The following is a 461,373-nucleotide window of genomic DNA, read 5'->3' as shown; positions in this document are numbered from 1 at the left end:
AAGCGGTTTACACCAGCCTCAGCTTCATCATTCATTACAGTATCTAACTGGCTGCGTATTTTAGTAAGTAGATTAAAAAGCGAATCGGTTTTACCTTCCTCCAAATATATTTTTGCAAGCTTTATTTCGGTAAGTTGGGCATCGCGGTTATCATAGCCAGCACCAAGATTTATGGCAATACTTTTCTTGAGAAGATTTTCTGCCTTAGCGTTTTCCCCTTTTTGAATGTAAACCTCGGCCATGTTGCCGTAAACAACACCACGTGCCATGTTTACATGCAACTTGCGCTCGGGGTATTTAGCTTCGTTGCTATCAATCTCTGCTAAAGCCTTGTTAAAATAGACGAGGGCGCTATCATTCTGATTTTCTTTTTTAAAACTCAACCCAATATTATCAAGCAACTCCTGCCTGCGATAAAAGCCAACAAAACTTCGGTTTATCACGCCCTCTTTCATCTCGGCCACGTTTTGTGTGTAGCTGTCAGCAAAATATTTACCGGCAAGTTTGTAATGGCCTTGCTTGTACATAATCATACCCATACGGTACGTATAATCTGCCACAGCAGCAAGATTGAAATAGCTTTTACCCGTTATGTATCCCTGATAATAGGCCTGGTAAGCGTCAGCAAACTGCCTTTGCTCAAACAATGCATCGCCGCGACAAAAGTTGGCCTCTGCATAATTCATAGCGTAATCTTTTGTATTGATACCCTTACGGGCAACCATCAGCATACTATCAGCGTAAACCAAGGCAGTATCGTACTGCTTGATCGTTTTCTGATAGTAAACGTAATGCATACCATAAAATCGAATATAATCTAAGAGGGTACGATTTTTAAGCTTGCTAAAGGCGGAGTCCATATGGTCGAGGCCCTTTTTAACCTTGTCTTTAGCCCACAATGCTTCTGTTTCCTGGCGTATCTTTTTAAATCCTGGCGAATAATCACCATTATCAACAGCGCTTTGCTTTTTTGTACAAGCAGGGGCTGCCAATACAAAAGCAAAAAGCCAGCAAAGCAAATAGAGGTTGCGGAACGAATTAGTTTTGAGGCAGATCAATTTAAAAGGGTTAGCTGGCTCAACAAATATAATAAACAGGCTGAATTTATACTACTTTGGGCTCTATTAAATATATTTTAAGAGTGCCGTATGGCTCAGAATAAGATTTGCGTGATGATAGCCATTATAGTCCGCATAATGTTTGTTTTTGATAACGACACTGTCTGGTACCGGCTTATCAGCCAATTTATATCTTCAACTAACAAATGGTTTTTACGAGTGCTCAAAACCAAATAAAGAAGTAATTTTGACGTATGATTAAAGTGGCTTTACAAGGTGCTGAGTTTTTTGCTTACCATGGTTTTTACGCAGAAGAGCAATTGTTGGGTACCCGTTTCCTGGTAGATATAGAAACTTACTTTACGCCCGTAAGTGCGTTGCACGAAGACGAGATTAGTAAAACTGTTGATTATCAAACACTATATAATATCACATCGGCCGAAATGAAGCAACCACGTAATCTTATAGAAACGGTTGCACAGCATATTTTGGATGCTGCAATTAAGCAGTTCCCGTTTGTAGAAAAGGCTGTCGTTACCGTCAAAAAAATGCATCCGGCTATGGGCGGTATTGTAAACAACTCTGCTGTTACCATTACCTACAACAAAACCAGCAATGACCTTTAACAAAATAACACAACCGATACTTGACGCTATAAATGCTATTGTTGGCAGTGATGCTGTTTTAACAGAAAAACAAGTTATTGATAACTATAGCCATGATGAAACCGAAGATTTGGTTTACTATCCCGAGGTAGTTGTTAAGCCCTCTACACCCGAGCAGGTTGCCGAATTGCTAAAAATTTGCAATATAGCACTTATACCCGTAACCCCGCGTGGTGCAGGTACCGGCCTGGCCGGCGGTGCACTACCAGTAAAAGGCGGCGTGTTAATATCCATGGAGCGCTTTAACCGGATAATAGATATTGACGAGCAAAACTTGCAGGCCACTGTTGAGCCTGGGGTGATTACAGAGGTGTTTATGAACGCAGTTGCTGATAAAGGCTTGCTTTATCCTGTCGACCCGGCCAGTAAAGGCAGTTGCTTTATTGGCGGCAACGTTGCTAATTGCAGCGGCGGGCCACGGGTGGTTAAATACGGCACCATACGCGAGTACATATTGAACCTGGAAGTGGTTTTGCCAAACGGCGAAATCATCTGGACAGGCGCCAACACGTTAAAGTATGCATCGGGATATAACCTAACCCAGTTGCTTATCGGATCTGAAGGTACGCTCGGTATTGTTACTAAAATAGTTACCAAATTAATACCTGCACCAACCATGGATGCGTTGATGCTGGCCTCGTTTACCAGTAATGAGGATGCTTGTGCCGCAGTATCTGCAATATTCAGGGCAGGGGTGGTGCCATCCGGCCTGGAGTTTATGGAACGCCGGGGCATGGAGTGGGTTATTGAACACGATGGCATTGCTTTCGACTTGAAAGACGGCATTGAAGCCTTCCTGCTGATAGAGGCAAACGGCTCCAACCAGGATGTGATATTTGGTGATTGCGAAAAGATAAACGAAGTGCTTGAGCAGTATAATTGCCAGGACGTACTTTTTGCCGATGCCGCCGCCCAAAAAGAAGAGCTTTGGCGCATCCGCCGTACTATGGCTGTATCCGTAAAATCAAATTCAGTTTATAAAGAGGAAGATACCGTAGTACCCCGTGCACAATTACCTCAGCTTATAAAAGGCATTAAAGAGATAGGAAGCAAATATGGCTTCTCTTCAGTTTGTTATGGACATGCCGGCGACGGTAACCTGCACGTGAATATAGTAAAGGAAAACATGAGCGATGACGACTGGAACAATAAACTGAAAGACGGCATTACCGAAATATTCGAACTTACGGTAAGCCTTGGCGGCACGCTTTCGGGGGAACACGGCATCGGGCTGGTGCAAAAAGATTACATGCCGATAAAATATTCGCCCGTACACTTTGCAATATGGAAGGGCATAAAGCAGGTATTTGATCCAAATGGGATATTAAACCCCGGAAAAATATTCAATTAATTGGTAACCTATTTACAATTGCATCCAGCAAAGGCGTATTAGGTCTTCGATGGATGCGATTTTCTTAATTGGTATTTAGTATTAATCCCGGCTCGTCATACTCAATCATAGCTTTGCGGCCTTCTTTTGGAATAGGTACAGATTTGCAGGCGTTGTAATCATAACTTATGCAAACGGTTTTGCAGGTTGTGCAAATTTCTTCGCCTTTTTCTGTTTGCTTTGTCAGCAAGTGCATCACATCAAAACTGCTGTTACCTATACGCGTAACGCGCACATAGCAATTTATTTCGTCATCAACTTTCACAGGCTTCAAATAAGTTATTTCGGACCGGCCCACAACCACGCCAGTTTCCTTCAAATTCCAATTTGTAACATCGCGCCAATAATTAATACGTGCAGTTTCAAAGTAGGTAAGATATACAGCATTATTTACGTGACCCAAAGCATCTATATCCGAAAACCGGATGGCTATAGGCGATTTAAATTTGTAATCTGAAACTTTTTCGGCCATGTTAAGACATTTTGTCCGTCGAAAATACTTTAAAGCGACATATTGTCTCGATTTATAGTACTTTCATCGGTTGGTATAACAGTTGATTTAAAGCTTACGAAGTTAATTAAAAACAAAAACTTAAAGGAGAATATAACCATGGCATTAGTAAAATTTAACAACGGCTTAAAACACAACAGCAACCCATTCTTAAACGATGTGTTTGAATCATTATTGAATGACTCATTGGTATCTACAAAATCTGTTAGCCGCGTACCTGCAGTTAACATTGCTGAGAACGACAATGAGTTTCACATTGAGCTTGCTGTACCCGGCCTTAAAAAAGAAGATTTTAAAATAGCGCTTGAAAAGAATATCTTAACAGTGTCTGCCGAGAAAAAAGCAGAAAATACTGAAGAGACAAAAAAATACAGCAAAAAAGAATATAGCTACGGCTCGTTCACACGTTCGTTTACCTTGCCGGAAACTGTTGACTATTCAAAAATTGAAGCTGACTACACCGACGGAATTTTGAAGTTGGTAGTAGCAAAAAGGGAAGATGCTAAATTTCAATCAAGAGAAATAGCTATCAAGTAATTCAAAATTGTGTTTTCATAAATTGGGTTTAGTAAGTAAAAAAGCCGCTCTGTAATGGGGCGGCTTTTTACTTGATAAGCTATAATGATATTTAGAATTATATCGAATACCTACATTAGTTCCGCATATTAATATACTGTAGCGGCTGGCCAAAATCTTCTCCCCGACATAGGCTTATAACCGCTTGCAGATCATCGATTTTTTTGGCTGTTACACGTACCTGGTCGTCCATTATAGATGCTTGTACTTTAAGGCCGCTATCTTTTATCTTTTTGACAACCTTTTTTGCAGCTTCTTTATCAAGGCCCTCTTTAATCTTGATCTCTTTACGTATCATATTTCCTGACGCCGCCTGCTCGTCGCCAAAATCAAGCGCTTTAGGGTCGAGGCTTTGTTTCATCATGCGGCTTATTATTGAGTCTTCAATGGCCTTAAGGCGCATATCATTTTCTGTAACAATAGTTATAGCATTGGTTTTCTTGTCAAGGTCAACCGTGCTTTTTGAATCATTAAAATCGTAACGGTTCAAAATCTCTTTTTTCGCGTTGTTAACGGCGTTATCAAGGGTTTGTCCGTCTATCTTACTTACTATATCAAATGAAGGCATATTAATGGTTTTTTATTTAGCGTATGCAAAGCTAATGTATAACATTGGTAACAAGTTTTAATAATTAAAGTATCAAATTGTTTTAAAACTGCGGTAACGGGTAATTGTATAATAAGTTAATATTAATTTAACAAAAAAAAGGGCAGCTTTGTTGCTATAGCTGTTGAAAACGGCAATTACTATGGACTTAAAGAACATTCCGCTAATTAATAGGGAAATAAGCTGGTTATATTTTAACGACAGGGTTTTGCAGGAAGCTGCCGACCCAACCGTTCCCCTTATTGAGCGCATTAAGTTCCTGGCCATATTTTCATCAAACCTTGATGAGTTTTACCGTGTAAGGGTTGCCACGCTTAACAGGCTTGCAAACTTGAATGATAAAGCGAAAGAAATTTTGGGGTACAACCCCAAAAAGTTGCTTAACCAAATTAAAAATCTGGTTGTAAAGCAGGAACGCAAGTTCAACAACCTTTACGAAAACATCATTGTTAAGCAACTTGCCGAGGAAAAGATTTTCATTATCAACGAAAAGCAGCTCAACGTTACGCGAGGTGCATTCGTAAAAAACTTCTTCAGGGATAAATTACTGGCTACCCTGGTTCCCATAATGCTCGACGATAGTTTACCTATGCCAGAGCTGCGCGACCGGGCCATTTACTTTTTTGTAAAGCTTACCAAAAATAAAAAGTCCAGGCTGGCGCTCATCGAGTTTCCTGATAACCTGTCGAGGTTTTTGGTACTGCCTGATACCAACAATTTAAAATTTATTATACTGCTTGATGATATTATAAGATATAGCCTCGAGGATATCTTCTTCATTTTTGAGCATGACACTATCGAGGCCTACTCGTTACAGCTAACCCGCGATGCCGAGCTTGACCTGGATAAAGAAGTGAGTGTAAAGTTTGTTGATGCATTGGCGAAAAGCCTTCAAAAGCGCCGTAAAGGAAAACCAATGCGTTTGCTTTATGATCAGGAAATGCCTGCTGATATGCTGGAGTACCTTACCAAAAAAATGAAGCTGCAGGCACAAAGCCTTATACCGGGTAACAGGTACCATAATTTTAAAAACTTTATCGCTTTCCCCAACGTTGGCCGGCCCGATCTGGAGTACAACAAAGCGTTGCCATTACCGGTAGACAGCCTGTCCATCGGTAAAAGTTTAATGAGCCTTATAGCCAAGCGCGACTACCTTATAAGTACACCTTATCAATCATACGATTACGTTATCCATTTTTTACGCGAGGCCGCTATCGACCCTAAAGTAAAAGAAATCAACATAACGGTTTACCGCCTTGCCGAAAACTCTAAGATTATTCATGCCCTTATAAACGCTGCTAAGAACGGTAAAAAGGTAAACTGCCTTGTTGAATTGCGCGCCCGTTTCGACGAGCAAAATAATATTCACTGGAGCAGTAAGCTGGAAGAAGAGGGTGTTACCGTGCTGTATGGTATTGATGGCTACAAAGTGCACTCGAAAATTTGCATGGTAACCCGCATGGAAAAAGGAAAAGCCGCATACTACGCATGCTTATCTACCGGTAACTTTAATGAAAAAACGGCAACTATGTACGCCGACCACACCCTGCTAACTGCCGACAAAAGGATAACCACAGATTTGGTTTACATTTTCAGATCGTTAAATAAAGGAGCCTTACCGCGCGGCTTAAAAAATTTAATCGTATCGCCAATTGATTCACGCCCGGCAATTTATAAGCTTATAGATAACGAGATAAAAAATGCCAAGGCCGGTAAGGAAGCTTACATGATATTGAAGATGAACAGCCTTGCCGACGAGCAGATGATCAACAAACTTTACCAGGCCAGCAATGCAGGCGTAAAGATCCAGATGATTGTGAGAGGTATGTGTTGCCTTATTGCCGGTGTAAAAGGCTTCAGCGAAAATATCGAAGTAACCAGTATAGTCGATAAGTACCTCGAGCACGCTCGCGTGCATATTTATTGCAATGGCGGCAACGAGCTTATCTACCTAACATCTGCCGATTTCATGACACGCAATATTGATAACAGGGTAGAGGTAGGTTTTCCTATTTACGACAAGCAATTGCGAAGAGAGATACGCGATATAATTGATATACAACTAAATGATAATACCAAGGCCCGGGATATTACCATTGCCCATACCAACAAGTACCATAAAACCGAGGCCGACTTACTTACCCGTGCACAGATAGATACATACACATACCTTAAAAATAAAAATTTACCAAGTTGAGATACGCCGCTATTGATGTAGGATCAAACGCTGTAAGGCTTTTAATAGCCGATATAATTGAGAACAGCGGGTCTATATCCTTTAAAAAAACTACGCTTTTACGTGTGCCCGTTAGGCTGGGTGATGATGCTTTTCTCAATAAGCACATTTCTGACAAAAAATCTACTGATCTTGTTAAATCCATGCAGGCTTTTCGTAACCTGATGGATGTTTACCGGGTTACAGATTATATGGCTTGCGCCACTTCGGCCATGCGCGAAGCAGATAATGGTGCGGAAGTAACGGCACGTATTAAAGAAGAAGCCGGTATTGACCTTGAAATTGTGCATGGCGAACGCGAAGCACGTATTATTTATGCAAGCCATGCCGAGATAGATATCGACAAAAGCAAAAACTACTTGTATATTGATGTTGGTGGCGGTAGCACCGAGTTATCTTTGTTTTGTGGCGGCGAACTCATTGCGTCACAATCATTTAATCTTGGTACCATCCGCATCCTTGACAATCAGGATAAAGATGAAACCTGGAACGAGATGAAAGATTTTATCCGCGATAACACCCGTGGTTATAAAAACATTTATGGTATTGGTACAGGCGGCAATATTAATAAGCTATTCAGGCTTTCAGGCGAGAAGGACAAAAGCGAGCCACTGTCATACATTAAGCTTAAATCGTTATATAATTACCTAAACTCCTTTTCGCTTAAGGATCGTATAAATGTGCTTGGCTTAAACCAGGACAGGGCCGACGTTATTATCCCAGCTTGCGAAATTTATTTAACCGTATTAAAGACTGCGGGTATAAAAAGCATTTATGTACCAACCGTTGGTATGGTTGACGGCATAGTGCAAACGCTCATCGAGAAGAATTTTGTACCTAAGGGTTAAAATTATTTAAATATTTTTTTAATAATTATTAAAACCTTATTATATTTGTAGTGCCCAATCAAAGGGCATGTTTTTCATAGGTAGATGTAGGGTCGAGTACGAGTTATTCGACCCTTTTTTGTGCCTGTAACTTTTCTTCCTTTTATTTGTACCTGTTATATCATGAATAAGAAAATTGTGGTTGCTGTTACCGGGGCAAGCGGATCTATATATGCCAAATTATTACTCGATAAGCTGCAGGACTTGCAGGCGCAAATAGCCGAAGTTGCTATTGTAATGAGCGACAACGCCCGCCAGGTTTGGGAATTTGAACTTGGCAATACAACCCATAGCAGCTACCCGTTTACCGTTTACGCTAAAAACGATTTTATGGCGCCCTTCGCGTCTGGCTCGGCAAAGTTTGATACAATGGTTGTCGTGCCCTGCTCAATGGGCACCATGGGCCGTATTGCCGCAGGCGTATCTGATGACTTGATAACCCGCGCTGCTGATGTAATTTTGAAAGAACGCCGTCGCTTAATCCTCGTTGCACGAGATACACCGCTCAACCTCATCCAAATCAGAAATATGGCTACGGTAACTGAGGCTGGTGGAATAATTTGCCCGGCAATTCCATCCTTTTACAGTAAACCGCAAACAGTTGAAGATGTGGCCATGACCGTAGTAAATCGTGTGATAGACCTCATTGGTCTTGAGAACGAAAGCTACAGGTGGGACGGTATGTAGATACCCGCAAAAAAGTTATATTAGTGGCAAACCTAAGGCCATGAAAAAACTAAGCGTTATCATCATCGTGTTACTTGCATGCTTAACGTTGCAAGCCCAAAACAAACAAAAGTCGGTAACGAGCCTTGCGTTTATGGCCGGTGATTGGCGCCTTAAGCACAAGTGGGGCGACATGCAGGAATTATGGAGTGCACCCTATGGCGATAACGTGATGGGCACTTTCAGATGTGTTAAAGATGGCAAAGTTGTATTTTACGAGTTTATGGTAGTTGAACAAGGGCCGGATGTACCTGTATTGAAACTCCGCCATTTTAATAAAGGCAGCATTGGTTGGGAAGAAAAAACCAAGCCGTTATCAATGCCGGCTATCGATGTTTCAAACAATCAGGCAGTGTTCCTTTCGATAGATAAGAAAGTTAAGATCACTTACGAGCGCATTGGTGCTAATAACATGGATTGCATTTTAGATGAAAAAGGCAAAGACGGAAAGTGGACAAAAGAGGTGTTCAGTTATGTAAGATTTAAAAACTAATTATCATATAATTGTCGTTTTCAAATCGGTGATTCTGCTTGTCAGCAATCACAAATCAACTATTTACTAAAATACTTATCTTTGCGGCTTGCAAATGAACAAGAAAGTAGCTTTTTATACGCTTGGCTGTAAGCTTAATTACTCGGAAACATCGTCTATAGGGCGTATGTTTACGCAAGCTGGTTTTGATACGGTTGACTTTACCGACACTCCCGATGTGTTTGTAGTAAACACCTGCTCCGTTACCGAAAATGCCGACAAGAAGTGTAAGAAGATTGTTAAAGAGGCGCTTAAAATTTCGCCCAACGCATTTGTGACTATTGTGGGGTGCTATGCGCAATTAAAACCAAAAGAAATTGCGGAAATACCCGGGGTTGATATGGTTTTAGGCGCTGCAGAGAAATTCCAGCTGGTTGATCATATTACCGATCTTACCAAGAAGCCAAAAGCAGTTATTTACAACCAGCCGGTTGAGCATGCCAACACATTTGTTCCCTCATACTCATTTGGCGACCGTACCCGTACTTTTTTAAAAGTTCAGGACGGCTGCGATTATTCATGTACCTTCTGTACTATCCCTTTGGCACGTGGCGCAAGCCGCAGCGATACCATCGAGAGCGCTGTGAATCAAGCAAGAGAAATTTCTGCATCGGGCGTTAAAGAAATAGTTTTGACAGGTGTAAACCTTGGCGACTTCGGCATTCGTAATGGCCAGCGTGAGGATCGCTTCTATGATCTTGTAAAGGCTTTGGATGAGGTTGAAGGTATCGAAAGGATTCGAATTTCGTCAATAGAGCCAAATCTATTGAGCGATGATATCATCGAATTTGTAGCACAATCAAAACGTTTTGTGCCGCATTTCCATATTCCGCTGCAATCAGGGTCAGATAAGATATTGGGTCTTATGCGCCGCCGTTATCGCCGCGATTTGTACGCAAGCCGGGTTGCAAAAATAAAGCAGGTAATGCCCGATTGCTGCATTGGCGTCGACGTTATTGTAGGCTTCCCCGGCGAAACACGTGAGGACTTTGTTGATACCTACAATTTCCTTAACAGATTGGATATCTCATACCTGCACGTATTTACTTACTCGGAGCGGGAAAATACGCCTGCTGCAGAGATGATTGGCACGGTGCCCGGATCTACCCGCGCCGACAGGAGCAAGATGCTGCATATTTTAAGCGACAAGAAGCGCCGTGCTTTTTACGAAAGTCAGTTGGGTAAAAACGGCGATGTACTTTTTGAGGGTGATATAAAGGATGGTTACATGCACGGCTTTACTAAAAACTATGTGAAGGTGCGCACCAAGTTCGACCCCGTATTGGTCAACGAATTGAAAACCGTTCACTTAACCTCAATTTCACCTGACGGTGATGTGGAAATAACAGAAAGCGAAGAGATATTAGTCCATTAAAAGCTATATTCGCCTGTTAAAATTCTGCTTATGTTCCCAAGCATCTATCATCTTCTGCATTACCTTTTCGGCATCGAGGCGCCTGTTCTTAAAGTTTTTCAAACCTTTGGTTTTTTTGTAGCCCTTGCTTTTATTGCTGCTTACTGGGCGTTTACCGAAGAGTTTAAGCGTAAAGAAAAAGGCGGTTACATACACGCAAGGAAACAAACAATTACCGTTGGGGAGGGAATAAGCGCAGGAGAATTGATAGGTAATGCGCTATTTGGATTTGTTATTGGCTACAAAATAGTTGATGCCGCGCTTAACTTTAATCTGCTTGTTCAGGATACACAATCTTTTCTGATATCAACACGTGGTAACTTTTTAGGCGGCGTTGTTGTTGCTGCATTATTTGCATATTGGGCTTATTATGAAAACAAAAAGCAACGCCTGCCGCAGCCAAAGCAGCAGGAAGTAACCGTACACCCGCACGAGTTGATGAGTAGCATTTTGCTTTGGGCTGCCATTTGGGGTTTTGCCGGTGCAAAACTTTTTAACGCGCTTGAAAACTGGGACGATTTTATGCGCGACCCGATAGGTATGTTGGTTGGCTTAAGCGGGCTTACCTTTTATGGGGGCTTGATATGCGGAGGCTTGGCTGTACTATATATAGCAAATAAAAATGGTGTAAAGTCGTTGAACATGCTTGATATTGGCGCTGCCGGAGTTATGCTTGCATACGCAGTTGGACGCATAGGCTGCCAAATGTCTGGCGATGGTGATTGGGGAATATCCAACACTGCCCCAAAGCCAGGCTGGCTTAGCTGGGCACCTGATTGGATGTGGGCATTTAAATATCCGCATAACGTGAGCGAAATGGATCCGGGGAATCGCATTGCCAACTGTGTAGGTAAATATTGTAATGAGCTTACTCTGCCTGCTTACCCAACGCCTTTTTATGAAACAATCATGGGTCTTATTCTATTCGGCATTTTATGGAGTATACGTACCAAAGTTAAGGCACCTGGTGTATTGTTTGGAATCTACATGATATTTGCCGGTGTGGAGCGCTTTTTGATCGAACTGATTCGCGTAAACACAAGGTATCATGTGGCGGGTATATCCTTTACACAAGCCGAACTGATTTCCGTGCTTTTAGTAATCGGTGGCTCGTTCCTGATTTATAACGGACAGCGTAAGTATAAAGGCGTTCCGGTAAACGCCTAAGCATTTTTACTCTTAAAATCTCGTTATGCAATTGAATCAAATTATTGATAATGTTATTGACGTTTCCAAGATAGCGGGAGATTTCATCCGCCAGGAACGGAAAACATTCGACCCTGATAAAATTGAATATAAAGGCTTGAATGACCTAGTATCTTATGTTGATAAAACCGCAGAAGAAAAGATAGTTGCCGGTCTGCAAAAAATACTACCCGAAGCAGGGTTTATTACGGAAGAGAAAACGCTGAACAAAATCGGCGACCGCTTTAATTGGATTATAGATCCGTTGGATGGCACTACGAATTTCATACATGGTTTGCCAACCTTCTCGGTAAGTATTGCGCTTCAGGAGTACGGCGAACCGGTTTTAGGTGTAGTTTATGAAGTTAATCAGGACGAATGTTTTTCGGCCCATAGGGATGATGTGGCTTACCTTAATGGCAAAGCGATAAAAGTGAGCAACATTCCAACTATCGAGAAAAGTTTAATAGCTACAGGTTTCCCGTATTATGATTTCAGCTACCAGGAAAGGTACATCAAACTCTTTACCGAACTGATGCGCAACTGCCATGGCCTGCGCCGTATCGGTTCGGCGGCTGTAGATTTAGCCTACACCGCTTGCGGTCGTTTTGAAGGATTTTATGAGTACAACTTAAATGCGTGGGATATAGCCGCCGGCATTGTAATTGTAAAACAGGCGGGAGGCGAAGTGGTGAATTTTAACGGCGGTAACGAGGTGCTGAACACTCGCGAATTGCTTGCCACCAACGGTAAAATAACAGCAGAGATGCTGGAGTATATTGAAAAGTACTTTATTGTTTAGGGTTTCAAAGATCTAATAACAGATTGAACCGATTATATAGATGCTTGCGTCAAGAAAAAAGGCCGATCAAATTAAATGATCGGCCTTTTTATATCGGTGTAATCGCACAAAAATCAGTGCAATCAAAAATATTAAAGCGCTTCCGAAACTACTTCAGTAACTTCGGGTACCATACGTTTAAGCAGGTTTTCGATACCGGCTTTTAACGTTACTGTTGATGACGGGCAACCACTGCATGATCCGCGAAGCTCAACGGTTACTACACCTTCATCGAATGAACGATAAGTAATAGCACCGCCATCCTGCTCAACAGCCGGCCTAACGTAATCGTTTAATATCTGCTGGATTTTGATCTCCGTTTCGGTACCCTCAAAGTTTGTATTTTCTTCCTGTTCAACAGCCTGCACTTTCAGTTCCGACTCAACTGCGCCTTTAACAAACTCTTTCAATATCGGCGTAATGTCATCCCACTCGGCACCTTCTGTTTTGGTAATAGTTACAAAGTTGCTCGCAAAGAACACACCGTTGACAAATGAAAATTTATATAATTCCTTTGCAAAAGGCGAAGCCTCTGCACTTTCCCTGGTAGCATAATCAACGCTGCCATTTATAAGCAACTTGTTTACAATAAATTTGGTAGTTGCCGGGTTTGGAGTACTTTCTGTATATACACTGATATTCATCGGTTTCAATATTTAATCTTAATAAACAAATGTAAACAGGTTTTTGATTAAAAAATAAATGGCTAAGGCTTATGACTGATTAATGACAACGCCATTAAACCTATATTGACTTATATCCCCGTATAGCTCTGCGGGGTTACCGCCTTTATTTCACTCTTAACTGCCTCAGATACGTCCAATCCCTCAACAAATTCAGCTATTACGTGTGCATTTATTTGCGTATTTGTACGCGTCAAATCCTTCAATGCCTCGTAAGGATTTGGATACGCCTCCCTGCGAAGTATTGTTTGAATAGCCTCGGCAACAACAGCCCAGTTAGCTTCTAAGCTTGCGTTGATAGCAGCCTCGTTCAATAATAATTTATTTAAACCCTTTATAGTCGATTTAAATGCAATAATGGTATGCGCCACAGGTACACCAATGTTGCGCAGCACAGTTGAGTCGGTAAGGTCACGTTGAAGGCGTGATATTGGCAACTTGGCAGCCAGGTGCTCAAACAAAGCGTTCGCAATACCCAGGTTACCTTCGCTGTTCTCAAAATCAATTGGGTTAACCTTATGCGGCATAGCCGATGAACCAACTTCGCCTGCTTTTATTTTTTGCTTAAAGAAGTTCATCGAAATATACGTCCAGATATCGCGATCAAGGTCAATGATGATGTTGTTGATACGTTTAAACGCATCGCATTGCGCGGCAAAATTATCGTAATGCTCAATCTGCGTAGTAAATTGCGAACGGCTCAGCCCAAGTATATTGTTTACAAAGTGGTTTCCAAAAGCTTTCCAATCTGTACCCGGGTAAGCAATATGGTGGGCATTAAAGTTACCCGTAGCACCCCCAAATTTGGCAGCATGAGGTACTGCTTTTAAAAGCTCAACCTGCTTTTCAAGTCGCTCCACAAATACGCTTATCTCTTTGCCCAAACGGGTTGGAGAGGCTGGCTGGCCATGAGTATGCGCCAGCATAGGCACGTTATCCCAATCAGCCGCAAACTTTTTAAGCAAATCTACCAACTCTGTAAACAATGGGTAGTAAGCTTCCTCGAGCGCTAATTTAAAAGAGTAGGGGATGGCTGTATTATTAATGTCCTGCGATGTAAGGCCGAAATGGATAAATTCTTTATGTGCCTGTAAGCCCAAATTATCAAAACGCTTTTTTATAAAGTACTCAACCGCTTTAACGTCATGATTGGTAGTCTTCTCAATTTCCTTAATTTCTGCAGCATCCTGTTCGGTAAAGTTGTTGTATATGTCCCGAAGTTGACCGGAAAGGCTATTGTCAAAACCTTTAAGCTGCTCAACAGGCAGTTGGGCAAGTGCTATAAAGTACTCTATTTCAACAAACACCCTGTATTTTATAAGGGCATATTCAGAAAAGTATGCAGCTAATCCGGCTGTTGCATTACGGTAGCGGCCGTCTACGGGAGATATTGCAGAAAGGGAATTTAATTCCATCGGAGATAAAGATTTTTTTGACAAAGATAATCATTTGAAAACTTACGACTTGTTGTCGAAAAAATCTGAAATAAATTTTCAACGGAAACGATAAAATCCAAAAATGTTTCCTTAGTTTTGACCTATAATGTCAAACGGTCAAATAGAACGAATTATACTGGGTAGTGAGGAGCTTTTTATGCAGCAAGGCATTAAAAGCGTTACCATGGATGACATTGCTAAGCACCTCGGCATGTCCAAAAAAACAATTTATCAGTTTTTCAGCGATAAAAACGAGTTGGTGAAGGCTTTGGTCAAAACCAAATTGCAGGATGATCATAACCAGCTTTGCATGATGATCAATAGCGCTGCAAATGTTATTGAAGAGATGATTAACATGATGAAAGGCTCGGAAGAGATCTTTAGCCGCATTAACCCGATTGTAATACATGATCTTCAAAAATATCATCCTCAAGCATGGGCAGATTTTCAACGTTTTAAAGCTGATGTATTGGTGAAGACTCTGGAAGAATTACTATCAAAGGGGATTAATGAGGGCGTTATAAGGCCGGATATTGATGTGAGGATATTGGCAAAAATGCGCGTTAATCAAGTTGAGATGGGCTTCAATACGGCAATTTTCCCGGTATCTCAATTTAATCCCTGGGCGGTTCAGTATCAAATGCTGGAACACTTCAACTATGGCATATGCACTATCAAGGGTCATGAGTTGCTTGATAAATATAAAGAGGAGCATCATGTACAAATCACTTAAGTATTTTTTTACTGCTGACATACCGCTGTCGAAATCCCTGCTTGCTTTGCAACACAAAACAGAACAACATATATCTCAAACACTAATGAAACGATCACTGCTATTGCTCGCCTGCATTGCCTACAGCTTCGGCAGTAGGGCTCAAGGGGGGGCGCAAACGTACAACTTTACAGTGGCTGATGCTGTGAATTATGCTTATAGCCATCAAGCATCGGTGCTCAACGCAAACCTTGATATCAAGAGCGCCGAGTACCGTGTAAAGGAAACCACCGGGATTGGCCTACCGCAAATAAACGGTACGGCAAGCTTTACCGATTATCTTAAAATCCCAACTACATTACTACCCGGAGAATTTTTTGGGGCACCGGCAGGTACATTTATCCCTGTAAAGTTCGGTGTTAAGTATAATTCAAATCTTGCTGTTACCGCAACACAAAAATTATTTGACGGTAGCTATTTTGTTGGATTGCAGGCTTCGAAGACTTACAAGGAACTTTCTGCAAGAGCTTACACCCGCTCAAAGATTGACGTGAATGTTAACGTTACCAAAGCATATTACCAGGTATTGGTAAATAACGAGCAATTAAGACTGCTTGATGCCAATATAGCTCAGCTAAAACAGCAGGTTGACCAAACTACGGCGCAAAACAAGCAAGGCTTTGTGGAAAAGATTGACGTTGACAGGATTGACGTACAATACAATAACCTGCTTACCACCCGCGAAAATACTTTGCGCCTGTTGGCATTAAACTACCAGCTGTTAAAATTCCAGATGGGTATGCCTATAGAGAACAACCTGACACTGGCCGATAAGTTGACCAACATTGATTTACAGCAAAACACAGCTGACATGGCGGTTGATACTTCTTTCTACCACAAACGCATCGAGTATAATTTGCAGGAAACGCAGATTAAATTAAACCAGCTTGATCTTAAAAATAAAAAGGCGGCTTACCTGCCAACTTTAAGCGCAAATGCATCTTATGCTGCTTCATATCAAAACAATAGTTTGGGTGACTTATACCGCAACAATTTTCCATCTGCTTATGTGGGCTTAAGCATGAACGTGCCCATCTTTAATGGCTTTCAGCGTAAAAACCAGGTTAGGCAATCAAAAATCACAGTGTTAAAATCAGAAAATGATCTTCAAAACCTGAAAAACAGCCTCGGCCTCGAAGCTGCCCAAGCCAATGTAAGCTACCTCAATGGTTTGCAAACACTCAACAATCAGCGCCGCAGCCAGGAACTCGCCCGGGAGGTATTGCGTGTAGCAAAAATAAAATATCAGCAGGGGGTAGGCTCGAGCATAGAGGTTACGCAAGCACAAACCGGACTGGAAGATGCAGACAATAAATACATACAGGGTTTATATGACGCCCTGGTTAGTAAGGTTGACCTTGATAAAGCATACGGACGAATCCAATATTAAACACACTAAACCGATATACATACAACATGAAAAAAATATTTTACATACCTGCATTAATATTACTTGCAGCTTGTTCAAAACCCAAGGATAAAAAGGCCGAACTGGCCGACCTGCAAAAACAGCAGGCTGAAATAAACGCGAAAATATCAAAGCTACAGGCCGACGTTGGTAGCACCGATTCTGCAAAGGCAGTAGAAGTTGGCGTAACCGATGTTAAAAGCGGGGCGTTTACCAATTATGTGCAGATACAAGGTAAAATTGATGCCCAGGATAACGTCACGGCTTATCCACAATCGCCGGGTACCATCACGGCTATTTATGTAAAAGCAGGTCAGCATGTATCAAGGGGCCAGGTTATGGCACAGCTTGATAATAGTGTGCTAAAACAAAATATTGCGCAAGCACAGGCCCAGATTGATCTGCAACAACAGCTTTATAACAGACAAAAAGCCCTATGGGACCAAAAAATAGGCACGGAAGTACAATTCCTGCAGGCGCAAACTAATTTACAGGCTGGTAAAAAGTCGTTAGCAGGTTTACGCGAGCAGGCGGCCATGTATCGTATTGTATCGCCAATAAGCGGCACTGTAGATCAGATGGATTTGAAATTGGGCCAGGTGGCACAGCCAGGACAAACAGGTATCCGTGTGGTAAACGCTGATTACTTGAAAGTTAAGGCTGACGTCCCTGAGTCGTATGCAAGCAGTGTTGGTACCGGCAACATGGTTAAGATATTGGTGCCCGATGCAAACGATTCATTAACTACCAAAGTGACCTTTGCAGCCAAAGCCATCGACCCAACGTCACGGAGCTTTGCAGTTGAAGTACGACTGCCTGAGCGTAAGACATTGCGCCCAAACATGACGGCCATCATCAAAATAGCCGATTACTCAAAACAGAATGCCATTATCATACCTGTTAAGGCCTTACAACGATCTGAAGATGGCGACTATGTTTACGTGAACGCTAACGGTACTGCAAAACGCACAGCCATCAAAGCGGGCGTTACATACGGCGGCCAAACGGAGATAGTATCGGGCCTTAAAGCCGGCGACCAGATTGTAACCGAAGGTGCAGCTGATATAGAGGATGGCGACAAAATCAAGGCAGCCAAAACTGCAATACAGTAACATAATTATCTGCTACAGATATGAAAGATATTAAAAAAGAATTTGGCCCATCAAGTTGGGCCATTGATAACAAGACTGCTATATACGTCCTCATCTTCTTTATCACGGTTTTGGGGCTTATCAGCTACAATAACCTGCCAAAAGAGAACTTCCCTGACATTGCACAATCTAAGGTGTTTATTACAACGGCATGGGCAGGACAGTCGGCACAAAACGTTGAAAACCTGGTAACAAGGCAGCTGGAGAAGCAGCTTAAATCCTTGAAAGGATTAAAAAAGGTAACTTCAAACTCGGTACAAAACGTATCTATTATTACTTGCGAGTTTCAGGCAAATATTAAAATAAAGGATGCAAAGATAGACGTAAAAGACGCGGTCGATAAAGCCGACCAGGATTTGCCCCAGGGCGATGTTAACCTTAAAGAATCGGTTATCTCTGATATTAATGTGGCCGACTTACCTATTCTTTACATCAACATCTCCGGTGATTACGACCTTAAAAAGCTTAAGGAGTATGCCGACTTGTTGAAGGATGAGATTGAAGGCTATAAAGAGATATCGAAAGTTGAAGAAGTTGGTGCGCTGACACCGGAAATTCAGGTTAACGTTGATCTGAATAAAATGACAGCTGCCCAAATTTCATTTACTGATATTACAGGCGCTATTGGTAACGAGAATATCTTATCATCAGCAGGTACTATTAAAACCGACGGTGTCCGCAGAAGTATTGATATTAAAAAAGATTTTAAAAACGCCGATGAAGTAGCTGCAATGGTTATCCGCAACCCTAAGGGGCAAGCGGTTTACCTGCGTGATATTGCCGAAATTAAAGATGCGTTTTTGGAGCAGGAGAGCTATGCGCGTTTAAAAACGCCTGACAGCAAAGTGTTTAAAAATGTAATTACCCTAAATGTAAGTAAACGGGCTGGCGAAAACCTGATCGAGGCTTCGGACAAGATAAACGAGTTGATAAAAGTTAAGCAGAAAACCGTTTTCCCTAAAGGCTTAAACATCACGGTAACCGGCGATCAGTCTGATAAGACGCGTACCACGCTTAACGACCTTATCAATACAATCATCATAGGCTTTTTGCTGGTAACGGTTATCCTTATGTTCTTCATGGGTACTACCAACGCCATATTTGTGGCGTTATCAGTACCGCTATCATGCTTTATCGCGTTCCTCATTATGCCGGCCATTGGCTTTACGCTCAACATGATCGTATTGTTCTCGTTCCTGCTGGCGCTGGGTATTGTGGTAGACGATGCCATTGTAGTAATCGAGAATACGCATCGTATTTTCGCGAACGGCAAGGTGCCTATTAAAGAGGCTGCAAAAATGGCTGCGGGCGAGGTGTTTCTTCCGGTGTTTTCAGGTACGATGACAACGCTTGCACCGTTTGTTCCACTGGCGTTCTGGAACAGTTTGATAGGACACTTTATGTTCTTCCTGCCAATTACCCTGATCATTACCTTACTTGCTTCATTGGTTGTAGCTTATATAATGAACCCTGTGTTTGCGGTAGACTTTATGAAACCGCACCACGATGGCGAACACGATAACCCTAAGTTTGACAAGCCGACTAAAAGGGCCCTTATATATCTATCTATTGCTACGGTAATTGGTTACTTTATTAATGTTGGTATAGGCAACTTTATGGTGCTGATTATCATACTGTATCTGTTGAATCATTTCGTCTTGTTAAAGGTGATAGACAGGTTCCAGAAAAATACATGGCCTAAGTTTCAAAACTGGTATGCCAAGTGGCTGGAGCGCGCAGTTAGGCGCCCTGTTACTATGTTGGTAAGTACAATTGTATTATTCGTTGCAGCTATATTCCTCTTTGGTGCAGTGGGTAAAACGCCGGAGTTTTTCCCGGCAGGCGACCCTAACTTTGCGTACGTTTATATTACCATGCCTATTGGAACTGACCAGGCCACAACGGACCAGGTTACTAAAACAATAGAGAAACGCGTAGCCAAAGTTGTTGAAGGCGATAATGATATTGTATCATCTATTATATCAAACGTTACTAAAGGCGTAACCGACCCAACTGATGAGGACCAGGGCGATTACCAAAACAAAGGTAAAATTACTGTAGCTTTTGTTGAATTTGGTAAGCGTAACGGTAAAGACACCAAGGAAATTTTAAAGCGCATCCGTAGTTCGGTGCAGGGTATTCCAGGCACTAAAATATCGGTAGCGCAAGAAAACAGCGGCCCGCCTGTACAAAAGGATATCAGTATCGAATTAATAGGCGATAACCTCGACTCGTTGGTGAAAACCGGTAACAGGTTAAAAACTTACATCGAAAAGCAAAACATAGCTGGTATTGAGAATTTGGTGGCCGATGTGCAGAATGACAAACCGGAAATCGTATTTGACATTGACCGTGAACGTGCAAATCGTGAAGGTATTTCAACTGGGCAAATTACGCAGAATTTAGCTACCGCTATATTTGGTGCTAAAGCAGCAGATTTCAGGAATACAAAAGAAGACGACTACAAAATTATGGTGCGTGCCAATGAAGCGCAGCGAGGTAATATTGATGAGTTGCGAAATCTTAAGATCACCTATCGTGACCTTGCAACAGGCGGAGCTATACGCCAGGTGCCATTATCTGCATTTACCGATGTGAGATATACTGATACTTACAGCAACATTAAACGTAAGCAGCAGCGCAGGGTATTAACCTTAGGATCAAACGTAATAAAGCCTTATAATGCCAATGAGGTGAACGCAAGTATTTTAAGGGCCATCAATAACTTTAAAAAGTCTGACGACATTATCATCCGCCAGGGTGGTGGTCAGGAAGATCAGTTGGAGGCAGTTACCTTTCTGGGTGGCGCATTGGCAACTTCATTCGGTTTGATATTGATCATCCTGATGATCCAATTCAATTCGGTTGGTAAAACCCTGATCATTATCAGCGAGATTTTTTTCAGCATTATCGGCGTATTGCTTGGTGTGAGCATTTTCGGTATGACAATGGCCATCGTTATGACTGGCGTAGGTATCATAGCCCTTGCGGGTGTGGTGGTACGTAACGGTATATTGCTGGTGGAGTTTACCGATATTTTGATTGAGCAGGGCAACAACCTGCACGATGCCGTTGTTGAGGCTGGGCATACGCGTATGACACCGGTATTATTAACTGCTACAGCAGCTATATTGGGCTTGATACCGCTGGCGGTTGGCTTTAATATCGATTTTGTGGGTTTATTTACACACTTCGAACCGCATATTCACTTTGGTGGCGATAACGTTGCCTTTTGGGGGCCATTGGCATGGACAATGATTTTCGGCCTTGGCTTTGCAACCATCATTACCTTGATATTGGTGCCTTGTATGTACATCATCCGTGTAAACCTCAAAAATTACTTTTTTGGAAAAAAGGAAAATCATACAGAAAAACCAAAACTTGAAGTGACAGAAGCATAATTTCCCAAAACAATCAATAAGTAAGGGCCGCAGTTTTCAATTGCGGCCCTTCGTTTTTAGTAATTAAATTTAACTAAATCGAGCAGTGAGCTTTTTAAGCGTTTTGGCAATCCTTCTTAACCGGCGTTCGTTTTTGCTACCTGCATCTAATGCATCATACACAAGCCCACTTGTAACAGCGTAAATCGCATGATGTAGTGCATCAATGGCAATTTCATTTGGCTTTTGCTCAGTCACAGGTTTGCTAACCTTGTATTTTGGGAGCATAATAAGTGCTGTGCCCCAAACCGCTCCAAAGTGTACAAGTGTAGCAGGGATACCCTTTAAGCCGGTTAATCCTATAAGTCCGCGCGCAATTCCCCACGTGGTACCGTATGACCAGTGAATCTCCTGCGATAGCTTTTGCTCTTCATCTTTGCTTGCAGGTTTAGCGCCTACAGTTTCTTCTGCTATTTTAACTGGTGCATTGCTCGGCTCGCGTTTGGTTATTTTCATTTCAATCATCTGCGACACCGTCATGGCTGCCGTAGCTGCTAGTCCGGCCAAAAGCCCTTTTCCTATGGCGCTGCCTAATGCACCTAATGTATTATCCTGATGTATTTTCATGGTAGTGTTTAAGTCAACAACAGTTTAATTTGCCTTATGGTTTAAAAATTTGCAAAACACAAAGTTGTGATACAAGGTTTACAATAACGTACCAGCATATTTTACGCTGCACTTCTAACAATCAAAACATGAATAATAATACATCATCTTTCTTACGCGCGGCCGGGCTTGGAGCGGTGGCTGGCATGCGCACATTTTTGGCGCCTGCAATTATCAGCCACTTTTATAGCCGTCATAAATCACAAAATATCGAAGGCTCTGCAGTAGGGTTTGTACAAACTATCCCAACGTCAAAAGTATTTAAGGTGCTTGCCGCCGGCGAGCTGATAGGCGATAAAATGCCAATGGCACCCAACCGCACGGAAGCACCCGGACTGATAGGCCGCATAGTAACCGGTGTTTTTACCGGCGCCACTATTTACAAGGCAGATAGCAAAAATGCTCTATTAGGTGGATTAATAGGAGGTACAGCCGCGGCTGCAGCAACATTTGGTTGTTTCTTTCTGCGAACAACCCTCAACAAAAAAACAGCACTTCCAAACTTTGTTACGGGCGCTTGCGAAGATGCACTTGCCATAACACTGGGCGCAAAACTGATAAGCAGCAACAGGTAATTAACATATTAAACTCATCTTTTTATTGGGTTTAAAGAAGCGCCTGTAAATTTGATAGATTTGTTAAAAAAGTCAGGACAATATAATTCAATAAGGAGTTTAATCATATAGATGAGTACGGCAGTAGACCAGCAAGACATTAAACGGGAAAAGATATTAGAGGCATCCTATCAAAGATTTCTTCATTACGGCTATTCAAAAACCACCATGAATGAAATTGCCGGTGACCTGTCAATGTCGAAAGCCCTACTTTACTACTACTTTCCGGATAAGAGCGAGCTTTATATGGCCGTAATGCGCAACCTTGCCAGCCATTATTTACAAATGCTTGAGCAGAAGTTTGACACTTTTAATAGTCTACGGGAAGCATTCCTTTTCCAGGTGAATACGCATCATGATTTCATGATTAAGAATTATAACTTCTTTGACTTTTTCCGGATGAACGAGCAAAACCCACCGGATACTGTTTGGAAAATAGTTGGACAAATACGTGAAGCCGAGATAAAGCTGCTTACCAACGCTATTGACAAGGAATCAGAAAAAGGAAACGTGAAGCAAATAGATAATCCTAAGGAAATTGTGGAGCTTTTCCTTGATGCTTTACACGGCCTTAAATTCGGCAATGTACTTACACAAAAAAAGAACAGCTTCCCGCAGCGTGAGCAACTCGACGAGATACATAACAGGCGCTTACTGCTGATAGATATTTTTGTGAACGGACTTAAATAAGATTATTGTAAAGCATTATTTATAACAACGTTGCCCACAAGCATTTTGTGAACGGGGCAAGCGTCGGCAATGGTCAACAACCGCTCTCGTTGTTCATTTGTAAGCTCACCCTTAAAAGTGATTTTGGCATCTATCTGGACACCTTCTTTATTTTTAAACATCTCCAGGCTGATGTTAATTTCATCAACTATCCACATCTTACGTTCAATATACATGCGCAACGTAATAACGGTACAACTGGCCAGGCCTGACAACAGTAGATTGTATGGTGCCATTCCGGTATCTGCTCCGCCCAAGTCGGCCGGTTCATCAGCTATCAGGGTATGACCACCACTATTTACTATGGCCTGATAATTTATCCTGCCTAACGTTGCATTTGCCGACGCGAGTATATCTTTTTCACTATCCATTTGCCAAGTATAGTAATTAAAGTGCAAGTTTAATCCTGGTCGAGGTTAACCAGTGTCCAATTGCTTTTATTGGCTGCATTGCCTCCGTCGTACTTCAGCGTGATACGAAAGTCGTTTTTTACATCTTCTCCGTCGGTATAAAAGGATTTGATAACGTAAACAGAATCTGATTTTTTTGCGAACTGGTATTGCGAATCGCTAAAGGTTACGTTTGATGAAAGGGTTGTAGGGCGTATAAACTCTTTAGCTATGCTATAGGCAACGTCACTGTCGGGCAAGCCAGTAAACGGGTCTAAACTGCCGGTAAATGCATATTTCGCCAGCAACAACGCAAACACCAGCACAAAAACAACCATCATCCATGCGGCTTTAACAGCCGATTTTTTCTTTACGACTTTTTCCTTTAGATAATCACGTTCCATTGTTTAAAATTAGGCATGAATGTATCTAAAAATCAGCTGACTTAACTTTATTTTCTCACTCCTAAACGGTGTTATCTTTTAGGTTAAATTAATAGAAATCATAGCAACGTGTTGCGCCCCTAAATTTCTTTTCGGCATTTGATCTTGATGGCAAAGTAGTTTCATAACCAATGCTGCCTTCGCTGGTGCCGCTGGTGTTGCTGTAGTTAAGTCCCCGGCCCGAAGGCACATCATGGCTTACGCCCAGCCTTACCTTTTCGCCGCCTTCTCGGTTAATGAAAAGATCGAAAATGAGCGATAATACTACTGAGCTCGGCCCGCCCTGACCACCGCTGCGATACCACAGGCCTGCGTTAATGCTGCGGCGCTTGTACTGCATGCCTGCACTAATGGATTGTGCCGGGCCTTGTTTATACATCACTACAGATGGTATAACGTATGATTTTTCCTCTTCATACAAATTGTCGTCCCTACTAATATTGAGGCGATAACTGGCGTGAGCGGTAGCGCGTACCGGGAGCTTGTAAGTAGTACCTGTGAACGATTCATTGGGCTGGTTTACATGCATTGCAGCCCCGCCAATATTGAAGTTACCGGCAGTTAGGTTTAAACCGAATCCGGCATCAAAGTAAAACTTGTTGTTGAACTGTGGCAGGTCTGCGCCCGATGTTGAACCCGGGATATAGCCAAGCCGCGGGTCTATCTGATCGCCAAACACAAGCTTTCCAAAATCAACCGAGCGGTTGGTTACACCCGCCTGAAGCCCGAAAGATAGCACGTATGCATCAGACCCAACGCTATAAGAATATATGCCCGAAATATTGTTTTTGTTAAGATATGCCGTTCCTTCAGAACTACGGCTAAACAACAATCCAATGCCACCTCCAAACTGCGGAACGCTTAAATCAACCGATGCAGAGAGATAGGAGAGGCTGCCTGGCACGGATGTATATTGATTACGATAGATCAGATTAACGCGCAGATCACCTTCAAACTGGCCATTCAACGCCGGGTTCAAATAAAGCGGGGAGTTAAAAAATTGTGAATACATATGATCCTGGGCCATTAGGCCAGGCGCAGAAAAGGCAAGTGCAAAAAATAAAACGAGTTTTAAATATCCCTTCATCATCTCCATCTATCTTATTAAATGTATCACGCCCGATCGCTTAGGTAATGATCCGTTGTACGACATACCTTTCCAATCGGTACCATTTATAAACTTGGCCGATACCTGCCATATGTAAACGCCCTGCGGAGCTTGTGCGCCTTTGAAGTTTCCATCCCAACCTTCGGTGGGCTGTCCGCGGCTATCCAATTTGGTGGTCTCAAAAACCAGTTGCCCCCAGTTATTAAATATTTGCATATGCCAGCTTGCAATGCCCGACCCTTTTGCACTAAAAGTGCTTAACTCCGGATTACTGCTATTTGGTGTGAAAGCGTTTGGCAGGTATAGTTGTCCCGGCACACCGGTTACCTGTACTGTTTTGGTAATTGTACTGTCGCAGCCAAGGGCGTTAGTTACAATTAAGGTGACGACGTATTTGCCGGTATCAGCGTAAGTGTGCGTTACATAGCGGTTCAACGAGGCCCGGCCATCGCCGAAGTTCCACCTCCAGGATGTGAGATTACTGCCGGTTGTTCTATCGTTAAATGTAAAAGTGTAATTGGGTATGCTGGTGGTTAAGCCCGGCTTCACTTCAAACTCGGTACCCGGCGGGCTTTCGATAACAATAAAGTTTTGTTTAACCACGGTATTTGTACAACCCGTTGCCAGGTTAGTTACTGTAAGCCGTACCGTGTAAGGCGACTTCTTGAAGTCGTATACGTGCGTAGGCGGCGAAAAGCTGTTTGATTGCGTACCATCTCCAAAATCCCACTCGTATGACAAAGCACTGGCCGGGACGCCATCAATAGCGGGTGTTAAATTGGCAAAGTTTACCCTTATCGACCGGCAGCCTGTCTTAACATCCGCATCAAAGTCTGGAGCGGGAACTGTGTAGACTTCAACCCTTATTTTAGGATCCGACTCGGCTGATGCACAGTCACTGGTGGCTGTAATACTTACATAGTAAACACCGGGCGTTATAAATGTATACGGAAATTCGCCACGGCCGGCGGGTAAAGAGGCAACTACTGCGTTGTTCTGATCATAGATATTGTATTTATAAACATCGCCGCCAGCGGTATTATTTACAAATGTTAATGCCAGCGGAGCACAGCCTTTGGTAACGTTGTTCTTGATAAACATTTGCGGCGTAAAGTTGGCCGGAGATACCGTAATAGGCACCTCGGTAGACCGTGCTTTTGTGCCACAGGCGTTAGTGGCTTCCATGTACAAATTGTAAACCTTGGTAACAGGTGTGCTGATGGGTAAAAATTGGACTGTCGATTTATCTGTTTTAACAATATGCTGAACCAGCACATCACCATCGTACAAATAAAAATCGTATTGGGCATTTGTGCCTGGCGATGTATTTCTTACAGTAAGTACAAAGGTTCCGCAGCCGCTCAGGTTTTCGGGCAATATAGCGGCTACCGGGATTGCTGGGCTCACAGTTATGGTAGCCGTCACCGGCGGGCGTACAACGCAATTTTCCGTCAGGTTTAATGACACATTATAAACCATGTCGGTACCATCTTCGCTCGGCTGAAAAGTATGCTGAGGGCTTACCTCGTTTGAGCCCGGAGTACCATCTCCAAAATCCCAAACAAACCCCACGCCGTTAGTTGCCGACGATGTATTGGTAAACTGTATTGTAAGCGGACCGCATCCCTTTAACTTATCGGCAGTGAAACTTGCCACAACGTCCGCGGTGTTTACTATAATTACCTCATCGCTATTATCGGCGCATGGCGGCAAGCCTTTGATAGTCCATAAAAAGCGATAGGTGTTGCCGCCAGCCAAGCCTGTTACCTGCGTTTTAGGATTAGCCGGATTTACAAATGTTACTGCCGGGCCTGCAAGCTGTGTCCACAGCCCGGAAGAAGTGCCGGCATCATTACCATCAAGCGTTACTGATGTACTGCTGCAAAGTGTCTGATCTGCACCGGCATTGGCTACAACAGCGGGCGGATTCACGGTGATGGTTGTAGCAGAAGATGCCTGTGATGCACAAGAACCGTTTTGTACTATGGCCCGGTATTGTGTTGTTTGGTTTAAATTTTGGTAGGTAATAGATGTTGAAGTATTATCGGTAATCGCCCAAGTTGTTCCGCCGTCTGTAGATGACTCCCATCTTAAAACATTCCCTACATTACCACTGAGCGTTACGGTGCCGCTATTTGTACCTGCACAAACGGTAGCAGCACCAGCAGTTGTGCCGCCAACGGTAGCCGCATTTACGGTGATGGTAACCACACCGGTACTTGGCGGACAGGTAGGCGCTGCAGTAATTGTCCACCGGAACTGGTAAATATTGCCCGGCTGCAAACCGCTTACTACTGCATTGGGGTTAGTAGGGTCAGAGAAGCTCACACCCGTTTGGTTTGACACCACTGTCCACCGGCCTGTACCCGCACCGGGGCTGTTACCTCTTAAAGTATATGTTGATGATGCGCAAATAGCCTCATCAGGGCCGGGCAATGCAGTAACCGGTAACGGCTTTACCGTAATGGTAATGGTGGTTTGGGTGCCAACGCAACCGCCATTGTATGGTATAATATTGTATGTAACAGTGCCATCTGTAGAGCCATTATTCACCAAGACGTCGGCAATGCTACCCGCCGAAACGGGAGTAGTTGGATTTGTATTACCGCTGATACCGGCGCTGGCCGTACTTGTCCACAAAAAGGTTGTGCCTGCAACGTTTGATGAAAAGTTTATCCCCGCCGGCTGGTTGCTGCAAATCTGGTTGCTTGCCGCTGTTGCAGTAGCTACAGGTAAGGCGCGCACGGTTAAACGCATTTGAAAGGCATTGCCCACGCAGCCATTTGTAGTAGGGGTTATAGTATAAGTGATAACGGCATCTGTTGTTGAGCTATTGTTAGTTATCAGGTCGTTTATTGTGGACCCGCTACCCGTTGCCCCAAAGCCGGTGGCACTGCCCGATGTAAGAGCCGTTGTCCAGTTAAAAGTTGTGGCTGGGTTGTTTGATGTAATGGTGTAAGTGAAGTTTTGCTGCGTACATACAGACTGGGTAGCCGGGCTTGTAATATCATCTTTTTTTGTGATGTTAATAACTACATCGTCATTGATTACAGCACACTGCGAAAGCGAAGTTTGTGCCCTTAATGTAAGTATTACCTGGCCTGCAGCTACTTCTGCTGCGGTAGGGGTATAAGTAGCATTAAAAGTTGTTCTGTTTGGGGTGAAAGTGCCGTCTCCGCCTACCCAAGCAAAACTATTGTATGCGCCGCCGGTAATACTGCCCGCCAATTGTGCAGGGCTGTTTTCGCAGATGGTTTGGTCAGCACCTGCGTTTACAGTCGGGGCAAGGGCAAAAGTAAGTTGCTGTGTATCCGTAGCGGTGCCGCAGTTGTTGGTATGCGTAACTGTTACGTTGTAGGTAGCATAATCACTGAATAGTATTTGAGGGTACCTGCTATTTGCTGTTGTACCACCGGTAAAACTATAGGCGCCGCCTGTAATTACCCAATTATATGTTGTAGGCAAAGTAGTTTGCGTACCGGTTAATGTAGTATTCGATAAACCCGGATTATTGTTGAAATTAAGGGTAATGTTATTACCGCACAGCTGTGCATCGTTTGATAATTTGGCAACCGGCGAAGAATTTACCGTAACCGTTTGTGTTGGCGATGACACCAGGCCGCAGCTAAGTGAATTAATATCAAGCCTTACCTCATATATACCCGGTGCGTTGAATAAAAACGACGGATTTTTGCTATTGGCATTCGTTCCGCCGCTGTACGACACCGCTGCAGGGCCGGTTACCACCCACTGGTATTGTGCAGTATTGTTACATGGCGGGTTAGGATCTGGCGAGGTGTTAACAGGTGTTAATGTATTTGCCGAGCAAATTGTAGTTACCGGTAGTGTAAATGAGGGCTGCGGCGGGTTTTGTATACAAATGCTTTCAGTAGCATCTGGTGCGGGGCAGTTGCCGGTATTGTTTTGCAAACGTAGCGTAACCGTATGGGTGCCAACGGAAGTAAAAGTGCGCACAAGGGGCCGGGTAACCGGATAGTTTGTAGCAACAACTACACCATCAACCAACCATGTGTATAAGGCACTTACATTTTCACAATCGGCTGTAGTTGCATTTGGATCCTGGCCTAATACCGATGTGTTGTCAAACGTAACAGGGCTATTAATACAGGCGGCTAAGGGGGTTCTAAACCTATTTTGCGGTGGTGCCAGCACCTTTGCGTAGGTTGTTACCTGCGTTACTACAGCGCCGCAATACTGGCTGAGTGGCTGCAAATCTACCTGGAAAACATTGACTTGCCCGTTAACCTGGTTGCCGCATGATGATTTTGTGTACGCATGACTAATCTGCCCGCCACCGTTCACAATATCGCACAGTGTATAAACGCTTGTTGCACCGTCGCCCCAGGTAACCCGATAGGTAAGACCCGGGAAGTTGCGTTGTATACCATTTGGGGATGCAATATCTACATTGTACGTAAGACTATTTCGCCCGTTAAGGCAAACTGTGGTACTGCCGCTGGCACCGAAGGTGTTATTAACCACGTTGTTAATCAGCAAATACGCCTTGGTACCTATTATGCCACCGGCTCTGGTTGCTTTAGCCATTACTGTATAATGCGCCGCTTTGGCTATAAAATCACCGTTCACATTTATTGAACCTTCTGCAACTTTATCTAGCTCATTATAAAAACTCGCTGTGGTTGCAGCGCTATTTGGAAATTCGTTAACAAAGCTGAAGGTTGAATTAGCCTGGCCTATACATCGGCCAAATACTTCGGGATAAGATGTATTTAATATTTGCGATGATATGGCCGCAGTGACACCTGCAGCGGAACTGATTTGAAATGGGGCAGAAGCGGCGCTAACCTGTGCCGGGCTCGACATGGCAACCCGTACGCGGTAACCGCTACCTGCAGGCGTGCCAGATGGTATGATACCATTTACAAAGGTGCCGTAAAAGCCGGTAAATGTACCGATGTTACGTTGTGCGGCGAAACTTCCGCTCGCATCAGACAGGTATAGTGTAAAAACGTTGTTGCTGCCTACACAGCCGCCGGTAGTGTTTACCTGGAACGGCACGCCAATGGTTGAGCCCTGACCATAAGGCCCTGGATCAAAAGCGCTGACGGTTATGGTTTGCCCAAACGACCTTAAAAAGCCGGCAAAACAAAATAAAATAATAAGTAAGCTTTTAGTAAACTTTTTAACCATCAATCTACATCCAATCAGGGGGAACAGTAAATAGATGTATGGCTGTAAGCTTAATTACCCAATTTGGGCGCATAGCCAAGCGATACAGGCTTTTATACGGCTACAGGATGATTTGGTTGCGACAATAAGAAAGTGAATAAAAAGAAAAACCTGGGCTATCACCCAAAAAATAGGTAGGAGATAAAGATAGCAGCTATTACACCAGCCAAATCGGCAATCAGCCCGGCCGGGATAGCATATCGCGATTTTTTGATACCTACCGAACCAAAATACAGTGCGACAATGTAGAATGTGGTATCGGCAGAGCCATTGAAAACTGACGCCAGTCGACCGGCAAAACTATCAGGACCGAAGGTTTGCATAGTGCTTATCATCATAGCCTTTGAGCCCGAGCCGCTGAGCGGTTTCATGTAAGCAACCGGCATCGCATCAACAAAGCGGGTATCAAGGCCAAGGCTTGTTATAAGCCATTTCAAACCATCGTTAATATATCCTAATGCACCGGAGTTTCTGAAGACGCTTATCGCAACCAGCATAGCAACCAGGTATGCAATAATTTTTACTGAAACCTCAAAGCCGCCTTTGGCGCCATCTATAAAGCTTTCAAATACATTTACCTTTTTTCGAAGAGCGCCGAGTATAAAAACAACAGGTATGGCAAACAGCAAAAGGTTACTAACCACTTTAGATACTGTTGCAATTTGTTCTTTATCGAGGTAAGCAGTAAAGTACCAAACCAGAAAAAGGATAAATGCGGTAAGGCCGCCCAGCCAACTCACAATGACCTTGTCAAAAAGATTTATCTTTTGCTTTATGGCAACGGCTATCATACCTACAACCGTAGCAACATAGGTTGCTATAATACAAGGTATAAGTACGTCGGCAGGGTCTTTGGCACCTAATATAAATCGTTGGGCTATTATCGTAACCGGTAATAACTGCAGGCCCGAAGTGTGCAGCACCAGGAACATGATCTGTGCGTTAGATGCTGTCTCTTTATTTGGATTAAGCTCCTGCAGGCTACCCATTGCTTTTAAGCCAAGCGGTGTTGCGGCATTATCAAGACCAAGCAAATTAGCCGAAAAATTCATCATCATTTGCCCGGTAGCAGGGTGGTTTTTGGGCACCTCCGGAAACAAACGCCCCAGGAAAGGCCCAACTATTCTTGCCAAAAAGTTCATGGCGCCGGCGCGTTCGCCAATGTTAAGTATCCCAAGCCACAAAACCATATTACCGGCAAGGGGCAGGGCAATATCCATTACCGATGCTTTGGACGAATCAAACATGCCATCAACCAATACCTTAAAAGCATCCACATCGCCCAAAAACACCAGTTTTACCAGCGCAATTACAAACGCGATCAAGAAAAATGCTATCCAGATATAGTTTAAAGCCATGTTACTTATTGAGGTTTTGAAATTATATTTTTTTCACGACTTATTTGCAAAGCGCCTGACCAATTACATAAAACAAACGCTAAATTAGTGAGTCAACCCTTTCTTAACCACTAATTATAAGAGGTAATGCCCTTATCAGGCGCAACTTGTAATGTATAAACTTTGCGCAGCGGATTGTAGGGTACGGCATCCTGGCTCATCACGTATATCATGCCCAGCTCTTTCACTTTGAAAGCCTGCATATCGGCACTTGTAGCAGTACTGTCTACATACTGCGATATGGAATTATATATTAAATTATATTGCGGAAGGTCATTAGTGACAATCTCGATAAACATACGCCTACCATCGTTACGCAAATTAAAGCTGGCATACGTGCCACCTGGTATTGATAAATTGTAATGCCTCGTTTTCTTTTTAATATCTTTCTTTACGAGATCAAATCCTTTGGTTACGAAAAAGGTATCTCCTTATCAATGTTGTTCCGCAAAAGGTAATTCAGGTCATCGTATGAAACGAGCTTGCTTTGTGCAAAGCATATTGTAGTGGTAAATATCAATATTGCGGCAATTAGTATTTTCTTCATTTGGTTAAAGCAGTTTATGAGATAATTAAGGCTGGCTAAAGATAACAGAATAGATAAATATTAATTCGTTACGATCGTGGCAAAGCTTACTATTTAAGGCTTTTGTCAGTCCTGCGTTTAAAACCAGCCATTATAAGTGCGCGCGATTGTATTTGCGTTAATGATTATTACCTTAGCAAAATTAATATACAAGCTATGTCTACAATAAAATTAGCCCGCGTTTCAGGCGAGTATGGTTTTGAAGCCAAAGATGAATACGGCCACACCGTAAGAATGGACAGCAGCCCCGAAAGTGGCGGCCAAAATTTTGGTGTACGCCCCATGCAAATGTTGCTGATGGGTTTAGGTGGGTGTTCGGCCATCGACGTTATTGCTATTCTTAAAAAGCAACGCCAGGATGTGGTTAAATATGAAATGGTTATTAACGGCGATCGTGAAGCCGGCAAAGAGCCTTCTTTATGGAAAGATATTACGCTTGAGTTTCACCTATACGGCGAAATTGATGAAGATAAAGCTAAAAAAGCCGTAGAGCTTTCGCTTGGCAAATACTGTTCGGTTGCGGCTACGTTATATAAGGCCGATGCCGATATCAAGTGGGAAGTAATTATTCACCCTGCTTCCTAAATTTTTTACTACTATACCATTTTATAAAATGTCTCAGGAATTACACCCTATTACTAAAGCAATACGCATACAAACAGAGCGCAGCCAGCAAAACGAGCACTCTACACCTTTATATTTAACAAGCAGTTTTATTTTCGACGAGGCTGAAACCATGCGTGCCGCCTTTGCCGACGAAAACGACAGCAACATTTACAGCCGTTTCAGCAACCCGAACGTTGACGAGTTTATAACCAAAATGTGCGCCCTTGAAGGCGCCGAAGATGGTTTTGCCACATCTACCGGAATGAGTGCTGTCTTCTCATCATTTATGGCCCTTCTGCAAAACGGCGATCACCTGATATGCAGCAGCTCGGTATTCGGAAGCACATTTGGTATTGTAAACAAATATTTGCCTCGCTACGGCATTACCTGCACTTTGGTACCCGCTAATGATAAAGCAGCCTGGGAGGCCGCCGTGCAGCCGAATACCAAAATGCTTTACATCGAAACACCAACAAACCCGCAATTGGAAGTTATTGATTTGGAATGGGCAGGGCAGTTTTGCAAAAAGCATAACCTTATATATAATGTAGATAATTGCTTTGCCACACCTTTACTGCAAAAACCAATTGATTTTGGCGCCGACATCGTGATACATTCGGCTACCAAATGGATTGACGGACAGGGCAGGGTGTTGGGTGGGATAATTGTAGGACGCAAGGATCTTATTAAAGATATATACCTGTTTTGCCGTAATACGGGCCCGGCATTGGCTCCTTTTAATGCCTGGGTGTTGAGCAAAAGCCTGGAAACGCTTGATGTACGTTTAGAAAGACATTGCGCCAATGCATTAAAAATTGCTAAGGCTTTGCAAAGCAATCCAAATGTAGGTTGGGTAAAATATCCATTCCTTGAAGGGCACCCACAATACGATATTGCAAAAAAACAGATGAAAGCCGGAGGCGGCGTGTTATGCTTTGAAATTAATGGCGGTGTTGAAGCCGGACGTAAGTTTTTGGATTCACTCCAGTTACTATCTGTTACGGCCAACCTTGGCGACTCGCGCAGCATCGCTTCGCACCCCGCAAGTACAACCCACTCTAAACTTACCGATGCCGAAAGGGCAGAGGTTGGTATTACACCCGGGTTGATACGCATCTCTGCCGGCCTGGAGTATGCGGACGATGTTTTGAATGATATAACACAAGCCTTAGAAAAAAGCCAAGGATAGCCTATTTAATGCAGGAGCTTGTATTGTACCAATCTAAATTTGTAGTTGGTGTTATACAGGCTTCTTTGATATTAGCTTAATAAATTCATCGATTATCGCATCTTCGATTTATGAATATTGCTTTATATTGTACGATAAAAGGGGATTGCTTATAATATAAGGCGACTTCTAGCAATTGAGAGATATCTGTTCAACTCTTCTTAGACGTTAGTCTAATAATATTTGACGCGATGTGTATAGTAAATGCGTCATTTTTATAGCCATTTTAACACTTTCCTAATAGAAATAAAAATATTCGTTATAAAATTTTATTTATTTGAATTTTAATTGCGTGTAAATTAAAATTTCATAAAGTATTCATCTTACCTACAACTTTGTCAATATTTTCTTTTGATGGCATTCTTGTTGTAATGAGTGTGAAGGTTCTGCCCCTATAGACCAGAACTTAAAATTCACAACTATGAAAACAAATTTAAAAAAAGCTTCTCTGCTGCTTACCGGGCTAATGGTTGGCAGTAAATTATTTGCACAAACGCCTGACAGCACCATGAACGAAGATTACGTAAAGCCATTTTCTGATGCAGGCTTACGTACCTGGTCAATTGGTATCAACGGTGGTTTGTTAACTCCGTTTAACATTTTCGGCCCGAACAGCGCACAAGATTTTACTTTGCCGGGCAGCCAAATTGGTTACGGTGGTTACATCAAAAAGCAATTCCTTCCTGGTTTTGCAGTTCAGTTAGATTTCCTTCGTGGTAAAGTTAAAGGTGAAGGTGGTGCACAAACAGGTTCAGTATTCGAAACTAATTTAAATTATGCAGCCAGCATCAGTGGTAACTTTACTTTAGCAAACATTAACTGGAGAAACAAAAAAGGTGCAATCCAACCTTACATCACTGCAGGTTGGGGTTTAATGGGCTACAAACCAACATTGAATGGTCAGCCAGTTAAAGCTAACGACGAAAGCACCAAAGAGTATTTTGTACCGGTAGGACTTGGTTTGAAATTTAACCTTAGCCGCGGTGTAAACTTGGATTTAGGTTACCAGGTTAACTTTGTTGGTAACGACAACTTTGATGGTTACAAATACAGAGGTAATTCAGACAAATTCTCTTACGCACACATCGGTTTAGAGTTTGCTTTGGGTAGCAGCAAGAAACCACAATTGGCTAACTACAACCCAGTTAACTCAATGCGTACCGAGTACTTAATGGAAGATGCACAAAACAAAGCGATGTTACAAGCACAGATCGATGCTGAAAAAGCTAAAAACGATCAGTTACGTAACGACCTGAACACTACTAATGCTAACCTTGCTAAATTTACAGCAGATAGCGATGGTGACGGTGTTCCAGATTTCTTCGACAAATGCCCTAACACACCATCAGGTACTAAAGTTGATGGTTCAGGTTGCCCATTGGCTAAACCGGTTATCGTGGTAACCGAAGAAGACCGCAGAGTGGTTAAAGATGCTATCAAAAACTTAGAGTTTGACTTAGGCAAAGCTACAATCCGTCCTAAATCATACCCAAGCTTAGATAGAGTTGCTCAATTGCTGATTGACAAAAATTTCAGCTTGAAATTGGCAGGTCACACAGATAACACAGGTTCAAAAGAATTGAACTTAAGATTGTCTAAAGAGCGTGCTGAAGCTATCAGAAGCTACTTAGCAAGCAAAGGTGCTAACGAGTCACGTATAGAGGCTACAGGTTACGGCATGAGCCAACCAATAGCAACTAACAAAACCGCGGCTGGCCGTCAGGCAAACCGTCGTGTAGAGTTTACTTTATACTAATAGTAAGCAACACCAAATAAAAAAGAGCCGCTCCATAATTGGGGCGGCTCTTTTTATTTAAAAAAATTTGTTAAAGATCGGCAAAGAAATCTTCAAGACTGCTGAAATAGGCTTCGTTCCAGCCTTCAGAAATGTCCTGATAAGCTTCATCAGGAATATTGGTGTGCCTTAACTCAATAGATGTACCTTTTTTGTCATCGTGAAGCTTTATAGTTACAATAGATGGTTCGTCTTGGCCATCAAAATACCATTGCTGCACTATCTTTTTATTTTGCTCAAACTCAATGTTCTTACCTACAATACTGCCTTCCCACATCGAAAACTCGGACCCAGGCTCGGTCGACATTTCTGCGGGCTCACCTGTCCAAAGTTGAATAGTTACAGGATTGGTTAATGCCATGTATATCTCCTCGGGGGTGGCAGGCAATTGGTAATATTTTTTGATATCTTTCACAGCTGCAAGTTAGCAGAAAATATTGTGCGTTAAAAGTTAGACTTTTACAACAGTGCCCACAGGTAAAACTACCTTACCATACACCTCATTCAATACTCCCGCTATACCGGTATAAATAGCTGACGATCCGCATAATATGCCTTCATATCCGGCCAGCTGCTTAACACTCGCATTACCGGTAGCATCGCCCCAAACAAGCAGCGCAAATAAAACTGTTAACGACGCAAATACAAACTGAAGCGCCCTGCTTAATCTTAAAGTGCCAAAGAAAAGGCAAAAAGTAAACACGCCCCATATGCCCAGATAGCAGCACATTGCGCCTTCTGAAGGTTTAGCTGCCCAACCCAGTTTTGGCATTACCAATAACCCAACTAAGGATAGCCAGAAAAAGCCGTATGACGTGAAAGCCGTAAGCCCAAACGTATTATTCTTTTTAGCCTCGATGATGCCGGCAATTACCTGTGCAAGCCCGCCGTAGAATATTCCCATTGCTAAAATCATGGCGTTGATTTCAAAGAAGCCCGCGTTATGAATGTTTAGCAAAACGGTAGTTAGGCCAAAAGCGCACAGGCCAAGCGGAGCGGGGTTGGCTATGCCATCCGTTGCCGCCACAGGTTGTTGTGGAATCATGTGTTAAGAGATTTATTATTGGTTTATATCGCAAGCTAACTTATTTACACATTAATAACAATAGGCACTAAACCGAACTGACGCTATGGTGTTATTGATACATTATGCAAAAATTAGTGCTGATACGACACGGAGAGAGCGTTTGGAACCAGGAAAACCGCTTTACAGGCTGGGAGGATGTTGACTTATCTGACAATGGCTTACAACAGGCTGTTGCTGCCGGTAAGCTTTTAGCCAAACATGGCTATACATTTGATGTTGGTTTTACATCGGTGTTGAAACGTTCCATTAAAACCATGCACTTTGTATTGGAGCAGCTGGATAGTCTTTGGATCCCGGTTAATAAATCCTGGCGTTTAAATGAGCGCTTTTACGGCGCACTGCAGGGTCTTAACAAAGCCGAAACGACAGAAAAATACGGAGAGGAGCAGGTGCACAAATGGCGACGCGACCCGCATGAGCACCCACCTGCAATAACTGAAGACGATAAGCGTTTCCCCGGGCATTACCTGCGCTATACGGATCTTACTTATCGGGAACTGCCGCTTACCGAAAACCTGAGCGAAACCATGGACAGGGCGCTACCATTTTGGCATGAGCATATTGTACCTGCCATACGCGATAATAAAAAAGTTATAATCTGTGCACATGGTAACAGCCTTCGAGCCCTTGTACAGTATATCGAGAATATGAGCGACGAAGATGTATCTAAATTAGATATACCAACCGCAACGCCCTGGGTTTACGAGCTCGATGACAGACTGAACTCAATCAGGCATTATTATTTAAAATAGGGTTGGCCATTTACTTGTCTAACTCAAAGCCCCAGTTCTTTCCTTTTTCTACAGCAGGTACGCCTTTACTAAGCCATACAGGCATAGGCGCACCTTTTAAAAAGTGATCAAAAAACTGTGCTTCGCGAATTGTTATGTCTTTACGGTTTTGGCGCTTAACCAAGTTGTGTGCCTCATCATTATACTGCAACAACCAAACCGGCTTATTTAACCTGCGCAAGGCGGTAAACATTTCAATACCCTGGTACCATGGCACAGCACCATCTGCATCGTTACTCATTATAACTACAGGCGTTGTTACCTTGGGAAACATAAACAAGGGAGAGTTTTCAATGTACAGTTCCGGCTTTTCCCAAAGGGTTGCACCAATACGGCTTTGCGTTTTTTCATATTGAAACTGTCGGTTCATGCCGCTTTCCCAGCGTATGCCACCATAGGCCGATGTCATGTTGGCTACAGGGGCACCTGCCCAGGCGGCTGCATACATATTGTTTTGTGTTATGAGGTAGGCAACTTGATAGCCGCCCCAGCTTTGCCCTTGTATGCCAATGTGTTGGCTATCCACCCAACTATTTTTCTTGAGAGCCTCGACGCCCGAATTGATGTACTCGACAGCTGATGCACCCGGATGGCCGTTTTCATAACTAATATCCGGTGCAAAAACCAAATAGCCGTTGCTAACAAAGTAGGTTATTGGCAGACGTGAAGGCGTAGGGGCAGGGGATATATAGTTATATAACCCATCGCTTAGCTTTTCATAAAAGTAGGCTATCATAGGATACTTTTTATTTGGATCAAAGTTCTCCGGCTTGTAAAGTATTCCGTTAGATTTATGACCGTGCGGAGTTGTCCATTCAACCAATTCGCCCGTACCCCAGATGTAATTAGCCTGCTGCTGATTAATCGTACTCAGCCTTATTTCAGTTTTCAGGTCTGTTGAAACCCAAAGGTCAGGTGATTGTGTGAAACTATACTTTGTATAGATAAAACTGTCGCCGTCTTTAGCCTTTTGCAGGTCGCTGTAACCGTTTCGCGCCATCACAACCTTGAGCGGATCATTCTCTGAGCCTAATGGCTTTTTATAATAGCCCCATTGCTTGTTTTTCTCGTTTTGTACAATCATCCAAAGCATTTTTTTGCTTGGGAGATACTTTTCATCTTCATCACTATTATTGTATCGGAAAATAAGTTTGTTTTTACGGCCAATGGCATTGGTAAAATTATTTGCGCGACCGGTGGCCGGGTCAATGCTCCAAATATCATATCTGTCGTAGATTAGTACGTGCTTATCGCCTGCTTCCCAATCGGCAATGCCATAGGCAGATGGATCGTCTGGCACGTCGTTTTCTTCATCGCCCATTTTTACACGGGTAATAGCCGTAAGGTTTCGCTTTTTACCAGTTGCAATATTGTATGTGTGCCAATTTTGGTCTTTAGCATCAAACCAAAGTATAAAATTACCTCCCGGCGAAATACTGTAGCGGCCCTTAAGGCGATCGTTTATGCGTTTACGTTCGCCGGTGTGTGTGTTTATCAGATAAGCTTCCTGCCTGCCGCCACCTTCCCATTGCGTTTGCACGCGGGCGCCTGTATCAGTTAAGCCAAGCGCAAATACAGCATCGCTATTGTTGGCAATCATCACATCGCGCATGTATTCGGTACCAAGCTGTATTACTTTAGCACCTTTTTGGGCGGGGCGTATAACTGCTAAGTAATTCCGTTTTAATTCACGCTGCAAGTTTTTAAGCTGCTGCGGCTGCAGGTAATCATCTTTATAGTTCCATATATCCAGGCGCGCCACTTCAAAGTCTACAATTGTGGTATCAGCCGGTTTGGGGATAGGCGCCGTACCAAAAAACAAATTGGCACCGCTTTTACTAAAATACACTTTGCCATCGCCGCTTACTGCCCAGCCGGCTGGTAAGCCGCTAAATTTCTCGGCAGCAATAACGCTTGCACTATCTTTGCCTCCTATGGCGTAGTAATAAAGTTTAAAAGGCTTTACTAATGCCTTTTCAGGATTTTTTTCGGCGGTGAAGGCCAATTGCTTACCCGCATCGTCAAAAGTTATATTACGATAATTGCCACGACCTGTGCTTACAGGTTTAAGAACATCGCCATCAATATCATACACAAATAAGCCATTAACTATATCTTTAGATTTTTTGGGAGCCGTAACACAAAACGCAAGCCACTTGCCGTTTTTTGTTAACTGATAATCGTTTACATACTTAAATGTGCGGGCTTTGCCATTAGCGAGTTGTTTAATTGTAAGCTCGGCACCATCGCGCGTTGGTGGTGCTATGGTTGTGGCCACTGCTTTTTTTGATGTATCACCTGCTAAAGGTTTTTTTACCGTGTCGGCAGGAAAGAGGTAAGCTATAACAGAAGCTTTATCAGCAAGCTTGAATGACCGTACAGCAGGATATTTATCTATTGACCCGCTTGCCAGGTTAATGATTGCAAGTGTGTCTTTGGGAAAATCAGAAGGCTTCTTTTTCTTGATTTTTGCCTGCCTTACATCTTTAAAGAAGGGGCGGATGAGGCCGGCAGCGTATTTAGAGTCGTAAGTAAAACGCGCGGTATCGGCACGAGGAACAACCTTTTTATTTGCACCTTTTGATGTACGTAGTACCAGTTCGGCATCGCCTTCCTGGGGTTTTATAACATATAAAACCCATTTACCATCATTACTAATGCGCTGCCCGGAAATACTTTGCCACCCGTCATAAACCGAATGATCAAGTGGCTTTTTGGACTGACCGCTAACCGAGATATTGATTAACAGGACAAGTAACGCAGGAAGTAAAAGTTTTTTCATCTAAGGCTTATTGAACCTTAAATATCCAAAAATTTGCCTGCAAATAACATCTGCGTTGAAAAAGTTACACTGCTTAATTGCAGTAACCTAATCAGCTTTGTAAAGCGCGCCTGCTTTTTCTGCAGAAAGCTTGATACCCTTGATCATTGCAGAACTGAAGCCGTTGTGCTCCATTTCGTTCAGGCCGGCAATAGTGCAACCTTTTGGCGACGTAACCTTATCTATTTCCTGCTCGGGGTGAGAAGCAAGTTGTAACAGCAAATCTGCAGCACCCTTTGCCGTTTGGGCGGCCATTTTTAGTGCATCGTGCGCATGGAAACCGATTTCGGTACCGCCCTGAGATGCTGCGCGGATAGAACGCAGGAAGAATGCAATACCGCAAGCGCACAAAGCGGTGGCCGAAGTCATCAGTTCTTCATTAATTTGTATGCTTACGCCTACAGTGTCAAAAAGCGATTTTACAAGGCTCATATTTGCCTCTGACGCCTTGTCGGAAGCGATGCATGTCATGCTGTGGCCTATGGAAATGGCAGTATTAGGCATGGCACGAATTACTTGTACATCCAGCCCCATGTGGCTGCGGATATCCTGGCAGCTAACACCCGATACAACCGAAATGAACAAATGCCTGGCTGCATCGGTTGATGGTCTAACCTCATCAAGCAGCTTGTTGAGTTGCTGCGGTAATATTGCCAACACTACTATTGTAGCGCTGCTGACTGCTTCGGCGTTATTGGCGGTTACATTGTAACCATCGGCTGCCAAAGCCGACAAAGCAGCTACGTTGCGGCGTGTGAGCGTGATTTGTTGCGGCATAAATATGCCTGCCTTTACTAAACCTTTGGCCAATGCCAGGCCTATGTTGCCGCTGCCCAATATGGCAATGTGATGTTGCTGATCCATTTTTTTAATTGCTTAAACGTGTACCGAATGAATGCCCGCCTTTAAGCTGGCCCAAATCATCAGAATGACCGATAATAACCGCCCTAACACCGCAAGCTATTGCTGTAAATGCATTATCCATTTTCGGCAACATGCCGCTATGTATTATTTTGTCTGCTTTTAATTGGTCGTATCGTTCAGGATTTATATCGCGGATAAGTGAATCATCGTCATTTATATCATGCAATACACCTTTTTTCTCGAAACAATAAACCAATGTAGTTTCATACAGCTTTGATAATGCCACCGCCAGGGCAGAGGCTATAGTATCGGCATTCGTATTAAGCAGCTGTCCTTCGCCATCGTGGGTAAGGGCACAAAATACCGGGGTGAAACCAGCTTCCAGCAACTTGCTGATGTTTTCCGGGTTTATCGAATTATCAGATATATCTCCTACAAAACCATAGTCGATTGTTTTTACCGGTCGCTTTTTTGCGCGAATAAAATCGCCGTCGGCACCAGTGAGACCAATCGCATTAGTGCCATAATGCTGTAACTGTGCAACCACATTTTTATTAATGAGACCCGCGTAAACCATAGTTACAATCCGGAGTGTATCGATATCAGTAATACGGCGCCCATCTACCATGTGTGCTTCAACACCCATACTTTCAGATACCAGCGTAGCAACCTTACCACCACCATGTATTAGTATTTTGTATCCTTCAAGTGCTGTAAAATCCTTTAGAAAGCGGTGCAGGTTTTCGGAATTATCAATAACATTTCCGCCTATTTTAATTACATGCAGTTTTTGCATCAGCCAATCATATAAGTTCGATAGCAATTATAGCGATTTTTTAATTGAGAGATCGATTGTTTGAAATTATTCGTTATAAAACCGGCAGCGATTTTCGCTGCTGTTTTTGTTTTACGCAATGGTGTTAACTAATATTACTTGCGCCTTTACTATTTGTGTTAAACCTTAAATTTCTGATATACAGATTAGTTGTAAATATTATATTTGGTATAATACACCCTTTATAATAGATATTAATGATTTCAATTAGAGCAGTTAAAATGCTCGGGCTGATAGCTTTGATACTAGTGCTTAATGCCTGTAATTTTAAAAAAGAAGATAGCAACGCAAGGCTAACAAAAAAACTATCTGCGGTAGATAGCCTTTTTTTTGTTGGAAAGACTGCCGAAGCCATAAAACTCGCACATGACGTGCGCGGCAGCATAAGCAAAACAGATCCGCTTGTTACAACCTATTACAATTTGATGGCCGGTTTTGTTGCCGATCGTAAAACGAAAGAGCTGTATGCCGATAGCTCCCTGGCTTTTTTTAAGGCAGGTGAAAGGTCATCATCATACCAGAACTATTACGTAAAAGCTCTTTTTACCAAAGGCGATGTTGCTATGTTTGCAAAGCAATATAATGAAGCTTTCGATTATTACAGTAAGGCCAAAACGTTGTTAAAAAAAAGTAGCTGCGACAATGGTTATATGGCCTCGAAAACTGCCGAGATCTACTATATTCAAAAAAACTATCGAGTAGCAGCAAGGTATTCTGCGAGAGCATTTGAATTGCTGAACAATTGCAATGATTACCAACCCCAAAAGCTGTTTCATCTTAAACAGGCAGCTTTAAACAATGCCGCTTTCTCATACGAGCAATCTGGCCTTATTGATAGTGCGCTGTATTTTTATCGCTTAAGCTACATATTATTAAATAGCGCGCACACACGACGGTCTATCCCTGCCACTATGATAAACAGCTCATTGGTTGTTTTATACGATAATATGGGAGGCTTATATCTTAGTAAAGATAGCATATCAAAGGCGAAGGACTACTTATTAAAAGCCGTAAATACCAACGTACCGGAAACCAATGGAAGTAAAATTCCGCCGCGCCTTAAGCTTGCTAAATTATACCTCAAAACTGGCGAATACGACAAGGCTGCTATCCAGTTTGATAGCACCAGGTTTCTACTTAACAAGTACCGGGGAGAAAACGCATCGTCTGATTTAAAATGGAACAGGCTGTATGCCGAATACCTGGTTAAAACGCGGCAGTCCGAGCAGGCTTATCAATATATTAACAACTACATCCGCCTTAACGACTCTTTGGAGCGCGTATCAGCAAATATTTATAAACTTGACATAGACCGTGAGCAAGATCTTTACAAGCAGGAGCAGGCCTACCAAACGCTTAAGCATAGCGACAAGCTTAAGATGCTTTACATACTGTTTGCGACAATAGCAGTTATACTATTGTCCATCATTATTGCACTCATTAACAAGAACCTGGGTTCAAGTCGTGAAAGTCAGAAAGTCACCGCCAGCCAAAACAAAGAGCTACAGCAAACATTGGTTGAACTGGAAGCGGCTAACAAAAACTACATACGGATAATGCGGATTATGGCGCATGACTTACGCAACCCACTTGCAGGTATATCTGGCTTGACTCTAGTATTACTTGAAGACAACGAACTTAATGAAGAAAACAAGCAAATACTTCAGCTGATTGAGAGCACCTGCACCAACTCGATAGGCATGATCAATGAATTGCTAAAATCGGGCCTGGCTAATGAAAATGATGTGCTTGACCTGCAATCTCTCGATATAAAAGCCTTACTGCATGATTCGGTAAAACTGCTACACTTTAAAGCTAAAGAAAAAAACCAGGAACTTATTTTTGATGCGGACGATGCGCCCGTGCGGATATTGGGCAGCCAGGAAAAAGTATGGCGCATATTCAATAACCTGATTGTAAACGCCATTAAATTTAGCCATGCAGGCGGGAAAATTAAGGTTGATATTGCGCTTACCGACAACCGTACCTTTGCACTTACAACCGTCACAGATAACGGTATAGGTATTGACGAGGCTGATAAGGATCACATCTTTGAAATGTTCACAAAAGCTAAACGACAGGGCACAGGAGGAGAGGAGCCCTTTGGGCTTGGCCTTTCAATCACAAAAAAGATTGTTGAGCAACATGGCGGTAAAATATGGTTTACAAGCCAGGATGGCGAAACCGTCTTTTTCGTTAAGCTGCCACTTATCAAATAAAACTTGCTGCAGTGAAACGTTCAGCTTTTGTTTTTGCTTACCTGGCTTGGTAAAATACCATACTTTTTTTTGAAGGCAACGGTGAAGTGCTGTGCATTTTTATAGCCTACAACCTCGGCTACGTAACCGACTGTGGCATTATTTGTCAGTAACTTATATGCCTGTTCCATTCGCAAATTGTTTAGGTAGCCAAATACAGTAGCCCCAAAAAGCGCTTTAAAACCTTTTTTTAACTTAAAGTCGTTAAGCCCGGTTTTTCGGGCAAGTTCAATCAAAGAGCAGGGCGTCTGCAGATTCTGCGAGACTATAAGTTTGGCTTCATGCAAACGTTGAATATCTGTTTCATTAAAACCAAGATCTTCTTCATCCGTCTCAGCACCTTTTTCCAATTGTAATGATAACAGTTCAAGAAGCTTTGCTTCCAGGTAAATTCGTTTAACAGGTTTGGCTTTAATAGCTTTCGCTATTTCATTTATAACTGGCCCCATAGCTGTAAAGCGATATTCCTCTATAGCTACACCATCTGCAAAAATTACTGGGCTATATTGCGACGACTCATTATGTAATTTTTCGATAGCCGAATTTTCAAAAGTCATCATCAATAAAGTAGTGGGCTTTTGAAAGGAAAGCTGGTGTGTTACCGCAGAGCTATTGCAGGAATAATATTTGCCCTTACTAATAGTTGCCTTCCATTCACCGGTATTTATTGAAGCATTACCACTCAATACAAATCCCATTACGAATTCAATTTTTTCTGAGTCAAAATCTAAAGATTTAAATTCATCAGCATCAAATGTCCAACAACAGACTCCTATCCCTTTAAACCAAATTTTATGTACGCTTAATTCACTCCGATTTTTTGATATGGTGACTGGCGCCTTATCAAAAGACTTCCTTACACCCTGGTGTAGATTATGTTTGGAATGGTTGGGCGAATTGGTAGTAGGCATAAAATCCGTTTGGCGTTGTTTTTAATCCGTTTTGCGTTATCAATAATACAGCCGTGTAAGCAAATTTGCATTATTATTTTTAATTAGTCTAAATAAATTAAAGTTTTGTATTTTAGACTAGTTAGAATAAATTCTATTTCATAGTGTGTTCTCATTTTGATGTAAGTCCTGTTTACCTGTGGCGGTGCGTATGTGCTGCAGGTAAGGCAGGCACCAAAGACAGATATTATGTGTGAGACTAAAATACTAACCCGTAGAAACACAACTGTTATCAGTCACTGCCCTGAATGCAGCATGCTAAACATTTGGCATCAAAACTTGATGCTTTGTTTTACGCCTGAGCAGTTCGTTTCTTTTCAAAACTTTACCAAAGATCTGGATTTTGATGATCGTAACTTTCCGTTCCCGGATGGCTCGAAACGGGTTGTTTTATGCACGCCCAATCGTGACATCAATCTTGTATTTACCGAAGAGGAGTGGAGCGATTTCAATATAGCAATGCTCGAGGCCAGCTATCTTTTAGACGCTTACAACTTAATTTATTCATCAAGATAGCGTTTAACACTCGTTGCCCTGAAACAAAACCAGATTTGGTATGACTACCCCCGCTGTTTAAAAAATGGCGGTAGTTGTAAATTGTTATAATTTGCAGATATCGGTACAGTTGTTGTGATACTGTTAACAAGCCGGCATAAAGCCGTTTTGTTAACTAAATTATATCTGTTATGAAAAATCAACCAAGTTTCAATGATGGAGGACAGGGGACTTCAACCGCAAACCGAGCTTATAACGATCCGAAAGAAATGCAAAAACAAAAAGGGGTAAGTAATGGTGGCGGTCAACGCTCCGACCAAACTTCTAACAGAGACAGCGCACACCAGCCGCAAAAGAAACAACATTAATAGCTTTACGTAAAAAGCGCCACTTTTATACAAAGGTGGCGCTTTTTCGTTATCAACAGTTAAAGTTTAAAGCAAAAAGTATTTTTCATAATAACTGTCACAAATTGGATCAACTTTACATCTAATAACCCAAAACAGTTTACTATTGATGCTAACCTCAACTATAACCTTCATAGTAGTGCTAATTGTTGCCGTGTTTGCAAGTTACAAGTTGGGCAAGCTAACGCTGTCGGGAGCGCTTACAGGTGGCATAATAGCAATGGCCATATACTGCGGAATGGGGTTATGGGGTATTGCCATACTTGCTGCATTTTTCATCCTGGCGGTTTGGGCCACCGGGCATAAAAGGTCTGTAAAGCAAAAAGTCACAGGTCTGAGAAATGAATCGCACCGGCGAGATGCCGGGCAGGTAATGGCCAATGGGGCAGCTGCGGGTATTTTTGCTTTAATGATATGCGTAGTTAAGGATTACACCACAATTCTTGGTGTGTTGGTCGCGGCCTCGCTTGCATCAGCTACGGCTGATACAATTTCATCAGAGTTGGGCACGGTTTACGGCAAACGGTTTTACAATGTACTTAATTTAAAGACCGATGAAAAGGGTAAAGACGGTGTTATAAGCTTGGAAGGTACACTTTTGGGCCTGATGGGTGCGTGCGCAATAGCAAGCATATATTCTTTAGGTTTTGGTTGGAGTTCGGCAACCCTTTACATCATAGCAGGAGGTGTATTTGGCAACTTAACCGACTCCGTACTTGGCGCTAGTTTGGAGCGAAAAGGCTTTATTGATAATGACGTGGTAAATTTTGTTAATACCGTTTCAGCAGCTTTATTTGCCTGGCTATTGGTACTGTTGTAACATTAAAATAATTACTTAACCACCAATTGTGCCGTATTACGGTTGGTTTGTTTTACCAATACAGTTTTGTCGCCAATTAGATTATTAACTGCTTCGTCGCTATAATGTCTTAGTGTGTATAATGTTAAATCGTTGTTATATCTCACTTTAAATTCAGCCTGCAACGCTGCCAATAATTGCTCAAAACGGTCGGACTTGTAATCTATACATGCGCTTAAACTTAATGCTGATGTTTGCATAACATTTACCTTAACCTGATATTTCGCGAAGACGCTGAATATTTCACTCAAAAGTTTTTCGCTGATAAAAGAATAATCATTGGTAGCAACAGATAGCAACACTTGCTTCGGTTTTACAATAATAACCGGCTTATCAAATTTATTTACTGCGCCTTCTTTGATTACTGTTCCTGCCGCCGACGGTTCCATAAACGGCTTTACGAGCAATGGAATGTTTGCGTTTTGCAGTGGTTTTATTGTTTTTGGATGGATTACACTTGCGCCGTAGTAAGTCATTTCAATGGCTTCCTGGTAGCTCAACTCATCAAACTTAACAGTATCATTAAATAGCTTCGGGTCGGCGTTTAGTATGCCGGGCACGTCTTTCCAGGTTGTTACAGATTCGGCCGCGAGGCTGGCAGCAAATATGGATGCCGTATAATCAGATCCCTCACGACCAAGCGTAGTTGTGAAATTTTCTGACGTTCCGCCCAGGAAACCCTGTGTAACCACTATCCCGTTATTTAACAACGCAGGGATGTCCTTTTGAATGCTGGCTTTGGTTTTCTCCCAATCAACCACACCTTCGCGATAGGTATTATCAGTATGTATATAACCACGCACATCTACCCATTTACTGGTAATGCCGGTATGGTTTAACCAGGCATTTACAATACGGGTTGATACCAATTCGCCAACAGATACTATATGATCGTAAATAAAGTCGTAATCGTCGTGCGGTTCGTCTTCAATCATCCAATCAATTTCAACAAAAGTATTGGCTACCTCATTAAATACGGGGTGATTATCGCCAAATAGCTGATGTATAATATGGTAGTGATAATCTTTAATTTCCTCAAAGATACAGTGCATATCCTCAGCACCGTTAAAGTAAGCATCGGTAAGTCGCTCCAAGGCATTTGTTGTTTTACCCATTGCAGATACTACAACAAGTATCTGGTTACCTGTGTAACTTTCAACAACCTTGCTTAAATTAATAACACCTTCGGCATCTTTAACAGATGCACCACCGAACTTGAATACCAGCATTCTATTTTAAAAATTGTGAAGCAACCGTGTTTGGCCGCACTAAGGTTTTTATTTGCGCATACGGAATAAACAACTCCGTTTGGCCGGCCGCATAGGGCTTAATTTCATATTGATTGTAAACAAACTTTACACCCAGCGGCGTAATGGAATAGTTTTCGTTGAGCGCGAATTTATCGCCTTTAAAAAAGTAGTTTGTTTTAAGCGAAGTTGTATCGCTCAGTTTTTCATTTTTACGGAAGATTTTTTCTGCAATTTTAGTCAGCTCCGGTTGGTAATTGTCAATCAGTACATCTTTCAACAACACCTCTTTTTTTGCAGCCGGGTTCCAGTTAATAAAACCGGTGAAGCTTGCACCGTGTGCACCTCCCTGAAAAGTGTAACCATTGTATTCAAGTGCAATCAGCGCCGAGTCTTGCTGTACAACTTTCACATCATCCTGCAATTCATAAAACATAGGCGACTTTGGCGACTCTTTTTTAAAGCGCTCGTACGAGGCTATAAAGTTTTTTGCCATTGCAGCCAGGCTTGTATCGGCGCTTTTGCCATCCATAGCAAACATCATTATCAATTTACCTTTTATGGTATCGTTTAATTGGGACTGGTTACTAAATTCTGGGTACTTTATATGGGCTACTGTACAGGTGCTATCTGGTTTTGAGCCGCAGTCAGCTGCTCGTTCATGAATGGTTTTATACTGGTATGCTACGGTATCTTTAAAGATGCCCGTTTCTTTTTTAGGCTGGTCTACCTTATAAACACATGCTGAAAAGCCCAGCACAGCAATAATAAATAACAACGCTAACTTCATATAAATTTATTTGTTTAATATTTGCTCTCTCGATAATGATGCATTAAGCCATCCATCCTCAATAGTTGCGCCATATTTATTATAAAAGTTAATCGCCGGTTCGTTCCAGTCCAACACCTGCCAAACCATGCCGCTCAAATTAAGCTCACGGGTTTCGGTAACAATCCTGTCAAACAGTAATTTACCTAAACCTTTGCCGCGGTAATCTTCGGTAACAATCAAATCTTCAAGGTAAAGGCGTTGGCCCTTCCAGGTAGAGTAGCGTATGTAGTACAGGGCAAAACCAACAACTACCTCGTTGTCTTCGGCTACAAATGCTTTCCATACTGGCTTATTTCCAAAACCCGCTTCTTCAAAAGCTTCAAGCGTAACGGTTACTTCATCGGGCGCGCGCTCATAAATAGCTAATTCAACTATCAACTCAAGCAAACGGGGGCAATCTCGTTTGGTAGCTACGCGGATATTATAATTTGTCATTTGTGTAAAAGTTACTGTTTTGTTAAAGCCGGGTTATGCAGGGTGTTAAACCGTCTTTTTTGCACGGCTTCCAAAAATGGTGCTGCCCAGCCGTACCATGTTACTGCCTTGCTCAATAGCAATCTTGTAATCTGAAGACATACCCATTGATAGGGTATCAAACGAATCTTCCTTACGGAAAAAGCTAACCTTTATACCGTCGAAAAAAGTTTTAAGCTCGTAATATTCCTCTTTGATTTGTTTCTCGCTATCAGTGTTTGTGGCAATGCCCATCAATCCCCGTATGCGTATATTTTTTAAAGCAGCAAATTCTTCACTTCTTAACAACTCAATCGCTTCATCAAAGCCCAGCCCGTATTTGGTTTCCTCGTCGGCTATATAAATCTGTAAAAGGCAGTCTATTACGCGTTTGTTCTTGAGGGCTTGCTTATCAATTTCCTGTAACAGTTTAATGCTATCTACAGATTGTATAAGGCTTACAAAGGGAGCTATGTATTTAACTTTGTTGGTTTGCAAGTGCCCTATAAGGTGCCATTCGATATCCTGGGGCAGCTGAGTTTGTTTTTCTACCATCTCCTGCACCATGTTTTCGCCAAAAAGCCTTTGGCCCGCATCATATGCTTCTTGCAGATCTGCTGCGGGTTTTATTTTAGAAACGGCAATCAATTTAACTTTTATGGCTTCTGTTTCCTTTTTTAAGCTTTTGATATTATCTGCAATGCTCATTTATCCGTAATTTTGTTTGTTATAAACGCCGCTAAATTACAGAATGCATAAATATATCATCTTGTTTTTTTCAGTATTGCTGTTTTGTGCTGCCTGCAAGGAAGATAAACCCGCCGGTATATTGGACCGCCCGCACATGATAAGCCTGCTAACCGACATACACCTGGCCGATGGCGAATTGTATATAGTGCCACAACAGGCTGATAGCCTTTACAGGTACGGAACAAATAAGTACAAACAGGTATTTGATAAACACCATACAAATGGTGCACAGTTTAAACGCAGCTTTGCTTACTACTCCAAAAACCCCGAAGTGCTGCAAGGTATGTATGATGAACTGATGGCCATTATGCAGCGCAAGACAGATTCATTAAACAAAACCGGCGACTCTAAAATAAAAAATGCTGTACCCGTCCAATAGTGCCGATAAACTTGGTTTTACCGAAGTTAAAGAATTAATAAAAACCCACTGCCTTAGTATTATGGGGCAGCAAATGGTTGATAAGATTCAGGTAATGAGTAATTACGACCTCATTAACAAATTTTTAAACCAAGCAAATGAGTTTAAAAACATCCTGCAAAATGATGATGCCCTGCCTATAAATCATTTTTATGATATAAAATCACTTGCTAATAAAGCCCGGCTGGAAGGTGCCTTCCTGTCCGAAGAGGAGTTTTTTCAGATCCAAACTTCACTTACAACTGTGTTTGCGGTTATTGGTTATTTTAATGAGCGTGTTGGCCAATATCCAAATCTCGAAGCGCTGTTTGAGCATTTACCGATAGAGAAGATCATCCTGAAAAAGATTGACCAGGTAATTGATCAAAAAGGCAAGATGCGTGCAAACGCCTCACGCGATTTGATGGACATTACCCAGGGAATTTCCAAGGCCGAGCAGGAAGCAAGAAAAAAGATTGATCAGATATATAAAACTGCCTCAGGAAACGGCTGGACTGCCGACGGCTCATTAACCGTACGCGATGGCCGACTTTGTATACCCTTGCTGGCCGAAAATAAACGCAAGCTAAAGGGTTTTATCCATGATGAATCGGCTTCGGGCCAAACGGTTTTTATGGAACCCGAAGAGGTGTTTTCGTTGAACAATCGCATCCGGGATCTGGAGTTTGATCGCCGTCGAGAAGTGATCAGGATACTTACCGTGCTTACAGATGAATTGCGACCCTATGTGCCTTTGCTTTTGTCGTACCACGGTTTGCTAACCAAGCTGGATTTTGTAAGAGCAAAAGCATTGTTTGCAATTGATATTGAGGCCGAAATGCCGAAGCTGATAAATGAGGCTCGTTTCCGGCTGTTTAATGCAAGGCACCCGCTGTTGTTCTTAAACTTCCGTAAGGAACAAAAAACGGTTGTGCCGCTCAACGTAGAAGTTGATGATGCCACGCGTGTGATAGTGGTTTCGGGCCCAAATGCGGGCGGTAAATCTGTTTGTATGAAAACCGTTGGGTTGCTGCAAATGATGGTGCAGGCAGGGCTGTTGATCCCTGCCGGGGCGGATAGTGTGGCGGGCGTATTTAAACAGTTTTTTGTAGATATTGGTGATGACCAGTCTATCGAGAGTGACCTGAGTACTTACAGCGCCCACCTGTCTAAAATGAAGAAATTTGTTGAAGACAGCAACGGCAAAACCATGATACTGATTGATGAGTTTGGTACCGGTACCGACCCGCAATTTGGTGGTCCTATAGCCGAAGCCGTTCTTGAAGCACTAAACAATAAAAAGGTAAGGGGCATGGTTACCACCCACTACTCCAACCTTAAAATATTTGCCAGCAATACCGAGGGTATTGAAAATGCATCAATGCTATTTAACAATGCGCAAATGCAGCCGCTTTATATGCTTGAAGTGGGTAAACCGGGTAGCTCTTATGCCTTTGAAATAGCACAAAAGATAGGGCTGCCTCAAAATGTGCTAAACCTGGCCCGTAACAAGATTAGCGCCGGGCAAAAAAAGGTAGATAGTTTGTTAGTTGATCTTGAGCGTGAGAAAAAAGAGATTTTTGATACCAAACAAAAGCTCGACAAGCAGCAGCGCAAAGTAAATACCCTGCTTGCCGAAAACGAAGAGCTAAAGAGCTTTTTAGACGAAAACCGGAAAAACCTGCTTCGCGAGGCAAAGCAGGAAGCCAAAAGCATTATACAAAACGCCAACAAACTGGTAGAAAATACCATTGCCGAAATAAAAAGCAGTAACGCCGATAAAGAGATAACAAAATCGCTGCGTGATAACCTAAATACCGAACTTAAAAAGAATACCGTAAAGGCCGAACAGCCCAAAGCTGCGCCGAAAACCGATGAAGAAATTAAGCCAGGCGATTGGGTTAAACTGATTGACAGCGACACCACCGGGCAGGTTATTGAATTGATAAAAGATAATGCCGTGCTTGCCATGGGCGAATTGCGTACCGTTGTTAAACGGAAACGAATTGAAAAGGTAAGCAAGGCTGCCGTACCAAAAGAGCTGCGCCGCAATACGAGTAACAATAGCACGGGTGATATGGCAAACTTCAGCCCGGAGATCGATGTTCGCGGGATGCGCACCGAGGATGCTTTACACGCTATAGAAAAACTGTTTGACCGCGCCCTGATGATGAGCTTTGGCAGCCTTAAAGTGATACATGGCAGGGGAGATGGTATATTGCGTAAAATGATACGCCAGTACCTTAAAAAGTATGAGCAGGTTGATCGTATGGAAGATGAACATCCGGACAGGGGCGGCGATGGTATTACCTATGTGTACCTGAAGTAAACAGCATATGGATAGCAGATTAAATAATTATAAGGCCCGTGCTCTAAAGACATTTGATTACGGCGTGAAAGAATTTGCCGTTTACGATAATAACGGCTACCTTTTACAATTTGGAGAAAAAGTTTAAATCTTAAATCTAAGAATATGATTAAACATTGTTTGCTCTTACTTTTTGTTATCTGCGCGCTAACAAGCTTGGCGCAAACTACCATTAATTTTAATAACCCGCAGGTAAAGTACATGGGGCGCATTTCCATGCGTGATAGCGCTGCAGAAATGAGCTGGACGGCATCTTCGGTAATCATTAATTTTAAAGGTACAAGTGCAAAGGCCACTATCAAAGATGATAACGGCTTAAACTACATGACCGTTGTAGTTGATGATAAGGTTGATACCGTTATCAGGCTGGCGCAGGGCAAGCATGAGTATGATCTGGCAAGCGGACTTACCAACGAAAAACACCAATTGCAACTTTTTAAACGCACCGAATACGAATGGGGCACGCTTTGGTTATATAACATTACACTATCTTCAGGCGCCACATTACTGGCACCGCCAAGCTACAAACACAGGATGGAGTTTTACGGAAACTCTATAACAGCCGGTTACGCTATTGAGGATACCACAGGGCAGGATAGGGGCGCCTACGAATTTGAAAATGCCTATAAAAGCTATGCAAACTTAACCGCACGCCACTTCAACGCCGAATACAACGCTATTGTAAAAAGTGGTATAGGCATAACCATAAGCTGGTTTCCGTACGTAATGCCTGATGTTTACGACCGCGTACATGCCCGCGACTCAACCGATAAGTGGGATTTTGCTAAATTTACGCCGGAGGTTGTAATTGTAAATTTATTTCAGAATGATGCTTTTCTGTTAAGGCAACCAAATCACGACCAGTATAAAGCTCGTTTCGGCGATAAGGTGCCCGATCCGGCGGTGTTTATAAACGGTTATCAAAAATTCATCTCATCTATTCGTAGCAAATATCCGGCTGCAAAAATCATATGCGTTTTGGGAAGTATGGATGCAACAAAGCCGGGACAGCCATGGCCGGGTTATATTGAAAGAGCTGTTGCCCGTTTAAATGATAAGGATATCTACACCCACTTTTTTAAATATAAAAATACACCGGGCCACCCAAGTGCCGCAGAGCAGCAAGCAATGGCTAACGATTTAATTGCTTACATGCAAAAGACCTTAAAATGGTAAGAATTTAAATAAGATATTTAGTCAGTTTTCAAAATAGCGGACCTTTTATACCCGGAGATATTTATCAAATTGCTTTTTAGTTTAAATTTTCAGGAAATTTAAAACCATAACGGTGTATTTGGCATTGCTAATATACATTATGGAAACACAAAAACTTAAGGGGCAATCGGCATTGGTAACCGGTGCAGATAGCGGAATTGGTAAGGGCGTGGCTATTGCATTAGCGCAGGCCGGGGCAAAGGTTCTGATCAATTATAACAGCAACCAGGAGTCCGCTGAGGAGGTGGTAGCTGAGATAAAAGAGAAAGGCGGCGATGCACACTGCTTCCAAGCAGATGTAAGCAGCGAGCATGATGTGCAGGCCATGTTTGCAAAACACCTTGAGTTGTTTGGCTCGATCGACATATTGGTGAACAACGCAGGCTTGCAAAAAGACGCAAAGTTTATTGATATGACCCTGGTCGATTGGAATAAGGTTATTGATGTAAATCTTACGGGCCAATTCCTTTGCTCGCGCGAAGCTGCGAAAGCTTTCCTGGCAAGGGGAGTAGTTGAGGGTGTAAGCCGCTCGGCAGGTAAAATAATCTGTATGAGTAGTGTGCACGAGGTTATTCCCTGGGCCGGACACGTAAATTACGCAGCAAGTAAGGGCGGTATTAATATGTTTATGAAAAGCATAGCGCAAGAGCTGGCACCCCATAAAATCAGGGTGGTAGGTATAGGCCCCGGTGCCATACAAACGCCAATTAATAAAGAGGCTTGGGAAACGCCGGAAGCACTTGATAAGCTCCTGGAACTGATACCTTATAAACGAATTGGCAAACCGGAAGATATAGGTAAGCTTGTAGCCTGGGTAGCGTCAGACGAAGCTGATTATATAACAGGGACAACTATTTTCTCGGACGGGGGGATGACTTTGTACCCGGGTTTCGAAGACAATGGCTGAGTTTTACAATTAAAAGACAATTCAACATACCCTTATTGTAAATAATACACTAAGTAATTGCAAAAAAGATTGACATATTGTAAAATATACACTAAGTATAGAGCGTATTTTTAAAAAAATAAAATTTAAGCTGCTGTTATTATGAAATATTCATAAAAGTTTGAGTAAATTTTTCATTTTAATATTAGTACCATACTTTTGTTATGGAATTAAAATTAAAACAACACAATGAAAAAGATATTTTTAACAACTGCAATTGCCGCTTTATTTACTGCAAATGTTTTCGCTTTCAATACATCAATCAAAATTGAAGACGAAGGAGCAGAGCATGTATCACACGCTGTTATTAACCGTTTCAAAGCAGATTTCTCTGGCGCTAAAAATGTTAACTGGACTGTTACTGCAAACTCACAAAAAGCTGAGTTTACTGTAGACAACGTTAAAATGACTGCGTTTTATGATACTCGCGGCGAGTTTTTAGGTGTAACACAGTATGTCGATTATAAAGTTATCCCCGCAAAAGCGCAAAAAGAAATTGCTGCCAGATATGAAGGTTATGATGTAGCCAGCGTTATCAAGTTTGATACTAACAGTGCAGATCCGGCTATTGAACCTACCGTTTACTTTGTAGACATTAAAAAAGATAACAAAGAGATGTTGCTAAGGGTAACACCTTCAGCAAATGTTTACTTCTTTCAGCAAGTTAAATAATTAAAATAATTTCTCTTGATATTATTAGGGCTGCCGGTAACGGTGGCCCTTTTTTGTTGATCAATATTAGTGCTTTGTGCTTCAAAAATATTTTTTACTTGCTTATTAATATTTTATATATTTGGATATAAGGTTGTGTATTAACATTGATTATTAATCATTTATAATTCAGTTGAAACATCCGGATAACGCTAACTAATTTATTTAATACCTTACGCTAACTAAAAATGAAAACTGGAAAAGTAAAATGGTTTAATACACAAAAAGGCTATGGCTTTATTGTTACTGAAGAAGGCAAGGATCTGTTTGTACACTTTAAAGATGTACAGGGCGGTGTAAATGCTATTAAAGACAATGACAATGTTGAGTACGAAGTTGAGGATGGCCGCAAAGGCCCGCAGGCAATCAATGTAAAAAAAGTCTGATCGAATCAACTTTACTTCTAACAATATCAAAAACCTCTGCAATTGCAGGGGTTTTTTTATGTAAAAAATTGCATTTTGTTTACCGGCTTTACTACTTTAGGCCAACCAATTTATAATTAGCCCCATAAAATATGTCAGATACCAGTTCGGCAAAACTATCCAGAAATGCAGTTTTTCTTGTACTCGTGGCCTCGCTGGGTTACTTTGTAGACATTTATGATCTGCTGGTATTTTCTATTGTGCGTAAGGCAAGCCTGCATGACATTGGCGTAGCTGATGCCGATATGCTTAAAGAAGGGCAGTTTATTATAAACGTGCAGATGTTTGGATTGCTGCTTGGCGGTATTGTTTGGGGTGTAATGGGCGATAAACTTGGGCGCATCAAAGTATTGTTTGGGTCGATATTATTGTATTCGGTGGCAAATTTTGCAAATGGATTTGCCGGTAATGTTGAAGCCTACGCTTTAATACGTTTCATTGCAGGTGTTGGCCTGGCCGGCGAACTTGGAGCAGGCATTACCTTAGTTGCCGAAACGCTAAGTAAAGAAAAACGAGGCTACGGTACCATGATAGTTGCCGTAATTGGTTTACTTGGTGCCGGTGCTGCCTATTGGGTAGCCACAAAGTACAATTGGAAGGTTGCTTATTTTGTAGGTGGTGGCTTGGGTATCTTACTGTTGCTGTTACGCATTGGCACTTTCGAGTCGGGAATGTTTAAACGGGTAGAAGAAAGCAAGGTATCTAAAGGAAACTTTTTTATGCTCTTCACAAATGCCGCCAGATTTAAAAAGTATCTTTATTGCATTCTAATAGGTGCACCGTTGTGGTATGTAGTTGGGGTGCTTGTAACGCTTTCGCCCGAGTTTGGTAAAGCTTTGGGTGCCCAGGCACCTTTAAGTGCAGGGGAGGGTGTTTTGTATACTTACCTTGGTATATCTATAGGCGATATTTTTGCGGGCCTGCTTGCACAGGTCACCAAATCGCGAAAGCTTACCATGGCTATTTTTTTAATAGTGTCAGTTGTTACAGCGTTTTATTATTTAGGTTCGGTAGGTATAACGCATACCCGCTTTATTTGGATCTGCTTTTTTATGGGATGCTCTGTAGGTTATTGGGCTACGTTTGTGACTATTGCTGCCGAACAATTTGGTACCAATATCCGTGCTACAGTTACTACCACGGTACCCAACTTTGTACGCGGCTCACTCATCCCGATCAATATGGCCTTTAATGCTTTTGTAGTGAAATACGGCATGGTAAAAAGCGGCTATATCATGATGATTATTTTAACGCTGTTATCTTTATTCGCACTAAGCCAACTTAAGGAAACATTTGGCAAGGACCTCAATTATATCGAAGAAGACTCAGCCCCGGCCAATTAAGCTGCATCATAAAAGGCTTGGGATTAGGAATACTGCCTGTTAATTCAATTAACTACATTTGCAGCCATGATTACTAAGGAACAGATTGCGGAGGATTATAAGCAAATCCAAGACGAGATATGCACTGCACTTGAAGCAGCCGATGGACTGGGTAAGTTTGAGCAGGAAATTTGGGAACGAGATGGCGGCGGCGGCGGTCGCACGCGTATCATCCAAAATGGTAATATTTTTGAAAAGGGCGGTGTAAACTTTTCGGCAGTTCACGGTCATTTGCCGCACACGGTAAAAAAGGCGCTAAATGTTGAGCAGGACGATTTTTTCGCCACAGGCGTATCTATAGTTATCCACCCTAATCATCCCTTTGTGCCTATCATACATATGAATATCAGGTACTTTGAAATGCCTTCGTCATTCGGCTCACAAAGTGAGCCTATCCGCTGGTTTGGCGGAGGGATTGACCTTACTCCACATTATGTTATCGAAGATGATGCAAAGCACTTCCACGGTGCCCTGAAATCAGTATGCGACCAGTTCCATGCCGATTTTTACCGCCGCTTTAAAGTTTGGGCCGATGATTATTTTCACATCAAACACCGCGATGAAACAAGGGGCATAGGCGGTATTTTTTATGACAGATTAACTGCTAATGATGAAATTAGTTGGGAGCAAGTGTTTGAATTTTCTAAAGCCGTTGGCCGTTCATTTGCACCAACTTATATTGAGCTGGTAAACCGCAATCGCGACAAAGCCTTTACAGATGAACACCAGCTATGGCAATATCAACGTCGCAGCCGTTATGCCGAGTTTAACCTGGTGTATGACGCTGGCACCAAGTTTGGTCTTGAAACCAATGGCCGTATCGAATCGATACTAATGAGCCTGCCACCAACCGCCAAATGGATTTATGATTACCATGCGCAACCGGGCAGCGAAGAAGAGAAAACACTTTCACTACTTAAAAAAGGTATCAACTGGGTATAATGAGGAATATTACATTAATACTTATTGCCGTTGCTATTGCTGCTGTATTCAGCTCATTCGTAGCTGATGGCATAAAAGGCCGGTGGGAATACGTAGGTGGAATTTATAATGGCAAATTAACGCCTGCTTCTAAAGATTATGTACTGCAACGCAATTACGATGCTTCGCACTACAGCGCCTTACTGTTGGAGAAAGGACAGGCACCTTACAATTATGAACGTGGTAGCTACAGGCTTGACAAGGATACGTGCTCTGAAACGCAAACGTTTAGTGCAGAGCCTTCAAAATGGTTAAACGTAACCATAAAGTACAAGTACGAAATAAAAAACGATACGCTTACATTTAGCGGCGTGTTGCCAAATGGCACCATAGTGCAGGAAAAATGGCTTAAAGTGAAATAGTTTTATAACGCCGTAACCTGGTTTTAAAAAGCTGAGTTATAATGATATTATGAAACAGCTAAAATCACTTTTATACATACTCATATTTGTGCAAACGTATGGTTATGCACAAAGCAAAACACCTTCTCCTGCCGAGCAGCAGTTTTTCAAAAATCTAACTGAAGTTTACAACACCAACGACTCTGCAACTTATAGAAAGTTTTACAGCACACAACTTACTGATGCCAAGAAGATAGCCGACAACGTTGGTCAGATGCAACGTGAGTTTCGTTTTGGTAGCGGTAAAGTTGCTTTAAAAGCTATTGAACCCATCTCGGCAACAGAAACTGATCTCATCTTTCAAACAGTTGCTTACGGCTCATGGCTAAGGTTCATGTGGATTACCGACTCTCTCGGGCATTTCAAAGAGCATCATATGCGTCCGATAAGGTTTAGTAAAAGTTTCCTGCAAGCGGGTGCGTTATCACAAAAACAAATTCTGGATTCGCTCGATGGTTACGTACAAGGAATGGTAAGCAAAAAGGTTTTTGCGGGTAATGTGCTTGTTGCAAACGGCAACCATATACTTTATAACAAATCATATGGCAATGACCCGAAAGGCAATGCAAATAAAGTTGACAAGCAAATGGATCTGGCCTCGATGGGTAAGCTGTTTACAACCGTAAGTGTTCTGCAGCTGGTAGACAAAGGTAAGCTTTCTCTTGCCGATAGCACTGGCAAACTAATGCCTCACTTACAAAACAAGGCTTTATCCGGCATCACTATAAAGCAATTGCTCACGCACACATCCGGCATGGGCGATTATTTCGAAGACCCGGCTTATGACCCTATGGCCGGAAAATCCTTTACCGATAAAGATTTTTTACCTGCTATAGAAAATGATAAACCTCACTTTGCGCCGGGTAAAGGCTTTAGATACAGCAACACAGGCTTTATACTTTTGGGCCTTATCATCGAAAAGATATCTGGCCAAAAATACAATGACTACCTGCAACGTAATATTTGCAAACCCGTCAAAATGGTATCCACTTTGCAAACCGGCGGTGCCGGCGGTGGCACATCAACAGTTTTCGACCTGTATAATTTTGCTGAAGCCTTAAAAACAAACAAATTGCTTAAGCCTGCCACAACCAAACTGTTGATGAATTTTAACGAAGGGGAGTGGGGTCTTGGCCAGGAATACCAAAAGTTAGGCAACGAAGTAATCACCGGCCATAGCGGCGGTTTTATAAACGCTTGTACCGAACTTAATATTTACCACAACACCGGTTACGTGGTGGTGATATTATCAAACTCGGAGCCGCCATTTGGGCATTTTTTATCTGATAAAATAAAGGAATTTATCGTTAGAAAATAAACCTCAGTTTAATAAAAAATACGAAAAGTCGGCTTGAAGAAAATCCGGCTTTTTGTTTGAAATGATAATGACATAATAAAGCGGCGATCCCCTTGTCAGCTAAATAGATTTCATGTTCAAAACAGTCGGAATGTTAGTAAAAAACAGCGTATTTACTGTTAAATTTCTTATCTTCGCAGGTCGCTCTTCGCCTACTTTTAAAGGCCTTGAGTGTCAAATATTTCTACTGATAATTAAGAAATGGCTGAAGAAACAGAAAACGATAATTCACAGAGCGAAGACAGGATTATATCCATAAATATTGATGAGGAAATGCGTGCCGCGTACATCGATTATTCGATGTCGGTTATCGTATCAAGGGCTTTGCCCGATGTGCGAGATGGTTTAAAACCAGTACATAGGCGTGTTTTATATGGTATGCTTGATTTGGGCCTTACCAATAACAAATCTTACAAAAAATCTGCACGTATTGTAGGCGAGGTGCTTGGTAAATATCACCCGCATGGCGATACCTCCGTTTACGATGCAATGGTGCGTATGGCTCAAGACTGGAGTCTGCGTTATCCATTTGTTGAAGGACAGGGTAACTACGGTTCAATAGATGGCGACCAACCTGCGGCAATGCGTTACACCGAGGCAAAGTTGCAAAAGATCGCCGAAGAGATGCTGGCGGATATCAATAAAGATACTATTGATTTCCAACTGAACTTTGACGACTCTTTAGAAGAGCCAACTGTACTGCCATCGAAATTCCCTAACTTGTTGGTTAATGGTGCATCGGGTATTGCGGTGGGTATGGCTACTAACATGCCGCCACATAATCTTACCGAGATTGTTAATGCCACGCTGGCGTTGATAGATAACCGCGACATCGAGATATCAGAATTGATGAACCATGTGAAAGCCCCGGATTTCCCTACAGGTGGTATTATATATGGTTATGAAGGAGCAAGGCAGGCTTTTGAAACAGGCCGTGGCCGTATCGTGATTCGTGCGCATGCAGAAATCGAGACTTACAATAACGACCGTGAACGAATTATCGTAACCGATGTGCCTTACCAGGTAAATAAGGCCTTGATGATTGAGCGTACCGCCGAGCTGGTTAACGATAAAAAGCTTGAGGGTATATCTGCAATACGTGACGAATCTAACCGCGAAGGTATCCGCGTTGTTTATGAAATTAAACGTGATGCAAATGCAGCTATAGTTTTAAATAACCTATACAAGTATACTGCACTGCAAACCTCGTTCAGCGTTAATAACATTGCCCTTGTAGGTGGCAGGCCAATGCTGCTCAACCTCAAGGACCTGATCCACTATTTTGTTGAACACAGGCACGAGGTTGTAATACGCCGTACTAAATTTGAGCTGGCCGAGGCAGAAAAACGTGCGCACATTTTAGAAGGTTTATTAATAGCACTTGATCACCTTGATGAGGTTATTAAACTCATACGTGCTTCAAGCACGCCTGATGAGGCACGCGAAGGATTGATGGCTCAATTTGGCCTGAGCGATTTGCAAGCCCGTGCCATATTAGATATGACGCTGCGCCGCTTAACCGGCCTTGAGCGTGATAAGATTAAGGATGAGTATGCCGCGCTGATGAAGCAAATCGAATACTTACGTTCGGTACTGGCTGATGAAGGCTTGCGTATGCAGATCATTAAAGATGAGCTTACCGAGATCAAAGATAAATACGGCGACGAACGTAAAACTGAGATCGTCCATTCATCTGCAGAGATGCAGACCGAAGACTTTATCGAGGATGAAGATGTTGTAATTACCATCTCGCGTGAAGGCTATATTAAGCGTACATCGTTAACCGAGTATCGTACACAGGCAAGGGGAGGAAAAGGCGCAATTGGCAGCAATAGCCGCGATGCGGACTTCATAGAGCACTTGCTTATCGCATCGAACCATAACTACATGTTGTTCTTTACCGAGTCGGGCCAGTGTTTCTGGCTAAGGGTATTTGAAATTCCGGAAGGCACACGTACTTCTAAAGGTCGTGCCATACAGAATATCATTAACATTCCTAAAGAAGAAAAGATAAAGGCTTACATCAAGCTCAAATCACTTAAGGACAGGGAATACCTGGAAAACAATTTCATAATCATGTGTACCCGCAAAGGTGTTATCAAAAAAACATCTTTAGAGGCTTACTCACGCCCGCGTGCAAATGGTATCAATGCAATCAACATCAACGATGGGGATTCGTTGTTAGAAGCAACATTAACAACGGGCAGCAGCGAAGTAGTCATGGCGCTTAAATCGGGCCGTGCAATTCGCTTCAACGAGTCTACCGTAAGGCCAATGGGCCGCACCGCCACCGGTGTACGTGGTATAAGCCTTGATAACGAGATTGATGAAGTTGTAGGTATGATAGCTATAGATGATAAAGAGACCACCGTTTTGGTTGTATCTGAAAAAGGCTATGGTAAACGCACCGACATTGAGGACTACCGTGTAACCAACCGTGGCGGTAAGGGGGTACGTACACTTAACGTTACTGAAAAAACCGGAAACCTTGTAGCCATTAAAGGTGTTACAGATAAGGAAGACCTGATGATCATAAATAAATCAGGCATCATTATCCGTATAGCTATTAGTGAATTGCGTGTAATGGGCCGTGCAACCCAGGGTGTGAAATTGATTACACTTAAAGGCAATGATGAGATTGCATCTGTTGCGAAGGTTGAACACGATGACGAGGAAACTTTAGATGAGGTTGTGGTTGCAGAAGCTGAAGCAGATAAAGAAATTGCGGAGCATACTGACGCAGACGTATTATCTGAAACTGAAGACGCACCAATAAAGCAGGATACTGAAATTGAGACAGATAACGCAGACGATGAGCCTGCAGATGGTGACCAAACAGAATAATTGATGCAAAGCCGCAAAATCGGGTTATTGATTTTAATGTTGTTTACAACTTCTTTGGCCTTTAGCCAAACTGAAGCGTTAAAGACAGTTGTAAACAGCCTTGCTTTTTATAAGCAAAAAAGTGATTTAACTTTTCTTGCACGCGCAAAAAAGTCTGCCGATAGCCTTGTTGTAACAAAAAAGGATTCGGCTGATATGGAGAAAAATATTTACAGGCTGATTGTAAACTCGAGCATTGTTTATACAGATTCCCTGAACAAGTTAAACCAGCCTGAAAATTTTCTTGACAATACTGCAGCGCTTGCCGACCAGTTGACAGCTAAAAAAAATGCTTATAAATTTCAATCTGAAATAAACTACTCAAAGCGCTGCATTACAAACGCTTATATACGTAGAGGCTTCGTATTAACACGAAATGCCGACTTTAAAAAGGCGATAGCTTGCTTTGAAAGAGCCAAAGCTTATTCACCTGGTTTCCGGCCAATTAATACTTACATTGCTTATGCAAGTAATAAGACCGGTAACATGCAGGATGCCGCCAAATATTATGATGGCCTGATCAATACAGATACTGCCAAGCTTGAATACATTCAGACAGCATCAAGCATTTACAAAACACTCGGCGATACGGCTAAAGCATTACAAGTAATTAAAAAGGGGAGGAAGCTTTATGCAACCGATAAGCAGCTATTGCAGGACGAAGCCAACATCTATAATAACAAAAGAGACTATAAAGCGTTAGAGAATTTGTTAATACCGCTCATTGAAAATAATGCGAATAGTGCAGACATTGCATTTGTAGCAGCCAATTGCTATGATAATTTAAACCAATTTGATAAGGCCGAGTCAATGTACCTGCGCGCTATTGAATTAAACGGATCGGCATTTGAACCGGTTTTCAATTTAGGTTTGCTTTACTTTAAACAAAGCGCAATTAAAACCAATGATGATGGCAAAAATATCACTAGCGCAATATTGTGGTTGGAGAAAGCCCACGAGATGATGCCGAATGATAAAAAAGGCTTGCAGTTACTGCAACTGGCTTATACAAAAACAGGTAACCAAAACCAATTGGACAGGATAAACGATCAATTAGAACAAATAACAAATTAAACACTATACGTTGTGATGTATCGAAAAACGACTACATTGCTTCATCATCCACTTTAAACAGACATAAATGAAAATTAGATTTCTGATGGCGGGCCTTTTAGGCTTAGTATCTGCGACGGCTTTCGCGCAAAAGGGAGAGCTTAACAGCGCACAAAGTAATTTTGACACGTATCAGGCTACTAAGGGCCAGCCCGTATTAGCAATGCCGAAACTTACAGCTGCAAAAACATCTATCGACAAAGCTGCCGCTAATGAAAAAACTGCTCAAATGCCGCAGACTTACGCGTTAAAAGGAGCCATATATGCTGCTTATGCAGAAATGGACACTGTAGAAACTACTTCAGTTCCATTATTTAACACCGCTGCTGAAGCATTGAAAAAAGCAAAAGAACTTGATACAAAAGGGGAGTACAAAAAGGTAATTGAAGACGGCAACATTTTATTGGCTTCACACCAGTTAAAAAAAGGTGTAAAAGAATACCAGGCAGGTAAATACGCAGATGCCTATAAATCTTTTGATTTTTACCGCCAAGTTTTGCCGGAGGATACCAACGCTATTTATTATACTTCAATTGCAGCTGTTAACTCTCAAAACTACCCGGCTGCAATTAGCGGATACAAAAAGCTTGTGACCACCAAATACTCGGGTAACGAGCGTGCTTACTTCGACCTTTCGTCACTTTATTTAAGTACCAAGGATACAGCAAGCGCTGCAAAAACTGTTGCTGAAGGTATTGCTAAATACCCTGCAAGTGCAGATTTGCGGAAACGTGAAATTGAAATTGCGTTGCAAACTGGTAAGCAAAAAGAAGTGTTAGATAAAGTTAACGCTGCCATTGCCAACGATCCAAAAAACAAAAACTTGTATTACTACGCCGGTCTTGCTTATTCACAAGGTATAGATCAAACTACAGCCGACATTGCAAAAGCTAAAGACCCGGCTACAAAAGGATCGTTAACTTCAAAAAGAGCTGAAAACATTGCCAAAGCTGAAGAGATGTACAAAAAAGCATTGGAAATAGATCCAAACTATTTTGAAGCAAATCTTAACCTTGGTTACGTTTTAATAAGCCCGGCTATTGAAGTTTATAATGCTGCAAACAAACTTCCGGCAAACAAACAAAAAGAGTACGATGCTGCAATTGCTAAGTCAAGCGTTATGTTTGATAAAGCAAAACCTTACTTGTTAAAAGCTGTAGAAATTAATCCTAAATCACAGGAAGCGTTAAATAACTTGCTAACATACTATAAAGGCAAGCGCGATGATGCCAATGCAGCAAAAATCAGTGCGAAAATCAAAGCTTTAAACTAAGTTTCAACTTATAATAAGAGCCTACTTAATAGAGTAGGCTCTTATTTTGAACTATTACTTAACATAATATTAATTATAATAAAATTTATTTGAACCGTGATTCAAGCATTTTTGGTTTTATAGATATTAATATTGCGAGGAAATAACTGGTGAGCGGTATATTAAGGTTGCTCAAAATCTATAATTGATTTCGTTATAACCGTACGAGAAAGTTTGTTTTGTAAGTCGCAACTTAAACCATCGAGTCAAAAAACAAAAAAAGCCGGACTCAAACAAGTCCGGCTTTTTTTGTTGTGCCAAAAAATTATGGTTTTTTAGTAGTGTCTTTGGTCATTGTATCAGTTTTCATGGCAGTGTCAGTTGTTGCAGCTGGCGTTGCCATGGTAGCTGTTGAATCAGTAGCCGAGCTATCAGATCCACTACCAGCAGCTTTTTCTGAGCTACAACCTGCAGCAATTGTACCAATCATTGTCGCGACCAAGGCGAAGCTTAAAATTTGCTTTTTCATTTTGATATTAGTTTGAAGTTGATAATCAAATGTTAACTTAAGTAATTATAACCGCTTATGTTATAAGTTGTTTTAATTATTGGGCAATTACTTTTCTAAAATTTCGCGTTGAATGACTGGGCATAATTGTCAATCAAACGTATTTGTTGAAAACATACTAATACAAAACTTAGTATTGGCAGTTATTTTTCTGATATTTAATGCAGATGGTAGTGTCACAGAATACTTTAAAATGGTTAATGCGCCTCTACCCTCCTCTTTTTTTTCAGCGGATTTGGGTTATAGGGTTTTATGACGATTTCAAGCAAGTAAATGTAAAAGTAAATAAGAGCTTACTAAATAAAAACCCTAACGGCTCTATTTTTGGCGGTACTATAATGACGGCCGCCGACCCTTTTTATCCTGTAATGTTTAGCCATTTGCTTGACCGAAAAGGAGAAAAAAAGTTAAGAATATGGTCAAAATCTGTTAGAGTAGATTTTCTTAAACCAGCTTTAACTAATCTATTTTTTCAGATTACATTGACGGATGATGAGGTAAACGAAGCCTTAGAGATTTTGACAGCTATTGGGAAGTTTGAGAAGGTGTACCATATTGAAATGTATAATAAAAAAAACGAGGTTTGCGCAGCGGTGGCTATAGAGGTTTATGTGCGTGACCTAACTTATCAACCAGTATTTTAAAATGGCAGTTATAATGAACGATGCCTATTTCCTTGACAAGGGCTACCAGATATCTACCGATAACAATTTAATTGACCGCGACGCCGTTTATGATTATCTGGCCAGCCATTCTTACTGGGCCAAGGGTTTAAATAAAGATGTGTTCAACAGGTCGGTAGATAACTCGTTGTGTTTTGGCATCTATAAAGACAGCAATCAATTAGGCTTTGCCCGCGTTGTAACAGATAAAGCAACATTTGCTTATTTATGCGATGTATTTGTTTTGCCGGCCCACAGGGGGATTGGCTTATCAAAATGGTTGGTACAATTTATCCTGGCTCATCCGGATTTGCAAGGTTTGCGCCGATGGTCATTAGCCACGGCAGATGCTCACGGCCTATACAAGCAATTTGGCTTTAGCGAAATTAATAATCCGGAGCGTTGGATGCAGATTTTTACGCCTTACAAAGTAAATTAAAACGGGAAACAATGAATTTACGAAGACAGATATTAGAGGGCGAAGGTGTTTCACTTGATTTTAAAAAAACCATCACCAGTTGCGAAAAAATCGCGAAAACGATGGTGTCATTTGCGAATAATGTTGGCGGCCGCTTACTTATTGGTGTGCTTGATGACGGTACAATAAAGGGCGTAAAATCTGAAGATGAAGAACGCTACATGATCACCAAAGCAGCTAATTTTTATGCACGGCCGGCGCTCGACCCGATTTTTGAGGAAGTTTACTACGATGACAAACTTGTATTGGTGGTAGACATTCCGGAAAGTAAAGACAAGCCACACTACTCCCTTGCAGAAGATGGCAAATGGTGGGTATACATTCGTGTAAAAGATAAAAGTGTACTTGCCAGTAAAATCGTTGTGGATGTGCTGCGGCAATCTTCAAGTAACGAAGGCGTGCTGATAGAATACTCATCAAAAGAAAAGGCGCTGTTGGAGCATCTTGACAAGGCAGAACGGATAAATGTTAAACAATTTTGTGAGTTACTTAATATTGGGCGCCGAAGGGCGCAGCGTATCCTGGTTAACTTGGTATTATCTGGCGTGATACGTGTACATACTACCGAAAAAGAGGAGTTTTATACAGCAAGCTAATATGCCACAGGCTTTTGTTACCTTTGCTGCCCCAATCAGCAAATGAAAGCCATATACCATAAGTATAAGTTCTATTACAGCGACAGCCTTAAGCTTGCCGTTCCTGTTGTGCTTTCACAAATTGGGCATACTTTGGTGCAACTGTCAGATACTATTATAGTTGGTCAGTTTGCAGGCACTAATGCGTTAGCAGGTGTATCACTGTCTATCAGTATATTTATTGTGCCTTTGGTAATTGGGCTTGGGATAAGTTATGGTATTACGCCATTGATAGCCCAACACAATGGCCGTAAAAACTATGCTGAATGTGGCAGACTACTAAGCAACAGCCTGCTGTTGAATATAATTACCGGCATTTTATTGTTTGCCCTGATCTATTCAGGCGTTACCCTTTTTATAGATAAGCTGCACCAGGCGCCTGCGGTAGTTGCGCAAGCGAAGCCGTTTTTGACGTTGCTTACTATCTCCATTATTCCGCTGATGGTGTTTGTTACGTTTAAGCAATTTGCAGAGGGATTAGGCTTCACCAAACAGGCCATGTACATAACTATTGCTGGCAACGTGCTTAACATCATTTTAGGCATTGTGATGGTGAAAGGAATGTTTGGTATTGCACCAATGGGGATACGTGGCGTTGGCTACTCAACACTTATAGACAGGTGTTTAATGGCCGTGGCAATGGGCTTTTATGTATTCCGCTCCCCCCTGTTCAAAAACTATCTTAAAGAATTTGCACTGCGAAATATTGAATGGGATCGCATCAGGCAGATACTCAAAATCGGTGTGCCCGTAGCCATGCAAGCAACTTTTGAGGTAAGCGCATTTGGCGGCGCATCAATTATTATAGGTACTATTGGCCCCGTGCAGCAGGCGGCACATCAAATAGCCTTATCATTAGCCAGCATGACGTATATGATGGCCAGCGGCATATCATCAGCAGCGGCAATACGCTCAGGGAATTATTTTGGCTCCGGCGATCATATTAAACTGCGCCTTTCGGCAATATCCAATTACCATATCGTAATTGGTTTTATGTGCGTTACGGCCGTTATTTTCACCATCTGCAATCAATGGCTTCCATGGCTTTACACCACAGACAGCGTAGTTACAGCAATAGCGTCGCAGTTGTTAATTGTTGCAGCATTCTTTCAGTTGTTTGATGGTACGCAGGTAGTAGGCCTTGGTGTATTGCGTGGTATTGGCGACGTTAAGGTGCCTACCATTATAACATTTATCTCTTACTGGATAATCGGTTTGCCTATTGGTTATCTGTTGGGTATAGTTTACAACTTCGGCGTTATGGGCGTTTGGTTTGGACTGGTGTCCGGGCTAATGGCAGCATCGGTAATGCTTTTCGTCCGCTTTCAAATCATCAGCAAAAAGCACGCTAATAACCACGGAAGCGCTACTATTATTTAAAAGTAGAGGTCGGTTGCCACCCGGTATGTATTGCAATGGGCGTCCACAATATTCCTTATATCAGGCGAATATCCACCACCCATGCTAACCTGTACGGGTACGCCTTGGCGTTTGCATAACTCAAGTACAACCCTGTCACGTTCTTTACAGCCTGCTTGTGTTAAAGCAAGTTTACCCAACTTGTCTGTAGCCAAAACGTCAACGCCTGACAAGTAGAATATAAAGTCCGGCTGCTGTTCATCAATTAAGCGTGGAAGTGTATCGTGCAAAAGCTCCAAATATCTGTCGTCGGCTATGCCGTCCTGTAAAGGTATATCGAGGTCAGATCGCTCCTTCCTGAACGGAAAATTCTTATCGGCATGCATAGAGAAGGTAAAAACACGCGGCTCATTTTTGAATATCTGAGCGGTGCCATTACCTTGATGCACATCTAAATCAACAATTAATATTGATTTACATAAACCACTATTTAATAAATAGTTAGCTGCCATTGCCTGATCATTTAACAGGCAAAAGCCCTCTCCCCAATTGCTGCCAGCATGGTGCGTACCACCTGCAACGTTAAAGGCAACACCATGCTGCATGGCGAAGTGGCAACCATCAATAGTGCCCCGGGCTATACAAATCTCCCGCTCTATCAACTGTGCTGATAAGGGAAACCCGGTACGGCGCTGTTCTTTTGGGGGCAGTGTTAAATCTCGCAATTGCTCCCAGTATGTTTTATCATGTGTTAGCAGGATAATTTCCTCATCCAGCGATTCTGGTGCAAAAAGATTTTCGGAACCTATCACGCCCTCGTGAATGAGCTGGGCAGGTATCAGCTCATACTTTAGCATCGGGAAGCGATGCCCCGGTGGTAGCGGATGCGCGTATATTGGATGGTAGGCTATTTTCAGCATAGAGGGATATTAGCTTAAAATTTCGCCTACGTGTAACTCAATGTTCTGGCAAATGGTATCCAATGGTAAATCGTTAGGATCTTTACCAAACGGGTCTTCAATTTCTTCGGCAATAAGCTCGATACTGGCAAATACAAAAAGTATAAACGCAATGCAAGGCATTACAAAATACTTTAAATCAAAAGCCCAGGTAAACGGCAGTGTAATGATATAAGTAAAAATGAATTTCTTTATAAATACGTTGTACGAAAAAGGAATGGGTGTTTTTTTGATCCGTTCGCAGGCACCACAAATATCAGTAAACGAAGTAATTTCGGTGGTGATACTTACCAATTGCTCCGGATTTATAATACCAGCTTGATTCAGTTTATATATCCTGCCAATTATTGAAGAGGCAATTTGATTAGGTACGTGTTTGTTGCTGTCCAGCTGCATAAAAGTTTGCTCTTCATTAGTGTACGTGTCGCGAAGATGATCTTTTAACGCCCTTGCGTACCTCGCAATACTATAATTAAAATATGCTGCATCATCCTTGCCAACAAGGTGCTTGAGTTTGATAGCAAGGTTACGGCTGTTGTTAACAAGGCTGCCCCATAGCTTGCGGCCCTCCCACCAGCGATCATAGGCAGAATTTATGCGGAAAGCCAGTAACAAGGAAAACATAAACCCAATGGTTTGGTGCACAAAGCTTACTTTTTTAAGCACATTGGTATCGGGCACGTGCAATAGATCCGTAATCAACCAAGTAACCAAGCCTGCATACGCAGCAACCGAAACCATAAGCGGGAACAGTTTACGCAAGGTATCGCCTTTATGCACCTGGAAGATAAAGGAGAACCAAAGTTTCGGATTGTAATAGATCATTGCGTTTATTTAAGGTCGATTACAGATTGAGCCAAAGTTGCTGCAGCTTTATAAACATCGGCAAACGTATTATACAATGGAACAGGGCTCATGCGAATTACATCCGGTTCGCGCCAATCGCCAATTACGCCGTTATCGGCCAGGTAATTAAAGGTTTCTTTAGCCCGATATTTACACACCACCGATAGTTGGCTTCCTCTCTCTGATTGGTTGCTTGGAGTAATGATTGTGAACAAATCTTCACCGTGCTTAAGATTGATTTCCTTTATCAGGAACTCAAGATAACCGGTAAGCATATCGCCTTTGGCTCGTAAAAGTTTAATGCCTCCTGCTTGTTCAAATATATCAAGCGAAGCCTTATGCATGGCCATTAGTATAATAGGGCTTGTGCTCACGTTCCATCCCTGGGCACCTACTTCCGGCTCAAAGCCCTGTGCCATCAAAAACTGCTTATCGCGGCGGTATCCCCACCAGCCCGCAAATCGATCAAGGCTATCATCATTAAAATGCTTTTCGTGCACAAATATACCGCTTATGCCCCCCGGACCCGAGTTCATGTACTTATAAGAACACCATGATGCAAAGTCAGCTCCCCAGTTGTGTAATTGCAATTCCACGTTACCGGCAGCGTGTGCAAGATCGAACCCCACGTACGCACCTGCCTCATGCGCTGCATTGGCAATAGCGGGCATATTAAACAATTGGCCCGTATAGTAATTTATTCCGCTAAACAGCACCAGGGCTATCTCCTCGGCGTTCTCTGCTATTTTGCTTAAGATGTCTTCGGTGCGTAGTGTTACTTCACCTTCGCGCGGAAATATCTCGATGATCGAGTCTACCGGGTCTAATCCATGAAATTTTACCTGGCTTTCAACAGCATATTGGTCTGATGGAAATGCACCAGCCTCCATCAATATCTTAATGCGTTTACCTGCTGGTTTATAGAAACTTACCATCAGTAAATGAAGATTTACTGTAAGCGAATTCATGATGGTAATCTCGGCCGGTTGAGCGCCCAACAAACCCGCCAACGGATTCAATAATGCCTTATGGTAACTCAACCATGGCTCATCTCCCTGGAACCACCCTTCAACAGCATGTTGCTGCCAGTTTCTTAGTTGCTGCTGTATATAGCTGCCTGCGCTTTTAGGCTGCAATCCCAAAGAGTTGCCACACAGATACACTGCATTCTGCGAGTTGTGCTGCGGTATAAAAAAGCTGTCGCGATACTGCTTAAGCTCATCTTCTGCATCTAACTGCTGTGCAAACTCAAGATTATTTTGATAATTCATTGTTCAATATTACTAAAATGCCGTGGCGCTTTATTACTTAGGGCTGCATATAAAATAATACAAGACGACTACTTATTGGGCTTGCTTACATAGATGTTGTTACGCACATAAAAGCGGTAAGGCAGCAAAGCATCCTCTTTAGCGTAAGCAACGCCAATACGTGGGCCCGCTGCAACTTGTTCATCAGGATAGTGGCACCCCCGATCTTCGATCCAAATGGTATCACCTTCCAAACTAATGGCGTTGATTTTACGGGATATACCCAACGCTTTAGTGACAGAACCCGGGCCTTTGGTAATATTTGGTTTTAAAACTTCCATACCACGACGCACGAGCATTGCTTCTATCCCATCGGTTGGCTCTATTGCCCTGATCAGAATAGCATGGGGTTGGCCCTCTGCAGATGTTACTACATTAAACATTTCGTGAATGCCGTAGCATAAATAAACGTAAGAAACTCCCCCTTCAAGGTACATGGTTTGGGTACGGTTCGTGTTGCGTCCGCGATATGCATGTGATGCTTTGTCAATAACACCGGCATAAGCTTCGGTCTCGGTGATGATACCGCCGGTAAGTTCTCCATCTATAAAAGTAAAGAGGTACTTACCTATCAAATCGCGGCTCAGCTCAACTACATCATTACTTTGGTAATAACTTTGCGGGAGTTTCATTTATCGGTTTAAAATATCGGCAAGCAGGGCATTTATCTCGTCGGCCCTGTCGAACACCATAATGTGTGTGCCGCCTTTAATAACCGCTGTTGGGTTAACAATGTTTTTATGAGGAAATACGAGGTCTTTATCACCGATGATATGGTAAAGATTGGGTGGAATTGTGCTGTTACGCCATTGAAGAACCGCACTCATCGCCCACTTCATGAACACTGGTGAAGAATTGCTCAGCATACTTTTAAACAAAGCAAGATCATTCGGTAGCATTTTACCAAACATTGGCTTTATCAATACTCCCAAGTGATTTATAAGTCCGCCGGGTATGACTTTGTAAACCGGCAGATTTCTGAAAAATTGAAAATAAAGGGGTGCCTCGCTATCGGTTTTAATACTTGAAATAAGTATAAGCTTGCTTATATGCAATTGCTTCGCTATCTCTACCGACAAAATTCCGCCAAGCGATACCCCAATGAGTATATCCTCATTCTTTATAACGTATTGTTTTACAATAGCTTTTGAATAAGTTTCTAAACTGTCAGTTTGTAATGGTTCGAGCCATTCGATCAATATGCATTCAAAGCCATTGGGCAAGATGATATTCTTACATAACCTACTATCGGCACCTAAGCCGGGTATCATAAAAACTTTAGTCATTAAAGTTTATTAGCGCTATGATTTGTTCAAGATACTGTGCATCCACTTCATCAAATGCGGCAAGGTCGGCGCTGTCGACGTCGAGTACACCTACCACACGGTTATCCTGGAGCAGCGGTAATACGATTTCTGAGCGTGACAATGAGCTGCAGGCAATATGGCCGGGAAACGCGTCAACATCGGGCACTATCAAAGTTTTGGCTTGCTCCCATGAAGCACCACAAACGCCTTTCCCTTTTAATATACGCGTGCAGGCCACCGGGCCCTGGAACGGACCTAAAACCAACTGTTCATTTTTAACAAGGTAAAACCCAACCCAAAACCAATCGAATTGCTCTTTAAGCGCCGCGGATATATTAGCCAGGTTAGCTACCAAATCGGGTTCGCCTTGCAATAGGGCTTCTATCTGTGGAATGATTGATTTGTACTGTTCTTCTTTACTTGCTGTAGTGATGATTTTTAAGTCTTCTGCCATAAAACAAAAGTAATGATGCGGTAATGAAAGTAAATAAGGTAAATATCATATTTAATATTTTATTTAGCGGTTAATGATTGTTAGCCTTACTATAGTTCGTTACCGAAAAGCGTTTGTACCATTTGCATTAATGGCCATGGCAGTGCACCGTTTGCCTATGATGTTGCAAAGCGGTTGCTCCTTTTGGAAACTGTTAGGTAGCGGTCACAACGGAACCTTTGATCTGCAACCTGATTGGCAGCAATGGGGCCTCCTGGCGGTTTGGGACAATCAGGAAGATTTTGAAAATTTTAGCCGTTCATCTTTTGTGAGCCGCTGGTGGAGAACATTGGCAACCGAAACCTGGACCATTTTATGCGAACCGTTGCAGAGCCACGGCAAATGGGACGGAAAAGAACCTTTCGGAAGACCTAAAAGCGCGGTGCCGCCCGGGCCAGTTGCCGTGCTTACCCGTGCTACAATTAAAATGAGCAGGCTTAAAAACTTTTGGTCTCATGTTGATGAAGTGGCAGCCTTGATGACAAAAGCGCCGGGATATATTGCATCGTTTGGTGTTGGCGAAGCACCGGTTTATCGACAGGCAACATTTTCAATCTGGACGGATCTTGAGCAGATGAAAGCGTTTGCTTATGGCAGCAAACAACATGCTGAGGTAATTAAAAAAACCCGGAGCGAGGGCTGGTATAGCGAAGAGCTTTTCGCCCGTTTCCGCATTATAAAAAGTGAAGGCTTGTTAAATGGCGAAGACCCCTTAGCCGGCCTGTTAAAATAAACTTTATGAGAGTTATTGCCGAATTACCCCATCCCGAATTTAAGATAACCATTATGAGCATGAACCAAAAGTTCATTGTTAAAATGGAAAAAGGAACGCTTGAACAAACCTATAAAATTCCCGAGATGGACTTAACAGAGGGCGTAAACAGCGTATTCGAAATATTAGATGAAGCGTTTTTAAAATTGATTGCCGACCGTTTTAATCAAATGCAAAGGGACTATTTAGACGCCTACTACAGGTATAATTACTGATGTAAATACAAAACATAAGTTCCTGTGAAGCAGGGTGATACAACACCAATCAAATCTTAGCAAAATTTTATTTGGTTTATAAGTCCTTCAAATAGTATATTAAATAAATCGTTTAAGAAAGACATCAATAATCCCATTCAGTAATATTTACAAACAAATGAAAATCAATTAACTAAACAATATAAATACGGCATACCAAATTTAATTTGGGATCATAATTGTCGAAATATTTGATTTGTTATTGCTTGGCGATTAATTCCAAAGTCTGCTCTATCCAATCTCTTTTTGGGCTGAGTAACACGTCTGGTTTGAAACCAATATCTTCATAGTTTACATACATCCGCTGGTCGGGCATATCTGTAATATATAACATATAGCGTCGGCTTTGCAACGTGTCTGACCGGCCGGTGTTGTTTCCGTAAGCAATGGTTCCGTTAGTATTTTCGCCGAGTACCTTTACGTTATCAAACCCTCTCAGGCGAATAGTAAACCGCTCGGCGTCGCTCATTGTGCGGTTGTTTACAATGATGTAAATATGGCCAGCATTCATGGCAAACTTTTGAAGCATTGTTATAAAATTGCCTGAAGCTTTGTAACCGCCTCCCCCGTTGTTACGCAAGTCGACAATGACCTTATTGGCGCTCAGCGAATCTTTGACCATATCATAAAATTGCTGAGCAAAGGCTACATTTTTCTCATTAGATGAAAAGCTACCTAGGCGCATGTATTTGATACCGCCGGATAAGGATTTGAAATGAAACTTAGGCAGGTCATCACTGATGTTTACATAGTCAACTGCTTCAGGATTTTTGCGGTAACGGGTTTCGGTAAGGTTACCGTGCATAAATTTCTCATTGCGCAAAAAACCAAATGCTTTCCCTCCAATTTGTGCGGCATAACATCTAAACCTGTTTAGTTGATATTCTTTTAATACAATAGCTATTTGCCCGGGTTGCCAATGCGGCAATCTACTTCCCAGTACAACCCCTACCAGACTATCTTTCTTAGCCGTCCGATAAACCCCAATGGTAAGATATCGTTGCCCATAATAGTAAATGCCCTCAACATCGCTAACGGGCTTGGCTTTCAAAACGCTTGTTAATTTATCAAGATTTACCCTGCTACTAGGATAGTTTCTAAATTCCGGTGAAGCTTTGTACACCTTAATGAAAGCGGTATCCGCGAGTTGTGCTTGAGTAATTACGGTTTTAGCCACCTGGGACAAATAGGCATGGTTATCTTTTATCGGCTCCATTAGCCTGGTAAGCTTTATAAAATAATCGAAATCGCTCACCGGTTTTTCGACAAGTAAATGCTCATAAAGTTTATGGTAAGCAATTTCAGTATCGCCTGTTATTTGGGCTTTGTATGAGGGCAGTTGCTTTACTATTCCGTAAAGGCTTTTAACATCCTCTTGATAGGCGCTAACATCTTGGGCCATTACTCCTAAAGGCAATAACAAAATTATAAAGCTGAGTAATGTGTATTTAAACTTCATTAATATCTATATTACAGTAAGTTATGATAGTTTATTTAAGCTTCGTTTACTAGTTCTGCAACCAGTTTTGGCACCCCTTCTGAGGCTTTAGTAGGAATATTTATGATACGCCCGTTGTGAATAGCGGGTATATTAGGATCGACAATGTATTTGACAGCGTTTGCAGGTACGTAATTTACAAGCCCTGCAGCTGGGTATACGGCAAGGGAAGTCCCCACCACAATGAAGATATCTGCCTCGGTACAAATTTGAGCGGCTTTCTCGATCAAAGGCACCGGCTCACCAAACCAAACAACGTGTGCCCGTAATTGCGAACCCAATTCGCATGTTTCGCCCATCTTGATTTCCGAGCCGTTAACAGGGTAAGTAAGATTTGGATTGATGCTTGATTGTGACCGGGTAATTACGCCATGCAGGTGCAGTACATTGGCCGACCCGGCGCGCTCATGCAGGTCATCAATATTTTGAGTGATAATAGTTACGTGATAATGTTGCTCAAGCTCAACCAAGGCGCTATGGGCAATGTTAGGTTTGGCATTTAATACGTCTCGTCGGCGCATGTTATAAAACTCCTGCACCAGCGCGGGATTTACTTGCCATGCTTCCGGCGTGGCAACGTCTTCAATGTTGTAACCCTCCCATAACCCGTCACTATCTCTAAACGTCTTTAGGCCGCTCTCGGCACTTATTCCCGCTCCGGTAAGCACTACTACCCTTTTCATCTTTTCAACGTTTAAAACGGAAATATACAAATCAAATTCTTAGTAAAAGTAAAAAGGCGGTTATGCTCATCGCATAGCCGCCTTTACATTAATAGCGTAAACTGATTGTTTACAATGATAATTGCTTTTTAGGTTGTAAAAGTGTGTATTTGCTTTTTGCAAGTTCGAAGCCGCCAAACAGTATTGCTCCGTACGCTGCATCAGCAATAAGCATATTCAACTCAAACGGAATGGCTTTAACTAACAGTGCACCATAACCCGCCCAGGTAAATGGTATACCATAAACAACCGGCAAATCCATAACGAGCCAGTGTATCAAAACAGCAGCTAATGAAGCCATTGCAACGCTGCCGATGTTTACTTTCCTTATTAAGCTACCAATGTATACCATCAACATAAAACATCCGTACATCCAGAGTGAACTTGCGTAAAACGCAAAAAACGTTGAAGTGTATATGTAATTTATTAAAAGGTCGCTTATCACCAATGTAATAAGGGGCACAAGGTAAGCTTTCCACTTGTCTGTAAAATACGCGCCGCCAAATAAAGCAACCGCACCAACCGGCGTAAAATTACTTAGAGCGGGTACCTGCGTATTTACAAGGCGCATTGCTATAGCAGCAATTACGGCGCCTACCAATACGTAATTACGAACATTTGTTTTTTGAAGCGACATGGTGATTTATATAGGGCAAATTTATTGATTATACCTGTAACCCAAAAATGCTATTTATTTACAAAAACTACTGCGCCTGGTGTAATGCCGGTAGTGATAGGATAACCTTTTACTAATTTACCATCTTTACCAAAGGCAAATAATTGCCCGTTTGTAGCATAGTTTTTAGCATCCATAACAAACAGCTGTTGGTTAATATCATCGTAAGCAATATTAAAAGGCGATGTGATTGCAGTATTGTCAGTAATAAAATTTTCCTTTTCTACCTTTTGGGTTTTGGTGTTATAAACCAAAATTCCGTTGCTTGCAGATATATAGTAGATGTAGTCGCCATTATTTACAATTGACGAACCATAACCACCGGCCAAGTCGGCACTTGTCAACGTTACCGCATCCGTTGCATTGTTTATGATGGTGAGGCCTGCAGCGATACTTTTATAATCGCCGTTCGATAATACGTAAACGTGGCCATAACTATCAGCACCTATACTGGTTGGATTTGCAACCACTTCAACTTTTTTAGTTTCGGTAAGCGTGCTTAAGTTAATGACTGACACTGTTTTATCCGGATTTCCAAAATCCAATCCGCCTGAATTTGCCACATAAAGTTTATTATTCGAGATAACCATTTGCTCGGGATTGCGGCCTACGGTAATATACTTTTCGATAGCAAGGCTTGCAGTATCCAAAACCGCCACAGTACCATCGTAAGATGAGATAAATGCTTTGTTTTTATTAAACACGATATACCTAGGCTGACGGGCCGCGGTACCGTTAAGCATGCTAATACGCTTAATTGATTTTGTAGTTTTCGGGTCAACTACTTCTATGGTGCTTGATACGTTAACCACGATATACATTTTTGAGCCGTATATTTTAATGTCGTTACCTGTATCGCCAAGCTTCGTACCGTTCACAGCGCTAAAAATGTCAGACGTGCTGCTTTGCGTGGCATAATTGAAATAAGTAAGCGTTGAATTATTAGCATTTATATTACCCTGGTTTAAAATGTAAACGCCTGCCCTTTCGGCAGGGATGTCAATTGGTTCTACTATCCTGTCTTTTTTACAGGCGCTCAACGCGGCGACAAGTGTAATTGCTGTAAATAAATTTTTGAAGTTAAAGTGTTTCATGTATGTATTAAATGGTTATTTGAAATGAAAGCCTGTATGAGCGCCCCGGCATAGGGTAGCTCCTAATGATCGAATAATTTTTGTTAGATAAGTTGTTGGCCTCTACAGATAACTGCGCCGGCATGGCTCCGGCTTTGAAGTGATATATGGCCGAAGCATCCGTGACGCCATATCCCGGCACAAGATATTCAGGCAGGTTATTGCCCGTATAGTACCTGTGCGATGATAAAAGATGATTAACGTATATGCTGAAGGCTTTACAGTTTACTCCGGCGTTTAACGCAAGCGTGTGTTTAGGGGTATAAGGTATTTGCTGCAAGTAAGTTGATGATGACTCGTCGCTTACATCAATTGCCTTTTGGAAGGTATAACTTGCCGCTGCCGATAAGCTCCAGTTGCTTATTTGGTGCGTTTGAATTTTTAGCGTAACATCAATACCTTTTATATCAACCTTACCAATATTACTAAACGAATAAATTGCGGGGTTTTTGTTGGGTATAGCCAGTATTTTGTTGGCTACATGGTTATAGTAGGCATCGGATGTTAACTCAATATCTTGCAACAAGTTATCTGTTTTAACTTGATAGGTTGCACCGAGGTTGTACTGCTTTACGTCTTCAGGTTTAATAGTGCGTGGTAATATTGCGTAGAAATAGAGTTCGTCCAGCGTTGGCGCTCTAAAAATGTCTTTGTAAAATGCCCTTATCAATAAGCCAGTATGGTCGAAAGGCTTAAACGAAGCCATTAGTGTAGGCTTTAATATCGACTGAGAGGCCATGGGTTTACCCTGCTTAACACGTTCGCCAATGTTCGTCTGTAAAAGGTTTCCCTGCAACATCCAATTGCCTTTGGTAAGCTTACTGGCCAAAACATTTAAAAGCGTAAACCTTCCCGGATACGCGTAGTTGTAGATATCTGCATCCATTTTAATATACGATGCATCTACAGCGTATGAAACTTCCCAACCCGGCAGTAGTTGATAAGCAATAGCAGCTGACTGATATGCCTCCCGCTGCCTGTAATGCTGATCTAAATAACCTTGCGTGTTTAAAAATTGAGGGTCGAGATAGCGGGTTTTAAGTTGAGATACTTTGCTGCTTAACAAGATGCGTAGGCTGTTTTTAAATGTGCGGCTATATTTTGCTTGTACAAAGGCATCTTCGTTCTCAAGCCGCTCAGTTGTGTATGGGTTGTAGAAGATGACCGCACCAGGAAGTCCTCTTTTTGAGTTGTAATAATTGAAGCGAACAGTTAGATCGCTGCTGTCGCTTTTATGCCAGTACACTGCCGCATCTGCCTGTAAAGCTTTAACATCGCCGTTGCGTCTTACAGCCAATGTATCCGAGCCATCGCCTTCAACTTTATATTTGTAACGCCCGTTTGCGTAAGTGTAATTGGCATTGGCTACTAAGGACCAACTAGCATTCAGCCTTTGCTGCCATTGGAAATACGGGTTAACCAATCCAAATGATCCGCCCTTAACACCAGCCAACACGTGGTATGGCTTGATAATACTAAGGTTCGGCACAATGCTCTTAACGCTTAGCACACTGCCTGCCGCAAATGCCCTGGCCGGCTGCAACAGATCGTCGGGCTGGCCGTTGAACAGGGCAACCTGGCTTACATTGGTAAGTACAAACTTGCTCAGGTCTATTTGCCCGTTTTGCGCATCGTTTATTTGTACGCCATCTAACAAAACAGCAGTATGTGTACTGCCCAGGCTTCTAACTGATATGGTTTTTAAACCACCAATTCCTCCGTAATCTTTCACGTTAACACCGGCAAAGTTCCTCACCGCATCTGCAACGTTCAGGGCATTTAGTTTAATAAAATCTGTAGAGTTTATTTGTTGAGCCGACGTAATAGTTTTGTTATTTAATCTACTGGTCGCAATTATAGTAACCTCATTTAACTTTCGTGAGGTGGTGTCTGTTTGGGCCATTGCAGCCAAGCTTACAAACCATAAAAGCGGCCAAAGCAAATAACTCAGCCTTGAAGCCGGTTTCCTGAAAAGGATTAAATAGTGTACGTGCGCCATGTAATTGCATACACACAGCATATGGAAAAGTACAGAAATGCAAATAGCTGCTTCCTTTTTTAAAAGCCAATCCACATTCGAGCCTCAATCCACGAAAGCTATGAATAATATAATGCTGAGGCAGGTATTCTGACTTGCTCCCCTTGGCCCTGTCTTCCCACCGGGCAAAGCCGGCAGTGACATAAAGATTGGGTTGTGGTTAATAGAGCTTACAGCTGCGGGACAGTTACGGATTTTCACCGTATTCCCTTTTAATTCCGTACCAAAACCAATTTTGATACGAAAACCTAAAGCGATGCAAATGTACTATAAAAGTGCCATTGGGCAAGCTGCAAATATCGCGCTTAGTTAATATAATTTCAATTAACGAAAACCCGCCCGCCAATGAAGTGTTTAACAATGTAAATAAACAACTATGACAACTACAGCATTAAAATACAGATGGAGAGACACTTCTGCAGATTTCGACCATGTAGAAAAGAATATAAACCTGTCTTCGGCCGAGCGTACAGTATCAATAGCAACCGGGGTTAAATTAGCACTGGCCGGCTTTAAAGGCATTTTTAAGCATCCTTTTAGCAGCATAATTAAGCTCGGGGCAGGCGGCTACCTGCTAAACAGGGGCATAACAGGGCATTGTGATATCTATCAACGTATGGGCCGCAATTCAACAGAGCCTGTAAATGTAAATATCCGTTCATCATTTTTTGTGGATAAGCCACGCCAGGAGGTTTATAACTTTTGGCGCAAGCTTGATAACCTGCCGCTTTTCATGAAACATCTGAAAAGTGTAGATCTTATTGATGATACGCGTTCGCATTGGGTATTAAAATTACCTGCAGATGTAGCGGCCATTAGCTGGGATGCAGAAATTGTAAAAGATGAGCCAGGCTACATGATTGGATGGAGTTCATTACCAGATTCGATGCTTGACAATGCGGGCAAGGTACGTTTCCAGGACAGTCCAGATGGCGAGGGCACGTTAATAGACATAACTATATCCTACCGACCACCGGCAGGCGGTTTCGGTGGCAGTATAGCCCATATATTAAACCCGGTATTTAAAAACATGGTTGATACCGATGTGCGTAACTTTAAGCAGTACATGGATCTATCAGACAGTTATGTAACCTTTGATGATGAACCGGTAGCGCTTATCATTGAAGAAGCTACTATAATAGAACCGTCAGCGTCTGAATCAGATACTGATGATAAACAATCGCCATACTCGAGCGATAAGGGGCAGCAACCAACCGGGCAAAACTCGGTTATATAAGTGGTTGTGAAAACGAAGGCCTGTCCGATTGGACAGGCCTTATTATTTAATAGGTTTTTAACTGTCAGCAGCTCTCAAAGGTGTTCGACAGGCTTTGACTGGCTTCTGGTAATGGCGCAGCAGATTGAGTTTTTGAAACACTTTTGCCTTTTCAAACCTACCTCCTGTGCCTGCGTCTCCGCTTCGATTCAACAGTTTTCTTCTTCCTGGTTGACGATGTTTTCTTTTTGACTGTTGTTGGTTGGGCTACGCTTTGTGTTGAGCTTTGGCTCTTTACATCTGTTGAGTCTTTGCTCAGTTGTTCAACCGAAAAACTATTACTTCGTAGCGTGTATTCCAACTGCCTTTTAGCGCCCGTTTTTGTCGCTGCTGAATCATTCGATGTGTAGATTGGAAATTCGCGTATGAGCTTACCATCGCGGATATAAAAATTATCTTCGCCACGATATCCTTTGCGTTGTGAGCGTGTAAGCTTAGGAAAATCAAGCTTGTTCGCATCGCTGTTATTAAACTCAAATGCGTAAACGCGGGCATAATTAACGGTGTCTTTCCCCTTGCTTTGTATCAATATCTCGGGGTTGCCGTCGGTATCCATATCAGCATTGTAAACGTCGGTAATGGTGCCGTCCAAATCGCCTGTGGTAGTGGTGTATTTCATACCTGCCGAGTCGGAGTGCAAGATAGCGTAGGCGCCTACCGCGCTCGATCCCCTTCCCCAGCTAACCACATCGTAAGTTTGCCCCGGCGATACCTCAATTGCTTTGTGAAACCTGAATGGCTGCATCAATGCCGGCTTTTGAGGCGTAGCTTGTGTTGCAGGTTTTTTGTCTTCGCTGCAAGCTGCCGCTAACAGGCAAACGGACAAGAATATGTACTTGCTAAACTTCATATTCGCAGGGCTTTCTTAATTAAACATCATATCTGGCGACACCTCTCCTTTTGGCTTTCCAGGTATTGTCATAAATACCCTTAAGCCACTTCCAGATGTATTGGCATCCACATATTTTATGGTGATTCTGTGATACCCTCTTAATAGCGGCACTACGCCTGCTTGTTCAATCGTACCTGTGCGTCCGTCATTATCCACAATTGGCACATCATCAATTGACAAAACCGAACCGTTTGATGACTGAGTTGAAAAGCCGTAATTACCATCAGTATCAATTTTCACATACCCGTAAAACACTACGCCATATTTATTAAACGCCTTTTTAAACGCACTTAGTGCAGTGCTAAAGCTCTTGGCAACACCTGTATCAATAACCGCTGCCGGGTTTATCTGGGTGGTATTTACATAGGTGCCCGCAGAAACCTGATATTTTAATCCCTGCGTGTTGCCATTGTAAGCAACCGGAGCCATAGGTGCTTTATTAAATATTTTGGCAGCAGTAATGGCACTGCGTTTACCAGTTGGGGTAACAACAATGGTCTTTAAATCGCGGTACTCGTTGAGCGGAATTGGATACGTAACCGGGCCGTTGTAAAGCTTTTCAGTTTCGCGTGGTGTATATCCGTCGATAGTATAATAAATTTTAGCACCCTTAACCGGCGACTTTAAGTTTACTGTAAACTGTGATGCAATGAATGTAGTATCAGTTGCGCCGATTGCGGTTGGCACACGGTAGTTGAAACCTTCCTTATCCAGCCAGGCCAATTGCCCGGGCAAACGGGTTTCTAAAAAATCTTTAAAGTTTTTATTAGCCACCGGTGACCAAGCGACTTCTGATAGCGCCAGTAAACGTGGCAATATCATGTACTCCACTTTGGCTTCGGTTGTGATGTACTCTGTCCACAGATTAGCTTGTACGCCTTTTATAAATTTCTGCTGATCGGGCGTTAAGCTAGCCGGGGTTGGGTTATAAGCATATGTTTTTTGTATTGGCGACCAGCCACCTATACCAACCGGCTCCTGGTTTAGCTTGCCTTGTGTATGGTCAAAATACAGGCCCTGGCTGCTTGGCGTCATGATAACATCGTGGTGTTGCTTGGCAGCTTCAATACCGCCTTCCTCGCCTCTCCAGCTCATAACGGTAGCATTGGGCGCAAGCCCTCCTTCTAATATCTCATCCCAGCCAATTATACTGCGGCCTTTGCTGTTAACAAATTTTTCCATCCGCTGCACAAAATAGCTTTGCAGGCCGTGCTCATCTTTAAGCTTCAAATGTTTTATCAGATCCTGGCAAAATTTCGATTGCTTCCAGATATCCTTAGGCGCTTCGTCACCACCTATATGAATATATTTACTCGGGAACAGCTCAAAAACCTCTGTGAGTACATCCTGTAAAAAGCCAAATGTTTTTTCGGACGGGCAGAATATATTGTTGAATACCCCCCACTTTTGTGCAACCTCATATTTAAGGCTTGGGTCGCAGCTCAGCTCCGGGTAAGCAGTTAAGGCAGCCAATGCATGGCCCGGCATTTCTATCTCGGGCACAACGTTAACATAACGGTCGGCCGCATATTTAACAACCTCGCGTATTTGGTCCTGGGTGTAATATCCCGATACCGGCACGCCGTCATAATGGTGCGGTTGGCGATCACGGTAATTTCCAATCACCGTTTGCGCGCGGGTACTGCCTACGGAGGTTAACCTTGGATATTTTTTTATTTCGATCCGCCAGCCCTGATCATCTGTTAAGTGCCAGTGAAAGTTATTCAGCTTGTACGCAGCTATGAGGTCGATATAACGTTTTACAAACTCTACAGAATAAAAATGACGGCAAACGTCAAGCATTAAACCGCGGTAGCCAAAACGAGGGTAATCTTCAATTACTGCCGTTGGGATCTTGGCGGTGGCACCTCGTTCCAGCGGCATCAACTGCAATAGCGTTTGCATACCGTAAAACAAGCCTGCGCCCTTGCCGGCTACAATTATTTGCTGCGGCGTAATGGTTAGGCGATAACCTTCGGCGGGCAAATTCTCTGTCCCGGCAGATGTAAACTGGATAGTATTACTGCCGGCATTTGCATTGCGCAAACCAACCTGTTTGTTGTAAGCCAGGTTGTCTGCCAGGTATCTTGAAAAAAACTGAACAGCTTTGTTATTAGGAGTATCGGCCTGTACAATTGTTTGCTGACTCAACACAAACTGACCTTGCGTTTTTTTAACCGATACTGGTGCGGGTACTATGCCCATGTAAGGGTCGGTGTCCTGTGCTTTTAAGGTGACTGAAGAAATTGTTAAGGCACAAAAAAGCAACGGGATTATCTTTTTATACATAGCTTATAATTAACGGATTTATTACCAACCGTGAAAATAAGATATTTTGAAAAAACCGCGCTATTATCCCTCAAATATTACATGTAAGGCCATAAAAAAAGCGCATCCTGTTTTAGGGTGCGCCTTTTATTTCAAATTATTGTAAGCGATGACCTACTAATACATTATAACTTATGACAAATAACTGCCTTAAGCAGTTACAACATGCTCTTTAGCAGCTAAGTAACGCTCTGCATCTATAGCAGCCATACAACCCGTACCTGCAGCAGTAACTGCCTGGCGGTATATATGATCTTGTGCATCACCGCAGCAAAATACGCCTTCAACATTCGTTTCGGTTGAACCGGGGCGGGTGATGATATAACCCGTAGCGTCCATATTCAACTGGCCTTCAAAAATATCTGTGTTCGGCTTGTGACCAATAGCTACAAAGAAACCGGTAACATCAAGCACGGTTTCAGCGTTGCTTTGATTATTAAGAATTTTAACAGCATTTACGCTTTGTCCGTCGCCCATAATTTCGAGGGTTTCGGTATTGTAAAGCACCTCAATATTTGGGGTGTTAAGCACGCGGTGCACCATGGCTTTTGACGCACGGAACTCATCGCGCCTCACTATCATGTAAACTTTTCTGCAAAGTTTGGCAAGATAGGTAGCTTCTTCGGCAGCGGTATCACCGGCACCTACTATGGCTACGTCCTGGCCTTTGAAAAAGAAACCATCACAAACGGCACATGCAGATACGCCGAAACCGCTATATTTTTGTTCGCTTTCCAGCCCCAGCCATTTTGCTGATGCTCCGGTAGACACAATTACAGTATCTGCTAAAATAGTTTTGCTTTCGTCAACCGTTACTTTGTGTGGCAATGAAGAAAAATCAACCGAACTAACATAACCAAAACGTATATCAGTACCCAGGCGCTCGGCCTGTTTGCGAAAATCTTCCATCATTTCCGGGCCCATGATACCTTCCGGGTAGCCAGGGAAATTTTCAACGTCAGTTGTTTGGGTTAGCTGCCCACCAGCCAGCATGCCGGTGTACATAACAGGTTTAAGATCGGCACGTGAGGCATAAATTGCCGCTGTATACCCCGCAGGGCCCGATCCAATTATTAAACATTTTACGTGTTCAGTATCTTGTGACATGTAATTTAAATAAATAAGATGCGAATTTAGTAAAAAGAAAAACGCTGACCGTCAACCAGCCGTAAAACTTATCAACGTTGAGCTTTAGCAAGATCATTATGTTGATTACTTGCCGGCATTGGCTTTTAGCACGCGTATAAAGTTACCGCTCATAATCTTACCAATTTCCTTTTCAGTATATTTTAGCTTCATTAATTCGGTTGCTATTTTTTCGTAATCCAATACGCTATCTATTCCCTTGGGATATGATTCGGCACCGTCAAAATCCGACCCGATACCTACGTGATCTACCCCCATCAGCCTAACCATATAGTCGATGTGCTTAATAAGCATAGCTAATGGCGGGCGAAACGCTTCGGCTTCTTCTTTATGAATTACGTTAAGGCGAATGCTGGCCAGGTCATAATCATTGTAAACCTTATTGAGCGAATCCATTTCAACTTTATGCTTTACCAGGTAAGCTTCGTGTTGTGCCTCGTAAGCTGTATCAATAAAGCCGCTGTAAAAATTTACAAATACTACTCCTCCGTTTTTGGCAATGGCCTTAAGCTGGTAATCTTTCAAATTACGCCGGTGTGGTGCCAATGCGTAAGCACAGCTATGTGATGCGATAACAGGTTTTGTAGTAAGTGCCATGACATCATTAAAAGTTTGCTCACCAGGGTGCGACAAATCTATCATTATACCCAACTTGTTAAGCTTACGTACAACCTGTCTCCCAAACTCATTTAACCCTTTGTGTTTAAGCGTGTCTGCGTGCTTCACTTCATCGCGAGCAGATGATGCCCAGCCTGTACTGTTGTTCCAGGTAAGTGTTAGGTAAACCATGCCCCGGTTATGAAGACTATCTATGTAATCTAACCTGTCCTCTATCATGTGGCCACCTTCAACACCTATCATAGCCGCAAGTTTCTTTTGCTTAATCATTCGCCTTAAGTCCTTAGCTGTGCGTACCAATGCGGTCTTACCGGGATTACGGTTTATGAGCGACATAAGCGAATCAATCTCCCGATTGGCGTAAGCATAAGCTGTGCCGTAACCGTATTGATCACCGCACCATATCGAGAATACCTGGCCACCAAGACTTGCCTTTTTAGCTCTTATCAAGTCAAAGTTACCTTGCGTTTGCTCCTTGCCTAAATCAACCTTTGTAATTAGTTGGTTCGAGATAACATCATTATGGGTATCAATTACAGTAAACTTAGGGTGAGGCCTGCTAACGTTCTGCGCTGAGGAAACATGAAAGGCAAAAGCAAGTAGCGGCAGCAGCAACTTTTTCATTCCGGTAATATAGCAAACCACGCTCAAACAAAAAAGGCCCTTGCTAACGCAAAGGCCTTAAATACTATTGAATAAGTATGTTATCCTTTAAAATGCTGAATAATCAGACTCGCTAATTCAACACCAATACGCTCCTGCGCTTCATTGGTTGCTGCACCGATGTGCGGGGTGAGTGAGATTTTAGGGTGTGACAAGATATCCTGACGCGGAGTAGGCTCGTTATCAAAAACATCAAGGGCAGCAAATGACACTTTACCGCTATCCAAAGCAGAAATCAGATCAGTCTCGTTTATTAACCCGCCACGTGAGCAATTAACCAAACCAACACCTTTTTTCATGGCCGCAAATTCTTCGGCACCTATCAAAGGTTTGTCAACAAACGGCGTATGTAACGATATAAAGTCAGCATTGGCAATAATATCTTCCTTGTTAGCCGTTTTCACTTGTACTTTGGCAACATAGCCACCGCCTAAAACGACGTCTACCTCCGGGTTGAACGGGAACACATCAAATGCAAGCACTTCCATACCTATACCGATGGCAATTTTTGCTACCTCGCGGCCTATACGACCGAAACCAAGAATGCCTAAAGTTTTACCACGCAGCTCAATGCCCTTAGCATAAGCCTTTTTATAATCGTTAAATTTTGTTGCACCATCTACCGGCATTTTGCGGTTGCTATCGGCCAGGAAACGCACGCCACCAAAAAGGTGCGAGAATACCAGTTCCGCAACTGATAGTGATGAAGAAGCAGGTGTATTATATACGCCGATGCCTTTTTCTTTGGCGTAATCAACATCAATATTATCAACACCTACACCACCGCGTCCAATTAATTTAAGGCCGGGGCAAGCATCAATTAAAGCTTTGCGCACCTTAGTGGCGCTGCGGACAGTAATTGCATCATATTCCTGCAGGCGAGTTGGTAACTCATCCTGGGGGATGTTATTTGTATCTACAAGAAAACCGGCATCTTCCAGCATTTTTTTGCCTATTGGGTCGATACCATCGTTAGCTAATATTTTGATCATTTTGTATCAGAGATTAAAGATTAGAGATCAGAGATCAGGCTTTTTACTAACCTCTGATCTCCAGTCTCCAATCACTTTAATATTATTTATTTTTCTCAGCAAACTCCTGCATAGCTTCAATCAGCACGTAAACGCTGGTTATTGGCAGTGCATTGTATATTGAAGCACGGAAACCGCCTACGCTTCTGTGGCCTTTTAGGCCAACTATCCCTTTCTCTTCGCATAATTTAAGGAAAGGTTTTTCAAGCTCCGGATTTTCAGCCACAAAACACACGTTCATGTGCGAACGGTCTTCTGTTGCAGCCACAGCCTTAAATAATGGATTGCGGTCAATTTCCTCATAAAGCACTTTTGCTTTTGCCTCGTTTTCCTTTTCAATAGCAGCAACGCCGCCTTTTGATTTTAACCAGTTAAGGGTAAGCATTGATACATATATGGCAAAGCATGGCGGCGTGTTATACATTGAGCCACCTTCTATTTGTACCTGGTAATTGAACATAGCAGGTATTTTCCGGCCTGTTTTGCCCAACAGATCATCTTTAACAATAACCAGCGTAACACCGGCCGGTCCCATATTTTTTTGCGCACCTGCGTATATCAAGCCGAAATCGGCAACGTTAACCTTACGGCTAAAAATATCTGACGACATATCACAAACCACCGGGACAGGCGATTTTGGGAACTGATGCATCTGCGTACCGTAAATGGTATTGTTTGATGTGATATGAAGATACGCTGCATCCTCAGGTATTTTATAATTTGTTGGGATGTACGTAAAGTTGCTTTCCTTTGATGTTGCCACCACTTCCACCTCACCAAAAAACTTGGCTTCTTTTAAAGCTTTGTTTGCCCAAACGCCTGTTTCAAGATAAGCGGCTTTGCCACCCTCTGGTAACAGGTTATAAGGAGCTAATGCAAATTGTGTACTTGCACCACCTTGTAAAAACAATACCGAATATCCCTCGGGTACTTCAAAAAGCTCCTTAACTAACTTAACAGCTTCGTTTAACACTGATTCAAACTCAGGCGATCGGTGCGAAATTTCCAGTAAGGATAAACCTGTTCCGTTAAAATCGATTACTGCTGCTGCAGCCTGTTTCAAGACTTCGTGGGGTAATATGCCTGGTCCGGCACCGAAATTGTGTTTCATAATGTTAGCGAATTTAAATGCTATTGTTTATTATCAAGTTGATATTTGAAAGTGCCGAAGTTAGTAATTCCGACAAAGTTTATAGACTATTTTTGCTTTTTTTTGAAATAAAAACCAGCCGATTGAAGTATGGTGTCAGGCTGTGGATCAGGCATTTTTTAACCCGGAAATGGCCGATGAGGGATCACCTCCTGAAAATATTGAACTGCCTGCAACCAACACATTTGCACCGGCTTGCACTAATTGAGTTGCATTGGAAGTATCAACACCTCCGTCAACTTCAATTACAGCGGACGATTGCGCCGAAGCGATGAGTTGCTTTGCCTCAACAATTTTATTGTAGGTATTTTGAATGAACTTCTGACCACCAAAACCAGGATTGACAGACATGATTAAAACCAAATCGATATCGGCAATGATATCCTTTAACAACTGCACGTTGGTTGCCGGGTTAATGGCTACACCAGCTTTGCAACCTGCATCTTTTATAGCCTGAACCGTACGGTGCAAATGCGTGCAAGCTTCGTAGTGAACTGTAATGCCATCGGCACCGGCAGCTGCAAAGTCCTTGATATACCTGTCGGGATCGGCGATCATCAAATGTACATCAAGGGGCTTCTCAGCATGTTGTTTTATAGCCTTTACTACCGGGAACCCGAAAGATATGTTCGGTACAAATAAGCCGTCCATCACGTCGACATGAAGCCAATCGGCCTGGCTGTTGTTCAACATTTCAACATCACGCTGCAAATTGGCAAAGTCGGCAGATAAAACTGAAGGTGCTATCAAGTGGTTCATGCCGGTAAATATAAACGGATTTGATATAGGCCGCTTGTTTTGTTGAAAAACGATTTATAATGTTTACACGTATATGGCAGGTACGAATAAATCTAAGTAGCCGCGTTATAAAACCATCTGAGGTATTTCGCCTTCAATTACAAGCTTGCCTGCAGTTGCTTTCATTATATAATCAACGCTTATGCCTGGTGCGCGCTCTAACAATTTAAACCCACCCTCGGGCAGTACATCAAGCACAGCCAATTCGGTCACTATCTTCTTCACGCAGTTAACACCCGTTAACGGCAAGGTACATTTGGGTAATAGCTTCGATTCGCCTGCTTTATTTACGTGCTGCATGGCTACCACAATGTTTTGAGCCGAAGCTACCAGATCCATAGCGCCACCCATTCCCTTTACCATTTTGCCAGGTATTTTCCAGTTGGCAATGTCTCCATTCTCTGAAACCTCCATAGCTCCCAGTATCGTAAGGTGCACTTTTTGCGCCCTGATCATACCAAAGCTCATGGCCGAATCAAACACGGCCGAGCCTGGCAGCATGGTGATGGTTTGTTTGCCCGCATTAATGAGGTCGGGGTCTTCCTCACCGTCAAATGGAAAAGGTCCCATACCCAGCAAGCCATTTTCTGATTGCAATATTACATCCAAGCTTTCCGGAATGTAATTGGCTACCAGCGTAGGTATACCTATCCCAAGGTTAACGTAATATCCGTCTTTTATTTCTTTGGCGATGCGTTTGGCAATGCCTGTTTTGTCTAACATGGATGTAATTTTGTTTACTGTGATTCTTCAGTGTTAGCGAGTAATTGCACTTGCCAACTAAATAGTGTTCTCGCTGCCTTTTTGCCTTACGGTTTTATGCTCGATACGCTTCTCATAGCCTTCGCCTTTAAATATGCGGTGCACATAAATTCCGGGTGTGTGGATGTGATCGGGATCCAAGGTGCCTGGCTCAACCAACTCTTCCACTTCGGCAATGGTAATTTTACCCGCCATGGCCATTACAGGGTTAAAGTTCCGCGCTGTAGATTTATAAATCAGATTCCCTAAGGTATCACCCTTCCAAGCTTTTACAATAGCAAAATCAGCATCGAAGGCCATTTCCATCAGGTAGTCTTTCCCGTTAAAATTGCGCACTTCCTTGCCTTCGGCTACTTCTGTGCCTATACCTGCGGGGGTAAAAATTGCCGGCATACCATATCCTGCAGCCATGCACCGGGTTGCAAGGGTTCCCTGCGGTATCAGTTCAACATCAAGTTCGCCACTTAGCAACTGGCGCTCAAACTCGGCGTTCTCCCCTACATAACTGGAGATCATTTTTTTTACCTGCCGGTTTTGCAGCATCAGCCCTATGCCAAAATTATCTACACCGGCATTGTTGGATATACACGTAAGTTGCTTAACTCCTTTTTTTACAAGTGCGCCTATACATTTCTCGGGCAGTCCGCACAAACCGAAGCCACCCAGCATGAGGGTCATGCCGTCTTCAATGTCGCGTATTGCCTCATCGGCACCGCTAACAACTTTGTTCATAATGTTATAATTGGTTATAACAAACTTATCATTTTCTTTTAAAATTTAGCCTGCTGTTAAATCATAAACGGTACATTAAAGCCTTTGTTTTTGTATCGATAAACGCCAGATTTTGGCTATTAAACATTACAATTTATTTAACCTGAAATTAAATTTGCGAAACAATTTGACGAGCCAAACCTTTTAATATTATACATCAATCTATAAACAAAATGGAAGCAAATAATCAGACACAACCCAATGCATACCGTGTTGAGGATGATAATAATTTAGAAGAAAAAGACCTGCGCAAAGAGGCTTTTATGTTTGGGTCAGAAGAGAAGCAAGGAAATGAACCGGGCATGGAAGCGGAAGGTGCAGGTGGTCATAGCTTTGGCAAAAACAATAGCACACCATCGGGTGATGACAAGAATAATCCATCGCAAACTGCCGGTTATAGCAATGAATACTTCAGGCGTACAGAGCCATCAGAAGAGCACCCGGAAAATAATAACTTTAAGGACCCTAATCAGTTAGGTCAATCAAACTATACTGCAGCTTCGGGCAACATAGACATTGGCTCATCGGAAAATCAGGGTGGTGATGATACCGAGCAGACGGATGATCGCGAACAGAACCGCACAGAATCTGACGAAACCTTCCAGGAAGGCACAGCTGATGGAAACGACAATGTGAATATACCGGGGCCAAACGAGACACCTGATCAGCAAAAAGTTGCAGAGTAAGCGTTTTCAAAGTGAAGCCCAAACAAGCAAAGGCGCTGTATACAATGTTTTACAGCGCCTTTATATAATCTAAGAAAAGGTACAACGCCTTCTTTTTATCTTCCGTTAAATCGAAGTCAAGGTTGTGCATCAGGTATTGTTCTAAATCAAAGTCGGGATGCTTTGGAAGTTCTTTTAATAGTTCCCGACGATGATCCAAACCGAATTTAAGTGCTTTGTCAAACGCTACCATAAAGTCTGCCGGAATTGGTTTATTAGCTATCCATGCTGCAAACACGAAAGGCAAACCGGTAAAATTCTTCCATTCTTCGGCCAGGTCATATACATATTTATACCGTGTAGGCTTACCAAAAGTACGGTCGCCTATTTGTACAAAGGCTGTATTTTCGTCGTCAGACGATGCGTAATCCGGCGCGTCTGCAATGAGTTCGGGCTGCACCTTCCAAAAATTCTTGAGCAGTACCTTGGCCAGATTGTTCGAGCTGCGAGATTGCGGGTCGAGCTGGACTTTAGTGGCTTGCCTTATGTCACAATTACTGAATATAAAAACTGATTTCACGGCCCCTACCGCCCCTATGCAATAGGCAGAAATGATTTCCCATTGCGGCAAGCTTAAAGTAGCCGCCACGGGGATCAATCCTATATCAGCTTTATCATCAATAAGTTTTTGAGCACAATCTGACGGCATATCCAGTGAAAGATCAATCTGATCCATAATGTCCGAATGTTGCAGGCCGTATAAAAAGGGTTTGGTATTGGTATAACTTACAGCAGAAATCCTAATCTTATTCACTTATCGTTCTCCAGTCATCAATTATTTTAAATGCAAGGCGTTGTTAGCCTCGGCTATGGTAAACTTACTACCATCATACACTACTTTATAAAGCACAAGGTTTTGATGCGGAAAGGCATCCATTTGAGTTAATGGCTGCTCGGTAAGGATGCACATCAACAAGCGCAAAGCACGACCGTGCATACAAACTAAAACCGTTTTTTCTTCAGGATGACTCATGATAACGTCGAGTGCCTCCAACTGGCGTACCTTAACTTCATTTGGGCTCTCGCCGCCTTCAAACTTTTCGTCAAGGTTACCGTCGAGCCAGTTGCGCATCAGGTCCAAAAAAGCAGCCTTTGTTTCGGGCGTAGCAGGTTGCCCCTCATGTATACCCCAGGCAAGCTCATCTAAACCGGCAAGTTTTTCAAAAGGTATGCCCATATCTATAAATGGCTGTATGCTTTGCTGGGTGCGTTTCAGCATTGATATGTAGATCTTGTCAAAAGCTACACCCTTGTAAGCTTCGTAAAACTGGCGAGCCTGGTTGCGGCCCTCGTCGTTCAAATCTGTATCACGGCCACGGCCTTGTACAATGCCTTGTTTGTTAAGGTCTGTTTGCCCGTGCCGTACTATGTATAGTGTCTTTTGTATTTCGTTCATTCGTTTTCTTTTAGCTCAAAGATGAAGAATAAGGCATTAAGCGCTTAGTGATGGCTTTTTGCTTTTAACTTTCGGCTTTGAGCTTTAGCCTAATTAACTACCGGTAATTTGTAAAAGCGCGGTTTTTCGGCTTCGGTAAATTGGTAGTCGTTGTAATCGGTAACTACATTGTATAATGTGTCACGCTCAATTGGATGGCGGCCAGCATTTTTAATCAGCTCAACCAATTCTTTAGTGCTCATGGCCGGGGTTTGTTCTTCCGCACCGGCCATTGAGTATATCTTTGTGGTATCATCAAGTGTACCGTCAATATCATCCACACCAAAGTTTAATGATAGCTGTGCTGTCGTGCGGCTAATCATTGCCCAGTAAGCTTTTATATGGTCGAAGTTGTCAAGGTAGATACGTGCAATAGCGTAGTTACGTAAATCTTCAATCACATTACTTTCGGGTACATTGCTCATCTGGTTATCCTGGTTACGGAACTTCAGCGGAATAAAGGTTTGGAAGCCATGGGTTTTATCCTGCAATTGGCGCAACTGTTCCATGTGATCTACCCTGTGCCAGTACTGCTCAATATGGCCGTAAAGCATTGTAGCGTTTGAGCGCATGCCAAGCTTGTGCCATTCCTCATGGATAGATAACCATTGATCGCCGGTACATTTATCTTTGGCAATCTGTTCGCGAATCTCCGGGTGAAATATCTCCGCACCACCGCCCGGCATCGATTCAAGACCTGCATCCTTCATCAACTTCATACCGGTGGCATAATCTATCTTAGCCTTCTTAAATATGTAATGATACTCCACAGGCGTAAGCGCTTTAACATGCAAGTCGGGCCTGTGGGCCTTTATGCGGCTAAACAACTCGGCATAAAATGGGACATCATACTGAGGCAAAACACCACCTACAATGTGTACCTCGGTAACCGGCTGTCCATCATATTTTTTTACAATGTCCAGCATTTCTTCCATCGTATACTCCCAGCCGTCGGCACGTTGCTTGATCAGCCTGGAGTACGAGCAAAATTTGCAATCGTAAACGCAAAGGTTGGTTGGCTCGATATGAAAGTTGCGGTTAAAGTAAGTTTTGTCGCCGTGTTTTTTTTGGCGTATATAGTTGGCAAGCACTCCCATGTACCCTAATTCGGCTTTTTCGTAAAGTAATACGCCTTCGTCGAACGTGATGCGCTGGTTATGGAGTACCTTCTCAGCAATTTGTTTAAGCTCAGGCAGCAGCTGGGGGCTATTCAGTAATACCTGGAAATTTTCTGATACTTCCATTTATAAAAACGTTTAGGCAAATGTAGCAAAATGCATTTGTTTTAATATGATTGTGTCTTGTTAACGCTTGTTCAAACATATAGTATGACAATGACGTTACAGACGTAAACATCAGTTTAAACACTACAATTTTGCTACGTTGCTATCATTTACGCCAATTTCTTAGTTAATTTGGCACATACTACCGCACGTTATGAAAATTGAAACCATAGCCATACACGCAGGCAACCACGTCGACCCAGTTTCTAAGTCTGTCATTCAACCCATCGTGATGTCGACAACGTTTGAGCGTAATGCCGAAGGTGGTTACGACTCCGGATACATATACAGCCGGTCGGCCAACCCTAACCGTACTGCTTTGGAAACGGTTTTGGCGCAATTGGAAAACGGTGTGGAAGCGGCAGCATTTTCGTCGGGCAACGCCGCGGGCATGTCTGTTTTCCAGGCTTTGGAACCGGGAACACATATTATATGTCCTGATGATATGTACCACGGTTTACGCAATCAGCTTAAGGCGTTATTTAATGGCATACTTGAGTTTGACTTTATCGATGTAAATGATGAGCAGGTTTTAAACCAGCACATCAAGTCAAATACAGGATTGATATGGATTGAAACGCCATCTAATCCTTTACTTAAAATCACCGACATTAAAAAGGTGGTGTCGATCGCCCGCGAAAAAAATATCAAGGTGGTATGCGATAATACCTTCGCCACTCCTGTTTGCCAGCAACCGTTAACATTAGGTGCCGACTTGGTAATGCACTCTACCACTAAATACTTTGGCGGACACAGCGACCTGATGGGCGGTGCTTTAATCACGGCCGAAAAGAGCGAGTTTTGGGACAAGATCCGTAACGTGCAAACCATGGGTGGCGCAATACCATCTCCTATGGATTGTTATTACCTTACCCGCAGTATTAAAACGTTGCCATATCGTGTCAAGGGCCATGTAAATAACGCATTATTAATGACCAACTTTTTGGCAAGTCACCCTGAAGTAGAAGCAGTAATGTACCCGGGCCTGTCATCACACCCGCAACACGATATTGCCAGGCAACAAATGAGTGGTTTTGGTGCCATGTTTTCATTTACCCTGAAAGGTGGAGAGGCAAAGGCGCGCAAAGTGATAAACAGCCTTGAAATATTTACTCAGGCCACCAGCCTGGGCGGTGTGGAAAGCCTTATTGAGCACCGCGCATCTGTTGAAGGCCCGGACACCAAGACACCTTTCAACCTGCTAAGGGTTTCCATAGGTTTGGAACATATCGACGACTTGATTGCAGATATGGAGCAAGCTTTGGCGGCTGTTTAATTTGGTTTTACGATAAAATGATAATTATTCAAAAATTTAATTTGGAAACTAAATCCACATTGCTCTATATTTGAAACATTATTTGGTAGTAATACCATGATCAAATTTCCCTCACACGGATTTTGATTTATAAAGAAGCGGCGAGAGATCAGGCTCAAAGAACCGCTGGCAACCCTACAAGGTGTAGAAGGTGCCAATTCCTGTCCCGGAAAATATGTTACCCGGGGGATATAAATTAATAGTCATGAAAAGTCTGATTTATTTAGCACAAACAAACACATCGCATACCCAAACGGGTGCTACTTCTATTTACAATCTTTCTGCAGGTTGTATTTGCATGTGTTGCTGCTGTTGTTGATTCACCCCGCACGTTATTAACGTTTTAACGGTACAATGCGTGTTGCCCTTATTAGGATAGCTTTATCCTGTCGCGAAACAACATTACTATCATTCTTTAACATCCAAATACCTTACAATGTCAAGTTTAAAATTTGAAACACTGCAAATACATGCCGGCCAGGAAGTTGATCCAACAAGCCTGTCACGTGCAGTGCCGTTATATCAAACATCATCATATTTATTTAACAGTGCCGAACATGGCGCTAACCTGTTTGCGCTAAAAGAGTTTGGGAACATTTACACTCGTTTAATGAACCCCACTACAGATGTTTTTGAGAAACGTATTGCCGCTTTAGAAGGCGGTGTGGCTGCATTGGCAACCGCATCCGGCCAGGCTGCACAGTTCATTGCACTAAATAATATCCTGCAAGCCGGAGATAACTTTGTTACCTCGCCCTTTTTATATGGCGGAACTTACAATCAGTTTAAGGTTGCATTTAAACGACTTGGCATTGAAGTACGCTTTGCCAAAGATGATACTGCGGAAAGCCTTGAACAACACATCGACGCAAATACCAAAGCCATTTATACCGAAACAATTGGTAATCCCGGCTTTAACATTCCGGATTTTGATAAGGTTGCAGCATTGGCTAAAAAGCATGATTTGCCGCTAATAGTTGATAATACATTTGCGGCAGGCGGCTACCTGTTTCGCCCGTTGCAACATGGCGCCAATGTAGTTGTCGAGTCGACTACCAAGTGGATAAACGGCCATGGCACAAGCATAGGCGGCGTAATAGTTGATGGCGGGAACTACAACTGGGGTAACGGTAAGTTTACGCAGTTTACCGAACCTTCCGAAGGTTATCACGGCTTGGTTTTTAATGATGTGTTCGGCATCGGCGGCCCGTTTGGAAATATACAGTTCATTATTCGTGCTCGTGTTGAAGGCTTGCGCGATTTTGGCCCTTCGCAATCGCCATTTAATTCATGGCTTAACCTGCAAGGGTTGGAAACTTTATCATTACGCGTACAGCGACATGTAGATAATGCTCTTGAGCTGGCCAAGTGGCTTGAGCAGCAACCACAGGTGGCTAAGGTTAATTATCCAGGCCTCGAATCGTCCCCTTATCATACCAACGCAAAAAAATATTTGAAGAACGGATTTGGCGCAGTGCTGTCTTTTGAATTAAAAGGCGAAAAAGAAATTGCAGGCGAGGTTATAAACGGTTTGCAATTAGTAAGTCACCTGGCAAACGTGGGCGATTCAAAAACGCTCATTATACAGCCGTCTTTAACTACGCATCAGCAATTAAGCGATGCTGAGCAATTGGCAGCGGGCGTTACACCTACCCTGCTACGAGTGTCTGTTGGTATTGAACATATTGATGATATTAAGGCTGATTTTGCCCAGGCATTTGCGAAAGTGGCACAGCCCGAATTAGTATAATATTGGTTTTTTTAGTTTTTAAGTGAAGTTATGCAGGAGTAGTTGGTTAAGCAGCTACTCCATACATAACGAATGATTGAAATGAGTTTACAAACATTTACATATTCTGGAGATTTTGAACTTGAATCGGGCGCCGTATTACATGGCCTCGAGATAGCTTATAATACTTACGGCAGCCTCAACAAAAGCCGCGACAATGTGGTTTGGGTTTGCCATGCGCTTACTGCCAACTCTGACGTGTTGGACTGGTGGAAGGGTTTTTTCGGCGAAAATGACCACTTTAATCCCGATGAACATTTTATAGTTTGTGCAAACGTGTTAGGTTCGGCTTATGGCACAACCAGTCCGCTTAGTCAAAATCCTGTTACTGGTAGCCCTTATTATTTAGCCTTTCCGGAGTTTACCACCCGGGACCAGGCGAAAGCACACGTGCTATTGGCCAATGAATTAGGGATTGATGTAATAGACACCTTAATTGGTGGCTCCCTGGGTGGCCAGCAAGCTTTGGAGTGGAGCATAATTGAACCCGCCCGTATAAAAAACCTGATATTAATAGCTACAAACGCAAAGCATTCGCCCTGGGGAATTGCTTTTAACGAGAGCCAGCGCTTAGCAATCGCTACCGACCGCACTTTTTATGCAAATAGGCCTGACGGCGGCAGCAAAGGTTTAAAGGCAGCGCGCAGCATCGCTTTACTATCATACCGTACCTATGAAACTTACGGCATTACGCAGCAGGAAGAAGATGACACGGTAACCGATTCGTTCAAAGCTTCGGGATATCAGAACTACCAGGGGCAAAAGTTGGTAAACAGGTTTAATGCATACAGCTACTGGTATCTATCAAAAGCAATGGACTCGCACAACGTTGGCCGTGGCCGCGGCGGGGGTGATAAAGCACTCAGCATGATAACAGCGCGTACCCTCGTAATTGGTATCACATCGGATGTATTGTTCCCCATCGAGGAGCAGCAATACCTTTTCAGGCATATACCTAAAGCAGCATTTGCCGAAATTGATTCATTTTACGGCCACGACGGATTTTTAATTGAAACTGAAATATTAACTAAAATAACAACATCCTTTTTTAAGACAGACGTTAAAGGAAAGATAATTGAACTGCAAAAAATTGCATAATGAGTAAGAAACTTAATATTGGCCTCTTCGGATTTGGAGTTGTAGGCCAGGGATTGTACGACATCGTTAAAACCAAAAACCTAAACATCGAGATCAAAAAGATCGCTATCAAAAACCCTGATAAAAAGCGCTCGTTACCTGCCGAAATTTTCACTACCGATAGAGATGATATCCTTAACAACCCGGAAATAAATACGGTTGTTGAACTGATAAATGATACAGAGGCCGCGTTTGAAATCGTTTCGCGCGCTTTAAGCTCAGGTAAAAACGTGGTGTCTGCAAGCAAAAAAATGATTGCCACTTACCTGAACGAGTTGATTGAACTACAGCATGAACACGGCACATCATTGTTGTATGAAGGTTCGGTATGTGGCAGCATCCCTATAATTCGTAACCTTGAGGAATACTATGATAACGAACTGCTGCACTCAATAAGCGGCATTTTCAATGGCTCATCAAATTACATCTTGTCAAAAGGTTTTTTAGAAGGGCTGGATTATGATAGCGCACTTAAACAAGCACAAGACCTTGGCTTTGCGGAGACTGACCCAACCATGGACGTTGGCGGTTACGATGCCAAATATAAATTGATTATCGCCGCTGCACATGCGTACGGCGTAGTTGTTAATCCGGAGCAAGTGATTAACGTGGGCATACAAAACCTTTCGGCAAATGATATCCAGTACGCACGTGAAAAGAACCTGAAAATAAAACTGGTACCCGTTGCTAAAGAACTTGACGACCGCCATGTAACCCTTTTTGTATTACCAAAATTTGTAAACGATACCGAATTTTTATACAACGTGGAATACGAGTATAACGGCGTTACCGTGCAGGCTGCATTTGCAGATCAGCAATTCTTTTTTGGTAAAGGCGCTGGCGGCCACCCTACCGGTTCGGCTGTATTGTCAGACATTGCCGCCTTGCGATACGATTACCAGTATGAATACAAAAAAGCTAAGTCTGTAAAAGACCTGAGGTTTACAAACAACGTTGACCTGAATATTTATTTAAGCTATCAAGACGAAAGCCTGGTAGATGAATTAGGCTTTGAGCATATCCATGAAAGATTTTATTCCGGCAACTATAAATTTGTGACCGGTAAAATCAATTTGCAAAAACTGATTGAGAAACAACACCGTATATCTGAAAGTAAGGCCTTTGTGGCCTTCGCCGATCAGCTAACGGGGGTCAGTTTAGCTCCGGTAAAACAAGCGGCAGAAGTTTTTTAGTAGATTCTTCCTGCCTGCATTGCAAAAGGCGTCCTTAAGTGGAGGCCTTTTGTGTTTTATATCATTTCGGTATCCCATGCTCTTTCTGTAAGTTTATCGGCAAAAACCGGACCCAAACATGCAGAAATTAAAGCAAATTATATTTAACCGTCCTCTCATATTAATTCTCTGGTTTGGGTTAAGTTTATTTACAATTGTAAAGGGCATTTTAATTTATAGCGGCAGTAAATCAAGTAATTATAACAATTATATAATTTACAAGCACAATTTTTTAAACCTAATACACCAGCATAGCCTTTTCGGCCCCGAGCCACAATATTACTTTGATTTAAACCACTACGGGCCTGTTTTTGGCCTTATTATAGCACCATTTGCTTTACTGCCCGATGAAGCAGGCGTAATTTTGTGGGTGCTCTTTCTGGCGTGGTCACTTTACTACGCCATTATAAAATTACCGCTTACCCGTACGCAGCAAACCGTGTTGTTGTTGCTAAATATCAATAGTATGATGGGATCGTCAGGACAGGTACAGGTAAATCCTTTAATAATTGCATTCGTACTCTTTAGCTTTATATTTATCCGTAAGCAACAGGATTTTTGGGCTGCGCTGATGATTATACTTGGCACAGCAATTAAACTTTATGGTGTTGTGGGCCTAGCATTTTTCTTCTTTTCGGACCATAAAATCAAACTTATTTTGAGCTTGCTATTTTGGGGAGCTGTATTGTTTGTATTACCAATGGCAGTATCATCCCCTGCATACATCGTTCAAATGTACCACGACTGGCTGCCCGACCTTATTGCCAAGAACGCTGCCAATATGCAATCAACAAGGGCGTATGTTTGTGTTATGGGTATGCTTAGCCGCATATTTAATATCGCTAACTTTCCTACCCTTTCGGTATTGATACCGGGCATGATAATTTTCGCTTTATCCATGACACGGATAAAATACTGGCGAAATCTGCAATATCAATTGCTGCTTGTAGCATCTACCTTGATCTTCTCAATCATCTTCAGTTCCAGCTCCGAGCCACCCACCTATATCATTGCATTTATCGGTGTGAGCATTTGGTTTGTAAACCTCGACAGGCCAATTACTCCCTATGAGCGTTTCCTGATTATATTTGCATTGGTACTAACCAATTTTTCACCTTCCGACCTATTCCCGCGTTACCTGCGGTTAAAGTATGTGCTTCCTTATAATTTGATTGTATTGCCTTGTTTACTCATATGGTTTAAGATTGTCTATGAGATGTTATTCAAAAATTTCAGGACATATCCCGGGCAAACCGAATGGCATCTGAAAACGTCTGAAGTTGATAAAGCAAACGCTTAAATACGTAAACAACAAAAGGCCCTTACGGGCCTTTCATTTTAGAATCACACTTAATTAACTATATATTTCTACTTAGATCCCAGTTTTCGAGGTAGTCTGCTACCTTTTTAACAAACATGCCGCCAAGCGCGCCATCAACAACCCTATGATCATATGACAGTGACAGGTACATCATGTGCCTTATGGCAATGGCATCGCCTTGCGGCGTTTCTATCACAGCGGGTTTCTTTTTAATTGCGCCAACAGCTAATATGGCCACCTGGGGCTGGTTTATAATAGGCGTACCCATTATATTGCCAAACGAACCGATGTTGGTAATGGTGAACGTACCATCTTTTACGTCATCCGGGTTCAATTTGTTACCTCTTGCCCTATTTGCCAAATCATTAACTGCTTTGGTTAAACCAACAAGGCTTAACTCATCGGCTTTTTTAATGACAGGAACAATAAGGTTACCACTTGGTAAAGCAGTCGCCATACTTATATTGATGTCCTTTTTCCTGATGATTTGCGTGCCGTTTACCTGCACGTTTATCAACGGCATTTGCTTTATAGCTTCAACAACCGCCTCAATAAATATTGGTGTAAACGTAATTTTTTCACCTTCGCGTTTCTCAAAGGTGTTTTTCACTTTATCGCGCCATTGAACCAGGTTGGTAACATCAGCTTCCACAAACGATGTTACGTGTGGCGATGTTTGTTTGCTCATAACCATGTGGTCGGCAATGAGGCGGCGCATACGGTCCATCTCTATAATCTCATCATTACCGGAGTATGATACTGCCGGCTTAGCGGCAGGTGCTTCGGGCTGAGCGGGTTTTGCAATTTCGGGAGCTGGCTGTTGTGGTGTACTTACCGGGACAGCTTTTTCAGTTGATGGTGCTTTTGTTTCAGCTACCGGTGTTTGTAGTTGTTGCGTACTTACCGGTGCAGTATAAACATGCTCTTCTGTAAATTTTGAGCCACGTTGCTGTATGTAAGCCAGTAAATCGTCTTTCGTTAAACGCCCCTCTGCACCAGTACCCGGTATTCTGTCGAGCTCGTCGTTACTGATACCCTCCTGCCCGGCTATATTTTTTACCAGCGGCGAATAAAAACGATTCTCAAATTTATCTCCGGATGATTCCTGCTTTTCGGTATTAGTTAATTGATCAATACCCGGAATATTGGCAGCGGGCATTTCCTCATCCTGAGTTGAAGGAGTGTATTGTTTTTCGACAGCCTCAGTAGCACTTTTTTGATTTCCTTCAACGGCGGTATCAGTTTCAGGTTGTGACTCATCACCTTCGGTCTCAATAATTGCAATTACCGCCCCTACCTGCACAACATCGTCTTCTTTGTAAAGCTGCTCAACCAGTTTGCCGGATACCGGCGAAGGAACCTCGGAGTCAACTTTGTCGGTTGCTATATCCATCACTGCCTCGTCTGCTTCAATGTAATCGCCCGGCACTTTGTGCCATTTGATTACCGTTGCTTCAGCAACGCTCTCTCCCATTTTCGGCAATAATAATTGGTATTTGGCCATACGCAGATTAGTAGTTCGTAGGCTCAAAATTAAGCAGAATTTTTGTTACATCATGTCTTCTTTCAGTAAAGTAATCAACATAAAAAAGGCCGCTACGGCACTTCTTTCGATGTTTTGCATCCGTTTATTCACGAATGTGAATTTCTTTGCAACAGTTTTATTTGCATTTGCAACAGCTATCCAAACAGTGCCTACAGGCTTGTCTGGGGAGCCCCCATCCGGCCCCGCAATACCGGTTACGGCGAGGGCCACATCCGACTTAAATTCGCGTAGCGCACCCTCAACCATCTCTGTAACAGTTTGCTCGCTCACCGCACCAAATGCTTTAATGGTTTCATGTTTAACTCCCAAAACGTGCTCCTTAAGTGCATTGGCGTATGACACAGCACCCCCGAAAAAAACGGAAGATGAACCGGCATGCTGCGTTATTAAATGAGATATATAACCACCGGTGCAGCTCTCGGCAACTGATAAGGTGAGACCTCTTTTTTTTAGGGTATTGATAACAACGTTTTCCAGCGGTATGTCTTCAACTGCTACCACATTGTCGCTCACACGCTCAGTTATCTGGTTTGCAAAGTTGTTTACCTGTTCCTGAATATTCAAATCATCACCTACGTAAGCACTCAAACGCAAGCGTACCTGCCCCATTTTTGGTAAATAAGCAAGTTTGATATTTGCCGGTAATGAATCTTCAATATCGGCTATGCGTTTTGCCAGGAATGATTCGCCTTCGCCAACGGTAAGGATAGTTTTATGAATTATTGGAGCAAGGTTGAACCTCGGCTTTAATTTCGGAATAACTTTCTCCTCCAACATGTAATACATCTCAAAGGGTACACCAGGCATGGATACATATATCTTCCCGCCTTCATCAAACCACATTCCGGGCGCGGTGCCATTTTCATTTTGAATAACCTCGCAATTAGCCGGAACCATAGCCTGCAAACGATTTACCTCCAATAAAGGCCTGTTATAGCGTTCAAATATCCGCTTAACATTATTGAGAGCATCGTCATTCAACACCATTTCTACATCAAAGTACTCCGCGAGTGTTTTTTTGGTAATATCGTCTTTTGTAGGCCCAAGCCCGCCTGTAATCAATATGATATCTGCACGCTCGGTAGCTTCTTTTAATGCAGCAAGTATATGCGCTCTATTATCAGACACCGAAGAGATCTGTTTTACACGAATACCTTGCTCGTTAAGTTTGCCGGCCATCCAGGCAGAGTTGGTATCAACTATCTGCCCAATCAATATTTCATCGCCAATAGTAATAATCTCTGCCAGCATATCAGTTATTAGTAAAATGTAGAGTTTGATGTGTAATCACTTCGCTTACTCAGTTTAAGATCCTGCAAAATAGATGCCTTAACTTTTAACGTTACGTTGTATGATTTGTAAAAACCAAAAGGAAGCCATTGAATAGAAAGATCCCAGCAATGCAAATCGCGGTAAATAGCAAAGGATGTTGCATCGCTGAGCCTGCCCGCTTTTAAGTCGTAAGTGCTGTTATACTGCACTTTCCACTTTTTAGTGATACTAACATCACCACTAAGCATTATCGTGTTAGACGAATTTGTTCTGGTAATGTTATTAGTATAGTTGAAGCTATAATTCAGCGACAGGTTCCAGGGCACATTAAAGTCGATATAAGCACCCGGATCGCTGTTTAAAACGGCAAGCTGCTGCGCCTGGTTTGGTGTCATTGAATTTATGGAATTGCCAACAACCTTTGGCTTAGGGTTAAAGGTGGATGGGTTTAAACTTCCGCTCGCCGAAAAGTTAAAGTTCGTCAATATCGGGAACTTGCCGTTTTGCCAATTGTATCTGTTTATCCTGGTAACCGTTTGCTGTATAGCCCCATTACTGATAGAATCCCTGACAAGGTTCACGTATGGATCCAGTATCCCGCTAAAGTTGATATTAACCTTTTGGTTAAGTATCGCAGTGTGGCCTGAAATACTAAAGTTTTGCAGCCGTAACGAGTCCTGCGCAAAATTGTAAAAGGTTGAAAAGCTTAAGCCCTGTAAAATTGGTACCTTTTTATCAGCTCCGGATGTATCGGTACTTTTAGCTTTAACTTTTGCCTCGATCGTGTTATCAAGTGAGAAGCCTATACCTGCCTGTTTGCCTGCGCTTGGGCCGCCGTAAACAGATTGTTCAAATATTGAATAACGCTGCGCTGTGTACGGATATGGTACCGAGGCCTGGCTTACAGCTGTACGATAGTATCCGTAACTCGGCGCACCAAAATCGGGACGGTACGAAAAACTTATTTGCGGCGTGGTAACATGCCTTATTTGTTTTAAGCGACCAGCATTAACGTTAAATGTTCCGTATATTTTTGTAGCCACACCTGCATTTAACTGGTACTCGCCGGCACGTGCAAACCCTGGTATAGTATCAAGCACAGATGTTGCCTGCCCTGCTACGCTGCCACGCTCATAACGCCTACGTGTTGTTTGAAAGTACCACCTTTCGATGTAGTTGGCGCCTGTGTTAAACTGGAAATATTTAAGGATATTAGCATTAAACGCAATTGGAATGGTATGTTGAAATCCATTCTGTAAACGCTTGCTTAACGTATTGCCTTTAAAAAGTTCCGCCTCGGGCACGTTAGTTAATTTATTGGTTGCTTGCAAACCGTAACCCACTGTGATTTTTTGATACCATTTTTGCTCGCCTACCCTGTTTTTTGAATCAAACGGGCTTAGGGTTGTCATACTAAAGTTAAGTGTGGGCAACTCCAGCGTTACAGTACCTGCAGATAAATCTTGGCTGTGGCCAAGGCTCACTTGCAAGTTAAAGGGCGAGTTAGCCCAGGTTTTGCCATAAGCAATACTTGATCGCAAGTTATTTTGCGTGAGTGACTGTAAGTTATAATTGTTTTGCGCAGGGTTATTTTGGTAATAACTGCGCGTACCTGCATTTACCGATGCACTGAACGTAGTGCCCGGGTTTGCATTGGGATCCTGCGAGTGCGACCAGGTAATGTTAAAGTCTTTAACTGCTGGGTCGCCGGCGAGGCCGTAATTATGCGAGCCATAAGCTAGATTTAAGTTACCGCCATATTTATATCGCTTTAAATAACGTGCACTCGTGCTAATTTCATAAGCGCCTTTAGAATACAGGGAGCCTTGGGTTGTTAAATCTACATAGTCGTTAAGGGCTATATAATAACCAAAGTTACGCAGGTAGAAACCCAGCCTTGCATCCTCACCAAACGTTGGAAGTAATATACCCGATGCTCTTGAATTGGGCTTTGGAAAAAAGCCAAACGGAACGCCTAATGGCAGCGGCACACCGGCTATCTCAAGATATGCCGGGCCGGATATGATCCTGTTTTTTTGACCTATTCCTTTTGTAATTACCACACCAAAGTGGGTATCAGGCATGGGCAAGCTACAGGTACTAAAAAGCACATTACGATACGCTACCTCTTCTTCATTCAACCTCTTGGCCAAACCACCTGAAATAAAGTTGCCCTCCTGCTCTGATGCCGGGTTCCAAACTTTACCTTTTTTGGTTTTGTAATCGAACAGCAGGGAGTCTGACGCAACAGGCTTTTCGGTGCCAGATTTGGATATGGGCCTGCCAACGTATCGGTGCGATCTTGGATCAATGCTTCCACGGGCAAATATCAGGTGGTTCTTTTCATCTACACGTATATAATCGGCACTCAATTCAAAATCCTGGTACTTTACTTTTGCTTTACCATATAAATAGGATATTTTGTTATCATTATCAACATAGGAAGAGTCATCTGATGTTGATTTTACAATATCACTTAAACCGCTGCTTTTGCCGGGGCTGGTATCCCTTTTTGTGGTGGTTTGGATGTTTGTTTGACTACCTTTGGCCGGAGGATTTACCCGCAACAGCTTTGCATCGCGTACAGAATCAAGCTGCCTTACGGCCGAATCACGAGCCGGAAAAGGGTTTTGCCCGCCGCTTTGGGCCATAGCATTCCCGCTCACTATTACTATAAGTGCAAGAAGAAAAAAGGCAGTAACTAATTTCAAAATTGATTATGAATAGTATTTTTGCAGGTACAGTTAACAGCGTTCAAACATAATGAAAATAAAAATATTGAACAGGTTGAAAAGGTTATTTTATAGTTTATACGCATTTTTCATATGCTTATCGTTGTTTCCATTACTGTGCTTTGCTTCTGCTGAAACAGATACGCTTACCGGCTTCAAACTTAAAACTGTTATCATAGATCCGGGCCATGGTGCCAAAGCGGAAGGCTCTCCTCCGGGGCATTATTCGCGCGGTGCAAACGGCTCCTATTCTACAGAAAGAAATGTAACGCTGGCTATTGCTTTAAAATTGCAGGCGGCTATTGAAAAAGATATTAACGGTGTGAAGGCCGTTTTAACACGCCAAACCGAGGACGATGTTTCCTGGGAGCGCCGCGCACAAATAGCCAATGAAAACAAAGGCGATCTGTTCATCTCCATACACTGTAATTCACTGTCAGACAGGATAGTGCGCGAACGTGTTGGCACCCGCCGGGGCAAGGCAATTTACCGCAGTACACGCGTTGCCGACAGATCTGGCAAGGGTGCTTTGATGCTGATATACGGTTTACACCGCTCGCGCGAAGAGGAAAATACCATCAAAAAGAACCAGGTGGGCGAAGACTCTGATCTTGACGGCGACGGACTTGACGAAAACGACCCAATGGTTATCATCCTTACCAATGAATATAAAAGACGCTTTAGGAAGCAAAGTATAAATATTGCAAACTTTATTAACGATGAGATTGTTCAGAACGATGGAAGACGAAGCGAAGGCTTGCGTGAACAGGGTATTTATGTTTTGTGCCACGTGGCAATGCCATCGGTTTTAGTTGAAACCGGTTACATCAACAACCACGACGACGAAGCTTACCTTACATCTGAGCAAGGACAAACGGAAATTGTAAATTCAATTGTGAGGGCCATAAGCAACTATAAAAACCAGGTTGAGCGGGTTGTAAAAACTAACTAACACTATTTAAAACACCTACATTTTGAAAATATCTAACGAAACAAAAATTGGGGCATTAACTGCCGTAGCCATTACCATACTTATATTGGGTTATAGCTTTTTAAAGGGTAACGATGTATTCTCGGGCTCCAATAAATTTTACGCGGTTTACCGGAGCGTTGAAGGATTAACCGTTTCTAAACCGGTTTTGGTTAACGGTTTTCAGATAGGCCGGGTATCAAAAATGCAGCTGCATGAAGACGGCCGCACAACGGTTGAGTTTAAGATAGACCCACAATATAACATCCCCGATAATACACTGGCCAAATTGCAAAGTTCGGACTTGTTGGGCAGCAAGGCTATAGTATTTGAATTAGGAAATAGCACAACCTATGCCCAGGATGAAGACACCCTTCGTGCCGACATACAGGGTAGCCTTGCCGAAAGCTTACAGCCTATCCAAAAAAAGGCGGAAGTACTTATTACAAAAGTTGACTCGGCACTAGGTGCCATTAACAAAATAATGAATCCCAACTTTCAAAAAAATGTCGACCGTAGTTTTGCCAGCATAGCTAATTCATTGCAGACACTTGAAGGTACCACTAAAAAGATTGATGCCATTGTTGGGTCACAAAGCGCTCATATCAACGGCATCATGACCAATGCCGAAGCGGTATCTGGCAACTTAAAAGCAAGTACTGCGCAACTTACCGGCATTGCCAATAATTTGCAAACGTTTAGCAGCGACCTTGCAAAATCAAACATTAAGGGCACAATGGAAAGTGCCAACAAGGCAATGGCCGACTTGCAAGCTACCGTTGCCAAAATGAACAGCGGACAAGGCTCTTTAGGTTTATTAATGAACGATGATAAAATGTATAATAACCTTAATGATGCTTCAAAGAATTTAAACAACTTGTTTATAGATCTTAAGGCACATCCAAGCCGTTACGTACACTTCTCGGTATTTGGCAAAAAAGGTGACTAATTATTTCGACACCTCATTGCAACAAAAAAGACGAAGCTCATCACTTCGTCTTTTTTGTTGTTACGATTACTTCGACCTATTCTGATAGAATAAAAGTTTTACCTTCAACAGCGAGATCAGTATTTTCGAACTTACTGCGCGCCTCATCCAACAGTTCGTTCAGCGTTTTATAGCGTGCCGAAAAATGCCCTATAATAAGTCGTTCGGCTCCTGTTATCGTTGCAACCTCTCCTGCCTGCAGTGCTGTAGTATGATGGGTTTGGTTCGCCCTATCCAGCATATCATTTAAAAATGTAGCCTCATGGTATAACAGGCTCACCCCGGTTATCTGGTTAAAGTATTTAGGATTGTAAATAGTATCTGAGCAATAAGCGTACGATTTTGGTTCCTCGGGATCAATGGTAAGCGAGGCATTTGAGTAGACGGTGCCATCAGGTGCTTCCCAATCCTTGCCCCTTTTAATAGCGGTGTAGAACGGCACAGGAATATCCAATTCTTCTATGCGCTCTTTTATCAACTTACGCAAACGTTTCTTCTGCTTAAATAAAAATCCCGTTGTAGGAATACGATGATCTAATGGAATGGTCTCAACTGTTATGTCCTGGTTATCCAGGATCAGCTGCGGCGCTTTATCATTGGTAAAAACGTAATTGATTTCGTAACACAATGATGTTTCACTGTATTTCAATTGTAACTCTATAATTTCTTTTAAAGGCTCGGGGCAAAAAAGCTGCAAAGCCTTTTTACGTCCGTTGAGGTGCATTGAGGATAGTAAACCAACAAGGCCAAGATAATGGTCGCCGTGCAGGTGACTGATAAAAATGTAGTCGATACGGCTACCTTTTATATCAAAGCGCAGCATTTGCTGCTGCGTTCCCTCGGCGCAGTCTATCAAATATAATTTTTCGTTTATATTGAGTACCTGCGCTGTAGGGTTACGGTTAAAAATGGGGGTTGCAGAGCTGCTGCCCAGTATTGTAACTTCGAATTTCATACCGGGTTAACAAACTAATTATCTGATTTCTTTTTTCAATTCTTTCTCGATCTCTTCCATAAAGATCAAGTCGATACCTTCTTCGCAGGTAGGCACAATGGTTAATACAGTATCCAATTGCGAAATGGTAATCAGGCGCGATACAGCATCATTAAGCCCGCATAAAATGAAAGAGCCTTCTGCATTTTTACAAATGCGGTGGCCAACAAGCAAGCTGCTTAAGCCCGAAGAGTCGGCAAACTTAACTTGCGAAAGGTCAAGGATAATGTTACGCTGCCCCTCTGTATTAATCAGGATCAGCTCCGATTTTAGTTGAGGGGTGATAAGTGAATTCAACTTCGACTCGTCAAGCTTCACCATAATGTATTTTTCGTGCTTATCTACTGAAAATTTCATTTTTTAGAAAATTAAAAAGCTAATATATAATTAATTTATCTGTATATAAAGTTACAGGGTAGCTATCGCATTATTAATTGAACGTTCCACACGTGCGTTTACTTCGCCGGCATCTGCCTTTATAAAACGCTCGCCGGTTATTTTCTCGTAAAGCTCAATGTATCTGTTTGATATGGATTCAACAATCTCAGGTGTCATTTCCGGCACTGCTTGCCCGTCTTTACCCTGAAAGCCATTTTCTATCAACCATCTCCTAACAAATTCTTTCGAAAGCTGCTTCTGTTGTTCGCCCTTTTCCTGCCTTTCCCGGTAGCCTTCACTATAAAAATAGCGTGATGAGTCGGGCGTATGAATTTCATCTATCAGGTAAATGGTATCGCCGATTTTACCGAATTCGTATTTGGTATCTACCAAAATCAATCCTTGGTCTGCTGCTATTTCTGTGCCTCGCTTAAACAATAAACGGGTATAGTTTTCCAGACGCGTATAATCTTCTTCGCTCACAATGCCACGGCTTAATATTTCCTCGCGCGAGATATCTTCATCGTGCCCAACAGCAGCTTTGGTTGTTGGCGTAATGATAGGCTCCGGCAATATATCGTTCTCCTTCAAGCCTTCGGGAAGGGTAACGCCGCAAACCTGGCGCTTACCGGCTGCGTATTCGCGAGCTGCGTGGCCTGCAAGGTAACCACGTATAACCATTTCCACTTTAAACGGCTCGCAAATGCGGCCAATAGTAACACTCGGATCAGGAACGGTAATTACCCAGTTAGGCAAAATATCAGAAGTTGCCTCTAAAAATTTAGCTGCTATTTGGTTTAACACCTGCCCTTTATAAGGAATAGGCTCGGGCAAAACCACATCAAACGCCGAAATACGGTCGGTGACAACCATAGCCAGGTATTTGTTGTTTATAGTGTATACATCGCGCACCTTGCCTTTGTAGTAGCCGGTTTGCCCTTCAAAATTAAAATGAGTTTCTTTTATTGCGTTCATGTAATGGATAATGGTTAATAGTTCATGGATAATAGCCTAACTGCGATCCAAGGAAACGGCACGCAGCAAACTAATCACTAATCTCCAATCACTACTTACTTATTTACTGTATATCCCCGTAAGCTTCCAAAATGCGTTTTACCAATTTGTGGCGCACAACATCTTCCCCGCTCAGGTAAACAATATCAATACCTTTAATATCTGTTAGTATGCGCAGTGCGGTGTATAAACCCGACTGCTGTTTTTTAGGTAAGTCAATTTGGGTTACATCGCCTGTAACGATAAACTTGGCCGACGGCCCCATACGCGTTAGAAACATTTTTAACTGCATATCGGTAGCGTTTTGTGCCTCATCCAATATTACAAAGCAGTTATCAAGCGTACGGCCACGCATAAATGCAAGCGGTGCTATCTCGATAGTGCGGTTTTCCAAATAAAGTTTCAGCTTTTCGGCCGGTATCATATCATCAAGCGCATCATACAGTGGGCGCAAGTAAGGGTCTATCTTCTCCTTAAGGTCACCCGGCAAAAAGCCAAGGTTCTCCCCTGCTTCAACAGCCGGTCGGGTAAGAATGATGCGTTTAATCTCTTTGTTTTTAAGTGCTCGTACAGCCAGTGCTACGGCAGTATACGTCTTACCTGTACCGGCCGGGCCTATGGCAAACAGTATGTCACTTTTGCCCAGGCTATCAACCATACGGCGCTGGTTTGGCGTACGTGCACGCACCATAATACCGTTGGGGCCAAATACAATAACCTCGCCGCTGGCAAACTTATCGGCAGTACCTTCTCCTTCTTTATTAGCAGATGGTTTTGCACCAAGCAGGCGCTCAACATCATTCACGTTAAGGCTTTCAAATTTTTCGAGGTGCTGTACAATGCTGTTAAATTTTTCCTGAAATATATTTAACTCGGCTTCGTCTCCCAGCACCTTTACTTCGCTACCGCGCGCAACTATTTTAAGCTTAGGATATTGCTTTTTTATAATCTCGAAATGATCGTTATTAGGCCCCCATAATGCAGCTGGGTCTACCTGTTCAATTGATAACTTAAGCTCGTTCAATACTAATTGATTTTTACTGGTTGCAGATTTTTATGAATTAAAAATTGAATATTTGCACCTTTAAATACTCTACAAGATTAGCAATAAATATTTATAAAATTGATGGCAATTATTACATTAACTACTGACCTGGGCGATAAAGATATTTATCAGGCTGCCCTTAAAGGTAGTATTTATAAATTGCTGCCAACAGTAAATATTGTTGATATTACTAACAATGTTGCAGCCTTTAATGTGCAGCAGGCTGCTTTTATTTTAAAGAACAGCTTTTATTACTTCCCGGAGAATACAGTACACCTAATAGGCATTGATACTGTGTACAATACCTTTACGCGTTACCTGGCTATTCGATACAAAAACCATTACTTTGTGGGTGCGGACAACGGCATATTTTCACTGATGTTTGATGGTGAGCCTGATGAGATTGTGGAAATAAATATTATGCAGGACTTAAAGTTTTTGCACTTCCCGCTGGCTGATATTTTTGTAAAGGCCGCATGCCATTTGGCCAATGGCGGTACACTTGCAGAAATAGGTATCCCGGTAGATAGTGTGGAGAACAAAATGAACCTACAGCCAACTGTTGACCGCAACCTTATTAAGGGTGTAGTAATTTATATCGATTCGTTCCAAAACGTGATCACTAATATTACTAAAGAGTTCTTCAATCGTGTGCAGCAAGGCCGTCGTTTTACATTATACTTTAAACGCAACGAAACCATCAACCATTTGAGCTGGCACTACAACGAAGTACCAGAAGGTGAAAAACTTTGCCTGTTTGGCATCAGCGACCATTTGGAAATTGCTATCAACAAGGGCAACGCAAGCGGATTGCTTGGCCTTAACCTTGGCGACAGTGTGATTATTGATTTTCAGTAATGCTTTCTGCTCACAATTGCGTCATTTTGTAATTACAAACATCTATTTACACGTCTAAAGCCGTATTTTCGTCCGCATTTTAACTACCCTATACTAAGTAAATGGCAAGAGGAACACTTAACAGTGGCAGTAAATCGGAAGCAGAGTTACCAAAGGCAAAAATAAATCTTGATAGCCTCAGGCGCATAGGTAAACTTATCTCCTACTTAAAGCCACACCGGGCAAAGTTTATAGCTGCCATTGTATTTTTATTTTTATCGAGCATTACAGGGCTAGCTTTCCCATCGTTTTTAGGTGCATTAATAGATGCAGCGCAGGGTAAACAAAAATATTCTTTTCTACCGCCGACAATTAATGCCATAGGCACATTGGCTTTTGGCGTGTTGTTTATACAAGCGTTTATATCTTTTTTCAGAGTGGTATGGTTTGTACAGGTATCTGAAAGGGCTTTGGCCGATATCCGCCGCGATACTTACTTTAAATTGGTTACCCTACCAATGAACTTTTTTGCAAACCGCCGTGTAGGAGAATTGAATAGCCGCATCTCGGCCGACCTTTCGCAGATCCAGGATACCATGACCACCACCTTTGCAGAAATGATAAGGCAATTGGTGCTATTAGTAGGCGGTATCACTTTCTTAACTATCGTTTCTTTTAAGCTTACCCTGGCATTGCTGCTTATGCTGCCAGTGTTAATTGTATTTGCGGTATTTTTTGGGCGCTTTATACGTAAACTATCTCGCCAGGCACAGGATAAGTTGGCCGAATCAAACACCATTATCGAGGAAACCTTGCAGGGAATTGCCAACGTTAAGGCGTTTGTTAATGAGGCATTTGAAGCAGGCCGGTACGACAAAAACCTTCGCGAAGTGGTAAAAATTGCTGTTAAAGGCGCAGTGTTCCGTGGTATGTTTGCTTCGTTTATAGTGTTTTGCCTTTTTGGCGCCATTGTAGGTGTAATTTGGTACGGTTCCATTTTGGTAAGCAATCACGAACTTTCGGTGGGTAGTCTGACTACCTTTATTTTATACTCGATATTTGTAGGCGCTGCTATGGGCAGTTTCCCCGAGTTATATGCCAATATGCAAAAAGCGGTTGGCGCGAGCGAACGTGTATTGGAAATATTAGATGAAACCGGCGAAGATGTATCCATCAACGCCGAAGAAAATGTCATCAAAACGAAGATAACCGGCAATCTGGCATTTAATAATGTGGTGTTTGCTTACCCGTCGAGGCAGGAGCTAACCGTACTTAAGGATATTTCTTTTACTGCAGATGCTGGCCAAAAGGTAGCCATTGTTGGCCCGAGCGGTTCGGGTAAATCAACCATGGCAGCTTTAATTTTGCAGTTTTACCATCCGCAAAGTGGTACGGTACAATTTGATGGTAAGGAAGCAAACCAATATGCGTTGACTGACATACGTAACCAAGTGGCAATTGTACCGCAGGATGTGTTGCTTTTTGGCGGCACCATCCTCGAAAACATATCTTACGGTAAATTGGGCGCAAGTAAGGATGAAATCATCGCGGCAGCAAAAAAAGCCAACGCCGACCAGTTCATCAGTTCGTTCCCTGAGGGGTATGATACCGTTGTGGGCGAACGGGGTGTAAAACTATCTGGCGGCCAGCGCCAGCGTATAGCCATTGCAAGGGCACTTTTGAAGAATCCGGCCATCCTGATATTAGATGAGGCCACATCATCTCTTGATTCCGAATCTGAGCGTTTAGTGCAGGAAGCGTTGGAAGTGTTAATGAAAGGTCGCACATCAATTGTTATTGCCCACCGCCTATCAACCATTCGTGAGGCAGACAAAATTGTAGTGCTTGAAAAAGGCAATATTGTTGAAACAGGTACGCATCAGCAACTTATAGCGAACGAACAGGGCCTATACAGATATCTAAGTCAACTACAGTTTGAAACCGCCGCAAAGGTTTTAGAATAAGGCAGGCGCAAATCATCAGAAAGTATTAAATTGCGGAGGCGTCAATCAAAAAATTGATGCCTTTTATGCTTAATCAGCAATTTATTAAAATATTATAGTTTGCTTGTTTAAAGCAACTATTACACTATTATCAATCTTAAAATTTAACAAAATAGAAGCAGCAAACAGCTTTTATTTTACAACACAAGCCTGTTTTAAAGGCTTATACAGGTACGCAGATTAATGAAATTAACTATACACGGGGCTGCAAAGCAAGTAACAGGAAGCATGCATTTGCTGCAGGTAGGGCAATATAAAATACTGATAGACTGCGGACTGGATTATGAAAAAGACCATAACCTTCAGGTTAATGAAGATTTCGGTTTTCGTCCGGAAGAAATAGATGTTGTAATACTTACCCATGCCCATATCGATCATTCGGGCAACCTGCCTACACTTGTAAGGATGGGTTTTAACGGGCAAATTTTGTGCACCCCTCCTACGGCTGATCTTACCGAACTTTTGCTGATGGATTCGGTAAACATCTTCCTGCAAAAATCAGCGAAAGCAAATAACCACCGCCGTAGGCACAAGCATCAACGCAATAGCGGGCCACAGCCTTTGTATCTTCAAAAGCATGTAATGGATACGGTTGAGCGCTTTATTACCATCGGCTTTAACAAACCGTTCAAAATTACCGGCGATATCGAACTTACTTTTATTCCGGCTGGTCACCTGTTGGGCGCCGCTGCCGCGATACTAAAAATTAATGACGAAGGCACGGAGAAAACCATTGCCTTTACAGGAGATATAGGACGCCATAATTACCCGGTACTTAACGACCCGCAACCCTTGCCTCCGGTTGACTACATAGTGAGCGAAGCGACATACGGTGGCCGTTCACATACCAAACGCAAATCTGTTGAGGAAACAATGGCCGAGGTTATTGAGAAGGTTTGTATAAAAGAGCAAGGTAGGTTGATTATCCCAGCTTTCAGTATAGGGCGCACGCAATCGCTGGTGTTTACGTTAAATAAACTATTTAGCAGTGGCAAGCTGCAACCTGTTAAGGTATTTGTTGATAGCCCGATGGCAAGTATGGCAACCCAGATTTTTAGGAAACACCACAACCTGGTTAGCGCGGAAGCAAGAGACTTTTACAACAAGCAAGGCGACGAGTTTGAATTTGACAACCTTACCCATGTTGAAACCCTGAAAGATAGCCGCCAGGTATCAAACTACTTCGAGCCTTGTATAATCATTTCGTCGGCGGGGATGCTTGAGGGTGGCCGTATACAGGATCACCTGTTTTATAACATTCAAAATTATTATTGCACCATTCTATTTATAGGATATTGTGCCAAAGGCACACTTGGCCATCGTCTATTACGGGGCGACTCGATTGTACACATAAAAGACCGCGACCTTGCCGTTTACGCCACTATTAAGCAAACAGATGTTTTAAGCGCCCACGGCGATCATGAGGACCTGGTGGCAAACATCAAATCACAGGATGCAGATAAACTCAAGGGGATATATTTAGTGCATGGCGAAGCAGGCAGTATGCAAGCATTGGCTGATGCCTTAGAGCCGGAAGGGTACAAAGTTACGATACCTGAAAAGGGTGTGGCGTATGAGTTGTAAATAGTTTTCACCTTGTCACTCTGGTACGAAGAATCCCCTCTTAAACTTTTCTATCGAAAAATAGATGCTTCACTGCGTTTAGCATAACAAAGTACTTCCTTAACCCTAACTTGTCATTATGAGAAACGAAGAATCTATTTAGCAAGCTGTTCTAACGGCGAACAGACGCTTCATTGCATTCAGCGTAACAGGCGTGATTGGAAATATAGTATTACACGTTTCCCCAGCCATTAGCCAGCACATCGGCTATGTGCATGGTTTTTATAGGCAGGTTATTTTTATCAATATAGCCCTGTAGCTGTAACAGGCACGATGCATCTGTTGAGATGATATAGTCAGCGTTTACAGCCAAAGCATTATCAACCTTTTGCTGCGCCATTGCGCCCGATATGGCATCAAACTTTACCGAGAACGTACCGCCAAAACCGCAACAGGTTTCGCCGTCTTTAAGGTCGAGCAGTTCCAGGCCTAACACTTTGGACAATAGTTGGCGCGGTTCATTTTTTATATGGCATTCTCGCAAACCGCTGCAGCTATCGTGGTAAACTGCACGCCCATCAAGCTCGGCACCAAAATAATCTATCTGTAATATGTTAACCAGAAAGTCGCTTAATTCATAAATATTGCCTTGAATGTTACGGCACTTGTTGTGGGATGTTGTGTTGGTAAAAAGATCGTTGTAGTAATTACGCACCATACCTGTGCAGGATGCCGAGGGTGATACGATAACGCTGTCTTCACTAAAGTCACTCAGAAATTTAAGCCCTACCGTTTTGGCATCATCCCAAAAACCGGCGTTGAAGGCAGGCTGCCCGCAACAGGTTTGCTCGGGGTTGTAATTTACTGTACAACCAGCCTTTTCCAATACCTTAAGCGTGTTAAAAGCGGTTTCGGGATATAATTGATCTATAAAACAAGGTATAAAGAGCTCAACATTCATCAGCAGAAATTAAACGCCGCTAAAATCCGAATTTTTATTAACTTTCTTCTCGGTACTTAGCAGGTTAAATAATATAATTAAACCGATCACGAAAAACAGCGCCAACACCAACGTGGAGTTGCGCATGCTTCCGGTTATTTCTTCTATCAAACCAAAACTAAATAATCCGCCTACAATAGCAAGCTTTTCTGTTACATCGTAAAAGCTGAAAAACGACGCCGTGTCGGTAATATTTTGCGGCAGCAGCTTTGAGTAGGTTGAGCGCGACAGCGATTGTATCCCACCCATTACCAGGCCAACTACTACTGCAATTATATAAAACTGGTTTGCAGTGGTTGTGAAATATGCCGCTATGCAAATGCCTATCCACATAAATACTACAGCTATAAGCACGCGGGTGTTGCCATACCTGTCAGACAGCCGCGACATCAGCGTAGCGCCGCCAATGGCTACAATTTGTATAATGAGGATAATCTTAATTAAATCCTCAGTAGGCATTCTTAATTCTTTGGCGGCAAAGCTTGTAGCTACCAGCATAATGGTTTGTACCCCCATAGAATAGAAGAAGAATGCAGGCAAATAGCGTTTAAGTAATGGCATGGATTTTATTTTTGCCCATACCTTGCCCAACTCAATAAAACCACCCTTTATAATGTTATGGTTGTGCGATTGTGCATTGGGGCTGCCCTTGGGTAATATAGAAAACGGAATGATAGCGAAACCAATCCACCAGATGCCCACCATCAAAAAAGAAAGCTGCGATGCCGATCCCTTATTAAGGCCGAGCATTTCCGGCTTAAGGATAAATACAAAACAAATAACCTGTAACAGCACACTGCCTATATAGCCGTAAGTAAATCCTTTTGCGCTCACCTTGTCCTGCATATCAAGCGTTGCAATTTCGGGCAGGTAAGAATTATAAAATACGAAGCCTCCACTATAGCCAATAGCCGCGACGGCAAAACTGATAATGCCGGTTTCGATATGAGTAGCATCAAAAAAGAAAAGGCTGCAGCAAGCAAGGGAACCAATCAGCGTAAAAAACTGCATGAAAACCTTTTTATTTCCCCTGTAGTCGGCAATGGAACTCAGTATGGGTAACAATAGTACCATAACAAGATAGGCAACCGCCAGCGAATAATCTTGCAGAGCAGTGTTTACAAAGCTAAAACCAAAAAAGTTTACGCGGTTACCATTTTGCGCGTTTGCAGTTATGGCCACATAATAGGCCGGAAATACTGTCGTGGTTATAACCAGGTTATAGGCCGAGTTTGCCCAATCGAACATGGCCCAGGCGCGTATGGTTTTCTTGTCGTTTTCTGCTTGCATTACACACTAAAAGTATGCATTTTTTATAAAATGCAATATTAGCCTCACACAAACACTTTTAGTTTACATGCACTACAACAGTACGTGCATCATGACTTTAAAAACGGGTTGAATGTGCGTGCACCAATTTCCATCCCGGCGGCACGGCAAACCGTTTTGTTGCCAAATTTAAAATTTATGTTATCCATTGCCTGATAAAGGCGTATCCGTTCTTCGTTATCTTCAAACAGGTTGATCTGGTAACTGCCGGTACAAAGGTCGCTCAGCTTTACACCTATTAATCTTATTGGCCTGTGTTGGTTCCAGGCCTGTTTAAGCAAATTTTTAATACCCGGTATGAGGATATGCTCAGCCGCTGTGAGCGCGATTTTTTGCTGCTGCGTATGTGTCTCAAAGTTCGCATACCTTATTTTAATGGCCAGGCATGATGATACCTTGTTTTCCTGTCGCAGTTTTGCGGCAAGTTCCTCAGTCATGGCTACCAATATATTTTCGAGTGTCCGCCTGTCGTTCACGTTTGTATCAAAGGTATGTTCTGTCGAGATGGATTTACGGTCGCCATGGGGAATGATTTCAGTGTGGTCGATCCCATGGGCCGTTTCGTGTATAAACACGCCCATTTTACCGAAAACTGTTTCAAGAAAGCGGATATCCACACGTTGCAGATCGCCAATCTTTTCAATGCCATATTGATAAAGTTTTTGGCAGGTATTTTTACCCAGCCCTGGAATTTTACCTATGGGCAAGGGTGCCAAAAACTCACGTTCCTTACCAGGCATTACACGAAGCTGCCCGTTTGGCTTAGACTGGTTGGTAGCCATCTTGGCAACTGTTTTACAGCTGGCCATACCGAACGATATCGGGAGCCCGGTCTCCCTTATCACCCGTTGTCTCAATTCCGTCGCGACTTTGTAAGGATCATAGAAACGTTCCATTCCGCTCAGGTCGATATAAAATTCATCTACAGACGACTTTTGATATAACGGTACTGATTGATGGATAATTTCTGTTACCTCGCGTGACGCTTCGGAGTAACGGCCGTGCGTGCCCCGGATTACTATAGCATGTGGGCAAAGCTTAAGTGCTTGCCGGGTAGGCATTGCCGAATGTACACCAAATGCTCTTGCTTCGTAACTACAAGATGCAACCACACCCCTATCTGCCGAGCCACCTATAATAACCGGCTTACCAATAAGCGATGGATTGAATTTTCTTTCCACCGAAACAAAAAAAGAATCGAGGTCAATGTGCACAATATGCCTTGGCGAATCCATAAACAAATATCAAATTTTATTTGATTAATTGCTAATTATTTTAGCATTTTTGAAGTCTTAAACATCAAGCTATCCTATGACTTTTTACAACGACTATCTGGTATTATTATCACCACCAACAGCTATCAAAAATGAAATTGACCGCTATAAGCGCGCCACCGCAAGATTAATTGGCGATTACAAAAGCAGGTATTCCCCAGCGCACATATCTGTGGATACGATGCCAAGGCAAAAGCCGTTTTATATAGAACCAGTAATTGATCGACTTGAATACAAGATAGCCAGGATGCCGCCTGTTTTACTTCACTTAGATGGCTTTGCATTTTTTGAGCACCTGCATGGTAAAATGACGGTATATGCTTCTTTAAAGAACACGCCGTCGACCGATAGCTGGTTTACCTTGCTGGCCAAAGAATTGGGCATCAAAAAAGCCTTTACGCCGCACATTACTATTGCGCGGGATATAACCGGCGAACAGTTTAATTTGCTTTGGCCGGTAATACGTCATAAAAAGTTAGCAGAACCATTCTGGATAAACGAACTGACAATTTGCAAGCGTGACACATTTAGTGGCCCGCGCACCTGGCAGCACTTTAAGAGATATGCTTTTAAAAACGATATGACTTTAGGGCCAGCTGTAAATAGCGGACAACCGCAGACGGATTTATTCTGAAATTGACTTAGCAGCAATATCATTTATGATCATCTCCGCATGGATGCGCGAGTTTTCTATAAACCACAAATGTGTATCTAAGCCCCCCACTACCACTCCGGCAAGATATAGGCCCGGCACATTGGTCTCCATGGTTTCCGGGTTGTATTGCGGTATATATTTATCGGCGGTAAGATTAATGCCCAGCTTGGCCAAAAACTTAAAGTTGGGTTTGTAACCTGTCATGGCCATCACAAAGTCGTTGGGTATGGTTACTACACCTTCGGGCGTATCAATGTCGGCCTCGTGCTCACGTATTTCCTTCAGGTTACTGTTAAAGTAGGCTTTAATGCTCCCCTCCTTGATCCTGTTTAATATATCCGGGCGCACCCAGTATTTAACACGCTGGCTTATTTCATTTCCACGTACAATTAATGATACATTGGCGCCTTTGCGAAAAGTCTCTAAAGCAACGTCTATAGCGGAGTTACTGCTACCCACCACAATAACATTTTGCATGGCATAGTAATGCGGGTCTTTGTAGTAATGTTTCACTTTTGGCAGATCCTCACCCGGAATGTCCAGGTTTACTGCAATATCATAAAAGCCGGTACTTAAAATCACTTTTTTTGCTTCGTAAGTCTTTTTAGATGACTTGATAAGATATCCGCCATCAATTGCACTTACAGCTAGCACCTCCTCAAATAAACGTATTGGTAATTTATTGTCAAGCGCTACCCGGCGGTAATATTCCAAAGCTTCATTACGGTTTGGCTGTTTGTTTACGCTTACAAACGGAACGCCGCCAATTTCCAACCGCTCGCTGGTGGAAAAGAAGATCATCGTTGATGGGTAGTTGTAAAGCGAGTTTACAAGGCAACCTTTCTCCACTATCTCAAAAGTGAAACCGGCCTTTTTAGCCGCCAAACCACAAGCCAGACCAATAGGGCCCGCACCAATTATTAAAATATCGAGCATAGTATGGCGAATATAGTGACCGATGATGGATATCGTGAAGGTTAAATGTCAAATTTCGTGGACGACTCAAAATTTTGAGCATAAAAAATGGGTAAGCTACTTTTATCGCGCCGCTCAACTCTCTACCCTTGCTGCGTTCCCACCCTGGGGGAGTTCAAGAGGAGCTGGCCGTAAAAGACTTACCCGCCGCAAATATAGAAAAATGATGTGCTCGCGGTTAACAAAATGTTAAAATAGCGCATAGTACCATGTTCAGTCCTGTAAATGAGGCGAATATTTTTTGCTCCCCTACCATTTTCCTCAGATTTTTTGAGCAGAAAACTGGATTTCGTTACTCAGAAAAATCAAATTGCTGCTTAAATTGCCACGGACCGGCCAAGTACTCCCATAGAGTAAATCCCGTACCTTGTATTGAAAAGGGTTTAAAATCAGCATTAAGTTCGGCTAATAATTCCTGCGCAACTTTGGGCTGCACCTTATTTTGAATAGTTACATGTGGCCAGAGCTTATTTTTATCTTGAGGTATAATAAAAACACTCCAGCGCTTTTGCAGGTCTTTATGGATTTGCTGCAGTTCATCACTCTCTATCTTAAATGCAACGCCATTGCCTATGCTTTTTATAGCTGTTGCTTCCAGAGTCAAGATACCTGTTTTGGAAGCTAAACTTTGTATGTCATTTACAACGCTACTATCGTTAGCAGGTAATTGATGAAAAAGCATCAGGTGAGCGTCTAAAACGTTGCGTTCGGCAGGGAAATATTTTTTTCTAAGATCATTAAAGTAAATCTGTGCCTCAGCGTTGAGCGTAAGCGTTAGTAATAAAGGATTTGACATATACATTTAACCATTATTTGCACGCCCTGTTTTGCAACTTACTCATTCAATAAAACTGCGCTTGTTACGGTATTATTTCTGCATTGTAATGTTTTAGTTGTTCATTCAAAATATCACACTTTTTTCTTGCATAAATAAAATTTAATATAAACTTTTGCAGCAAGATTAAAAGCATACACTTTTACACTAAAAATGAAAAAACAAAGCATATATAAGTTAAGCATCAGGGCTATTTTTGCCCCGGTTGCCGCTGCTTTAGTTTCTTTCTTTTTATCATTCCCACCAAGCCGACGAAGGGTGTTCATCCCACGGGTTTGAATTAGCACATTCTAACTAATCCAAACAAAGAAGCTTTATTAAACTTCTTAAACCAAAGTCTCTCTAATTATCATGGCCTTTAAAAGCCTATAATTTACCGGTAATTTTTTCTATTATAATGACCATACATGATTTTGACATACAGGTAGCTACTGCACAACATGCAGATTTTGCTCCTATGATCTGCGATGAAATGGCAGAGTCGGCCAAAGCGCGGGGCACAGGTATTGCGCAGCGTTCGCCGGAGTATGTTGCAAATAAAATGCTGGAAGGCAAAGCGGTTATTGCTTTGCACAAGGACGGCACCTGGGCGGGCTTTTGCTACATCGAAACATGGAGCCACGGCGATTTCGTTGCTAACTCGGGCCTCATTGTAAACCCAATATACCGTAAAGCCGGTTTGGCCAAAGCCATAAAGCATAAAATATTTGAGTTGTCGCGTAAAAAATATCCAAACTCCAAAATATTTGGCCTGACTACAGGTTTGGCAGTTATGAAAATCAACTCAGAAATAGGTTACGAACCTGTTACCTATTCTGAACTTACGCAGGATGAAGACTTTTGGAAAGGTTGCCGCAGCTGCGTAAACTACGACATACTGATGAGTAAGAACCGCAAAAACTGCATGTGCACAGCCATGTTGTTCGACCCGGCCGAAATACAGAAGCAGTACGAAGAAAAAATGAAAAAAATCACCCATAAGGCTACCCTGCTTGAACGTATCGAGAACGCCATAAAACGCAGGATAGAGAAAATGGTGGCAATGAACTGAATACTTAAGTGCTGAAAGCTTAAAGCTCGTATAAAACCGATAAGAAATATAGCGATGCAATTTGCTTCGTTACACATAAATCGTGACGACTAAATATTAGTCTTCACAAACCAGATCAACAATGAAGAAAAAAGTAGTATTGGCATACAGCGGTGGTTTAGATACCTCTTTTTGCTGTATTTATTTAACTCGCGACCTTGGTTATGAGGTGCATTCGGTAATTGTGAACACCGGTGGTTTCAGCGAAGAGGAATTAAAAAGCGTTGAAGAGCGTGCTTACCAAATGGGTGTAACATCTCACCACGTGGTAGACGAAACCGAAAACTTTTACAATACCTGCGTGCGTTTCCTTATTTACGGCAACGTTTTAAAGAACAATACTTACCCACTATCTGTGAGTGCCGAACGTGTTAGCCAGGCTACAGCTATTGCAAATTACGCTAAGGAGATTGGTGCCGAAGCGGTTGCCCATGGCAGCACAGGTGCAGGTAACGACCAGGTGCGTTTTGATATGATCTTTAACATATTGGTGCCAAACGTACAAATCATCACGCCTATCCGCGATCTTAAACTCAGCCGCGAAGAAGAAATTGAATACCTGAAAAAACACGGCGTTGAGATGAACTTCGAGAAAGCGAAGTACTCTATCAACAAGGGCATTTGGGGTACATCTGTGGGCGGCAAGGAAACACTTACATCAAATTTAGGATTGCCTGAAGATGCATGGCCTACGCAGATTACCGAAAGCGCAACTAAAAACATCGAACTTACTTTTGATAAAGGCGCATTAGTGGCCATTGATGGGACTACATACGGCCATCCGACAAAAGCTATACAGGCCCTACAAGCTATTGCCCAGCCTTATGGCATTGGCCGTGATATCCACGTTGGCGATACCATTATTGGCATCAAGGGACGCGTAGGTTTCGAAGCTGCAGCACCTATGGTGATTATAAAAGCACACCACACGCTCGAAAAACACGTGCTAACTAAATGGCAGCTTTCATGGAAAGATCAACTGTCATCTTTTTACGGCAACTGGTTGCATGAAGGTCAGTTTCACGACCCTATTATGCGCAATATTGAGGCCTTCCTTGATGATACGCAAAAGAATGTTAGTGGAAAGGTATTCATTGAGCTTAATCCATACCGCTTCCAGGTAGTGGGTATCGAATCTGACCATGATTTGATGTCGAACAAATTTGGTAGCTACGGCGAAATGAACAACGCCTGGAGCGGCGAAGACGTTAAAGGCTTCAGCAAGATATTTGGCAATCAGGTAATGATTTACCATAAGGTTAACGGGAATGACTAATGTTGTTTTCTCGAAAGGTGAATGCCTTGAGCACTATAATTGGGGCGACGGCTGCCATGGATGGACATTTGTTGACACAGATGCGCTATCTGTTAAGCAGGAACTGATGCCGCCAGATACTGCCGAGGCTTTGCATTTTCATGAAAAAGCGACGCAGCTATTCTTTATACTAAAGGGCAAGGCAATTTTCACTATCGACGGACAGGAGACTACTTTAAAGCCTGAGCAGGGCGTCCAGATAAATCCCGGTCAAAAGCATTTTATTGCTAACCGTGATCAAGCCGACCTCGAGTTTATTTTGTATTCATACCCATCTACCAAAAATGACAGAATCAACCTTTAAAATAAAAGTTGGCGTTGTAGGCGGTGCCGGCTACACCGGTGGCGAGTTGCTGCGCATATTGGTTAATCACCCAAATGTGGAGATTGCCTTTGTACACAGTAATAGCAACGCTGGTAAACACATTTACGAAGTACATACAGATCTTTTTGGTGATACCGATCTGCGTTTTGCATCTGAACTGTCACACCATATCGACGTGCTGTTTTTATGCGTGGGGCATGGTGACGCCAAAAAGTTTTTAGATACTAATCCTATTCCGGATCATATTAAAATAATTGATTTGAGCCAGGATTTCCGCCTGAGTCAAAACGCAACTTTAAAAAGCAAACAGTTTGTATACGGGTTACCTGAGCTTAACCGCGATGCTATAAAAACTGCAAACAACATTGCCAACCCCGGTTGTTTTGCTACCTGCCTGCAATTGGGTTTATTGCCACTTGCAAGCAAGGGCCAGTTAAAAAATGAGGTGCACATTACAGCAACTACCGGTTCAACCGGTGCGGGGCAAAGCCTGTCGCCTACATCACACTTTACATGGCGCAACGATAACCTATCTGTTTACAAGGTATTTAATCACCAGCATCTAAACGAAATAGGCCAATCGCTTAACCAGGCGGCTGCCGCTTTCACGCCGCCTTCAAGTGGCTGGGGAGCTTTAAACTTTGTACCGTATCGCGGTGACTTTACACGTGGCATAATAGCGTCAATGTATACAGAAACCGATCTTGCAGAAGCGGAAATTTTAAAGCTGTACCAAGATTATTACGAAGGACACCCTTTTACGCATGTTACGCACAGAGACATTGATTTAAAGCAAATTGTGAATACCAATAAATGCTTTATACAGGTTAAAAAGCATGGCAATAAAGTTTTCATTATCAGCATAATGGATAATCTACTTAAAGGTGCCAGCGGGCAGGCCGTACAAAACATGAATTTGATGTTCAATCTTGATGAGCGCGCTGGACTACGACTTAAGGGAGTGGCTTTTTAGGAAGTTAAGAGTGAAAAGTTGAAAGTTTAAAGTAGAAATGCAGGATTATAAAGAATTGATAGTATGGCAAAAATCTCATGAGCTTGTTTTATCAATTTATGAGTTACTCAGAAATTTTCCTAAAGACGAAACTTTCAATTTGATAAGCCAGTTAAAAAGAGCTTCAACCTCAATTCCAACTAATATTGCAGAGGGTGCAGGCAGATTTACTCAAAAGGATTTCGCAAGCTATTTACAAGTCGCGTTAGGTTCATCACATGAAGTTGAGTATTTAATTCTACTATCAAAAGATTTAGGATTTTTAAGTACTGAAAACAATAACATTTATTCACAACACATCAATGAGATAAAAGCGATGTTAATTTCATTGATAAAAAAAGTAAGAACTTTAAATGATGCGATTTGCGACTTTTAACGTACTACTTTAAAATTTGCACTTTTATGAAACTATTCGACGTATATCCAATCAATCCAATCAATATCGTTAAAGGTGTTGGCAGCCTTGTTTTTGATTACAAAGGCACCGAGTATCTCGATCTTTATGGCGGCCACGCAGTTATATCAATCGGTCACACGCACCCGCATTATGTAAAGCGTTTGGAAGATCAACTGCACCAGATTGGGTTTTACTCAAACTCAATAGAAATACCGTTGCAAACCCAACTCGCCGAAAAATTAGGTCACGTATCTGGCAAAGAGGATTTTCAACTTTTCTTATGTAATTCGGGAGCAGAAGCCAATGAGAATGCCCTTAAACTGGCCTCTTTTTATAATGGTAAAAAGAAAGTAATTGCGTTTAAAAATGCGTTTCACGGTCGTACTTCGTTAGCTGTTGCGGTAACAGATAACCCTAAAATAGTTGCGCCGATTAACGAAACCAATAACGTCATCTTCCTGCCCTGGAATGATGAAACGGCTTTGGAAAAAGCATTTAAAGATAACGAGATCTCATCGGTAATAATTGAAGGTATACAGGGCGTGGGCGGGATACAGGTGGCCCCTATCCCATTCCTGCAAAAGATTCGTTCATTATGCGACGAGCATAACGCGGTATTTATTGCAGATAGTGTACAGTGCGGTTATGGGCGTACAGGTAAGTTCTTCTCGCATGATTTTGCCGGCGTCGATGCTGATATTTATTCTATGGCTAAAGGGATGGGCAACGGTTTCCCTATTGGCGGTATTATTATTTCTCCTAAAATTGCTCCGGCCTATGGCATGTTGGGCACCACTTTTGGCGGCAACCACTTGGCCTGCGCTGCCAGTTTAGCTGTGCTTGAGGTTATTGAACAGGAAAATCTTTTAGAGAATGCTGCCGAAATTGGCGGATACCTGATTGACGAACTTAAAAAGTTTGATAAAATCACAGAAGTTCGCGGTCGTGGTTTAATGATCGGTATAGATTTACCTGCCGAATTAAGCAATACAAAGAAAGATTTGTTATTTAAACATAAAATATTCACCGGCGAAGCTAAACCAAACGTTGTAAGGCTTTTACCGGCCCTTAACCTAACAAGAGCACACGCCGACAGATTTTTGGAGGCCTTTTCTACCACACTAAATAATTCGTAATTAAATATTGCCAACGGCCAGATGGCTAATGGATGAATACAAAGCTTATGAAACTTTTTTCTTCTGTAAATGATGTTCAGGATGTGAATGCACTGGTGGCTGAGGCAATTAAGCTAAAGCAGGATCCATTTGCTTTTCAGCATTTAGGTAAAAATAAAATCATTAGCCTGGTTTTTATGAACCCGAGCCTGCGCACCCGCATGAGCACGCAAAAAGCGGCTTTAAACTTAGGCATGAATGCCTTGGTGCTGAACATTGATAAAGAAGGTTGGGCTTTAGAGCTGCGAGACAATGTGATTATGAACGGCACTACCGTTGAACACATTCGCGAAGCTGCCGCAGTTATGGGCGAATACTCGGATATTATCGGCCTTCGCTCCTTCCCGGGTTTAAAGGATCGTGAAGAGGATTACAGCGAAGCGATATTTAATAAGTTTGTTGAGTTTTGCAAGGTGCCTGTAGTGAGCCTTGAATCGGCCACACGCCACCCGCTGCAAAGCCTTGCCGATTTGGTTACCATTACCGAATTGAAGAAAAAAGAACGCCCCAAAGTCGTTTTAACCTGGGCACCCCACATCAAGCCACTGCCGCAAGCCGTACCTAATTCATTTGCCGAATGGATGTGCAAAGCCGACGTGGATTTTGTGATAACGCACCCGGATGGTTATGCTTTGTCTGAAGAGTTTACCAGTGGTGCAACTATTACCACTAACCAGGACGAAGCACTTAAAGATGCCGACTTTGTATATGTTAAAAACTGGTCAGCTTATGAGCCTTATGGTGCTATAAGCAATGGTAACGAAGATTGGATGCTTACAAACGCCAAACTGGATGCCATTGCGCCAGAAGCAAAGGTGATGCATTGTTTGCCGGTAAGGCGCGATCTGGAGTTGTCTTCAGAAATACTGGACGGACCAAAATCTATTGTAGTACACGAAGCGGGCAACCGTGTTTGGGCTGCACAAGCAGTACTTAAGCAGATGTTAGAAGCATTGTAATTTATGAAGCAATATGACGTGTTCCTGGACGGCGAAATAATTGGGCATACCAGTCTTGAAAAGGCAGATGCTCCGATGGGTGTCGTATTTGGACGAGTTACTTTTATCAATATCAACTCAGCTTATTCATTTTTTAAAGGCTACTGTTTAGAAAATAAGATAGATTTTTTTGAAATAGCGGATGATCTCCTAATCAATACAAACGATATTCCGACACTGAAAATTTTAAGCCCTACAGGCACTTTTATAAATGGCCTGGCAACTACAACAGAGGGAATGGATACCGATGGCTACGATATTTATAAAATAAGCGTGCCATACCCTTTCTATGAAGAAGAATTTCCTGAACATGTAAGGGCTTATCAAAACAAATATTGATGTACACGCCAAAGCACTTTCAAATCACTGGCATACAGGACTCAATATCTTTTATGCAAAAGTACAGCTTTGCAACAATTGTTACTGTAAAAGACGGTCTACCAACAGCCACTCACCTGCCTTTCATTGTTGAAGAACATAACGGAGGGGTTATACTTACATCTCATTTCGCTAAAGCGAACCAACAATCTGAAGATGTATTACATTGTGTGCCTTTGGTGATTTTCACTGAGCCACATGCCTACATCTCGACTAAAAATTACGAGAAGGAATTAAACGTACCCACCTGGAACTACCTGGCTGTTCACGCTTATGGTACTGCTTCGCTAATTGATGCAGAGGAAAAAGTGATGGATGTACTTGAAAAAATGATAGGTTTTTACGAACCAGATTATCTTAACCAGTGGAACAACCTTCCTCAAGACTATCAGGCTAAAATGATAAACGGAATTGTGGCCTTTGAAATTAAAGTAACCGACCTGCAAGGGAAAAAGAAATTAAGCCAAAACCGAACAGCTGTCGAGCAACAAAATATAATTGACGCCTTGTCAAAATCGACAGATTTCAACGAGCAGCAGATTGCAGCTTATATGGCTAACGTTGCCAGCCACTAAGCGATTTTACTTTTTGTTATAAATCATATTTATAACCCTATTTAAGGTTAACCCTTGCCCAATTATCGAAAAAATTACAATAAAGTAAGTTCCTGATAATATAAAGTGCCGGTGAGGCGATGTGCCAGGTATGGACAGCGCCAATGCGATAGAAATCCCTCCCCTTAAACCCGCCCATGTAAGTATATTGACACTGTTAAAGCTGATATTTAGCGAACGCCTTAAAAAAGTAAGTGGCAATAGAATACTTACCCAACGGGCAATCAAAATCAACACAATGCTTATTAAGCCGGGCAACCAGTAATTTTGTACAAATGGTATATTAACCATTTGGAGGCCTATCATTACAAACAGCATTGCGTTAAGTATCTCATCAATCAGCGACCAAAACTTCTCGAGTGATTCGTGCGAATGATCTTTTTCATCAACATTTATGGAGCGGCCGCCAGCCAACAACCCAGCGGTTACAACTGCCAGCGGTACCGAAAGGTGCAGGTAAGTTGCCACTACCGAATCAAGCATTACTAATGCCAACGACATCAACACGATAGTACGGAAATCATTTACAGACCGCATCAATCTATGTGCTAATAAACCGGTTATGGCGCCCAACGCTATGCCGCCAAACACTTCCTGCGCAAACAGCAGGGCAGCTTTACCAAAGTCGATATCATTGGTTGCTGATTGTGCTATTTCAGATATGGTAACAAACAACACCAACCCTATACCATCATTAAACAACGATTCGCCCTGTATAATAGTAGCTGTGTTTGATGGCAGCTTTGACCCCTTGATTATTGCCGATACCGCAACCGGATCTGTTGGCGAAACCAATGCGCCAAACAGAAGGCAATACACAAATGGCACATCAAAATTGGTGATCCATATAGCCAGGTAAAGCAACGATCCAAATATGGCGGTTGATATAAGTACCCCAATGGTGCTTAAAGCGAAAACCGGGCGCATTTCCTTTTTCAGTTTGCGAACATCTATGTTAAAGGCAGTTGCAAACAGCAAAAAGCCAAGCATTATATTAAGTACGGAAGCAGAAAAGTTTATATTTTTTGACAAGAGCGTTAGGTAGTCGGCCACATTAGGATCAATACTATCAATTATGAGTGTTAAGATGGAGCCTGCCAATGCAAGGGCCATTATACCTATTGTTCCAGGCAGCTTTAAAAAGCGGGTATTTATATAGGAATAAACTGCACTAACGATAATAAGAAGAGCAATTATAAAGAAAAGGTACATCTAAAATATTTTAAAGTCAGTGTAAAAAGATAAACTGTCGTAGCTAGCTATTCCATAATCAACATGCTAAACGGCGATGTGTTTTAGTGATCCCAAATACCACCGCTTATTAAAGGCAGTCTAACTCCGATCCAAGATATGTACTTAAAGTGCTTTTATTAATATTTAGTTAAATATATTATCATATAAGACAAACATTGTTAATTAAAAGTTGTTGAACAACTATACCCGCCGATCAAATAGCATTTTAAGCTCGAGCCACCAAAAAAGTTTTTCGACAAGGTTGTAGTCGATATAACTTTTCTGATCTGAAATTAAACTTACTAAAAACCAAATTTTATGTTAGCAATGAACTACCGCGGTCCTTACCGCATACGTGCCGAGCAGCGGCCAATGCCAGAAATTCTGCATCCGGAAGACGCTATTGTAAAAGTCACAAGGTCATGCATTTGTGGATCTGACCTGCACTTGTATCACGGCATGGTGCCCGACACCCGTGTAGGCTCAACCTTTGGGCACGAATTTATTGGTATCGTGCAGGAAGTTGGCTCCATGGTAGAAAATGTTAAAGTGGGAGACCATGTTTTGGTGCCTTTTAATATCGCCTGCGGCAAATGTAACTTTTGTAAACAAGGGTTGTATGGTAACTGCCACGAATCAAACACTATGGCAACTGCTGTAGGTGGCATATTTGGCTACTCGCACACCGCCGGCGGATTTAACGGAGGGCAGGCCGAGTACGTTCGCGTTCCATACGCAAACTTTGGCCCAACTGTGATTCCACCAGATATGGACCCTGATGATGCCGTATTACTTACAGATGTTGTGCCTACAGGTTACCAGGCTGCAGAGATGGGCGGTATAAAGGAAGGCGACACGGTAGTTGTTTTTGGTGCTGGCCCCGTAGGAATTATGGCTGCGAGGTGTGCATGGTTTTTTGGAGCGGCGCGTGTGATCATTATCGATCACATCGAGTACCGCCTGGAGTTTGCCAGGAATTATGCAAAATGTGAAGCCTACAACTTTAAATCGTTAGAAGATCCGGTAATGTTCATCAAAAAAACAACCGACTGGTACGGCGCAGATGTTTGCATCGACTGCGTTGGTTGCGAGGCAGAAGGCAACACTTTACAAACGTTTACCGGCCGCGTAATGCTGATGCAAGCGGGGTCTGCTACAGCTTTGCAATGGGCAGTAAATAGCGTAAAAAAAGGTGGCATTGTATCGGTTGTTGGTGTTTATGGCCCCCCCTTCAATTTTGCGCCTATGGGTAATATACTAAACAAGGGATTGACGCTACGTGCTAACCAAGCTTCTGTTAAAAGATTATTGCCAAAACTTATTGACCACGTACAGTCCGGCAGATTAAGCCCCAAAGAATTGATAACCCACCGCGTTCCGCTTGCAGAAGTTTCAGAAGCTTACCGCCTGTTTTCGTCTAAACTTGATAACTGTATTAAAACTGTATTGATACCATGAAAAATCAACCATTTGACTATAAAGAAATACCTGGATGGGGCATGGATGCCGATCCCGAAAATGAGCCTACCTACCCTATGAAAAATTACACCGGCGATGATCATAAGCGCATAAATTATGAACGATCGCCGCAACAACCAATAAATGTAGAATTGCTGAAGTCGACCGAGCGGCCCGCGCCCAGCGTTGTATTCGGCGATACGGCGCCTCCGTCTGGCCTTAGCGGTATAATACGCCGTTATGCCTTTAAGCATAGTGAAGACCGTTACCGCCACTGGATACCACTGATACTTGCCGATCGAATAAATGTGTATGAAGGTATTATTGAAGATACAGTTACCGGCAAGTTGCCTAATCTTTTTAAAGAGAAAGGCTGGAGCCAGGAATGGAAGTTTGATAAGTTGGGAGTTGCCAAAAAGGCGGCAACAGTAGGCTTCATAGCTGCACTTGCCATCACTTATTTCCGGGAGAAAAGAAAATAAGCATTGCAAAAGGTAAATATTTTAAGCAGGTAAAAATGAGAAAGCAATCTTTCTTTTACCGCAACTCGTTATCACTTGTCTTTGTACTGTTATTTGTCGTTACATTGATGGCGCAGGCATTTTCAGGTTGGAAAGAATATAATCAGGAAAGACAAGAAGATAACGCCGAACACGTATCATTCTCAGCTTACTTAACAACCGGGCACTTTGTATCAGCCACATTTGAAAACTTTCAAAGCGAATTTTTGCAGATGGCGCTTTACGTGGTGCTTACCATAGGTTTGCGGCAAAAAGGTTCAGCAGAGTCAAAAAGTCTTACCGAGAAAGAAGAAGTAGACCGTGAGCCAAAAGTTTCTGCAAACGCAGCCTGGCCTGTAAGAAAAGGTGGCTTGTGGCTGGCACTATACAGCCGCTCGCTATCAATTGCGTTTTTCGCATTATTCTTTTTTAGTTGGGGCATGCATTTTTATGGCAGTTGGCGCGATTATAATGCCGAACAATTAATTAAAGGAAGCCCCGCAATTACAGCGATAAGCTTTGCTGCAGAACCGCGCTTTTGGTTCGAAACTTTTCAAAATTGGCAAAGTGAATTTCTCTCCGTCTTGTCTATCGTTGTGCTTACAATCTTCTTGAGGCAAAAAGGATCGCCGGAGTCAAAACCGGTTGACGCGCCCAACATGGAAACTGGCAATTAAACAAATTAAACAACCAATATCTACAAACATGAAAAACGAATCAAATTCACGACGTAAATTCCTCTCAACTACCGTAAAGGGCTCTATATTAGCAGGAGCCGGTGCAGGTGTACTTGGTAGCTTGTTACAGCCACTTACTGCCACTGCGCAAACAGGAGGTGCCGACGCACAGCATCGGGCCAAAATTGGTGCATTAGGTGCAACATCGTTACAAGCCAGCAAATTAGCATTAACTAAAGCAACTAATCCTAAGGTGAAGATGTTTGCAAAATTTGAAGCCGCTGAGCAAGAAGCAATGGGGCAAATATTAAAAGATGCCGGCACTGTGCCTGCGCCGGATGCAGCAGGAAAAGAAGACATGATTACCCTTCAAAAATTAAGCGGGGCTGCCTTTGATAAAGCTTTTATGACAGCGCAGGTAAAAACCCACCAAAAGTTAAATATAGCTGTTACAGCTTACCAGGCATCTACAGGCAGTGCACAAATAAAGCACTTTGCTAATTTGGCGCTAAGCACCATAAAGGAGCATACCGAACGCGGACAAATGCTTTTGTCTGAACTAGCATAGTATGTAAAAAATCAGGAGAAAGGTGATTAAACACTTTCTCCTGATACTATATTTAGTTCGTTGTAAACTTCTCCAAACCCTTGTCAGCAGGGCCGGTTAATACGTTTCCATCAATGTCATAACGTGCACCGTGACACGGGCAGTCCCAGCTTTTTTCCTTATTGTTCCAGTTCACAAAACAGCCAGCATGTGTGCACACCGGGCTTAAAGCGTGTATCAAACCGGCTTCATCTTTGTAAGCAGCAATTTTTTCGCCATCAAGTTCCACAATTTTACCACTACCTGCTTCAATTTCTTTAAAGGAGTCGATGTCTTCGGCCTTAAATCTGTCAGCCACAAAGTGATAGGCTACATCTGCATTTTCCTTAACAAACTCGCCAAAGCCTGCTATCGGCTTAATGCGCGAAGGGCTGAACAGTTTTTCGTACCTGTTTTCAATCCCAAGTATCAAATCGCTTACAATTTTGGCTGAGATACTGCCCAGCATCATGCCGTTCCCGTTATACCCGGTGGCGCACCAAACCCTTGCCGCAGTTTCGGGCATTTGCCCTATGTATGGCAAACCGTCGGCAGGTATGTAGTACTGGGATGACCATTTATACTTTACGCTTGCAACCTCATAGTATTTCCTGACGTAAAACTCTAAATCAGCAAATGCCTGATCGGGATCGTCATGCCCCGTTTTGTGATCGTTCCCGCCAACCAGTAACAGCGGCTGCCCATCTATTACATGCGTGCGAAAATAGTGGTACGGCTCCTGCAGATCATAAATAAGTGCATCGGGATATTGGGCATTGGTTAACTCGACCGCTACAACATAACTGCGATAAGGAGCACATCTAAAGCTGAAAGAAGTTATTTTTGGAGGAATATGCGTAGCGTAGAATACATCTTTAGCATAAAAGTATTTATCGCCGGCAATGCACTTATGCAAGACACCTTCTTTGCTGATATCATCTATCAAAGTGTTTTCAAGCACAAACCCACCTGCATCATTAAAGGCCCTTAACAAGCCGTTTAAGTATTTAAGCGGATGAAACTGCGCTTGCCCATCTAAAATCAGCGCTTGTTTATATGGAACATTTACTGGAACGCTTTCAACTTCCCTAATAGACACCCCCACTCTACTGGTGCCATTATAAACGTTATCTAATTCCTTAACCTGGTCGTCATCCTCTGCATAGATGTAGCCGGGTAGCTCGGCATAGTCGCATTCAATGTTATACTCGGCGATATTAGCTTTTATTTCAGCGAAGCCCTCGTTAACAGCATCTGCTAACAGTTTGGCACCATCTAAACCAAAGGCGTCTTCAGCTTCTTTATACGTAGTGTCGATAAAAGTATTGATGTGGGCACTAGTGCCACCGGTAGTGCCGAAACCCGGATTATGCGCGTCAATCAGCAACACATTTTTGCCCGCTTTGATAAGGCGAAGTGCAGCTGTGACACCTGTAATACCTGCGCCTATTATAATAACATCTGTTTGCTTAGGCGCACTTGTAACAGATACAAACGGCTCATCGTTGACTATTGTTTTCCACGGGGCTAATTGCGCTCCGTCGCGTTGGTTTGCTTTGTTCATAACAAATAGGAGTTACTTTTTTAAACCTTTGATTACTAAAGCGGTTACCAGCCCGCCAAATGTGTAGTATCCTACAGTAAGTACTTGGGTTTTAACAGTACGTGTTACCGGTGCATCGCTAAGGCCAAGCGGCTCTGTCAGTTTTAGTGCACCTATGCCTGCAACAGCGCCATACGTTACCCCCCGGGCCACAAGATGCCTGCTTTTGCCTACCCCTATAAGGCTGTAATAAACAGCATTGCTGATAAGATCGCCGGCTAAGGTTATAGCATACAATGTATCCCCCGATGGTGGCTCCTTATCAATCGCTTCAAAACCTTTTGTGATGGCTTCCTCTCCTATTAAATCAACCCGGGGTGCTTCGTGGTCAAATCTTTTTAAAGCTTCATGCAAAACATTTAGCGCAACAGCGCCGGCCAGGCCGCCGATTAAGTTTTTCAAAATTTTCATAGTGATCAATATTCTAAGGTGACTATTCCATTAACTCATCAGACATAAGGTGAAATTTAATTGCTATCTATCCCATCGCAGCAATTTGTGGTGATATCTCAATGAATAAGCTACCGCTTCAATCATTTTGTTCAATCACAATCTGTTGACGACATAAACTCCTGTAATCCGTTATTTTAGTTTAAAGGAGGGGTGGTTATGCTATTTCATACAAAGGATATTAAAAGCGCTAAAGAAGCGGGCCGATTTGATAAGGTGCAGGAAATAATTCTTAACATCGGTATAAGTATCCAACAAGGTAAACATGTTACCTTGTTGGATATAAAAAATAAAAGATGCTCTGTAAAGCGGCTCTGCAGCTTTGAATCGTTCCACGAGTGGCTGTTAGAGAACCACCGGGATGTACTGGTAATGTAATTAGCAGTACCACATCAGCTCTGTGCCTGCTCCAAAATATCTATCGCTTCTTCGTTTCCCTGCTGTGCGGCCAAATCAAAAACTGATAAGCCCCTGCTATCCACTATCGTTGTGTCTGCACCTGCTGCAAGCAACTTTTTAACCAATTCATTACGGCCAAACATTGCAGCAAACATCAACGCCGTACCACCATTACCATGCTGCTGATCAAGATCTGCTCCCTTTACTATTAATAGATTGGCTACATCAGCATAGCCTTTAAAACAAGCTCCCATTAGAGCGGTGTTCCCTCCAAAGTCTGCCTCGTTCACATCAGCGCCGGCGTCTATCAGTAGCTCGGCAGCATTTGGTTGGTTGTTATAGCAAGCAATAATTAGCGGCGTAAAGCCTTTTTCATCTTTGCCATTCAAATTTGCTCCTTGCGCAATAAGCTGGTTAAGTGCATCCAGATCCCCGGTCCTGGATGCACTTGTAAGTTGAGTGATTAATGCGTCCATTATGCAGGTATCAATCTTGGTTTTTCTCTTTCCCAAAAACGGTGCTGCTTAATTGCATTGATAAAATCAGCCGATAGCTGCTTTAAGTCGCCGCTTACAATTACTCCCTCATCATTTTCTATTTTTTTGCTAAAGTAAGTAGCATCTAAAACCTGCTCGGCATCGGCATGCGCGGCAATTGCTTTACAATGTTTAAAGGCTTCATTTAAAAAGTGCACTGCATTTGCTTCTGCTTCCAGAGTTGCTACGGCATTAGTACCACCCGCTACATAAACAGCATCGAATAAGACAGAGGCGGCTGTCAAAAAGCTTTGATCAACCTCTATCTGCTCGTCATTTTCAGCAATTACAAAGCCTTGTCTTGGTGCTATAACCTCTACTACTGCACCCTCATTTTCCAATGCAGTTTTAACATTAGTTACAGACCCGGCATCAGCGCCATCGGCTGTAAGTATGGCTATTTTGCGGCTTTTGATAGAGTCTTTTATAGTATTGGCCATGCTTAAAGCGTCAGATTTGATCAAGCCATTCGTTTTAATTGGCCCGGACTGATACTCAGCCGGATCGCCATCGGCAGGCACATTCAAGTTACCAGGCAATTTATCTGCCGCAGGCAAATGCAAGCCCAAGCCATAAGCTACCTGTGTAGCAAGGCCTTTATCAATCTGTGCAAGCAAGCCCAGCATACGCTCACGTATTGCAACGGTTTTTACTTTGCCCAGCTCAAAAGTAAGCGCATCAACTATATGGTTTTTTTCCGGGTCCGACTGACTGTTGAAGAACAACGCGGCCTGGGTAAAGTGATCAAAGAAACTTTTATTGCGTAAACGGAGCTTGCGGGCTTCAATACGCTCACGATAGCTTACAAAACCGCCTGCAGCTTCAGGAACTTGTTGCGGATCGTTATTGCCAAGCATATTAGGATTATAGCTTGTTTTGCCCCGGTTGATGGTTTGCCTCATAAAACCGTCGCGCTGGTTATTATATACCGGTACAATAGGCCTGTTGATTGGAATTTCCTGGAAATTTGGACCGCCTAACCTTGTCAATTGCGTATCGGTATAAGAAAACAGCCTGCCTTGCAACAATGGGTCGTTTGTAAAGTCGATACCCGGCACAACGTGCCCAAGGTGAAAAGCCACCTGCTCGGTTTCAGCAAAGAAATTGTCGGGGTTGCGGTTAAGGGTTAGCTTACCGACGCGCTGTACGGGCACAAGTTCTTCGGGTACCAATTTTGTTGAATCGAGGAGATCAAAATCGTATTTAAATTCGTCCTCTTCCGGTATTACCTGTATGCCCAACTCATATTCGGGATAAGCACCGCTTTCAATGGCATCCCACAGATCTCTTCTGTGAAAATCCGGATCTTTACCTGATATATTTTGAGCCTCATCCCATGCAACAGCGTGCACACCTAATAATGGCTTCCAGTGGAATTTTACAAAGCTTGCTTTACCTTCCTCGTTAATCAAGCGGAAAGTATGCACGCCAAAGCCTTCCATCATACGGTAGCTTCTTGGCAGCGCGCGGTCGCTCATGGCCCACATAATCATATGAGCAGACTCGGGAGTTAGCGATATAAAGTCCCAAAAGGTATCATGTGCTGATGCCGCCTGGGGTATTTCGTTATCTGGCTCGGGCTTAACGGCATGTATCAAATCAGGAAACTTTATGGCGTCCTGTATAAAAAACACGGGCATGTTGTTCCCGACCAAATCAAAGTTACCTTCGGGCGTATAAAACCTTACAGCAAAACCGCGCACATCGCGCGCCAGATCGGTTGATCCGCGTGAGCCTGCAACGGTTGAAAAACGAACGAAAACAGGTGTTTCGCGCGCTGTGTCGTTTAAAAATTTTGCCTTCGTAACGGGCGAAAGATCTTCATATACTTTAAAAACCCCATGTGCGCCTGATCCTCTGGCATGTACCACCCTTTCCGGGATTCGTTCGTGGTCAAAGTGCGTGATTTTCTCACGCAAAATAAAGTCTTCCAGTAACGATGGGCCACGGTCTCCTGCTTTTAGGGAATTTTGGTCGTCATTTATTGGAAGTCCGGTATTTGTATTCATGTTCTCGCCGGCGGCATCTCTTGTGTGGGCTGCCAACTGAGTGGTTTTATCGTTTTCGGGCTGGGGTGCAAGCTTTTTATCAATAGCTGCTTCGGTGCCCATTTTAGGCGATGGTTTCTTTTTCTCCATGGTAATTTACTGGGTATTAAGCAACTTGATAGTTAACTTCAGTTTCGGCAAGGCCGGCAAGTTTATCGTCGGCAGTTTTTTCTTCTTCAAGTGTTTGGCTAAGTATATCGGCAACGTCTGCTAAACCAAGGTTTTGCGCAAGCTTGGTTAAACCTCCGTAGGTGGCTATTTCATAATGCTCAACTTTTTGCGATGCCATTATTATACCCAAATCGCGTGCGGTTGTGCCGGCTTGTGTACTTTCAATTATAGCCTCGCCTTCTTTTGCAAGCCCTTCCATTGCGTCACATTTTTGCGCTTGCACTTTTTCGCCCAGTAATTCAAATACCTGTTCCAGGCGGGTTACGTGCGTTTTTGTCTCTTGCAAATGACTTTCAATAGCGGCTGCCAATTTTTTTGAGGAAGCAGCTTGCTGCATTTTTGGCAAGTTTTTAACCAAATGGTTTTCGGCCCAGTAAATGTCTTTAACACCGTCAACAAAAAGTTCTTTAAACGCAGGCTCGGCACCAGCCGGGGTTTTTGTGCTGAATTTAGGTTCTCCCGATTCTTTTTTCATAAGTAGATTTTAAGCGTATGTTTTAACGTGGTGGTTTGATGAACTGATTGTATAATCAATACAATAACCTTTTACGGTTACTTTTGTTCTAATTAAATACTTTCTTAATCTGATATAATTTTACAAGCATTTTTACCATGATTTTATTTAATCTATTAGTCATTTAACTATTTGGAACAGCATTTGCCACCTACTTTTTATCATATGTTCTGCTAGATCTTAAATGCTTTTCGTTCGACAACGGGACGGAGTGTACACAGTTTGTAGAAACATCGATTAATTAATTAAAAGGAACTATATTAAATGCTGCACGAAAAGACAATAGATCAACTCATCTCTATTCACGAAATTTATCACGAGCCTAATGTAACGGAATTTAAACGCGGGCGGGAAATACTTGCCCGGTACCCGGACGCCAAGCGAATCGAGGTAGCATCTCACAACCAAATATCTGAACTTTTTGGGTTCGAGGGCTCTGTTGAAGATTGGTTATGGAATAAAAAAAATGTCCTGATTCTCGGATCAAAAAAAGCTCTAAGCGCAAGGCCCAACACGCGTAGCTCACATTGGGTTGCACCATCACAATCTAACGGCTGCGCCATGTCATGCTCTTACTGTTATGTACCCCGCCGAAAAGGATTTGCTAATCCTATAACAACATTTGTAAATATTGAAAAAATTGCGGGTTACCTGGAACGACATGCCGGGCGACAAGGAAAGAAACTAATACCCGATGCGATAGACCCGCAGTACTGGGTGTACGAAATAGGCGAAAACGGTGATTGTTCTGCAGATGCTGCTATTTGTGACAATGTTAAGGACCTCATAGGTTTGTACACTACCCTGCCAAATGCAAAGCTAACCTTCGCTACAAAATTTGTGAACCGCGAAATGCTTAATTATGATCCTCAAAAAAAAACAAGAATAAGATTTAGTTTGATGCCTCATAAAATGTCAAAACTGGTAGACGTTCGCACTACTCCTATCAGCGACAGGATTGCTGTTATGCAATCTTTCCGTGAAGCTGGTTATGAAGTTAACGTAAGCTTTGCGCCTGTTATTTATTATGAGGGATGGCTGGACGATTGGCGAGCGCTATTTAAAGAGATGAACGAGGTATTAGATGATGAAACCAAAAATCAATTGGCAACCGAGATCATCTTCTTGACACACAACGAACAATTGCATGATGTAAATATGCTTTGGCATCCAAAGGCGGAAGATGTTTTATGGCGCCCGGACATACAACAAGTTAAATATAGCCAAACAGGCCAGCGAAATGTGCGATACAAGAATAATCTGAAAAGAGAGATTGTAAACGAGCTAGTTAATTTATGCACCGAAATGATTCCGTATTGCACTATTAGATACGCTTTTTAACGATTTTACATTAATTAATTATTTTTCCTTTTAAGAAAAATAATTGAAACAAAATGCAGGTTAAAAAAGTTGCTTGATAAACAACTAAAACCAATACCATGGAAACATTAAATGTAAACGCGCAGGATGAACAAAAAGGGTTATTTGGCGATGCATACGAAAATGATCAGGACACAATAACGGCAATTGACGAGCCGGGTGAAGATGCCGCCAACCAGGATGATTACCCTGAAGTTGATGAAAATGACCTTGGCACAATCGACGACGAAGATGGCGACACAGTAGATTTAGATGATGACATTGACGCAGAAGATGACGAAGAAACGTTTGATGATGATGCAGTAATCGACGACGACACAACCGAGGAAGATGGTGGCTATGATAGCGAAAGCGATGGTATAAGGCCCTAGCAATTTGTTGCCCTAAAAAAAGACCCGATTAAATAATCGGGTCTTTTTTTTTTCGTCTTTTGTAAGCCAATAAACATTTTATAAGATTTTTTATTTTAACAATATAATACCTGTAAAATGCCTAGTAAGCCGGACAAGCCAAGCTATCTAAATTTTGAGAAAACTGCATACGCCTGGAAACCGGATATAGATTATCGTAAAAACCCTGAGGCCTATAAAGTAGGTAAAGGCGAACAGGGCGTACTCATATGCGAACCCTATAAAAGCGAAATAGGCCAATACTGGCGATTTAAAACCGAAGCAATTGCAAAGATAAGCAGTGAGCAGATCATCAACATGTTTAAGCAGTACCTTAATAGTAATGACTTTGTTGGTGCAGACATGGCACGTAAATATTTGCAAATGGGTTTTACACGCGCCCGGCGTTATGCTAACTATAAAGGAGGCAAAAAGTATGATAAGGATAATGACTATCAGCAGCTGCAACGCGGCACAGGCGAAGCTGAAAAGGCTGCAGCTGCCCAAATATTTTTCGACAAATGGCAGCAAGCCGAAGCTGACGCCCAATATGCACAACTAAAAAAGGAGTGGAAAAATGAAAGGGGTTAAAAAAGAAAACCTTCCCCAAAAGGTGTGCCCGGTTTGCAACCGCGCTTTCACCTGGCGCAAAAAGTGGGCTGCTGCTTGGGAAGATGTTAAATACTGTTCGGAACGTTGCAGGCGTAATAAAGGCGCTTAAGTTCTTTTCCTTACCTAATCGGCCCGGTTCAACCATTCCTCAGCATCCTGGCGGTTATGAAAAAATACGGTCTGCAAATCGCCCGGCGCGTTTTCAAGGCTTTTATTGGCCGACATTTGACTAAAAGCACTTGCAGAATATATCCAGGCAAATTTGCGTAAACCAGCTTCGGTCATTGCCGGGAACCAATATTCAGCCCCCCAGTCAGATGCTTCCGACCAATTGCCCATCACTTGGCTATTATCGTTGAGTACCTGGCTGCATTTGTTTTTAATTAACAGGTTCAGCATAATCATACATCCCTTTTTTACAGATTCGAGGTTTTGGTAACCTATCCATTCTGCTTCCAGCCATTGCCTATCAGCCACGTAGTTAATCTTTATGAAGTTGCTATCGTAAAAGGTTTGGCCATCCGTTCCAAATTCCTTTAACAGTGAATTGCCTTGCAATGGTAAAATGAAAAAGAATGTCGATCCGCTGCCCGGCTCACTTTCAATCCACAAACTACCATTATGGCGCTTTAGTATCTCTGCAGAAATATATAAGCCAAGCCCAAGCCCTTCAAACTTCATAGCGGCATTGTCAGCCCGGTAGTAACGCTCAAAAAGTTTTGTAAGATCGTCTTTGCTAATGCCAATGCCGTAATCTTTCACAGATACAATAACGTTACCATCAACCACCTTAGATTCCAGCACAATTTCATCAGCCTCAGGAGAATATTTTATGGCGTTTGACAATAGGTTATTCAGCACCTGCTCTAACCTGTGCCTATCACCTTCTAATTTAGCAGGATCATTCCTTTCTACCTTTATACGATGCTTAAGCGTTGTAGACTGCATGTTAGCTGCTAACTCGCTAACCATATCATCAAACTTAAACCGTTCAATCTCATAGCTCATCTTGCCGGCGTTAATCTTGCTTACATCCAGCAAATCTGCAATCAACCGTTCAAGCCGATGGATATGGCTGACAGAACGTTTTACAAAATCCTGTTTTTTATCGGCATCATTTGTTTTAATAGCAAGCTGGCTATAAAGCTTTAGGCTGGTAAGCGGTGTTTTTAATTCATGGCTGGCGATGCTTAGAAATTCATCCTTTTGGCGCTCTTTGGCCTTCTGTAAGTCAATATCAGTATTGGTACCTAACCATAGGTTGGCTTGACCATCACGGATAGGTACTGCCCTGTTTAAAAACCAATGGTAATATCCGCTCTTATTTTTTAAGCGAAGTTCAAAGGTTAGCGGCCGGCCTGTTTTTAAAGCTTGCCCCCATGCCTGCAAATAGCTGTCTTTATCCTCCGGGTGGATCATATCTTGCCAACCGTTTGTTAGCAGTTCATCTTCCGTGCGCCCGAAGTACGCGCACGACTGGCTATTGACAAAGCTGTAGTTTCCTTCGTCATCTGCCGCCCAAACCTGTTGAGGCATTATATCAGTCATCTCCCTGAACCACTTTTCGCGCAGAATAAGGTTATTTACCGATCGCTTTTTCTTATCAATATTTTCAAGAATGGTAAAACCCAAAGGTCCTCCGTCATCCGTAAACAAGATGGATGTTACGCTTACCCAAAACTCCTGTCCGTTTTTAGCAACCATACAAGTTTCCAGCTTAAATGACGGAAGATTTTTACGCCAAAGCTTTTCCTGCAGAATCTGCCAATCGGCCTTATAATCGGGGTGTGCAAAATCGATTATATGATGGCCTATAAGATCATCTTTCGAACTGCAACCCAGCATTTTTACAAGTGCGCTGTTTACCTGCAGTATCTTTAAATCTGGAGAAATTATCTTATTGCCTAATAGGGAATTTTCAAAAACGGTGCGGTAACGAATGTTAGACTGACGCAATTGTTCAACTGCGGCGTCGTGTATGTCGCGCTTATCGTTTTCCTGCCTCCCTGACGTTTTCAATCGAAGGTTTTCGGCAAGCAACTCGCGGTTTTGATGCTCTAATAATTGTATTCGCTCTTCACTATTTGCCATAGGTCATACAACGTTTCTGGTGGGCTTATGACCAGTAGACGGTTAAATATAAATAACGTAATTTGTTGCCGTAAGTTATCTCAGGCTTCGTTGCGGGTGTTAAAATCCTGATTAATCCGTTGCAACTCTTCGTTGGCAGCGGTAAGTTCCTCATTCATTGTTTCCAACTCTTCCTGCCTGTTTTGCAGAACGTGCTGGGCATTAATAAGTTTGGTAACGTCATTAACAGTTATAAGCACGCCATTAACAATACCGGCAACATCAAAAAGTGGGTCATAACTAAAATCAACAAACTTTTTAACGGTTTTTCCATCAGGCCTGATAACCAGTACAGGCTGCGCGGGCACAAATGTCATCTGTTTATCCGCTACCACCTTTTCAAGCATCGCGGGGAGTTGTTGCTCTTTTAATTCGCTGATAACATCAAAAAGCGGTTGCCCTATTATAGCACTCCTTTTACGCCCCCAAAGATCAAGCATTGGGCCGTTTACCTCAGTGATAACGAAATCTGCGCCTTTCACAATACACAAGCCTACAGGTGTTACCGCCATAATGCGACTAAGCTCATATTCACTGTCCGAAAGTTCCTTTGTGCGCAAAGCCACAGCCGCTTCCGTATTCTGGTTCGCATCGTTTAACTGCCCCTCCATTCGCTGTATGTATTCATCACTTTCCTGCTGCCTCACTATCATTGCAGCTTCAAGATCATTACCTCGAAGTATCTCAATCTGATCCTGAACATGGATAGTCATATTGCGGGTGGTGCATAACAAACACGTTACCTCGCCCAACATATCTACTATCGGGTTTATATCTACCTGCCACCACCTGGGTTTTGCTCTATCCGTATCAGTAGCAGCCAAATCATATCTAAAAACAGGCAGCTTAATTTCGGACTTATGCATTAAAGCATCATTAAGGCCTTGCTCAAACACATCGCGTATATTAGCACTTGCCGTATTTTCGGTAAATAGTATCCAAAGACTCCGATTGGTAAGGCGTTCTAAAGAAAAACCGGTAGCTGCTATATACGCCTCGTTTGCCGCTACAATTGAAAAATCGGGCGCATTAGGGCTTAGTACAAGGCAGGGCTCAGGAAGCTGATTAAATATGTTTTGAAACAATTGATTAGTTGATTGAAGCATAGGCACTAAGATCCAATTAATTGGTGGTTCCAGGGGCTTGTGGCGGCTATATCTTGTTGTTGCAGAGCGCGGATTAATTAGATACCCTAGAGTAAGACCGATCAAATTTAAAAATTAAATTTATAATTTAAATCAGCCGGTGTGCCCAACAACTTATTCGACTATTTAATTATAAATAAAAAAGGAGACAATCAAAATATGACTATCTCCTTTAGTGGGTAAGTAATCGGGCTCGAACCGACGACCCTCGGTACCACAAACCGATGCTCTAACCAACTGAGCTATACCTACCGTGTTTGGACTGCAAAAATAGAACTTTACTCACTATTTGCAAAGTTTTTTTACTTTTTTAAGCTACACACTGCTAATGAAGCACTTGCAATGCATTTGATTTTTTGTTGGAGATTAGTTTTATGTTTGCAGCTGTTAAGGCCATCTGGCCAGGAACATTAAAGCGTTATGATTGAAGTATACACAGACGGTGCATCAAGCGGCAACCCGGGTCCGGGTGGCTATGGGGTTATATTGCGCTCGGGCCAGCACTATAAAGAGCTAAGCCAGGGTTTTCGTAAAACAACCAATAACCGTATGGAACTACTTGCAGTAATTGTTGCACTTGAAGCGCTTAAAACGCCTAATCAACAAGTAGTTGTATACTCCGACTCGAAGTATGTGATAGATGCTATTGAAAAACGCTGGGTTAATGCATGGGTTGCTAAAGGCTTTGCAGGTAAGAAAAATAAAGACCTATGGATGCGCTACCTAAGTGTAAGTAAATTACACCAGGTAAGGTTTGTATGGGTGCGGGGCCACAATGGGCACCCGGAAAACGAACGTTGCGACCAACTGGCGGTAGCTGCTTCAAAATCGCGGGAATTGTTGGTTGATTCGGTCTTTGAGATGGAAGCTACCAGAGGGTTATAAAACACCTTTTTTCGCTCCCAGCTCTATAACTTCCAAATCCTGTATCTTGTCTTCGTTTATTGCAAACCGCACCAGCGTGCGCACTTTATGCCAACCCTGCTTGCCCGCAGCACCCGGATTAATGTGCAGGCAGCTTATCTTTTTATCAAATATGACCTTTAAAATATGCGAATGCCCGGTGATAAATAGCTTTGGCGGGTTGTTATAAATTTCGGGCTTTACAAGGGGGCTGTATCTATCCGGGTAACCGCCTATGTGAGTCATCCAAACATCCACAGCCTCACAATTAAAGCGCAGGTTTTCGGGGTACACCACTCTTATATCTTTTCCATCGATATTACCATAAACCCCCTTTAGTGGCTTAAAGGCAGCAAGCTGGTCGGCCATTTCTATATTTCCAAAATCGCCGGCATGCCATATCTCATTACATTTATCAAAATGTTTAAAAACGGCGTCATCTAAAAAGCCATGAGTATCCGATATTAATCCTATACGCGTCATTACTTAAAATATGGTGAAAAAATCTTTAAGCGCATTTTGGTAAGCTGCCGAATATATTTTCAGAGATTCATAAATTACAAAGTCCTCAACTATTAACTTCTTCTGTTCTTTACCAAGTATTATCAGCTCCCTATGCGGTTCATCATGACTAAAAGAGCGTATATTAATGCGTTTATAAAGGCATAACCCAAATTTAGCTGAATATGATGTTACTATTTCTGCCGTTCCTACAGGCAATATAAATTGAGCAGTGCCTCCATCGGCCAAATGGTTGGCGCAGGCATTTAGTAGCCTTTCAAAAAAACTTTCGTCAGTATGCCTGGCAAGGCTTTTTTTAGGCCCCGGCGAAAGTAGGGAGTTCAGGAAAAATGGCGGATTGGATACAATCAAATGGTATTTTACATCCGGATTCATTTCGAAATAGTCCTCAAAACTCTGCGGGTGCATGTGTAACCTTTCGGCAAACTTTGAACTTTTAAAGTTGCACTCAGCGGTTTTTGAAGCCGTCTCATCAATCTCCACGGCATCAATTAATGCATTTGTATAGCGCTGAGCAAGCATCATTGCAATTACCCCTGTGCCTGCGCCTATATCTAAAATACTTTTAGGGACATTGGCATCGGCCAAGGCACCTAACAATACGCCATCTGTATTTATCTTCATGGCGCAGCCGGTTTGGTCTACATCAAATTGCTTAAATTTAAATACGCTCATTACTTAAAAAGCCCGTATTTGAGGATGCAATAAATGGCCCGCACACCATCTTTCCAACCTATCTTCTTCCCGTCCTCGTACGTACGGCCGTAGTATGATATGCCAACTTCGTAAATTCTTATTCTGGGTATTCGTGCTATTTTTATGGTTACTTCGGGCTCAAAACCAAATCGTTTTTCACTTAAGGCAAGCTGTTGTACCATGCTGGTATTGAATAGCTTATAGCAGGTTTCCATATCTGTTAAGTTAAGATTGGAAACCATATTGCACAAAAACGTTAACCACCTGTTGCCTATGGTATGCCAAAAGAAAAGTATACGATGCGGGTTGCTACCCATAAACCTTGAGCCATATACCACATCGGCCGAGCCATTGTATACAGGCTTTAATAAATCATTATATTCGGCAGGGTCATACTCCAGGTCGGCATCTTGTATAATAAGGTATTCGCCGGTGGCCTTGGCTATGCCGGTGTGCAAGGCAGCGCCTTTACCCTGGTTTTGTGTGTGATTAAAGTACTGTATATTAAGACCCGGATTTTCAGTTTTATATTGTAGAATGCTTTCGCGTGTATTGTCTGACGAGCAATCGTCAACTATAATCACTTCTTTTTCGACACTGTGCGCCAGCTCTACATTTTTTATTTTATTCAATATCAGGTGGATGGTGGCGCCCTCGTTGTAAGCGGGTATAATTATGGATAATTTAGTTATTTTCATAGATTAATGCCAATACCTGATGCCGTTCTCAACAACCCGGTTTAACCGCTTTTTTAGAAAGCCAAAAGTAACTATAATCGGTTTGTTTTTAATTTTGTTTGGCGCATGGTTTATATTTTGCTTACCCAGGCCATTATTTAACAGTCCTACATCATACGTTATTGACGACGATGCCGGTCAATTGCTTGGCGCGTCAATAGCTGCCGACGGGCAGTGGCGCTTCCCCGTTGACGCTCACGTACCCTCAAAATTTAGTGCTTGTATTATAGCTTTTGAGGATAAGCGCTTTAACTATCACCCGGGGTTTGATCCACTGGCTTTCGCACGCGCCGTAAAGCTCAATGTGAGCGCAAAAAAAGCAACCAGCGGTGGCAGTACCATTACCATGCAGGTGGTAAGGCTGGCTACACATCACAAGCGCACCTTTTGGAACAAAATAGTTGAGGTGTTTATGGCTATGCGGCTGGAAATGGGCTATAGCAAACAAAATATTTTATCATTATATGCGGGTAATGCACCATTCGGCAGCAACGTTGTCGGTTTAGACGCCGCTGCATGGCGGTATTTTGGCCGTAGGGCCGATAAACTTTCATGGGGCGAAATGGCGGCCCTGGCAGTGTTACCAAATTCCCCGTCGCTTGTTCATCCCGGTAAAAACAGAAAAGTAATGTTGCGCAAACGTAACCGTTTGCTTGATGTGCTATATAAGCAGGGTACCATAGACAGTACCACGGCGGCCCTGGCAAAGTTTGAACCCATGCCCGAAAAACCTGTTGCACTACCACAGCTTACCACCCATTTGCTACAGCGCTTCAAGGCTGATTATAAACGCAAACCCGAAGGTAATACAAGAATCACCACCACAATTAAAACAAGCCTGCAACAACAGGTTGCAGATATTTTGGAAAAGCACCATCGGGTATTGAAAGCCAATGATATTAACAATATTGCTGCAGTTGTGCTGGACGTTGAGACGGGCGCTGCATTGGCTTACGTAGGCAACATTAATCACCGCGACGACCCTGAAATGGAAAGCGATGTAGATGTAATAGCTGCCCCGCGAAGCCCCGGCAGTACCTTGAAGCCGTTGCTGTATGCATCCATGCTGCATGATGGTTTGATATTACCAAACAGCCTCATCCCCGATGTGCCAACCCAAATTGCAGGATACCACCCTGAAAACTTTGACCTTGGTTATGATGGAGCGGTACCTGCATCAAATGCTTTATCCCGCTCGTTGAATATCCCGGCTGTAAAAATGCTACAGCAATATAAATACGAACGCTTTTACGACAAGCTGCGTAAAATTGGCATTACCACCCTTAACAAACCTGCAGACCATTACGGACTTGCGCTGATATTGGGTGGTGGCGAAAATACCTTGTGGGAACTTACAGGCGCATACGCAGGCATGGCGCGTGTGCTTAATCATTATAACATCAGCAGTAGATACACGAATGCGGACTATCATTCTCCGATTTATATTAAGCGACCTTCGTCGCAAAAACCTAATGATAAAAATGGCTTGCTAAATGCTGGTTCCCTTTATTACACATTGCAGGCCATGGAAGAAGTAATGCGCCCCGGCGAGGAAATGCTTTGGCAGCAATTTAGTTCTACCCAGCGTATAGCCTGGAAGACAGGTACAAGTTTTGGCTTCAGGGATGGATGGGCCATTGGACTTACGCCCAAATATGTGGTTGGTGTTTGGGTAGGTAATACCGATGGCGAGGGCCGCCCCGGCTTAACCGGCATCAATACAGCAGCGCCTGTTTTGTTTGATATTTTTAGATTGCTGCCTGCTGCCCGAGAATGGTTTGCGGTACCCACCGGCGACATGGTGCGCATAAAGGTTTGTAAAGAAAGCGGCTACAGAGCAGGCCAGTACTGCGACGACGCAACCGAACAGCTTGTACCTAAAAGCGGCTTAAAAGCCCAGGTTTGCCCTTGGCATAAGCTGGTAAATCTTGACAAGGCAGGCAGATACCAGGTAACAAGCAATTGCATGTCACCTGCCGATATGTTAAACAAAAGCTGGTTTGTATTGCCGCCATCTATGGAGTACTATTACAAGGCCCGTGATTATCAATATCGCGTACTGCCACCATTTATGCCGGGTTGCGACAATATTGAGGCTGCGCCAATGGAACTGATTTACCCAAAGGATGGCGCCAAAGTATATGTACCGCTGGAAGCTGATGGCAGGCGTGGCCGCCTGATATGCAACGCGGCACACCGGTTAACGGGCACAAAAATTTACTGGCACCTTGATGATAAGTTTGCAGGCACCACAACTAGCTTTCATCAAATTGACTTAAACCCAAGCCCTGGCAAGCATAAGCTAACGCTCGTTGATGCTGCGGGTAACACGTTGCACATCAATTTTGAGGTGCTCGATAAAAATAAATAGCTATTTTAGTTGAACTAACATCCTGCCATGCTTGAACAATATGATTTGGGTAACCTAATGGTGCTCGATATTGAAACCGTACCCCAATACCCTACCCACGCTGATGTGCCGGAGCTTTTGCAGGAACTTTGGTTGCACAAGACGCGCAATATGCGTGGCGAGACACCGGCCGACGAATTTTATGAACGGGCAGGTATATGGGCCGAGTTCGGTAAGATCGTCTGCATATCTGTGGGCATATTTCTAAATGGGAAACGTGCCGGGTTACGTGTAAAATCATTTGCCGGGCATGAGGAAAAAGAGTTGCTTGAAGATTTTAGCCGGATGCTCACCAGTCAGCCTTTAAGCATTATTCTATGCGCACATAACGGCAAAGAGTTTGATTTCCCTTACATATGCCGCCGCATGCTCATCAATGGCGTACAGTTTCCGCCGCACCTGCAGATTACGGGTAAAAAGCCCTGGGAAATACCTCATCTTGACACGATGGAACTTTGGAAATTTGGCGACTTTAAAAATTATACTTCTCTTAGTTTGTTAACTGCCATTTTCAATATCCCAACGCCCAAAGACGATATCGACGGCAGCCAGGTAGGTCACGTTTATTGGGTGGAAGATGATCTGCCCCGCATATGCGAATACTGCCAAAAGGATGTGATAGCCACAGCGCAATTGATAAGACGCTACCGTGGCGAAGAACTGATAAATGAAGAGTTTATAACGATTGTGGGATGACTATAGGCATTAACTTACTAAGTCACTATCCGTAATTCTCTAATATTACATTACCAACATTTCCCTATCTCTATTGTTATACAATTGTTCCATTTTCAAAAGCTACAGCTACTTTCCGTATCTTAGCGCAAATACCTATAAATGTCTAAAAAGAAAAAACATAACTCATCCATAAACCAGGTGCTTACGCAGATGGTGCTGGACATATTTGAACAAAACGGCAATACGCCGCTCAACTATAAACAAATTTCATCAAAACTAAACGTTCGCGACCCGGATGCGCGTGGGGTTATCCTCGATATACTTAAAGACGAAGCATTTAAGGGTGTGATGAAGGAAGTTACACCCGGAAAATTCCAACTACTCGAACTTAAAACTTTTGTTGAAGGCAAAGTTGACCTCACTAATGATGGTTCGGCCTTTATCGTTACCGACGACCCGGCTGAAAATGATATATACGTAGCACCCCGCAAATTGCGTAATGCACTTAATGGCGACCGTGTAAAGGTATACGTTTATGCCAAGAGCAAGGGTAAACGCCAGGAGGGCGAAGTGGTTGAGATACTGCAGCGCAATAAAATGGAGTTTACAGGTTTGGTTAAACTGTCCGAACATTATGCGTTCTTCATACCGGATGATCGCAAGATGATGCACGATATCTTTATTCCGCTGGCCGATCTTAATGGCGCAAAGAACGGGATAAAAGCTGTTGCCGAAATTACCGACTGGCCTGCAGGTGCAAAAAATCCCGTTGGCAGGGTTAAACATGTGCTTGGTCAGCAAGGTGAAAATGATACGGAAATGAACGCCATACTTGCCGAATATGGTTTCCCGCTATCCTTCCCTGCTGAAGTTGAGCGCGAATCGGAAGAAATTCCGGCCGAGATATCAGCAGAAGAGATTGCCAAACGCCGTGATTTCCGCGATACGCTTACTATGACTATCGACCCTTACGATGCAAAGGATTTTGATGATGCAATATCATATAAGAAACTTGATAACGGCAATTACGAAGTAGGCGTACATATTGCTGATGTGGCGCACTACATCATACCAGACTCTGCCCTTGACAGGGAAGCTTATGAGCGTGGCACCTCTGTTTACCTTGTAGACAGGGTTATACCCATGCTGCCTGAAAGATTATCAAATGGCCTTTGTTCGCTTCGCCCTAAAGAAGATAAGCTTTGCTTTGCTGCTGTTTTTGAGCTCGACGAAAAGGCAAATATTATTAACGAATGGTTTGGCAAAACGGTAATCCATTCCGACAGACGCTTTACTTACGAGGAAGTGCAGGATGTTATAGAAACCCAACAAGGCGACTACACTGAGGAAATATTGCAGCTTAATGCTCTTGCATATAAATTACGCGAACGTAAGTTTAAAGCCGGCGCAATTAGCTTCGAAACTACCGAGGTTAAATTTAAGCTTGATGAAACGGGCAAGCCAATTGGCGTTTACGTTAAAGAACGCAAGGATGCCCATAAACTCATTGAAGACTTTATGTTGCTGGCCAATCGCAAGGTAGCCGAGTTTGTAAGCAAAATGGGTAAAGGAAAGCACAAATATACTTTTGTTTACCGCGCACATGATTCGCCTAAGCCTGATGCATTGGCCAACTTCGCACAATTTGCGGCAAGGTTTGGTTATAAGATTAATACCAAGTCGGACAAGGAAATTGCCAAATCACTCAACTACCTGATGGAAGATGTTGAAGGCAAGAAAGAGCAAAATGTGCTTACTCACCTGGCGATCAGGTCAATGGCTAAAGCTATTTACACGACCAAAACATCCAGCCACTACGGTCTGGCGTTTGACCATTACACGCACTTCACCTCGCCTATTCGACGTTACCCCGACGTAATGGTGCATCGCCTGTTGTTCCACTATTTAAATGGCGGACAAAGCGCAAATGCTGATCATTACGAGGAGCTATGTAAGCACAGCTCGGCGATGGAAAAAAAGGCTGCTGATGCCGAACGTGCATCGGTTAAATACAAACAGGCCGAGTATCTTAAGGATCAGGTTGGCAATATCTTTACGGGCATTATTTCGGGCGTTACAGAATGGGGCATGTACGTAGAGATCATCGATAATAAATGCGAGGGCATGATACGCCTGCGCGATATTACCGACGACTTTTATACTTTAGACGAAAAGAATTACGCCATAATCGGTCAGCGTAAAAAGAAGATTTATCAGCTTGGCGACGAAGTACAAATCCGCGTCAAAAATGTGGACCTTACTAAAAAGCAGATTGACTTTTCATTAGTACAAAACGATTAATATTAACCCAAGGTGTATTGCGCACCGTATTTTCACCAGCCCGCCCTTTGCTTTGCAGGGGATTATTAAATTTGCCCATCCAAACGCAACAAATGAGGAAACTTGAAGATCTGCAGATACTAATTGCTAATGCTGTTGAGCGCTTAGAATACCCGGCTTACCCGGCCGAACTTTATGAGCCGATATCCTATATATTATCATTGGGTGGCAAACGTATGCGCCCCGCCCTGCTTTTAATGGCCTGCGACTTATTTGGCGGGGATGTAGAGTCGGCCCTGCCGCCAGCGCTTGCTATAGAGGTGTTCCATAATTTTACGCTGATGCATGACGATATTATGGATAATGCCCCAATCCGCCGTGGCAAAGTTACGGTGCACGAGAAGTGGAACCAAAACGTGGCCATACTATCGGGCGATGTAATGCTGATAGAAGGTTATAAATTAATGATGCAAGTGCGTAACGATATTTTACGCCAGGTGCTTGATATCTTTAACGATACCGCCGTTGGTGTTTGCGAGGGCCAGCAGCTGGACATGACATTTGAAACCAGTGAAAACATAAGCATACCTGAATACATCAACATGATACGCCTAAAAACGGCAGTAGTGTTAGGTGGTGCGCTTAAGATAGGCGCACTGATTGGCAATGCTGAGCAACAGGATGCTGATCTGCTGAGCACATTTGGCGAAAATCTTGGAATAGCTTTTCAATTACAAGACGATATACTTGATGTTTACGGCAACCCGCTGGTATTTGGCAAACAGGTTGGCGGTGATATTATATCTAACAAGAAAACTTATTTGCTCATAAAGGCACTTGAATTAGTCAAAGGCAGTCAGGCTGACGACCTAAGCCAATTTCTTGCGTCTAAAAACTTTAACAATGCCGAAAAAGTGACAGCTGTTACGCAAATTTATAATAACGTGAATGTGCGTAGCTATGCAGAAACCGAAATGCAAGTCTACGCCGATAAGGCTTTCGAAGCGCTTGAGAAGATAAACCTGCCTGAAAATAACAAGCAATACCTGCGCGATTTTGCCGATGGCTTGCTTGTGCGGGAATATTAGGATATATAACTCTATGCGAAATAGAATTTGCCTCGCAGTATTTATACTTTTGTCTTTTGGGTTAAAAGCGCAACATCAAATTAAACAAAAGCCTAAAGTTTACTTTGATGATACAGAGATATACCCTAAATTTCCGGGAGGCATAGGCGCTTTCAATCAATATATCGAACAAAACTTGGGTTGGCCTGAAGGTAAAAAATCGCCTGGAAAGGTTATTGTAAGTTTTGTTATCGAAAAAAATGGCAGTGTTTCTCATGCAAGGATAGTTAAGCCTTTCTCCGCCGAATATGACGTTGCAGTTTTAAAAGTTATAAAAAATAGCCCAAAGTGGATTCCAGGCTTTATAGTCAAAAGTGGTAGCAAAATGCCTATAAGGAAACAATTTTCAGTCCCCATAGTGTTTAGCAACTAAAACATATGGTGCATTAATGTCCATAACTAATTTTTATCTATCAGGAGCAACAAGTATATTAGCATATGCTAAAACTATTGCAAATAGGCGCTTTAACATTAGGTTTAAGCGCCTTTATATTTTCTACTAAAGCGCAAACTTCAGGCGGTAAGCTAAAGCCAGAGCAAGCCATCATGGATGTGCGGCATTATACTCTCACGCTTAATGTCGACTTCGATAAAAAAGCTATTGATGGCTCCACCGTTATTGATGTAATTATGGAGAAGCCAACCAAAATATTGCTACTCGACCTGCTTGATTCTATGAAGGTGAGCGCGGTTACCCTAAATGGCAAAAAGGAAAACTTCGATCACAAAAACGGGTTGATCAATATCAGTCTGGCTAAAACCTTACCCGCCGGTAAAGCAAGTATCAAAGTGTTTTACGGTGGCAGCCCGCGCATAGCTAAAAGACCGCCATGGGATGATGGCTTCACCTGGACAAGCGATTCGACGGGCCACCCGTGGCTGGCCATCACAGCCGAACAGACCGGCGGCAAGATCTATTTCCCAAGTAAAGATCACCCGTCTGACGAGCCAAACGAAGGTGCCGACCTCATTATAACTGTACCTAAAGATTTGGTTGTTGCGGGGCCGGGCCTTTTAAAAGGCGTTACCAAAAAAGGCGCTAAAGCTACGTACCACTGGCAAACCAAATATTCTATTAATAATTACAGTATCCTGTTTAATGTTGGCGACTACAAGGTGGTAAGCAGTTCATATAAGTCTGTAGTAGGGCGTAATGTGCCGGTGCAGTTTTATGTGTTAAGGGAACATGTCGACAAAGGGCAACACCTGGTTGACATGGCTATCAAAGCGGCGCAATCAAAAGAAAAGTATTTTGGCGAATATCCTTGGGCTAAAGAGAAATTAGGTTTGGTGGAAACACCACACCTTGGGATGGAACACCAAACACTTAATGCGTATGGCAACAAGTTTAGGTACACCAAAGTTGGCGGGCAGGATTTTGACTGGCTAATGTTCCATGAGTTTGGCCACGAATGGTGGGGTAACAAAGTTACTGCCCGTGATTGGGCCGACTATTGGATTCATGAGGGGATAGACACCTATTCGGATGCATTACCCATCCTGGACTTGGAAGGTAGACAAGCCTACATAGATCGTTTTAAAAAATCAGCCTTTGGTATTCAGCATAAGCAGCCAATTATTTTAGGGAAAGATATTGATGAAGCGTCAGCATATAATGGCGATATCTACAGTAAAGGCGGTTACTTTATGCATACTCTTCATTATGTAATGGGCGATACGCTTTTCTTCAAAACATTAAAAGGCTTGGCTACCGATCCACAATTTACATACGATCATCAAAACGTTACCGATGAGGTTGAACGGTATTTTAGCAAAGCCTATGGTAAATCAATGAAGCCATTATTCGACTTGTTTTTACGCACCACTAACAAGCTCGAAGTAAGCGTCAAACAAAGATCGGCAGATAAGTATTTCATCAGGCTTCAAAACATCGATATGGATCTCCCCCTTGATGTAACAACCGATGCTGGTGTACAGCACATTGCAGCAACCTCAAAGGGCGTTACCGTAACAAGTAAAACAATGCCGGTTATAGATGCTGACGCCTGGTATATGAAAAAAGTGATTTACGAGTAGTGGTGATTTAAGTCTTATACCAGCCGACGTCAATAATAAGCATGTCATTGCGAGCGGTAGCGTGGCAATCTGGTGCATGGCTGTACGATGAAACGCGACGAGATTGCTACGTCGCTGCGCTCCTCGCAAGGACATAGATAGTGAGGTATTCGACAAGTACTAATACACGGACCCCGGTCATGCTGAACTTGTTTCAGCATCCCATCTTCCCGATCTGATGAAATGCCTATATGTGCATCGGCATGACGCAATTAGCTGGTGTCATATTGAGCCTGTCGAAACACCTCCCGATCAAAAAATTTAAAATCCAAACCAAACAAAAAACGCCCCTATCAAAATGACAGGGGCGTTTTTGTATTTAAACTAAATGCTAATGATTACTCAGCAACTTCAGTAGTTTCTTCTTTTTGCGCTTTAGGTGCTTTTTTTGCTTTAGGAGCTTCTTCAGCTACTACCGCAGGTGCAGCATCTTCAGCAACCGGTGCAGTTTCAAAAGGGATAACAGATACGTATGAACGGTTGTCTGCTTTCTTTTTGAAAACCACGTTACCATCTGCCAAAGCAAATAAGGTATGGTCTTTACCTAAACCTACGTTAAGGCCTGGGTTATGTTGGGTACCACGTTGACGAACGATGATGTTACCGGCAATTGCAGGCTGACCACCAAATATCTTGATACCTAAACGTTTGCTATGTGATTCGCGGCCGTTTCGTGAACTACCGGCCCCTTTTTTATGTGCCATGCTATAATTTTTTATGGGATTAAAACCCCGGAGTTTCTAATTTTAATTATAAAGTGATACCAGTGATCTCGATCTTGGTAAATTGCTGACGGTGACCGTTTTTCTTTTTGTAACCTTTTCTACGTTTCTTTTTGAAAACGATCACTTTATCGCCTTTTAAATGAGACACGATCTTAGCTGATACTTTTGCGCCTTTTAAGTCAGAACCTAATTTAAAGCTGCCTTCGTTTTCTGCTAACAACACGTTGTCAAATTCAATATTAGCGCCTTCATCTCCTTGCAAGCGGTGTACAAAGATCTGCTGGTCTTTTGCAACTTTAAACTGTTGCCCGGCTATACTTACTATTGCGTACATTGTTGATTAATTATTTGTTTTAAAATTTGAGGTGCAAATATATGGATTAGTTTTTTATAAAGCAATGCCCTGGCTATTTATTTGCCCGTTTATGTTCTTCGGCGATTGTCAATATCTTTTGTATCTCTTTAATCAGTCGTTGATTGGCATCCACTAACTTTTCGTTGCCTTGGTAAGCGGCATCGTAAATAACGGTTTTGCTTTTACGCTTATAGTTAAATTGAATTAAATAACGAGGCGAGCGTTCCACACTGTCCTTCTTCAATTCGTTCGCAGGGAAGTCCCAAAAGCCCAACTCGGCCGCTTTGCGGTGCAGGTAAAGCAAATCGTCATTATTAAGCTTTAAATTCATTTTGATGACAGAGTCGCGGCGGTTAACATATTGGTAGTCGCCCGTGGCCGAATTGTATTTGTTAAGTAAGCTATCGTTATAACCAAACTCAAACCTTATCGACTCCAGTTCCGAAAATTTGTATGGCGCATTCTTAATCATCATGCCATAATAGTAAAAGCAATAAAGCAAGAACGGAACAACGATACTTGCTACAAGAAATATCTTTTTCGACTTATTGGTCATGAACAGAGATTAAAGAATTTGTTTGAATGATGCTTGATGGAACCCTTACAAGCCGCGAAGATCGTAAAAATAAGCGTAAGCAATTTTCAGCGTCAGGTAATGTTTTTAAATAGTGGAGATTGAAAATGAGGGGCAAATCCGTTAATTTTCAAGCTCCCCCTCCCATTTACTCACTACTGCTGTGGCCATAGCGTTACCCAATACGTTTGTCGCCGAGCGGCCCATATCAAGCAACGGGTCAATACCAATTAATAAAGCCAAACCCGCCTCGGGTATGCCAAACATCGCAACAGTACCGGCAATAACTACCAATGATGCACGCGGAACGCCTGCAATGCCTTTGCTGGTAAGCATAAGCACCAGCAACATGGTTAATTGCTGTTCAAAAGATAAATGGATATTGTATGACTGCGCCAGGAAGAGCGAAGCAAATGTCATATACATCATGGAGCCATCCAGGTTAAACGAGTAACCCAGCGGCAATACAAAGCTTACAATCTTATTATTGCAGCCAAAACGCTCCAGCTCCATTAGTACTTTAGGATAAGCTGCCTCGCTGGTTGATGTACTGAAAGCAATCAGCATGGCATCTTTAATACGGGCAACAAGCGTTAGTGCACGCCCTTTAAGTATCGTAAAACCAGCCAGCACAATAACTGCCCAAAGCACAATTAGTGAAAAATAGAATTCACCGATAAAAATGGCGTAAGTAGATAGTATGCCCAAACCCTGCTTGGCAATAATGGCAGTGATAGCACCAAATACAGCAAGCGGCGCCAACTGCATTACGTACCCGGTAATTTTTAAAATAACATATGATATAGCATCGAGCGCTTTAATCACTATTTCGCCTTTCTCGCCTATAGCAGCTGTAGCTACGCCGAAAAATAAGGAGAACACAACAATTTGCAGGATCTCATTATTAGCCATCGATTCGATAAAGCTTTTAGGGAAAACGTGGCTTATAAAATCGCGCAGCGAAAGAGCCGTTTTTTGAATGCCTGTAGATATGTGGGTATCCGGTAACGGCAAGTGCATAGCCTGGCCCGGCTTAAACAGGTTCACCAATAACATACCCAGTAATAACGATACCAGCGTGGCGCTCAAAAACCAAAGCAAAGTTTTACCGCCAATACGCCCTACAGCTTTAATATCGCCCACCTTTGCTACCCCAACAACCAATGTGGTAAACACCAGCGGGGCAACAATCATTTTTATCAATCTTAAAAAAATGTCGCTTAAAATGCTGAAGCCAACAAGCTTGTCTTCGCGAGCGGTATCCGCCTCTTTACGAAGTTTTAATTGAGTAACCCTTTCGGTTTTTAATGCTTTATAAGTTACGGTGGTGGTGTCGGCCGATTTGGCAATTTGCTCGTCTATTGTTTTTATATTTACCTCGGCGGCAGCTATACTGGTATTAATATTGTTTATTACACTGGTATTGTAGACATAGCCTACAATCACACCTAATATCAACGCTAAAAATATGTATAGGGTTAGTTTACTCTTCTGCATATGTAAGTTTGGTGCTGCTAAACTACAAAATTTAACCTTTAATATAAATATACATCAATGAGCATCACTACCTACGGGCTGGCGCAAATTAAAAAGGAAATACAACACTTGCCGGCACCGCAACTGGCCGAACTTTGCCTGCGCCTTGCTCGTTACAAAAAGGAAAATAAGGAACTGCTTGCCTACTTGCTTTTCGAACAGCACAATGAGGCTGATTTCATGGAAAATGTTAAAGCCGAAGCAGGCTTTATGTTTAGCCAATTGCCGTCACAAAGCTATTTTACGGCTAAAGGCTTGCGTAAAATCTTAAAGATGCTTACCAAGTACATTAAATTTTCGGGATCGAAGACGGTTGAGATTGAGTTACTTTTAAGCTTTTGCCAAAACTATCTGCAATATGTTATCAAGCAAACGTCCTATAAACCTATCAGATTGATCCTGACTAGGCAGATAGACAAAGTGAAAGCTACGATTAGTAAACTTCACGAGGATATACAGTTTGACTATACGGCCGACTATAACAAAATGCTTGACGAGGCCGACAGTAAGCTACCGTGGTTAAATAAAAAAAGCCACCTGTTGTAACATTTATTAAGTTTGTGCATCAAAACCCAAATTAACTAACAAGTGGCGGATAAGGAATCAGCTTTCAGGGAAATTTACCGGGCCAATTCTAAAAAGATATTCCATTTGTGCTACGGTTATACCGGGGACGACGATGCCGCTAACGACTTACTGCAGGAGACCTTTTTAAAGGTTTGGCAAAACCTGCATAAGTTTCGCAATCAGGCCATGATATCCACTTGGATATACCGGATAGCCGTAAACACCTGCTTAACCTATTTACGGTCAGAGAAACGACAGGCAAAAGACGAACTTACCCCACTTATAGCCGAAACCCAACGCGAAGAATTTTCTGATAAAAATGAGCAGATTGCCTTGTTGTACAAGTGCATATCAAAGTTGGAGGAATCCGAAAGGATAATAATAACGTTGGTACTCGACGAACTACCATACCCTGAGATTGCCGAAGTGTCGGGCATATCCGAGGGAAATTTGCGGGTGAAAATACATCGCATTAAACAAAAATTGACAGAGTTATACAATCAGCATGAAAGACTTTGATCATTTAATGTCGGTTTGGCAAGCGCAGCCAAAAAAGGAACACCTGTCGGCAGATGACGTGCTGAAACAGGTGAAGAAAGGAATACGCAGTATTACCTCCAAACTATACTGGGCTATTGTGGCTATGGTGGCAACTATAGTTGCAGCTTTTATATTGATGTTTTTTATGGCGTTTAAGTCGCCGGTTACTACGTATGGTATATTAATTATATTGATTACTATGGCCTTGTACCTTTACATGATTATAAGGCATTACCATATTTTGAGCAAGCATGATGTTACTCAAAACCCTTCCGAATATCTTGAAGCTTTAAAAGAATATCAACGAAACCGAAGCAAGGTTGTAGGCTGGTTTTATTACGTTTATATCTTGTTGCTGAGCGCTGGGCTGGGTCTTTACTTTATTGAAGTGTTGGAGAATGCCTCGTTAACTTTCAAACTTACAACATATGGCTCAACGCTCATTTGGTTTTTATTCACAACCTTTTACATCAGGCCAAGGATGCTGAAGAACGAGGAAGAAAAACTTAACCTAATGATAGACCGGCTTGTGCGGCTACAGGGCCAGTTTGAAAAGTGATGGATTTTAAAGTTGATATTGTAAAGTTAAAGGTGCAGGACGCCGATAAGCTTTTACAATTAAGCAAACGAACCTTTTTTGATGCTTTTGCTCATCAGAACAGCGATGACGACATGGCTGCATTTGCAGCACAGGCCTATACTCTCGAGCGCATAACACAAGAGCTCAATAACCTCAAATCTGCATTTTATTTTATTTTGGTTGATGGAGAGATTGCCGGTTACCTGAAACTCAACCAGGGCGATGCCAAAACAGAATTTAAAGATGAATATTCGCTGGAAGTGGAGCGTATTTATATTTTACAAGACTTTCAGGGAAAACAGCTCCGTAAACATTTAATAGAATTTGCAGTAAATTCCGCAAAGGATAAGGGATTCGATTCAATATGGCTCGGCGTTTGGGAACACAATCATGGAGCAATTCGTTTTTATGAGCGGAACGGTTTCACCGTATTTAGTAGCCACAAATTTATGTTGGGTAGCGACGAGCAAACCGACCTCCTCATGCGTAAAAATATTTGACAAGATCATCTCTCAATAATCTTTAGCATTAGATAGCATTTCATGCAGTTCTAATATTTAACCTCAAACTTATATAATACCTTTCCCTCCCTTAAATTAGCTTATACAGCCGTAATTAAACTAGCAACGACTATAAATTTTAGCGTTCTAAGCAATAACAATATAAACTCGATACTTAATTGAAACTAAAAGGAGTATAATAAAAAAGCAGCCCTTTTGGGCTGCTTTAACTACTGTGCGGAAGAAGGGACTCGAACCCCCACGCCTCGCGGCGCCAGATCCTAAGTCTGGTGCGGCTACCAATTACGCCACTTCCGCGTTTGGTTTTTTAAGAGAGTGCAAAGATATAGAATTTGGGTAAACTTTAAAATAGATTTTGCAAGTTTTTCCTATCTCGCTCATTTACTTGATGTTTAATTTTTATCCATATTAAATGATTGGAGTAAAATTATTAAGGCAATGGCAAATGTGTTATTTCCCTTTACCCTGAACCATTACCTTAACGGTTTTTAAAATGATGTTGATGTCAGAATTGAAACTTATGTTTTGAAGGTAAAGCAAATCATATCTCGACCTGTCGCGCATTTGATCCACATTTTCGGCGTAGCCATAATGCACCTGACCTATTGAAGTTAAACCAGGTTTTACTTGTAATAGCTTACGATAGCTTGGCGTTTTCTCAAGTATTTGCTCAATAAAGTACTGACGCTCGGGCCTTGGACCAACAACCGACATATCTCCTTTCAAAACATTAAAGAACTGTGGTAGCTCATCCAAACGGGTTTTACGCATAATCATTCCCCATTTGGTAATACGCGGATCATTATCTTTTGAAAGTTGCGGGCCTGCTTTTTCAGCATCCACACGCATACTCCTGAATTTGTATATATAAAACGGCTTACCCTCCTTGCCTATACGCTCCTGCCTGAAAAACACAGGCCCTTTAGATGAGAATTTTGTTATCAAAAATAACAACACAAACACAGGCGAACCAAGGAACATTACGACAGACGAGAACAGTATATCGAAGCTCCTTTTAAGAACGCGAATTTTAAGGCTTATTTCCGGCTGGGCATTAACGTGTAAAACCGGCACGTTGTGATAGTTAACAAGATTTACGCTGTTAACATCTTTATCAATAACTAAATCGGATACTACTTTGATTTTGATCATGCTGGCGTTGCCGAACGAAACCAACCGGGCAAGCAGTTCATTATCTATTTGTTTATAACACAAAAATACTTCGTTAGGCTTTTTTTCAAGCAAAGACGCAATCAACTCATCCGCGGTCATGTTGGCTATATCCTCGTCGGATATGAAATCATTAAAGTCATAACCATACTCGGGGTGCTGTGCGAACGATTGAACCAAGCGCTGAGCTATGCTCCTATCTCCTATTACTATTATTTGCCTGTGATTAAATCCTTTTTTACGTATAAAGTCAAGAAAAAAGAACAATAGTGAGCGATGTAATACGACAAGGAAGAAAAACAGCGTGTAACTCAACATTACTTCAGTACGCGAAATATTTTCAATTTTTAAAAAATATATGCAGCTGAAAACAATTAATAGGTGATAAATAAGCGTAAGTAAAAACCGATTTATGTTATCCCTTAACATAAGTGGCCTTACAATATTAAAGCTCTTGGAGACGGCCGATACAATTACCCATGCCAAATTAACAAGCAGCATGAACACAGTAGATTGGTCGCTAGTAAGAAATGTATTAAATTTTAAAAAATGAGAGTTATATAAAGCAACATTTAATAAAACCAAATCACTTAGAAAGACTATCCCCGGCAAGAGCTTCGAGTAACGTGTATTCATGTAATATTATTTGAAAAGACTGATTAAAATAACAGTCTAATTAAAAATTAAGCATTTATTTATCAATTACAAAATTATATTAAATTAACTATATAATTTTAATAATTAAAATATATTATTAAATAGCGTCGTCTACAGCTCCACATATTATATGCCCTATCAATATATGCATCTCCTGAACCCGCGCCGTTATGTCTGATGGAACAATTAAGTTAACATCACAGCAACTATTCATTTGCCCTCCGTCGCGCCCACTTAGCCCAATCGTTATACATCCTATTGCCTTACCTGCCACCAGAGCGTTAATAACGTTGGGGCTATTGCCACTGGTAGATAAACCAATTAAAACATCTCCGGCTACAGCCAAACCTAGCACCTGCCGTTCAAAAACCCTGTCGTATCCGTAGTCGTTGCTAATTGCTGTAAGAGCAGATGTATCTGTAGTTAAAGCAATTGCAGGCAATGATCTTCTTTCTTTTACAAACCGGCCTATAAACTCTGCTGCTATATGTTGTGCGTCGGCAGCACTACCACCGTTTCCAAAAAGTATAATTTTTTTTCCCGATGTACTGCACTTAACAATTAAACTGCATGTTTGTTCTATATCTTTTTTTAAATTTTCGAAGGTGTTTTTTGCAACATTTATATGGTTGTCAAAAATGTCTTTTATATCCTGTGGCATCAGTAAATTGTTCCTTTTAATAAGTAGTTTCTTACGTAATCATCTATCCCATCTTCCAATGAATAAAAGGGCGTATTATAGCCAGCAGCGTAAAGCTTATGCATCTTAGCTTCCGTAAAATATTGATATGTATCTCTTATATCTTCAGGCATATCAATGAACTCCATATGTGGTTGCTTGTCTAATCCTTTGAATGTAGCAGTTACTAAGTCGTGAAAACTACGGGCCTTACCCGCGCCCAGATTGTAAAGTCCGTTATTGGATTTATTCCAATAACCGCCTATCATATTCGTTATCATCCAGTAAATCACTTTCAGCACATCTTTTACATACACAAAGTCGCGCAATTGTTGGCCATCTTTGAAATCATTTCGATGGCTTTTAAACAATTTGACCAAGCCGGTACTATTAATTTGGTTGAATGAATGCCAAATAACGCTCGCCATTCGCCCCTTGTGAGTTTCATTAGGGCCGTAAACGTTAAAAAATTTCAGGCCCGTCCAAAACGGCGGAGTAGATTTTTGCTGCAGAGCCCACTTATCGAATTCATTTTTACTGACGCCATAAGGATTAAGGGGTTTCAATTTTTCAACAATATCATGATCATCATTGTATCCCATTTCCCCTGCACCGTATGTTGCTGCAGACGAGGCATATATAAGGGGAATCTGATTAATTACGCAATGCTGCCACATTGATTGCGAATACTCTACGTTGAGCCTTTGATGTACTGCATAATCAAATTCTGTGGTATCTGTACGAGCGCCTAAATGGATAATACACGCAATTTTTTTATCATATTGCCTTAACCAATCAAAAAAAACACTTCGTTCAACAGTCTCACTGTACTTTTTCGATTGCCAATTGGTATTCTTTTCGGAAATACTAAAATCATCAACCAATATAAGGTTGCAAAAGCCCTCCTGGTTTAAATACTGAACCATGCATGAGCCAATAAACCCGGCAGCACCCGTTATAATAATGGTTTGGTTCATATCCATCGTCTTATCGGAATGTTTTTTCTTCAATCTCCTGCAATGTAGCTGTAGCGCTGCCTACTTTGCTTACCACAACGGCTGCAGCCTGATTTGCAAATTCGCATGCTTCGTAAATTGATCTACCCGAAGCTATACTTATTCCAATAGCGGCCAAAACGGTATCTCCCGCACCGGTTACATCAACAACGTCCAGTGCTTTGGTAGGAATAATTTTAAGTTCATTATCACTAAGCATCGCTATGCCATCTTCAGACATTGTGACGATAACAGTATCGCAGGCTGTAATCTCTTTTATTTTAAAGCAGGCTGCCTTAAGGCTGTCATTGTCAGTTATATTTATTCCCGATGCTATAATAGCTTCTTTCTTATTAGGCTTTATAATATTTACGCCATTATATTTGTCAAAGTTGTTGCCCTTTGGGTCAACTATTATCATCTTCCCTGCAACGTTACAAATTGATACTATGCTTTGAATTAGAGAGTCTGTTAGAAGCCCTTTATTGTAATCAGAGATTAGTACCAAATCATAACATTCTATAACGCTATGTACATATGCAATCACTTTCTGCTCAACAGACAGGCTTAAGGGGTGTACCTTCTCCCGATCAAGCCGGATTAACTGATGACTATTTACTAATACTCGAGATTTTACCACGGTGCAACGCGCGTCGTCCTTTATAAGTCCATCATTGGGAATTTCAATTTGGCGTAGCTGTTCAGCCACTATTTCGGCATCATTATCCTGCCCAACCACTCCAATAATTGATGAACTTACTCCAAAAGCGTGCAAATTTTGTAGCACGTTTCCAGCGCCGCCAAGTGTATAAGTTTCCTTAGTGATCTCCACAACCGGAACCGGTGCTTCAGGAGAAATGCGATTGCAGTTACCATAGATGTAATGATCGATCATCAGATCGCCGATAACAAGTATTCTACTTTTTAAATTCATCTAGATAAATGTATGCGTTAACTGAAAACAGGTGGCTATTTGTTCCAGTAAAATCCATGCATAGATAGTTTTTTTAAAGTTTTCACCGACATTTTGCGATAATACCTACCGCTGTTATAGCCCAATAATTTTGCAAAGATTGAACTGACTGATTTAAATATGCTTAATGGCGAATTTTTTAAAACATATTTAATTTCTGACTGAATAAATTTAAAGCCCTCCCCTGTAGGCTTACCGTATTCCTGAAGCATCCAAATATTTTGCTCATGGAAAACCCTCGTATCGAAATACCGGCGAAACTCTTCGGCAAGCGTATAACTATGCGAGTGATATACGGTTGCATTAGCCACATAGGCTTTTTTAAAGCCCGCTTTAAGCATTTTAGCAGCAACTATTGCATCTTCTCCCATAATTGAATTTGTTGGAAAGCCGCCAATTTCCAAAAGGGCGCTTTTTCGATATGCCGAGAATGAATTTGAGCTAAAAAATGCTTTAAAACCCAATTCAGGCTGGTCTTCAATTGATATGAGGTTTGATTTATCCGGATAGTTAAACAGGCGTGCATGTATCTCCAAAGGCTTTGCATTTTTATGCGGAAGTTGCCTTCCATAAGCCATGCCAACTAAATTATCATTAAATACGGCTGTAATATTTTTTATACTGTCAACGTCAGCTAAAATAGCGTCTTGCGTAAGAAACACGCAAACGTCGACATTACCGCTTCTGTCAACCAACAATTGTCTTGTTTTGCCATGGTTGAATTCGGTTTTAGGTATTTCAATTACTTCAAAACCATGTTGAACTGCTAACCTGACAGTGTTATCCGTTGAACCCGAATCAACTATAATCGTCTTTTGAGGCTTTATCGATTGCGAATCTATTGACTTTAAAAGATCAATCCATTTATCACCCGCATTGAGTGTGGGAATTACTAAGCTAAAATTCATTCTGGTTCGTCAAAAACTTGTATAAATACCTAGTAGTATTTACGAGCAAAAATTTTGTATGTTAATTACCAGTTTATATTGTAAATAATTAACTATAAATACAAATAACAAATATAGTACATTGTCACAATATTCCTTTACGTACTACTTCGTATCAAATCCCAAGTTTGTTTCCCTGTATTATCCCAGCTGAAGGCTTTACTACGTATAACGCCTTTTTCTTTTAATTCAGTTCTTAAAAGCGGGCTGTCAGCTATACTTTCAATAGCCCTACTGATATCATCTATATTATAAGGGTCTGTTAGCAATGCAGCATCACCGGCAATCTCTGGCAAAGAAGTAATGTTTGATGTAATAACCGGAGTCTCAGAAGCCATTGCCTCAATTACCGGCAAGCCAAATCCCTCCATCAGTGATACAAACAATAGTGCTGTTGCTCCTTTATAAATCTTCGGCAAATCCGCTTCATTAACAGATCCTAAAAACCTTACTTTATCATTAAGATTGTGCCTGGTAATTAAGCTTAAGGTATGCTCATCACTGTTGCCCGTAATTAATAAAAGATAATCTGAAGCAATATTGGCTCGGGCAAAAGCCGCAAATGTCCTATCGAGGTTTTTATACTCCCTCCTGTTACCCACATATAAAAAATAAGGCCGTTCAGTTTCAAAACACTGGGTATTTAAAGAATAATTTGGATCTACACCGTTATATATAACATCTATCTTTTTAGCATCCAACCCCAGTTTGTCTACTAATTCTCCTTTTGTATATTCTGAGACTGTGATGATTCGCTTTGATTTTTTCGCGATATAAGCTATCGCATACTTAAGATATAATTTGTGAAATTTCGTGTAAAAGTATAAGTGATTTAAATCATGTATGGTAATTATGAATGGAACAGTTGACTGTAAAGGGGGCATAAAAGAGGGCGAGTAGAAGATATCCGCCCCACTGCTGTTCACTTTTCTTTTCAAGAACAAAGGAGTTAAAGGGCTGCCCAAATCAAACTTTTCGTCAATTAATTTTGTTTGAACACCAGCGGGCGTTCTTTGCTTTATTTCTCTTAGCAAACGGCCTATGCCAGTATTCCCGCCCCATCTATTATCTATTAGAACAGTATCAATACTCATCAAATTTCAATTATTTTTACAAGTTTTTGTAAGCTGAATATCTTTTGAATTAGTTAGCTTGTTTACAATGGACTAAAACCATTGTTACTGCCTCAACTTTTTATTTAGTACGAATTTATATTTAAGAGGATAGAATATAATAAAAATCAATGTTACATTAAAAGCCAATAATACTAATCTATTTGTTGCAGCTAATCCTATTAATCCCCCAAAGGATAATGCAATGAGTAAAAAAAAATTAAATATGGAAGGATATTTAATGCATTTTGTTTCTGCTCTTCCCAACAAAAAGCCTAATATTGATTGCTCTATAAAAATCTGGACCAGTCCACCCCAAAAACCAAAATCTGCATAAGGCTGCCCTAGTGGCCCAAACGATGGAGCACCAGCGTTAGCTATAGTTGCCTCGGGATATATTATGTATGACAAGTATAGGTCACCAAATATCAAGGGCTTTCCAGGCCATAAGACACGCGGTATGAATGGATAGAAAACATCTCCAAATAATATGGTTCCATTAAGATATCCATGAGGGAAATAATGATCAAAATGAATAATCATATCATGGAAGTTATTTTCATATTCATTGCCGTAACCTATTACAAATTGCAACAAGGCAGATTGATCCAGCCCAATACTTGTATACCAAAACGCGCCGACCATTATTAAAGGAATAAAAATAACAATAGGTAAAAAATACTTAAGCCGTCTATATTTTTCCCTGTCTTTATTCACAAAAAAAACATAAGCAAGATTATAAATCAAAATCAGAAATATTTTTCCTTTAGTGCCGTATGGCAATGCTAGAAGAACGCAAAATAAGAAATGTAATATTTTGCGTTTATAAACAAATAAACCTAATATAGCGTATAGGTTCAAAAAAATTGACGCCACATAATAAATCTGCCCGCTACCTGTACGGGTTGTTGTATATACTTCCCTTGAATTTATAAAAGCTCCTTGTATGCCGTAATTTGCCACACTGTATAATACAAATAAAATATTAACACCTAAACAAAACCACAACACTAGGTAAACATAAAACCCTCTGGTATTTTCCGGGGTGCCAATATTATCGTTGAACTTGACTTTTCGACCTAATATGTAAAATGCAAAAAAAATGAAGTAGTACAACAAATACATTACCATTCCCTCAACTGTCATAACAACATCCAAACCAACTAAAATTCCTAAAAATGGGAAGAGAAAGGTTGTTGTTAGGAATATGATGTTAGACATTAGGAACATATTGTATTTATCCCCAGTGATAATAATAGATAACACAATAATTAAAAGGTAAAAAATTGCGGCAGTTATGATCATTTTAGTTCTAATCCGTCCTTGATACCCTGTTTCAACTGAACTAGTTGCTGTTTATCATACCTTAGGGCTTTTATTATTCTTGTAAATAATGTGTAAGACAGTGCAACAACTTTGGTTAGCATTGTTAGGTTCTTACGTATAAAAAATATCCTATTACGAGTAGTGTAATATACACCAAAAGGGGTTTCATAGCCGCCGGTGGTGCTGCTCACTTTGTGTAAAACTTCCAACTTGCCAACATACAACACCTTATACCCATTGTTTACAGCCCTGTAAATAAAATCGGTGTCGTCAAAGTACACGAAGTATCTTTCATCCATATACCCAACTTTATCAAAAACTTGTTTTGATATCAGCATAAAACATGTGGGTGCATATTTGTAGTACGCATTTGTATTATATTGCCCATTATCAATTTCATCCTCCCCTACATGGATAGTGTAACCTTTCCGTTTAAGCAATTCCCCACCCGCCATCCATATACGTTTCGAATCAAAATATAAGATTTTTGGTACTATTATATTTTCGCCTTTGAGGGCGAGCTCTAGCATCTGGCTTAATAGATACGGCTGAGAAAATTCAATATCGTTATTTAACAATAATAAATACTCCGCACCGTCTTCCATTGCACGTTTTATACCTTGATTATTGCCTTTTGCAACTCCCGCATTTTCGTCATTTTTTATATGCGTAAATTCACTTAACGGAAATTTGACGGACAAATCTGCAATTAAAGTATCCGTCGAACTACTGGGGCTGTTATCGACTATGTAAAGATGATAGTCTTTGAAGTCCTGTAACGAAAGGCTTTTAAAAAAACCCTCTAGTACTTCATTACTATTATACAATACTGTGACTAATCCTATTGATGGCATAATCTATTTATAAAGCCCTCTTTCTTTCATTTCAACAATGGATTCTTCGTATTTATCTTCTTTAATTTCTTGTTGGTTAACCCAATCTACAAAAAATTTAATGCCTGTTTCGAAACTTACTGCCGGACTAAAACCGATTTTTTGCTTAATTTTGGTGAGGTCAGCAAAGTTGTGCCTTATATCTCCTAATCTATAATTACCGGAAATATTTATTTGGCTCGACGATTGGTAATATTTAATAAGCGTTTCAGCAACTGTAATAACACTTGTAGGCACTCCCGAGCCTACGTTAAATATCTGGTTATTTGCCTCTTCGTTCTCTATACCCAAAATAGTTGCCTGCACTACATCGTCTATGAAAACGAAGTCGCGGCTCTCCAAGCCATCTTCAAATACATTGATGTCTTTACCATTTTTTATTAACGTTGAAAAGATAGATAGGATACCTGTATAAGGGTTAGACAAAGATTGCCCAGGGCCGTAAACATTTTGATACCTAAGTGCTACAGGCGCTATACCGATTGTTGGACAAACCGTCATTATCATCTGCTCCTGATTTTGCTTAGTAATTCCGTATACTGACGATGGATGAATTTTAGACTCTTCGTCTGTCGCAACAAGCTGCAGAGGCTTATTTACGCCTGAATAAGTAACCTCAAAATTGCCTTCATTCATTTTAGAAGAAATACGAGCCTGGGGATACACAAATCCCAACTCATCTGAGAGGTATTTTCCTTCGCCGTAAATTGATCTTGACGAAGCTATCACAATTTTCTTTACATGGTAAGATTGGCGGTTATTCGCTAATATATCGAGTAAAAGGGCCGTACCACCAATGTTGATAGCAGTATAATTTTCTATATCATACATCGACTGGCCAGTGCCTGTTTCCGCTGCGAAATGCACTACTACATCTTGCCCTATTAAGGCGTTTTGTAAAAGTTCTCTATCTGTGATTGAACCTCTAATAAACGTAACTTTATCTTTTACGCTGATATAAAGTGGCGAAGTTTGCTCTGGCTCATCTCCATGTATCTGTTTAGATAGATTATCAAGAATAGTTATCGAATACCCCTTTTCGATTAATTTGAGTGCCAAATTGCTCCCAATAAAGCCGGCACCACCGGTTATCAATACCTTTTTCATAAATCGTTTATTTTTCTAGTATAAAATTTTCAATCAGGGCGCTCTTTACCCCATTTTAGTGCTTTGGTAACGTTGAGGGCTCAGCTTAATGAGCTGTATTGAACTTCAGAATTTCCCTAACAACCGCACCAATTTTATTTTATTATAGCGTTTATTGTCTAGCAGCCGGCGAAATCTGTTAATCATCGTTAACTTTCTCCCACTTACTCAATTGAAAGTTATAACGCTTAATCACTTTTGCGGGACTGCCCACCGCTACGCAATAGTCTGGAATATCTTTCGTAACAACACTATTGGCACCTATAACTGCACCCTTACCAATGCTGGCACCTATAACGCATACATTTTCGCCGAGCCAAGCACCGTCACCAATAGCAACCGTATTGATTTGTTTGATAGGCTGGTTCATGACAGGCAAACTTATATCCTGGTATGCATGCAAATTATCACTTATGTAAACCTTGTCAGCTATTAAAACATTAGGACCAATTTCGATTTTAGAGGTGGCGTAGATATGACTGAAGTGACCTATACTAACACCATCATTAATGATCAATTTACACTCTTTAGCATTAGTTAACGGTGTTGCCGCAATCCAACTAAAACCGTAAATAGTGACTTTGCTGCCAATATATATATTATGAGCACTTTCAATACGTAAGGTTTTAAAAATACGTGACCTACGACCAATCTTTCCAAAAATTAATTTATAATATTGGTAAGTAATAAGATAATAAATTAAACTTTTAACTAGCCTCATACTTTATTATTCAAAATCTTATCGCGATAAATATCGTTTTTTTCTTCGATAGACAATGTTGTCAAGCCATTTGTATTCTCGTATATTTTCATATTTTTTACTAAAGTATAAAACAACATCAGCTCTATTAACGCCACTCTGCTAAAACCCATCTTTGTTGTACTTTTTGTAAAAATCCCTATACTTAGATGCTTTAAAACTAATAGCGTAAAATACCACAAAGATACTTTGGGCTTATATCCAAACTCAACCTCCTTTTCGGTATATCGATTAATGACATTTAAATAAGAAAATGCCGTATTTGATATAAAGTGATGTATAAAATATTGATCCGGCATTTTATATACACGATTTTCTGGCACCATGGCTTTGCCAGTACTATGTATTGCGTTATCTGTAAAATCCAGTGCGTACTTTTTAAAAGCCTTGTAGTTATGTGCGTGATACAGGTTATTACAAAACTCGCCATAAAAATAATTTTTACGGTCTATAGAAATTATATCAAAATCGCCCGATTTAGTTGCCTCAACTAACTTATTTAAAGTGCTGTTTTCCAACATCTCATCTGCAAAACCCCAATATATCCAATCCGTAGTGATTGCATTGTACAATTGATCAACAAGTTCCTGATTTTCCACATAATCATAATGCTTCTCTCTTACAAATATTTCGCAACCATATGATAAGGCTATTTCACAGGTATTGTCGGTGCTTTTATTATCAGCAATAAGTATCTTCCCGTAGTTGATGAAATTTTTAATTACCCTTTCTATTCTCTTGCCCTCGTTGAAGGTAAAAATCACAAAAGTTATATTATTCATTTATATTTTTTTGTTTGTGAACAATAGTATATAAACCCAAACTGATAACTAATTGGGTAAGCACCATTGGTATACCTAGAGTATAAACGTTTATTTGCTTAAACACATATAAAACTCCAAATGATGCAAAAAATACAACTAAGCCTAATGATGACATTTTAATTGTAGTTTTTGTTAAATTTTTTATGGTTAAGTAAATGGTTAATGCACCAATTATAAAATTACCGGCTTCGGTTAATATTCCGTATATTATTATCCTTGAATACTCCAGAAGTTCACGCTTGGTTAGCAGACCTATAATTATTTTTGAAGCTAAAATGGAAAAGATGGCAACACCCAATACTATCAACAAAGCGTTACGCAAATAAACGCTTATGTAGCGGCCGTGTGTTTTGTACAAATTAGGTACAAACAGTTGAGAAAACACAGTAGAACATGCATTCATACCGCTTGACCCAATATTTGTTATTGTTCCGAAAATGCCCACTATCTCTACAAAACCTAATGATACCAATATTATAGTATAGCTTTGTAGTTGTATCCAGTTAATAATTGCACCAATAGAAATGGGATAGGTAAACAATACGATCTCCTTTAACTGAAATATCGTTTTCTGAGTTACTTTATATTCCGCAAGAGTTTTTAAATAAAGGAAAATTGCTACACAAACAGATATCGACGCTAATAATGTAGATGTTAATAGCAATAATGCAGATGCGTGAAAGAAATTTACTAAAACTGAAAATAAGCTTATTTTAAGTACAGTTTCGAACAGTAACGAATAGACCGAAAACCTTCTGTTTTCCAAATTATTGACAATCCCGCGTAATAGATTAACAAGATAAGTGCTTACAGCCAGCGGTATAATTACTATTAAAGCCAAACAAAAACTAGGCTTAAAAAAATAGCTAATGCCTAATGACGCCATTAAAATAACAGAAGCGGCTTGCAGCACTACTCTATTTATCGAAAACAGTGAGGTAATAGAAAAACCGTCGGCTTTTAATTTATACAGCCTCGATTGTTGAAAGTAATCTAACGGCACCAACAAAAATGCATTTACTGAAGTAGAAATTGTAAATAGAAAGTAATAGATACCCAACTCGTACAAGCTTATATAATGAGTATATAACTTCAGGAAAACCAGTTGACAAATCACAACGACAGCCCTTACAACAGCAGTTTCAACAACTGTCTTTTTTTTTAAAAGAGGCTCAGTCATTACGCGTTTTTAATATAATTTGAGCTATTTCGATACTCATAAATAATGTATTTTAAACGTTAAAAATGTAGCGGTGTTGATGTCAGCCTGAATAGCATATATCTGCAATATGATTACTTGGATGGATTATAAGGCATCATCTATGTAATAACGGCAGCTGTAAGCGAAATTATTTTCGATTGATGCCATAGTCGTATTTTTGATTTAAAAATATAATAAGCCCATGGCAAGCTTATCGCAATAGAAATAAGTGTGTAACCGCCTACAACTCCCATAACGCCCAGATATTTTCCAAGTGTAATGGTTGAAATACCACAAAGCAATCCAATGACTATTGAATTTACTAAAAATGGCTCCTGCTTATGGCATCTTAAATACGTCGCCCAGGAAAAAATCAATTGATTAATTATGGTAACAGCGCAAAGCATCAATGTAGCTACAGGCGGCAAAAACTTATTGCTAAAATGATTAGATGTGTAGTTTAGAAAAACAACACCGCCATAAAAAACCATTACACCAGCAATATTTACGATCAGTAAATTTTTAACTGTATTATTAAAAACTGAATTGCTTTCTGCAAATTTCTTATGAACTATAAGTGAGGCCAGTAATGGTATTTTTGTCGTAATCCAGCTCATTGACAAGTTTGAAATACCATTAAGAACTTGCAGAGACATCCCCATTTGCCCTGCAACAACTTTGCCTGCGTAGGCAAATAAGACTGGATTAAATAATTGAAAGATAAAATATCCGCTAATCCAACTCAATGCAATGCGCCACTGATAAGGAAAAATTTCTGCCATGTAATTTATTACCGAATCGCCCCTAATTTTCCAGATACCGATAATTTTCAATCTGCGTTCTCTTGAAGCAAGCTGAATAAAGTTTATTAGTATCGAAATTAAAGAGGCCAGTGCGGCCGAATAAAGCTTAAACCCCAAGGCAAAAAACAAAAACTGTAAAAAAACATACGCTGTTTTTTGCACCATACGGAGTTTAGCCATATCCTTTACCTCTCCCAAGCCATCCATGTAAGCGAGCATTGGATCTATAAAGAGATTTAAAGATGTTGCAACGCACAAAATTATCCACGGGTTTTTCCAGCTCACGTTATCGTTATTCCCAAACTTAGAGAAGAAATAAAATCCTGAAGCAATCAAAACAAAGAACAGGAATATACTGATAATTCCGAACCACTTTACAAAGAAATGCATCAAAGACGACAGCCTTGATCTGTAATAATCATCCCCTTCGAGGTCGTTACCTGCCCATGTTAAATGTGCAAATTCATGAGCGGTGTATTGGGTAATGATTCCACTTAAACCTAACTCAAAAAAAACCTGAATAGCGAGTATACTTGCAAACGTATAAAAGTATCCCCTTTCCTCGGGCGACAAAAAAGTTCCGATGAATATTACAGAACCAATACTGCCGAAGCCCTGGACAGCTCTGGACAGTAATGTAAAAGCAATAGCTCCATCAATGCCGATTTTGCTTGATGCTTTTCTAATGAATGATATCATTTACCCAATGTAGTCTTTGATCACATCTAACATGTAGTCGTAGTGGCTTTCGTTTAGTCCCGGCCAAACACCCAGCCAAAATGATTGATTCATTATTATATCTGTATTTGCAAGGTCGCCAACTACCCTGTGGTTGATACCTGCATACGCCGGCTGACGCAATAAATTGCCACCGAACAATAACCTTGTACCAATTTTTTTCTCTTCAAGATGTTGAACAAGCATATGTCTATCCGCTGCATCACCTTCACGCAATGTCAATAGAAAACCAAACCATGATGGATCGCTGTTAGGCGTTGGCTCGGGAAGAATAAACACCTCTTCCAAACTCTTCATCCTTTCGTAAAGCGCCTTATAGTTTTCCTGTCTGCGTTTCACAAAACCATCAACCTTTTTAAGTTGTGATACACCAAAAGCTGCTTGCATATCAGTTACTTTAAGGTTAAACCCGATATGTGAGTATGTATATTTATGATCGTAACCAAATGGTAGTGATCCAAGCTGCTGTGAAAACCGGCATCCGCAAGTATTATCTTTACCAGGCTCACAATAGCAGTCTCTACCCCAGTCTCTAAAACTTTCGGCAACTTTAGCCAATTCCGGGTTGTTAATTACTACAGCACCGCCCTCGCCCATTGTGATGTGGTGCGCAGGGTAAAATGAAAACGTTGATATGTCGCCATATGTACCCGTTTTTTTACCGCGATAAGTAGCGCCAAAAGAGTCGCAATCGTCTTCAACAACCCAAAGGTTATACTTTTTTGCCACACGCATCACTTCATCCAGGTCAAATGGATTGCCCAAAGAGTGAGCAATCATAATCGCTTTTGTTTTTGGAGAAACAGCAGCTTCTATATCCTCAGATTTAACGTTATGCGTGGCTACATCGATATCAACAAACACCGGTACCGCGCCGAATTGTATCATTGGGTTAACCGTAGTTGGAAAGCCTGCTGCTACGGTTATCACTTCGTCGCCCGGTTTAACAGCCCGGTCGCCTAACTTTGGCGAAGTTAAAGCATAAAATGCAACCAAATTTGCTGATGATCCCGAATTAACAAGTAGCGCCTTGTTAGCTCCAAAGTAGTTCGCAAAATCATATTCAAATTTGTTTGCAAACCTACCTGCGGTAAGCCAGCCGTCTAAAGCGGCATCAACACCCAGCAATATATCTTCTTCATCTAAAACCTTACCTGTAACAGGAATATAATTTTGCCCCGCTATAATGTTTTGGGTTGTTTTTGCTTTAGCAATTTCTCTTAAACTTTTTTCAAGGTCTGGATTTGTAATGTTCTGTAACATATTATTTTTTACGTATTAACTGATTATTAGGTACCTTCCATTTCAATTGGAGTAGCAAAAGGTTCCATTTCTGTAATGGGTTTGCCAAACGCAATTTTCGGATAAGTATTAGTATGAGGATCTATCATTATTTGTAACAGAACTGGGCTATCAGCGTTCTCACTATTCCACATCCATTCAACAGCACTATCTATTTCGTCTTCTGTATTTATCGTCGCAGCGTTTATACCATATGCCTCAGCTACTTTCTCAAAGTCCGGCGCGGTATATCCCCAATACGTAGATTGATAGCGAGACTCGAAGTAACTATCTTGAAATTGCCTGATCATTCCAAGATTACGGTTGTTCATAACAATAACCTTAACAGGCAACTTATTGCGAACTATAGTTTGCAGTTCCTGAATATTGATTTGCATACAACCATCGCCAACGATAACAATAACCGGCTTTACGCCTAAACCAAAACAAGCACCAATGCCTGCCGGTAATGCATATCCCATTGCTCCCATCCCTCCGGATGTTAAAAACAACTGATCATCTCCAACTTCTACAGACTGAGCTGCCCACATTTGATGGCTCCCAACGTCTGCGAGATAGCACTTGGCTGCTTGTGAATGTTGCGAAAGCTTATGAATAAATACATTGGGATTTATACCATTCGGCGTTAATTCTTTCACGTCGGGCCATTGCTCCTTTAAGTCCTGTATGTAATCAACCCAAGCTTTGGGCTGCACAAACTCTACATCAGAAAGAGCATTTGTAAAGTCTTCAAAAAACAATTTGGCATCCGCAATAACAGGTATGCAGCCCCTTATTCTATTGTTTATCTCTTCCGCCTCGCAATCAACATGGTAAATTGTGCGATCTTCAAAGAATTTGGTATCTGCTCCTGTTTGCCTGATGTCTAACCTGCTTCCTACAACAATCAATAAGTCGCACTCGCCAAACGCAATATTTGCCCAGCGATTACCATAGCTGCCAATAAAACCTACTCTGTATGGATTATCAAATGGTATTGCATCTACAGCTAATAACGTTGTTATAACCGGCAAATGAGTTTTGTCCACAAATTCCATCATCGCTTGTGTGGCAAATGCAGCCCTTACGCCGCGTCCAACTAAAAGTAATGGACGTTTAGCATCCTTTATAGCACCGGCGATATCGAGTAAAACCGCTTTATCTAAAGGCGCAGGTGCGGGTACCATAGTATCGTCAGCAGGTACTGCAATATTTGCCCGCTGAACGTCCATGGGTATGTCTATAAGCACAGGCCCAGGGCGCCCGTCGCAAGCTATAGAAAAGGCTTGCTCAAATATTTGAGGTAAATCGTTTTCATTATCTACCTTGAAACACGCTTTGGTAATTGGCTTAGCCATTGCAATTATGTCCGTTTCCTGAAAACCAAGCTGACGAATGTTTCTGTCGCCTTTTTGTTCATGTCGGTTAACCTGTCCCGTTATAAAAATTGCAGGCGTCGAGTCAAAATAACAACTACCTATACCGGTAAGTAAATTAGTTGCGCCAGGACCACTTGTAGCTAGGGCTACACCTGGCAAACCAGTAACTCTACCGTAAGCATCAGCTGCAAAAGCGGCCGATTGCTCGTGGTGCATTGTTATGATATTTATTTGTGTTTTTTGATTGAGTGAATCAAGTAGATGTGTGATCATGCCACCTGATAATTCAAATACATGCTTGATGCCCTTTTTTTCTAAGAAAAGTGCTATAAAATCAGATGCCTTCATTGTTATGCGTTATTTTTTGTTTCAGATCATCCAATACGTTTAGCATCGCGCTTTTAAAATCAGTAACGTCAAATTCACCAAATTCTTTAACAAACTTACTGGAATTACCCTGCATGTGCATGGGTTGATTTTTACGGTAAGGTAAGTTACCAAAATTGAGCTGAAAACTTGGATTTATATGATCGCGGATATCTGTTATCAGCGTCTTTAATTTTAATACATTTTTACCTGATATGTTGTATATACCCGAAACTCCGTTTTTTGTTGTAATATTATTTACAGCAAGTGCTAAGTCGCTCACATACAGGTAAGAATATTTTTGTTCTCCTGCTGTAAAATCCATTTCGGTACCCGTAAACATGCGTTTTACCATTGACGGGATTAACCAGTTATCTGCTTCGCCCTTACCAAAAAAGGAAAATAGCCTTAACCAAAACCAGTCAATTTTGTGGTAATTGCAAAACTGCTTAACCAACTCACTGCATACAACCTTTACACAGCCGTAAGCTTCAGTAGGACTAGTAGGATACTCTTCGTCTATAGTACCCTCAAAAATACCGTATTCTGCCTGCGAACCCAAGCTTATAAATTTGGATGCTTCTGATTTTGATGCTATAAAAAGCAACGATTTTAAGAAATCAATATTAGCTACCTGTATATTCCAATCATCCCGCTCAAGATGGCCTACCCCTAACCAAGCGCTATGAACTATAACATCGGGAGAAGATTTAATTACGGCATCCTGCCAATCGCCAAGATCATCCTGCAAAATCCAGTTTACACTGCTGTAGTATTGGTTACAACGTTCTCTGGACGACGATGGCCGATAAATTGCTGTAACATCGTGCTCCTCATTAATCAGATATTCGGCAATGTTTGATCCAAGAAAACCGGTTATACCCGTAATGAAAATCTTAGCCATTCAAAAAATCTTCTATTTCGTTCTCTGTATATTTCAACAGGTCACCACTGTGATAATACTGCTTATACCACTTAATTGTATTTTCAACGGCTTTACCAGCATTTAATCTTGGCAGCCAGCCTAACTCGGCCTTGGCTTTACTCACATCAAGTTTTAACAAGCCTGCTTCGTGAGGTTGATTTTCATTTTTATGAATAAAATAACTTCCGGTGCCCCATGCCTCTATGCTCATCTCAACCATTTTGTTAACAGGCAATGCATCGTTAACATCCGGGCCGAAATTATAAGCGGTTGAATAGCTTTGAGGGTCATTAAATAATTTTGCGCCCAGCAATAAATAGCCCGCTAATGGCTCCAATACATGTTGCCAAGGCCTCACAGCACCCGGGTTTCTTATTTCAACTTCCTTACCTTGCTCAAGTGATCGTACAATGTCAGGTATCAATCTATCTGCAGACCAATCTCCACCTCCAATAACATTACCGGCACGGCCAACGGCAATTGCCTTTTTATGTTTATCAAAATCTTTAATATTGAAAAATGAATTGCGGTAAGAGTCAATAACCAACTCTGCACATGCTTTGCTTGCGCTATATGGGTCATAACCTCCAAGTCTGTCATTTTCACGATAAGGGTAATCCCACTCATTGTTGTGGTAAACCTTATCGGTAGTTATGAAAACACAATAACAAGGTTTTTGCACCAACATAAGAGCGTCCAGAACATTGGCAGTACCTATGGCATTAACTTCAAATGTTTCTGACGGAATTTTATACGATAGGCGAACCAATGGCTGCGCAGCTAGGTGAAATATAAAGTCGGGTTGAAAAGACTCAACCTCATCTTTTAATCTGTCTCTATCTCTAAGATCAGCTATAACCGATTCACAAATTTGATCGCCGTTAATAACGTCAAATAGATTTGGGGTGCCTACAGGCGACAATGCATAACCTTTAACATCGGCCCCAAGCATGTTTAATATCTTGAGCATCCAGGATCCTTTAAAACCAGTATGACCAGTTAAAAATACCTTTTTACCGCTGTAAATTTTCTTTAAATCCTCTATCATATTTACCATACTTTCCATGGTGCTTGATTAGCATCCCACATCTCATTAAGATCATGCTTGTCTTTCAGCGTATCCATAGGACGCCAAAATCCAGTGTGTTTATACGCATTCATCTGCCCGGTATTAGCGATTTCTTCCATGGGCTTTTGCTCCCAAACCGTGCTGTCTCCTTCGTTGATATAGTCAAATATGGTTGGTTCACACACAAAATAACCACCATTTATCCAAGCGCCGTCCCCTTTAGGTTTCTCCATAAAAGAATGCACGGATGAATCATCAAGAATATTTAATGCACCAAACCTTCCAGACGGTTGCACAGATGTTACAGTACATTGCTTACCATGGTTTTTGTGGTACTCAACAAGTTGCTTTATATCAATATTGCCTACACCATCGCCGTATGTAAGCATAAAAGTTTCATTATTAACATATGGTTGAATTCTTTTGATTCGGCCACCTGTCATCGACTCATTACCTGTATCAACCAAAGTGATCTTCCATGGCTCTGCCTGCGAGTCGTGAACTTCTACAGAATTGTTCTTTAAATCGATCGTAACGTCTGATTTATGCAAAAAGTAGTTAGAAAAAAACTCTTTAATTACATAGCCTTTGTAGCCCAAACAAACCACAAAATCATTAAAACCATGGGCAGAATAAATTTTCATTATATGCCATAGAATTGGCATTCCGCCAATTTCAACCATTGGTTTTGGTTTTAAAACCGTTTCTTCAGACAATCGTGTGCCTAAGCCACCTGCTAATAATACAACTTTCATTATAGTTTTTCTTCTTATTCAATTTCAACAATAACATCATCAGTAACCGGGAAACTGCTGCAAAGCAAACGTTCATCTGATTGCAAGCCCTCAGGAACATTTTTTACGCCAATCATTTTTAAATCCCCTTTAAGCAATTTCCCTTTGCAAACCAGGCAATTGCCGGTTTGGCACGAATAGGCCATCTCCAATAAAGCGTTAAGACCTGCCTCTAAAACACTTTTACCGGCTGTAACTTCTACCGTATGGTCAACGCCATCTTTGCGTATAGTTACCTGTTGCGTAACTATACCAGCAAAATCAACCGGATTACGAACAACTTCAAAGTCCTCATAAAAAATATGCTCATCAGAAAAACCCAAATCATGTAACACGGTGGATACCGATTGCTTTAGTCCTTCGGGCCCACATATATAGTGAAGTGTGTCATGAAAATTATTTTCTTCTTGCATCACTGCAATAACCTTTGAAGGTTGTATCCTCCCTTGTATTACATTCGGATTGTTGCCTGATATGACCGCCTTTGTAAAAAAGTGAAAAGCAGAGAACTTGTCTTGGTAGGTAAATTCGAGCTCAGTGATTTTGTCTTTAAATATAACACTTTCACTTTCCCTATTTCCATAAACTAAGGTAACGTGCCTTGCAATTTGCTGGGCCAAGGCATACTTCGCAATAGACATAAGGGGTGTTATACCACTACCTGCCCCCCATAGAACAATATGTGCATCCTTGTTTTGCTCATTTAAAACAAAATCACCTAATGGTTCCATTGCTTCAATGATATCGTCAACCTTAACAGCGTCAATAATGTGGTTAGATACAACGCCACCAGGCACTCTTTTTATGGTTACTTCAAGGTTTTGATCTACACCAGGTGCTGATGAAAAACTGTAGGGCCTTAAATAACGACGACCATTTATGCGAAATATGAGAGTAAGATATTGGCCAGCCTTATATTTAATCTTTTTTAGACCTGGCTGCTTAAGTACAACCGTAACAGTATCTGTCGTTTCGGCTCTAATATCAATTACCTTAAGCGTGTAGTACTGCATATAATTATTTAAGAGCTGATTGAATAAATTTTTTCAAGAGTAGGAACACAGATGTAAAAAAAGCGCCTAATAAAATGCCAACTATTATAGCAGTTTTCTTGCCTATCTTTTTTACAGCCAACGGCAATACCGGCTGATCTATTATTTGTATTAATGGGGCTTCCTGGCGTAGTGAAATTTTACCAAGTTCAAGATTTTTGACTACCTCGCTATAAATGGCAGTGCTAGCTTGCACATCAACTTGCCTACGCTGAGATGGTACACGCAAGGTTAACAATGCAGGGTTAGCATTTGGCGCAGCGTCAAGCGCAGCGGCCACTCCGCTAATTGCCCCATTTAAAACATGCCGCACACTATCGGCCTGCTTTTGTAAAATTTTAACGTTCTGCAAACTTTTTTTAATGCGCGTTTGCGTATAAAAATCATTCACAGTCTCAACAAGCTTGCTATTAAATTCCTTGGCAAACAGCTCGTCTGGTGAGTTGAACAATACTTGTATAATACTGAGTTTTTTATCGGGCTTTGCTACTGTAAGATACTTTTTATTGAATGTAAAAATAATGTCGGTTATTATACTGTCTTGTTTACGATTTAGATTATTTTGGCCCTCAAGAAATGAAATCGAGCCAATTTTTTCATCCTTTAGCCATTTTTCCCGTAGGTTATTAAACTCAATATATCTGTTTATAAGCAACTCACGCTTTCCATTAATGTTGACGGCCGATAATAATGTTTTTTTTAACATTAACCGCGATTTATACAACTCTAAAATGTTGTCTCCCTGGAATATGCCGCCTCCCGAACCTCCAATATCTATCCCAGCCAAAGAAGCCAAACCAGCATATTGACTAAGGGCACCACTTCTGTTACCTTCATCCAAAACAAAATTAGATACAGCAGTATAGGATGGCTTAGTAGAGAAGGCGTAAAAAAAGCCAAGGGCACCGGCAAGTATGCTAACGACAGCTATTACATACCACTTAGATCTGAGATAATTTATCGCAGATTTACCTATTAGTGCAATATCTTTAATACTTATTTCATCGTTCTGGCTCATAAACTACTTAGAAAGATTAATTATACCTAAAATAATTGCTCCTAAAGATGCCAGGCCACTGGTTAAACCAACTACTTCTGCTGCTGATAAACTACGACGAACAGGTTTTTTAGGTACGTATATTTCACTTCCGGGTTTTACCGAAGGATGAACATTAAAAAACAAAAATTTACTTGTGCCTTTTACAGTTCCGTTAGGGTATACTACATACGCACCTTTTTTTAATGCTGTTGGCGCATACCCACCGGCATTCAAAACAAAATCATTAAATGATTTTGACTTATTATAAACAACCGCACTTGGGTACAATACCTCGCCGTTTACACGCACAATCTGCTGTTGCTTAGGTATACGTATCACGTCGTTATCTTCCATAATCAAGTCAATAAAGGTACCCGGCTTTTTAAGGATTGACTTCAAATCAATACCCACATAGCTGTTACGTAATTGCTCTGGTGCTAACTGTGTAGAGTCCTTATAACTTTGCTTTAAACGGCTTAAGCGATCGATACGTTCCTTTTCAATTGCCGCTGTATCTGTTTTATTTCTGTCTATACCCAAAATAGCGATGTTGTCGCGTTTTAGGGTACCGCCGTCAACGTCAGCCGAAGCAGTAATACCGCCTGCCCTTGCAATGATGTCTGATATTTTTTCGTTCTTCTTTTTTACTGTATAATAACCGGGATACAAAACTTCACCTTCTACCTTAACAGTGATCTGCCTTTCATAACCAGGTAATGTGTATACCGAAACAATGTCAAATGGCTTTAGCTTGAAATCAGCCTCACCGGCTTTAAGTTCGTTGTCAACATTTACAACAAATACCTGCGCCAGGTTACTTGCCCGTGATGTTGGGTCGCTATCAGTGACACGTCTTGAGACTTCAATACGTTTTGAACTTGCACCTTCAGTAAAGCCACCAGCTTTAAGAATAAGGTCTTCAACACTGATTCCCTCAGAGTAAGCATATTCTCCTTCATTTCTTACTTCGCCCTTTATTGTTAAGCGATATTTATCGCGTAAATCAAATATCGACGAGATATTAACAACATCTTCTCTTTGTAAAAGAATGTCGGGCGCAGTTTTGGCTACAACCGCTTTAACATCAAAAGAGAGTAGCTCTGTAGTGTTGTCGGGCTTTAATCTTGTAATGCTTCCACGACCCGAGAAAGCATCTTCCTTAAGACCTGCTGCGTTACTTATCAATTGTGATACCGTCAGCCCTTTCTGTAATTCATATTCTCCAGGTCTAAAAACTGCACCATTTATAGTTACTCTATTTTCATAGCGATCTAAAATCCTGTCAACTACGAATCTGTCGCCACGCAACGGAACATAATTTTTGAAGTCGTTTTCCAATACATCCGTTATGCGCCTTTGCTGTTCATTTATCTGCGACACCTTAATGCGAGCAGTATAAGCCTGATCTGTAAAGCCACCTGCAAAACGAATTATGTCCGCAAGTTTCTCACCAGGTAAAACCTCAAATATCGCCGGTACTTTCACCTCTCCTGCAAGTTCAACGCGCGTACGATAAGTAGGTACACGGATAATATCCTGATCCTGTAAAGCTATGTTATCTTTCTGGTCTCCTTTAGTTAAAAAGTCGTATACGTCTAACCGCCTTACTATCCTGTTATTACGCAAAATTTCAATTTGCCTGAAAGAGCCTATGTCGCTGGGGCCACCTGCTGCGTACAATGCAGTGAAGGCAGTAGCAAGCGACGGAAGTGTGTAGGTACCCGGTTTAGAAACTTCCCCTACCATTATTACTTTGATGCTGCGTATGTCGCCCAAAGTGACATTTACATTTGTGCCCCTGCCTATAGCGTAATTATTGGCAGCAAGTTTATTTTTAATTAATGAGGTAACTTGCTCAATAGTTTTTCCGGATACGTTTAAAATACCGGCTCCCGGAATATTAATATTCCCTTCAGGAGAAACTGCAAGTTTCCAGTTTACAAGCGAATTGCCAAAAACGTTAATATTAAGCTGATCATCAGGACCTACAATATAGTTTACCGGCGTTGCAATTTTTAAATTCGGCTCAAATTTAATGTTGTTATTTCTAAACAGATCGGCCCCAAATATTCTTGGCTTGAAGATATCAATTACTTTTTCATCAGCCTTTACTATTGTATCCGGAATGTAGTTTAAAGTTCGGCTCTCATTGATGATCTCTGTATTAGCGGTTTTACTTTGCTGACTTGCAGACGACTGGCGCAAAGATTGTATCCTTGTTTGCAATACCTGTGCCTGACTATCACTTAGGCCACGAGCCTTTAAAGTTTGAAGCAACTGTGCATCGCTCAAACCTGATGAGGCTGCCTGCTGCATAGCTTGCCTCAATTGATCGTCTGATAAATCACTTATCACAACCCCAGAAAGATTTTGAGGAACTGTTTGCGCTTTTACGCTATCTGCGCAAATAGAGTATAGTGCAATACACAATAAAATTAACAGGGGTTTAAGTTTATTCATAAAATTAAAATACTTTAAAAAATAATACTTCATAGAAGTATAGAGGAATTAAGAGGAACATCTGTGTTCTCAGCTATAAATTCAATACGCATCCAGACGTTGTATTTTTTAGGGAGTGCAAATATATATTAAAATCACTTACTTTTAACGCAAACTTCAGTTGCTGTGCAAAACGTTTAGACTATAAAATTGTTTTGTATTAATGTACGGTTTATATAAATGCAACATAACACTTTGATCCTAAATAATTAAATTTTCAAAATGAATTATTTCGAATTTTACGATATTCCTGAAAGCTTCCTCCCAGATCAAACTTTAATTAAAAAAAAGTTTTATGCTTTAAGCAAACAGTATCACCCCGATTTTCATGCCAATCAGGATGATGAAAGGCAGCAGGAAATACTTGAGCTATCCACACTTAATAATAAGGCTTATCAAACGCTCAGCAACCCAAACAGGGTGGTTGAATATGTTTTAAGAGAACATGATTTGATAAATGAGGGCGCAAAACCACAACTTCCATCAAATTTTTTGATGGAAATGATGGATATAAACGAGCGCATCATGGAAATTGAAAATATGGCGCAATTTGGCGAAATAAGCGTGGAAGTACTTGCCATTGAGAGCGATATGAATTACGAACTGCACGAACTGATCAAGGACTACAGTGAATTGGATCACACCGCCCAAGAAAACCGGCTGAATGAAATTGCAAATATTTACTACAAACAAAAATATTTGTTGCGAATTAAAGAGAGTTTAGATACATTTGCAGCCCGCTTGTAAGCAAACATGCTTATGGAAATGCCCAGATGGCGGAATTGGTAGACGCGCTGGTCTCAAACACCTGTGGGAAACCGTGCCGGTTCGACTCCGGCTCTGGGTACAAAGCCTCCTAAGAAATTAGGAGGCTTTGCTGTTTTTTCAAAAAATTATTTATTTGACGGAAGCCAGCCTTTATTGCATATTACACATCTTAAGGGAACATATCGAAAAAATCATATCGTTAACAGACGACGAATTTTCTTTTATCAGTTCGCATTTCGAGATCAAAAATTACAGGAAGCACGACTTTTTGATTACTCTCGGGCATGATGTTAAATACTGCTATTTTGTAACCAAAGGTTTATTAAAACTGGTTTATGACGACGAAGGAGGCAAGCAACACATTGTGGCTTTTGCAATGGAGGATTGGTGGGAAAGTGATTTTTTAGCTTATTATAGTAAGAGCAAGGCAACCATGTCTTTACAATGCCTGGAAGACACGCAGGTATTGTGCCTACCGCTCGAGAGTTATCACGCCCTTTGTACGAGCTTGCCGAAGATGGAACACTTCCTACTGCAGAAAGCAAATGCAGGGCATATCAGCGCACAACAACGCATACTCTCCTTTCTAACCTCAAGCGCAAGTCAGCGTTACAACCAGTTACTCAAAAAGTATCCTGCCTTGTTTCAGCGGGTTCCAAAAACACAGCTGGCATCTTACCTCGGCGTTTCGCGCGAAACCCTCAGCAGGCTCTCTGAATAACAAATCAAAAACTATTTTAAACATGTGATATTTGTCACACCCTAATACGCCTTAACCTCCTCATTTTTGCCGTATAAAATTATCAACTGAGCCTTTAGCTCATTTAAACAAGCAAAAATGGAAAAGAGAATAATTAATCCATGGCAATGGCAGGACGAGCGCAGTTATGTACAAGCAGTTGAAGTTACCAATGCCACGGGCACACTATATGTGTCTGGCCAAACCGCAATAAGTGCAGACGGCGTATCCAGCGATGCAGATATGAAGTCGCAATTATTACTTGCATTGGAAAACCTCGAGCACGTTATAAATAAAGCAGGCTATAGTTGTGAAAATATAGTTCGGTTAAACATTTATACCACTAATACAGCCGAGCTTTGGCCGCACTTTAATATTTTTCAGGAATGGACAACAAAGCATAATGTCAAACAAGCACTAACCTTAATGGAGGTAAAAAGCCTATTTGAAACATTAAAAGTTGAGCTTGAAGCTACGGTAGTGAAGTAGTATTTTAATTTGGGGCACAGACCTCCCTTATAAAAAAAACCCGGTAAATTTAGGTACCGGGTTTTTCTTTATTTCCAAGGGTGTTATTTATTCCCCAGCCATTTTTGCTCGAGCATTTTAATAAAGTAGCCTCCTACCACGCTGCGTGCCTGGAAACCTACCTGTTTACCGTTGGTGGTTTCGTGCCAGTCGCCCATGGGTACACGAGTTGGTGTCTCGTTAGCATATTTATATATCGGCTCAATCAATTCCTTAAAATCACGCTGGTTGTTTGCCAGGGTTGCTGTCCAAACTATCCAATCAGACTTTGTGTAGCTTTTGCGGCTGTCTAAGGGTAATCCAAATTTGTTTTGTTTACCAAGGTAGTATTTAATCTCCCTATCATAAACTGATTGGGGAAACAAATTAAATCCAAGCAGCTTATCCCAAACCAGGTTATACTTTTGGCTCCAGGTATCCTTGTTGCCAAAGGCAAGAGCATAATGATCGCCATCATCGGCTAGTTTCATCCACTTGGTTACAGCATCCTTTGCTATTTTGCGGTTTTTTGCAGCTACATCTTTATGACCAAGCATATCGGCCAACATTGCGTATGATGCAATTCCGTTTATGGCCTTTAACGATAAGTTGGCATTGCGCGCAAGGTGACCCGCAAAATCGTCGGTGCAAAGTTGGCTGCCAGGATCAATCCCTTCCCTTATAAGATAATCTTTCCAGATGGTGAGCGTTTTCCAGTGCTTTTTAGCGTAGCTTGCGTTGCCCTCGGCTTTGGCTATAGCCGCTGCCAAAATTGTCATGTTGCCAGATTCTTCAACCGGCATATCCTCACCATAGGTTTGTCCGTTTGCCAATGGATAAGTACCTAGGTCATGCGCTGCGAAAGGTTTTTTAAACTTACCGCTTTCGCTGTAATAAAAGATGCCATTCATCATGCCTTTAAGCAACTCAGGCTTGTATAGCAAAAACATAGGAGCCGATGGATAAGTTATATCAACCGTATTGATGGAACCATTGCTAAAATTTTCCTTAGATAAAAATAACAACTCACCCTGCGGACTACGTACAAGCGCATGTGCAGCTATAGCCTGGCGGTATGCTAAAATACAAAGGTCGGCATACTCCTTACCTCCTGCCAACACCGCTTTACTGTACATATCCTTGTTAAACGCGGCGCAGCGTGCCATTATACTTTGGTAATCAACAGCAGCTTTATGAAGTTGTCCTTCAATAGTTTGATCGCCATTTTTGTTCCACCAAGGGCGTAGGTTTTTACCGAAATACTGGACCGAGTAAATATCGTTATAACCAATCTCAACATATCGCTCAACAACTTTACCACCCACATTACCCATAGGTATAATAGTATTCAGTGATAGTTGCTTACCCGCTGTAGTGGTGGTCTTAAATTTACCGGCAAAAAAAGCTGCCAGTCCACCAGTTTGACTTGTGATGAATTGCGATGCTTTCAGGGCTGTTGGCACGGCTACATAAGCATAACCCCAATCTATACGAAGATCATCACCTTTCTTTTTAAGGATAGGTTGCTCTGTTGTACCCGCTTTTAATATAGATAGTCCATTGCTTGTGTATTGCTTAGCTGTTATGCCTTGGGTAGCTTTATCAACAGCCAAATCTGTAGATGCGCCGAAATAAAGTTGCACGCTATGTGCTTTAGATGTATTTGATATAGCGCGGTATGTAATGTATGTAACCGGTCTCGACATCAGGTCGAGGTTATCCATCAGCAATGGCGATGTGAAGATAACTTTCAGGTCAACCGGGCCGCACTTAAAGTTATAAATAGTTTGAGTAGCATTAAGCACTACAGATGTTTGCTTAGCTTCGTTAAGCTCGGCACGCTCGGCAGGCTTTACTTCCTCGGCCAGGCCTGCGTCAATCCAGGCACCACCGCCGGTATTAACGCAATGCATTGCCAATACATTCTCTCCATCACGTAGCTTATCTTTTATGCTGTTCTTTAACTGAATTATCTGCAGATCGCCATTTGCGCCTTCACTCTCATCTATCTTTTCGCCGTTCAGGTACACTTCCGCCTGGTCGTCGTGGTGCAATTTTAAAACAAGCTTATTGACATCCGTTTTGGTGTAAGTAAATGTGCGTCTTACCCATATATCGCGGCTTTTCCACATTGTTTTATTGTATGCCGGATCGTTACCGAACGGGGCTGCACCCGTTTTCCACTTACTGTCGTCAAATGCAGTCTCGGCCCAGTTTTTACCCGGATCTGCTTCGATATATTTAGCCGTATATGTTTTCTCATCGGCATCGGCAAGTATGGTTTTGTAAGATACAGGCTCGTTACCCATAAAGCGATAGTACTCGCCATCAACCTTGGCAATACCAAGTAAGGACTGCCCCTTTCCTGTCCAATGCTTTGTTGTTGACCCATTCAGTTCATCAGTAAATGACCATACGCTGAAATAAGGATTATGTGTTATTAAAGGGTATGCGGGCGCTTTAGTAGCTTGCGCATGCACGCCAATGTATGACAGCAGCGCACAACCCAGCAACCCAAAAGGTTTTAGAGCATTTTTCATGTGTAGTGTGAGATATAGTTTTTATTATTTGCCTTCAAACTTTTGCAGGCGGGCATAAATTTCAAGCATTGCCGCCTGGTCAATAAGTCGTTTAACGTTTTTGGTGCCCACCAGGCCTTTGCTGTCGCGCTCATCTTTCCAAATCCGGTTGGCATCGGCTACAAAAAACTGCAGGCGCTGCTTGTTCTTGTCAACTTTATACAGCTCCAGATATCCGCGCAAAAGCACTGCGTTAAACCAATAGTCGCCGCGTAGCTTTCCGTTTCTGTAAAACTGTTTCTCGGCAGCATTAGCAACACTAACAGCATCATCTAAATACTTCTTGTTTTTGGTGATATTATAAAGCAATACGCCGCTTTGCAGCATAGTGCCTGCATTGTAAGTATAGTATGCAGAATCAATTTTTTGCGAAGGCAACCTGATGTTATCAAAGTAAACACCGTTTGGAGCAAGCAGCCTGCTTTTTGTCCAATTATAAACTTTAACAGCTGTATCCAGATAGGCTTTTTGCTTCGTTGCCTGGTACAATCTTAACCCTACCAAAATACCCGGCCCGTTTGAGCAGGTATTCTTAGATTTGAAATTTCCCTCTTCCCAGTAAAAGCCGCCACCGCCAACATCATTTAAACCGGTAAGCAGAAAGCGATATATTGTTTTAGAGATATTAAGATATTCCTTTCTATGCGTGCGATCATAAGCATCCATCAAGGCAATGGCAATCCACTGGTTATCATCGTAAAAACGATTATCCTGTTTCTCTCTTACAACCATGGCCTGATAGGCCGGCGCTGGTGGGCGCGTGGTATAGTACTGCTGTATGGCCACCATTACCGGGCTGATGTACGATTTATTAGGGTTCACTACCTCCATTTCGTTTGCGGCTTGTATCAAGCCACACAGCGGCCATAAAAATGAATGGTTTTCCCGGTTCTCGGCCGAGTCGGTTGTTTCCAGGAAAAGGTTTTGTTTCTTGTCGAAGAACCTACTGTAGATATTGCTGTGCAACTGGCGTGTCGCGGCAGCATAATCCATTGTTTGTGCAAGGGTACTAAATACCGATGCACAAACAATAATAACTATTAAGTGAAGTTTTTTCATCTTCGAGGTTTTTGTTAAGCCAGTAATTGCGGCTTAGTTGTATAAGTTTCCCAAAGCAATTCACCAAAAAGGGTATTAGCCCAGGCAAACCAGCTACGGGTAAATTTGGTAGCATCATTTTTATGGAACGACTCGTGCATAAAGCCTGTGCCGCCATGTGTTTTACGCAACATTTCTATACACTCTTTAATTTCGGTATCGCTGTTGCTTGTAAGTGCACGAATAATGATGCTGATAGGCCAAACCATATCTTTGCCTACATGCGGGCCACCTATACCCTCGCCTGCCGTGCCTTTAAAAAAGAACGGATTATCAAGCGATAGCAGCATTTTGCGGGTATTTATGTAAACCGGATCGGTATTTTTTATGGCATCCAGGTACGGCATAGCCAATAAGCTTGGCACGTTGGCATCATCCATCAGGTTGTAGCTGCCAAAGCCATTCACCTCGTAAGCATACACTTTACCATGATCAGGGTGATTAACTACAGCGTGTTTTTGTAGAGCAGCGTTTACCTCGTTTGCAAGGGTTGTCAGTTCGCCGGCAAGGGCAGCATCTTTTGATATGGCTGTTACCATTTCAGCCGCCTGGTTAAGGCTGGTAACGGCGAAGAAGTTAGATGGTATCAGGAATGAAAAGATGGTGGCATCATCGCTCGGGCGGAATGAAGAGCAAATTAAACCCACCGGTTTTACCGGGTAACCAAAACCGCTCATTGGTACGCTATCGGTAGCGAAAGCGGTTTTACGCTGGAACGAGTAAGGCCCGTCATTATTTTTGCGTTGCTGCTCCTTAAATGTTTTCAATACGGCCTGTATGGCGCTTTTCCATTTAGCATCAAATGGTGACGTATCGCCGGTAAGTTTCCAATACTTATAAGCCAGGCGTATTGGGTAACATAACGAATCAATTTCCCATTTACGCTCGTGCAAGCCGGGTTTCATGTCGGTAACATCATCTTTCCACTCGCTTTGCTTGCTCGGGTCGTCATAAAAAGCATTGGCGTATGGGTCGCGCAATATGCAGGTAGCCTGGTGATTAATTACACCTGCAATCAATTTTTTTAACTCTGTATCCTTATTTATAAATGCAAGGTATGGCCAAACCTGCGCACTGCTGTCGCGCAGCCACATGGCATCAATATCACCGGTAATTACATAGGTATCGGGTTTGCCATCAAGCACCTTGTAAGTTACAGTGGTATCTAAAGTATTAGGGAAGCAATTTTCGAACAGCCAGCCCAATTCAGGGTTTTTTACTTTCGATTTAAATTCCACAATCGCCTTCTCTACAGATTTGCTTGTAAAGTGACGTTTTGCCGCCGCTACCCTTACTACCGGGAAAGGTGCGTTTGCCGCAAACGATAATTTATTTAATAAAACGCCTGCTCCAATTAAACCGGTGCTCCCGATAAATTGTCTTCTTTTCATACTAATTTGATGGTATTTTTAAATTATAACTGGCCTGCAATATACGAATGCATATAATATCTCAGCGTTAAAAGTTGCGCTTGAATTAATTAAACACACTTTTCAAGCTTTAAAAAAGCTGTTTTTAACGGCTATTGTTTTTTATCTCCATCCCATATTCGTATAAAATGCGAAGGGTTTTGGCCAACGGCTCTATTAAACAATTTGTTGAAATAAGAAATACTTTCAATGCCCACGGCATAGCATGTTTCGGCAACGTTGGTGCCTTGCATTAACAGGTTTTTTGCACGTTCTATTCGGTACTGATTGACAAAGTCCGTAAAAGTCATGTTAGTTTGCCTTTTAAAATAGCGGCAAAAAGCTGGTGTAGTAAGGTGCACTTTGGCGGCGACTGCATTCACGTTAGGCTTTTTATTATAGTTGGCATCAATGTATTCGTATATAGCGCCCATCCTGATCTTGTCTTTCAGGATAAAATCTTTGCTTGATTCATCGTTGTTCAGCAATTCCATTTCTGTAGATGTGGCGAGTATTTGAAAAATCTCCACCAATGCCAGCAGTTGATCAAATGACGATAAACCGTTAAGCGCCCTTAATCGCCCGGCAACGTTAGCTTTGGTTTCCCCGCTGAATGATATACCTCTGTCGGCATTCTTAAACAAGGCTTTTATTGCAGCAAACTCCGGGGAGGTTGCTATGGCCTGCCCTAAGAAATTGGTATGCAACTGCAAAACTATCTGGTGGTAATCGCTGCGTAACCTGTAATCAAAATTGAGGTGCGGCAGGTTGCCACCTATAAATACCAGGTCGCTTTGTGTGTAGCCCGATATGTGCGTACCTACATGCCTTATGCCGGCATCGGCTTCTACGTACACCAGCTCTACCTCGGGATGGTAATGCCATAAAAATGTATTGCGCAAACGAGGCGAAAACAGCTTAAATGACTTGCCCGGTTCAAAGTCTATGCGTTCGAGCTGTATTTTATCCATACCATATTGCAGATAATAATCTTAAATATAAGCATAAAATATCAATGCAGAGCAAATAGTGGTTATTGTAAGCTATGCTTAGCGTACCAAGCCCTTCTAACTTTGTGTTATCAAAACAAACCAATTATGAAAATGCAGCCAGAAACCGGGGGCACGATGATTGCTGCCCCAAACATGAAAGCCAACGAGAAACATAACGAAATACCCGGCAACCCATCAACAGCTACAACAAGTGCTATAAAGCTAAACGACCGAAGCAACGGGAAGCCGCTCCGCGTGTTGACCGAAGCCGACTGGGCATTTTGGATGGAGAACGGTTACGTTGTTATCAAAAACGCGGTACCCAAAGAACAAGCAAAAAAGCTGGCTGACTACTTATGGGAATACGAAGATAAAGATCCTAATGATATACAGAGCTGGTATAAAAAGCCTAATGCCCAAATGCAAATGGCCGAATTGAATAATACCGGCATGGTTGAGATTTATAACCACCAGTACATGTGGGATAACCGGCAGCATCCGAAAGTGCACGCCGCCTTTGCAGATATTTGGGGTACCGAAAAACTTTGGGCCAATATTGACAGGGCCAACCTGAATTTCCCATTACGCCCGGGATTTGAATATAAAGGATTTATACACTGGGATTACGACCCTGAGACAAAGCCACAAAATGTGCAGGGTGTGCTTGCACTGGCCGACCAGATCGATGAAAGCATGGGTGGCTTTCAATGCATACCCGAACTTTACCGCACTTATGACACCTGGAAACTAACCCAACCGGAAGACCGCGACCACTACAAACCTGATACAACCGGCTTTGAGATTGTTAAGGTAAAAATGGAAGCCGGCGACCTGTTGATATTTAACAGCACGCAACCACATGGCATAAGGGCCAACAACAGCAACAACAAGGTGCGCATAGCGCAATATGTTAGCATGATGCCCGCACAGGAAGATAATGAAGAGTTAAGGCAGTGGCGTATAAACAGCTGGCAAAACCGCGAAGCCATGCAAGGTTATGCATTCCCCGGCGACCCACAGGAACGAGAAAAGAAAAATTCTGTAGCCCAACTTTCACAACTTGGCAAAAAACTATTAGGATTGGAAAAGTGGGATTAGGCTTAAAAACACCAAAGGCCGCAATGTAATGCGGCCTTTGGTATTCATAAAACTCTTAAATTATATAGAGAGTTCCGGATCGTTACCTTCTGTAGCGTAGCGCGGCCTTTCTCTTTTATAAATAGCGCCCAACACCAATGCCAATACAAAAAGCATGATAATGGAGATCACAATAGATTTTATCTGCGGGCCAATGCCGGCATTTTTTCGGCTATCAAACTGCTTTTGCATTTCGTCCATCTTTTTATCAATGTCCGTTTGGCTGGCGCCAGACTTTTCGAGTATCGGCGTCACAGCGGTAACCATCGCATTCCTGGTATTGTCTACCATGTTTGGCTCAATCACCTTGGCAAAAACTACGTTTACCGTAACGTAGTTAACCGCCATTGCCAATAATAGCATCAGGAAAATACCTGTTATTGCCTGGCGCAGGTTCCAAAAACCACCAATAGTTTTGCGCAGATCTGCAACCAAAAACAATAATACCACCAAAGGCAGTATAATATTAAACAGCATCGGCACCAATATAATTGCCCAGTATGACGTTGCAATTGATACAATATAGTAGTAAGATACTATGTTTAGAATTGCAACTACAACACCTAAAATGAGGCCTTTAGGAATTGCGTTTTTGCGGATAATTGGGTTTAAGTCTTCGCTCACTGTGATGATCGTTGAATTAGTTAAAGCTAACCAATATTTCTAAGACAGCCATATCAAATGATTTATTGGCCGAATTATCAGCTATCTCTTCCTTATCATGACCGGTTGCGTCAGGATTTTGGAAAAAGCACATCATTGGGTAAAATAACTCTTTAACTTCTGAGTCTCCGGAGATGGTTGCAGCAACCTTTTGTATCTCGCTTACCGGGCTTTCCACTAATATCTGGTTGGCAATTACAGGTTCATAAATGCGGTACTCATCCTGAAACTCGTCTTCATCAACTAATAAAAATTCTTTAAGGTAATCTTCAAGTTCCGGTTCAATACCTTCATCTTCACACTCGTTAAGGTATAAAAGTAAGTTAAGCAACTCGGTACCGCGGTCAAGCGTTTGCTCTTCTATATCTTCCCACTCGGGAGTCTCCAGGTAATCGTCTTCAAGCTTTTTAACATCCTCGCTGAAGAAGTTGATGAGCAACAAGTCAAAAAATATCTCGCGCAGTTCTTCTGCCTGCGGGTTGTTATCAAAAACTTCGTCCAAACGGTCAACCTTGGTTAAAAAGTCGTCGTCTGATGAAAATATCGGAGCAAATTCGGTTTCGAGCGCCTGGGCGTCAAAAATTGAATATTTTGCGTAGGCCTGTAAAGCACTGCTAATAGCAGCGGTAACTTTTGGGTCGGTCATTATGGTCTGATTAAAAGATAATGGTTTGATTATTATTACAGGTTAACAAAACTTTACCCTTTAAGTTCTGGCCCATAAACGGAGAATTGTAACTTTTTGATTGATTTACAGCACGAGCATACTCCCATTCGCCTTCCGTATCTAACAGTACTAAATTGGCAGCGCTACCTTCTTTTATACTTGCTGCTGAAACATTTAAAATAGCGCGAGGTGCAACAGCCATTTTCTGCGCAACAGTATCAATATCCAAACCTGCTTTTAACGCAAGCGCAAAAGCTGTTTGCAATCCTATTGTGCCATAAGCTGCTACTTCAAATTCAACATCTTTAAACTCAATTTCGTGTGGCGTGTGCTGGGTAACTATCGCATCTATGGTGCCGTCTTTTAATCCGGCTAACAATGCATCTACATCATCCTGCGTGCGTAAAGGTGGTTTAACTTTATACTGGCTGTCGAAGCCCATCAAAGCCTCGTCTGTTAGCACCAGGTTATTTATGGCAACATCGCAAGTGATATTAAGACCCTTTGCCTTCGCATCTCTGATAAGTTCTACAGAGCGTTTGGTTGATATGGTAGTAAAGTGGACGGATGCGCCGGTGTATTCGGCAAGGTAAAGATCGCGTGCCAACATCAATTCTTCGGCGAGCGATGGTATACCTTTCATACCAAGCATAGTGCTTACAACACCTTCATTCACCTTTGCTTTACCCGCTATAGATGTATCTTCGGGGTAGGAGATCACTTGTGCCCCAAAGCCCTGCACGTAAAGCATGGCACGTTCCATCAAGCCGGCATCCTGAACCGGGCGCGTACCATCTGTAAAGGCCAATGCGCCGCTTTTAAACATATCATACATCTCGGCCATGTCCTTTCCTTCCCGGTTGTGAGATATGGTGCCAAGCGGGTAAATATCAACAAGATTGTTTTTTGCACGATTGCGCAGATATTCCACCTCGGCCTTTGAGTGAACCGGCGGCTGCGTATTAGGCATAAGTGCTACGCCAGTAAAGCCTCCCGCGGCTGCGGCTGCAGAACCCGTTTCAAGATCTTCCTTAGTTTCGAGACCCAGCTCACCTATATTACAGTTAAGGTCAAAAAAGCCAGGGCTAACATATTTACCGGTTGCATCGTACGTTTCAATGTCATCATTGCTTATGGATGAGGCTATTTTGGTGATGGTTCCGTTTTCAATCAAAATATCGGTTACCTGCTTATTAAATGTAGATGCAGGGTCAATAACAGTTGCAGATTTGATAAGCAAATTCATTAGCGCTGTTTAAGGTGGGTTATGTTTATACCTGTTGCGAAGCTTTGCTTTTGGTGGTTCTAAAATACCGCACAAGCAATGTTTCGGCAGCCAGGCAAACCAGGGCCAAAATTATACAAAGTTTCCATAATTGCATTGCCGAATTTGCTGCAACCGCAATATTAGCCGTATTAGCTGCGTCTCCCGTCAAAACATTTCCCTTACCACCAACTAACTTGCTTAATTCGTTTGCCGTTAAGTAGTCAAGGTCCGACTCGGCACGGTTGTCATTAAATGCCAGTATTGCTGCCGTGCTATCCGCCTTTTTCAGTTCGTACAAACCTGCTTCGGTTAGCTGGCCCGGCAAATAAAGCAGTGTGCTTCCATCCTGCTGGCGTACATCGGGAATAATAGTTTGCTTGGCCTTAACTAATTTTACCAGCTCTTTTTCTGAAGAATTCAGCGGAACAGTCTCAATCACCTCATTACTGCCAAGGGTATGAAACAACGGCATATCCCGGCCGCTTAATAACGCAACCCGTAAAACAATAGGTACAAACAAAGCATGCACAGGCAGGTTGCTAAAACTTTCATCGAGCGGAAGTGCGCAAACATATACTTTACCACTGCCGCTTGCAAACCTTTGCCAAATTACATCGCCTGTTTGCAGCTTCATTAAATACTCGCCTGTTTTGTTACCCCGTGCCAGGTTGAAATACTTTTTGACGCGCGGAAGATCAGTGTTTTGGGGTGCAGCTTCAAAAATATTCTTAAAAACTCGGCTTTGCATATTGATGGCTGATACCTTAGCATCCCCCGTAACCAAAGCCTGCGGATAAGCCGCGCCCATTGGCTGCAAAAAACTTTGATAAGTGGCAATAGTTCCTTTGGCGGATGGAAAAAACATCAGGTTTCCACCCTTGGTCACGTAAGTTTTTAATTGCTGCGCCAAACCGGATGATATAGCATCCACGTCGCTTAGAACAATCAGGGGATAATTTGCCAGGGCCGAATAATCTACATTTCCCTCGCCTGTTTGGTTCACCTTGAAAAAAGGATCAGACGCGAAAAGGGCGCTTAAATATTTATTTGGCGTGCCGTTGTTGATAAGCAAAACAGGTTGTTGTTTTTTGACATTGAAGGCAAAGTAGAAGTCGTTGTCGAAGGTGACCGGGTTATCCTGTAATTGGATTTGCCCCCTTTGCCAACCGGCTTGCAAGCCAGAAAAGCTTAGCGTATCTGTTTGGGTAGATTTTGCATTTAAGGTGAAGCTGCCTATAGCCTTTTGCGCGCCGTTGATAGTAATTTTAAGAGGGATTTTGATGGCTTTTTTTTCGGCATAGTTGCGCAATTTGACAACTAACTTTTCGCTCTCGCCGGGCCGGTGCGTGGCGTTTAACAACCAAGCCGAGTCGACCGCGACATTGGGTAAGGAGTTTGCCTTAAGTTGTACGATGTTTACAGCAGGTAGTTTATTTGCCTGCCCCGAAACAATATTTTTCTGAAAATCGGATATCACGTAATACTGCGCAGATACGCCGGCCCTTGTATTAATGAGGCTTTGCTGCCGCTCGTTGATCTGGCTGACGTTTCGGCTTTGGGATGAGAGCTTAACCGCATCAACAGCATCGTTAAACTCATCCCGGTTAAGCAAGCGTTGATGCTTGCCTTCAAAATCCTGGGTTAATAACTGGAAGCGGCTATTGATGGGATATGAGGCCGCTATTTGCCTAGCTTTTTGTTTGGCTTCGTCAAGTAGTGAACCCTCCCGACTTAGCGCTTCCATCGAGTGAGAATTGTCAACAAATATGCTAACGACCTGCTGCTTCCCTGTTGCATTGCCATCACTATTTCCTTTAATATAAGGCCGGGCAAATGCAAATACTATAAATGCTAAGGCCAGCATTCGCGATGCAAGAATGAGGCGCTCTTTAAGGTTACGACGACTTGCCTGCTGTTGCTGAACATCACGCAAAAACTGCACGTTACTGAAGTAAACTTTTTTATACCGCCTGAAACTGAACAGGTGTATCAACACCGGTATTAATAGTGTAAGCAGGGCAAACAAAAAGGCGGGATACAGGAACTGCATTAGGCAAATGTGCAAAATTAGGCACATACCTCAACAAAAAAGGCCCCGAAATTCGGGACCTTTTTTTATTTAGCTTGGCTGAATGTTATTTTACAGCGTCGATGATTGCTTTGAAAGCATCCGGATTGTTCATTGCTAAATCAGCTAATACCTTACGGTTTAAACCAATTTCTTTAGCAGCTAACTTACCTATTAATTGAGAGTAAGAAATTCCGTGCTGACGAGCACCTGCGTTGATACGCTGAATCCATAAAGCTCTGAATTCTCTTTTTTTGGTTTTACGGTCGCGGTAAGCGTACTGTAAACCTTTTTCAACTGTGTTTTTAGCAATAGTGTAAACCTTGCTGCGTGAACCCCAATAACCTTTGGCGAGGTTCATGATTCTTTTCCTGCGTCTTCTCGACGCTACTGCGTTAACTGAACGTGGCATTTGTTCTTGTTTTTGGTAGTGAGTGTTTCTTTATAGAAAGCTTGTGACTCGAATACCTGGTTAAAAATTGATTTAATTACTTGCCTATGCAAAGCATGCGTTTTACGTTACCCATATCAGCATCAGACACTAAGCTGGTGTGACCAAGGGCACGCTTACGTTTTGTTGACATCTTGGTTAAGATGTGGCTTTTGTACGCATTTTTGCGGGCAATTTTACCGGTTCCAGTAAGCTTAAAGCGCTTTTTGGCACTGGAATTGGTTTTCATTTTTGGCATAACTCTATTATATGAATGTGCAAATGTGCAGATATGCTAATATGCAAATCATTCCACCTGCGGGTTTACTTGTTAAGGGATCCATCTGCACATCAGCACATCTGTAATCCGCACATCAATCTATTTCTTAGCTGCCTTTGGGGCTACCGTCAAAAACATCCTTTTACCTTCAAGCTTAGGTAACTGCTCAACCTTACCAACCTCTTCAAGCGCCTGTGCAAAACGAAGCAATAATATCTCGCCCTGTTCCTTGTAAACAATAGCACGGCCTTTAAAGTGTACGTAGGCTCTTACCTTCTCGCCCGACTCTAAAAACTTGGTAGCATGCTTCAACTTAAAGTCAAAGTCATGATCATCAGTATTCGGTCCAAAACGGATCTCCTTGATAACGGTTTGCTTTGCATTACTTTTAATCTCTTTAAGCTTCTTCTTCTGCTCGTAAATAAACTTATTGTAGTCAGTTACTTTACAAACCGGCGGGTTAGCATTTGGAGATATCTCAACCAGGTCAAGCTCTTGTTCCTGAGCTATGGCTAACGCATCTTTAAGGCTGTATACACCTTGTTCGATGTTGTCACCTACAAGGCGCACTTCCTGTGCCCTGATGAACTGATTGATATTATGTTCGGCTTCTTTCTTCTTAAAAGGTAGCCTGGGTCCTCTGTTGAAAGGTCTGTTTAATGCCAAGTTATACTGTTATTTCTTTAATTATTTGTTGTTTAAATTCCTCAATACTCATACTTCCCAAGTCGCCCTGTCCGTGTTTACGAACCGAAATCCTGCCCTCGGCAGCTTCCTTTTCGCCCACTATAAGCATGTAAGGTATCTTTTTAACTTCAGCGTCGCGTATTTTACGCCCGATTTTCTCGTCTCTGAAATCAATCAGCCCGCAAATATCGGAATCTTTTAACTCATCTGAAAGTTTTTTTGCATAATCTTCATATTTTTCCGATATCGGCAATATTATAAATTGCTCTGGCGACAGCCAAAGCGGGAAGTTACCGGCGCAATGCTCAATCAATACGGCCACAAAGCGTTCCATTGAACCAAACGGCGCGCGGTGAATCATTACCGGGCGGTGCTTTTGGTTGTCGCTTCCTGTATACTCCAGTTCAAAACGCTCGGGCAGGTTGTAATCTACCTGGATAGTTCCTAGTTGCCATTTACGACCAAGCGCGTCCTTAACCATAAAGTCGAGTTTAGGGCCGTAAAATGCAGCTTCGCCTGTTTCAACAACGGTACGTAGACCTTTTTCAGCCGCAGCTTCGATAATTGCAGTTTCGGCTAAAGCCCAGTTTTCGTCGGTACCAATATACTTGGTTTTGTTGTTAGGATCGCGAAGGGATACCTGCGCAATGTAATCTTCAAAGCCCAAAGCTCCGAAAACATAAAGCACAAGGTCAATAACCTTCATGAACTCTTCTTTAACTTGGTCAGGGCGGCAAAACAAGTGCGCATCATCCTGTGTAAAACCACGTACACGGGTTAAACCATGCAACTCGCCGCTTTGCTCGTAACGATACACGGTACCAAACTCGGCCAGCCTTACAGGCAAATCCTTATATGAGCGTGGCTTTGTTTTATAAATTTCGCAGTGGTGCGGGCAGTTCATTGGTTTAAGGAAAAACTCCTCTCCCTCCTGCGGTGTTTTTATCGGCTGGAATGAATCAGCACCATATTTTTCATAATGGCCCGATGTAACATACAGGTTTTTATGGCCAATGTGCGGCGTAATTACTTGCTCATAACCGGCCTTAACCTGCGCTTTTTGCAGGAAATTAGTTAAACGCTCGCGCAGGGCAGTGCCTTTTGGCAACCACAATGGCAGGCCCATACCTACTTTTTCGCTGAAAGCAAAAAGCTCAAGTTCCTTACCTAATTTGCGGTGGTCGCGCTTTTTAGCTTCTTCAATAACGTGCAAATATTCGGTAAGCTCACTTGCTTTGGGGAAGGTTACGCCGTAAATACGGGTTAACTGTTTGCGGCTTTCATCACCACGCCAGTACGCACCTGCAAGGCTCATCAGCTTGGCTGCTTTTATAAACCCGGTATTTGGAATATGCGGCCCGCGGCACAAGTCGGTAAAACCGCCTTGCGTATAAAAAGTTATGCTGCCATCAGGCAGGTCTTTGATCAGGTCGAGTTTGTACTCGTCACCCTTTTCAGTAAAATATTCAATTGCATCGGCTTTGCTGACCGGCTTGCGTATGTATTCGCTTTTGGTTTTGGCCAGCTCAATCATCTTGTCTTCGATCTGCTTAAAATCGTCAGACGAGAGGGTTTTGTCGCCAAAGTCAACATCGTAATAAAAGCCTGTTTCAAGCGCAGGGCCGATACCAAATTTAGTGCCCGGGTAAAGCGCTTCTAAAGCTTCGGCCATCAAGTGGGCAGATGAGTGCCAGTAAGTTGCCTTACCTTTTGCATCATTCCAGGTTAATAATTTAACGGCAGAGTCGGCTTCAATGGGGCGGCTTGCATCCCAAACCTCGCCGTTTACTTCGGCAGCCAATACGTTTCGTGCTAAACCTTCGGAAATAGACTGTGCTATTTGCATGGAAGTGATCCCTTTATCGTATTCACGAACGGAACCATCGGGAAGTGTAATACTAATCATCTACAACTATGATTTAAATTTTAATAAATATGATACGTCAAAAAATCACATACTAACGTGATTTATACTTGTGGCAAAAATAGAATTTTTTATATACAAGGAAAGTAAAAATTGGGAATACTTAGCCCATGCAAATGAATTAGTAATAAGAGTCGTAGCATAGTCAAGTCCTTGCAAAGCCCGGCGCTTGGTAACCCAAATACACCATCAGTCCACTGGAAACCACTTTTTTGATGAGATATTACTTTTCTACTAAGTTTGGATAATACCAACGTTAAAAGGCTTCTTTATAGGTGCATGGTTGGCAGCTTCGATACCCATTGAAATGACTTTCCTCGTTTCAAGCGGGTCAATAATGCCATCTACCCAAAGCCTTGCTGCAGCGTAATATGGTGTGGTTTGCGCATTGTATCGGTCTGTGGTTTCCTTAAGCAAATCGGCTTCCTTTTGGGCGTCTACTTCTTCGCCCTTTGCCTTAAGGCCTGCCGCCTGCATCTGCACTAAAACCTTCGCAGCCTGCGCCCCGCCCATAACTGCAATTTTAGCAGATGGCCAGGCATAAATCAACCTTGGATCGTACGACTTGCCGCACATGGCATAATTGCCTGCGCCGTATGAATTACCCACAACTATGGTGAATTTAGGCACTACAGAATTTGATACCGCGTTTACCATTTTAGCACCGTCTTTAATAATACCGCCATGCTCGCTGCGGCTGCCTACCATAAATCCGGTAACATCCTGTAAAAACACCAATGGTATTTTCTTTTGGTTGCAATTCATTATAAAGCGCGTTGCCTTATCGGCCGAGTCAGAGTAGATAACCCCACCTATCTGCATCTCCCCCTTTTTAGATTTTACCACCTTGCGCTGGTTAGCCACAATACCCACGGCCCAGCCATCAATACGGCCAAGCCCGCAAATAATTGTTTGCCCGTAACCTGCTTTGTATTCTTCAAAGTCAGAATCGTCCAGCAATCGTAGTATGATCTGCATCATGTCGTATGCCTTCTCCCTATTATCCGGCAGTATGCCGTAAATATCCTTCGGGTTAAGCTTTGGTTCTAACGGTGCAATTCTATCAAAGCCCGCTTTATTATAATCACCAACCTTGCTCATGATGTTACGGACAGAATCGAGGCAGGATTTATCGTTAGGGTGTTTATAATCGGTAACGCCTGATATTTCACACTGCGTGGTGGCACCGCCGAGCGTTTCGTTATCTACATCCTCGCCAATGGCTGATTTTACCAGGTATGAACCCGCCAGGAAAACCGAGCCTGTGCCATCAACAATCATGGCTTCGTCGCTCATGATAGGCAGATAAGCACCACCGGCCACGCATGAGCCCATGATAGCGGATATTTGAACGATGCCCATACTGCTCATTATGGCATTGTTCCTGAATATGCGACCGAAGTGCTCTTTGTCCGGAAATATTTCATCCTGCAATGGCAGGTATACCCCTGCCGAATCTACGAGGTAAATCACCGGCAAGCGGTTTTCCATTGCAATTTCCTGTGCGCGAAGATTTTTTTTGGCCGTGATAGGGAACCACGCTCCTGCTTTTACGGTAGCATCATTAGCCACTATAACACATTGCCGACCAGCTATGTATCCAATACCACAAACCACGCCACCGCTTGGGCAACCGCCATGCTCGGCATACATGCCATCGGCTACAAAGGCGCCAATCTCCAGCCATGGCTTGTCATCATCTATCAAATAGCTAATGCGCTCTCGAGCCAGCATTTTGCCCTTTTCTTTTTGTTTGGCAGCAGCTTTTTCACCACCGCCCTGGTATATTTTATTTAGCCTTGCATTGCATTGAAATACGAGTTGTTTGTTGGCATCCTCGTTTTTATTGAACTCCAAATCCATGATGCGTTTATAATAGGTTGTGTAATTTTAGTAAAAATTACCTTGGTTAGCCAAATGTAACAATATTTATTATGCATGCATAGTATTTTAAGATTCAAAAGATATCAAAACAAAATAGCCGCTCTAAGGCGGCTGTTTTGTTTTATTTCACTGAATTCCTATAAAAGATTCCTGTCCTTAAACCAAACTTCATCGGGTTTTATATCGATGTTTTCCATCTGGCTTATAAGGTCGTCAGCATCCGGAGAAGTTAGTACTAATGCTCGGTTTGCAGGCTTAAGATAACGCTGCTCAACCAATTACATCCATCTGCTTTAACAGGTTATCGTAGAAACCACCAACATTCATTACACCTACCGGGTTGCTGTGCAAGCCCAACTGCAACCAGGTAAGTACCTCGAAGAATTCCTCAAGCGTTCCAAAGCCGCCCGGTAACATGATGATACCGTCACTTAAGTCGCTCATCAGCTGTTTGCGTTCATGCATGTTTTTAACAATGTGCAATTCGGTACAGCCGGTATGGCCAACCTCTTTATCCATCAAAAACTGAGGAATAACGCCTACCACTTTGCCGCCCCTACTGAGTACCGCATCGGCCAGTAATCCCATCACTCCAACCTTACCACCGCCGTAAACAAGCGTTATATTTTTGGCAGCCATCAGGCCAGCTAATTGCTCAATTGCCAATTGTAGTGCAGGGTCACCATTGAAATTGGCCCCGCAAAAAACACAAATAGATTTCATATCCATTTTTATAGTTACTCTGCTTCTATTAAACTGATAATGATGCCCAGGCCGGTTTTAACTTTTTGGGCAACCGCTTTTATTTCATCTGCCGGAAGATCTGTTTCCAATTCTTCCTCATAAATCTCTTCCATCTTCTCCAGCAGCTGGTCGAGCCCTAACTCATACTCGGCGTTTAATCTGTTGCCATCCAGCTCTAGCAGCACAAATATGGTTGACAGGCAGCCGTAGTAAGTAGAGGGCGTAAGATAATCGAGCGTGCTATACTCGTGCTTGAGGCGATTAAGGAAATTGTCTAACGTCATGATTGATTTAAAACACAACAGGTGGCTTAAATAAACCACCTGCTGTAATATAATATTTAAATTACTGCTATTATCTGCTGTAGTTTGGTGCTTCCTTAGTAATGGTAATATCATGCGGATGGCTCTCGCGGATACCTGACGCTGTGATACGCACAAACTTGGCTTTTTGCATGGTTTCGATATTTTTGGCACCGCAGTAACCCATACTTGCACGTAAACCACCTACAAACTGGTAAATAACTTCGGCAAGCATGCCTTTATATGGTACACGGCCTACAATGCCTTCTGGTACCAGTTTTTTGATATCGTCCTCTACATCCTGGAAGTAACGGTCTTTAGAGCCCTGCTCCATAGCCTCAATAGAACCCATACCACGGTATGATTTAAACCTACGACCTTCGTAAATAATGCTTTCGCCCGGCGACTCTTCTACACCTGCAAATAATGAACCAGCCATGATCGAGCTGGCACCGGCTGCAATGGCTTTTGCAATATCGCCGGTATGTTTTATACCACCATCTGCAATTACTGGTACGCCACGGCCCTCAAGAGCTTTGGCACATTCATAAACAGCATATAGTTGAGGTACGCCAACACCTGCAATGATGCGTGTTGTACAAATAGAGCCGGGACCGATACCTACCTTAACGGCATCAACTCCTGCATCAGCAAGGGCTATGGCAGCTTCGCCCGTAGCCACGTTACCTGCAATAACCTGTAAATCCGGATAGGCAGCTTTAACTTCCTTTACTTTATTGATAACACCCAATGAGTGACCATGAGCAGTATCGATTGCAATAACATCTACACCTGCTTTTACAAGGGCATCCACACGCTCCATAGTATCGGCAGTTACACCAACGGCAGCACCTACGCGCAGGCGGCCATGCTCATCTTTACAAGCATCGGGGTAATTTTTAAACTTTTGAATATCCTTGAAAGTGATTAAACCGATCAACAAACCCTCTCCATCCACAACGGGCAGTTTCTCGATCTTGTAATTTTGCAGTATTTCTTCGGCCTGGGCCAATGTTGTGCCTTTTGGTGCAGTAACCAGGTTCTCTTTGGTCATGATGGCATCGATGGGCATCTTCATGTCTTTCTGAAAACGCAGGTCGCGGTTGGTTAAGATACCTTTCAATTTACCGTCGTTGTCAACAACCGGGATACCACCAATATGAAACTCGCGCATGATCTTGATTGCATCGCCGACTGTTGCTGCTTCGTGCAGGGTTACCGGATCTTGGATCATACCACTCTCCGAACGTTTTACTTTACGTACCTCGTCGGCCTGGCGTTGTATCGTCATGTTTTTATGCAGCATACCTAAACCACCTGCCTGCGCTATGGCAATAGCCAGTTTGGCTTCGGTAACGGTATCCATTGCGGCAGACACCAACGGTATTTTTAAACGGATTTTTTTTGTTAACCATGAGCTGGTATCAACCTCGCGTGGCAACACTTCTGAATAAGCCGGGAGTAACAGAACGTCGTCGTAAGTTAATCCTTCGGCGACAAATTTGGATGGGTCTAACTGCATAGCAAATAATTATTTTGGAGTTATTATTTGCCGGGCAAAGATACGTTTAGATGAGCAAATGTGCAAGTATGCAAATAAGCAAATTTGAAGATTACAGATGTGCAGATGTAAAATTGAACAAGTATGACAAAATAATGTTGAGATTTCACATCTCAGAGGTGCAGATGCGCAAATTGAGAAATTGGATTATTCAATCAAAATCATCTGCACATCTGAAATCTGCACATCCGCGCATCAAAAGCTAATATTTCCCTACTACAACCTTGTAGAAGTTCTCAAAATCAAGGTATTTATTTGCAAGCGCTTTCACTTCCTCGGCGGTGATGTTTTTGACTACATCAGCGTATTTATCATAGTAATCGTAATCTAAACCAGAAAAGTAAAGGTTCTTGAATTTGTCGGCGTGAGAAAATATGTTCTCCAGGCTGCCTAATAAAGCGCCTTGCATAAAGTTACGCACCAACGAAAGCTCATCATCGCCCACCAATTCTGTTTTAAGCAAGTTGATCTCCTTCTCAATTTCGGCCACTGCAGATTTACATACATCCGCCCCAACTTCCGATGCTATAAAAAATGTTCCGGTTTGCTTGAACGAACCCATGCCCGAGCCAATGCCATATGTATAGCCTTTATCCTCGCGGATATTGGCCATTAACCTTGATCCAAAGTAACCGCCAAGCACGGTATTCAATACCTGAAAGGCAGCAAAATCCGGATGTTTACGATTGATGAAAGGCATGCCTATACGTATGGCTGATTGCAGGGCATCTGCCTTTTCCTGGTAGATAAACCGGCCCGCAGCTGTTTCAATCTCCGGCTGCGATGTATCTGCTTCCGGCTGATTTGCCCGCCAGCTTCCTTCAAACGTATTAGTAAGCTGCTGTACCAAAACATTATCAATCTGCCCGGCTACGATAATTGTGCAGTTGGCAGGTTGATACATAGCGCTAAAATGCTGCTGCATGCTATCCTGGGTTAGCGCATTAAAATCATCGGGCGTTGCGCCAAGGCCGTAAATAGTTTTGCCAAACAGTGCCTCGTTAAAAAGCCTGCGGGCAACAAAATCATTTTTTTGAAGACTTACCTGTAGCTTTTGCTGCTGGTTACGCACGTAAGTATTTAATTCCTTCTCCGGGAAAATGGAGTCGGTAAGTATTTCCTTTACTACAGGCAACGTATGTTGCAAGTGCTTGGTTAGGCTGTACAAGGTAGCCTGCGATTGATCATAGTTGTAGTCTACCTGCAAAAATGCGCCGTAGTAATCAACCTTGTCGGCAATTTGTGCTGCCGTAAGTGTTGTGGTACCATCGGTAAGCATACTGTTTACCGCTACGTTTAGCAAAGGATTTGCCGGATTAAAGCGCAGGTTACTGAATATAAATTCGATACGTACAAGTTCCTGCCCTTCGGCATTAAAAGTGTAAAGGTTGCAGCCGTTATCTAATTGTTTGTGCTGCGGCTTTATCAGCTTTATATTATCTACACCGTTAAAAGCCGGTGCCGTTTTACGATCAAGTTGAGTCATATATTTATTTACAAACCGGGCTTACAAACACCCGGCAGATGTACTTTTTAGTTTTCTGATGCTGCCAGCATCGGCTCGGCTTCTTCCTTCTCGGCAAGGTATACCAGGGTTGATGAATTCTCTTTTCTGAATATGGCGTTTGCCTGTTCTTTGATCTGAGCGGCGGTAACAGCCAAAAATTTTCTCGTTTCATTATTTAATTCTGCAGCATCGCCAAGCAATTCAAACTGGGCAAGATTCATAGCCTTATCAAGCAACGACATTTCTGAAAATAGCATGGTCGACTCGGTTTTGTTCTGCACCTTGGTAAGCTCATCAACTGATACATCATCATTTTTCATACGCTCCAGTTCGGCCCATAGCGCCTGCTCGGCCTGTTCAATACTTACACCTTCTACCGGCTTACCCTGCAATATAAACATGCCTTTATCAAGGCTGCCGGTAATATATGCGTGTACATCGCTAAATAACTGCTCTTCCTTAATCAGTTTGCGGTACAAGCGTGACGAATTTCCTCTTGATAAAATATCGGACATCAGCTCTACCGGGTAATAGCTGGCATCTGTCCGCGCGCCCATCTGGAAAGCAATATAAAGATCATTTAGGGGCACCTTTGCGTTTACGGTTTCGCGGCGCGCCTCGGTTTGAGGCTCCTCTTGGGGCAGGTTGCGTACATACTTCTCGCCGGCAGGTATAGAGCCAAACCATTTTTCGGCCATGAGTTTTACGTCTTCGGTTTTCACATCACCGCCTACTACCATTATGGCGTTTTGCGGATTGTAATGCTTTTTGAAAAAGGCCTTTACGTCCTCAATCTTCGCGTCCTCGATATGCTTTATGGTTTTGCCGATGGTAGCCCAACGGTATGGGTGTGTTTTATAAACCAGCGGTCGCAGTTTAAGCCAAACATCGCCATACGGCTGGTTAAGGTAACGCTGTTTAAATTCTTCAATAACAACATTGCGCTGCACCTCAAGACTTTTTTCGCTAAAAGCAAGGCTTAGCATACGGTCGCTCTCCAGCCAAAAAGCAGTTTCAATATTGGCGGATGGCAACGTGATGTAATAGTTGGTGATATCGTTGCTGGTGAAGGCATTATTTTCGCCGCCTACACGCTGCAGCGGGCCATCGTAATTGGGTATATTAACCGAGCCGCCAAACATCAGGTGCTCAAACAAATGTGCAAAGCCGGTTTGTTCTGGGTCTTCGTCGCGGGCGCCAACATCGTAAAGAATGTTAAGCACAGCCATTGGGGTAGTATTATCTTCATGAACAATAACACGCAGGCCATTGTCTAAAGTAAAGCGGTTGAATTTAACCATGTAAATTTAATTAAGTACGGATAGCAAATGTATAATTTTTGTTGAAACGTGTATGCTCAATCGCTCTATGGTTTTTCAGCGTTTTTATTGCGCTGGCCTATCATACAGCTTTCTCAATTTCTTTTTCGCGCTTTCCAGGTGACGCTTTTGAGCTTTCGGGAGATTTTTGCCAGCCCTGTTTATATAAAAGTTAAGCATTGACATAGCGCTTTGAAAAGACGAAGCCTTGCGCCTTTTGCTGTGCTCGGCCGAGTCTTTAAGCGATCCTGCAATCTTTTCGGGATCCTTTTGCTTAAAAACATTTTTCTTTAAGTCGAGCGCATCACTGGTCTCAGTTACTTTTGCCGACCATTTCCTGGTCACCTGCTTAGATTTTCGTTTGGTTGCCATACTTTTTCACAATTCACTAATATTTAAGAATAGTTAAATAGAGGGAAAGTTTTTATAATGTTATTTTTGACATTTAATGAACGTGCGTATTACTGCCGACGACATTGTTGAAGCCCTCTTGGACGACAGGCATAAGGGCTTTATCGACCGCATCGCTCTCCAGTTCTTGAATAGAAATGGATGTATCAATCAACTTATCGATCTTACTTTTCATAACGACAAACAGATAGGTTTTAGGGCTTGCTGGCTGCTCGACACCATCATGACTACTCATCCGCAGGCATATATAACTTATTTGCCTTACTTTATTGACAGGTTTAAAGATGTCACTAACCCAAGTTGCCAACGACACTTTGCTCGGATACTAACTGCATACCTTAACCCAAAAGTCGCTATGGAAATCAAACATTCGCTAACTGAAATAACTTTGACGAGGTAGTTGAGAAATGTTTTGACTGGCTTATTAGCCCGAATGTAAAAGTAGCTGTTAAGGCCTTGGCTGCCGACATCTTATATTGCCTGACCGATCGTTACGATTGGATTGCAGCAGAACTGGAAAATCAAATTGTGTTTATGATGCGCGACGGCACAGCTGCTATACAATTGAGAGGAAAAAAGATTATTAATAGTTTACACACCAAAAGTAAAAAGCCAGAATTTCTGTAAATCCTGGCTTTTTTTTGCGACCTCGTCGCAATTAAATTACTGAGTTGGCCTATCATCGCCATGCAAGTTATCGCTTACCTGGTGATGGTGTAGTTTGGCTGCAATGGCTGATGAGCTATCATCTGCATATGTACCATAAGCATTTACTAAAATGCCTTTAAGATTGTATTTACGCGAACTTATACCGTAAACAATAGACATATCGTCAGGATTGCTCTGGCCTTCAAAACGATAAAATTCATCAATTTCGAAATCGTCTGCAGTCATATGTATATCTTGTGCTTTATCGTCTATTGTATCTCCCTCCAGGCTAAGGTTAGCATCGTAACCTCTCTTGGTCAGGTCGTTAGTGGCATCCACTAAAGTTTCAAAATTTTTCATGGTATGTAGTTTTACTTAGTGATTAAAGTTTTCAATAATTAGTAAACCCAAAAACGTGCCTAAAGTTTTGAAACCAACGGTTTACTAAAATCTATTTTTTAGCCTCTTGATAATCAGACGGATTTTCAAAAACACATTCCAAAAAAGCCGGAATACAAAAACTATAGGCTATTTTAGCTAAACCAAACGCAATCACAATCATGAAAAATTTTATGGCTTTAGCCATTGTCGCCCTATCGCTCTCGGCCTGCACTAAAAATAATGACACCCAACCGGATGTCAATACCGAGCCAAATAAATTATTACTCGACTCAGTGATAACATACACCACATCTGGCAAAATCGTTACCGATTACGATTATGATTCCAATAACAATTTAATCGCAGCGTACGAAAGTGAAAGTGATAGCTACTCGACAAGTGTAGTTAAACACCTTTACACCTACGATGCTCAAAACAACCTGGTTAAGTCTGTTATTACAAGGGGTTCTTCAATTGCTACCTTTAATTACAATTACCAAAATAACATACCAACGGTGGTTGATTATACTAATACATCAGAAACGCCGGCAACTTTCACTACCAAAATAACAGTGCAAAATGATAAGGTATCTGTCTCAGAAACCACATCGCCAAATGGCGACGGCGGCATAACAAGCTTTTTATACAACGAGCAAAACCTGATAAAGGAAAGTGTTCAATCCAAAACCAGTTCATACAACCAAACCATAAGCTATGACTTTGGGACAAACCATAATCCATATTTAAACACAGGTAACAAATGGAAATTACCGGATGTTCCTTACGCCAATAAAAATGAGATTTTGACAGAAACAAGCTTAAATAACGGCAGTAGTTCTACAACCACATATACATACGCCTATAATCAGGATGGTTACCCAACAAAAGGTTTACAACGCCGCACCAACTCCGCTGGATCTAAGGAAACCGTGATCGAGTATAAGTACATCAAGGCTAAATAATAATAACTTAACATTAACAAAAAGGGCCTCACAATGGGAGGCCCTTTTGCCTGAACATGCTTGTTTAAATGCTTACACCGGCGACTAACAAATCAATCAGCATATAGCCATAACATGCCGCCGGCTCTCAACTTCACCTATCAATCATTTGCATTTAAAAAAACAAAGTTGTTATCAAACATATCCAGCTTTATCCTGCTGTCGCGGTCAACTTTGCCAGCCAGTATCTGTTTAGATAATTCGTTAAGTATTTTCTTCTGTATAACACGTTTAAGTGGCCTTGCGCCAAACTGCGGATCGTAACCCAACTGGGCAAGCCAATCAAGTGCTTCTTCAGTGGCTTCAATACTTACACCCATTTCTGCCAGTGTTTGCTGCACCTGCCTAAATTGCAGCTTAACAATATCAGTGATCTCGTTACGGCTCAACGGCGTAAACATTATGATCTCGTCAATCCTGTTTAAAAACTCAGGCCGTATGGTTTGCTTCAACAAATTAAATAGCTCATTTTTAGTTTTAGCTATTACCTGCTCTTTATCGCTATCCTCAAAATCCTGGAAATTCTCCTGGATAAGGTTGGATCCAATGTTTGAGGTCATGATGATGATGGTATTTTTAAAATTCACAACACGGCCCTTGTTGTCTGTTAGGTGACCATCATCAAGTACCTGCAACAGTATGTTAAACACATCCGGATGCGCCTTTTCAATCTCATCAAGCAAAACCACACTGTAAGGTTTACGGCGTACTGCCTCGGTCAACTGCCCGCCTTCATCATAACCAACGTAACCCGGAGGCGCGCCGATTAATCGTGATACGGCATGGCGTTCCTGGTACTCACTCATATCAATCCGCACCATCGAGTTTTCATCATTAAACAGGTACTCTGCCAAAGCTTTCGCTAACTCGGTTTTACCTACACCTGTTGTACCCAGGAATATGAACGATCCAATTGGCTTGCGTTTGTCCTGCAAACCTGCACGACTACGGCGTATGGCATCACTAATTGCTTCAATAGCCTCTTGCTGACCGGCTACACGTTTGTGCAGTTCATCCTCCAGGTTTAGCAACTTTTCGCGCTCACTCTGGATCATTTTACTAACCGGGATACCTGTCCAGCGTGAAACGACACCTGCAATATCATCTGCAGTAACTTCTTCCTTAAGCATGCGGCTATCCTGCTGATTTTCCTGCAATGCCGCCTTTAAGTCTTCCACTTCCTTTTGTGCCTGTACAATTGTACCGTAGCGTAGCTCGGCAACCTTACCGTAGTCTCCGGCGCGTTCGGCTTGCTCGGCTTCGAGCTTATAGTTCTCGATCTGCTCAACCTTTTGGTTAATGCCATCAACCAAATCTTTCTCGCCTTTCCAGCGGGCACGTAATGAGTCGCGCTCTGACGACAGGTTAGCTATTTCTTCGCTTAGTTCTTTAACCTTGTGGTCGTCCTTTTCACGTTTAATGGCTTCGCGCTCAATTTCAAGCTGCATAATGCGGCGTTCCAATTCGTCAACCGCTTCCGGTACCGAATCCATCTCCAAACGCAGTTTAGATGCAGCCTCGTCCATTAAGTCGATCGCTTTATCGGGCAAAAACCTGTCAGATATGTAGCGTTGCGACATTTCAACCGAAGCTATAATTGCTTCGTCTTTGATACGCACTTTATGGTGTGCCTCATAACGTTCTTTCAATCCGCGAAGGATAGATATTGCATCGGCAGTGTCCGGCTCATCAACCATTACTTTTTGAAAGCGGCGCTCAAGTGCCTTATCTTTTTCGATATATTTTTGATACTCGTTTAGCGTGGTTGCACCTATCGAGCGCAGTTCGCCACGGGCAAGGGCCGGTTTAAGGATGTTAGCCGCATCCATAGCGCCTTCACCGCCACCGGCACCAACAAGGGTGTGTATCTCGTCTATAAACAGTACGATCTCGCCATCACTCTGGATCACTTCCTTGATAACAGCTTTAAGGCGCTCTTCAAACTCCCCTTTATATTTTGCGCCAGCCACCAAAGCGCCCATATCCAAAGAGAATACGGTTTTGGTTTTAAGGCTTTCGGGAACATCGCCTTTAATGATACGGAAAGCAATACCTTCGGCAATGGCTGTTTTACCTACCCCAGGCTCGCCCACCAATATTGGGTTGTTTTTTGTACGCCGAGAAAGAATCTGTATTACACGGCGTATCTCTTCATCACGGCCAATAACCGGGTCGAGCTTGCCACTTTCGGCATACTCGTTAAGGTTGCGTGCATATTTGTTGAGTGCGTTGTAAGTTGCTTCAGCATTTTGGTCGGTTACCTTGGTATCCCCGCGCAGGCTCACAATGGCTTTCTTAAGGTCCTTTTCGTTTACGCCAAAATCTTTAAGCGCTGTTGAAGTTTTATCGTTAACAGATAAAAGGCCAAGTAAGATATGCTCTACAGATACAAATTCATCCTTAAACTCCTTTAAGTAACCTTGAGCCTTTTGCAAAGCCGAGTTTACACTTGAAGATAAATAGACATTACTGCCGCTCACTTTGGGGAATGAGGTTATCTGCTCGTCGAGTATAGTGTTTAACCTGTTAAGGTTAACATTTAGCTTTTTTAGTAAGTAGGTTATAACATTTTCATCAACCAGTAACAGCCCTTTTAACAGGTGTGCTGTTTCAATAGCCTGCTGTTGATTACCGGTTGCTATTTCTGAGGCCTTTTGTACGGCCTCTTGTGCTTTTATGGTAAAGTTGTTGAAATTCATAGTACTCAGTTACCTTCAAAACTTTTGCCATAGGTTAAATCATGAAGATTTGGCAAGTCAATTTTATTTAAAACGACATTTTGTCAACAATTTTGAATTGTATTGGTACAACTTGTCGTAATCATTTTAAATTCGCGTTATATCCTGATTTAACGCTTTTGATCACCATCCATATTTAACCATTGGAAACCCACTTTTTTACAAAGCTGCAGCCACGGCACGCAATTGCTTTTCGCAATTACTACACTTTTCAAAATTTGTTGAGTGTACGTACGGCCAGTTTTATATTCCTTACGCTTAACCTGGTAATCCGGATATTGTATTACGCTTTGCCCGCATCACTTACAAAAGCGCAAAACTTCCCTGAATTTAATTTCATCAACTGGGTGTTCATTATTGTTACGCCTGTTTTTTACTTGCTGAGCCACCTGGCAATACAAAGGCTAAGGGTTTCTAAAATCGCATCGGCTGATATGTCGTTGTTGGTATTTGTTTTCAGCCTGTATATCATTTGCTGCGGCATGTACGCCAGTTTCATATCCACGTCCGACCCAAGCAATGCCCTTACACTTTACCTGATTGCTTTAAGCATCGTAAGTTTCCTGTTTATTTTTGAATGGTATGAAACTTTGGTAATGCTTGCGGGGATAGAAATGCTGTTTACAATAATGCTGTTTTATGCACAGGCCGGCCCTACGGAGATGACGCACAATCAGCTTATCTCTGTTACTTTATTGAGCTGCTTTTACCTCACATCACGTTACTTTTTCTCATACAAGGCCAGCTATTACGGGCAGATAGTTGAGATACGCCAAAAAAGCGCTGAGATTGAAAAGGCTAACGTATTTAAAAACCAGGTGTTGGGCACTGTTGCCCATGACCTGCGCAACCCAATAGCTGCGGTTGAATCATTGGCTATGATGATGGAACTCGAAGATATTGATGAAGACACGCAGGATAGCCTTACCATGATGCGCGAATCGTGCGTTAAGGCCCGAACCATAATTGATGATTTATTAGAGGCCGCGCGCGATGAATCGTCTGCAATGCTGATAACACAGCGTACAGAACTTAACGATTGCCTTAAGGGCATAATAAACGGCTGGAAGCTACAGCAAGGCGGCAAAACCAATGTGGCATTGCTGAGCAATGTAAAGGATGCTTATGTGATGATTAACACCGAAAAATTTCCGCGTGTTATGGATAACCTGATCAGCAATGCGCTCAAGTTTTCTAAAGATGGCGACCTGGTTGAGATACATTTGAACGCATTAAAAAACAAATACGTTATTGAAGTAAAAGACAAAGGGCTTGGTATCCCCGCAGCAATGCTGCCCTGCATTTTTGAGCGCTTTTCGGGCGCGGGCCGCACAGGGTTAAAAGGCGAACAATCTACAGGCATAGGTCTGAGTATTGTAAAAGACATTGTAACCGCCCACGGTGGCAAAATAAGCGCCTCCAGCGAAGAAGGCAAAGGCAGCACGTTCAGAATTGAATTACCGAAAGCGGAATAAGCCATCAGTTAATAGATGATAGCCAACAGTTAATAGCAAGAAATTATAATTCCGACTATACAGCGTTAGTTATAAGTCAACTTTCATCTTAAAATGCATCCGCTGGCGCATCAACAAAAAATTTCTCATTAAAGTTTACTAAAAACAATTCGTTGGTGGCACGGGTACAGGCGGTATAAAACCAACGTAAAAAGTCGGTGTTTACCATTTCTTCGGTGAGGTAACCCTGGTCAACAAATACGGCTCCCCACTGGCCACCTTGTGCTTTGTGACAGGTAATGGCATAGGCAAACTTTACCTGCAAGGCGTTATAGTATGGGTTCTTTTTAAGTTCGTTATGCTTCTCGCGCTTGTTAAGTATGTGATCATAATCTTTCATCGCCTCCAGGTAAAAGCGCTTCTGATCGTCCTGCACCAAGGCCGGCGCCTCGGAGTACAAGGTGTCGAGCAATATCTTACAGTCGAGCACTGGGTCTTCGGCGTAATCTATAAATTCCAGCTGCACATCGGCAAACCGGAAGCCGTACATGTCTTCTATACGTCGCACCCTTTTTACTCGGCAAATATCGCCGTTGGCAATAAAGCCAGTGCTGCCCTCTTCCTGATCCTGCAGCCAAAAATAATTGTTCCGTACTACCATCAACTGGTCGCCGCCGGTAAGCTCTTCTTCACGCATTAAAATTCGCCCGCGTATTTGCCGGTTATACAGGTTGGCATTTTTGTTGGAGCGGCAAATAATCAGCGTATCATCGTGACCGTATTTGCTGTAAGCGTAGTTAAGCCCTTCTTCCAGCATATCGCCGCGCATCCTGAAAACATCTTTGTAGCCCTTTGTAACAATGCGGGGCATTACCTCCTTGCCCTGGCGAACGATATCGCGCACGTTGGTTACATTAAATAATATCCCGGAGTCCTTTTGCTGGCGCAACACATCGGTAAGCTCGTAACCAAATACCGAGAGCCCAAACTGGTCTTTTATCAGTTTCATATCTAAGGCCGGGCTATCATCGGCACCAACAGGCGGCAGCTGGGCCGTATCGCCAACCAGCATCAGTTTACAATTACGCTCGTTATAAACGTATGTAACCAAATCATGCAGCAGCGAATTGTGGTTATAGCCGCTCTCATCGGCAATCATGGATGCTTCATCCACAATAAATATGGTGTTGGTGCTCATGTTTTCGCCTGTGGCAAAACCTTCGTCCATATTCATGGCCGACTTTTTACGGTAGATGCGTTTATGTATAGTAAAAGCTTTACGGCCCGAGTAATTGGTTATCACCTTGGCGGCGCGGCCCGTAGGCGCAAGCAACACCGATTTAAAATTGTATTGCGGCAGGGCTTTAACCAATGCGCTAACAATGGTTGTTTTACCCGTACCTGCATAACCACGCAGTACAAAACACTCATCGCCGTCGTCGGCCAATAAAAAGGCATGGATCTTACCAAAAAGCTCCTGCTGTTGTGGCGTGGGTGTATGCGGAAAAGCCTGGGATATAAATTCTGTTGAAGGCACCCACAAAAATGGGAATAAGTAAATTAATTATGTAATTGATAAATATATTACTTTTGTTTACAACGCATGATTGAACAGAGATACTCATACACCAACCCCGGCCTAAACCTTGACCAGGCACACAGTTATAACTTACTGTTACAGGTAGAGCAAAACATATTCAGTTATATTGTTACTAGTGGCCAGGAATTAATGGCCTGGGCAATAAATAACCCCATCAGCGAACTGCACGATCCTGAAGAACTAAAGGATATCCTTACAGCCAATTACAAACAGGTTATAACGGGCGTAACATCAACAGGTTTTACACTGTTGCCGACAGGCCTTTACGAGGCCGGCCGGGTTGCCGATGTTGCCAGGCTGCTTGATGTGCGCGACAACGAAAAGGTATTTGCACAAGAACTGGATGCCGAAAATATGATTATTTACAAGGTTGATAAGGCGCTTATTACCGCTATAACCAATGTAGATAACAGTAATATCAATTACAAAGCAAAAGGTTGGTTACAGGCACTTGCCAACGACCATGCATCAAACCCTACCCTGTATCTTAACGTCAATAATGAACGTGTACAGTTTGCTTACTTTAATGACGGTAAGCTGCGGTTTTACAACGTGTTTAAGTTTGCAGGCCACGAAGAGCTTGCCTATTACTCGGCACTTGTTGCGCAGCAAATTGACCTCACCCCGGCCGATACCAACATTATTATAAGCGGCGATGTTAACCGTACAGATATGTATGTAAGTTACCTTGAGCAATTTTTCCGGTCGGTAAGGCTGAGTCTGATAGAACTGCTGGACATACCGCCGCAACTGGAGTTACACAAAGTTTTGAGTTTAGCCGCCCTTTCACTATGCGCATCATCGGAGGAAAATTAAAGGGATTAAGGCTTAACCCGCCCAAAAATCTTCCCGTTCGCCCTACTACAGACCTTGCCAAAGAGGCTCTCTTTAACATTCTTCAAAACCAGATTGAGTTTGAAGGCATCACCGTGCTTGATTTGTTTAGCGGCACGGGTAACATTGCAATGGAATTTGCATCGCGCGGGGCCGAAAAGGTTATCGGGGTTGACCGCAGCGTGCATTGTGTAAACTATCTTAATGATGTATCGCGCCAGCATGGCTTAACCCAAATTAAAACTTTTAAGGCCGATGTTTTTAAATACCTGGCCATAGAGACCGAGCAATACGACCTGATATTTGCCGACCCACCGTATGACCTTAATAAGATCCCCGAGATATCTAAGATAGTGTTTGATAAAAACCTGCTTAAACCCGGCGGGCTGCTTATAGTAGAGCATCAGTCGATGCAGAACCTAAGCAATCACCCTGCATTTGTAGAGCAGCGCAAATACGGCCACTCGTCGTTTTCATTTTTCAGATTAGCAGAATCCGAGTAAACACAACAAAGCTTTAGTGTATATTTAAGGCATGAAAAACCTAAAACTTATTAATACAGAAATTCTTTCTGATAACTGGTACACCCTTAAAAAAGTAAGTTACGAGTACACTAATACCAATGGCGATGTAGAAACTCATTCGCGCGAGGCTTATGATCGCGGCAACGGTGCCGTAATATTGCTGTACAATACGGAAATTAAAACAGTTGTGTTAACCCGGCAATTCAGGATGCCATCGTACTTAAACGGCAACCCGGATGGTTACCTTATTGAAGCATGTGCAGGTTTGTTAGATAAGGACAATCCCGAAGATTGCATACGCAAGGAAACTGAAGAAGAAACTGGTTATAAAATATCATCGGTGCAAAAGGTTTTTGAAGTGTACATGTCGCCCGGATCAGTAACCGAAATACTTTACTTTTTTACAGCCGAATACAATAAGGACATGAAGGTTAGCGAAGGCGGTGGCCTGGCTCACGAGGACGAAAACATAGAGGTGTTGGAAATGCCATTTACGGCTGCTTTTGAAATGATAAAGACAGGTGAGATAAAGGACGCCAAAACCATTATGCTACTGCAATATGCGCAGATAAACAATTTGCTGGCCTTTTAATTAATGCCTATTTTTGAGCAAGCATCAAAACCTGATTTATGAAGATTGCCCTGTTTCCAGGCTCGTTTGACCCAATTACAAAAGCGCACGTAGATATTGTTAAACGCTCGGTAAGCCTGTTTGACAAATTGTATATTGGTATTGGTGTCAACAGCAACAAGCAAGGGCTTTTAAGCGTTGGCAAACGCGAGGATATGATAAGAGAAGTATTTAAGCATGATGAGCGCATACACGTTATTGCTTACGAGGGGCTTACCGTAAATTTTTGTAAAAGCATAGGTGCCGACTATATGATAAGGGGCATACGTACCGTGTCGGACTTTGAGTATGAAAAGGCCATAGCCCAGATGAACCATGCTCTTGAGCCTGAGATTGAAAGCATTTTTATAGTGAGCAAACCGGGCTACTCGTCCATCAGCTCGAGCATTGTAAGGGAGATAATACGTTACAATGGCGATGTAAGCCAGTTTATCCCAAAAGAGGCCATACCTTTTCTTCAATAACACCGGCTTTTTCAAGCACATCAATTATTGACGGGAAAGTGTTGGTAACCAATGCAGGTATCTCCTCTTTGCCAAACCAGCGCACATCAGTAATGCCTTCCTCTAACTGGGGCACCAGTTTAGCTTTACCTTTATAACGCATGCTATACCAATGCGAACGCTTTAATACTACCTCGCCTTTGTAAACATAGGTATGATAGGTTTTGCAAAGCTTTTCTTCAAGCTTATTTACTTTTATACCGCACTCCTCTTCCACCTCGCGCACTGCGGCAACTTTATTTTTTTCTTTCTTCTCGATTTTACCCTTCGGCAGGTCCCACTTACCGTTCCGGAAAATAAAAAGGTATTTGCTATCGGTATTTTTTACCAGCCCGCCGGCGGCGTCAATAACGGTAACGCTTTTGCGTATTTGTTTTAGTAACGCTTTGGGGTCGGTGGTAACAACGTAAAAACAGTCGGCCTTTTGTTTAGCTGTCCAGTAATAAATCAATTTCAGATCAAAGCCCTCATCCTCAATTATTTGTTCCTTTTTTGTGTCAGCAGGGTAATCTGAAGTGATGAAAACCACTTTCTCGTTAATATAAATTCTGTATTTTTGAGCCATGTTTACGAATAGTGAAACCGAACAACAAGTTGCCGAATTTTTGCTGCAAATTAAAGCAATTAAATTACAACCTAATAATCCTTTTACCTGGGCATCTGGCTGGAAATCTCCAATTTACTGCGATAACCGCGTAACCCTGTCATACCCAACCATTCGTACATACATAAGGCACAAACTTGCCTCTGTTATACAGGAAGAGTACGGCTCTGTTGAGTGTATTGCCGGTGTTGCTACAGCGGGTATACCACAAGGCGCGCTTGTAGCGCAGGAACTAGGCCTTCCGTTTATTTATGTGCGTGCCAAACCAAAAGAACATGGACGCGGCAACATGATTGAAGGGGAGTTATCGCCCGGCAAGCGTGTTGTGGTTATTGAGGATTTAATATCTACCGGCAAAAGCAGCCTGCAGGCAGTTGATGCTTTGCGCGAAGCCGGTTATACCGTTGCAGGCCTTGCGGCAATATTCACTTACGGTTTTGATATAGCCGACGAAAACTTTAAGAACGCCAAGTGCCCTTATTTTACCTTATCAAATTATAGCGCCCTGTTAAAATATGCAGAGGAACACCAGTTTATTGCTGCTGCCGATGTTGCCGTATTAAAGCAATGGCGTGAGCAACCTGAAACATGGGGCCAGCAATAATCTAAAATTCGATATGAGTTTATTTTTGAGTAGCGTATCGGTGGAGCAGCCCGTAAGTGCTGTTTACGCTTTTTTAGCGGATATGAATAACCAGGGGCAGCTAATGCCCGATAATATAATTAATTGGTCATCTACTGCGGACGAAGCAAGTTTTGAAATTCAAAACATCACTTCACTTTCATTGCGCATCGAAGAGCGGGTCACCAATACATCGGTGCGTATTCTACCTTCGCAACAACCTCCTTTTGAAATGGAGCTTTTTTGGTCATTGATAGGCAATGGTAGCTCTACGGCTGTCACGTTCACAATCAACGCTCAATTAAACATGATGATGAAAATGCTGGCCTCGGCTCCACTTCAAAAATTAGCCGATGAGGAAACCAGGCGTCTTTCAGCCATATTAGCTGCCAAATAAAATATTAAAAATCTCTGTAGGTCTTAACATCACGCAACATAATAATTGCATTGATAATAACGAGGCCGATAACAACTGCTGCCATTTTAGTAGTATAACTGTTTACTGGTATAATTGGTTATTGTGTAGTACGGTGAAAGGAAAGCAAATGTTATTCCAAAATTAATTTAACGTAAAAAATCGTATAGCTATTATGTTTATGGGTTATTTTTCCCCACAATTGGGAATAATTCATCCCAAGCAGATACTATTGATCACAAGTCAGTCTACACGCCGACTTAATTTCGGTTCATCAACCCATTTCTGAGATACATATCGATTATATGAGTAATTAGCCGTATTTTTGCACGAAATATAGTACAGCATGATTACGGTATCAAACTTATCCTTACGTTACGGCAAGCGTACACTTTTTGAAGATGTTAACCTAAAATTTACCCAGGGTAATTGCTATGGCATTATTGGGGCTAACGGCGCAGGTAAATCTACCTTCCTTAAAATATTATCTAAAGATATTGACCCTACCAGTGGTTCGGTAAGTTTTACGCCCGGCGAACGTATGGCCGTGCTTAGCCAAAACCACTATGCCTTTGACGAATTTACCGTTCTTGAAACCGTGATGATGGGCCACAAGGAGATGTATGCGGTAATGAAAGAAAAAGATGCCATTTACCTAAAAGAAGATTTTAGCGATGCCGATGGCGAACGTGCCGGCGAGCTGGAAAATCTTTTTGCCGAAATGGATGGCTGGAATGCTGAAAGCAACGCCGCTACCCTATTAAGCAATTTGGGCATTAAAGAGGAGTTTCATTATAAACTGGTAAAGGATCTGGATAATACGCAAAAGGTACGTGTGTTATTGGCGCAAGCCTTGTTTGGTAAGCCCGACATCCTTTTACTGGATGAGCCTACCAACGATTTGGACATACATACCATTAGCTGGCTTGAAGATTTCCTTGCATCGTACGAAGCCATAGTACTTGTTGTATCGCACGACAGGCACTTCCTTGATACGGTTTGTACGCACATAGTAGATATCGACTTCGGTAAGATGACTATTTATACCGGTAACTATACGTTTTGGTATGAAAGCAGCCAGCTTGCCCTTAAACAACGCGCCGATCAAAATAAAAAGGCCGAAGATAAGGTTAAAGAACTTCAGGAGTTCATCCGTCGTTTTAGCGCGAACGCATCGAAATCCAAACAAGCTACCAGCCGTAAAAAAGCTTTGGATAAGATTAACCTCGACGAAATCCAGCCATCTAACCGCAAGTACCCGGGAATTATATTCAACAACCAGGGCCGGGAAATTGGCGACCAGGTGTTGCAAACAGAAAACCTTGGCAAGTCGCTCAACGGTGAAGTGCTGTTTGCTGATGTAAACCTGATGCTAAATAAAGGCGATAAAGTTGCTATTTTATCACAAAATAGTTTAGCCACCACAGCCTTTTACGAGATACTTACAGGGCAAGATACCGATTACAAGGGCAGCTTTAAATGGGGTGTTACAGTTAATGCGGCTGACATACCTATTGATAACGCTGAATACTTTAAGGGTAAAGACCTTAACCTCATTGACTGGCTGCGCGAATACTCGCCCGGCGAAAAAGACGACCAGTTTATTCGTGGCTTTTTAGGCCGGATGCTATTTAGCGGCGAAGAAGTTTTGAAGAAAAGCAATGTATTATCGGGTGGCGAAAAAATGCGTTGTATGTTTAGCCGCATGATGTTGCAATCTGCCAACCTGCTTATCCTTGACGAGCCTACCAACCACCTCGACCTTGAATCGATCACGGCCCTTAACAACGGCATGAAGGATTTTAGGGGCAATATTATCTTCACCTCGCGAGATCATGAACTCGTACAAACCGTTGCCAACCGCATTATCGAGATAACTCCTAACGGAACCATTGATAAGCTAATGAGCTACGATGAATACATTAACAGCGACGCCGTACAAAAGCAACGTGAAGAATTATATGCGATGGCATAGATCATTTTAAACAACAAACAAAAAACGCCCTATTAAATTAGCAGGGCGTTTTTTGTTACAATACTTGTTTTATCTACATAAGTTCCTTACTCAATATTTTATCTAAATCAATGGTATAAGACTTAATTTCATCTGAGCGGTAAATTATTTTACCTGCAGGATCTATTAAAAAGTAACTTGGATAGCTGTGTACACCATATAGCCTTGATAGATCCGAGTCTTTATCAAAATATTGGGACCAATTCATCTGATTGTCTTTAACACCTTTTATCATATGATTGAGTTTTTTGTCAGCGCTAATGCCAATAATTGTAAGTTTTTGCTCAGGATATTTTTTGCGTAGCGATTTTACATAGGGAATTTCGCGCAGGCAAGGTCCACACCAAGTAGCCCAAAAGTCGACCAAAACATATCTGCCCTTTAAGTTGGTTAAATTTAAAATGGTGTTATCTAATGTTTTAATTTTAAAAGGCGGAGCTGCTTCACCAACCTTTAATGGAGCAATACGTAATTGAAATACCCGCATCAGTTCACTTGCTTCAAAACTTTGTTTTATATCGCGCGAAAAAGTGTTTTGAAGATAATCCAAATGCCATTTTAACGATGCCCTGCCAGGTTGGTTGTTAAGGATACGCTGCGCGATATTAGTTTTGTAGTACCAAAACGCTAAATAGTTATCGGGATATCTCCTAAGAAAATTTAATGTGCGCTGTTCGGTTTCATTTACCATCTTGTAGTAAAGTGTTTTCAGCGAATCATTTCTGTTTAAACTATCCTTATGTAATTGGACAAATTTCCAGGTTTCCAAATTTTGCTTTTTGTTATACTTTACTAATTCATGATAAAATTTGTTATATGTAGTGTCGTAAGTATCAACAGCGTTAATTAAACTTGTATGTGTTAATGATTGGTAATCATTTGATTTATATCCTAAATTAATTTGTGCGGGCTTATCACCGACGAGATAGCTGCCAAAATATGGGGCTCCATCCTTATTAATATAAATTACGTCGAGCGATGCAAACTTTGAAAAGTAATTCCCTTGAACGACAACGGTTTCCGACTTGTAAACCGAGTCTCCTAAAAAAACTATGGTTTTGCCACTGTCGTACTGAAACCTTAATTTTTTAGCTATAAGGCTTGAATCTAACTTTATAGTAACATTGAATTGCTTTTGCGCAGAGGCGACTTGCAGCAAGCAAAACATTATGATAATAAGAGCTGACGAATGCTTAGGGATACTTTTATCGCTCATCGTGTTAAGGTTTGCACTAAGATAAAAAGCATCTGCTACAGCTTACGTTAAAAATTGTTAAATATAATTGAGGCGAATAACAAGGCCGCTACTTAAAATATTCCAAGTTACTTTGATGGGGATAATAACCTGGACTTGCTAATCAAGTTGTTTGAATAACGATGTATCAAAGCGAGACAATATCTCAACTCTTTTAAATTTAAAGCGCTTTCATGTAAACATTATAGCTTAACTACCATTGTAGATATATATGTCTACTACAAATACAAATTCTGATACAAAAAAGCCTGCACCGGGCGAATTGAGAAACTTCGCCAAAAAAGTATGGATAGTTGTTGGTATACTTGCTCTCAGCGTGTGCCTCATCCTCATCTTAAGGGTAGCGTTCAACATCGTTTTAATGGTTTTCGCAGCATCGCTTATTGCGGTGTTCTTCCATGGGCTTGGCGATTTTATACAACGCAGAACAAAACTTAAACGGCCAGCTGCAATGGCTATCTCCGTTATAGGGTCATTTTTGATACTGATCGCCTTATTTTGGTTTATGGGTGCAACCATCCAATCGCAGGTTAAAGCTTTAAGCGATGATTTTCCGGTGCTTGTGGAAAAAGGCAAAACGCAGCTTGAGAAAAGCGATATCGGAAGGTCTATAATAGAAAAAATAAACCGGATAGATTCGGGAATGGTAATGTCAAAAGCCCAGGGAGTATTCAGCACCAGCTTTGGTGTTTTGGGGGATTTATATATCATCCTGTTTTTAGGGATATTTTTTACGGTTAGTCCATCTATTTATAAAGATGGCATCATAATACTTTCACCAAACAGCGCTAAAAAAGATACCCGTGTTGTTCTTGACCGGATCAGCCTGGTATTAAAAGGCTGGTTAAAAGGTATGTTGCTGGCAATGTTGCTCATAGCTATATTAAGCGTAACCGGACTTACTATCTTGGGCATCCCTATGGCGCTCACCCTTGCACTTATGGCTGGTCTCCTAAATTTCATACCCAACTTCGGCCCGCTTATAGCAATGGTGCCGGCAGTATTGCTTGGCTTAACGGTAGGCCCAAACACAGCTATTATCATAGCTGTAATGTACATACTTATACAAACGCTCGAGAGCAATGTAATTACCCCAATGGTGCAGAAACGAATGATTGACCTACCGCCAGCCTTGACAATCATTGCGCAATTACTTATGGGATCATTATCCGGTGTATTAGGTATATTACTGGCAACACCACTCTTGGCCATTGTGATGGTACTGGTTGATGAACTTTACGTAAAAAAACAAGGCAAAAGTGAAACTGAAGCCGTAATAGAGAAAAACGATTAAAAAGATTGACTTCCTTATTCAACAAAGCCTCAGCTTTGCTGAGGCTTTGTTGAATGGATCATATACAATTTTATTTGTTAGTCAGCGTCAGCTAATGGTATCTCGAACCAAAACGTACTTCCTTTTCCTAACTGACTATCAACACCAATCTTGCCACCATGCCCACGGATAATCTCCTGGCATATGTACAGGCCGATGCCAAAACCACTGATATGATTGATGTCTTTTGATTCTGCTCTGTAAAAACGCTCAAACACGCGCAGTCTGTCTTTTTCGGATATACCCATCCCCTCGTCTTTAACTGTTACAAAGGCATTAGACCCTTTGGTAACACAATCCACCTTAATTGTGGTATAGTCTGGCGAATATTTAATGGCGTTATTAATAAAATTAATCACTACCTGCTCAATTTTGTCCTGGTCTGCATGGACAAGTGTGTGTTTAACGGGCGCGTAAATAACGGTGTGCGTGCTGACGTTTAATAACAATTCGCTTTCAGAGTTCTTGACAAGATCTGCCATATCAAAAGTGGTGCGATTAAGTTTTATTTTGGTGTCGCCGAGACGTGCCACATCCAGAAAACCAGTAATCAGTGCATTCATTTTATTTGATTGCGACAAAGCCTTACTTGTTAAATGGAGTAAACTTACATCAGTTAACTTTTTTGCTTTTGCTTCAAGAATTTGCAAATAACCCTTTAAAGAGGTTAATGGCGACTTTAGTTCATGACTCACAATGCCTATGAAATCTTGCTTGCGTTGTTCTTCCAGTTTACGGTCTGTAATATCCAACATAGTTCCGGAAAGATTCGGTTGATGCGTTTCGTCGCCCGGAAACATTTTCCCGGTTGCTCTTACCCACCGTGTCATCCCATCATGAAAACCAACTACCGGATATTCGATATCATAAGGTTTGCCTGTAGATATTGCGTCCTCAACGGCTTGCGTAACCGTTTGCTTATAGACTTCCGGTATTTGATTAAGAGCTGCCTCATATGGCATTGCGTCATCAGGATTAAAGCCAAATATTTCTTTTAAACGAATGGATGGAATAAATTCACGGGTGTTAGCATCAATAAACCATGTACCCAGGTTTGCCGATTGTACGGCTACACGCAACTGTTCTTCAGCTCGTTCGATGGCCAATCTGTTTTTAACCAGCTCAGTCACGTCCAACGCGGTGTTCAGCAAACCCCAAACGGTTCCATCAGCGGATTTTAAAGGTGTAAAGGAATAGTTGTAATAAAACTCTCGCAATACTCCGTTGTGCACGTAAGACATATGTGCCTCTGTTTGTGAGTATGATTCTCCAGTATAATAGCAACGTTGCATTGTAAGCGGAAAGTTTAGTGCTGCAAGCTCCGGCAACGCCATATTAAACGGCAATCCAAATACGGCCTCCGTTTTTCCCCAGGCTTTCAGCATAAGATCGTTACCAAATCTAATAACCATTTCCTTGCCGGTGTGCAACGCCATAGCCAGTGGCGTGTTCTTAATAATCTGCATGGCTTCGCCCTCCTTCTCTTTAAGCAAGTCGTTAAGGCGCTTTACCCGTTGGTTGGCAGATTCTAATGTTATAAGGTGCTTTCTGAGAATCAATTTATCTACAACCTGGCTTGCCAATATCTCGAGCCCCTTGCGTTGCGTGTCGTTAAGTTTTTTTGTGATGCTATCGATCACGCAGAGCGAGCCTAATGCATGGCCTTTATCATCTACTAAAGGCATGCCTGCGTAAAATGTTATATGAGGGGCACCCGTTACTAAAGGGTTGTTTTTAAACCTTGAGTCGGCATGCGCGTCCTCAACCTGCATCAATTCGTTGGGCTTTTTGATAGCATGTGCGCAAAAGGAATAAAGGCGGTCAGTTTCGCTTACGTCAACACCTTTGGCTGATTTAAACCACTGCCGATCTTTATCTATGAAACTTATGAGGGCAATGGGCGTTCCGCAAATTGCAGCTGCAAGTTCTGTGATCTCGTCGTAATCTTTTTCTGTAGCCGTGTCAAGTATGTTATATGACTTTAAAGCTTCAATTCTCTTTAGCTCTTTAGCATTAATTGGAGCGTCTGGCATATCTGTAATAGCGGATTTGGGCTACTAAAATAAGTAATTTTTTGAAGCGAGGTTAGTGCTTTATTGTGTGTTTTTAATAAAAAGGTGGCTGCGACAGACTTGTTCTTAAATGAGAAAAGATAGCAGCTTAATTTTAAAAGCCGAAGGCTAATTCCGCCTTTTAAATCCTCGCAAATAAACTATTATAAGCAATCATGGATTACAAACTAAATGATTAATAAAGCAAAAAGCCCCTTAGTAAACTAAGAGGCTTTTAAGTGATCCCGCTGGGACTCGAACCCAGGACCCCAACATTAAAAGTGTTATGCTCTACCGGCTGAGCTACGGAATCATTTTACATTTATCGTCGTCAAATTAACCCGGTAGGTTAATTGTGACCCCGCTGAGGCTCGAACTCAGGACCCACAGATTAAGAGTCTGTTGCTCTACCAACTGAGCTACGGAGTCGTAATGGTTGGTATGTTCCTTCCTTAGGGGCTGCAAATGTACTATTTTTTATCAGAGCTCCATAATAATTTATTAACATACCTTCACATTTATCAATAACTGATAACCACTTTTATGCCACTGCTTTGATCAGCGTGTTTTAATAAAGCAGTTTTTCTTGCGGCATTTCATTGATTATCTGCCATAATTGGTTTGTTATCCATATCGGTTACTACAATTTTTACAGGGCGCTTTGGCAGAAATATCTGCATTGCATTTTTTGTATTATCAGGGCTTTTTGTAGTGAAGCTATATGTATTTGCATTAAACTTTTCATTATATACCCTTGTAGCACCAGCAAGCACTGGGGGCGCTTGTGCTGATTTTTTATTTAGCCCATATAAGTAAAATTATGACATACAAAAAAGCCGCTCTGTATTTATCAGAGCGGCTTTCAAATTTATTTAGTTTATCGAATGTGGTCTGCTTGCCACGGTAGTGCCAAATGTTGTTGGCTGGCCGCCCATTGTTATGACCAGTTCCCCACCTGCTGCAATATCCTTATGCGCAAGGTAGTTCACAGAATATGGCTTGCCATTTAAGGTAACAGTTTGAATGTACTTGTTTTTGCTGCTGTTGTTTTTAACCACCACATGGAATTTTTTACCGGCAGGCAGGTTAATGGTTGCCTCATTTACCACCGGGCTACCAAATACGTACATGCCGTTTACGGGGTTAACAGGGTATATGCCTATCGACGACAAAACATACCAGGCCGACATTTGGCCAACATCCTCGTTACCAATTATACCATCTGCTTTAGTGGTGTAAAAATTATCAAGTATAAAACGCACCTTGTCGGCCGTTTTCCATGGCTGCCCAACGTAAGTATACAGGTAAGCAATATGGTGGCTCGGCTCGTTACCGTGCGCATATTGGCCTATTAGACCCGAAATATCCGGCGAGTGTTCTTTACCCAAGTCGCCCTCAGCCTTAAATAACGAATCAAGTTTTTGAATGAATGGTTTTTCGCCACCTAAAAGTGTTACCAAGCCTTCCACATCATGTGGTACCAGCCAGGTGTACTGCCATGCGTTGCCTTCGGTAAAGTCGTCCTGTTCATGGCGCGATTCGAACGGATTAAAAGGCGTTCGCCATTTTGTGGCCGACACCCTGCCGCGCATAAAGCGGGTTTCTTTATCAAAATAGTTCTGATAATTTTTAGATCGTTTCAGGAAGTACTGGTAATCGTCGGCTTTGCCCAACTTTTTAGCCAATTGCGCAATACAAAAATCATTGATGGAGTATTCAAGGCCCATAGCCACGTTTTCGCGGGTACTATCGGCCGGAATATAACCTAACGACTTTACATACTTTAGACCCCTAAGATCCTGCATCTGTGTTGTTTTTACGGCTTCATAAGCCAGGTTCTCATCAATGCCTTTAAAGCCCTTTAATACAGCATCAACCACAATTGGCACGGCGCTATTGCCAACCATGGTGTTGGTTTCATTAGCCATTAAATGCCAAACGGGTAACCTACCCTGCTGTTTGTAAATGTTCAGCATGGTGTTAATCATATCGGGAACTCGCTCAGGAGCCATAATGGTGTAAAGCGGATTAGCCGAGCGGTAGGTGTCCCATAACGAAAAGGTGGTGAAATTTTTAAAATCTGTAGCTCTATGCACTTTTTTATCGGTACCCCAATACTCGCCGTTAACATCGCTAAAGGTTGATGGCGCTATCATGGTGTGATACATGGCCGTGTAAAACTTCTTTAATTGTGACAAGGAATCGGTCTTGACGGTTATCCGGCCCAACTCTTTGTTCCACTGTGCTGCAGCAGCTGCGGCCACCTTGTTAAAATCCCAGCCTGGTACTTCGGTGTTTATATTCAATAAAGCATTGGCACTGCTAACCGGCGATATACCAACCTTTACAAATACTTTTTCGCCTTCCGTTGTAGAGAAACTTAAAACGCCTTTAACCTTTTTCCCTTTCAGCACAATGCCGTTTTGCAGGGCAGTACTGTCATACACAGCAAACTTGCTGATGGGTTTAGAGAATACAGCCGTAAAGTAGATACGCTGCGCCGCCGCCCAACCTTTTGAGAAACGGTAGCCTTCAATAGTAGTTGCATTTATCTTTTTGATGTATGTCTCGGTTGGTCTGTCGGCTATTCCCTCGACAAGGTCAATAATAACATTTGCGTTACTTGCCTTAGGAAAATTGTACTGATGAAAGCCTACGCGGTTTGATGCGGTAAGCTGTACGCCGATATTATATTTTTTGAGTTTTACAGCGTAGTAACCCGGCCTCATTACCTCATCCTTGTAGCTGAACAGCGAGTAGTACCCCGCCGCAGGGTCTTTCAAAGTGCCTTTATTAACGATCACTTTACCTGTTGTGGGCATAAAAGAAATATCGCCTAAATCACCTATACCAGTGCCACTTAGGTGGGTATGCTGAAAACCAACAATTGTTGAGTCTGATATATGATAGCCCGAGCACCAATCCCAGCCTTGTGATAGTTGCGTTGGGCCTAATTGCACCGCACCAAATGGTACGTTTGCGCCTACAAATACGTGCCCGTGGAAGCCCGTGCCTATCAATTGATCTACATACTGTGTTAAACCCGCTGTTGCTGGCTTAGCTTTTTTTACTGTTTGAGCCGACACCTGCCCGGCAATAGCGGCCAGCAAGATGGTGAGCTTAAATTTGTTCTTCATTAGTCCTGTATAATTTATTTAACCTGCGCCCCTACTTCGGCTATGCTAATGCCTTCCCCACTTATTACTTTGTTAGCAATAATTTTAAAGTAACGCGCCTTTACCGGCGTTTTAAGCTGGCTAACCTGCTCAACCGGGTTTGATTTAATGTTTGAAAATTCGCCATCGGCCACTGTTTGCCAGTTAGTACCATCAATACTCACTGCAAAACTATAAGCGCTTATCAATACGTCTGTCTTTTTATCCTGACGAGGCAAATAAGTGAATGCTGTTATCGCATGCTCCGCTCCCATATCAACTGCAAATGAGTTTGATCCTGAGACAAAGACACTATTCTCATTCTCATCAATAGCTTTTGCGGCGTCGTCTGATTTTGTTACCGGCTGCCATTTCTGTTTAGCAAGACCGAAACGGGCAATGGTGGTTTCGCTTTGCTTGCTATCAAAGCTTGCGGCTTTTACTTCGCCACCGTTGGCCAGCATAAATGGCTTATCATACACCGGCGATTTTTGCGTTGGTGTGGTGCCATCAGTTGTGAAGTGGATGCTGCTCACCGGTGCTTCGGTGTAAATGTTTACCTCGCCCTGCTTATTCCGTTTGATTACCGGGGCAACAACGTGCACAGGCTCTTTAAACAAGCCAAAATCACTGATAGCAATTGCTACCGAGGATGCCGTGATGCGTACCCGTAATTTATTTGTAGTGATATTGTATGGCAACCTAACCAACCTGTTTGCCCCTACACTTGGCACGGTGGCAACTTCCTTCCAGCCGCCGTTTAGCCAGGCATCAAACGCAGCCCCTTCAATGCGCTGGCCAAGTTTAATATTCTCGCGCAGGCGAATCACATTAAACGTTTTTGCAGTGTGCAGGTCAACTTCAAGGTTTGGTTTGGTAACGTTATCGTCTGTGGCCCAATAGGTATACCTGCTGTTATCTGTAAGGAAACTTGTGCCAAACTTAGCATTGTTGTTACCACGAATGTTACTTGCCTTAAAGCTTGCGCCTTTGGCCAGGTTAACGGCAAACGTAGCCTTTAAAATGCTGCCAAACTCTTTCAGGATCTTTACATCTTCATCGGTTATTACGCCGTCTTTATTAGGCGAAAGCCCTAAATCGAGGCATGCGCCGCGGCCTACGCTTTTATAATACAAATCAGCCAGGGTGTATGCCGATCTTGATTGCCCATCCTGCGATTCGTGGTAAAACCAGCCCCTGCGCATGGGTACGTCGCACTCGGCAGGCATCCAGTACTTGCCATTGCGCGTACCTTCGGTGCCTTCATAATCTTTAACAAAACCGTTGGCCGGTATTTTCCCTTCTTCAGGTGCGTGTGGGGTATAAGTTGCCCAATAGGTTTCGCCCGCATGGCCCTCTTCATTACCAACCCAGCGCACATCCGGCCCAACATCACCAAAAATGGCTGCACCGGGCTGCATTTCGCGTGTTAAGGCCCAATTGGCATCCCAGCCATAATAGGTAGATCTGTCAATCTTTCTTACATCGCGGGTGCCACCATAATAGCCGTCTCCTCCATTGGCACCATCGTGCCATGACATAAACACATTACCGTAGTTAGTGTAAAGCTCTTTTAACTGCTCACGATAAACCTTGGTGACATACGCGGGGCTGCCGTAAAGCGGGCTATTCCTGTCCCACGGCGAGCAGTATACCGCCATTTTCATCCCTAACTTTTGGCAGGCTACCTGGTATTCTTTTAAAATATCGCCCTTTCCGTTTTTATAAAGACTTTTGCTGATGTTATGCTCGGTTGTTTTTGTAGGCCAAAGGCAAAAGCCATCGTGATGCTTGGCAACAACCACAATGCCTTTAAAGCCACCCGCTTTTGCAGCGCCCACAATTTGCATGGCATCAAAGTTTTTCGGGTTGAATATCTTCGGATCTTCATCCCCGTAGCCCCATTCCTTATCGGTGTAAGTAGCCATACTGAAATGCACAATATTGTACATATCAGTTTCCTGCCAGCTCAATTGCCTTTGCGTGGGCAGGGCTCCGTATGGCTTAGGTGCCTGCTGTGCGTTTGCCGCCAAACCGGTTGCCAGTAAAGCGGTCATTAGTATATTGCTCTTCATCGCTTATTAATGTTTAAACCATGGTGATGGTACCTCAGCAGGTGTGCTGCCATTTATGCTGTACTTAAGGCCAAGCGCAAATCCGCCGCCGCCTTCAATAAAATCAAGCGCGAAGGGTTGCAAACCTTTGCTTAAAGCTACTTGCCCGTTCTTTTCAATAGCCGAGTGATTGCCATCATTATCAACCACCATGCGGTCTGCGATCTTAAGGATGCCGCCATCGTCGCAATTTAGGTAAAATGTGTAAACACCCGTTGCAGGCAGGTTGATGTATCCCCTGTAAGTTATAGCGAATGATGGAGCGTTTACAGTTTTAGGTACCGATATGCTATTGGTGGTAAACGTACTATCAACTTTTGCTTTGCTTATCAGGCTTGTTTGCTTAAAAAATGCCTTGTAATAATTTGCTATCAAACCATCATTTACCGAAGCCGGATTGACCGCTTTTGCGTACGACTGCTGTTTGTAGTTGAGTGTATAAATATCCCCGCGCGATCCTGTTGGTGTAAACGCAGCTACCTTTATGGTTTGTGGTGTTTTTATTATTAACGGCGCAGTAATTTCCTTAGATGTTGCCATTGGCAGGCTTCCATCCGTGGTATAACGGATTTGCATATCGGCCATCGGTTTTTTAATGCTCAGGGTATCTGCATCTGTAAAAACATTTTCGGTTACCATGTTTGGAAGGTCGGGCAAACGGTAGTGTATCTTCAGGTTATCTAAACGCTTATAGTGCATAGGCAGGCGTTTAAGATATGAATCGTATTCATCCTTATTCGTCCATAACAGCTCTGCAAGCGCTGTCATCCTCGGCATAACCATGTAGTCGGCACGCTGCTCGGTAGGTATGCGTTCACTCCAGGTATTTGCCTGTGCACCAATAATAGCCTTAGCTTCCTGAGCATTTAGCTTAGCCGGGATTGGGTTGAAGTGATAAACTTTTGAAATGGAATACTGATCAGGAAAGTTATCAAAGTAAAGCGGCTCGCCCGGTGTCATAATAACCTGGTTGCCGTTTTTGGCAGCTTTAACAGGTGCATCGGGCACCCAGCCGCGCCAGTACATAATGATTGCCGTAGGGCTTATTCCACCCTCAATAACTTCGTCCCAGCCTATCAATTTACGCCCCTTTGAGTTAAAGAATTTCTCCATCCGGTTGATGAAGTAACTATGTAAACCCGGCAGATCCTTGATGCCTTCCTTCGCCATGAATTCCTTTACAGCGGCAGATTTGCCCCAATCGCTCCTGTCAACTTCGTCGCCGCCAATGTGGATATACTTTGATGGGAAGATATCCATTATCTCGGTGAATATATTCTGCGCAAACTCGTATGTACTTTCGTTAGCCGGGCATATAGGCAATGAGAAAAGCTCACCAAACTTATTTTCGCCATTACAGGTTAGAAATGGATACGAATTTATTGCCGCCATCATGTGCCCCGGCATATCAATTTCGGGGATGATATCAATGTGCTTTGTAGCTGCATAGGCTACCAGATCCCTAAGCTGCTGCTGCGTATAAAAGCCACCGTAAAGTGTTTTCCCGTTTTTTTTGGTGATGTGTTTAGGATCAATAATAAAGTCAGGATTGTCCTTAGCCAATTTCATACAGGCGGTATCCTGGTTATTAAAAGTGCGCCAGGCACCCTCTGTAGTTAGCTTTGGATACTTTTTTATCTCAACTCGCCAACCCTGATCGTCGGTCAAATGCAAGTGAAACTTGTTCATTTTATACAAAGCCATCATATCGATGAATTTGCGCAAGTACTCTATTGAAAAAAAGTGACGAGAAACATCGAGGTGCATACCGCGCCATGCGTAAGCTGGCTGATCGCTGATATTCAACGCAGGCAAGCTCAATTGCTTCTGTTTGATTCCCGCCCCCTCTATACCCGCAGGCAGCAATTGCCTGATGGTTTCAACCGCGCGAAAGGCACCTGTTGGTGTAGCGGCAGTTATTGTTAAAGCCTTCGAGTTGATATCAAGCTTATAACCTTCTTCTGCTTTTATACCGGCATCATATTTAAAAGCAATAGACGCGCCGCTTGCAGATTTAGTTAAGGCGACACCTAAGCCGTTCTTTATCAGCTTATTTAATTGAAAAACCTCATTGGCAAACCTGGCATCGGCAGTTATGCGCGTAGCAGATGTAATGTTGAAACTACCAGTACCTGCATTAAGCGACGTTGGGTACGGAATAATTGGATAAGTTGTTTGCTGCGCCATTACCGGGCCGACCTTTAACAGGCAAGCGCCAAATAGGGCTGTTAATGCTATTTTATGTGATAAACCCATTATTTTGCTATGCTAATTATTTTGCCTTTGTTCCCGTTCCAGCCATCAACATCAACGGCCAGGTTGGTTTTGGTAGTTGCAGAGTAATCGATAATTACCTTGCGCTGCTCGCCAGGCAATATTGAAACATAGTTGTTATCATAAAATGCAGGCAGCACCCTATCTTTTGTTGTAGCGTCAACTAAAGACACGCGGTTGAAGAACGAAACCACACAGTTTTGTTTATTGGTCAACGTAACTTCTACCTGGCCGGGCTTTACAAAACGTGCAGTAGTAGCCAACTCGTCGGTCTTCATTTTTTGCAGACCGCTATATTCGCCTTTACTGTCTGCTACCCAATAAAGGTTCTCAGACAGCACATTTTTATCAGTATCCAATAATTGCAATGAAAGAAAAGCACCTTCCTTAGCCGCCATCTCATCCAATACCTGTTTTACCGACATTACATTCTTGGTTGATGTCGCTACAATATCGCAAAAAACCTGGGTGATTTCCTTTACTTTACCGTTCATATCATAAGCCTTCACAACCAGCATCATACTGCGGTGCGGTTTAAAGGTATTGTTTGCCAACGATATCATGCCGCTTACCGGGTTATACATAACATGCAGCGCCTCACTGCCATTACGCAGGCCATATAAACAGGCATTCGGGTCGAGATAATAATCATACATCTGGCCGCGCATTGCTGTCCATGGGTTTTGAGTTTTCCAGATAATAAAACCTGTATACCAATCCCACATGTGCGAGGTAAAGCCCTCGGCAAGGCCGCGGTACTGGTCGTAATTTACCAGTTGTGCTTTGCGGGTAAAGTCCTCAGCATTTTTTGCTTTGCCATATTTATTGATGCTGGTATCGTAACCAATGTATTTGTGGTAATCCCAAACGCTGTCTACCTTGCTCTTCCTTGTAGATTCGTTATACTCGGGTGCCACCATATTCTCGGTTGGCATAAATCGCTTAAGCGCCTCGTAGTCACTTACCCCTACCGAGCCAACTTCAGAATTGAAAGGATATGTTTTAAAGTTCCAGAACACATTAAGTGGTTGTATGCCATAAGGGCCATCGCCGTTGCCACCAAGCCTGTTGTCAGACATCTCTTCGGAGTTCGAATAATCTATAAACCAACGGGTATTATCAAGCCTTGGCAGGATATCTTCTTTTAGCGCGATCAACAGATCTTCGGGCGGGGTGATTTCGTTACCGCCGCACCACATCGCCAATGAGGCATGGTTTCGCACCATCTTGATCTGGTCTTCGGCCGAGCGAAGGAAAAGGTTGTGGTCATCCGGGTATTTTCGTCGGGTCCATTGATCATCTTTTTTCATTGGGTCAACCCAACGGCCATTGCAATCGCCGGATCCCCAAAAATCCTGGAAAACAAGCATACCGTATTTATCACAGGCATCATAAAACTCCGGGCGCTCGGTCATAGCGCCGCCCCAAACACGTATTAGGTTCAGGTTCATATCGCGATGGAAACGCACCTCGGCATCATAACGCATGTCCGACAGACGAAGCATTGCATCAGATATGATCCAGTTACCTCCCTTAATAAAAATCTTTTGCCCATTAACAGCAACTTCCCGGCTGCCCGTATGCGCATTCCATTTCGTTGTGATTTCGCGAACCCCAACATGTACAATCTCCTGATCGGAAACGGTTTTGTTGCCTGTAACAAACTTCACCTTCACATCATACATATTTTGCGGGCCGTAGCCATTTGGCCACCAAAGCTTTGGATTTTGCAGGGTGTAGTCGGCAAGTTTTACGGGCAAGGTTGAATTAGCTTTAACCGTAACAGATTTAGATATCGATGTACCGGCTATTTCATATACCAAGTTGCCGCTTACGGGAGCCGAAGTTGGGTTGCTCACCTCTGTTTCCAACTTTATAATAGCTGGTTTTTGAGCGCCATCAGGCATGCGCACGCCCGGCACGTTTGTAATTACATGCACATCTTTAAGCCGCACGGCGCCTGTTTTTTGGATGGTAACCTTATCCCATATCCCGGTATTTCTGTCACGCACGGGCTGGATCCAGTCCCAACCGGCGGTGTATTGCAAGCCTACATTGCGGGCAATGGTACCGTCGCCGCCCTGCCCGCCGTTTGCATTACCCAAAACATCAGGCGGGTGGACGATAACTGCTAACTTGTTGTTGCCGCTCTTGCTTAAATAAGGCGTTATGTTGTAAGTAAAACGCAGGAACATCCCTTTCTGAATGGTTTTATTCAGCTTGTGCCCGTTCAAGTAAACATCGCAGCTGTAATTTATGCCACGAAAGTTTAGGTAAACCTGGTTGCCATTGGTTGCAGGTGCTTCCTTAAACTCCTTTACAAACCAGTAAGTATAATAGTCGGCACCGGTTTTATAAATGTCCGGGATGCGCTCGTTGTTCATTCCATAAAAAGGATCGGGAACTTTTTTATTGTTCAGCAAAGTGGTAAGCACCGTTCCCGGCACGGTTGCGGGCATCCAGCTATTGGTGTTGTACGATGGTTCGGAAAGTTTTGCACCATCAACATTGACACTTTTAATTGGAGCGCATTTCCAGCCAGAGTTTAGCTCATAGCTATTTTGCGCATTAGCTTTATTATTATACGTAGTTGCAGCCAGCAATACAGAAAGCCCAAATACCAGTTTTTGGGGTTTAATTGAATTGTAGGATAAATTCCGGAACATTTTACTTTTTTAAGATTTACAGATCAATATTGAATTTTAAATACCGCAGCGTGGCTCAAGCCGTTATTGCTCTGCAACCCTGCGGGCACCTTTATATTAATAATACCATTATCAGCGGTAAATTTCACTTTCTTGCCACCCAAAAGCGTTACGCTTTTAACCTTATTAATACCGGTCAAGTGCAATGCGATATCTGATGGTAAGGTAACGGCATCCGTAGTTGATGTAGCAAAGGCATATATAGTATTGCTATTAGCAGCTTTTGTATAATAAATACTACCTTCTGAGTATGGCGCAACAGCGGTTGAGTTGTAAATGCCCTCGCCGTTAATTTTTATCCAGGCGCCTATTTGTTTTAGGCGACTGTAGGCGACGGGATCCCAGTCGCCATCCGGACCAGGGCCAATGTTCATTAGCAGGTTGCCGCCGCGTGAAACGATCTTTATAAGCAGATTTACAATTTCATTAGCTGATTTGTATTTGTCGCCGGGTACGTAGCTCCATGAGTTGCCCATTGTTATGCAGCTTTCCCAAGGGTGATCGAGCGGTTTGGTTGGTACAGTTTGCTCTGGCGTAGTGTAGTTTTCATACTGGCCGGCAACGGTACGGTCAACCACTATAAGGCCGGGCTGTTTTTGGCGCGCCATAGCAGCAATCTTCGGCATATCAATATCCTGATTAAAGGTTATTGCCTTTTGCCAGTCAACAGCCGTATCAATAGTATTTTTAGGGCGCACCCAGCCACCATCTAACCAAAGAATATCGACTTTACCGTAATCGGTCATAAGTTCGCCTATTTGGTTATAGGTAAAATCTTTAAATTTTTGCCATTGTTCTGGGTGCTTTGCAGGGTCATAGTTTACATTACGGTCTTTTGCCGGGAAATACGGCCACCAGTAATTTTCATTGTGCCAGTCGGGTTTTGAAAAATAGGCACCTATCATGAAATTTTCTTTAGAGAAAGCTTTAAATATCTCTTTTGTAACGTTGCTCTTAGGGTTCGATGAAAAAGGCGTTTTAGCGCTTGTTATTTTATAGTCGCTTTGTTTGGTATCAAACATATTAAAGCCATCGTGATGCTTGGTTGTAAAAACAACATATTTCATCCCGGCATCTTTGGCAGCTTTTACCCAATTATCGGGATTAAATTTTACCGGGTTAAATTTAGTTTGTAAATTTTCGTAGGCTTTTACATAAGTATTGTAGTTTGCACTGTATGGGCCTTTGCGCTGTGTCCATCCTTCATCTTCAGGGCAAATGCTCCAACTCTCAACAACTCCCCAACTGCTATATGTGCCCCAATGCATAAAAAGGCCAAATTTTAAGTTTTGCCATTTCTTGAGATTTGCTTGAACCAATTGATCTGTAGGTGCTACATAATCTTTAGACATTTCATGCTCCTGAGCTATTAAAGCGTTAAAGCGTAAAACGAAAAAGAGCATTAGGGAGAGTTTTTTCATATAAATTAAATTAGGAGAAGAAATTCAAGCCTTTGTGTACTTTATACACCATTAATTCCTGTTGTAAACATTACTATTTTACAATTAGATACAAAAAACGTAATAATTACATTTAATAATCGTCTAATTAGCAATTTTTTATTCGAATTAGCACGCTACTTCTTAAAAAAATTTAAAATGTGAGGTATTTTTTAATTTTTTTTATGAAAGTTAAATAAAATGTTGCTTTGTGTTACAGAATTATTACATTGCATTATCAATTGTCAAGGCAACATTAATAAATGATATCAATGATAGCTTTTTAATAAGAAGCGACTGTTTTTGAAAGTATTTTATGCATTTGGTAATTGATCGATAAAATGTGTAAATTATGTTAATACGATAATCGTAGCGGCAATTTGCGCGTTTGGCAATTAAATATTGTTTGCGTTAATGTTGAAAAAACCTTTTTAAATTTTTTTTTAAACATTACTTGCAATCTTTAATTTCGCCGCAACCAATAAATGAACAACCAGAGATGATTGAAATCATCTCAAAAAACTAAGTGATTATGCAGCATTGATTGTAGCCAGTGCTGCCTGCTACAAGTTATGTAGCCTGTACTATGGAACTATAGCGGATAACATTATTTTAATATAAGCACTACGTACAAATTGAAACCATACATATTTATTAACCCTCTAATTAATTCGTTTAGGCCTATGAATTAAAAAAACCTTTACATACCCCACAGCGTCGAGGGCCAACGGTGCTTCACGCAACAAAATTAAGACCTGTTAATTAACAAAGCAAATACCTGCTTTGCAGGGCTTTGCAATTAAACAAACTTCCTTAAATCAAATAAAAAATATGAAATATTTTAAACACCCAGGAGGTGTAAGGGATAAATCTTGGCTTACAAAGCCGGTTTTGATAATGAAATCTACCGTAATTTTAACGGTAGCACTTAGTCAACAATCAATGGCGAATGTAAACGCCAAAAACAAAGCAAACTTCAACACAAATCCCGTTGTAGCTTTAGCTAAAATAAATGAAGCTGCAACTGTAAAAGGTAAAGTTGTTGATGAAACCGGCGCTGGCTTACCAGGCGTTACGGTAAAAATCAAAGGTACCAATGAAGCTGTATCAACTGACGTTAACGGTAACTTTACCATTAACGCGCCTGATAATGCAGTGTTGGTATTCTCGTTCCTTGGTTACGAAAACCAGGAAATAGCTGTTGCCGGCAAACCTGTTATCAACGTGAGGATGGCAACTGCATCTAAAGGCCTTAACGAGGTTGTTGTAACAGCTTTAGGTATCAAAAAAGATCAGAAAAAACTGGGTTACTCTGTATCAACTGTTAACGGTGACAACTTAAATAAAGCAAAAGAAACAAACGTTGCGGCTGCATTAACCGGCCGCGTTGCAGGTTTAAGTGTAGGCCAGTCAAACGGTGGACCGGGTTCATCTGCAAGGGTGTTACTACGTGGTTTAACCAGTTTCTCTGCAAGTTCTCCACTATATGTTATTAACGGTGTGCCAATTGATAACACACAACGTGGTTCGTCTGGCGAGTGGGGCGGTGCTGACTATGGTGATGGTATCTCAAACATCAACCCTGATGACATCGAGAGCATGACTGTATTGAAAGGTCAGTCGGCTTCTGCACTTTATGGTACTCGTGCTGCAAACGGTGTTATCTTGATCACCACTAAATCTGGTAAAAAGAATTCAGGCTTTGGCGTTGAGTTTAATACAAACGCGCAGATTGATAAAGCGATGGACAATACCGATTTTCAACAAGTATACGGCCAGGGCCAGTTGGGCGCTAAGCCAACCACTGTTGATGCGGCTTTGGCTTCAGGTAACCTTGCATGGGGCGCTAAAATGGACGGCTCACAAGTTATTCAGTTTGATGGTAACACTTATGCTTACTCTCCTACTAAAGATAACTACCTGAAGTTTTACCGTACTGCGCCAAGCTTTACCAACACCGTTTCATTAACAGGTGGCGGCCAGGATGGCTCATTCCGTTTGTCATTGTCTGATTTACGTGCAAACTCAATTGTACCAAACAGCTACCTTGACAGGAAAACCTTTAACTTTAACGGCAACCAAAAAGTTACGCCAAAATTAGATGTAACTGTACTTGCCAACTACGTTATCGAAAACTCAAAAAACAGGTCGGGTTTGAGCGATGGTCCGGGTAACCCGAACAACGTTACTTTCCTTGCTCCTAACGAGTCGCAAAGCATCCTTTCTCCGGGTACTTTAGCTTCTGGCAAAGAACAAACTTTTACAAACGATACCTATGTAACAAACCCTTACTTTGCAGCCTACAATTTTGTAAACAATGTTGAAAGGAAACGTTTGATATCGGCAATTACTGCTAAGTATGATATCACCAAATGGATTTATGCACAAGGCCGTGTAGGTTATGATAACATCAATGACCAACGCCTAAACATCGAGCCGACAGGTACCGCATACTTAACTACAAACGGTAACATGAACACCCAGACATTGCAAACCAACGAATTTAACGTTGACGCTTTGATTAATGGTAAACATGATATCGTTAAAGACTTGTTAAACTTAGATTTAACCATCGGTGGTAACATCCGTAAAAGTGACTATAACGGTACTTTCATCAACGGTAACGGCGGCTTGATTGTTCCTTACTTCTACAGCTTAACAAACTTCCCAAGCAGAAACAGCGGTCCGATTGGTGAGCTATCAAAACAACAGGTTAACTCGGCTTACTACTCTGCAGACTTCTCAATTAAAGACTTCTTGGTATTGAGCACAACAGGCCGTTATGACGTATATAGCAGCGTGTCAAGCGAGGTTGGTCGCGGTATATTTGCACCATCAGTATCCGGTAGCTTTATCTTCTCTGAGTTGTACAAAATGAACAATGTTGATTTGGGTAAAGTACGTTTGTCATATGCACAAACCAGCGGTGCTCCAAATCCATTTGCTAATACTGTTTATTATAACATCAATAACTCAATTAATGGTGTACCAACCGGCAGCATGGGCAGCCAGTTACCAAACTTGTTCCTGAAACCATTCAGACTGCAAGAGCTTGAGGCTGGTTTAGAAATGAAAATGTTTGGCGACCGTTTAGGCTTCGACGTTGCTTTCTTCTCTCGTAAAACTAAAAACGAGATTATCAACAGCACCATCGACTGGTCTACAGGTTATACAAACAGCTACATCGGCACTGGTTCAACACAAAACAGAGGTGTGGAGGTTGAGTTACACGGTACTCCAGTTAGAACTTCAGACTTCAGCTGGACTCCGTCATTCAACTTTACTTACGTTAAAAACAAAATCGTTCAAACAGATCCTGCAACCAACTCAAACGTAAGCTTCGGTACTTACCGCCCGCTTAACGCAAGCACTGCGCTTGTTGTAGGCTTGGCTGGTCCACAGATCATGGCTAACGACTATGTACGCAATGCAGCTGGTCAGATTGTTGTTGATGCTTCTGGTATCCCAATTCAGGGTGCTTTAAAACCAATGGGTTCGGTTATTCCTAAAATTTATGGTGGTTTTAATAACAACTTCAACTACAAACAATTTAACTTAAGCTTCCTTGTTGATTACCGTTTCGGCAGCAAAGTGTTATCAGCTACAAACTACTACAGCATCTTCCGTGGTTTAAACAAAATGACGCTTGAAGGCCGCGAAACTGGTGTAACTGTAGGTGTAACAGAGTCTGGTGCAGCTAATACTGTAAGCGTACCTGCTCAAACTTACTACCAGGAGTTGGCTCGCCGTATATCTGCACTTAACGTGTTAGATGGTAGCTTTATCAAATTACGTCAGGTTACTGTTGGTTATACAATCCCTGCAGCTAAATTGCGCAGTACACCGTTCAGTGGTATCGGTATCTCGCTTGTTGGCCGTAACTTGTGGACTATCATGAAACATACTGATAACATCGATCCGGAGTCTGGCTTCTCTAACACCATTAACTACGCAGGTATTGAAGGTACAAGCTTGCCTATGACCAGGACCTATGGTATAAACGTTAACTTTAAATTTAAAAACTAAGGAAATGAAAAAAAGATATATATACGGCTTCCTGATTGCAGGAGCTACTTTCATGGCCGGCTGTACGAAGAATTTTGACGAGGTCAACACTCAACCAAATAAAGCTACTGAGGCTATATTTAACCCAAATTACTTGTTGTCTCAGTCGCAATTCACGTTTTCGCAAACTGGTTACGATCAGCTTTTGTTTCAAAGCATGTGGACACAGTCTTTAGCGTCTACATACAGCTACTACTCAAACGGCGATAAATACGTATTAGGCGGTAGCGGTACAGGTTACTACAACCGTACCTGGAACCGTGGTTACAGCGCACTTACCCTTGTTGATGAGATGAAAAACCTTATCAAAGACAAGGCACAATACGCTAACCTTGATGCTTGCGGTACTATTTTGCGCGTATTATACATGCAACGTATTACCGATTTGTATGGTGCTGCACCATACTCACAAGAGGGCCAGGCAAAATCAGGTGTATTTACGCCTGTATTTGACAGCCAGCAAGATATCTACACCGCAATGCTTAATCAGTTGCAAACCGCTACTGCTGCATTAAACACCTCACAGCCTGGCCCAACAGCCGACTTATTTTACGGTGGCGATGTAGCTAAATGGAAAAGACTTGGTTATTCGTTAATGCTGCGTGTAGCTATGCGTTTAACTAAAGTTGACGCCAATACTGCTCGTACCTGGGCCGAAAGAGCTTACGCAGGCGGTACCATGACCAGCATTTCTGATAATGCTAAAGTTTTAGCTGATAACGCTAACGGTAACAGCAATGATAACGCCGCTGCTTTATTGGTAACTGATGACTTCAGAGAAGTACGTTGGGCTAAAACGCTTATCGATTACATGAAAGCAAACAATGACCCTCGTGTATCTGCTATTGCTGAGGTTACCGTTGGTAACGGTAAAACAGCTAACGAAGACCGTGGTACAGCAGGTAATAGCGCTTTTGCCAGCCAAATTGGTATGCCAAATGGTTATGATTTGTTAGGTGGTGCTACCGATATTTCAAAAGCACCGGGTTACCCTGGCGCTACACCAGCTGCAGATGCTAAAGATGCACCTGCACCGGTTGGTAAATACTCACGCCCACGTTTGCTTGTTTATGGCGACAGAAACAGTGCTAACATCGTTTACACATACGGCGAGTCTGAGTTATTATTAGCCGAGGCTGCTTCAAGAGGCTGGAATACCGGTGCCGCTGCAACTCACTTTGCAAATGCTTTAACTGCAGATATGCAAACACTTGCACAACTGAACAACACTCCTGTTGCTACTGTTGCAACTGGTGACATCGCTGCTTATGTTGCTTCGCATCCATTATTGCCAGGGACTGCTTTACAGCAAATCAATATGGAGTACTGGGTACACACATCAGCTACATTTAACTTTAATGAAACGTTTGCAAACTGGAGAAGATCAGGTTTCCCTGTATTAACCCCGGTTTCTTACCCTACATTAGGTCAATACATCAGCGGTGCAGTGCCACGCAGAATGCCTTACCCTATTACCTTGCCACAAACCAACGGAGCTAATTACTCTGCTGCTGTTTCGGCTCAAGGTGCAGATAACTTTGCTACCCGTGTTTGGTGGGATAAGCAATAATATTTGCTGATACTTTTGAAAAAAGGAGGCTCAGGCCTCCTTTTTTTATACTTCATTTGCCCAACAAATATTATCTTTAAGTCCCTGATTCTTATCATAAGTAACCCCTAATTAACTTATGGCGCTATTCTTTAAATGTTGTTCAGCGGGCCCTTATGTCAGGGCTTTTTATACTTCTCTGGCTGCTTTTTGCCTGGCTCATACAGGCGCATTTGCACAGCAAACGCTCTTTAAACTTTTACCACAGGCGCAAACCGGCGTTAAATTCAGCAACGATATTGTTGAAAAGGAGTCGCTCAACGTATTATCATATGAGTACTTTTACAATGGCGGCGGCGTAGCCACCGGCGACATCAATAATGACGGCCTGCCCGATTTGCTTTTTACGGCCAACATGAAACCCAACAAGCTTTACCTTAATTTAGGTGGCTTAAAATTCAAAGACATTACCCGCGATGCTTCTCCCCTTTTGGAAGGCCGCGCCGGTGCCTGGAAAACAGGCGTTACCATGGCCGACGTTAACGGCGATGGCTTGCTCGATATTTACATTTGCTACTCAGGCAAAACTGATAATGAAACACGCAGCAACCAGCTATTTATAAATAAAGGCAACAATAAATTTAGTGAAGAGGCCAAAGCCTATGGCCTTGCCGACCCAGGCTATAGCACCCAGGCTGCTTTTTTTGACTATGATAATGACGGTGATCTGGACATGTTCCTGCTCAATCATAACATCAAAAAGATTGACAACATGGAACTGGCCCGGTACAAAAATGAAACCGACCAACTTGCAGGTAACCGCCTTTACCGTAACGACAACAATAAATTTACAGATGTATCAAAAGAAGCCGGCATCATCCAAAATCCGCTAACCTTTGGCCTGGGCGTAGCCATTGCAGATATCAATAAAGATGGCTGGCAAGACATCTACGTAACCAACGATTATAACGAACCCGATTATATTTACATAAATACCCACGACGGCAAATTTGCCGAACAATCTAAAGACATGGTTCGGCATATGTCGCACTTTTCGATGGGTGCTGATATTGCCGATTTTAATAACGATGGGCTACCAGATATTTTGACCCTGGATATGATGCCTGAGGATAACCATCGCCAAAAATCATTACAGCTGCAGGAAAATTACGAGTCGTTTGCTTTAATGCAAAGCCAGGGTCTGTATAACCAGTACATGCGTAACATGCTGCAGCTAAACAACGGCGACGGCACTTTTAGTGAAATTGCGCAATTATCAGGCTTGTCAAACACCGACTGGAGCTGGTGCCCGCTTATAGCTGATTTTGATAACGATGGTTATAAGGACATTTTCATAAGCAACGGTTACCTGCGCGATTATACCAACAAGGATTTTTTGCGCTATTGGGGCGACTATAAAATTAAAAAGGCCATGGCCGCCGAACCGTTCTTATTAATGGATCTGGTGATGGCCATGCCGTCTACCCCGGTTAGTAATTATGGATTTAAAAACAATCGCGATCTCACTTTTACCAATAAAAAGAAAGATTGGGGACTGGATCAGCAAGGCATAAGCAGCAGCGCGGTATATGTCGACCTCGATAATGATGGCGATCTTGACCTGATTGTTAATAATATTAATGAACCCGCTTCTATTTATCAAAATACAGCAAGCGAAGTCAATAAAACTTCTTACTTAACCATAAAGCTGAAAGGTACAGGTAAAAACACCAACGCCATAGGCGCAAAAGTGTATGTGTACAGCGCTGGCAATACCCAATACCAGGAAGTTAACCCTAATCGTGGCTACCTTTCATGCATGTCCACCAATCTAAACTTTGGCTTAGGCGCTGCAACTACTGCCGATTCTGTGCGCATAATTTGGCCGGATCAGTCTGCAGAGTTGCTTAAGAATGTAAAGCTCAATCAACTGCTTACAGTTAAGTATCAAAAGGAGAAACCATTGCCTCAAAGCACTAAGCCTTTGGCAACCATATTTAAAAGTACGAAAGCGCCTATTGATTTTAAGCCCGAAGAAATAACCATTAATGATTTTAAGCGCCAGTTACTGATGCTTTACATGTACTCGCGTACGGCGCCCGTGATTGTTAAGGCAGATATAAATAATGACGGCCTTGAAGATTTATACATAAGCGGCGAGAAAGACAGCCCCGGCAAATTGTATGTGCAGCAGGCAGGCGGCAGCTTTTTACCTGTAAACCTTATACGTGGCAACAATGACAACATGGGATCGATAGCTGCGGCGAACTTCTTTGATGCGAATGGCGATGGCAAACCAGACTTATACCTTGCAAAAGGTGGCTATTCGCTTTATGAAGCAGGAAGCGCCGATTTGCAGGACGAGATTTATGTAAATGAAGGCAACAATCGTTTTGTACTTTCGCCCGGTGCCTTGCCTGTTTTGAATGCGGCAAGTAAGGGTTGTGTTAAACCTTGCGACTTTGACGGCGATGGCGACATAGACCTTTTTGTAAGCAGCCGTATAATTCCAGGCAAATACCCGGTAACGCCCGAAAGTTACTTGCTGATTAATGATGGCAAAGGGAAATTTAGCCCTGCGCCATTCGCCTACAATAAGCAAGGTATGGTTACCGACGCGCAATGGATTGACCTTGATGGCGACAATCGCAAAGACCTTATTATTTGCGGAGAGTTTATGCCAATAACTGTTTTGATGAATACCAAAGCAGGTTTTGTTGACAAAACAAGCCAGTATTTTGATGTACCGCAATCGGGCCTGTGGTTTAAAATAGCATTTGCTGATGTTAACGGCGATGGCAAGCCTGACCTTGTTGCAGGAAACATCGGTTTGAATACGCAGTTTAGGGCAACAGATAAAGAGCCGGCTGAATTATATTATGCCGATTTTGACAATAACGGCTCTATTGATCCATTTTTTACATTCTACATGCAGGGCAAAAGCTACCCTTTTGTGAGTCGCGATGAAATAAATGAGCAGATATACCCAATGCGCAGACGTTTTGCATCATACAAGGCTTACGCTGATGCAACCATAACAGATATTTTTACACCAGCCGAGTTGGCCACAGCGAAAAAGCTTGCTATCAACGAAACACGAACCACGCTTTACATCAATCAAAACGGAAAGTTTGTCGCGGCAACCTTGCCTATGCAGGCACAGTTTGCGCCGGTAACACAAATACTGACAAACGATTTTGATCATGACGGCAAAACCGACCTATTGCTCTTGGGCAACCACGCCGATAACCGCCTAAAGCTGGGTAGTATGGATGCCAACTATGGCTGTTTACTCAAGGGCGATGGCAAAGGCGGCTTTGTTTATGTTAGCCAGCCGCATTCAGGCTTGTCTGTTACGGGCGACGTAAAATCGGCTTTGGAAATTAAGGTAAATAAGACGCCGCACTTATTAATTGGCACGAGTGATAGTCCATTAAAATTTTATGCCGAATGAAAATGAAGTTTAAATACTTTAGTATGCTGTTGCTGTGTACCTCACAAATTGCAGTGGCACAAAAAGCACCGGCACCCGCCTATCCTGATTACCTTGAGCCCGACCATGCAGTAAACGCGGTTACTATGGTTATGGTGCATGATGTTGTTGGGCCGCCTGTAGCCGGGAGATACTATGCCTATGCTATGTTGGGCGCATACAATATTGTTGCAGCCAATAACAAGAATGTGCCCGCGTTGAACACACTTGTGGCAAGCTACAAACCAGTAAAGTTTAATGTAGCCGATATTAAGTATGATTACAAAATAGCTGCATACTACAGCATACTTGAGACATCAAAACAGCTTTTGCCATCAGGTTATATGCTTAAGGATGACGAGGATGCTTTTGTGCAGTTGTTGGAAAAAACCGGCGTTGAAAAAAATCTGATCAAAAATTCGGTAAAAGTTGCTGAGGAGGCATCTACAGCGATAGTTGTCCTATCGAAAACCGATCATTACAGCCAAATAAGTGCATTAAAACGTTATACCCCATCTAAGGAAGACGGTAAATGGTACCCTACCCCGCCTGCGTACATGGAAGCCCTTGAGCCGAATTGGAAAACGGTACGGACAATGATCATCGATTCGGCACAACAGTATAAACCTAAGCCGTTGACCAAATTTAGTAAAGATAGTACCTCTGCATTTTATAGTTTGGTAAAAGATGTTTACAACGCTTCGAAACACTTAACGCCCGAACAGACAGATATGGCCCTTTTTTGGGATTGTAACCCTTTTGCTGTAACCACATCGGGGCACATGGCCATCGGATATAAGAAAATAAGCCCGGGTGGCCACTGGATGCACGTTGCCGGTTTGGTTACAAAGCAGGCCAACCTTGGGTTCGATGAATCTGTAGTGGTACTAACATTGGAGGGCGCAACCATAATGGATGCGTTTATAAGCTGCTGGGAAGAGAAATTTGCGAGCAACCGTATACGCCCCGAAACTTTCATAAACCGCTATATGGATATAAAATGGCAACCTGTTTTACAAACGCCGCCCTTCCCTGAATACACCAGCGGGCACGCCGTGATATCAAACGCGTCGGCAGAATTGCTGACCTATTTACTTGGCGATAACTTTGCCTACACAGATAATACCGAGATTCCATTTGGGAGCAGTCAGCGTGATTTTAAATCTTTCAGGCAGGCGGCTGCAGAGGCATCAATGTCTCGCTTTTATGGTGGCATACATTACATGGATAGTATTGAGCAAGGCAACGAACAAGGTAAAAGCGTTGCCAATGGTATTTTAGCTAAAGTTAAAAAAGCAGGAATTAGGCCCTTTATAAAGTAGGGACAATTTTAAAATAAAAAAGAGGAATTGGCGATTGTCCAATTCCTCTTTTTTATTTTAAGGCTTTAAAAGCCGGTGCTTTTACAGATATTAGGCAATCACTAATTTGCCTATGAAAACATTATCCCGACAAATTGCTCAATTTTTAACTTTATTTTTAATTGTTACGTTATCTGATCCGGCATCCGCACAGATCAAAAACTTTGACAAAAATGGCAAACAGGTAACAAGATTTAGTACCACCGGCGATGCAATAGATGCGCACGATGGTGAAATAGCACACTTTAACGGCACATACTATCTTTATGGTACCAGTTACGATTGCGGCTTTCAATGGGGCAATAAAGGCGCACCCTTTTGTGGCTTCAAAGTTTACTCTTCTAAAGACCTTTCTACGTGGACAGACCGCGGTTACCTTTTCAATGCAAAGACCGACGTTTGGCAATCACATTGTGATGGCAAAACTTACGGATGCTTTCGCCCGCATGTGGTTTATAATAGCAAAACAAAAAAGTACGTGCTTTGGATAAACGTATACGACAATGTAGTTGGCTACCGCGTATTTACGAGCAGCAGTCCCGTTGGGCCCTTTGCTGAAGTTGCTGAGCCAAAATTGGCTGTAAACAGCACGATGCCGGCAGCGGGGCTTAATAATGGCGACCATGATACTTTTATTGATGATGACGGCACAGCATACCTCGCCTACACAGATTGGCGTACGGAAGGAACCATAGTTATTGAAAAACTAAGCGCCGATTACCTAACAGGCACAGGCGAACATGTGAAAGCCGTTACCAACGGAAAAACCGAAGCGCCCGGCATGTTTAAGCGGAACGGCATTTACTACGTAGTATACTCCGACCCAAACTGCGGTTACTGCTCTGGTACGGGTAGCTCCTATCGCACAGCAAAATCTCCGCTTGGGCCATGGAGCGAGGGTAAAAAGATAAGCGATAACTCTTGCGGCGGGCAACCGTCGTTTGTGTCAACCATCAAAATCGATTCAGAAACCGTTTACCTTTATGGCAGCGACCTATGGAACAACGCGGCCAAAAACGAAGCGCTTGCAAACTATTATTGGGCACCGCTAACCTTTGCCGCTGATGGCTCCATTAATCCGCTTGTATGCGGGGAAACCTACGCCAAACCTAAAGCTTTAACCCCCTTTGCTAAACCGGGCATTGACAATACAACCGGCACCGAAAACTTTAATTGGATAGGCGATATCAATTCTACAACGAAACGTTCACAATCATTTACCGCAAGCCGCACAGGCAAACTCAGCAAGGCAAGTATTACCGTATTTAAAAACAATAACCCCGACGGAAACCTTGAAATAAGCATTTATGCCGCTGATGATAATGGTTTACCCATAGGAAAATCGCGTTACAACAAAGCCTTTCCAGAAAACAACATTGGCTGGTCACCTAAAAATGTAATGATCAATCCTAATTTAAGATTGGTTAAAGGCAGGCAATATGCGCTGGTATTGAGCACGGCAAGCACAAAAGGCCAATACGGTGTTGAAGCAAGTGAGCTGACGAATTTTAAAGGTGGTGTATCTGCAAAAAGTGCAGGAAATGATAAGCCTTTTATCATCGAAAAAGGGCAGGCTTTGAAATTTGAGACATTTATAACCGCCGGTAAATGAAGGTTACAAAAATGGCACCGCTTAAGAAAGCGGTGCCATTTTAATATAGTCAGGGTCTATCTATTCTATCTCAAAACGATATGATCCTGCCAACACATGATACGCTTTTGCGGCTGTGATATTTTTGCCCGATAGTATTACTTTTTTTGTACCCGTCGGAAAGCTTACATCAGCGCTTGAGTTTGCAGGCACAACCACATCATACATAACCTTACCATTAACACGCCTCCATGATGATGTGATGGGGCCGTAAGGGCCAACATGGTTGGAGTTAAAGAAATCTAAGCCGGATACAAAGTTTGGTTTAAGCAGGATATTTTTGAAACCGGGCTGCCGCTCATCGGCTTTTATGCCGCCAAGGCCTTTAAAGAACCAGCCGCCAATTTCCCCGAACATCATGTGGTTTAATGATATATCGCGCGCGGCATCGATATCCCAGTTTTCATAAAGTGTGGTAGCACCATTTACAATCCACCAGCCCCATGAAGGATAAGTGTCTTGAGATGCCAGTTTGTAAGCAGTTTCGGCCTGTCCATTTTCGCTCAGGGCGTTCAGGATAGCCTTCGCTCCCAATACACCAACATCAATATGCATATTATCCTGCGCTACACGCTTAGCCAGGTTTTCTGCTAATTTCAGGCGATACTGATCGGGTACAATGTTCCAAAGCAGCGCCATACTCATTTCGGTTTGCGTGCCTTTGTCATAATTTATGGCAGCTTTATCAAAGTACTTGTAATTGATAGCCTTTTTAATTTTGGAAGCCAGCTGCGAATAATACAATTCATCTTTTTTGTTGCCGAATAGCTTTGCTGCTTTTGCAAGGATGTTGGCGTCAACATAAAAATATATAGAAGAGGTGTATTCTAATGATGAGCTTGTTTTAACCGGCACCCAATCGCCGCGGCCAAAGGTTGTAAGGCCTGTAGGGCTAATCTTGTTTACGTAATTTACATAGGCTTTTATGTTGCTGTAATTATCTTTCAGCGCTTTGCTATCACCGTAAAACATGTACAAGTTCCATGGGATGATGGCAACGGTGCTTGTCCAGTCGGTACCGTTGGCATCGCCGTAACCCCAACCGCCCGTTGGTATAATATCCGGCAATACACCATTTGGCTGCTGCTCGTCGCGGTGGTCGGCCAGCCACTTTTCGTAAACGCTTATACCATCAAAGTTGAACAAACCCGTTTCAACAGCAAAATGGCCGTCGCCTGTCCATCCATTTTTTTCCCGTTGGGGGCAATCTGTAGGGTAGCCCATTAAGTTTGACAGATAAGAGGCGTTTGTAGCCCGCCACAGGTTATCTACCAAAGGGTTCGACGAGCTTAACCTGCCGACCTGATCCACATCGCTGTGCATGAAGTAACCTTTAATGTCCTCTTTTTCAAACTTGATAGGTTTATTGCTACGCACCTCTACATATTGAAAACCCTTGTAATTAAAACTCGGCATAAACTCAACTGGGCATTTACCGTTTAGTATCACAACATCGGTTTGGTAAGGGTCGGTATTGTCTTTAGGGCGGTAATACACATCAATGTTCGACATATCTACGTGCCCTTTTTTTGCAGGATCTTTCGTAAATAATCTTTCGCCATGGGTTAGGCGCACAACGGTTCCGCTATCGCCGTTTAATCGTACCTTGGTTACGCCTGCTATGTTACGGCCCAAATCAACTACATAATTGCTATCGCTGAATTTAACTACAGATTTTGGGGCAATCTCTTCTACATTACGTATTGGCACCATTACCTGGCTCACTATCTTTTTTGATGGTGCAGCACGAAAACTTGTGCCGTTCCACTTACTATCATCGAAGTTAGCCGTGTTCCAGCCAGGTATTTCCTGGCGGCTATCGTAATGTTCGCCGGTATAAATGCTGTTAAATACAATTGGGCCGCTGTGCGTTTTCCAGCTTTCGTCAGTATATATTGTTTGGCTGGTACCATCCTCGTAAGTTATCTTCAGATCCAGGCAAAATGTGGGCCTTTGCCGCCAGGGCGCTCGGTCAAAGTTCCACACTGCAAGCGACTGGTGGTTATACCAACCGTTGCCTAATACCACGCCAATGGCATTATCGCCATTTTGAAGTTGATTAGTAACATCATAGGTCACATATAAATTACGCCTATCAAACCGGGTATACATAGGGTCGAGCCGGTGGTTGCCTATTTTATGTCCGTTTATAAATAGTTCATATAACCCAGCTACTGCAATATAAGCTCGGGCAGATCGGATCTTCTTGCCTGCATTGAACTTTTTACGAAAATAAGGCGCCTGTAATTTGGCTATGCTGCCACCATCACTTATCCAGGCTCCTGTCCAGTTGCCCATATCCATCATGCCTGTTTCGAACCAGGCGGTTTTGCTATCGGTCAATAACGCGCCCTTATTATCCCAAGTCCGTACCTTCCAGTAATAACGGGTGAACGGCTCAAGCGCTTTACCGCTGTAGTTTACCAGGCTGGCAGACGACCTGACCCTCCCAGAGTTCCATACAACTGCCGGCCCACTACTAAATTGCATCGAGTCCTTCGATACGATGATGGCATATGCCGTTTGCGCAGCGCCCTGGTGGCGATCATTCATTTGCCAGGAAAGGCGTGGGTGCATTTCATCTACGCCCATAGGCGAGTTGAGATGCTCACATTTTAGGAGTGTTGCCCCTGTCTGGGCACTGGCAATATTACCGGTGAAAAGCACCGACGCAATTAGGGTAATGGCGAAGGCTAAGCGGTTTTGGTTAAAACAAGTAAAACGCATTGTAGATGTTGTATGCTGGAAATAGAAGCCGAATATTAATCTGCAATATAAGCCTTAAGGCATAATGATGGGAGAAAAAGTAAATTATAAAGCTCATTCAGGTTGCGTGTATAAATCCAATTATTTATCCGCAACGCTTAACAAACAATGCATTACTACCAATGTTTACACAAGCGTATGTCACTCACTCAACAAATTGACTGGCTTTTCCTGCTTGCTTTACCCGTTGCCTGCATTGCCTGGACCGTTACACACGAAGAGGTTTTTAGAGAGCCAAGGCAATACTGCGGCAAACGTTGCAAAGAAGCAAAGACTATTGCCGAACGCAAATTCTTTTACCTGTTTACCTGCGAGTATTGCTTTAGCCACTATGTGACCCTGGCTTTTATAATACTAACCGGCTACAAGCTTTTAATGCCCGATTGGCGCGGATACATCATAGCGGGGTTCTCCGTTGTTTGGATCGCAAATTTTTACATGACGCTTTTTGGTTTGCTAAGGCAAGGACTAAAATTGGAAAAAGCCGAAGCAGAGAAAGCTGAAAAAGAAGTTAAAAAGATAGAACTCGAAGAATAATACTTAAATAGTTACCATTTTTCAGGAAATACTTACCATCTCGGCACTCCCCTGTCGCAATACATTTGTCGTTTAAAATATCGACAAAATGAAACTACCGAATAATACTGGTTTAAAGCCCCTTACCCAACAGGAAATAGATTCCATAATTACCTTTTACAGCGCCTGGAAACTTAAAAAGCCCAACCTATTGGACGATGTTGTAACATCCGATTGGCAAGACATTCCCCTTGGCCCGGGCCAGGCGCAAGGGCCGCAAGGGCTTAAGGATATCATCAATTACTTTATAATGCAATGCCCTGATGTAGAGATCGAAATCCACGAAATATTTGGCAGCCACGAGCGGGCCGGCGTGAGGGCCGTAATTAATTTCACGCACAATGCAGAAATATTGGGCATCCCGCCAAGCGGTAAAAAAGTATCTGTGGCCCTTCACGAGTTTCATTACCTGAAAGATGGGAAGCTTACGCATACCTGGCATCTCGAGGATTGGTTTTCCCTAATTAAAAAAGATAACAAATAACTGGCTTTAGTTATTGGTTAACAGACAGGCGCGACACTAAGTATGACGCGCCTTTTTTTATGGCGGATCATATATCATATTCAAAATCGTAAAACAAATAGGTGTAACCGGGTTTTATTAATAGTTAACGTTGCCTGCTGCTTGCAGCATGGCACCAAATACGCTTTTAATGATCCATAATAAAACCAAACTAAAACGCATCAAATATTCATTTTTAATTTTGCTCGCAATAAGCTTTGCGAGCATTGGCTACAATAATGCCTTTGCGCAAACAACAGTTGGTTTAAAAACCGACTCCGGGACGAGCATACCAGATACCCTGCTTTTTAAATTACAAAAAGCCCAGGGAGTTGTAACGCAAATAAATGCAGCAAATAAAAAGGGCTACGCTGCAGAAAAGGTACGAAGCGAAATAGTTGATATCAAAAATAACGTTGCCCCCATACAAACCGATCTTGGTGTGCGGGGCAAAATAATTGACCCTAAAACACTCATCAGCTATAATTTAATACTAAACAACTCGCAAGAGCGGCTTACTGCGTTGCAAAAAACACTATCAAAGTTTAGTAACGATTTGCAAACCATGTCCAACCAGGTGGTTGAGTTAAGTAATGATTCGCTGTTAAATGTTGGTAAAAATGATACTACAGCACGCACGCTTTATACCAAGCAATTGATAGATATAAAGCAACGCCTGCAGGCAGCGGGCCAACTCACTACTGCTAATCTCGACACTGTAAGCCGTTTACTTGCCGATGTTTCTGAAACTTATCTTAAAACGGCCGACCTGCAAGCCAGCATAACGGACAGGATGCAGACATCCGGCAAAAGCGCTTTTCGTAAAGAGTCGCCTTATATATGGTCGGCACCTACGGAAAAGAACGACGATAACATTGGTGCAATGCTTAAGTCGACCTACATTGGGCAAAATAAAATATTAGGTTACTTTATTAATTCTACCTGGGATAACCGCGTGCTACTTATCCTGTTGGGCGGCGTCTTTTTTTTATGGATAAATATAAACTACAGGCGGGCACAAAAGCCTGATCTGAGGCAACAGATCGGTGAGATAGACCTTAAGTACATATCTCACCTGCCCATTTTACCGGCCCTTATATTCATATTAAACCTTACCCCACTGTTTGAGCCCGACTCGCCCTCGCTGTATATTGAATTGGTTGAGTTTGCCTTGCTGCTTGTGCTAAGCGCGCATTTCTGGAAGCGAATACCATCAAAAGACATGCGGCACTGGCTGGTAATTGTGGGCATGTACATGGTAATTATGTTTGTTACCGCCACCGTACATGATGCCGTGTTTTTAAGGGTGTTATTAATGGCAATAAATATAGGCTCGTTATACGTTGGTTTTAAATTTTACCAGCGGCTAAAGGAAATCAACATCTCCAAAAAACTGGTTAAGCCTATTCTTATCATTTACATGATACTTAATTTGCTGGCTGTTTTGTTGAACGCTTTTGGCCGCATCACGCTGGCAAAGGTCTACACGCTTACGGCAACCATTGGGCTTACACAAATTATTGGTTTAGCCGTGTTCATACAAATACTTAGCGATGCGCTTGAATTGCAAATAAAAGTCAGCTCGTGCAGGGGCGGCCTGTTTGCCCGGTTAGATGTTGCCAAAACGCGTGCATCATTCAAAAAGGCACTTGCTGTATTGGCAATAATTTTATGGGTACTGGTGTTTTTTATTAACCTGAGCATAGCAGGTGGTGTATTTGCTTTTGTACAGCAGGTGTTGGTTAAGCCCCGCACTTTTGGCAAGGTGAGCTTTACGCTAAGCAACATCCTATTCTTTTCGGTGATAGTTTATGTGTCAAACATTTTGCAAAAGCATATTGGCGTATTGTTTGGCGAAAAATCAGTTACGTTCAGCAACCATGTGGAACACAAAAGCTCGAAGCTTACGCTGATAAGGTTGGTGATTACTATAGTTGGCGTGTTGCTGGCGGTTTTAGCGTCGGGTATACCGCTTGATAAGTTGACAGTGGTTTTGGGTGCCCTGAGTGTTGGTATTGGCTTGGGGATGCAAAACATCGTAAATAATTTTGTGTCGGGCATTATCCTGATATTTGAGAAGCCCTTCGAAATTGGCGACTATATTGAACTGGCTGATAAAAAGGGAAAGATCCAGGATATTGGCATCCGCTCGAGCAAAATGCTTACGCAGCAAGGGTCGCAAGTTATTATTCCCAATGGCGATCTGCTGTCAAACCGCCTTACTAACTGGACGCTGAACTCTGCCTATATTAAATCGGAAATTCTGTTTAAGGTAAATATTGCTGCAGATTTAAACGCAGTTTCTAAGCTGATACAGGAGGAGGTAGACAAGGCAGAGCATACCGTTAAAAATATGCAGGCCGAAGTACTCATTAATTCAGTAGCGGCCGACGCCGTTGAATTAAAAATTACCGTTTGGATAGAAAGCATTTACATAGAGCCGGCATTCAAAAGCATGATATTTAATCAATTGATTTCACGCTTTACGCAGGAGCAAATTAAAATAATGTAATTTTGGTTTGATGAAAACCAGCACTAAACCACCAAGCATTTTAAGTAAGAACACCTTACTTAACCTTGTATTTGCAGGCGGTTTGTTATTGGTGCTGTTTAACCCCACCGTTAAGGCATTACTGTTGCAGGGATTAATAAAGATAGGTCTTTTTCAGCCTGGAGTATCTATCAAAGACAATCCGTCTGCCATTCCCGAGAATCTAACATTTACCGATGCCGCTAATAACCAGGTTAGCTTAGCATCATTAAAGGGAAAAGTAGTTTTTATAAACTTTTGGGCCACCTGGTGCCCGCCATGCCTTGCCGAAATACCGTCCATAAACGCGCTGAACAACAAAATAAAGGCTGATAAAAACTTTGTTATCATGATGGTAGACGTTGATGCAAATCTTTCCAAGTCTGCCCCTTTTATACAAAACAAAGGTTACAATTTACATGTTTACGCCCCCACCTCATCCATTCCCGAAAGTATGCTTGGCAACAGCATTCCGTCCACGGTTATTATCAACAAAAAGGGCCAACTGGTATTTAAACACGAGGGCGTGGCGGATTATAATAATGAAAAAGTAATTGCCTACTTACAAAAGCTGGCCGCAGAGTAAGTTATTTTACTTCCTCAACCTTTAAAACCACGCTTGTTCTGCGGGTATTAATATCCGGGTTGAAACCTACCTTCGTCAAGAAATCGCCGCTGTATATTTGGTTGCTGTTAACGCTTGTTTTTGCATTATCGTAAAGATTTATCTCTGTCAGCCTGTATTTCTTAGCAGTGTCCAAACCGGTTATCTTAATAGGTAAAGCGCTTTTTTCGCCATAGCGATTATTTACCAGATAACTGAACATGATGCCGCTTGCTTTGGCTTTATTCATATATAAAAACGAAGCTACACTGCCTTCGTACGGGCTGGCCAAGCGGAACTGATCGCCATGCCAGATAATATCCTTTACGGCGTCGTAATTTTTAATAGCCTGCTGGCAAAAAGCAAGGTCGGCGGCGCCTAATTTGCTCACAACAATGTCAAAGCCAAGTTTGCCCATCATGGCAACATCCGTCCGGAACTTGATAGGTTGCTTTCCCCAATCGGTGACATGGTTGGCACTGGCAATAGCCGGGTAAAAGTATGAATAGTCCCATTGTATAAATATGCGCTCTAATGGGTCTGTGTTATCACTTGGCCAATATTCTGTAAAGTATTGCAGGGCCGCATAGTCAACCCTACCGCCGCCGCCCGAGCATAGCATCATGGGCACGGTTGGGTATTTTCCCCTAAGCCTTTCTAATACGTTGTATAAGCCTTGCGTATAGTCAACATAAAACTGCGATTGATCCTTTTTTAAATAGGCTGAGTAAGCATTGTAAATTACCGCGTTGCAATCCCACTTTATATAAGCCAGGGCCGGGTTTTTGGCAAACAGGCCGTCCACCACGCCAAATACAAAATCCTGAACTTTTGGGTTGCTCAAGTCAAGCACCAGCTGATTACGAAAGTAATACTCCTCGCGCTTGGGTTGCTTAATAACCCAGTCCGGGTGTTTTTCATATAGCTCGCTTTTGGGGCTTACCATTTCAGGCTCAACCCAAATACCAAACTTAACGCCATTTTGCTGCGCTTCCTTTACAAGCGATGATATGCCATTGGGTAATTTCTGCTTGTTTTCCTGCCAGTCGCCAAGGCCGGTATGGTCCGAGTTGCGTGGATATTTATTGGCAAACCATCCATCGTCAAGCAAAAACAAGTCTACACCGAGCTTTTTGGTGTCTTTCAGCAGCTCAAATAATCTGCTCTCGTTAAAATCGAAGAAAGTAGCCTCCCAGTTATTTAGCAAGGTGCGTCGTTGCCCATTACCATCAAGTATTTTATAGTTGCGTGCCCAGTTGTGTACTTTCCGGCTCAAATCTCCTTTGCCACTATTGCCTAATACATACCAAAATGCCGGTGTAGTGAACTCCTGGCTGGCTTTAAGTTTGTAAGATGATGGATGATTATTAATGCCCGCAATAATACGCAGGTTATCCTGCGGATCTACCTCAAAGTCAATCTTAAAGTTGCTGCTCCATTCAAGGCCGCCATACAGTACGCTGCCTTCGTCTTCGGTAGCCGGCTTACCAAGTGAGACCATAAATACCGACGGCTGGAAAATGTTGGCGCGGGTGCCAAGTTTGGTATCCAGCGTTTTAATACCATGCGTAAGCTTGCTTTCTTCTGGCCGCATTTCTTTGGCCCAATCACCGTGGTATTGTTTTAGCCAATAATTATCACCCTTTAGGTACAAGTTGGCCGATGCAAACTTTTGCAGGGTAATATCTCCTTTTTCCAGGTTTTTGATAGTGCACCATTGTTCAATTACATCAGTGGCAAAATATGCTTTGTAATATAGCGTTACGGCCGTATTATAAACGGGATCTTTCAGAACAACACTAAGCTGGCTTACACCGTCACTTAATGCTTTAACCGAGTGGCTTACATATTTTAAATCAAGCGACTGATTACCATCAGCATGTGTTATAGCTATAGCGGGCTCCAGTAAATTACGAGACCCTGCCGGGGTGTAAGCAGAGTTATATGAACTTGTATAGTCTTCGGCCTGTTTATACATACCCGGTACAAGTGCATAGTCAGCAACGTTGCCCAACTTTTTGCCGAAGTAAATAACATTTACGTCCTTATTAGCTGCAACCTGCAGCACCAGGGCATTGCGATTGGTTTCAATTGGAATAATTGTTTGTGCACGCAGGTTGCCAACGTCTAACAATGCGCATATCATTAAAAGGGCGAAGACTCTGAGGTTTAGCATAGATTTATATTAATAATCAAATATGCTATTAATCAGCAAGGTAATCAATGAACCTTTGCGATAAAGCGCAGGTTATAAAATCGCGCTTTGTAACATATTCTTTATCATAATTAAAAACAGGCCACCAAAATTTTATAAAAACCTTAAATGAATTATATTTATAACATCATTTTCACATTTCCTTAATTACTATTGAAAACACTTACCCGAAGAGATTTTTTAGGTAAAGGCGCAATGCTGGCAGGTGGCACGTATCCTGCTATGCTTGCTTTAGGACTTTTACGCCCCGCACCTGCCCATGCATTTAATATGGAAGGCAGTGGCAACGGCAAGCACATTGTTATTTTAGGTGCAGGTTTGGCGGGCATGGCATCGGCATATGAGCTTAACAAGCTCGGCTACAAATGTACCATACTGGAAGCTCGTGAGCGTACCGGAGGCCGTTGCTGGAGCATTCGCAAAGGTAGCACACAAACAGAATCCGGCCAACCAACTGCCACAGCAAATTTTGATCAGGGGCAGTACTTCAACGCAGGCCCGTCACGCATACCCCACAACCACGAACTAACGCTGCATTATTGCAAAGAGCTTGGAGTACCTATACAGGTATACAACAACGTAAACGAGGGTGCTTTTTATTTTGCCGAAGGCAAGGGGCCACTGTCAAATAAAAAAATTCGTGTACGCGAAGTACATAGTGACATTCGCGGGTATATGACCGAGATGCTGGCCAAAAGTATTGATCATGGTGCCCTCGATAGCAGCCTTACCAAAGAAGACGGCGAAAAAATAATCGAATATTTGAAAGCCGAAGGCGGTTTAGATGTTGACAAATTATATAAAGCATCGGCCAGGCGCGGCTATAGTGAGCTGTATGGCGCTGCCGACCATCCCGGTAAAATAGGCGAAGCGCATAAATTGGCCGACCTGATACACTCGGGACTGATGGATCCTGATTTTTATAATGTGGCAGAGTATACATACGAACTGCAGATGACAATGTTCCAGGCAGTGGGTGGCATGGATATGATTGCCCATGCGCTCGAGCAAAAGGTAGCTCAGTCAATTAAAACAGGCGCCGAGGTTACCGACATTACAAACCTGCCAGAAGGTGTCAAAATCACTTACAAGGATGCCAAAGGCCAGCAGGTAATTAACGCCGACCTTTGTATTTGCACCTTGCCTTTGCCTGTTTTAAGTAACATTAGCAATAATTTTTCGGGCGATGTAAGCCGTGCAATCGATTATATTGAATATAACAAAACAGGAAAGATAGGCCTGCAGTTTAAACGCCGATTTTGGGAAGAAGACGAGCACATATATGGCGGAATAACGCACACCAATAATGATTTGACGCAGATCTTCTATCCATCGTATGATTACCTTGGCAAAAAGGGCATATTGATAGGCTATTACAACTTTAATGAAAAGGCCGAAAAGATTGGCGCTCTTACTTACGCGGACCGGGAAAAATTTGCTTTGGAAAAAGGCCGCTTGATACACCCGCAATACGATAAGGAGTTTGAAAACTCATTTTCGGTAAGCTGGCATAAAACTAAGTATAACATGGGCGGCTGGGCCGTTTATGGTACCGAAACGCGTAAAAACCAATACCCTGTTTTAACTAAGCCGGATAAGAATGTGTATTTTGCAGGAGAACATTTAACTTACTTAAATGCCTGGATGGCAGGCGCTTTTGAGTCGGCACGGTATACAGTTGCGGCAATACATGCACGCGTAAACGAGCAGCGCTCCAATTACCCCGCTCCAAAATAATCACGACTAACTAAAAAACTAAACGATAAAACCATGGCAAACACAATTAACCGCAGAAACTGGATCAGATCCAGCGCTTTTGTAGCAGGAGGACTGGCATTCTGTTCGGGCACTATAAACAAACTGGCCGCTATGCCTGCACGGGTATTTAAAAAATCGCCACGTGCCTTAACTGATACTGAAGCATTAACGACAGCGCCGTTTGAAATGAAAGCCCGTTTGCTGGCAAACGAAAATCCTTTTGGCCCTTCTGAAGCGGCGAAAAAAGCCATGACAGATGCTATGGCCCTGAGCTATCAGTACCCTTTCAGGTCAGTATCAGACCTAACCGGAAAGATTGCCAAGTACGAAGGCATTTCCCAACGCACCATTGTTGTTGATGCGGGCTCTACCCCGTTACTACACGCCGCGGCGCTCTTATATACAAAAGGTGGCAAAAGCGTAATTAGCGGCGATCCCTCATACGATGATCTGCCGAGCTATGCTGAGGATTTTGAAAGCAAATGGATAAAGGTGCCGCTTACTGCAGATTATAAACTCGACCTTGATGCCATGGAAGCTATGGTTGACGACAAGACGGGCCTTGTATATATATGCAACCCCAACAACCCAACTGCAACCGTTGTCGACACGGCCAAACTTAAATCGTTTTGTGAGCGGGTATCCAAAAAAACAATGGTATTTGTTGATGAAGCCTATATCGACTACATGCCTGACGCACAGGCTGCCAGCATGATAAGCCAGATTAAGGCCGGTAACAACATCATTATCGCTCGTACATTTTCAAAGCTGTATGGTTTTGCAGGCCTGCGCCTTGGCTATGCAATTGCCCAGCCAGATACTATTAAGCAGCTTAAAAGATACTCGAGCGGTGGCTTTGGCGTAAGCGCACCAACTTTAGCGGCTGCTAATGCTGCCTATCGCGAGGAAGCTTTTCTGGCCGATGCATTGAAGAAAACGAACGCATCGAAAGAGTATTTGTATGCTGTATTGAAAAAAGAAGGCTATGAATACATCCCGTCGTCGGCCAATTTTGTAATGTTTCCCCTAAAAATGGACGGGCAAAAATTCTCTGCCGAGATGATGAAACGCGGCGTGGGCATCCGCAACTGGAAATTTAACGACAAAGACTGGTGCCGTGTGAGCATTGGCCGCATGGATGAAATGGAAGCCTTTGCTGCTGCATTTAAGGAAATATCTTGATCTGAGAATCAAAATGTCAGAGTCAAGAATTAAGACAAAAATCGTTTAATTTAAAATCATCTTTTTATCACTTTAAAACAAATAAAACATCTAATAACTGTCTATTGCTAACTAGCAACTGACAACTGTTACTACCATGCGCAAATTTACACTTACTTTAATTTTAGCGGGAACGATATACCTGGGAAATGCCCAAACCGTAAACCCGAGGCCGCTTACTATGGCCGAATACACAAAGGCACAAACATTCAGCATTGGCGACCTGGACAAGGATACCTACGTAAAGTTCGAGAACGTTTATATACTTGACCGTTATGAAGGTCGCAAACCTTACTTTATCACGGGCAGCGATGGCTTAAAAAAACGTATCGACTTGTATAAACTCGTTGCAAAGGAAGGCATGCAGGAGCTTGGCACCATGGTGTTTTACACCAACGAGAAGGGCAAGATCTATAAAACCCTTGTACCTAACTTTACCGCCGATGGTAAAGTATGGGAAAAGTATTTTGAAGATATTGACAACATCAACAAGATTGAAACCAATTTCATTCTAAAGCTATCGTATGTGCTGTCAAAAGAGTTTAGCTTTATGCAATACAAATTGCTGAATGGCGGCAAGGATATGAAAGAAGAGTCGGCCACTTATGGCAACGATATTTGTTTCCCGGGTACTGAGGTTGTTGCAATGGCCAACGGTGGTAAAAAGTTGCTCAAAGATGTCATGCCCGGCGACGAGGTTGTTACCGTTGACCCTGCCACAAAACAGGCAACAACTGTAAAGGTAAAAGAGCTCACCACGCACGAGCCTAAAAATTATGCTTTAACTAAGCTGGTGCTTGTATCAGCGCATGACGAACTGACTGCATATGGCCATAATGTATTGCTTAACAGTAAAGTTTTGCAGGCTACACCTAACCACCCGATGATGACCAAACAAGGCAATAAAAAAATCGGTGAAGTAGAAATAGGTCAGGATGTGCTTTGCTTTAACGAGCAAACAGGCAAGTATGAGCCATTCACTGTCCTTATTAAGAATGAACATGTAGGCGGTAACCAAAAGGTTTACAACATTGTAGCCGACGGCGGCAGCACTTTTATGATGAATGGCGTTATGGTTATGCAGAAGTAACTTATTAGCCGATTTTAATTTGTCACAACCATTTGCAGGGCGCTTTGTTAAAAAAGTGTACCAGCAAATGTGTTATGGCAGATATAGCAAAACGTTTCCCTCAAAACCCCTTACTTTCCCCTAAAGATTTAAAGCCAACGGTAGATGGGCTTCAAATTGCCTGCCTGCTCAACCCCGGCGCTTTTAAATTTGAAGGAAAAACCTGGCTATTGCTTCGCGTAGCTGAGCGGCCTGCACAATCTGAAATACACGTATCATTTCCTATACTCACTGAAACCGGCAAAACGCAAATAATGGAAATTGCGCTGAACGATGCAGACCTAATTGCAACAGATGCGCGTGTGGTACGCTATAAAGGGGTAGATTATCTTACCACCCTATCGCACCTACGATTGCTTTGCAGCGAAGACGGCGTAAACTTTCATGAGCCGGAAGGTTATCAAAAACTTTTTGGTAAAGGGCCCTTGCAAACATTCGGTATAGAAGATTGCCGCGTGACAAAACTGGAAGATAAGTTTTACCTAACCTTTACTGCAGTATCTGACAGTGGTGTAGGCGTAGGCATGCGCACTACTACCGACTTCAAAACATTCGAAAATCACGGTATGATATTGCCCCCCCATAACAAGGATGTTGCCATTTTCGAAGAAAAGATAAACGGCAAATATTACGCCCTGCACCGCCCAAGCAGTGTGGATATTGGGGGTAATTACATCTGGCTGGCCGAGTCGCCCGATGGCTTGCACTGGGGTAATCATAAATGCATTATGAAAACGCGCGAAGGCTACTGGGATAGCGGCCGTGTTGGTGCCGGTGCCGCCCCTATCAAAACAGAAAAAGGCTGGCTGGAAATTTATCATGGAGCCACAAAAGAGCATCGTTATTGTCTTGGCGCTGCATTGCTGGATCTTAACGACCCGTCAAAAGTATTGGCCCGCTCTGTAGAGCCGATTATGGAACCTATTGCGCCATATGAAATTACCGGATTTTTTGGCCACGTTGTTTTTACAAACGGGCATGTTTTGGAAGATGACGGCGACACCATAACCATATACTACGGTGCTGCCGACGAGCATGTTTGCGGCGCGCATTTATCCATCAGGGAAATATTTGCATCCTTGGGGGTTTAGCCCATCGCTCCTATGCAAATTAGATAATTGACGGCATCCACCGGCCATTTTAATATCTTTGCGCCTCAAATATCCTGCGCTTATGAACAAACCCGGACCATCTATCTATAACTTACAATTCGGACTGGTTTGCTTAAGCTCATTCTTGTTCTCCTGCAGTTTTAACATGCTCATTCCCGAGTTACCTGCTTATTTGGAAAGCATGGGCGGTTCACAATATAAAGGGCTAATTATCGCGCTATTTACTTTAACAGCCGGCATATCACGCCCCTTTAGCGGCAGGCTTACCGATACACTTGGCAGGGTGCCCATTATGGCAGTTGGCTCTATAGTCTGTTTCATCTGCGGTTTTTTATACCCTGTATTGGGCACAGTTGCAGGCTTTTTATTCTTAAGACTAATACATGGGTTTTCTACCGGGTTCAAACCAACTGCTACAGCCGCTTACGTTGCCGACCTTGTACCGCGCGAACGCTGGGGCGAAGCTTTGGGTTTTCATGGCCTATGTTTTAGTACAGGTTTGGCAGTTGGACCCGCCATCGGCAGTACCATAAAGCTGGCATTCTCCCTTAACGCGCTATTTTATACGTCATCAATATTTGCCTTGCTTTCCATTGTGATATTGATGAACATGAAAGAAACGCTTAAGGAAAAGCAGCGTTTTACGTTTGCATCCTTAAAGCTTACTAAAAACGATATAATCGCCGTGGAGGTATTACCTGCAGCAATAGTAACGTTCCTGTCATACATAGCCTATGGAGCCATACTTACACTCATTCCGGACTGGGGCTCGCATTTGGGCATCGTAAACAAGGGGCTCTTTTTTATGGTGTTTACCATCGCATCTATCTTGATAAGGTTTGTTGCGGGCAAAGCCTCAGACAGGTATGGCCGGATACCGGTGATCAATATTGGCTTATCACTGTTAGTTGTTGCCTTGTTTATTGTAGGTTTTGCGGATAGTTTTTGGGGCCTGATGGCTGGTGGTGCACTGTATGGAATTTCAACAGGTATCCTTTCGCCCGCGTTAAATGCCTGGACGATAGACCTGAGCCAGCCCGAACACCGCGGTAAGGCAGTGGCAACAATGTACATTGCGCTTGAGGCCGGTATTGGTATAGGTGCTTTTGCAGCAGGCTGGTACTACCAGGATGTAATAGCCCGAATACCGCTTGTAATGTATATAAGTGCAGGCATAACTTTCATGGCTATACTTTATATGCTGATAAAACATAACAAATCGCGCGTTACAAAAGCCGGCACCGAGGTGGGTACCAATATCACGCCCGAAGTGTAGCGGCACGCTGTTACAGCAACAGGGTTGACGCCAGCCACAACGGTAGCAAAAAGCCAATGCAGTCGGTAAAGGTGGTGATGATAATAGATGAAGCTACCGCCGGGTCGATACCTACACGTTTTAAAATGAGCGGGATGCCCGCACCTGTTAAGCCTGCAACAATTAAGTTACCCGTCATGGCCAGGAAAAGCACCACGCCAAGCAGCGGGTTCTTGTCGTAGAATACAGCAAATAACATTACGATTATACCATTGACTGCACCGTTAGTCATCCCTACCAAAAACTCTTTTACTACGGTTTTATAAGCTTGCCTGTCGGACAGGTCGCTTAACGAGATACGCCTTACCGTTACCGCGAGTGCCTGTGTAGCAGCATTACCACCCATACCACCAATGATGCTTAGGTAAGCCACAATTACAGGCAGCTTTTCTTCCACATCTGTAAAGTGCCTGATAACAGAAGCAGCTAAAAATGCTGTTCCCAGGTTGATGATAAGCCACGGCAAACGGCTTTTTATTGCGTCCTGCCAGCTACCGCTCAGTTCCTCGTCCTCGCTTACACCGGATATTTTCAGGATATCCTCGGTATTTTCGGCTTCCATTACGTCAATGATATCATCTACCGTAATGCGGCCCAGCAAACGCATGTTATCATCAACAACAGGGATGCTGGTGAGGTTATATTGCGATATCAATTTAGCAACTTCTTCCTGGTCGAGGTCGGCTTTTACAAATACAGGATCGGGTTGTAACAGGTCGCGCACTTTAACCTCTCCCTTTGCTTTTATAATATCTTTTACAGATACGATGCCTTGCAGGTGTTTGTCGTTATCCACCACATAAATGGTGTAAAACTCCTCCATCTCTTCCGACTGGCGGATGATATCGTCCAGCGCATCTTTTTTATCGGCGTTGATGTTTACACAAATAACCTGCGAGTTCATCAAACCACCCGCAGTATCCTCGTCGTAGTTTAAGAGCGCACGAATGCTGTTTGCATCCTCATGGTCAATATCGTCAAGAATTTCTTTCTGATCCTGCTCATCGAGTTGCGAAATAATGTCCGTAGCAACATCATAATCCATCTCCTCTACTATCTCGGTACGCTTCTCGGGGTCGAGGCTTACCAGCAGGTCTTCGGGGTGCGCCTCTTCATCCATCTCCGAGATGATCTCTGAAGCCACCTCAACAGGCATGATGTTAACGATACGCTCTTTGGCCTCCTGTGGCAATCTTTCGAACAGGATAGCAATCTCGGAAGCATGGTATTCCTCCAGTGCCGCCTGCAGTTCGGCATCACTGCCCTCCAGCGCGGTCTTTATCTTCAGTAAATCGCTTTTATCTATTTCGAAAGATTGCATAGGTATGCAAAATAAGAATTTTAACTAAGACTAAGTTTCTTGCGAGCCAGTTTGTTACAACCGGGTGTTTCGAAAATGAAAAAATGCAATCAAACGTTAACCGCTGTAATCATACTTAATCTTCACCCCCTCAACTTTGTTGAGTTTAGCCATCACAGTTTCTACCTGTGTTTTACGCACCGAAAATTGTATATCGCAATTCAATTCCGATCGTTGCTGCAACACCTGCAACTGCTCGTCCTTTACAATGCGCATTACATCATTCATATGAGCGTACTCGAAGATTACGGTGTAAACATCATTCACGGTTTTGTCAATGACAGTTGCTTCAGCAAGCGCCAGCTCGGTAGCAGATTTATAGGCATTTATAAGCCCGGGCACACCTAATAACGTACCGCCAAAATAACGTACAACTACAACTAACGTATTTGTAATTTCTTTCGACAGCAACGTATTCAGGATCGGTCGGCCTGCCGTACCGGAAGGTTCGCCGTCATCGTTAACCCGAAACACCGACCTGTCTATACCCAGCCTGACGGCCCAACAATGGTGATTAGCCTTTGGGTGTTGCGCTTTTAAATTTGCTACAAGGGGCTTTATCTCGGCATCGGTAGTAATTGGGTAAGCAAAAGCCAAAAACTTGCTGCCACGGTCACGAAAGATAGCCTCTACCGGGGCGGCAATAGTTCTATAGGTATCGTCAAATAACATTAGTGCTGCGAAAGAGTGATCAAAATAATGGCTACGATAGCCAGCCCTATACCAATTTTATTGACCAGGCTTAGGCGTTCATTAAAAACAAACACGCCAACAAGGGTGCCAACAGTAATAACGCCTATATTCATGGCAGAAAATACTGCCGATGGGTTACTTGCCAAAGCTTTATGCGCCCGCAAATAAAATAAGATGTTGCCAAAATTTGCCACGCCGAGTATCAATCCAAACATAATGTGCGGCCAAACAATTCGGGCCTTACGATTGAACACCCTGATTAGTAAGCCTGTCAGTGCTATAATAAAAGCCAGGCTATAGATAAAAAACAACGAGGTGGTATATGGTATTTCCCTAAAGGCGGCAACCTTTTTAAATAAAATATCAATAGCCCCAAAGCCAAAAAACACAACCACCAAATACATCCAGGCATTGCTAATTACCTTACGATTGGCGGTTTTCTTTTGCCAGGGTATCGAGCATAGTATGGCGGCGAAACCTACTATAATGCCTGCAATTTTTAGTGGTGTAAGTGCCTCCCCAAACACCAGGAACGATGCCAGCAAGGGTATAAATAACGACAAGCGTTGTGCTACATCTGTACGTACTATGCCGGCAACACGTACCGATGATGCCATGATCCAAAATACCAGTGGCAGTAACAAACCAACAGCAGTGTAAATACCTATTGGTGCAGCCTGCAAGTTTTGAAACTGCGGTTTAAAAAATAACCACGTAAGCAAAATGGCCATCGAGTAATTCCAGGTTATGGCCTGTGAAATATCAATGCTGTACCTGCGGGCAAGTTTCAGTAATATAGAAACTATAACGCTGCAGCAAATGCTCAAAAAAACGTATAACATCAGCTTAGTGCTTAATTTGTTTGTTGTAAAATATTTGCAGGCTATCGTCACCTATATCCTGCCTGCCGCCGTTAACACCGGTGATAACGGGAGCCTTAATTCCCTCGCAGAGCACTGATGCCCCCGTGAAAATGCGCGCCTCATCCCATAAACCTTCGTTTATGAAACCATTAAGCGTATTGGCACCGCCTTCAATAATTACCGATTGCACATCTTGCATGTATAGCTGGAACATGATGTACTGCGGTACGTACCTGTCAAAATCTTCTAAAGCTATGTATTTCAGGTTTTCGTCAATATCCGTTTTAACCTGGTTAAATACCAATGTTTCAACGGTTTTATCAAATACATTTAAAGTGGCTGGTAAGGTAAGGTTTCTGTCAATGATGACCCTCTTAGGCGACCTTCCATTTGCCAACCTCACATTCAGTTGAGGGTTATCGGCTAATACAGTATTTTTCCCTACCAATATAGCATCCTCTTCGGCACGCCATTGATGTACAAGTTTGCGGCTCTCGATCCCGGTTATCCAATGCTGGCTACCATTGGCCGGGGCGAAAAAGCCATCGGTGGTCTGCGCCCATTTCAAAATGATATAAGGCCGGTGTTTTTGCACACGAGTGAAAAAGCGTCGATTGAGCCAAAGGCACTCGTCTTCCAACACGCCTACCGTTACGTTTATACCCGCTGCTTCAAGTTTTTCAATCCCTTTGCCGTCAACCTGTGGGAATGGATCGCGGCAGCCAACTACTACATTTGGTATTTGATGCCTGATAATTAAATCGGCACATGGCGGCGTTTTGCCATGATGAGCGCAAGGCTCTAATGATACGTATATTGTTGATTGACGTAGCAGTTCTGCATAGTTATCATACCTGTTTACCACCATGTTAACCGCATTTACTTCAGCATGTGCTTCGCCGTATTTATGGTGGTATCCTTCGCCAATAACGCGATCGTTATGCACGATCACCGCGCCTACCATAGGGTTGGGGCTTACGCTGCCTGCACCCAAAGCAGCCAGCTCCAAACAACGGCGCATATAAATTTCATGTAATGGCATGGTGCAAAAGTAGCTTTTATGTTACTTTGTTGCATGAAAACTATTAAGGATGTATTTCTTAATTTCCATCAGCAGCTTGATGGCCTTTACGGGCAGCAGGAAGCGGAAGCGATCACGTTATTGGTATTGAGCCAGGTGACAGATCTGTCGCACGCCAAGATCAAGGCTTTCCCTGAAGATGACGTGCCCCCCGAAGCCATCGAAAAACTACCGCTAATATTGAATGAATTAAAAACAGGCAAACCTGTACAATACGTTTTGGGCTCAGCAGAATTTTACGGGCTTACATTTTTGGTTAATCCTGCTGTACTTATCCCAAGGCCGGAAACGGAAGAATTGGTAGAATGGGTATTATCAAGTCAAAGGTTAAAAGTTGAAAGTGAAAAACCTTTATCTGTTTTGGATATTGGTACAGGGAGCGGATGTATAGCCATCAGTTTAAAAAAGAATCTTAAACATGCACGTGTAAGCGCCATAGATATTTCATCAGAAGCATTGAACACCGCAAAGAAAAACGCCGTGATTAACGAGGCCGAGGTAAACTTTATTGAAGCCGATATCTTGCAGATACAGCCGGGCCTGGCACCTGATGATCTTGATATCATTATATCAAACCCGCCCTACGTTACGATGGATGATAAGGCAAAAATGCATATTAACGTAAACGATTTTGAGCCGCACACGGCCTTGTTTGTACCCGAACATGATCCCTTGATATTCTACAAAGCCATTGCTGATTATGCCGTCAACAAACTTGTAGATGGCGGTTTACTATACTTTGAAATAAATGAAAGTTATGGTCAACAAACTGTTGACATGCTAAATGATAAGAAGTTTATAAACATTGAGTTAAGGCGAGATATGAGTGGTAGAGACAGGATGATAAAGGCCGAGTATATCAGGGGTAACAAATCGTAAAATTAACAAGGATTAGGGATGGAAATCTTGCGCCCTGTTAAAAACGCGAGGAGATTACCACGTCGCTTTGCTCCTCGCAATGACATTTTTGTTTTGGCTTTTAAACTTCTAAAGCAAAAAATCTAACTCCTTGGATGGAACTGGATAATCGCACTTTTCAAATACTCCTTATCCAGGTGCGCATATATCTCGGTGGTGGTAATGCTTTCGTGGCCCAGCATCTCCTGTACGGCGCGCAGGTCCGCCCCGCCCTCAACAAGGTGGGTGGCAAAAGAGTGGCGAAACGTATGCGGACTTATGTTTTTTGTCAGCCCGATAGTTTGGGCTAATTCTTTTATCAGCATAAAAACATAAACCCTTGTTAATCGCTTCCCTCTGCGGTTAAGGAAAACCATATCTTCCTCGCCCTTTTTGATATCGACATGCACGCGCACTTGTTCAATCCAAATATTTAGCGCCTTAATGGCTTCGCCCCCTATGGGCACCAGGCGCTCCTTGCTACCTTTACCCAAAACTTTAATTAGTTCGTCACCTTTTCGAAGGTATAAATTTGACAGTTTAAGCTCGGTCAGCTCAGACACCCGCAGTCCGCAGCCATACAACACTTCGAGCATAGCCTTGTTGCGCGGCCCTTCCGGTCGTGACAGGTCGATAGCACCTATCATTTTATTGATCTCGATAATGCTCAAGGTATCCGGCAGCTTGCGGGTAATCTTAGGCGCTTCCAACAATACGGATGGATCTATCGTGATAAAATCCTCAATCAGCAAGAATTTATAGAAGGCTTTGATGCCCGAAATGATACGCGCCTGCGATGACGGAATCATCCCCAAATCATTTATCCAAAAAATAAAGGCACGCAAATCGGCTAAAGAAAATTCTGTAGGAGATTTTTTATTTAATTCTGAATCAGCAAATTGATACAGCTTTTCTAAATCTGTAATATAGGCATCTATCGAGTTCGCGGATAACGACCGCTCTAACCTCAAGTAAGTTTTAAATCCCTTTACTGCCGCAGCCCAATTCAATAGATTTTAGTTTTAATGTTTTATAACTAAGTTTGAACAAATGAATATACAAATTATAAACGGCCCAAATCTTAACCTGCTTGGTGTGCGCGAAAAGTCGATATACGGTAATACTGATTTTGAAAGCTACCTTACGGATCTTAAACAGCACTACACCGACATCAATATCACTTATTACCAAAGCAATGTTGAGGGCGAAATTATAAATAAACTTCATGAAGTGGGCTTTACTTATGATGGTATTGTACTCAATGCCGGCGCATACACCCATACATCCATAGCCATTGCCGATGCCATTGCGGCAATTAACACACCGGTAATTGAGGTGCACATATCAAACGTGCATAAACGTGAGGAGTTTAGGCATAAATCGATGCTGGCAGCAAGTTGTCGCGGGGTTATAGCGGGCTTTGGCTTACACTCATACCGCCTTGGCGTGGAAAGTTTTTTATTGAAATAATATTCACCTTAGCCCTCATCAACCAGGGTGTTTACGATTACTAGCAAACAGGTAAAACAAAAAGCGTCTTTGTTTCTTTAAGCGAACAATAGAATTCGATACAAGGATGCTTAAAGCCCTCAAAACTATACCTGTTACCTTATTATTGCTTACGCTTTTATGCGCACCTGGATTTGCGCAAACCAAAAAGAAGCAAACCGTGCGCGACTCATTAAGGCGCTCTATTCTTCGCCGCGACTCGATGATGCGGAGCCTTAAAAAGTCGGATACATCCATCAATAACCTGCTGCAAAAGATTGAGTATTATACATCATCTTTTAATCAGATTAAAACCAACCTATCGCGCACCGTTGATACTGTCGACATCAGCACCCTGCTGCCCTCCTACGAAAAGCGTGTTACATTGATAAAAACCCTGATCGATAATGACAGGAGCAGCACCCTGCGTTATTTGTACGCTATCAGAGATATTATTACCCGCAGTGACGATCAGTTGGACCTATGGCAGGATCGCCTGTCGGGCATTAATGTGAAGCTTGTTCAAAACCAAAACGAGCTTGCTTCAATGGCAAAAGATTCGTCGATGCGACTGGTGCCGGCAGACAGCAACCTGCGCAGCACTTACCTGAAACAAAAAATAGCTATTGACAGTAAGTTTCAACGACTGGATACCATAAACCGTAAACTTATATTAAAGGTTAGCCTGCTGCAAAACCGCACAGCCGCTATTTACATATCCCTGTTAGACTTAAAAGACCAAATCGATATCAAGATAAGAGAATTTAGCATTCAGGCCCTCAGCGACGAAAACAACAGTATTTGGGAGATTGACAGCAATACCGAAAGCACTTTTAAAACAGCGCTTGCTAAAACCAGCAATATGAATTTGAAGCTGCTGACGTTTTTTGCGCTCCGTGATCAGTTTATACACTTGGCAGGCCTGCTGGTGTTAGGCTTATTTCTTACGTGGATTATAACCAGCCGGCGCAAGGTAATGCGCATAAAAGATTCGCCCCGAACCGTATTGGAACATGCAAGGTATGTATCTGTTTATCCATATGCCTCGGCGTTTATAGTAGCGTTATCTATCGTCCCTAATTTTTATGATCACCCACCAGTAATAGTACTCGAGCTATTTTTCACCGGGTTAACAATGGCGGTTTTGTACCTGGTTAAGCGCACCTGTCCGCAGCCGTTATTCAGCTATTTGCTGCCGTTATTTATTATCACCTTGGTGTTCAGCTTCAGTAACCTGTTTGTTGAAGTATCAAACACCGATAGGGTCATCGATTTGATTTTAGCCCTTGCTGCGGCCGGGTTAAGCATAAGGTTTTACCTTGTAGTAAAAAAATCGCCCGAAAACTTCTTGAGATACACCAAGCCGGTTTTGCAGGTATTTATCGCATTGCTTGCGGCATCGGCTCTTTGCAATATATTTGGCCGCGTTACGCTGGCAAAAATTATCGGTGTGACAGCTGTGTACAACCTATGGCTTGCCCTGGCCATGTACTACCTCGTTCAAATACTAATGCAAAGCTTGTTTATGCAACTCGAGGCAAATAAAAACAGTAACAGCCTTACCTCTTTTATCGACTTCAAGTTGCTTCAAAACAAGTTTCGCAGTGTGCTTACAATACTGGCCTTTGTTTTATGGCTAATAATGCTTTTTCAAAACCTGAGTGTTGAAGATGCTGTTTATGACCACATTGGTAAATTTTTAAGAGAAACGCGCAGTCTGGGCGGCACCAATACCAAGTTCACTTTTCAAAGCATTATTATTTTCATTGCCGTTATCTGGTTATCATCCGTAGCTGCGCGTATCATCAGCTATCTGTATGAGGTGGCCGGCAAGCATTCCAGTGATATGGATTTCTTGAAAAAAAAGAACCGTACATCTACCCTGCTTATTAAAATGGCGGTTTTTGGCATAGGTTTTTTACTGGCTGTTACGGCTTCAGGCTTTCCACTTGATAAGATTACCATCATTATCAGCGCTTTCGGCATAGGTATTGGTTTTGGTTTGCAAACCATTGTAAACAACCTGGTATCGGGCCTTATACTTGCATTTGAGAAGCCGGTACAAATTGGGGATATCATAGAAGTGGATACGCGGTCGGGAACCATTATGGAGATAGGCATACGCTCGAGCAAGATAGCTACCAGCGATGGTGCCGAAGTTATCATCCCCAACGGTGATTTGATATCACGACATGTAGTGAACTGGACACTGAGCAACAACAACCGCCGCGTTGAACTGATTATTGGTGTGGCCTATGGTACAAATATAGAGAAGGTTAGAAAGTTGCTTACTGATTTACTAAATGGCAATGAAGACATTATGGACAATCCCGAGCCACTGGTATTTGTTCATAATCTGAGTGAAAACTCTGTAGATTTCAGGATACTTTTTTGGGCTGCAGACATCACCAAATGGCTCTCTTTAAAAAGCACTATACTTACAGACATATACATCAAATTTGAGCAGGAAGGCATAGAGATACCGTATCCTCAACGCGATATGCATTTAACCATTACCGACGAGCAAGGCGAGCTTTTCGGTAAAAAGAAAGGCCTCAAACCTTCAAAAGCTGACAACGCAGAAAATACGGACACCAACGATAACGACATCCCTGATGCTAATACTTCAGGTCCTGTTGCTCCAGATCAGTAAATTTTGTTTTTTTACGGCCGAAGAAATCCCACACAATGCTGCGCTGATAAGTACCTGTTAATATTTGAGATTTAGAATTTGAAGTTTGAGATAGTTCCCCATCCAAAGCTTTTGACCTTTGACTTTTAATTTTTGACTTCTTAAACAGCTTGCGTATAAAGTTTTGATGTGCTCGGCTCACCGCCCAGGCGTCCTTGCGTTTACCTTCCATTAAAAAGCGGATAAGTGCAAGAAAATCCAGCCACATACGCAGGCCTATGATCCAAACCGCCCGCCAAAAAGGCAAGTTGTTTTTCAGCATCAACAAGTTGTTGCGGAAATTCAGGTAAGTTTTAAAGGGGTTTTCGGCGTTAAGTGTGCCGCCACCTACATGGTAAACATGGCTCTGCGGGCAATATACTACCTTGTATCCCATATTTTTTATGCGCCAGCAAAGGTCAATCTCTTCCATGTGGGCAAAAAAGCTCTCGTCAAAACCACCGGCTATATCCCAAAACTTCTTTTTAATGAACAAAGCCGCGCCGGATGCCCAAAATATTTCACTTTGTGCATCATACTGGCCCTTGTCCTCTTCTATCTCATAAAAAATACGCCCACGGCAAAATGGGTATCCATATTTATCAATAAAGCCGCCAGCTGCACCAGCATGCTCGAAATGCTTTTGCTGCGCATAAGATTTGATCTTGGGTGCTGCAACAGCAATTTTAGCATCTTGCTCCATCAGTTCAATAACAGGCTCTATCCAACCTGCCGGAACTTCAACATCAGAGTTTAGAAGTACAAGATAATCAGCCTCCACCTGCGCCAATACGCGATTGTACCCGCCCGTAAAGCCGTAGTTAGCGTCGTTCTCTATAACACGGATGTCTGGATAACTCTCCTTTAAAAACTGAACAGACTCATCACTGGAAGCGTTATCACCTACTACAATTTCCAGATTAGGATAGGAGGATGCTGTTACCGACGGTAAAAACTTACGGAGGTATTTGATGCCGTTCCAGTTTAAAATTACAACGGCAACCTTTGGCATATCTGTCATAAATTTATGTCCTCCGGTTTGTACTTCCAGCGTTTATGGCTCCAAAGCCAGTACTGCGGTGTTTCCTGTATCTGTTTGTCAAGGTATTGTGTATGGATGTTTGTAATTTCGTATTGCGCTGTTTCTTTAGGGTTTTCAACCAGCGGCACCAGCGTGTAGGTATAATAACCGCGTTTTACTACGTCTATACGGTAAAATAATACAACCGCATTAGTGAGCTTGGCTATTTTCTCGATACCCAAAAAAACGGCAGTAGGCTGATTCAAAAAAATTGTAAAATAATTTATCTCGTGCATATTCGGCGTTTGGTCAGATACCAGCACGCTCATGGTTAGTTCATTTTTAAGAGCAACCATAGTACGCAAAGTTTGTTTCATGGCCACCATTACGCTGCCAAAGCGCGCGCGCTGCTTGTTCATGAACCTGTCAAACGACGGATTGGTTAGTGGTTTGTAAACAATAATTGTTTTATGATCAGTGATTTTACCGAAAGCCAGAGCAGCCATTTCCCAATTTGCGTAATGCCCTGCGGCAGCTATAATGCTTCGCCCTTGGCTAAAATAATGTTCAACCAATTCCGGGTTGGTTGCGCGCATACGTTTGTGCAGATCTTTTTCGGATATACTGATCATCTTAAGCGTCTCCACCATCAAGTCGCTTAAGTAATGGTAGTACTGCATTTCAATCTGCTTTAATTCCTCAGCAGATTTAGCAGGAAAAGAATTTTTAAGATTATTACGCACAACCTTGCGGCGGTAGCCTGCTATATGATATAAAACGACAAATAAAAAATCAGACAAAAGGTACAAAAACCAAAATGGCAGTAACGAGGCCAGGTACCAAAAAAATATACCTACACCATCTGCCACTTTTTTTAACATTATTTTAACCAATTTTGCCACAAACATAAAAAATATATATGATTGAGAATGGTGCTGTTTTACCGATGTTTTACCTGCCGCCGGTGTCATGGTTTAGCAAACTGAACCAATTTAAACCCAACGCAGTTATAGAACGCGAAGAAAATTTCCCTAAGCAAACCTATCGCAACAGGGCTAATATTTACTCGCCCGACGGTTTGTTGCCGTTGGTGGTGCCGGTGATCAAAGGATCAAAAAATCACACCCAGGTAAAGGATGTAAAGATAAGTTATGATTTCAGGTGGCAGCGCCTGCACTGGATGAGCTTGCAAGCTTGTTACCGTCGCTCGGCATATTTCGAGTACTACGAGGCAGATTTTGCTCCCTTTTATGAAAAGCGTTACGAATACCTTTTCGACTATAACAATGAGTTGCTTGCACTGCTATTAAAACTTACAAAAATTAAGTATGAGCCGATATTTACTCACGAGTATCTAGCTCAATACCCAAACCATACCGACCTGCGAAACGGCTTCAGCGCTAAAACAGAAAGTTCCGGTCAACAAAAAGCTTACTTTCAGGTTTTTGAAGAACGTAAAGGATTTTTAAAAGACCTTAGCATAGCCGACCTGCTGTTTAATCAGGGGCCGCAAGCTGTAAATTACCTTTAAATGGGCAACTATCATCATAAACGCATCCGCCATAAAAACCGCAAAGTAAATAAGGTTGGCGAACGCCCCGGAACAATTTCCATACCCGCAGATGCGCTTAAACCACGCATTGTAGTTTACTCGTACAATCAAACGGATTTGCAGGTAAGTGAGGGTACCGACATGCGCACCATCACCGAGCAGCTGAAACGCTGTACCGACCACACGCATTGGATAAGGGTAAACGGCATTGGCGATGCACAATTGATGGAAGATATTGGCACTTTTTTGGGTATTAACCAGTTGGTTCTTGAGGATATTGTGAACACTCACCAACGGCCCAAATTTGACGAGTATGACAACTATGCTTTTGGCACCAGCCGCATCATTTATCTTAATGATGAAAATGAATTAATAAACTGCCAGTTTAGCGGTATCATCAAAGAGAATCTGTTGATGAGCTTTGAGGAAAGCTACGATGATTATTTCAGCGCTGTTATAACCCGTATAAAAGCTGGTAAAGGATTGATAAGAGTCGGCGGCTCGGGCTACCTGTTCTATGCGCTTACCGATACAATATTGGATAATTACTTTGTGGTTCTGTCTGACCTGGGCGACCAGGTTGAAGAAACTGAAGAACGTGTTTATAAAAGCCCTAGTAAAAGCATCATGTTTGATGCCCAACAATTAAAACGAACGTTTATCACTATCCGCCGCGCTTGCTGGCCCGAACGTGACAAGATAAATGACATGATACGCAGCGAAAGCCCGCTGATTAATAACGATACCAAAATTTACCTGCGCGATGCGTATGACCATTGCATACAGGCAATGGAAATTGTTGAAAGCTACAAAGAGGTTACCGGCAGCGTTATTGATTTATACTTAAGTATGGTAAGCAACCGCATGAATGAGATCATGAAAGTGCTTACCATTATATCGGTAATATTTATACCACTAACATTTGTTGCCGGTATCTACGGCATGAACTTTAGTCGCCAGGATACACATGGCAGGATTATCCCGGATAACATGCCCGAGCTTTACGTACAACACGGCTACGTTTACACCATAATAGCCATGCTATTTATAGCACTTGTGCAGTTATTGGTATTTTGGCGAAAGGGCTGGTTTAATAAATTATAACAGTGTGTCGTAGACCTACTTAGGGTTGTCAACAGTTTGGTATTCAACCGGCGGGGTATCCGGATCCAATAAATTACATATATTTATGTCAAGTATAGTTGCGATTTCGATAAGCCTTGATACTGTTAACTTTGAGTTTGACAGCTCGATTTTTGAATAAGCATTTTGCGAGATGCGCATTCGCATAGCCATATATTCTTGCGAATAATTCTTCTCCTCTCGTATGTTTCTTATATTTAAAGTAATATGCTTTACTTTATCAGAAAAATCCTTCTTCATTTCAGGGGATAAATTAATTAGGGTTATATACCAATTACGAAGAAGGACAAATCGCGGTTTTTATCTTTAAAAGAAATTTTATTTCAATGACGATATATAACCACCAAAATTGATAATTAAATAAAGCTGTTTTGCTTTCTACAGCGAACCATATAAGTTATTCAATCATAAGTTAAGCCATTTGGGGACAGGTGATATAAATAAAAAGGGCCCGGCAAATGCCAAGCCTTCGAGTTCTATTTATTTAGGTCTTATCGCATCGACTTGCCGTGCTTCTCCTTAATTGCGCGCAAAAGCTTGTCAAGCCCATTGGTTTTCATTTCGAACACACTGGCAAGCAGCATACCTAACTTTCCAGGCGGGAAACCTTTGCTATGCATCCATTCCAGGTAGCTTACCGGAATGTCGCATATAAGTGTTCCCTGGTATTTACCAAAAGGCATGCGCGTATTCACCATGTCAATAAGTACGGTTGGGTCGGGTTGTATATTTTCCAAGCCGTAAACTTACAAATATGGCGGTGTTTATATTACCAATTTTTACTAATGCGCCTCACCACTAAAAAGCTTGTGATTGCAGCTACCACAACTATAGCGGCGCGCACACGCTGCTTACCATTGCCCGATGGTATGTATCGCACGCCATTTTCATCGGCCTGCGCTGCACGCCCAACATATCTTCCACTTTCCGGTACGGCAACATCTTCAAAACGGTTGGCCAGGTAATTAAGTTCGCTTTGTAGTTCTTTACCGCGCATAACGGGTCCGTGGCCGGTTGCAGCAATGCGCGGCTGCAGAGCAGCTAATTTGCGTACAGATTTAGCAGCAGCTATCCAGTCGGTTGTTAAATACTTTGGCGGGCCGCATACCTTTTTGGCGTAAGTAAGTATATCTAAAACCGATTCGGACTGCGTGGTAGTAAACGCGTCACCTGCTATCAGCGTAGTGTTTAGCGGAAAAAACAATGAGATATGGCCCGGCGTATGCCCTGGCGTATGTATAACTTTCCACTCAGGCAGTTCAGGGATACCATCATACATGTCAATCTCCTGTGTGTTACGGCGCACGTCAATAGCTTTTGTTGGGAATATACCAGATACCATACTGATCAATCCGCCGCCTACTTCCGGATCAGCCGGTGGATAGTTTGATTTACCGGTTAGATAAGGCAGTTCCATGTGGTGTGCATAAACCGGCACGTCCCAATATTTTAGAAGTTCTTTTAAAGAACCCGAATGATCTGAATGGCCATGTGTAAGCACAATAGCACGTGGCCGTGTGCCCGGGCCAAACAATGTTTCGGCCATGGCAATAATCTTATTTGCAGAGCCTTTAATGCCGGTATCAATCAGTACCCAGCCCGAGGCAACGCCACGGCGGTTGGCAATCATATAAATGTTCACGAATGACAAGCGCATCCCCCACACACCCTGCGATACCTGAAAATATTTTCCGTTTGTTGTATTTAACATATTTATAAATGGTTGCTTTTATAACAGGTGGCCTGCTACAAAGGTTTTTAATGTTACAGCAATAAACACCGCAAAAAGCTTTCCAAACGCTGCCGTTGTGTAGATTACGTTTTACAGTAATCCTATTATCTCCACATCCTTACAAACACAAATAAAAAACCCGTGTTAATTTTTAAACGCATAACTATGGAAACAGAACAATTTGAAGCAGTTTTAACAGGCACCGACACGCCGGTGAGCGGCATAGTAACAAGCATTGGCGATTCGGTATATGAGTTTCGCTCTCTTGATGATAGTTTACAAATAACCATATCACGTGATGCAAACGGGCATTGGAAAAGAATTGCAGGCAGTGAGCCTTACCTTTCGGGTTGGGTTGACGAGCTAAGCGAGCAAATACAAACATCTACCAATTTTTAATATGGAAAAGCGTGAATTAGGCAAGTCGGGAATTAAAGTTGTGCCATTGGTTTTTGGCGGAAATGTTTTTGGTTGGACGGCCAACGAGAAACAATCTTTTGAGTTATTAGACGCTTTTGTTGATGCCGGGCTAGACTTTATTGACACCGCCGATGTGTACTCCTATTGGGTGCCGGGCAATAAAGGCGGCGAGTCTGAAATAATTATTGGCAACTGGCTAAAGCAAAGCGCAAAACGCGACAAGGTGATAATTGCCACAAAGGTTGGTAAACCAATGGGAGAAGGTAAAAAGGGTTTATCCAAAGCCTACATTACAAAGGCTGTAGAAGACTCATTAACCCGACTACAGACAGATTACATCGACTTGTATCAATCGCACGATGATGACCAAAACACGCCGATTGAAGAAACGCTTGAAACGTATACTGACCTTATAAAGCAAGGAAAAGTAAGAGCGATAGGGGCATCCAACTATGGCGCCACCAGGTTGAAGGAAGCGCTACAGGTAAGCGCCGATAATGGCTTTGCACGTTATGAAAGCCTGCAGCCGGAGTACAACCTATACGATCGGGAGGACTATGAAACCCAATATGAAGCATTATGTCGTGAAAATAATTTAGGAGTAATTAGCTACTACTCGTTAGCGAGCGGCTTCCTTACAGGAAAATACCGCTCTGAAGACGATTTAAACAAGAGCCAACGTGGTGGTGGCGTTAAGAAATATCTTAACCCGCGCGGCTACAAAATATTAGCTGCCCTTGATAAGGTTGCTAAAGAATATGGTACCACGCCTGCCAGTGTAGCGCTTGCCTGGGTTATGGCAAGACCGGGCATTACAGCGCCAATTGCCAGCGCTACCAGCATTGAGCAATTGCAGGCATTGATAGCCGCTACAAATCTGCAATTAAATGGCGATGCTATTGACGCACTTACTACAGCCAGCAATTATTAGCAGTATTTAATTGCGAAAAAAAAGCCATCAGCACGTATGCATGATGGCTTTTCCATTATATATATATATCGAGTTAAATTGCTTTTTTTAAAAGCGGCCACCAAAGGCACCACCGCGATGCTGGCTTTGCGCTATTTGGCCACCACCTTGCATCATCCGTTCACGGCCGCCGCCACCCTGGTTATCATTTCCTCTGTCGCGACCGCCGCCACCCCATCCGCCACGGCCGCCGCCGTTATTTGGTTGCTGCTGTTGTTGTGGTTGACCACCCCATCCGCCACGGCCACCGCCGTTGTTTGTTGGCTGCGAAGGCTGTTGCGGCTGTGGTTGATAGCCACCGCCGTTACCCCATCCGCCGCGGCCGCCGCCCTGGTTATCATTGCCTCTTGATGGCTGGCCCTGGCCCCTGCCCCAGCCTCCACGGTTATCGTCGCTGCGGTTTGGTTGCCCATAGCCATTATTGCCCCTTGATGGTTGGTTGTTGCCCCAATTGCCACGATCATCATTGCGGCCGGGTTGATTATAACCGCCACGGCCCGGTATATTGTAACCTCCGCGTGATGGTTGCCCCCAATTGCCCCTATTGTATCCATCATTACCTCGGCCTGCGTAAACCTGCCCGCGGTTCCAGTTGCCGCGATTTGGGTTGCCACCCCAGCGGCTGCGGTATACATCATGGTTAAAGTATGGTCTACGGCCTCTCACTTCAAACCTGCGCGCTGTGTGCCAATCGAAGTTTCTGTAAGCGCCTGGCAAATATGCTGCAGATACCCAGCGACTACCGTCGTTGTAAAAATATCTGTTTAACGATATACTCCAATAAGCTTCTACTTCAGGCAAATAATAGTAATCGTCGCTATCGTCATAAACGTCATCATACACAACGTCCACTGGCGGCGGCGGAGGTGGAGCAACTACAACCCGGCGCACAGGTAAATTAAAACCAATACTTACTGACACTTGAGCATGAGCAGCGTTGTATGCAAAGGTGCTCATTAATATTGCTGATAGTATAACTGACTTTTTCATCTTTCTAAATTTATACCAATAGGACGATGACAAATACCTATAGTTTAATGCTACTTTCTACTATTATAGATCAATTGTTTTTATACAAAACAATATTTTGAAAATATATAATAAAATAGAATATCATTTTTAAATTAAAAAGTTGTTTACAAGATCTAAGCCCTTTTTAAAAAGCTGACCTTCAACTATTATCAAAACAGATTTTTGTTTAAGAAGTATTATCAGTTAATTTGAGATAAACCGCTATACAGCCAAGTGATTCTCCACCAAGCCCTATAAAAGCATCAACCAATCAATTCATACACTATCATGAAAAACACACTCGTTAAATTCACATTATCTGCGTTTGCTATAGCCGGCACAATGCTGCTAGGCGCCTGTACTGGCAATAAGCCGGGAGGTACTGCCGACTCAACCGTTAGCGATACCACCAAATCAAGCGCAACCACTCCATCCGGTGGCATACTTGTTCCGGAGGGTTTTACTGCCAGCCTTATTGCCGAAGACCTTGGCGGCGCACGCCACATAGCAGTTACGCCGACAGGCGAAATTTTCGTTAAACTCAGCCGCCCAAAAGATGGTAAAGGCATACTGGAACTGACAGAGGCCAACGGTAAAGCATCTGTTAAAACAGGCTTTGGCGACTTTGGAGGAACAGGTATAACAATCAAGAACGGTTATCTTTATGCTTCATCTAACGAGGATGTTTATCGTTATAAATTAAATGATAAGAATGAAGTAGTTGATCCTGCTAAGCCGGAAGTAATTATAAAGGGCTTGATTAACCGTAACCAGCATGAATCAAAATCTATTGTACTTGATGATGCCGGCAACATTTACGTAAACATTGGCGCGTACTCAAATTCATGCCAGATCAAGGATCGTGAAAAAGGGTCGTTAGGGAAACCGGGCTGCCCAATCCTGGATTCGGCAGGCGGTATATGGAAATTTAAGGCTGATAAAGCTAACCAAACTTATAAAGATGGCGTTAGATATGCTACCGGGTTGCGTAATGTAGTTGGCCTTGACTGGAACAAGCAGGCTAATCAATTATTTGTAATGCAACACGGCCGCGACGGCCTGCACGACCTCTTCCCTGAAATGTACACCACCAAACAACAGGCTGAGTTACCTGCCGAATGTATGTATGCACTAAAGCAAGGTGATAACGCAGGTTGGCCATACATTTACTACGACGGCGAACAAAACAAAAAAATGCTTGCTCCCGAATATGGCGGCGATGGAAAAAAAGAAGGTGATAGCAAATTTATAAACCCTGTTGCAGCTTATCCGGGCCACCTCGCGCCAAATGGTTTGCTATTTTATACAGGTGACCAGTTTCCTGAGAAATATAAAAATGGTGCCTTCATAGCGTTCCACGGCTCATGGAATCGTGCACCCGAACCACAGGCGGGTTACTTTGTGGTGTTTCAACCGTTTAAAGATGGAAAGCCGGATGGCAAAGGCGAAGTTTTTGCTGACGGATTTTCGGGATCGGCAGAGAATACCGCAAAAGGTAGCGCAGTACGCAGGCCATGTGGTTTAGCCCAAGGACCTGACGGATCATTATACATTACAGATGATGTAAAAGGATCTGTATACAAGATTAGTTACAAGAAGTAACAAAAACAAAACGCCCCTCAATGCGGGGCGTTTTTTGTTATGCGGCAAGTTTCTGTGTAACTTTTGCTTTCTCGATTTGGTAGTTGTTCATCAGTTCATATTCTGAAATGATTACGCTGAAATCATCGAAGCGTATTCCATCTTCAAAAGCATATAACGTGTAACCGCGTTTGTTGCCATCATAGGCACCAAGCTCATATATCTCGTCGTGGTTTTTGGATTTTATTTTTGCGCCGCTAACTAACTGGTAAGCGTCGAATATATTTTCAAAAGTATTAGTCTTCATAATACTTACGCCAATGCAATTTCTTTGCCACAAATTAATCAAACCAGCTAAACAGCTCATTTTGATTGATTTTTGCTTTTTCTTCGCCTGCTATATCTCTTATCACCTTGCCTTCACTCATTTGGATTACGCGAGTGCCGTAATTAATCGCATCTCGCAGGTTGTGGGTTATCAATACCGCAGTCAGGTTATTTTCTTTAATTAAATTGTCAGCAATAGCCATCACATTAACGGCCGACTTCGGATCTAACGCAGCTGTCGGCTCATCAAGCAGCAGAATCTTGCACTCGTCCATAACACTCATCAGCAAAGTTAGAGCCTGCCTTTGCCCGCCGGATAACGTACCGATGGGCTGCTCTAATTTATTTTCAAGCCCCATGCGCAGGCTGGCTACTTTTTGCCGCACCTGCTCTTTAAAAGCGTCATTTTTCCCAATGCTTAAACCCTTGCGCCTGGTGCGCAAGGCAGCCAGCCTGAAGTTATCAATAATGCTTAACTCGGAAGCGGTACCCAATAAGGGATTTTGAAAGATGCGGGCTATCCATTTAGTCCTGTCATATTCGGGCAGGCGGGTAACGTCAGTGTTTTCAATTAAAATCTTTCCGCCTTGACTTAGGGTATTTCCAGCCACTAAGTTAAGCAACGTTGTTTTGCCTGAGCCATTGGCACCAACAATAACAACAAATTCGCCGCTGTTTATTTGCAGACTTACACCCTCAACCGCATTTACCTGGTTCGGCTTGCCTGTATTAAAGGTTTTGCTGACGTTCTCTAAATTAATCATTCGCTGCGGGTGGTTAAACGGGGTAGGCCAACAATTATTAATACGAATATGGCGGTAATCAGCTTTAGCAAATTGGCATCAACCCCTATACTTAAGGTAAATGCCAGCACAAACTGAAATATAATGGCACCCGCAAGCACAAGTAACAGGCTTAACCAAACAGATGTAATTTGCAGCCAGTTGATAACCGTTTCGGCAATTATTACGGAGCCAAGGCCAACAATTACGATACCTATGCCCATGCTTATATCTGCAAACCCCTGTTGCTGCGCTATCAGATAGCCACTTAAAGCCGTAAGCGCGTTGGCGATGGCCAGTCCTATGATCTTCATCCGGTCCGTATTCACACCAAGGGCGCGTATCATGGGCTCGCTGTTACCGGTTGCCCGCATGGCAATACCAAAATCAGTTTTAAGCAGGTAGCCAATTATTATGGTTACAAGCGCAACAAAAGCCAACAAAATGAATAATGAATTCTGGTTGACGTTGGTAGTAACTACTATAGATGTAAACAAAGTGGGCATAGTTAGCAATGGTACATTGGACCGGCCAAGTATGGTGAGGTTAACGGAGTACAGCGCCGTCATTACCAAAATGCCGGCAAGTAGCGCATTTATCTTTAATTTGGTATGAATAAAGCCTGTAAGTGCACCGGCCAGCGCCCCGGCTAATACCACAGCAGGCAAGATAATATACCCGGGCTCATTATGCGTTAGTAATGCCCCGGTTACCACTCCACCAAGCGCATAACTGCCATCGGTAGTAATATCAGGAATATTGAAAATTTTCATGGATATGTATATGCCATAGGCGATGCCAGCATAACACAATCCCTGTAACAATGCGGTTAGGTAAAAATCCATTTATTTAACAGCCTCAAACCCTGCCGGGATAGTAACATTATATTTTTTTGCAGCAGCTGCATTGTAAACGCGCTTGCGCACTTTCACCATTTCCAGTTTTATACCATCTGTTTTATGTGTTTTTAAATACTGAGCTGCCTGCAAGCCAGATTGGTAACCCCATTGGTAAATATCGGCACCAAAGGCTGCCACCGCGCCACGCTGCACTAATCCGGCCTCACTCGTAAACACAGGCACATTTTTCCCATTGCAACTTTTAAGTATGGTTTCGAAAGCAGCAAAGACGGTATTATCAGGATTGGCAAAAAATGCGTCGATGTTTTTTGAAAGTAGTGCTTGCGTTACCAACTGAGCATCGGCCGATGAGTTAAGCGGCAAGGCAACAACATTTACTTTTAACCCGGCGGCTAAACTTTTTATCCTTTCCAATGCATCGGCAGATTGCGGCTCGGACTGATTGTAGATCATGCCTACCGTCAACTTGCCGGCTTTTGGTTTCAACAACTGCGGTATCAAGGCAAAAGATGTATCGATATAATTCAACTCTTCCATGGTGCCAAATAAATTAGCCGGCCCATTGCCCGACGCATCTGCCACCTTCATCCTTTGGGGCGTTGGCGACACCATTTGGAAGATGGGTATTGTTTTAGTTTTTTGGATGGCTGCCACGGTGGCAAGTGTAGTAGAGGTAGCCATAAGATCTACTTTCTCGGACACAAAATAATTTACCGCCTGGGTAAGTGTAGGTATACTTCCCTGTGCGTTTTTATATTCTATTTTGATATTACCCTCCTCCTCGCTAAAGCCCCTATCCTTTAAGGCTTGGGTAAATCCTGTGCGGGCCTGCCCTATTGTGGCATCCTCAAAAGCATCTAAGAAACCAATAATTGGTACAGCGCTTTTCTTGGCTTGGTTGCACGCGAAAATTGCTGTGAGCAAAACGATAAATAATGATAGCTTACCATATTTCATACATCAAAAATAGGAAACGCGCGGCATTAAAAACACTTGCTTATGTAAAGAAGATGATTACACGGAGATTTATGATCATCGGCCCAGTTTTCAACAATGTGCACCAGCGTGCATTATTATGGCTATTTTGGCCATGAATGATATCAGTAATTTCAAAATTGCCGCAAACAGGCACTACTATATTTACCACCATGTCGGCCCTGGCCAATGAGCATGGCGCCATCAATCTTTCGCAGGGATTTCCTGACTTTGAGTGTTCGCCCGGCCTGGTCGAACTGGTAAATAAAGCAATGCGCGATGGGCATAACCAATATGCGCCTATGGCCGGCTTACCTGCATTGCGTGAGCAGATAGCCCTTAAAACAGAAAAACTTTACGGCGGCGTTTACAACCCCGATACCGAAATAACGGTAACTGCCGGTGCAACACAAGCTATATTTACGGCCATAAGTGCGGTAATACATCCCAATGATGAGGTAATTATGTTTGAGCCCGCTTATGATTGCTATGCGCCGGCTATTAAGCTGATGGGCGGCGTTGTAAAATCGCTTGAGCTTGAGCCACCAAATTATCGTATTGCGTGGGATATGGTTAAAAGGCTGATCAACAATAAAACAAAAATGATCATCCTTAACTCGCCGCATAACCCAACAGCAACCATACTCACCAAAGAAGATATTGGTGAGTTAAGCGCTTTAATTAAAAACCAGGATATATTGATACTGAGCGACGAGGTTTACGAACACCTTGTTTTTGACGGGCAGGAGCACCAAAGTATGGCGCGCTACCCCGAGCTGCAGCAACGCAGCTTCATTGTATCATCATTCGGCAAAACCTTTCATGCTACCGGCTGGAAAATGGGTTATTGCCTTGCTCCCGCTTACCTGATGCAGGAATTTAGGAAGATACACCAGTTTTTGGTATTTAGTGTTAACACTCCTTTGCAGCACGCAATAGCCGAATACTTAAAAGACGAAAACACTTACCTTTCGTTACCTGGATTTTTCCAGGAGAAGCGCGACTATTTCCGCAAAGGTATGGAAAATAGCAGATTTACGCTTTTGCCATGTGCCGGATCTTATTTTCAATCAGCTACTTACGAGGCTATCACCAACGAAAAGGACAGCGACTTTGCTATACGGTTAACCAGGGAAATTGGTGTGGCTGCCATACCTGTTTCTGCCTTTTACCGGGCAAGCACCGAGCGGCGCGTTTTGAGATTTTGTTTCGCCAAGATGCAAGAAACCATCGATAAAGCCGTTGAAAGATTATTAACTGTTTAACTTTTACGCAACAACAACCGCATTACAAAATATTTGCCGGGCCAACTAATTGATACTATGGATAATCTTAAAATTACAACGTTTCAGGGATACTTATTCTGGGAAAACATTGATAAGAATCTTCAAAACATCACTTTAAAATTATCTAACATTCGCGAGAAAACTAATCTCATTATATTACCGGAGATGTTCAACACCGGCTTTAGCATGAATGCCGAGGCGCTTGCCGAAGAAATGGATGGCAAAACAACGCAATGGATGCACAAAACCGCTCAAAAATTTGATTGCGTAGTTACGGGTAGCATCATTATTAAAGAAAACGGAAATTTCTATAATCGCCTGCTGTGGGTAAGGCCCGATGGCACCGTATCACACTACGATAAACGCCATCTTTTTGCTTTAGGTAAAGAACATGACACCTATACTCCTGGCGCTAAAAAACTGATAGTTGAGCTGAACGGTTGGCGTATTTGCCCTATGATTTGTTATGACCTGCGTTTCCCTGTATGGTTGCGCAATGTGCCTGAAGAGCAGTATGACCTGCTTTTAATTGTGGCCAACTGGCCCGAGCGCCGTGCCCCCCACTGGCGTACGCTTATACCAGCACGCGCTGTTGAAAATCAAGCCTATGTTATTGGTGTGAATCGTGTAGGCCATGACGGCAACGAAGTTTACCACTCCGGCGACTCGACCTGCATTGATCCAAATGGTAAGGTGATATATTACAAACGCGACGAAGAGGACATTTATACATTCACCATAGTTGCAGACGAGATAGCCAAAGTGCGCCGCGCATTACCTTTCCTGAAGGATGCGGACAAGTTTGACATAGAATAAAAAGCACGACGGCCATATAACCAAAGCCTTCTTTAAAAAAATACTATTTTGCGGTATGATTATAATACCGGGAGTGAGATCATTTTTTCGCTATACAGCTTTTGCACTTATCATGTCGATCGCAATTTGCGCATCGGCCCAAAAGAAGAAAGACCTTACCAAATACGTCGACCCGTTTATAGGCACCGGCGGCCATGGCCATACTTACCCCGGGGCAGTTGCGCCATTCGGAATGATGCAGCTTAGTCCGGATACCCGTTTGGAAGGCTGGGACGGCTCATCGGGCTATCATTACGCTGATACCACGGTTTACGGCTTCTCGCATACCCATTTAAGCGGCACAGGCATTGCCGACTATTGCGACGTGTTATTTATGCCTACCGTTGGCCAGCCGCAGTTTAAAAACACCGATTACCGCTCGGGCTTCAGTAAAAAAAATGAAGAGTCCGGCCCGGGTTATTACAAAACATATCTTAATAAGGATAAAATTGGTGTCGAACTTACGGCTACCACCCGTGCAGGGATGCATCGTTATGACTATCCATCGGCAAATCAAGCCAATATAATTATCGACCTGCAACACCGTGATGAAGTGCTGGATTCATGGATTGAAGTTGTTAATGATAGGGAGATCAAAGGCTACCGCCGATCAAAATCATGGGCTAATGACCAATATCTGTACTTTTACGTCAAGTTTAATAAGTCTTTCAAAAATTACGGTATAGCGCTTAATAACCAGGTACAGGCAGGAAAGAGTAAGCTCCAAGGAAAAAACATAAAGATGTTTGTTCAGTTTGACAACCCCGGTGAGGTGATTTCAAAGGTGGGTATATCATCTGTAAGCGCCGACGGTGCTTTGAAAAACCTTGATGCAGAAATGCCCGACTTCGATTTCAAAAAAATTGCTAAGGCAACAAAAGCAGCTTGGAACACCGAACTATCAAAAATACAGGTTGAAGGCGGTGCGCCTCCGGTTTCGCATGAGGACAGATATCCGGCCTCCAATGGTAACAGAACACAGAAACCGGTAAAACCCGTTGACCGCGCGGCCGAAAAAATGACGATCTTCTATACGGCGTTGTACCATTGCATGCTTGCCCCAAATATTTACAATGATGTTGACGGCCAATATCGTGGGCTCGATCAAAAGATCCATTCTGCTAACGGCTTTAATTACTACACCGTGTTTTCCTTGTGGGATACTTTCCGTGCCGAAAACCCGCTTCTTACTATGATAGACCGTAAGCGCACCACGGATTTTATAAAAAGCTTTTTAGAGATGTACAAGCAAGGCGGTTTGCTACCCATATGGCCGCTTGCATCAAACGAAACTTATTGCATGGTTGGCAACCACGCCATCCCTGTAATTGTTGATGCTTATGCAAAAGGCATCAGGGATTTTGATGCGGAACTGGCCTTTACAGCTATGAAAGCTTCTGTGAACCGAAACCAATTTGGGTTGGATAATTACCGCGCTACGGGCTTGGTTAACAGTGATGCAGAGCACGAATCTGTAGCCAAGACACTTGATTATGCTTACGATGATTGGTGCATTGCGCAAATGGCAAAGATGCTGAATAAGCCGCAGGACTATTCAGTATATATCAAACGGGCACAATATTGGAAAAATGTATTTAACACTACCAATGGGTTTATGCAGGCCCGCGAAAACGGGAGTTGGTTTGCACCTTTTGAGCCTACCGAAATCAATAACAACTACACCGAAGGTAATGCATGGCAATATACCTTCCTGGTGCCCCAGGATGTTGAAGGATTGATAAATGCCATGGGCGGGCGAACAGCCTTTGAAGCTAAACTGGATGAACTATTTAGCACCAATGCAAAATTAAGCGGCCGCCAGCAGGATGATGTTACCGGCCTTGTAGGCCAATATGCACATGGTAACGAGCCAAGCCATCACATTGCCTACCTGTATAACTTTACCAACGCAGCCGAAAAAACGCAGTACTATGTAAACCGCATATTACAGGAACAGTATAGCGCCAAGCCCGACGGCTTATCGGGCAATGAAGATTGCGGTCAAATGTCGGCCTGGTATGTAATGAGCAGCCTAGGCTTTTATAACATTGCACCCGGCCAGCAGCAAATGCAGATAGGCATACCGCAATTCGAGAAGATCACGATCAACCTGGAGAACGGAAAAAAGTTCGTTGTTAGTAATCCCGGTGCTACCGTTAACCGTAATAATTATTACCTGCAGGGCATGACATTAAACGAAGGCGCCTACAACAAGCTATATTTAAATTTTGATGATATTGCTAAAGGTGGCGAATTTGAGGTATTTACCGGCAGATTGGCTAATAAACTTTTTGCGCAGGATTTGGAAAAACCTACATCGAAGATCACGGAAGAGTTGATCGTTCCAAATCCATATACCGAGGCACCGTCCCGCACATTTAAACAACCTATCAGCATTGCTATAAAGGATGCAGACAGTTTAGCAAAGGTATATTACACCTTAGACGGAACTACCCCAATGGCAGCCTCAACGCCCTACACAAAACGCATACTGATTTCAGAAAATACAACGGTAAAGGCAGTTGCCATTCGGGATGGTAAAAGCAGTTTTGTTACCGAAAGTACCTTTAACCGGATCCGTAGCGATCTTAAGCTTACTTTGGTTAACAAGTACCTTGTTAACTATTCGGCACAAGGCGATGAGTCGCTGGTAAACGGCATACGTGGTAAAGCTAACTGGCGGCTTGGCAACTGGCAGGGATTTCAAGGTAAAGACCTGGAGGCGGTGATTGATATGAGCCAGGTTAAACCTGTAAAACAGGTTACACTGGGTGCGCTGCAGGATACACGCTCATGGATAGTGTTTCCGAAAACGGTGCAATACTGGGTGTCTGATGACGGCAAGAATTATAAATTAGCTGCCACCGTTAACACTAAAGTGCCTGTTGACAGCCTGGAACCACAAACGCAGGACTATACTGCAACCGTAAACCTGCGCACGAGGTACATTAAAGTTATTGCCAAGCAATACGGCGCACTGCCCGACTGGCACGAGAGCAAAGGCAGCCCTTCATACATATTTGCCGACGAAATTATTGTAGAGTAACATAAATGCGCGACCATAATGAGCAAATAATCAATCGCATTCGGGAGGCACTGATGGACATGGACAGCGTGGAAGAAAAAACAATGTTTGGCGGCATCTGCTTTTTGCTTAATGACAAGTTATGCATTTGTGTACGCGGAGATGAAGTAATGTGCCGTGTTGGGCCGGACGAATATTTAGCAGCGCTTGAACAGCACGGAGCCACACCAATGATACATGGTGGCCGCAGCATGAACGGTTATGTATTTGTGGATGGCAATGTATTTAGCAATCATAAAGATTTTGAATACTGGATTAGCAAGTCGCTGGAATATAATAAAATTGCCGTTTCATCTAAAAAGAAGCGTTAGTGCAATGTTACCGGGCATTGACTAATCAAGGCGCCGAACATCAGCTATTAACGGTAAATTTGTTATATGAAAATCTACATTAAAAATATGGTTTGCAGCCGTTGTAAAATGGTGGTTAGTGCCGAACTTGAAAAAGCAGGTATTAAACCAGCAAGTGTAGAGTTGGGCGAAGTAGATTTGACCGGAGATTTAAGCGATGAACAATTAAGCAAGCTCGATACCAGTCTTAAAGAGCTTGGATTTGAAATTATAGACAACCGCAAAAGCCGCATAATTGAGCAAATTAAAACGGCTGTCATCTCAATGGTACATCATAGCGATGAACAGCAGCATATAAACCTATCTGCCTACCTGTCGCAAAAGCTCAACTATGATTACGGTTATTTAAGCAACTTGTTTTCGGAGGTGGAAGGTACAACTATCGAGAAATATTACATTGCTCAAAAGATTGAAAAGGTTAAGGAGTTAATGATGTATGACGAACTTACCTTATCACAAATTGCCAATGAAACCGGCTATAGCAGCGTAGCGCACTTATCGGCACAGTTTAAAAAGCAAACAGGCCTAACCCCTACTTTTTACCGCCAGCTTAAAGAGAACAAGCGCCGAAATATCGAAGAACTGTAAATGATGTAAATCAATCAGGTAATTGTGTAAATGTTATTTTGACGAGCAGCGTATCTTTGCTTATCAATTTAAATACAATGACACATACATATAACATTACCGGCATGACCTGTACCGGCTGCCAGGCCAAAGTACATAGCTTGCTTTCAAAAATACCGCATATAACAAACGTTGATATTGACCTTGCCAATGGCAAAGCCGATGTAAGCATGGATCAGCATGTAGCCACCGACGATTTAAAAGCAGCATTAGCACCCTATCCTAAATATTCGTTAAGCGAGGCTTCGCACCAGTATATACCTGCATCCGCAGACCTTACTGCCGATGAGCCAACCCGAGGTTTTATAGAAACATATAAACCTGTTTTATTGGTATTTGGCTATATCGCTGTAGTATCGGCACTTATATCTGCCAGTGGTACTTCATTTAACTGGATGCTTGCCATGCGCAGTTTTATGGGCGGCTTTTTCCTGGTGTTTTCCTTTTTCAAGCTCCTTAATCTGGATGCATTTGCAGATAGTTACAGCAGCTATGATGTCATCGCTAAAAAATTTAGGGCCTGGGGGTTTATTTATGCTTTTATAGAATTGGCCCTTGGTATAGCCTTCGTTGTAAACTTCAACCCATTTGCTACTAACTTAGTAACACTGGTGGTAATGGGCATAAGCATAATAGGTGTTTTGCAAAGTGTATTAAACAAGCGCAAAATACAGTGCGCCTGTTTAGGTACCGTGTTTAACCTGCCAATGAGCACCCTTACTATTATTGAGGATGCACTTATGATAGCGATGAGCATTGTTATGCTCATAATGATAGGTTAATCCCAATTAAAATCAACCTGGCGGCCATTCAGTTTCCATTTGGATGGGAACTGGCTGGTCATCCAGTCCAACGGTTCGCCGGTTGGTTGCGCTTTGGCTGCCTGGGCAAAAGCGGTTTTTATTGCAGCTTTCTTTTCGGCAGTTAAGGAATTGGTATCAGCCGAGATAAATAGCGGTGCACCACTTTCGGCCAATAGCTGCAGCCATTGTTTATTTTTATCCCAGGGCACATCTTTGGTTACACCTACGCAATCGCCATCGGCAGCGTAAAAAGTGTTGTGGTGCGGCAAACGGAAAGCCAGTGTATTAACGCCCATCTTTTTGGTACGCTCCCACTCCTTGCCGCTGGTATCGTCGCCGGTACGGTTCAACTCAAATAAACCGGCCGAAAGATGGCTCATGGTATTGCAACCGATAACATACATACTCCCTGCCGACTCGCGTATCTCCCGATACAGGTTTAGTATAATTTCGGCATTGGTTTTACTTTGATCGTGAAAGTTCCAGTTGGGTACGGTGAAATCCTTTTTCATCTGGAAACCCCATCTTCCAAAAATATCCCAGCTGCTGAAATCATGCTTTATCATTTCATAACCCCACTGCTTATAAAGCTTAAAGTTATTTTTTACACGCTCAATCGTTTCGGGAACAGTCGGGTCAAGTATAGGCTCGTTGGCGTTGTCGCGCCCTTTTATTTTGGGTGAAAGTAAGGTCGCGCTGTCGCTTAGCCGGGCTATAAGCGGCCTTGTCCATAAACCGGGGCGCATACCCAGGCTCTTAATGGTATCGGCCATTTTGTGCATATCCGGAAATTTTGGGTTAGATACCGCAAAATCGTCGGCCTTTTCCCAACCATCATCAATTACAGAGAACGGCCTGTTATTGTTATCAGTAACAAACTGGGCCATAATTTCCGTTTGCTCGCGTATGCTTTTTTCTGAATTGTTACCATAGGCAAAATACCAGTCGTTAATACCGTAAACCGGCTGTTTAGGCAGGCGTGGCTTTTCGCACATCACTTTGCAAAAAGCAGTTAAGGCCGCGTAAGCATTTTGACCGGGCTTACTCATAGCTGTCACAATATCGGCAGCATGAAGCTTACGGTCACCCAGCTTTACACCCGAGCCACCGCTATGCGTATCAATAGCCAACTCTATACTGTCGTAATTAACTTCCCACCAGCAAATGGTATTACCGCCCGTTTTAACACCAAAGCATGCTGTGCTTTCACCATCATTAAGCAACACATACCATGGGTTTTTAACCCCGGCCTCGGGAGCTTTCCAACCTAAATCGCCATAGGTTCGCTCCCAATGATCGCCAAGTACTTTACTATATTTTGCGGTTTGATATTTCCACTTCAGCTTAATGGCTTCCAGTTGCGTGGTTGGTGCCTCCACATACACAGCCTGTGCATTACCGCTGCCTTTAAGCTCCACTTTTATATCCTGGTAAGTAAAGCCCGAGCTTGTGCCGCTAAGTTTAATCCATTGATTATTTACCTGTGCCCAGGCTTCATCAGGATGTTTTATTAATTGCTTACCCGCGGCGTTAGCAAAAGTTAGCCTGCTATACATAATGGCTGCGAAGCCGCTTGCGCCAAGTTTTATAAAGTTGCGTCTTAACATAGGTTTTGTAGTGAAGCCCTAAAGTAATAATAGTAGCGGTAATAAAATATCAAAACGTGTAACAAACCGGCTGTATTGGTGTCAAACCGTTTAAGCACAACAACAAACCATCCTAAAACCATGAACTGGAAGTTTTTTAACCGCAAAAAATCGGCAGATAAGCCTAAGAAAAGCAAAACCCGCGAGTGGCTGGATGCCATTGTGTTTGCCGTGGTAGCATCTACCATTATACGTGGGCTATTTTTTTCGGCTTATGCCATCCCATCATCATCAATGGAAGGCACCCAGCTTACCGGTGATTATCTTTTTGTAAGTAAGATAGCCTACGGACCGCGCATGCCGTTCACGCCAATTGCGGTTCCTTTTCTTGAATCGGAAGTTTATGGCGTTAAAACCTATTGGAGCGGCATACAATTGCCTTATTTTCGCCTGCCGGGTTTTGGGCATGTTACAAAAAATGACATTGTAGTTTTTAATAAACCGGCAGAGGCCGACCCGATATTTAACCGCCCGGTTGATGCACGCACAAATCTTATAAAACGTTGTGTTGCCACCGCCGGTGATGAGTTTGCCCTGGTTGATACCCGCCTTTATGTAAACGGAAAATTAGTGCTAAATGCTCCTAAAGCACAAACCACTTACATCGTAACTACCGATGGTGCAGATATTAACCCCGAACTGTTAAATAACCTGAAGATTGAGATACGCCAGCCTGTTGGGCAAAATGCTTACGAAATGATTATCCCCGTAGATAGTTATGTAGCCTTTAAAAGCATACCCAATATCAAATCAATTGTGCCAGCCGTGCAAAAGCGTGGCGTATATAACCCGGAAATATTTCCGCATAACGAGAAATTCAAGTGGAACGTTGACAATTTTGGCCCGCTGCGCTTACCGAAAGCCGGGATGACTATCGCGCTGAACGATTCAACAATGATACTTTATCGCCGGGCCATCGAATTATACGAGCACAACAAGGTTGACGTGAAAGGAAAAGACATTTTCGTCAACAATAAAAAGGCCGACAGCTACACCTTTAAAATGAATTATTACTGGATGATGGGCGATAACCGCCACAACTCTGAAGATTCGCGCTATTGGGGATACGTACCCGAAGACCATATTGTAGGTAAGGCGAAAATAACATGGATGAGCAGTGACAGCACGGCCTCATTTTTTAACCGCATCCGGTGGAACAGGATCATGAAACTGATTGAGTAATGTAAACATGACAGCACATAAAAATAGGCAGCGGGTTAATTACCTTCTGCCTCTTTTACTACCTGCCTAACTTTTTCATCCAGCTCATAAGCTGTTTTCTCGAGCATTTTTAAAACCTGTTTCTCCGCTTTGTAATTTTCGGCTTTTATCAGGTTCATTAATCCGAGTATGTTTGTGAGCGGCTTGCGCACTTCATGCGATTGAATGAATGCAATATTTAATAATGTATTATTCAGTCCCTCGTTTTTGCCGTTGATAATCTTAGTCTTTTTACGAATAGTTAAGTATTGCCAAAATAGCGTTGCAAGCATAATCAAAAACAAAAAGGCTACTACGCCAATAATCCGTGCCATACGGCGGCTGGTACCGTTGGCGGCGTTTAGGTCAGCAATTTTTTTATCTTTTTTTGCCGTTTCATAAACCACCTGCATTTCGTTCAAACGGCGTGTATTCTTATCAACCGCCATCGAGTCGCGCAGGGTGTCGTAGCGTTTATATGCTGCGAGGGACTGTTTGTAATCGCCGGTCTTTTCATATAATTGATTTAGCACCTCGTACAATTCCATGCGGCGGTAAGGCTCAATTAAATCATGCGTAATGGCCAACGCTTTATAAATATAATCGAAGCCTTTATCCCGCTGGCCCATCCCAAAGTATGATTCTCCAATCCAGTTATAGGAATAAGTAAGGGAACGCCGCTGGTTATACTTTGTGGCAAGCACGACTGCTTTGCCGGCATAGAAGATAGCTTTTTCATAATCTTTATGCTCCTTATACGTTTGGGCAATATTGTTATAAAAACGGATCCGCATACGCTCATACTTGTTGCTGGCTTCGGCCATTTTAAGTGCATCAAATTCAAGTTGCAGGCTACTGTGATCGTTCTCCTGCTGATCGGTATAATTATAATAGCTGTGCGTAAACATAGCTTTATTACCTAATGCACTTATAATTTCGGCCGTATCGTGATTGGCACGCGCAGCTTTTATAGCTTTGTCAATTTCAGTAAAAGCCAGATCGTAATTGCCCGACTCTTTGTACAGGTTTGATATAATGCCATGAATATCGGGAAGCAACTTGGTAGTGCCCAGCTCCTCGGCATCAGCAAGCGCCTGCTCTGCAACTTTCAGCGCGGCTTCATGATTTGCTTTAAGCCACTTGTAGTTGGCGTCATAGATTTTTGCATACAACAGCGCCTTTTTATAATTGTGCCGGTAACCTATCTTGTAAAGCTCGTTACTTAAAGTTAAAAGTGAATCGGACTTACCACTTTGTATGCGTGTGCCGGTTTTGATGAGGGCGTTGGCTTTTAATGTATCAGCAGCAAGGTCCTGCTGTTGTTGCGAACCGCTACGCCCGGTGCACGCCTGTACTACGCAAATAATTGAAAAGGCGGCAGCCAGCCACCTAACTGTTTTAAGATTAATCAACTATGAAAGATTTGGTCTTAAAAGTACCTAAAATATTGATATCAGATTTACATGTACGCATAATATAATACACTAAAAAAGCGTACGCTTATTGTATCAACTTCGTGCATGATTGAAAAGTAAAATGTGCGCAATTTACTATCAATCAATACTTTAAAAGCATGGCATTTAATTTGAGCCCGTAGCCTTGATTATCAAACCGCATGAAGAACAGCAAACCACTTATCAGGCGTACTTTTTTGCAGGAAAGGTTTGAAGTGCTTATAAAAAAGCAGCTTAACGGGCAAGCTACGTTTAACGACCTTACCGAACTTGACTGGATTGTAAACCGCGACCCAAAACTACGAGACATTATCCTTGAAGAAATGCAATGCAATGACGATAACTCGCAACCTAATGATTATAATCCAGAACAATGGCTTACGCCTCCGTCGACACTGCAGCAACAAAGCCTGTTAAGCAAAATCAAACACTGGCTTTCCAAGTGGTTTATAACGAAGCACCACTCCCTGACAGGTGTATCGAATTAAATGAAACGCGCCCCCTGTTTAAATTTTAGCAGAAAATATTATAAAGGCTTTATACTGAGATAGCTTAAACTATGCTTTATCGTCTGTGGCGGTAGGCTTCTTTTCGGGAGGAGTTGATACAATTTCGCCAAATTCATTCACATAGGCCAACATGCTATCCAAATCGCTGCCGTTAGGGTTTTCTTTACGCTCCTGCTTACGCAATGCCTTTTCTTCTTTCTTTTTCTGACGGTTTTTTTCGAGTTGCTTTTTCATGAACGTTGCCTGTGATTTAGCCATATTGTATATTGATTTTAAATGAATAAAAAAGCACCTGCCTTTATGAGGCAAGTGCTTTACGATTAAATATATAGTGATTAAACTACTTTTACATTTACCGCAGTAAGGCCTTTTCTGCCTTCCTCTACATCGAAGGTTACGCTGTCATTTTCGCGTATCTCATCGATCAATCCTGTTGAGTGAACAAAAACGTCGCCTTTGTTTTCACTCTGTGTAATAAATCCAAAACCTTTAGTGGTATTGAAAAATTTTACAGTTCCTTCTTTTTGCATTATATAATTTTTAATAAGTATGCAAGGTAGTCATTTTTTCTAATACTTTCTCTATGCTAAAAGTATTTAACGATATTTTAAATTATTAAACTTTTATTTTACATATAAAACACAGTAGGTGTGCACTTTAACGGTGATAAATTATATTAAATAAATAAATCTGACTGATTATCAACTATTAAGACTACCTTTAAGAACATACCGCCGGTAATTACCGCAAAAACCTTCTCCTTCTTAAAAGGTTAAAGCCATCCGCTAAATATCATCATGAGCAAAGAAAAAAAATCCAACAAGGAAACGAAGAAAGCACCTGCCGAAGTTGCAAGCAAAAAACAATCAGCCTACCAATTGGGTAAAGGGTCATCGTCATCAGATCTTTCAACGCCAGTTAAAAAGAAGTGAAATGAAGAAAACTGTAAACGACCATACTAAACTATACCTTTACGACCTCCAAAATGCCGCTACCGAGCACGGTTTTAAGGCAGATGATACATGGGAACTGATGCTTGCATCTGAAAAAGAAAAAGCTCTATTACAACGAGATTACTACCCTATGATAGCATTAAAAATATTTCCAGACTTGCTTCGGGACGTATTGCAAGCCACAAAAGCTGCTTTGAAACAACCTTTGAGCCAAGAGGACGAATTATTGAATAACGGCACAATTGCCCAACGCGAACTAACTTACATTGTGGCCTTTAACTTTAAAAGACCAAGGACGTAATAGCTTTTTAAAAACACAAAGGCCCTGTAAATACGGAGCCTTTGTGTTTAATTGTTACTCTGGCTTATTTTCGCTTCCATCGTTGGGCTCGTCCAGGTAACTTGTTGGCCTTCGCTTACCGTAAAATTTGGTTTCGTTAAAGTGCTCATGGTCGTAAAAGTCCGGCTCGGGTAGTACATTGCCATTGCCATCGCCAATAGGTCTTACAAATACTTTGCGTATGTCGGCTTCAATCTCGGGCGTAATTTCGCGGCCATATTCGTAAATTGGCAGCCGTTTTATATCATCTACAGTAACGCCGGGAACTATTACGGTATCGTTATTTTCGTGCAGTTCAGCTACTCCTATCGGTATTAGCACGTGGCCATCTTCAAGGCCCACATCATTGCTATCCATATCCAGTACAATGTAGCGTACCTTGCGTGCCTGGGCATTAAACAGCATATCATCAACCTCCCCTATTTTACGGCCATGATCATCCAGCACGTCCCAACCTTGTATGTTAGGTTGCCCGTCAACAATTTCGTAATCGCTCTCGCTCAACTCTTCCAGGTAACTGTAATTGTTCAGTTTTTTTTCTGTTGCCATGATTTGTTTTTTATGGTCAAAATTCTATTCTTCACCCTTAGCAGGGAACGCAATTATCTCTACACTACGGTTTTGTTCGCGACCCTTATCAGTACCATTACTTGCTATAGGTTTACTTTCACCCAGCGAGTGTATGCTTATCATCTGTTCGGCTATGCCGGCGTTTAGTATCAGCCAATCTTTTACCGCCTCGGCGCGTTGTGCGCTCAAGGTTTTGTTATGGTCAGCTGCACCGGTAGAGTCGGCATGTCCGTAAATTCCGATGGATGCGTTTTTTGAGCGCTGTTCTATTGATGCTGCTATTTGCTGTAGCTGTTTTTCGGCGGCTGGCTGTATCTTACTCTCATTGTTGGCAAACAATACATTTTCGCCAAGGCTGTAAATTGTGTATACCTTGTTGCCGCGTACAACGATAGCAGTATCAGTTACCTCATCAAATTTTGATTGCGGAATGTTAAAATCAATCGCGCTCCAATCCGGCTGAGTAGTGGCAACGGGAGTGCCTTGCGGTTTCACTACAGTATCCGTTACCACACTATCGCTTTCATCCACCTTTAAAGCGGCCGAACGGTTGCAGCCCTTCATGAGCAGAAACACTACACCAATCCCTATTATGAAAAGTACGATCCATATCCATATTGGGCTGCGTTGTTTAGGTTGTACATCAAGTTGGGCCATATGCTAAATAATCTTTCAGGGTTAAACATCTCTATTTCAAATATCATTGGCGGGCATTTGTTTTACCTGATTTGCAAATAGGCAATGTTCACAACATTATTACAGTTGGCATCTCTGTGCAATGCCGTTTGGCAACCGTAAATTATTACATTAGCAATATGAAAACCACTCACAACCTTATGCACTTGGTTAGTGCAAAAAATATCACAAAGCTGTTGCTGGCATCGTCTTTAATGGCGCCAATGGCTTCGATGGCGCAATCGGCAGATGCTGTTGTTGCCGGCATTGTTAAAGAGGCTACAGAAAATTCGCAATTACCCAAGCTGGCGCATGAACTGCTTGACGGCGTTGGACCACGTTTGGTGGGTACGCCACAGTATGACCAGGCGGGCAAATGGGCGCTTGATAAATACAAGAGCTGGGGTATTACTGCCCGCCAGGAAAAATGGGGCGAATGGCGCGGCTGGCAGCGTGGTATATCACACATCGATATGGTGTCGCCACGTGTAAAATCATTGGAAGGCCAACAACTGGCATGGAGTCCCGGAATGAAAAAACCGGTTACCGCCGAAGTAATTATCTTACCGGAGCTGGCAGATTCGGCTGCCTTCCAAAAATGGCTGCCTATGGTTAAAGGCAAGTTTGTAATGATATCTATGAACCAGCCAACCGGCCGCCCGGATGAAAACTGGAAAGAATTTGCACTTACAGAATCTTTCGAGAAAATGAAAGCCGAACGTACCGCCCAAACCGCAGCATGGCGCAAACGCATAAGCAATACAGGTTACAATGCACGTACCCTACCTGTGGCCTTGGAGAACGCCGGTGCTGCCGGTATCCTTACCTCTAACTGGTCGGCAGGCTTTGGGGTGGACAAAATATTCAGCGCTTACACCAAGATTGTCCCTACCGTTGATATCGCTTTAGAAGATTATGGTTTGCTTTACCGTTTATCTGAGGGGGGCAGCAAGCCTGTTATAACTATACAAACCGAATCAAAAGAATTAGGTACTGTACCAACATTTAACGTTATCGGCGAAATAAAAGGTAAAAAGAAACCTAACGAATATGTAATGCTTTCTGCCCACTTCGACTCATGGGATGGCGGAACCGGCGCTACCGACAACGGCACCGGCACACTTACCATGATGGAAGCGATGCGTATCTTAAAGAAAATTTATCCTAACCCTAAACGTACCATTTTGGTTGGCCACTGGGCAAGCGAAGAGCAGGGTTTGAACGGCTCGCGTGCATTTGTGGAAGATCATCCGGAAATTGTTGCCAACCTGCAAGCGTTGTTTAACCAGGATAACGGCACAGGTCGCGTTGTAAACATCAGCGGGCAGGGCTTTACTAAAGCAGGGCCGTTTATTGAACGCTGGTTGGCAAAAGTGCCTGATACGATCAAAAATCAAATTAAAACATCTTTCCCGGGCAGGCCTGGTGGTGGCGGATCGGACTTTGCGTCATTCGTAGCTGTTAAAGCGCCCGGCTTTTCTTTAGGGTCAAACAGCTGGTCGTACGGTAACTATACATGGCACACCAACCGCGACACCTACGATAAAATAGTATTTGATGATTTGCGCAGCAATGCTATCCTTACGGCAATACTTATTTACATGGCAAGCGAGGATCCCGAAAAACTACCACGAGATACTGTTGAGTTAACCGGCGACGCCAAATGGCCTGCCCCGGTTAAACCAAACCGCAAAGGTGGCTTAGATTAAATTGGCACACAAATAAGCAAAGTCGGCCTTGCAATAATGCAAGGCCGACTTTGTTTTGAAAAGATCAGTTGAAGGCTGTGTGGCTTTCTACAGATCCGTTGGCTGAAGCCAACGGGAATGAATTTGTGTCAATTGCTGATGTTGAACTTATGTAAGTACTAAAGTTTGTATAATCAGTGCCAATTTTATTGGCTTGACAGATTCTTTATTATTTCTCCAACAAACTCCAAATGCCACCCAAAGGTCGTGCTGAACTTGTTTCAGCATCTCACAAGATTTTATAATGAGATGCCGATATACATCGGCATGACCAAAGTGGATTTAATATGTTCGACAGTACCAAACTGCCCGGCATTTTTGACTTTTGAATTTAAACTTTTGAATTTTAAAACTCATTTGCCCATCGCGTATTGTATACCGCCTAAGAGGTGCTTGAGGTAAACAGGATCGCTATATGATTCATCGGTGTGGCCCATTTCGGTATAGAAGGCTCGGCCGCCGTCGTAGTTATGGTACCAAGCCATAGGATGGTTATCGCCATTCTCTCCGCCTTTGTAACTCTTCTCGTCAATCTTAATTAACACATGCAAGTCATTGGCAATCCATTTATAGTTGTACCACTCATCAAAGCGTTTCCAAACAGCCGGCAAATGTTTGGTGGCAATAAAGTTACGATCAACTACCAGTAAATCGGCGTTCTGTTGTTCAGGGTGGCTTTTGAAGTACGCGCCCACCAGGTTACCATACCATTGCCAGTCGTATTCGGTATCGGTAGCGGCGTGAACACCAACAAATCCGCCACCAGCTTTGATATATTGCTCAAACGCCTTTTGTTCATTGTTGTTCAACACATCGCCTGTGGTGCTTAAAAACACAACTGCTTTGTATTGCTTTAAATTTGCCTCAGTAAACTTTGTAGCGTCGGTCGTGGTGTCAACGTTAAATTTATTTTGCTGACCTAACTTGATAATAGCGGGCACACCCACCGCAATAGAATTATGATGGAAACCTGCCGTTTTGCTAAATACTAAAATCTTAGATTTGGCGGCAACGCCTGTTTTTTTACCACCGTCAGCATTGCAAGCTAACGAAGCGAAACCAACTGCTACACTTAAAATCAGGCCTTTTATTATCTTCATATTCGAGTCTTCAATATTAAATATTACCTTTTTTAAGTTCGTCGGCAGCAAAGTTGGCTGCACGTGCTGTAAGCGCCATGTAGGTTAGTGAAGGGTTTTGGCATGCCGATGAAGTCATGGCTGCACCATCCGTAACAAATACATTCTTTGCGTCCCAAACCTGGTTATTGCCATTCAACACAGATGTTTTGGGGTCGCGGCCCATGCGTGCGGTGCCCATTTCATGGATCCCGTCGCCAACGTTATGGCCGCTATCATGGGTTTCTACATTTTTAACGCCTGCTGCTTCAAGCATTGCCTTTGCTTCGGCAACAATATCTAAACGCATTTTGCGCTCGTTATCTTTAATCTCGGCATCCATTGCCAAAACAGGTAAACCCCACTTGTCTTTGACTGTCTTGTCGAGCGTCATTTTGTTTTCGTGGTATGGCAGCAATTCACCAAAGCCGCCTATGCCCATGCGCCAGCCACCCGGTTCGGCTGCGGCATCTTTATATGCTCCGCCTATATTCATTTCGGCTATCTCGCGGCTCCAACCGTTACGGCTTGCTGCGCCCTGGTAACCAAAACCACGCAGGTAATCGCGTTTGTCATTACCTATGTTTGCAAACCGGGCTACATACACGCCATTGGCACGGCGGCCATAATAGTATTTATCGTCATACCCTTCTACATCGCCGCTGGCGCCTAAATTGTAATGATGATCCATGATGTTATGGCCCAACTCGCCGCTGCTGCTGCCCAAGCCATCCTGCCAAATATCTGTAGCCGAGTTCATCAGTATCCAGGCACTGTTTAAAGCAGAAGCGTTCAGGAAAACGATCTTTGCATAGTACTCATATGTTTTGCTGGTTTCGGCATCAAGCACCTCTACCCCTATGGCTTTTTTTGTATCCTTATCGTACAGCACTTTGGTTACTATAGATTGCGGCCTTACGGTTAAGTTGCCGGTTTTAACCGCAGCAGGCAGGGTTGATGCCTGTGTACTAAAGTAACCGCCAAACGGGCAGCCTTCCCAGCAACGGTTGCGGTACTGGCAATTGGTTCGGTTATTATGCGGCACGGTAATGTTTGCCGAGCGGCCGATGATCATATGCCGGCCGTACTTCTTCTTGATGGTTGCGGCAACGTCTTTCTCTACAATGTTAAGCGGCATTGGCGGCAAAAAATGCCCATCCGGCAAGTGGGGTATTCCCTCTAACGAACCGCTGATACCTGCAAATTTTTCAACATGATCATACCATGGTGATAGGTCCTTGTATCTTATAGGCCAGTCAACGGCCCAGCCATCTTTAGCATTTGCTTCAAAGTCAAGATCGCTCCAACGGTAGCTTTGGCGCCCCCAAAGTATAGAGCGGCCACCCATGCGGTATGATCGCCACCAATTAAACGGCTTCACCTCGGTGTATGGTGCAGCAGCCTCATCTGTCCATGCGTTTATAATCGGTTCGTAAGCACCCCATCCGCGTGATATTACCGGCCGTTGTTTGCGTTCCGCCTGTGTTACGCTGCCGCGATGGGCAAAATCCCAGGGGTTGTTGTTGGCCGTTTTATAATCTTTTATATGTTCGTAATTGGCACCCCGCTCCAGCATAATAGTTTTAAGGCCGCGCTCGGTAAGCTCTTTGGCAGCCCAGCCGCCGCTAATTCCCGAGCCTACAACAATGGCATCGTAGGTATTATTATCCTTTGCTTTTGTATTTAAATTAGGTGCATCAATAATCATAATAAATAGGTTTTAGCGGTTTAGTGGCGCCGGTACATTAATTGGTTTAACAATACTATTAATTAAAAGTCAATATAACAACCGTATAATATACAATTATTAATGGCTGAAAATTAAGCAGGCAAAGTTTTACATTTGCGTATGCTATTGGTAAGCCAACTCATTGTTTATCCCATAAAATCATTAGGTGGTATTGGGTTGCAAAATGCCCGGGTTACAGACCGCGGCCTGGAGCACGACCGCCGCTGGATGCTTATAGATGCTAACAATCGTTTTTTAAGCCAGCGCGAACATGCACAATTGGCGCTTTTTTCAATCATTATTTTGGACACTGGACTTGAGGTTACGTGCCGAAGTGACGGTGCGGCTCTCTTAATCCCTTTTGTGCCACAAACAAAACAGATGATTGATGTAAGCATTTGGGACGACACCTGCCCGGGACAAATTGTAAGCAATGAGGCAAACGAATGGTTTTCTAAAAAAGCCGGGATGGACTGCCGACTTGTTTACATGCCCGACGATGTGCACCGGCAAACTGATTCGCGATATACTGATGCAGACGGCATTACCTCATTTTCTGACGCTTACCCTGCCCTGTTGATAGGCCAGGCATCATTAGATGATTTAAACAGCCGGTTGGCAGAGGCCTTACCGATGAATCGTTTCAGGCCAAATATTGTATTTACCGGCGGCGATCCGTATAGCGAAGACATTATGAACCACATTAGCATTAACGGTGCTGATATGTATGGCGTAAAGCTTTGTGCGCGTTGTGTTTTAACAACTATAGATCAGGACACCGCAACAAAAGGCAAGGAGCCTCTTAAAACGCTTTCACAATACCGCCGCAAGGGGGCAAAAATATTGTTTGGCCAAAACTTAATGATGACGGCTGGCGGTACAATAAGCGTGGGCGACGAATTACAGGTACATACCACACATACCGAAGAGCGGTTTATTGTAGGCCCGCAGATTACGGAAGCTTAACCTTGTAAATGCGGTACGGGTATTCAACCTTGTCATGCCCATTATTATACTTTGGCAACCGGTGCATTTGCGAGGCGCTTACATACAAATATCCATCGTTACCAATCCCAAAAGAGTCGGGCCATATCAGGCGCTCATCCTGAACAAGGGTATGCAGCTTACCATCTGGCGATACATATTTAATGCTATGATCGGGCGAGCTGCTGCTGTAAATATTTCCTTTACTATCTGCAATCATACCGTGGCAAACACCCGTTTCTGCAACCATTTGCACTTTGCTTGATAAGTCTGCGTTTGATAACTTATCATTTGCTAAATCGACCGTTGCAATGCGGTATAATTTGGTTTGATTGATTGCCCTGAAGTAAAACCACTTGTTATCTTTTGTAAGCGCTATGCCGTTAACATTAGATGTAAATGGATTACCGTTGTTATCAACCACATCTTTACCATCAAGATGTAACTTAGAGCCCGGTTGCACAACTGTAGATTTATCGTCTTTTAATAGCACCCGGCTTTTACCTGTTTCAAGATCAAGCACCACGATGGCGTGCAGGCCCGGGTCGCTCAAATATGCAAGGCCTTTGCTGTTATCAATGCACATATCATTAAGCGCACTTTTATCTTTTGGCAAATCGTCAAACGTATATACGCGCTTAACGGTATTGGTGCCCAAGTCAATCTGCAACAGTTTAAACTTGCCTTCCTTTTTGTCGCCATCGCCAATGACAGCAGCACCGCCCGATGGTTTAGAATCGAGCACCCACAAATTGTTGGCATCATCAGCATACAAATCCTGCACGTTAACGAAGTGGTTGGCGGTTTGAGTAGTATCAAATTTATTCCACTCAATGTTTGGATACGGCACACGCTTGCCATCAATAATTTCGGTAAGGCCATATAAAAACGGCTCGGTATGCGGGAAGGATACAAACAGGCGATTGCTTTTTGGCGCAACGCTTACACCGATGGGCTGATTATGGCCAAATGATGCAACTTCTATAAGTTTGCTTTGTGCCAGCGATGTAAGCGATATAGTTGTGAGGACAATGGATGCTAAGCTGCTTTTCATATTGTAACTACTTAAAAACGCGCTTTTGGTTTGTGTTAGTTTTAATTGAATGCTATCTTTAATTTCATAAACCAAAATTTACTTTAACTTTTTGCGTTGTTAATTTTTGTGCGTGCGGCTATGATATAGTTGCATAAATTTTCATCTTTACCCCATGTTCAGACGTATAAAAAATCGTTATCTCCGGTACTTTACCATCTTTATATATTTCATCATCATCTTTTTTTGTGCTATTGAGCTTAACTTCTTATGGTTATTCGGCTACTCGCCTGATATGGAAGACATTAAGATGCCAACCATGTCGCAATCATCAGAAGTGTATACTGCCGATGGTAAATTGATTGGCCGCTTCTACAAAGAAAACCGCTCACTGGTGGACTATAAGAGCATCTCCCCTAACATTATAAATGCGCTTGTAGCTACCGAAGATGTGCGTTTTTACAAACATGGCGGCGTGGATTTTTATGGCTTTGCAAGCAGCATGATATCAACCGCCAAAGGCGAGCGCCGTGGGGCCAGTACCATAACACAGCAGTTAGCAAAAAATCTCTTCAGCACACGTAAGCGCAAATCACAGGGTTTAATAAGGCACGTTCCCGTTATAAAAACTATTGTTTACAAGTTTAAGGAGTGGTTAACCGCCTACAAAATCGAGCATATATACAGTAAACAGCAAATACTTACCATGTATTTGAATACTGTACCCTTTGGTAATAACTCGTTCGGTATTAAAACAGCTACATTAAAATATTTCAACAAACAGCCTAATGAGGTTACAGCTGCCGAAGCTGCCACTTTAATTGGTATGCTTAAGGCAACGTCAACCTATAACCCGCGTACCTATCCTGAGCGTTCGCTTGAGCGCCGCAATGTGGTATTGGCGCAAATGCATAAGTATAATTACCTTAATAAAACCGCTTATGACAGTAGCGTACGCCATCCGCTGGCACTTAACCTAAGCTATATTGACAACACCGGCATGGGCGACTCGTATCTGCGCCGTGCAGTTGAAAAATGGCTTGACAAATGGTGCAAGGATAATGATTACGACCTTTATGAGGATGGCTTAAAGATATATACTACAATAGACTCGCGCATGCAGCAATACGCTGAAGAAGCCGTTGCCCAAAAAATGAAGATGCTGCAAAAGCGCTTTTATAACATTTGGGGCAATAAAAACCCTTGGCGCGACTCGAAAGGTGTGGAGATCAAAGACTTCATTTTAAAATCTGAACAGCGCCTGCCTATTTACCGCATGCTGAGTAAAAAATATAGCGGCGATACCACCAAAATTCAGGACTACTTTAAGACCAAAAAAAGGATGAAGGTATTTACCTGGAACGGCGATAAGGATACTACCTTCTCCAGCATCGATTCCATTAAATACTACGCCAAAATCCTGAATACCGGCATGATGACGATGGAGCCATCAACCGGTAAAATTAAAGTTTGGGTAGGCGGTATAGATCATCAGTATTTCAATTATGATCACGTAAACCAGGCCAAACGCCAAGCGGGTTCAACCTTTAAGCCTTTTGCCTACGTAACTGCGCTCGATAATGGCTTTACGCCATGTGATAAGTTTACTGATAAACCAGTAACCATTAAATTTAAGGATGAAGGCAAGGACGATGTTTGGGAACCTAAAAACGCCGATTTCCATTTCTCGTACCGCGAAATGTCGTTACGTTGGGCCATGGGTAAATCAGTTAACTCTATAACGGCACAAATTACCGAGCAGGTTGGCTGGGATAAAATTGTGAACTACGCCCACAAAATAGGCATCGAAAGCCCGCTAAAATCTGTTCCATCGGTATCATTAGGATCAAATGACGTTTCTGTTTTTGAGATGGTACGTGCATACAGCACGTTCCTGAACAAAGGAGAAAAGGTTGACCCGTTGTTAGTTACCAAAATTACCGACCAAAAAGGCAACGTTATACAAGAATTTAAATTAAAGGCCGAGCGTGTTTTGAGTGAAGAAACTGCCTGGCTGATGTTATACATGTTCCGCGGGGGTATGGAAGAACCCGGCGGCACCTCGCAGGCACTTTGGGAATACCCGGACCTTTGGAAAAAAGGAAACCAGATTGGCGGTAAAACAGGTACATCAAGCGATTACGTTGACGGATGGTACATGGGTATCACCAAAGATTTGGTAACGGGTATTTGGGTAGGTGCCGACGACAGAAGCGTGCATTTTAATTCGTCAGAATCTGGCGAGGGCTCACACACTGCCCTCCCGATATTTGGCGCCTTTATGGAAAAGGTTTATGATGATCCTAAATCGGGCTACACCTATGGCCCTTTCCCAAAACCGTGGAGCAAGATAACAAAGCAATACAGCTGCCCTACGCCACAAATCAGCTACTCCGATACCACATCGTCAGACAGTTTGGACATGACTGCTCCAGATAGCGCAGCTGCGCCTGTAACGCCACCAACAACCCCGGCACCTGAAGAAAACCCGGAAAGTAATCCGCCTGCGCAATAACATAGCTACGCCAAATTGTGCAGGCAAATATTTAAATTAGCATTAACTGTGAACTGCCTTATATGAATAAACTCTACGCTTTTCGCGCATCTGTAAAAATTGCTGTGATGTTTTTTATCATAGCAGCATCAATGTTTATAAACAGGCAGGCACAGGCGCAATATTTCGGCCAAAATAAGGTACGCTACAAAAACCTAAATTTTAAGGTTTTAAAAACGCCGCACTTCGAGATATACTATTACATGAAAAATGATAGTATGCTAAAGCGTTTTGCGCAGGAAAGCGAATTGTGGTATACCCTGCATCAGCAGGTTTTCAGAGATACATTTAATAAGCCCAATCCCATAATACTGTACGCTAATCATCCCGACTTTCAACAAACAACTGCGTTAGACGGTGAAATAAGTGTGGGTACGGGCGGTGTTACGGAAGGCCTTAAAAACCGCGTAATAATGCCCGTGATGGAAACGCACCAAACTACCCGGCATGTTTTGGGGCACGAGTTGGTGCATGCCTTTCAATATCATACACTACTGGGCCACGACTCTTCAAACGCTGAAAACATTGGCAACCTGCCTTTGTGGATGGTTGAGGGTATGGCCGAATACCTATCTATCGGTAAAAAAGATGCGTACACAGCCATGTGGATGCGTGATGCATACCTCAATAAAGATATCCCAACCGTAAGGGAGTTAACTACAAGCAGCAAATACTTCCCCTATCGTTACGGCGAAGCGTTTTGGTCATATTTGGGTTCAACCTATGGCGATACCATCATTGTACCTTTCTTTAAAAACGTTGCACGTTACGGGCTGGAGTATGGCATAAGGCGCACCTTTGGATACGACGACAAAACCCTGTCGCGCTTGTGGCGGGCATCTATCGAGCAAACTTACAAGCCATATTTAAAAGACACGGTACAAAAGCCGGTTGGTTTTAAGTTGGTTGATTCCAAAACCGGCGGCGATCTTACCGTTGCACCTGCCGTAAGCCCGGACGGTAAGTATGTGGCATTCCTGTCGTCGAAAAGTTTGTTCAGTATTGATCTTTACCTGGCGGATGCTAAAAGCGGTGTCATCTTAAAAAAACTTACCAGCAAAATTTCTAATACACATATCGATGAATTTAACTTTATCGAGTCGGCCGGCACATGGGCCCCCGATGGCAAAAAGTTTGCATTCAGCGTATTTAGCAAAGGGCGTAACCGCCTGATCGTCGTTTCGGTACCCGATGGGCGGATCCTAAACGACATCGGTATGGATAAGGCCGAGCAGTTCAGCAATTTGTCATGGTCTCCGGATGGGAATAACATTGCCTTCCAGGGATTGTCGGAAGGGCAAAGCGATCTGTACATGTACAATTTCCAGACGAAGCAAGTGCGGCAGCTTACAAATGATAAGTATTCAGATTACCAGCCAAGTTTCTCAAAAGACGGAAGGAAAATAATTTACGCGAGCGACAGGGCTACTTATGACAAAACGTACTCGCAACAAATTACATTTAATCTTGCTGAGCTCGATCTTGCCACCGGCCACATTACAGATATTAATGTATTTAACGGCGCAAACAACTTAAACCCGATGTACTCCGGCGACGGTAAAAAAGTTTATTTCCTATCAAACCGTGATGGTTTCCGTAACCTGTACAGCTATACCTTTGCCGACGCAAAAGTAGCACAGCTTACAGATCTGTTTACCGGCATTAGCGGGATTACGGAGTTTTCGCCGGCGCTGAGTGTATCGAACAATGACGATATCGTCTATTCATATTACAGGGCGCAAAAATACAGCATCTATAATGCAAAGGCTTCGGATTTTAAGCCTGTAGATGTAGCACCGGGTAGCACCAACTTTGATGCAGCCTTGCTACCGCCCCCACGTGCTGTTGGTGTGGATTTAATTAACAATAACCTTAACAACTTTTTAGCATATCCAAGGTTCCCGGTCGATTCGATTAAGAGCGTTGCTTACAAACCCAAATTTAAACTCGACGCACTGGCAAGCAGTGGCGTGGGCGTGGGTGTAAACAGCGTTTACGGTGCAGGCTTATCAAGCGGCATTATGGGTGTTTTCAGTGACATTTTGGGCCGTAACCAGATATATGCAGGCGCAGCTGTAAATGGCGAGATATATGACTTTGGTGCGTCGGCATTGTACATAAACCAGCGCAAACGCTGGAGCTTTGGCTTCGGCTTGTCGCATATTCCGTATCAATCGGGTTACTTTGGTAATGACTTTACTACGCGTAACATAAACGGGGTAGAAACGCCTGTTTATGAAGAAAGGTACGATATTATCCGCACGTTTGAAGACGCGGTGCAAGGTATCGCATCCTACCCTTTCTCAAGAACTTTACGGGCCGAATTTGGTGCCAACATATCACGCTACTCGTACCGCATAGACAGGTATAGCAGCTATTACCAGTACCAAACATCTACCGACGCAAGTGGCAACTCGACAACATATATTGGCCAGATAGTTGAATTTGACAAGCACAAGGTATCCAGCGCACAGTTTCAATCAGAGACCGGATTAAATCTCAAACCATTTCAGGTGTATGGCTTAAGCACGGCACTTGTTGGCGATGACTCATATTTTGGTATAACCGCCCCGCTTAATGGGCACAGGTTCAGGATCGAGGCTGAATACAACGTGGGAACTTACAAATTTTTCTCGCCTACTATAGATTTACGCAAGTACGTGCGTACAGGTCCGGTAACTTTTGCCGGCAGGTTGTACGGCTATGGGCGATTTGGAGAAGGGTCACAAAACCTATATCAGTTATATTTGGGATACCCTTTCCTGATACGTGGTTACGAAGCGCAATCATTTTATAACTCATCATCATCAAATAAAAATGGCTTCAATATTAATCAGTTGTATGGTAACCGTATAGCGGTAGCAAATTTCGAGATGCGGGTTCCGTTTACAGGCCCCGAAAAACTGGCGGCAATCAAATCAAAGTTCCTGTTTAGTGACCTTAACTTCTTTTTTGATGCAGGTTTAGCCTGGAACGGTGGTAATGATATAAAATTTCAAAAAAGCCCTGATGCTATTGGCACTGAGCCGGCGGTAGATCCTGTTACCGGCGCACCTATACTTGATGCAAGTGGTAAACAGGTACAAAATACGGTTTACAACACAAATCAGCGTGTGCCGGCACTTAGCGCAGGTGTGTCGTTAAGGGTAAACCTTTTCGGTGCCCTGATATTGGAGCCATATGTGGCCATACCTTTTAACCGGACGGACAAGAAAACAGTATTCGGCTTCAACTTTACACCGGGATGGTAGCGGGTTAGTCGGCAGTTAGCAGTTATTAGTTAGCAGAAAAAATCCATTAACTAATACATATCTACTTGCAAACACGCAGGAGTGTAAATTCTGTTAAACTAAAATTACAATGCAACCGCACGACGGGTTGGCTGTATAGATGGCCTGCCATAAACTGATGGCCTTACACGTATACCGCTTTCATAATTAAGCCCGGCAGTAAGGTCAATCCAATCGGTGTTTACCTGGCGTATCATTTTTTCTTTTTGCATACGGGTAAAGGTGCTTACCTGCTGAAAACGAGCCATGGCCTGCTCTTCGGTATTTATCTCCTCAAAGTAAACCAAACGGTTAAGCTGGTTTGCGCTATCAAAAAACAAGGTTGGCATCTCGCTGTAAAACTTAATGGTTTTTAACAGATCTGAGCACATTCCTACATGTAAGTTCTTCCTGTTTCTGTCAGTTATAATATATACGAAGCTCTTCATTTGATAAAAAAATTTGCCGGGTTAAAAATATTTGCTAACTTTATGAGCATAAAATTACTAAACATTTTAGCAATTCCAAATATTTATGTCAAAAATTTCATCAAATATTAAATTTCTCAGGAAAAAGAAAGGGTTAACACAGCAGCAATTTGCTGATCAGGTTGGTATAAAACGTTCATTAGTAGGCGCATATGAGGAAGAACGCGCGGAACCTAAATACGAATTACTAAAATCTTTAGCATTATTTTTTGACATATCTATTGATGACTTTATTAACGAAACGATCGATGAGAAATGGGCACCCAAGCCAAAAGGCAACCCTGCAAACCTTAGGGTGCTAAGTATTTCGGTCGACAAAGATGATAACGAAAACATTGAGCTTGTGCCGCTTAAAGCAAGTGCCGGTTACCTTAACGGCTATGCGGATCCGGAGTATGTAGCTGCCCTGCCAAAGTTTTATTTGCCTATGTTTAAACAAGGCACATATCGGGCCTTCGAAATAAAAGGCGACTCGATGCTTCCCCTGCAATCGGGTACTATTATAATAGGTGAATACCAGGAAAACTGGGCCGAGGTAAAGGCAGGTGAAACCTATGTATTTATATCTAAAAATGATGGAGTGGTTTATAAGAGGGCGGGTAACAAGTTTCGTGAAAACAAGAAACTTAAGCTTGTATCAGACAATCCTGTTTATGAACCTTATGAGATTAATGGCGAAGACCTATTAGAGATTTGGAAAGCCAAAGCATATATATCTACACAAATGCCGCAACCAATGCCCGAGCCTACTATGGAAAGCCTTACCAGCATGATGGCGCAAATGCAACGATCAATAGCTAACCTGCAAGGCAACAATTAAGTTACATGGTGCGGGTTAAACCAATAGCAGCTATATTTATCTTATCATCAATTAAAAACTAAAAAACGATAAGATGAAAAAAATCATGTTAATCTGCTTTTTCCTGGTTGGGATATCAGCAGTAAGTTTTGCACAAGGTGGCCGCCAAATGAGGAGCCCCGAAGACAGAGCTAAACAATTAAAAGAAACGCTTAAACTGAGCGATGAGCAAACCGCAAAAGTAACAGCTATTTACCAGGCGCAGGCTAAATCACTCGACAGTTTGCGTAATGCCGGTGGCGACAGGTCGGCTTTTCGCCCGTTGATGCAGGCATCTACAGATAAAATTAAAGCCATCCTCACTACAGAGCAGGCTGCTGCCTGGCAAAAAATGCAGGATGAAAGACGCGCCCGTATGCAAAACGGTGGCGGTGGCGCTCCTCCAAGCAAGTAATAACGTTTTAAACATAACAAAAGCGGCTTATAGCCGCTTTTGTTATTTATGCTCCTTATTTTTATTTGCTATTTAAAGCAGCAGCATTAGCCTGCGTTTGTTTTTCTTGCGAAACGTTTACCGGTGCTTTAAACCGATTGGCTTGTATACGGTCGTACTCCTTCACGTAATCGGGGTGTTCGGTTTTCATAAGCCTGTCCCAAACCCTAAAGTATAAGCCATAGTTACCTTTAAATTTGCTGTGATGCAGGTTGTGATGCACCGATGTATTGATGACTTGAAATAAGAATGAACCGCGCAACCATCGTGGTGCAATCTCGTAACCTAAATGCCCGTAAACGTTGATGATGAAGCCTACAATTGTGAACCAAATTACCACAACCGGATGTATAGGTATCAACATTACAATAACTACCAATACAAAACCTTCGGTACATGATTCCAAAAAATGAAATGAGTACGACGCCCACGGGGATGGATTGGTAGATTGATGATGAACCAGATGTGTTAAACGAAACAGCTTTTTATGATGCAAAAACCTGTGCATCCAATAAAAATAGGTATCGTGTATGATGAGGCTCGGTACCAGGCTGACAGGCAAGTACCATAATGGAAAATCTGTTAACGAACTATAAAGCTGCGTGTAGTTGCGGAAAGGCGTGTACATTACCGCAAAAGCTATAACGGCGAAAACGCCCGTGGTTTGCACTGACTGTAATATTTCCCGCTTAAAATCGCTCAATCCTGCATCTCTGCTTTGGATCTTAGCTTTACCATACCACTTATTTAAAAGTTTGTAAAACAAAAAGAAGGGAACACCCGCCAATACAAAATACCTTATGACGGTGACGCTGAATATGGTTAATATACCGTGAATTATTTTCTCCATAATGATGAAAATTAATACACGAATTTAGGCGAGTAGCCCACCAAAAAAATTAACAAAAGATAATTAATGCCTGCCAGAGAGCGCAATACGTTTGCGGATGCGGCTTAATGATACAGGTGTTATACCCAAAAGTGTGGCAATGTATTTATCGGGCACGCGATTCACAATGTCTGCTTTTTCATTTACCAGTTGTTGATAGCGTTCCTCGGGCGTAAGCAGTACGAATGACTCTACCCTGCTCATGGATTCGGCCAGCATGTTAAGCAAAAAAGTGTGCCTTGTTGATGATAACTTTGGGTTGTTGTCCAAAATAGCCTGGGCTTTTTGATAGTCAATCTCTATCAATACGGTATCTTCCATAGCCTGGTAAGTAAAGCGGGAAGGTTTTCCGTATATAATATTATCGTGCGATGCTATCAACTGATTTTCCCATCGTAGCAGTATGGTTATATCATCACCGTTTTCCTGTAAGTGGTATGCACGGATCAGGCCCTTTTTAATGTATGCTAACTTTTGATAGCTTGATCCATTCTTGATATATACCTCTCCTGCTGCTAACCTGCGCGTGTGCGACATTTTAACCAGTTCGTAAATGTCTTTGGAATCGAGACCTTTAAATATGGAAAGGTAAAAGCTTACCTCTTCGGCATTTAGCATGGGCAAATAATTTTAGCTGCTGATATTACAAAGCTACCAGTAAATATTAAGTTTGTGATTACACACCGCTTGTTTAAGCAAATGCTACAATTATAAACATGAAAAATATTACAGTTATTGGGTCGGGCACAATGGGTAACGGCATTGCACACACCTTCGCCCAAAATGGTTTTACTGTATCTTTGGTTGACGTTAATGAGGCAGCTTTGCAAAAAGCCCTGCAAACTATATCAGGCAATCTTGACAGGCAGATTAACAAGGGCATAATTGACGATGCTGCAAAAGCATCAACACTGGCCAATATCAAAACCTTCACAAATGTTAATGATGGTGCCGCCAATGCTGACCTTGTTGTGGAAGCTGCTACCGAAAACCGCGACATAAAACTTGAGCTTTTTAAACAGCTTAGCCAAGTTTGTCGGCCCGAAACAATACTTGCATCAAACACATCTTCCATATCTATAACCGAGATAGCAGCCATTACTGCTCATCCTGAAAATGTTATTGGAATGCACTTTATGAACCCCGTACCGGTTATGAAGCTGTTGGAAGTTATAAGAGGGTATGCTACTACCAACGAAGTTACAAACACCGTCATGGAGCTGTCGCGCCGGCTTGGTAAAGACCCTGTGGAGGTTAATGACTATCCCGGATTTGTTGCCAACCGTATACTGATGCCCATGATAAACGAAGCCATTTACACCTTATACGAGCGTGTAGCGGGCGTGAGCGAAATAGATACCGTAATGAAATTGGGTATGGCGCACCCTATGGGCCCCTTGCAATTGGCAGATTTTATTGGGCTTGACGTGTGCCTGGCTATATTAAAAGTACTTCAAAGCGGCTTTGGTAATCCGAAATATGCACCATGCCCGTTACTTGTAAATATGGTAACCGCAGGGCACTTAGGCATAAAAAGTGGCAGTGGCTTTTACAAGTACACTGCCGGTAGTAAAGAGTTGGTTGTGGCCGATAAATTTACCGCCAACGCACATTGAGTAACGTCAACTTACCTGCGCCAGTGCCCTCTGCGCCAGCTATAACCGCGAGGGCCCTGCACCCACCCCCCTTGTATATAAACACGGTTTGCGCGTGGCCTTACGTAGTAGCCGGGCGTATAAACGTACCTGTTACCGCGCCAAACATATTCGCCGGGCAGCCAGTAAGCGTTTGCATAAGGCGCTGCGGGCCTTACGTACACCTCTTCTACCGGGCGGCTTACAACATAATGGTCGCTGGTTGAGCATGATGAAAAGAGTGCTGCTCCACTAAGGGCAGCAACAACTCCTATTTTTGCTATTGCTTTCATCTTTAAGCTGTTTTAATTTACAGTATTTATGACAGCTAAAAAAATCAAAGGTTTACTTTCCAGCAAACCTTTGATACGCAATTAAAGAATAGAATTGTAAAGAACGCAATTACATACGTTCCGGCACCTCGATGCCAAGCAAATTCATTGCCTTGCTAATAACCTTTGCCGATGCAGCCGACAGCATTAAGCGGAACTGCTTCAGGCTTTCGCTTTCGGCTTGCATTATCGATTTTTCGTGGTAAAACTTGTTATATGTTTTAGCCAGCTCATACACATAGTTAGCAATAATTGCGGGGCTATGGCTTGTTGCCGCCTCTGTAATAGTATCCGGAAATTTAGTCAACCATACAATTAAGTCACGCTCAATGGCATCAAGTTCTGCCTGTGTATGTGTGGCTGCGGCGTTGTACCCCGCCCTGCTTAGCACCGATTTAATACGTGCATGAGTATATTGTATAAACGGCCCAGTGTGGCCCTGAAAATCTACCGACTCATTTGGGTCGAATAATAAACGTTTTTTAGGATCAACCTTCAACAAAAAGTATTTTAAAGCTCCCATACCAATAGTGTGGTATAGCTTGTCTTTCTCGTCTTCGCCAAAACCGTCAACTTTGCCGGCAGCTTCGGTTTGTTGTTTGGCAGTTTCAAACATATCGCTCATCAGGTCGTCGGCGTCAACCACCGTGCCCTCGCGCGATTTCATCTTACCTGAAGGCAGATCGACCATGCCGTATGACAAATGATATAAACCCTGCGCCCAGCTTTTGCCCAGCTTTTGTAAGATCAAGAACAACACTTTAAAGTGATAGTCCTGCTCGTTACCTACCACGTAAATCGACTCGTCCATCTGGTAATCGTCGTATTTAAGTTGGGCTGTGCCTAAATCCTGGGTTATGTAAACAGATGTACCGTCGGCACGTAAAACTAATTTCTGGTCGAGGCCGTCTTCAGTTAAATCAATCCAAACAGAACTATCTTCTTTTTTAAAGAATACACCTTTCTCGAGACCCTCTTCAACTATATCTTTACCCAAAAGGTAAGTATTGCTTTCATAATAGTACTTATCAAAGCTAACCCCCATGGTTTTGTATGTGGCATCAAAACCCTCATAAACCCAACCGTTCATGGTGTTCCAAAGGTTCATAACCTCCGAGTCGCCCGCTTCCCACTGCTGCAGCATCCTTTGTGCCTCTTTAATCAGCGGCGCATTCTTTTTTGCTTCCTCTTCAGTCTGGCCTTCCTCTATCAGTTCAGTTATCTGTTGTTTATAAGCCTTATCAAACCAAACGTAATATTTACCGGCAAGATGGTCGCCTTTTAAACCCGACGACTCTGGCGTTTCGCCATTACCAAACTCGCGCCATGCCAGCATGCTTTTACAGATGTGTATCCCTCTGTCATTAACGAGGTTGGCCTTTACAACATCATAACCGGCGGCAGTCAAGATCTGCGCCAAGGAAAAGCCTAACAAATTATTACGTACATGGCCCAAATGCAACGGTTTATTGGTATTCGGCGACGAATACTCAACCATTACCCTCTTGCCGTTTGATGGGATTACAGCAAAATCGTCCCTGAGAATATTATTGTTTAGCTGGCCAAGCCAATAGCTATTTGCAATAGATATATTTAAAAAGCCCTTAATAACATTGTATGCAGCTATTTCGCCTACGTTAGCTTTTAAGTATTCGCCAATTTCGGTGCCGGTTTGCTCGGGGCCTTTGCGCGATAGTTTTGTATATGGAAAAGTAACCAGCGTTACCTGGCCTTCAAATTCTTTACGGGTTTCCTGCAGGTTTACGTCTTTTGCAGCAATGTCGGTTTGGTATAGCTCTTTTATGGCCCTTACAACGGCCTCGATAATAAAATTCATCGGTGCAAAATTAATAATTAGTTGATGGTTAATTGTTCATGATTAACAGTTTTTTAAAATGGCGCGTTGGCAAATGCTGCACGCTATAAACCATCAACTAAAAACGATAGCTTTGTTTGTACTTTATTGCTTTTTATGCTGAATGCAGATAACGATTTTAAGATAGACGTAACTACCGAAATTGGCAACCTTCGCGCGCTTTTAATACACAGCCCCGATAGCGGCCTTGGTAAAGTTGTGCCCTCAAAAGCACAGGACTGGCTGTTTGAAGATATTGTTCACTTGGACACCATGCGCCGCAAGGAGTACGACTACTACGTTAAACTGCTGATGTATTTTCTTGACCCTGATAAAATAAAGGGCAAACTTGATGAGATAAATGCGCCGGAGAACAAGCGTAATTTTTTTAAGCCTGATAACAAAGCCTTTCACAATTCGGGCAAGGTTATCGAAATTCAAACCTTGTTAAGCGACATACTCGAAATTGCAGACGTACGCAAAAAGCTATGCGCAAGTGTTTGCGCGATTGAAAATTGCACTTATCGCCTGCAGTTGCAGCTGGTTGATATTGCCCCGATTGAACTGGCCAAAATACTGATCTCGGGTTCGCTCGATGATGATACCATGATATTCGCACCCATTCCTAACCTCATATTTTCGAGAGATTTGGGTATAGCCATTAATGACCACATACTGCTCAACAAACCTGCAAAAAAAGCCCGCTCACGCGAAACGTTATTGATGCGTTACATCTTCTTCAATCATCCGTTGTTTGCCAATTATCGTAGCAAGATCATCGAGATATCTGAAAACAAACAACACTTTTTGCGCCCAGGCGAGGCCAACGAAGAGAAAACAACTTTAGAGGGCGGCGATGTGATGATGGTAAGTTCGCAGCATTTGATTATAGGTTGCAGCGAGCGCACTTCTGTGAGCGGTGCTAATGAAGCGATAAAGCTGTTATTCGAGGCAGACGTAGTGAGCAAGGTTACGGTAGTGAAAATTCCTCACAAGCGCGATTATATGCATATTGATACAGTATTTACACAGGTAAAACGTGATACATGGGTATTGCTGCGCTCACTGGCTATTGCCGAGGCTGCCACCCCCGGCGACGAGCCGATGGCCTGGTTTGCCGATAAAAAGAATAAAGACAAGCCCGAGATTGTACAATTTAGAAAGGGTAAGAAACCTAAGACATTTGATACGCTTGAGGATTTACTGGATAACATAAGCCGTAAAGACCTGGAAAGCGAAACGCCAACACGGTTTATTTACTCGGGCAATAACGAATTCCCGTTTGATGCCCGGGAACAATGGACAGACAGTTGTAACCTGCTGGCGGTAAAAGAAGGTGTGGTTTTGGGTTATGATCGTAACGATAAAACGGTGGATGCATTTAAGCAAAACGGCTTTGATGTGATACACGTAACCGACCTGCTACCCAAACTTGAAGCCGGCCAAATAAACCCGCAAGCATTAACAAACACACTTATCCTGATGCCGTCCTCCGAATTGTCACGCGCACGAGGTGGTTTCCATTGCATGAGTATGCCGTTAAGGCGGGATACCATTTAGTCACTATTCATTGGGGCATTGAGTCATTATCCAGTGAATTTATTTATTAATGACTCAGTGACAGCAAAGCAAATGACCCAATGACGCAACAGAGTACCTCAAAAATATTAATGATTCGCCCCGTGGCGTTTGGCTTTAATGCCCAAACTGCCGAAAGTAATGCCTTCCAAAACCGTGATGATAATCAGCAAGCGGTACAACAAGAAGCTTTGCAGGAGTTTGACGGTTTCGTGCAGGTATTGCGGGATAACGGCGTAAATGTAACCGTTATAGATGATACACCGGAACCACATACGCCAGACTCGATATTTCCGAATAACTGGGTGTCGTTTCACCAAAATGGCGATATATTTTTGTACCCTATGCAGGCTAAGAATCGCCGGCTTGAGCGCAGGGAAGATATTATAAGGCAAATTGAAGATAAGTTTGGGACCAACCATGTCATGGATCTGAGCCGGTATGAGCTAAACGATCAATTTCTAGAAGGTACTGGCAGTATGGTTTTGGACAGGCCAAACAAATTAGCCTATGCCTGCATCTCGCCCCGCACCAATACAGAAGTTTTAAAGGCCTTTTGTGACTACACAGGTTACCGGGCAATAACGTTCGACGCATTCGATAAAAGCGGCCTGGCTATTTACCATACCAATGTGCTGATGGCAATAGGTACCGGCTTTGCTATTGTATGCCTGGAAAGCATTACTGACTTCGAGGAAAAGGAAAACGTAATCAAAACGCTTCAATCTACCGAAAAGGTAATTATAGATATCACCTCCGACCAAATGAACCACTTTGCAGGCAATATGCTGGAGGTAAAAAACACAGCCGGAGAAACACTTATTGTTATGTCACAAACGGCATTTGGCTCGTTAACAAACGATCAAAAAGCAACTCTTCAGCAATTTGGTAAACTTGTTTATGCAGAGATCGGCACTATTGAAAACAACGGCGGCGGCAGCGCACGATGCATGATGGCAGAAGTGCATCTGCCGGATAAATAAGACCGCGCATCAGAAGCAATTTATCAACAAAATTAACAGCTCTGGGGTGCTGAAATAAATTACAATTCGGCAATAAAAATTATAGGCAACATGTAACCAATCAATGCGTTTTAAAATTACATTTGCACCAAATTTTAAAGAATGCAGAGTTACCAGGAATTTCTTGACCTGAGTGTTGGTTTTCCACAAGACGGTTTTGAGATAATAGAGGATGAGTTATACTTTAACGACCTCAATTTGATGGAGATGATTGAAACTTACGGCACGCCGTTGCGTTTCACGTATTTGCCCATTGTGAGCAAGAAAATACAGCAGGCTAAACTGTTGTTTCAGCAGGCCATCATCAAAAACAACTATCGCGGTACCTATAAATACTGCTATTGCACAAAAAGTTCCCACTTTAAACATATTGTTGAAGAGGCTTTGCGTAACGATATCCACCTGGAAACATCGTCGGCTTTTGATATGCCCATGATCGAAGCCCTTGAGAAGAAAGGCGCCCTGAGCAAGGATATGACCGTAATTTGCAACGGCTTCAAAACCTTCCAATACAAACAGTATATCATAGATATGCTGCATGACGGATTTACCAACATCATCCCGGTATTGGATAATAAAGAAGAGTTCAACCTTTATGACGATGAGATCGAACTGGATACCCCATGTAATCTTGGTATCCGTATCGCATCCGAAGAGCAGCCAAACTCACAGTTTTACACGTCGCGCCTTGGTGTTCGCCAGGAAGATGTGATTGATTTTTATCACAATAAAATTGAGCAGAATCCAAACTTCCAGGTAAAGTTACTTCACTTCTTCATCAACTCGGGTATTTCTGACACACCATACTATTGGAACGAACTGGAGAAATACGTAACACTTTACTGCAAGTTTAAAAAGGTTAATCCACATCTGGATACTTTGGATATTGGCGGTGGCATGCCGTTTAAAGATTCGTTGGTATTCGACTTTGATTACGAGTACATGATCAACGAGATTGTAAGCCGTATCAAAGAGATCTGTGCCGAGCATGATACCATCGAACCGGATATTATTACCGAGTTTGGTAAATACACCGTTGCGGAGGCATCTGGTATTTTATATAAGGTACTTGGCCGCAAGCAGCAAAACGACCGCGAGCGCTGGTTAATGCTGGATGGCTCGTTCATTACCAACCTGCCTGATGTTTGGGCGCTTAACCAAAAATACATTCTGCTGCCGGTAAACAACTGGGACAGCGAGTACGAGCGCGTTAACCTTGGTGGTATAACCTGCGACGGGCAAGACTATTACAACCAGGAAGCGCACATGAACAGCGTTTACATGCCTAAAACCCGTAAAGTGCAATACCTGGGCTTCTTTAATACAGGCGCATACCAGGAAGTATTAAGCGGATATGGCGGTATACACCATTGCCTGCTGCCATCACCTAAGCATGTCATTATTCGCCGTAACCGGGACGAGACGTTCAACTTTGAAGTATTTGGCGAAGAGCAAAACAGTAAACAGGTATTGAAGATATTAGGTTATACAACTTAATATTTAACTGATAAAATTGTTAAAGCACCGTTAATAGCGGTGCCTTTTTAGTTTTTATACTACTCCTATCGGCTTTTAGATACCGAAGAGCGGTGGCCTCGACGAAAAACCGGGGCCGATGCAAGGGGGTTGTGCGGAGAAGGATTTTTTCGTCTTGAACTTTTGCCTCTTTTCTTTCAAGAGAAAAGAAGTAGCCTCCGCGGCAATGAGCGGACCAACGTTCATTAAAATAAAAACCGTTCATCAGTGCTACGTTAGTAATGGTAGTGATTTCTGTGACGCCTGTGGATGTTCGTTTCTTTTTTCTCTCAAAAAAGAAAGGAACCAAAGAAAACCGAGCCATAGCGAGCTCATTAACACAAATTAAAACAATCAATAAGTTAATAAAAGTCGCGGCTTGGTAACGCCCTTTGAAAGTTTCTGCTTTAGCAATGCCTGTACTAACCGTGCGTTACACTATGCCGCATTTAAGAGGTTACGGTATGCAAGTGCTTACAGATGAAGTTAACAACGCATTCCTATATCCCCCTCTCCCAACCGTCATCACAGAATCAAAACAGACTTTTTTTAAATAAATACTACAATTTCCCTATAGTATGTATATATTTGGGTTATTAACAATGGCAAATTCGCATACTACATATTGTAACAACCTAATTTTCTGCTGTATGCAGCAATTTTAATACGGCTGTAACCGATGTGTAATGATGACATACGCCTCTTCAGCCAAAGTGAAGAGGCTTTTTTATAATATAATTTAACGGGATAACGATATGCAAAGCTTCAGGACGGAACTGGAGAACCCTATAGTTGAACAGGATATAATTGACCTTGAGAGGAAAATCCGTGCGTTTAAAGAGGGTAAAATACACGACGAAAAGTTCAGGAGCCTGCGCCTTGCGCGTGGTGTGTATGGACAGCGCCAACCTGGTGTGCAGATGGTACGCATTAAGCTTCCATTTGGTAAAGTTACCTTCAAACAATTATTAAAGATAGCCGACATTGCCGATGAATATGGCAGCGGTAACCTGCACCTCACCACTCGCCAGGATATCCAGATTCATTACGTTAGCCTCGACCGCACACCGCAATTGTGGGCCGAATTGGAGCAGGATGATATAACCCTGCGTGAGGCTTGCGGTAATACCGTGCGCAATGTAACGTCCTCACCTACTGCCGGTATCGATCCGGAGGAGCCTTTTGATGTTTCGCCTTATGCGCAGGCCGTGTTCGAATATTTTCTACGCAACCCTATTTGCCAGGAAATGGGCCGCAAGTTCAAGATCTCATTCTCATCAAGCGATAAGGATACCGCTTTTAGCTACATCCACGACCTTGGCTTTATTCCAAAGTTAAATGATAAGGGCGAACGTGGCTTTAAAGTAAACCTTGCCGGTGGCCTTGGCGCGCAGCCATTACTGGCAACTATTGTTGAGGACTTTTTACCGGAAGATCAGCTGATCCCTTACACCGAAGCCATTATTCGCGTATTTGATCGTCACGGCGAGCGCAACAACCGTAACAAGGCCCGTATGAAATACCTTGTGCAAAAGTTAGGTTTGGATGAAGTTTTACGGTTGACTAAAGAGGAGCATCTCGCACTTAAAGTTAAAACCTACCCTATTAATCGCGATAGCGTACCGCAGCCGGAGTTACCCCAACCGGGCAATAATGTGGATGTTGTAATTGATAACCCGCTTCGATATGAGCAATGGCTGGCAACAAACGTGTTTGAGCAAAAGCAGGCCGGCTTTTACGGCGTTTTTGTAAAAGTACCGGTTGGGGACATCCATACGCCAACTGCACGCGCATTGGTAGCAGCTATAAAACCTTACGTAGGCGATGAAATTCGCATCACGCAAAACCAGGGCTTGCTATTAAAGTACGTTCGTAAAGAAGCTTTACCTGCCTTATACAGCGGCCTGCATGCCTTAGACCTGGCAGCGCCGGGCTTTGACAGCATTGCCGATGTTACCACCTGCCCCGGCACAGATACTTGTAACCTGGGCATCAGCAACAGCATGACCATGGCCAAAGTGCTGGAAGATGTGATATACAACGAATATGAAGACTTTATTTATAACCGCGAGATCAAGATAAAAATAAGCGGCTGTATGAACAGTTGCGGCCAGCATGGCTTGGCGCATATTGGCTTTCATGGCAGTTCATTAAAAGCAGGCACAAGGGTTTTGCCATCGGTACAGGTAATGCTTGGTGGCGGCACCGTTGGCGATGGTGTTGGCCGCGCGGCAGAGCGTGTAATAAAAGTACCATCGAAACGCGCAACTGATGTTTTGCGAACCTTGCTTGATGACTATAAAGCACAAGCTTTTGCTGACGAAACTTACCATGCTTATTACGACAGGCAAACCAAAGATTACTTTTACCGCCTGATGAAGCCCCTTGCTGATCTCACTACCCTAACCGAAGATGAGTTTGTTGACTGGGGGCACCAGGAAACATTTGCCACGGCTATTGGTGTTGGCGAGTGTGCCGGGGTTGTGATAGACTTAGTTGCTACGCTGCTTTACGAAAGCGATGAAAAACTGGGCTGGGCTAATGGCGCTTATGATAAAGGTTACTGGGCCGATGCTATCTATCATTCTTACAATACATTTATAAGCGCAGCAAAAGCGCTGTTGCTTGATAAGGGCATAAACAGCAGCACACAGGCAGGCATCATTAAAGAATTTGATAACAACTATGTGGCAACAGGCGATTTTACCCTTGACGCTACTTTTAGCGACCTTGTACTACAAATAAATAAAAACGAACCATCTGAAGCGTTTGCGACGGCCTATAAAAATCAGGCAACCGAATTTTTGCAGGCAGTAAAAGATAAAAGAGAGGCACAGCAATTAGCATGATAAAAGTTAAAAATAATTTAAAGGAGCCCCGTATCACGCTGGTTGGCGCAGGCCCCGGCGATGCTGAGCTCATTACTATAAAAGGCATTAAGGCACTGCAAACTGCTGATGTTGTTTTGTACGATGCTTTGGTAAATGAAGAACTGTTGGAGTTTGCCCCGGCAAACGCCACCAAAGTTTATGTTGGCAAACGCTCCGGCGATCATTCCTTCTCGCAGGACAACATCAATAAACTGATGATTGATTATGCCCTTAACTATGGTCATGTGGTACGCCTAAAAGGCGGCGACCCATTTGTATTTGGTCGAGGGTATGAAGAGTTGGATCATGCGGCCGATTATAGTATTCCGGCGCAGGTTATTCCGGGTATATCAAGCTCAATTGGTGTGCCTGGTTTGCAGCAGATACCCGTTACCCACCGTGGTATGGCCGAAAGCTTTTGGGTGATAACCGGTACCACCACTAACGGCCAAATCTCCGGCGATTTGTTCCAGGCAGCTAAAACACGTGCTACGGTTGTTGTATTAATGGGTTTGCATAAACTTGCCGAAATAGTAGAGATATATAAACAGGAAGGTAAAGGTAAATTGCCGGTAGCTGTAATACAAAGCGGGTCTACAGAGAATGAAAAGGTAGCTATTGGTGTGGTTGATACCATTGTTGAAGTGGTCGACGAGCAAAAAATTGCCTCGCCTGCATTAATAGTTTTGGGAGATGTGGTTTCATTGCATCCTAAATTTCAACCGATAAGGGAATTTTATGACATTGTTGCCCAGGAATAATACAACCAATTTTCAGCCGCAAAAGGCAAAGGGCAACCAATTGTTCCCTGTGTTTTTAAAGCTGGAAAATCTGCATACCGTGCTGGTAGGGGGCGGCAACGTGGGTTTGGAGAAACTTACGGCCCTGCTTAACAACAGCCCGGCGGCGGCGGTTACTGTTATTTCTAAAACATTTTTGCCGCAGATACACCAGTTAGCGGCAGCGTTTTCGCAACTAAAAATAGTTCAAAAAGCCTTTGCCGATACCGATCTGGACGGTGCCGATATTGTGATTGCCGCTACTAACGATAGCAATCTCAATCACTTTATCCGTCAGTCGGCACATGACCGTAAGTTACTGATCAACGTGGCGGATAAGCCCGAGCTTTGCGATTTTTATCTTGGTTCGATAGTGCAAAAAGGCGATCTTAAAATTGCCATATCAACCAATGGTAAATCGCCAACCATAGCAAAGCGATTAAAAGAGGTACTAAACGACTCGATACCCGAAGAAATTGACACATCGTTGCAACAATTGAGCACTGTACGCGATCAGTTATCCGGCGACTTTACCCATAAGGTAAACGAACTGAACCGCATTACCGCTGTACTTGTTGGTGCCAAAAAACCGCCAAGTAATAAAAGCTTAAAACTGGTGGTGTGGGCCACATTTATAGTTTTTTTGGCTATTACGCTTACCTCGTTATGGTTTAGGGAACCGGGCTTTCGTGATTATGTAGAGGGTATCCCGCCGACCTTCTTTTACTTTTTAGGCGCGGGGTTTGTTTTTGCCATGATTGATGGTGCCATAGGCATGTCATATGGGGTTACTTCAACAACATTTTCACTGTCAATGGGTATCCCGCCGGCGTCGGCCAGCATGGGCGTACACCTATCGGAGATAATGAGTAATGGCATTGCCGGCTGGATGCATTACCGCATGGGCAACGTAAATTGGAAGCTGTTTAAACTACTTCTTGTTCCGGGTATAATTGGTGCTGTTACCGGGGCTTACTTATTGTCGTCCTTAGAACATTATGCATCATACACCAAGCCTGTCATTTCAGTATATACATTGATATTGGGTTTTGTAATTCTTAATAAAGCCATCAACCTAAAAAAGAAACGGACAAGCGGTAAAATAAAGAGGATTTCTTTACTTGGTCTTGGCGGCGGCTTTATTGATGCAGTTGGTGGTGGTGGCTGGGGGTCCATCGTTTTATCTACTTTAATTGCGGGTGGCAGGCATCCCCGCTTTTCGTTAGGCACGGTAAAACTATCAAGGTTCTTTATCGCGCTCATGAGTTCGTTAACTTTTGTTACCATGTTAAGTGGTGCCCGTTGGGACGCAGTCGCAGGGCTAATTATTGGCTCTGCTTTGGCATCCCCAATAGCGGCCCGTATATCAAACAAAATATCGGCAAAGTTTATCATGTTCGCGGTAGCGGTTATTGTAATTTTAATCAGCATCCGCAGCATCATCAATTTCTTTTTAAAGTAAAGTGGCAGATATCAGACACATAGCAGATTTAATTGAGGGCAAAGACCCCGTAGAGGCGCTTAGGCAACTTGCCGACGTTTTTGCCGGAGAGATTGTTTTCTCGACCAGTTTTGGATGGGAAGACCAAGTAATATCGCATATGATATTCGCCAATGATATCCCTATCAAAGTTTTCACGTTAGAGACCGGCCGTTTGTTCCCGGAAACGTATTACGTATGGAACCGGACAATGGAAATCCACGGAAAGCCTATCCATGCCTACTATCCTGTGCATCAATTGGTAGAAGATATGGTAAACAAAAAGGGACCAAGCAGCTTTTATGAATCGGTAGAAAACCGCAAAGAATGCTGCGGTATCCGTAAGATAGAGCCCCTTCATCGCGCCCTTGCAGGCAACCAATGCTGGATAACCGGCATACGTGCCGAGCAATCGCCAAACCGGGAAGACATGAACAACTTGGAGTGGGATGCAGGAAATCAACTTATCAAGTTCCACCCTATTTTTAGCTGGACAATTGATGACGTGAAAGCATATATTAAAAAATATAACATACCGTACAATACATTGCACGACAGAGGTTTCCCGAGCATTGGCTGTCAACCCTGCACAAGAGCTGTACAACCCGGCGAAGATTTCAGGGCCGGACGCTGGTGGTGGGAAGACCAAAGTAAAAAAGAATGTGGCTTGCACGCCGCAGTGCAATTAAATGATTTAAAAGAATGAGTAAATACCGGTTAGATTATTTGGACGAATTAGAGGCAGAGGCAATTTATATTTTGCGCGAAGTAGCCGGTCAGTTTGAAAAACCTGCTCTTTTATTTTCGGGCGGCAAGGATTCTATTACCCTGGTGCATTTGGCTTTAAAAGCTTTCAGGCCGGGTAAGTTTCCGTTCCCGCTGGTGCATATTGATACAGGGCACAATTTTGAGGAGACTATTACCTACCGCGATGAAATGATTGCCCGCATAGGCGAAAAATTGATTGTTGGCAACGTACAGGATAGCATTGACGAAGGAAAGGTGATTGAGCAAAAAGGCAAAAACGCAAGCCGTAACGCCCTGCAAACCGTTACTTTGTTAGATACCATCGCCAAACACCAGTTTGACGCCTGTATTGGTGGTGCCCGCCGCGACGAAGAGAAAGCTCGTGCTAAAGAGCGCATATTTTCCGTGCGTGACGAGTTTGGCCAGTGGGACCCTAAACGCCAGCGCCCCGAGTTATGGGATATTTACAATGGTAAAATACACAAAGGCGAAAATGTACGTGTGTTCCCCATAAGCAATTGGACAGAACTTGATGTGTGGAACTACATACGCCGTGAAAACATCCCCTTGCCTACCATATACTTTGCCCACCAGCGCGATTGCATTACCCGCAACGGTCAGTTAATGGCTGCATCGCCGTTCCTGAATATGGATGACGATGATGTAATTGAGCGCAAAAATGTTCGCTTCCGCACCGTTGGTGACATGACCTGTACTGCAGCTGTTGAATCATACGCCTTCGAGATAGATGACATCATCGACGAGATAGCTTCATCAAAAATAAGCGAACGCGGCGCCCGTATGGACGACAAAGTAAGCGAGGCCGCTATGGAAGAACGCAAAAAAGGCGGATATTTTTAATTCAAAAAGTTAAAACTTTAATTTTCTTTTGAGAAGTTAAAGGCAGCAACAAATCCCCTACCTCCACGGAGGGTTATAAGAAGATAATAATGGATATACTGAAATTTATAACAGCAGGTAGTGTTGACGATGGCAAAAGCACATTGATTGGTCGCTTGTTGTATGATAGTGAAGCTATACTTGCCGACCAGTTGGAAGCCCTGCATGCATCTAACCGTAAAAATGATGACGGCACAATTGACCTTGCCATATTAACTGACGGCCTTAAAGCCGAACGCGAGCAGGGCATCACCATCGATGTGGCCTACAAATATTTTGAAACTGATAAACGCAAATTCATTATTGCCGATGCTCCCGGCCATATCCAATACACCCGTAACATGGTTACCGGTGCCAGCAATGCTGCACTTGCCATTATTTTAATTGATGCCCGCAAAGGTGTGGTTGAGCAAACCACCCGCCACTCTTTCCTGGTTTCATTGCTTCAATTACCGCAAGTGGTAGTGGCCGTAAACAAAATGGACATGGTTAATTACAGCCAGGAAGTTTTTGATAACATTGTGGCCGACTATAAAAAGTTAGCTGCAAAGGTTGGGTTAGACAATGTTACTTATATTCCGGTAAGTGCCCTTAAAGGCGATAACATCGTTTATAATTCGGCAAACATTAGCTGGTATACCGGCGACAGCTTGCTGCAACATCTGGAGAATGTTGAAATTAAAATAGATGATTCATATGCTCATGCCCGTTTCCCGGTGCAATGGGTTGTACGCCCGCAAACAGATGCGCTGCATGATTATCGTGGCTATGCCGGCCGCGTAGCCAGTGGTGCGTTCAAGGTAAATGATAGGGTAACAGTTTTGCCTTCAGGCGTTACTTCAACCATCGCTAAGATCGAACTATTCGATAAGGAACCAGCCGAAGCATTGGCTGGCATGTCTGTGACGGTGCATTTGCAGGATAATGTAGATGTAAGCCGTGGCGATATTATCGTGAATACTGCCGGGCAGCCACAACTATCAAGCGTTATAGAGGCTGACTTATGCTGGATGGATACCCGCCAATTGGATACTTCCCTTACTTATTTACTTCAACATAATACAAAGACCATCCGTTGCAAGATCCGCGAAGTTGTTTACAAAATAAATATCAACACTTTGGAAAAAGATTATGATGAAGACTTTAAATTAAACGATATTGGCCGCGTGGTTTTAAGAACTGCCGAGCCGTTGGCCTTTGATCCTTACCAGGAAAATAAAGCCAACGGTGGTGCCATTATTATCGATAGCCGCACCAATGTTACCATAGGCGCGCTGATGCTGAGGCAATCTGTTGAATAATTGTCCAATTATTATATAACCGTTAATTATGCTAAACCCTGTTCGATGTGCAAGTCGGGCAGGGTTATTTTGTTTCTGTATGAAACGTTAAGTGCAAAAGACACAAAGTATTGCGTCTCTATATTAATTATCAAAACGTAGAGACGCGATACTTCGCGTCTTTGACAGCAACGAAAAAAGACGGGTAATCTCTTACCCGCCTTTTAACCAAAAAAACCTAAAACAAAAAATCTTTACAGTCTGCTATTTATTATTGCCGGATAATAAGCCGTCAAGTGTCACTGATGCATAATAAATGCCGCCAATGGTTGGGCCGCCTGCGTATTGTATGTAGCGGTTATTAAATATGTTTGATGCACCAACTTTAAACGTAGCGTAGTACTGCGGCACACGGTAAGTAACTTGCGCATCAAAGGTGTGTATAGCATCTACCCTGCCGGTAACCAACGGGCTCTCCCACAAGAATGATTGCTGCCATTTGTAAACCACATTAAAGCCTAAGTTATGCAGCAACTCACGGTTACCGAACGAGAAGTTGCCCGACCACTCGGGCGTATTAAAGCCGGTTACAAAAATATCTGACGCGGTTTGCGCTTTAAGCTTATTAAAACTTACGTTGCCCGATACCGTGTAGCGTTTGTAAAAATTATAGCTTAAACCTAACGACGAGCCGTAGTTATTATAAATGTTTTTAGCATTAGTGTAAACGCGGTAACGGCTTTGCCCCTGGCTGGCGGCGTTAGCGCTGGTTGCCGTTGTAGGGTCGCGGTTTACATCAAGCATGGCTAATACTGCTGCGTCTGTACCTACTGTGGTGCCGTTTGGTACAAACACCTGTACCTGGCCCAAAAAGCCATCGTAGCGGTTGGCATAAGCATCCACATCAAGGAAAACCTTGTTATCAAACAATACACCTTTGTAACCAACCTCATATGATGTTATTTGCTCTGGGCGAGCCTTTGGCAAATCGGCCACCTGTAAAAGGTTGCGATTAGCCAAAGCTGTTGCATCGTCACCGGTAGTTGAAGCAGCCTTCACCGCGGCGTTAAATGCAGTTACCGATTGCTGCGTGTAACTATTGTTTAAATAACCTAAGCCGTCGTTAATAAACTCCAAACTACCCACGCGTTTTACGCGGCCATTGTTTACGTATGATAACGCTTCGAACAATGACGGAAAACGGTAACCGTTTTGAAAAGTGAACCTGAAGTTATGATTTTCGCTCGGCGAGTAAACAGCAGCTAAACGGGGCGTAAACTTAGGATCAAAGTATGGGTTATAATCCCAACGGACAGAACCAAATAGTTTTAGTTTTTCCTCAAAAAATGTTTTGGTTACCTGCGTAAAGGCCCCGTATTTTTTATAGATCACGTTTTCACCGAAACTGCCGTCGGCAAGCGGTGTGTTCCTGTCAGCAATGGAGCGGCTAAAGTCAACAAAGTTATTACCGTCAGGGATTATTTCATACACACGGATATCTGCGCCAACCAACAGGTCTACAACTTTAACCTTATTGGTTAGGTCCCACTGCGCTTCGCCGTTGAACATATGGCTTTTTTGTACCAGGGCCGCGCCGCCCGTTGCTGGCGCATTTGGTATCAGGCTCGATTTTATGTCCCAGTTATTAATACCGATAATGGTGCTGCGCAACGCGTTGAACTCCGGTGTGCCTGGTTCTACCCTGCCGGCATCTGCGGCAGCGCGGGCGGCGGCGGTAGCAGCTGCTAAATTAGCAGATGTTAAACCACCGTTGGCATTACCATAAGCTGTTAAGGCATTTTTATAAGCGGTACCCCAGGCCGAGTTGCTGGCATGATTTAAGTCGAGATTATCTGCCAATGGTTTTACATTAAAAGAGTTGCCTGTATTTTCAATCGACTCGTAACCTCTAATCAGAAAGTCTTTAACTTTTAGCTCAACTTTATGATTTTGAACAGTTGCACCATTTAATGATATTTTGTTACCACGCTGAAAAACGCCATCCATTCTGCCATATCTGTAGGTGTATGATAATTGCGTATTCGGCGTGATCTTGTATGCTAAGGTACCATCCAGTTTAAGGTTGCTTACATCCGGGCTTACCAAGTCAACCTCGTTATAACCTGTACGCGCAACAGTTAGGTTGGGCCTGGCCACACCATCAACCACAATTCCCTTGATAGAAACTGTATTACTACCGGCAAGGGCATCGTCGCCATATTTGTTCCAGCCATCGTAAGCTGCATTATTTGCGCCGGTTAATTCCGGATAGGCAGGGTTGGCCGTTTTTAAATTACCTGGGTTTTGATCCAACCGTGTATTTGATTGCCAGTCTTTTCCGCGCAGGTAACTCGCGTTGATCTTAAAAGCAAATTTATCTTTATAAGCTTTGGCATAACGGATGGCAGTTTCGGTGATGGCGCTCGGATCGATGCCAATACCGTCAACATGGTTAACTCCTGTACGCTGATAAAAACTCAGGCCCTGGTAACGGAATGGATCTTTGGTAAACAAGTTGGATAGGCCGTTTATGGCATTGGTACCATATAATGCAGCTGCGGCACCCGGCGTAATTTCAATGCTTGCAATATCTAATTCGGTTGGCCCAATGGCATTACCAAGTGGCACACCTAATGTGGCCGACTGCATATCCACCCCATCGGCAAGTTGCATAAACCTGAAGTTGTTGGGGCTGTTAAAACCGCGAGTGTTAGGCACTTTAAGTGTGATACTGGTAGTCGTCATTTGCACACCTTTCACATTCTCCAGAGCATCGTAAAAGCTTGGCCCCGGTGATTGCTTTAGCGCAGTAATACTTAATTTCTCTATAGCCACCGGCGATTTCATCAGCTTTTCCTCACGGCGTGATGCCGTTACTACTACCTCATTTATAAGCAATGCCTGGGTAGTAAGCTGTATATTGACAGGCGTATTTGCGCTGCGTATAAAAAACTCCTGCGGCTGATAGCCCACCGCGCTGAACGAGAGCGTAAAGGGCAGCTTAGCATTAGTAACCAACGAGAACTTACCGGTACTATCGGTAGATGTACTGTTGTTCGTCCCTTTGATTGACACAGTTGTACCGTTAAGCGCTACGCCGTGGTCGTCTTTAACGTATCCGCTGATACTGTAATTCCCATTAAGTTGGGCTTGCGCTAAACGGGGCGCCAGCAGTAAAAAAAGCACAATAATTTTTAATGAAGTCGAGACGGTTTTCATTGAATGAGATTGCAATAAGATTGATGAATGAGTTTATTTAATGTTTAACGGAGATAGTTCAACAGCAACAGCAGGCAGAAAGGCACTGCATCTCTACCATTTTTTGAACTGAAAAAACATTATAATAACACATTGTCTATAGGATAAGTAGACAAATATATAAAACATTGTGATTGAAGTAACAATTTTAAAAAAATTATTGGCTTTGGCATTTTTAATTACCTGATATAATGTACTAACTAAGCTGATTAATCACCCAGATTTCGTTGTAAATCCTTATTATTGACGACTAACTCGATATACATTATTTAAATGGCCTTTAATTACCGCCGCATTATTATAAAAGTAGGATCCAACGTTATTACCAGGCCCGACGGCTTGCCCGACAATGAGCGTATTTCGCACCTTGTTAATCAAATAGCTGATATAAAAAAACAAGGCATTGAGGTAATACTTGTATCGTCTGGTGCGGTAGCCTCCGGAAGGAGTTTGATATCCGTATCCGAGAAAAACAATGCCGTAGCCACGCGCCAATTATTGGCGTCAATTGGGCAGGTTAAGTTGATCAATACCTACTCGCAGCTTTTTGAGCGCTTTGGTATTTTATGCTCGCAAGTACTGGTAACCAAGGAAGACTTTCGCGACAGGCTCCATTACTTAAATATGCGCAATTGCCTGGAAATTTTGTTACAGCACCACGTTATACCCGTTATTAATGAAAACGACGTAGTTTCCGTTACCGAATTAATGTTTACCGATAATGATGAGTTGGCCGGGCTTATCGCCTCTATGCTGAGCGCCGAGGCACTGATTGTTTTAACAAACGTAAACGGCATTTATAACGGCGACCCTAAATTGGCAATATCTTCGGTTTTAACGGAGATTAATGATAATGAGATAGATTTTGCATCATTCGTTAGCTCGGGCAAATCACAATTTGGCCGAGGTGGCATGATCACTAAAACCACCATTGCCCAAAAAGTTGCCAAGCTGGGTATAGCGGTGCATATTGCAAACGGAACTACCGACAATATCCTAACAGATGTAATTGCAGGAAAGGCCCTCCACACGCGCTTTGTTGCCAACAAAAAAGCATCAGGCAAAAAGAAATGGATAGCACACGCAGAAACCGCTGCTACCGGGGTTGTGAAAATTAACGATGGGGCAAAGACAGCCCTATTTTCTGCAAAAGCTTCCAGTTTGTTACCGGTGGGTATCATCGACGTACAGACAGATTTTAAGAAGGGTGATGTGATTAAGATTGTTGACGAGCATAACAAAGCCCTGGGCATTGGCATTGCCGAGTATGGATCTGAGAAGGCACGTGACTACGCCGGCCAAAAGAAACAACGCGCCCTTATACATTACGACTACCTTTATTTACAGCGATAGGTATGAGCTATAATCAATATTTCGAAAGCGCATTAGCGGCGGCCAAAAGCCTGCACCTTGCGCCTGCCAAGATCGACGCCATTTTGTTGGACGTTGCCGATGCGGCCACTTCACAAACGGATGAGTTGCTGCGCGAAAACCAGAAAGACCTTGACCGGATGGATCCGGCCGATCCAAAATATGACCGACTGAAACTTACTGCCGAACGTATTGCAGGGATAGCGGCAGATATCAGAACGGTAGCCGGGTTGGATAGTCCGCTGGGTAAAGTGATATCTCATAACACATTACCTAATGGGTTGAACCTCAAAAAAATCCGTGTGCCGCTTGGTGTAGTTGGCGTTATTTACGAAGCGCGCCCCAATGTTACTTTTGATGTTTTTGCATTATGCTTTAAAACAGGGAACATAAGCGTATTAAAGGGTGGCAGTGATGCCGAGTTTTCAAACAAAGCCATTACTAGCATAATCCATGGCGTGTTACAAAAGCACGGCATCAACATAAATGCTGCTACCCTGCTCCCGGCCGATCGCGATGCTACTGCCGCGTTGCTGAATGCGGTTGGATATATAGATGTACTTATTCCACGTGGCAGTCAATCTCTTATCGATTTTGTGCGCAGTAATAGCAAAGTGCCCGTTATTGAAACCGGCGCTGGTATTGTACATACCTATTTTGATGAAACCGGCGATCTCGAAAAAGCCGTAGCTATTATCGATAATGCGAAAACCCGTCGAGTAAGCGTATGCAACGCCCTCGACTGCCTTATTATCAACAGCAAACGCCTGGGCGATCTCATACACATCACGGAACTTTTGGCGGCAAAAAAAGTTCAGTTGTATGCCGACAAAGCTGCGTTTGAAGTTTTGGACGGATTTTATCCAAACGAACTTTTAGCCGAAGCACAGCCGGAGCATTTCGGTACGGAATTTCTGTCGATGGCCATGTCCATAAAAACAGTTGACAATCTGCAGCAGGCACTCGATCATATCGCAGAATACAGTTCGAAACACAGCGAAGCTATCATCTCTGAAGACGAACTTTTAATAGAAAAGTTCTTAAACGAGGTTGACGCTGCAGCCGTGTATGTAAACGCATCAACAGCTTTTACAGATGGTGCCCAGTTTGGCCTCGGTGCCGAAATTGGTATTAGCACACAAAAGCTCCATGCCCGCGGCCCAATGGGCCTGGAAGAGTTAACCAGTTACAAGTGGTTAGTTAAAGGTACCGGACAGGTTAGAAACCCGTAGCTACCTTTAGCATCATATCCAACCTGTCAACACACTCGCTAAGCCGTCAATTCAACATGTCATTGCGCGTCATAGCGTGGCAATCTCGTCGCGTGGCTCTATCAACGCATCGGCATGAGTTATCTTAACGAAGCGTCATGTTGAGCCTGTCGAAACACTTGCCGCTTGGTAAGGTCTTTGACAGGCTCAGATTGACTCAGATCAAATAAAAAGGTCATACTGAACTTGTTCCAGCCATCTCATCTTAACAATCTGATGGGATGCCGATATGCATCGGCATCCCATTCCTCATGCAAAATAAAAGAATTTAAACTGCTATACTTTCAATAGCTTTTTCAAGCGCTGTTTCGCCAACGCCCGCAACCTTTAATCCTTCGGCGCGGTACACGGTTATATCTGTCATGCCTAAAAAGCCAAGTACGGCGCGGAGGTATGGTTCAGTAAAATCATACGGCTTATAATCGCCTTCAGAATAAATGCCGCCAGAAGAGATCGCCACGTATACCTTTTTGCCTTTAACCAGTCCCTGCGGTCCATTCTCTGTATAAGTAAAGGTTTTTTGCGCACGGGCAATATGGTCTATCCAGGCTTTAAGTGATGAGTGAATAGCAAAGTTATACATCGGTGCGCCAATCACAATTACATCGGCGTCCATGATCTGTGCAATTGCCTGGTCGGAGTGCTTAACTGCTTCTGCTAGCTCAGGCGTGTAGTTTTCTGCCGGGGTAAAAAATGAGTTGATGTGCGCTTCTTCCAGGTGCGGAAATGGCTGATCAACAAGGTTGCGAACCACTACATCGCTGCCGGGATTAGCCGCCGCTAACTTATCAACTATGGCGTTACCTAATTTTATACTTACAGATGCTTCGCCACGAGGGCTTGATATTAAATGCAGAATTTTCATTTCAATAGATTTTGTTACGAAACAAACCTATGTACATTTACTATTAAAAAGATATCACTATCCCAAAGGATAGCACTATCCTTTGGGATAGTATGTAAATTTGACCATGTCCGAAATGATGATACACAATTCAACCGAATGCAATGCAGCGGTAAATTCCATCCGGGATGCCCTGTACGTTTTAAGCGGCAAATGGAAACTGCCGCTTATCGTGGGCTTGCGCGAAGGGCCTAAACGCTTTAATGAGATACAACGGGCGCTGGTAGATATCACACCGAAAGTATTATCTAAGGAGCTACGCGAATTGGAGTTGAACGACTTTGTGATAAGGCGCGTTTATGACACTGTGCCAGTCACGGTAACTTATGAGCTTACGCCGTATAGCGCCACGGTAGATCCCATTATAGCTGCTCTGCGCGAGTGGGGAGCCCAACACCGTAACCGCATTGTTGAAAGCCGCCGTACAGAACAATCTGAAATTGAGGTTAAAGTGATCGATTAATTAACAAATCTTCATTTTACCCTACCCTGACCAACGCGTAACCGATATTTAGGCTAAAGGCGTATCTTTGCACCCAATATGAGTAAGCACGGTAGAATATTAGTGGCCATGAGCGGCGGAGTTGATAGTTCGGTAGCGGCAGTGATGCTGCACGAGCAGGGCTACGAGGTTATTGGCCTTACCATGAAAACATGGGACTATGCTTCTGCCGGTGGTAGCTCAAAAGAAACCGGCTGCTGCAGCCTGGACAGTATAAATGATGCACGTGCTTTGGCAGTAGGCTATGGTTTCCCGCATTATATACTGGACATCCGTAACGAGTTTGGCGATTTTGTGATCGATAACTTTGTTGACGAATATCTTGCAGGACGTACCCCTAATCCCTGCGTGCTTTGTAACACCCACATCAAATGGGAAGCATTATTAAAGCGCGCCGATAAACTCGATTGCGAATTTATAGCCACAGGGCACTACGCCAATATTCGCCAGCAGGACAACGGCCGTTATGTAATATCAAAAGGTAAAGACGAAAATAAGGATCAATCATACGTGCTATGGGGCGTTTCGCAGCAAAACCTTGCGCGTACCAAATTCCCTTTAGGCAGTTTCTCTAAACCCGAGATCAGGCAGATAGCTGTTGATATGGGCCAACTGGAACTTGCCGGCAAAAGCGAAAGCTACGAGATTTGCTTTGTACCTGATAACGATTACCGGGCATTTCTTCGACACAAAGTTGAGGATCTTGACGAGCGTGTTGGTCCTGGTAACTTTGTATTAACCGATGGTACGGTAGTAGGTAAACACCTGGGCTACCCTTACTATACCATTGGCCAACGTAAAGGCCTGGGTATTGCATTGGGCAAGCCTATGTTTGTTACCCGCATAAATGCCGATACCAACACCGTTGTTTTAGGCACTGCCGAAGAGCTTGAACGCAAGGAAGCCTGGGTACGTAACTTAAATTTGATAAAATACGAAAGCATTACCGAGCCACTTGAAGCTGTTACCAAAATACGCTACAAAGACGCTGGTACCGAAAGCAAGATCCAGCAAATAGGCGACCATATGAAAGTATCATTCGACCATATGGTATCTGGTATAGCGCCGGGCCAGTCGGCGGTATTTTATGAGGGCAGCGACTTATTGGGCGGCGGATTTCTGTTGTAATTTCCTTTAGTTTTACTGCACTTAGTTGGGCCTCCAGGTTGTATATACACGGCTTTACTACGCCTAAGAGCGCAGGTAAATTGTAATTTCAAACAAACATTTCAAGTATTTAAATATTACAACTTTAAAACGTTGTAACTTTTTAACAGCATAAATAATTTGCGTATGTGGCGCATTTTATGTTTTCTTTGCAGAATAACCCGCGTTTAAATGGCTAAAAATTTACTCATAGTTGAATCTCCGGCGAAAGCCAAAACCATTGAAGGATACCTTGGTAAAGACTTCACTGTTAAGTCGAGCTACGGCCACATCCGTGATTTGGTGAAGTCTGAAGATGCCATCGATATCAATAACAACTTCAACCAAAGATATGAAGTGCCTGCCGATAAAAAGCAGGTAGTGAGTGAGTTAAAGAAGTTAGCTAAAGAAGCCGATATGGTGTGGCTCGCATCCGATGAGGACCGCGAGGGAGAGGCTATATCTTGGCACCTGTTTGAAACATTGGGTTTGAAAGAGCCGGACACGCGCCGCATTGTTTTTCACGAGATTACAAAGCCGGCCATTTTAAAGGCAATTGAAAATCCGCGTAAAATAAATTACAATCTTGTAAATGCGCAGCAGGCGCGCCGCGTGTTAGACAGGTTGGTAGGTTTCGAACTATCGCCCGTGCTTTGGAAGAAAGTAAAACCATCATTATCTGCGGGCCGCGTTCAGTCTGTGGCGGTACGCTTGATAGTTGAGCGCGAGCGCGAGGTAAATAAATTTAAAGCTGAAGCTGCTTTTAAGGTAGTAGCCATTTTTGGCCAGGGTCGTAATGCGTTTAAAGCCGAATTGCCGGAGCGTTTTTCTCAGCAGGCCGATGCTGAGAAGTTTTTACAGGATTGCGTTAAAGCCTTATTCGAGATCAGATCGCTTGAAACCAGGCCTACAAAACGCTCCCCGGCTGCACCATTTACCACATCAACCCTGCAGCAGGAAGCCAGCCGTAAATTAGGTTACTCGGTATCGCGTACCATGTCTATCGCACAAAAGTTGTATGAGTCTGGTTACATTACCTACATGCGTACCGATTCAGTAAACCTTTCGGATACGGCGCTTAATGCCGCTGCAAATGAAATTACATCTGCCTACGGCGATAAATATCACCAGCAGCGTAAATACAAAACTAAAAGCGCAGGCGCACAGGAAGCTCACGAAGCTATCCGCCCAACTTATTTTGATAAACATACCATCGACGGTGATGGTGCCGAAAAACGTTTATACGAACTGATTTGGAAGCGAGCCATTGCATCACAAATGAGCGAGGCACAGTTTGAAAAAACCGTGGCAAAGATCAGTATATCAACCCGTAAGGAAGAGTTGGTTGCCAACGGCGAGGTGATGAAGTTTGACGGCTTTTTAAAAGTTTACCTCGAATCGCACGATGACGAAGATGATAATCAGGCCGATGGCGAAAATGCAATACTGCCACCGCTAAGCAAAGGGCAGCAACTTGATTTGCAGGAAATGACAGCAACAGAAAGATTTTCGCGCCCGCCTGCACGCTACACCGAGGCCAGCCTGGTTAAAAAACTGGAAGAGTTGGGTATTGGTCGCCCGTCAACCTACGCCCCTACCATATCAACCATACAAAACCGTGGTTATGTGGTTAAAGAGGAACGCGAGGGCCGCCAGCGCAATTTCAGGGTGCTGACGCTTAAAGGCAATGATATAACCAAAGAAGAAAAAACCGAGAACACCGGTGCGGAGCGCGGAAAACTGTTCCCAACAGATATTGGTGCCGTGGTGAACGACTTTTTGGTACAGCACTTTAACGGTATTGTGGATTTTAACTTTACCGCCAGTGTCGAGAAAGAGTTTGATGAAATTGCCCAGGGCCTTAAGGACTGGACAAAAATGATACGTACTTTTTACGATCCTTTCCATAAAGATGTAGCCAACACCATTGAAACAGCCGAGAAAGCAACCGGCGAACGTGAATTGGGTGTGCACCCGGAAAGCGGCAAAAAGGTATCTGTACGTATTGGCCGTTACGGTCCGTTTGTACAGGTAGGTGAAAATGCCAACGACGAAAGCGAAGAAAAACCGCTTTATGCAAGTTTGCGTACGGGCCAAAGCATCGAAACGATTAGCCTTGAAGATGCTCTTGAACTTTTCAAGCTACCTAAAGTAGTTGGCGAGTACGAGGGTAAAATAATGAAAGTGGCCATTGGTCGTTTCGGCCCGTACATCAGCCACAACAGTGCGTTTGTATCGTTACCAAAAGAGATAGACCCGTTAGACGTAACCGAAGAGCAGGCGATTGAACTGATTGAGGCCAAACGCAAGAAAGATGCGGAGAAGCTGATAAAAACATTTGACGAAGACCCGGATGTTAAGATATTAAATGGCCGTTGGGGCCCTTACATCGAATTTGGCAAGCTAAATGTTAAAATCCCTAAGGATAAAGAGCCTGCATCACTTACCTACGAGGAATGTAAAGCCCTTGCCGACGCCACACCGGCTACAACAAAAAAAGGCCGTTTTGGTAAGGCAGCGCCAGCTAAGGCAGCTGCCCCTGCAGCAAAAAAAGCACCAGCCAAGAAGAAAGCGCCTGCAAAAAAGAAATAACACAGTGATTGGTGAGCGGAAAGCAATGGGTGGTTATGTAACCGCTTAGTAATGTTTACCGCTCGCTGCTTAACCACTTAACAAATGATTAAAGACCTCCACCCTAACGTAGTAAAAGATATCGCCATTGCCGTTGCACTTGAGAGTGAGAGCGTGGAGAGCAAGGTATGGTATGTTTACATCATTAATCTTAAAAACGAGACTTTAGAAAATGTGCTTATCACGTCGAAAGGTTATGGTGAAAAAGATGGCGAGCAGGTAAAAACGTCGGTGTTAAGGCACTCTTTCCCGATTATAGAGCCAAATACTTACAAACTGATAGAACCTATTGATGAGCAAACTTTTGGGCTCAACAATGAGTACTGGTTAAGCTATTACATAGGGAAAGAAATATTTGACAAAAAGTTCATCTTTCTGCCCGAAAGCATAATCGATAACAACTTTATAAAATTGCCCGTGGTTAATAAACCCGGCGTTATGATCCGTTAGTTACGCAAATCATGCATCAGTTGCATTGACTCTTTTAGATCGGTATATACTTTTTTATAGATAGGAAACATTTTGCTGTAAAGCGCATGGTTATCCATATCAGGTTCAATAGTTTCTGTTTGGTTATCATCAACGAAAATCTCATCGGCATTTATATCTAAGGCTTCAAGTGCCAGGTGAATGGCACCAATGGCAGATGCGTCTCCTGTTTTTTGCTTTACCAACCTTTTGCCTGTAATATCAGCCAATATTTGTACCCAAACTGCGGAAGAAATAAAGCCACCGCTAATTACAATTTCCTTTATAAACGGCTGGTCTCCTTCTATGGCCTTCAACACATCATTCAAGGCAAAGCAAATACCTTCTATTACTGCCCTTAAAAAATGTTGCTGCTTGTGTTTATAGCTGATATTCAGGAATGAAGCCGAGCTATTGGCATCCCATATTGGCGCCCGCTCTGCATATAAATAAGGTAAAAATATCAATCCGTTGCTACCGGGCTCTACCATTTCAACCTCGGTAAATAATAGCTTATATGCCTCTTTAGTAATATCACCGCGTTTCAAAAAATCTTTTAATAACCAGTCGGCCGCTGCGCCGCCATTGTTTACCGCGCCACCGCATATATAACGGCCTTTTGTAAGCAGGTAGTTGAAAGTCATGGCCTGGTAGTTATAAACCGGCTGTGGAGATGCAACGCGTACTGCCCCACTTGTACCAATTGTTAATGCAGCAACGCCATTGGTGACCGCGCCGCCACCAAGGTTGGCACAGCAGCCATCGCTGGCACCGGCTACAAAGGCAGTTTGATTGCTGATGCCTGGTATAGTATCAAGCGTTTTATCAAGGTAACGGGTATAGGTTGTGTTTACCGGCGCGGATAGTTTATTTGCGTCTAACCCGGCCAATTCAAGTGATTTATGATACCATTTAAGTTCGAGTATATCAAACATGCCCGTAGTAGACGCAATGGAATAATCCACCTCGTACACGCCGAATAGCTTAAACCACACATACTCTTTAAGGGAAATAAACTTGTGCGCCTTATTAAACAATTCCTGCTCATTCTGGCGTAGCCACATCAGCTTACACAAAGGCGACATCGCATAAATTGCTGTGCCCGTTTTCCTGTAAATATCCTCACCGGCATCAGACTTACGTAGCTCTTCAGCAATGTTTGCACTGCGGGCATCAGCCCAAAGTATCGCATTGGCAAGAGGTGTACCATGCTCATCAACAGGCATAATACTATGCATAGCGCTACTAAAGCTTATAGCCGCGGGCGCGGCATGTAACTCCGTTATCGCCTGGTTTATGCAGGCAACAAAAGCATCCCATATCAAATCGGCATTTTGCTCGCTGTACTCAGGTTTGGTATTTATAGTTGGATAATGGCTTTGCGCTGTAAAAATAGTTTCCCCTGTAGCATCTACTGCAACAGCTTTTGTGCTGCCAGTGCCTAAGTCAATCCCAATAAAGTATTTCTGCATAAAGTTATCCCATTTAAACGCACGGAAACGAAACAGCAATAATACTTTAAAAGTGTTCACAACACACCTTTTTATTAACATTTACAACCCATCTTTTTAAAAGGCTAACGCTCAAATACTTTTTTAATATAATTTTAACTATTCCTCTACTACTTACGTATATAGGGCGAATACGCTGTATCATAAGCCGGTGCGATGTTTAACGTGGAAATTGAAAATTTCAATTGCTAATTTATGAGCAATATTTCACGAAAAAGTATCATATTTATAGCACCAAGAATGTATAATTACAACAAATGAAAAAAACGCTATTGATTGTTGATGACGACTTGAGTATACTCAAGCTCCTCAACTTTATTCTATCAAAAGAATATGAGATAGTGGTTAAGAACAATGGCATAGAAGCATTTGGATGGCTGGAGGATGGCAATATGCCGAAGCTAATAATATCCGATTTGCAAATGCCTTATTTTGATGGCCAATCGTTTATTAAAAACGTGAAAATCAGTGGTTTTTACCGTGATATACCGGTGATTGTATTATCAGCAGCGCATGACTTAGATGAACAGATTGCCAATATGCCGTTTAAGGTAGATGCATTTATACACAAGCCGTTTAACCCAACAACTTTAAAAGCAGCAATTAATCAAGCCCTACAAGTTTATGATGCAGCAAACAGCAACTAATTGGAACGAAAATTCCGGAACGCAAATTAGTATTGCATACGCAGGCCTCGAACTCAAAGATCTTATTGCGAATGATCTTAGCGGAAGTTTCAGGGTAACTTTCAACAATACCATAGCCGATCTGGAACAATATCTTGGCGATCAATCCATCTTAAGCATCCCCGACATTATTTTGGTTGAGGTTGATAAGGATGAAAAATGCTTCGAACTTGTCACCAATATCCGTAAAAACTTTTTGCTTAACGGGGTAATTATAGTGATGCTGGCTACCCGCAAGGATAAAGCACAAGTACAAAAAGCCATGAAGATGAAACTGCATGACTTTTATACCTACCCTTTTGCCACATCAGACCTACTGGAGCGCCTCAACTTCCTGGTTAGATTTAAACTGATACGCCCTCGCCTGCTCGAACTGTCAAAGGAGGTTGACATTACCTATAAAATGCCCGCAGGCAAGCGATTCCTGGATCTTTTTATAGCCTGCAGCATGATGATTGGCCTATCGCCAATTATGTTGATTGTTGCTATAGCTATAAAACTCGATTCTAAAGGCCCTGTTTTTTATAAAAGCAAGCGTGTAGGTACCGGCTATAAAGTGTTCGACTTTTATAAGTTCCGGTCTATGCGTACAGATGCCGACCAATTACTGGCTAAGCTATCTGAAACAAATAACCAATATGCCGTTGAAGAAGAGGGAGTTACTAAATCTGCCTTTGTTAAAATTAAAAATGATCCACGCATAACCAAGCTTGGCAATTTTTTACGCAACAGCAGTTTGGATGAATTACCACAATTGCTAAACATTATTAAAGGTGATATGTCTGTAGTAGGCAACAGGCCACTACCAGTATATGAAGCAGAAATGCTTACCTCGAACGAGTGGTCGATGCGCTTTTTGGGCCCTGCCGGTTTAACAGGCTTGTGGCAGATAAGCAAGCGCGGAAAAGAAGATATGTCTGAAAGGGAACGAAAAAAACTTGACAATTTTTACGCACAGAAATATTCTTTCTGGTTGGATGTAAAGATTATTTTAGGTACCGTTCCGGCATTATTTCAAAAAGAGAAAGTTTAATTTCACCAATGAACAACAAGCTCAAGTTTTTAAGCATTTTATTACTTTGTTTTCTCTTAACTACAAGGCTGCATGCCCAGGGGGAAACCTTTATAGCCGATATCAATTACCAATACCTCGAAAAACTTATTGCAACTGCAAAAAAGAATTACCCCGAGGTAAAACTGAGGCAGGCACAGGTAAACCTTGCCAAAAGCAATTTAACGCAGGCAAAAGTGTTATGGCTTGATGCGTTTACAGCATCTTACATTTATAGCCCGCGCAGCTCGCTAAATTTAATTCAACCTACTATTTTCAATGGTTATCAGCTTGCCATTTCTGTAAATATTGGTCAGTTGCTTTCAAAGCCGTTTGTAGTACGCAGCGCGCGCGAAACCATGAGGATTGCCCAATACCAACAACAAGAGTACGATTTAAGCATCACGGCAAATGTTAAACGCTTGTACTACCAGTACCTGAGTGCGCAAGCTGATTTGCGCTTACGTTCGGGAGCAGTTATTGATGGCGAAACCGCTGTAAAACAGCTAAAGTATTCGTTTCAAAAAGGCGAAGTTACCTTCCAGGTTTATAATGAGGCTTTAACCAGCCTTTACCTGCAGGCAGGATATAAGGTGCAGGCCGAGTTGGCCACTGTTACCGCCAAAACCAACTTAGAAGAAGTTTTGGGTGTTAGATTAGAAGATGTTAAGTAAAGTATGGAGTTAGGTAATTTTTTAAAAGTTTTATGGAAACATAAAAACCTGCTGATCATCGTTCCGCTGGTTGCCGTTATCGCCTCCTTTTTTGGTGTACAAAGCCTTCCTGATAAATACGTTTCAAAAGCCCAGATAGCAACGGGTATTGTTGATGAGTCGCGCCAGTTATTGGACGCCGACCCAACCGGTGCTGTGCAGGAGCAGGAAATAAACGGCAAATTCAGTAACCTGATACAAATAATGAAGCTTAAAACGCTCATTAACCAGGTATCATACAAACTGATTTTGCATGACCTTACCAGCCCTGCACCGTTTAAAAAGCCAAGCAAATTATTTTTGAGTATGAATGCACGCGCACGTGCACATGCTATTGAGGTTTTTACTAAAAAATTTAACACCTTACAGCCGCTTTCATTTTACAACGCCGACGAAAATGGATTAAATGAGCTTATCCGCTCGATGAAATATGATGAGCGTAATTTACGTGAGGACCTTACCATTAGCCGTGAAGAGGATAGCGATTTTATTTCGGTTACTTATGAATCCAATAACCCGCAGCTATCTGCCTATGTAGTAAACGAGCTTTGCAGCCAGTTTATCAAGTATTATTCAACCACCATCCGTAAAAACGAGGGCGATGCTGTAAAATACCTTTCGCAGCAACTGGTTGAAAAACGTAAAGCGCTGAATGACAAAACTGCCAAGCTGCAGCAGTATAAGATTGATAACGGTGTAATTAACCTTGAAGAACAGTCGAAATCGTTGTTTGACCAAATGATGGCTTATAATGACCGTAAGCAACAGACAATCAAGGATTTAGATTCATATAACGGCGCACTTCGCAAAATCAACGATAAGTTTAAACCCGAAGAGCGTGGGTATGTTGAGGCTTCCATGAATAAGTATAACCAAGCCATCGTAAATACGCAGGATGAAATGCATATTTTGATGGATCGTTATGTTCGCAGCAATTTTAACCCGCGCTATAAAGCCGCTGTTGATTCGCTAAATAATGTGCTCTCTGCCCAATTGGTACAGTCGTCAGATAAATATCTTTCCAACCCCTTGGCGTCAAAAGATGAATTGGTACGCCAAAAAATCACCATTGAGGTGTCGCGCGATTTGGCACGTTATGGATTAAGATCAATAAACCAGGCACTTGCCGACCTTAGCGCCCGCTTTAATAAACTGGTGCCGTTTGACGCTACGGTAAAAACATACAATTTCGATATTGACATTGCCAGCAAGGAGTACATGGATGCTCTTGCCAAGTATAACGAAACAAACTTAAAGTCAACAAGTTCGCTTAAGCTGCGCCAGATTGAAGCCGCCATTCCGGATGCTGCCGAGCCTTCTAAAAAAATGCTGTTGATACTGCTTAGCGGCGTTATCACGTTTGCTTTCTGCGTGGTGATTTTATTTGCCATGTTCTTCTTTGATGATAAAGTTACGGAACCGGCAGACCTGGTTAAACGCACCAACCTGCCATTGCTTGGCTATTTAAATACAGTGGATGGCACACTTGATCTCCGTAAACTTTGGGACGTTGAAAACCGCGATAAAATGAAGCAGTTTAAGGAGCTTATCCGCTCCATACGTTTTGAGATTGATCAGGAAATGCGCGGAGAAAAGGTGTTGGGCATCACCAGCCTGGCCAATCATGAGGGTAAAACTATATTGGCAGTAAGCCTGGCTTACTCCTATTCGATGATTAATAAAAAGGTGCTCCTTATTGATGGTAACTTTACTAACCCAACAATAACGCATACCGCCCAACCAAGGGTTTATCTCGAAGATTACTTTAAAAACAATCCCGATAATAATGAACCGGGAAACAGCGCTGCAACAACTGTTATGGGCAACCATGGCGGCGATGTAACCTTGCTTGAGGTGAGCGATGAAAACTACATTCGCAGTAAGTTTAACGAGTTGAAACAGAAGTACGATATCATCATCATTGAAACCCCACCGCTGTCAACCATGAATAAATCGAAGGAGTGGTTATTGTTTGCCAATAAAACCCTTGCTGTTTTTGAAGCCAATAAAGGAATTGCCAAAAATCAGAAAGAAGATATCGGTTACCTTACAAACATGGGCAGCCGCTTTGGCGGGTGGATTCTAAACAAGGCAAACATAAAACAGCGTTAGTTTTATGGTAATTTTTAGCGGCTGCTAATTAATCTGTAAATAGCGAATGAGGATAGAACCAGTAAAACAGGAAACAGATAAGTTTGCCCAGCTTACCCCGCTTGAAAGGCAAACCCGCAAGGCGGCAATAGCCCTTGCTTTCTTGGGCGTTTTTGTGTGGACGTTTAAAATCTTATTTTTTTAACAAACACCAGCTGATGTTCAACAACCAGGCACAGGGCGGCATTAAAGGGATTTTTAAATGGGTAACTTCATTTAGTGATCTTTCGCCTTTAAAAAAAGCATTGCTGCTTTTGCCTTTTGCGCTAATCATCAGTTTTGCCATAGCTAAATTTGGTGTAATAGCCGCGGGTGGCTTGTTGGTTTTAATAGTTGGCGTGCCCCTGCTCTATTTCATAGTAGGTTACCCCAAAGTAGGTATAGCAGCCCTAATTATCGCTTCGTTCTTTTTGAATTATGCCTCGGAGTTTTTACCTGAAGAAACGCCTTTGGGTATTGTTATGGATGCCCTTACCTACCTGCTTATATTTGGCTTTTTGGTGAAACAAAAGTATGAGCGCAATTGGGATTATTTTAAAGACCCAATTAGTTACCTGATACTGGCATGGCTTTTCTATAATTTTATTGAAGCTATAAACCCGGCATCACCGTCAATCCTGGCTTGGGTTTATACCGTGCGTACTGTAGCATTCATAATGCTGATGTACTTCATTTTTGTGTACAGCATCCGCGATATAAAATACATACGCTTCATATTTAAGTTGTGGCTATTTTTATGCCTACTTGCGGCGATATCCGGCATTCAACAAGAGTTAATTGGTCTTTTCCCTTTCGAAAAAACCTGGTACTATGCCGATCCATCGCGCATGAAATTTTTTTTTGTGGCCGGGCACCTGCGTAAAGTATCCATCTTTCCGGACCCCGTAACCTTCTCATATAACATGGTTGTAGCGGTGGTGCTATGCCTTTGCTTCATACCTTTAAAAATCGCCTTATGGAAAAAAATAGCAATGGTTGTTTTGATCCCAATGTGTATTTTGGGCATGCTATATTCGGGTACACGAGGTGCTTACGTATTGTTGCCGGCGGCAATGGCGATGGTGGCAGTACTTAACTTTAATAAAAAGCTAATGCTGTTTGTAATTATTGCAGGCAGTATGCTTGCGGTGGTTATAGTGATGCCTACATCAAACCCGCTTATTAAACGTTTTCAATCGGCATTTAAACCATCAGACGATGCCTCGTTCAACGTACGTGCCGAAAACCAGAAACGTATAAAACCTTACATCCTGTCACACCCTATTGGTGGTGGCTTAGGCTCCGTTGGTGTGTGGGGCCGTAAATTTGCACCCAACTCGTTCCTGGCCAACTTCCCACCCGATAGCGGTTATGTGCGTGTTGCTGTAGAGATGGGTTACGTTGGCTTGCTGTTGTTTAGCGTGCTGATGTTTATCATACTACTACGCGGAATAAACAACTATTACCTTATCAAAAATCCGGAACTTAAGCGATATTGCTTGGCAATGATACTGGTGATATTTGTTTATAACATAGGCAACTATCCGCAGCAGGCATTGGTGCAGTATCCATCCAATATTTTATTTTATCTTGCAGCTGCATTGCTCAATGTAACGCTAAGGCTCGATCAACAAGAGCAGCGTGAAATTGAGCAGAAAAAACTGGATGCTTTAGCTATCCAATAAGTATAACAATGTCAATAACCGAAAAACTTAAGTCTCAGCCCCGCTTAAAAAAGTTTTTGCATTGGCTATTGGTAAAAACCAGCCATTCGGCCCCGCGCAAGTGGGTAATTTGGTTTATAAATCCATTTGTGCACAAACGCAGCAACAAGGCGCTGATAATGCCTAATGCGCGTTTGGATCTATTTCCCTTCAAAAATTTTGAGATCGGCCCAAATTCAATTATTGAGGATTTCTCTGTAATAAATAATGGTGTTGGCGATGTAATCATCGGTCACCATGTTGGCGTTGGCATAAGCAACGTAATTATAGGCCCGGTTACGTTAGGCAATTACGTAATGCTTGCGCAACACATCGTATTCTCGGGCCTCAATCATGGATTTGCTGATGTCACCAAACCACCACGCGTGCAGCCCGTAATAACCAAACCCATTGTTGTTGAAGACAATGTTTGGATAGGTGCAAACAGCACAGTTACCGCCGGGGTAAAAATTGGTAAGAATGCCATTATTGGCGCAGGCAGCGTGGTAACTAAAGATATACCCGCATACACTGTTGCCGTTGGTAACCCTGCCCGGGTTATTAAAAAATATAATTTTGAAACCGCTGCCTGGGAAAGAGTTTAAGCAGCGAATTTTTGCGCCCCCATTATGTCGTTTTTAAATAAGATCATTAACAAGCATACCATTAACCTGGCCAGTAGCGCTGCTATGCCTGTTATTGGGATGTTGGTGCTTGCACTAATGGGGCGATACTTAAATCAGGCAGATTTTGGCCGGTACGTATTTTTTCTGCAGACCTTTTTAATGGCCGATATTTTCCGTACCGGTTTCCTGCAAACATCCTTGGTAAAATATTACTCGGGCGCCGATGCCGATCGTGCTTTGAATATAGCGGGCTCGGCATGGTATGTAGGTTTCATGCTAAGCGTTGGCCTGGCATTAATTGATCTTGTAATTTATTTATTCGTACGCGGATCGGGTACCGAGCTTGAACTTACGGTTAAGTGGTTCGGCATCATTTATCTGTGCACCCTCCCATCCGCAGTAGCCATTTGGATTTTGCAGGCACAGGAGCGTTTCGATAAGATGTTTCTGCTGCAGGTAGTTAATCAGTTGGGCTTTTTTATACTCGTGCTTGCGCTTATTGCTTTGCATAGGGTTAATTACACATCGATCGTTATCAGTTATTTGATAAACAATATTATTACAAGCATTATTTGTATGGCGGCGGGCTGGTCGCAGGTGCACAGCATCAAACACAAAAGTGTATCTGCCATGAAAGAACTTGTGCATTTTGGCAAGTTCAGCGTGGGGACATCAATAGGCGCAACATTGTTAAGATCGTCAGACGTTTTTATCATCGGCATGCTTTTCCCGGTAAAAATGCTGGGCGTATATTTTATTCCCCAACGCTTGCTCGAAATTTTTGAAATCCCTATGCGGAGCTTCGTTTCTACGGCGCTACCCGAGCTTTCTGCCGCGAAGCAACGAAACGATGATAAGGCCGTGGCCGAAGTGATGAAGCGCTATGCCGGATTATTAACCGTTTTGATCCTGATACTTGCGGTGCTGGCCTTCCTATTGGTTGGCGTTGGCATCCACATCCTGTTTGGCGATAAATATTCGGGCACCGATGCCAACAATATTTTCAGGCTGTTTTTGTGCTACGTGATCATTATGCCTATTGACAGGTTTTTTGGTATAACCCTGGATATCATGAACAAGCCAAAGCTTAATATGGCCAAGGTATTTATTATGCTGGCCGTAAACATAGCTGCCGATTTTATTGGCTACTATTTTACAAAAAGCCTTTGGGGCATCGCCATAGCATCATTATTTACCTACTACACCGGCTTGATATTTGGATATGTGCAGCTCAAAAAATATTTGAATTTTAGCATGAGCGATATTTTAACCATTGGCTATGCTCAGCTTAAAAGCACTGTACACAATCTTCTAAACAAAAAAGTCAATACCACAGAAGCTTGAGTTTAACCGGTCAACATATAGTTATTTTTTCGCAGATGCAGTTCGACGGCAAGCTGGAGTCGACACCCTACACCATAGCGCGGCAACTTGCAAAAGACAACTTTGTTTACTTTGTTGACAGGCCCTTCACCTGGAAGGACTACTTCAAATTCAAACACACCGAAGCGTACCGCGTGCGGAAACCGCATTTCTTTTCGCCAAACAATAGCATCATACAGGCGGACCTACCAAATCTTAAGATTATTATTTGCCCGCCGGTCCCATCAATAAATATGCTGCCCGAGGGTGGCCTTTACCGCATGGCGGTGAAATTTAATGAATGGCTTGTGTTATCAAGGCTAAAAAAAGTATTCAACCAATTGGGCATTATCAAGTACATCTATATTAACTCATACAACTTTTCATACCCTGCGTTGCATAAAAAGCTTGATGCAGCACTAACGGTTTACCATTGCGTAGACCCTATAATTGAAGGATATCAGCTAAAACATGGCGTAAAAAATGAGCAGCAATTAATTGAAAGCGTTGACATGGTTATATGCACCAGTCGTGAGCTGCAGAGGCAAAAGGCAAAGCTTAACAAAAGCGTTCACTTTGTACCAAATGCAGCCAACCTATTGCACAGCCAAAAAGCGCTCGGTCCTCAATTGCCTTTACACCCGTTATTAGCTAACATTAAAAAGCCTGTCATCGGTTACCTGGGCGCCATTGAGCGCCGCATTGATTATAATTTGATGAAAAAGGTAATTGAATTAAACCCCGAGAAAAGCTTTGTTTTTGTGGGCCCTGTTGATAGTGATTATATTAAGGACGGAGACTTCACAGCAACCAATTTGCACCTAACAGGCCCTATCCCCTACAGCCGAATGCCCGCTGTATTAAAGGGCTTTGATGTTGGCATTATACCGTTTAAAAAGGATGAGGTGAGTGCTAATATTTTTCCACTTAAACTATTTGAGTACATGGGCGCAGGTAAACCTGTTGTAACTACCAATTTTAATGAGGATCTGGCTAATTTTACGCATGATACCGTCCCCTACTGTTCAACTGCTGAGGAGTTTTCTGAAGCGATAAGCATAGCACTTAATGATACACCCCAAAAGCAGCAACAAAGAATAAATATTGCCGCCGATAATACTTGGGAACACAGAATTAACGATATTAAAGACATATTAGCCCGAGGTTTAAAAGCCAAGGGTTTCAATTTAAATTAACGGCAACGCCAATGGAAATTATCCGCCTTATTTTCTCAATAGCTTTTACCATTATATTTATTTACCTGGGTATATATAGCATGTACCTGTTTATATTTTCGGTAATGGGCAGGCTTATCTATCAGCGGCCGCCGGCGGTTGCCAAGGCTTACAGTAAGTTTATAATTTACATCTGCGCTTACAAAGAAGATGCAATCATACTAAACTCGGCTGCGGAAGCCTTAAAAATTGATTACCCGCAAGATAAGTTTCATGTTTGTGTAATTGCTGATTCGATGCAGCCCGAAACCATTGCGCAACTAAAGCAAATGCCATTGCAGGTAGTTGAAGTATCGTTTGAAAATAGTACAAAATCAAAAGCTTTGCATAAAGGCATTGCTGCCACCATTGAGGATTTTGAGGCAGCCGTTGTGTTTGACATTGACAACATTGCAGCACCCGATTACCTGCGCCATATAAACGATTACCTGCATGATGGTAACCGGGCTATACAGGGCCATCGCGTAGCCAAAAATACAGAAACACCAGTTGCCATACTGGATGCAATAAGCGAAGAAGTGAATAATCACATTTTCCGCAAGGCACAGCAGGTTTTTAACTTGTCGGCGGCAATTATTGGCTCAGGCATGGTACTCGAGTATAAACTATTTAAAGACACCATGGCTCAAATTGATGCTGTTGGTGGCTTTGATAAGGAAATGGGCCTGGTGCTTACCCGTCAGAAAATTCATGTTGCCTATGCAGATGCAGCACTTATTTACGACGAAAAAGTTAGCAATCCCGAAGTGTTTAAAAAACAGCGCCGCAGATGGTTATCGGCTCAGTTTAATTTGCTCAAAACTTACGGCAGCACCGGTTTTAAAGAACTTTTCAAGAATGGCAATTTCGATTACTTTAACGAAATTTATCAAACTGCAATATTGCCGCGTATTTTAATGCTCGGCCTTATGCCACTTATGTTGATTGTTTCGTTATTAACGCCGGGCATAGGCCCGTCATGGCAGGCATGGGCTTTGGCAACTATATTATGCTACGTAGGCATCCTTGTAGCGGTACCGCCACAGTTTTTCAACAAAAAGCTGTTAGGTGCAGTTATGCGTATCCCGATGATATTTTTTACTATGCTGGCGCTATTGTTCAAGCTAAAGGGAGCTAACAAAAAATTCATTCATACGCCACATAATACAAGTTCGCACTAACACGGGGTATACACATACAATCAAAGTCACTACTAATAAACAACGGTTAAGGGTTATTAAATAATGGATGTAACTTTAAATAACACAGCAGCAGATTACCCGAAGGAAAAGCCTTTGTACGCACTGTTTACGGAAAGCGTACAACAATATCCCGATAAAACTGCTATAAGCTTTCAGCACCGCAGGTTAAGCTATAACGAAGTAAACAATACTGCTAACCGTATTGCCAAAGTGTTGCTTGAACAAGGTATTAAAACCGGTGAAATTGTTGGTCTTGCGCTTGATCGTACGCCCGAAATGATCATCTCACTGCTGGCAATACAAAAATCGGGGGCAGCTTATGTGCCGCTTGATCCTGAATACCCTAAGGATCGTGTGGAATTTATGCTTGAAGACTCAGGTGCCAAAGTGTTGCTTACCCAACAAAAATATAAGGGCCACTATGCAGGCAATACCATCGAACTTATCGTGGAGGACGTGCTTGCACAATCTGCAGGCTACAGCACCGAAGAGCCGGGCATTGATGTAAAAGGCGATGATTTGGCTTACGTATTATATACATCGGGCAGCACCGGCAAACCAAAAGGGGTGCAAATTGCGCATCACAGCCTGGTAAACCTGATGCTAAGCCTGCAGAACAAGCCGGGCATTACCAACGCAGATAAAATGCTGGCCGTGGCTACCATATCATTTGATATTGCAGGTGTGGACATTTACCTGCCGCTTAGCTGCGGCGCAGAAATTGTACTTGCCGATGCACTAACCGCTAAAGACGGCCGCGCACTGCTCGATATTGTGCGCACGCAGGGTATAAGCATACTGCAGGCAACGCCATATACCTGGCGAATGATGCTTGAGGTAGGCTGGAATGAGTACCTTCCAATCAAGGTGTTCTGCGGTGGCGAAGCGATGGCAAAGGATTTGGCAGCAAGGCTTATACCGCTATCGAAAGAGGTTTGGAACATGTATGGCCCTACCGAGACTACCATTTACTCCATCATCAAACACATCACATCCGAAGAGGATATAACCATAGGCTGGCCGGTAGCCAATACGCAGGTATATATTCTTGACGAGCAGATGAACAACCTCACCAATGGCGAAATTGGTGAGCTGTTTATAGGCGGCGTGGGGCTGTCATGGGGTTACCTTAACCGGCCCGAGTTAACAGATGAGCGATTTATCAAAAATCCTTTAAATGATAACCCGGACGACCGTATATACAAAACCGGTGACTTGGCCAAATTAAAGCCTGATGGTGACATTGTTTACCTTGGAAGGATAGATCACCAGGTAAAAGTACGTGGCTACCGCATTGAGCTTGGCGAAATTGAATTTAACCTCGGCAAACAGGACGACATAAAAGAGGCTGTTGTTATTGCCCGCGAAGATACCCCGGGCATACCACGACTAGTTGCCTACCTGCTACTCAAGTCTGGCAAAACAGGCATGGCCGATGTTGAACAGATCAGTACCTGGGAAAAAGCTTTATTGGCGGTGTTACCGGAGTACATGGTGCCGGATGATTACGTTTTGCTGGATATCATACCTTCTACCCCTAATGGTAAAATCGATCGTAAAGCTTTACCCAAGCCGGATTACAGTCACATTAACCGCTCGGGCGAGTTTGTAGCACCTGTTACTGAAAATGAAAAACTGGTTGCATCCATCTGGCAGGAAATGATGGGGCTGCAAAACATCAGCAAAAACGATAACTTCTTTAAACTTGGCGGCCGCTCCTTGGTAGCAGTTAAGATAATGGCCCGCATTGAGCAGGAAACAGGCGTGCGCCTACCGTTGGCAACTTTGTTTGAGCACTCGACAGTTGAGCAACTGGCCGCAAGGCTTGACCTGGGTGATGAAGCCATTTCATGGGACTCATTAGTGCCTATTAAACCGCAAGGCAGCAAAATGCCATTATACATTGTGCATGGAGCAGGCCTAAACGTTCTATTGTTTAACGCACTTGCCATGAATATGGATGATGAACAACCGGTTTACGGTTTGCAGGCAAAAGGTATAAATGGTATTGATGAACCTTTGGATGTAATGGAAGAAATTGCAGCCAACTACGTCGAAGAAATTATAAACCATGATCCTGTTGGCCCCTACGCGTTGGCTGGTTATTCGTTAGGCGGCATCATTGCTTATGAAATGGCTAAACAAATGCTGGCTATGGGCAAGGATGTTAAAATGCTGGCTATGTTTGATACCTATGCCGAGCAAACACAAAAATTTGATTCGAAGGCGAAAAAGGCGTTTGATAAAGTCTGGCTACTGATCAAGCAAATTGCCTATACACCGATATTGATGCTTCAGGATCCTAAAAGGGCAATAGAGTATAAACTGCGTGAGTTGCGCAAGCGCATTGCAAAAATTGGTCAAAAGGCAATACCTGTCGAAAAGAAACAAGGCTACTCAGCATACAGTAACGAGATACATGAACGCAGCCTTGCGGCACAACGCAATTATGAGTTGGTGCCTGTTGATATTGCCATCGAGTTGTTCCGTGCCAAAAAGAAAACTTTTTACATGGACGATTTTAAATACCTGGGCTGGCGGCCATATGCGCTCAAGGGCGTGCGTGTACATGATATACCCGGCGAACACAATACAATTTTTGCCCCGCCTAACGATAAGCAGTTTGGCAGGGTGTTACAAGCATGCCTTGATGAGGCGGCTAAATAGACGCAAGAGAATTACGATAGAAGCGGCTACACTACATGTAGCCGCTTTTTTATTGCAAATTTACCCCTCGCTTAAAATAGGCCCGCCTAATTAAATTATTTCGTGATTGGATATAAAGTATTAAATTCAAAGCACAAATCAACCTGCCATGAAATACCTTTTTACCCTGCTCACATCCCGGAGAGGGCAAATAATCACATCTACAGCACTTATACTTATTGCTCTTGTTATCTATTTCGGTCGTAGTAATCACAAGAAAACGGTCGATCCGGCATTTAGCCAATATATCGAATCATACACCACCGGTGTGGTTTCCAGGCAAAGCAATATCCGTATAAAACTGGCCGGAGAAGTGCAACTGGCACATGGCCAAAACGAGGAAATCAAAAATGCTTTCGACTTATCTCCCGGTGTCGACGGTAAAGCATACTGGGTAGATGAGCGTACGATTGAATTCAGGCCTGATGAGAAACTCGAGCGCGATAAAAAATATAGCGTCGACTTCAACCTTGGTAAAATTGTAAAGGTGGCCGGTGAGTATGAACACTTCAAGTTCGAACTGCAAACCGTTAAGCCCGATTTTACGGTAACGTTTGGTGGCCTGCAAACAAGCAGCCCAACTGCATCAGACAAAATGAAGCTTACCGGTATACTGCAAACTGCCGATGTTGAGGACAATGCTGCTATCGAAAAGATATTAAACACCACCTATCCTACTGCAACTACCATAACCTGGCAGCATAACCCGATGGGCAAAATACACCAATTTACCATTAACGGGTTGGTAAAAAACAATACATCAAACAAGCTTAAAGTAAATTGGGACGGCAGCAACCTTGGCATAAGTAAAACCGGCAGCCAGGAATTTGATATCCCGTCTATCGGCGACTTTAAGGTGCTTGACATAAAGGCTATTCAGGAGAACGACCAGTATGTTGCGGTATATTTTTCGGACCCGATTATGGTTGGCCAGGAGCTTAGTGGTTTAATCACTATTGGCAACACTGCCGACCCGGCATATACCATTGACGGCAGCGTTGTAAAAGTTTATGCTCCTGAACGGTTGCAAGGCAACTTTAGCATAACGGTTAATGAAGGTGTAGAAAATATCTTCCATAAAAAGCTAAAGCAAGGCTACTCCGCAAACGTATTTTTTGAAAACAGGCTACCATCGGTTACCATACCGGGTAAAGGTGTAATATTGCCTGATTCGGGCAAACTGCTTATGCCGTTTGAGGCCGTAAACTTGAACGCCGTTGATGTTAGCATCATTAAAGTTTACGAAAACAATGTGCCGCAATATTTCCAAAATAATGGCTTCGACGGTGGTTTTGAGCTGCGACATGTGGGCAAGCCGGTCGTACAAAAAACCATCAGGCTTGATGATGACAAAAGCATCAACCTAAGTAAGAAAAACCGTTTCATGCTTGATGTTGACCAGTTACTTCGGGCCGAGCCTGGGGCCATTTATCGGGTAGTGATCGGCTTCCGTAAGGAATACTCATTGTACAACTGCAGCCTTGGTAAACCTACCAAAACAGGTGACGATGATGATTACTACGAGAATGAGTACAACGGCGATAACGTAAGCAAGATTAGCGATGAAGATGATGAGTTTTGGGCGCGTTACGATAACTTTTACCCTGAAGACTACCGCTGGGCCGATCGTGAAGAACCGTGCAGCGCATCATACTTTACAAAAAACCGCTGGGCAATGCGCAACATTATTGCCTCGAACATTGGTTTGATAACCAAACGAGGTAATGACAATAGCATGCTGGTTGCCGTTACTGATATTTTGAGTGCCCAACCAATGGACGGTGTTGAGCTTGAACTGCTCGATTATCAAAAGCAGGTAATCCACAAAGCTACATCCGATGCCGAAGGTATGGCACGTTTCGATCTTAAACGCAAACCCTATCTGCTTGTGGCCAAGAAAGGCAACCAGCGCGGTTATCTTAAATTAGATGATGGCAGCTCGCTTCCGTTGTCGCGCTTTAATGTAGGCGGCGAGCAGGTGCAAAATGGCCTAAAGGGATTTATATATGCCGATCGTGGTGTGTGGCGCCCGGGCGATTCGATATTTACCACGTTTATCCTTGAAGACAAATTAAAAACCCTACCAGCCGACCATCCCGTAGAGTTTGAATTGTATAACCCTAACGGGCAACTATACAGGCGCATTACCCGCACATCGTCTGTCGGCGGTTTTTACAGCTTCCATACAGCTACAGAAACTTCATCACCAACAGGCAACTGGAACGCAAAAGTTAAAGTAGGTGGTGCTGTTTTCGAAAAGAAAATAAAGATTGAAACCATTATGCCAAACCGCCTCAAGCTAAAACTTGATTTTGGCGGAGCCAATGAATTAACCAAAGGTAGTGGTATAAACGGCAGCCTTAGCGCACAATGGCTGTTTGGTGGTGCCGCTCAAAATTTAAAAGCCAAGGTTGATGCTTTCCTGTCATCGCAAACAACCAAATTCAAAAATTTTGACGGCTACATTTTTGATGACCCCACCCTTGCCTTCAATACACAAACCCAAACCATTTTTGATGGGCAGCTAAATGAGAACGGTACGGCAGCTGTAAATACCGACATTAACGTTGAGAAACAGGCACCGGGCCAGCTACGTGCCAACTTTGTAGTAAAAGTATTTGAGCCGGGTGGCAGTTTTAGCCTGTATCAAAACAGCATGCCTTATAACGTTTACAGCGGCTATGTGGGTATTAAAGCACCTGAAGGCAGCAGCCTTTCGGGTATGTTGGTTACAGATAAAAACCATGTGTTTGACATTGCCGATGTTGACGTTAAGGGCAATACCATAGCAGGCAGCCGCAGCGTTGAGGTTGAATTGTACAAAATACAATGGCGCTGGTGGTGGGATGAAACCGGCAACGAGCTAAGCAACTTTACGCAGGACCGTTATAACAAACTTATCAAAACAGAAACGGTGCAGCTTAATAACGGTCGCGGCAAGTGGAACATGAAAATAAACCAGGCCGACTGGGGCCGCTATCTGGTGCGAATTAAAGATTTGCAAACAGGCCACTCTACCGGGAAGATCATTTATGTTGACTGGCCAAACTGGTCGGAAAGGTTACAGCAAACTGACCCCACCGAGGCGGCGATGCTATCCTTTACAGCTGATAAAACCAATTACAAGGTAGGCGAAGAAGCAACGCTGACTATCCCCACCGGTGGTGACGGACGAGCGCTTATCAGCTTTGAAAATGGCAGCAAGGTTTTAAAAACGGTTTGGATAGACACCAAAAAAGGCCAAACCCGCTATACTTTCAAGGTGGATGAAAACATGGCACCAAACGTTTTTGTAAACGTAACTTTATTACAACGGCATGCACAAACAGTAAACGATTTGCCTATACGCATGTACGGAGCCATACCATTGACCATTGATAATCCCGAAACGATATTGAAGCCGGTGATAAGCATGCCGGACAAGATCAGGCCGGAAACTGCATCGGCCATAACAGTGTCGGAAGCATCGGGTAAACCCATGACCTATACTATTGCTATAGTTGATGAGGGCTTATTAGATATTACCAATTACAAAACTCCCGACCCGCATGATGCATTTTATGCCCGGGAAGCACTTGGTGTTAAAACCTGGGATTTGTTTGATTATGTAATCGGCGCTTTTGGCAGCGGGTTGGAACGCATACTTAGCATAGGTGGCGATGGTACCAACGGCATTAAAAAGAATGTATCCGTTAATCGCTTTAAACCCGTGGTGAAATTTATGGGGCCATTTACGCTTGGCAGCGGCGAAAAACAAACCACACGGTTTACATTACCGCAGTATGTTGGCTCGGTTAAAGCTATGGTTATAGCGGGTGGCAACGGTGCTTACGGCCAGGCAGAAAAAGCAGTGGCAGTTAAAAAACCTCTGATGATCCTTGCTACACTTCCGCGCGTGCTTGGTCCATCAGAAAAGGTACAACTGCCGGTTACTGTGTTTGCAATGGAGAGCAACATTAAAACGGTTAATGTGCAGGTGCAGTCAAACGCATTTAGCAACCTGGCAGGCAACAACACCAAAACAGTAAGCTTTGCCAAAACCGGCGACCAATTAGTAACATTTGACCTGAACGTGAAAGATTTTGTTGGCGTTGGTAAAGTGCACATAGTGGCTAAAGCAGGTGCCGAAACCGCAGCATTCGACGTTGAACTTAACGTACGTAACCCTAACCCGCCTGTAACCCGTATCAGCGAGTTTGAATTAAAGCCGGGTGCTTCTGCCGGTTCAATATTTAAAGCTATTGGCATAAACGGTACCAATAAGGCAACCTTGGAAATTGCCAGCATCCCGCCAATGAACTTAAGTAAAAGGCTGGATTACCTCATTACCTATCCGCATGGCTGTGTTGAACAGGTTACATCGGCGGCTTTCCCACAGCTATATTTAGAGCAGTTAATTGATCTTAGCCCAAGGCAAAAAGCCGAAACCGAACGCAATGTAAAGGCTACCATTAACCGGCTTAATGGTTTTCGCGCTCCGGGTGGCGGCCTTAGCTACTGGCCAGGATCAGCTGATGCTGATGAATGGGGAACCAATTATGCCGGACACTTTCTGGTGGCAGCGCAGGCGAAGGGCTATCTTCTGCCTTCCGGAATGATCGACGATTGGAAACGCTACCAGAAACAAAAAGCCGTAAACTGGTCGCCCGACCCGCGCACCAACATTGTTGGCTATTACTATTATACTGACCTGGTGCAGGCATACCGCCTGTACTTATTAGCCCTTGCCGGCGCACCTGAATTGGGCGCAATGAACAGGCTTAGGGAATATCAATACCTAAGCATACAGGCACGCTGGCGCCTGGCGGCTGCTTATAAACTTGCCGGACAATCCGAGGTTGGCGTGCGTATGATTGCCGGGCTTCCGCTTAACATTAAACCATACAACAGCATGTATGGCACCTACGGCTCCGACCTGCGCGACGAGGCAATGATATTAGAAACCCTAACCCTGCTTGGACAGCAACAGAGGGCAAGCGGCCTGGTTAAAACAGTGGCGGCAAAACTATCCATTGATAGCTGGTACAGCACACAGACAACCGCGTATGCACTAACAGCCATTGCCCAATACTGCGGCGTCAATAAAAACGGCGTCAAACTTGCCTTTACTTATGATATAGGCAAGGGTAAAAATGCCGTAAACGCAACGAACTACTTATGGCAGCAGGGTTTACCAATAAACGGTAAGGTAAACGTTACCAATAACGGTAATAACAGGTTATACATGCGGTTGATACAGCAGGGCCAGCCATCATCTGATCAGGACGTTCTAACCAATATCAACCCGGATGTTATGGATTTGCGTGTGGCCTACTTTACCCTTGGCGGTAAAGTTATCGACCCCACGAGTTTAAAACAAGGCACCGATTTTGTGGCCCAGGTTACTATTAAAAATCCGGGTAAGCGCGGCCGTTATGATAACCTTGCATTAACGCAAATTTTCCCATCGGGATGGGAGATCTTAAACAGCAGGATGCTGGACAACGATGAGGCATTTAAATCCTCACCGTCAGACTACCGCGACTATCGTGACGACAGGGTAAATACTTATTTCAGCTTACCGGAAGGTAAAGAAGTAACCTACTATGTCATATTAAACGCCGCCTATGCCGGCCGGTATTATTTACCTGCCGTATATTGCGAAGCCATGTATAATCATGATATCAATGCGCTGGTTAAAGGGCAATGGGTGGATGTGATAAAGTAAGAGACAAGCCCCCTGCCCCCTGAAGGGGGTGTTTTTGAAATAGTGCTACAGTACTTGTTTACAGAGAGTGCTTCTAACAACATATGTAATTACGAGGAGCAACACGACTTGGTAATCTCTTCGCGTTTAAATTAGCTGGCGAGACGGGATTGCCACGCTATCGCTCGCAATAACATAGGTTTATTAAACATTTGTTAGACGGCTGAAAAGTCGCCGATAGATTCTTCGCTACGCTCAGAATGACAATAAGGATGCGTTGAACTTGTTTAAAAAAACGAAGCTATCTGTCGCAATTACCAACAAAAAAAGAGGCACTTCGGTATGAAGTGCCTCTTTGTATTTATTTAATTATCCTTACTTAGCCGGCGTGATCACTATGTTACGATAATCTATCGGGCCGTGGTCGCCTTGTATCATTAACGGACCTGGCTCTCCTTCTTTACTGTCGATAGCGCCACCTGTAATGCCGGGAATAACCTGGCGGCTTATCACTTCCTGGCCATTGGCTACAATGGTAACCACACGGCCCACCAACGTAATATCATACGACTGCCATTCGCCTGCATTTTTTGCCATCATTTTATTGGGCTGCATAAAGCCATATACCGAACTAAACTGATTAGCCAATGGCTCGGGCTCGCCTGTTTTGGTGTCAATAACCTGCACTTCGTAACGGCCACGCAAATACACGCCGCTGTTGCTGCCTTTTTGGTATCTAAACTCGATATGCAGTTTAAAGTCCTTAAATTTTCTGTCGGTTAGCAGGTTGGCGCCTGATTTTTTGCTGCGCAAAATACCGTTCTCAACAACCCACTGGTTTGGCCTGCCATCCGTATGCCAGCCTTTTGTATCCTTACCATTAAATAATTTGATAGGTGTACCCCAAACTGCTGCCTTGGTTGGCAACATTTCAGGAGCGCGTACGCCGGTAAATTCATACGTTTTGCCATCAGTATATATCATTGAACCTTTTATGATATTGCCGCTTGCCTCAAATTCAAAATCCATATTGCGCCCTTCTGGCTCCCATTGAGGGGGGATCGAAAAGCTGTATTTGCCGTTTGCTGGCTTCACTTGCGAAATTGGCCTCGCACTGCCAAAGGCGTAGGTAAAACGACCTATCAATGTGTTGTTGCCTGATTTTTGCACCTCGAGCCACGAAGGTTGCTCCTTGCCGTCCTTAACCATCGTCAGGTCCCAGCGGCCTATTACATCGGGTTGTTTTTTTGTTTCTGATTGGGCGTTGGCCTGTATAGCCGGAAGCAACGATATTGACGATAAAATCATTAAGCCCATAGCGTGAGATATACGCTTACTAATAAAAGTACTTAGGTTTATCATAATTGGTATTTAGTTGATTTTTAAAGCTACAAAAACATTTCCAGTTTGAAGCTTTGTTACATCACCAATTAGGATACGTACTACAATTCGTACAACTCGAGCGGTAATCCGTCGGGGTCGGTAAAAAAAGTGAAGCGTTTGCCGGTGGTTGGGTCGATGCGGATGGGCTCGGTGGTAACGCCAAGTTCATTTAAATGAAAAGCAGCTTCTTCCACACTATTTACTTCAAATGCCAGGTGGCGTAGGCCGGCAGCTTCCGGGTGCGATGGCCGCAATGCCGGGTCACGAAAAGAAAAAAGCTCAACCTGGTATTGACCTCCAATTTCCAGGTCGAGCTTGTATGAATTACGTTCTTCGCGAAAAACTTCGCGTATCACTTTTAAGCCTAAAATATCAACATAAAACTTTTTCGACAGTTCGTAGTCCGAACAAATGATAGCAATATGGTGTATCTTATTAAGCTTAAGCAATTGTTATTCTCCTAATATTGAGTGCAGAACGTTGTTATTAACCATTTTAATATCAGTGATGTTTCCGTACAATTCATCATCGATAGTTGTGTTGCCAATACCGTTAACAGTACCCAACAAGCTAAACTCAATTTCGCTTGTAGCCATCAGCTCAACAAAACGCTCCTGGTCTGCAGGCGCAACACTCACCACTATCCTGCCCTGCGCTTCGCCGAATAAGAAAGCATCCTTACGCACTGCGCTGTCGCTTTCAATGTCAAAACCTAAGCCATTTGGCAGGCATGATTCAACCAGGGCGATATATAAACCACCATCCGCCACATCATGAGCCGACTGTACAACTTTATGTTTGATAAGCTCTTTTATTACCTGGTGCGTAGCATATTCTTTCTCCAGATCAAAATACGGAGCAGGAGAAGCTAACACCTTATGGTAAGAAGCCAGGTACTGTGATGATGCAATATCATTTTGTGATTCGCCGATAAGGTATATCAGGTCGCCGGGCTGTTTAAAGTCCGACGTCATCATGTTATCCAGGTCGTCCATCACACCAAGCATACCAATGGTAGGTGTCGGGAAAACCGGGCCCTCATCTGATGATTGGTTATAAAAGCTTACATTGCCACCTGTTACCGGGGTTTCGAACTTTGTACAAGCTTCGCCCATACCTTTAATAGCACCAACAAACTGCCAGTAAACTTCAGGAATGTAAGGGTTACCGAAGTTTAAGCAATTGGTAATAGCAACCGGCTCGCCACCTGCGCAGGTAATGTTCCGCGCAGCTTCGGCAACGGCAATGGCCGTACCCTTTTGCGGATCGGCGTATACATACCGCGAGTTGCAATCGCAGGTTAAAACAATCGCTTTATCAGTACCTTTTACAGCAACAACGGCAGCATCGCTCGGGCGATTGGTGGTCATGGTAGCTGTACCAATCATTGAATCATATTGGTCTGTCACCCAACGTTTTGATGCAAGGTTTGGATGCGCAACCAAATGCTCGGCTACATCTATAAGGGTTGCAGGTTCTGCAATGTCTTCTATTTTAAATTTCTGGTTTTCGGCATAGTAAGCAGGCTCGCGGTATTCACGCTTGTAAACAGGGGCGCCACCACCAAGTACCAAGTCATCAGCCGGTACATCAGCTACTTTTTCGCCGTTCATAAAATATTCCAGGCGCTGGGTGTCGGTAACTTCGCCTATAATGGCGCAGTTCAGGTCCCATTTATCAAAAACAGCCTCAACTAAGGCTTCTTTGCCTTTTTCAACCACGATAAGCATACGCTCCTGAGATTCGGACAGCAGGATTTCGTATGGCTTCATGTTTTCCTGACGCATAGGTACACGATCAAGGTGGATGATCATACCGTGTTCGCCTTTGGCACTCATCTCAGAGTTTGAGCAGATAATACCTGCCGCACCCATATCCTGCATACCGATAACGGCACCTGTTTTAATTACCTCAAGCGTAGCCTCAAGCAATAATTTTTCCTGGAAAGGGTCGCCTACCTGTACAGCAGGTAAATCATTTACCGAATCTTCGGTTATATCTTTTGATGCGAAAGCCGCACCGTGGATACCATCTTTGCCCGTTGCAGAGCCTACGATGTAAACCGGGTTGCCAACACCGTATGATGTAGCTGAAACTGTTTCGCCAGCCTTAACAATACCTGCCGAGAATGCATTTACCAATGGGTTGATGTTGTAGCACTCATCAAAGAAAAGCTCGCCACCAACAGTTGGAATACCAAAGGCATTACCATAATGGCTGATGCCTTTAACAACACCTTTAACCAACCATTTGGTTTTATCAAGGCTCAGGTCGCCAAAACGCAACGAGTTCATTTGCGCTATTGGTCTTGCGCCCATGGTAAAAATATCACGGTTAATACCGCCTACACCTGTAGCCGCGCCCTGGTAAGGCTCAAGAGCCGACGGGTGATTATGCGACTCGATCTTAAAAGCGCAGCCTACACCGTCGCCAAGGTCAACCAAACCTGCATTTTCCTCGCCCGCTTTGGCCAGCATACGCGGACCGTCTTTTGGCAGGGTTTTAAGCCAGGTAATTGAGTTTTTGTATGAGCAGTGTTCGCTCCACATTACCGCGAAGATGCTCAGCTCGGTAAAATTTGGCACGCGGCCCAATATTTCTTGTATACGGTCAAATTCTTCAGGTAAAAGCCCCAGATCGCGGGCGGTTTCAACGGTAGTTAATTCCTGGTTATCCAATGTAGTATTGTTTATGTTGAAATGATGCGCAAAAGTAGCAAAAAGCCCTTAAAGCCGAAAGGTTTTTTGCTGCTAAGTATGCTGCTCGCAGGCATAAGCAAATAGCGGTGAATTTTTAAAGTTCACCGCTATTTACAAAAACATCAACTAAACTATAAACTCATTACTCGGGCAACTGGAAATTTATAGGAATGGTATACCGCACCCTTACCGCATGACCGTTTTGCATGCCGGGTTTCCAGGCCTTTGCCAGTTTAAGCACGCGGCTTGCTTCTTCATCAAGGCCATACCCAATGCCCCTTACTACTGTAATGTTCGATAAGGTGCCATCGCGCTCAACAACAAAGCTCATAATAACCCTACCCTGCACACCGGCTTCAGATGCTCTTGCAGGGTACCGTAATGTTTTGCCTAAAAACTTGCCAAAGGCTTCCATGCCGCCAAATGGCTCTGGGTTCACCTCAGCAAATTCTTGTACTTCATTACTTATTTCTGCCGTGCCACTGCCGCCGCCACCGGGGGTAGTGTTTTCTGTAGGCGTTGCATTATCGCCGGTTTTATTGCCAGGAGTAGTTGTAGTACCAACGGTATTTTCAGCAAGTTGGGCTATTGTTGGTAATTCATCAACAACAGGCTTATCAGTAACTACAGGCGTCGTAAATTTTATTTGTGATGCAGCGGGCGCAGGTGCTTCGGGTTTCGCGGGTTTCGCGGGCTCAGGCTTTTCGGGTTTTGCTTCAACTATTTCATCCATTTTTGGAGGTGGTAATACCACTTCAATCTTTTTTGTAATTTCTACAGGCTCAATCTCTTTAGCCGTTAACTTTATATATGCAGATCCGGCAACAATAACACTAAATGCTATTGCCATTGCCTTAATCATGGTACGGCCGTAGTTTACGCGCAAATCATAAGCGCCATAAGCCTTGTTGCGATCATCGAATACAACGTCGAGCCACTCGGCATTGTACAAATTTAATTTTGTGTTAAGCATGTTAGAAGAATTTTATTTTCTAATATAACGCTTATACAATATTAAATGTTGATATATTTTTATTTTTACAAAATATAAAATAAACGAACGCCCTTATTGCCAAATTTATATTGGCAATATAATATAATTACAAAATTAAATATGCTTTTAATGGGTGATTAAACTACCAATTGCCCGTATCAACTCTCTTTACTGGTTGTGACTTAAGTAAAACTGCAGCATTTTCCATTTTTTGCTTCAGCTGCAACGCGACTGCTTTGCAAAAGTCTCCCATTTGGGCTAAAAAATTATTGGTTTCCTTTTGCGAGTATTTAGATAATAATTTTTCTGCTGGGATATCAATACCCGGTTGCGCAGTCATGTTGTTAAATCTGTCGCGCTTGTAAGGTTTAAATATAAAGTTGCTTAGCTTATATCTATAGCGACCATCCTTACCCTCTATATTTAAGGTGTACGATACTGCCCCTGCTTCTTTGCGTACGATAGACGATCCACTGTAAATCAAGAAGCTTCCGTTTGTATTAAGTGCAAATTCAGCCTTACCTTTATTTGGCTTTTGTTTAGGCGATAAGGTTTTCGCAAACACCCAGCCGCGTTTATATAACGTATCGGCATTTATACCCGGCGCGTCCTCCACCTTGTAATAAACATATTTATTATTCTCATCAAATTGGAGCGGCTGTTCAGCCTGCGCAAAAACCGACACAGCGCACAGCATTAGAGTAAAGAGGGATAAGAATGTTTTCATATACTAAAAAGATAAGGCACCTGCACAATCCATGCAGATGCCTTTAAATATAACCTGTTAATATTTAATAAAGTAGTCTTTTTTAAAACGAATATACGGCAGCTAACAAAAACTGCGATGCGTTTTTAGTTGGCATACCTGCCTTGTTTAAAAAGCCATCGTTTATATCCTTATTATTATCAAGCCTAAACTCCGGGATAAAAGTAAGCGGCCCGCTTTTTATATTGGCTGTAAATGTAATTGCTGTTACAGAACTACCCGGCGCCGGGCCGAATGTTGTGTAAGTACCATTCTTGGTTTTAAAATACTCCCCTCTTAACCCAAGTGTAACATCTTTGGCAACTGCAAGCTGCGGGTATAAAGCTACACCGCTAAAACCGCCTGTACCTACAGCATCTGCTGCCGAGAACGTAGCCGCATTTAAGCCGAGTTTAAAAGCATTTGTAATTTGATAAGAGGTAGTCAGGTCGATTTCTGTACCTGATAGTTTGCCCGTTAACAGGTTTACGTAAGCTGTCCAGCCCTCAACCGGCGAAACCATTAGCTGGGCACCAAATGTATTAACCTGGTTTATGGACTGGTAATAGTTCCATGAATCGTTGAAGATACCGGCCATTAAGCTTGCTTTACTGCTGAACGCATAGGTTGCTTTGAAGCCAGGGTTTTGGAACGGCCCATTGGTAAACAGATATGATGTTGAGTAGTTAAAATTACCTGCAGGCGCAATAACTTCATACCCTACAAACGTGGCCATGTAACCGGCTGTTAAGTTAAACTGATCGGTTACGTCGTAAGATACATACAGGTTTTGGATGTGATAACTTCCATCTGTTGCTGACGGGGGAATAGACTGTGATTGCCCACGCGGACCGAAAGACAGCTCACCTACAAAAGCCGCTTTGCCAACCTTCTTTTTAAGGGCAAGGTCTACCATACCTATTGATACCGAATTTTGATCGGACGCGAAGCTGGTGGGGATATTACTACGTTTAGCAAAATCATACTTAAAATAAGTATCAACAGAGCCTGATATGGTTAGCGGCGGATCTGTTTTTGTTGTATCCTGTGCTTTAGCTACAAATGCACAGGCTACCAATAAAGAAAAAAGTAGAAATTTTTTTTTCATGATAAAGGGTTTAATTTTTAGTGTTTGTTAATTATGGTTTTATAGTGTTTTGTTGGATTGCAAGAAACTTTTAACACATCTGTTTAACACGATCAACCCCGCTAATCATCTTTCCTTCAAATAAGCCCCTTCTCTTTACCTATCTATTACCAATTACAGATATTTGGTAATTTATCCTGTTTGAAGAATATTAAAAAGTAACATATATATAAATATGTATTGAAATTATATCAATTAAGCCCTAAAATATTGAATAATATTCAAAACAACAAGACTATTTTTAATAATATTAAATATTTGAACATTGATTATTGAAATTTTTATCATATCCAACCTATTATAAGGCAAAATACAATTAAACAAGATTCAATTTTTGAATTAATAACCAAGCTTTCGTAAAAAACAATGGAAAAACATAACCATTTCATTTAAAAGACATGAAATAAAACATTGATATTTATTTATGGCCCTTTTATTCAGAGAATAAATGTAATTGAGCGGTAAACGCTGTAATTAAGTGGTTATAATTTTTGGTTAATATTATCCCTGCTAAAACGCCGGGTATATAAATGATTTTATATTTTTGAGACGAAACCAACCTATTAGCATTATGCCCAACATTCGTTTCGAGGCTCTTAAAGCTGTGCTTGACCGCGCGGTACCTGAAGTAAAAGCGCCTTCAAATAAAATCTCAGATTATTTCGGCTCTAATGTGTTCGATAAGCAAAAAATGAAAGAATATCTTTCGGCCGATGCTTACAGTGTTATAGTAAATGCCATTGATAATGGTATTGCCATTCCGCGAGATATGGCCGACCAGGTAGCTTCATCTATGCGGTCATGGGCAATGGGCAAGGGTGCAACACATTATACGCACTGGTTTCAACCCCTCACAGGCACCACTGCCGAAAAGCACGACGCATTTTTTGAGCCAACTGCCGACGGCGGAGCCATAGAACGCTTTAGTGGCGATGCACTTGCCCAACAGGAGCCGGATGCATCTAGTTTCCCGAGCGGAGGTATCCGTAATACATTCGAGGCCCGCGGCTATACCGCATGGGACCCGTCATCGCCTGCATTTATTATGGGCCGCACGTTATGCATCCCTACAGTTTTTGTGTCATACACCGGCGAAGCGCTTGACTATAAAGTACCTTTGCTAAAGGCACTAAGCGTGCTTGATAAAGCTGCGGTTGACGTTTGCCATTACTTTGATAAGAGTATTGAAAAAGTAAATGCCTCATTAGGTATTGAGCAGGAATACTTTTTGGTTGATATAGCCCTGTTCAACGCCCGCCCCGATCTGTATTTAACGGGCCGTACCTTATTTGGCCACATGTCCGCTAAAAACCAGCAATTGGAAGATCATTACTTCGGCTCCATACCGAGCCGGGTGTATGCCTTTATGCAGGATATGGAAACTGAAGCTCTGCAATTGGGCATTCCATTAAAAACGCGCCACAATGAAGTTGCCCCATCACAATTTGAATGTGCCCCTGTTTACGAGGAAATAAACCTGGCTATCGATCATAACCAATTATTAATGGATATTATGGATCGTGTAGCCAAACGCCACCACTTTAAAGTATTGTTGCACGAAAAACCATATGCAGGCATTAACGGCTCAGGCAAGCACAATAACTGGTCGCTCATAACCAACACTGGTAAAAATCTGTTGTCGCCGGGCAAAACGCCGAAAAATAACCTGATGTTCCTGGCATTTTTTGTAAACACCATTAAAGCCGTGCATGAACATGCCGATTTACTTCGTGCATCAATAGCATCAGTTAATAACGACCACCGCCTGGGCGCAAACGAGGCCCCACCGGCAATTATGTCGATATTTTTAGGTAGCCAGTTAAACGAGGTGCTTGATGAAATAGACACTTCTCGCCTGAGCAAAAAAATAAAAGAAGAAAACTCATTGTGGCAGGGCATTCCTAAAATACCGCAGATTTTAAAAGACAACACCGACCGTAACCGCACCTCGCCCTTTGCCTTTACCGGGAATAAATTTGAGCTGCGCGCGGTAGGCTCGTCGGCAAACTCGGCCAGCCCGATGACGGTGCTTAACCTGATTATGGCCGATCAGCTACGCAAGTTTAAATATGACGTTGATAAGCTGATCAAAAAAGGCGAGAAGAAAGACGTAGCCTTGATGACAATCATCAAGCGCTACATAAAGGAGTCGCGCAGCATTCGCTTCGAAGGTAACGGCTACAGCGAGCAATGGGAACAGGAGGCTGAAAAACGAGGCTTAACCAACATCAAAACCACGCCTAAAGCGCTTGATGCCATGATATCTGAAAAGGCCGAAAACCTGTTTGCCGAAACCGGCGTATTTACCAGCCGTGAAGCGCATGCCCGCCATGAGATACTGCTTGATAGTTATTACAAGAAATTACAAATAGAGGCCCGCGTTATGGGCGAACTGGTTTTAAATACCATCATCCCTGCGGCGCTTAATTATCAATCAAAATTAATTGAAAATGTAAGGGGCTTAAAAGATATCGGACTAACTGCTGATGATTATGCAGCCCAACTGGACATCATCCGCAAAATATCGGAACATGTAAACTTCATTAAAACCAATGTTGAGCAGATGATAGATGAGCGTAAAAAAGCAAACGCTGTTGAAGACATCCGCGAACGTGCAATACAATATGATGAGCAGGTAAAAAGCTTTTTTGCACCTATACGCTATCACGTTGACAAGCTGGAGCAACTTGTTGACGACAGCCTATGGCCACTACCAAAATTCAGGGAGCTGCTATTTATAAAGTAACGGCAACTTATCAACAAAAAGCCACTAACTTGTATTGAGAGTTAGTGGCTTTTTAGTTTACACTATATTTAAGAAAACGTTGGAAGCGAAACCCTATTTAAAAGAGATCGTACTTAAGCGCGATGAAGTTAGTTCATTCGATGTTTATCCTTTTAATATTCCGGCCATACAAGGATTGCAATCACTTGGTTTCCACCAGGATGTTACATTTATTGTCGGCGAAAACGGCAGCGGCAAATCTACCTTAATAGAAGCTATTGCCTTAAGCATGGGCTTCAGTATTGAAGGCGGTAGCAAAAACGTGCAGATAAGTACACATGATAATGCCTCAAGGCTACACCGATATCTGCATATCATCAGGAACTATAAAAAGCCAACCGACTATTACTTTCTGCGAGCCGAAAGCTTTTATAATGTGGCAACTTATATGGATCAGGAAATTGGTGATGGCAATAATCCTTATTACCCGCCATATCAACCACTCCACGAGCGATCGCACGGAGAAGCCTTTATGCAAATACTTACAGATAAACTTAAAGGCAACGGTTTATATATTTTTGACGAGCCCGAGGCGGCATTGTCTCCATCACGCCAACTAGCAGCCTTATCCGTTATGGACAAATTGGTAAATGGAGGTTCGCAATTTATAATCGCCACGCACTCTCCTATCCTGCTGGCCTATCCCAATGCTATAATATATCAGTTAGATGAATGGGGCATTAAACAAGTAAAATATGAGGATACCGAGCACTACATGGTTACCCGCTATTTTCTTAACAACCACAAGCAGATGCTGAACGATCTGCTTGGTGAGTAGCATACAACCATTAGCGCGAAAAAAGGTCAGCCTCGTTATGTTGACGTATAAACACTTCGCGATATTTGCTTAGCAAAGCCGATTTAGAAACAAAGCCGAGGAATCGGCCATTACTAACTACAGGTAATTGCCAAACATCGATCTTATCAAACATATCCATAACCGTATTAACAGGCTGTTCGGGATCAATAGTGGCAGGTGGAGCAACCATAATATCAGTAACCGTGCTTATGTCTTCGTCCGCATTAAACATATGCCGGCGTATTTCATCCATCCATATCACACCTAAAAGTTCCTGATTGCTGCTTAATACAGCAAAAATGTTGGCATCGCTACCAGCCATTATCTTATAAAAATCAGCCAGTGGCATGTCCCTATTTATGGCTGTAAATTTCCGGTTGATGATATTTTCAAGGCTAATAGCATTCAACATACCATAATCTTGCCCTGGGTCGATATTCTTTTCATGAATTAAATCGTGCCAGTACATATTGTGCTTATTGGATATGCGCGATATAATATAAGAGATAGCAGACACAATCATAAGCGGGATAAAAAGCACGTACCCCCCGGTAATTTCGGCAATCAGGAATATTGCGGTTAAAGGTGCATGCAACACACCGCTTAAGGCGCCGGCCATGCCTACGGCTATAAAGTTACTGGTGCTTAAATGTATAAGCCCGGTTTGGTTAACGGCAAAAGCAACAAATAAACCTAAAAAAGCGCCCATAAACATGGTTGGTGCAAAGGTACCGCCGTTACCACCGGAGCCAATAGTTATACCTGCGGCAACAATTTTCATTAAAATCAGCGCAGCTATAAATAAAAGCATTACCCAGGGCTCATCAAGCCATTGGCTAAATAACGATTCCTCTTTCAATAGCTGCAGATTGCCGTTCAATATGGCCTGCAGGTAATGATACCCCTCACCAAACAGCGCGGGGAAAATAAGTATGATGACACCCAGCAGCAGGCCGCCTAAAATAGCTTGCACATACCGGTTTTGTTTAGCAAACAATCCTTTCTCCAGCTTGCCCGCAACTTTAGCTATGTATACGGCCGTCCATCCGCTTAACACACCAAGTATAATGTAAAATGGAAGCGCACTTAACTTCCAGCCATCCGTAACCAGGTGAAACAACTGACCAGAATATAATACTTTGGATACCACTACCCCGGTTGCAGATGCTATGAGCAGCGGTATAAACGTCGGTATAGTTATTTCGCCAATTAACAATTCGAGCGAGAACAACACCCCGGCTATAGGGCTGTTAAATACTGCTGCAATACCTGCCGATGTACCGGCGGCAAGCAACACTGTTTTTTCATAAGGGCTCAGATTAAAAACACGCCCGATATTTGAGCCGATTGCCGCACCTGTGCATACGATAGGAGCTTCCAGCCCAGACGAGCCACCAAAACCTACAGTGAGCGAACTGGTAATGAGATGCGAGTAAACATTATTTGAGCGGATATTTGACCGGTTCTTCTTGATACTAACAAGGATACTGCCTATCCCCTTTTGCATACGGTCGCGGTTTATGAGGTGCTGCCATGCTACCGTTAGCAAGATACCGAGCGCAGGTAAAAAAATATAAATGATATGGTATGGAAAATATGAGGAAATGTTACGGCTAACATCTTCCATAAAGTGAACCAAAAACTTAAGTGCTACAGCAGCAAGGCCGCCTAGTAAGCCCGCAAATACACTGCAATAAATTAAAAAATTACGTTGGCTATTACGCTTAAGGCGCCAACGGGTTACTTTATATTGAATAGATTTTAACATAGGCCTGTGGTGCGGGGCGGGCAATGTAATAATTTTATGGCTCAAAAGTTATTAAGCAGTATATTTGCCCATGAATTCTTCGCAAAGATACGATCAACGTGGTGTATCTGCATCAAAAGATGATGTACACAATGCCATTAAAAATATTGACAAAGGCGTTTTTCCTAAAGCTTTTTGCAAAATAGTTCCCGATATATTGACTAACGACCCTGCATACTGCAATATTATGCACGCCGACGGCGCAGGCACAAAATCGTCATTAGCCTACACCTACTGGAAAGAAACCGGCGATATTTCGGTTTGGAAAGGTATTGCTCAGGATGCGATTATCATGAACCTGGATGACCTGCTTTGTGTAGGCGCTACCGACAATATCCTGCTTTCATCAACCATTGGCCGTAATAAAAACCTGATACCGGGCGAAGTTATAGCTGCGATAATAAACGGCACCGAAGAAATTTTAGCACAACTACGCGATGCAGGCATCGGCATCTACTCAACCGGTGGCGAAACTGCCGATGTTGGCGACCTTGTACGTACCATCATTGTCGACTCTACCGTTACCTGTCGCATGAAACGTGATGAAGTGATCTCCAACGACCGCATAAAACCCGGTGACGTAATAGTTGGCCTTGCATCATACGGGCAGGCTACTTATGAAACTGAATATAACGGCGGCATGGGTTCAAACGGACTAACCTCTGCCCGTCATGACGTATTTAATAAAACTGTTGCTGATAAATACAGCGAGAGCTTCGACCCTGCAGTGCCTTACGACCTTGTATTTTCGGGCAGTAAAAACCTTACCGACCTGGTTGATATTGGCAACGGACAAACGGTTACAGCCGGTAAATTGGTGCTGTCAGCAACGCGAACTTATGCTCCAATCATTAAAGCTATGCTTGATAAGTACCGCAGCCAGATAAACGGCATGGTACATTGCAGCGGTGGTGCGCAAACTAAGGTATTACACTTTGTCGACAACCTGCACATCATCAAAGATAACCTGTTCCCCATTCCACCGTTGTTCAAGCTGATACAGGAAGAATCAAACACCAGTTGGCAGGAAATGTACAAGGTATTTAACATGGGCCACCGTATGGAACTTTACGTACCCCAGGAAATTGCCGAAGATCTAATATCCATTTCGAAAAGCTTCGGTGTAGATGCCCAAATCATCGGCCGTGTTGAAGCCGCAGAGCAGAAGCAAGTTACAGTGACATCGCCTTATGGCGAGTTTGTTTATAACTAAGACCCACTATTTCAACAGGAAAGCCCGGAGTGATCCGGGCCTTCCTGTTAGATTCAATTTGGCAATTATTCAATAAAGCTCTATAAAACAGCAAAGCCCCCGAAGTTCGGGGGCTTTGTTGTTGGAAATTATTTAGTTAGTGCTTAGTTAAAGATATAACGAAGACCAAACTGCATGTAGTAAGTAGAGTTTAAGCTAACATCATCACTAAATGTGCTGCTGATAAGCTGGTTTCTGTAAGTAGCCAACCTGAAAGTTGGAGGTACAGTATTGCTAACCAAAGCAGCATTAGTTGGAACCAAGATGTTTGGTGTATTAACAAATCTCTGGATACCAGATTTTTTGCTAATTAAGTTACCTACGTTAAATATATCCATAGTGAATTGTAACGTATTACGTTTACCGCCTACGTTAGTGAATATATCCTGGATCAATTTAAAATCAAACTGGTTTCTCCATGGATATTTAGCACCGTTGCGCTCAGCATATTTACCCATGTTTTTGCTCAGGTATTTATCTTGTGCAATGTAAGCAAAGAACGCATCACTTTGCTGCTGCGGAGTATATGTAACAGCTGTTGCACCTGTACCAACTGTAAGTGGTACAAAAGTGATTTCAGATGGGTTTTTAGGGATGTAGATCAAATCGTTGGTTTGGCCATCGCGGTTAAAGTCGGCTGTATAACCATATGAGAACCTGCCTTGAGTTGATCCTTCATAGAAAACAGATACAGTTGTAGCCAAGTGCTTAAGGTATTCTTTACGGTATGATACGCTTGCAATTAAACGATCTGGCACAACGTAGTTTGCATAACTCAGCTCAGGGTTGTTTGAATTACCATTGTTTTGGTAAGTTAATGACCATGTATTTAACAATTGGTCGCCGCTACCATCAAACTGGTTTTTAGCCTGGCTTTTGCTATAAGCAATCATACCTGAAAAACCGCTTGCAAATGTTTTTTGCAATTTAGCAGTTAAGTTCCAGTAGTAACCTTTACCACCATTTGTTAATACAATAGCGTTAAAGGCGTTAGTTCCTGTACCGTTAACGGTACCTGCACTGGTTAAAGGATTAATAAATTTAGCTGCGTTTGCGGCAGGATAAAAATATCTGTGATCAGGGCTGGTTGAATTTAGAGTTTGTGGATTAACCAAGTTAGCATTGATACCCCTAACGGTATTTATGTCTTTGTTATACAAACCTTCCAACGTACCTATAATTCCCCAAGGCAATCTTGCATCTACAGCTAAGTTTGATTTCCAGGTTTGAGGGAATTTAAGGTTCTCGTCCATTACGCTGATAGCGCTTGGGATAGAAGTACCTGCAGCCGGAGGAGTAGCCGGCAAATAAGCTTTTGGATCCGGATTGAACGGACCAGGAGTATTATTTTGGCCAATATAAGTTTGAGTGAACTGTAATAAACCAGAGTCACCCGCCTGAGAAACGATCCATACGAATGGAATAGTACCTGTAAATATACCGGAACCACCGCGAATTTGTAATGAATGATCGCCTTTAACATCCCAGTTAAAACCAAGACGTGGAGATACCATTATTCTTGATCCTGGAAGTTTGCCCGTATTGATTCTTCTTCCACCATCAAAGGTTAAAGCCTCAACTAAAGGATGGGTACGAATTTCGCTTACACCCGGGTAAGTTGGCAAGTCGAACCTGATACCTGGTGATAAGCGGAAATTACCGAAATCAATATCATCCTGACCGTACAACGAGTACTGGGCAAATTTAAACATAGGGAACTGTTGCGTGTAGCCCGGGCTAAGAGGATAGGTTATAGCATAATCAACCGGTTTTTGACCAGTAACAAAATCGTTCCATGAAGCAAAGGTGTAATAACCTGTACCAAAACGCTGGAAGCCATTTGTCACTTTGCTAAACTCGGCCTGGCCACCCACTGTAAAATTGTGTATACCTGAGTTCCAGGTTACGTAATCATAAATTGAAGTGGTTTTAACATCACGTAAGTTACCATAAGTAAATGGCTCATAACCAAATGAAGTGTATGGCAATGTAGTACCAGAACCGTCTGACTGCAAGATATCAACAAATGGGAACACTTCGCTATCAGAGCTACGTGGATCATTCTGATGATCATATGAACCTCTTAATGTATTTGATACTTTTTTACCAAACAAGAAAAAGTTTGAATTCAACTCAGCAGCTATCGAATAAAGGTTTTGGTCTTGATAGTAGTTCGAATTAGCGAACTGCATGCCGTATTGGCTCGTACGCGTTTGCGAAAAAGCAGCTAATGGGCTTCTTGATGTACTTACAAAACTTGGCGAGTTGCTTTCTACCTGGTTGTAACGAATGTTTAAACGGTTGTTATCGTTAATGTTCCAGTCTAAACGAGCAAGCAACTTGTTGTTTTTGCTAATAAAATCATAACCTTGATATGGGCCAGTTTCATAACCGTAAGTAGTTCTCAGGTAATCGCTTATCATGTTAAGGTCAGACGCACTTGGCCTTTTTACGTTTGTTGTGTTACCAACTGTAAAAGGATTTTCAGGCGTTGAAGCAGTAAATTGCTGACCCGGAGATGTAGTTTTGCTAAACTCACCATTCAGGAACAAGAACAATTTATTTTTAATAATCGGGCCACCAACTCTAAAACCTGTTTGGTTTTGCTGGAAACGTTGCTTAGTAAAAGGAGTGTTATCACCAACCTTGTTACCTTGCTGATTTTGGTTTCTCCAGTAGGTATAAACCGATCCAGATACATCATTTGTACCGGCGCGGGTTACCGCGTTTACTGCAGTACCAATAAAACCTGATTGTTTAACATCAAACGGAGCAATGTTAACAGAGATCTCTTCTAACGCATCCAGCGATATTGGCGCGCCATTAGCTGGCAAATTGCTACCTATACCAAACTGGTTGTTGAAGTTAGAACCATCAATAGTAATGTTGTTTTGACGGTAGTTACCACCTGCAATAGCACCGGTGCTATTTGATGACGCTTGTGGAGTCATCCTTGTTAGCTCATTAATATTACGGCCAACAGTAGGTAATGTTGCAATTTCGCGGGTGTTAATATTAGTTGATGCACCATCGCGGCTTGAGTTCATCAGGCGGCTTGTGTTACCGGTAACAACAACTTCCGCCAATTGTCCGCTGTTTTGTAAAGTAACATTAAGCTGGTAGGTTTGGCCTAAAGACAATGTTACGTTTGAGAAAGTTTGTGGCTGGTAACCGATGTAAGATACAGTTACTGTGTAAGGGCCACCTACACGCATGTTTGCGATAGAAAACCTGCCATCGTTGTTGGTTGCGATTGCATAGTTTGTACCGCTTGGGCCGTGCGTAGCCCTCACTGTAGCACCAATTAAGGTTTCGCCTTTAGCGTCCTTAATTGTTCCAGACATACTACTGCTGGTTACCTGTGCAAAAGTAACAGCGGTAATAAAAAGGAACATGATTGAGAGAAGTAAATGTTTTCTCATACTTTGTTTTTTGTTAACCGTTAAGTGATTTAATTTTACGCAAAGATAAATATTACATCAATCGCCTATGTTAAGTTACTGTTAACAATATTTATATATTTTTCAACACTTTACATTTAAAACAGGTAATAATGAAACTGTTGTGATTATTACCTGACAATTTCGCATTAAATTTGATGCACTTGCACGGCCTACCCTACGCAGCACTTTGCGAGTTATTAAAAATCCGCACTATGGGCTTTTTCCATTTGTCGGCTTTTTATTTAGCTTTGGGCATTTATTAGGCAAGTACAAAACACAAACAGACATACATTAAACTATATATGGATTACGATTTAATTGTTATAGGATCGGGCCCTGGTGGCTATGTTGCCGCAATTCGCGCATCACAACTTGGTTTAAAAACCGCAATAGTAGAGAAAGAGTCGCTTGGCGGTATCTGTCTTAACTGGGGCTGTATCCCAACCAAAGCACTATTAAAAAGTGCGCAGGTATTTGAGTATTTAAATCACGCTGCCGACTATGGCATAAACACTAATGGTGGCGAAGTAAACTTTGAAGCTGTAATTAAACGCAGCCGCGGCGTCGCCGATGGCATGAGCAAAGGTGTACAGTTTTTAATGAAGAAAAACAAGATCGATGTTATTATCGGCTACGGTGTATTAAAAAGCAAAGGCACCGTTTCCGTTAAAAGCAACGATGGTACAACCAAAGATTTTACTGCAAAGAATATTATATTGGCTACAGGCGGCCGCTCAAGAGAATTGCCTAACCTGAAACAAGACGGTAAAAAAGTGATTGGCTACCGCCAGGCCATGATTTTGCCACAGCAGCCAAAATCAATGGTAGTGGTAGGCTCTGGCGCAATAGGTATCGAGTTTGCTTATTTTTATAACGCTATAGGTACAAAGGTTACCGTTGTAGAATACCTTGACAACATTGTTCCTTTAGAGGATGAGGAAGTATCAAAAGGCCTGTTACGCAGCTTAAAAAAACAAGGCATCAATATCATGACCGGCTCAACTGTCGAGTCGGTTGATACCAGCGGCGAAGGATGCCGTGTTAACGTTAAAACTGCAAGCGGCAACCAGGTACTTGAGGCCGATGTTGTTTTATCTGCAATTGGCATCTCAACAAATATTGAAGGTATTGGCCTTGAAGAGAACGGTGTTAAAACCGACAAGGGCAAAGTATTAGTTGATGACTTTTACAAAACCAACGTTGACGGCGTTTATGCTATCGGCGATATTGTAAAAGGCCAGGCGCTTGCTCACGTAGCATCGGCAGAAGGTATTATCTGCGTTGAAAAAATTGCAGGTCATAGCCCCGAGCCTTTAGATTATAATAATATCCCGGGTTGTACATACTGCTCGCCAGAAGTTGCATCTGTAGGTTATACAGAGAAAGCTGCAAAAGAAGCAGGCTACGAAATTAAAGTAGGTAAATTTCCTTTCTCTGCATCGGGTAAAGCAAGTGCTGCGGGCGCAAAAGACGGCTTTGTGAAAGTAATTTTTGATGCCAAATACGGCGAGTTCCTTGGCGCGCACATGTTAGGCTACAACGTTACCGAAATGATTGCAGAAGTTGTTACAGCACGCAAACTGGAAACAACAGGACACGAGATCATTAAATCAGTGCACCCGCACCCAACCATGAGCGAGGCCGTTATGGAAGCCGCAGCAGATGCTTACGGCGAAGTGATACATTTATAAACGTTAGTTTTCATATAGAAGCTCATGCACGTTGTGCATGGGCTTTTTTTGTACTCCGAAATCCTACTGCAACTGAACAACCGCAAAAGTATCTTCAGGAAATTATTTACAATAAACGCCAATGCCGTAGAAGGCATTGGCGTTTATAAAGTTTTGCTTAAGGCCTATTTTAAATACTCTTTGTCCAAAAACAAATACCTCCCTCTGCCCTGCTCTGTTTCTTTCTCAAGCTTCGTGTTAACATCAAGGTTTATGAATGATGCAGGCTGATTTTTAACTACCCGGCTCCATTTGGGTAAACTCGCACCATTAGGGTCGCCTGTTTTGATAAAATTAGCAAAGTATCCTTCCATCGCTTCTGACACTTTGTAATCGGCAGGTGTCCAAGCGTAAACCTGGTTGGTTGCAAGGTTACCCATGGCATATTCAATTTCAAAAGCATGCGGCGCACCTGCGTAAGGTGTAGGGCCTTTAGGCGGCTCAGGCTTTGCATCTTTGCTTTTGGTAAAACCACCAGCAAGGCCGGGTGTAAGGTTCCCGGCTTTTTCTGTCATTGGCGGCTTCACCTTTGAAAACAAATACCGGTAAACTGACTTGCCTGCTGTTTGCGCATGCACATCAGCCCATTTCCATGTGCTGTATACAATAAACCTGTCGCTGGCCAATTCCGTGGCCGATTTAATGACTTCCGCTTCCGTTGCTCCCGGGTACAGCTTTAAAACTTCATCAGCTTTATCCTTGTAAAACATTTGCAATTGTTTTTTATAGTTTTCCGGAGTTGGCGCATTACCAAACATTACCGCCTGGTACGGAATTTCGGCCGAGTTCCAGCCAACCAATAAAGGCACTTTAGCCTGCTCGCCTGCGGCAAAAGATTCTACCGGCGGCTTCTCTAAAAAGTAACCATCAATAGTGGCTGACGATAGTGGCGGATTACCTTGTTTTGATGCTTCTTCCAATAATTTATCTGCAGGTAGTGCACGTAACGCGGCCAAAGTTGTAGCTCCAATTTTTTCACCGAATGTTACACCATTTGCTTCGCCATCAGCCAACGGAATAGCTGCCAGGGTTGGTTTGATCATTGCACCGCTCTCGCCAATAGCACCGGCTATCATGTTTTTAGATAGTGGCGATACCATTTGTGCCGACACCGCAATTGAGCCAGCAGATTCGCCCGCAATAGTAACACGCTTTGGATCGCCGCCAAAAGCTTCTATATTTTTTTGTACCCACTCAAGCGCCGCATGCTGATCGAGCAAGCCATAGTTACCTGATGATTTATGGGCCGACTCTTTAGTTAATTCGGGATGGGCCATAAAACCGAATACGCCTAACCGGTAATTTACGGTAAGCGCTATAATACCGCGTTTGGCCATGCTCTCACCATCGTAACGTGCTTCAGAGCCATCGCCTGCAACAAATCCTCCACCATAAAAATATACCAATACCGGCATCTTTTCTTTAGTTGCTTTTGCAGGCACCCATACATTTAAGTAAAGGCAATCTTCACTCATGCCCGGCGACCGAAAACCCATGTCGCCAAAAACTTTCTTCTGCATGGCGTTATATCCAAAAGCATCGCATTTACGCACGCCTGTCCAGCTGTTTATGGGCTGCGGCTCTTTCCAACGCAATTCGCCTATAGGCGGTTGGGAAAACGGAATTCCCTTAAAACTATGCACGCCCGATTTTTCGGTGACACCCTCAAGCGTACCATTGGCAATAACCACACGCTTTTGCGCTAAGGCACCGCCAGCTGTAAGGCATGCGATAAATAAAATACAAAATCGTTTCATAAAATGATAATTAGTTGGTGTTACAAGGTAGAAATATTTTATTATTGTAACAATATGTTACAATAATAAAATACATTACTGATTATCACATTGAAAGCATTTAAAACTGCAAATGAGAGCGACGCACGCGGCAATGGCTTTATACCCAATTTGGCTATAGATGTAGTTGTATTCGGCTTTCACGATAGTCAACTAAAAGTGCTATTGGTGAAATACAGCAAAACCGATTACGTTGCTTTGCCCGGCGGATTTATAAAAGTTGACGAAAACTTACATGACGCCGCCGAACGGGTGGCTAAAGAACGTACCGGCCTTAACAATATATTTTTAGATCAGTTTTTTGTTTTCGGTGACATGTCGCGCTATAATGCGCAACCTTTTCGTGAGGTAATGGAGGCAAATGGCATGCCTGCTAAAGCTGATCACTGGCTTTTGAATCGATTTATAAGCGTCGGCTATTTTGCACTGGTCGACTTTACCAAGGTAACCCCCACCCCAGATAAACTTTTTGATAGCTGCGGTTGGTATGATCTGAATGCATTGCCTGCGTTGATACAGGACCATGCTGAAATTATAAGCAAAGCCCTGAATGCACTGCGCGATAGGCTCGATGATAAATTAATTGGCTTTAATCTCCTCCCCGAAGAGTTTACGATGGGACAGTTACAGGCATTGTATGAAACGATTTTAGGCAAGAAGCTTTTGCGATCCGCGTTTCAGCGAAAGATGCTTGGCCTAAACATACTGGAACGGTTGGCAAAAAAATACACCGGTGCCGCCAACAAAGCTCCTTACCTGTATCGCTTTAAAGCTAAATAGTAATATCTTTATACGAGATGAAGCCTTTGATAACCATTGAATATTGCCCCAAGTGCGGATGGATGCTGCGCGCGGCCTACATGGCGCAGGAACTATTGACCACCTTTACCGATGATGTTTATGGCGTTACACTACAGCCAAGCGAAACATCAGGAAAATATAATATACGCGTAGATGATGCAGTGTTATTTGACCGTAAACAGCAGGGCCGTTTCCCCGAGATAAAAGAGTTAAAAAAACTTATCAGGGATACCGTTGCGCCAAACAAAAGTCTTGGCCACTCCGATAAGCCCTAACGATTGAATATGTAGGATTATGCCGAACAAATTTGTTTGTGTAGCTTTGTAAATTATTATAGTAAATGCTATCTAAAAAAACTAAATACGCTATAAAGGCCTTGGTGGTAATGGGCAAAAATATCGACAAGCCACCTATGCAGATCTCCAGAATTGCTGAACTGGAGAAGATCCCTAAAAAGTTTTTGGAGCAAATCCTGCTCGACTTGCGTAACGCGGGCTTTCTTTACAGTAAAAAGGGAGCTGGCGGTGGTTATAGCTTAAACAAAGATCCTAAAGATATTTACCTGGTAAACATTTTGCGTATTACCGATGGCCCTATTGCTATGGTACCTTGTGCGAGCCTTAACTTTTACCATCGCTGTGATGAGTGCCATCAGGAACACACTTGCGGCATACGCGATGTTTTTGTAGAGGTTAGAGATGCTACGCTAAAGATATTATCTGAAACCAGCATAGCAGATATCATTGCACGAGAAACAAACCTGATAAACCTTTAAAGGCTTAGTTGCATAGCCCTCACAAGGGCAAACTATTTATCGTTGCCTTTTTTATCGGCATCCATTTCCTGCTGGTGCAGTTTTTCAGATATATTAATGATGACTTTATCCAAATGCTCTGCCGATTCCACAAGGTATCGCTCGCTCAACTGGTAATCGGCAAGTTTGTTTTCGCTGTGCTTGAGCACATCAACCACGCCCAAAATATTAGTTACGTGCTTACGCACCTCATGCGAATTGATAAAGGCCAACTCTTCGCGCTGGGCTGTGTATAATAGTTTCTCGTAATGGCGCTTTTGCTTAACGTTACGATAAAACAAAGCAATGGCAACTATGCTAAGTGCAGATACTAATACAATAAATAATAACCAAAGCCGCTCTCGTTCGTAAACTTCTGTTTTCTGATTATAGCTGTTCTCGGTTTCATCAAGCTTAATTTGCGATGATATATCACCTACCTGCATCAGGCGGCTGGCATTTTGCTGCGACTGCTCAAGTGATAACTTATAATTTATTGCAGCAGTTTTAGTGTCCCCCTGGCGCTCGGCTATCCAGGCTAGTGTTTCAAACAAATGATACTTAATTTCCGGATGATTATTATCAGTGCTAGTTGCAAGCAACCTGTTAGTTATAGCCTTAGCAGAATCGAGCTGCCCGCTGGCATAGTAAGCATCAGCAAGGTTTTGATCCTCCAGCTCACTTGGCACGTAATCCTTTTGCAATTTGAGTGTTGTTATCTGCTCTATTGCCCTGCTATAATTCTTTCTTAGTAACGAAAGGTAATAACCGGTGCGCTGCTGGTATGTAAATAGCTTATAGTTTTTATTTTCGGGATCGTGCAGGCGGCGGTTAAAATACTGTAACGAATCGTAATCTCCCTTCCTGAAGAAGTTTTCGGACTTATTATAATAGATAGTAGCGAGTAAACGCTCCAGGTTAACCTTGTCGTCCTTCAAAAGCGTCATGGCCCTATTTAATGAATTTAGCGATTCGGCATATAACCCTGTCTTATAATAAAGGTCTGACAGGTTTATGTTTAACGAAGCTAGTATACGGTTATCTTTCAGATCAAACTTAACGTTTGCAATCTCTTTAGTCGCTCGTCTGTAATTATAAATAGCCCCAATGAAATCGCCCTCATCAGTTTGTATGAAACCAAGGTGGCTAAAAAATTGCACAAGCAAAATAGGTTCGTCGTCGTCCTCAACCTTCTGTATGGCTTTGGCCATTTCTATTTCAGCATCTTTTAACTTATGTTGCTTGTAGTATGCAAACCCTTTCATAAAGCTGGCGTAAGCAGCTTTATTATGCAAATCGTATTGATTAAAAAAACGATTGAAAGTATCTTGTACGGCTTGTACTTTGTCTGGCTGCGAAGCGCTGATATAATTTTTTACGAATATAATAACGCGGCGCTGCTTTAAAAACAAGTCCTTTTGTTGCAGGATATCTACCAGTGTATCCTGGTTTATTTTGGGCTGTGGTTTTTGCACATTGCTGTCTGCCAGCACCCTAAACGGCACAAACGACAAACACAACGCTACACAACTTATAAGAATAAGTAACTTCCTAAACATCCAAAATATTTTCTATAAATGTACACTTGCGATTGAAAAAAACAAACAAGGTCGAAACAAACTTTTAGCAATAACGTATAATTTCAAACGGAACAAATTATTGATTAACTTTACAAAAATTTTTTACCCCAAGAAACCCGTAAAATGAAAAAATTTCTATTTTTAGTTATGGCAGTTGTCGCCACAGGTGTTTATTCATGCCAGAAAGACAATTCGGTACAGCCGGCTGCGACAGGTAGCGCGCTAATGACCAAAAAAGACACTGTACCTCCGGTACCGTCTGCAATGCGTGTTGCAAAGGATACAGTTCCACCTGTGCCTAATGCGCAAAAATCAAGCAAATAATTTTAAACAGGCTTAAAACCGAAGGCCCTTTGTACTATGTACAAAGGGCCTTTTTTATGAGCTAGTTAGCTATCAAACTTTTCAAGCTGTTTTAGCAGCGTATCAAAATCCTTGGGATATGGCGCATGTATGGTGATATCGTTTCCATTTAAAAGCTTAAAAGAAACCTCATAAGCATGAAGTGCAAAACGCTTCATAATTGGCAGTTCTTCCTGATCCTTACCCAAATGGTATTTACGTTTTATCTCTGATAAAAATACCGGCTTTCCCTTGTACATTTCATCACCGGCTATTGATGCGCGTTGTGTGGCCAGGTGTATGCGTATCTGGTGCATACGGCCGGTAACGGGCCTGCACTCTACCAATGTGTAATGCTTGAAGTACCTTAAAGACTGAAACCATGTTTCCGCACGCTTACCATCCTGCCTGCTGATGGTAACGCTGCTTTTGCCAATATTTAGGATAGGCAGATCAACTAACAAGTTTTCAAATACGTGCGTACCATCTATTACTGCATGATAAACCTTCTTAACCTTCCTGCGCTCAAACTGCATGGATACACTACGGTAGGCATCAGGGTTCTTGGCTATAATAAGTGCGCCCGAGGTTTCCTTATCAAGCCTGTGGCAAATTTGTGCATCATCGCTGTATTGCTTGGCCAGCCTCAGCATATTAATCTCTCCTCCCTCCCGCTCATCTAATGAGCTTATAAAAGGCGGCTTATTCACAACAATTATATCGTCATCCTCAAACAATATGAGGTCGGCAAATTTCGGAAACTTCATAGCCTGCAAAAGTACGGTTATTTTTTTACTCTCCTATTAGCCCGCCTTGTAACTGCCGGCTTACAAACAAAAGTATTTTACTTACTGTTAAATAATTACCTGACAGCAATATGTTCATTTAACATCAAGACATCATGGGTAATAAAAGCACACAACCGGTTGCAAAAGGTTTTTTTGAAAAGATAAAAGAATCTATCGAAGAATTTTGGGACGGTACAAAAGATACCACTGAAGATTTAAAAGATAAAGCCGAAAATAAGATTGACGACGTTAAAGATACGCTAGATACCAAGAAGGCTCCGGCACGGCGTAAAACGTCAGCTGCAAAAGCAGAGGTTGCAAAAGAAGTGAAAGCCACAAAGGCAAAGGCGACTAAAAAAGCAGAAGCTATAACCGCCGAAAGCAAAAAGGAAGCAACAGCTGTAAAACGTAAAGTGGCAGCAAAGACTAAAACCGTTAAGGATGCAGCCGAAGGCGGCAAAGTTGGCACTGCTAAAAAAACAGTTGCTGCGCCGAAGGCAAAAGCTGAGAAAAAAACTAAAGCTGTAAATGCCACAGCAAAGGCGCCCATTATAAAGAAAGGGGCATCTGCAAAGGCAGCAGTGATACGCAAAAAGTCACAGGCGATTATCAAACAAAACGTCGAGTAAACAAAATGGCCCGGATATTTCCGGGCCATTTTATTAGGCTTCAAACTTGTAACCTACACCTTTTACGGTTGATACACAATCGTCGCCAAGCTTTTCGCGCAGCTTGCGTACGTGTACGTCAATTGTGCGGTTGGTAACTACTACAGAGTCTTCCCAAATATTTTTAAGGATTACCTCGCGCGTATAAACCTTACCTGGTTTTGATGCCAACAGGTATAGTAACTCAAATTCTTTTTTGGCAAGCACAACCTTTTCTCCGCCCTTGTACACAAGGTAAGCTTCACGGTCAATCACAAGGTCGCCTATTTCAAGTTTGTTATCGGTAACCTCTTCAGGTGGTGCATTGCGGCGCAATATGGCATTTATACGGCTTACCAAAGCACGGGGCTTAATTGGCTTGGCTATATAATCATCGGCGCCCACGTTAAACCCTGCAATCTCCGAGTATTCCTCGCTACGGGCAGTCAGGAAAACCATAAAGGTATTCTTAAACTCCGGCATGGTACGCATAATACGGCATGCTTCAATACCGTCCATCTTAGGCATCATGATGTCAAGCACTATCAAATCGGGCTGGGTACGTTTTGCTTCGGCAACTGCCTCCTGGCCATTACGGGCCGAAAACACCTGATAACCTTCTTTTTTCAGGTTATACTCTATGAGCTCTAAAATATCCGGCTCGTCATCAACAATTAATATCTTTTGTTTTGAACTGCTCATGTAAAGATCTTTATTTGGGATAAATGTATAACCTTAATACAAGCAAATGGTCAACTTAATATTAAATAATTGTTAAGTATAACGAAAAGTTAACCTTGCGTTCAGGCTATTTAAATGTTGTCTTTAAAAATTGTTCAAGATCGTTACCGGTTATATTCTTGGCTACAATGGTTCCCTGCGGATCAATAATGTAGTTTGATGGGATGGCATCTATACGATAAAGGCGCTCGGTAGGGCCGTCAAATCGCTGCAGTTCAGACACATGCGTCCAACTAAGCCCATCAGCCTTTACAGCGGCCCGCCAATCTTTTTTCTCAGTATCTAAGGATACGCCTAAAACGTTAAACCCTTTGTCTTTATATAGGTTGTATTGCTTTACCACGTTTGGATTTTCATGGCGGCACGGTACGCACCATGATGCCCAAAAATCAATCATTACATATTTGCCTTTATAGTCGCTCAGCTTCACATCCTTGCCATCTATACTTTTCATGGTAAACTCCGGTGCCTTGTGCCCTATTGATACAGGCTTCACAATTTCCATTTGTTTAACAAAGTTTCGAACTGCAGGGTTATCCTGAAATTTGTCTTTAACTTCATCTGCATAGGCAACCAACTCTTTCTCATACTTAACGGCATCAAGCGAAGTCATGGCGAAAAAACTTGCCAGCGAATTTTTGTTCTCGTTTACAAACTTTAAAGTAGCTTGGCTGGCGTCGGCAATGTTTTTCATAAATACCGGGCGGTACACATTTAGTAACGAGTCGGACTCTTTACCTAATGCAGCCGATTTTTTCATGTAGTCTTCAGAAAGCTTCATGTTTTTCTGGCTGTATACATTGCTTATCTTATTAAACTCCTGGATTTTTTCGGCGTTATCACTTCCAGATAATTTGTAGCTGTGGGCAGAGTCGGCCAGGTCGGTACTAAAAGTTAGCTTATCACCGTTTTGAGCAATGAAATCGAATATATTTTCGCCATCCTGCTTTCCAATTTGCAATTTATACAAGTTGGCATAAGGCGCGTTATGTTTAAACTCAAAGTTGCCTGCTTTTAATTCAGCCGAGTCTATAACGCGCACCTCGGTGCTATCAGCAACAATTAGGTAAACTTTTGAGTTAGCCGCCGGGTTGGCCACATTTCCCGAAATTTGGAAGGAGGTACTGTCTTTACATGATACGGCAAAAAGGGCGGTTGCAGCAACGGCCAATAAACCTACGCGGATTTTCATTTATTTAGATTCTAATGCTTTAATTAATAATTGATTGGTTTTTTTTGGGTCGATCTTACCCTTAGATAACTTCATTATCTCGCCCATAAACAAGCCTAAAACGCCCTTTTTACCTTTTTGGTATTCTGTAACTTTATCAGGAAACTTAGCTAAAGCCGCTTGAATAAATCCATCAAGCTCATCTCCGTTATCTTCAATAATTAAATTGAATTCCTTTGCAAGTTCAGCAGCTGTTTTACTACCGTCCTTTAGCATCAGCGGGAACAACTTGTGGGATGCAACGGTGTTGTTTACCTTACCATCATCAACAAGTTTAATGAGCCCGGCAAGGTTAACCGGAGTGATAGCGATGTCTGCTATGTGCAGATGATGATCGTTAAGGTATGACCTAACAGCGCCCATCATCCAGTTTGCCGCAGACTTATAATTATCGGTATGTTTTATTAGCTCTTCAAAGTAAACAGCGGTTTCTTTCTCGGCAGTTATTACGCCCGCATCATAGTCGGACAAGCCGAGTTTCGATACGTACTTTTCAAATAGCTCGTTTGGCAACGCAGGCATCGCTTCGCGGATCTGTTTAAGCTGCTCATCAGTGATTTTTATAGGCAATAGATCGGGCTCGGGGAAATAGCGGTAATCATTGGCCATTTCTTTAGATCTCAGTACAGATGTTTCGCCTGTATTAGCATCAAAGTTGAGGGTATTCTGGTCGATATGCCCACCAGCTTCAATAACGCTTATCTGCCTGGCAAACTCATGCTCAATTGCACGCTGTACGTTACGGATAGAGTTTAGATTTTTTACTTCGCAGCGGTTGCCATACTCGGTAGCGCCATGCAACCTTACAGATATATTGGCATCGCAACGCATGCTACCTTCTTCCATGTTCCCATCACATATCTCCAAGTAACGCAGCAAGCGGCGCAACTCGGTTAAAAACTGGCCGGCTTCTTCGGCGCTGCGCAGATCCGGCTGAGAAACGATTTCAAGCAAAGGCACTCCTGCCCGGTTAAGGTCGATCAAAGAGTATTGGTCATGCTGATCGTGCGAACTTTTACCCGCATCATCTTCCATATGGATATGATGTATGGCAATATCCTTTGTAGTACCGTTAGCTAATTTTACGGTTACCGCACCGCCAAGGCAAATAGGCTGCTGATCTTGCGTGGTTTGGAAACCCTTGGGCAAATCGGCGTAGAAGTAATTTTTACGTGCAAAAACGTTATTCATGTTGATAGCACAATTGCAGGCCAAACCCATTTTAATGGCATACTCAACCATGCGTTTATTTATTCGCGGCAAAGTACCGGGATGCCCTAATGATACGGGGCTCACGTTATGATTTGGTTCGGCACCAAAGGCTGCCGAATCTGATGAAAATGCTTTGCTTAAAGTGGATAATTGCGCGTGAACTTCTAACCCTACAACCAACTCATACTTATCACTAATGCCGCCTTTCAGAACTGTCATACTTTATTATTTCAGCTGCTTTTCAGCTTTGATGTAACCTGTCAAATATAATGTTAATTATATATCTGCCATATAATAATCACAAAAGCACTACAGTTGGCATGCCCCCAATCGGGTAAGTTGTATCAAAATTTTAAACTTTTCTATTTATTTATTGTCTGCTATTCTAAACATCACAATTCATTTGAAGATACTTATGAAGAAAGCGCTTTTAACATTGTTTGCAGGCTGTTCAATGCTTGCATTAACAACCAGCCAGGCAAAGGCACAGGTAAGCCTTAATATTAATATAGGCAACTGGGCGCCGCCTGCCGAATATTCGGCGGTAGATTATTATTACCTACCGGATGTAGAAAGTTATTACTATGCCCCCCGCCGCCAGTTTGTTTACCTGGATGGTGGCCAATGGGTGTTTCGCAATACGCTGCCCCCGCGTTACAGTGATTACCGGCTGGATCGTGGTTACATGGTTGCGGTTAACCGCCCCCGTGCCTACAGATATTTTAGTACCGATCGCGCCGCTTATGGCCGTTACAAAGGGCTTGGCCGCAATACTATTATAAGAGGCAACTCTTTCCGTACGGCAAAACGTGTTAATGTTTACAAGGATCACGGCCCGGGCAGAGGCCCTGCACATTTTAAAGGCCCGGGTGGTCGTGGACCAGGCGGACCTGGTCGCGGACCGGGTGGACCTAGTTATGGACACGGCGGACCAGGTCATGGTGGCGGCCACGGTCATGGCAAGCACTAAATAATCTGATGTAACTGCGTACCAAGCTTCAATTTGGTAAGCGGAAATATAAATTGTAAAATAAAAATGCCGCTCAAATTCTGAGCGGCATTTTTATTACTTGAGTGATTTGATTATCCTAAAAAGGTTTTTGCCTTCGCTAAAGCGTTGTTAATCCCGCTTACATCGCTGCCACCAGCAGTTGCATAAAACGGCTGGCCACCGCCACCACCTTTAACTTCTTTGGCAAGCTCCTTTATAATATTGCCTGCGTGCAATCCTTTTTCTTTAACCAGGTTCTCGGCTATCATAACCGTGATATTTGGCTTGCCGTTTATATCGGCAGCTAACACCAGGTACAAATTAGGTACAATATCCTTTAACTGATAAGCCAGGTTTTTGATAGCATCGGCATTGGGCAACTCTACCCTTTGCGCTATAAAATTAACACCGTTCACTTCTTCAACTTTTTTTGCCAGATCATCTTTTAAACCCGATGATTTTTCGAGGATTGATTTCTCAATCTCCTTTTTAAGCTTGTTGTTTTCTTCCAGTAAGTTTTCGATGCTTTTGGCAACGTCTTTCGGGTTTTTCAACAACTCTTTAACCTGCTGCACAAGTTTAGTTTGCTCATTGATGAAATTTTCTGCCGCAATACCGGTGATTGCCTCAATACGGCGAACACCCGCTGCAACGGCACTTTCTGATACTATTTTAAAGTAACCGATTTGGCCTGTAGCTTTAACGTGTGTACCGCCGCAAAGCTCTTTACTGAAGGCAGCATCAAATGTAATTACGCGAACGTAGTCGCCATACTTTTCGCCAAATAAAGCGGTTACGCCGCTGCTAATGGCTTGCTGGTATGGCACGTTACGCTCTTCCTGTAGATAGATGTTCTCGCGGATCTTTTCATTAACGATGGCTTCGATTTGTGCCAGCTCATCATCCGTAACCTTCGCAAAATGCGAAAAGTCGAACCGAAGGTAATCGCTGTTTACTAAAGAGCCTTTTTGGTTTACGTGCGTACCTAAAACCTGCTTCATGGCAGCATGCAGCAAATGTGTTGCGCTATGATTGTTATTGGTACTGTTGCGCCTGCCTGCATCAACAATGGCAGTTAAAGCATCCTCGGGCGTTGACGGCAGTTTATCTGTAAAGTGAACAATTAGCCCGTTCTCCTTTTTGGTATCTGTCACCTCGATGATATCGCCATTAGGGAAAACCAATTCACCTTTGTCGCCCACCTGGCCGCCGCTCTCAGCGTAGAAAGGTGTTTTATCCAATACTATCTGGTATTGCTCTTTACCCTTAGCGGTAACTTTGCGGTATTTTATAATGTGAGCAATGGTTTCTGTTTCGTCGTAACCGGTAAACTCAACAGCATCATCTTCTTTTAACAAAATCCAGTCGCCAGTATCAACCGCGGTAGCTGCACGGGAGCGGTTTTTCTGTTCCTGCAGTAAAATATTAAATCCTGACTCGTCTACAGAAAACCCAAATTCTGATGAAATTAGGTTAGTAAGATCAATAGGAAATCCGCTTGTATCATATAACTCGAATGCAGTTTTGCCATCGATTTCAAGATTTACATTTTCATATAAGTCTTTCATTCCCAACTTTACTTCATTCGGATTATCAACCATATATCTTCTAACGGCTTCAATTGATAAGTCATCTTTTAAAGCAGTTTTATTACTTTTATCAAGGTATTCCAACATAACCATTTTCACAGGATCCTGATCTAGAATATAGTTATGAATTTTATTAAGTCCTTTGTCCAAAGTTCTTAGAAAAGAGATCTCTTCTTCCAAAATCACTTTCTGAACAAAATCCCTTTGGTTCCAAAGCTCATCAAAGACTCCCTTAAACTGCTCTGCCAGTAATGGCACCAGTTCATTAAAGAATGACTCTTTAAAACCAAGTGTTTGGTAGCTGTAACGTACTGCTCGGCGCAAAATACGGCGGATAACATAGCCTGCCTTGTTGCTGGCAGGCAACTGCCCGTCGGATATAGCAAAGCTAATGGCACGGATATGATCGGCTAATACGCGCATAGCTACTGCGTCGGCCCAATCGGCATCGCCGGGCTTTGCAGCCCTGTTATAAGTTTTGCCGCTTTTCTCAGCAATAAACTGAATAATCGGCTGAAAAATATCTGTATCGTAGTTTGAAGTTTTACGTTGTAGTACACGCACCAAACGTTCAAAGCCCATGCCTGTATCAACATGCTTTGCCGGTAGTGGCTGTAAGGACGTATCCTTTAATCGGTTAAATTGCATGAATACGTTGTTCCATATCTCGATAACCTGATCGTGATCAGCATTTACTAAAGTAGCTCCGTCAACCTGGGCACGTTCGCTATCCGGGCGGCTATCAAAATGGATTTCCGAGCAAGGGCCGCACGGGCCGGTTTCGCCCATTTCCCAAAAGTTATCTTTTTTATTGCCCGGCAAAATATGGCTCTCGTGTACATACTGTTTCCACAAGTCGAAAGTCTCTGTATCTTTTTCAAGGCCTTCCTTGCCGTCGCCTTCAAAATAGGTAACGTACAAGCGGTCCTTATCAAGTTTATAAACTTCAGTTAACAACTCCCAGCTCCAGGCAATGGCTTCTTTTTTAAAATAGTCGCCAAAGCTCCAGTTACCCAGCATCTCGAACATAGTATGATGATAGGTGTCAACACCTACTTCTTCCAAATCGTTATGCTTGCCGCTTACGCGCAGGCAGCGTTGAGTATCTGTTACACGTGGGGCTTTGGCAGGTGCCTCGCCTAAAAATATATCTTTAAACTGATTCATCCCCGCGTTGGTAAACATCAGGGTTGGGTCGTTTTTTACTACAATTGGTGCGCTGGGTACAATTACGTGCCCTTTAGATGCAAAAAAATCAAGGAAAGCCTTACGTATCTCGGTAGCTGTCATAATGGTTCAAAGGTAAAAATTTGTTGCAAACCTAAATTTATAGAATTTGTGATTTGTGAGAATTGTTTGGGCAGCCTTAAAACTGGAATTTTGGCATATCGAGTGCTTAGTTACATCACTAGTATACTATGTATAAAATCTTACTACGCTAATTCATAATTCTTAAATCCCGGGTTCAAACAATTATGTCATTGCGAAGAGCGTAGCGATGTGGCAATCTTATCGCCCGCATGTCGATTAACGGAGGGATTGCCACGCTATCGCTCGCAATGACATTCATTAATATACTATAATACACTTGATGGATAATTTAATTTGTACCCTGCCCCTATCATTTAATAATTCAGAATATACCCTTACATTTGCATATGCCTTACAAAGAACGCGAGATCAGTAAAATGTACTACACCATGGGCGAGGTATCGGCCATGTTTGATGTGAACCAATCGCTGATACGTTTTTACGAGAAGGAGTTTGACGTACTGCAGCCTAAAAAGAACAAAAAAGGTAACCGTTATTTCACAGCGGAAGATCTGGAAAATTTCAAGATCATTTTTCACCTGATACGTGATAAAGGTTATACCCTGCAAGGCGCTAAAGACTATTTAAAAAGCAACATGGGCGACGCTAAGGATAATCAACGCGTTATTGATTCGCTGCTGAACCTGAAAAAATTCCTGCTGGAAGTGCGCGACGAGTTGTAATACCGGATTTTACTGCTACTTTTATTTCGCTGAAACCATCACAAGCGAAAATGCTGGCCAATCACAAAGGCGAAATTCCTGTTGTTATACTGTTACTTCCCTTTATTGCCGGGATTATTATCGGCGTAAATTTTGCCGGCATCAATGTTATATACCCGGGTGCTATTTTTGCAGGGCTTACAATCCTGTTCTTCCTTTTTAATGTTAAATACAACCGCTTTGGCCTTTATAAAGCCAGTTGGATTGGCGGCCTGTTAATAAACCTTTCCCTTTTAGCATTGGGTTGCACCGTTGCCGTTCAAAACAATGAGTTGAACAGTAATATTCATTTTTCTAAGCAGCAACCGCAATTAATTTTGGGCTATATCAACAGCGAACCGCAGACCAAAAACGATATAACGCGTTTTACATTAAATGTTACCGGAACGAAAAAGGGCAATAGGCTAAGCGAAGCCAACGGCAACTTGTTGGTAAGCATTAAAGACGCAAAGGCGCATAACCTTACATACGGGCAGCAATTGGTTTTTGCCGCCAACTATTCCACACCCGCACCACCATACAACCCCGGCGAATTTAATTATAAGCGCTACCTGGCCAACAAAAATATCTACTGTCAAATATTTCTTTACCCCGGTCAGTACGCGTTGCTCAATCAAACCAAAGGCAACAAGCTTGTTGCCGCGGCGCTGAACATGCGGCAAGTCCTGATAAAAAAGCTACAGGCAAACATACGCGATACAAATGCTGTTGCCGTAGCGTCAACATTGATACTGGGCTACAAAGCCGACTTGAGCGACGACATACTTCAGGCTTATTCAAAAACGGGCACTATTCATATCCTGTCGGTATCGGGCGGGCACGTAGCCATCATTTATTTAATGCTTAGCTGGCTGCTCGGCTTTTTAAACAGGTTTAAATATGGCAGGTTAATACGCGCAATATGTATACTACTGCTCATCTGGGCGTATGCTGTGCTTACAGGTTTGTCGCCGGCGGCTTGCCGTGCGGCCCTGATGCTTAGCCTTATTGTTACCGGCAAAACGTACTCCCGTTATATCAACACTTTAAATTTGCTGGCAGTGTCGGCCTTTGTACTGCTTATGTATGATCCCCTTCTGCTATATGATGTAGGCTTCCAACTCTCCTACCTTGCAGTTGCAGGTTTGGTGATCTTTCAACCTATTATTTATAAATGGTTTTCGTTTGATAACAAGTGGATCAGCAACATCTGGCTGGCTTGTTCGGTTTCCTTGGCAGCTACGGCAATTACGTTTCCGTTAAGCGCTTATTACTTTCACCAATTTCCTGTTTACTTTTTGCTGAGCAACCTTATAATAGCCATACCTGTAACCGTAATATTATATGCGGGAATTTTACTGCTGCTGCTTCCTCAAATAGCATGGGTATCACAGGCACTTGGCTTCCTGCTGGAGCAATGCATTTTATTTACTAATAAAACGCTCGGCTTTATTGAGCACGCGTCTTTCGCGAGCGTTTCGGGATTATGGCTCACCGCCGCGGAATATTTATTACTCTTTGCTGTAGTAGTTCTGCTGTTTTATCTTGCCTTCAGTAAAAAATCATGGCCTTTAAAGGCTGCCTTGATTTACATGTTGTTTTTTAGTTTAAGCTTCAGTTATCATAAATATAAAGCAGATAATAACCGATCCATCGTTTTTTTGAATATGCGAAAAAACATCGGCATCATTTTTAAAGACGGTCGCCGGGGCGTTGTGATCAGCAATTTGCCTCCTACCGACAAGAACTTTAAATATTCGGTTCAACCCTGTTTAGACAGTATGCAGATTGCCGATTACAAAGTTTACACGCCCGCTGCTAATATTACCCTGCCTTATCTCATTAAACGAGGGGAATTGCTACAGTTCGGTAACAAAAAAATATTGCTTTTAAACCGCAGTAGCAAAATCGAGTCAATACCTCCAAATTTAAAATCCGACTATATATACTTAACGGATAACGGTTATATACCGGAAACCAAAACGCCAATAATTACTGATGGCAGTAATAGTAACAAACACATTGAAATGATCAAAAACACCTTTTCACATTATTATATCCTTAAGCGTAACAAATCGCTTATCGTACAATCTAAAAGGTAGTTTTTTAAATGCCCGAAAAAAAATTTGCATGCGGGTTAATTACATACTAAATTGTATCCATTAAATTAAAACTATGAACATTAAATTATTTACTGCTGCAGTTGCCATGACCCTTACAGCAACAGCTATGAGCGCAAGCGCACAAAAAGCTTACAAAGAGGGTGTTGTAACCCTAAGCACAAATGCGATGGGCCAAACAATTGACGGTAAAAATTATTTTAGCCCTGACTCGAGCGCGTTTGCATTTTCATCAGGCCCGGCGGCAATAAAGCTGTTAACAGATAACAAATCTACTTTTATGGCAGTTTTGGTTGATGTTCCGGTAGCTTCAATTAAAAAAGCTGCAATTGCAAACGCTGATGAAATTGCTGATGCGAAAGCCAAAACGCCAACACTTACTTTTACCCCAAGCACCGAGAGCAAAGTTATCAACGGCTTTAAATGCACTAAGGTTACCGGTAAGGATGCTGCAAGCGGCAAAACTTATGATGTTTGGATAACCAAAGATGTAAGCTTACCAATGAACGGCATGATGCAGAAACTTTATGGTTCGGCAGGTGGCTACCCTATCCAATACTTTAACTTTCAGGATGGTAAATCTGTTGAGGTTACTGTAAAATCTATCGTAGAGCAACAATTACCTAAAGGTACCTTCAGCATCGATAAAGATTTTGAAAAGATCAGCATGGATGATTTAAAAGCACTTGGCGGCGGCGGTAACTAATTTACCACCAATCCGTTAAACACAAAGCCCGGTAGTTTACTATCGGGCTTTATTGTTGTATAAATTTTCAAAAGCAATATTGTTATGCAACCTTTTTAAAAGCAGCTTTGCAACGTGCTGGTCGGTTGGAAATGTAAAGGCATTTTCGGTTAGCTCGCTCAACTTTACCCACCTGAAAGATTGCAACACGTCCGCTTCGCCATCAAAGTCAAAAATTTCGGTTTTGCAGGTAAACCTTATCTCCGATGTGTTTTTTACAAGGTAGTAAACGCTAATTATCTGTGAATCGTTAAAAGCCGACTTCACAAAAAAGTCTGTTGTATAAAAGTGGCTCAATACCTCAATATCCAACACACATTCCTCAACAAATTCGCGCTTTACAGCATCAATTAAACCTTCGCCATATTCCAATCCACCACCGGGAAACTTTGTGAACCGAAAGCCATATTCCTGCTCGTCGCTTATTAATATTTCATTTTGGTCATTAATAAGCAAACCGTACACGCGCACGTTAAAAAATCCTTTACTGCTCATAGTGTTTTTTGTTACGCATTACAATGTCCATTGTCCAGGGTATATCTTCCCGCTTGGCCTCGGCCCTGATAGGGCAATTAGGCATGCTACAGTAGTGGCAGCATTTGGGTATACAGGGATCGGTATGTATAAAAAATTCGGTGCGGATGCCGGCTTTATCATTTACCAGCGTTTCAACCATCTTTACTTCTTCATGCACCTTAATCAAATCAAAGTAGTTGGGAAGGGTTAAATGGCAATCAATATGCAGTTCGCTGCCGTATTTTTGCGCCCGCAGGTTATGAATATCAATCCATTCGCTGCGCCTGTTGTCATCAAGCACCTTAACCATATCGCTCACTACAATAAAATCGGTTTCGTCCATCAAACCTGCTACTGACCTGCGGATAAGCTTATACCCCGTATACAATATATAGCAGCCTACAAGTATAGAAAGGGCGCTATCGAGCCATAGTATTTGTGTGAAGTAAATAAGCAATAGCCCAATCACCAACCCTACGCTGGTTACCGTATCAGTGAGTAAATGGCGACCGTCAGCCTCGATGGTGATCGATTTTAGCGACCGGCCCTTTTGAATCATATAGTAGCCTAATCCCCCATTTATAGCGCCGGTAAAACCTATTATAATGGCACCTTGCAGCAAATCTTTGATGGCTTCAGGATTGAAAAAGCTGTAAACCGACTTAAGTACGATGATTACTCCGGCGATGCCTATCAAAGCGCCCTCTATAAAGACTGAGAAATACTCCACCTTACCATGGCCGTAAGGGTGATTTTCATCGCGGGGCATGGAGGCCAGATAAATACTGTAAAACGCAAATGAACTGGCTACAACATTTACAATGCTTTCTGCCGCATCGGTAAGTATAAAATTGGAGTTTGTTAAAAAATAGGCAGCAAACTTCATTACCATCAGCACAATTCCGGTAACGAGCGATATCAGGATGATCCTTTTTTGTTCTTTCAAAAGTGTGCCGTTTTAATTGAGGCCGCAAACTTACGGAAATTTGCAGGCCGCTTTGATAGAAACATCAATTTGGCAGATTGTTTTTATGAACTAAAAGGTTCCTGGTTAAACAATCCTTTAGGACAAATAAGGCAACCGACGTTACATTTCAAATTACTGGGCAGCCAGTTAACTAATTTTTTATATTTGCCGCATTAACATAAATACTATGAGCGTATTAAGTAACAGGATTAATAACCTGTCGGAATCACAGACCATTAAAATGGCAAAAATGGGCCGCGAACTTGCGGCTAAGGGTGTTGATGTGATCAGCCTGAGCTTTGGCGAACCTGATTTTCATACGCCTGACCATATCAAGGAAGCTGCTAAAACAGCTATGGATAAAAACTTTACCTACTACACCCCTGTTGCAGGTTATCCTGATTTGCGCGCGGCTGTAGTAAAAAAGCTGAAGGACGAAAACAACCTTGACTATACTGCCACACAAATAGTTGTGTCTACCGGTGCAAAGCAGGCAATTGCCAATACTGTACTTTGCCTTGTTAACCCTGGTGAAGAGGTTATTATCCCTACGCCATACTGGGTTTCGTACTCGGAGGTGGTTAAACTTGCCGAAGGTAAAAGCGTATTTATTGATACTACGGTTGAGAGTGATTTTAAAATCACGCCAGAGCAGCTCGAAGCAGCTATTACGCCAAACACAAAACTGTTCATGTTTTCGTCTCCGTGTAACCCTACCGGCAGCGTTTACAGCAAAGATGAGTTAGAAGGACTTGCAAAAGTTTTTGAAAAGCATCCTCACGTTTACATCATGAGCGATGAGATTTATGAGCACATTAACTTTATTGGTGGCCATGAGTCGATAGCGCAGTTTGATTATATTAAAGACCGTGTAGTTATCATCAATGGATGGTCAAAAGGCTTTGCCATGACCGGCTGGAGAATTGGGTACACAGCATCAAACAGCGAACTTGCTGCCGCTTTTGATAAGATGCAGGGCCAGGTTACATCAGGCACTTGCTCAATAACGCAAAAGGCAGGTGTTGCTGCCTATGATGGCGGTTTAGAAACAGTAATTGCCATGCGCGAGCAGTTCCAAAAACGCCGCGACCTGGTTTACAATCTACTAAAAGAAATACCGGGCATTGAAGTAAACCTGCCGGATGGTGCGTTCTACTTTTTCCCTAATGTTACAGCATTCTTCGGCAAAAGCTTCAATGGCAAAACCATTAACGATGCTGATGAATTAAGTATTTACCTTTTAGAAGAAGCGCACGTTGCAACAGTAGGTGGCGACTCGTTCGGTGATACAAAATCAATTCGTATATCATACGCTGCTGCAGAAGATAAACTTATCGAGGCTGTACGCAGGATAAAAAATGCATTGAGCAAGTTGGCATAAGCTACTTAATAAGCTAAAAAGAAAAAGTCTCCTGCCGGTTGGTATGGAGACTTTTCTTTTTTGGGGTATTCGATACTTAAGCTAGCACACAATTTCCAAATTCGTGAAGCCCCAAAAACAGAAATACCCCCGCAATTGCAGAGGCATTTCTGTTTAATTGTTGTGTCTTTTTGGTTTGGTAAATTACAAGCCGAAGCCGTAAGCAATACGCAGACCTACTGCACCAAAGTTATTGCTTTGACCAGAGTAGCTTTCATAACGTACACCTACATCCCAAGACTGGTTGGCCCAACCTATACCAGGAGATGCCAATAATTTAGTATTAGTATCCAAATCAGGACCGCCTTTTACTTCGCCAAAGCCAGAAGTTTCAAATGCAGCACCCACTTCACCACTTAAATAAACGTTTTTAGAAACGAATGCTTTGATACCTGCCTTAACCGGGATCATACCATATGATTTAGTTTTGAAGCCAGTGTTGTCGATTTCTTTACCGAAATAGTTCAGGTAGCCAGAAGTCAACGTCAAGCCAACGTTATCAGCAACGCCAAATTGTAAACGTGGAGTGATACCCACACCTACGTTAGAGATGTCGTGCAGGTTACCAGTTGGAAGCAAACCCTCTACACCAATACCAAAGCGAACGCCACTTCCAATTGTTTGAGCTTTAACACTTGAAGTTCCGATGAACAAAGCTACTGCCGTAAAAGCAGCGGCTATAAATTTAGTTGTTGTTTTCATTGTTGTTGTCTTTTAATTAAACATGTACAAATTGTGATACACCGCTACAATCAAATACTTTGCCAGCGTGCCAATTTTTAACATCTATTTAACACTAAACTCAACTGATAAAACCTTAACAATTGGCCATAGCGGGTATTATATCTAACGTTATATACTGATAATCAATTCGGTTTAACGGTTCAGCAAGAGCCGTTAATTGCTACTGGAGATAGGGATAATTTTGCTTGAAATATGCCTTTGAAGTGTATAGATTTGCCGAAAAAGTGTAGCCATTATAGCTAAAAATTAGTCAACTGACGGCTTTGTACGCCGGTATTGGCACGCACCAAAAACTCGTATTCAAAAAAAAAGCCCCATTGCGGGGCTTTTAAATATTAATGGCTTTGGCCATGTTCAAAATCTTCCGGATTATAGTTTTTCTCTAGCTCGGCTAGCTTTTCTTTACCATACGCATACTTTGTGATGATATAGTAGAGCACAGGTACTATAAATATAGCCAGCGTAGTTGCGGTAAGCATACCACCAAATACTGTCCATCCGATAGTTTTACGAGACTCGGCACCTGCGCCAGATGCAAATAACAAAGGCACAACGCCCAATATAAACGCAAGTGATGTCATGATGATTGGGCGCAAACGGAGACGTACTGCTTCAAGCGTTGCCTTTTCAAGCTCCATCCCCTTATCAACACGTTCCTTGGCAAACTCAACAATCAAAATTGCGTTCTTTGCCGCCAAACCTATCAACGTTATCAGACCAATTTGGGCGTAAACGTTATTGGTAAGTTTTGGCCAAAAGCTTAGGAATAATATCGCACCAAAGGCACCTAAAGGTACGGCTAGCAATACCGAGAACGGTACCGACCAGCTTTCATACAAGGCGGCCAGGAACAAGAACACAAAGCCTATGGAAAGCGCAAATATGTAAATGGTTTTTGATCCTGATAGCAACTCCTCGCGGCTTAAGCCCGAAAACTCGTAACCATAACCTTGCGGCAAGGTTTGCGCTGCAACTTCCTGCAAGGCCTTGATAGCATCACCACTACTATAACCCGGCGCAGCGTTACCGTTTATCTCGGCAGAACGGAACAAGTTATAGTGCGATATAAGCGGTGCGTTTTCAATTATTTTATAACTGGTTACTGTGCTTAAAGGCACCATGTTACCCGCGCTGTTGCGTACAAAGAACTGGCCTATGTTGCCAATGCTGGTGCGGTAATTAGTATCGGCCTGGGCCACTACCCTAAAGTTACGGCCATATACTGTTAAATCGTTTATATAGGCACTACCCATGTAGGTTTGCAGCGCATTATTTACATCAGATAACTGCACACCCATCTTCTTAACCTTCTCCCTGTCGATAGTTAGCTGGTAAGCCGGCGTGCGAGCGGTAAAGAACGAGAATGCTTTTGTGATTTCGGGGCGCTGGTTAATAGCCGCCGTAAAGTCGCCAAGCACTTTTTCAAAATTCTTGATGTCACCGCCTGCTTCTTTCTCCTGTAATATAAATGAGAAACCACCTGTGTTACCCAAACCAGGTATAGCCGGCGGGGATATAACCACCACGTTTGCTTGTTTGATAGTAGATAACTTTTTCTGCAGGATGGTAATCAGCGAGTCCTTTTGGGTTTCGGGGCTCTTACGCTCTTCCCAAGGCTTCAACTGCACAAACATGGTTGCACTGTTTGACTTGGTTGCAAAGTTCACCGCGTTTAGTCCCCCTAAGGCTGCATAATGGTTAATGCCCGGTATACTGTCAAGCATCTTCATCATTTGATGCAATACGTCAACAGTGCGTTCGGTTGCAGATCCTTCCGGCAAATCGTACGTAATAATGATACGGCCCTCATCCTCCAACGGAATAAAGCCTGATGACTTGCCGCGGAACAATAGCACCGTACCAACAACAATACAGATCAGTAGTATGATGATGTATTTAGATCCCTTGATGCTTTTATCAACCGCGTTACGATAGCGGCCGGTAATACGATCAAACCATTGGTTAAATTTGTAAAAGAATTTGTTTAACCCGGTTGAATTTTCGTCGATCTTATGCGGGCGCAACAATATGGTACACAATGCAGGCGTAAGTGACAATGCCACGAAAGCCGAAATCAATACGGAAATTGCAATGGTTATGGCAAATTGTTGATACAACCTGCCCACAATACCCGGCACAAATCCTACCGGTACAAACACCGCCGCGAGGATCAAAGCAATGGCAATTACCGGTGCCGAAATCTCCGTCATGGCCTGATGAGTAGCTTCTTTAGGCGTCATTCCATTAGCGTCCATATTATGCTGCACAGCCTCTACCACCACAATGGCATCATCCACCACAATACCGATAGCAAGCACGAAGCCAAACAACGTAAGCGTGTTGATGGTAAAACCTAAAGGTATAAAGAAGATGAATGTACCCACGATAGATACAGGGATTGCCAAAACCGGGATAAGTGTTGTGCGCCAGTTTTGCAGGAATAAAAATACCACCACAATAACCAATGCCAATGCAATTACCAGCGTCTCGATAACCTCATCAAGCGATACACGGATAACCGATACCGACTCAAATGGCACAACGTAATCAATATCTGCAGGGAAAGACTTTTTAAGCTCGTTCATGGTAGCCACAACGTTATCTGCTGTTTCTATCGCGTTGCTTCCAGGTGCCTGGTATATCAACAGGTATGATGCACGTTTACCATCAATAAATGAGTTACCAGCATAGTTAAACTTACCCAACTCTACGCGGCCCACATCCTTAAGGTGTACTACCGCGCCTGTTGACGGTTGCGTTTTAACAACTATGTTTTCAAATTCCTCTTTGGTAGCTAAACGGCCCTTCACCAATACGGTGTACTCAAATGTTTGGCCTTTTTGCTGTGGCGTTGCGCCTACGGTACCTGCTGCTACCTGCGCGTTTTGCTCCTGCAATGCGGCGGTAACTTCGGCAGCGGTCATGTTTAGGGCAGCAAGCTTATCAGGCTTAAGCCATATACGCATACTAAAGTCATCGGCACGTGTAAACACGTCACCCACACCCTTGGTGCGCAATAGCGCATCCTTAACAAAAACGTTGGCATAGTTATCTGTAAAGGTTACGTTATGTGTACCGTTTGGTGCGTATAACGCCACAAGCATCAAAATACTCGGGTTACGTTTACGTACCACCATACCTAAACGCTGCACTTCCTGCGGCAAGGTTGGCAGGGCTATACCTACGCGGTTTTGCACATCGAGCGCGGCAATATTAATATCTGTACCTACTTCAAAGTTTACGGTCATGCTCATCTGGCCGTTACCTGTACTGTTACTTTGCAGGTAGGTCATGCCGGGTGTACCGTTTACCTGTACCTCTACAGGCGTAGCTACGGTTTGTTCAACCGTTAATGCATCGGCACCGGTATAGTTACCGGTTACCTGTACAGTAGGTGGTGTAATTTCGGGGTACTGGCCAATAGGCAAGCTTAAGATGGCCAAAATGCCGACGATAACAATAACCAGTGAAATCACTATGGCGGTTACCGGTCGTCGTATAAAAGTATCTGCGATCATTATATTTTATCGTTTACTTCAGTAAATGTTGGGCATAAACCCAGTTAGTATTCAGCTCCGTACTATTTAGCGGTGCCTTTGGCATCTTTAGGTGCTGCCGCGCCCTGCTGGCCTAATGAAATTTTGCCACCGTCGCGCAAACGCTGGAAACCGGCCGTGATTAATTTTTCACCTTGCTCGATGCCTTTCATAATAACAATGTTGCTGTTTATGCGGGGGCCAAGCGTTACTTTACGCTGCTCTGCTACGGTATCCTTAGCAATAAATACAAAGAACTCGCCCATCTGCTCCGTAATTGCAGCATAAGGAATTTGTACACGATTGCCCGAATCATCATTAAGCACACGTAACACGCAGCTCATACCATCCTTAAGTTCATCATTGGGGTTAGGAAACTGCACCCTCACCTTTACGGTACCAGTACCGTTGTTCACGCCACGATCAATAGCGAATATTTTACCGGTGTGATTGTAGTTGTTACCGCCGTTTATCTGCAGTCTGAAGGTGGTATCTGTACTTGACTTTTGTAATTTATAAAAACGATCTATATCCTGCTCGTTTATCACAACATCAACACCTATCGGGTTACCTGAAGAAATGGTATTTAATAAAGTAGTACCCGGCGTAATCTGTGCGCCAAGCTTAACCTGCGATATACCGATGCGGCCGGTAAATGGCGCGCGGATGGTTGCATATGATAGATCTGTAGCGGCAGATGTTCTGGCAGCCTCAGCAACAGCTACCTGGCTTTGGGCAGTTTGGTATGTTGCAGTAGCCTGGTCAACCGTTTGGCGGGCCACAGCATCGTTTTTAAGCAGCATGTTATAGCGCTCGATATCCTTTTTTGCCTTATTAAGATTAGCTTTTGCACTGGTAACGTTTGCCACAGCCTGCTCATAAGCCGCTGCATATTTACGTTTATCTATCTCGTACAGGGGTGCGCCTTTTTGTACTACGTTACCCTCTTTAAAGAAAATACCGGTGATAAAACCGCCAACCTGGGCTCGCAATTCAACGGCGTTCAGGGCAACAACAAGGCCCTGGTATTGGTCGTAATATAAGGCATCGGCTTTTTCAACTGTTGCCACGTTAACCAGCGTGGGTGGCATGGCAGCAGGTTTCTTCTCACCACCGCTTTTACATGCCGATGCTGATACCAGTGCCAGTGCGGCAATCCAAAAAGTATATTTATTTTTCATTATCAGTGTTTGTCGTGTTGTATTTGTGTTTGTGTCTAAGTCAGCAAAATTATTCGGCACGTAAAAGCCCCATCGAGCGCTGCACATCTATCTTAGATGATAGCAACTGGAATAAGGCGTTGTAATAGTTTAACTGAGCGGTACGCAGGTCTGATTGCGCTACAATCACATCAAGGTATACCTTAATGCCTTCTCGGTACTGCAACTCTACCACCTTATATACATCGGTTGCCAGGGCTACGTTTTCGCGCAAGGTAACCCAGTTGGTATAGTTGCTCTTATAATTTGCCATTGATTGCTGAAACTCGGCATTGATAGCGTTGCGGCTGTTAACCAGGTCCTGATCATTTCGCTCAACCTGCAAACGCGCTTTACGCAAATTCTGGATACGTTTACCGCCCTGAAAGATAGGGATGCTTAGTGTTAAGCCGGCAAATGAGGTAGGGAAGTTATTATCGTACAATTTCGAAAAGCTATCGTTAAAGTACCCCGCGCTGTAACCACCTGTCGCCGATAGCGATGGCAGGAAACCCCATTTGTAATAACTCACATTTAAGTTAAGCAGGTTTTTCTGTGTTTGTAATTGACGATACTCGATACGTTTAGTATAATCAAGCACCATGTTGGTATCGATGATAGCCTCGGCTTGTAAAGTAGTTGTATCATAAGCAAGCGCTAAAGGCTTATTTGGGTTTAAACCCATCACCTGTTTAAGGTATGCCTTTTTACTTTTTATAGCTTCTTCGGTAGCTTTACGGGATGCTAAAGCATTGTTAAGCGCAATGGTGGCTTGTTTGGAATCTATTTTATCAACCACACCGGCCTGATAACGCGACGATGCATCTTTTAAACTGCGGCGCAGTCTCACAATGTCCTGTAGTATAATATCTAACTGGCGCTGCGACAAAAGCACATCATAAAAAGCCTTGCTGACATCTGAAGCCAGATCAATCTTGGTGCTTTCGGTATTTTGCTGATATGATGCACGCGAATATTTTGCTGCTCGTGATGCAAGCAGTACATCATTATTATAGATAACCTGGCTAGCAGACAAGCCCAAGTTTGATACGTTGTGCGCAATTGCCAAATTTTGCTGTCCGGTTGTTCCGGTACCGGTTCCTGTCCCGGTGCCGCCGGTACCAGTGCCCGTTCCTGTATTACCACCTACACCCCCTGCTATAAAGGATGGGCGCTGAAAATAGTGCTGAAATGAACCGGTTGTACCTATCTGTGGTAACCAGGCCGACAATCCGATACGGATATCACGCTCGTTGATTTGCTCATCAATATAAGCCTGCTTTAAAAGCGGCTGATTTTTGAGGGCATATTCAATACTTTGTTGTAAATTAACAACGGCTGTTGTGGTATCTGCAGGCGCCTGAGCAAATAATAAATTGGGGACGGCTAATACTATATTAATTAAAATTAAGTATTTAAGGTGTTTCATAAAGATTAATAAGCGATGTAAGAACGAAAAGCCTAAGCGAAGGTTTGCCCGGTGAATCGTAATATTTTAATAGGGTGCCACGAAGATGAACTTTATAGCCAACATTGTAAAGTTAACAACAGAAATTTTACGTAACGAGGATATTTATATGATAATTGGTCTGCGTTTTGACATTTTTACCTAAAAATTCAAATAATTCAGTTTCGTTTCATAAAAATTTAATTAATTTGCTTAATCATTGTAAGGTGCGCGTTATTAAGATTGTGTAAAAAAATTTACATTTCTAATGCGGCAGATAAGCTTATTCATGGTATTTTTACAAAAAATTTAAGAAGTGTTTAAATAGATGGTTAAAAAACTACACGAGAAGATTGCCCAGTTCCAGGATGCTAATATGATCCGGGCACAGGGACTGTATCCGTATTTCAGACCTATTGAGTCTGGCCAGGATACTGAAGTAATTATCAATAATCGCCGTGTTTTGATGTTTGGTTCTAACTCTTATTTAGGTTTAACTAATCATCCTAAAATAAAAGAGGCTACAAAAAAAGCTATTGACAAATACGGATCAGGCTGTGCCGGTTCAAGGTTTTTGAACGGAACGCTTGATATTCATATTGAATTAGAAAACCGCCTTGCAAATTATGTTGGCAAAGAAGCTGCTGTACTGTTCAGTACCGGTTTCCAGGTTAATCTTGGTGTGTTATCATGCATTGTTGGCCGTAACGATTACCTCATACTTGACGAGTATGATCATGCTTCGATCATCGACGGCAGCCGTTTGTCGTTCTCTAAATCAATCAAGTATGCCCACAATGATATGCACGATCTTGAGCGTAAACTTAGTTTACTGCCCGAGGAAGCTGTAAAAGTTATTGTTGTTGACGGTATTTTCAGCATGGAAGGTGACATCGTTAAACTACCGGAGATTGTTGAGCTTGCCGATAAATACGGTGCCAACATCATGGTTGATGATGCACACAGCCTTGGCGTTATTGGTAAAAATGGCGCAGGTACTGCATCACACTTCGGCCTTACCGAGGATGTTGATTTGATCATGAGCACTTTCAGTAAATCACTTGCCTCTTTGGGTGGTTTTATTGCCAGCGATAACGACACTATTGATTACATTAAACACCGCGCACGTTCATTAATGTTCAGCGCGAGTATGACACCGGGTTCTGTTGCCAGCGTAATTGCTGCACTTGATATTATTGAATCGGAACCTGAGCGTATACAAAAATTGTGGGATAACACAAACTACGCAGTTAAGTTATTAACTGATGAAGGTTTTGATATTGGTGCATCAGAAAGCCCTATCCTACCTATATATATACGCGATAATGCTAAAACTTTCCAGGTAACCAATTACCTGCAGGAAGCCGGGGTATTTGTTAACCCGGTTGTTTCTCCAGCCGTTCCGTCAGATTCGTCATTATTACGTTTCTCACTGATGGCCACACACACCTTCGAGCAAATAGACGAAGCAGTTGAAAAACTGATAGCTGCTTATAAAGCAGTTGGTGTAACAACTATAAAAGAGAAAATATAATTACTACATATTGCAACCTATTTGATGCCACGAAAGTGGCATCATTTCTTTAAAAGCCCCCTTAATTAACATGAAAACAATCGTTGCAGTTCAATCAAAGAAAGAACTTGCCTCTTTTATTGATTTTCCACATGAGCTGTACAAAAACGATCCTTATTATGTTCCGGAGTTGTTTATTGCTCAAAGAGATTTGCTAACAACCCACCCTTTTCATAAACATTCATCGCTGCAAACCTTTCTGGCTTTCGACGGCAACAAAATAGTTGGCCGTATAGCTGCTATTTACAATACCAGCCATAACAATTTTAATAATGTCAATGATGGTTTCTTTGGCTTTTTTGATTGCATAAATGATCAGGAAACCGCCAACCTGTTATTTGACACCGCGAAAAATTGGGTTAAAGAAAAAGGTGCTACCAAATTGGTTGGCCCCGTAAATCCGTCAACTAACGAAGTTTGCGGCTTATTGGTAAAGGGCTTTGATAGTTCGCCAATGGTGATGATGCCATACAACTCCCAGTACTATATAGGTTTGCTTGAAAACGCGGGCTTTGTTAAACAAACCGATTTGCTTGCATGGCACTGGGATGGCCAAAATTACAACGACAAATCGCTGCAGATGCTTGACAGGTTGCAGGAACGCTTGACACGCAACAGCGGTATCACTATCCGTAAAATAAATCTTAAAAACTTTAAGCAGGAAGCTGATGCCTTGCGCGATGTTTATAACAAGGCATGGGATAAAAACCTGGGTTTTTTCCCAATGACCAATGAGGAGTTTGATTACACCGCCAAAGACCTTAAAATGATCCTCGATCCAGACTTTGCCTACCTGGCCGAGCAGGATGGTAAAATAGTAGGTTTTGGCGTGGCCATACCTGATATTAATCAAATTTTAAAAACAATTAAAAAAGGCCGCTTACTACCGACAGGCATATTTAAGCTGTTGCTCAACAAAAAGAAAATTACCGGCATACGTATCATGCTGTTGGGTGTTATAGATGGTTACCGCAAAATGGGTATTGAGGCCTGTTTATACGGCAGCATTATAAAAGAGTATCGCCATAAAGGCCTTAAGTATGCCGAAGCATCGTGGACGCTTGAGAAGAACGATATGGTGAACCGCGCCATAGAAGCTATTGGCGGCGAGCAATATAAAACATATCGTATTTACGAAAAGACGATTTAGCGACCTTATACGCCAAATTGCCGGCTATAAGTTTTTCATAATTTGGTAAACTTTATAAATATTGCTGACCAAGTGACTTAAAAAGTAAATATTTGCAGCCGCGTAATACATGAAGAAGCACACTAAATAAAGTTTAGCGACAGGGTATGTAGCATACCATTTCAACAGGCTTTATACAATTTAACATACAGTACAGTAATGAAAGCTAACATTAAACCAGCTAATGGCAAATTGGGTATATTAATACCTGGTTTAGGTGCCGTAGCAACCACATTAATTGCCGGTGTTGAGGCAGTAAAAAAAGGTATATCACAGCCAATAGGCTCATTAACGCAAATGGGCAGCATCCGTTTGGGTAAACGTACAGAAAACCGCCATCCAAAAATTAAAGATTTTGTGCCTTTGGCAGATCTTAACGATATTGTTTTTGGTGGTTGGGACGTGTATGAAGATAACGTGTATGAAGCGGCAATGAACGCTAAAGTACTTGAAGCTTCATTATTAAACGAAGTACGTGAAGGTTTAGAGTCTATCAAACCAATGAAAGCGGCTTTCGATAAAAACTATGCAAAAAACCTTGACGGTACGTTTGTGAAAACCGGTACCCGTTACGAGCTTGCACAGCAGGTTATGGAAGACATCAAAAACTTCCAAACCGAGAATGGTCTTGACCGTGTTGTTTTGGTATGGTGCGGTTCAACCGAGATCTATTACGAAGCTTCAGAAATTCACCAATCGGTAGCGGCGTTCGAGCAGGCATTATTGGATGACGATAAACGCATTGCGCCAAGCATGATTTATGCTTACGCAGCTTTAAAATTGGGCGTGCCATTTGCTAACGGTGCACCTAACTTAACAGTTGATATCCCTGCTTTGGTTGAGCTTTCAAAAGAAACGCAAACTCCTATTGCAGGTAAAGATTTTAAAACAGGCCAAACCTTAATGAAAACCATATTGGCTCCTGGTTTAGCTGCACGTTCATTAGGCGTACATGGCTGGTTCTCTACCAACATCCTGGGTAACCGCGATGGCTTGGTATTGGATGACCCGGATAACTTTAAAACTAAAGAAGTATCAAAATTAGGCGTGTTGGAAGATATCTTCAAACCGGAAGATAACCCTGAGTTATACGGCGAAATTTTTCACAAGATCCGTATCAACTACTACCCTCCTCATGGCGATAACAAAGAGAGCTGGGATAACATCGACATTTTTGGCTGGTTGGGCTACAAAATGCAGATTAAGATCAACTTCCTTTGCCGCGACTCGATCCTGGCTGCGCCTATCGCTTTAGACTTAGCTTTATTCTGCGATTTCGCAAAACGCGCTAACATGAGCGGCGTACAGGAGTGGTTATCATTCTACTTAAAATCTCCGCAAACTGCGCCGGGTTTACCAGCAGAGAATGATATCTTTAAACAATTGATAAAATTGGAAAATACTTTGCGCTACTTAATGGGCGAAGACCTAATTACGCACTTAGGTTTAGACTATTATGAAGAAGCTTACGCAACTGCGTAACTCGATATAAGTTGATGAAACGGCCGATGCGCTTATAAACGCATCGGCCGTTTTTGTTTATACTTAGCAGTTAAAATTGTCAATATTTTATCATTCGTGTTAAAATATTATTGTCATTCAAGACTATAGCGTATTTTTGTACGTATATAGTAACAAATACACACCTTTGGGTGTCTTACACACAAAAGCACTATTTAATTAATCCTTATTCGGCAGGGATAGTCTTAAACAAAGTAAAGCCGGTGAATATTTAATGGCAACTTTTGTTAAAGCGCAAGCCTCTTCTTTAATTGCATCAGCACTTGACTTTCTGACCACGATAGTCTGCAAGGAAATTTTTCATGTTTGGTATGTAGCAGCTAACCTTATAGGTACCGTTGTTGGCGGCATTGCTAATTTTATGCTTGGCCGTGTGTGGGTTTTTCACGGAGAAAGCAAAGGCATGCCCAAACAAATCTTAAAATATGTGATTGTATGGGGAGGAAATGCTTTTTTAAACACGTCGGGCGTTTTTTTGGTTACACATTACTTTGGTTTAAGTTATATTATTTCAAAAGTTGTAGTTTCACTTATTGTGGGCGTAACTTATAATTACTTCCTGCAAAAAAAGTTTGTATTTGCTTAATTACCCCTGTTGAATAAATGATTTTTAAATATAGGTTTTGCTTACTGCTTATCTCACTTTTGGCAAGTAGCACATTATTGGCCCAAACAGTTGTTACCGGTACCATTACCGATGCATCTACAAGGCAGCCGCTACCATATGTAAGCGTTGCATTTTTGGGCAGCAACGTTGGCGTCACCACAAACGTACAGGGGCAATACACCATCAGATCCGCCCAACCATATACACAGTTAAAAGTTAGCTACATCGGCTACCGCGAAGCGGTTTACCCTGTCAAAGGCGATAAGGTACAAACCCTCAACATCAGGCTGGCACCAACATCAACCCAGTTAAATGAGGTTACTATTAAAACAGCAAAAAAGCCTAAGTACGACAACGAAAACCCTGCTGTAAAACTGATACGCCAGGTAATTGCAAACAAGCCTAAAAACCGCCCTGAGGCATACGACTATGTTGAGTACAAGGAGTATGACAAGATGCAATTTTCGCTCAGCAACATCTCCGAAAAAACAAAACAGCGCCGCATATTCAGGAAATACAGGTTTATGTTCGAGAATAAAGACAGCGTTACATACCCAGGTAAGAGCTTGCTGCCCATATTTTTAAAAGAACGTGTGACCGAAACCTTTTACCGTAAAAATCCGGAAGTTAAGCGCGAAAAGTTATTGGGCGAAAAGTCGGTAAACTTCGGGCCCGGTTTTGATACTGAGGGTATTGGCCAGTATTTTCAACAGTTATATTCAAAGGTGGATATCTATGATAACAGTAGCTTGTTGCTCAACCGTGAGTTTATTAGCCCTATAGCTAATGATGCACCAACGTATTACAAGTATTTTATTGTTGATACCGTAGTGGCCGATAATGGCAAAAAGCTTATAGAACTAAGCTTTACGCCGCGTAATACCAATAACATTTTATTTGAGGGCGAGATATTTATTACGCTTGATGGCAACTATGCTGTGCAAAAGGCAGCATTAAATGTAAACAACAACATTAACGTAAACTTTGTACGCAGCATGCACATCGACCTGGATTTTGAGCCAAGTACCGATGGGCGCTATCACCTGCAACGAAGCAATACTTATGCAGACTTCGGCATAACCGCCAAGCGTAAGAGCGGGTTGTTTGGAGTGCGTACACTTACCCGTCGAGACTATGCCATTAATAAACCACGGGCTGATACTACTTACTTGCCTCCTGTTGAGACAGACAATGAAGATCTGAAACACCGTCCGGAAAGTTTTTGGGCAGCCAACCGTTACGATACCTTAAGCACGGCTGAAGCCAGAGCTTACAAAAATATAGACAGCCTTACTCACATGCCTTCCTTTAGGCGCACTGCGGATATTATCAATTTATTATTTGCTGGTTTTAAAAACTTTGGTCCGTTTGAAATTGGACCGGCAAGTGCGTTTTACAGCTTCAACCCAGTAGAAGGTTTTAGGCTGCGTGCCGGTGGACGTACCACTGCCGACTTTAGCCGTAAAATATTTTTTGAAGGTTACGGCGCTTACGGTTTTAAAGATAAACGCTGGAAATACTTTATTGCCTCTACCTGGTCGTTGAACGGAAAAAGCATTTACCGCTTTCCGCAGCACTACATCAGGGCAAGCTTTCAGCGTGATACAAAAATTCCCGGTCAGGAGTTACAGTTCGTGCAGGAAGACAACTTCCTATTATCATTTAAACGCGGCCAAAACGATAAGTATCTGTATAACGACAACTACAGGATAGACTACATTAAAGAGTATGAAAATCACTTTTCGTACACTGTAGGCTTATCAAAACTTACACAGACGCCCGCAGGTAGCTTATACCCTTTCATAGGTTCGCAAAACAATATTTTTAACAATCTTACCACGTCCGAAGTATCATTTGGTGTGCGTTATGCGCCAAACGAAAAGTTTTACCAGGGTAAGTTGTTCCGTACGCCTATCCGCAATCAGTACCCTAAAATATCTTTGGATTACACCATGGGGTTAAAAGATGTTTTAGGAGGCGATTATAGCTATCAGCAGTTGAAATTCAGGCTCGATAAACGCAACTACGTGGCTCCATTTGGTTTCAATGATATCACGGTTGAGGCGTCGCGCACATTTGGTAAGGTTCCCTACCCTTTGTTGAACATACATCGTGGTAACCAAACCTTTTCTTACGTGATAGATAATTTTAACCTTATGAACTTTTTGGAGTTTGTGAGTGATAAATCTGCCAGTGTAATTGTCGACCATCATTTTGGCGGTTTCTTCTTTAATAAAATACCTTTATTTAAAAAGCTTAAGTGGCGCGAAACCGCTTCAGTAAAAGCACTTTTTGGTGGGTTGGATAGCAAAAATAATCCATCGATCCACCCCGACCTGTTTCAATTCCCGAAAGATGGAAATGGCGAGCAAATCACATACGGCCTGGGCCGTACTCCTTACGTTGAAGGAAGTGTGGGCATCGAGAACATTTTTAAATTTGTAAGGATTGACGCAGTGAAACGATTTACCTACCTGGACAACCCCGACGTAGCCAAATTTGGTGTAAGGGTTAAGATCAAATTCGATTTTTAAAATGGTAGGAATTTATTAATTTTAACTTGAAAATGGCACAGGAAACATCAGTACGCACAAGCCTACAGCTTGGTATTTATAAGATCATTGATCCTTTTGTTAAACTATTGATTAAGATCGGTTTAACACCAAACGCCGTTACATCTATCGGCTTTATATTAAACGTAGGTGTTGCAGCAATTTTTATTATCGGTGCCGAAGATGGCAACCGTGGCGATTTTGAATATGTAGGATGGGCAGGTGGCCTTATTTTATTTGCCGGCCTTTTTGATATGCTCGACGGGCAGGTTGCACGTTTGGGTAACATGAAATCGGTTTTTGGCGCATTGTATGACTCTGTGCTTGACCGTTACAGCGAACTGATCATGTTTCTGGGCATTTGCTATTACCTGGTTGCGCATCATTATTTCTTAAGCTCTATATTCGCTTTTATAGCACTTATCGGCTCAATGATGGTTAGCTATGTACGTGCCCGTGCCGAAGGCCTGGGTGTTGAATGCAAAGGCGGCTTAATGCAAAGGCCAGAGCGTGTAATCACCATCGGTGTATTCGCCATTGCCTGTGGCATTACATCATCATACATTGGCGGCGACTATAAATTGTACATTCCCGGCTTAAAGTTCCACGTATTTGAAACAATGTCGGTATTTACTTTCCCTATCACCTTACTTGCTGTATTAACCAACTTTACCGCCTTTAAAAGGTTGACCGATGCCCGGAAAGCACTTTCTGAAACTAAAGATGAGCAATAGTTTATTAAAAACCGCCGCGGTTGCGTTATTGCTTTTTGCATTTATATTCCCGGCGAAAGCACATGTAGCTGTAAGCCTGCCTAACGGTGCTGCTGCTGATACAAGTAAAAAGAAGCCTTTGGTTTTTCCGGTACCTCCGGCTGATGCTAACCGTTTGTTTTACCTGCAGCGTACATCAAACATCAATACCATAATCTACGATTTAAACGTTGATAAAGGTACGGGCCTGCCTGATGCCGACGAACCTGTAAAGGCTTACTGGATACGTTACAACGAAAAAGGCCAAAAAGAAAACCTGAGTTATGTACAACGCAAGTTTGCTTACGGAATAGTTTCAAAAAAACTGGCCGACAACAAATTTGATATCAGATTTGTGTCATACAAAAAATTTCCGCTCACTTTGATGAAGGCTGCCGACGGAAAATATCATATCTTCGCGACTGTTTCGCAAAGGCAGATGATACTGCATAATTTATTTGTAAAGATAGAGGGTGGTTCTTTCTGGTTGCCAAATGTGGTGTACGTAGAATTTAAAGGCACCGACCCTGTTACAGGAAAAGAAGTTACGGAACGTTTTAAACCCTGATATTATGGCAAAAAACTTTGTATCAAACTCACAGGAATCCGTGAGGATGTTTAAAAGCGATTTTTTAGAAAGCTTATCAAAGGTACATTACGTTGTACCCATTATAATTTTTGTACCGGTTATAGCCGTTTGCACCTATTTTGCTTTTGATAAAGGCCTTGGCTTTGGTACTTATATAGGTATGTTTTTAGCCGGCTTATTTATCTGGACGCTTACCGAATATGTTTTGCATCGCTTTATATTCCATTTTGTGCCTAAAGCACCGTGGGCTTTAAGGCTGCATTTTATATTTCATGGCGTGCATCATGATTACCCAAGCGATGCGAAGCGTTTAGTTATGCCACCATCTGCAAGTATACCTTTGGCTACCGGCTTCTACTTTTTATTTAATGCCCTTTTGCCAACGCATTATGTACTCGGTTTTTTCCCGGGCTTTATTTTAGGCTACCTTGTTTATGATATATCACACTATGCCATACACCACTTCAACTTCAAAGGCGGCTTTTGGAAAAGGATTAAACAACACCACATGCTTCATCATTACCAGGATCCTACCAAAGGATACGGTGTAAGCTCTCCCATATGGGATAAAATTTTCCGTTCAGATTTCATTAAAAAGCAAAATGGCTAATGCTGAACCCGAGAGTGTTCAGATCAACGCAAAAAGCATAGGTATTGTATCTGCACTGTCAATTGTTTATCTACTATTGTCATGGGTGCTGGTTGGCTATAAGAGCGATCAGCTGGTGCTTATAGGCATTTTCAACGTACTTTTTTACGCGTCGGTAACTACACGTAAGTTTATACTTGGCTTCAGCATCTTCATTGTGTATTGGATAATTTTCGATTACATGAAGGCCTTTCCAAACTACAACTACAAAGCAGTAGCTATAGGCAGCCTTTACAATACCGAAAAGCATTTGTTTGGTATTAACCTAAACGGCAGGCTGCTTACGCCTAATGAATATCTGGGCCGCATTAATAACCCGTTTGTAAATGTTACCACCGGCTTATTTTATTTATGCTGGATACCTGTACCATTGTTTTTTGCTGCTTACTTGTTTTTTAAAAACCGCAAGCAGTTTATTTACTTCGCGCTAACCTTTGTGCTGGTAAACATGCTGGGTTTTATTATTTACTATGCCTATCCGGCCGCACCGCCATGGTATGTACAGATGTACGGTTTCAAATTTGTGCCTCTTACACAAGGGAACATGGCTGGCCTTGCCCGTTTTGATAATTACTTCCATATCGACCTTTTTAAATCAATTTATACTAAAGGGTCAAACGTGTTTGCAGCTATGCCTTCGTTGCATTCGTCATACCCGGTAATTGTGCTTTATTACGGTATAAAAAACCGCTTGGGCTGGGTAAACTTATTTTTCGCTATCGTAATGGTAGGAATATGGTTTACAGCTGTGTTTGCAAGCCATCATTACGTACTGGATGTACTTGCAGGTATTAGCTGCGCCTGCCTTGGTATAGCGATTTTTAACTGGGCTCGTAAACAGCCTGCCATAAGCCAACTGCTTAACAGTTACGAAAGCGTAATCCGGTAAACTTCTTCTTATTCCTTTTGTAGGCTTTTTAATACACATCCAATAATATCAGCCAGATTGACACACAGCTGAGTAATGTTTTCCACGTAAATGTAATAGTTACCAACACTTTAAGTATAATTACCCTCCGTAGAGTTGTAGCTATGGCAATATAACAGAACACTTACGAAATAGGCATACAATTTGTTTACCAGTAAATAAGTTAGTGCTTATCCCAATGAAGAAACTATTAACACTCGCCATACTCCTTTTAGCCGGTTTACAACTTTTTGCTGCCGACACCCAGTTAGACAGCCTTAAAATGAAACTGCAACAAAACACCAACGATACCTTAAAGGGACAGATCTATACCCAAATTGCATCTCAGTATTTAAAGTATGATACTATAGCCAACAGGCGTAAAAAATTCTATTACCAAAGTGAGGCCCTAAACTACACCATGCTTGCACTGCACAATTACAGCAAGTATGAAGATACTACAGGCCTTCGTGTTAGTTTCGATAACTTGGCAAAGGTTTATCACTCGCAAAAGAAATATAGCCAGGCTAAATGGTTTATTTTACAATCGAGCTATTTATCGCGTGTAAAAAAGGATATACCTAATCTTGTAGCCTCATTGATTAAACTTTCAACCATTAAAATGGACTTGAAAGATTACAAACTTGCCATGCGCGACCTTAACGAAGCGCTTAGTTTATCAACCGCAAATAAAATTCCTAAGTTGGAGTCTGCAGTGCAATTGAATTACTCCTTCCTGTACAACCGTATGAAAGATTACGAAAAGGGTACAATAGCGCTTAAGCGTTCGCAAGCAATTGACGAGGATATCAAAAAAGATGAGGCAGCGCAGATATTAGCTATGCAGGCGGGGCAAGATTCTATACAAGCGCGTAAAACCGACTCTGTTGTGAGCAGCAAAAAAAAGTCATACGTAAGCACCAACAAGAAAAAGATCCTACGAAAAACGCTGCCATCTCCAAAACGATTGGCCTCGCTATAACCTTTACTGCAGCTATTTTAATTGTGGTGATTTTGATTTACTTCTTCAAAAGAACCCGGTGAATAACACACCGGCAATAAATTAAACCCTGTGCCGTATTTAATGTCATAACATTCGACATGAAAAAATATTTATTAGGCATAAGTTTTATAATTTCCGTTGTATTGTTTACTGCTTTCACGAATAGTGATAACAACGCATCATTTAAAAACGAATTTTTGAGTTTAATTAATGATACCCGTACAAAGGGTTGCAAATGCGGTAGCACATACTATCCGCCCGCTCCGCCCCTTGTATGGAATGATGATCTTGAAAAAGCTGCAGAAGGTCACGCCAGAGACATGGCCAAGAAAAACTACTTTAGTCATGACAGTAAAGACGGGCGCAGCATGAGCAGCCGCATTATCACTGCCGGGTATATTTTTAAGGGCTTTAAGAGCTTTGCAGTTGGCGAAAATATAGCCTTTGGCCAAACAAGCATTGCCGAGGTGACCGCAGGTTGGTTTAAAAGCGAAGGACATTGCAAAAACCTGATGAACCCAACATTTAAAGAGGTGGGCGTAGCAGAAAAGAACAAGTATTGGGTGCAGGATTTTGGCGGCCGCGAATCTTTCTCACCCGAACAGCAGAAGTTGATAAAAGCAGGTAAATACAAATTAATACAAAAAAGCTCCTTATAAGGGGCTTTTCATTTATGGCTTGCCTTGCGGCGGCTTGCTATTATCTTTCTTGTCAGTAGTTGGCTTAGGTTCTTTTTTGGGCATTGGGCCGCGTTTGTAAATTACCAAGCCGTTTAAAAAATTGCGCAGCAATTGATCTTTACAAAGCATATAGTTTGGATGATCTTCCGCCCTGAAGATCGCGCTTAACTCCGTTTTAGTGGTGCGGAAATTGGCTAGTTTTAATATCTCGATTATATCATCGTCGCGCAGCTGCAGCGCCACGCGTAGCTTCTTCATCACTTCGTTATTGTTCATAACTATACTTTTTTAAATATTACAACACCATTGTGTCCACCAAAGCCAAAGGTATTGCTTAAAGCAGCATTTACGTTTTTCTTAAGTGCTTCTTTTATCACTATCTGCAAACCGGCAGGAACTTCAGGATCAATAGTTTCGGTATTGATGGTTGGCGGTACAATTCCATCTGTTATTGCTTTAATGCTTACTATGGCTTCAACCGCACCTGCGGCACCCAACAAGTGGCCCGTTACAGATTTAGTTGCACTGACATGCAGATCGTTATTACCCTCAAATACCGCACTGATAGCTTTAGCTTCGCTTAAATCGCCAACGGGTGTTGATGTTGCATGGGCGTTCACATAGTTGATATCAGCCGCATTCAAACCGGCATCATCAAGCGCCCGTTTCATACCTTCAATAGCTCCTTTGCCTTCAGGATGGGTTGCTGTTATATGGTATGCATCAGATGTCATGGCAGCACCGCCAATTTCGGCGTAGATGTGTGCTCCACGGGCTTTTGCATGTTCATATTCTTCCAACACTAACACGCCGGCACCTTCGCCCATTACAAAACCATCACGCTCCACATCAAATGGTCTTGAGGCAGCTTTAGGGTCATGATTACGGGTTGAAAGCGCTTTAAGCGAGTTATAGCCACCCATTGACGCTTCGCTGATGGGCGCATCAGATCCGCCAGTTACAATGATTTTAGCTTTGCCAAAACGGATATAATTAAACGCATCCATAATAGCTGTATTGGCACTTGCACATGCAGAAGCAGTTGAAAAATTAAGCCCCATAAAACCAAATTTAATGGAGATAATGCCGGCCGCCATATTCAACAACGTTTTAGGTATAAAAAACGGGTTGAAGTGGGGCTCGAAGCCGCCTGCCGCAAATTCGCGGTATTGCTGTTCAAATGTTTCAAAACCACCCTGTGCCGAGCCAAATATTACGCCAACATCAAACGGGGACATTTGGTTGATTTCAAATCCCGAATCTTCGATGGCCTGCTTAGCGGCAATAAGCGCGTATTGTGTATATAGGTCGCTTCGTTTAATATCGTTCCTGTCAAGATGCTGCGTTACGTTCAAGTTAGTTATCTGCGCAGCAAATTGTGTTTTAAAATTCTCAGGGTTATAGCGCGTTATAGGTGTTGCTGGGCTGTTGCCCTCAACTATATTATTCCAAAATTCTGCAACGGTATTACCGGTAGCAGATACAACACCCATCCCGGTTACAACAACTCTTTTCATCAATTATTTACAATGTATTTTTTAGCCCCGCAAAAGTACGACCACTAATGAATAAAACAGCATTTTTTTAATTCCATCCCATCAAATTCATTACCTGCGAAAATTCGGGCTGTAAGGGGGCATCAATAGTAATTACTTTTTTACTTACCGGATGTTCAAAACAAAGCTGCGACGCATGTAAAAACATAGTTTCCATTTGCCATCGGTCTTTAAATAACTTGTTCTGCTTATTGCATCCGTGCGTTCTGTCGCCTATAATCGGGTGGAAAATATGGGCAAAGTGTTTCCTGAGCTGGTGCATACGGCCGGTCTCGGGCTTGGCCTCAATCAACGAATAGCGTGACGTAGGGTGCGCACCATGCGGTACATCAAGTTCAGCGCGCTGCAAAGTTTTGTAACGTGTAAGGGCTTCCTGCAACGTACCATTCTCTTTACGTAAGGGATAATCTATCTCCCCTTCATCATCTGTGAAACCACGTAATATGGCAAGGTATTTCTTGCTGACCCTGTTCTCCATAAAAGCCTGCTGCATAGCAATCTCAGCAGGTTTATCAAACGCAAATAACAGCAAGCCACCTGTTTTACGATCAATACGATGTACAGGGTTTACCTTCTTTCCTATCTGATGGCGAAGCAACTGCAGAGCAAACTCTGAGGCATCGGCAGCGATGGACGACCGATGCACCAGCAGCCCATGTGGTTTATTAATGGCGATGAGGTACTCGTCCTGGTACAGAATATCAAGCATCAGCTTAAAACAAATTGAAGTTGGCCGGTAATAAAATTAGGCAATACCTCTTTGGCAATAGAACTCCCCGGATTAATGCAGTAAACCTCGCTCTCCACATATCGTGATGCAACGCTTACATGCGTATTACCTGCATGCTGCGCAAATAACTGCTGAGCCAATTGCGGATCATTGTTATCTTTTGACAGGTGCGCCAGCAACACGTGGCTCATGTAGTTGGGCTTATGGTTGATAAAAAGATCAAGCGCCTGTTTGTTAGACAGGTGACCTTTGCCACCGCGTATTCGCCTTTTCAGGTAATATGGATACCTGCCCTGTTCAAGCATTTGCTCATCATAATTAGCCTCCAGAAAAACCGCATGGCATTGGTTAAAATGTTTTATCAGATGCTCGCATGTAGCGCCGATATCTGTAAACACACCAATCCTTGTATCGCCATCGGCAATCATAAAGCTGGTTGGTTCGGCAGCGTCATGATGTTTTGGAAAAGCCGTTATAACCAGGCTTCCTATTTGCACGGAGCTGTATGCCTTTAGCGGCATGCAAAGCTCACGCGGCACATCGCCGCAATGATGAACAGTACCATCGGTAACGTAAACCGGTAGCCTGTATTTTTTTGCCAGAACAGCCAATCCGCGAATATGGTCGGAATGCTCATGCGATATAAAGATAGCCTTCACTATTTGCATAGATAGCCCAAGCCGGGCCATACGTTTTTCGGTTTCTCGGCATGATATACCTGCATCAACAAGCACAGCTTCGCGCTCGTTACCAACGTAATAACAATTGCCGTTACTCCCCGAATTTAATGACGCTATATAAACAGGCATAAAGTGCGAAAATAAGGATAATTGCCTACCGTTTGCAAATAATATTAGCAAAGATAATCGTCATCCGTCAAATTGCCTATAGTGTATCAATCGCTAAATAATTGAAAATTAATGTGTATTATTATCTTTGCGCCTTTTAAAGGCATATACACTCAGCCGCTGTTTTGTGAGATTATCGATAACCTTACTATTAATTTTTGTCGCTTGCCTGCGCATATTGGAGCAGGCACCAAACATTTAACAAGGAACGGCAAAATACTTTCCACGGGTGTTTACTATTATGTCATTGATCTACGTAATGGGAAAGACAAACGCTCGGGCAGTGTAACGATATTGAAATAGCTAATCACAGTTATACAAAACAAAAACGCCATGCTTTGTAAGCATGGCGTTTAGACATCCGATAAGATATAATTTATTTTGCTTTTGAAACCTGCATTGGGTTAACACCGGTTGACTGTCCACGAACCGGGCCGCCTGTACGTTGTTTAAACAATTGGAATTTTGATGGCTCAGGCATCTTACCCCAATAGTTGTTGCTCTCATCAATATCAGCAGTTTCGCGCATTGGGTCAAGTTTGATTGAGGCTACTTCTTTATCGTGGATATAGAATTTAGAAGCGGTTTTTTCATTCAATCTCCAAATCTGCGGGGCAATACGATCTGTCCATTTTGTACCATCTTTAAAGGTAAATTCAACAATTACAGGCATTACCAAACCGCCTTTATTGCTAAAGTTAAGCTCGTAAAAATATTTACTGTCGTATTTGCCTTTGTCGGCATCGTTTAATGGTTCAAAGTAAGCGTCGGGTGCCGGCTGGGCTTTTACAATTGCGCTGAACTTAGCAGTGTCAACTGTTACCATACCACGGTCATACTTCCAGTAAAAATCCTGCGTAGCAGTATCCTTATCTGTCTGGAAACGTATGCTCTTATCATTACGGTTACGTACTTTAGAGATATCCTCAAAGCTGTTTACTGCAGGCTGAGCAACACGTGGTGTACGGTTGCCACCCATTGCCGGAGCCTTGGCATCAAGGTTGGCTTTGGCGTATTTAACTGAATCTAACGAGATATCAACAGGATCGGTACCGTAGAACCAACCTCTCCAGAACCAATCCAAATCCTCGCCGCTTGCATCCTCCATTGTGCGGAACAAATCGGCCGGAGTTGGGTGTTTAAAGGCCCAACGGCGTGCGTATTCTTTAAAAGCATAATCAAAAAGTTTACGGCCCATTACGGTTTCGCGCAATATATTTAGCGCAGTTGCCGGTTTAGAATATGCGTTTGGCCCAAAACGAACAATGTTTTCTGAGTTGGTCATAACCGGCTCAAGTTCGTTCTTAGGCAATTTCATGTAATCAACAATTGTATACGCTGCGCCTTTTTTACTCGGGAACTTATTATCCCAAAGCTCTTCGGTAAGGTACTCAACAAACGAGTTCAAACCTTCGTCCATCCATGTCCATTGGCGCTCGTCGCTGTTTACAATCATCGGGAAAAAGTTGTGACCAACTTCGTGGATGATAACACCTATCATACCGTTTTTAGTGCTTTCGCTGTATGTGCCATCTTTTTCGGTACGGCCATAGTTAAAGCATATCATCGGGTACTCCATACCGTTTGATGCCTCAACAGACTGGGCAACAGGATATGGATAAGGAATCGTAAAATCTGAATAGGTTTTAACGGTATGCGCCACTAACCTTGTTGAGTATTTATTGTAAAGGTTGTAGGCTTCTTTACCGTAAAAGCTCATGCACATTACGTTTTTGCCGTTTACCTTTTGGCCCATACCATCCCAAACAAACTTACGTGATGATCCCCATGCAAAATCGCGAACATTATTTGCCTGGAAAACCCATGTCTTCTTCGCGGTTGATGGCGCCTTTTCTGCTTTCTTGGCTTCGGCAAGGGTAACTATCTCAACTGGTGCTGCGGCAGTTTTAGCACGGTTGTAACGCGCCAAACGCTCAGGGCTTAATATAGCGCTGTAGTTTATACACTCGCCTGTACCACCAATAACGTGATCGGCAGGAACGGTCATTTGTACGCGGAAGTTACCAAACGTTAGCGCAAACTCGCCACGGCCTGTAAACTGATGGTTTTGCCATCCCTGGAAATCGCTGTAAACGCAAAGGCGCGGGTACCACTGTGTCATGGTAAATAAATAGTTACCATCCTCAGGAAAAAACTCATACCCCCCGCGGCCGCCAACGGTCATACGATCAGTTATTTTGTAGGTCCAGTCTACATTAAATACAAACTGTTGTCCCGGTTTAAGCGGGGTAGCCAAATCTACACGCATCATGGTTTTGTTGATGGTGTAGCTTAACTTTTTGCCTGTAACATCGGTAAGTTTTGATATCATGATACCAAGGCCGTTATCGGCGTCGCCGTTGCGTGCCTCGTTCTTATCAACATTTTGGGTAGTGGTGGCACGCGGCATACCCGAGCTGCTTTGGTAACCCGAATTGTTAATGCTGCTGTGCTCGTTCTCATCAAGCTGCAACCAAATGTAAGTTAGCTGGTCTGGCGAGTTGTTGAAGTAAGTAATGGTTTCGCTGCCGGTAAGCTTTAAATTCTTCTCATCAAGTTCGCACTTGATGTTGTAATCGGCGCGCTGTTGCCAGTATTTTACACCCGGTGCACCGCTGGCAGTTCTTTGCTCATTGGGTGTGCTCAAAATAGTGCCCAACTGCTCAAACTTGTTACCGTGGTTACTGCCAGGGTTGTTATGAATATCCTGTGCGAGGGCGGCACCGGTTACGCATAACGAAAGAAAGATACTCGTAAAAATTCTCTTCATGTTATGGGGTTTAATAGTCAAATTTAAATTTAAAACGGCAACCTTTCAAGCGCCATTTGTACTGATAATGAAAAAACTGCGGCAGAGATAAAAAAACCCCAGTCGCGGCGGGCTATATGCAGGTATTTAAAACAAATTAATGCCAGGGTAAGTATAACGGCAACTACAACAATTTGACCTGCCTCAAGCCCAAGATTAAAGCCAAGCAGGCCCCATCCTATTGATTGATCGCGAGCCAGCATAATGCGAATGCTGTTGGCAAAACCCATCCCGTGTATAAGGCCAAAACCAAGCGCAAGGTAGTAGTTAACCATAACGTTTGCCTGTTTTGCATTTAGCCTTACTATATTACTGACAGCAGTTATTACAATGGTACAGGGTATTAAAAATTCTACCCACTTTGTTGGGAATCGTATTACATCAAACACGCTTAAAGCAAGTGTTAAGGAGTGCCCTACGGTAAAAGCGGTAACTAAAATAAGCACCTGCCGTATATTGCTTAGGGTATATACAGCAGCCAGTACAAGTATAAATAACTGGTGGTCCAAAGCATCAAGACTAATGATATGCTTCCATCCCAGCCCAAAATAAAAACCAATATCCGACATAATTTTTTTGGAACGAAAGCGTAAATTTAACAGCTTTTTAATATTAAAGCTTCCCCTTTGCGATATGGCTGCACTTTTAAGTAATTCCCTACTATATTGTTACATTTTAACCGGGCTGCTTAGCTTAACTAACCCGGCTAAAACAACATTTCACCCGCTGCACGTTAGCACCACTGATATCAGCTTAAATCCAAAAGATAACCAGCTGGAAATTACGTGTACCATTTTTACGGACGACTTTGAGTCGGCACTCGAAAAGCAGTTTCACGCAAAGGCCGATCTAAACCGCGCAGACATGCATGCAGCTATGGACGTAATGGTTAAAAACTACGTAAACGCTCATTTACAGATAAAGGCCGGCGGAGCTGCCGTTAAGCCAAACTATCTTGGCTTTGAAATTAATCGGGAGGCTGTAAATGTATACCTGGAATCGGCCAAAATAAACACTCCAAAAAATATGGAAGCTGAAGTGAGCCTGTTGCAAGATCTTTACCAGGACCAGCTCAATATTGTACACATGACAGTTAATGGCACAAGAAAGAGTACCCGACTAGACTACCCGGCTAAAAAAGCGGTGCAAAATTTCTAATATTCATTTATAAATAATATTCTCATTTGCTCTGAAATTATTAAATTCGCAAAGAGATTGCGACTATAACAGGCAAATTGGCAAGACAAAACCGGGACAATCGCTATTTTGACGAAAACAGATTGATGTGTAATAAATAAATTATGATCTTTGTTTAACCCTCAAATTATTGCCAGATTATTATTATTTCAAGTTATGCAGCTAAGTACCATTTTATCATAATATCATCCCCCCTGGTGTTGTGTTCGGACGTTAGCCCTAATTAATATTGATTAATTTATGAATAGAAGCCATACGCTTAAACGTTTATTGGATATTATTGTAAGCCTGATGGTGATTGTATTTATACTATCATGGCTGATGCCTATTCTTGTGCTGATGATTAAAGCAGAATCTGAAGGGCCGGGAATATTTAAGCAGGAAAGATCTGGCAGATTCAATAAACCTTTTTGGTGCTACAAGCTTCGCAGCATGCGCCTTAACCCTGCGCTGGCTCATGTGCAGGCAACTAAAAACGATAGCCGCGTTACCCGCGTAGGAGCCTTTATCAGAAAGACCAGCCTTGACGAACTACCTCAATTTTTTAACGTTTTGCTTGGCAATATGAGCCTTGTTGGCCCGCGCCCGCACATGATTGAACATACCGAACGTTTTAGCCAAACGGTTGACCAGTATATGGACCGCCATTTTCTTAAACCGGGCATTACCGGATGGGCACAAATAAATGGCTTTCGCGGTGAGGTGCGTGAGCAAGACCAATTGCAAAAACGTGTAGAGCATGACCTTTGGTATATTGAAAACTGGAGCGTGATGGGTGATGTACGCATCATTGTGAGTACGGTTTTGAATGTGATACGCGGTGAGGAGAATGCATATTAGTACCCCAATATTTATAATACCCCTACTTTAAAATTACAGCGCGCAACTTTATGTCATAATGGTATTTTATGAAGCATTTTGATTTCATAATAAGTATCATTGTATAATTAAATTGCGCGCTTTGTAATGTTATCAGAACCTACCTATCTGCCGGCCCGTATGGTGGCGCCTACAATTGAGGCTCACTTTAAAAGGCATTTGTCTTTGGCCGCACCTTCACCCGGCCGCATATTAGCAACTGCTCCTGCTGCAGAAATAATTGAGTCTGTTTTAGATGTGGCCTTTTGGGCAAGCCTGCAGCGCGAGGAAGGAAAATCCCCAAAAGTATCATTGGCATTACTTGAGCCGTCGCAATCTGACAGGCCGCTTATATTTGGCGATAAACTAAGGCTAACGCCCCGTAACCTGGTTAAGCTTGCACCCGCGGTTGAGCAGCCGGGCATACATCTTGGCGTTTGGCCGGAGGGCGATGACCTTTTTATTTGGGGCACAACCCACAGCGTACCTTCTATATGCTTTGTACTGGAAGTGACCGAGCCGGGCGTACTGGTTATAAAGCACCGACGTATTGATGGATTTGGAAAATTTGTGAACGTGGCTGTTTTAAAGGCAGACCAAATAAAGGTACTTGATGAGGTAACTATGGGCGTGGCCGATTGCCCGCAGCTGCTTGCCTCGCTGGCCAACATGCCCCTGCCCTCTTTTATGGGCGAATCATTTAACGTATTGGTACAACTGGCGGCATCTATGCGACAGCACGGGCGTGGCGGGCTCGTTTTTATTGTACCGCAAGGAACCGACAGGTGGCGAAAATCAATTGTACAGCCTGTTAAATATCCCGTTGTGCCGCCTTACGGTGCAGTTGCCAGCCTGATGGAGAAAAGCCTTGATGAGCGGCAAACGCTCGAGTGGCGCGAATCATTACTGGAAGCAATTGATTTGATTGGTGGCTTCACTGCCGTTGACGGCGCTACTGTGATTACCGAAAAGTACGACTTGCTTGCCTTTGGCGCAAAAGCTGCCCGCGGGGAGCACAATAAACCTGTTGGGCAAATCATCATAACAGAGCCGGTTGCCCAAGCAAAGGCAACGCGTGTACACCCGGCCCAAAACGGCGGCAGCCGCCATTTGGCAGCTGCACAATTTGTAAATGATCAGCACGATGCTATAGCATTGGTGGCATCGCAAGACGGGCAGTTTACTGTATTTGCATGGTCGGCTCAGTTAAACATGGTTCATGCCCACCGTATCGACGTACTGTTACTGTAGTTACGCCTTTAACCGCTCCCACTCCGGATGGCGTTTCAGGTATGATTGGATATATACGCAAAGCACTACCATTTTTAAACCATGCGCCTCGATATACTGAAATGCTTTTTCAACAAGGGCAGCAGCAATTCCGTTTCCTTCAAGCTCAACCGGCACCTCGGTATGGATCAGGTAAATTTTATCTCCCCTTAGCTGGTAATCTATAAAAGCACGTTGGCCCTCAACAAAAAGCTCAAAATTGTGCTTCTCTTCATTATTAACCAGTTCAACATTAGTCAAATCCATAGTTCGCTAAATTATTTGTTAAAAATGTATTGGTTAGCCAACGCTAATTCAACTTGGCTAATGCTATGTGCCTTGCCCTGATAAACCTTTAAGTTGATGTCGGCGTTCATTCTTTTCAAAATGGCCACGCTTGCATCTACCCTTGTTAGTGGCACGTGCGGGTCGGGGTCGCTCGTTGTAATCAGTACGGGTGTGTTTTTAAAGCTTCCCTTGTAATTGTTCATGTTTATCTGCTCGCCAATCAAGCCACCTGTAAAAGCTACCGCGCCTCCATATTGTTTGGCATTGCGGGTAATATATTCAAGCGTTAAGCAGGCACCTTGCGAAAAGCCTGCAAAATAAATCTGCTCTGCTGTAAAACCATCGGCAATGGCTTGCTTAACGGTTTCATCTATGAGGTTGATAGCCGAATCGAGCGCAGGCTGATTATCTTTTACCGGCGCCATAAAACTATAAGGATACCAGCTATAATTTGTTGCTTGCGGGGCGTAAAATGCCATATCCTGTGCGTTTAAATTTTGAGCTAAGCTCATCATATCCTCTGCAGATCCGCCCCTGCCATGAATAAGGATAAGAGCAGCTTTTGCATTGGCGGCCGGTATGCCGCCAATGCGTATTTGTTTGCTGTGTGTGTACATTGCTTAGTCTAATTTTGGTAAAGTAGTTTCTAACGCGCTGCGGTACTGCTCGTACTGTGCAGGCAATTTTAAATGCTGGCCCAATTCTTCAACAGACTCATCAACTGCAAAGCCCGGATTATCAGTAGCCAATTCAAACAAAACGCCGCCCGGTTCACGGAAATACAGTGAGTAAAAGTAGTTTCGGTCAATCTTTTCAGTGATGTGTAACCCCATCGCCGCAATTTTATCACGGAAGTGCATTAGTACTTCTTCGTTTGCAATCCTGAAAGCTACGTGGTGTACCGAACCGCCAGCCACATGGCCCGCAACCTCGCCGGCTACCTCTACCAGGTCAATAATATTTGCACCCTCAACTGCATCTGTTATAAAACGATATCGGTTTACGTGCTGTTCAAGCAACCGATAGCCGAACACATTGGTAAGGATATCCGCCGTAGGCTGCATTTTATTTGTTGTGATGGTTACGTTATGGAAACCTTTGGTTGCATTTTCTGCGCTTACCTCATCTGTTTCCCAAGGCAAACGGGCATCGGGTGTTTTGGATGCGATAAGTTCCAGTTTCAAGCCATCCGGATCAAGCACTGTTAAATACGGTTCGCCAAATTTTTCGGCCACTTTGTTATAAATAACATTGTGTTTCTCGAAACGGTTAATCCAAAAGTCAAAACTGTTTTCGGGCACCGAATAACCTATTTCTGTAGCCTGCCTTGCACCGCGCCTGCCGGTTGCTATTCCTTCCCATGGAAAGAAAGTTAGTATTGTACCGGGCGAACCTTGTTTATCACCATAATATAAGTGGTATGTTTCGGGATCATCAAAGTTTACGGTTTTTTTAACCATGCGTAAACCCAATGTTTTGGTATAAAAATCATGATTACGTTTTGCGTTTCCTGCAATGGCTGTAACGTGGTGCAGCCCTTTTACTATGTCTTCCATTGTGTGTTATATTAAATTGTGAATGTTTTGTTATTAAAAATTTAGTTTTCCAAATAAGCCAGCCTTATAATCGACAATTGCCTGATTAGCTTCTTCAATTGTATTCATTACAAAGTTTTCTTTAGCGGCAACCGGCTCATCAATTGGCTCGGCAGAAAGAAAAAGGATTTGGGCATCTTCACATGCAGTAAGTATAATTTCATCGTTATCTTTCTCAAATACAACAAGCTTATATTGATCTGCCTGCTCCTGGTTTATGGTTACGCTGCCTTTTGCTATGTAAAGCAATGTCCAGTAACCAGATGTGGCGTTGAATTGTACTTGTCTCCCTTTTTCAATTTCTCCTACTATCGATGTTACGGGCGTGTAAGTTTTCAGCGGACCTACCTGCCCGTCGTACTCGCCGCTAGCCAGGAGCAGATTTACACCATCCTGCTGCAATACATTTGGTTGCTGCGATTTGGCGGCTTGCTGATAGGTTGGTTCGTCCCATTTGTTTGCCGCAGGTACATTTATCCAAAGCTGTATCAGCTCTTGCACGCCGCCTTTGTCAAGCATCTCTTGCGTTGGGCCTTCGCTGTGCAATATGCCTTTGCCGGCAAACATCCATTGCACATCGCCTGCCTTTATCACGGCATCGTGCCCGGCGCTGTCTTTATGGTAACCTTCGCCTTGCAGTTGGAAAGTAACCGGCGCAAAGCCCCTGTGCGGGTGCGGATGAATCCTCAGCTTTTGGCCCACCTCAATTTGCTTTGGTCCAAGGTGGTGCAAAACAATGAACGGATTTGCAAACCTGAAATCAACGTGGGGCAACGGTTGCCTAATTGTTTCTTCTTTGGTTATTTGCTTTTCGCGACCTGCCAAAATATGTGTGATCTTCTTTTTCATAACGCCTATCGCTTTTGATATAACAAAGGTACAGGCATGCACAATGCATCCAAATAAGGTAGGTTAAGCGTAAAACTTAATGTAGATTAAGAGGAGTTGGGGTCAGCATTATTTTAAAGCCGTCGTTGCGAGGTACGAAGCAATCTCCAAATGAATAGTTACAAAATTGCATGTCGATGATTGCTTCACTACGTTCGCAATGACGCTTCGAGAGCGCTGCTTCTACTTCACAATTGTATTGTTTAGCATCTTGCTTAAAAACTCGGGCGTTACACCTATGTATGATGCCACTTGCTTTTGGGGAAGAGATTTGATTAGTGATGGATATAGCCCGCAAAAATTACTGTAGCGCTCAATAGCTGAAAGCGTAACGTTATCAATTTGCCTGTATTGATAAGTAGCAATTGCGTTTTGCCCTAAAATGCGGTTAAAGGTTTCAAATTTTGGCAGCTGTTGGTTCAGCTCATCAAAGTCGGCTTTGTTTATATAAATATATTCGCTGTCTTCAATAGCATCTATATTAAGCATAGCTGGCTTGCCGCTTACAAAGCTACGCATATCAACTATCCACCATCCCGGAGGAGCGAATTGCAAAACGTGTTCGGTGCCATTTTTATCAACTGCGTAGCTGCGTAAACAGCCTGCCGTTACAAATATTACTTTGTTGTGCACCTCGCCCTCTTCCAGCACAAATTGCCTGCGTTTTACCTTTTTGTAATGCAACCGGTCAATCAATTGGTCTTGTTCGGCAGCATCAAGCGTAACGTATTTCGCAATGGCGGTAAGTAATAAGCTGTTGTCCATAGGTAATATTACTGCAAGTATATTAAAAAGTAACTTATGCCTGCTAATAACCTTATATTAGCCATACCAACTAAACACTAAAATTGAACATGAAAAGACGCTCATTTGTTAAAGCATCTGTATTTGGCAGTGCCGCTGCCACGGTTTTACCAGCAGCAACACAAGCCATGAACTTAGCCAAGCCCGCAACTGCCGAATATTATGAACTGCGTATTTATCAATTAAAAGACAGTACGCAGCAGCAACTGATTGAGGAGTTTTATAAATCAACAGCCATACCGGCCCTTAATAAATTGGGGGTAAAGCACGTAGGTGTATTTAAAGAAATGAAACCGGAAGGCCAAACAAAGCTTTACGCGCTGATACAATATAACAGCTTGCAGCATTTTGAAACTGTTACTGATACGCTTGCCAACGATGCCGCCTACCAGGCAAAAGGCAGCGCTTACTTAAATGCCCCGGCAAAGCAGCCGGCTTACGAGCGGATAGAAACATCGCTGATGAAAGCTTTTAAACACAGCCCTGTTTTAGAGGCCCCGGGCAAAGGCAACCGTATATTTGAGCTGCGCCAGTACCAAAGCCCAAGCGAGGCTGCAGGTGCGCAAAAAATTGAAATGTTTAATGACCAGGGCGAAATAGATATTTTTAAGCGGCTTGGCTTTAAACCTGTTTTTTGGGGCGAAACACTTATTGGCCAGCAAAGGCCAAACCTTACTTACATGGTAACCTTTGATGACATGGATGCAAAAGCTGCCCATTGGAAAGCATTTGTTGATGATGCGCAATGGAAAAAGATAAGCACTGTACCTAAGTATGCCGACGCCTTGTTAGTTAATAAAATAACATCAACCATGTTGGTACCTGTGGCCTTTTCACAAATTTAATAGCTCTGCTTTTTTTAAATTGGTAGATTTGCAGGGTAACATTTTTAACTATGCAAGAGCCATTTGATGTACTGGTAAACGGAGTTGTTTATTCGGTTTTCCCCGAGGAAAAAGACGTTTACACTATTTTTAAGGCAGGTGTTGAGTTTGGTAAAATTGAAAAGGATACCGAGAATCTGTGGATGAAACTTGATCCCGAGACCGAGCTGCCAATGTTTAATGACGACCCGGAAGTAAATAACATAGGCAAGGCAATAGTTAACTACGTGCCCGAGCCGGATGAAGAGGAAGATGAAGACGAAGATTTTGAATAGATCTTCGTCTTCGTTTTTTTATGATTGTATGTAAACCTGTAAATGCTCTATTGTTTCCTTTTGAGCATGTATGGTCGCATAAACAAGGTCGTTTACAGATATTATCCCACAAAGCTTTTCATCCCTGTCAAATACAGGCAGGTAACGGATGTTGTGCTCGCTCATAAGCACCATACAGGTTTCTATAGATGATTCGGGTGTTATTTTAGGCAGGTTTTTACTCATGATCTCGGCCGCAGTGGTATCATCAGAGTGTTTACCCATCAGGATGATCTTACGGGCATAATCACGCTCAGTCAACAAGCCCATGTAGTGGTCGCCATCACTCACTATAACGGAGCCTATGTTTTCTTCGGCCATTAAAATAAGCACGTTAAAAACGGTGGTATTCGGCGATACGGCTATAACCCGGCCCCCTTTGCGGGCCAAGATGTGTTTAACTTGTTTCATGAAATTGTGGTTTTAATTTGGTTGACCTGAAGTTAATACATAACTACAAGAAATACAACATTTTAAATACAAAAACATCAGCATATAAAAACAATAAAGCCGGATCAACTCATCGCTGATCCGGCCCTCAATATTTAGTGATGGTTACTTGGCAACCCGCACCTTAACGACAACTTTTTTAACAGTATCGAATCCATCGGCCTTTACACCCGGTTGGTGGGCATCGGCCGGAAAAAATAATAAGATTGTGCCCGGTATCGCCGTATAATAGGTGCCATTCGCGGTGTAATTGATCACGTCTTTTGTTGTTTCGTACGGAGCGGTCACCGTCGCAGTAGCAGCTGGGGCCACTCCCATCTGCTCTTTGCCGCGTATTACATATTGCAAATCGATATAGTTACGGTGCGATTCCCACTTGGCGGTTTCCTTATCTTTAGCGGTACTCTCACTTACAATGGCAAATACATTGTCGCCGTCTATTGCATATTTGCCAGGCGGCAGGTTTTGCAGGTTGGTTTCCTTTAAATATTTAAAGGCTTTATCCCACCAAGGTTGTGCTGCATGGTACTGTTTGTAAAACTCAACAGCGTTTATTGATGGATGTGGCTTAACTGCTGCGCCATTGGTCCAACTACCCTTTTTTAGCCATTGAGTGGCCTGCTTTACGGTTACACTGTCGCCATTAACCGCTGCCGAGGCATACAAAGTAGTTAATACAAAGATGAGGCTAAAGCCCAATGCCTTAAGCAAATTGTAAATTTTCATGAGGTTTTAATTGGTTTACCCGCCTAACATAAGTAAAATTGCTTAATAGATAATGCCGGACGTAAAGTTTATAAGCCTGATGCATCTATACCTTGAACAAATTCGCTACAACGTTTGCGTAGAAATATGCAGGGTTTATTTTTTAATAAATACCTATTATGGTACAATTGCTTAATCGTTATCAGTTTTGCTAATTAACCTCTATTTATCTTGAAAGTAATACACGCCGTACACCCCGACGATTTTAAAACCTACCAAACGGATAAAATTCGCGAACGTTTCCTAATGGAAAACCTTGTCCAGCCCGACAAGATCAACTGCGTATACACGCATTACGACAGGATGATCATAGGTGTGGCAAACCCTGTTTACAGGAGCCTGTACCTGGAAGCCTATCCAAGTCTTCGTGCTCAAAATTTTCTCGACCGCCGTGAAATAGGTATTATTAACGTTGCAGGCGATGGGCGGGTAACAGCCGACGGAAAAGTTTATGAATTAAAAAAACTCGACTGCCTTTACATTGGTAAGGATACCCGGGAAGTTACCTTTGCCGCAAATGATATAACTAATCCACCGGTTTTTTACCTGCTTTCGTCGCCGGCGCATAAAACGTATCCAACCGTTTTAATGCCTATACAGCATGCGGCAAAAGTAACAGCGGGCGACACTGCAACCGCTAACTACCGCACCATAAATAAATATATTCATGCTGAGGGCATACAAAGCTGCCAGCTGGTTATGGGTTTAACCATTTTACATGGCGGCAGCGTATGGAACACTATGCCACCGCACGTGCATGACAGGCGCATGGAGGCCTATTTTTACTTTAATCTTGCAGCCGGGCAGCGCGTGTTTCATTACATGGGCGAAGGCCAGGAAAGCAGGCATATTCTTGTTGATAATTATGATGCGGTGGTATCGCCGCCGTGGAGCATGCACAGCGGTGTTGGTACAGGCAGCTATAGCTTTATATGGGGCATGGCGGGCGAGAACATGGACTATACCGATATGGATGCCATCAAGATAGAAGACATCAGATAATACAATAATCTATGGAAAACATATATTCGTTAAACGGAAAAGTAATTGTGGTAACCGGTGGTACGGGTATTTTGGGCAACTCGTTTATCAATGGCATTGTTGCTGCAGGTGGCTCAGTAGGTATCCTTGGTCGCAACAAAGCCGTAGCCGAAGAACGCGCCGAAGCCATCAACACAGCAGACGGGCAAGCAATAGCCCTGGTGGCTGATGTACTTAACGAAGATGAATTAAAACAGGCTAAAGAACTTTTATTAGCGCGATTTGGCAGGATAGACGGTCTTGTAAATGGCGCAGGCGGCAACATGCCCGATGGTGTATTACAACCGGAGGATGATATTTTCAGCATGAGTATGGAGGGCATGAAAAAGGTTATGGACCTAAACCTCTGGGGAACCCTACTACCTACGCAGGTTTTTGGTGAAGCCATTGCTAAAACAGGAAAAGGCAGTATTGTTAATATCTCGTCCATGAACTCCAAACGTGCAATAACCAAGGTATTGGGCTACAACATGGGTAAAGCCGCGGTAGATTGCTATAACCAATGGTTTGCAGTTGAACTGGCCAACCGCTACGGCGACGCTATACGCATGAACGCCCTCGCGCCGGGCTTTTTCCTTACCGAACAAAACCGTAATTTGCTAACCTTGCCCGAGGGCGGCTACACACCGCGGGGCCAGTCTGTAATAAGGCAAACACCATTTAAGCGATTTGGCCACCCCGATGAGCTGATTGGTGCGCTGGTTTGGTTGCTAAGTGATGCATCGGCTTTTGTAACCGGCTCCATGATTTGTGTTGACGGTGGGTTTTCGATATTTGGAGGCGTATAAATACTATAATTTAAAATGATAACACCCGGAAAAGGCAAAGTACTTTCGTTTGGCGAACTCTTGATCAGGCTATCGCCGGATATTGATGGAGCCTGGATAAAAAACAACCAGTTGCCATTTTACATTGGTGGGGCCGAACTTAACGTAGCAACAGATTTAGCCTTGTGGGGTGTGCCATCAAAATACTTTACTGCTCTACCAGATAATGGTGTGTCAGAGCAGTTGATAGATTACTTAAGCAGCCGCAGCATTGACATGTCGGCAGTGAATAAAAGCGGCAGGCGCATTGGGCTGTTTTACCTCACAAAAGGTAAAGACATGAAGCACGATGCCGTAATATACGACCGTGCAGGCTCATCATTTGCTGAATTAACACCCGGCACCATTAATTGGGATGAAGTGTTGGCCGATGTAAGCTGGTTTCATTTCAGCGCAATCTGTCCGGCATTGAGCCAGGAAACTGCAGATTTATGTGAAGAAGTTTTAAAAGAGGCCACGAACCGGGGCATCATAACTTCTGTGGATTTGAATTATCGCGCCAAACTCTGGCAGTATGGCAAACAACCTGATGAAGTGATGCCGAATCTTGCACAATACTGCGACTTAATTATGGGCAATGTATGGGCGGCCGAAAAGCTGCTGGGCATTCCGGTTATGCCTGACCTTCATGAATCTGGCCAGCAAAGCATCTACCTAAAGGAAGCGCTTAAAAGCTCGGAGCTGATCATGGATAAATTTAAGCGATGTAAAGCGGTTGCCAATACCTTTAGGTTTGATGAAGGTGCAGGCATAAACTACTATACTGCTTTATATACGGGTGGAGATTTCACCCATTCGGCACAGTACAATTCGGATTACGTTGTAGACAAAGTTGGCAGCGGAGATTGTTTTATGGCAGGTTTGATCTATGGTTTTTATAACCAATTAGCCCCTTCAGACACGCTTGATTTTGCTACTGCCGCAGCCTTTAATAAATTGTTTATTGAAGGTGACACCACTACAAGTACTGTTGATACGATAAAAGACGCGATACGTTATAACGGCTAACTAACAGCCTGCCCTAACCTGTCGATACCTATATAAACCAATTATGACTGAAGTGAAAAAAACCAACTACCGGTGGGCGGTAGTGGTATTGCTGTTTTTTGCCACAACCATAAATTATCTCGACAGGCAGGTTATCGGTTTTTTGAAGCCAACGCTCGAAAAGGAATTTGACTGGACCGAGACCGATTACAGCCATATTGTAATGGCTTTTTCTGCCGCATACGCATTTGGCCTGTTGGTTTTTGGGGGCGTTATCGATAAAATTGGCACTAAGCTGGGTTATACAATCTCGTTAATTGTTTGGAGCCTTGCGGCCATGCTGCACGCGCTAGTGAAATCAACTTTCGGTTTTGGTGCAGTAAGGGCGGCGCTGGGGCTGGGCGAAGCTGGCAACTTTCCTGCGGCTGTAAAAGTAGTGGCCGAGTGGTTCCCAAAAAAGGAACGGGCCCTGGCCACAGGCATATTCAACTCTGGCGCCAATATCGGTGCGGTACTTGCCCCTGCCATGGTTCCGTGGATACTGGGTATTTATGGGTGGCAAATGGCCTTTATCATCACCGGCGCAGTGGGCTTTGTGTGGTTGGTTTTCTGGATTATATATTACGAGATACCTGCAAAGCACAAAAAAATAAATCAAGCCGAAATTGATCACATTGAAAGTGACGTTGAAGATGAACCAGCTACAGAACAAGGCGCTGTATCCAGCATAAAATGGGGTCGACTTTTTACCATCAGGCAAACATGGGCGTTTATTGTTGGCAAACTACTTACAGATCCTATGTGGTATTTCTTTTTGTTCTGGCTCCCCTCTTATTTTTCCAGCACATTTAATCTCGATCTGAAAAAGCCCACCCTGCCGCTTATTTTAATTTACACGGCAACCACCATTGGCAGCATTGGCGGGGGCTACCTTTCGTCATGGTTCATAAGGAAAGGTATGCCTGTTTTTAAAGCCCGCAAAACAGCCATGTTTATATTTGCACTTTGTGTGATACCTATTTTTGCCGCACGCTTTGCTACCAATATTTGGCAGGCGGTTGGTTTGATAAGCCTTGCCGCAGCAGCACATCAGGCCTGGAGTGCCAATATATTTACAACCGCTTCAGACATTTTCCCGAAACGGGCAGTAAGCTCGGTGGTGGGTATAGGCGGCATGGCGGGTTCTGTAGGCGGCATCTTATTCCCTATTGCTATCGGTTGGATACTTGATTCGGCGAAGGCAAACGGTAACATTGCTGCAGGCTACAATATTTTGTTTATTATCTGCGCATGTGCTTATTTGCTTGCCTGGCTGTTAATGCACCTGCTTGTTCCGCGTAAGGCTGCTGTTAATTTATAGCGCTAATAAAAACCGCCGTTTCTTTATATATTGCGTGATATTGCCGCCATTTAGGGATGTGCGGCTCCTTGCTTCCTTATGAATTTCAATGCTATTACCATACGAGATATTGCCAAGGCCCTTGGGCTTTCTGTATCAACCGTATCCAAAGCATTGCGAGATAGTTATGAAATAAGCACCCAAACAAAGAAGCTGGTCGCAGAATACGCCCGCGAACATAACTATCGCCCAAACCCACTTGCGCAAAGTCTAAAAAAAGGACACAGCAAAACCATTGGCATTGTGGTATCCACTATCGAGAATCAATTTTTTTCGCAGGTTATTAACGGCATCGAGTCGGTAGCATATAAGGCGGGGTTCAACGTAATCATCACACAAACACATGAGTCGTACGAGTTGGAAGTTAAAAACGTAGCGCAGCTTACCCACCACGCATTGGATGGTTTATTGATTTCCCTCTCGGCCGAAACCAAAGATGTAGAACACCTGCAACATTTGAATAAACAGGGCTTGCCTATCGTATTTTTCGACAGGGTAAGCAGTGATATTAAAACCCATAAAGTAATTGCCGATAACCTTAAAGGTGGCTACGATGCCACCAAACACCTGATTGAAGCCGGATATAAACGAATTGCGCACATAACCAGTCCGCCAAATATATCTATAACTCAAGAGCGCCTTGCAGGCTACAAGCAAGCACTCAAAGAAGCCGGAAGGCCTATTGAAGAACAATACATAAAATATTGCCCTCATGGCGGCCGGGATACCGAAGAGGTGGAAATAGCAATTAACGAATTGCTTGCCCTGCCTAACAAACCCGACGCAATATTCACCACGTCCGACAGGATCACAACCACTACGCTATTTTTGCTTAACAAGGCAGGTATTAAAATTCCAAATGATATTGCATTAGCAGGATACACTAACACTACCCTTGCTGATGTATTGAACCCGCCGCTTACATCGGTTTACCAACCCGCTTTTGAGATGGGGCAAAAGGCAGCCGACATGTTATTGCAACTAATACTTAGTAAGCGCCCGGTTACTGAATTCGAGACTATAACACTGCCCACACAGTTGTTCATCAGGCAGTCTACCCACAGTGTGGGCTAACCTAAAGCTTGTATTTAGTCCTCATTGCCTAAAACGAAAACGATTGCGTAAATAAAAGCCGGCTATTTAACATTGAATTTATGCAAGTATTTTATTTTTGAACAAGCAGACAAGTTTAAAAACCAATTATAGCCTGGCCCTGCACTTACCTGTACTATGATAAAACAAATTATAACTGGCATTTTAGTACTGCCATTTGTATTTGCTGCAAACGCATCTAGCGCACAAACGGTTACGCTCGATTATTTTTTTAATCACGAAACCCGTGTTGGTAAAAACGGACGTACGGAGCGTTACCATTACACCTGGGAAGATCAAGGTAATACGGGCTTTAGCAAGTGGGGCGGGCTATTTAAAAGGCGGGGTGCAAAAATAGATTCGCTGGCAAGCGCACCAACATTGCGTAATTTAAAGGGAACAGAAATTTACATAATAGTTGATCCTGATACGAAAAAAGAAAGCGTAAAGCCTAACTATGTTGAGCCTGCTCACGTAGAAAGCATAAGCAAATGGGTAAAGGCCGGTGGCATATTGGTGCTGATGGCTAATGATAGTGCCAATACCGAGTTATCGCGTTTTAATACCCTGGCAGCAAAATTTGGAATGCATTTTAATAATGATATGCAGGCATATGTTGTCGACGATAATCATTTTGAGGATGGCGCCATAGTGCCCCCCAACAAACAGGTGCTTACAACTGCTAAAAAGCTGTTTATGAAAGATGCCTGCAGTATTTCGTTAACAGGGATTGCAAAGCCGCTGTTAAAAACCGCCAATTGGGCTATTCTAGCAGCGTTGGCAAAGTACGGCAAGGGCACTGTAATTGCAGTAGGCGACCCCTGGCTTTACAATGAGTATGTAAACGGTCGCCTGCCGGCAGGGTTCGACAATGATAAAGCAGCTGATGATTTAGCTGCCTATTTACTTAAGATAGTTAATAGATAAGTGAAAGCCTGATTTTATGCAGGCGACTATAAAGAGTTTCCGGGTGTTGGCAAAACAAGCACACATCCGGGGAATGGTTAGAATTAATTATATGTATGGTTACCAGTTTTACCGGTCGTGCGCAAGGCATGGCCGGTATAAACGGTATTAAATACAAGCATTCAAATTTCTACCTTTGCAGCCAACCAACAGGCATGCCATCCATAAATTTTACCGACATCAGTTATTTAAAAAAAGGCTCTGCTACTCAACATCGGGTTTACAATGTTCTGCTAAGAAGTAAACTCCTCGATAAATTGGCGGCCTATGATCCTATCCTGGTTGGCACCTTTCCGTTAGACATTCAAACGAGCAATAGCGATATAGATATTATTTGCCAATGCAAAGACCTTAAAGCATTCGCGCAAATGATAAGTACAACCTTTGCTGATCAAGATAATTTCAGCCTGAAAACTATAAACGGTTTTGACTTGCCTGCAGTTATTGCAAGCTTTATTACCGAAGGGATTCCTGTTGAGATATTCGCCCAGGATTTACCACCGACCAAACAAAACGGCTACCTTCACATGCTTGCCGAACATCAAATCCTATCATACTTCGGCGAGGATTTTAAGCAAAAAGTAGTTGCACTTAAAGAGACTGGTATTAAAACAGAGCCGGCATTTTGCCAGCTTCTTGGAATATCAGGCAATCCATACATTGAGTTGCTAAACTATCAGTTACCCATTAGTGGCAACGCTTAGCTTAAAGGGTTGCTATTGTAGTTTTCCATTTTATTTTCGCGATTCCCCGAGCGGAATATCATCCTGAACGCCTGGTCGCGAGTTAAATATGCAACTGCCCAACTGTAAAGCGTTCTGATACGGTTATTATAATTGACCAGTGATATCAGGTGGATGAACAGCCATGCAAGCAAACCTAAAAATCCGCCAAAATGAAGTTTTTGTTTAAATAAGTCGGCAACTGCAATGCGCCGGCCTATGATGGCCATATCACCCCTGTCAAAATAAATAAATGGTTCCATTGCTTTACCCTTAGCCGCAAGCATCAGATTTTTAGCCAGGCGTTTACCCTGTTGTATGGCAGGCTGCGCCAACTGCGGATGCCCGTTTGGATAAGCCGGATCATTAAACTGGATGGCTATATCGCCAATAGCATATATATTTTGATAACCATTAACCTGGTTAAACTCATTCGTTAGCATCCTGCCGCCTTTGCCTATACTTTCTGGAGCTATTCCGTTAAATAAGTTGGCTGTAACGCCGGCCGCCCAAATAAGTGTCTTGGCCTCGATAACAGATCCGTCTGACAAATGGACTCTTCCGTTCTCAAAATCATTTACACGGGTTTCCAGTTTTATAAGCACACCCTGCTTGTGCAACTCATCATAAGCAGCTTTGTGGGACTTATCGCTCATGGGTGCAAGTAAATCCGGCGAGCCGTCCACAATGTAGATATCAGCTTCGGCCGCGTCCAAGTTAGGGTAATCAGCTCCTAAAATATACTTCTTCATTTCGGCAAGCATACCTGCTACCTCTACACCCGTGGGGCCACCGCCGGCAATCACAATACTCATTAATTTTTTACGCTCAACCGGGTCTTTCTCAATCGCAGCAAGTTCCTGGGTCTTAATCATTTCGTTGCGCAAGTACAAGGCATCGTCAATCCCTTTCAACGAAAAAGCATTTTTACGGACGTTTTCGTTGCCAAAAAAATTGGTTTTCGAGCCGGCAGCAAATACAAGTATGTCGTATTGCAGTTCGCCTCCGTCGCTTAAATAAATAGTATTACTGGCCGCATCTACACGCTCAAGAGCTGCCATCCTGAAATTGATACGCTTTCTGCGTAAATACTTACGGAATGGATAGCTTATGCTTGATGGCTCCAAAAAGCCGGTAGCAACCTGGTATATAAGCGGCGTAAAATAGTTGTAGTTGTTTTTGTCAACCAGTGTAACGTTATAATAATCGTTTTTAAAAAGCTTTGTTATAAAGTTTAAACCGGCAAAGCCGCCACCAATTACTATGATATTTTTTTTGGTTGTTATACTATCCATTATTTTAATGATAAGTGTAAGGCAGAAAGTATGATCAGGTTTGCCGCCATGTTTTAAAGCTATAAAAAGCCTTTTTGTTTTTCCACAACCTTTCAGAATGATGTAAACATGAGCTAGTAAGCCTTCAGCCAAAGATAATTTACACTCGATTTACAATTGGAATTTGCAGCAACATACTCCTTTCAAACATCGCTGGTAAAACATCTAGTAACCCTACGACAGTTAATTATATACCTGCCGGGGCGCCAAATTATCTACATTTTTATACCTTGCGCACAATACGCTTTGCATTAAATATCCGAATAAAATGCATCCAACCCTTTTGCTAAGTTTAGAAATAATTTATACGCTTATTGTTATAGCGGTTTGCCTGCGCATTGTTTATGACACCCGGTCCACTACTAAAACGCTTGCTTACCTGCTCATCACTATCTTTTTACCTGTAATTGGCATCATCCTCTACTTTACACTTGGTGTAAACTATCGCAAAAATAAACTCTACAGTAAGAAGATTATCAACAACGACAGGCTGCTAAGGAGCGTACGGCATCGAATTATGCTTACCTATGAAAAAGCCATAGAAAGCGGCCGTGACGAAATCACCAATTTCAGAAAACTTGCCGCCCTGTTGCTTAATGACGGGTGGAGCCCTCTTAGCGGTGGCAACAAGGTAAAATTGCTTTTAAACGGCGAGAATAAATTTGCGGATGTGATAGCTGCTTTAAAGGCCGCTAAAAAACACATCCATATCGAATATTATATTTTTGATGACGACCATATAGGCAATCAGCTTAAAGACGTGCTGATTACTAAAGTCCGCGAGGGTGTTGAAGTAAGATTTATTTATGATGACTTTGGCAGTCGTTCTATCCGCCGCAGATTGGTGCCGCAACTACGGGAAGCCGGGGTACACGCCTACCCTTTTTACCGCGTGCGCTTGCTGCCATTTGCCAACAGGCTTAACTACCGTAACCACCGTAAAATTATTATTATTGATGGTTGCACAGCCTTTACCGGCGGCATAAACGTAAGCGACAGGTACATAAATAATCCAGAGTATCACAACAGGGTTTACTGGCGGGATACGCATTTGCGCATTGACGGGCCGGGCACTTACTATCTGCAATTTTTATTTATCGGCGACTGGAACTTTTGCTCGGACCAGGCATTGGAACCAAGTACAGATTATTTTTGCCTTGATGCCCATGCAGAAAGTGACACCACCCTGCAGGTTGCCGCCAGCGGACCCGACTCGGATTCCCCTACTATCCTACTATCGTTATTGCAAGCCATAAGCCTGGCTCAAAACGAAATTTGTATTACCAGTCCCTACTTTATACCCGGCGAAAGTTTATACGATGCCCTTAATGCTGCGGCGTTAAGCGGTGTAAAGGTGAAAATTTTGCTGCCAAGAAGATCCGACTCTTTTTTTGTTGATTGGGCGGCGCGCTCTTATTATGCCGAACTGATGGACGCCGGAATTGAAATCTACCTGTACACAAAGGGTTTTATACATGCCAAAACGCTTGTAGCCGATGGGCAACTGGCGATTGTAGGTACTGCAAATATGGATAACCGCAGCTTTGAACTCAACTTTGAAGTAAATACCATTGTGTATGATGAGGACCTGGCTTCGCAGCTGCGTGCTGTGTTCATGCAAGACCTTGAAGACGCCGAAAAATTGAACCAGGACGCCTGGCAAAAACGCCAGCTTTACCGCCAACTGCCCGAGAAGCTTGCACGCCTGCTATCGCCGTTGTTGTAAAAAAGTCAACAATTAGTCTTTTGTATCGTTTCTGACTAATGAATGTATTTGCCATAGCCACAAGTTTATTTGCCGTAAGCTCGATATTCAGCTTTATAAATGCGCGTTTTATAAAGCTTCCCGGGGTTATTGGGGTAATGGTATTAGCAATGTTAACGGCGTTAATTACGCTTTTTGCAGGTAAAACAATGCCGGGCTTTAGCGCCTTCATTATTAGCCTGTCTGGGTCTATCGATTTTTCAAAAGCCCTGCTTGATGTAATGCTTGGCTTTCTCTTGTTTGCCAGTGCACTGCACTTTGATATTAATAAATTAAAGGAGGGCATTCGTGGGGTGCTAATTATCAGCACAATAGGCGTGCTGTTGTCTACCCTGATCTTTGCAGGCGTTTTATACTACGTAACCAATTGGCTGCACATTGATCTGCCTGTTATTTATTGCCTGCTGTTTGGCGCGCTCATATCTCCTACCGATGCGGTAGCTGTTGCCGCCCTGCTCAAGAAAACCAGGATGCCAAAGAGGCTGGAAACGATCATATCCGGCGAATCGTTATTCAATGATGGCATTGGCCTGGTACTTTTTATAACCTTCCTTGAAATTGCTAATACGCCCGATAAAGGCTTCTCTATAGCCGAGGCAGGCAAGCTTTTTGCGCACGAGGTGTTTGGCGGCCTTGCCCTTGGTGCAGGGTTTGGTTGGCTGGCTTACCGCATGATGCGTGCTATAGATGATTTTCAAACCATTGTATTAATATCTATAACCCTGGTAATGGTTATTACTGCCGTAGGTGCCGCATTACATGTCTCCATTCCGCTGGCCGAAGTTGCTGCGGGCTTACTTGTAGGCAGCAGATCATTCAGCAAACGTACCGACTTTAAAGTTGAGGAGGTGTTAGGTAAGATATGGGGTTTAATGGATGATGTACTCAATACCATATTATTTGTAATGATTGGCTTGCAGATGGTAACTATCACTTTCAGCGATAACTATATACTCATAGGTGTGATAGGTATTTTAGCATTGCTGCTCGCGCGGGCACTAAGCATATTTTTACCCGTTGTATTTTTGCGCCGGTCGCTCAATATGGAATACAATAGTATACTGATTTTAACCTGGGGTGGCTTACGGGGCGGTATCTCCGTAGCCCTTGCGCTATCATTACCCGGCTCGCCCTACCGCGAACTGATACTTGCCGGAAGCTTCTTTATCGTTGTATTTTCTGTAGTTGTGCAGGGCCTTACGCTTAACAAAGTAGTAAATAAATTAGTTGAAGTTTGAGAACTGATGTTCTTGTGACAAACTATACGAGCCAAATATTTAGTTTTGCACAATCAAATTTATGGCAACCAATTTATTAAAGTTAGATAGACAATTGTGTTTTCCGTTATATGCCTTGTCAAGGCAGATTACCGGCCTATACAGGCCGCTTCTGGAAGCAATAGGGCTAACTTACCCGCAGTACCTGGTTATGATGCTGCTATGGGAACATAACAGCATGACGGTTAAAGCGATCGGTCAGGAATTACTGCTTGATAGCGGTACGCTTACTCCTTTGCTAAAACGTCTTGAAAAGCAAGGGTTGCTAAGCCGCAGGCGCGATGAGTTGGATGAACGTTCGGTTATTATAACCCTAACCACAGCAGGAAACGAATTGCGTAAAAAAGCTGAGAAAGTACCTGCTGCTTTGATCGAAAAATTGCCCTTGGCCGAAGATGAAAGTTGCTTGCTAATTAATCAATTACATACCATTCTTAAAAACTTACAATAATTCACATAATAATATCAAAACATGGAAATCCTTTATACGGCGAAAGCCACAGCAACAGGCGGCCGCAACGGCCAGGTAAAATCAAGCGATGGTGCGTTAGATGTAGCAGTACGCATGCCTAAGGAAATGGGCGGCCCGGCAGGCAATTACCTGAACCCGGAAATATTATTTGCAGGCGGTTATGCTGCATGTTTCGATAGTGCATTGGCACTGGTAATCCGCACCGAAAAGGTGGAGGGTATAGGGACAACGGCTGTTAATGCGCAGGTAAGCATAGGCAAAACAGATGCAGGTGCTTTTAACCTTGCTGTTAAGCTTGATGTTGAAGTACCCGGCATCGAAAAAGAACAAGCCCTTGAATTGGTTAAAAAAGCACATCAGGTTTGCCCATACTCAAACGCTACGCGTGGCAACGTTGAGGTGGAACTAAACGTAATTTAATCACCAGCAACTTTAAAAGATCTGCCTGTAAACAGGCGAGATAAAAAGCATCCTGCTCATTACAGGGTGCTTTTATTTTTATCGAAAGACTACCCTGGCGGGAAGTAATTTTTTAAATTTATAGCATGATTAAGGTAGTTGTGTTATTGTTCGCGCTAATATTGGTAAGCTCTTTTAAACAAAAAGATGTAACCTGGGTAGCCATAGGCGATTCGATAACTTATTTAAACGACCATCCCGATGAAACCGGCAACCGCGTTAAAAAAGGATATCTTACCCGCGTTACCGATGCTTTGCCCAACATCAAATACATCAACCAGGGGCACAACGGCTGGACATCTGGTGGCATTGCCGACAAAATAGACAGTCTTGGTTTGATTAAAGCAGATGTTTACTCCGTATTTTTAGGCACAAACGATTGGTGGCAGGGGCGGCCCGTCGGCACGCTTAATGATTATGTCAAGGCAACCGGTAACGCAACTATAAATGGCTCATTTCGTATCATTATCAATAAAATTAAAAGCTTAAACCCTGAAGCTAAAATAGTGCTGATCACACCCATGCAGCGCACGGATTTTGTTTACCTCTTCGATGCCAACAATAATGCTTACGGCTCATATAAACAAAAAAACGGACAGTCTTTAGAATCAGTTGCCAATGCAATTGACTCGATTGCCCACTACCAACATATCCCAGTTGTTGACCTTTATCATAACTCTGCACTTTCTGTAGACCAAATGGTGAATTTTAAAAGGCTCAAGAATCCGGCTACGGGCAAATATCAAAATTACAGTTACCCAGAGTACACCACCATTCCGTTTGATCCAAAGGCTGATGAATATCCGAATCCAATGGATGCTGTAAACATAACTTATGATGGCTTGCACCCGTCCGACAAAGGCAATGCGATAATTGCTGAAGGCATAGTTAAAGCTTTTAAAAAGTTATCGATAGGCAATTACTAAATTTGTACAATGAAATATCTAACCGTTCTGCTTTGCTTTTTATACATAAGCAGCCATGCACAAGACTATTCTACACAATTAGCCCAGCACCGGAGGGCGTATAAGGACGACTTTTTGAAAGAGGCCCGTTCGCCGCTCAAGGAAGCTGACTTGCCCAAGCTGCGTTTTTACGATGCCGACAGCACTTATAGGGTTACCGCAACGGTAGAAAAGCTAACGGATCAAAACAGTTTTGTTATGCCTGTATTTAGCGGGCAAGGGCGCGAGCATATTAGATATGCCGTATTAAAATTTACCTTACACGGCAGGCCTATGCAACTTACCGTATACACAAATACTGCACTGGCAAGCGTACCGCAATATCGTGATTACCTGTTCCTGCCATTTACTGATACTACAAACGGCAACGAAACTTACGGCGGCGGCCGCTACATTGACCTGCGCGAAGGCGACATAAAAGACGGAAAATTGACTTTGGATTTTAACAAAGCGTATAACCCATATTGCGCTTACAGCGCCGGGTACTCATGCCCTAAGCCACCCGCCGAAAACGACTTAAACATTGCCATAAAAGCCGGTGAGAAACTATTTGCTGGCGCAACACATTAAAGGTATATACTTACAAGTTTTATCAATTGATTGGGTCGGGTTTAGATGGTTTTGCCGGATCATACACGGCGACACATACTCTGGAATCGGCAGCGCCGTAATATAAAAACCACTTCTTTTTAAAATAGACCATGCCCTCCAAAAATACGGTACCTGCAGGGTACTGCCCACTCTTTTCGAAAGATGCCATTGGGCGCATAAACGGCTCATCTAAACGGGTAATAAATTTTATAGGGTCATTCTTATCAAATAAGGCTTGCCCTGCGCAATAGCTGTTTAATGTAAAGCGCTGATCGCCGTCCTGGTTGCCTTTGTTTTTACCATTGTATAGCAATACAATGCCCTTATCCGTCATTATAGCCGGGGGACCGCATTCGGTAAGTTCGCTATCAAAATAGCCTTTACGGGGTGAAAATAGTTCGGTGAGCAAACCGTCAGCATTCACAACCGGCTTCCAGTCAACCAAGTTTGTCGACGTAGCCGCATACACATGCAGCTCTCCCCAATACATCCAGTACTTGCCTTTAATTTTTGCAACCACTTGTTTGCCGTTCACAATTTTGGTGATGATGGATGCCGACTTATGCGGAATATTTACAAATTTACCTTTGTAAGCATCCTCAAATATAGGCCCGTGCTTTGTCCAGTGCTTCAGATCTTTTGAGGTGGCTACACCTAAGCGTGGCACATCACGGTTCCATTGCGTGTAGAAAACAACATAGGTGCCGTTTACTGTCACCGCAACACGCGGATCCTCCACACCACCGGGCCATTCGTACTTTTTCTGACTATCATTGGCAGGATAAAATACGGGCGTTTTATCTCTTTTAAAATGCAGGCCGTCTGCACTGGCTGCATAGCCAAGCCTTGATGTACGAAAGCCTATTCCTATACCCGATTTGTCTTCCGACCTGTACAATACCACAATCTTGCCGTTATACAGCGCCGCGCCCGGGTTAAAAGTATCGTTCGATTCCCAACCAACATATTTGTTTAATACAGGGTCCAAAAATCGTGTTGTGCTATCCGGCGAAATAATAGGGTTAATACCAGCCGGGCGTTCAAACCCGCCTAAAGACCATTCGGGAAGTCGGCTTTGCTGAGCAACGCAAAGATTTGCAAAAAAAAGCAATAAGGTAACAACCTTTAAGCGGCTTACAATGAAGTTCATAATAGTGTAGAGTGATTTACAAGTGGTCAGCCTAAATCTCAATATTTTTTATGCGATAAGCAAACGTCTAAGATTGGAATCAGTTTTATTTTTGGACTGTACCTTTTAAATCAAAAAACTTAACTTGGTAGCGAAACAATCAATAGGTATCGAGACAAACAAACGCATTATCATGAAAATTTATTTAACAGCACTCATAAAAGCAAAGCCGGGAAATGAAAGCGAATTAAAGGAATACCTGTTAGAACTGTCAGCCGCGTCGAACCGGGAAGAGGCGTGTCTGCAATACGAACTTCACTTTGATGAAGCGCAACATCAATTTATTTTCCATGAAACGTGGGCAAACCAGGCAGGGTTAGATCAGCATAACCAAGAACCGCATATCAAAAAGTTTGTAGAAAAGGGCGGCCCGTTGATGGATGGTCCCGTTATTATTTACAAGACGGAGAAGCTTACTTAAAAAGAAAACAACGTGTTAGTAATACATATTAATTGCTGCCACGTTTATATTTACTCCTGCCCGTTAACACTGGTTTCGGCAAGGTCTATCTGCATTTCCTGTTTGCGGATGGCTTCATCGCTAAAGGCCTTCTCCTTTCGGATGTGGTAAAGCTCCTGTCGCTGAACGTGGTATAGCTCTTTTAACACTTTGTTATAGGTTTTCACCTCAGCATGTTGTGAGGCATCGCAATCAAGGGAGGCCAGCCGTTTACCTATTATAGATACATTATTTTCCAGGTCGATCTTTAGATTGTTCAACAGTTCGCTCTGCTTAACTTCTGTAGCATAATGCTGGTTTAATCGTTCTATGGATTTTTTCATCAGCCTCAGTTTAACGCCCAGTTCCTGCTGATCATCCGGCACAAGTGGGTCTATCTCCCTGATTTTAATAAACTTCACTATGGCTGGGAGCGTCAACCCCTGGAATACCAGTGTTATAAGTATAACCACAAATGTGATAAAGATGATTAGGTTACGATGCGGAAAGGGTTCGCCTTTCCCCGTAACCAACGGCAACGATAAAGCGGCAGCTAATGAAACCACTCCCCTCATGCCTGCCCAACCAATAACAAGCGGGCCTTTCCAGCCGGGATGCGCCTCGCGCCTGCGAATGTTTTTAAATAAATACCTTGGTATAAAGGCGGCCGGAAAGATCCAGGCCATGCGTATTGCAATAATCAAAATGCTCATAAGCAACCCGTAACGCCAGGCTTCGGCTAGCGAATAATTGCCAAGGCCATTTACAATGGCAGGCAACTCCAGCCCTATCAGTAT

General features: G+C 42.7%; 407 protein-coding genes, 5 tRNA genes, 1 other RNA gene and 2 riboswitches (2 of these 415 running past the window's edge). Of the genes, 211 read left to right on the top strand and 202 right to left on the bottom strand.

Features of this window, described 5'->3' with window-relative positions:
* On the bottom strand, window positions 1-1,058 hold the 5' portion of the coding sequence (locus FPZ43_RS02335; RefSeq protein ID WP_146380232.1) for a tetratricopeptide repeat-containing sensor histidine kinase. 1,093 nt of this gene lie to the left of the window's left edge; only the first 1,058 of its 2,151 coding nucleotides appear in the window; it begins with the start codon at window positions 1,056-1,058; its stop codon lies off the left edge, out of view.
* A gap of 254 nt (window positions 1,059-1,312) precedes the next feature.
* Here FPZ43_RS02335 and folB point away from each other — a divergent pair, with 254 nt between their 5' ends.
* Together folB and FPZ43_RS02325 are read left to right on the top strand one after the other, a co-directional pair.
* A complete protein-coding gene (gene folB, locus FPZ43_RS02330) occupies window positions 1,313-1,684 on the top strand; it encodes a dihydroneopterin aldolase (RefSeq protein WP_146380231.1) in 372 nt (123 codons plus the stop codon).
* Complete coding sequence (locus FPZ43_RS02325) at window positions 1,674-3,074, top strand: FAD-binding oxidoreductase (RefSeq protein ID WP_146380230.1); 1,401 nt, start codon at window positions 1,674-1,676, stop codon at window positions 3,072-3,074. Before folB ends, FPZ43_RS02325 begins: the two co-directional genes overlap by 11 nt.
* 64 nt (window positions 3,075-3,138) lie before the next feature.
* Here FPZ43_RS02325 and FPZ43_RS02320 read toward each other — a convergent pair whose 3' ends face one another.
* On the bottom strand, window positions 3,139-3,585 hold the full coding sequence (locus FPZ43_RS02320) for an acyl-CoA thioesterase (protein WP_146380229.1): 447 nt from the start codon (window positions 3,583-3,585) through the stop codon (window positions 3,139-3,141).
* Between the two features lie 138 nt (window positions 3,586-3,723).
* On the opposite strand from FPZ43_RS02320, the gene FPZ43_RS02315 reads away from it, so the two are divergent.
* Entirely contained in the window at window positions 3,724-4,161 is a 438-nt protein-coding gene (locus tag FPZ43_RS02315; RefSeq protein ID WP_146380228.1) for an Hsp20/alpha crystallin family protein, read from the top strand.
* Window positions 4,162-4,276: 115 nt separating this feature from the next.
* Here the strand turns inward: FPZ43_RS02315 and FPZ43_RS02310 are convergent, their stop codons facing one another.
* Window positions 4,277-4,768 (bottom strand): YajQ family cyclic di-GMP-binding protein, encoded by a 492-nt coding sequence (locus FPZ43_RS02310; protein WP_146380227.1) that lies wholly within the window; start codon window positions 4,766-4,768, stop codon window positions 4,277-4,279.
* A 181-nt stretch (window positions 4,769-4,949) separates the two neighbouring features.
* On the opposite strand from FPZ43_RS02310, the gene ppk1 reads away from it, so the two are divergent.
* The 7 genes from ppk1 to FPZ43_RS02275 all read left to right on the top strand — a co-directional run bounded on the left by ppk1 (window position 4,950) and on the right by FPZ43_RS02275 (window position 12,589).
* Window positions 4,950-7,004 carry a polyphosphate kinase 1 gene (ppk1, locus tag FPZ43_RS02305; RefSeq protein ID WP_146380226.1) on the top strand — a complete coding sequence of 685 codons (2,055 nt, stop codon included), beginning with the start codon at window positions 4,950-4,952 and terminating at the stop codon, window positions 7,002-7,004.
* Complete coding sequence (locus FPZ43_RS02300) at window positions 7,001-7,891, top strand: Ppx/GppA phosphatase family protein (RefSeq protein ID WP_146380225.1); 891 nt, start codon at window positions 7,001-7,003, stop codon at window positions 7,889-7,891. Before ppk1 ends, FPZ43_RS02300 begins: the two co-directional genes overlap by 4 nt.
* Window positions 7,892-8,053: 162 nt before the next feature.
* Window positions 8,054-8,617 carry a UbiX family flavin prenyltransferase gene (locus FPZ43_RS02295; protein WP_146380224.1) on the top strand — a complete coding sequence of 188 codons (564 nt, stop codon included), beginning with the start codon at window positions 8,054-8,056 and terminating at the stop codon, window positions 8,615-8,617.
* Window positions 8,618-8,657: 40 nt separating this feature from the next.
* The gene (locus FPZ43_RS02290) at window positions 8,658-9,149 is read left to right on the top strand and encodes a DUF6265 family protein (RefSeq protein ID WP_146380223.1); all 492 of its coding nucleotides are present in this window, start codon (window positions 8,658-8,660) and stop codon (window positions 9,147-9,149) included.
* A gap of 94 nt (window positions 9,150-9,243) precedes the next feature.
* On the top strand, window positions 9,244-10,563 hold the full coding sequence (gene mtaB / locus FPZ43_RS02285) for a tRNA (N(6)-L-threonylcarbamoyladenosine(37)-C(2))-methylthiotransferase MtaB (protein ID WP_146380222.1): 1,320 nt from the start codon (window positions 9,244-9,246) through the stop codon (window positions 10,561-10,563).
* A 30-nt stretch (window positions 10,564-10,593) separates the two neighbouring features.
* A complete protein-coding gene (locus tag FPZ43_RS02280; protein WP_146380221.1) occupies window positions 10,594-11,769 on the top strand; it encodes a prolipoprotein diacylglyceryl transferase in 1,176 nt (391 codons plus the stop codon).
* A 25-nt stretch (window positions 11,770-11,794) separates the two neighbouring features.
* Window positions 11,795-12,589: an inositol monophosphatase family protein gene (locus FPZ43_RS02275; protein ID WP_146380220.1), complete on the top strand. Its 795-nt coding sequence runs from the start codon at window positions 11,795-11,797 to the stop codon at window positions 12,587-12,589.
* 131 nt (window positions 12,590-12,720) lie between these two features.
* Here FPZ43_RS02275 and FPZ43_RS02270 read toward each other — a convergent pair whose 3' ends face one another.
* Window positions 12,721-13,272, bottom strand: a complete 552-nt coding sequence (locus FPZ43_RS02270; protein ID WP_146380219.1) for a NifU family protein — start codon at window positions 13,270-13,272, stop codon at window positions 12,721-12,723.
* A 110-nt stretch (window positions 13,273-13,382) separates the two neighbouring features.
* The gene (gene purB / locus FPZ43_RS02265; RefSeq protein ID WP_146380218.1) at window positions 13,383-14,726 is read right to left on the bottom strand and encodes an adenylosuccinate lyase; all 1,344 of its coding nucleotides are present in this window, start codon (window positions 14,724-14,726) and stop codon (window positions 13,383-13,385) included.
* 127 nt (window positions 14,727-14,853) lie between these two features.
* On the opposite strand from purB, the gene FPZ43_RS02260 reads away from it, so the two are divergent.
* The 4 genes from FPZ43_RS02260 to FPZ43_RS02245 all read left to right on the top strand — a co-directional run bounded on the left by FPZ43_RS02260 (window position 14,854) and on the right by FPZ43_RS02245 (window position 21,479).
* On the top strand, window positions 14,854-15,480 hold the full coding sequence (locus FPZ43_RS02260; protein WP_146380217.1) for a TetR/AcrR family transcriptional regulator: 627 nt from the start codon (window positions 14,854-14,856) through the stop codon (window positions 15,478-15,480).
* An 85-nt stretch (window positions 15,481-15,565) separates the two neighbouring features.
* A complete protein-coding gene (locus FPZ43_RS02255) occupies window positions 15,566-16,909 on the top strand; it encodes a TolC family protein (RefSeq protein WP_146380216.1) in 1,344 nt (447 codons plus the stop codon).
* A 26-nt stretch (window positions 16,910-16,935) separates the two neighbouring features.
* Window positions 16,936-18,039 carry an efflux RND transporter periplasmic adaptor subunit gene (locus tag FPZ43_RS02250; protein ID WP_146380215.1) on the top strand — a complete coding sequence of 368 codons (1,104 nt, stop codon included), beginning with the start codon at window positions 16,936-16,938 and terminating at the stop codon, window positions 18,037-18,039.
* Window positions 18,040-18,059: 20 nt separating this feature from the next.
* Window positions 18,060-21,479: an efflux RND transporter permease subunit gene (locus FPZ43_RS02245; protein WP_146380214.1), complete on the top strand. Its 3,420-nt coding sequence runs from the start codon at window positions 18,060-18,062 to the stop codon at window positions 21,477-21,479.
* Window positions 21,480-21,548: 69 nt separating this feature from the next.
* Here the strand turns inward: FPZ43_RS02245 and FPZ43_RS02240 are convergent, their stop codons facing one another.
* The gene (locus FPZ43_RS02240) at window positions 21,549-22,085 is read right to left on the bottom strand and encodes a hypothetical protein (protein ID WP_186461742.1); all 537 of its coding nucleotides are present in this window, start codon (window positions 22,083-22,085) and stop codon (window positions 21,549-21,551) included.
* Window positions 22,086-22,213: 128 nt separating this feature from the next.
* On the opposite strand from FPZ43_RS02240, the gene FPZ43_RS02235 reads away from it, so the two are divergent.
* On the top strand, window positions 22,214-22,699 hold the full coding sequence (locus FPZ43_RS02235; protein ID WP_146380213.1) for a DUF4126 family protein: 486 nt from the start codon (window positions 22,214-22,216) through the stop codon (window positions 22,697-22,699).
* Window positions 22,700-22,810: 111 nt separating this feature from the next.
* A complete protein-coding gene (locus FPZ43_RS02230; protein ID WP_146380212.1) occupies window positions 22,811-23,428 on the top strand; it encodes a TetR/AcrR family transcriptional regulator in 618 nt (205 codons plus the stop codon).
* A gap of 2 nt (window positions 23,429-23,430) precedes the next feature.
* Here the strand turns inward: FPZ43_RS02230 and FPZ43_RS02225 are convergent, their stop codons facing one another.
* The 7 genes from FPZ43_RS02225 to FPZ43_RS19475 form a co-directional block, all read right to left on the bottom strand.
* Window positions 23,431-23,838: an OsmC family protein gene (locus FPZ43_RS02225; RefSeq protein ID WP_146380211.1), complete on the bottom strand. Its 408-nt coding sequence runs from the start codon at window positions 23,836-23,838 to the stop codon at window positions 23,431-23,433.
* A gap of 29 nt (window positions 23,839-23,867) precedes the next feature.
* On the bottom strand, window positions 23,868-24,260 hold the full coding sequence (locus FPZ43_RS02220; RefSeq protein WP_146380210.1) for a hypothetical protein: 393 nt from the start codon (window positions 24,258-24,260) through the stop codon (window positions 23,868-23,870).
* A gap of 88 nt (window positions 24,261-24,348) precedes the next feature.
* Window positions 24,349-25,386, bottom strand: coding sequence for a PorP/SprF family type IX secretion system membrane protein (locus FPZ43_RS02215; protein ID WP_146380641.1), 1,038 nt, complete (start codon window positions 25,384-25,386; stop codon window positions 24,349-24,351).
* A gap of 9 nt (window positions 25,387-25,395) precedes the next feature.
* The gene (locus FPZ43_RS02210; protein WP_146380209.1) at window positions 25,396-30,579 is read right to left on the bottom strand and encodes a PKD domain-containing protein; all 5,184 of its coding nucleotides are present in this window, start codon (window positions 30,577-30,579) and stop codon (window positions 25,396-25,398) included.
* A gap of 158 nt (window positions 30,580-30,737) precedes the next feature.
* Window positions 30,738-31,976, bottom strand: a complete 1,239-nt coding sequence (locus tag FPZ43_RS02205; RefSeq protein WP_146380208.1) for a nucleoside recognition domain-containing protein — start codon at window positions 31,974-31,976, stop codon at window positions 30,738-30,740.
* A 110-nt stretch (window positions 31,977-32,086) separates the two neighbouring features.
* Window positions 32,087-32,314, bottom strand: a complete 228-nt coding sequence (locus FPZ43_RS02200) for a hypothetical protein (RefSeq protein ID WP_146380207.1) — start codon at window positions 32,312-32,314, stop codon at window positions 32,087-32,089.
* A gap of 113 nt (window positions 32,315-32,427) precedes the next feature.
* Window positions 32,428-32,562 (bottom strand): hypothetical protein, encoded by a 135-nt coding sequence (locus FPZ43_RS19475; RefSeq protein ID WP_261380970.1) that lies wholly within the window; start codon window positions 32,560-32,562, stop codon window positions 32,428-32,430.
* Between the two features lie 195 nt (window positions 32,563-32,757).
* Here FPZ43_RS19475 and FPZ43_RS02195 point away from each other — a divergent pair, with 195 nt between their 5' ends.
* The 3 genes from FPZ43_RS02195 to FPZ43_RS02185 all read left to right on the top strand — a co-directional run bounded on the left by FPZ43_RS02195 (window position 32,758) and on the right by FPZ43_RS02185 (window position 36,191).
* Window positions 32,758-33,186, top strand: coding sequence for an OsmC family protein (locus tag FPZ43_RS02195; protein WP_146380206.1), 429 nt, complete (start codon window positions 32,758-32,760; stop codon window positions 33,184-33,186).
* 28 nt (window positions 33,187-33,214) lie between these two features.
* On the top strand, window positions 33,215-34,396 hold the full coding sequence (locus tag FPZ43_RS02190; protein ID WP_146380205.1) for a trans-sulfuration enzyme family protein: 1,182 nt from the start codon (window positions 33,215-33,217) through the stop codon (window positions 34,394-34,396).
* A 460-nt stretch (window positions 34,397-34,856) separates the two neighbouring features.
* Window positions 34,857-36,191: an OmpA family protein gene (locus FPZ43_RS02185; RefSeq protein WP_146380204.1), complete on the top strand. Its 1,335-nt coding sequence runs from the start codon at window positions 34,857-34,859 to the stop codon at window positions 36,189-36,191.
* Between the two features lie 70 nt (window positions 36,192-36,261).
* Here the strand turns inward: FPZ43_RS02185 and FPZ43_RS02180 are convergent, their stop codons facing one another.
* The gene (locus tag FPZ43_RS02180) at window positions 36,262-36,645 is read right to left on the bottom strand and encodes an SRPBCC domain-containing protein (protein WP_146380203.1); all 384 of its coding nucleotides are present in this window, start codon (window positions 36,643-36,645) and stop codon (window positions 36,262-36,264) included.
* Between the two features lie 36 nt (window positions 36,646-36,681).
* The gene (locus FPZ43_RS02175; RefSeq protein WP_146380202.1) at window positions 36,682-37,275 is read right to left on the bottom strand and encodes an acetate uptake transporter; all 594 of its coding nucleotides are present in this window, start codon (window positions 37,273-37,275) and stop codon (window positions 36,682-36,684) included.
* 104 nt (window positions 37,276-37,379) lie between these two features.
* Between FPZ43_RS02175 and gpmA the strand changes: the two genes are divergently transcribed.
* The gene (gene gpmA, locus FPZ43_RS02170; protein WP_146380201.1) at window positions 37,380-38,069 is read left to right on the top strand and encodes a 2,3-diphosphoglycerate-dependent phosphoglycerate mutase; all 690 of its coding nucleotides are present in this window, start codon (window positions 37,380-37,382) and stop codon (window positions 38,067-38,069) included.
* Window positions 38,070-38,079: 10 nt separating this feature from the next.
* On the opposite strand, the gene FPZ43_RS02165 is transcribed toward gpmA, so the two are convergent.
* The 3 genes from FPZ43_RS02165 to argB form a co-directional block, all read right to left on the bottom strand.
* Entirely contained in the window at window positions 38,080-40,890 is a 2,811-nt protein-coding gene (locus FPZ43_RS02165; protein WP_146380200.1) for an alpha/beta hydrolase family protein, read from the bottom strand.
* Window positions 40,891-40,977: 87 nt separating this feature from the next.
* The gene (gene proC / locus FPZ43_RS02160; protein ID WP_146380199.1) at window positions 40,978-41,793 is read right to left on the bottom strand and encodes a pyrroline-5-carboxylate reductase; all 816 of its coding nucleotides are present in this window, start codon (window positions 41,791-41,793) and stop codon (window positions 40,978-40,980) included.
* Window positions 41,794-41,797: 4 nt separating this feature from the next.
* Entirely contained in the window at window positions 41,798-42,589 is a 792-nt protein-coding gene (gene argB / locus FPZ43_RS02155; RefSeq protein WP_146380198.1) for an acetylglutamate kinase, read from the bottom strand.
* Between the two features lie 236 nt (window positions 42,590-42,825).
* Between argB and FPZ43_RS02150 the strand changes: the two genes are divergently transcribed.
* Window positions 42,826-44,847, top strand: a complete 2,022-nt coding sequence (locus FPZ43_RS02150) for a tetratricopeptide repeat-containing sensor histidine kinase (RefSeq protein WP_146380197.1) — start codon at window positions 42,826-42,828, stop codon at window positions 44,845-44,847.
* A 20-nt stretch (window positions 44,848-44,867) separates the two neighbouring features.
* Here the strand turns inward: FPZ43_RS02150 and FPZ43_RS02145 are convergent, their stop codons facing one another.
* Window positions 44,868-45,797: a helix-turn-helix transcriptional regulator gene (locus tag FPZ43_RS02145; RefSeq protein WP_146380196.1), complete on the bottom strand. Its 930-nt coding sequence runs from the start codon at window positions 45,795-45,797 to the stop codon at window positions 44,868-44,870.
* 228 nt (window positions 45,798-46,025) lie between these two features.
* On the opposite strand from FPZ43_RS02145, the gene FPZ43_RS02140 reads away from it, so the two are divergent.
* The 3 genes from FPZ43_RS02140 (at window position 46,026) to FPZ43_RS02135 (ending at window position 47,558) form a co-directional block, all read left to right on the top strand.
* Window positions 46,026-46,352, top strand: a complete 327-nt coding sequence (locus tag FPZ43_RS02140) for a DUF6686 family protein (protein WP_315897956.1) — start codon at window positions 46,026-46,028, stop codon at window positions 46,350-46,352.
* A 170-nt stretch (window positions 46,353-46,522) separates the two neighbouring features.
* Window positions 46,523-46,699 (top strand): hypothetical protein, encoded by a 177-nt coding sequence (locus FPZ43_RS19205; RefSeq protein WP_186461741.1) that lies wholly within the window; start codon window positions 46,523-46,525, stop codon window positions 46,697-46,699.
* 148 nt (window positions 46,700-46,847) lie between these two features.
* The gene (locus tag FPZ43_RS02135; protein ID WP_146380194.1) at window positions 46,848-47,558 is read left to right on the top strand and encodes a DUF92 domain-containing protein; all 711 of its coding nucleotides are present in this window, start codon (window positions 46,848-46,850) and stop codon (window positions 47,556-47,558) included.
* An 11-nt stretch (window positions 47,559-47,569) separates the two neighbouring features.
* Here FPZ43_RS02135 and FPZ43_RS02130 read toward each other — a convergent pair whose 3' ends face one another.
* Genes FPZ43_RS02130 through FPZ43_RS02115 form a run of 4 tightly spaced genes read right to left on the bottom strand, consistent with a single transcriptional unit; the run spans window position 47,570 to window position 50,837 of the window.
* A complete protein-coding gene (locus tag FPZ43_RS02130) occupies window positions 47,570-48,826 on the bottom strand; it encodes an aspartate kinase (RefSeq protein ID WP_146380193.1) in 1,257 nt (418 codons plus the stop codon).
* 1 nt (window position 48,827) lies between these two features.
* Window positions 48,828-49,634, bottom strand: coding sequence for a DUF3298 and DUF4163 domain-containing protein (locus FPZ43_RS02125; RefSeq protein ID WP_146380192.1), 807 nt, complete (start codon window positions 49,632-49,634; stop codon window positions 48,828-48,830).
* Window positions 49,635-49,640: 6 nt separating this feature from the next.
* Complete coding sequence (locus tag FPZ43_RS02120; RefSeq protein WP_146380191.1) at window positions 49,641-50,111, bottom strand: GNAT family N-acetyltransferase; 471 nt, start codon at window positions 50,109-50,111, stop codon at window positions 49,641-49,643.
* Window positions 50,112-50,156: 45 nt separating this feature from the next.
* Entirely contained in the window at window positions 50,157-50,837 is a 681-nt protein-coding gene (locus tag FPZ43_RS02115; RefSeq protein WP_146380190.1) for a YggS family pyridoxal phosphate-dependent enzyme, read from the bottom strand.
* 43 nt (window positions 50,838-50,880) lie between these two features.
* Here FPZ43_RS02115 and FPZ43_RS02110 point away from each other — a divergent pair, with 43 nt between their 5' ends.
* From FPZ43_RS02110 to FPZ43_RS02045, 13 genes are all read left to right on the top strand, one after another.
* A complete protein-coding gene (locus FPZ43_RS02110) occupies window positions 50,881-51,258 on the top strand; it encodes a DUF4296 domain-containing protein (RefSeq protein WP_146380189.1) in 378 nt (125 codons plus the stop codon).
* The gene (locus FPZ43_RS02105; protein ID WP_146380188.1) at window positions 51,239-53,605 is read left to right on the top strand and encodes an endonuclease MutS2; all 2,367 of its coding nucleotides are present in this window, start codon (window positions 51,239-51,241) and stop codon (window positions 53,603-53,605) included. The genes FPZ43_RS02110 and FPZ43_RS02105 overlap by 20 nt, the downstream gene beginning before the upstream one ends.
* Before the next feature lie 144 nt (window positions 53,606-53,749).
* Window positions 53,750-54,820 (top strand): SGNH/GDSL hydrolase family protein, encoded by a 1,071-nt coding sequence (locus tag FPZ43_RS02095; RefSeq protein WP_146380187.1) that lies wholly within the window; start codon window positions 53,750-53,752, stop codon window positions 54,818-54,820.
* A 139-nt stretch (window positions 54,821-54,959) separates the two neighbouring features.
* Window positions 54,960-55,766 carry an SDR family oxidoreductase gene (locus tag FPZ43_RS02090; RefSeq protein ID WP_146380186.1) on the top strand — a complete coding sequence of 269 codons (807 nt, stop codon included), beginning with the start codon at window positions 54,960-54,962 and terminating at the stop codon, window positions 55,764-55,766.
* 228 nt (window positions 55,767-55,994) lie between these two features.
* Entirely contained in the window at window positions 55,995-56,477 is a 483-nt protein-coding gene (locus FPZ43_RS02085; RefSeq protein WP_146380185.1) for a hypothetical protein, read from the top strand.
* 227 nt (window positions 56,478-56,704) lie between these two features.
* The gene (locus FPZ43_RS02080) at window positions 56,705-56,902 is read left to right on the top strand and encodes a cold-shock protein (protein ID WP_146380184.1); all 198 of its coding nucleotides are present in this window, start codon (window positions 56,705-56,707) and stop codon (window positions 56,900-56,902) included.
* 131 nt (window positions 56,903-57,033) lie between these two features.
* Window positions 57,034-58,284, top strand: a complete 1,251-nt coding sequence (locus tag FPZ43_RS02075; RefSeq protein ID WP_146380183.1) for an MFS transporter — start codon at window positions 57,034-57,036, stop codon at window positions 58,282-58,284.
* Between the two features lie 66 nt (window positions 58,285-58,350).
* Complete coding sequence (gene hemF / locus FPZ43_RS02070) at window positions 58,351-59,265, top strand: oxygen-dependent coproporphyrinogen oxidase (RefSeq protein ID WP_146380182.1); 915 nt, start codon at window positions 58,351-58,353, stop codon at window positions 59,263-59,265.
* Window positions 59,265-59,666, top strand: coding sequence for a hypothetical protein (locus FPZ43_RS02065; RefSeq protein ID WP_146380181.1), 402 nt, complete (start codon window positions 59,265-59,267; stop codon window positions 59,664-59,666). Before hemF ends, FPZ43_RS02065 begins: the two co-directional genes overlap by 1 nt.
* A gap of 49 nt (window positions 59,667-59,715) precedes the next feature.
* Window positions 59,716-61,023 (top strand): serine hydrolase domain-containing protein, encoded by a 1,308-nt coding sequence (locus tag FPZ43_RS02060; protein WP_146380180.1) that lies wholly within the window; start codon window positions 59,716-59,718, stop codon window positions 61,021-61,023.
* Between the two features lie 240 nt (window positions 61,024-61,263).
* Entirely contained in the window at window positions 61,264-63,906 is a 2,643-nt protein-coding gene (gyrA, locus tag FPZ43_RS02055) for a DNA gyrase subunit A (protein WP_146380179.1), read from the top strand.
* Window positions 63,907-63,942: 36 nt separating this feature from the next.
* Window positions 63,943-65,019 (top strand): tetratricopeptide repeat protein, encoded by a 1,077-nt coding sequence (locus FPZ43_RS02050; protein ID WP_186461740.1) that lies wholly within the window; start codon window positions 63,943-63,945, stop codon window positions 65,017-65,019.
* 67 nt (window positions 65,020-65,086) lie between these two features.
* Window positions 65,087-66,331, top strand: coding sequence for a tetratricopeptide repeat protein (locus FPZ43_RS02045; protein ID WP_146380177.1), 1,245 nt, complete (start codon window positions 65,087-65,089; stop codon window positions 66,329-66,331).
* A 304-nt stretch (window positions 66,332-66,635) separates the two neighbouring features.
* On the opposite strand, the gene FPZ43_RS02040 is transcribed toward FPZ43_RS02045, so the two are convergent.
* Window positions 66,636-66,839 carry a hypothetical protein gene (locus tag FPZ43_RS02040; RefSeq protein ID WP_146380176.1) on the bottom strand — a complete coding sequence of 68 codons (204 nt, stop codon included), beginning with the start codon at window positions 66,837-66,839 and terminating at the stop codon, window positions 66,636-66,638.
* Between the two features lie 200 nt (window positions 66,840-67,039).
* Here FPZ43_RS02040 and FPZ43_RS02035 point away from each other — a divergent pair, with 200 nt between their 5' ends.
* The 4 genes from FPZ43_RS02035 to FPZ43_RS02020 are packed head-to-tail and all read left to right on the top strand — an operon-like array spanning window position 67,040 to window position 70,033.
* Window positions 67,040-67,522, top strand: a complete 483-nt coding sequence (locus FPZ43_RS02035; RefSeq protein ID WP_315897955.1) for a PaaI family thioesterase — start codon at window positions 67,040-67,042, stop codon at window positions 67,520-67,522.
* A gap of 1 nt (window position 67,523) precedes the next feature.
* On the top strand, window positions 67,524-67,979 hold the full coding sequence (locus tag FPZ43_RS02030) for a GNAT family N-acetyltransferase (protein ID WP_186461739.1): 456 nt from the start codon (window positions 67,524-67,526) through the stop codon (window positions 67,977-67,979).
* 11 nt (window positions 67,980-67,990) lie between these two features.
* The gene (locus FPZ43_RS02025) at window positions 67,991-68,614 is read left to right on the top strand and encodes an AlbA family DNA-binding domain-containing protein (RefSeq protein ID WP_146380174.1); all 624 of its coding nucleotides are present in this window, start codon (window positions 67,991-67,993) and stop codon (window positions 68,612-68,614) included.
* Between the two features lie 42 nt (window positions 68,615-68,656).
* Entirely contained in the window at window positions 68,657-70,033 is a 1,377-nt protein-coding gene (locus FPZ43_RS02020; protein ID WP_146380173.1) for an MATE family efflux transporter, read from the top strand.
* On the opposite strand, the gene FPZ43_RS02015 is transcribed toward FPZ43_RS02020, so the two are convergent.
* The 6 genes from FPZ43_RS02015 to FPZ43_RS01990 all read right to left on the bottom strand — a co-directional run bounded on the left by FPZ43_RS02015 (window position 70,030) and on the right by FPZ43_RS01990 (window position 74,888).
* A complete protein-coding gene (locus FPZ43_RS02015; RefSeq protein ID WP_146380172.1) occupies window positions 70,030-70,932 on the bottom strand; it encodes a histone deacetylase family protein in 903 nt (300 codons plus the stop codon). The genes FPZ43_RS02020 and FPZ43_RS02015 overlap by 4 nt on opposite strands.
* Before the next feature lie 9 nt (window positions 70,933-70,941).
* Complete coding sequence (locus tag FPZ43_RS02010) at window positions 70,942-71,796, bottom strand: bestrophin family protein (protein ID WP_146380171.1); 855 nt, start codon at window positions 71,794-71,796, stop codon at window positions 70,942-70,944.
* Between the two features lie 5 nt (window positions 71,797-71,801).
* Entirely contained in the window at window positions 71,802-73,088 is a 1,287-nt protein-coding gene (kynU, locus tag FPZ43_RS02005) for a kynureninase (protein ID WP_146380170.1), read from the bottom strand.
* Between the two features lie 68 nt (window positions 73,089-73,156).
* Window positions 73,157-73,759: a DNA-3-methyladenine glycosylase gene (locus tag FPZ43_RS02000; protein ID WP_146380169.1), complete on the bottom strand. Its 603-nt coding sequence runs from the start codon at window positions 73,757-73,759 to the stop codon at window positions 73,157-73,159.
* On the bottom strand, window positions 73,760-74,413 hold the full coding sequence (locus FPZ43_RS01995; RefSeq protein ID WP_146380168.1) for an alpha/beta fold hydrolase: 654 nt from the start codon (window positions 74,411-74,413) through the stop codon (window positions 73,760-73,762).
* Window positions 74,406-74,888: a GAF domain-containing protein gene (locus FPZ43_RS01990; RefSeq protein ID WP_146380167.1), complete on the bottom strand. Its 483-nt coding sequence runs from the start codon at window positions 74,886-74,888 to the stop codon at window positions 74,406-74,408. Before FPZ43_RS01990 ends, FPZ43_RS01995 begins: the two co-directional genes overlap by 8 nt.
* A 73-nt stretch (window positions 74,889-74,961) precedes the next feature.
* Here FPZ43_RS01990 and FPZ43_RS01985 point away from each other — a divergent pair, with 73 nt between their 5' ends.
* Window positions 74,962-75,660, top strand: a complete 699-nt coding sequence (locus tag FPZ43_RS01985) for a DUF3291 domain-containing protein (RefSeq protein ID WP_146380166.1) — start codon at window positions 74,962-74,964, stop codon at window positions 75,658-75,660.
* Window positions 75,661-75,665: 5 nt separating this feature from the next.
* Entirely contained in the window at window positions 75,666-75,914 is a 249-nt protein-coding gene (locus FPZ43_RS01980) for a hypothetical protein (protein WP_146380165.1), read from the top strand.
* Between the two features lie 238 nt (window positions 75,915-76,152).
* On the opposite strand, the gene FPZ43_RS01975 is transcribed toward FPZ43_RS01980, so the two are convergent.
* From FPZ43_RS01975 to FPZ43_RS01955, 5 genes are all read right to left on the bottom strand, one after another.
* Entirely contained in the window at window positions 76,153-77,412 is a 1,260-nt protein-coding gene (locus FPZ43_RS01975; protein ID WP_146380164.1) for a S41 family peptidase, read from the bottom strand.
* A gap of 35 nt (window positions 77,413-77,447) precedes the next feature.
* Complete coding sequence (locus FPZ43_RS01970) at window positions 77,448-78,134, bottom strand: SIR2 family NAD-dependent protein deacylase (RefSeq protein ID WP_146380163.1); 687 nt, start codon at window positions 78,132-78,134, stop codon at window positions 77,448-77,450.
* 109 nt (window positions 78,135-78,243) lie between these two features.
* On the bottom strand, window positions 78,244-78,810 hold the full coding sequence (locus FPZ43_RS01965; RefSeq protein WP_146380162.1) for a DUF6580 family putative transport protein: 567 nt from the start codon (window positions 78,808-78,810) through the stop codon (window positions 78,244-78,246).
* 50 nt (window positions 78,811-78,860) lie between these two features.
* The gene (locus FPZ43_RS01960) at window positions 78,861-79,943 is read right to left on the bottom strand and encodes a DUF5074 domain-containing protein (RefSeq protein WP_146380161.1); all 1,083 of its coding nucleotides are present in this window, start codon (window positions 79,941-79,943) and stop codon (window positions 78,861-78,863) included.
* A gap of 7 nt (window positions 79,944-79,950) precedes the next feature.
* Window positions 79,951-81,885, bottom strand: a complete 1,935-nt coding sequence (locus tag FPZ43_RS01955) for a TonB-dependent receptor plug domain-containing protein (RefSeq protein WP_186461738.1) — start codon at window positions 81,883-81,885, stop codon at window positions 79,951-79,953.
* Between the two features lie 198 nt (window positions 81,886-82,083).
* Window positions 82,084-82,287: riboswitch (cobalamin riboswitch) on the bottom strand.
* 109 nt (window positions 82,288-82,396) lie between these two features.
* On the opposite strand from FPZ43_RS01955, the gene FPZ43_RS01950 reads away from it, so the two are divergent.
* Window positions 82,397-83,257 (top strand): SRPBCC family protein, encoded by an 861-nt coding sequence (locus FPZ43_RS01950; RefSeq protein ID WP_146380159.1) that lies wholly within the window; start codon window positions 82,397-82,399, stop codon window positions 83,255-83,257.
* A 157-nt stretch (window positions 83,258-83,414) separates the two neighbouring features.
* On the opposite strand, the gene FPZ43_RS01945 is transcribed toward FPZ43_RS01950, so the two are convergent.
* The 9 genes from FPZ43_RS01945 to FPZ43_RS01905 all read right to left on the bottom strand — a co-directional run bounded on the left by FPZ43_RS01945 (window position 83,415) and on the right by FPZ43_RS01905 (window position 93,419).
* Entirely contained in the window at window positions 83,415-84,146 is a 732-nt protein-coding gene (locus FPZ43_RS01945; RefSeq protein ID WP_146380158.1) for a PliI family lysozyme inhibitor of I-type lysozyme, read from the bottom strand.
* A 15-nt stretch (window positions 84,147-84,161) separates the two neighbouring features.
* Window positions 84,162-86,477, bottom strand: a complete 2,316-nt coding sequence (locus FPZ43_RS01940; protein WP_146380157.1) for a family 20 glycosylhydrolase — start codon at window positions 86,475-86,477, stop codon at window positions 84,162-84,164.
* 189 nt (window positions 86,478-86,666) lie between these two features.
* Window positions 86,667-87,623 carry a thioredoxin-disulfide reductase gene (gene trxB / locus FPZ43_RS01935; RefSeq protein ID WP_146380156.1) on the bottom strand — a complete coding sequence of 319 codons (957 nt, stop codon included), beginning with the start codon at window positions 87,621-87,623 and terminating at the stop codon, window positions 86,667-86,669.
* 105 nt (window positions 87,624-87,728) lie between these two features.
* Complete coding sequence (locus FPZ43_RS01930) at window positions 87,729-88,904, bottom strand: dipeptidase (protein ID WP_146380155.1); 1,176 nt, start codon at window positions 88,902-88,904, stop codon at window positions 87,729-87,731.
* An 80-nt stretch (window positions 88,905-88,984) separates the two neighbouring features.
* Window positions 88,985-89,935: a D-2-hydroxyacid dehydrogenase gene (locus tag FPZ43_RS01925; RefSeq protein WP_186461737.1), complete on the bottom strand. Its 951-nt coding sequence runs from the start codon at window positions 89,933-89,935 to the stop codon at window positions 88,985-88,987.
* An 82-nt stretch (window positions 89,936-90,017) separates the two neighbouring features.
* Entirely contained in the window at window positions 90,018-91,085 is a 1,068-nt protein-coding gene (gene serC, locus FPZ43_RS01920; RefSeq protein WP_146380154.1) for a 3-phosphoserine/phosphohydroxythreonine transaminase, read from the bottom strand.
* 147 nt (window positions 91,086-91,232) lie between these two features.
* Entirely contained in the window at window positions 91,233-91,883 is a 651-nt protein-coding gene (rpe, locus tag FPZ43_RS01915; protein ID WP_146380153.1) for a ribulose-phosphate 3-epimerase, read from the bottom strand.
* A 105-nt stretch (window positions 91,884-91,988) separates the two neighbouring features.
* Entirely contained in the window at window positions 91,989-92,645 is a 657-nt protein-coding gene (locus FPZ43_RS01910) for a 3-oxoacid CoA-transferase subunit B (protein WP_146380152.1), read from the bottom strand.
* Window positions 92,646-92,702: 57 nt separating this feature from the next.
* Window positions 92,703-93,419, bottom strand: a complete 717-nt coding sequence (locus FPZ43_RS01905; RefSeq protein ID WP_222430935.1) for a CoA transferase subunit A — start codon at window positions 93,417-93,419, stop codon at window positions 92,703-92,705.
* 209 nt (window positions 93,420-93,628) lie between these two features.
* Between FPZ43_RS01905 and FPZ43_RS01900 the strand changes: the two genes are divergently transcribed.
* Window positions 93,629-94,141 (top strand): hypothetical protein, encoded by a 513-nt coding sequence (locus tag FPZ43_RS01900; RefSeq protein ID WP_146380150.1) that lies wholly within the window; start codon window positions 93,629-93,631, stop codon window positions 94,139-94,141.
* Window positions 94,142-94,190: 49 nt separating this feature from the next.
* On the opposite strand, the gene FPZ43_RS01895 is transcribed toward FPZ43_RS01900, so the two are convergent.
* From FPZ43_RS01895 to mqnE, 3 genes are all read right to left on the bottom strand, one after another.
* Entirely contained in the window at window positions 94,191-94,934 is a 744-nt protein-coding gene (locus tag FPZ43_RS01895) for a menaquinone biosynthetic enzyme MqnA/MqnD family protein (protein WP_146380149.1), read from the bottom strand.
* A gap of 21 nt (window positions 94,935-94,955) precedes the next feature.
* On the bottom strand, window positions 94,956-95,576 hold the full coding sequence (locus tag FPZ43_RS01890) for a histidine phosphatase family protein (RefSeq protein ID WP_261380969.1): 621 nt from the start codon (window positions 95,574-95,576) through the stop codon (window positions 94,956-94,958).
* Between the two features lie 89 nt (window positions 95,577-95,665).
* Window positions 95,666-96,859: an aminofutalosine synthase MqnE gene (gene mqnE / locus FPZ43_RS01885; RefSeq protein ID WP_146380148.1), complete on the bottom strand. Its 1,194-nt coding sequence runs from the start codon at window positions 96,857-96,859 to the stop codon at window positions 95,666-95,668.
* 193 nt (window positions 96,860-97,052) lie between these two features.
* Here mqnE and FPZ43_RS01880 point away from each other — a divergent pair, with 193 nt between their 5' ends.
* From FPZ43_RS01880 to FPZ43_RS01860, 5 genes are all read left to right on the top strand, one after another.
* Entirely contained in the window at window positions 97,053-98,174 is a 1,122-nt protein-coding gene (locus FPZ43_RS01880; RefSeq protein WP_146380147.1) for a trans-sulfuration enzyme family protein, read from the top strand.
* A 124-nt stretch (window positions 98,175-98,298) separates the two neighbouring features.
* Window positions 98,299-98,411, top strand: a riboswitch (SAM riboswitch).
* 238 nt (window positions 98,412-98,649) lie between these two features.
* Window positions 98,650-99,963 (top strand): O-acetylhomoserine aminocarboxypropyltransferase/cysteine synthase family protein, encoded by a 1,314-nt coding sequence (locus FPZ43_RS01875; protein WP_146380146.1) that lies wholly within the window; start codon window positions 98,650-98,652, stop codon window positions 99,961-99,963.
* Window positions 99,964-100,044: 81 nt separating this feature from the next.
* The gene (locus tag FPZ43_RS01870) at window positions 100,045-101,100 is read left to right on the top strand and encodes a homoserine O-acetyltransferase family protein (RefSeq protein WP_146380145.1); all 1,056 of its coding nucleotides are present in this window, start codon (window positions 100,045-100,047) and stop codon (window positions 101,098-101,100) included.
* Window positions 101,100-102,332, top strand: a complete 1,233-nt coding sequence (locus tag FPZ43_RS01865) for a homoserine dehydrogenase (RefSeq protein ID WP_146380144.1) — start codon at window positions 101,100-101,102, stop codon at window positions 102,330-102,332. The genes FPZ43_RS01870 and FPZ43_RS01865 overlap by 1 nt, the downstream gene beginning before the upstream one ends.
* A gap of 118 nt (window positions 102,333-102,450) precedes the next feature.
* Window positions 102,451-103,671: a glycosyltransferase family 87 protein gene (locus FPZ43_RS01860; protein ID WP_146380143.1), complete on the top strand. Its 1,221-nt coding sequence runs from the start codon at window positions 102,451-102,453 to the stop codon at window positions 103,669-103,671.
* 58 nt (window positions 103,672-103,729) lie between these two features.
* Here the strand turns inward: FPZ43_RS01860 and FPZ43_RS01855 are convergent, their stop codons facing one another.
* The 3 genes from FPZ43_RS01855 to FPZ43_RS01845 are packed head-to-tail and all read right to left on the bottom strand — an operon-like array spanning window position 103,730 to window position 109,221.
* Window positions 103,730-105,196: a dihydrolipoamide acetyltransferase family protein gene (locus tag FPZ43_RS01855; protein ID WP_146380142.1), complete on the bottom strand. Its 1,467-nt coding sequence runs from the start codon at window positions 105,194-105,196 to the stop codon at window positions 103,730-103,732.
* A 45-nt stretch (window positions 105,197-105,241) separates the two neighbouring features.
* Entirely contained in the window at window positions 105,242-106,489 is a 1,248-nt protein-coding gene (locus FPZ43_RS01850; RefSeq protein WP_146380141.1) for a competence/damage-inducible protein A, read from the bottom strand.
* An 8-nt stretch (window positions 106,490-106,497) separates the two neighbouring features.
* On the bottom strand, window positions 106,498-109,221 hold the full coding sequence (locus tag FPZ43_RS01845) for a putative LPS assembly protein LptD (RefSeq protein ID WP_146380140.1): 2,724 nt from the start codon (window positions 109,219-109,221) through the stop codon (window positions 106,498-106,500).
* 52 nt (window positions 109,222-109,273) lie between these two features.
* Between FPZ43_RS01845 and FPZ43_RS01840 the strand changes: the two genes are divergently transcribed.
* Together FPZ43_RS01840 and FPZ43_RS01835 are read left to right on the top strand one after the other, a co-directional pair.
* Window positions 109,274-110,194, top strand: a complete 921-nt coding sequence (locus FPZ43_RS01840) for an N-acetylmuramoyl-L-alanine amidase family protein (protein ID WP_146380139.1) — start codon at window positions 109,274-109,276, stop codon at window positions 110,192-110,194.
* A gap of 22 nt (window positions 110,195-110,216) precedes the next feature.
* A complete protein-coding gene (locus FPZ43_RS01835) occupies window positions 110,217-111,161 on the top strand; it encodes an MlaD family protein (protein WP_146380138.1) in 945 nt (314 codons plus the stop codon).
* A 76-nt stretch (window positions 111,162-111,237) separates the two neighbouring features.
* On the opposite strand, the gene FPZ43_RS01830 is transcribed toward FPZ43_RS01835, so the two are convergent.
* The 4 genes from FPZ43_RS01830 to FPZ43_RS01815 form a co-directional block, all read right to left on the bottom strand.
* Window positions 111,238-112,155 carry a ribonuclease Z gene (locus tag FPZ43_RS01830; protein WP_146380137.1) on the bottom strand — a complete coding sequence of 306 codons (918 nt, stop codon included), beginning with the start codon at window positions 112,153-112,155 and terminating at the stop codon, window positions 111,238-111,240.
* Between the two features lie 18 nt (window positions 112,156-112,173).
* Window positions 112,174-112,551: an STAS domain-containing protein gene (locus FPZ43_RS01825; protein WP_146380136.1), complete on the bottom strand. Its 378-nt coding sequence runs from the start codon at window positions 112,549-112,551 to the stop codon at window positions 112,174-112,176.
* Window positions 112,552-112,602: 51 nt separating this feature from the next.
* On the bottom strand, window positions 112,603-113,547 hold the full coding sequence (locus tag FPZ43_RS01820; RefSeq protein ID WP_146380135.1) for a phosphoribosylaminoimidazolesuccinocarboxamide synthase: 945 nt from the start codon (window positions 113,545-113,547) through the stop codon (window positions 112,603-112,605).
* Between the two features lie 103 nt (window positions 113,548-113,650).
* The gene (locus FPZ43_RS01815) at window positions 113,651-114,610 is read right to left on the bottom strand and encodes a PhoH family protein (RefSeq protein WP_146380134.1); all 960 of its coding nucleotides are present in this window, start codon (window positions 114,608-114,610) and stop codon (window positions 113,651-113,653) included.
* Window positions 114,611-114,712: 102 nt separating this feature from the next.
* Here FPZ43_RS01815 and FPZ43_RS01810 point away from each other — a divergent pair, with 102 nt between their 5' ends.
* From FPZ43_RS01810 to FPZ43_RS01800, 3 genes are all read left to right on the top strand, one after another.
* A complete protein-coding gene (locus FPZ43_RS01810) occupies window positions 114,713-115,489 on the top strand; it encodes an SAM hydrolase/SAM-dependent halogenase family protein (RefSeq protein WP_146380133.1) in 777 nt (258 codons plus the stop codon).
* 101 nt (window positions 115,490-115,590) lie between these two features.
* Window positions 115,591-117,432, top strand: a complete 1,842-nt coding sequence (locus tag FPZ43_RS01805) for an ABC transporter ATP-binding protein (RefSeq protein ID WP_146380132.1) — start codon at window positions 115,591-115,593, stop codon at window positions 117,430-117,432.
* A 222-nt stretch (window positions 117,433-117,654) separates the two neighbouring features.
* Window positions 117,655-119,055 (top strand): MBL fold metallo-hydrolase, encoded by a 1,401-nt coding sequence (locus tag FPZ43_RS01800; RefSeq protein ID WP_146380131.1) that lies wholly within the window; start codon window positions 117,655-117,657, stop codon window positions 119,053-119,055.
* Window positions 119,056-119,266: 211 nt separating this feature from the next.
* On the opposite strand, the gene FPZ43_RS01795 is transcribed toward FPZ43_RS01800, so the two are convergent.
* The 3 genes from FPZ43_RS01795 to dinB all read right to left on the bottom strand — a co-directional run bounded on the left by FPZ43_RS01795 (window position 119,267) and on the right by dinB (window position 122,598).
* Entirely contained in the window at window positions 119,267-119,995 is a 729-nt protein-coding gene (locus FPZ43_RS01795; protein WP_146380130.1) for a (Fe-S)-binding protein, read from the bottom strand.
* Between the two features lie 9 nt (window positions 119,996-120,004).
* On the bottom strand, window positions 120,005-121,324 hold the full coding sequence (locus tag FPZ43_RS01790; protein ID WP_146380129.1) for an MFS transporter: 1,320 nt from the start codon (window positions 121,322-121,324) through the stop codon (window positions 120,005-120,007).
* An 89-nt stretch (window positions 121,325-121,413) separates the two neighbouring features.
* A complete protein-coding gene (gene dinB, locus FPZ43_RS01785; RefSeq protein WP_146380128.1) occupies window positions 121,414-122,598 on the bottom strand; it encodes a DNA polymerase IV in 1,185 nt (394 codons plus the stop codon).
* Window positions 122,599-122,674: 76 nt separating this feature from the next.
* On the opposite strand from dinB, the gene FPZ43_RS01780 reads away from it, so the two are divergent.
* Window positions 122,675-123,271, top strand: coding sequence for a 2'-5' RNA ligase family protein (locus FPZ43_RS01780; protein ID WP_146380127.1), 597 nt, complete (start codon window positions 122,675-122,677; stop codon window positions 123,269-123,271).
* Here FPZ43_RS01780 and FPZ43_RS01775 read toward each other — a convergent pair.
* From FPZ43_RS01775 to FPZ43_RS01765, 3 genes are all read right to left on the bottom strand, one after another.
* A complete protein-coding gene (locus tag FPZ43_RS01775; protein WP_146380126.1) occupies window positions 123,263-124,228 on the bottom strand; it encodes a YpdA family putative bacillithiol disulfide reductase in 966 nt (321 codons plus the stop codon). The two genes, FPZ43_RS01780 and FPZ43_RS01775, sit on opposite strands and share 9 nt — an antisense overlap.
* A gap of 86 nt (window positions 124,229-124,314) precedes the next feature.
* Window positions 124,315-124,413: signal recognition particle sRNA small type (ffs, locus tag FPZ43_RS01770), an RNA gene on the bottom strand.
* A 146-nt stretch (window positions 124,414-124,559) separates the two neighbouring features.
* Window positions 124,560-125,063 carry a 2'-5' RNA ligase family protein gene (locus FPZ43_RS01765; RefSeq protein WP_186461736.1) on the bottom strand — a complete coding sequence of 168 codons (504 nt, stop codon included), beginning with the start codon at window positions 125,061-125,063 and terminating at the stop codon, window positions 124,560-124,562.
* Between the two features lie 436 nt (window positions 125,064-125,499).
* On the opposite strand from FPZ43_RS01765, the gene FPZ43_RS01760 reads away from it, so the two are divergent.
* The 9 genes from FPZ43_RS01760 (at window position 125,500) to FPZ43_RS01720 (ending at window position 132,367) form a co-directional block, all read left to right on the top strand.
* On the top strand, window positions 125,500-126,153 hold the full coding sequence (locus tag FPZ43_RS01760) for a GNAT family N-acetyltransferase (RefSeq protein ID WP_146380124.1): 654 nt from the start codon (window positions 125,500-125,502) through the stop codon (window positions 126,151-126,153).
* Between the two features lie 121 nt (window positions 126,154-126,274).
* Complete coding sequence (argG, locus tag FPZ43_RS01755; protein WP_146380123.1) at window positions 126,275-127,468, top strand: argininosuccinate synthase; 1,194 nt, start codon at window positions 126,275-126,277, stop codon at window positions 127,466-127,468.
* Window positions 127,461-127,811 carry a cupin domain-containing protein gene (locus tag FPZ43_RS01750; protein WP_146380122.1) on the top strand — a complete coding sequence of 117 codons (351 nt, stop codon included), beginning with the start codon at window positions 127,461-127,463 and terminating at the stop codon, window positions 127,809-127,811. Before argG ends, FPZ43_RS01750 begins: the two co-directional genes overlap by 8 nt.
* Window positions 127,792-128,805 (top strand): N-acetyl-gamma-glutamyl-phosphate reductase, encoded by a 1,014-nt coding sequence (gene argC / locus FPZ43_RS01745; RefSeq protein ID WP_146380121.1) that lies wholly within the window; start codon window positions 127,792-127,794, stop codon window positions 128,803-128,805. The genes FPZ43_RS01750 and argC overlap by 20 nt, the downstream gene beginning before the upstream one ends.
* A gap of 37 nt (window positions 128,806-128,842) precedes the next feature.
* The gene (locus FPZ43_RS01740) at window positions 128,843-129,220 is read left to right on the top strand and encodes a four helix bundle protein (RefSeq protein ID WP_146380120.1); all 378 of its coding nucleotides are present in this window, start codon (window positions 128,843-128,845) and stop codon (window positions 129,218-129,220) included.
* A 26-nt stretch (window positions 129,221-129,246) separates the two neighbouring features.
* The gene (locus tag FPZ43_RS01735; protein ID WP_146380119.1) at window positions 129,247-130,377 is read left to right on the top strand and encodes an aspartate aminotransferase family protein; all 1,131 of its coding nucleotides are present in this window, start codon (window positions 129,247-129,249) and stop codon (window positions 130,375-130,377) included.
* Between the two features lie 47 nt (window positions 130,378-130,424).
* Window positions 130,425-131,375, top strand: coding sequence for a Rossmann-fold NAD(P)-binding domain-containing protein (locus tag FPZ43_RS01730; RefSeq protein WP_146380118.1), 951 nt, complete (start codon window positions 130,425-130,427; stop codon window positions 131,373-131,375).
* 3 nt (window positions 131,376-131,378) lie between these two features.
* On the top strand, window positions 131,379-131,753 hold the full coding sequence (locus FPZ43_RS01725; protein WP_146380117.1) for a hypothetical protein: 375 nt from the start codon (window positions 131,379-131,381) through the stop codon (window positions 131,751-131,753).
* Window positions 131,753-132,367, top strand: coding sequence for an FMN-binding negative transcriptional regulator (locus FPZ43_RS01720; RefSeq protein WP_146380116.1), 615 nt, complete (start codon window positions 131,753-131,755; stop codon window positions 132,365-132,367). Before FPZ43_RS01725 ends, FPZ43_RS01720 begins: the two co-directional genes overlap by 1 nt.
* 6 nt (window positions 132,368-132,373) lie before the next feature.
* On the opposite strand, the gene FPZ43_RS01715 is transcribed toward FPZ43_RS01720, so the two are convergent.
* Window positions 132,374-133,618, bottom strand: a complete 1,245-nt coding sequence (locus FPZ43_RS01715) for a cation:proton antiporter (protein ID WP_146380115.1) — start codon at window positions 133,616-133,618, stop codon at window positions 132,374-132,376.
* A 348-nt stretch (window positions 133,619-133,966) separates the two neighbouring features.
* Here FPZ43_RS01715 and FPZ43_RS01710 point away from each other — a divergent pair, with 348 nt between their 5' ends.
* From FPZ43_RS01710 to FPZ43_RS01695, 4 genes are read left to right on the top strand one after another with little or no spacing between them, the layout of a single operon-like run.
* A complete protein-coding gene (locus FPZ43_RS01710) occupies window positions 133,967-135,097 on the top strand; it encodes a zinc-dependent alcohol dehydrogenase (protein WP_261380968.1) in 1,131 nt (376 codons plus the stop codon).
* Window positions 135,094-135,579 carry a hypothetical protein gene (locus FPZ43_RS01705; RefSeq protein WP_146380113.1) on the top strand — a complete coding sequence of 162 codons (486 nt, stop codon included), beginning with the start codon at window positions 135,094-135,096 and terminating at the stop codon, window positions 135,577-135,579. Before FPZ43_RS01710 ends, FPZ43_RS01705 begins: the two co-directional genes overlap by 4 nt.
* Before the next feature lie 35 nt (window positions 135,580-135,614).
* Window positions 135,615-136,274 (top strand): DUF6766 family protein, encoded by a 660-nt coding sequence (locus tag FPZ43_RS01700; protein WP_146380112.1) that lies wholly within the window; start codon window positions 135,615-135,617, stop codon window positions 136,272-136,274.
* A gap of 28 nt (window positions 136,275-136,302) precedes the next feature.
* Entirely contained in the window at window positions 136,303-136,842 is a 540-nt protein-coding gene (locus FPZ43_RS01695) for a DUF4142 domain-containing protein (RefSeq protein ID WP_146380111.1), read from the top strand.
* A gap of 52 nt (window positions 136,843-136,894) precedes the next feature.
* On the opposite strand, the gene FPZ43_RS01690 is transcribed toward FPZ43_RS01695, so the two are convergent.
* Complete coding sequence (locus tag FPZ43_RS01690; RefSeq protein ID WP_146380110.1) at window positions 136,895-138,424, bottom strand: FAD-dependent oxidoreductase; 1,530 nt, start codon at window positions 138,422-138,424, stop codon at window positions 136,895-136,897.
* A gap of 12 nt (window positions 138,425-138,436) precedes the next feature.
* Complete coding sequence (locus FPZ43_RS01685) at window positions 138,437-138,874, bottom strand: hypothetical protein (RefSeq protein WP_146380109.1); 438 nt, start codon at window positions 138,872-138,874, stop codon at window positions 138,437-138,439.
* A gap of 198 nt (window positions 138,875-139,072) precedes the next feature.
* Between FPZ43_RS01685 and FPZ43_RS01680 the strand changes: the two genes are divergently transcribed.
* The gene (locus FPZ43_RS01680) at window positions 139,073-139,291 is read left to right on the top strand and encodes a hypothetical protein (protein WP_146380108.1); all 219 of its coding nucleotides are present in this window, start codon (window positions 139,073-139,075) and stop codon (window positions 139,289-139,291) included.
* Window positions 139,292-139,305: 14 nt separating this feature from the next.
* On the opposite strand, the gene FPZ43_RS01675 is transcribed toward FPZ43_RS01680, so the two are convergent.
* The 3 genes from FPZ43_RS01675 to FPZ43_RS01665 are packed head-to-tail and all read right to left on the bottom strand — an operon-like array spanning window position 139,306 to window position 142,542.
* Window positions 139,306-139,788: an ankyrin repeat domain-containing protein gene (locus tag FPZ43_RS01675; RefSeq protein WP_146380107.1), complete on the bottom strand. Its 483-nt coding sequence runs from the start codon at window positions 139,786-139,788 to the stop codon at window positions 139,306-139,308.
* Complete coding sequence (locus FPZ43_RS01670) at window positions 139,788-141,986, bottom strand: catalase (RefSeq protein WP_146380106.1); 2,199 nt, start codon at window positions 141,984-141,986, stop codon at window positions 139,788-139,790. Before FPZ43_RS01670 ends, FPZ43_RS01675 begins: the two co-directional genes overlap by 1 nt.
* Window positions 141,987-142,002: 16 nt before the next feature.
* Window positions 142,003-142,542 carry a YciE/YciF ferroxidase family protein gene (locus FPZ43_RS01665; protein ID WP_146380105.1) on the bottom strand — a complete coding sequence of 180 codons (540 nt, stop codon included), beginning with the start codon at window positions 142,540-142,542 and terminating at the stop codon, window positions 142,003-142,005.
* Window positions 142,543-142,845: 303 nt separating this feature from the next.
* Here FPZ43_RS01665 and FPZ43_RS01660 point away from each other — a divergent pair, with 303 nt between their 5' ends.
* From FPZ43_RS01660 to FPZ43_RS01645, 4 genes are all read left to right on the top strand, one after another.
* Window positions 142,846-143,922: a spore photoproduct lyase family protein gene (locus FPZ43_RS01660; protein WP_146380104.1), complete on the top strand. Its 1,077-nt coding sequence runs from the start codon at window positions 142,846-142,848 to the stop codon at window positions 143,920-143,922.
* Window positions 143,923-144,020: 98 nt separating this feature from the next.
* A complete protein-coding gene (locus FPZ43_RS01655) occupies window positions 144,021-144,332 on the top strand; it encodes a hypothetical protein (RefSeq protein WP_146380103.1) in 312 nt (103 codons plus the stop codon).
* Between the two features lie 117 nt (window positions 144,333-144,449).
* Window positions 144,450-144,941 carry a DUF4385 domain-containing protein gene (locus FPZ43_RS01650; RefSeq protein WP_146380102.1) on the top strand — a complete coding sequence of 164 codons (492 nt, stop codon included), beginning with the start codon at window positions 144,450-144,452 and terminating at the stop codon, window positions 144,939-144,941.
* Window positions 144,928-145,071, top strand: coding sequence for a DUF2256 domain-containing protein (locus FPZ43_RS01645; protein WP_146380101.1), 144 nt, complete (start codon window positions 144,928-144,930; stop codon window positions 145,069-145,071). The genes FPZ43_RS01650 and FPZ43_RS01645 overlap by 14 nt, the downstream gene beginning before the upstream one ends.
* A gap of 14 nt (window positions 145,072-145,085) precedes the next feature.
* Here FPZ43_RS01645 and FPZ43_RS01640 read toward each other — a convergent pair whose 3' ends face one another.
* The 3 genes from FPZ43_RS01640 to FPZ43_RS01630 all read right to left on the bottom strand — a co-directional run bounded on the left by FPZ43_RS01640 (window position 145,086) and on the right by FPZ43_RS01630 (window position 148,489).
* Window positions 145,086-147,053 (bottom strand): PAS domain-containing sensor histidine kinase, encoded by a 1,968-nt coding sequence (locus FPZ43_RS01640; protein ID WP_146380100.1) that lies wholly within the window; start codon window positions 147,051-147,053, stop codon window positions 145,086-145,088.
* An 80-nt stretch (window positions 147,054-147,133) separates the two neighbouring features.
* Entirely contained in the window at window positions 147,134-148,198 is a 1,065-nt protein-coding gene (locus FPZ43_RS01635; RefSeq protein WP_146380099.1) for a PAS domain-containing protein, read from the bottom strand.
* Window positions 148,199-148,415: 217 nt separating this feature from the next.
* A tRNA-His gene (locus FPZ43_RS01630) sits at window positions 148,416-148,489 on the bottom strand.
* A 168-nt stretch (window positions 148,490-148,657) separates the two neighbouring features.
* Here FPZ43_RS01630 and rnhA point away from each other — a divergent pair.
* A complete protein-coding gene (gene rnhA, locus FPZ43_RS01625) occupies window positions 148,658-149,122 on the top strand; it encodes a ribonuclease HI (RefSeq protein WP_146380098.1) in 465 nt (154 codons plus the stop codon).
* Here the strand turns inward: rnhA and FPZ43_RS01620 are convergent.
* The 3 genes from FPZ43_RS01620 to FPZ43_RS01610 are packed head-to-tail and all read right to left on the bottom strand — an operon-like array spanning window position 149,117 to window position 151,056.
* Window positions 149,117-149,623, bottom strand: a complete 507-nt coding sequence (locus FPZ43_RS01620) for a metallophosphoesterase family protein (RefSeq protein ID WP_146380097.1) — start codon at window positions 149,621-149,623, stop codon at window positions 149,117-149,119. The two genes, rnhA and FPZ43_RS01620, sit on opposite strands and share 6 nt — an antisense overlap.
* 3 nt (window positions 149,624-149,626) lie before the next feature.
* Window positions 149,627-150,337, bottom strand: coding sequence for a tRNA1(Val) (adenine(37)-N6)-methyltransferase (locus FPZ43_RS01615; protein WP_146380096.1), 711 nt, complete (start codon window positions 150,335-150,337; stop codon window positions 149,627-149,629).
* Complete coding sequence (locus FPZ43_RS01610) at window positions 150,337-151,056, bottom strand: glycosyltransferase family 2 protein (protein WP_146380095.1); 720 nt, start codon at window positions 151,054-151,056, stop codon at window positions 150,337-150,339. Before FPZ43_RS01610 ends, FPZ43_RS01615 begins: the two co-directional genes overlap by 1 nt.
* 19 nt (window positions 151,057-151,075) lie before the next feature.
* Here FPZ43_RS01610 and pbpC point away from each other — a divergent pair, with 19 nt between their 5' ends.
* The 6 genes from pbpC to FPZ43_RS01580 all read left to right on the top strand — a co-directional run bounded on the left by pbpC (window position 151,076) and on the right by FPZ43_RS01580 (window position 159,627).
* Entirely contained in the window at window positions 151,076-153,466 is a 2,391-nt protein-coding gene (gene pbpC, locus FPZ43_RS01605) for a penicillin-binding protein 1C (protein ID WP_146380094.1), read from the top strand.
* Between the two features lie 27 nt (window positions 153,467-153,493).
* The gene (locus tag FPZ43_RS01600) at window positions 153,494-154,201 is read left to right on the top strand and encodes a 3'-5' exonuclease (RefSeq protein WP_146380093.1); all 708 of its coding nucleotides are present in this window, start codon (window positions 153,494-153,496) and stop codon (window positions 154,199-154,201) included.
* A 141-nt stretch (window positions 154,202-154,342) separates the two neighbouring features.
* On the top strand, window positions 154,343-156,484 hold the full coding sequence (gene rnr / locus FPZ43_RS01595; protein ID WP_146380092.1) for a ribonuclease R: 2,142 nt from the start codon (window positions 154,343-154,345) through the stop codon (window positions 156,482-156,484).
* A 92-nt stretch (window positions 156,485-156,576) separates the two neighbouring features.
* Entirely contained in the window at window positions 156,577-157,551 is a 975-nt protein-coding gene (locus FPZ43_RS01590; protein ID WP_146380091.1) for a polyprenyl synthetase family protein, read from the top strand.
* Between the two features lie 13 nt (window positions 157,552-157,564).
* Window positions 157,565-157,963 carry an energy transducer TonB gene (locus FPZ43_RS01585; protein WP_186461735.1) on the top strand — a complete coding sequence of 133 codons (399 nt, stop codon included), beginning with the start codon at window positions 157,565-157,567 and terminating at the stop codon, window positions 157,961-157,963.
* A gap of 65 nt (window positions 157,964-158,028) precedes the next feature.
* Window positions 158,029-159,627, top strand: coding sequence for a M1 family metallopeptidase (locus FPZ43_RS01580; protein WP_146380089.1), 1,599 nt, complete (start codon window positions 158,029-158,031; stop codon window positions 159,625-159,627).
* 377 nt (window positions 159,628-160,004) lie between these two features.
* Here the strand turns inward: FPZ43_RS01580 and rpmA are convergent, their stop codons facing one another.
* From rpmA to FPZ43_RS01560, 4 genes are all read right to left on the bottom strand, one after another.
* A complete protein-coding gene (rpmA, locus tag FPZ43_RS01575; protein ID WP_146380088.1) occupies window positions 160,005-160,370 on the bottom strand; it encodes a 50S ribosomal protein L27 in 366 nt (121 codons plus the stop codon).
* A 46-nt stretch (window positions 160,371-160,416) separates the two neighbouring features.
* A complete protein-coding gene (rplU, locus tag FPZ43_RS01570) occupies window positions 160,417-160,725 on the bottom strand; it encodes a 50S ribosomal protein L21 (RefSeq protein WP_095704407.1) in 309 nt (102 codons plus the stop codon).
* Window positions 160,726-160,798: 73 nt separating this feature from the next.
* Window positions 160,799-161,221 carry a hypothetical protein gene (locus FPZ43_RS01565; protein WP_261380960.1) on the bottom strand — a complete coding sequence of 141 codons (423 nt, stop codon included), beginning with the start codon at window positions 161,219-161,221 and terminating at the stop codon, window positions 160,799-160,801.
* Between the two features lie 222 nt (window positions 161,222-161,443).
* Window positions 161,444-162,817: a dicarboxylate/amino acid:cation symporter gene (locus tag FPZ43_RS01560; RefSeq protein WP_146380087.1), complete on the bottom strand. Its 1,374-nt coding sequence runs from the start codon at window positions 162,815-162,817 to the stop codon at window positions 161,444-161,446.
* Window positions 162,818-162,874: 57 nt separating this feature from the next.
* On the opposite strand from FPZ43_RS01560, the gene FPZ43_RS01555 reads away from it, so the two are divergent.
* From FPZ43_RS01555 to FPZ43_RS01540, 4 genes are read left to right on the top strand one after another with little or no spacing between them, the layout of a single operon-like run.
* Window positions 162,875-163,402, top strand: coding sequence for a hypothetical protein (locus FPZ43_RS01555; protein ID WP_146380086.1), 528 nt, complete (start codon window positions 162,875-162,877; stop codon window positions 163,400-163,402).
* Between the two features lie 42 nt (window positions 163,403-163,444).
* The gene (locus FPZ43_RS01550) at window positions 163,445-163,942 is read left to right on the top strand and encodes an RNA polymerase sigma factor (protein ID WP_146380085.1); all 498 of its coding nucleotides are present in this window, start codon (window positions 163,445-163,447) and stop codon (window positions 163,940-163,942) included.
* Window positions 163,929-164,522, top strand: coding sequence for a hypothetical protein (locus FPZ43_RS01545; RefSeq protein WP_146380084.1), 594 nt, complete (start codon window positions 163,929-163,931; stop codon window positions 164,520-164,522). Before FPZ43_RS01550 ends, FPZ43_RS01545 begins: the two co-directional genes overlap by 14 nt.
* A complete protein-coding gene (locus FPZ43_RS01540) occupies window positions 164,522-165,043 on the top strand; it encodes a GNAT family N-acetyltransferase (RefSeq protein WP_146380083.1) in 522 nt (173 codons plus the stop codon). The genes FPZ43_RS01545 and FPZ43_RS01540 overlap by 1 nt, the downstream gene beginning before the upstream one ends.
* 236 nt (window positions 165,044-165,279) lie before the next feature.
* Here FPZ43_RS01540 and FPZ43_RS01535 read toward each other — a convergent pair.
* From FPZ43_RS01535 to FPZ43_RS01430, 22 genes are all read right to left on the bottom strand, one after another.
* A tRNA-Leu gene (locus FPZ43_RS01535) sits at window positions 165,280-165,361 on the bottom strand.
* Window positions 165,362-165,514: 153 nt separating this feature from the next.
* Entirely contained in the window at window positions 165,515-166,870 is a 1,356-nt protein-coding gene (locus FPZ43_RS01530; protein ID WP_146380082.1) for a sugar transferase, read from the bottom strand.
* A 118-nt stretch (window positions 166,871-166,988) separates the two neighbouring features.
* Window positions 166,989-167,552 carry a D-sedoheptulose 7-phosphate isomerase gene (locus FPZ43_RS01525; RefSeq protein WP_146380081.1) on the bottom strand — a complete coding sequence of 188 codons (564 nt, stop codon included), beginning with the start codon at window positions 167,550-167,552 and terminating at the stop codon, window positions 166,989-166,991.
* Complete coding sequence (gene rfaD, locus FPZ43_RS01520; protein ID WP_261380958.1) at window positions 167,552-168,580, bottom strand: ADP-glyceromanno-heptose 6-epimerase; 1,029 nt, start codon at window positions 168,578-168,580, stop codon at window positions 167,552-167,554. The genes FPZ43_RS01525 and rfaD overlap by 1 nt, the downstream gene beginning before the upstream one ends.
* Window positions 168,558-169,499: a D-glycero-beta-D-manno-heptose-7-phosphate kinase gene (rfaE1, locus tag FPZ43_RS01515; RefSeq protein ID WP_146380079.1), complete on the bottom strand. Its 942-nt coding sequence runs from the start codon at window positions 169,497-169,499 to the stop codon at window positions 168,558-168,560. Before rfaE1 ends, rfaD begins: the two co-directional genes overlap by 23 nt.
* Window positions 169,500-169,534: 35 nt before the next feature.
* On the bottom strand, window positions 169,535-170,446 hold the full coding sequence (locus tag FPZ43_RS01510) for a glycosyltransferase (RefSeq protein ID WP_146380078.1): 912 nt from the start codon (window positions 170,444-170,446) through the stop codon (window positions 169,535-169,537).
* Window positions 170,447-170,583: 137 nt separating this feature from the next.
* Window positions 170,584-171,579 (bottom strand): glycosyltransferase family 4 protein, encoded by a 996-nt coding sequence (locus FPZ43_RS01505; RefSeq protein ID WP_146380077.1) that lies wholly within the window; start codon window positions 171,577-171,579, stop codon window positions 170,584-170,586.
* Window positions 171,580-171,663: 84 nt separating this feature from the next.
* Complete coding sequence (locus tag FPZ43_RS01500) at window positions 171,664-172,818, bottom strand: O-antigen polymerase (protein WP_146380076.1); 1,155 nt, start codon at window positions 172,816-172,818, stop codon at window positions 171,664-171,666.
* An 80-nt stretch (window positions 172,819-172,898) separates the two neighbouring features.
* The gene (locus FPZ43_RS01495) at window positions 172,899-173,777 is read right to left on the bottom strand and encodes a glycosyltransferase family 2 protein (protein ID WP_146380075.1); all 879 of its coding nucleotides are present in this window, start codon (window positions 173,775-173,777) and stop codon (window positions 172,899-172,901) included.
* Window positions 173,778-173,780: 3 nt separating this feature from the next.
* A complete protein-coding gene (locus FPZ43_RS01490; RefSeq protein WP_146380074.1) occupies window positions 173,781-174,923 on the bottom strand; it encodes an NAD-dependent epimerase/dehydratase family protein in 1,143 nt (380 codons plus the stop codon).
* 178 nt (window positions 174,924-175,101) lie between these two features.
* Window positions 175,102-175,683 (bottom strand): acyltransferase, encoded by a 582-nt coding sequence (locus FPZ43_RS19655; RefSeq protein WP_146380073.1) that lies wholly within the window; start codon window positions 175,681-175,683, stop codon window positions 175,102-175,104.
* A complete protein-coding gene (locus FPZ43_RS01480; protein ID WP_146380072.1) occupies window positions 175,680-176,504 on the bottom strand; it encodes a glycosyltransferase in 825 nt (274 codons plus the stop codon). Before FPZ43_RS01480 ends, FPZ43_RS19655 begins: the two co-directional genes overlap by 4 nt.
* Window positions 176,497-177,459: a hypothetical protein gene (locus FPZ43_RS01475; RefSeq protein ID WP_146380071.1), complete on the bottom strand. Its 963-nt coding sequence runs from the start codon at window positions 177,457-177,459 to the stop codon at window positions 176,497-176,499. The genes FPZ43_RS01480 and FPZ43_RS01475 overlap by 8 nt, the downstream gene beginning before the upstream one ends.
* Window positions 177,460-177,866: 407 nt before the next feature.
* Entirely contained in the window at window positions 177,867-179,249 is a 1,383-nt protein-coding gene (locus FPZ43_RS01470) for a lipopolysaccharide biosynthesis protein (RefSeq protein WP_146380070.1), read from the bottom strand.
* Window positions 179,250-180,551, bottom strand: a complete 1,302-nt coding sequence (gene rfbH / locus FPZ43_RS01465) for a lipopolysaccharide biosynthesis protein RfbH (RefSeq protein ID WP_146380069.1) — start codon at window positions 180,549-180,551, stop codon at window positions 179,250-179,252.
* A gap of 26 nt (window positions 180,552-180,577) precedes the next feature.
* Entirely contained in the window at window positions 180,578-182,296 is a 1,719-nt protein-coding gene (locus FPZ43_RS01460; protein WP_146380068.1) for a thiamine pyrophosphate-binding protein, read from the bottom strand.
* Window positions 182,283-183,218: an NAD-dependent epimerase/dehydratase family protein gene (locus FPZ43_RS01455; protein WP_146380067.1), complete on the bottom strand. Its 936-nt coding sequence runs from the start codon at window positions 183,216-183,218 to the stop codon at window positions 182,283-182,285. The genes FPZ43_RS01460 and FPZ43_RS01455 overlap by 14 nt, the downstream gene beginning before the upstream one ends.
* Window positions 183,211-184,305, bottom strand: coding sequence for a CDP-glucose 4,6-dehydratase (gene rfbG, locus FPZ43_RS01450; RefSeq protein WP_261380956.1), 1,095 nt, complete (start codon window positions 184,303-184,305; stop codon window positions 183,211-183,213). Before rfbG ends, FPZ43_RS01455 begins: the two co-directional genes overlap by 8 nt.
* Window positions 184,290-185,063, bottom strand: a complete 774-nt coding sequence (gene rfbF / locus FPZ43_RS01445) for a glucose-1-phosphate cytidylyltransferase (RefSeq protein WP_146380066.1) — start codon at window positions 185,061-185,063, stop codon at window positions 184,290-184,292. Before rfbF ends, rfbG begins: the two co-directional genes overlap by 16 nt.
* A gap of 14 nt (window positions 185,064-185,077) precedes the next feature.
* Window positions 185,078-186,115: a ferredoxin--NADP reductase gene (locus FPZ43_RS01440; protein ID WP_146380065.1), complete on the bottom strand. Its 1,038-nt coding sequence runs from the start codon at window positions 186,113-186,115 to the stop codon at window positions 185,078-185,080.
* A gap of 4 nt (window positions 186,116-186,119) precedes the next feature.
* Window positions 186,120-187,172 (bottom strand): GumC domain-containing protein, encoded by a 1,053-nt coding sequence (locus tag FPZ43_RS01435; RefSeq protein WP_146380064.1) that lies wholly within the window; start codon window positions 187,170-187,172, stop codon window positions 186,120-186,122.
* A gap of 3 nt (window positions 187,173-187,175) precedes the next feature.
* Complete coding sequence (locus FPZ43_RS01430) at window positions 187,176-189,653, bottom strand: SLBB domain-containing protein (protein ID WP_146380063.1); 2,478 nt, start codon at window positions 189,651-189,653, stop codon at window positions 187,176-187,178.
* Window positions 189,654-189,914: 261 nt separating this feature from the next.
* Here FPZ43_RS01430 and hscB point away from each other — a divergent pair, with 261 nt between their 5' ends.
* The 4 genes from hscB to FPZ43_RS01410 all read left to right on the top strand — a co-directional run bounded on the left by hscB (window position 189,915) and on the right by FPZ43_RS01410 (window position 191,688).
* The gene (gene hscB, locus FPZ43_RS01425) at window positions 189,915-190,439 is read left to right on the top strand and encodes a Fe-S protein assembly co-chaperone HscB (protein ID WP_146380062.1); all 525 of its coding nucleotides are present in this window, start codon (window positions 189,915-189,917) and stop codon (window positions 190,437-190,439) included.
* Between the two features lie 20 nt (window positions 190,440-190,459).
* Window positions 190,460-190,539 (top strand) — tRNA-Leu (locus FPZ43_RS01420).
* Window positions 190,540-190,593: 54 nt separating this feature from the next.
* A complete protein-coding gene (locus FPZ43_RS01415) occupies window positions 190,594-191,181 on the top strand; it encodes a Crp/Fnr family transcriptional regulator (RefSeq protein ID WP_261380955.1) in 588 nt (195 codons plus the stop codon).
* A 117-nt stretch (window positions 191,182-191,298) separates the two neighbouring features.
* Window positions 191,299-191,688, top strand: a complete 390-nt coding sequence (locus tag FPZ43_RS01410) for a RidA family protein (RefSeq protein WP_146380061.1) — start codon at window positions 191,299-191,301, stop codon at window positions 191,686-191,688.
* Between the two features lie 83 nt (window positions 191,689-191,771).
* Here the strand turns inward: FPZ43_RS01410 and FPZ43_RS01405 are convergent, their stop codons facing one another.
* From FPZ43_RS01405 to FPZ43_RS01390, 4 genes are all read right to left on the bottom strand, one after another.
* On the bottom strand, window positions 191,772-194,246 hold the full coding sequence (locus tag FPZ43_RS01405; RefSeq protein WP_146380060.1) for a glutaminase family protein: 2,475 nt from the start codon (window positions 194,244-194,246) through the stop codon (window positions 191,772-191,774).
* Window positions 194,247-194,270: 24 nt separating this feature from the next.
* Window positions 194,271-195,344: a glycoside hydrolase family 76 protein gene (locus tag FPZ43_RS01400; protein WP_146380059.1), complete on the bottom strand. Its 1,074-nt coding sequence runs from the start codon at window positions 195,342-195,344 to the stop codon at window positions 194,271-194,273.
* Window positions 195,345-195,358: 14 nt separating this feature from the next.
* Window positions 195,359-196,774, bottom strand: a complete 1,416-nt coding sequence (locus FPZ43_RS01395) for a glycoside hydrolase family 125 protein (protein ID WP_146380058.1) — start codon at window positions 196,772-196,774, stop codon at window positions 195,359-195,361.
* A gap of 131 nt (window positions 196,775-196,905) precedes the next feature.
* Window positions 196,906-197,763: an AraC family transcriptional regulator gene (locus FPZ43_RS01390; protein ID WP_146380057.1), complete on the bottom strand. Its 858-nt coding sequence runs from the start codon at window positions 197,761-197,763 to the stop codon at window positions 196,906-196,908.
* 126 nt (window positions 197,764-197,889) lie between these two features.
* Between FPZ43_RS01390 and FPZ43_RS01385 the strand changes: the two genes are divergently transcribed.
* A complete protein-coding gene (locus tag FPZ43_RS01385) occupies window positions 197,890-198,882 on the top strand; it encodes a phytanoyl-CoA dioxygenase family protein (RefSeq protein ID WP_261380954.1) in 993 nt (330 codons plus the stop codon).
* Window positions 198,883-198,942: 60 nt separating this feature from the next.
* On the opposite strand, the gene FPZ43_RS01380 is transcribed toward FPZ43_RS01385, so the two are convergent.
* From FPZ43_RS01380 to FPZ43_RS01305, 16 genes are all read right to left on the bottom strand, one after another.
* Window positions 198,943-199,545 (bottom strand): DUF4199 domain-containing protein, encoded by a 603-nt coding sequence (locus FPZ43_RS01380; protein WP_186461733.1) that lies wholly within the window; start codon window positions 199,543-199,545, stop codon window positions 198,943-198,945.
* 16 nt (window positions 199,546-199,561) lie between these two features.
* Window positions 199,562-200,230, bottom strand: coding sequence for a hypothetical protein (locus FPZ43_RS01375; RefSeq protein WP_146380055.1), 669 nt, complete (start codon window positions 200,228-200,230; stop codon window positions 199,562-199,564).
* A gap of 10 nt (window positions 200,231-200,240) precedes the next feature.
* On the bottom strand, window positions 200,241-201,497 hold the full coding sequence (locus tag FPZ43_RS01370) for a dihydroorotase (protein ID WP_146380054.1): 1,257 nt from the start codon (window positions 201,495-201,497) through the stop codon (window positions 200,241-200,243).
* Window positions 201,498-201,522: 25 nt separating this feature from the next.
* Window positions 201,523-203,568 carry a BatA domain-containing protein gene (locus FPZ43_RS01365; RefSeq protein ID WP_186461732.1) on the bottom strand — a complete coding sequence of 682 codons (2,046 nt, stop codon included), beginning with the start codon at window positions 203,566-203,568 and terminating at the stop codon, window positions 201,523-201,525.
* Window positions 203,569-203,653: 85 nt separating this feature from the next.
* The gene (gene rplT, locus FPZ43_RS01360) at window positions 203,654-203,998 is read right to left on the bottom strand and encodes a 50S ribosomal protein L20 (protein ID WP_146380052.1); all 345 of its coding nucleotides are present in this window, start codon (window positions 203,996-203,998) and stop codon (window positions 203,654-203,656) included.
* Between the two features lie 76 nt (window positions 203,999-204,074).
* The gene (gene rpmI, locus FPZ43_RS01355; protein ID WP_022829872.1) at window positions 204,075-204,275 is read right to left on the bottom strand and encodes a 50S ribosomal protein L35; all 201 of its coding nucleotides are present in this window, start codon (window positions 204,273-204,275) and stop codon (window positions 204,075-204,077) included.
* A gap of 120 nt (window positions 204,276-204,395) precedes the next feature.
* On the bottom strand, window positions 204,396-204,962 hold the full coding sequence (gene infC, locus FPZ43_RS01350; protein WP_146380051.1) for a translation initiation factor IF-3: 567 nt from the start codon (window positions 204,960-204,962) through the stop codon (window positions 204,396-204,398).
* Window position 204,963: 1 nt separating this feature from the next.
* The gene (gene thrS, locus FPZ43_RS01345) at window positions 204,964-206,889 is read right to left on the bottom strand and encodes a threonine--tRNA ligase (protein WP_146380050.1); all 1,926 of its coding nucleotides are present in this window, start codon (window positions 206,887-206,889) and stop codon (window positions 204,964-204,966) included.
* 252 nt (window positions 206,890-207,141) lie between these two features.
* Window positions 207,142-208,770, bottom strand: coding sequence for an acyl-CoA carboxylase subunit beta (locus FPZ43_RS01340; protein WP_146380049.1), 1,629 nt, complete (start codon window positions 208,768-208,770; stop codon window positions 207,142-207,144).
* 291 nt (window positions 208,771-209,061) lie between these two features.
* Entirely contained in the window at window positions 209,062-209,514 is a 453-nt protein-coding gene (locus FPZ43_RS01335) for an LOG family protein (RefSeq protein WP_261380950.1), read from the bottom strand.
* 14 nt (window positions 209,515-209,528) lie between these two features.
* Window positions 209,529-209,819 carry a hypothetical protein gene (locus FPZ43_RS01330; RefSeq protein ID WP_146380048.1) on the bottom strand — a complete coding sequence of 97 codons (291 nt, stop codon included), beginning with the start codon at window positions 209,817-209,819 and terminating at the stop codon, window positions 209,529-209,531.
* A gap of 70 nt (window positions 209,820-209,889) precedes the next feature.
* Window positions 209,890-211,359 carry an IMP dehydrogenase gene (gene guaB, locus FPZ43_RS01325; RefSeq protein WP_146380047.1) on the bottom strand — a complete coding sequence of 490 codons (1,470 nt, stop codon included), beginning with the start codon at window positions 211,357-211,359 and terminating at the stop codon, window positions 209,890-209,892.
* A 241-nt stretch (window positions 211,360-211,600) separates the two neighbouring features.
* Window positions 211,601-212,884, bottom strand: a complete 1,284-nt coding sequence (locus FPZ43_RS01320) for a M16 family metallopeptidase (protein WP_146380046.1) — start codon at window positions 212,882-212,884, stop codon at window positions 211,601-211,603.
* 47 nt (window positions 212,885-212,931) lie between these two features.
* Entirely contained in the window at window positions 212,932-214,206 is a 1,275-nt protein-coding gene (locus FPZ43_RS01315; RefSeq protein ID WP_146380045.1) for a M16 family metallopeptidase, read from the bottom strand.
* A gap of 84 nt (window positions 214,207-214,290) precedes the next feature.
* On the bottom strand, window positions 214,291-214,596 hold the full coding sequence (locus tag FPZ43_RS01310; protein ID WP_146380044.1) for a DUF3175 domain-containing protein: 306 nt from the start codon (window positions 214,594-214,596) through the stop codon (window positions 214,291-214,293).
* Window positions 214,597-214,669: 73 nt separating this feature from the next.
* Window positions 214,670-214,870, bottom strand: a complete 201-nt coding sequence (locus FPZ43_RS01305) for a hypothetical protein (protein WP_146380043.1) — start codon at window positions 214,868-214,870, stop codon at window positions 214,670-214,672.
* Window positions 214,871-215,091: 221 nt separating this feature from the next.
* Between FPZ43_RS01305 and FPZ43_RS19200 the strand changes: the two genes are divergently transcribed.
* Window positions 215,092-215,262: a hypothetical protein gene (locus tag FPZ43_RS19200; protein ID WP_186461731.1), complete on the top strand. Its 171-nt coding sequence runs from the start codon at window positions 215,092-215,094 to the stop codon at window positions 215,260-215,262.
* 36 nt (window positions 215,263-215,298) lie between these two features.
* Here FPZ43_RS19200 and FPZ43_RS01300 read toward each other — a convergent pair whose 3' ends face one another.
* Window positions 215,299-215,643, bottom strand: coding sequence for a glycosyltransferase family 1 protein (locus tag FPZ43_RS01300; protein ID WP_146380042.1), 345 nt, complete (start codon window positions 215,641-215,643; stop codon window positions 215,299-215,301).
* 200 nt (window positions 215,644-215,843) lie between these two features.
* On the opposite strand from FPZ43_RS01300, the gene FPZ43_RS01295 reads away from it, so the two are divergent.
* Window positions 215,844-216,626 (top strand): hypothetical protein, encoded by a 783-nt coding sequence (locus tag FPZ43_RS01295; RefSeq protein WP_146380041.1) that lies wholly within the window; start codon window positions 215,844-215,846, stop codon window positions 216,624-216,626.
* A 140-nt stretch (window positions 216,627-216,766) separates the two neighbouring features.
* Here FPZ43_RS01295 and clpB read toward each other — a convergent pair whose 3' ends face one another.
* Window positions 216,767-219,364 (bottom strand): ATP-dependent chaperone ClpB, encoded by a 2,598-nt coding sequence (gene clpB / locus FPZ43_RS01290; protein ID WP_146380040.1) that lies wholly within the window; start codon window positions 219,362-219,364, stop codon window positions 216,767-216,769.
* 182 nt (window positions 219,365-219,546) lie between these two features.
* On the opposite strand from clpB, the gene FPZ43_RS01285 reads away from it, so the two are divergent.
* On the top strand, window positions 219,547-220,878 hold the full coding sequence (locus FPZ43_RS01285) for a sensor histidine kinase (protein ID WP_146380039.1): 1,332 nt from the start codon (window positions 219,547-219,549) through the stop codon (window positions 220,876-220,878).
* Window positions 220,879-220,966: 88 nt separating this feature from the next.
* Here FPZ43_RS01285 and FPZ43_RS01280 read toward each other — a convergent pair whose 3' ends face one another.
* Complete coding sequence (locus FPZ43_RS01280) at window positions 220,967-222,394, bottom strand: ATP-dependent DNA helicase (RefSeq protein ID WP_146380038.1); 1,428 nt, start codon at window positions 222,392-222,394, stop codon at window positions 220,967-220,969.
* A 66-nt stretch (window positions 222,395-222,460) separates the two neighbouring features.
* Here FPZ43_RS01280 and FPZ43_RS01275 point away from each other — a divergent pair, with 66 nt between their 5' ends.
* The 4 genes from FPZ43_RS01275 to coaD are packed head-to-tail and all read left to right on the top strand — an operon-like array spanning window position 222,461 to window position 224,910.
* A complete protein-coding gene (locus FPZ43_RS01275; RefSeq protein ID WP_146380037.1) occupies window positions 222,461-223,273 on the top strand; it encodes a DUF3822 family protein in 813 nt (270 codons plus the stop codon).
* The gene (rsmD, locus tag FPZ43_RS01270) at window positions 223,249-223,794 is read left to right on the top strand and encodes a 16S rRNA (guanine(966)-N(2))-methyltransferase RsmD (protein ID WP_146380036.1); all 546 of its coding nucleotides are present in this window, start codon (window positions 223,249-223,251) and stop codon (window positions 223,792-223,794) included. Before FPZ43_RS01275 ends, rsmD begins: the two co-directional genes overlap by 25 nt.
* 31 nt (window positions 223,795-223,825) lie before the next feature.
* Entirely contained in the window at window positions 223,826-224,407 is a 582-nt protein-coding gene (gene nudK / locus FPZ43_RS01265; protein ID WP_146380035.1) for a GDP-mannose pyrophosphatase NudK, read from the top strand.
* A 38-nt stretch (window positions 224,408-224,445) separates the two neighbouring features.
* Entirely contained in the window at window positions 224,446-224,910 is a 465-nt protein-coding gene (gene coaD, locus FPZ43_RS01260; protein WP_146380034.1) for a pantetheine-phosphate adenylyltransferase, read from the top strand.
* Here coaD and FPZ43_RS01255 read toward each other — a convergent pair.
* Window positions 224,876-225,514, bottom strand: a complete 639-nt coding sequence (locus FPZ43_RS01255) for an NUDIX hydrolase (RefSeq protein ID WP_146380033.1) — start codon at window positions 225,512-225,514, stop codon at window positions 224,876-224,878. The genes coaD and FPZ43_RS01255 overlap by 35 nt on opposite strands.
* On the opposite strand from FPZ43_RS01255, the gene pyrE reads away from it, so the two are divergent.
* From pyrE to FPZ43_RS01240, 3 genes are all read left to right on the top strand, one after another.
* Window positions 225,513-226,157 (top strand): orotate phosphoribosyltransferase, encoded by a 645-nt coding sequence (gene pyrE / locus FPZ43_RS01250; RefSeq protein ID WP_146380032.1) that lies wholly within the window; start codon window positions 225,513-225,515, stop codon window positions 226,155-226,157. The two genes, FPZ43_RS01255 and pyrE, sit on opposite strands and share 2 nt — an antisense overlap.
* Window positions 226,158-226,170: 13 nt before the next feature.
* Window positions 226,171-226,572, top strand: a complete 402-nt coding sequence (locus FPZ43_RS01245) for an SRPBCC family protein (protein WP_146380031.1) — start codon at window positions 226,171-226,173, stop codon at window positions 226,570-226,572.
* 364 nt (window positions 226,573-226,936) lie between these two features.
* Entirely contained in the window at window positions 226,937-228,565 is a 1,629-nt protein-coding gene (locus FPZ43_RS01240) for an ABC-F family ATP-binding cassette domain-containing protein (protein ID WP_146380030.1), read from the top strand.
* Between the two features lie 73 nt (window positions 228,566-228,638).
* On the opposite strand, the gene FPZ43_RS01235 is transcribed toward FPZ43_RS01240, so the two are convergent.
* Window positions 228,639-229,820: a TlpA family protein disulfide reductase gene (locus FPZ43_RS01235; protein WP_146380029.1), complete on the bottom strand. Its 1,182-nt coding sequence runs from the start codon at window positions 229,818-229,820 to the stop codon at window positions 228,639-228,641.
* Between the two features lie 250 nt (window positions 229,821-230,070).
* Here FPZ43_RS01235 and FPZ43_RS01230 point away from each other — a divergent pair, with 250 nt between their 5' ends.
* Window positions 230,071-231,153, top strand: coding sequence for an AI-2E family transporter (locus tag FPZ43_RS01230; RefSeq protein ID WP_146380028.1), 1,083 nt, complete (start codon window positions 230,071-230,073; stop codon window positions 231,151-231,153).
* Between the two features lie 77 nt (window positions 231,154-231,230).
* Here the strand turns inward: FPZ43_RS01230 and FPZ43_RS01225 are convergent, their stop codons facing one another.
* The 8 genes from FPZ43_RS01225 to FPZ43_RS01190 all read right to left on the bottom strand — a co-directional run bounded on the left by FPZ43_RS01225 (window position 231,231) and on the right by FPZ43_RS01190 (window position 244,912).
* Window positions 231,231-233,225, bottom strand: coding sequence for an ATP-binding protein (locus tag FPZ43_RS01225; RefSeq protein WP_146380027.1), 1,995 nt, complete (start codon window positions 233,223-233,225; stop codon window positions 231,231-231,233).
* A gap of 258 nt (window positions 233,226-233,483) precedes the next feature.
* Window positions 233,484-233,556, bottom strand: a tRNA-Lys gene (locus tag FPZ43_RS01220).
* Between the two features lie 43 nt (window positions 233,557-233,599).
* A tRNA-Lys gene (locus tag FPZ43_RS01215) sits at window positions 233,600-233,672 on the bottom strand.
* 443 nt (window positions 233,673-234,115) lie between these two features.
* Entirely contained in the window at window positions 234,116-236,380 is a 2,265-nt protein-coding gene (locus FPZ43_RS01210) for a GH92 family glycosyl hydrolase (protein ID WP_146380026.1), read from the bottom strand.
* 14 nt (window positions 236,381-236,394) lie between these two features.
* Entirely contained in the window at window positions 236,395-238,473 is a 2,079-nt protein-coding gene (locus FPZ43_RS01205; protein ID WP_146380025.1) for an alpha-L-fucosidase, read from the bottom strand.
* Window positions 238,474-238,479: 6 nt separating this feature from the next.
* Window positions 238,480-240,768, bottom strand: a complete 2,289-nt coding sequence (locus tag FPZ43_RS01200) for a family 20 glycosylhydrolase (protein WP_146380024.1) — start codon at window positions 240,766-240,768, stop codon at window positions 238,480-238,482.
* A complete protein-coding gene (locus tag FPZ43_RS01195) occupies window positions 240,768-243,452 on the bottom strand; it encodes a glycoside hydrolase family 2 protein (protein WP_146380023.1) in 2,685 nt (894 codons plus the stop codon). The genes FPZ43_RS01200 and FPZ43_RS01195 overlap by 1 nt, the downstream gene beginning before the upstream one ends.
* A 23-nt stretch (window positions 243,453-243,475) precedes the next feature.
* Window positions 243,476-244,912 (bottom strand): alpha-L-fucosidase, encoded by a 1,437-nt coding sequence (locus FPZ43_RS01190; RefSeq protein WP_146380022.1) that lies wholly within the window; start codon window positions 244,910-244,912, stop codon window positions 243,476-243,478.
* Window positions 244,913-245,827: 915 nt separating this feature from the next.
* Here FPZ43_RS01190 and FPZ43_RS01185 point away from each other — a divergent pair.
* From FPZ43_RS01185 to FPZ43_RS01165, 5 genes are all read left to right on the top strand, one after another.
* The gene (locus tag FPZ43_RS01185; protein WP_222430910.1) at window positions 245,828-248,956 is read left to right on the top strand and encodes a SusC/RagA family TonB-linked outer membrane protein; all 3,129 of its coding nucleotides are present in this window, start codon (window positions 245,828-245,830) and stop codon (window positions 248,954-248,956) included.
* A 4-nt stretch (window positions 248,957-248,960) separates the two neighbouring features.
* A complete protein-coding gene (locus FPZ43_RS01180; protein ID WP_146380021.1) occupies window positions 248,961-250,565 on the top strand; it encodes a SusD/RagB family nutrient-binding outer membrane lipoprotein in 1,605 nt (534 codons plus the stop codon).
* 118 nt (window positions 250,566-250,683) lie between these two features.
* A complete protein-coding gene (locus FPZ43_RS01175) occupies window positions 250,684-253,998 on the top strand; it encodes a VCBS repeat-containing protein (protein WP_146380020.1) in 3,315 nt (1,104 codons plus the stop codon).
* Window positions 253,995-255,338: a vanadium-dependent haloperoxidase gene (locus FPZ43_RS01170; RefSeq protein WP_222430909.1), complete on the top strand. Its 1,344-nt coding sequence runs from the start codon at window positions 253,995-253,997 to the stop codon at window positions 255,336-255,338. The genes FPZ43_RS01175 and FPZ43_RS01170 overlap by 4 nt, the downstream gene beginning before the upstream one ends.
* A 112-nt stretch (window positions 255,339-255,450) precedes the next feature.
* Window positions 255,451-256,989: a family 43 glycosylhydrolase gene (locus FPZ43_RS01165; protein ID WP_146380019.1), complete on the top strand. Its 1,539-nt coding sequence runs from the start codon at window positions 255,451-255,453 to the stop codon at window positions 256,987-256,989.
* A gap of 60 nt (window positions 256,990-257,049) precedes the next feature.
* Here FPZ43_RS01165 and FPZ43_RS01160 read toward each other — a convergent pair whose 3' ends face one another.
* Window positions 257,050-259,755, bottom strand: coding sequence for a glycoside hydrolase family 78 protein (locus tag FPZ43_RS01160; protein WP_146380018.1), 2,706 nt, complete (start codon window positions 259,753-259,755; stop codon window positions 257,050-257,052).
* 177 nt (window positions 259,756-259,932) lie between these two features.
* On the opposite strand from FPZ43_RS01160, the gene FPZ43_RS01155 reads away from it, so the two are divergent.
* The 4 genes from FPZ43_RS01155 (at window position 259,933) to FPZ43_RS01140 (ending at window position 263,988) form a co-directional block, all read left to right on the top strand.
* Entirely contained in the window at window positions 259,933-260,331 is a 399-nt protein-coding gene (locus FPZ43_RS01155; RefSeq protein ID WP_146380017.1) for a hypothetical protein, read from the top strand.
* An 88-nt stretch (window positions 260,332-260,419) separates the two neighbouring features.
* The gene (locus FPZ43_RS01150) at window positions 260,420-260,854 is read left to right on the top strand and encodes an ester cyclase (RefSeq protein ID WP_146380016.1); all 435 of its coding nucleotides are present in this window, start codon (window positions 260,420-260,422) and stop codon (window positions 260,852-260,854) included.
* A gap of 148 nt (window positions 260,855-261,002) precedes the next feature.
* Window positions 261,003-263,384 (top strand): mechanosensitive ion channel family protein, encoded by a 2,382-nt coding sequence (locus FPZ43_RS01145; protein WP_261380946.1) that lies wholly within the window; start codon window positions 261,003-261,005, stop codon window positions 263,382-263,384.
* A gap of 10 nt (window positions 263,385-263,394) precedes the next feature.
* A complete protein-coding gene (locus tag FPZ43_RS01140; RefSeq protein ID WP_146380015.1) occupies window positions 263,395-263,988 on the top strand; it encodes a TlpA family protein disulfide reductase in 594 nt (197 codons plus the stop codon).
* Between the two features lies 1 nt (window position 263,989).
* Here the strand turns inward: FPZ43_RS01140 and FPZ43_RS01135 are convergent, their stop codons facing one another.
* A complete protein-coding gene (locus FPZ43_RS01135) occupies window positions 263,990-266,182 on the bottom strand; it encodes an alpha-galactosidase (protein ID WP_146380014.1) in 2,193 nt (730 codons plus the stop codon).
* A 192-nt stretch (window positions 266,183-266,374) separates the two neighbouring features.
* On the opposite strand from FPZ43_RS01135, the gene FPZ43_RS01130 reads away from it, so the two are divergent.
* The 5 genes from FPZ43_RS01130 (at window position 266,375) to FPZ43_RS01110 (ending at window position 272,717) form a co-directional block, all read left to right on the top strand.
* Window positions 266,375-267,958, top strand: coding sequence for an FAD-dependent oxidoreductase (locus FPZ43_RS01130; protein WP_222430908.1), 1,584 nt, complete (start codon window positions 266,375-266,377; stop codon window positions 267,956-267,958).
* Between the two features lie 33 nt (window positions 267,959-267,991).
* Window positions 267,992-269,161, top strand: a complete 1,170-nt coding sequence (locus FPZ43_RS01125) for a pyridoxal phosphate-dependent aminotransferase (RefSeq protein WP_146380013.1) — start codon at window positions 267,992-267,994, stop codon at window positions 269,159-269,161.
* A 136-nt stretch (window positions 269,162-269,297) separates the two neighbouring features.
* A complete protein-coding gene (locus FPZ43_RS01120; RefSeq protein WP_146380012.1) occupies window positions 269,298-270,290 on the top strand; it encodes a Hint domain-containing protein in 993 nt (330 codons plus the stop codon).
* Between the two features lie 74 nt (window positions 270,291-270,364).
* On the top strand, window positions 270,365-271,420 hold the full coding sequence (locus FPZ43_RS01115; protein ID WP_146380011.1) for a glycoside hydrolase family 130 protein: 1,056 nt from the start codon (window positions 270,365-270,367) through the stop codon (window positions 271,418-271,420).
* Between the two features lie 82 nt (window positions 271,421-271,502).
* Complete coding sequence (locus FPZ43_RS01110; protein ID WP_146380010.1) at window positions 271,503-272,717, top strand: MFS transporter; 1,215 nt, start codon at window positions 271,503-271,505, stop codon at window positions 272,715-272,717.
* Between the two features lie 10 nt (window positions 272,718-272,727).
* Here FPZ43_RS01110 and mgtE read toward each other — a convergent pair whose 3' ends face one another.
* The 4 genes from mgtE to ribD all read right to left on the bottom strand — a co-directional run bounded on the left by mgtE (window position 272,728) and on the right by ribD (window position 276,714).
* Complete coding sequence (gene mgtE, locus FPZ43_RS01105) at window positions 272,728-274,077, bottom strand: magnesium transporter (RefSeq protein ID WP_146380009.1); 1,350 nt, start codon at window positions 274,075-274,077, stop codon at window positions 272,728-272,730.
* Between the two features lie 96 nt (window positions 274,078-274,173).
* Window positions 274,174-274,788: an IMPACT family protein gene (locus FPZ43_RS01100; protein ID WP_146380008.1), complete on the bottom strand. Its 615-nt coding sequence runs from the start codon at window positions 274,786-274,788 to the stop codon at window positions 274,174-274,176.
* Window positions 274,788-275,651, bottom strand: a complete 864-nt coding sequence (locus FPZ43_RS01095) for a DMT family transporter (protein ID WP_146380007.1) — start codon at window positions 275,649-275,651, stop codon at window positions 274,788-274,790. Before FPZ43_RS01095 ends, FPZ43_RS01100 begins: the two co-directional genes overlap by 1 nt.
* A gap of 4 nt (window positions 275,652-275,655) precedes the next feature.
* The gene (ribD, locus tag FPZ43_RS01090; RefSeq protein ID WP_261380944.1) at window positions 275,656-276,714 is read right to left on the bottom strand and encodes a bifunctional diaminohydroxyphosphoribosylaminopyrimidine deaminase/5-amino-6-(5-phosphoribosylamino)uracil reductase RibD; all 1,059 of its coding nucleotides are present in this window, start codon (window positions 276,712-276,714) and stop codon (window positions 275,656-275,658) included.
* Between the two features lie 33 nt (window positions 276,715-276,747).
* Here ribD and prmC point away from each other — a divergent pair, with 33 nt between their 5' ends.
* Window positions 276,748-277,632 carry a peptide chain release factor N(5)-glutamine methyltransferase gene (prmC, locus tag FPZ43_RS01085; protein WP_146380006.1) on the top strand — a complete coding sequence of 295 codons (885 nt, stop codon included), beginning with the start codon at window positions 276,748-276,750 and terminating at the stop codon, window positions 277,630-277,632.
* 122 nt (window positions 277,633-277,754) lie between these two features.
* Here prmC and FPZ43_RS01080 read toward each other — a convergent pair whose 3' ends face one another.
* Complete coding sequence (locus tag FPZ43_RS01080; protein WP_146380005.1) at window positions 277,755-278,660, bottom strand: site-specific tyrosine recombinase; 906 nt, start codon at window positions 278,658-278,660, stop codon at window positions 277,755-277,757.
* A gap of 40 nt (window positions 278,661-278,700) precedes the next feature.
* On the opposite strand from FPZ43_RS01080, the gene aroQ reads away from it, so the two are divergent.
* Window positions 278,701-279,120 (top strand): type II 3-dehydroquinate dehydratase, encoded by a 420-nt coding sequence (gene aroQ, locus FPZ43_RS01075; RefSeq protein WP_146380004.1) that lies wholly within the window; start codon window positions 278,701-278,703, stop codon window positions 279,118-279,120.
* A gap of 106 nt (window positions 279,121-279,226) precedes the next feature.
* A complete protein-coding gene (locus FPZ43_RS01070; RefSeq protein ID WP_146380003.1) occupies window positions 279,227-281,791 on the top strand; it encodes a mechanosensitive ion channel family protein in 2,565 nt (854 codons plus the stop codon).
* On the opposite strand, the gene FPZ43_RS01065 is transcribed toward FPZ43_RS01070, so the two are convergent.
* Both FPZ43_RS01065 and FPZ43_RS01060 read right to left on the bottom strand, forming a co-directional pair.
* Entirely contained in the window at window positions 281,757-282,830 is a 1,074-nt protein-coding gene (locus tag FPZ43_RS01065; RefSeq protein ID WP_146380002.1) for a glycosyltransferase family 2 protein, read from the bottom strand. The two genes, FPZ43_RS01070 and FPZ43_RS01065, sit on opposite strands and share 35 nt — an antisense overlap.
* Window positions 282,827-283,711 carry a lysophospholipid acyltransferase family protein gene (locus FPZ43_RS01060; protein ID WP_146380001.1) on the bottom strand — a complete coding sequence of 295 codons (885 nt, stop codon included), beginning with the start codon at window positions 283,709-283,711 and terminating at the stop codon, window positions 282,827-282,829. The genes FPZ43_RS01065 and FPZ43_RS01060 overlap by 4 nt, the downstream gene beginning before the upstream one ends.
* A 38-nt stretch (window positions 283,712-283,749) precedes the next feature.
* Here FPZ43_RS01060 and FPZ43_RS01055 point away from each other — a divergent pair, with 38 nt between their 5' ends.
* Both FPZ43_RS01055 and corA read left to right on the top strand, forming a co-directional pair.
* Window positions 283,750-284,361: a WbqC family protein gene (locus tag FPZ43_RS01055; protein WP_146380000.1), complete on the top strand. Its 612-nt coding sequence runs from the start codon at window positions 283,750-283,752 to the stop codon at window positions 284,359-284,361.
* Window positions 284,362-285,486 (top strand): magnesium/cobalt transporter CorA, encoded by a 1,125-nt coding sequence (gene corA / locus FPZ43_RS01050; RefSeq protein ID WP_146379999.1) that lies wholly within the window; start codon window positions 284,362-284,364, stop codon window positions 285,484-285,486. It begins immediately after the preceding gene.
* 15 nt (window positions 285,487-285,501) lie between these two features.
* On the opposite strand, the gene FPZ43_RS01045 is transcribed toward corA, so the two are convergent.
* The 3 genes from FPZ43_RS01045 to FPZ43_RS01035 form a co-directional block, all read right to left on the bottom strand.
* Window positions 285,502-285,765 (bottom strand): helix-turn-helix domain-containing protein, encoded by a 264-nt coding sequence (locus FPZ43_RS01045; protein ID WP_146379998.1) that lies wholly within the window; start codon window positions 285,763-285,765, stop codon window positions 285,502-285,504.
* A gap of 251 nt (window positions 285,766-286,016) precedes the next feature.
* A complete protein-coding gene (locus FPZ43_RS01040) occupies window positions 286,017-286,262 on the bottom strand; it encodes a DUF3820 family protein (protein ID WP_261380942.1) in 246 nt (81 codons plus the stop codon).
* 32 nt (window positions 286,263-286,294) lie between these two features.
* Window positions 286,295-287,236, bottom strand: coding sequence for an MBL fold metallo-hydrolase (locus tag FPZ43_RS01035; protein WP_146379997.1), 942 nt, complete (start codon window positions 287,234-287,236; stop codon window positions 286,295-286,297).
* A 186-nt stretch (window positions 287,237-287,422) separates the two neighbouring features.
* Between FPZ43_RS01035 and FPZ43_RS01030 the strand changes: the two genes are divergently transcribed.
* Entirely contained in the window at window positions 287,423-287,656 is a 234-nt protein-coding gene (locus tag FPZ43_RS01030) for a hypothetical protein (RefSeq protein WP_146379996.1), read from the top strand.
* A 1-nt stretch (window position 287,657) separates the two neighbouring features.
* Window positions 287,658-288,608, top strand: coding sequence for an aldo/keto reductase (locus tag FPZ43_RS01025; protein WP_146379995.1), 951 nt, complete (start codon window positions 287,658-287,660; stop codon window positions 288,606-288,608).
* Between the two features lie 87 nt (window positions 288,609-288,695).
* Here the strand turns inward: FPZ43_RS01025 and FPZ43_RS01020 are convergent, their stop codons facing one another.
* Window positions 288,696-289,637 carry a hypothetical protein gene (locus FPZ43_RS01020; protein ID WP_146379994.1) on the bottom strand — a complete coding sequence of 314 codons (942 nt, stop codon included), beginning with the start codon at window positions 289,635-289,637 and terminating at the stop codon, window positions 288,696-288,698.
* A 309-nt stretch (window positions 289,638-289,946) separates the two neighbouring features.
* Here FPZ43_RS01020 and FPZ43_RS01015 point away from each other — a divergent pair, with 309 nt between their 5' ends.
* On the top strand, window positions 289,947-291,260 hold the full coding sequence (locus FPZ43_RS01015; protein WP_146379993.1) for a PQQ-dependent sugar dehydrogenase: 1,314 nt from the start codon (window positions 289,947-289,949) through the stop codon (window positions 291,258-291,260).
* A gap of 37 nt (window positions 291,261-291,297) precedes the next feature.
* Here the strand turns inward: FPZ43_RS01015 and FPZ43_RS01010 are convergent, their stop codons facing one another.
* The 4 genes from FPZ43_RS01010 to FPZ43_RS00995 are packed head-to-tail and all read right to left on the bottom strand — an operon-like array spanning window position 291,298 to window position 294,132.
* A complete protein-coding gene (locus tag FPZ43_RS01010) occupies window positions 291,298-291,546 on the bottom strand; it encodes a hypothetical protein (protein ID WP_146379992.1) in 249 nt (82 codons plus the stop codon).
* A 34-nt stretch (window positions 291,547-291,580) separates the two neighbouring features.
* Window positions 291,581-292,330, bottom strand: a complete 750-nt coding sequence (locus FPZ43_RS01005; RefSeq protein ID WP_146379991.1) for an ABC transporter ATP-binding protein — start codon at window positions 292,328-292,330, stop codon at window positions 291,581-291,583.
* Window positions 292,327-293,193 carry an ABC transporter permease gene (locus tag FPZ43_RS01000; protein ID WP_146379990.1) on the bottom strand — a complete coding sequence of 289 codons (867 nt, stop codon included), beginning with the start codon at window positions 293,191-293,193 and terminating at the stop codon, window positions 292,327-292,329. The genes FPZ43_RS01005 and FPZ43_RS01000 overlap by 4 nt, the downstream gene beginning before the upstream one ends.
* Window positions 293,194-294,132, bottom strand: coding sequence for an ABC transporter substrate-binding protein (locus FPZ43_RS00995; protein ID WP_261380940.1), 939 nt, complete (start codon window positions 294,130-294,132; stop codon window positions 293,194-293,196).
* Between the two features lie 170 nt (window positions 294,133-294,302).
* On the opposite strand from FPZ43_RS00995, the gene FPZ43_RS00990 reads away from it, so the two are divergent.
* The 6 genes from FPZ43_RS00990 (at window position 294,303) to FPZ43_RS00965 (ending at window position 301,168) form a co-directional block, all read left to right on the top strand.
* Window positions 294,303-295,448 carry a methionine aminotransferase gene (locus FPZ43_RS00990; RefSeq protein WP_146379988.1) on the top strand — a complete coding sequence of 382 codons (1,146 nt, stop codon included), beginning with the start codon at window positions 294,303-294,305 and terminating at the stop codon, window positions 295,446-295,448.
* A 57-nt stretch (window positions 295,449-295,505) separates the two neighbouring features.
* Window positions 295,506-296,285 (top strand): amidohydrolase, encoded by a 780-nt coding sequence (locus tag FPZ43_RS00985; protein ID WP_146379987.1) that lies wholly within the window; start codon window positions 295,506-295,508, stop codon window positions 296,283-296,285.
* Between the two features lie 112 nt (window positions 296,286-296,397).
* Window positions 296,398-299,370: a GH92 family glycosyl hydrolase gene (locus tag FPZ43_RS00980; RefSeq protein ID WP_186461730.1), complete on the top strand. Its 2,973-nt coding sequence runs from the start codon at window positions 296,398-296,400 to the stop codon at window positions 299,368-299,370.
* Window positions 299,371-299,375: 5 nt separating this feature from the next.
* Window positions 299,376-299,720, top strand: coding sequence for a TfoX/Sxy family protein (locus tag FPZ43_RS00975; RefSeq protein WP_146379985.1), 345 nt, complete (start codon window positions 299,376-299,378; stop codon window positions 299,718-299,720).
* A 66-nt stretch (window positions 299,721-299,786) separates the two neighbouring features.
* Window positions 299,787-300,347, top strand: coding sequence for an AraC family transcriptional regulator (locus FPZ43_RS00970; protein WP_146379984.1), 561 nt, complete (start codon window positions 299,787-299,789; stop codon window positions 300,345-300,347).
* A 77-nt stretch (window positions 300,348-300,424) separates the two neighbouring features.
* Complete coding sequence (locus FPZ43_RS00965) at window positions 300,425-301,168, top strand: heavy-metal-associated domain-containing protein (protein ID WP_146379983.1); 744 nt, start codon at window positions 300,425-300,427, stop codon at window positions 301,166-301,168.
* On the opposite strand, the gene FPZ43_RS00960 is transcribed toward FPZ43_RS00965, so the two are convergent.
* Window positions 301,165-302,796: an alpha-amylase family protein gene (locus tag FPZ43_RS00960; protein WP_146379982.1), complete on the bottom strand. Its 1,632-nt coding sequence runs from the start codon at window positions 302,794-302,796 to the stop codon at window positions 301,165-301,167. The genes FPZ43_RS00965 and FPZ43_RS00960 overlap by 4 nt on opposite strands.
* Before the next feature lie 120 nt (window positions 302,797-302,916).
* Between FPZ43_RS00960 and lepB the strand changes: the two genes are divergently transcribed.
* On the top strand, window positions 302,917-304,017 hold the full coding sequence (lepB, locus tag FPZ43_RS00955) for a signal peptidase I (protein ID WP_146379981.1): 1,101 nt from the start codon (window positions 302,917-302,919) through the stop codon (window positions 304,015-304,017).
* A gap of 35 nt (window positions 304,018-304,052) precedes the next feature.
* Here the strand turns inward: lepB and FPZ43_RS00950 are convergent, their stop codons facing one another.
* Window positions 304,053-305,447, bottom strand: a complete 1,395-nt coding sequence (locus tag FPZ43_RS00950; RefSeq protein ID WP_146379980.1) for a tetratricopeptide repeat protein — start codon at window positions 305,445-305,447, stop codon at window positions 304,053-304,055.
* Window positions 305,448-305,650: 203 nt separating this feature from the next.
* On the opposite strand from FPZ43_RS00950, the gene FPZ43_RS00945 reads away from it, so the two are divergent.
* Window positions 305,651-305,977 (top strand): hypothetical protein, encoded by a 327-nt coding sequence (locus FPZ43_RS00945; RefSeq protein ID WP_146379979.1) that lies wholly within the window; start codon window positions 305,651-305,653, stop codon window positions 305,975-305,977.
* A 69-nt stretch (window positions 305,978-306,046) separates the two neighbouring features.
* On the opposite strand, the gene FPZ43_RS00940 is transcribed toward FPZ43_RS00945, so the two are convergent.
* Entirely contained in the window at window positions 306,047-306,256 is a 210-nt protein-coding gene (locus tag FPZ43_RS00940; RefSeq protein WP_146379978.1) for a hypothetical protein, read from the bottom strand.
* A 77-nt stretch (window positions 306,257-306,333) separates the two neighbouring features.
* Window positions 306,334-306,528, bottom strand: coding sequence for a cold-shock protein (locus tag FPZ43_RS00935; RefSeq protein ID WP_146379977.1), 195 nt, complete (start codon window positions 306,526-306,528; stop codon window positions 306,334-306,336).
* Between the two features lie 267 nt (window positions 306,529-306,795).
* Here FPZ43_RS00935 and FPZ43_RS19465 point away from each other — a divergent pair, with 267 nt between their 5' ends.
* The gene (locus FPZ43_RS19465; RefSeq protein WP_261380935.1) at window positions 306,796-306,930 is read left to right on the top strand and encodes a hypothetical protein; all 135 of its coding nucleotides are present in this window, start codon (window positions 306,796-306,798) and stop codon (window positions 306,928-306,930) included.
* Between the two features lies 1 nt (window position 306,931).
* Window positions 306,932-307,252 (top strand): hypothetical protein, encoded by a 321-nt coding sequence (locus FPZ43_RS00930; RefSeq protein ID WP_146379976.1) that lies wholly within the window; start codon window positions 306,932-306,934, stop codon window positions 307,250-307,252.
* Window positions 307,253-307,306: 54 nt separating this feature from the next.
* On the opposite strand, the gene FPZ43_RS00925 is transcribed toward FPZ43_RS00930, so the two are convergent.
* Both FPZ43_RS00925 and FPZ43_RS00920 read right to left on the bottom strand, forming a co-directional pair.
* The gene (locus FPZ43_RS00925) at window positions 307,307-307,840 is read right to left on the bottom strand and encodes a PRC-barrel domain-containing protein (protein ID WP_146379975.1); all 534 of its coding nucleotides are present in this window, start codon (window positions 307,838-307,840) and stop codon (window positions 307,307-307,309) included.
* A 24-nt stretch (window positions 307,841-307,864) separates the two neighbouring features.
* Window positions 307,865-308,518 carry an OmpA family protein gene (locus tag FPZ43_RS00920; protein ID WP_146379974.1) on the bottom strand — a complete coding sequence of 218 codons (654 nt, stop codon included), beginning with the start codon at window positions 308,516-308,518 and terminating at the stop codon, window positions 307,865-307,867.
* Window positions 308,519-308,676: 158 nt separating this feature from the next.
* On the opposite strand from FPZ43_RS00920, the gene FPZ43_RS00915 reads away from it, so the two are divergent.
* A complete protein-coding gene (locus tag FPZ43_RS00915) occupies window positions 308,677-310,245 on the top strand; it encodes a M20/M25/M40 family metallo-hydrolase (protein ID WP_146379973.1) in 1,569 nt (522 codons plus the stop codon).
* 392 nt (window positions 310,246-310,637) lie between these two features.
* Here FPZ43_RS00915 and FPZ43_RS00910 read toward each other — a convergent pair whose 3' ends face one another.
* Both FPZ43_RS00910 and FPZ43_RS00905 read right to left on the bottom strand, forming a co-directional pair.
* Complete coding sequence (locus FPZ43_RS00910) at window positions 310,638-311,384, bottom strand: ThuA domain-containing protein (RefSeq protein ID WP_146379972.1); 747 nt, start codon at window positions 311,382-311,384, stop codon at window positions 310,638-310,640.
* Window positions 311,385-311,400: 16 nt separating this feature from the next.
* Window positions 311,401-313,110, bottom strand: a complete 1,710-nt coding sequence (locus FPZ43_RS00905) for a GMC oxidoreductase (RefSeq protein ID WP_146379971.1) — start codon at window positions 313,108-313,110, stop codon at window positions 311,401-311,403.
* A 141-nt stretch (window positions 313,111-313,251) separates the two neighbouring features.
* Between FPZ43_RS00905 and FPZ43_RS00900 the strand changes: the two genes are divergently transcribed.
* Window positions 313,252-314,097 carry an MOSC domain-containing protein gene (locus FPZ43_RS00900; RefSeq protein WP_146379970.1) on the top strand — a complete coding sequence of 282 codons (846 nt, stop codon included), beginning with the start codon at window positions 313,252-313,254 and terminating at the stop codon, window positions 314,095-314,097.
* On the opposite strand, the gene FPZ43_RS00895 is transcribed toward FPZ43_RS00900, so the two are convergent.
* On the bottom strand, window positions 314,084-315,169 hold the full coding sequence (locus tag FPZ43_RS00895) for an SMP-30/gluconolactonase/LRE family protein (RefSeq protein ID WP_146379969.1): 1,086 nt from the start codon (window positions 315,167-315,169) through the stop codon (window positions 314,084-314,086). The genes FPZ43_RS00900 and FPZ43_RS00895 overlap by 14 nt on opposite strands.
* Window positions 315,170-315,323: 154 nt before the next feature.
* Here FPZ43_RS00895 and FPZ43_RS00890 point away from each other — a divergent pair, with 154 nt between their 5' ends.
* Window positions 315,324-317,663, top strand: a complete 2,340-nt coding sequence (locus FPZ43_RS00890; protein WP_146379968.1) for a transglycosylase domain-containing protein — start codon at window positions 315,324-315,326, stop codon at window positions 317,661-317,663.
* A 62-nt stretch (window positions 317,664-317,725) separates the two neighbouring features.
* Window positions 317,726-320,953: a tolB protein precursor gene (locus tag FPZ43_RS00885; protein ID WP_261380932.1), complete on the top strand. Its 3,228-nt coding sequence runs from the start codon at window positions 317,726-317,728 to the stop codon at window positions 320,951-320,953.
* A gap of 104 nt (window positions 320,954-321,057) precedes the next feature.
* Here FPZ43_RS00885 and FPZ43_RS00880 read toward each other — a convergent pair whose 3' ends face one another.
* Entirely contained in the window at window positions 321,058-321,420 is a 363-nt protein-coding gene (locus tag FPZ43_RS00880; protein ID WP_146379967.1) for a GIY-YIG nuclease family protein, read from the bottom strand.
* Window positions 321,421-321,505: 85 nt separating this feature from the next.
* Between FPZ43_RS00880 and FPZ43_RS00875 the strand changes: the two genes are divergently transcribed.
* Together FPZ43_RS00875 and FPZ43_RS00870 are read left to right on the top strand one after the other, a co-directional pair.
* A complete protein-coding gene (locus tag FPZ43_RS00875; protein WP_146379966.1) occupies window positions 321,506-322,279 on the top strand; it encodes an XRE family transcriptional regulator in 774 nt (257 codons plus the stop codon).
* Between the two features lie 73 nt (window positions 322,280-322,352).
* Window positions 322,353-322,712 (top strand): hypothetical protein, encoded by a 360-nt coding sequence (locus tag FPZ43_RS00870; protein ID WP_146379965.1) that lies wholly within the window; start codon window positions 322,353-322,355, stop codon window positions 322,710-322,712.
* Window positions 322,713-322,773: 61 nt separating this feature from the next.
* Here the strand turns inward: FPZ43_RS00870 and FPZ43_RS00865 are convergent, their stop codons facing one another.
* Both FPZ43_RS00865 and FPZ43_RS00860 read right to left on the bottom strand, forming a co-directional pair.
* Window positions 322,774-323,601 (bottom strand): sterol desaturase family protein, encoded by an 828-nt coding sequence (locus FPZ43_RS00865; RefSeq protein ID WP_146379964.1) that lies wholly within the window; start codon window positions 323,599-323,601, stop codon window positions 322,774-322,776.
* Window positions 323,602-323,664: 63 nt separating this feature from the next.
* On the bottom strand, window positions 323,665-324,258 hold the full coding sequence (locus FPZ43_RS00860; RefSeq protein WP_146379963.1) for a Crp/Fnr family transcriptional regulator: 594 nt from the start codon (window positions 324,256-324,258) through the stop codon (window positions 323,665-323,667).
* 98 nt (window positions 324,259-324,356) lie between these two features.
* Between FPZ43_RS00860 and FPZ43_RS00855 the strand changes: the two genes are divergently transcribed.
* Window positions 324,357-325,256 (top strand): 3-hydroxyacyl-CoA dehydrogenase family protein, encoded by a 900-nt coding sequence (locus FPZ43_RS00855; protein ID WP_146379962.1) that lies wholly within the window; start codon window positions 324,357-324,359, stop codon window positions 325,254-325,256.
* 11 nt (window positions 325,257-325,267) lie between these two features.
* Here FPZ43_RS00855 and FPZ43_RS00850 read toward each other — a convergent pair whose 3' ends face one another.
* Both FPZ43_RS00850 and argS read right to left on the bottom strand, forming a co-directional pair.
* Window positions 325,268-325,567: a YXWGXW repeat-containing protein gene (locus tag FPZ43_RS00850; RefSeq protein WP_146379961.1), complete on the bottom strand. Its 300-nt coding sequence runs from the start codon at window positions 325,565-325,567 to the stop codon at window positions 325,268-325,270.
* A 109-nt stretch (window positions 325,568-325,676) separates the two neighbouring features.
* Window positions 325,677-327,443 carry an arginine--tRNA ligase gene (gene argS / locus FPZ43_RS00845; protein WP_146379960.1) on the bottom strand — a complete coding sequence of 589 codons (1,767 nt, stop codon included), beginning with the start codon at window positions 327,441-327,443 and terminating at the stop codon, window positions 325,677-325,679.
* Between the two features lie 135 nt (window positions 327,444-327,578).
* Here argS and FPZ43_RS00840 point away from each other — a divergent pair, with 135 nt between their 5' ends.
* The 9 genes from FPZ43_RS00840 (at window position 327,579) to FPZ43_RS00800 (ending at window position 339,653) form a co-directional block, all read left to right on the top strand.
* On the top strand, window positions 327,579-329,021 hold the full coding sequence (locus FPZ43_RS00840) for an arginine deiminase family protein (RefSeq protein ID WP_146379959.1): 1,443 nt from the start codon (window positions 327,579-327,581) through the stop codon (window positions 329,019-329,021).
* Window positions 329,022-329,101: 80 nt separating this feature from the next.
* Entirely contained in the window at window positions 329,102-330,022 is a 921-nt protein-coding gene (gene ctlX, locus FPZ43_RS00835) for a citrulline utilization hydrolase CtlX (protein ID WP_146379958.1), read from the top strand.
* A gap of 141 nt (window positions 330,023-330,163) precedes the next feature.
* Window positions 330,164-331,558, top strand: coding sequence for an arginine decarboxylase (locus FPZ43_RS00830; RefSeq protein ID WP_146379957.1), 1,395 nt, complete (start codon window positions 330,164-330,166; stop codon window positions 331,556-331,558).
* Window positions 331,559-332,331: 773 nt separating this feature from the next.
* Entirely contained in the window at window positions 332,332-334,425 is a 2,094-nt protein-coding gene (locus FPZ43_RS00825) for a HEPN domain-containing protein (protein WP_146379956.1), read from the top strand.
* Entirely contained in the window at window positions 334,422-335,207 is a 786-nt protein-coding gene (gene cobA / locus FPZ43_RS00820) for a uroporphyrinogen-III C-methyltransferase (RefSeq protein ID WP_146379955.1), read from the top strand. Before FPZ43_RS00825 ends, cobA begins: the two co-directional genes overlap by 4 nt.
* On the top strand, window positions 335,185-336,687 hold the full coding sequence (locus FPZ43_RS00815; protein ID WP_146379954.1) for a TSUP family transporter: 1,503 nt from the start codon (window positions 335,185-335,187) through the stop codon (window positions 336,685-336,687). The genes cobA and FPZ43_RS00815 overlap by 23 nt, the downstream gene beginning before the upstream one ends.
* Before the next feature lies 1 nt (window position 336,688).
* Window positions 336,689-337,411 carry a phosphoadenylyl-sulfate reductase gene (locus tag FPZ43_RS00810; RefSeq protein ID WP_146379953.1) on the top strand — a complete coding sequence of 241 codons (723 nt, stop codon included), beginning with the start codon at window positions 336,689-336,691 and terminating at the stop codon, window positions 337,409-337,411.
* The gene (gene cysD / locus FPZ43_RS00805) at window positions 337,408-338,313 is read left to right on the top strand and encodes a sulfate adenylyltransferase subunit CysD (protein ID WP_146379952.1); all 906 of its coding nucleotides are present in this window, start codon (window positions 337,408-337,410) and stop codon (window positions 338,311-338,313) included. Before FPZ43_RS00810 ends, cysD begins: the two co-directional genes overlap by 4 nt.
* An 89-nt stretch (window positions 338,314-338,402) precedes the next feature.
* Window positions 338,403-339,653: a sulfate adenylyltransferase subunit 1 gene (locus FPZ43_RS00800; protein ID WP_146379951.1), complete on the top strand. Its 1,251-nt coding sequence runs from the start codon at window positions 338,403-338,405 to the stop codon at window positions 339,651-339,653.
* 243 nt (window positions 339,654-339,896) lie between these two features.
* Here FPZ43_RS00800 and FPZ43_RS00795 read toward each other — a convergent pair whose 3' ends face one another.
* The gene (locus FPZ43_RS00795; RefSeq protein ID WP_146379950.1) at window positions 339,897-342,851 is read right to left on the bottom strand and encodes a TonB-dependent receptor; all 2,955 of its coding nucleotides are present in this window, start codon (window positions 342,849-342,851) and stop codon (window positions 339,897-339,899) included.
* Window positions 342,852-343,163: 312 nt separating this feature from the next.
* Between FPZ43_RS00795 and proB the strand changes: the two genes are divergently transcribed.
* Together proB and FPZ43_RS00785 are read left to right on the top strand one after the other, a co-directional pair.
* Complete coding sequence (gene proB / locus FPZ43_RS00790; protein WP_146379949.1) at window positions 343,164-344,243, top strand: glutamate 5-kinase; 1,080 nt, start codon at window positions 343,164-343,166, stop codon at window positions 344,241-344,243.
* 2 nt (window positions 344,244-344,245) lie between these two features.
* On the top strand, window positions 344,246-345,493 hold the full coding sequence (locus FPZ43_RS00785; RefSeq protein ID WP_146379948.1) for a glutamate-5-semialdehyde dehydrogenase: 1,248 nt from the start codon (window positions 344,246-344,248) through the stop codon (window positions 345,491-345,493).
* A gap of 307 nt (window positions 345,494-345,800) precedes the next feature.
* On the opposite strand, the gene FPZ43_RS00780 is transcribed toward FPZ43_RS00785, so the two are convergent.
* Entirely contained in the window at window positions 345,801-346,397 is a 597-nt protein-coding gene (locus FPZ43_RS00780) for an FMN-dependent NADH-azoreductase (RefSeq protein ID WP_146379947.1), read from the bottom strand.
* Window positions 346,398-346,512: 115 nt separating this feature from the next.
* Here FPZ43_RS00780 and FPZ43_RS00775 point away from each other — a divergent pair, with 115 nt between their 5' ends.
* From FPZ43_RS00775 to FPZ43_RS00760, 4 genes are all read left to right on the top strand, one after another.
* Complete coding sequence (locus tag FPZ43_RS00775; RefSeq protein WP_261380931.1) at window positions 346,513-346,899, top strand: winged helix-turn-helix transcriptional regulator; 387 nt, start codon at window positions 346,513-346,515, stop codon at window positions 346,897-346,899.
* Between the two features lie 78 nt (window positions 346,900-346,977).
* Entirely contained in the window at window positions 346,978-348,066 is a 1,089-nt protein-coding gene (gene mnmA / locus FPZ43_RS00770) for a tRNA 2-thiouridine(34) synthase MnmA (protein ID WP_146379946.1), read from the top strand.
* 210 nt (window positions 348,067-348,276) lie between these two features.
* On the top strand, window positions 348,277-350,676 hold the full coding sequence (gene topA, locus FPZ43_RS00765; RefSeq protein WP_146379945.1) for a type I DNA topoisomerase: 2,400 nt from the start codon (window positions 348,277-348,279) through the stop codon (window positions 350,674-350,676).
* 84 nt (window positions 350,677-350,760) lie between these two features.
* The gene (locus FPZ43_RS00760) at window positions 350,761-351,165 is read left to right on the top strand and encodes a hypothetical protein (RefSeq protein WP_146379944.1); all 405 of its coding nucleotides are present in this window, start codon (window positions 350,761-350,763) and stop codon (window positions 351,163-351,165) included.
* Here FPZ43_RS00760 and FPZ43_RS00755 read toward each other — a convergent pair.
* Complete coding sequence (locus FPZ43_RS00755; RefSeq protein ID WP_261380929.1) at window positions 351,162-352,715, bottom strand: gluconokinase; 1,554 nt, start codon at window positions 352,713-352,715, stop codon at window positions 351,162-351,164. The genes FPZ43_RS00760 and FPZ43_RS00755 overlap by 4 nt on opposite strands.
* A 236-nt stretch (window positions 352,716-352,951) precedes the next feature.
* Here FPZ43_RS00755 and FPZ43_RS00750 point away from each other — a divergent pair, with 236 nt between their 5' ends.
* The 12 genes from FPZ43_RS00750 (at window position 352,952) to FPZ43_RS00700 (ending at window position 371,794) form a co-directional block, all read left to right on the top strand.
* Window positions 352,952-353,341 (top strand): response regulator, encoded by a 390-nt coding sequence (locus FPZ43_RS00750; RefSeq protein ID WP_146379943.1) that lies wholly within the window; start codon window positions 352,952-352,954, stop codon window positions 353,339-353,341.
* Complete coding sequence (locus FPZ43_RS00745) at window positions 353,319-354,413, top strand: sugar transferase (RefSeq protein ID WP_146379942.1); 1,095 nt, start codon at window positions 353,319-353,321, stop codon at window positions 354,411-354,413. The genes FPZ43_RS00750 and FPZ43_RS00745 overlap by 23 nt, the downstream gene beginning before the upstream one ends.
* A gap of 8 nt (window positions 354,414-354,421) precedes the next feature.
* Complete coding sequence (locus FPZ43_RS00740) at window positions 354,422-355,105, top strand: TolC family protein (protein WP_146379941.1); 684 nt, start codon at window positions 354,422-354,424, stop codon at window positions 355,103-355,105.
* A 3-nt stretch (window positions 355,106-355,108) separates the two neighbouring features.
* A complete protein-coding gene (locus FPZ43_RS00735) occupies window positions 355,109-357,256 on the top strand; it encodes an exopolysaccharide transport family protein (RefSeq protein ID WP_146379940.1) in 2,148 nt (715 codons plus the stop codon).
* A gap of 46 nt (window positions 357,257-357,302) precedes the next feature.
* Window positions 357,303-357,440, top strand: a complete 138-nt coding sequence (locus FPZ43_RS19195) for a hypothetical protein (protein ID WP_186461729.1) — start codon at window positions 357,303-357,305, stop codon at window positions 357,438-357,440.
* Window positions 357,441-357,453: 13 nt separating this feature from the next.
* Window positions 357,454-358,959: an O-antigen ligase family protein gene (locus FPZ43_RS00730; protein ID WP_146379939.1), complete on the top strand. Its 1,506-nt coding sequence runs from the start codon at window positions 357,454-357,456 to the stop codon at window positions 358,957-358,959.
* Window positions 358,960-358,967: 8 nt separating this feature from the next.
* Complete coding sequence (locus FPZ43_RS00725) at window positions 358,968-359,582, top strand: acyltransferase (RefSeq protein ID WP_146379938.1); 615 nt, start codon at window positions 358,968-358,970, stop codon at window positions 359,580-359,582.
* A gap of 24 nt (window positions 359,583-359,606) precedes the next feature.
* Window positions 359,607-360,947 (top strand): lipopolysaccharide biosynthesis protein, encoded by a 1,341-nt coding sequence (locus FPZ43_RS00720; RefSeq protein WP_146379937.1) that lies wholly within the window; start codon window positions 359,607-359,609, stop codon window positions 360,945-360,947.
* Window positions 360,944-362,161, top strand: a complete 1,218-nt coding sequence (locus FPZ43_RS00715) for a glycosyltransferase (RefSeq protein WP_222430907.1) — start codon at window positions 360,944-360,946, stop codon at window positions 362,159-362,161. The genes FPZ43_RS00720 and FPZ43_RS00715 overlap by 4 nt, the downstream gene beginning before the upstream one ends.
* Before the next feature lie 11 nt (window positions 362,162-362,172).
* The gene (locus FPZ43_RS00710) at window positions 362,173-363,360 is read left to right on the top strand and encodes a glycosyltransferase (protein WP_146379935.1); all 1,188 of its coding nucleotides are present in this window, start codon (window positions 362,173-362,175) and stop codon (window positions 363,358-363,360) included.
* Window positions 363,361-363,423: 63 nt separating this feature from the next.
* Window positions 363,424-366,048, top strand: coding sequence for a non-ribosomal peptide synthetase (locus tag FPZ43_RS00705; protein WP_146379934.1), 2,625 nt, complete (start codon window positions 363,424-363,426; stop codon window positions 366,046-366,048).
* Window positions 366,049-366,196: 148 nt separating this feature from the next.
* The gene (locus FPZ43_RS00700; protein WP_146379933.1) at window positions 366,197-371,794 is read left to right on the top strand and encodes an alpha-2-macroglobulin family protein; all 5,598 of its coding nucleotides are present in this window, start codon (window positions 366,197-366,199) and stop codon (window positions 371,792-371,794) included.
* A 354-nt stretch (window positions 371,795-372,148) separates the two neighbouring features.
* Here FPZ43_RS00700 and FPZ43_RS00695 read toward each other — a convergent pair whose 3' ends face one another.
* The 6 genes from FPZ43_RS00695 to FPZ43_RS00670 form a co-directional block, all read right to left on the bottom strand.
* Entirely contained in the window at window positions 372,149-373,135 is a 987-nt protein-coding gene (locus FPZ43_RS00695) for a 3-keto-disaccharide hydrolase (RefSeq protein ID WP_261380926.1), read from the bottom strand.
* 80 nt (window positions 373,136-373,215) lie between these two features.
* On the bottom strand, window positions 373,216-373,605 hold the full coding sequence (gene gloA2, locus FPZ43_RS00690) for an SMU1112c/YaeR family gloxylase I-like metalloprotein (RefSeq protein ID WP_146379932.1): 390 nt from the start codon (window positions 373,603-373,605) through the stop codon (window positions 373,216-373,218).
* 3 nt (window positions 373,606-373,608) lie between these two features.
* A complete protein-coding gene (gene purL, locus FPZ43_RS00685; RefSeq protein ID WP_146379931.1) occupies window positions 373,609-375,834 on the bottom strand; it encodes a phosphoribosylformylglycinamidine synthase subunit PurL in 2,226 nt (741 codons plus the stop codon).
* 163 nt (window positions 375,835-375,997) lie between these two features.
* Window positions 375,998-376,828, bottom strand: coding sequence for an energy transducer TonB (locus FPZ43_RS00680; RefSeq protein WP_146379930.1), 831 nt, complete (start codon window positions 376,826-376,828; stop codon window positions 375,998-376,000).
* Window positions 376,829-376,991: 163 nt separating this feature from the next.
* Window positions 376,992-377,576, bottom strand: coding sequence for a DUF4468 domain-containing protein (locus tag FPZ43_RS00675; RefSeq protein ID WP_146379929.1), 585 nt, complete (start codon window positions 377,574-377,576; stop codon window positions 376,992-376,994).
* Window positions 377,577-377,658: 82 nt separating this feature from the next.
* The gene (locus FPZ43_RS00670) at window positions 377,659-378,702 is read right to left on the bottom strand and encodes a porin (RefSeq protein WP_146379928.1); all 1,044 of its coding nucleotides are present in this window, start codon (window positions 378,700-378,702) and stop codon (window positions 377,659-377,661) included.
* A 610-nt stretch (window positions 378,703-379,312) separates the two neighbouring features.
* Between FPZ43_RS00670 and FPZ43_RS00665 the strand changes: the two genes are divergently transcribed.
* Both FPZ43_RS00665 and FPZ43_RS00660 read left to right on the top strand, forming a co-directional pair.
* A complete protein-coding gene (locus FPZ43_RS00665; protein ID WP_146379927.1) occupies window positions 379,313-381,487 on the top strand; it encodes a glutamine synthetase III family protein in 2,175 nt (724 codons plus the stop codon).
* Between the two features lie 79 nt (window positions 381,488-381,566).
* Window positions 381,567-382,304: an AAA family ATPase gene (locus FPZ43_RS00660; RefSeq protein WP_146379926.1), complete on the top strand. Its 738-nt coding sequence runs from the start codon at window positions 381,567-381,569 to the stop codon at window positions 382,302-382,304.
* Window positions 382,305-382,314: 10 nt separating this feature from the next.
* Here FPZ43_RS00660 and FPZ43_RS00655 read toward each other — a convergent pair whose 3' ends face one another.
* Window positions 382,315-384,093 carry a chloride channel protein gene (locus FPZ43_RS00655; RefSeq protein ID WP_146379925.1) on the bottom strand — a complete coding sequence of 593 codons (1,779 nt, stop codon included), beginning with the start codon at window positions 384,091-384,093 and terminating at the stop codon, window positions 382,315-382,317.
* Between the two features lie 70 nt (window positions 384,094-384,163).
* Between FPZ43_RS00655 and FPZ43_RS00650 the strand changes: the two genes are divergently transcribed.
* Window positions 384,164-385,345 carry an AIR synthase related protein gene (locus tag FPZ43_RS00650; RefSeq protein ID WP_146379924.1) on the top strand — a complete coding sequence of 394 codons (1,182 nt, stop codon included), beginning with the start codon at window positions 384,164-384,166 and terminating at the stop codon, window positions 385,343-385,345.
* Between the two features lie 143 nt (window positions 385,346-385,488).
* On the opposite strand, the gene FPZ43_RS00645 is transcribed toward FPZ43_RS00650, so the two are convergent.
* On the bottom strand, window positions 385,489-388,806 hold the full coding sequence (locus tag FPZ43_RS00645; RefSeq protein WP_146379923.1) for a TonB-dependent receptor: 3,318 nt from the start codon (window positions 388,804-388,806) through the stop codon (window positions 385,489-385,491).
* Between the two features lie 323 nt (window positions 388,807-389,129).
* Between FPZ43_RS00645 and lpdA the strand changes: the two genes are divergently transcribed.
* On the top strand, window positions 389,130-390,518 hold the full coding sequence (gene lpdA, locus FPZ43_RS00640) for a dihydrolipoyl dehydrogenase (protein ID WP_146379922.1): 1,389 nt from the start codon (window positions 389,130-389,132) through the stop codon (window positions 390,516-390,518).
* A gap of 164 nt (window positions 390,519-390,682) precedes the next feature.
* On the opposite strand, the gene FPZ43_RS00635 is transcribed toward lpdA, so the two are convergent.
* Window positions 390,683-392,314 (bottom strand): carboxylesterase/lipase family protein, encoded by a 1,632-nt coding sequence (locus tag FPZ43_RS00635; RefSeq protein ID WP_146379921.1) that lies wholly within the window; start codon window positions 392,312-392,314, stop codon window positions 390,683-390,685.
* Between the two features lie 90 nt (window positions 392,315-392,404).
* On the opposite strand from FPZ43_RS00635, the gene FPZ43_RS00630 reads away from it, so the two are divergent.
* The 3 genes from FPZ43_RS00630 to FPZ43_RS00620 all read left to right on the top strand — a co-directional run bounded on the left by FPZ43_RS00630 (window position 392,405) and on the right by FPZ43_RS00620 (window position 393,929).
* Window positions 392,405-393,133: an NUDIX hydrolase gene (locus FPZ43_RS00630; protein ID WP_146379920.1), complete on the top strand. Its 729-nt coding sequence runs from the start codon at window positions 392,405-392,407 to the stop codon at window positions 393,131-393,133.
* A 17-nt stretch (window positions 393,134-393,150) separates the two neighbouring features.
* Window positions 393,151-393,429: a SelT/SelW/SelH family protein gene (locus tag FPZ43_RS00625; protein ID WP_146379919.1), complete on the top strand. Its 279-nt coding sequence runs from the start codon at window positions 393,151-393,153 to the stop codon at window positions 393,427-393,429.
* Between the two features lie 65 nt (window positions 393,430-393,494).
* Window positions 393,495-393,929, top strand: a complete 435-nt coding sequence (locus FPZ43_RS00620; protein WP_146379918.1) for an RrF2 family transcriptional regulator — start codon at window positions 393,495-393,497, stop codon at window positions 393,927-393,929.
* Window positions 393,930-393,961: 32 nt separating this feature from the next.
* On the opposite strand, the gene FPZ43_RS00615 is transcribed toward FPZ43_RS00620, so the two are convergent.
* Window positions 393,962-395,506 (bottom strand): tetratricopeptide repeat protein, encoded by a 1,545-nt coding sequence (locus FPZ43_RS00615; protein WP_146379917.1) that lies wholly within the window; start codon window positions 395,504-395,506, stop codon window positions 393,962-393,964.
* 144 nt (window positions 395,507-395,650) lie between these two features.
* Here FPZ43_RS00615 and FPZ43_RS00610 point away from each other — a divergent pair, with 144 nt between their 5' ends.
* Window positions 395,651-395,851 carry a hypothetical protein gene (locus FPZ43_RS00610; protein WP_146379916.1) on the top strand — a complete coding sequence of 67 codons (201 nt, stop codon included), beginning with the start codon at window positions 395,651-395,653 and terminating at the stop codon, window positions 395,849-395,851.
* Between the two features lie 65 nt (window positions 395,852-395,916).
* Here the strand turns inward: FPZ43_RS00610 and FPZ43_RS00605 are convergent, their stop codons facing one another.
* Window positions 395,917-396,636 carry an RluA family pseudouridine synthase gene (locus FPZ43_RS00605; protein WP_146379915.1) on the bottom strand — a complete coding sequence of 240 codons (720 nt, stop codon included), beginning with the start codon at window positions 396,634-396,636 and terminating at the stop codon, window positions 395,917-395,919.
* Window positions 396,637-396,770: 134 nt separating this feature from the next.
* Between FPZ43_RS00605 and FPZ43_RS00600 the strand changes: the two genes are divergently transcribed.
* Complete coding sequence (locus tag FPZ43_RS00600; RefSeq protein WP_146379914.1) at window positions 396,771-397,286, top strand: hypothetical protein; 516 nt, start codon at window positions 396,771-396,773, stop codon at window positions 397,284-397,286.
* 33 nt (window positions 397,287-397,319) lie between these two features.
* Here the strand turns inward: FPZ43_RS00600 and FPZ43_RS00595 are convergent, their stop codons facing one another.
* The 3 genes from FPZ43_RS00595 to gatB all read right to left on the bottom strand — a co-directional run bounded on the left by FPZ43_RS00595 (window position 397,320) and on the right by gatB (window position 400,707).
* Window positions 397,320-398,006 (bottom strand): response regulator transcription factor, encoded by a 687-nt coding sequence (locus tag FPZ43_RS00595; protein ID WP_146379913.1) that lies wholly within the window; start codon window positions 398,004-398,006, stop codon window positions 397,320-397,322.
* Between the two features lie 106 nt (window positions 398,007-398,112).
* Window positions 398,113-399,237, bottom strand: a complete 1,125-nt coding sequence (locus FPZ43_RS00590; protein WP_146379912.1) for a TlpA disulfide reductase family protein — start codon at window positions 399,235-399,237, stop codon at window positions 398,113-398,115.
* A complete protein-coding gene (gatB, locus tag FPZ43_RS00585; RefSeq protein ID WP_146379911.1) occupies window positions 399,238-400,707 on the bottom strand; it encodes an Asp-tRNA(Asn)/Glu-tRNA(Gln) amidotransferase subunit GatB in 1,470 nt (489 codons plus the stop codon).
* A 196-nt stretch (window positions 400,708-400,903) separates the two neighbouring features.
* Between gatB and FPZ43_RS19190 the strand changes: the two genes are divergently transcribed.
* On the top strand, window positions 400,904-401,458 hold the full coding sequence (locus FPZ43_RS19190; RefSeq protein ID WP_186461728.1) for a hypothetical protein: 555 nt from the start codon (window positions 400,904-400,906) through the stop codon (window positions 401,456-401,458).
* A 113-nt stretch (window positions 401,459-401,571) separates the two neighbouring features.
* On the opposite strand, the gene alaS is transcribed toward FPZ43_RS19190, so the two are convergent.
* Window positions 401,572-404,358, bottom strand: coding sequence for an alanine--tRNA ligase (gene alaS / locus FPZ43_RS00575; RefSeq protein ID WP_146379909.1), 2,787 nt, complete (start codon window positions 404,356-404,358; stop codon window positions 401,572-401,574).
* Between the two features lie 368 nt (window positions 404,359-404,726).
* On the opposite strand from alaS, the gene FPZ43_RS00570 reads away from it, so the two are divergent.
* The 3 genes from FPZ43_RS00570 (at window position 404,727) to FPZ43_RS00560 (ending at window position 407,906) form a co-directional block, all read left to right on the top strand.
* The gene (locus FPZ43_RS00570; RefSeq protein WP_146379908.1) at window positions 404,727-405,062 is read left to right on the top strand and encodes a MerR family transcriptional regulator; all 336 of its coding nucleotides are present in this window, start codon (window positions 404,727-404,729) and stop codon (window positions 405,060-405,062) included.
* Between the two features lie 50 nt (window positions 405,063-405,112).
* The gene (locus FPZ43_RS00565) at window positions 405,113-407,182 is read left to right on the top strand and encodes a ComEC/Rec2 family competence protein (protein ID WP_146379907.1); all 2,070 of its coding nucleotides are present in this window, start codon (window positions 405,113-405,115) and stop codon (window positions 407,180-407,182) included.
* A 73-nt stretch (window positions 407,183-407,255) separates the two neighbouring features.
* Window positions 407,256-407,906: a hypothetical protein gene (locus tag FPZ43_RS00560; protein ID WP_146379906.1), complete on the top strand. Its 651-nt coding sequence runs from the start codon at window positions 407,256-407,258 to the stop codon at window positions 407,904-407,906.
* Between the two features lie 39 nt (window positions 407,907-407,945).
* Here the strand turns inward: FPZ43_RS00560 and FPZ43_RS00555 are convergent, their stop codons facing one another.
* Both FPZ43_RS00555 and FPZ43_RS00550 read right to left on the bottom strand, forming a co-directional pair.
* Entirely contained in the window at window positions 407,946-408,440 is a 495-nt protein-coding gene (locus tag FPZ43_RS00555; protein WP_146379905.1) for an NUDIX domain-containing protein, read from the bottom strand.
* Window positions 408,430-409,407, bottom strand: a complete 978-nt coding sequence (locus FPZ43_RS00550; protein ID WP_146379904.1) for a cation diffusion facilitator family transporter — start codon at window positions 409,405-409,407, stop codon at window positions 408,430-408,432. The genes FPZ43_RS00555 and FPZ43_RS00550 overlap by 11 nt, the downstream gene beginning before the upstream one ends.
* A 208-nt stretch (window positions 409,408-409,615) precedes the next feature.
* Between FPZ43_RS00550 and FPZ43_RS00545 the strand changes: the two genes are divergently transcribed.
* Complete coding sequence (locus FPZ43_RS00545; RefSeq protein WP_186461727.1) at window positions 409,616-410,809, top strand: pyridoxal phosphate-dependent aminotransferase; 1,194 nt, start codon at window positions 409,616-409,618, stop codon at window positions 410,807-410,809.
* Between the two features lie 183 nt (window positions 410,810-410,992).
* Here FPZ43_RS00545 and FPZ43_RS00540 read toward each other — a convergent pair whose 3' ends face one another.
* The 4 genes from FPZ43_RS00540 to FPZ43_RS00525 all read right to left on the bottom strand — a co-directional run bounded on the left by FPZ43_RS00540 (window position 410,993) and on the right by FPZ43_RS00525 (window position 417,756).
* Complete coding sequence (locus FPZ43_RS00540) at window positions 410,993-411,550, bottom strand: hypothetical protein (protein WP_146379903.1); 558 nt, start codon at window positions 411,548-411,550, stop codon at window positions 410,993-410,995.
* 377 nt (window positions 411,551-411,927) lie between these two features.
* Window positions 411,928-415,110: an efflux RND transporter permease subunit gene (locus FPZ43_RS00535; protein WP_146379902.1), complete on the bottom strand. Its 3,183-nt coding sequence runs from the start codon at window positions 415,108-415,110 to the stop codon at window positions 411,928-411,930.
* 62 nt (window positions 415,111-415,172) lie between these two features.
* The gene (locus FPZ43_RS00530) at window positions 415,173-416,309 is read right to left on the bottom strand and encodes an efflux RND transporter periplasmic adaptor subunit (protein WP_146379901.1); all 1,137 of its coding nucleotides are present in this window, start codon (window positions 416,307-416,309) and stop codon (window positions 415,173-415,175) included.
* A 49-nt stretch (window positions 416,310-416,358) separates the two neighbouring features.
* On the bottom strand, window positions 416,359-417,756 hold the full coding sequence (locus tag FPZ43_RS00525) for a TolC family protein (protein ID WP_146379900.1): 1,398 nt from the start codon (window positions 417,754-417,756) through the stop codon (window positions 416,359-416,361).
* A 346-nt stretch (window positions 417,757-418,102) separates the two neighbouring features.
* Between FPZ43_RS00525 and spt the strand changes: the two genes are divergently transcribed.
* The 11 genes from spt (at window position 418,103) to FPZ43_RS00470 (ending at window position 429,775) form a co-directional block, all read left to right on the top strand.
* Window positions 418,103-419,308, top strand: a complete 1,206-nt coding sequence (spt, locus tag FPZ43_RS00520) for a serine palmitoyltransferase (RefSeq protein ID WP_146379899.1) — start codon at window positions 418,103-418,105, stop codon at window positions 419,306-419,308.
* A 70-nt stretch (window positions 419,309-419,378) separates the two neighbouring features.
* On the top strand, window positions 419,379-420,497 hold the full coding sequence (locus FPZ43_RS00515) for a hypothetical protein (protein ID WP_146379898.1): 1,119 nt from the start codon (window positions 419,379-419,381) through the stop codon (window positions 420,495-420,497).
* A gap of 198 nt (window positions 420,498-420,695) precedes the next feature.
* Window positions 420,696-422,018, top strand: a complete 1,323-nt coding sequence (locus tag FPZ43_RS00510; protein WP_146379897.1) for an inositol-3-phosphate synthase — start codon at window positions 420,696-420,698, stop codon at window positions 422,016-422,018.
* 253 nt (window positions 422,019-422,271) lie between these two features.
* Window positions 422,272-422,643, top strand: coding sequence for a GtrA family protein (locus FPZ43_RS00505; protein WP_146379896.1), 372 nt, complete (start codon window positions 422,272-422,274; stop codon window positions 422,641-422,643).
* Between the two features lie 77 nt (window positions 422,644-422,720).
* Window positions 422,721-425,198 carry a DUF5686 and carboxypeptidase-like regulatory domain-containing protein gene (locus FPZ43_RS00500; RefSeq protein WP_261380922.1) on the top strand — a complete coding sequence of 826 codons (2,478 nt, stop codon included), beginning with the start codon at window positions 422,721-422,723 and terminating at the stop codon, window positions 425,196-425,198.
* A 32-nt stretch (window positions 425,199-425,230) separates the two neighbouring features.
* On the top strand, window positions 425,231-425,950 hold the full coding sequence (locus tag FPZ43_RS00495; RefSeq protein ID WP_146379894.1) for a CDP-alcohol phosphatidyltransferase family protein: 720 nt from the start codon (window positions 425,231-425,233) through the stop codon (window positions 425,948-425,950).
* The gene (locus FPZ43_RS00490; RefSeq protein WP_146379893.1) at window positions 425,940-426,536 is read left to right on the top strand and encodes a DUF4833 domain-containing protein; all 597 of its coding nucleotides are present in this window, start codon (window positions 425,940-425,942) and stop codon (window positions 426,534-426,536) included. The genes FPZ43_RS00495 and FPZ43_RS00490 overlap by 11 nt, the downstream gene beginning before the upstream one ends.
* Window positions 426,537-426,540: 4 nt before the next feature.
* Window positions 426,541-427,167 (top strand): sterol desaturase family protein, encoded by a 627-nt coding sequence (locus FPZ43_RS00485; protein ID WP_146379892.1) that lies wholly within the window; start codon window positions 426,541-426,543, stop codon window positions 427,165-427,167.
* Window positions 427,160-428,095 carry a phosphatase PAP2 family protein gene (locus FPZ43_RS00480; protein ID WP_146379891.1) on the top strand — a complete coding sequence of 312 codons (936 nt, stop codon included), beginning with the start codon at window positions 427,160-427,162 and terminating at the stop codon, window positions 428,093-428,095. The genes FPZ43_RS00485 and FPZ43_RS00480 overlap by 8 nt, the downstream gene beginning before the upstream one ends.
* 217 nt (window positions 428,096-428,312) lie before the next feature.
* A complete protein-coding gene (locus tag FPZ43_RS00475) occupies window positions 428,313-429,095 on the top strand; it encodes a hypothetical protein (RefSeq protein WP_146379890.1) in 783 nt (260 codons plus the stop codon).
* Window positions 429,096-429,214: 119 nt separating this feature from the next.
* Window positions 429,215-429,775, top strand: a complete 561-nt coding sequence (locus FPZ43_RS00470) for a CAP domain-containing protein (protein WP_146379889.1) — start codon at window positions 429,215-429,217, stop codon at window positions 429,773-429,775.
* A gap of 12 nt (window positions 429,776-429,787) precedes the next feature.
* Here the strand turns inward: FPZ43_RS00470 and FPZ43_RS00465 are convergent, their stop codons facing one another.
* From FPZ43_RS00465 to FPZ43_RS00440, 6 genes are all read right to left on the bottom strand, one after another.
* The gene (locus FPZ43_RS00465) at window positions 429,788-430,072 is read right to left on the bottom strand and encodes a DUF1456 family protein (protein WP_146379888.1); all 285 of its coding nucleotides are present in this window, start codon (window positions 430,070-430,072) and stop codon (window positions 429,788-429,790) included.
* A 2-nt stretch (window positions 430,073-430,074) separates the two neighbouring features.
* The gene (fabF, locus tag FPZ43_RS00460) at window positions 430,075-431,313 is read right to left on the bottom strand and encodes a beta-ketoacyl-ACP synthase II (protein ID WP_146379887.1); all 1,239 of its coding nucleotides are present in this window, start codon (window positions 431,311-431,313) and stop codon (window positions 430,075-430,077) included.
* A gap of 67 nt (window positions 431,314-431,380) precedes the next feature.
* Window positions 431,381-432,061 (bottom strand): pseudouridine synthase, encoded by a 681-nt coding sequence (locus FPZ43_RS00455; RefSeq protein WP_146379886.1) that lies wholly within the window; start codon window positions 432,059-432,061, stop codon window positions 431,381-431,383.
* Entirely contained in the window at window positions 432,061-432,891 is an 831-nt protein-coding gene (locus FPZ43_RS00450; RefSeq protein ID WP_146379885.1) for an MBL fold metallo-hydrolase, read from the bottom strand. The genes FPZ43_RS00455 and FPZ43_RS00450 overlap by 1 nt, the downstream gene beginning before the upstream one ends.
* A gap of 415 nt (window positions 432,892-433,306) precedes the next feature.
* Complete coding sequence (locus FPZ43_RS00445) at window positions 433,307-435,700, bottom strand: M1 family metallopeptidase (protein ID WP_146379884.1); 2,394 nt, start codon at window positions 435,698-435,700, stop codon at window positions 433,307-433,309.
* 29 nt (window positions 435,701-435,729) lie between these two features.
* A complete protein-coding gene (locus FPZ43_RS00440; protein WP_146379883.1) occupies window positions 435,730-436,308 on the bottom strand; it encodes a HupE/UreJ family protein in 579 nt (192 codons plus the stop codon).
* Between the two features lie 64 nt (window positions 436,309-436,372).
* Here FPZ43_RS00440 and FPZ43_RS00435 point away from each other — a divergent pair, with 64 nt between their 5' ends.
* The 3 genes from FPZ43_RS00435 to FPZ43_RS00425 all read left to right on the top strand — a co-directional run bounded on the left by FPZ43_RS00435 (window position 436,373) and on the right by FPZ43_RS00425 (window position 439,045).
* A complete protein-coding gene (locus tag FPZ43_RS00435) occupies window positions 436,373-436,897 on the top strand; it encodes a DUF6702 family protein (RefSeq protein WP_146379882.1) in 525 nt (174 codons plus the stop codon).
* A 279-nt stretch (window positions 436,898-437,176) separates the two neighbouring features.
* A complete protein-coding gene (locus FPZ43_RS00430; protein ID WP_146379881.1) occupies window positions 437,177-437,776 on the top strand; it encodes an exopolysaccharide biosynthesis polyprenyl glycosylphosphotransferase in 600 nt (199 codons plus the stop codon).
* Window positions 437,777-437,902: 126 nt separating this feature from the next.
* Window positions 437,903-439,045 carry a putative sensor domain DACNV-containing protein gene (locus FPZ43_RS00425; RefSeq protein WP_146379880.1) on the top strand — a complete coding sequence of 381 codons (1,143 nt, stop codon included), beginning with the start codon at window positions 437,903-437,905 and terminating at the stop codon, window positions 439,043-439,045.
* On the opposite strand, the gene FPZ43_RS00420 is transcribed toward FPZ43_RS00425, so the two are convergent.
* The 5 genes from FPZ43_RS00420 to FPZ43_RS00400 all read right to left on the bottom strand — a co-directional run bounded on the left by FPZ43_RS00420 (window position 439,046) and on the right by FPZ43_RS00400 (window position 442,599).
* The gene (locus FPZ43_RS00420) at window positions 439,046-439,330 is read right to left on the bottom strand and encodes a GNAT family N-acetyltransferase (protein WP_146379879.1); all 285 of its coding nucleotides are present in this window, start codon (window positions 439,328-439,330) and stop codon (window positions 439,046-439,048) included. It lies immediately after the preceding gene.
* 11 nt (window positions 439,331-439,341) lie between these two features.
* Window positions 439,342-439,968 carry an alpha/beta hydrolase gene (locus FPZ43_RS00415; RefSeq protein ID WP_146379878.1) on the bottom strand — a complete coding sequence of 209 codons (627 nt, stop codon included), beginning with the start codon at window positions 439,966-439,968 and terminating at the stop codon, window positions 439,342-439,344.
* Window positions 439,969-439,971: 3 nt separating this feature from the next.
* Window positions 439,972-440,907 (bottom strand): ring-cleaving dioxygenase, encoded by a 936-nt coding sequence (locus FPZ43_RS00410; RefSeq protein ID WP_146379877.1) that lies wholly within the window; start codon window positions 440,905-440,907, stop codon window positions 439,972-439,974.
* A 33-nt stretch (window positions 440,908-440,940) separates the two neighbouring features.
* On the bottom strand, window positions 440,941-441,795 hold the full coding sequence (locus FPZ43_RS00405; protein WP_146379876.1) for a pirin family protein: 855 nt from the start codon (window positions 441,793-441,795) through the stop codon (window positions 440,941-440,943).
* A gap of 222 nt (window positions 441,796-442,017) precedes the next feature.
* Complete coding sequence (locus FPZ43_RS00400) at window positions 442,018-442,599, bottom strand: Crp/Fnr family transcriptional regulator (protein ID WP_146379875.1); 582 nt, start codon at window positions 442,597-442,599, stop codon at window positions 442,018-442,020.
* 89 nt (window positions 442,600-442,688) lie between these two features.
* Between FPZ43_RS00400 and FPZ43_RS00395 the strand changes: the two genes are divergently transcribed.
* Together FPZ43_RS00395 and FPZ43_RS00390 are read left to right on the top strand one after the other, a co-directional pair.
* On the top strand, window positions 442,689-443,483 hold the full coding sequence (locus tag FPZ43_RS00395) for an NIPSNAP family protein (protein ID WP_146379874.1): 795 nt from the start codon (window positions 442,689-442,691) through the stop codon (window positions 443,481-443,483).
* A 50-nt stretch (window positions 443,484-443,533) separates the two neighbouring features.
* Window positions 443,534-443,797: a hypothetical protein gene (locus FPZ43_RS00390; protein WP_146379873.1), complete on the top strand. Its 264-nt coding sequence runs from the start codon at window positions 443,534-443,536 to the stop codon at window positions 443,795-443,797.
* A gap of 18 nt (window positions 443,798-443,815) precedes the next feature.
* Here the strand turns inward: FPZ43_RS00390 and FPZ43_RS00385 are convergent, their stop codons facing one another.
* The gene (locus FPZ43_RS00385) at window positions 443,816-444,247 is read right to left on the bottom strand and encodes a CBS domain-containing protein (RefSeq protein WP_146379872.1); all 432 of its coding nucleotides are present in this window, start codon (window positions 444,245-444,247) and stop codon (window positions 443,816-443,818) included.
* Between the two features lie 144 nt (window positions 444,248-444,391).
* Window positions 444,392-445,012, bottom strand: a complete 621-nt coding sequence (locus tag FPZ43_RS00380; protein WP_146379871.1) for a YhcH/YjgK/YiaL family protein — start codon at window positions 445,010-445,012, stop codon at window positions 444,392-444,394.
* 210 nt (window positions 445,013-445,222) lie between these two features.
* Here FPZ43_RS00380 and kduI point away from each other — a divergent pair, with 210 nt between their 5' ends.
* From kduI to FPZ43_RS00345, 7 genes are all read left to right on the top strand, one after another.
* Window positions 445,223-446,053, top strand: coding sequence for a 5-dehydro-4-deoxy-D-glucuronate isomerase (gene kduI, locus FPZ43_RS00375; RefSeq protein ID WP_146379870.1), 831 nt, complete (start codon window positions 445,223-445,225; stop codon window positions 446,051-446,053).
* Window positions 446,054-446,064: 11 nt separating this feature from the next.
* Window positions 446,065-446,880, top strand: a complete 816-nt coding sequence (locus tag FPZ43_RS00370; RefSeq protein WP_146379869.1) for an SDR family oxidoreductase — start codon at window positions 446,065-446,067, stop codon at window positions 446,878-446,880.
* Between the two features lie 15 nt (window positions 446,881-446,895).
* Window positions 446,896-447,927, top strand: a complete 1,032-nt coding sequence (locus FPZ43_RS00365; protein WP_146379868.1) for a sugar kinase — start codon at window positions 446,896-446,898, stop codon at window positions 447,925-447,927.
* Window positions 447,928-447,970: 43 nt separating this feature from the next.
* Window positions 447,971-449,266: an MFS transporter gene (locus FPZ43_RS00360; protein WP_146379867.1), complete on the top strand. Its 1,296-nt coding sequence runs from the start codon at window positions 447,971-447,973 to the stop codon at window positions 449,264-449,266.
* Window positions 449,267-449,344: 78 nt separating this feature from the next.
* The gene (locus FPZ43_RS00355; RefSeq protein ID WP_146379866.1) at window positions 449,345-450,379 is read left to right on the top strand and encodes a LacI family DNA-binding transcriptional regulator; all 1,035 of its coding nucleotides are present in this window, start codon (window positions 449,345-449,347) and stop codon (window positions 450,377-450,379) included.
* A 156-nt stretch (window positions 450,380-450,535) separates the two neighbouring features.
* Window positions 450,536-451,324 (top strand): DUF4350 domain-containing protein, encoded by a 789-nt coding sequence (locus tag FPZ43_RS00350; protein ID WP_146379865.1) that lies wholly within the window; start codon window positions 450,536-450,538, stop codon window positions 451,322-451,324.
* A 95-nt stretch (window positions 451,325-451,419) separates the two neighbouring features.
* On the top strand, window positions 451,420-452,067 hold the full coding sequence (locus FPZ43_RS00345) for a DUF4269 domain-containing protein (protein ID WP_146379864.1): 648 nt from the start codon (window positions 451,420-451,422) through the stop codon (window positions 452,065-452,067).
* On the opposite strand, the gene FPZ43_RS00340 is transcribed toward FPZ43_RS00345, so the two are convergent.
* A complete protein-coding gene (locus FPZ43_RS00340) occupies window positions 452,064-453,380 on the bottom strand; it encodes an NAD(P)/FAD-dependent oxidoreductase (RefSeq protein WP_146379863.1) in 1,317 nt (438 codons plus the stop codon). The genes FPZ43_RS00345 and FPZ43_RS00340 overlap by 4 nt on opposite strands.
* Before the next feature lie 307 nt (window positions 453,381-453,687).
* Here FPZ43_RS00340 and cls point away from each other — a divergent pair, with 307 nt between their 5' ends.
* The 6 genes from cls to FPZ43_RS00310 all read left to right on the top strand — a co-directional run bounded on the left by cls (window position 453,688) and on the right by FPZ43_RS00310 (window position 458,927).
* A complete protein-coding gene (cls, locus tag FPZ43_RS00335) occupies window positions 453,688-455,145 on the top strand; it encodes a cardiolipin synthase (protein WP_146379862.1) in 1,458 nt (485 codons plus the stop codon).
* A gap of 38 nt (window positions 455,146-455,183) precedes the next feature.
* Window positions 455,184-456,422: a cation:proton antiporter gene (locus FPZ43_RS00330; RefSeq protein ID WP_146379861.1), complete on the top strand. Its 1,239-nt coding sequence runs from the start codon at window positions 455,184-455,186 to the stop codon at window positions 456,420-456,422.
* 61 nt (window positions 456,423-456,483) lie between these two features.
* Window positions 456,484-456,912, top strand: a complete 429-nt coding sequence (locus FPZ43_RS00325) for a MarR family winged helix-turn-helix transcriptional regulator (RefSeq protein WP_146379860.1) — start codon at window positions 456,484-456,486, stop codon at window positions 456,910-456,912.
* Between the two features lie 21 nt (window positions 456,913-456,933).
* Complete coding sequence (locus tag FPZ43_RS00320) at window positions 456,934-457,353, top strand: organic hydroperoxide resistance protein (protein WP_146379859.1); 420 nt, start codon at window positions 456,934-456,936, stop codon at window positions 457,351-457,353.
* A gap of 125 nt (window positions 457,354-457,478) precedes the next feature.
* Window positions 457,479-458,318 carry an SGNH/GDSL hydrolase family protein gene (locus FPZ43_RS00315; RefSeq protein WP_146379858.1) on the top strand — a complete coding sequence of 280 codons (840 nt, stop codon included), beginning with the start codon at window positions 457,479-457,481 and terminating at the stop codon, window positions 458,316-458,318.
* Window positions 458,319-458,327: 9 nt separating this feature from the next.
* Complete coding sequence (locus FPZ43_RS00310) at window positions 458,328-458,927, top strand: DUF1684 domain-containing protein (RefSeq protein WP_146379857.1); 600 nt, start codon at window positions 458,328-458,330, stop codon at window positions 458,925-458,927.
* Between the two features lie 22 nt (window positions 458,928-458,949).
* On the opposite strand, the gene FPZ43_RS00305 is transcribed toward FPZ43_RS00310, so the two are convergent.
* Complete coding sequence (locus FPZ43_RS00305; protein ID WP_146379856.1) at window positions 458,950-460,098, bottom strand: glycoside hydrolase family 130 protein; 1,149 nt, start codon at window positions 460,096-460,098, stop codon at window positions 458,950-458,952.
* A 172-nt stretch (window positions 460,099-460,270) separates the two neighbouring features.
* Here FPZ43_RS00305 and FPZ43_RS00300 point away from each other — a divergent pair, with 172 nt between their 5' ends.
* A complete protein-coding gene (locus FPZ43_RS00300) occupies window positions 460,271-460,558 on the top strand; it encodes a putative quinol monooxygenase (RefSeq protein ID WP_146379855.1) in 288 nt (95 codons plus the stop codon).
* A 50-nt stretch (window positions 460,559-460,608) separates the two neighbouring features.
* Here the strand turns inward: FPZ43_RS00300 and FPZ43_RS00295 are convergent, their stop codons facing one another.
* On the bottom strand, window positions 460,609-461,373 hold the end of the coding sequence (locus tag FPZ43_RS00295) for a Na+/H+ antiporter (RefSeq protein ID WP_146379854.1). 843 nt of this gene lie beyond the right edge of the window; the window shows 765 of its 1,608 coding nt (coding positions 844-1,608); the start codon falls outside the window, past its right edge; it ends in the stop codon at window positions 460,609-460,611.

It is taken from the genome of Mucilaginibacter pallidiroseus, assembly GCF_007846085.1.
In the GTDB taxonomy this organism is placed as follows: Bacteria; Bacteroidota; Bacteroidia; order Sphingobacteriales; family Sphingobacteriaceae; genus Mucilaginibacter; species Mucilaginibacter pallidiroseus.
This window is presented reverse-complemented; position numbering and strand designations above follow the sequence as displayed.

Bases quoted from the DNA above. Each gene is read 5' to 3' on its own strand.
- folB (WP_146380231.1), top strand. From the start codon at position 1,313: ATGATTAAAGTGGCTTTACAAGGTGCTGAGTTTTTTGCTTACCATGGT.
- FPZ43_RS02325 (WP_146380230.1), top strand. From the start codon at position 1,674: ATGACCTTTAACAAAATAACACAACCGATACTTGACGCTATAAATGCT.
- FPZ43_RS02320 (WP_146380229.1), bottom strand. From the start codon at position 3,585: ATGGCCGAAAAAGTTTCAGATTACAAATTTAAATCGCCTATAGCCATC.
- FPZ43_RS02315 (WP_146380228.1), top strand. From the start codon at position 3,724: ATGGCATTAGTAAAATTTAACAACGGCTTAAAACACAACAGCAACCCA.
- FPZ43_RS02310 (WP_146380227.1), bottom strand. From the start codon at position 4,768: ATGCCTTCATTTGATATAGTAAGTAAGATAGACGGACAAACCCTTGAT.
- ppk1 (WP_146380226.1), top strand. From the start codon at position 4,950: ATGGACTTAAAGAACATTCCGCTAATTAATAGGGAAATAAGCTGGTTA.
- FPZ43_RS02295 (WP_146380224.1), top strand. From the start codon at position 8,054: ATGAATAAGAAAATTGTGGTTGCTGTTACCGGGGCAAGCGGATCTATA.
- FPZ43_RS02290 (WP_146380223.1), top strand. From the start codon at position 8,658: ATGAAAAAACTAAGCGTTATCATCATCGTGTTACTTGCATGCTTAACG.
- mtaB (WP_146380222.1), top strand. From the start codon at position 9,244: ATGAACAAGAAAGTAGCTTTTTATACGCTTGGCTGTAAGCTTAATTAC.
- FPZ43_RS02280 (WP_146380221.1), top strand. From the start codon at position 10,594: ATGTTCCCAAGCATCTATCATCTTCTGCATTACCTTTTCGGCATCGAG.
- FPZ43_RS02275 (WP_146380220.1), top strand. From the start codon at position 11,795: ATGCAATTGAATCAAATTATTGATAATGTTATTGACGTTTCCAAGATA.
- FPZ43_RS02270 (WP_146380219.1), bottom strand. From the start codon at position 13,272: ATGAATATCAGTGTATATACAGAAAGTACTCCAAACCCGGCAACTACC.
- purB (WP_146380218.1), bottom strand. From the start codon at position 14,726: ATGGAATTAAATTCCCTTTCTGCAATATCTCCCGTAGACGGCCGCTAC.
- FPZ43_RS02260 (WP_146380217.1), top strand. From the start codon at position 14,854: ATGTCAAACGGTCAAATAGAACGAATTATACTGGGTAGTGAGGAGCTT.
- FPZ43_RS02255 (WP_146380216.1), top strand. From the start codon at position 15,566: ATGAAACGATCACTGCTATTGCTCGCCTGCATTGCCTACAGCTTCGGC.
- FPZ43_RS02250 (WP_146380215.1), top strand. From the start codon at position 16,936: ATGAAAAAAATATTTTACATACCTGCATTAATATTACTTGCAGCTTGT.
- FPZ43_RS02245 (WP_146380214.1), top strand. From the start codon at position 18,060: ATGAAAGATATTAAAAAAGAATTTGGCCCATCAAGTTGGGCCATTGAT.
- FPZ43_RS02240 (WP_186461742.1), bottom strand. From the start codon at position 22,085: ATGAAAATACATCAGGATAATACATTAGGTGCATTAGGCAGCGCCATA.
- FPZ43_RS02235 (WP_146380213.1), top strand. From the start codon at position 22,214: ATGAATAATAATACATCATCTTTCTTACGCGCGGCCGGGCTTGGAGCG.
- FPZ43_RS02230 (WP_146380212.1), top strand. From the start codon at position 22,811: ATGAGTACGGCAGTAGACCAGCAAGACATTAAACGGGAAAAGATATTA.
- FPZ43_RS02225 (WP_146380211.1), bottom strand. From the start codon at position 23,838: ATGGATAGTGAAAAAGATATACTCGCGTCGGCAAATGCAACGTTAGGC.
- FPZ43_RS02220 (WP_146380210.1), bottom strand. From the start codon at position 24,260: ATGGAACGTGATTATCTAAAGGAAAAAGTCGTAAAGAAAAAATCGGCT.
- FPZ43_RS02215 (WP_146380641.1), bottom strand. From the start codon at position 25,386: ATGAAGGGATATTTAAAACTCGTTTTATTTTTTGCACTTGCCTTTTCT.
- FPZ43_RS02210 (WP_146380209.1), bottom strand. From the start codon at position 30,579: ATGGTTAAAAAGTTTACTAAAAGCTTACTTATTATTTTATTTTGTTTT.
- FPZ43_RS02205 (WP_146380208.1), bottom strand. From the start codon at position 31,976: ATGGCTTTAAACTATATCTGGATAGCATTTTTCTTGATCGCGTTTGTA.
- FPZ43_RS02200 (WP_146380207.1), bottom strand. From the start codon at position 32,314: ATGTTTATCGAGATTGTCACTAATGACCTTCCGCAATATAATTTAATA.
- FPZ43_RS19475 (WP_261380970.1), bottom strand. From the start codon at position 32,562: ATGAAGAAAATACTAATTGCCGCAATATTGATATTTACCACTACAATA.
- FPZ43_RS02195 (WP_146380206.1), top strand. From the start codon at position 32,758: ATGTCTACAATAAAATTAGCCCGCGTTTCAGGCGAGTATGGTTTTGAA.
- FPZ43_RS02190 (WP_146380205.1), top strand. From the start codon at position 33,215: ATGTCTCAGGAATTACACCCTATTACTAAAGCAATACGCATACAAACA.
- FPZ43_RS02185 (WP_146380204.1), top strand. From the start codon at position 34,857: ATGAAAACAAATTTAAAAAAAGCTTCTCTGCTGCTTACCGGGCTAATG.
- FPZ43_RS02175 (WP_146380202.1), bottom strand. From the start codon at position 37,275: ATGATTCCACAACAACCTGTGGCGGCAACGGATGGCATAGCCAACCCC.
- gpmA (WP_146380201.1), top strand. From the start codon at position 37,380: ATGCAAAAATTAGTGCTGATACGACACGGAGAGAGCGTTTGGAACCAG.
- FPZ43_RS02165 (WP_146380200.1), bottom strand. From the start codon at position 40,890: ATGAAAAAACTTTTACTTCCTGCGTTACTTGTCCTGTTAATCAATATC.
- proC (WP_146380199.1), bottom strand. From the start codon at position 41,793: ATGGATCAGCAACATCACATTGCCATATTGGGCAGCGGCAACATAGGC.
- argB (WP_146380198.1), bottom strand. From the start codon at position 42,589: ATGCAAAAACTGCATGTAATTAAAATAGGCGGAAATGTTATTGATAAT.
- FPZ43_RS02150 (WP_146380197.1), top strand. From the start codon at position 42,826: ATGATTTCAATTAGAGCAGTTAAAATGCTCGGGCTGATAGCTTTGATA.
- FPZ43_RS02145 (WP_146380196.1), bottom strand. From the start codon at position 45,797: ATGCCTACTACCAATTCGCCCAACCATTCCAAACATAATCTACACCAG.
- FPZ43_RS02140 (WP_315897956.1), top strand. From the start codon at position 46,026: ATGTGTGAGACTAAAATACTAACCCGTAGAAACACAACTGTTATCAGT.
- FPZ43_RS19205 (WP_186461741.1), top strand. From the start codon at position 46,523: ATGAAAAATCAACCAAGTTTCAATGATGGAGGACAGGGGACTTCAACC.
- FPZ43_RS02135 (WP_146380194.1), top strand. From the start codon at position 46,848: ATGCTAACCTCAACTATAACCTTCATAGTAGTGCTAATTGTTGCCGTG.
- FPZ43_RS02130 (WP_146380193.1), bottom strand. From the start codon at position 48,826: ATGCTGGTATTCAAGTTCGGTGGTGCATCTGTTAAAGATGCCGAAGGT.
- FPZ43_RS02125 (WP_146380192.1), bottom strand. From the start codon at position 49,634: ATGAAGTTAGCGTTGTTATTTATTATTGCTGTGCTGGGCTTTTCAGCA.
- FPZ43_RS02120 (WP_146380191.1), bottom strand. From the start codon at position 50,111: ATGACAAATTATAATATCCGCGTAGCTACCAAACGAGATTGCCCCCGT.
- FPZ43_RS02115 (WP_146380190.1), bottom strand. From the start codon at position 50,837: ATGAGCATTGCAGATAATATCAAAAGCTTAAAAAAGGAAACAGAAGCC.
- FPZ43_RS02110 (WP_146380189.1), top strand. From the start codon at position 50,881: ATGCATAAATATATCATCTTGTTTTTTTCAGTATTGCTGTTTTGTGCT.
- FPZ43_RS02105 (WP_146380188.1), top strand. From the start codon at position 51,239: ATGCTGTACCCGTCCAATAGTGCCGATAAACTTGGTTTTACCGAAGTT.
- FPZ43_RS02095 (WP_146380187.1), top strand. From the start codon at position 53,750: ATGATTAAACATTGTTTGCTCTTACTTTTTGTTATCTGCGCGCTAACA.
- FPZ43_RS02090 (WP_146380186.1), top strand. From the start codon at position 54,960: ATGGAAACACAAAAACTTAAGGGGCAATCGGCATTGGTAACCGGTGCA.
- FPZ43_RS02085 (WP_146380185.1), top strand. From the start codon at position 55,995: ATGAAAAAGATATTTTTAACAACTGCAATTGCCGCTTTATTTACTGCA.
- FPZ43_RS02080 (WP_146380184.1), top strand. From the start codon at position 56,705: ATGAAAACTGGAAAAGTAAAATGGTTTAATACACAAAAAGGCTATGGC.
- FPZ43_RS02075 (WP_146380183.1), top strand. From the start codon at position 57,034: ATGTCAGATACCAGTTCGGCAAAACTATCCAGAAATGCAGTTTTTCTT.
- hemF (WP_146380182.1), top strand. From the start codon at position 58,351: ATGATTACTAAGGAACAGATTGCGGAGGATTATAAGCAAATCCAAGAC.
- FPZ43_RS02065 (WP_146380181.1), top strand. From the start codon at position 59,265: ATGAGGAATATTACATTAATACTTATTGCCGTTGCTATTGCTGCTGTA.
- FPZ43_RS02060 (WP_146380180.1), top strand. From the start codon at position 59,716: ATGAAACAGCTAAAATCACTTTTATACATACTCATATTTGTGCAAACG.
- gyrA (WP_146380179.1), top strand. From the start codon at position 61,264: ATGGCTGAAGAAACAGAAAACGATAATTCACAGAGCGAAGACAGGATT.
- FPZ43_RS02050 (WP_186461740.1), top strand. From the start codon at position 63,943: ATGTTGTTTACAACTTCTTTGGCCTTTAGCCAAACTGAAGCGTTAAAG.
- FPZ43_RS02045 (WP_146380177.1), top strand. From the start codon at position 65,087: ATGAAAATTAGATTTCTGATGGCGGGCCTTTTAGGCTTAGTATCTGCG.
- FPZ43_RS02040 (WP_146380176.1), bottom strand. From the start codon at position 66,839: ATGAAAAAGCAAATTTTAAGCTTCGCCTTGGTCGCGACAATGATTGGT.
- FPZ43_RS02035 (WP_315897955.1), top strand. From the start codon at position 67,040: ATGCAGATGGTAGTGTCACAGAATACTTTAAAATGGTTAATGCGCCTC.
- FPZ43_RS02030 (WP_186461739.1), top strand. From the start codon at position 67,524: ATGGCAGTTATAATGAACGATGCCTATTTCCTTGACAAGGGCTACCAG.
- FPZ43_RS02025 (WP_146380174.1), top strand. From the start codon at position 67,991: ATGAATTTACGAAGACAGATATTAGAGGGCGAAGGTGTTTCACTTGAT.
- FPZ43_RS02020 (WP_146380173.1), top strand. From the start codon at position 68,657: ATGAAAGCCATATACCATAAGTATAAGTTCTATTACAGCGACAGCCTT.
- FPZ43_RS02015 (WP_146380172.1), bottom strand. From the start codon at position 70,932: ATGCTGAAAATAGCCTACCATCCAATATACGCGCATCCGCTACCACCG.
- FPZ43_RS02010 (WP_146380171.1), bottom strand. From the start codon at position 71,796: ATGATCTATTACAATCCGAAACTTTGGTTCTCCTTTATCTTCCAGGTG.
- kynU (WP_146380170.1), bottom strand. From the start codon at position 73,088: ATGAATTATCAAAATAATCTTGAGTTTGCACAGCAGTTAGATGCAGAA.
- FPZ43_RS02000 (WP_146380169.1), bottom strand. From the start codon at position 73,759: ATGAAACTCCCGCAAAGTTATTACCAAAGTAATGATGTAGTTGAGCTG.
- FPZ43_RS01995 (WP_146380168.1), bottom strand. From the start codon at position 74,413: ATGACTAAAGTTTTTATGATACCCGGCTTAGGTGCCGATAGTAGGTTA.
- FPZ43_RS01990 (WP_146380167.1), bottom strand. From the start codon at position 74,888: ATGGCAGAAGACTTAAAAATCATCACTACAGCAAGTAAAGAAGAACAG.
- FPZ43_RS01985 (WP_146380166.1), top strand. From the start codon at position 74,962: ATGATTGTTAGCCTTACTATAGTTCGTTACCGAAAAGCGTTTGTACCA.
- FPZ43_RS01980 (WP_146380165.1), top strand. From the start codon at position 75,666: ATGAGAGTTATTGCCGAATTACCCCATCCCGAATTTAAGATAACCATT.
- FPZ43_RS01975 (WP_146380164.1), bottom strand. From the start codon at position 77,412: ATGAAGTTTAAATACACATTACTCAGCTTTATAATTTTGTTATTGCCT.
- FPZ43_RS01970 (WP_146380163.1), bottom strand. From the start codon at position 78,134: ATGAAAAGGGTAGTAGTGCTTACCGGAGCGGGAATAAGTGCCGAGAGC.
- FPZ43_RS01965 (WP_146380162.1), bottom strand. From the start codon at position 78,810: ATGTCGCTTCAAAAAACAAATGTTCGTAATTACGTATTGGTAGGCGCC.
- FPZ43_RS01960 (WP_146380161.1), bottom strand. From the start codon at position 79,943: ATGAAACACTTTAACTTCAAAAATTTATTTACAGCAATTACACTTGTC.
- FPZ43_RS01955 (WP_186461738.1), bottom strand. From the start codon at position 81,885: ATGGCCCAAACAGACACCACCTCACGAAAGTTAAATGAGGTTACTATA.
- FPZ43_RS01950 (WP_146380159.1), top strand. From the start codon at position 82,397: ATGACAACTACAGCATTAAAATACAGATGGAGAGACACTTCTGCAGAT.
- FPZ43_RS01945 (WP_146380158.1), bottom strand. From the start codon at position 84,146: ATGAAGTTTAGCAAGTACATATTCTTGTCCGTTTGCCTGTTAGCGGCA.
- FPZ43_RS01940 (WP_146380157.1), bottom strand. From the start codon at position 86,477: ATGTATAAAAAGATAATCCCGTTGCTTTTTTGTGCCTTAACAATTTCT.
- trxB (WP_146380156.1), bottom strand. From the start codon at position 87,623: ATGTCACAAGATACTGAACACGTAAAATGTTTAATAATTGGATCGGGC.
- FPZ43_RS01930 (WP_146380155.1), bottom strand. From the start codon at position 88,904: ATGAAAAAGTTGCTGCTGCCGCTACTTGCTTTTGCCTTTCATGTTTCC.
- FPZ43_RS01925 (WP_186461737.1), bottom strand. From the start codon at position 89,935: ATGATCAAAATATTAGCTAACGATGGTATCGACCCAATAGGCAAAAAA.
- serC (WP_146380154.1), bottom strand. From the start codon at position 91,085: ATGAAACACAATTTCGGTGCCGGACCAGGCATATTACCCCACGAAGTC.
- rpe (WP_146380153.1), bottom strand. From the start codon at position 91,883: ATGAACCACTTGATAGCACCTTCAGTTTTATCTGCCGACTTTGCCAAT.
- FPZ43_RS01910 (WP_146380152.1), bottom strand. From the start codon at position 92,645: ATGTTAGACAAAACAGGCATTGCCAAACGCATCGCCAAAGAAATAAAA.
- FPZ43_RS01900 (WP_146380150.1), top strand. From the start codon at position 93,629: ATGGAAGCAAATAATCAGACACAACCCAATGCATACCGTGTTGAGGAT.
- FPZ43_RS01890 (WP_261380969.1), bottom strand. From the start codon at position 95,576: ATGAACGAAATACAAAAGACACTATACATAGTACGGCACGGGCAAACA.
- mqnE (WP_146380148.1), bottom strand. From the start codon at position 96,859: ATGGAAGTATCAGAAAATTTCCAGGTATTACTGAATAGCCCCCAGCTG.
- FPZ43_RS01880 (WP_146380147.1), top strand. From the start codon at position 97,053: ATGAAAATTGAAACCATAGCCATACACGCAGGCAACCACGTCGACCCA.
- FPZ43_RS01875 (WP_146380146.1), top strand. From the start codon at position 98,650: ATGTCAAGTTTAAAATTTGAAACACTGCAAATACATGCCGGCCAGGAA.
- FPZ43_RS01870 (WP_146380145.1), top strand. From the start codon at position 100,045: ATGAGTTTACAAACATTTACATATTCTGGAGATTTTGAACTTGAATCG.
- FPZ43_RS01865 (WP_146380144.1), top strand. From the start codon at position 101,100: ATGAGTAAGAAACTTAATATTGGCCTCTTCGGATTTGGAGTTGTAGGC.
- FPZ43_RS01860 (WP_146380143.1), top strand. From the start codon at position 102,451: ATGCAGAAATTAAAGCAAATTATATTTAACCGTCCTCTCATATTAATT.
- FPZ43_RS01855 (WP_146380142.1), bottom strand. From the start codon at position 105,196: ATGGCCAAATACCAATTATTATTGCCGAAAATGGGAGAGAGCGTTGCT.
- FPZ43_RS01850 (WP_146380141.1), bottom strand. From the start codon at position 106,489: ATGCTGGCAGAGATTATTACTATTGGCGATGAAATATTGATTGGGCAG.
- FPZ43_RS01840 (WP_146380139.1), top strand. From the start codon at position 109,274: ATGAAAATAAAAATATTGAACAGGTTGAAAAGGTTATTTTATAGTTTA.
- FPZ43_RS01830 (WP_146380137.1), bottom strand. From the start codon at position 112,155: ATGAAATTCGAAGTTACAATACTGGGCAGCAGCTCTGCAACCCCCATT.
- FPZ43_RS01825 (WP_146380136.1), bottom strand. From the start codon at position 112,551: ATGAAATTTTCAGTAGATAAGCACGAAAAATACATTATGGTGAAGCTT.
- FPZ43_RS01820 (WP_146380135.1), bottom strand. From the start codon at position 113,547: ATGAACGCAATAAAAGAAACTCATTTTAATTTTGAAGGGCAAACCGGC.
- FPZ43_RS01810 (WP_146380133.1), top strand. From the start codon at position 114,713: ATGGCAATTATTACATTAACTACTGACCTGGGCGATAAAGATATTTAT.
- FPZ43_RS01805 (WP_146380132.1), top strand. From the start codon at position 115,591: ATGGCAAGAGGAACACTTAACAGTGGCAGTAAATCGGAAGCAGAGTTA.
- FPZ43_RS01800 (WP_146380131.1), top strand. From the start codon at position 117,655: ATGAAATTAACTATACACGGGGCTGCAAAGCAAGTAACAGGAAGCATG.
- FPZ43_RS01795 (WP_146380130.1), bottom strand. From the start codon at position 119,995: ATGAATGTTGAGCTCTTTATACCTTGTTTTATAGATCAATTATATCCC.
- FPZ43_RS01790 (WP_146380129.1), bottom strand. From the start codon at position 121,324: ATGCAAGCAGAAAACGACAAGAAAACCATACGCGCCTGGGCCATGTTC.
- dinB (WP_146380128.1), bottom strand. From the start codon at position 122,598: ATGGATTCGCCAAGGCATATTGTGCACATTGACCTCGATTCTTTTTTT.
- FPZ43_RS01780 (WP_146380127.1), top strand. From the start codon at position 122,675: ATGACTTTTTACAACGACTATCTGGTATTATTATCACCACCAACAGCT.
- FPZ43_RS01775 (WP_146380126.1), bottom strand. From the start codon at position 124,228: ATGCTCGATATTTTAATAATTGGTGCGGGCCCTATTGGTCTGGCTTGT.
- FPZ43_RS01765 (WP_186461736.1), bottom strand. From the start codon at position 125,063: ATGTCAAATCCTTTATTACTAACGCTTACGCTCAACGCTGAGGCACAG.
- FPZ43_RS01760 (WP_146380124.1), top strand. From the start codon at position 125,500: ATGACCATACATGATTTTGACATACAGGTAGCTACTGCACAACATGCA.
- argG (WP_146380123.1), top strand. From the start codon at position 126,275: ATGAAGAAAAAAGTAGTATTGGCATACAGCGGTGGTTTAGATACCTCT.
- FPZ43_RS01750 (WP_146380122.1), top strand. From the start codon at position 127,461: ATGACTAATGTTGTTTTCTCGAAAGGTGAATGCCTTGAGCACTATAAT.
- argC (WP_146380121.1), top strand. From the start codon at position 127,792: ATGACAGAATCAACCTTTAAAATAAAAGTTGGCGTTGTAGGCGGTGCC.
- FPZ43_RS01740 (WP_146380120.1), top strand. From the start codon at position 128,843: ATGCAGGATTATAAAGAATTGATAGTATGGCAAAAATCTCATGAGCTT.
- FPZ43_RS01735 (WP_146380119.1), top strand. From the start codon at position 129,247: ATGAAACTATTCGACGTATATCCAATCAATCCAATCAATATCGTTAAA.
- FPZ43_RS01730 (WP_146380118.1), top strand. From the start codon at position 130,425: ATGAAACTTTTTTCTTCTGTAAATGATGTTCAGGATGTGAATGCACTG.
- FPZ43_RS01725 (WP_146380117.1), top strand. From the start codon at position 131,379: ATGAAGCAATATGACGTGTTCCTGGACGGCGAAATAATTGGGCATACC.
- FPZ43_RS01720 (WP_146380116.1), top strand. From the start codon at position 131,753: ATGTACACGCCAAAGCACTTTCAAATCACTGGCATACAGGACTCAATA.
- FPZ43_RS01715 (WP_146380115.1), bottom strand. From the start codon at position 133,618: ATGTACCTTTTCTTTATAATTGCTCTTCTTATTATCGTTAGTGCAGTT.
- FPZ43_RS01710 (WP_261380968.1), top strand. From the start codon at position 133,967: ATGAACTACCGCGGTCCTTACCGCATACGTGCCGAGCAGCGGCCAATG.
- FPZ43_RS01705 (WP_146380113.1), top strand. From the start codon at position 135,094: ATGAAAAATCAACCATTTGACTATAAAGAAATACCTGGATGGGGCATG.
- FPZ43_RS01700 (WP_146380112.1), top strand. From the start codon at position 135,615: ATGAGAAAGCAATCTTTCTTTTACCGCAACTCGTTATCACTTGTCTTT.
- FPZ43_RS01695 (WP_146380111.1), top strand. From the start codon at position 136,303: ATGAAAAACGAATCAAATTCACGACGTAAATTCCTCTCAACTACCGTA.
- FPZ43_RS01690 (WP_146380110.1), bottom strand. From the start codon at position 138,424: ATGAACAAAGCAAACCAACGCGACGGAGCGCAATTAGCCCCGTGGAAA.
- FPZ43_RS01685 (WP_146380109.1), bottom strand. From the start codon at position 138,874: ATGAAAATTTTGAAAAACTTAATCGGCGGCCTGGCCGGCGCTGTTGCG.
- FPZ43_RS01680 (WP_146380108.1), top strand. From the start codon at position 139,073: ATGCTATTTCATACAAAGGATATTAAAAGCGCTAAAGAAGCGGGCCGA.
- FPZ43_RS01675 (WP_146380107.1), bottom strand. From the start codon at position 139,788: ATGGACGCATTAATCACTCAACTTACAAGTGCATCCAGGACCGGGGAT.
- FPZ43_RS01670 (WP_146380106.1), bottom strand. From the start codon at position 141,986: ATGGAGAAAAAGAAACCATCGCCTAAAATGGGCACCGAAGCAGCTATT.
- FPZ43_RS01665 (WP_146380105.1), bottom strand. From the start codon at position 142,542: ATGAAAAAAGAATCGGGAGAACCTAAATTCAGCACAAAAACCCCGGCT.
- FPZ43_RS01660 (WP_146380104.1), top strand. From the start codon at position 142,846: ATGCTGCACGAAAAGACAATAGATCAACTCATCTCTATTCACGAAATT.
- FPZ43_RS01655 (WP_146380103.1), top strand. From the start codon at position 144,021: ATGGAAACATTAAATGTAAACGCGCAGGATGAACAAAAAGGGTTATTT.
- FPZ43_RS01650 (WP_146380102.1), top strand. From the start codon at position 144,450: ATGCCTAGTAAGCCGGACAAGCCAAGCTATCTAAATTTTGAGAAAACT.
- FPZ43_RS01645 (WP_146380101.1), top strand. From the start codon at position 144,928: ATGAAAGGGGTTAAAAAAGAAAACCTTCCCCAAAAGGTGTGCCCGGTT.
- FPZ43_RS01640 (WP_146380100.1), bottom strand. From the start codon at position 147,053: ATGGCAAATAGTGAAGAGCGAATACAATTATTAGAGCATCAAAACCGC.
- FPZ43_RS01635 (WP_146380099.1), bottom strand. From the start codon at position 148,198: ATGCTTCAATCAACTAATCAATTGTTTCAAAACATATTTAATCAGCTT.
- rnhA (WP_146380098.1), top strand. From the start codon at position 148,658: ATGATTGAAGTATACACAGACGGTGCATCAAGCGGCAACCCGGGTCCG.
- FPZ43_RS01620 (WP_146380097.1), bottom strand. From the start codon at position 149,623: ATGACGCGTATAGGATTAATATCGGATACTCATGGCTTTTTAGATGAC.
- FPZ43_RS01615 (WP_146380096.1), bottom strand. From the start codon at position 150,337: ATGAGCGTATTTAAATTTAAGCAATTTGATGTAGACCAAACCGGCTGC.
- FPZ43_RS01610 (WP_146380095.1), bottom strand. From the start codon at position 151,056: ATGAAAATAACTAAATTATCCATAATTATACCCGCTTACAACGAGGGC.
- pbpC (WP_146380094.1), top strand. From the start codon at position 151,076: ATGCCGTTCTCAACAACCCGGTTTAACCGCTTTTTTAGAAAGCCAAAA.
- FPZ43_RS01600 (WP_146380093.1), top strand. From the start codon at position 153,494: ATGCTTGAACAATATGATTTGGGTAACCTAATGGTGCTCGATATTGAA.
- rnr (WP_146380092.1), top strand. From the start codon at position 154,343: ATGTCTAAAAAGAAAAAACATAACTCATCCATAAACCAGGTGCTTACG.
- FPZ43_RS01590 (WP_146380091.1), top strand. From the start codon at position 156,577: ATGAGGAAACTTGAAGATCTGCAGATACTAATTGCTAATGCTGTTGAG.
- FPZ43_RS01585 (WP_186461735.1), top strand. From the start codon at position 157,565: ATGCGAAATAGAATTTGCCTCGCAGTATTTATACTTTTGTCTTTTGGG.
- FPZ43_RS01580 (WP_146380089.1), top strand. From the start codon at position 158,029: ATGCTAAAACTATTGCAAATAGGCGCTTTAACATTAGGTTTAAGCGCC.
- rpmA (WP_146380088.1), bottom strand. From the start codon at position 160,370: ATGGCACATAAAAAAGGGGCCGGTAGTTCACGAAACGGCCGCGAATCA.
- rplU (WP_095704407.1), bottom strand. From the start codon at position 160,725: ATGTACGCAATAGTAAGTATAGCCGGGCAACAGTTTAAAGTTGCAAAA.
- FPZ43_RS01565 (WP_261380960.1), bottom strand. From the start codon at position 161,221: ATGATGATTAAGAATGCGCCATACAAATTTTCGGAACTGGAGTCGATA.
- FPZ43_RS01560 (WP_146380087.1), bottom strand. From the start codon at position 162,817: ATGCAGAAGAGTAAACTAACCCTATACATATTTTTAGCGTTGATATTA.
- FPZ43_RS01555 (WP_146380086.1), top strand. From the start codon at position 162,875: ATGAGCATCACTACCTACGGGCTGGCGCAAATTAAAAAGGAAATACAA.
- FPZ43_RS01545 (WP_146380084.1), top strand. From the start codon at position 163,929: ATGAAAGACTTTGATCATTTAATGTCGGTTTGGCAAGCGCAGCCAAAA.
- FPZ43_RS01540 (WP_146380083.1), top strand. From the start codon at position 164,522: ATGGATTTTAAAGTTGATATTGTAAAGTTAAAGGTGCAGGACGCCGAT.
- FPZ43_RS01530 (WP_146380082.1), bottom strand. From the start codon at position 166,870: ATGAATACACGTTACTCGAAGCTCTTGCCGGGGATAGTCTTTCTAAGT.
- FPZ43_RS01525 (WP_146380081.1), bottom strand. From the start codon at position 167,552: ATGCCACAGGATATAAAAGACATTTTTGACAACCATATAAATGTTGCA.
- rfaE1 (WP_146380079.1), bottom strand. From the start codon at position 169,499: ATGAATTTAAAAAGTAGAATACTTGTTATCGGCGATCTGATGATCGAT.
- FPZ43_RS01510 (WP_146380078.1), bottom strand. From the start codon at position 170,446: ATGAATTTTAGCTTAGTAATTCCCACACTCAATGCGGGTGATAAATGG.
- FPZ43_RS01505 (WP_146380077.1), bottom strand. From the start codon at position 171,579: ATGAGTATTGATACTGTTCTAATAGATAATAGATGGGGCGGGAATACT.
- FPZ43_RS01500 (WP_146380076.1), bottom strand. From the start codon at position 172,818: ATGTCTAACATCATATTCCTAACAACAACCTTTCTCTTCCCATTTTTA.
- FPZ43_RS01495 (WP_146380075.1), bottom strand. From the start codon at position 173,777: ATGCCATCAATAGGATTAGTCACAGTATTGTATAATAGTAATGAAGTA.
- FPZ43_RS01490 (WP_146380074.1), bottom strand. From the start codon at position 174,923: ATGAAAAAGGTATTGATAACCGGTGGTGCCGGCTTTATTGGGAGCAAT.
- FPZ43_RS19655 (WP_146380073.1), bottom strand. From the start codon at position 175,683: ATGAGGCTAGTTAAAAGTTTAATTTATTATCTTATTACTTACCAATAT.
- FPZ43_RS01480 (WP_146380072.1), bottom strand. From the start codon at position 176,504: ATGAATAATATAACTTTTGTGATTTTTACCTTCAACGAGGGCAAGAGA.
- FPZ43_RS01470 (WP_146380070.1), bottom strand. From the start codon at position 179,249: ATGATATCATTCATTAGAAAAGCATCAAGCAAAATCGGCATTGATGGA.
- rfbH (WP_146380069.1), bottom strand. From the start codon at position 180,551: ATGTTACAGAACATTACAAATCCAGACCTTGAAAAAAGTTTAAGAGAA.
- FPZ43_RS01460 (WP_146380068.1), bottom strand. From the start codon at position 182,296: ATGAAGGCATCTGATTTTATAGCACTTTTCTTAGAAAAAAAGGGCATC.
- FPZ43_RS01455 (WP_146380067.1), bottom strand. From the start codon at position 183,218: ATGGCTAAGATTTTCATTACGGGTATAACCGGTTTTCTTGGATCAAAC.
- rfbG (WP_261380956.1), bottom strand. From the start codon at position 184,305: ATGGAAAGTATGGTAAATATGATAGAGGATTTAAAGAAAATTTACAGC.
- rfbF (WP_146380066.1), bottom strand. From the start codon at position 185,063: ATGAAAGTTGTATTATTAGCAGGTGGCTTAGGCACACGATTGTCTGAA.
- FPZ43_RS01440 (WP_146380065.1), bottom strand. From the start codon at position 186,115: ATGCAGTACTACACGCTTAAGGTAATTGATATTAGAGCCGAAACGACA.
- FPZ43_RS01435 (WP_146380064.1), bottom strand. From the start codon at position 187,172: ATGAGCCAGAACGATGAAATAAGTATTAAAGATATTGCACTAATAGGT.
- FPZ43_RS01430 (WP_146380063.1), bottom strand. From the start codon at position 189,653: ATGAATAAACTTAAACCCCTGTTAATTTTATTGTGTATTGCACTATAC.
- hscB (WP_146380062.1), top strand. From the start codon at position 189,915: ATGAATTATTTCGAATTTTACGATATTCCTGAAAGCTTCCTCCCAGAT.
- FPZ43_RS01410 (WP_146380061.1), top strand. From the start codon at position 191,299: ATGGAAAAGAGAATAATTAATCCATGGCAATGGCAGGACGAGCGCAGT.
- FPZ43_RS01405 (WP_146380060.1), bottom strand. From the start codon at position 194,246: ATGAAAAATGCTCTAAAACCTTTTGGGTTGCTGGGTTGTGCGCTGCTG.
- FPZ43_RS01400 (WP_146380059.1), bottom strand. From the start codon at position 195,344: ATGAAAAAACTTCACTTAATAGTTATTATTGTTTGTGCATCGGTATTT.
- FPZ43_RS01395 (WP_146380058.1), bottom strand. From the start codon at position 196,774: ATGAAAAGAAGACAATTTATCGGGAGCACCGGTTTAATTGGAGCAGGC.
- FPZ43_RS01390 (WP_146380057.1), bottom strand. From the start codon at position 197,763: ATGGATAAAATACAGCTCGAACGCATAGACTTTGAACCGGGCAAGTCA.
- FPZ43_RS01385 (WP_261380954.1), top strand. From the start codon at position 197,890: ATGAAAATGCAGCCAGAAACCGGGGGCACGATGATTGCTGCCCCAAAC.
- FPZ43_RS01375 (WP_146380055.1), bottom strand. From the start codon at position 200,230: ATGACCGACCCAAAAGTTACCGCTGCTATTAGCAGTGCTTTACAGGCC.
- FPZ43_RS01370 (WP_146380054.1), bottom strand. From the start codon at position 201,497: ATGAATTTGCTTATCAAATCTGCAACTGTTATTGACCCTGCATCTACA.
- FPZ43_RS01365 (WP_186461732.1), bottom strand. From the start codon at position 203,568: ATGCAGTTCCTGTATCCCGCCTTTTTGTTTGCCCTGCTTACACTATTA.
- rplT (WP_146380052.1), bottom strand. From the start codon at position 203,998: ATGCCACGTTCAGTTAACGCAGTAGCGTCGAGAAGACGCAGGAAAAGA.
- rpmI (WP_022829872.1), bottom strand. From the start codon at position 204,275: ATGCCAAAAATGAAAACCAATTCCAGTGCCAAAAAGCGCTTTAAGCTT.
- thrS (WP_146380050.1), bottom strand. From the start codon at position 206,889: ATGATTAGTATTACACTTCCCGATGGTTCCGTTCGTGAATACGATAAA.
- FPZ43_RS01340 (WP_146380049.1), bottom strand. From the start codon at position 208,770: ATGGATTTGGAGTTCAATAAAAACGAGGATGCCAACAAACAACTCGTA.
- FPZ43_RS01335 (WP_261380950.1), bottom strand. From the start codon at position 209,514: ATGAAATCTATTTGTGTTTTTTGCGGGGCCAATTTCAATGGTGACCCT.
- FPZ43_RS01330 (WP_146380048.1), bottom strand. From the start codon at position 209,819: ATGACGTTAGACAATTTCCTTAATCGCCTCAAGCACGAGTATAGCACG.
- guaB (WP_146380047.1), bottom strand. From the start codon at position 211,359: ATGCAGTTAGACCCATCCAAATTTGTCGCCGAAGGATTAACTTACGAC.
- FPZ43_RS01320 (WP_146380046.1), bottom strand. From the start codon at position 212,884: ATGACTCAACTTGATCGTAAAACGGCACCGGCTTTTAACGGTGTAGAT.
- FPZ43_RS01315 (WP_146380045.1), bottom strand. From the start codon at position 214,206: ATGGTTAAATTCAACCGCTTTACTTTAGACAATGGCCTGCGTGTTATT.
- FPZ43_RS01310 (WP_146380044.1), bottom strand. From the start codon at position 214,596: ATGGCAACCAAACGAAAATCTAAGCAGGTGACCAGGAAATGGTCGGCA.
- FPZ43_RS01305 (WP_146380043.1), bottom strand. From the start codon at position 214,870: ATGAGTAGTCATGATGGTGTCGAGCAGCCAGCAAGCCCTAAAACCTAT.
- FPZ43_RS01300 (WP_146380042.1), bottom strand. From the start codon at position 215,643: ATGAAAAATTTTGAAACTTTAGTGGATGCCACTAACGACCTGACCAAG.
- FPZ43_RS01295 (WP_146380041.1), top strand. From the start codon at position 215,844: ATGAAAAATTTTATGGCTTTAGCCATTGTCGCCCTATCGCTCTCGGCC.
- clpB (WP_146380040.1), bottom strand. From the start codon at position 219,364: ATGAATTTCAACAACTTTACCATAAAAGCACAAGAGGCCGTACAAAAG.
- FPZ43_RS01275 (WP_146380037.1), top strand. From the start codon at position 222,461: ATGATTGAACAGAGATACTCATACACCAACCCCGGCCTAAACCTTGAC.
- rsmD (WP_146380036.1), top strand. From the start codon at position 223,249: ATGCGCATCATCGGAGGAAAATTAAAGGGATTAAGGCTTAACCCGCCC.
- nudK (WP_146380035.1), top strand. From the start codon at position 223,826: ATGAAAAACCTAAAACTTATTAATACAGAAATTCTTTCTGATAACTGG.
- coaD (WP_146380034.1), top strand. From the start codon at position 224,446: ATGAAGATTGCCCTGTTTCCAGGCTCGTTTGACCCAATTACAAAAGCG.
- pyrE (WP_146380032.1), top strand. From the start codon at position 225,513: ATGTTTACGAATAGTGAAACCGAACAACAAGTTGCCGAATTTTTGCTG.
- FPZ43_RS01255 (WP_146380033.1), bottom strand. From the start codon at position 225,514: ATGGCTCAAAAATACAGAATTTATATTAACGAGAAAGTGGTTTTCATC.
- FPZ43_RS01245 (WP_146380031.1), top strand. From the start codon at position 226,171: ATGAGTTTATTTTTGAGTAGCGTATCGGTGGAGCAGCCCGTAAGTGCT.
- FPZ43_RS01240 (WP_146380030.1), top strand. From the start codon at position 226,937: ATGATTACGGTATCAAACTTATCCTTACGTTACGGCAAGCGTACACTT.
- FPZ43_RS01235 (WP_146380029.1), bottom strand. From the start codon at position 229,820: ATGAGCGATAAAAGTATCCCTAAGCATTCGTCAGCTCTTATTATCATA.
- FPZ43_RS01230 (WP_146380028.1), top strand. From the start codon at position 230,071: ATGTCTACTACAAATACAAATTCTGATACAAAAAAGCCTGCACCGGGC.
- FPZ43_RS01225 (WP_146380027.1), bottom strand. From the start codon at position 233,225: ATGCCAGACGCTCCAATTAATGCTAAAGAGCTAAAGAGAATTGAAGCT.
- FPZ43_RS01210 (WP_146380026.1), bottom strand. From the start codon at position 236,380: ATGAAGAACAAATTTAAGCTCACCATCTTGCTGGCCGCTATTGCCGGG.
- FPZ43_RS01205 (WP_146380025.1), bottom strand. From the start codon at position 238,473: ATGAAGAGCAATATACTAATGACCGCTTTACTGGCAACCGGTTTGGCG.
- FPZ43_RS01200 (WP_146380024.1), bottom strand. From the start codon at position 240,768: ATGGGTTTATCACATAAAATAGCATTAACAGCCCTATTTGGCGCTTGC.
- FPZ43_RS01195 (WP_146380023.1), bottom strand. From the start codon at position 243,452: ATGTTCCGGAATTTATCCTACAATTCAATTAAACCCCAAAAACTGGTA.
- FPZ43_RS01190 (WP_146380022.1), bottom strand. From the start codon at position 244,912: ATGAAAAAACTCTCCCTAATGCTCTTTTTCGTTTTACGCTTTAACGCT.
- FPZ43_RS01185 (WP_222430910.1), top strand. From the start codon at position 245,828: ATGAAATCTACCGTAATTTTAACGGTAGCACTTAGTCAACAATCAATG.
- FPZ43_RS01180 (WP_146380021.1), top strand. From the start codon at position 248,961: ATGAAAAAAAGATATATATACGGCTTCCTGATTGCAGGAGCTACTTTC.
- FPZ43_RS01175 (WP_146380020.1), top strand. From the start codon at position 250,684: ATGGCGCTATTCTTTAAATGTTGTTCAGCGGGCCCTTATGTCAGGGCT.
- FPZ43_RS01170 (WP_222430909.1), top strand. From the start codon at position 253,995: ATGAAAATGAAGTTTAAATACTTTAGTATGCTGTTGCTGTGTACCTCA.
- FPZ43_RS01165 (WP_146380019.1), top strand. From the start codon at position 255,451: ATGAAAACATTATCCCGACAAATTGCTCAATTTTTAACTTTATTTTTA.
- FPZ43_RS01160 (WP_146380018.1), bottom strand. From the start codon at position 259,755: ATGCGTTTTACTTGTTTTAACCAAAACCGCTTAGCCTTCGCCATTACC.
- FPZ43_RS01155 (WP_146380017.1), top strand. From the start codon at position 259,933: ATGTCACTCACTCAACAAATTGACTGGCTTTTCCTGCTTGCTTTACCC.
- FPZ43_RS01150 (WP_146380016.1), top strand. From the start codon at position 260,420: ATGAAACTACCGAATAATACTGGTTTAAAGCCCCTTACCCAACAGGAA.
- FPZ43_RS01145 (WP_261380946.1), top strand. From the start codon at position 261,003: ATGGCACCAAATACGCTTTTAATGATCCATAATAAAACCAAACTAAAA.
- FPZ43_RS01140 (WP_146380015.1), top strand. From the start codon at position 263,395: ATGAAAACCAGCACTAAACCACCAAGCATTTTAAGTAAGAACACCTTA.
- FPZ43_RS01135 (WP_146380014.1), bottom strand. From the start codon at position 266,182: ATGCTAAACCTCAGAGTCTTCGCCCTTTTAATGATATGCGCATTGTTA.
- FPZ43_RS01125 (WP_146380013.1), top strand. From the start codon at position 267,992: ATGGCAAACACAATTAACCGCAGAAACTGGATCAGATCCAGCGCTTTT.
- FPZ43_RS01120 (WP_146380012.1), top strand. From the start codon at position 269,298: ATGCGCAAATTTACACTTACTTTAATTTTAGCGGGAACGATATACCTG.
- FPZ43_RS01115 (WP_146380011.1), top strand. From the start codon at position 270,365: ATGGCAGATATAGCAAAACGTTTCCCTCAAAACCCCTTACTTTCCCCT.
- FPZ43_RS01110 (WP_146380010.1), top strand. From the start codon at position 271,503: ATGAACAAACCCGGACCATCTATCTATAACTTACAATTCGGACTGGTT.
- mgtE (WP_146380009.1), bottom strand. From the start codon at position 274,077: ATGCAATCTTTCGAAATAGATAAAAGCGATTTACTGAAGATAAAGACC.
- FPZ43_RS01100 (WP_146380008.1), bottom strand. From the start codon at position 274,788: ATGTTATTTGACGATACCTATAGAACTATTGCCGCCCCGGTAGAGGCT.
- FPZ43_RS01095 (WP_146380007.1), bottom strand. From the start codon at position 275,651: ATGTTATACGTTTTTTTGAGCATTTGCTGCAGCGTTATAGTTTCTATA.
- ribD (WP_261380944.1), bottom strand. From the start codon at position 276,714: ATGCCATTACATGAAATTTATATGCGCCGTTGTTTGGAGCTGGCTGCT.
- prmC (WP_146380006.1), top strand. From the start codon at position 276,748: ATGAAAACTATTAAGGATGTATTTCTTAATTTCCATCAGCAGCTTGAT.
- aroQ (WP_146380004.1), top strand. From the start codon at position 278,701: ATGAATATACAAATTATAAACGGCCCAAATCTTAACCTGCTTGGTGTG.
- FPZ43_RS01070 (WP_146380003.1), top strand. From the start codon at position 279,227: ATGCTTAAAGCCCTCAAAACTATACCTGTTACCTTATTATTGCTTACG.
- FPZ43_RS01065 (WP_146380002.1), bottom strand. From the start codon at position 282,830: ATGACAGATATGCCAAAGGTTGCCGTTGTAATTTTAAACTGGAACGGC.
- FPZ43_RS01060 (WP_146380001.1), bottom strand. From the start codon at position 283,711: ATGTTAAAAAAAGTGGCAGATGGTGTAGGTATATTTTTTTGGTACCTG.
- FPZ43_RS01055 (WP_146380000.1), top strand. From the start codon at position 283,750: ATGATTGAGAATGGTGCTGTTTTACCGATGTTTTACCTGCCGCCGGTG.
- corA (WP_146379999.1), top strand. From the start codon at position 284,362: ATGGGCAACTATCATCATAAACGCATCCGCCATAAAAACCGCAAAGTA.
- FPZ43_RS01045 (WP_146379998.1), bottom strand. From the start codon at position 285,765: ATGAAGAAGGATTTTTCTGATAAAGTAAAGCATATTACTTTAAATATA.
- FPZ43_RS01035 (WP_146379997.1), bottom strand. From the start codon at position 287,236: ATGTTAAATACAACAAACGGAAAATATTTTCAGGTATCGCAGGGTGTG.
- FPZ43_RS01030 (WP_146379996.1), top strand. From the start codon at position 287,423: ATGGAAACAGAACAATTTGAAGCAGTTTTAACAGGCACCGACACGCCG.
- FPZ43_RS01025 (WP_146379995.1), top strand. From the start codon at position 287,658: ATGGAAAAGCGTGAATTAGGCAAGTCGGGAATTAAAGTTGTGCCATTG.
- FPZ43_RS01020 (WP_146379994.1), bottom strand. From the start codon at position 289,637: ATGAAAAAGTCAGTTATACTATCAGCAATATTAATGAGCACCTTTGCA.
- FPZ43_RS01015 (WP_146379993.1), top strand. From the start codon at position 289,947: ATGAAAAACACACTCGTTAAATTCACATTATCTGCGTTTGCTATAGCC.
- FPZ43_RS01010 (WP_146379992.1), bottom strand. From the start codon at position 291,546: ATGAAGACTAATACTTTTGAAAATATATTCGACGCTTACCAGTTAGTT.
- FPZ43_RS01005 (WP_146379991.1), bottom strand. From the start codon at position 292,330: ATGATTAATTTAGAGAACGTCAGCAAAACCTTTAATACAGGCAAGCCG.
- FPZ43_RS01000 (WP_146379990.1), bottom strand. From the start codon at position 293,193: ATGGATTTTTACCTAACCGCATTGTTACAGGGATTGTGTTATGCTGGC.
- FPZ43_RS00990 (WP_146379988.1), top strand. From the start codon at position 294,303: ATGATATCAGTAATTTCAAAATTGCCGCAAACAGGCACTACTATATTT.
- FPZ43_RS00985 (WP_146379987.1), top strand. From the start codon at position 295,506: ATGGATAATCTTAAAATTACAACGTTTCAGGGATACTTATTCTGGGAA.
- FPZ43_RS00980 (WP_186461730.1), top strand. From the start codon at position 296,398: ATGTCGATCGCAATTTGCGCATCGGCCCAAAAGAAGAAAGACCTTACC.
- FPZ43_RS00975 (WP_146379985.1), top strand. From the start codon at position 299,376: ATGCGCGACCATAATGAGCAAATAATCAATCGCATTCGGGAGGCACTG.
- FPZ43_RS00970 (WP_146379984.1), top strand. From the start codon at position 299,787: ATGAAAATCTACATTAAAAATATGGTTTGCAGCCGTTGTAAAATGGTG.
- FPZ43_RS00965 (WP_146379983.1), top strand. From the start codon at position 300,425: ATGACACATACATATAACATTACCGGCATGACCTGTACCGGCTGCCAG.
- FPZ43_RS00960 (WP_146379982.1), bottom strand. From the start codon at position 302,796: ATGTTAAGACGCAACTTTATAAAACTTGGCGCAAGCGGCTTCGCAGCC.
- lepB (WP_146379981.1), top strand. From the start codon at position 302,917: ATGAACTGGAAGTTTTTTAACCGCAAAAAATCGGCAGATAAGCCTAAG.
- FPZ43_RS00945 (WP_146379979.1), top strand. From the start codon at position 305,651: ATGAAGAACAGCAAACCACTTATCAGGCGTACTTTTTTGCAGGAAAGG.
- FPZ43_RS00940 (WP_146379978.1), bottom strand. From the start codon at position 306,256: ATGGCTAAATCACAGGCAACGTTCATGAAAAAGCAACTCGAAAAAAAC.
- FPZ43_RS00935 (WP_146379977.1), bottom strand. From the start codon at position 306,528: ATGCAAAAAGAAGGAACTGTAAAATTTTTCAATACCACTAAAGGTTTT.
- FPZ43_RS19465 (WP_261380935.1), top strand. From the start codon at position 306,796: ATGAGCAAAGAAAAAAAATCCAACAAGGAAACGAAGAAAGCACCTGCC.
- FPZ43_RS00930 (WP_146379976.1), top strand. From the start codon at position 306,932: ATGAAGAAAACTGTAAACGACCATACTAAACTATACCTTTACGACCTC.
- FPZ43_RS00925 (WP_146379975.1), bottom strand. From the start codon at position 307,840: ATGGCAACAGAAAAAAAACTGAACAATTACAGTTACCTGGAAGAGTTG.
- FPZ43_RS00920 (WP_146379974.1), bottom strand. From the start codon at position 308,518: ATGGCCCAACTTGATGTACAACCTAAACAACGCAGCCCAATATGGATA.
- FPZ43_RS00915 (WP_146379973.1), top strand. From the start codon at position 308,677: ATGAAAACCACTCACAACCTTATGCACTTGGTTAGTGCAAAAAATATC.
- FPZ43_RS00910 (WP_146379972.1), bottom strand. From the start codon at position 311,384: ATGAAGATAATAAAAGGCCTGATTTTAAGTGTAGCAGTTGGTTTCGCT.
- FPZ43_RS00905 (WP_146379971.1), bottom strand. From the start codon at position 313,110: ATGATTATTGATGCACCTAATTTAAATACAAAAGCAAAGGATAATAAT.
- FPZ43_RS00900 (WP_146379970.1), top strand. From the start codon at position 313,252: ATGCTATTGGTAAGCCAACTCATTGTTTATCCCATAAAATCATTAGGT.
- FPZ43_RS00895 (WP_146379969.1), bottom strand. From the start codon at position 315,169: ATGAAAAGCAGCTTAGCATCCATTGTCCTCACAACTATATCGCTTACA.
- FPZ43_RS00890 (WP_146379968.1), top strand. From the start codon at position 315,324: ATGTTCAGACGTATAAAAAATCGTTATCTCCGGTACTTTACCATCTTT.
- FPZ43_RS00885 (WP_261380932.1), top strand. From the start codon at position 317,726: ATGAATAAACTCTACGCTTTTCGCGCATCTGTAAAAATTGCTGTGATG.
- FPZ43_RS00880 (WP_146379967.1), bottom strand. From the start codon at position 321,420: ATGAAGAGCTTCGTATATATTATAACTGACAGAAACAGGAAGAACTTA.
- FPZ43_RS00875 (WP_146379966.1), top strand. From the start codon at position 321,506: ATGTCAAAAATTTCATCAAATATTAAATTTCTCAGGAAAAAGAAAGGG.
- FPZ43_RS00870 (WP_146379965.1), top strand. From the start codon at position 322,353: ATGAAAAAAATCATGTTAATCTGCTTTTTCCTGGTTGGGATATCAGCA.
- FPZ43_RS00865 (WP_146379964.1), bottom strand. From the start codon at position 323,601: ATGGAGAAAATAATTCACGGTATATTAACCATATTCAGCGTCACCGTC.
- FPZ43_RS00860 (WP_146379963.1), bottom strand. From the start codon at position 324,258: ATGCTAAATGCCGAAGAGGTAAGCTTTTACCTTTCCATATTTAAAGGT.
- FPZ43_RS00855 (WP_146379962.1), top strand. From the start codon at position 324,357: ATGAAAAATATTACAGTTATTGGGTCGGGCACAATGGGTAACGGCATT.
- FPZ43_RS00850 (WP_146379961.1), bottom strand. From the start codon at position 325,567: ATGAAAGCAATAGCAAAAATAGGAGTTGTTGCTGCCCTTAGTGGAGCA.
- argS (WP_146379960.1), bottom strand. From the start codon at position 327,443: ATGAATTTTATTATCGAGGCCGTTGTAAGGGCCATAAAAGAGCTATAC.
- FPZ43_RS00840 (WP_146379959.1), top strand. From the start codon at position 327,579: ATGCTGAATGCAGATAACGATTTTAAGATAGACGTAACTACCGAAATT.
- ctlX (WP_146379958.1), top strand. From the start codon at position 329,102: ATGACGCAACAGAGTACCTCAAAAATATTAATGATTCGCCCCGTGGCG.
- FPZ43_RS00830 (WP_146379957.1), top strand. From the start codon at position 330,164: ATGCAGAGTTACCAGGAATTTCTTGACCTGAGTGTTGGTTTTCCACAA.
- FPZ43_RS00825 (WP_146379956.1), top strand. From the start codon at position 332,332: ATGCAAAGCTTCAGGACGGAACTGGAGAACCCTATAGTTGAACAGGAT.
- cobA (WP_146379955.1), top strand. From the start codon at position 334,422: ATGATAAAAGTTAAAAATAATTTAAAGGAGCCCCGTATCACGCTGGTT.
- FPZ43_RS00815 (WP_146379954.1), top strand. From the start codon at position 335,185: ATGACATTGTTGCCCAGGAATAATACAACCAATTTTCAGCCGCAAAAG.
- cysD (WP_146379952.1), top strand. From the start codon at position 337,408: ATGAGTAAATACCGGTTAGATTATTTGGACGAATTAGAGGCAGAGGCA.
- FPZ43_RS00800 (WP_146379951.1), top strand. From the start codon at position 338,403: ATGGATATACTGAAATTTATAACAGCAGGTAGTGTTGACGATGGCAAA.
- FPZ43_RS00795 (WP_146379950.1), bottom strand. From the start codon at position 342,851: ATGAAAACCGTCTCGACTTCATTAAAAATTATTGTGCTTTTTTTACTG.
- proB (WP_146379949.1), top strand. From the start codon at position 343,164: ATGGCCTTTAATTACCGCCGCATTATTATAAAAGTAGGATCCAACGTT.
- FPZ43_RS00785 (WP_146379948.1), top strand. From the start codon at position 344,246: ATGAGCTATAATCAATATTTCGAAAGCGCATTAGCGGCGGCCAAAAGC.
- FPZ43_RS00780 (WP_146379947.1), bottom strand. From the start codon at position 346,397: ATGAAAATTCTGCATTTAATATCAAGCCCTCGTGGCGAAGCATCTGTA.
- FPZ43_RS00775 (WP_261380931.1), top strand. From the start codon at position 346,513: ATGATGATACACAATTCAACCGAATGCAATGCAGCGGTAAATTCCATC.
- mnmA (WP_146379946.1), top strand. From the start codon at position 346,978: ATGAGTAAGCACGGTAGAATATTAGTGGCCATGAGCGGCGGAGTTGAT.
- topA (WP_146379945.1), top strand. From the start codon at position 348,277: ATGGCTAAAAATTTACTCATAGTTGAATCTCCGGCGAAAGCCAAAACC.
- FPZ43_RS00760 (WP_146379944.1), top strand. From the start codon at position 350,761: ATGATTAAAGACCTCCACCCTAACGTAGTAAAAGATATCGCCATTGCC.
- FPZ43_RS00750 (WP_146379943.1), top strand. From the start codon at position 352,952: ATGAAAAAAACGCTATTGATTGTTGATGACGACTTGAGTATACTCAAG.
- FPZ43_RS00745 (WP_146379942.1), top strand. From the start codon at position 353,319: ATGATGCAGCAAACAGCAACTAATTGGAACGAAAATTCCGGAACGCAA.
- FPZ43_RS00740 (WP_146379941.1), top strand. From the start codon at position 354,422: ATGAACAACAAGCTCAAGTTTTTAAGCATTTTATTACTTTGTTTTCTC.
- FPZ43_RS00735 (WP_146379940.1), top strand. From the start codon at position 355,109: ATGGAGTTAGGTAATTTTTTAAAAGTTTTATGGAAACATAAAAACCTG.
- FPZ43_RS19195 (WP_186461729.1), top strand. From the start codon at position 357,303: ATGAGGATAGAACCAGTAAAACAGGAAACAGATAAGTTTGCCCAGCTT.
- FPZ43_RS00730 (WP_146379939.1), top strand. From the start codon at position 357,454: ATGTTCAACAACCAGGCACAGGGCGGCATTAAAGGGATTTTTAAATGG.
- FPZ43_RS00725 (WP_146379938.1), top strand. From the start codon at position 358,968: ATGTCAATAACCGAAAAACTTAAGTCTCAGCCCCGCTTAAAAAAGTTT.
- FPZ43_RS00720 (WP_146379937.1), top strand. From the start codon at position 359,607: ATGTCGTTTTTAAATAAGATCATTAACAAGCATACCATTAACCTGGCC.
- FPZ43_RS00710 (WP_146379935.1), top strand. From the start codon at position 362,173: ATGGAAATTATCCGCCTTATTTTCTCAATAGCTTTTACCATTATATTT.
- FPZ43_RS00705 (WP_146379934.1), top strand. From the start codon at position 363,424: ATGGATGTAACTTTAAATAACACAGCAGCAGATTACCCGAAGGAAAAG.
- FPZ43_RS00700 (WP_146379933.1), top strand. From the start codon at position 366,197: ATGAAATACCTTTTTACCCTGCTCACATCCCGGAGAGGGCAAATAATC.
- FPZ43_RS00695 (WP_261380926.1), bottom strand. From the start codon at position 373,135: ATGATAAACCTAAGTACTTTTATTAGTAAGCGTATATCTCACGCTATG.
- FPZ43_RS00680 (WP_146379930.1), bottom strand. From the start codon at position 376,828: ATGCTTAACACAAAATTAAATTTGTACAATGCCGAGTGGCTCGACGTT.
- FPZ43_RS00675 (WP_146379929.1), bottom strand. From the start codon at position 377,576: ATGAAAACATTCTTATCCCTCTTTACTCTAATGCTGTGCGCTGTGTCG.
- FPZ43_RS00670 (WP_146379928.1), bottom strand. From the start codon at position 378,702: ATGAAAAAAAAATTTCTACTTTTTTCTTTATTGGTAGCCTGTGCATTT.
- FPZ43_RS00665 (WP_146379927.1), top strand. From the start codon at position 379,313: ATGCCCAACATTCGTTTCGAGGCTCTTAAAGCTGTGCTTGACCGCGCG.
- FPZ43_RS00655 (WP_146379925.1), bottom strand. From the start codon at position 384,093: ATGTTAAAATCTATTCAATATAAAGTAACCCGTTGGCGCCTTAAGCGT.
- FPZ43_RS00650 (WP_146379924.1), top strand. From the start codon at position 384,164: ATGAATTCTTCGCAAAGATACGATCAACGTGGTGTATCTGCATCAAAA.
- FPZ43_RS00645 (WP_146379923.1), bottom strand. From the start codon at position 388,806: ATGAGAAAACATTTACTTCTCTCAATCATGTTCCTTTTTATTACCGCT.
- lpdA (WP_146379922.1), top strand. From the start codon at position 389,130: ATGGATTACGATTTAATTGTTATAGGATCGGGCCCTGGTGGCTATGTT.
- FPZ43_RS00635 (WP_146379921.1), bottom strand. From the start codon at position 392,314: ATGAAACGATTTTGTATTTTATTTATCGCATGCCTTACAGCTGGCGGT.
- FPZ43_RS00625 (WP_146379919.1), top strand. From the start codon at position 393,151: ATGAAGCCTTTGATAACCATTGAATATTGCCCCAAGTGCGGATGGATG.
- FPZ43_RS00620 (WP_146379918.1), top strand. From the start codon at position 393,495: ATGCTATCTAAAAAAACTAAATACGCTATAAAGGCCTTGGTGGTAATG.
- FPZ43_RS00615 (WP_146379917.1), bottom strand. From the start codon at position 395,506: ATGTTTAGGAAGTTACTTATTCTTATAAGTTGTGTAGCGTTGTGTTTG.
- FPZ43_RS00610 (WP_146379916.1), top strand. From the start codon at position 395,651: ATGAAAAAATTTCTATTTTTAGTTATGGCAGTTGTCGCCACAGGTGTT.
- FPZ43_RS00605 (WP_146379915.1), bottom strand. From the start codon at position 396,636: ATGAAGTTTCCGAAATTTGCCGACCTCATATTGTTTGAGGATGACGAT.
- FPZ43_RS00600 (WP_146379914.1), top strand. From the start codon at position 396,771: ATGGGTAATAAAAGCACACAACCGGTTGCAAAAGGTTTTTTTGAAAAG.
- FPZ43_RS00595 (WP_146379913.1), bottom strand. From the start codon at position 398,006: ATGAGCAGTTCAAAACAAAAGATATTAATTGTTGATGACGAGCCGGAT.
- FPZ43_RS00590 (WP_146379912.1), bottom strand. From the start codon at position 399,237: ATGAAAATCCGCGTAGGTTTATTGGCCGTTGCTGCAACCGCCCTTTTT.
- gatB (WP_146379911.1), bottom strand. From the start codon at position 400,707: ATGACAGTTCTGAAAGGCGGCATTAGTGATAAGTATGAGTTGGTTGTA.
- FPZ43_RS19190 (WP_186461728.1), top strand. From the start codon at position 400,904: ATGAAGAAAGCGCTTTTAACATTGTTTGCAGGCTGTTCAATGCTTGCA.
- alaS (WP_146379909.1), bottom strand. From the start codon at position 404,358: ATGACAGCTACCGAGATACGTAAGGCTTTCCTTGATTTTTTTGCATCT.
- FPZ43_RS00570 (WP_146379908.1), top strand. From the start codon at position 404,727: ATGCCTTACAAAGAACGCGAGATCAGTAAAATGTACTACACCATGGGC.
- FPZ43_RS00565 (WP_146379907.1), top strand. From the start codon at position 405,113: ATGCTGGCCAATCACAAAGGCGAAATTCCTGTTGTTATACTGTTACTT.
- FPZ43_RS00560 (WP_146379906.1), top strand. From the start codon at position 407,256: ATGAACATTAAATTATTTACTGCTGCAGTTGCCATGACCCTTACAGCA.
- FPZ43_RS00555 (WP_146379905.1), bottom strand. From the start codon at position 408,440: ATGAGCAGTAAAGGATTTTTTAACGTGCGCGTGTACGGTTTGCTTATT.
- FPZ43_RS00545 (WP_186461727.1), top strand. From the start codon at position 409,616: ATGAGCGTATTAAGTAACAGGATTAATAACCTGTCGGAATCACAGACC.
- FPZ43_RS00540 (WP_146379903.1), bottom strand. From the start codon at position 411,550: ATGAAAACAACAACTAAATTTATAGCCGCTGCTTTTACGGCAGTAGCT.
- FPZ43_RS00535 (WP_146379902.1), bottom strand. From the start codon at position 415,110: ATGATCGCAGATACTTTTATACGACGACCGGTAACCGCCATAGTGATT.
- FPZ43_RS00530 (WP_146379901.1), bottom strand. From the start codon at position 416,309: ATGAAAAATAAATATACTTTTTGGATTGCCGCACTGGCACTGGTATCA.
- FPZ43_RS00525 (WP_146379900.1), bottom strand. From the start codon at position 417,756: ATGAAACACCTTAAATACTTAATTTTAATTAATATAGTATTAGCCGTC.
- spt (WP_146379899.1), top strand. From the start codon at position 418,103: ATGGTTAAAAAACTACACGAGAAGATTGCCCAGTTCCAGGATGCTAAT.
- FPZ43_RS00515 (WP_146379898.1), top strand. From the start codon at position 419,379: ATGAAAACAATCGTTGCAGTTCAATCAAAGAAAGAACTTGCCTCTTTT.
- FPZ43_RS00510 (WP_146379897.1), top strand. From the start codon at position 420,696: ATGAAAGCTAACATTAAACCAGCTAATGGCAAATTGGGTATATTAATA.
- FPZ43_RS00505 (WP_146379896.1), top strand. From the start codon at position 422,272: ATGGCAACTTTTGTTAAAGCGCAAGCCTCTTCTTTAATTGCATCAGCA.
- FPZ43_RS00495 (WP_146379894.1), top strand. From the start codon at position 425,231: ATGGCACAGGAAACATCAGTACGCACAAGCCTACAGCTTGGTATTTAT.
- FPZ43_RS00490 (WP_146379893.1), top strand. From the start codon at position 425,940: ATGAGCAATAGTTTATTAAAAACCGCCGCGGTTGCGTTATTGCTTTTT.
- FPZ43_RS00485 (WP_146379892.1), top strand. From the start codon at position 426,541: ATGGCAAAAAACTTTGTATCAAACTCACAGGAATCCGTGAGGATGTTT.
- FPZ43_RS00480 (WP_146379891.1), top strand. From the start codon at position 427,160: ATGGCTAATGCTGAACCCGAGAGTGTTCAGATCAACGCAAAAAGCATA.
- FPZ43_RS00475 (WP_146379890.1), top strand. From the start codon at position 428,313: ATGAAGAAACTATTAACACTCGCCATACTCCTTTTAGCCGGTTTACAA.
- FPZ43_RS00470 (WP_146379889.1), top strand. From the start codon at position 429,215: ATGAAAAAATATTTATTAGGCATAAGTTTTATAATTTCCGTTGTATTG.
- FPZ43_RS00465 (WP_146379888.1), bottom strand. From the start codon at position 430,072: ATGAACAATAACGAAGTGATGAAGAAGCTACGCGTGGCGCTGCAGCTG.
- fabF (WP_146379887.1), bottom strand. From the start codon at position 431,313: ATGAAAAGAGTTGTTGTAACCGGGATGGGTGTTGTATCTGCTACCGGT.
- FPZ43_RS00455 (WP_146379886.1), bottom strand. From the start codon at position 432,061: ATGCTTGATATTCTGTACCAGGACGAGTACCTCATCGCCATTAATAAA.
- FPZ43_RS00450 (WP_146379885.1), bottom strand. From the start codon at position 432,891: ATGCCTGTTTATATAGCGTCATTAAATTCGGGGAGTAACGGCAATTGT.
- FPZ43_RS00445 (WP_146379884.1), bottom strand. From the start codon at position 435,700: ATGAAGAGAATTTTTACGAGTATCTTTCTTTCGTTATGCGTAACCGGT.
- FPZ43_RS00440 (WP_146379883.1), bottom strand. From the start codon at position 436,308: ATGTCGGATATTGGTTTTTATTTTGGGCTGGGATGGAAGCATATCATT.
- FPZ43_RS00435 (WP_146379882.1), top strand. From the start codon at position 436,373: ATGGCTGCACTTTTAAGTAATTCCCTACTATATTGTTACATTTTAACC.
- FPZ43_RS00430 (WP_146379881.1), top strand. From the start codon at position 437,177: ATGAATAGAAGCCATACGCTTAAACGTTTATTGGATATTATTGTAAGC.
- FPZ43_RS00425 (WP_146379880.1), top strand. From the start codon at position 437,903: ATGTTATCAGAACCTACCTATCTGCCGGCCCGTATGGTGGCGCCTACA.
- FPZ43_RS00420 (WP_146379879.1), bottom strand. From the start codon at position 439,330: ATGGATTTGACTAATGTTGAACTGGTTAATAATGAAGAGAAGCACAAT.
- FPZ43_RS00415 (WP_146379878.1), bottom strand. From the start codon at position 439,968: ATGTACACACACAGCAAACAAATACGCATTGGCGGCATACCGGCCGCC.
- FPZ43_RS00410 (WP_146379877.1), bottom strand. From the start codon at position 440,907: ATGGAAGACATAGTAAAAGGGCTGCACCACGTTACAGCCATTGCAGGA.
- FPZ43_RS00405 (WP_146379876.1), bottom strand. From the start codon at position 441,795: ATGAAAAAGAAGATCACACATATTTTGGCAGGTCGCGAAAAGCAAATA.
- FPZ43_RS00400 (WP_146379875.1), bottom strand. From the start codon at position 442,599: ATGGACAACAGCTTATTACTTACCGCCATTGCGAAATACGTTACGCTT.
- FPZ43_RS00395 (WP_146379874.1), top strand. From the start codon at position 442,689: ATGAAAAGACGCTCATTTGTTAAAGCATCTGTATTTGGCAGTGCCGCT.
- FPZ43_RS00390 (WP_146379873.1), top strand. From the start codon at position 443,534: ATGCAAGAGCCATTTGATGTACTGGTAAACGGAGTTGTTTATTCGGTT.
- FPZ43_RS00385 (WP_146379872.1), bottom strand. From the start codon at position 444,247: ATGAAACAAGTTAAACACATCTTGGCCCGCAAAGGGGGCCGGGTTATA.
- FPZ43_RS00380 (WP_146379871.1), bottom strand. From the start codon at position 445,012: ATGAAAATTTACAATTTGCTTAAGGCATTGGGCTTTAGCCTCATCTTT.
- FPZ43_RS00370 (WP_146379869.1), top strand. From the start codon at position 446,065: ATGGAAAACATATATTCGTTAAACGGAAAAGTAATTGTGGTAACCGGT.
- FPZ43_RS00365 (WP_146379868.1), top strand. From the start codon at position 446,896: ATGATAACACCCGGAAAAGGCAAAGTACTTTCGTTTGGCGAACTCTTG.
- FPZ43_RS00360 (WP_146379867.1), top strand. From the start codon at position 447,971: ATGACTGAAGTGAAAAAAACCAACTACCGGTGGGCGGTAGTGGTATTG.
- FPZ43_RS00355 (WP_146379866.1), top strand. From the start codon at position 449,345: ATGAATTTCAATGCTATTACCATACGAGATATTGCCAAGGCCCTTGGG.
- FPZ43_RS00350 (WP_146379865.1), top strand. From the start codon at position 450,536: ATGATAAAACAAATTATAACTGGCATTTTAGTACTGCCATTTGTATTT.
- FPZ43_RS00345 (WP_146379864.1), top strand. From the start codon at position 451,420: ATGGTTACCAGTTTTACCGGTCGTGCGCAAGGCATGGCCGGTATAAAC.
- FPZ43_RS00340 (WP_146379863.1), bottom strand. From the start codon at position 453,380: ATGGATAGTATAACAACCAAAAAAAATATCATAGTAATTGGTGGCGGC.
- cls (WP_146379862.1), top strand. From the start codon at position 453,688: ATGCATCCAACCCTTTTGCTAAGTTTAGAAATAATTTATACGCTTATT.
- FPZ43_RS00330 (WP_146379861.1), top strand. From the start codon at position 455,184: ATGAATGTATTTGCCATAGCCACAAGTTTATTTGCCGTAAGCTCGATA.
- FPZ43_RS00325 (WP_146379860.1), top strand. From the start codon at position 456,484: ATGGCAACCAATTTATTAAAGTTAGATAGACAATTGTGTTTTCCGTTA.
- FPZ43_RS00320 (WP_146379859.1), top strand. From the start codon at position 456,934: ATGGAAATCCTTTATACGGCGAAAGCCACAGCAACAGGCGGCCGCAAC.
- FPZ43_RS00315 (WP_146379858.1), top strand. From the start codon at position 457,479: ATGATTAAGGTAGTTGTGTTATTGTTCGCGCTAATATTGGTAAGCTCT.
- FPZ43_RS00310 (WP_146379857.1), top strand. From the start codon at position 458,328: ATGAAATATCTAACCGTTCTGCTTTGCTTTTTATACATAAGCAGCCAT.
- FPZ43_RS00305 (WP_146379856.1), bottom strand. From the start codon at position 460,098: ATGAACTTCATTGTAAGCCGCTTAAAGGTTGTTACCTTATTGCTTTTT.
- FPZ43_RS00300 (WP_146379855.1), top strand. From the start codon at position 460,271: ATGAAAATTTATTTAACAGCACTCATAAAAGCAAAGCCGGGAAATGAA.